The sequence below is a fragment of the Roseovarius sp. EL26 genome (assembly GCF_900327775.1).
In the GTDB taxonomy this organism is placed as follows: Bacteria; Pseudomonadota; Alphaproteobacteria; order Rhodobacterales; family Rhodobacteraceae; genus Roseovarius.
In genome coordinates this window covers 1317401-1776025 of sequence record NZ_OUMZ01000007.1, presented here as the reverse complement: position 1 = coordinate 1776025, position 458625 = coordinate 1317401, and the positions used below count along the sequence as shown (strand labels likewise).

The window sequence follows — 458625 nt, the reverse complement described above, 5'->3', positions numbered from 1 at the left end:
AAAGAACAGGGTGAGGGGTGGAAAGCACGCGCCTGGGTTTTTGGCATTCTGGCGATTTCAGGGCTTTGTACTTTGGCCTTTGTGCCGCTCAAGGCATGAGGGCGGTCATGCTGCGTCGGGCATCAATGATGGCACTGTTGTTCCTCACAGCTTGCTGGGGAGAGGATGAACCCGAGGTCTTGCGCCTGACGGGCGAGACGATGGGCACGACCTATAACATCACCGCTATTGGGGATGGGTTGGATGAAGATAGGATTGCCGGCGCAGTGGTCGGCATGTTGAGCCAAGTGAATGCCACCATGTCGAACTGGGACCCTACATCAGAGGTATCCCGGTTTTCTGCCTCCAGATCGACTGCACCTATTGAGCTATCTGCTGAGCTTGCCTCCCTGATGGAGGTTGCCAATACGGTGCATGAGCAAAGCACTGGACGTTTTGATGTCACGCTGGACCCACTGATTTCACTGTGGGGGTTTGGGCCGCGAAAACCGACAGATCCTGTGCCGTCGGAGGAGGAGATAACTCAAGCTTGGCTGCGGGTCGGGCAAGAGCATTTGTTGGTGTCGGACTCTGAATCTCAAACATTGACCAAGCTTGATCCTAATGTGAGTTTGAATTTGGGGGCGATTGCCAAGGGGTATGGGATTGATGCCGTGGCAGGGGCATTGCGCGACCATGAGATTGAAAACTACATGGTTGAGATCGGCGGCGATCTGGTGACAGCAGGTTTGAACCCCAATGGTGCGCCGTGGCGGATCGGGGTCGAGAAACCACAGCTGGGGGCGCAGAGCGTGCAGGTGGTTGTGCCGCTCAGTGGGCAAGCACTGGCGACTTCGGGGGATTATCGCAACTTCTTTGAACACGATGGCCAGCGCTATTCCCACATTATCGACCCGACCACCGGGCGACCGATCACCCATGTCACAACTTCGGTCACGGTGATCGCAGACAATGCCATGCTGGCGGATGCCTGGGCCACGGCAATGTTGGTACTGGGTGCAGAGGCCGGGTTAAAGCTGGCTGAGACACATAAACTTGCTGTGTTCTTTATCAGCAGGGATGTATCTTTGGACGAAGATGCGTATATAACAGCGCAGAGCGGCGCCTTTGATGCGTTGCTGCAAGCCCAGACTGACGACTAACGGAGCCCGCCATGAGTACCTTTATCCTTGCCTTTGTGATCCTTGGGTTGGTGATGGTTGGCATGTCGCTGGGCGTGATGCTGATGGGCAAGACCATCAAAGGCAGCTGCGGCGGGCTGAACGCCATATCTGGCGCGGACAAATGTTTGGTCTGCAAAAAAGACGTCGACCCCAATAGCCCTCTGCATGACAAACTCCAATGTAAACGCGCGCGCAAGATGGTCGAAGATATGGAGCGCGCGGGTTGAGGGTTTTCGGGGCTACAGTTCCGACGGCGTAGGGTGGGTTTTCAACCCACCTTTTTTGTTGTGGAGTGGGGCGGTACCCGAGCCACGGTACACTTTGCTAGGTGTTTAGGAGATTCGTCATATCGCGCCATCTGATATGAACGGGTAAGTCACCGCTTTCAAAGAACGCTTAAAATACTGCGATTACGTCATCGATAAAAAGGACTTCATCAGTTTGCATCTGTAACTGACCACCGCCAAACGCCAGCGTTTGTGGGCCAGTAAAAGGTACCTTGGGTTCTTCAAGATGTGCTCGAAAGTGTTCGTTTGCTTTGCTGGTTCTCTTTTCAAGTACACAACTTACACGCCTTCCAGCGACCTGAACATATGACCATCTTGGGCCGTAAGACTTGCGAAGGAATGTGGTCCATAACTCTTGAGAGTACCAAGAGCTTTCTCGACTTCAGTGAATTCACGGACCCGCGCTGCATGATCACAATTAAAAGGAGCGTTGGGTGTCAATTTTACTATGAAAATGGTGGGTTGGCACCCACCCTACCAATTGATTTGAGGGGGCAGGTGGGCAGAGATTGCCCACCCTACAATTTTGTCTTTACCCTTCCGCGATGTGGGCGGCGGCGGCTTTGATGGCGGCGTGGGTTTGTTCCAGATCGGCCTCGGTGATCGCCAGTGAGGGGTAGGTTTTGCCGGGGGCTTTGAACAGGCCGTGTTCACGCAGGACTTTGTTATAGGCGGCGCCGCGTTGGTTGTTGGATTTCAAAACATCGCGGTAGTCGTTGACGTCGCGCTCAGTAAAGACCACCTCAAACAATGTCCGGTCGCCGACAATCCGGTGGGGGATGTCGTGCGCGTTGAGTTCCGCCGCGGTCATGTCGATGATGCGTTGGCCGCAAGCGCGTAACTTGTCGTATTGCCCGTCACGGCGCAGGATTTCCATGGTTTTCAGTCCCGCAACCGCAGCCACCGGATTGCCCGACAGCGTGCCGAGCTGCATCAACCAGCCTTCTGCGCCAACCTTGGCCTTGTCGAAATGCGCCATGATATCGGCGCGGCCCACAGTGGCGGCCAGAGGGAAACCGCCGCCGATGACTTTGCCTTGGGTGCAGAGGTCGGGTGTCACGCCATAAAGCTCCTGCGCGCCGCCGTAGGAGAAGCGGAAGCCGGTCACGACCTCGTCAAATACCAACACGATGCCGTATTTGTTAGCCTCTTCGCGCAGCAACTCAAGAAACCCCGGCGCGGGGGGAATGATACGTTGCAACGGCTCAACGATGATGCAGGCGACCTGATCACCGTATTCTGCAAGCAGCGAGTGGATATAGTCGAAGTCATTAAAGGGCGCGATCAGCATCTGGTCGCGCACGCTCTCGGGGATGCCGGCGCTGTCAGGCACGGCCATGGGGAAGTTAACCAGCTTTTGCGGTGCAAGGCTCATCTGGGCCTCGGCTGACATGCCGTGATAGCCGCCTTCGAACTTGACCACCAGATCGCGGCCTGTGAAAGCCCGCGCGGCCCGGATGGCGTACATGTCAGCCTCACCGCCAGAGGAGACATAACGCAGTTGTTCACCGCAAGGGGTGGCGCGGATGATTTCCTCGGCCAGTTCAATGGCGGCGGCGTTGTTGGCGAAGAAGGTCATGCCTTTGGGCAGTTGTTCATAGACGGCCTCGAGCACCTCTTCGTTGCCATGGCCCAGCAGCATGGGGCCCGAGCCGATCAGGTAGTCGATGTATTCATTGCCGTCTTCGTCCCAGACGCGGCTGCCTTTACCCTCTTTGATAAAGACGGAGTGGTCAAAGTTACCAAACCCACCTGCGGGCAGGACGTCCTGTGCGCGGATGGCCCATTCGGATTGTGTGCTGATTTTTTGCATTTGAAATCGGTCTCCTAGTCGAGAATGCAGACTGGCGTGCCGAGCACGTCAAGATCAGGGGTGATGCCAAGGCCGGGCCCCTCGGGCGGGGCGATGCGACCGTTATTGCGGGTGGGGGCATCGGGTGCAAGGCGTGGGCCGACGTAATGCGACAGATCGCAGGTATTCATCAGGCCACGTGCGGGCGTTGAGGCGGCCAAGTGTAGCAATGCGGCGGTTGTGATGTCGCTGCCCCAAGTGTCTTCGATACACATCTGGGTGCCGAGGGTGAGGCACAGGTCGCGGGCGCGGCGCATGGTTGACAGCCCACCGAATTTGCTGAGTTTCAGCGCGGCGGCATCCATGCAGCCCTGACGGTGGCCCTCAAGTAGGCTGGGGATGTCATGGGCGTTTTCATCCAGCTTCATCGGCAGGCCGCAGGCATCGCGCACGGCGGCGCATTCATCAATGGTGGCGCAGGGCTGTTCCAGCATGACATCAAGATGGCGCACGGCGCGACCGACGCGGGTGGCGGTCAGGCGGTCCGCGCCGCAGTTCCAGTCGCCGTACACCAGCGGGCCGGGGCCAACCGTCTCGCGCACTTTATGCAGGCGTTCGACATCGTTTTGCCAATTGTTATCTGCGCCGAGCTTGACCTGAAACTGGCGCATGCCGAGGGCATAGGCGTCTTTGGCCTTTTGCGCCATATCATCCGGGGCGACGCAGGTGATGGAATGGTAGAGTGGCATGTCTGCAGCCGCGCGGCCACCGAGCAAGGCGTAGACCGGCAGGCTGGCAGCCTTACCGGTCAGATCCCACAGAGCGGTGTCGATGGCGGATTTGGCATAGCGGTGGCCTTGCAGGTGGGTATTCATGCGCTCGATCAGCGCCTCGGGTCCAACCGGATCTGCGTCCAAAAGAACCGAGGCCATTTCGGTGATCGCGGGTACAACCCCGTCCGCATAGGCGGGCAGGTAGTGCGGGATCGGGCAGACCTCACCCCAACCAGACAGACCAGTATCCGTGTCGAGCCGGACAATGACAGAGGTGGTGGTGTCGCAGGTTTTGCCACCGGCCATGTAGTAGGTTTCATGGCTGGTCAGGGGCATGTGCCACAGGGAGATGCGTGTGATTTTCATGTGGTTTGCTCCTTTTACATACAACTATGAATTAGCGGACTATTCATATTGCGCCACCAATGTTCCGAGGTTTTCAGGATCGGGGGTGACGCCGAGACCGGGAGTGGAGGGTGGTGTGACAGAACCGTTTTGATTGCGCGCGCCTTGCCCGGGGACGGGATCAACTGACAAGTGATAGTGGCACAGCCAACTGGCGAGACGGTTGGCCTCGGGCGTGGAGGCGGCAAGGTGGATGGCGGCAGAGTCGGCAAGGGCGGAGCCACCGACGTCTTCGATGTGCATCTGCCAGCCGACCGAGACGCCAAAGTCGCGGATTTGTTTGGCTTTGGTGAGGCCGCCAACGCGATTGGGTTTAACCTTAACGCCTTCGCCCGCGCTGCGTTTCCAAGCTTCAAGATGATCTTGAAATGTGTGCATGCATTCATCAAGCATGATCGGGTTCGAGACACGATTTGCCACATGAGCGCATTGATCGAGTGTTTCGCAGGGCTGTTCAACCCAGTCGCGGGCTTTGACAGAGTTCAGGACTTCGATGGCGGTGGCGGGTTGCCATGCGCGGTTGACGTCAAAGGTGACTTTGTGGCCTTGCGGCAGGGACGACGAGATCGCCTCGATCCGGGCGATGTCCATGGCGATATCGGTGCCGCCGACCTTGGCGGAATGTACGGTGTAGCCTTTGGCCGCAGCCTTATCGATTAAAATGAGCATTTCTTCGGGCGTTCCGGTGGAGATAGAGGAGTTGACTGGGACGGCGGCGGGTTCAGATCCGCCCAAAAGTTGCCAAAGCGGCATGTTGGCGGCTTGGCCGAGGATGTCCCAGCAGGCCATGTCGATGGCGGATTTGGCGTAAGGGTGGCCGGGCAGTTGCACATCCATGACCCGGTTGATGTGTTGCAAGCTGCGAGGGTCTTCGCCGCTCAGCACAGGCGCGAGGGTTTCAATGCCGGCCCGGATGCCGGGGCCGTGCGCGGGCAGGTAGGTATGGCTCCAAGGACAACCTTCACCCCAGCCAGAAAGCCCTTCGTCAGTGTCGATACGGATAAAAGTGCTGTCGAGTTTTTCGAACTTTAATCGCCCACCAGAGAGGTAGTAAGGTTCGTTCAAAGGCATATCGAGTTGCCAAACGGTGATACGGGTGATCTTCATAAGGCGGCGCTCCGGGACTTTTGGTGGTGATAGGTTAGGGCCATTTCGGCCATGTGTTGCAGGGCGTTGGTGGGCAGTGGGGTTGCGGCAGGGATATGCGCGGCGCGGGTGCCTTCGAATTGGAAATGTTCGGCGTAGAGCGCGCGCCAGCGTGCAACCAGATCCGTCTGGCAGTGGACGTAGAGGATGCAATTGGCGTCATTCCACCCCAAACGGAGGGTCGTGCCCGCGCGTTTGGCGGGCAAATAAGCGGGCTGGCCCCATTTGAGCGTTTCTATCAGAGGGCCAGTGCCGGTGCTGTACGCGGCCTCATAGATCAAATCGCGAATTTGCATCAGCCGTGTGTTCACAGCAGGCGGCGCGGTGTTGAAAGCAGCAGCAACGTTTTCTGGGGGCGGGACCGTCATGATGCGGCCTCGCCGTAATCAGCTACTGGGCTACCCAAACTGTCGAAGTCGGGAGTGACACCGAGGCCGGGCGTGTCGGTGGCGTAAAGTTTGCCATCCTGCACAGTTGGCCCGTTGATGCCGGTGGAGCGGGTGTTGTAGTGGTGCAGATCGGTGGAATTGATCAGGTACTCTTCGGGTGTGGAGGTCGCGAAATGAGCCACGGCAGAGGTGGTGATTTCTCCACCCCAGGTGTCCTCGGATACGACTGGAATGCGGTTTTCAACCAGAAAATCCCGTACACGGCGGGCTTTGGACAGGCCGCCGAGGTTAGAGATTTTCAGGCAGCAGATTTCGGCCCCGTGGTCGGCGACGATGCGCTGCGCTGCGTGCAAGCCGGTGACGCATTCGTCCAATTTCATCGGCTGTTCGGCGACACGGCGGACTTGCTGGCATTCCTCATAGGTTTTGCAAGGCTGCTCGAGAATGAAATCAAGATCACGGGTGGCGCGGGCAACGCGAATGGCGTTGTCGACGCGCCATCCTTGGTTTGCGTCGGCCATGGCTTTTTCACCGGGTTTGAGGAGGGGCACCGCCTCGCGGATGCGGTCGATATCAATAACCCAGTCGGCTCCAACCTTGATTTGGAATTGGCGATAACCTGCGGCGCGGTGGCGGTCCAGCTCGGCAATGGTTTCGGGGATCGAACGTTGTGGGGCGACGCGGTACATCGGTGCGCCATCGGTGAGCTTGCCGCCCATCAACATCCACACAGGCTGATCCGAAGCTTTGCCAAGAATATCCCAAAATGCGGCGTCGAATGGGGCTTTGGCATAGCCGTGGCCTTGCACGATATTATCCATCAACCGTTCCATCCGGGCGACTTGTCGGGGGTCTTCACCCAGCAATTGGTTTGCGGCGAGGCGAGCGAAGGCTTCGACTCCTTCAGAGTGGGCGACCATGTAATTTTCGCCACACGGAGTGAACTCCCCACAGCCTTGGATGCCCGCGTCCGTATCGATGACCACAACCGAAGACTTGGCGACTGAAATGGCGTTGCCTGCGCCCCAGCCGTAGCTGCCGTCAACGTAAGGAAGGTCGGTTTTATAGATACGGATGCGGGTGATTTTCATGTTTAAGCTCCGTAGGTTGCTATTGGCTCACCAAGAATTTCGAGTTTGGGCGAAATGCCCAACCCCAAGGCATCGGGTGCTTCGGCGCCGCCATTCACGATAGGGGCGTCGAAATCGGCGGTGGAAAGCGTGACCATCGAGCGTGGGTCAAGGGCGCAGCGCAGCAGATTGCGCGGAGTGGATTGAGCGATGTGCAGAATGGCGGCGAAGGAAATTTCCGAGCCGACGGTATCTTGCACTGACATCACCAACCCGGCAGAGGCGGCGATGGTGCGTTGACGGATCATCGGAGTGATGCCGCCTTGCTTTGAGACCTTTAGGCCAACGCCGTCGCAGGTATCTTGCGCAATGGCCTGCATCAGGTCGGCCTCGGATTGGATAAGTTCATCAAGCAGCAGCGGAACGGTGCAGCGCTGGCGGAGCGACTGGGTTTCACGCCAGCTGGCGCAGGGAGCCTCGAGCACGAAATCTAACCCGGCGGGCAGTAATGAGAGCATACGCAGAGCATGTTCAGGGCTGAGGCCGTTGTTGGCATCGGCCAGAAACCATTCGCCGGGTTGGCGGTCGGCCAGGCAGGCCTGAATGCGCTCGGCGTCAAGCATTGGGCCACCTTCGGTCTCGGACGCACCGATCTTGATCGAATGGCCAAGGAAACCTTGGGCGCGGTGGTTGGCGACTTTTTCGTGCATCTTTTCCGGCGTGTCACCACCGATGGAAGAGATGACCGGGATGGCACCGGGGGTGCGTCCACCGAGCATATCGCAAAGGGGGAGGCCCGCGGCCTTGGCAGCGATGTCCCAGCAGGCGATGTCAAGCGCGGCGCGGGAATCGCGGTTGCCCTTGAGCGTGTCTCGCATCCTGTCCCAAATGCGGTCGTGTTGCCGAGGATCCATTCCGATGAGCGCAGGTGCGAGTAGGTCAATGCCCGCACGGGTGCCCCCCGCATAAGCGGCGATATAGGTCGAGCCAAATGGCGTGGACTCGCCCCAGCCTTCGAGGCCGGTGTCGGTGGTGATGCGCACGATGGTGGCGTCATAGGCGGTGTATTCGCGTCCGCCGGAGAGGCGGTACACGCCGCCTTTGACGGGCAGGTCAACCTGATAGACGTCTATGGATTTGATTTTCATGTGCTCATTCTCGGGGGATCGGCCAAACCGGCACCACGCCACAGGACAAAGGTCAGGATGGGGGCGTCGGTGGTGGTTAAGGCGTGGGGTTGATTGCTGAGGTGCAGGCGGGTGCCTTCTGGGCCAAGCGCGAGGGTGTCTTGGCCTTCGACCAAGAATTGGCCATGACCAGAAACAACGCTGTAAAGCTCTTCGGGTTCGTGCTGGTGCCAGTCATAGTGCAGGTTTGCGCCCCAGAAGCCGACGGTCATGCGAGTCTCATTGGTGAGGAAGTGCCCGTCTGGTCCTGCCAGTTCGAACCAGCCGAAACGATTGAGGAAATCACCGCCAACCTCCTCTTCGGTGTAAGTGTGCCGCCATTCCAGATAGGGAGCGGCGGCGATGATGGTATCGCGCAAGGGTTGGCTCACTGCGCTTGCTTCGCCGGGTTCGGTTGTCAGATGCGCGATATGCGGAAGGGCATGGGCCGGGCGTTCGGCATAGGTCAGATCTTGCGGCCAAGCGACGAAATTCGACAGCGCAGGCAGGGCGCTGTGCCAGACTTTGGCGGCATCCAAGAGAGTGTGCAGGGTGGCGCTTTGAGTCACGATAAGTCCTCGGGATAAGTAAAGACGGGTTTGGTATTCAGATCGCCGCGCCACAGCACATAGGCCATAACGGGGTGGTCACGAGTGATCAGAGCATGCGGCGCGTTCGACGGATGAAAGGCGGTGTCGCCGGGGCGCAGGGTTTGGGGGTTCTCACCTTCGAGGTGGAACTCTGCCTCACCTGCGACGACCATGTAGATCTCTTCAGCCGGATGGTGGTGCCAGGGATAGTGAAAACCGGCGGGTTGGTAGACGACAAAGGCGCGTATATCCGTTGCGCCAAAAGGTGCATCAATACCGATGATCTCGTAGCAGGCGAAACGGTTCAGGAAGTCCGCGCTTGCGCCTGTGCCTTTGTAAGTTTCACGCCATTGGGCGAGGGGGGCGGCATTGATCAGCGCATCCCGGAAGTCTGCGAAGGCGTTCGAATGGAGGTTTGGATCGTGGATCATAAGATCAGCTGCCGGGATGTGGTGCGGCGTAACGGGTTGCTCGACGACCGGCTCAGGGAGGGCGCAAAATTCCTGCAACGCCGGAACCCGCGCATGTGTTGCGCGGGTCTCGGTTAGCAGGGTTTCCCACCGTAGATCCATCAGGGCAGGACCACGATGTTGCCGGTGTGGCGCTTTTCGATAAAGGCGGTTTGTGCTTCGCGCAGTTGGGATAGCGGGAAGGTTTCCGCCAGCATGGGTTTCACCTCGCCGCGCTCGATATAGCTGACGACATCGCGTAAAACATGTGTCGGGAGGATGGTCGAACCGGTGAAGGTCAGATCGCGCAGGTAAAATGTGCGCAGATCAAATTCGACCATTGGTCCGGCAATCGCGCCCGCGCAGGTATAGCGCCCACCACGTTCCAACACATCAATCAGCTGGGGCCAGATAGGGCCGCCAACGATATCTGCAACAACGGTGATTTTTTCATCACCCAATGCGTCGCGCAGGTTTTCGGGGCTGCGAGGCAAAAGGACATCTGGACCACATTTCTGCACGTCGGCGTGTTTGGCCTCGGAGGCCATGGCAATGACGCGAGCGCCACGACGTTTGGCCAATTGGATCAGCGCACCACCCACGCCACCGGATGCCCCGGGGATGAGGACGGTATCACCTTCGCCCACATTGGCGCGCACCAACATACCTTCGGCGGTGGTGTAGCTACATTGAAAAGTGGCTAGTTCTGCATCCGTCAGATCGCATTCGATGGGAGCCACATCGCGTGCATCTGCCATGGTGAATTCGGCATACCCGCCATCTTTTTCAGAACCGAAATAGCCCGTCTTGTCCATATTTGATGGGTCATTCCAATCCCTGATCCAGCCTTCGATCAGAACGCGCTTGCCGATCAGACTTGCATCTGCCTCGGCGCCGACAGAGACGACTTTGCCAACTGCATCCGCACCCTGAATACGTGGGAAGGTGAGCGGTGCGCCACCCCAAGTGGGGTCATCCTCATTGATCTCGCCGTAAGCGCCCCCAGTCGTGGCTTCGTCCACAGCTTTGGAGTACCAGCCCGTGCGGGTGTTCACGTCGGTGTTGTTGAGCCCACAAGCGCCGACCTTTATCACCACGTCCATGGGGCCTGGCGTGGGAATGGGCCAGTCTTCGTGCCACTGGTATTGATCAAGATCGCCGTGGCCCATCAGGACCATGGCTTTCATTGTTTGGGGCAAATCGGTCATGGCATATTTCCTTTTGTTGGTTTCGAATCGCCTTTGCGATCCGACCGGGGCGAAGGGCTCTGCCCCTCGCGCTCCCCGAGATATTTATGGTCAGATGAATGGATCTTGCACTCCTTATCCATCTGCGCGGGGCAGAACGCTGGCCGGGTCGTAAGCCGGTTCACCCAAGATACGCCCTTTGCGTGCGTGGCCGGCGATGATCACTTCGATCTCGGTGCCGGGCACGTTTGCGTGGGGTTTAATATAAGCAAAGGCGAGAATCTTGCCGACTGTATGCCCGTAGGCGACAGAGGCTGTCGAACCCACGACTTTTCCGCCCAACATGACCGCCTCACCGCCGTGGCCGTCTTCAACTCCATTAGGTTCGATCTCGAGATAGGCGCAGACGAAAGGCATTGTGCCGTCTTCCGCCTGTTTGGCGCTTTCACGGGTTTTATCGACGCCGAGATACTCTTTATCCAGTTTCGCAAAGCGCATCACGTCGGCCTCGGGCAGGGTGACCTCGTTAGTCAGCTCGCCCGCGCCTTTGAACATCTTTTCCATCCGCATGGCGTTCATCGCGAAGGAACCGTAGTTCACGATGTTATGTGACTCACCTGCGGCCCAAAGTGCGTCATAAACCGCCAGTGCACTTTCGGCTGGAATGTGGAGTTCCCAACCCAGCTCACCGGCATAGGACATACGGAAGGCCCAGAGTTTGTGGCCAGCAACAGTGATTTCCTGCGCGCTGAGCCACTTGAACCCGGCGTTGGACAGGTCTGCATCGGTGCAAGTGGCCAGAACCTCGCGGGACATTGGCCCATTGAGAGCAAGGGCGGCCCAATCGTTAGAGCGCAGGATAATCTCTGCATTCTCACCTGCAAGGTTCTGGTTCAGATGATCGAGAAGGCGCTGTTCGAAGAACGCGGCGCACACCAGATAGAAGCGGTCCTCATCCAGTTTCACGATCGTTGTTTCCAGCTCGATCCGTCCTCGACGGTTGAGCATATGGGTCAAGGCAATGCCACCGACCTTTTGTGGCAGTTTGTTTGCCACCAGACGGTCAAGCAAGACAGCGGCATCGGGGCCTGCAACCTCGACCTTGGTGAAGGCCGAGATGTCCATGATGCCAAGGCTGTCACGTACAGCTTTGCATTCAGCGCCGACGATATCATGCACTTCGTTGCGTTTGAAGGAATAGTAATCGCGCTGTTCAACGCCGTTTTTGGCAAACCACCGTGGGCGCTCGTGACCGTAGACCTCTTCGTAGACCGCCCCTTTTTCTTTCAGGCGCTCATACATCGGCGATGGCTTGATCGGACGACCGGCCAGCCGGTTGAAATGCGGGAAAGGGATTTCGTGGCGCAGGCAGTAGTCTTCTTCAGCCTTGGTCATCTGCCAATCTTTGGTGGCGTACGAGCCGAAGCGACGAGGATCATATTCGCGCATCGAGATGTCAGCAGAACCATGTACCATCCAACGGGCCAGTTCGCGGGTCAGGCCGGGGCCCCAGCCGATGCCGATCTGTGTGCCACAGCAGCACCAGTAATTGCGCACGCCGGGGGCAGGGCCAATCAGTGGATTGCCATCTGGTGGGTGGCTGATGGCGCCGTGAACATCGCGGGTGATGCCCAATTCGGCAAAGATCGGCATGCGGTTCAAGGATTCTTCCAAGTAAGGCATGACACGGTCATAATCTGCCTCGAACAGCCAGTTTTCGTATTCCCATGGGCATTCATCGTGCCAAACCGAGTTCGGGTTCTCTTTTTCGTATATCCCGATCAGGCCTTTCTTCTGCTCCATCCGGATGTAGCCAGAAACCTTTTTGTCATCGCGAATAACGGGCAGCTCGGTTTCCAAATTTTGAAACTCCGGGACTTCGTCAGTGACGAAATAGTGGTGGGTCATCGAGGTCATCGGCAGTTGCAGGCCAGACCATTCGCCCATCTGGCGGGCGTAGGTGCCGCCGGCGTTGACCACATGTTCGCAAGTGATTGTGCCCTGATCTGTTTCAACCACCCATTCGCCATTGTCGGCTTGCGTGATGTTTGTCGCGCGGCATCGGCGGATGATGCGTGCGCCCTGCTGGCGGGCACCTGCGGCCATGGACATGGTCACGTTAGTGGGGTCAACGTGGCCGTCATCCGGGGTGTAAAGCGCGCCGATGACGCCTTCGAGGTTATAGTACGGATGCAGTTCAGCAACCTTTTCGGGGCCAACCAATTCGATGTTGAAGCCCAAGGAGCGGCCGACGCTGAGTGTGTGGCGCAGCCAATCCATTTCGTCCTCGGTATAGGCCAGACGAAAAGAGCCGCAGCCATGCCAAGTGACAGCCTGACCTGTTTCCGCCTCGAGCGCGCCGGAATAGAGACCGATGTTATAATCAACGCATTTGCCCAGGCCGAAGCTAGAGGTTGAATGTGTGATCTGGCCCGCTGCATGCCAGGTTGAACCGCTGGTCAGCTCGGCTTTCTCGAGCAGAACCACCTCGGAGCCCCAACCTTCGTGCGCCAGGTGGTAAGCAAGGCCAACCCCCATGACACCGCCGCCTACAATGACCACACGAGCGTGGGTGGGGAACGCTTTTTCCGACATTTTGATTTTCCTCATCACAGAGTCGCAAATTTGCTCGACAACGTAAGCGTACATCTGTACCGTCGTCAATCATGAATGACACAAATGTATCAAATATCGTTTTGGAGCGTATTTCGCGCGAATGGGAAGCCTTGACGCCGGAGGCGCAAAAGGCTGCGCGCTACGTGCTGGAAAACCCAAGAGACGTTGGGGTTTCCTCGGTGCGCGAGATCGCGGAGGCGGCCAAAGTGAAGCCCAATACCTTCGTGCGGATGGCGCGTCAGGTGGGATTCGAGGGCTACGATGATTTCCGGGAGCCGTTCCGTGAGGCGATTCGCCGGGGCACTGTGAGCTTCCCAGACCGGGCGCGCTGGCTACAGGATATTGCCGCTTCTGGCGCATTGGGACAATTGTTTGCGGATCAAGTCGGCTCGGCCATCCGCAATATCGAGGAAACATTTGCTGGGATCGATGAGTCTTCGATGGAAGTGGCGGCCAAGGCTATCTGGGCGTCGCGCAAGGTATTCGTGTTGGGGGTAGGGGTGAACAATTCCAATGCCCGCAACTTTACGTATCTGGCGTCGACCGGTATGCGCGATTTCAACGCGATACCAAAGCCCGGATCAACCGCAGCCGATGATCTGGCCTGGGCAGATGAGCGTGATGTGTTGATTGCAATCACTTGCCACCCGTACCGATCTGAAGTGGTCGAAGCGGTGAACGTTGCCCGAGAGCAGGGGGTCAGGGTGATTGGCATCTCTGATAGCCCGGCGTCCCCCATTATTCGCGGTTCTGAACACGGGTTTGTTGTCGCTGCTGATACGCCGCAGTTTTTTCCGTCATCCGTGTCGACTATTGCGCTGCTGGAAACGCTGTTGAGTTTCGTTATTGCCGTGGCCAGCCCCAAGATCGTCGAACGCGTCGAGAAATTCCATAAACGTCGCCATCAATTAGGTATCTACCAGGAGGAGCCTGAATGAACGCCCCGCTGATCCATTCCCTAGACGCGCGGTATTATACCGGCCCCGAAATTTTCGAAAATGAGATGCAAGGTTTGCTGGCCCGGACGTGGCAGTTTGCCGGTCACGTCAGTCAGCTGCCGAATGTCGGGGACTATTTCGCCTTTCAGATTGCCGGGCAAAACCTGTTTTGCATTCGCGGGCGCGATGGAGAAGTGCGAACGTTTTATAATGTCTGCCAGCACCGCGCGCATGAGCTGGTGAAAGACACCGGGAATACGCGGGTTGTTGTATGTCCTTACCACGCTTGGACGTATGAATTGACTGGGCAGTTGCGTGCAGGGCCGAACATCAAATCGGTTCCGGGGTTCGACAAAGAAAAGATCTGTTTGACCGAGGTGCGGACCGAGGATTTCAACGGCTTTATCTTTGTTAATCTGGATGACGATGCCAAGAGCATGGATGACTGGTTCCCCGGTGTGCGCGAAGAGATCCGCGCGTTTGTGCCGAATATCGACAAGCTGGCCCCGTTGGAGTGGGTGGAGATCGATGAGAATTGCAACTGGAAGGTTTCGGTTGAGAACTATTCTGAGTGTTATCACTGCCCGATCAACCACGCGACCTTTGCCGAAGGTGTGGTGAAGCCGGAAACTTATGACATTCAGCCGGACAAGGACGGTGGCTATGTTCTGCGCCACACCACGGAATGTCAAAGCATGGACAAGATGACCTACCCGATCGATACCTCGGTACCGCATTCCGAGGAATATCAATCCTGGTTCCTGTGGCCGATGGTCAGCTTCCAATGCTATCCGGGCAACGTGCTGAACACCTATCACTGGCGTGCGCGGGATGTGGATCACTGCACCGTTTATCGCGGCTGGTACACTGAAGATGGGGCCGAAAGCGATGTGATCCGCGGGCTTGCTGTGCAGGACCGCCAAACCACGGTCGAGGAAGATATCCATCTGGTTGAATCCGTGCACAAGGGGTTGAAATCACGTGGGTACAAGCCCGGACCACTGGTGTTGGATCCGAAGTGCGGGGTGAATTCCGAGCACTCTATCCAGAAACTGCAGCAGTGGATGAGGGAGGCGGTGGATGGGTAGGCTGCTAATCTACGCACTTGTTTTAACGAGTATTGCGGGGGCAGCGATTGGATGCATCGCACCCGATGCTCACAGATATTTCCTGTTTGAAAGTGCCGAGAAAATTGAAAATCCGGGAGAGTTCGTCGCCAAAGTTGAGGTCCTATCATTCGTGCCGGCAGAATATGAGATCACGGGAGACGTACTAATAAATGGAAAAAAGTACCCTCGGAGAAAGCTTGTTCAACCGGCATCTCTTGCCTTCAAGGTGATCGAATTTGTCAGAGGCCACCATTCTGGAAATGAATTTGAAAGTGAACTTCAGTTCAATTCATGCACAGGGCTTAAAGAAGTTGCTTCGGGGCGTGTCGCTTACGTTTCGGGCGACATAGAGGATGAACAGTTGATTGTGAAAGACTTCAGAAGAAAAAGAGAAAATAACGAAGAGGGCTTATATTAATTCGTCGCAGTTTCACGAATGCGCAGGATTTGTCCAGCAGCATTTGGTGGCTGAGAAAAGAGGAATGCATCCACCGCATGAAGCGGATGATAAGGAGGTGGAATGGCTCCACGGGTTGAGGTCTATTATTCACTGCAAAGCGACTATTGCTATCTCTTGCTGGATCGGCTGATTGGGCTGGCAGACGAGGGTGTGCAGGTCGAAATTGTTCCGGTTTTGGGTGGGGTGCTGCGGTTGCCTCACCGGTATCAGGGCCGGGATGAGCTGGAGCAGCAGTATTTCGAGGCCGATACCAAGCGGTTGGCCGAATTTCTGGAGTTGCCGCATGCCTATCCTGACCCATCACCGATTGATTTCAAACCGGGATCACTGTGGATCGCGGAAGAGAAACAACCCCGCAATGAATACCTGTGCCGCTTGTACGTTGGGGCCGTTCGCGCAGGGCGGGCGATGGCGTTTCTGGATGTGGTGGGGCGGATGCTGTGGGACGGCTCTACGCCGGGATGGGATCAAGGCGATCTCCTGAGCAGGGCGATTGCAAAGATCGGGCTTGATTTGGCGGAGGTGCTGGAGGGCACCAGCTGGGACAGCGCAAAAGCGGAACTGGATCGCAATGCTGAGGCGATACTTGCTGCTGGGCACTGGGGTGTGCCGCTGATGGTCTATGAGGGAGAGCCGTTTTACGGGCAGGACCGTTTTGACCATCTTGTTTGGCGGATACGACAGCGGGGAGGTTTGCAATGAATATTGAGTATACAAAACGGGAGGGCCGAAGATGCTGATGCCAGAGAAATGGACGCCGGAGCAGAAACTGTTCCCGTATCAGGTTGGGTTTACCTGCCCTCCGTTTGATTATGATGCCGCTCCGTCGGACTTTTTGCGGATGTGCCCCGAGACCGTAGGGGTGCATGGTTGGATGTTGCACGTGCCGGATTATGTGCATGGGTTGGATCAGCGTAAACAGAACTTTGGCATGCTTGATGACTTTGTGCACTGCATGGCGCGCAATGGTGCTGATGTGGCGGGCCAAGTGGGGTCGAATTGGGTGCATGCCTGCGGGTTGGGTGTCGATGGCGTGCGCCAGCATTGCGAAGACCTGTCGGATAAACACGGCGTGCAGTTTCACATGGCAGGATACGCCATGGTTGAGGCGTTGCGCGCGATGAATGTCGAGAAAGTGGCCCTTAACGGTGCCTATCACTGGCCAGAATGGTGGCAGGGAACTGCGGGCTTTCTAAGAGAAGCTGGATTTGATGTGCTCTGGGCTGGGAACTTTCATGATCAGGGCTGGTTTGAAAGCCAAGAAGAGATCAACAAGTTGCGCTGGGTGTTTGACGGCGATCTGTTCGAGAAGTCCTTTCTTTATGTCGCTGAACAAGCGCCTGAGGCGGATGCTTATCTGATCAACGGGATGTGCAACTTTCGCTCTGGCCCAAATGAATTGCCGCAGCGCCCATTGCATCTGACACGCAATCTGGAATCCAAACTGGGCAAGCCGGTAATTGGCCATGATACCGCGCTTTATTGGCGTATTTTTAAATCCCTTGGTCTGGCGCCGGTGACGAAACAAGATCGTCTGCTCTCATCGTTGAAAGGATAAACGTTATGCATAAGATTGTTGCTTTGTGGGCTGTGCCCCGGTCCACCTCGACAGCCTTTGAATGGATGATGCGACAGCGTGGTGATCTGGATTGTCTACATGAGCCCTTTGGAGAGGCTTGGTATCAGGGCGAGAACCCGCTGTGGCAAAGGTATAAAGAGGGCGATGTGAAAACACCTGGCCTGACACTTGAAAGTGTCTGGGCGGATATAAAAGCACGCGCAGAAAAAGGCCCTGTGTTTACCAAGGATTTCCCGCATTATATCAACCACATGTGGGACGCTGAGTTTTTGTCGAACTTTACCCATGCGTTTTTGATCCGCGATCCGGCGAAAACAATTACGTCTATGCACAACAAATGGCCCGACTTTCATGAGGGTGAGGTGGGATTTCCTGAGCAGCGCGCCTTGTTCGATTTGCTCTGGGCCTTGAATGGCTCGCCGCCGCCGGTGATCGACAGTGATGATCTGTTGGAAAACCCACATGACGTGACGCAGGCTTTTTGTGAGGCAGTGGGTATTCCCTTTATTCCAGAGGCGCTGACCTGGGAACCGGGCGGTAACCCGTCCGAGCACAGCTGGTGGGATGGTGGATCGTTTCATGCCAATCTAGCGCAGTCCACCGGGTTGACGCCGCAAACGCGCAGGTATGTGGCGCTTGAAGATACACCGCCACGAGTACAGCAAGTACACCGGCGGATGAAGCCGCATTATGATCGGCTCTATGCCCACCGAATTACAGCTTGAAAGACGGACTATGACTGACATCCAATCTTATTGGCGCAATTATATTGATGGTGAATGGGCCGACGGCGGCGCGGGCCGGGTTGACGTGATCAATCCAGGTACCGGCACAAAGCTGGCGGAGCAGGCGCTGGCGGATGAGGCGGATGTCAACCGCGCCGTGCAGGCGGCCAAGCGCGTGCATCAGTCTGGCGCGCTGTCTGATATGCGTCCGATTGAACGTGGCCGTTTGGTACAGGCAATGGGACGCTATCTGCTGGATAATATTTCCGAGATTTCGCGTGTTCTAACTTTGGAGCAGGGCAAGCCGCTTTGGGAGGCCGAGATTGAGATCAAGGGCGCGGCGGCTTATTTTGAGTATTACGGCAATCAGGCGTCTACGGTCGAGGGGCGTTCAATCCCACTGGGCGCGGGCTATTTCGATTTTACCGACAATGTCCCTTATGGCGTGTCGGCGCAGATCATTCCGTGGAATTATCCGGTTGAAATGACCGCGCGGTCGTTGTCGGCGGCTTTGGCTACTGGCAACACTATTGTCATTAAAACACCCGAGCTGACCCCGCTGACCAATGCATGGTTCGCCCATGCGGCCGAGGCGGTGGGTCTGCCCAAAGGTGCGGTCAATATTCTGTGTGGTTGGGGTCATCAAGCGGGCGCGGCCTTGTCCGGGCATCCGGATGTCAATCAGATTGTCTTTACCGGATCTGTTGCAACAGGCGTGGCAATCGCCACAGCGGCGGCGCAAAACGTTGTGCCCTGCGTGCTGGAGCTGGGCGGCAAGTCGGCAGCGATTGTACATGATGATGCGGACTTGGATGCGTTTGAAAATGATATCCGCTGGGGCATCTATTTTAACGCCGGTCAGGTCTGTTCGGCGATGAGCCGGGTGATCGTGCACGAGTCGCGTCATGATGAGCTGGTGGAGCGGGCCGTTAAGGTTGCGCGTTCACTGTCGGTTGGGCCGGGGATCGAGCGTGTAGAGGCGGGTGCCACTATGGGATCTATGGTGTCTGAGGCACAGCGCGACCGGGCGGCAGGCATGGTTGGCGATGCTCAGGCCGCCGGGGCCGTAGTGGCCGCAGGTGGCCGCAAGATGAACATCCCCGGTGCGTTCTTGGAATCTACCGTTTTGGCCAATGTCTCCCCGGATATGACAATCGCACAGGAAGAAGTATTCGGTCCGGTTCTGTCTGTGCTTAAGTTTCGCGATGATGCCGAGGCCGTCGAGATTGCCAATGGAACGCAATATGGATTGGTGGGCGGTGTCTTCACCCGTGATCTGGACCGCGCGACCCGTGCCGCACGTCAAGTGCGCGCTGGGCAGGTGTTTGTGAATGAATGGTTCGCCGGTGGAATTGAGACGCCCTTTGGAGGTATCGGAAAATCTGGCTATGGTCGCGAAAAGGGTCGCGAGGCGCTTTGGAACTATGTCCAGACCAAGAATGTGGCGATCAAGTTAGGGTAAGGAACTGAATGGACTATCAAATCGGGCATCCGCAGTCGGTTCGCGAGGTCGTTGAAAATGGTCTCTGTATTGGCTGTGGCTTGTGCGAGGCACTCGCGCCTGACCGATGGTCCATGATGATGACGGTGCAGGGGCGTTTGCGCCCCGTGCCAACAGCCTTGGAACAAGATCAAAAAGACCAATCTATTTTGGCTGCTTGCCCCGGTGCGGTGGCAATAGCCACGGCGACTGGCGACAAGGAAGACCCTATTTGGGGGCGATACTTTCATATGGGGGAAGCATGGGCCGGAGATGAAGATATCCGGTTCCGCGCAGCCACTGGAGGCGTTTTAACTGGGCTTGCTGTACACTTGCTGAGGAGTAAGAAGGCAGAGTTCATTCTTCACTGTGCGGCGAATGATGAAAATCCGATGCGCACCAAATGGGAAATCAGCGAGACCCCAGAACAAGTACTGCAAAGAGCCGGGTCGCGGTATGGTCCGTCGAATACGCTTGCAGGATTGGAATATGCTTTAGAACGAGGTCAACCTTTTGCGATCATTGCCAAGCCTTGCGATGCAGGAGCCGTGCGACAGCGTGCCAAGTCTGACCCGCGCCTAGATGTGCTGCTTGTCGCTGTGTTGGTGATGGTGTGTGGTGGGGCTTCAGAGTTGGGAAAGTCGGAAGATTTACTGGAAGAATTCGGAATTGAAGAAGCGGACCTAAGCCTGTTCAGGTATCGCGGATACGGCAATCCGGGGCCGACACGGGTTGAGACGCACGATGGCCGCGCGTTTGAAAAGACTTATCAGGAGTTCTGGGCTGACGAATCCGGTTGGAAAATTCAAAGCCGATGCAAAATTTGCCCAGACGCGATTGGTGAGGCGGCGGATGTTGCAGCCCTTGATGTTTGGCCCGGTGGTGCCCCAGTTGGTGAAGACGCTGGGTTCAACGGGGTGATCACCCGGTCCAGAACCGGGCAAGATTTGGTTCAAGCTGCCGTCGAGACTGGTGATCTGGTGTTGGGGCAAGATCATGCACCACGGCAATTGGACGACTTTCAGCCACATCAGGTCGCTAAAAAGCATGCTGTGGCCGCGCGGCTCCGAGGACTCTCAAAAGCTGGACAGCCGGTCTATCACCACGATGGGTTGCGATTGTCTGAGCTGGATGCAAAGGATGAAACCGATGAACACGGTGCCTTTGAACGCGCAAAGGCCAGACGATTTAAAGAAGAAATGCCAAAAAACGCGCAAGGAGACAGCGATGGATAATATGTTCGAGACAGGGCTAGAACAACGAAAGGCGACGCTTGGTGCGGAGTATGTTGAAAAGAACCTCGCAGCAGCCGATGGATTTACCCGTTCTTTCCAAGAGGCCATGACAGCCTGGTGCTGGGGCTTTGGCTGGGGTGACGATACGATTGACCCCAAAACCCGTAGTATGATGAACCTGTCGATGTTGGGTGGTTTGGGCAAAATGCATGAATGGGAAATCCACTGCCGTGGCGCATTGAACAATGGCGTCTCCAAAGAAGAAATCCGTTCGATTATTCATGTCGTCGCTATTTACTGTGGTGTTCCGCAGGGGTTGGAATGCTTTCGCGCTGCGAAAAAGGTGTTCGAAGAGCGTGGGATTACTTTCGAAGAGTAATTTGACCTAAATATCTGCTTTGGAGGGAATTGAAATGAGCAAACCTTGTATCATCTGCGTGGCGATCACCGGCTCTGTTCCCACCAAAGCAGACAATCCCGCTGTGCCCATTACGGTGTCTGAGCAAATTGAATCCACACAGGAAGCGTTTGAAGCGGGGGCATCGATCGCGCATTGCCACGTACGTTTGGATGACGGCACACCTTGCTCGGACCCTGATCGTTTTGCCCGACTGAAAGAAGGGCTGCAAAAACACTGCCCCGGTATGATCATACAGTTCTCAACCGGTGGTCGTTCTGGTGCCGGAAATGAGCGCGGGGCCATGTTGCCACTTCGCCCCGAGATGGCGTCTTTGTCGGTGGGGTCGAATAATTTTCCAACGCGGGTCTATGAAAACCCACCAGAATTGATTTCTTGGCTGGCCAGTGAAATGCGCACATATCAGGTGGTGCCGGAGATCGAGGCCTTTGACATGAGCCATATCCTTCATGCGATTCGGATGCATCAGGAGGGCCTGCTTTATGGCAAGCTTTATGTTCAGTTTGTCATGGGGGTACGCAATGCAATGCCAGCCGATAAGGATGTGTTTGATTTCTACGTGGAAACAATGAAAATGCGCGCCCCAGATGCAGAATGGTGCGCCGCAGGCATTGGTCCCAACCAGGTTGTGGTCAATGAATGGGCCATTGCAGCAGGTGGGCACACGCGCACCGGCCTTGAAGACAATATCAGATGGGACAAGGGGGCATTGGCCCGGTCTAATGCCGTATTGGTAAAACGTGCTGTTGATATTTGCCAAAAATACGGGCGCCCGGTTGCGACTCACCATCAGGCGCGGGAAATATTGGGGCTCGTGGCATTGCCATAAGGTGTGCAAGTTGCGTGCGCGTTTGATTCCCCGGTCCGGTCGTTTGAAAAAGGCCTATAACCTTTGTTTGCCGACCCTGAGATACAAGGGTGTAGTTATTGGTGAATTTGAATTTTTTGCGCAAAACCACGTTGCAGCCTTGTAATTATGCCTTTTAGCGCGCTGTCAGAAAAATGTGTGTGTTCTAAGTGCCACAACAAACGCAACATTGAAGCAAAGGTTTGCGGTTTCGTTGACAGTTGGGGGGTGTTTGCTCCATTTCATCATTCAAGCCGTGTCCACTCCGGGGCGGCAGAAATGAAACTTTCCTGCTTATACGAGGAGGGACACCCTTTGAAAAAGCATCTCTTGAGCACTAGCGCGATCGCACTTGGCGTAGTCGCAGCAGCACCAGCTTCAGCCCAAGACTGGGATCTGGACTGGGGTGGATACTTCAGCTCGCACATCGCAATCGTTGACGTAAGCGGTAACGGCGCAAGCGGTACCGACTATGACGGCATCGGTTTCCTGAACACCGGCGAAATCATCTTCTCGCCAAGTGTTACTCTGGACAACGGTTTGACATTCGGTGTCAACGTTCAGATGGAAGCGCAAAACGGTGGCGGCGGTTCTGACGGCATCGACGAATCGTACATGACCATCAGTGGCGACAGCTTCGGTCAGCTGATCATCGGTTCTGAGAACTCAGCCGGTTACAAATCCATGGTCGGCGCACCTGGTGTAACTTCCATGTACATCAACTCGCCTTCGATCTCAGCCTTTATCCCGCTGTCGAGCGTACTGCCATTCTCATTCCGTGATGCTGGCGTATCTTCCTACACCGAAGTTGGTGGTAACAACGACGTTCCACGTCTGACTTACTTCACACCTAGCTTCAATGGTTTCCAAGCTGGCGTTTCGTATGCACGCAACAACCGTGGTAACGCAACTCAAGGCTTCGATGCCAACGGTGCTGTAAACAACACCCGTATTGGTGACGTCGAAGATATCTTCGACCTGGGCATGAGCTACAACCAGACTTTCGGCACAGTTGACGTATCACTGGGCGCACGTTGGGGTACAGGTAGCGTTAAAGGTGGCACATCTACAACTGCTGCGTTCTTCGACACAGATCCAACATCTGCAACCGTTGGAACAGTTGTTCCTGCGGCGACAAGCACAACAACAAGCGGTGATATCACAACTTGGGGTATCGGTGCTCAGCTTGGCTTCGGCGCAGTAACCGTTGGTGGTAGCTATGCTGAAAACAACAACAATGACGCTGGCAACACAAGCTCAACCGGTTGGAGCTTCGGTGGTACATATGACGCGGCTGGCCCATGGGCATTCGAACTTCTGACTTACCAAGGTGAGTACAAGAGCTCGGGTACCGGTGGTGCAGACGAAGAGTATGAAGCATACCGTCTTGGCGCAAGCCGCGACTTGGGACCAGGTGTTGATTGGGACATCTACTACGTTTACGCCTCAGGCGAAGACAAAGGTAGCTCCGCTAATGACGTTGATGGTAACATCATCGGTACAGCGATCAACCTGAGCTTCTAAGCTTCGGACAATAAATTGAACGAGGGGGCATTTTGCCCCCTCGTTTTTTTTGTGCCACAGAGTTATATAGCGTTCGAAACTATCGGGTATAAAAAACAATGAAAAAAAGCATCGTCTGGCTGGCGTCCTATCCCAAGTCTGGGAATACATGGACGCGCATTTTTCTTGCCAACTATCTGATGAATGCAAAGGAACCCGTCCCGATCAACGAGGTCCATCGTATCGGCATGGGCGACTCGATCGCGAAGACATATCATATGGTGGCGGGCCGCAAGGTTGACACAAGCAATGTCGAATTAACATTAGCGTTACGCGATAAAGTGATGCGCGGCATTGTTGGTAATAATGCGGATGTTAACTTTGTAAAAACTCACAATATCCGTATGGTCGCACGCGGCGTTCCCCTTGTTCCTGAAAAGTATACAAAATCAGCAATTTATATTCTACGTAATCCGCTAGATATGGTCCTGTCCTATGCCCGGCATTATTCTTCGACTGTTGACGATGCCGTGATGCGGATTGGCCGCGAAGACAATGGCAATGCGCCCGATGATAAGACTGTCGCCCAATTTTTGGGAACCTGGTCTGATCACGTAAATAGCTGGACAAAATCCGTGCCATTTCCAGTGCTGGCAATTAGATACGAAGACCTTCTTGAAGATCCGGAAAAGTATTTTTCTAAAGTGCTTGAGCATATCGGAGTGCCTGTCGATCCGGAACGGCTTAGTCGTGCGGTCGAATTCTCGAGCTTTAAGGCACTTGCCGCACAGGAAGAAGAAGTTGGTTTTGTCGAAAAACCGCAATCCGCCGAAAAGTTCTTTAACAAAGGGCAAAGCGGGCAATGGAAAAATGACCTGAGCGAAGAGCTGATCCAGAAGGTTAAGCGCGACCACGGGAATGTTATGAAACGTTTTGGATATCTCTCATGAGTAATTTACGTCGGATCATTTGGCTCGCTTCCTTTCCAAAATCAGGAAATACATGGATGCGCACCTTGCTTGCACATTACATGATGCCGACTGGAACGGCGCCTGATATCAATAACTTAAGGCAGTTTACAACAGGTGATGTGCGGAAGGATTTTTATGATGCCGCGCTTGGAAGACCCTATCGAACGAATAAAGCGGAAGATTGGGTGAAGGTGCGTCCAGCGGCGTTAAGGCTAATAGCAGCGTCAAAGCCCAACCACCATTTCGTGAAAACACACTGTGCTCCGGTGAAGTTGTATGGTGTTGATATCATTCCGCCAGAGGTGACGGCTGCTGCGATTTATATAATGCGCAATCCCTTTGATCTTGCGCCGTCTTTTGCACGTCACCAATCTTGTGACATTGATACTGCCATCGATCGGATGACCAATCCTGATATGGTGATGGGGACTCCAGAGGGGATATATGAGTATCTGGGGCGTTGGGACAACCATGTCAAAACATGGAATATTGCAGACGGTCTACCGCTTCATGTCGTTCGCTACGAAGATATGCTGCAAAACCCTGCCAAAGTGATGCGTAAGCTGCTTCAAAAGTTTCTCAAGTTGCCGATTGATAATCCGAAGTTGGCAAAGGCGCTAAAAGCAACAAGCTTTGAAGCTCTAAAAAAACAAGAAGAAACGCTTGGCTTTACGGAAAAGCCTGACGGAATGCAGAAGTTTTTCGCCAAAGGCCAATCTGGAGTGTGGAAAGAAGACCTGACACCAGAGCAAGTTGGGCGCATTCGCAAAGAGTTTCTTCCGACGCTGCAACGATGGTATCCAGAGATGCTCGAGGAGACGCGTGTATTTTCGCAATCAGACCAAACAAATGATGCATCTTGAATGTGCGTGAGTTGATTAACGGCTGGATCGGCCTAATGTGTTTTAGAACGTTTGAGGGAAAGTAAGATCATGATGGAGAAGCTGTTTTCTGCGATCGCTTGCGTTGGGTTTATTGCTGGATGCGCTCAAGTTGTTTCAACCAGCTCGTCAACTTTGGGAAACAATTTAGTCGTTGATGGTGGCAAGTATACATCTGGAGGCGGTTTGACGATTGTTGCTGAATTGCGCAACAATCAAGGTCTAACGATGCTGTGTGGTGCTTGGGCCCAGAGTCGGCAACAATCGATATTAACTAAGAATGTGAAAAACAAAGTTCTTGGTGTGGCAAGCTATTTGGTAGGAAACGAGCGCATTCATACCGGGTTCGTCTTCATGAACGAAGTGGCACCTTCTGCGAATTACGTCGGACAAGAATCCAATTGCATTACACTCGAACGACCTTGGCGTGCTGAATATGCCAGCAACGGTAGGATCAACATTCCACGTGTTTTGGTTTATGGCGACTTTGATCCGTTTGGTGACCCCTCGGTTTACTTCATTCAAGAAGGCCCTCGGGCTGGCTCGTCCTGACACGCGTGAAAGCGGCATGATGATTGTAAGAGCATGAACACTAATTCACGCCCAAACCTAGAGCGATCCGCGCGCCTGTCTATCGCGCCGATGATGGACTGGACCGACAGGCATTGTCGCGTGTTACATCGTCACCTGTCCGGGCATGCCCTGCTATATACAGAGATGGTGACCGCACCTGCTTTGGTGCGAGGTGGGGCATTGCACTTGTTGGATCACAGCCCCGATGAACATCCTGTGGCCTTGCAATTAGGAGGCTCGGATCCGCGGGAATTGGCTCAGGCCGCGCGCTTGGGGCAGGACGCGGGCTATGATGAAATTAACCTGAATGTCGGCTGCCCCTCTGATCGGGTACAATCGGGTACGTTCGGCGCGGTATTGATGAAAAATCCGGGGCTGGTTGCTGAATGCTGCGCCGCAATGCGGCAGGCAGTTGATGTGGACGTGACTGTGAAGTGCCGGATTGGGGTGGATGATCAGAACCCCGAAGATGTTTTGCCAGAGTTTCTTGCCAGGATCATCGCCGTTGGGATTGAACGCGTGAGTATTCACGCCCGCAAAGCTTGGCTTCAGGGATTGTCACCCAAGGAAAACCGGGACATTCCACCATTGGATTACGATCTGGTGATGCGGATGAAGGGGCTATTTCCGTCGCTACATATTTCGATTAATGGCGGCATTACCTCACTTGATCAGGCTGAAGAGTTCCTTGAAAGAGGTCTTGATGGTGTCATGGTCGGCCGTACGGCGTATCACCAACCTGCAGATCTGCTTTGTACGGCGGACCGCCGGGTGTTTGGGGCTACCGTAGCTGATACGACTGCAGAAACCGCCGTGCACAAAATGCTACCTTATATTGAGGCGCATATGGTATCTGGTGGGCGTTTGCACCAAATCACACGGCATATGCTTGGCCTTTTTTCCGGGCGACCGGGCGCACGCAATTGGCGACGCATTCTGTCTGAAGGGGCACATAAATCTGACGCCGGTCCCGAGCTGGTAGAACGTGCATTGACTGCGATTTTAGTCCCGGCTGAAGCGTAATCGTTGCGCTCTGGCGCAGAGGTGATCACGCGTGGCTTTCCCTTCGGAATTGGCCGGTGTATGCCTGCACTTAGATCAAGCGGAGGTGATGATGTCTGATCCCATGCTTCTTGCGCAGATGCTGATTTTACTGATGGCCATCGGCGCCTTTGCCGGGGTGCTGGCCGGACTTTTGGGCGTTGGCGGCGGTATTGTATTGGTACCCGCATTTTTCTACACTTTTCAGACGCTTGGTTATGATGGTCCGCAGCTGATGCAGATGTGTCTTGCCACATCTTTGGCGACGATCATTGTGACATCGGTTCGCTCTGTGCTTAGCCACAACAAAAAAGATGCAGTGGATTGGGGTATCCTGCGAAGCTGGGCGCCAGGTATCGCGGTTGGGGCCGTGTTAGGTGTGGTTTTGGCGGCTAATATGCGCTCGGAAACATTGCAGGCACTCTTTGGTGTGTTTGGCTGTGTAATCGGGTTGTACATGGGGTTTGGCCGGGCGGAATGGCGTTTGGGGTCAGCGATGCCCAAGGGACTGGCGCGAGCGGCCTTATCGCCCGGCGTTGGGTTTCTATCGGTATTAATGGGGATTGGCGGCGGCAGTTTTGGTGTACCTTTGATGAGCCTCTACGACACCCCCATTCATCGCGCTGTGGCGACGGCTGCTGGGTTTGGTATATTGATTGCAGTGCCCTCAGTGATTGGATTTCTCACCCTTGAGATCGCCAGTGACCACCGCCCGCCATTTACAGTGGGTGCGGTCAATCTGGTGGCCTTTGGTATCGTTATTGCGATGACGCTGATCACAGCACCTTGGGGGGTGAAGCTGGCCCATGCGATGGATCCTAAGCCTCTCAAGCGCGTTTTCGCGGTTTTTCTGACGTTGGTGGCCTTAAATATGTTGAGAAAGGCCATGGGATGGTGACGCCGCTACTTGATAAAGGCTGGGTTAAGTTTCCCGTCGATCGGTCACTCGATGCGTGGTTGTCCGAAGCACATAGCGTCGCGGTTGAGCGAGTGAAAGACCCTGAGCAACAACGTGAATGGCTGCAGTGCGAAGGCACGTGGTTTGTTGGCGTCGATACATTGCCGAATGATGCATCTGGCACGGTCGGGCAGGCAGGGCCATTGTGCGGTAAGGCGTATCAAGTGGCGCGTGATCTCTATGGTGATCTGCCTTTGCACGCTGGGCAGGTTTCGGTCATGTATCCCGGTTATCCCAAACCACGTGATGGTGAGGCTGAAAGCGCCTTTCGGTATCGTCTGAAACGAGAGGCGGCGCATGTAGATGGGCTTTTGGCTATTGGACCAGAGCGTCAACGTATGTTGAAAGAACCACATGCCTATATTCTAGGTCTGCCGTTGACCGGGTGTGATGCCAGTGCCAGCCCCCTAGTCGTGTGGGAGGGCAGCCACCATATCATGCGCGCAGCGTTTGAGGCGCACTTGTCCAAGTGTCCCGTCGAAACTTGGAGGGATGTCGATTTGACGCAGATCTATCAAGCAGCCCGGAAAGAGGTGTTTGAAACCTGTCCACGCATTGAACTGCCGGCAAAACCGGGTGAGGCTACGTTGCTTCACCGTCATGTTCTGCACGGTGTGGCAGCATGGAAAGAGGGGGCTTGTGCGCCGCCAGAGGGCCGGATGATCGTCTATTTTCGACCAGAGTTCAGGGGCGGCGCCGAAGAGTGGGTGAGTGCCCCGTAAATAGACAGGCTTGTTTTCAAAAGCTAGTTTTGAGTGCCTGGCGCTTACATGGTGTGCAGATTATCCGCGGGCGATGCGGGCGGCGCGGCCGCCGCGGCGTTTGCGCAGCATGGGGGCACGGCCGGGCAAGGCTTCCATGATTTCGTTGCGCTCTTCGTTGGACATTTTAGACCAGCGCGCGATTTCATCGGTGGTACGAAAACAACCAGTACAGATACGAGCCTCAGGGTGAACCACGCAAATGCGCACGCAAGGGCTTGCGATTTCACTGCGTTTCCAGACGGGTACATCGTTCACTATTCAGCCCTCATATGCGCTAGTCGGTCCAATACTCCTTGTAGAATATAGGATGCCGCGACGCTATCTATAACCTCTGAGCGACGTTTTCGTGTCGCATCCGCCTCGAGTAGTGCCTTTTCTGCCGCAACTGTGGACAGACGTTCATCCCAAAATCCGATGGGCAACTCGGACAAACGCGCCAAATTACGGGCGAAAGAGCGGGTGGATTGGCTGCGCGGACCTTCCGAGCCGTCCATATTGAGGGGCAGGCCAAGGATGATGCCACTGACCTGCCGATCGGCAGTGATTTCCAACAAACGCGTAGCATCGATGCCGAATTTCTTGCGTTTCACGGTTTCAAACGGACTGGCGACTGTTTGAAATGTGTCCGAGACGGCGACACCAATGGTCTTTGTGCCCAGATCTAGTCCCATTAAGGCGCTGTACTGGGGCAGAGCTGCGGAAAATTCTGTGATGTCGTCATAGATCATTGGGTTACTCCGGCATCTCGGGCCGCGGCACGCAGCGTGCTGATGGCTGTGGGGGTTTGTTCAAAAACATTCTGGGCTTCTTGCCAGATCATGCGGGCTTGATCCGTGTCACCCAAAACACCAAGCGCGCGGATCAACCGGGCCCATTCCTCGGGGCTACCGCCTTCGGATGCCAGACGATCCGAGAGCTGATTGACCATACTCTGGATCATATCTTGACGATCGTCGTCGCTAAGACCTTGTGCGGCACTGATGGCATCAGCATCCGGGCCGGGAAGGGGTGTTGTAGTAGGTACTTTATATTCCACACCCGCACGCCAAGCGAGCTCCTCGATGCGGCTGCTAATGGGCGCGATCCATTGGGCATCTGCAGGGCCTTCTGTCAGCAGTTGCTCCCAAAGGCGAAAGGCGCTGTCAGGGCGGTCAACCTGTATCAAGAAAAGGCCCAGATAATAACGAGCGCGCGGATCAGATGGGTCGCGCTCAAGCGCCAAACGCAGGGCCTGCTCTGCATCAGACGAGACATAGCCTCCGGCTGCGCTGATCATCAAATCGGCCCAAAGGGTGTAGTCCTCTGCTGTGGTTTGTGGGCCTTTCACGGTAATGACTTGCGCCTGTGCCGCATGGGCGGCCACCAGATTGCCAAGTGTTGCCTCGTTTTGAACCAACAGGCGCAGGCCCTGCAGGTCGCCGGGGCGCTCAGCCACTGTATCACGCAGCTTTTGGATCAGATCCTGATAATCAGCACTAATTTCGGGCGCAGTCGGAAGGGAGGCTCGTGTCTCGGCCTGAACCTGATCAAGGCGGGCGCTGCGCGCATTATCAGAGGCTGCAAGGCGCGATTCAAGCGACTGATCACCATAACCCGGTGCGCCAAGCATGGCATATAACGCAACCGCTGCCCCGATGAAGGCCATAATAACACTTCCGGCAAAGAGACGATTGGCGGTTGGGGTTGGGCCAATACTGCTGGTCTCTGCTTGAAGGCGCGTATCTGCCGCCAACAGGCGGCGCGATACTTCGACGCGGGCGCGTTCGGCCTCATCTTTCGGGAGGGTGCCGCGGGCGGTGTCGCGTTCAATCTCCTTTAGCTGATCACGGTAGATTTTCAGATCATTGGCTGCATCTGGCTGCGCCTCGCCTTGGGATATGAATAAGCTACGCAACAGGTAGAGACCTGTCACAAGGGCCAGTCCGATGAATGTGATCCAAAAAAACATGCTGCCTCCGGCGATCTGATCCTCATGTAACGGTCGTATGGGTGATCGAAAAGGGGGCAGAGGGTCACATAGGGTCACGAAGACCACTTGATTTGCCGCATATCCTTTATATGTCGCAAATCGAATATTTTGCGACGCGCTGGATATTCTGGATATCGGGCTTTTGGCGCATTACCGTAGGCAATGCAGCCTATGCTGCGAATCCATTCAGATCGAGAGCGCGCATGAAACGTTATTCTGCCTTTGCTGTTGTTCGCGAAGCCCTGAGCTATCACATGGGGTGGGAGCGGGCCTGGGCATCGCCCGAGCCAAAGAAAAAGTACGACGCCATTATCATCGGGGCCGGTGGCCACGGTTTGGCGACGGCTTATTATCTTGGCAAAAACCACGGACTTAAAAATGTGGCCATCCTGGAAAAGGGTTGGTTGGGCGGCGGGAACACCGGCCGGAACACCACCATTATCCGGTCCAACTATCTGCAGGACGCCTCAGCGGCGCTGTATGAAAAAGCCCGTGGTCTTTATGAGACGCTCAGCCAAGATCTGAACTACAACGTGATGTTCAGCCCCCGTGGCGTGATTATGCTGGCGCAGACCGAACACGAAGTTCGTGGTTACAAGCGCACGGCGCAAGCCAATGCATTGCAAGGTGTGACAACCGAATTTATCAGCCCGCAGCGCGTAAAAGAGATCGTGCCGATCATCAATCTGGATGGCCCGCGTTATCCGGTCCTGGGTGGTCTGTGGCAGGCTCGTGGTGGCACCGCGCGTCACGATGCGGTTGCATGGGGCTACGCCCGCGCCTGCTCCGCAATGGGCATGGACATCATCCAGAAATGTGAAGTCACAGGTATCCGCCAAGAGGGCGGTAAGGTTGTTGGCGTTAACACCAACCGTGGCGACATTGATTGTGACAAGCTGGGTATCGTTGTTGCGGGTCACTCTGGCCACGTGGCTGATATGGCTGGCTTCCGTCTGCCAATCGAATCCGTGTCACTGCAGGCACTGGTGTCTGAGCCTATCAAACCTTGCATGGATTGCGTCGTTATGGCCAACACCGTGCACGGCTACATGAGTCAGTCCGACAAAGGTGAAATGGTTATCGGTGGCGGCGCTGACGGGTATAACAACTATACTCAGCGCGGATCGTTCCACCATGCCGAAGAAACTGTTCGTGCGCTTTGCGAAACCTTCCCTATGGTCAGTCGCCTGAAAATGCTGCGCCAATGGGGTGGGATTGTGGACATGACAGGCGATCGCTCGCCTATCGTGTCGAAAGCACCGGTCGATGGCGTGTTCATCAACTGCGGCTGGGGGACTGGTGGCTTTAAGGCGATCCCGGGCTCTGGTTGGGGCTTTGCCGAATTGATGGCCAAAGGTTATTCACCGCTGACCGAAGAGTTCGGATTGAACCGCTTCAAAGAAGGTCGGTTCATTGACGAGTCTGTCGCCGCCGGCGTTGCGCACTAAGGAGATAGAGACATGTTGATCCTTGAATGCCCATATTGCGGTGTGACCGCTGAAGAAACCGAATTCCACGGTGGTGGCGAGGCGCACATCAAGCGTTTTGGTCCCGGATCGTCGGAAGACGAATTTAACAACTACCTGTTTGCCAAGGTGAACCCGAAGGGCGTTCATTTTGAACGCTGGCGGCATAACAATGGCTGCGGCAAGTGGTTCCATGCGGCGCGTAACACCGTCACGCTAGAGGTTTACGGCACCTATACAGGGCAAACCTCTGAGCCCACGCAGGAAATCAAAGACAAAGTCTCGGCTAAAGTGCCGGGCTGGAGCTGGAGAGAGTTCTCATGAGCACACGTCTGTCCAATGGCGGCCGCCTTCTGAACAAGGGCCGCGCGATGAACTTTACCTTCAATGGCAAGCGTTTGAGCGGCTATGAAGGCGACACGCTGGCCTCGGCGCTTCTGGCGAATGACCAGATGCTGATTGGCCGTTCGTTCAAATATCACCGTCCGCGCGGCATCGTTGCCAGCGGTGCGGAAGAGCCAAATGCGCTGTTCAACATGGGTGAGGGTTCAAAATTTGAACCTAACCAACGCGCGACCACAACTGAGCTGTTTGAGGGTTGTAAGCTGGCCTCGCAAAACCACTGGCCGAGCCTCGAGTTCGACGTGGGTGCGATCAACAACAAACTGGGTCGGTTCCTGACAGCTGGTTTCTACTACAAGATGTTCATTCACCCGCGTCCTTTGTGGAAGCACGTGTATGAGCCGATCATTCGTCACTCTGCCGGTCTGGGTAAAGCGCCCAAAGACCGTGACAACGACAAGTATGAGCATTTCTACACCTACACTGATATTGCCGTCATCGGCGGTGGTGTTGCTGGGCTTCAGGCTGCATTGGTCGCCGCGAAAACCGGTGCACGTGTGTTGTTGATGGAACAAACCGCACATTGGGGCGGCCGTGCGCCGGTCGATGGCGGAACCGTTAACGACCAACCTGTGGATAAGTTCGTGGATCAAATCGTTTCCGAACTGGAAACGATGGACAACGTTACAATGCGTACCCGGATGATGGGCGCGGGCGTTTATGACCACGGTTATATGCTGGGTTATGAGCGTGTGAACGACCACCAGCCCGATGCCGCTGGCCCACGTCATCGCCTGTGGCGGATCCGTGCCGGACAGATCATCACAGCGACAGGTGCGATTGAGCGCCCGATCAGCTTTGCTGGGAATGACATTCCGGGTGTAATGCTGGCGTCGGCTGTGCGTGACTATGCGGTGAACTTTGGTGTGTCTATTGGCGACCGCACTGTGGTTGTCACCAACAATGACGATGCGTATCGCACCGCGATCACCCTTAAAAATATGGGTCTAGACGTCCCGGCTATCATCGATGCCCGTGCAGGTGGTGCTGGCGCGTTGGCGGATGAGGCACGTGGTCTAGGTATTCGTGTCGAAAATGGCAAGGGTATCGCTAAGGTCAAAGGCGGCAAGCGCGTCGAAGGCGTGGCTATCTGTTCCCAAGCCGGCGAAGGTGCTGTGCTGGAGGAAATTGAATGTGATGTGGTTGCCATGTCGGGTGGCTGGTCGCCAGTTGTGCACCTGTGGTCGCACTGCGGTGGCAAACTCTATTGGGATGACGCTCAGGCGCATTTCCGCCCCGATGTGGATAAAGCACCGACAGGTGCCGTAGGGGAAGCCTTTGTCATCGTGGCTGGATCAGCCAACGGATATCTGGATCTGGCGGCTGGTTTGGCTGACGCGGATGCAGCGGGCAGGGCTGCGGCCAAGGCCGTTGGCAAGAAGGTCGCAAAATCAGATGCACCTATTGCTGCCGCGACTGAGGAAGCTGCTCTTGAAGCAATCTGGCTGATGCCGCAAGGTGCCAACATCAAACTGCGGATGAAGTCGTGGTTAGATTATCAGAACGACGTAAAAGTGTCGGATATCCAACTGGCGGCACGTGAGGGTTTTGAATCAGTTGAACATGCCAAACGTTACACTACGCTTGGTATGGCGACGGACCAGGGCAAGCTGTCCAACATCAACGGTCTGGCAATTCTGTCAGATGCGCTGAACCAGCCTATTCCGCAAACCGGAACAACTACTTTCCGTCCGCCCTATACGCCGATCTCAATGGCGTCGATTGCCGGCGAGGCACGTGATGAGATCTTCCAACCGCTTCGTAAAACGCCGATCCATGGTTGGAACGAAGAAAACGGCGCTGATTTTGAACCCGTCGGCGCATGGCGTCGTCCTTATGTCTATCTGCGTGATGGTGAAGATCGTCATTCTGCGGTGATCCGTGAGATCGACCAGACCCGTTCAAGCATGGGCCTGCTCGATGCTTCGACCCTTGGTAAACTAATCGTCAAGGGCCCTGATGCGGGCAAGTTCCTTGACATGATGTACACCAACATGATGTCGACACTGAAACCGGGACGGTGCCGTTACGGTCTGATGTGTAGTGAAAACGGCTTCTTGATGGATGACGGTGTTGTTGCGCGTATCGATGATGACACATTCCTGTGTCACACTACAACGGGTGGCGCCGAAAATATCCATGGTCACATGGAAGAATGGCTGCAGACCGAATGGTGGGACATGAAGGTCTATGTCGCCAACGTGACCGAGCAATTCGCGCAAATCGCCGTGGTTGGACCCAATGGCCGCAAGGCGATGGAAAAACTGACCGAGGATGACATCAGCGCAGAAGGCCTGCCCTTCATGGCGTTCAAAGATATAACCTTGGCGGGCATTTCTGCACGGGCGTACCGGATTTCGTTCTCGGGCGAGCTGTCCTACGAGATTGCTGTTCCAGCAAGCCAAGGTCGTGCGCTTTGGGATGCGTTGTGGGAGGCGGGTGCCGAATTCAACGTCATGCCATATGGCACCGAAGGGTTGCACGTGATGCGGGCCGAAAAGGGCTTCATCATGATCGGTGATGAAACCGATGGCACGGTCATTCCGCAAGACCTGAACATGCAGTGGGCGATTTCCAAGAAGAAAGAAGATTTCCTTGGTAAACGTGCGCAGGAACGCAGCTATATGGTCGACAGCACACGCTGGAAACTGGTTGGTCTGGAAACCACTGATGGTTCGGTTATTCCAGAAGGTGCTTATGCGGTGGCCCCGGGTGAGAATGCCAATGGCCAGCGCAATGTGCAGGGCCGGATTACCTCGACCTATTATTCACCGACTTTGAAACGTGGCATTGCCATGGGTCTGTTGCTGAATGGGCCGGATCGGATGGGTGAAATCGTTGATTTTCCCAAACTGGACGGCACATCGGTTCTGGCGAAAGTCGTCGATCCCATCTTCTATGACAAGGACGGGGAGAAGCAAAATGTCTAACCCAGTAAGCGCGCTGCAAGGTGCAGCATACGACGGTTACGTTAAAGTTGAGGAACTTGGCCTGCGCGGGATGATCACTGTGCGGGGCAACCTGGCCTCGACCAAACTGAAAAACGCGGTCAAAGCGGCCACTGGTGCCGCCATGCCAAAGCAACGCCAGATCAGCATTGCTGATGACGGCGCTGTGGCATGGATGTCGCCGGATGAGCTGTTGCTGCTGGTCGCCTATGACAAGGTTGCCGATGTGATTGCTGAGTTCGAGACCGCAATGGCTGGCCAACACTTTCTGGCGGTTAACGTCTCAGACGCGCGTGCCATGTTCCGCCTGAGCGGCGACAAGGTGCGTGAAGTCGTGGCCAAAATCAGCCCGGTGGATATGGCACAAGGTCATTTCAAAGCTGGTGATTTCCGCCGCACCCGGATGGCGCAGATCCCTGCAGCGTTTTGGATGGCGGATGAGCAAAGTGTCGAAATCATCTGCTTCCGCTCTGTGGCTGATTATGCCTTTGGCCTGCTGAAAGATGCGGCAGAGCCCGGTAGCGAAGTAGGTATCTTCGGGTAATATATCAGATAAATTGATGAATAGGGGCCCTGAGGGGCCCTTTTTTATTGAGATTATTCTTAGTTGATGCTGAGCTGCGATCTCATACCTTGATGAGGTGTCGCTATGATAACGCATGAGTTGGATGTTGGGGGCGAGACAAAGCAATTTGACATTGCGATCATCGGCGGTGGCATAAATGGTGCAAGTGCTGCGCAACACTTAAGTGCCGCGGGATACTCGGTGTTTCTGGCGGAACAAGATGACTTTGCTAGTGGTGCTACGAGCCGATCAAGCCGTTTGCTGCACTGCGGACTAAGGCATCTGGCCAATGGGGAAACGTTTTGGCGCAACCTTAGTCAACCTAAGCAATTGCTTAAGTCTATTTTCACTGCACGACATGATATGCTGGCGCGTGATGATATTGCACGCAACCTGTCCAACAGAGTTCGGAAAATAGATTTTTATCTGCCGATCTATAACAGTGATAAATATTCGCCCTGGCAGCTGGATGCCGCTTTTACTGCATTGAAATGTGCCAATCCCTTTGGTGAGCCACTGAATTATCGGCGTGTAAGCAAGCCCCAATTCGATTCCATTCCAATCGCACCTTGGTTGCGTGATGCTGGTGACCTGCAACAAATCGCTGTTTTTTCTGAATATCTGTTTGATTGGCCTGAACGTATCGCGTTTGACTGTCTTTTTTCCGCAGAAAAGCAAGGTGCTACAGTCTGTAACTATACGCGCCTTACCAAAGTGGATCGATTAGCTGAGGATGATGGTTGGCAACTGACACTGCGGTCTGAAAAGAATGGTATTGAGACGTCAGCTAACGAGTATCGTATTTCTGCAAAACTTGTTATGAATTTAGCTGGAGCTTGGATCGATCAGGTTATCAGAAGCAGCGGCTCGAACGCTGAACCCAAGTGTTCCGGTGTAAAGGGAATCCATATTGCTATGAGATTGCCCGATGTGTTTCAAAATTGTGGTGTCTTCTCGTACAACAGCCTGGGCGAGCCGCTTTACTGCTTACCTTTCAGGGGTTTGCATTATGTTGGATTGACACGAACTGCACATGATGGTGATCCAGCCGGAGTGGTTGCTGATGATCAAGAAATTGCTTGGATGATTGGTGAGATCAACCGAGCTATGCCGCGTTTGAATGTCCAACCGGAAGATGTTTTATATACTTGGGCAGGTGTGAACCCTCTGACACGTGATCCGGTACACAGTCTTGGAAGCCGGGAAGTCAAGATCCATGATCTGGCAGCGGACAATTTGAATGGCATCTTTTCACTGACCGGCGGCGCAATTATGACTCATCGAAGAGTTGCCCGGCAATTAGTGAGGCTTGCATCAAAAACTTTAGGCCCTCGACAGAAACCCTTGGATCGTGAAGATGCGGTGCATTACCCTGATGTAGCCGAAATGGATTTTCTGGATGCTGCGAAACACTGTGCCCGTCATGAAAAACCAGCGACACTCGCTGATTTGATGCTTCGGCGCTTGGGAGTCGGATGGGAACCGGATCAGGGGCGAGACCTTGCGCCTGAAGTGGCGCAGCTTGTCGCGCCTATTATGGGATGGGATACCGCGAAAATTGAGAAAGAAGTTTTGGCATATAAAGCTATCTTGGGGACTGAGCGACGTAAGCCCCTTGACCTTGCCATGTGAAAGCAGCCATCTAGGTGCAGAAATTCACGCACGAACATAAAGGGCTTTGCAAATGGCTTTTGAACTTCCTGATCTTCCCTACGCACATGATGCGCTTGCATCCAAAGGCATGTCGGCTGAAACGCTGGAGTACCACCACGATCTGCACCACAACGCCTATGTCACCAATGGCAACGCGGCGATCGCGGGGACTGAGTGGGAAAATAAGACGATGGAAGAGATCATCGTCGGCACCTACAATGCGACATCTGTCGCGCAAAACGGCATCTTCAACAACATCTCGCAGTTGTGGAACCATAACCAGTTCTGGGAAATGATGGGCCCCGGCGCCAGCGCCATGCCTGGCGAGTTGGAAAAAGCGATCACCGAGAGCTTTGGCTCAGTCGATGATTTCAAATCGCAGTTTTCCGCCGCAGGTGCGGGTCAGTTCGGTTCGGGCTGGTGCTGGTTGGTGAAAAATGCTGACGGATCTTTGGCAGTGACCAAAACTGAAAACGGTGTGAACCCACTGTGCTTTGGTCAAACTGCATTGCTTGGCTGTGATGTGTGGGAGCATTCCTATTACATCGACTTCCGCAATAAACGTCCGGTTTATCTGTCAAACTTCCTTGAAAATCTGGTGAACTGGGACAACGTGGCCTCGCGCCTCTGATCAGGTTTACAGATTACACATCAAAGCCCGCCATTGGCGGGCTTTTTTACTCAGGATACATCCCATGCAACGCATTGAAAATGAGACCCGCAATGGGTTGATCGCATTGGCGGCAGGCTGTGCGTTTTGGGGGGTGGTGCCACTATTGTATAAGGCCTTGGATCAAGTCGATGCAGTAGAGGTTTTGATGCATCGGGTGATTTGGTCGAGCGCGTTCTTTGCGATCGTTCTTGCTTTCCAAAAGCGATTGCGAGAAGTCCCTAAGTTGTTTGTGAAACGGCGAGAACGCTGGATCATTCTTCTGGCCACCCTCATGGTCGCTGTGAATTGGGGCTTTTTCATCTACTCTGTTCAAACCGGTCGCGCACTTGAGGCCAGCTTGGGTTATTTCATTTTCCCGCTGGTCTCTGTGCTGCTGGGGGTGTTCATCTTGCGAGAGGCGATTAGTTCGCGCCAGGGGTTAGCGATTGGAATTGCCGCACTTGGGGTATTGGTGCTGATCGCTGGAGCCGGAGTTATACCGGTTTTAGGATTGATCCTTGCGATCACTTTTGGCCTTTATGGATTGTTGAAAAATCAGGTTGAGGCCGGTCCGGTTCTGTCGGTGTCAGCAGAGTGTTTGATCATGTTGCCTATTGCAGCAGTGTGGTTGATTCTGTTCAGCGCACAGGGTCAGTTTGGAGCAACAGGTTGGGAGACGTTTTTGATGGTAGCGTCTGGGCCAGCAACAGCTATTCCACTGGTGCTATTTTCCTATGGTGCCAAAAGGGTGAGCATGGGGCTGGCCGGGTTGATGTTTTACATCAACCCGATTCTGCAGTTTCTGGTCGCGGTCTTTCTATTTTCCGAGCCGTTCACGCTTTGGCATGGGATAGCGTTTGGTTTCATTTGGGTAGCCATCACAATATATGTGACAGCACCCAAGCGTAGGAAAGGCGTTTCGTGAAAGTCATAGGATGGTGAGATGGCACTTGACCTTTTCAATCGTGTCATAGGCGTGGAAATAGTCGCGCAGTGAGGTATCGGCGAACCCTTGGCCGATGATGTGATCGATCAAGGCAATCAACGGATCCCAATACCCAGCGACATTAAGCAAGAAGATCGGCTTTTTGTGTAAGCCAATCTGGGCCCATGTCAAAACCTCAAAAAACTCATCCAGTGAACCAGCACCACCCGGCAATACGACAAAAACATCGGAGTTCATGAACATCACCTTTTTGCGCTCATGCATGTTTTCGGTGACAATGAATTTACTGAGATCGGTTTTGCCGACTTCCAATTGAAGCAGGTGTTCAGGGATGACGCCAAATGTTTCGCCGCCTGCATTTTGCGTGGCACGTGCGACCGCGCCCATCAGGCCAATGTCTCCGGCGCCATAGACCAAGCGCCAGTTTTGATCTGCTAACATCTGCCCCATGTCGGTTGCGATGTCTTGAAATGCGGGGTTTTCACCTGAACGTGCGCCGCAGAAAACACAGACGGAAAGTTTTTTCATAGTTGGGATGCCTGATGCCATAGGGTTGCTTTGACCCGTGATAGCCGGGTTGTTATGGTCCGGCAACCGCGCTGGGGATTGGGGGCGGACAATGGAAGGACGACCATGGCGCAGAAATCTGGTTTTTCCGGGGGTATGGCCCTTGGATTCGTGGCTGCGATTGCGGTTTGTATGGCGATTTTTGCCGCTGTTTCTTTTTTTTCACCGCAAGATGACGCTGAGAATGAACTGAACTCCGAACAGAGTGCCCCAACAGTTGAGGTGGACCTTACCGAAAGTGAGCTTGCAGAATCTGAGAAAGATCTGCCTTTGGCACCGGAAATTAGTACTTTTTTTCTGGATCCTGATGGTCAGGGTTTGCTGGCCGGGCGGGCACCAGCTGGCTGGGAGGTTACTGTCTTATTAGATGGTGAGCCAATGGCCACGGTACAGTCCGGACCGAGTGGAGAGTTCGCAGAGTTTTTCGAGCTGGAAGCCAGCAGCAGTTCGCGGGTTTTATCTCTGGCGATGACCTCTCCTGAGACCGGTGAGACATTCCAATCACGCGATGAGGTGATTGTCACAGAACTTGCTGATACAGAAGTCACCCAACGCGATGAGATAGGTGTTAACAACAAGACGGTTCTTCTGGCTGATGAAACTGGCGTTCAGGTCCTGCAGGCCCCAAGCGTCGATGCCCCAGAGGTCATGTCGAACGTGGCGCTGGATTCTATCACCTATTCTGACGAGGGCGAGGTGCAGCTTTCCGGGCGTGCTCTGGGTGAGGGATTTGTGCGGGTCTATCTGGATAATGCGCCGGTGACCCTAGCCCCAATTGAAGAGGGTGGGAACTGGCAGTCGGAACTATCAGAGATCGACACTGGGGTTTACACTCTGCGGGTGGATGAACTGGACACTGAAGGCAATGTTACATCGCGGGTGGAAACGCCGTTCAAGCGAGAAGATCAGGATAATATCGCGGAACACTCCGCTGATGGTGAAAAGATTAAGACGATCACTGTGCAACCCGGCAATACGCTTTGGGCAATTTCGCGTGCGGCTTACGGTGACGGCTATGCTTATATTCGTGTGTTTGAGGCCAATCGGGACAGAATCCGCAACCCGGACCTGATCTATCCAGGGCAGGTGTTTAGCGTTCCGGAATAAGCAGGGCTGGTCATTGTGGCCATCTGTGCTTATTTCTGACCGGTCTGAATTAGCCAAGGGGCCGGAATGCGCCGCAATAGCCTGACCACCACCGAAATGCCAAAAGACGGTTGGCGCACGATCCGCCGGGTCACGCCCTATCTTTGGCCACGAGATGAACCGTGGGTCAAACGACGCGTGGTGCTGGCAATGTTGACGCTGTTGTTGGCCAAGCTGATCGCCGTCGGCACACCATTTTTTTACAAAGCAGCAGTGGATGCGCTGGCCGGCGAGGCGCATGATGACGCTTGGCTGCTGGCTTTTGGGGCCATTGGTCTGACCGTGGCATATGGTGTTGCGCGGTTGATGAATGTTGGTTTCCAACAGTTGCGCGATGTGATTTTCGCGCGGGTGGCACAGCGGGCCCTTAGGAAACTCGCATTGCGAACCTTCACTCATATTCACCGCATGTCGATGCGCTATCACATCACCCGAAAAACCGGCGGGTTGAGCCGGATCATTGAGCGGGGCGTGAAGGGCGTGGAATTTCTACTGCGATTTTTGTTGTTTTCCATTGGCCCACTGATCCTTGAACTTTTACTCATCGGCATCGTTCTTTGGACGCTATTTGACATCTGGTATCTGGCTGTCGTGGTTGCGGTGATTGCGGCCTATGTGTTCTTTACCTTCCGGGTGACAGAATGGCGGGTTAAGCAGCGGATGCGGATGAATGATCAGGATACCGATGCCAACCAAAAGGCAATCGATAGCCTGCTCAACGTTGAAACAGTGCGTTATTTTGGCGCCACCGGGCGCGAGGCAGGGCGTTATGACGAGGCAATGGCGGGTTATGAGGATGCTGCATTACAAACGTCCTATTCACTGGCGTTCCTGAATTTTGGTCAATCTGTTCTGATCACTTCCGGGTTGGTTGTGGTCATGGTGATGGCGGCGATGGGGGTGCAAGATGGCACGCTCAGCGTTGGGGACTTTGTGATGGTCAACGCCTATATGATCCAGATCACTATGCCGTTGAATTTCCTTGGCACGGTGTACCGCGAAATTCGTCAGTCGCTGGTTGATATGAGCGAGATGTTTAAGCTGCTCGATCAGGCCCCCGATGTTACGGATAAGTCTGATGCGAATGCGCTTAACGTGAATGGTGGGATGGTTGAATTTGACAACGTACATTTTGGGTATGATGTTGAACGCCCGATTTTAAAGGGCATCAGTCTGCAGGTGCCCGCAGGTCAAAGCGTGGCTATTGTTGGATCTTCTGGCGCAGGGAAATCCACCATCGGGCGGCTGCTCTTTCGGTTCTACGATGTCACCGGTGGTGCAGTCCGGATTGACGGGCAGGATATTCGCGATGTGACCCAAGACAGCCTGCATGCAGCCATTGGCGTGGTGCCGCAGGATACTGTGCTGTTCAATGATACCATCGGTTATAATATCGCCTACGGGCGCGAGGGGGCTGGCCAAGCTGAGATCGAAGCCGTCGCCAAAGCCGCGCAAATTCATGATTTCATTGTAGGCCTGCCTGATGGTTATGAAACAGCTGTGGGGGAACGTGGCCTAAAACTTTCTGGTGGGGAAAAGCAGCGCGTCGGAATTGCCCGCACTTTGCTGAAAGATCCACCCATCCTGTTACTGGACGAGGCCACCAGTGCGCTTGATTCAGAGACCGAAGACGGTATTCAAGATGCGTTGGCTCGCGCAGGGCAGGGGCGCACGGTGATCATGATTGCTCACCGATTAAGCACGGTGTCTGAGGCTGACAGGATTATCGTTCTGGAAGATGGTCATATTGTCGAAGAAGGCACCCACGCAGAGCTTTTGACAGGCCGTGGAAGGTATTTTGGCTTGTGGCAACGTCAAGCTAGCGAAGAGGTGGCGTAGCATTGGAACTCGTGGGTTTTTGAGTGCACGGTTTGAGAATTGAATTCTAACTCATTTATAGTTAAAGGATAAATGTGTTTGACCTAAAGTACACTTTAAGAATTACACTGCGCCTTGAAACCTAAATATCCAAGGATGCTACAGAAGGCATATGGCGCAAAAAACACTTCCTCAACGAGGTCCTGTATCTATCTTTACTCGCGACCACAGTATTAAACTTTTTCTGCTGTGTTTCGCTGTATGGCTTCACGCCGCGAGTAGCTTGTTGGCCGCAACCACTTTGCCAAGCGCGATACGGGAATTCGGTGGCGGAAATCTGATTGGTTGGGCTTTCGCGCTCTATCTGCTTGGCTCAATTTTTGCCGGATCATCAACCGGCACGTTAATGCGCTATTGCAGTCTGCGTATGAGTTTGGGGCTAGCGGCATTGCTCTATCTAATCGGGAGCCTGATTTGTGCGGTGGCCCCGGATATGAATGTGGTGCTTGCCGGGCGGCTTTGTCAGGGTATCGGCGGTGGCTATCTTGTTGCGCTTGCCTACGTCGCCATTCGCCAGTGGTTTACGCCTGATGTACTGCCCAAAGTCATGGCTCTGATTTCCGCAGTTTGGAGCATGTCTGCTTTTGCCGGCCCTTTGGTCGGGGGAACCTTCGCAACCTTTGGAAACTGGCGGTTGGCCTATGTGGCTGCTGTGGTTCAGGCGGCGATTTTCGTTGTCTTAGCTCTCACCACTGCACCCATGCTAATGCAAAAGGAGCGGGCTGAACCTGGCTCTATTCCGGTGATGACGCTGGCGCTGATCTGTCTGTCGGTTTTGTCGGTTGCTTTCGCCGGGGCCGAGGTGCATGGGCTGCATTCGCTTTTGTTGTGCGGGCTTGGCGTGGCGCTGTTTGCTGCGGCATTGAAGCGAGACAGTAAGGTGGTTGGCATTCGCTTGTTCCCAAGCAAGCCTTTGAATATCAGACATCGGGTTGGTGCAGGGTTGGTGTTGATACTAACGGCCTCGATATCGTCTATGTCATTCATGGTTTATGGCCCGATTATGCTGGAAACATTACATGAGATCACGCCACTGGCTGCGGGCTATATCATTGCGTTTGAATCCGTGGGCTGGGGTGGCGCTGCGATATTTGTGGCTTGGATCAATCCCTCAAATGAGGCGAGGCTTATTCAGCTAGGTACGGCCTGTCTTTTGGGGTCACTTCTGGGGTTTGCACTTACCATGGGCAGTGGTCCGGTCTGGTTGATTGTCGCACTTGCAGGAATACAAGGGACAGGCTTTGGCATGATGTGGGCTTTTATTGTCAACCGCATCACCGAAGCTGCACGTGCGGCCGAAGCGAATGAGACTTCCTCGGCGATTCCAACGATGCAGCAGATCGGTTTTGCATTTGGCGCTGCTGCTGCGGGGATCGTTGCCAACACGTTTGGTTTTGGCGAGGATGTGAGCGCTTTGGCGGCACAGTCTGCCGCCTTCTGGATCTTTGCCGCGTTTGTGCCATTTGCCGTGATCGCCTGTGTGGCGGGCTGGCGTCTGGCACGATAGCGCATGGAGGCTGTAAGGGATGAGGTGTTAGCCCTTCAGCGCCTTGGCTTGCGAGAACGACAACAGCTGACGGCTGTTTTCATCCCACAGGTGCAGGCGTGCGCAGACAATGCTTTCGCGAAAGGTCATCCGGTTGATGCCAGCCAGATAACTGTGGTCACGGACCACTTCGGTCAGCCGATAAAACGGGATGCGACTATAAAGGTGGTGCACATGATGGATGCCTATATTGGCGCTCAACCATTGCAGGGGTTGTGGCAGGATATAGTGCGAGCTGCCGTGCAGGGCCGCGTCGTGCAGTTGCCACTCTTCTGCAGTGTTCCAGTGGGTGTCTTCGAACTGATGTTGAACATAGAACAGCCACATGCCCGCAGTTGCGGCTAGAATTGTTGTCGGCAAAAAGATCAGCAGGATTGGCATGATGCCACCAAAATACCAAACCGTGCTCAGGATTGCGATCAGTGCGACATTGGTGCCCATGGCGCTGATCCAGTACTTCGCCGTGTCCGTTAGGCCCAGCGGCAGGCGGTTTTGCAGTAAGAACAGATAGCTTGGCGCAAATCCAAATAATGTAAGGGGGTGACGGTACATCCGGTACATAAATTGGCCAAACGGCGTGCGGGCGTTGTATTCAGCCACAGTCAGGGTCACGATGTCACCGATCCCACGGCGCCCCAAGTTGCCGGATGCGCTGTGATGGATGGAATGTGTGCGGCGCCAGACATCATATGGTGTGACAGTCAAAACCCCAAGAACACGACCAATCCAGTCGCTCAGGTCACGGTTTTTGAACAGCGATCCATGACCACAATCATGTTGGATGGTGAAGAGCCGCAACAAAAACGCTGCATTCACAAACGAAATGCCGAGTGTCAGCCAGTAGCTGACCGAAAGGGATGCCCAAGCCAAGGCCCATAGGGTTATAAACGGAATGGCGGTGACGGCCAGTTCAAACCAACTGCGAGCTGCACTTGGCTCGCGATACTTAGCAAGCGTTACAGTCCATTCCTTAGCCGACATTTCATCGGGCTTCGGTGTTTCAATGTCTCGGATATGTTTCATGGGCCTGCTTACATTTTGGTCCGGCTACCGATACGCGACAAGGCCCGTGAAGCAAACCATGAATCGTTACAATAACCGCTTCTGATGAATCAATTTCGTGAATGTGATCAGAAAACCCGAAAAGGGGGCAATTTGACATAGGTTTTGCCTGATTTACTGCAAATGTGTTTGGAAGTGGCCGTCGCTGGAGGTCAGCAGGTTTATGCTTGGGATCTTGTTTCCCTATGTGTGCGATCCATATTGAAACTAATGTAACAATCGAGGTTTCCAATGAAATGTCCGCTTGATGGTGCCGAGCTGGTGATGACTGAACGCGCCGGTGTCGAAATCGACTATTGCCCGCAATGCCGCGGGGTTTGGCTGGATCGTGGTGAGCTGGACAAGATTATTGAGCGCTCGGCCCCTCCGGCCGCGCCCCAACAACGGGTGGAGCCGCAGGCATGGCAGGAAGAACCCCAAACCAAACACCGTAAGAAAAAGCGTGGTGGGTTTTTGGAGGACCTGTTCGATTTTTAATGGGCAAAACGGTATAGGCTACCTTAGGATGACGTGAAACAGTATCACGCTTTCTGAAAGGATCCCCATGCATCCGTTGATAGTGCTTTGGTCTCACCCCCGGTCGATGTCGACAGCAATTGAACGGATTATGCGTGAACGCGGTGATCTGTGGTGCGCGCATGAGCCGTTTATGTACGACTATTATGTTGCTCGTGAGGTCCGGGTGATGCCCGGGTTTGAGGTGCAGCCTGACCATCCGATCAGCTATGAGGATGTGCGCGATATGCTGATTGCTAGGGCGAAAGACGGCCCGGGATTTTTTAAGGACATGGCCTATTACGTCATGCCGCGCATTCTGGATGACTCTACATTCATGGCGAGGCTGACACATACCTTTTTGATCCGTCACCCACTGGCCTCGATACTGAGCTATCATAAGCTTGATCCCAGACTGACCTCGGAAGAGATCGGGTTGGAGGCCCAATGGACGCTTTACCAAGCGTTAGTTGAGGCGGGGCAGACCCCGGTCGTGATCGATGCTGAGACCGTGCGCGCAGATGCAAAAGGCACAATGGCGCGGCTTTGGGACACTATTGGGTTGGAATATCGTGCCGAGGCATTCAACTGGGCCAAAGAACAACCTGAGGATTGGCATCAAGTAGGTGCCTGGCATGAAGAGGTGAGTACGTCATCCGGCATTCGTGCCGCTGATGCCGAGGAAATGCTGCGCAAAGAGCTAGAGTTTGACACATTGGCTGATGCGCATCCACATCTGCGTGACCTGCTTGAGCATCACATGCCGTTTTATCAAAAACTGAGCGAACAGGCGCTTGTGCCCTGACCTTAGCTGTTGGAAAGCCAAGTGTTGATATCCTTGGCCAAGCCCGTACGCGGTGCGCTGAAATACCCATATTCCAGAGGTAATTTTTTCCCCCGATGGATCATGATCAGCCGTTCTAACCGGCTGCTGTCACTCCATTGTGCCTGCACGGTGATGCGTTCAACTTCGGCCAAGGGCAGTTCTGTCAAAAAAGGGCCGGTGATGCGGGCCACTTCGCGGGTAAACAGACCTGCAGCACGATCAAAGGTCAGGCGTTGGAATGGAAAGAAATGATGTGCAAGCCCAAAGGCGCCAACCCCTAAAAACGTGACCAGCATGGTTTCAACTATCCCATCGGTTTGCCCGCTGAGGCCCATATAGATGCAGGTCAGTCCTAAGAACCAGATCAACCCGGCCATAAATTTTGGGCGATGTTCCAATATCAACTTGTCAGGGCTGGTTTCAACGATGCGCATGGCGGACAACATGATGCCAAAATCGGGCGGCAGTGGGGCCGAAATTGGGGTATTCAACATGGCGTAGCGTCACCTTGGGTGAGCTTAGGAAAAGGATGCGTTATTTGGGCGTGAGGCATCGAAGTTGTTCGTCATAGGGACGCGATCCGTTGGCTGGCGAGAGGGCTGGTCTTGAGACGGGCTGTCTTGCTTGCTGGCGAGCTGCGCTAATCTGGCTTGCTCTTGGATCTTCCATATTATGTAGGAGCGTTCAGAATGGATGTAAAGAGAAAAAAGTAACAAAATCAAGTAGTTGACTAATTTAATCGGGAATTTTAGTTTGCACGGCCGTCGCGACATATTGGGCTATTTCTGATTTGTGATTAGGCGGCTTGAAGGGTCTTGTCCGTAGGCTTTAATCATGCTCTGCCCTGACGGAATTTAAAAAGATGTATGATTTTGTGAGAAATCTGGCGTTGATTGTGTGGGGTAGGATGCGAGACTAAAGCTGGAATTTGGATGCGACAGCTGAGTGATGCAAGCGGTGGATTTGCGTACAACCTGTACGTTTTGCCCCCCAGTTATGTACACAAATTGGAAATTGAGTGAAGCGTGACGGTGTGTCGGGTTTTGCCGGACCAACGGCGTGTTGACGGGATGGGATTTTAAGGAGCGCCTGCGGCGCGCAGGATGTCTTGTTGTCTGCCTTTGGCCTCCGCCTCGGGTAGTTTGCCTCTGGCGGGGATATTTATGGCCAAATGAAACGGGCGGATTGGTAGGCTGCTAAAGCTGTCACTTTTTAACGCCCAGAGTTTACGAGGTGTTGCTTGTTTTCATCTTGTGATTGAGGCGCGGTTGCCTATCTTGCGCTTGAAACAATGTCTATTTGCTCCGGTGGAAAATACTAAATGTATGATTTTGAGTTGTTGATTGCGCTTTTGGGGGCGGTTGTTTGCCTTGGGTTCCTTTTTTGGCAATCGCGGAGGCGCTCAAGGCGAAACTGGATCGCGATTGATGGGTCGAATGTATTATATTGGCGCAACGATACGCCGTCGCTGCATACGGTACGTTTGGTGCTACACCAGCTGGAGAAAGAGGGATATCACCCGGTGATCTGGTTTGATGCAAATGTCGGATATCTGATCAAAGATCGTTATCTTGGCCCGGCACCGCTGGCTAAGGCATTGGGCCTGTCAGCGCGCCAGGTGATTGTCGCGCATAAGGGGACGCCCGCCGACACGCTGGTGATTGAAGGGGCCAAGGCGCTGGAGGCGCGAATCGTGACCAATGACCGTTTCCGGGATTGGGCAGAGGAGTATCCGCAGGTGGGTGACCCGGCATTGTTTGTCAGGGGGAAAATGCGCGGTGAGGCCTTGGAATTGACATTCGGCACCTAAGATTTGCGGAGCTTCATTTGAAGGTGCGCCTGCGGCGCGCAGGATATCTTGTTGTCGGCCTTTGGCCTCCGCCTCGGGGGATTGCCTCCGGCGGAGATATTTAGGGTCAGATGAAACGGGCGGATTGGGTGAGAACCCCGTAGGGTGGGCAATGTTGTCATCGATGGTTTGAGGCGTGTGCGTTGTGGTGAGGCGGTAGGCAGAATCGCCTATCCTACGGCTTGCTACAATGTCTTGAATTTGGACTTGTTCTCGGGAAGCTGAAACAAGCCGTTTTGCAAGCTGTTCCGCTGGTTTAACATTTTATCCCAGTGCCATAATATAGCAGCAGCTTGCTCATTCACCTTTTTCTTTTGAAGAGTGGGCGATAAATAGAATGCAATGACATTATTGCGCAAAATAGCTGCGCGCTCTGCTCTCTTACGAGTATTTTTTAGGTCTTTTGAAATGACGATCCAATCGCGATTTAACTTTGCGAAATAGTCGACGTCCGAGATATTTGTTGGGAAAATATCTCGCAATGGATGGGCTTCATGCCCATCGATTTTAATAAGCTCATTTAGTGCTCGGGCGATGCTAGGAGGCATATTATGGTCAAGCAGTACTCTAACCATTCGCCTCATCTAGGCTTTTCTCAAATGAAATGCTCGCCTTAATAAATTTCTCAGGGATTTCGTAAGCTTTAGACAAATATTTCGAGTCTTTAAAATTGTTGAACTCTTCCAAGATGATTGATGTGCTAACGCCAAATTTATCCAAAATAGGCTCTCCAAAGTGACGTTTAGGATCTATTACGACAGAGGAGTAAGATTTTGGCCGCCACCTAGCTGCAAGATTATCTTCATATTCGAGATCGTTCAGGGATTGAGAAATGATCTCCCTAAATACTTTCTGTCCGGGGCGTGTTTTTGAAAGACTCACGAATTCGCCATCGTCTTCGATCGCGTTCATTAATATTTCCGTGCCGTCGGTCTTGAAAGATTGTGATGCAAGAGGTCTCTCGATGTCATATTTTTCTTGAGCGAAGCTAATTGCGAACCGAATAGATTGTAGTGAAATATCGGCTCGACGGAGTGCGGAGACCACACGAACCTCGACCAAATCAAGGAAACTGATCTCTGTCACGTCATCATCTAAAAATTGATAATGAGCGTTCCATAGTGGTTCATTTGGGCCGCTACCCCTTGTCCATCTCAGAACTTGTTGCGCACTAGTACCGACCAAACGCGCAGCTTCTCTGGGCGTATAGACACCCTTTCCGAGAATTGCGTTGTCTAGCGGCATTTTAGTTCCTCCTTATACGTGTGTAGTCTGGATAGAGCGGAATGGGAATCCCTTTACCGTCCCTTCTTCCTCTTCACACCACCTCGCTGCCCCGGCCTTCCAGCCGTTGACCTCCCGCGGGCGTTTTTGGCGGCCTCGCCAGCGGCCTCAACAGCAGACTGCCGGGCGAGGGGGTCGTCGGAGATGATGAGGTCGACGGCCTCGAGGCGTTTGACCTCATCCCTGAGCCGGGCGGCTTCTTCGAACTCCAAGTTCTCGGCGGCTTTTCGCATCTCGGTGCGCAACCCATCAAGGTGGGCCTCGAGATTGGCGCCGTGCAGGGGGGTGTCGATAGTGGCAGTGACGCGATTCATGTCGACGTCGCCCTTGTAAAGCCCGGCCAAGATATCCTCGACATTCTTTTTCACCGTGGCGGGGGTGATGCCGTGTTCAACGTTATAGGCCTGTTGTTTGGTGCGGCGGCGGTTGGTTTCATCGAGCGCGCGTTGCATGGAGCCGGTGATTTTGTCGGCGTACATGATCACGCGGCCTTCGGCATTTCGGGCGGCGCGGCCGATGGTTTGCACCAGTGAGGTTTCCGAGCGCAAGAAGCCCTCTTTGTCCGCGTCCAGAATTGCAACCAGCCCGCATTCAGGGATGTCCAAACCTTCGCGCAGCAGGTTGATGCCGATCAGCACGTCAAAGGCGCCAAGGCGTAGATCGCGCAAGATTTCGATCCGTTCAATCGTGTCGATCTCGGAGTGCATGTAGCGGACTTTGATGCCCTGTTCGTGCAGGTATTCGGTCAGGTCTTCGGCCATGCGTTTGGTCAGGGTGGTGACCAATGTGCGGAAACCGTCAGCGGTGACCTTGCGCACTTCATCCAGCAAATCATCGACCTGCATTTCAACTGGTCTGATCTCAATCTCGGGATCCAGCAATCCTGTGGGGCGAATGACCTGTTCGGTGAAGACGCCACCGGTTTGCTCAATCTCCCATTTCGCGGGCGTGGCCGAGACAAACACCGATTGCGGGCGCATGGCATCCCATTCCTCAAACTTGAGCGGGCGGTTGTCCATACATGAGGGCAGGCGAAAGCCGTGTTCGGCCAGTGTGGATTTACGTCTAAAGTCACCTTTGTACATGCCGCCGATTTGCGGCACAGAGACGTGGGATTCATCTGCAAAAACAATGGCGTGATCGGGGATGAATTCAAACAAGGTTGGGGGCGGCTCGCCGGGTGCACGGCCGGTTAGGTAGCGTGAATAGTTTTCAATCCCGTTGCAGACACCTGTCGCCTCGAGCATCTCAAGATCAAAGGTGGTGCGTTGCTCAAGGCGTTGGGCCTCAAGCAGTTTACCGTCGTTTGTCATCCGGTCGAGCTGTGTGCGCAGCTCTTTCTTGATGCCGATGATGGCCTGCTGCATCGTAGGTTTTGGCGTGACGTAGTGCGAATTGGCGTAGATCCGGATCTGATCGAAGGTATCGGTTTTTTCACCGGTGAGGGGGTCGAATTCGGTGATGGCCTCCATCTCTTCGCCAAAGAAGGACAGACGCCATGCGCGATCCTCTAAGTGGGCAGGCCAGACCTCTAGGCTATCGCCGCGCACCCGGAACGATCCACGTTGAAAGCCCTGATCGTTGCGGCGGTATTGCTGCGCGACCAGATCGGCCATGACCTTGCGCTGGTCGTATTCGTCGCCAACTTTGAGATCTTGCGTCATCGCGCCGTAGGTTTCGACCGAGCCGATGCCGTAGATGCACGAAACCGAGGCGACGATGATCACGTCATCGCGTTCCAGCAGGGCGCGGGTGGCAGAGTGGCGCATGCGGTCGATCTGCTCATTAATCTGGGATTCTTTTTCGATGAATGTGTCGGAGCGGGCGACATAAGCCTCGGGCTGGTAATAGTCGTAGTAAGAGACGAAGTATTCGACTGCGTTTTCTGGGAAGAAGCCTTTGAATTCGCCGTACAGCTGCGCGGCGAGGGTTTTGTTGGGGGCAAGGATGATCGCCGGGCGCTGGGTTTCCGAGATGACCTTGGCCATGGTGAACGTCTTGCCGGTGCCGGTTGCGCCCAGGAGGACCTGATCACGCTCGCCATCGCGCAGGCCCTGCGACAGTTCCACAATGGCGGTGGGTTGGTCGCCTGCTGGGTCAAATTCAGTGACCAGTTCGAATTGCTTGCCGCCCTCCAGCTTTTCGCGGATTTTCACATCCGGGGCAGGGGCATGCATCAAGACATCAGATTTGTCGGAATGGGCATAGGGCATGAGTCGATTCCTTTGGGTGCCCCAGATTTGATCTGTTTTTGTTCTTCTTCAAGGGGGGACAGACGTGTGGGGGTGAAAAAGCTGTTTTGTCTGCGTCAGAATGCAGAAAATCAAGATTACTAGGAAGATCTGGTTCACGGCCCAAGCGAAACGCAGTAGTTGAAAGGTCGTATATTAGGAAGAGGGGGTGCCCAGTGAAACAGGTCGAACTGGAACAGATCATTGCATTGCGCCATTGGCTGCATGCCCATCCCGAACTGTCACGGACTGAAGACAAGACATCGGAATATTTGCAGGGGTTCTTACGCGATCATGCAATGCCAGATGAGATTTTTCCATTAGATGGGGCCGGATTTGCGGCGATTTACAATGGGGTTGTACCGGGGAAAACGGTTTTGATCCGGACCGAGCTTGACGCTTTGCCGATCCATGAGGTGAATAACGATATGTCTTATCGGTCGTTGTATTCTGGTGTGGGGCACAAGTGTGGCCATGATGGTCATATGGCCATTTTGACCGGGCTGGCGAGCGTGGTCGCAACGCATCGTCCTGCCAGTGGTCGCGTTGTGTTGCTGTATCAGCCGGATGAAGAGACGGGTTCAGGAGCGCGCGGGTGCTGTGTGCATGATAACTTTGCCAAAATTGTACCGGACATGGCCTTTGCATTGCACAACTTGCCGGGGTTTCCGACGGGGCAGATTGTTTGCCGCACGGGGGCCTTTTCCTCGGCCGTGAAGTACGCGGCTATCCGGTTGTCAGGGAAAGAGGCGCATAGTGCACAGCCTGAAACTGGGGTCAGCCCATCGTTTGCATTGGCGCAGATTACCTTGATGGCGCAGGAGGTGCAGCGAAGATTCGGCACACCCGATGCCTATGCTTTGGTTGTGCCAGTTTATAGCCAAGTAGGGGTTCAGGCCTCGGGTGTTTGTCCGGGATCTGGCGAAGCGCATTTCACCCTGCGCAGTGAGAGCGGTGAGGTCCTTGATGCGATGTGGCAAGCGTTCTCGGAGCGCGCTGTTGAAATCGCGATTAATCACCGACTTGAAATAGAATTTCGGGTGATTGAGGACTATACGGCAACGGACAATGACGCAGGTGCTGTTGGGATGATCTCGGCGGCCGCGCATAAGTTGGACTTGGAGTATGTGACAGTAGAGCACTCGTTTCGCTGGGGCGAAGATTTCGGCGAAGTCACCTGCCGTTATCCCGGGGCAATGTTTGGTCTGGGGGCTGGGCTTGATTGTCCTGCGCTGCACAACCCGGATTATGATTTCCCAGATGAACTTATTCAGCCGGGTGTTGAGATGTTCAAAACACTTGTTGATCTGGCGCTTGGTACCACTGAGGGCGAGCGCGTCAGTGCGAGTTCCAAATAGGTGTAAAAAAAGCCACTCACAAACGTTGCGGGTGGCTTTTCTGTCTCAGTTACTTCCGACGCGGTGAGGCGCTGCCGCCGCGTGCCGGTTTTCCACCGGGTTTGCCTTTGGCATCAGCGCGAGCTTTGTTCTTTTTGCTGCTGGCTTTGCCTTTTGGCGGTGGCGGGCCTTTGGGTTTGTTGCGTAGGGATCTGCTGGGGTCCGCGCTGAACTTGGGCTTTGCTGGGCCATCGGATTTTTCCGCTGGCTTGGCATCGGGCTTGAACCGAGATTTGCCTGCAGCAGGGGCGCCCTTGTCTTTGCGGTCGAAGCGATCAGGCCGATCTTGTGGCTTGGGCTTGCGCGCGCGTGGTTCTGGCTTGTCATTCCAATCCACTGGCGGCGTGCTGGCGGGTTTGGACTTGGCGCGTGGTTTCGCGGCAGGCGCGTCATCCGAGTGCCAGTCGCGTTTGCGCGGCGCTGGTTTGTTGTCGTCGAACTTGCGGTCATCGCGTTTGTCAGGGCGCGGTCCTGAGCGGCGATCATCACGTCGGTCATCTCTGCGGTCATCGCGGCGATCTGGACGCTCGGAACGATCTTGGCGAGGGCCGCGCTTTTTGTCACCAAAGGACTTTTTGTCGCCAAAGGCTGGGCGTGCGGATTTGGCAATTGCGGGCGGGGTGCTCAGACGTGTTAGGGTGTCGTCTTCGACCTTCAGGCCGGGGCCTATGGCGTCAAGGAAACCTGCAACGCTGGCTTCGCGCAGCTCAATGAACGACTCATTTTGTTGCACGCGGATGGCGCCGATATCGTCTTTGGTGATGTTGCCGGCTTTGCACAACATTGGCAGCAGGCGGCGTGGTTCGGCACCACCATCATGACCACCGGGAATTGAGAACCACACGCTGGGGCCAAACGGCGCACGCGGAGCTGGCTTGGCATCAACAGCAGACAGTTCTTCGGGAGCTGAGTGATGCGAATGATAGAGCTTGAGATACGCGGCAGCGAGCTGCTCGGGCGAGAAATTCTCCATCAGTTTGGCAACGGTGCCCTGATCGGAGGCGGCAATTTCTTCATTCCAATGCGGATCGGCCAGCATGCGCTCTTCGTCGCGGTCTTTGACGGCATCGGCGGAGGGTGCGTTATCCCAGCTGGCACTAAGCTTGGCCCATTTCAGCAGGCGTTCGGCTTTTTTGCGCGACTTTGGCCCCACGATCAGTGCGCTGACACCTTTGCGACCAGCACGACCTGTGCGGCCAGAGCGGTGGAGCAGGGTTTCACTGCCGGTGGGCAGTTCTGCGTGGATCACCAAATCAAGGTTTGGCAGATCAATCCCGCGCGCGGCGACATCAGTGGCCACACAAACACGGGCCCGCCCGTCGCGCATCGCCTGCAGCGCATGGGTGCGCTCTGATTGTGACAGCTCACCAGAAAGGGCCACAACCGAAAACCCGCGGTTTGACAGTCGGGTGGTCAGGCGGTTGACCATCGCACGGGTGTTGCAGAATACGATGGCATTGGGGGCCTCGTAGAACCGCAGGGTGTTGATGATCGCGTTTTCCGAATCGCGTTCTGACGCCATCATTGCGTGGTATTCGATGTCAGAGTGCTGGCTGCTTTCGGCTTTGGTGCTGACGCGCACGGCATCCTTTTGGTAATTCTTTGCCAATGCGCCAATGGAATTTGGCACTGTGGCGGAAAACATCAGAGTTTGGCGTTCTTCTGGTGCTTCGCCGAGAATGAATTCCAGATCTTCGCGAAATCCGAGGTCCAGCATCTCGTCGGCTTCGTCCAGCACTACGGCACGCAATTCAGACAGATCAATTGATCCGCGCATGATGTGGTCACGCAAGCGGCCCGGTGTTGCGACAACGATGTGTGCACCGCGGCCCAGTGCCCGGCGCTCATCACGCATGTCCATACCACCAACACAAGAGGCGAGCGTTGCGCCTGCCTTGGCATAGAGCCAGTCCAGTTCACGTTTGACCTGTAGGGCCAGTTCGCGTGTGGGGGCGATGATTAGTGCCAGAGGGGAGGCCGCAGGTTCAAAGCGCTCGGCCTCTTGCAGCAGGGTTGGCGCGATCGCCAGACCAAAGCCCAGGGTTTTCCCTGAGCCGGTTTGTGCTGACACCAGCAGGTCAACACCGGTGAGTTCGGCTTCGGTCACGGCCACCTGAACAGGGGTCAGTGTTGTATATCCGCGCTCGTCCAGCGCCTCGGCAAGAGCTTTTTTCACGATAAGCATTTCTGTTTACTGGGCAGCGGCAACGTTGCAGGATGCGCAATCGCCGGGCCAAAATCCTGTCACAGGATCGGTTTCGGGTTCGAGAGTTGACGGCACATAGGCTGTCTGATCGGGAATGTATAGCAGCTTATTGCTTAAAACGCTGGGTAAAAGTGCGGTTAATTGACCTGTAGCGGATCTTAGCGAAGAAGATGTTGCCTTGGGGTGGATATGGCGGTTCAGTAAGGGGGAGCGACATCAGCTAGGAGTTGAGTGTGATGATTTTTCGATCTTCTAGATTTTCTATCACGACAACACTGACAATGGCATTACTGGCGGTACCTGCATTTGCACAGGAGGCGGCCGATACGATCTATATTGGCGGCCCGATCCTGACCATCAATGATACCGCGCCAACGGCTGAGGCCGTGGCCGTCAAGGATGGTATGATATTGGCGGTGGGGGATGCCGATGAGGTGCCCTGCAAACACAGATACTGCTGGCACATCTAAATGCGCCAGCAGGCTTGACCCTTTATCCCCAGTATGTGCCACTCTGTTAGCCAAGCATATGTGATGGCGAACAAAAGGGGGGCGGGCTGATGAACCTGAATAACAAAATAGCACTAATCACTGGCGGCGGGTCTGGTGTGGGGTTTGGTATTGCCCGGCGATTGGGGCAGGCCGGGGCAAAGATCGCCATTGCCGCCCGAGGTATGGACCGATTAGAACCTGCGGCTGCAAAGCTGCGCGCCGAAGGGATAGACTGTCGTGCTTTTGCTGTTGATTTGACAGAGGAAGATCAGATCGCAGACCTCTTGATGCAGATCACAGATGTATTCGGTGGGCTGAATATCTTGGTCAACAACGCAGGTTGCGGTTTACTGAATAGCCCGCTGTCCGATGACGCCACAACAACAGAGCGCTGGGAGTTTTATCAAAACGCTAACCTCAGATCAGCCTATTTCATGACGAGCAAAGCAGTGCCCTATTTGGCGGCTGAAACCGGTGGTGCGGTTGTCAATATTTCGTCTACGGCGGCGTTTCAGGGCAGTTGGGGGCTATACGGCGTGGCCAAGGCTGGGGTTGAGGGGCTGACGCGATCTTTCGCCTCCGAGGCCGCACCATTTGGGATTAGGGTCAACTGTGTAAGCCCCGGCTGGGTCGCTACATCCGAGAAACAGCAGGCCATGGTCGAGCAAGGCGCCGAGGCTGCGCCGCCCTCGCTGCTGAACCGAATGGGGACCCCAGAAGAGATCGGCAATGCGGTTCGGTTTTTGGCGTCGGACGAGGCTTCATTTATCACCGGCCAAACCTTAATCGTCGATGGCGGGATGGCCGTAGTGGATTATCCGTCCCTGCCAGCATTGAAGAGTATTGGATCACGTGGGGCGTCGCGTGGGGAAGATGGTTAATGTCTGGTTGCCTGCTTTGAGCCCAGTTTAGCCGTTAAAGGTCAATTCACTTTAAGAGAAAATGAGTTTCCTACAATAAACGGGGCGCGAAAATCATCGGCAACGTAGTAATACAGTCCCTGATCTTCATCATGATGTATAGAAAAACATCCCCAATCTGGCTCTGCCCAAAGCCCAGTCCAACTGGAGCAATATTTGCCATCCTCGATTTTATAGCGGGCTTCGGATGGCACTGCGTCTCCGCCTTTAATCCAAAGCGTTAATCCTGATTGGGAAAAATACTGCCTTGTGTGGGCGCCAAAATGGATGCCTTCAACGGTTTTCCCAACAAGAAGATCATTGATCTGTGCCGTTGTAAGAACGGTCTCTTCAGCAATCGCTGATTGCCCTGAAAATGCAACTAGTGCTAAAGCTATTGTCCATTTCATCAAATAAGCCCTTTCATTTGCTTCGAGTACAAAGCTCTATGCTACGCTTCCGGCTCGGCGCAAATCACATTTGAGAATATCCGCAAAGTCCGCATAACTATCATCGTTCGTGCTTACTTCTGCGCCTTCATCAGCCGGTCTGCTTTTTTGCGTACAAGCACGCCGCGCAAGTCGTGCATCGCCAGTAACAGGGCATCGGTCACTTCTTCCAGTTGCTCTTCGGTGGCGCGTGACTGGGCCCAATGCGTGGTAAGGTTCAGGTGATCGACGGCACGGTGAATGTCGTCGATATCGCGTTTGGCTAGCAAGGTTGCTCGCTCGGCCATCCAGTTTTCGATGGCAGACGCGCCCTCTGGGCTGAGTGTCCGCTCTCCGTGGGGTTTCACGGACCCGTTTTTGATATTCACGACGGCGATCTGATCCATCTCGATCCGTTGGTGGCGGTTTTCCGTATCAACACGAAAGACAAAGGCGCCGTTTTCGCGAACGCGAAAATAATATTCGGGGAGATCAGATACCATCACGCATTCCTATTTCAAATTGGCACAGAAGTTTTGAATACGGGTGCAAGCCTTGGTCAACGCCTCATCTGAGGTGGCGTAGCTGACGCGGAAATTTGGCGAGAGGCCAAAGGCCGCGCCAAAGACGATGGCGACATCTGCCTCTTCCAACAAGGCGATGGCAAAGGCTTCGTCACTGTCGATCACAGTGCCTTTGGGTGTGGTTTTCCCGATGAGCCCGGCGATGGACGGATAGACATAAAACGCGCCCTCTGGTGTTGGGCAGGTGATGCCGTCGATGGCATTCAGCATCGAGACGGCGATATCACGGCGGCGAACGAATTTTTCGTTGTTAGGCGCCAAGAATTCCTGCGTGCCGTTCAGCGCCTCAACCGCAGCCCATTGGCTGATGGTGCAGGGGTTCGATGTTGATTGTGATTGCACCTTGCGCATGGCCGAGATCAGTTCAACTGGGCCAGCAGCGTAACCGATGCGCCAGCCGGTCATGGCATAGGCTTTGGACACACCATTGCAGGTCAGCGTGCGCTCATACAGGCGCGGTTCAACCTGCGCGGGGGTGCAGAATTCGAACCCATCATAGGCCAGATGTTCGTACATATCATCGGTCATGACCCAGACATGCGGGTGGCGCAGCAAAACATCGGTCAGGGCTTTTAGTTCATCAAAGCTATAACCTGCTCCGGTGGGGTTGCTGGGCGAATTGAAAATGAACCATTTGGTTTTGGGCGTGATCGCGGCTTCTAGCTGTTCGGGGGTCAGCTTAAAATTGGCTTCAAGTGAGGTTTGCGCAATAACGGGCGTGCCACCGGCGAGCAAAACCATATCTGGATAGCTAACCCAATAGGGCGCTGGGATCAGCACCTCGTCGCCGTCATTCAACGTCGCCATCAGCGCATTATAGAGCGTTTGCTTGCCACCGGTTCCAACCGAGACCTGCGCTGGGATGTACTCCAACCCGTGGTCACGCTTCATCTTGGTGCAGATTGCCTGCTTTAGTTCCGGAATGCCGTCAGGTGCGGTGTATTTGGTTTTTCCTGCTGCTATCGCTGCCACGGCCGCATCTTTGATGTTTTGCGGCGTGTCAAAATCCGGCTCTCCGGCGCTTAGACCGATGACATCGCGACCTGCGGCCTTCAGCTCTGCTGCTTTGGCAGTCATGGCGATGGTTGGGGAGGGTTTTACGCGTGATAGTGTCGCGGAAAGAAAATCCATGTCGCACTCCGGTTGGATTAGGCTATAAGCCAGTCATATGATTGCGGTGATCTAGGATCAAGCACAGTTCATGATATTGGCAAAGGCTTTTTCGATGAGTGTAGAAACAACGCAAGAACAAGATTGGTTCGACCCTGATGCCACTACTTTTGGTGACCGCATCGCTGGTGCACGTGAACAGGCAGGAATGAGCCAGGGTGATTTGGCCGAACGTCTTGGGGTGAAGCTCAAGAGCCTCAAATCCTGGGAAGAGGACCTGTCCGAGCCAAAAGCCAACAAACTGCCGCGCATGGCGGGTTTGCTGAACGTGTCGCTGGCATGGCTGTTGATGGGTGAGGGCGAAGGTCCGGAAACACCGGCACCAGAGCTGGAACAGGGTGCCGCTGAGTTGATCGCCGAGGTGGAGAATGTCCGCGTGCAAATCGGCATGGCCGCTGAGCGTTTGGAACGTCTGGAAGCGACTTTGCGTGTGCTTTTGAAAGACCGTGATGTTGACTGAAACCGCTGAAAATAGGCTCAAGCGCCTGCACATGCGGTCTATGCGTCGCGGGATCAAAGAAATGGACATTATCCTGTCGCGTTATGCTGCGGCCCGGTTGCAGGGGATGAGCCTGGCTGACCTTGATCTTTACGATGATCTGCTCTCGGAAAATGATCAGGACCTGTATCAATGGGTGACGGGGCAAACCGCAGGGCCAGCGGCCTATTCTGATTTGATTGCGGACATCGCAGCCGTGGCTGATGCCGGAAAGTAGTTAGAATTTTAAGCGCTATTGGCGCAGTTTAACCGATTATTGGGTATTTAGACGCATGGTGTCTCTGAGCAGTATTGTTTGGAGACAGATTATGAGTGTGCACCCCCCTCTGGGGCTTTCTGAGAAACAGCAAGGTTTTGTAACCGGATATCTTGATACATTAGCATTGGTTGAGCGTTTGCATCGGCTTTTACTGGATGTGATCAAAGATGAGTTTGAACGCGTGAACCTGTTGGAGGTCAACGCCGTGCAGGCGTTGTTGTTGTTTAACATCGGAGATCACGAGGTGACCGCAGGGGAGCTGAAGACACGTGGGTATTATCAGGGCAGTAACGTCAGCTATAACCTTAAGAAACTGGTTGAGATGGGGTATATGCATCATCAACGCTGTGAAATGGACCGCCGGTCAGTGCGGGTGCGGTTGACCGAGAAAGGCCGACATATTCGTGATGCCGTGGGCCACCTGTTTGAGCGCCATGCTGAGGGTTTGCAAGCCAAGGGCGTATTGGGAGCCGATGGGATCGATCAGATCACCGGTTCTTTACGCCGGGTTGAACGCTATTGGATGGATCAGATCAGATACATTTATTGAGTGACGTCGCGCAAGCGGTTAACCACCCTTTGGATTTGGCGGGGTCGCAAGTTGCCCAACCGTAATCTCATTGATCTCTCGAAACAGCTTGCGCGTCATGGCGGTACGGAACTCCTCAAAGCCGTTTGCAACAATCAAAAAGGCACCGGAGCCGCGTAGAATTTCGCGGCGATAAAACTCTGTTACATCGGGGCTTTCCCCCAGTAGAACCAAACCGTTGACGATCACGCCGTCGAACGGAAAGTTTCGGTATGCAGCGGTTGGGCCGTATCCGTGATTGTTAACCCCGTCGCCGGACATATCAATGACTTGCCGGTTGCATTTTGGCGCGCGTTTCAACGCCAACGCGCCAAAGCCCAGAGCCTGTCCGATTGAAGTCGGGAAATTGTCATGGCTGCGTGACATCTTGGCCAATACGGCCACGGCCTGGTCAATATCAGAATCATTGCGCAGTAGGCTCCAATCCAGATGTAGTTTTTGCTGGTTGAAACCGCTCCATTCATAAACCGCCAAGGCGACATGGCCTTTGCCGCCGTGTAAAATCGCGTGGCGAACATCAGGGGCGTTGAGGGCAGCGGCCAGCCCCAGCCGCTGCAGGTCGTATTCATCGGCATCCACAGAGGAAGAGACATCAAGGGCCAGAACTAGCGCAAGACGGCAGTTTGCCTGCGCGATCCCCGCCCAGAAACTGGCCCAAAACCAGACGGCCAATATGGCCGCCAGCCTTACCATGTGCCAGTGTTTTCCATGCTGGACCAGGGTTCTGCCGGGGCCAAAGCCTCACCGGCTTGCAGCAGCTCGATCGAGACATTGTCGGGACTTTTTACAAAGGCCATCCAACCGTCACGTGGCGGGCGGTTGATCACGACGCCATTGTCGGCAAGGTGCTGGCACATCTCGTAAATATTTTCGACCTCATAGGCGAGATGACCAAAATTGCGGCTGTCATCGGGCAAGGCGTCATCACCGTCCCAGTTATATGTCAACTCAACCGGGCATTCCTCTTGGCCATCGGGGGCCATGAATACAAGTGTGAACCGCCCGCCTTCGTTATCCCAGCGGCGGGTTTCTTTCAGGCCCAAAAGCCCGTAAAATTTCATCGATGCCTCAAGGTCTTTGACCCTGACCATGGTGTGGAGATAGCGCATGCTGTCCTCGTTTGTATGTGTTTGCTTGCAACAATAGTACGTTGAGAGAGGCTGTCGAGCTTTGTCGCGCGATGTCGCGAAATTTCCTTGATTTGGCTGTTCAGAAACCGTTGCCTGCCAGATATAGTGTTTATTGAATCACATATCGGGGGGCTTAGGATGCCATTGAGCGCAGAGCAGCAGGCGGAAATTGATGAATTGCGGTCCATGCCGCAGCAGACCTTGCGGGTGGTGTCGGAGGGGATGGAAAAGCATCTCTATAACGCGCATCCGGTGTTGGATCACGGCTTCGTGCGGGTGGTGGATTACATGGGCGATGACGCCGCGATCTGCCAGGCGGCGCGGGTGTCTTACGGCCGTGGCACCAAGTCGGTGCAAAACGACGAGGGCCTCATTCGGTACCTGATGCGGCACTGGCATTCGACCCCGTTTGAGATGTGCGAGGTTAAGCTGCACGTGAAATTACCGGAGTTTGTGGCGCGGAAATGGATACGCCACAGGACGGCGAATGTGTACGAATATTCGGCGCGGTATTCCATTCTGGACCGCGAGTTTTACATTCCTGCGGCGGACGATCTGGCGGCGCAATCGGTGGTTAACAATCAGGGCCGGGGCGAAGCGCTGAGCGGCGAAGAGGCCGAACGCGTGCTGCGCTACCTGCGCGATGACGCGATGCGTTGCTATGACCATTACGAGGAGATGATCAGCGATGATGGCCAACAGGGTCTGGCGCGCGAGCTGGCGCGGATGAACCTGCCGGCCAACATCTATACGCAGTGGTATTGGAAGGTCGACCTGCACAATCTGCTGCACTTTTTGCGCCTGCGTGCGGATGCCCATGCGCAATACGAGATCCGGGTCTATGCCGAAGCGATGTGCCAGATTGCCGCCGACTGGGTGCCCGCCGCCTTCCGCGCGTTCGAAGATTACCGCATGGGCGGGGCAACGCTGTCGTCCACCGCCCTCGACTGCGTGCGTCGGATGCTGAAAGGCGAAGCGGTCACGCAGGAAACCTCCGGCATGAGCAAAGGCGAATGGCGCGAGTTTCAGGGCGTGATTGAGGAATAAATCGTAGGGTGGGTGAAAACCCACCTTTTCTTCGAGAAAGGTCCGTGTGTGCACGGGCCGCGCCCGACCCTCCCCACGGGAGGGCGCATTGCAACCTTTCATCCCGCGCTGCTTTTGCGAATTTGGAATCGGTCCTGATCCCAGCGAAGGCATCGAACGCCCTGCCAGGGTCAGGCGCAACCCTACGCAGACACCGCTGGCTGTAAGGGGGCGAGACTGCGGGTAGAGGTGAAACGCCGTCCGCCGCGCTGAAGGCCGAACCTTGGCGTGACAGGGCGGCGGGGTAGGGTGTTCAGAAAATCCGTAGGGTGGGTGTAAACCCACCTTTTTGCCCGGTTTATGCTCAAGTTTTGCTCTGTGCTATACTCTCCCACATCTTCAGTTTGCGGAGACACTATGGGGGAAATATTATGAAATGCTTTATGACAACGTGCGCCGTGTTGATATTTGGTTCTGCCACTTGGGCTGGCGGCAATTATTCCGGTGGTGGTGTCGGGACAGGTACCAGCACCTCGACACCGCATCCGGTTGCCGAAAACCACATGGTGCTGCAGATCAGTAGCACCTATGACAAAATCCAGATGGAAGACGCCGATCACCCGTTGCACGGTGGCTCGGGTCCGTGTTTTGGCGCGATTGAGGTCTCTGCCACCAAGGTGGCTGGCCACGGTATGTGCCTTTATACCGATACCGGGGGCGAGGTGGTAATCTTGCACTGGCATGCCAATGGTCGGGACAGCTCAGGGGCGCTGACTGGCAATTGGGAAATATCCAGCGGAACCGGTAAATGGGATGGTGCAACGGGGGGTGGTCAGTTTGCGACAAAGACCGATCCAAACTCAGGGATGTTCGTGAACCAGATCACCAGCGACATCACCTTGCCCTGATCAGCCTGTGCACCCAATCGGATTTGTGTACGTTTTGCGCGTACATCCTGTACAGCCTGTACACAAATTTAAGGGTGGGGAACTGAGGTGAGAGGCTGGACAACGACCCAAGCGGGGCTCGTTACGGCTGCTTCCTTCCGGATCTGACCGGGTTGGCGAGGTGCCTGCCCGCGCCAACCTCTCAGGGGTGTAAATAGGGCGGGTTTGATGGATTGGCAAGGGTGATGCTGAGGAATTATGTGTCACGCGGTCCAAGCTGTAGGCGCAGCTTTGCAAAGCCCTGATCGTTGTTTCCAAGGTCGCTCAGCCTGCAGGTGCTTAATTCTGTTTGATATGCCCGCACCCCGGGACCGGTTTCAAAAATGGCAGTGGTTTCGGGCATCGGTACAAAACGCCAGTCGGATAAATCTTTGGGGGTAATTGCAATGTTGCGCTGAAGTTCATCGCTTAGGATGTCTTGCAAACTGTTTGCGCTATTGATCACCCATCGGTCAGCGGGCCAATCGGGGTAAAGTCCGCCACCATGCGCTCGGTGAGAGTTAGTCGCAATGATGAATTTTTGATTGATATCAATTATTTGGCTGTGAAATTTTAAATCCAGTATTCGACCCGATGACACACCTGAAGGTGTGCCGCATGGCTTGTATCGTGGGAGTTGCGACAGATCTATTTGATACTGGATGCCATGGATTACGTCGAAGGCATGGCCGGGGAAATGAGGGTTTAGCAACGGTTGATCTGACGTCCCAGTCTCCAGATGATTGAAGCAACTTGCCGTGCGCTCTAGCCACTCCAATAGTTCTGCACCGGTGACTTTCAGGGCGCAAACAGTGTTGGGAAACGGGTACAGACCGAACAGATGTCTCAACCTGATTTGGCCGGGGGGAATGTCGTGGTAATACTCTGGCCCTGCCTGTCCTCCTGTTTTGAAGGGGGCGACTGCCGACAAAACGGGCAGATCGGCATGCGGCGAATCTTGTAAGGCGTTTGCGACAGCGCGCTTGGTTGCTCTGGCAATTAGTGCAAGGGATGGATCAGGGCGTATGCGTGCCAGATAGCTATGCAACGGAATACCGCAATGTCCCAGCGGGCGGGCAACAAGAGTACGTGTGGCGTGGTGCGCCTTTTTTATTTCTATTGTCAGAGCTTTATCTTCTGGAACGTCAAGTGCTGAAGCAGCAATGGCCCGGCCATTATGACCGGTGATGTACCAGCGGGTTCCATCGTGGGTTAACGCGAGATCTAGAACACCAAGATGCGAGCCACGAAAGCCCGCCATGACGGCTGGTACGCCACAAAATGTACTGGCCTGATGATCGATCCCATCATTTGATTGCTGGTCGGGGCGGGGGAAAACCTGATGCGTGTGACCCGCGAGAATGGCATCAATGCCACCGGCATCGGCCAGTTGTAGTGCCGCGTTTTCCATATTGTCGTGGGCCGGGCCGGGTATCGCGCCAGTATGGGCCAACAACACGATCAGATCAGTGCCCATGGCGCGCATTTTTTGCAAATTGTCTTGTGCTGCTTCCAGCATATCCAAGCATTTAATGCGCCCTTGTAAATGGGCCCGGTCCCAGGACGTGATTTGTGGAGGTACAAGGCCAAGGACACCGATCCGCAAGAGTTGTTTACGTTTTTCCGATAATTTTAGGGTTTTGTTGAGGATGACAAAGGGCTCAACCAGTGTACCTTGTAGATCTGATTTGGCTTTGTGGTTGCGTAGCACATTGGCGCAGATCATTGGAAATTGGGCAGATTTTACCGCTGCAGCAAGCCAGTTTAGACCAAAGTTGAACTCATGATTGCCAAGGCCCACCGCATCATATTTGAGCTGGTTCATCACGTCGATCACCGGGTTCGGCCCTGCCCAGCCGTACTCGGGATTTGCAGTCAGGTCGCTGAGGGGGGTGCCTTGTAAAAAATCTCCGCAATCAAATAGCAGGCAATTGGGGCTTTCGCGTCGTGCTTGTTTGATCAGTGTGGCAAGTCTGGTCAGCCCGTAGGATTGCCCGCCGGTGTCAGACAGGTAATCGTACGCGCGCAGATTGCCGTGTAGGTCAGAGGTCTGCATAATACGAAGGGTTACTTCATTGTTCTGGCCAGATCGGATCAATGAAGGGAGGAACGATGCGGAGTTTTTGTTCACGACCGGATCTTTTCTGTTCAGGAGAGGGTCAAGGTGTAGAAGTTACATTCATACAATTTAAGATTGTATTTTATCTAAATCAATCATTTACACGTGAATTTGCCGGATCGAGGTGATTTATATCACCTGAGTGGAATGGAGGACGGGTATGTTTCAGGCTGAAGATGTGACGTTCGGCGGTTCCGGTCTTGATCGAGCTGCTGAGCTGAGGGGACAGAATGCTGAATTGAAGCGCATGATTTCTGATGGGCAGGCGCGAGCAATTTTGCTTTGGCGTGGAAAGCCCTTGGTCGAAGCGGAGGCACTTGATCGATTGATCTATTTGCCGATGGACCACTCAGTGTTGAGAACCTCCCAAATGCCACCGGTTTTGCTAGGTCGCAGCGAAGATGGCACCGTAGTTTTTGCACATGACATATCGAGCTGGTCACCGGAGGTCTCGGAGGGCGCCGGGGCGGATGTCTTTCTCGATGAAACGCTCCAACATCATCCTGAGGTCAGGCAACCAGCCGTTTTCGTTGAATTAAGGCGGATCATGTTCGCACTGGATAGCCGAGACGCCGAACTGGCCGCTACTGCCAAGGCAGTATTTGGCTGGCATGTCAGCCATCGGTTCTGTGCCTGTTGTGGAACCGAAAGCGAAATGGTGATGTCTGGTTGGCAACGCGTTTGTCCGGCGTGCGGAGCTCCTCATTTTCCTAGAACAGATCCGGTTGTCATCATGCTGATAACAAATGGTAATTCTGTTCTTATTGGCCGTTCTCCGATGTGGCCAGAGAGAATGTATTCCTTGTTGGCGGGATTTGTTGAACCCGGTGAAACGATTGAAGCGGCCGTTCGTCGTGAGGTGTTTGAGGAAACCAACGTTCGCGTCGGCGAGGTTTCTTATCTTGCTAGTCAGCCCTGGGCGTTTCCATCGTCTTTGATGCTGGGACTCCGTGGGGAGGCATTAAGCACCGAGATAGACGTCGATCCGATTGAGTTGGAAGATGCCGTCTGGATCAGTCGAGAGGATATGGCGCAGGTGTTTGCCGGAGAGCATCAGAAATACGATGCTGGGCGAAAAGGAGCGATTGCACATTTTTTGCTGAAAAACTGGTTGTCCGGCTATATCTAACCGGGCAAAATCATTTTTGCTAAATTTGGATAACGCGTATTCGCATCTACAGCGCTGGAGTGGGAAGAGTTTATGAAATTCCGTAACGAAGTCGATGTTTCTGCTCCGATTGAAGTGGTTTTCGCAGAAGCATCTGATTTTGAACTAATTGAAAAATTAGCACTGAAACGTGGGATAGATGTTCAACGTCTGGATGTCTTGAGCGAACCGGGTCCAGGTATGGTTTGGGATGTCGCGTTTAATTTTCGCGGTAAGATGCGTGAAATGGAGGTGGAACTGGTTCATTATGATCCGACAAATGAAATCAGGCTGAAGTCGCGTTCATCTGCATTTATGGGAACGATGGATGCCGATTTTCTAGCGCTGTCACGGCAACAAACACGTGTCAGCATATGCATTGAAATGAAACCTCAGAACTTGACTGCGCGGTTGATGATGCAATCCGTTAAACTGATGCGGGCGAATTTGATCAAGAGGCTTCGCAAACGCATGAAATATTGGGCGCGCCTGACCGAAGATCGTCACAAGGCGCACGGCCCGTCCTGAAGTTTGCTGTGAAATTTTATCCAGACGGTCTTAGCCGCGTTGAAAATCAGCAGGATAAACCCCAAGTATTTCTATACTTGAAGTAAAAAACTCCAACTCTTCTAACGCGCGCTGCACTGCCGGATCATCAGGGTGACCTTCGATATCCGCATAGAATTGTGTCGCAGTGAAAGACCCGCCAACCATATAGCTTTCGAGCTTGATCATGTTGACGCCGTTGGTGGCAAATCCACCCATCGCCTTGTAAAGCGCTGCAGGAATGTTGCGAACCTGAAAAACGAAACTTGTGATCATACCATGATCACCCCGACGCGAGTGATCAGGTTTTGGCGACATCACCAGAAAACGTGTGGTGTTGTTGCCCTGGTCTTCGATATGGCGGGCAAGAACATTTAGACCATAGAGGTCCCCCGCCAATTCACTGGCCAAGGCGGCATGGCTTGGGTCATTCAATTCTGCGATGTGGCGCGCTGATCCCGCGGTATCAGCGCCGGTGACCCGGTGAATGTTGTACTCTGACAGGAATTCACGGCATTGGCCCAATAAAACAGTATGGCTCACTGCATGGGTGATCTGATCAAGTGTGGCGCCCGGAAGAGCTAACAGATTGATGTGCACCCTGACAAAGGCCTCGGCAACGATGTGCAGACCTGATTCTGGCAACAGGTGGTGAATATCGGCCACCCGGCCAAAAGTAGAGTTTTCTACAGGCAGCATGGCCAGTTCGGCCTCGCCGCGTCTGACCGTGGCGATCGCATCTTCAAAAGTGCGGCACGGAATGGCCTTCATATCTGGATATGCTTCATGGCAAGCCTGATGAGAATAGGCTCCCGGCTCTCCCTGAAAGGCAATGCTAATGGTCATTTGTGTGTCTTCCTGTCGTTCTTCAACGCGCGGGGGCGTTTGGTCGCGCAAACTACACCTTGCGTCCTTGTAGTGGAAGCGGATAGATACCGACGAGGGATTTAAATGGAAACAGGCCTATGTTTGATACAATGACACTCACCAAGGTCACTGGCGGCGTTTGCGGGACGCTCCTGATCTTTCTGCTCGGCAAATGGGCTGCCGAAGAACTTTATGCAACCGGTGGCGGCCATGGCGATGATCATGCGCAAGCCTATTTGATTGACACCGGAACTGATGACCACGGTAGTGGCGAAGAAGAAGGCCCATCGTTTGCCGAATTGTACGTGAGTGCAAATGCGGACAAAGGCAAGAAAGTCTTTGGTAAATGCAGAGCCTGTCACAAGCTTGAGGATGGCGCAAACTCTACTGGTCCATATCTGTATGGGGTTGTCGGCCGAGCGGTTGGCGATGCATCAGGATTTAGCGCTTATTCGGGTGCGCTGGCCCAGGTCGGTGATACTTGGACACCTGAAGCCCTTGATGCCTTTCTGGCCAACCCGAAAAAAGCTGCCTCTGGCACAACAATGGCTTTTGCGGGTTTGAAAAAGGAAGAAGATCGGGTCAACCTGATCGCCTATCTTGACATGACTGACGGTGGCATGACTGAGCTTGAAGTTCCTGCTGCAGCTGAAGGTGAAGCGCCTGCTGAAGGCGCAGAAGCAGCCGATGCCGCCGAAGGTGAAACACAAGATTCTGAACACTGATTTCTTAAGCAAACATTTGCTAAGTTTAAGAGCCGCTCCATGATTTGGGGCGGCTTTTTTTAATTATTATTATTGTAGCTCACGCCTTTATCAACGTTCTGCGCTTGAACAGATACCCTGCGAGCAATAGCTTGCGTTAAACCTTGGGCTAACAGCAACAAGGGCAGATTTAGGGAGACGACGATAATGCGATCACAAAGCCGGGCTAAAGTTGCTATGCCGCACAAGAAATCCGCCCTGACTTTGATCAGTAAAGCCGCTGGCCTCGCCACCGCAGTGTTTCTGGCTCAGGCTGCTCTTGCAGAAGAAGGCATTATCAAATCTCATGGGTATTCGTTCTTTGGGGATCTAAAATACCCCGTAGATTACGCACATTTCGACTATGTAAATCCGGATGCTCCTAAAGGCGGAGAAATCTCAATAGCGGTCAGTGGCACATTTGATTCGATGAACCCTTACACCCGTAATGGCCGTGCGGCGGCACTTTCTACTGTAATGTATGAAAGTCTGCTTGGCGAAATTCTTGCAGGTAATGGCAGTTTGCCAGCTGATGCTGAGGGGGAGCTTTATGGATTGTTGGCGGAAAGCGTAGAGTACCCAATCGATAAATCTTGGGTTATTTTCAGGATGCGGCCAGAAGCAACCTTTGCTGATGGTACGCCGGTCACAGCACATGACGTTGATTTCAGTCACAATCTGCTGTTGGATCAGGGATTGAAATCTTATGCGGATTTTGTGCGAAAACAGATCCCTAAGACCGAAGTGATCGACGATCATACAATCAAATTCTATTTCGCCGATGGGATTTCTAGGCGCTCTTTGATCGAGCAGGTTGGTACTGTTCCTGTGTGGTCAAAGGCATGGTACGAAAAAACCGGCGCCCGTCTGGATGAGCCACGGATTGAGATCTCACCGGGGTCAGGCCCCTATGTGGTCCAGAGCCTTGATGTGAATCGCAGGGTCACATTCAGTCGTAACCCAGATTACTGGGGCTGGGATCTGCCAATCAATCAGGGCCGCCACAACTTTGATGTGATACGGCTGGAGTATTTCGCCGATAGCACTGCCGCCTTTGAGGCCTTCAAGGCTGGCGAGGTGACCTATCGCCGTGAGCCGGACCCGAAGAAATGGGCCAGCTCATATGACTTCCCTGCGGTTGACCGTGGTGATGTGAAGTTAGAAGAACTTCCAGATGGTACACCACCCAATATGACCGGGATTGTTTTTAACCTTGGGTCTGACGTTTTGAAAGACAAGCGCGTCCGCCAGGCGATTGCGCTGGCGTTCAATTTTGAATGGACTAATAAATCCTTGCTTTATGGGCTGTATGCACAACAGAAATCATATTCTGATGGCACACATCTTGAGGCCAAAGGGTTGCCTGAAGGTGATGATCTGGAATTCCTTCAGTCACTGGGTGATTTGGTGCCCGATGAGATGATGACTATTGAGCCTTGGGTGCCGCATACCTCAGATCCAGATCGCCTGACATCGCGCAGCAACAAGCGGCAGGCGTTGAAACTGCTGGCGGAGGCAGGCTGGGAGGTCGCAGATGATGGTATCGTTCGCAACAGTGAAGGTGCGTCATTGAAATTGAACTTCCTGTTTAATTCATCCGCCTCACCAACAGATCGGGCAGCGGCGGAAAATTTTGTCGCTAATCTAGAGAATTTCGGTATCGAAGCAGCCTTTGAAACCGTGGATGCGTCACAATATACTAAGCGCGAGCGTGATCGCGATTATGATTTGGTCTTTGACGGATATCCGTCATTATTGGGTACGGGAACTGGGCTGGTGCAACGGTTTGGATCCGAGGCATCCTCATACAGCCTATTCAACCCGGCTGGCCTAGCGAGCCCGTTGGTGGATGAAATTATTGAGAGATCTCTGCGTACCACTAGCCAAGAAGATGAAGATATCTCTATCCGTGCGTTGGACCGGGCCTTGCGGCATGAGTTCTTTTTAATTCCTGATGGCTTTGCCCCCAATCACTGGGTGGCTTATTGGGATATGTTTGAACATCCCGCGGAAATCCCACCTTATGCCTTGGGTACGTTGGATTTTTGGTGGGCAAACGCTGACAAGGCCGAAGCTCTCAAAGCTTCTGGCGCATTAAGGTAATACACGTATGGCCGCCTATATCCTTCGCAGGCTTTTGCTGATATTTCCCACCCTACTGGGCGTGATGATCATCAATTTTGCTTTGGTACAGTTCCTGCCCGGTGGACCGGTGGAGCAGGTCATCGCTCAGATGCAGGGCGAGGGGGATGTGTTTGGCAGCTTTGCCGGAGGTGAAACCGACAGTACTGTTACAGGTGACAATGCCGTGCAGGGCGATACGCGTGGATTTCCGCCAGAGTTCATTGAAGAGCTTGAAGCGCAGTTTGGTTTGAACAAGCCGCCGCTTGAGCGGTTCTTTACGATGATGGGCAATTATCTTCGGTTTGATTTCGGAGAAAGCTATTTCCGAAAGAAAAACGTGATTGACGAAGTTTTGCAAAAGATGCCGGTCAGTATATCGCTAGGACTGTGGACGATCTTGCTGTCTTATCTAGTGTCGATCCCGCTGGGCATTCGCAAGGCAGTGCGTGACGGGTCATCGTTTGACGTCTGGACTAGTGGAATCATTATTGCCGCCTACGCGATCCCGGCGTTTTTGTTCGCAATCATGCTGATGGTTTTGTTTGCCGGTGGTAGTTTCTGGCAAATCTTCCCACTCAGGGGGCTGACTTCAGACAATTGGGAGCAGCTCAGTATGATGGGCAAGGTATTAGACTATTTCTGGCACATCGCGCTGCCGGTCACGGCCTTGTCTATTTCGGGTTTTGCCACATTGACGCTCCTAACTAAGAACTCGTTTCTTGATGAGATCGGGAAGCAATATGTCGTGACTGCCCGGGCCAAGGGTTTGAGCGAACGCAAAGTGCTTTATGGGCATGTGTTCCGCAACGCGATGCTGATCGTAATCGCCGGTTTCCCTGGGTTGTTTGTCAGCGTATTCTTCACCGGTAACCTGCTTATCGAAACGATCTTCTCGCTTGATGGGCTGGGTAGGCTGTTCTTCGAGGTGGCAGTCGGGCGCGATTATCCGGTGATGTTTGCCATTCTCTATCTCAGCACATTGATTGGTTTGGTCGTGGCCTTGATCGGTGATCTGACCTATGTGCTGGTCGATCCACGTATCGATTTTGAAAAGAAGGCGGGGTAGGTCATGCAATTGTCTCCGCTGAACCAGCGCCGCTGGCGCAATTTCAAAGCCAATCGCCGGGCGTTTTGGTCCTTGATCTTGTTCTCGTTCTTATTTGCTTTCACGTTACCTGCGGAATTTGTCGCAAACGACAAGCCGCTTTTGGTTAAATACCGTGGTGAGTTTTATGCGCCGATCTTTAAATTCTATCCAGAAACTGCCTTTGGCGGTGATTTCAGAACTGAGGCCCCTTACGGCGACCCAGAAGTGGCCTGCCTGATTGAATCCGGTGGGTTGGAAAGTTGTTTTGACGACCCCGAGGGCGTGATTGAAGATGCGCAGGACGGCATTGTTGACGGCGAGGCGATCGCCAAGGGCTGGGCGCTCTGGCCGCTGATCCCCTATAGCTATGACACACCTGTAGATCGCCCGGGTGCGGCCCCCTTGGCACCAAATGAGCAAAACCTGTTAGGCACCGACGGTACAAAGCGAGATGTCATGGCGCGGGTGATTTACGGTTTTAGGACATCGGTATTGTTTACCCTGATCGTAACCGTGATTTCTACAATTGTTGGTATTTTCGCCGGTGCGGTGCAGGGTTATTTTGGCGGTAAGGTTGACTTGATTTGCCAGCGATTGATCGAGATTTGGGGTTCAACCCCACAGCTTTATGTCATCATCATTCTGTTTGCGATCCTGCCGCGTAGTTTCTGGCTACTGGTGTTCATCACTGCGGCCTTTGGCTGGATGGCTTTGGTCGGGGTCGTCCGGGCAGAATTCTTGCGTGCGCGGAACTTTGAATATGTGCGCGCGGCCAAGGCACTGGGCGTGGGCAATATGACCATCATGTTCCGACACATGCTGCCCAATGCCATGGTAGCGACGCTGACATTCATGCCGTTCATCATTACCGGCACGATTTCATTGCTGGCGACGTTGGATTTTCTGGGCTTTGGTTTGCCGGCGTCAGCGCCAAGTCTGGGCGAGCTGACCCGTCAGGCCAAAGAACACCTGCAAGCGCCATGGTTGGCCTTTACGGCGTTTTTCACTTTTGCCATCATGTTATCGCTACTCGTCTTCGTGTTCGAAGGCGTGCGAGATGCATTTGATCCAAGGAAGACATTCAAATGAGCCTGCTTGAGGTCAACAATCTTCGCGTCAGCTTCCGACAGGATGGCCAGCTGCATCCGGCAGTCAAGGGCGTTTCTTTTTCTGTCGATAAAGGCGAAACCGTTGCCTTGGTCGGGGAATCGGGTAGTGGCAAATCAGTGAGTGCGTTGTCGGCAGTGTCGCTTTTGCCCGGCACGGCAGAGATCGAAGGCAGTGTGGCCTATAAAGGGCATGAACTGATCGGTGCCAATCAAAAACTTCTGCGCCAGGTGCGTGGTAATGACATTAGCTTTATCTTCCAGGAGCCGATGACCAGCCTGAATCCGTTGCACACATTGGAACGGCAGATCCGGGAGAGCCTTGAGCTGCATCAAGGGTTAAAGGGGGCAGAGGCTCGCGCACGTATTCTGGAATTGCTGGAACGTGTGGGCATTCGCGACGCAGAAAGCCGGCTGTCCGCCTATCCGCATCAACTGTCAGGCGGGCAACGCCAGCGAGTGATGATCGCGATGGCGCTGGCAAACAAGCCCGACATATTGATCGCGGACGAACCCACCACCGCGCTGGATGTCACCATTCAGGCGCAGATCTTGGATCTGCTGGCGGACCTCAAGCGTGAAGAGGGCTTAGGCCTGTTGTTCATTACCCATGATCTGGGCATCGTTCAGCGTATCGCCGACCGGGTTTGTGTGATGCAAAACGGTGAGATTGTTGAAACCGGTCCGACTGCCGCGATCTTCGATAATCCGCAACATCCTTATACGCAAAAGCTATTGAATGCGCGCACGGCTGGCGTGCCTGACCCGGTTGCCCCTGAGGCGAAAACGCTTGTGGAAACTGACAACATGCGGATCTGGTTCCCAATCCAGCGCGGGTTTTTGAAACGCACCGTGGGTCATGTCAAAGCCGTTAATGAGGCCAGTATCAGCGTGCGGGCTGGCGAAACTTTGGGCATTGTCGGTGAAAGCGGATCTGGCAAGACAACATTGGCCCTCGCGATCATGCGATTGATCGATTCTAAGGGCGGCATGCACTTTGACGGACAGGATGTCACCGCGTGGTCCACGCGTGAGTTACGTCGCCGTCGGGCGGATTTTCAAATTGTTTTCCAAGACCCGTTCGGCAGCCTAAGCCCACGTATGACCTGTGCCCAGATCATCGCAGAAGGCCTAAGCGTGCATGGTAATCCCGATGGCCGGCCCGAGCGTGAATTGGTTGCAGAAATCATGCAAGAGGTTGAATTGGATCCAGCTGCGATGGATCGCTACCCTCATGAATTTTCAGGCGGGCAACGTCAGCGCATTGCCATCGCGCGTGCGATGATCTTGCGGCCAAAAGTGGTGGTTTTGGATGAACCAACCTCAGCCCTTGATATGACCGTTCAAGTTCAGATCGTGAACCTGCTGCGTCAGTTGCAGCAAAAATATGGGCTGGCCTATCTGTTTATCAGTCATGACCTCAACGTTGTACGTGCGATGAGCCACAAGGTCGTGGTAATGAAAACCGGCGACATCATTGAATACGGCACCGCAGAAGATATCTTTGATAACCCGCAAACCGACTACGCCAAAACGCTGCTGCACGCAGCGCTGGATTTGACGGTCTAACTGTCAGATGGCCGAGCTGTGCCCGGCAAGACTTAGATCATAGGCATCAAGACTGCGGGCGATCATACGGGTTAGGGGGCGGGCTTCCGGTGGAACAAAGAGCCCGGCATCATTCAGCGTTAACAGGCCTTCAAAAGCCTGGCCCGTCTGAACAAGAATCTGGTTCAATGTGTCCGAAGTGACGTTGAAACTTTGAAGCATCTCACAGCGGTCAATCCTGAATTCACACATCAGCTGCTCTATCATACGTCCTCGCAGGGTGTCTTCTCCGTCGAGCACATGCCCGCGTGACGTGGCATAGCTACCTTTGCGGATGGCTGCCGTGTAGGCACCTGTTGCGGCCGCGTTTTGCGTATAGCCTTGCGGAAACTTGGAAATTGCCGAAGCCCCGACACCGATCAAGACATCAGCCGTGTCATCGGTGTAGCCTTGGAAATTCCGTCGAAGTCGACCAATATTGTGTGCAAGGCTCAACCCATCTTGGCGTGTGGCAAAGTGATCGATGCCGATTTCCTCAAAGTGATCCCATTTGAAAATTTTTCGAGCGACATCAAATAGTTCCAGCCGTTCTTCTGGTGTGGGTAGACTATCGGAAGGGATGAGTTGCTGACGTTTTGCCATCCACGGCACATGTGCGTAACCGTATAAGGCCACACGATCAGGGGACAATGACAAAAGCTTTTCGACACTTTCTGCCATCTTCGTCGGCGTCTGATGTGGCAGGCCAAAAAGGATGTCGGTGTTTAGGCTTGCCACACCACGCGCGCGGATCTCCTCAACCGCCCAACGGGTATCTTCATAGCTTTGTTGTCGGCCTATGCTCTTTTGAATCTCCGGGTCAAAGTCCTGCACTCCGATTGAGGCTCGGGTCATTCCCGCATCGGCCAGTGCATCCAGCCGTGCGATGTCAATCTCATTTGGGTCAATTTCGACCGAAAACTCTGTATGCTCATCGAAGGGCGCGACTTGGCGAATGGCTTCAATCAATTCTGACATCATTTGCGCCGACAGCAGGGTGGGTGTTCCGCCACCCCAATGCAGCCGTGACAAATGTATCCCTTGCGGTAGGTGTTGTTGCAGTAAACGCAACTCAGCTTTCAGGGTTTGCAGATAGGCCTGAACCGGCTGCATCTTTTGTGTGCCCTGCGTGCGGCAAGCGCAAAACCAGCATAACCTTTTGCAAAACGGGATATGCAGATAGAGTGATATCCCAGAGCCTTCTGGTATATCCTTGAGCCAACGGGCATGTTGGGGGGCTGTCACCGCGTCGCTGAAATGCGGTGCGGTTGGATAGCTTGTATAACGCGGCACCTTTGCGTCAAAGAGCCCCAGTTGATGAAGTTGTGCTTTCGTAATCATGAGCGTAACACTAGATGCCGAATACACGAATGGCTTTGATACAGATCAACCCGAAAGGTGATCCCTGATGCTGACCGATGCGTTACCTACCATGACACGCGATTGTGGGACTTGTCCCATCCGCCATCGTGCGGTTTGTGCCAGATGCGATGAACATGAATTGGCGCAGTTGGATAAGATCAAGTTCTATCGCAATTTTGAGGCTGGCCAGATGATTGCCTGGGCAGGGGATCAGATGGATTTTGTCGCCTCGGTCGTGACGGGAATTGCGACGCTGACACAAGTGATGGAAGATGGCCGCACTCAGATGGTCGGCTTGTTATTACCGAGCGATTTTGTGGGCCGACCGGGACGCGTAACGGCGGCGTATAATGTGGTCGCGACCAGTGATATGACTTTATGTTGTTTTAGGAAAAAACCGTTTGAGCAACTCATGACTGCAACACCACACATTGCTCAGCGTTTGCTGGAAATGACACTGGATGAACTGGATGCAGCGCGAGAATGGATGCTGGTTCTTGGCCGAAAAACAGCGCGAGAAAAGATTGCCTCGTTGCTGTGTATCATCGCGCGCCGTAATGCAGCATTGCAGAAAAACATGCCTGAGGATAAAATCGTTTTCGATCTGCCGTTAACCCGAGAAGCGATGGCTGACTATCTCGGACTGACGCTCGAGACTGTGAGCCGGCAGATCTCAGCCCTCAAACGTGATGGGGTTATCTCCCTCGAAGGTAAACGACATGTGAGTGTGCCTGACTTTGGTCGCCTGCTGCAAGAGGCTGGAGACGATGGCGATGGTGGTTTCCTAAATTGAGTTCAGGCGCTTCGCGGTGTGATTAATAATAGTTAACGAATTCATATTCCCGATATGTCACCGTCACCAAAGTTTTGTCGAATCCCCTGATCTTGTTCTGGCCTGTGAATTTCAGGTTGAGATCCCAACTAGGAGAGCAAGGTGATGGCCAAGGACGACCTGTCATTCGACGATTTTGATGAAGTAAACTGCCCACGCCCTGAAACGTGTGATTTTGACCGCGCGGCTGATGTCGCATTACCCCTCGTTAGAAAATGGCTCTGACCGGCCCAGCTGCCGGTCATGATTTTCTTAAAACAGATGTTGATCCAACGGGCATGGTTTCTTTCGGCACTAGGGACAATTGCAGCAACGGTGAAACGCCCTGAATGGGTTGTCGTCAATCCGAACCAACCGGAGTTATGTGTAGCGCTAACCAACAATAAGAACCGTGGTGTAAAACCAAACGCTGGCGGAGATGACACGTCGGCGAATGCTGTTAATACAAGGATCGAAAACCATTACGGACAGATTGCCCGGTGGATGCCAGCAGATGGTGATCACACGGCCAATACTGTTACTTGGGACCTTTTTTGCGCTGGCTGAAAACCCGAATATGCATGACGGTGCCTACGCGGGTTTGGGAAATGTCAATTCTGGTAATATGTTCAACTCACCAGATGGGATCAGCTTTTACAGCGCAGGAATGCTCTGGATCCAGGCTGACGGCAAATATTCCAACGAAGGTGATTTTGCCGGGATGGGTAACTACCAGATGCTGGTTGGCGATACAAATACTAGAAAGATCTGTCGTTTTTTGGTTGGTCCAAGGGAAAGCGAAGTTAAGGGCATTTGCTGGTCGGCTGACCGCCGCGTCGCATTCGTTGGAATTCAACACTCAGGAGAAAAAGGTGACAGCCACTTCCCGAAAGGAGGTAACACATTTCCGCGTTCCGCCATTATCACCGTAACGCGCAAAGACGGCGGCTTGATCGGATAAAAGTCCCCTTATCCTGTCCGCCATTGGTGTCCCCGATTTTCCCGGATCGGGGGCACACCCAATTGTGGACAAGGGCTTGGAAAACTCAGGGTGAAAACTTTGCATAAGATGCCCCCTCAATTTCACGGTGAAGTTTGATTTGCATCGCCTCAGAAAAATCTTCGAAGCCCGAAGCAGTAACCACAAAAGCGCCGGTCCCACCGATGACGTTGCGATAGAAGTAAGATGTTAAATCATTCTTGAGTTCTTCTATGGCAAGACCGTTGATGACGATGCCATCTTTCAATAGCTTGTCCCGCATTTTTTGTAACCTGTCCGGATCGTCACCACGTCCGTTTCCTGCAATATCGATCACCTGCCGACGTGCAGAGCGTGGAGCTGCTTCTAATAGACGCGAGGCGTAACTTAACCCGGAATGTATCATTGTGCCGCCGCCGGGGATGCGGCGTGGCATGGCATCGATTGTGTCAGCATAGTTTTTAGCGTCTTCGACAGTGTGCAATTCGATCCAATCCAAACCAAGAGCCTGTCGGGTGACGCTTGACCACTGAATGACGGCAACTGCTATGCCACCGGGGGCGTCTGCAATGGCTTGAGAAACGAGCTTGCTGCGAATTGCTTGGGCTGTGCCATGGCGTTGCAGGTCGAATTCGACATCGTTGACACTGGCAGAAACATCGAATGCCAAAACCAGATGCAGTTCCAGTTCAGCCCAAGACGATTGTGCGGTGGCCTTAATCGCCAACAGCGTCAAGACACAGACGGAAATAGTGCGTTGTAGAATGCGAATATGATTGCGCATTTTGGACCCCCACCGCTGTTACATATCAGCCTGCGCGATGGGGGCGTTATGATCAAGATTAATGTGCCATCAGTACAGGCACTTTTGCGTGTTCAAGCATGCTGCGCGTTGCACCACCAAACACCGCCTCGCGAAAACGCGAATGGCCATAGGCACCCATTACTAACAAATCTACACCCGTATCGATTGCGTGGCGATTCAGAACATCAGCGATTCGAGGCAATGTGCGCGACAAGACATCAATCTCTACTGTGACCCCATGACGGGCCAAATATTGTGCCAATGGGCCACCTGGATCTGACCGTGTCGGGCTATGCTGAGGCGGGTCGACGACGACAACACGCACGGATTGCGCCCGGCGCAATAGGGGTAGGCTTTTGCGAATTGCATTCAACGCTTCAGCACTTTCATTCCACGCGATCATGATGTGATCAGGGCGGGGCTTGAGCTGACTGCCATCCGGGATCAACATGGCAGGGCATTGACCTTCAAACAGGATCGCCTCTGTGACGGGTTCTGCGTCTGCTTGACGGCCTTCGGCATAGGGTGCTGGCAAAATGGTGAGGTCGGAAAATCGAGCACGTGCTGACACCGGTCGAGATAGATCAGGTAACTGCGACACGCCTTTGGCTGTTGCCCAGCGAAGGGCTTGGCCTTGTAGTTTGTCGTGCACAACTTGCTCCAGCCTGTCGGCGTCTTCTTGTGTGCGGCCGATCGCCTCCTGAAAGACGACAGCACTTGCACCAGCATAGTAGTACCCCGCATGTGTGCGATCTACCCCCAGGCAGAGAATGTCCAGATGAGCGTCATATTCTTCGGCCATTGCAATGGCGTGGTCCAACACCGGATCAACGAGTGTATCGTCCGTCACAACGGTAAAGAGGGTTTTTATAGTCATGTCACATCCCTTTGATAGCAACGTTCTATGCAAAGCTATCAGAGGTGTTCATGCATTTCTTTGATGTTGATCAAACTAACGCGCCAAGAGATTTGATATAAATCAAAGAAGTGGGGTATCGTTAGGGTCATTAACGCACCAAGCTTTTTTGCATCTGCGCGAATTTTGAATCGCGTGGAAAGACGAAGGGACGCAAAATGTTAAACTATTTTAAGCTGATCGCGCTTGGCCTGATCACGCTTTTCGCGCTGATCGCGGCCAACTATGCGCGCGACGTGGCCTATATGGTCAACGCGCTGACGATCGCGGGGGTTTCAGCCTTCATGTTCGTCTGGGTGCTGCGTCAGACAGATGAACCCGTGGTGTATGTCGACAGGTCCGGCGAATATATGGATGGCGTAATTCGTGCTGGGGTCATTGCCACAGCCCTTTGGGGGGTGGTCGGCTTTCTCGCAGGGACTTTCATCGCGTTTCAGCTGGCTTTTCCGGCGTTGAACTTTGAATGGTTGAATGGGATTGGAAACTTTGGCCGCCTGCGGCCTTTGCATACCTCTGCTGTGATCTTCGCTTTTGGTGGCAATGCCCTGATTGCTACGTCCTTTTATGTCGTCCAACGCACCTGTGCGGCACGTTTATGGGGCGGAAACACGGCTTGGTTTGTGTTCTGGGGCTACCAACTGTTCATCGTGTTGGCGGCAACTGGTTATTTGCTGGGCGCTACACAATCCAAAGAATACGCCGAACCTGAATGGTATGTCGATTTGTGGCTAACCGTTGTTTGGTTGTCTTATCTAGCGGTTTTTCTTGGCACGATCATCAAACGTAAAGAGCCGCATATCTATGTTGCAAACTGGTTTTATCTTGCGTTTATCATCACCGTTGCGATGCTGCATGTGGTGAACAACATGTCGATCCCCGTCAGCGTATTTGGGTCAAAGTCAGTTCAGGTGTTCTCGGGCGTGCAAGACGCGATGGTGCAGTGGTGGTATGGCCACAATGCCGTTGGTTTCTTCCTGACGGCGGGTTTCTTGGGGATGATGTATTACTTTATTCCAAAACAAGCCGAGCGCCCGGTGTTCAGCTATAAACTATCGATCATCCACTTCTGGGCGTTGATCTTTCTGTATATCTGGGCTGGCCCACACCACCTGCATTACACGGCACTGCCGGATTGGGCATCGACACTTGGTATGGTGTTCTCGATTATCCTGTGGATGCCGTCTTGGGGTGGTATGATCAACGGCCTGATGACGCTGTCTGGCGCATGGGACAAGCTGCGTACCGATCCGATTATTCGGATGATGGTGATCTCGCTTGGTTTCTATGGCATGTCGACCTTTGAGGGACCGATGATGTCGATCCGCGCGGTCAACTCGCTCAGCCACTATACCGACTGGACCATTGGTCACGTGCACTCTGGTGCATTGGGTTGGAATGGCATGATCACCTTTGGCGCGCTGTACTTCCTTGTGCCAAAACTGTGGAACCGCGAACGGCTGTACAGCCTGAGCCTTGTCAGCTGGCACTTCTGGTTGGCGACCATCGGCATCATTCTCTATGCGGCATCCATGTGGGTGACCGGCATTATGGAGGGCCTGATGTGGCGCGAAGTTGATGCAAACGGCTATCTTGTGAACGCCTTTGTAGACTCCGTCGCGGCCAAATTCCCGATGAACGTTGTGCGTGGTTTGGGTGGTGTGATGTTCTTAGCTGGTGCAATCATCATGTGTTACAACCTTTATATGACCGTCAGACGGAGCCCGGCAATTGCTGCCAGCAACTCCGCTGTCCCAGCTGAATAAGAGGAGGGGCAGAATATGGGAATTCTTGATAAACATAAGGTTCTGGAAAAGAACGTCACGCTTTTGGCGATCTTCTCCTTCTTGGTTGTGACCATTGGTGGGATCGTGCAGATCGCCCCACTGTTCTGGCTGGAAAATACCATCGAGGATGTCGAGGGCATGCGTCCCTACACCCCGCTGGAACTGGCCGGGCGCGATATCTACGTTCGCGAAGGGTGCTACGTCTGTCACAGTCAGATGATCCGCCCGATGCGCGACGAGGTAGAACGCTACGGTCACTACAGTCTGGCGGCGGAATCAAAGTACGACCATCCGCATCAGTGGGGTTCAAAACGCACCGGGCCTGATCTGGCGCGGGTTGGTGGACGCTACTCAGATGAGTGGCATGTCGATCACTTGCGTGATCCGCAGGCGGTGGTGCCCGAGTCGATTATGCCGAAATACGGCTATCTCGAAGATCAGTTGATCGAAGGTGAATACATGGAGGATTTGCTTGCCACGCATAAGATGGTCGGCGTTCCATATACCAATGAGATGGTTGAAAATGCTTCGGCTGATTTCCGAGCACAGGCGGATCCTGATTCTGACTACGATGGTCTGCTGGAACGCTATGGTGAGGAAATACAGATACGCAACTTTGATGGTGCTGCCGGTATTTCCGAAGCTGACGCGCTGATCGCCTATCTGCAGATGCTGGGAACATTGGTTGATTTCTCAACCTTTACCCCTGACGCAAGCCGCTAAGGAGAGATGTGATGGAAACCTATTCGCTTCTTCGTGAACTTGCAGATAGCTGGATGTTGCTGTTGTTGTTTGTCTTCTTTGTTGGAATGGCGCTTTGGGTGTTTCGCCCCGGTTCCAGCAAGATTTACAACAACCCCGCCAACATCCCCTTCCGGCATGAAGACAAGCCTGCGCCTGATCGTGCAGACAGCGCCAAGGAGGCGTGAGAGAGATGGCAAAACATCCAAAGGACGTGAAAAAAGAACCCGATACCACAGGCCACGAATGGGATGGTATTCGGGAATATGACAACCCGATGCCGCGCTGGTGGTTGTGGGTGCTCTACCTAACGATCATCTGGGGGCTTTGGTATTCAATCGCCTATCCAGCGTGGCCGCTGATTACCGGTGCGACAGAAGGCTACAAAGGATTCTCCTCACGGGCAAATGTGGCCACGGAAATTGCTGAGGCGGAAGCCGCCAATGCAGAAATTAACGCGCAACTGGCGTCAGTTGAGCTGGCCGGCATTGCTCAGGATCCAGATCTGAACGCCTATGCCACTTCGGCAGGCGGGGCTGTATTCCGCACTTGGTGCGCCCAGTGTCACGGGTCTGGTGCCGCGGGTGCGAAAGGGTATCCAAACCTGTTGGACAACGATTGGCTCTGGGGCGGCACCATTGAGGACATCCACCTCACAATCAGCCACGGCATTCGAACTGAAGAGGACGAAGACGCTCGTTTTTCTCAGATGCCAGCCTTTGGCGATGTTCTTGAGAAAGAAGAGATCGATCAGGTCGTAAACTATGTGATGTCTCTATCAGGTGAAGCCAAGGACCCTGCCATGGCGAGCGCTGGTGAGACCGTCTACATGGACAACTGTTCCTCTTGCCACATGGAAGATGGAACCGGAGATATTACTCAGGGCGCACCCAATCTTGCGGATGCGATCTGGCTTTTTGGCGGTGATTACGACACGGTCAAGGAAACGGTTACTTACAGCCGGTACGGGGTCATGCCCTCGTGGTCTGGCCGTTTAACAGAGGCGCAGGTGCGTGCTGTTTCTGCATATGTTCACCAATTGGGTGGTGGTGAATAACGAAATAACCGAAAGCAGCTCACTGCTTTCGGTTTAGGTGCCGGGCTCCAGTCCTGTTCGCGCGTTTCCGGAAGTCCCGGCACCAAGCTTACACATTGAATTCGCGATCTTCAATATCACGAGCGATGATGTGACCGACCTGTGTTCGCCCGAACGAAAAACCTGTGTTCGTTGAGTGTCTTTGGTCCATCAGGCAGGTTCAGTCCTTCGGCCCGGCTGGCGGTCATGAAAGTTTTTGCAAATATTCCAAGCATGGTAACCTCCTTAAGGTTTTTTAACATGCTTTGAATATGGATTTTTATCGCGAATTATGCCAATCATGAAAAATGTAGATATGTAAGGTTTAATTACATTATGGATTGGCGATCTCTTCCCCCTCTGACGGCATTACGTGCCTTTGCAGCGTTTGCTGAGGCGGGCACTGTTGTCGCTGCAGGGGCGCAGCTGAATGTCAGCCACGCGGCGGTTAGCCAGCAAATACGTGCATTGGAAAGCTTTATGGGAGTGTCTCTGGTTGATCGCTCGGCCCGCCAAATGGTGTTGACCCCCGAGGGTGAGCGTTTGGCGAAAGCCCTGCGATCAGGGTTTCAGGATATTTCACTATGTGTGCAAGAGTTGATGCAAACTGATGCAGATCGCGCAGTGCAGATCACCACCACGCCGCGTTTTGCGGCAAGTTGGCTTATGCCACGTTTGAGCGATTTTCAGACCCGCTACCCCGAAATCAATCTGATGATCAACCCGGCACCCCAGCTGACTGACCCCTCTCCGGGGGGGATCGATGTCGCTTTGCGATTTGGTGCGGGGAATTGGCCGGGCTTTGATGTCGAGATGTTGGTCCCCACGAGCATGGCCGTCATCGCAGCGGCCTCGCTGGTTAAAGATTGCAAAATCAAAGATGCGTCTGACCTGTTGCGGTTTCGCTGGTTGCAGGAGCTGGGAACCGACGAAGCACATGACTGGTTGCAGTCGCATGGCGTTTTGGATGGTCGAGCGGAACGGATCAGCCAGATGCCGGGAAACCTGATCCTCGACGGCGTATTGAGCGGGCAGGGGGTGACTATTACGGCGCTGTCTTTAGTTCGGAACTATGTCGATAGTGGCCAGGTGCAGGTATTGTTTCAGGACGAAGGCGACACCGGGTATCATATCGTGACTGGGCGCGAGGCGCACAGGCCAGCCGTGAAAACATTCGTGATGTGGTTGCGGCGGCAGGCCGCGTTGGCGCAGCCTGTCAGATGAAATATATTTCAGGTGTCAGCAATTGATGCAGGTCAATGCTATAGTCATCGCACGGTGAAACAACGCCACTAGCAATTTGCAAGACTGAGGGTCCGCCAGTGTCACAAAGCCAGCCAGAGAGTCCGCCAAGCCTCTACGCCGCTAGAGAACCGATTTTTCCAAAACGTGTTTCGGGCAAGTTTCGGAATCTGAAGTGGATCATCATGTTGGTCACGCTTGGAATTTACTATGTCACTCCGTGGATCAGATGGGACCGCGGCCCCGAACTGCCCGATCAGGCGGTACTGGTTGATATGGCCAGCCGAAGGTTCTTCTTTTTCTGGGTCGAGATCTGGCCCTATGAGTTTTATTTTGTAGCCGGGTTGCTGGTCATGGCAGGTTTGGGGTTGTTTTTGTTCACCTCAGCACTGGGACGAGTGTGGTGTGGATATGCATGTCCACAAACCGTTTGGACGGATCTGTTTATTCTTGTAGAACGCTGGATCGAAGGCGATAGAAATGCCCGGTTGCGCTTGCATCGGCAAAAGAAGTGGGATTTTCGCAAGGCCAGATTGCGTGTGACCAAATGGATTAGCTGGCTTTTGATTGCGCTTGCAACCGGGGGGGCGTGGGTGTTTTATTTCACCGATGCGCCGACGCTTCTGGTGGATCTATTTACCTTAAATGCGCATCCGGTTGCCTATACCACTGTCGCAATATTGACAGCTACAACCTTTGTCTTCGGTGGTTTTGCACGCGAACAGATCTGCATTTACGCCTGCCCGTGGCCGCGAATTCAGGCGGCGATGATGGACGAAGATACGCTCGTCGTCGGATATCGCGATTGGCGTGGTGAGCCACGCAAACACTCTGAAGAGATTACCGATAAAACCCCGCAAGGCGACTGCATCGATTGCATGGCCTGTGTTAATGTTTGCCCGGTTGGGATCGATATTCGTGATGGCCAGCAAATGGAATGTATTACCTGTGCGCTCTGCATCGATGCTTGTGATGATATCATGGCAAAGGTTGGCAAGCCGCGCGGCCTGATCGATTATATGGCGCTGACCGACGAGGTGAGCGAGCGCAAGGGAGAGCCGGTCAAGCCGGTCTGGAAACACGTCTTGCGTCCGCGCACAATTCTATACACCAGCCTGTGGTCGCTGGTTGGTTTGGCGCTGGTCTTTGCTCTGTTTATCAGGGCTGACATCAATATGACCGTGGCCCCGGTGCGCAATCCTACATTTGTGGTCTTGTCTGATGGGGCCATTCGCAACACCTATGAAATACGATTGCGCAACAAGCACGGCGAAAGCCGCGCGTTCAATCTTTCGGTTACAGGAAATGAAGCGGTCCAGGTCCAGCTTGAAGGCTTATCTGACAATACGGTTGAGGTACCAGCGGATTCACTGAAGCTTCAGCGTGTATATCTTGTGGCCCCAGCTGGCTCTGATGCCGCTTTAGCTGAGCGAACCGAGGTCCGGTTCTGGGTTGAGGATATCCAAAGCGGCGAGCGAGCAAACAAAAACACTGTCTTTAACGGAAAGGCGAATTGATGACAGAACGGCAAATAACCGGACGACAGGTCTTTTTCGGCTTTGCTGCGGCCTTTGGGGTAATCATCGGAGTTAACCTGTATCTAGCTTGGTCCGCGGTGAAAACTTTCCCGGGGCTGGAAGTTAAGAATTCTTATGTTGCCAGCCAGAGCTTTGACGAAAACCGCGCAGCACAGCAAGCACTGGGCTGGGATGTCATGGCCGATTATACCCCTGGGGTGTTGACGTTGGCTATCACTGATGCGCAGGGCCAACCGGTCAAGGTACAAGCATTGCAAGCCACGGTAGGTCGTGCCACCCATGTCGCGGAAGACGCGACACCCGAATTTCAATTTGCAAATGGAGTTTACATCGCACCGATGCAGCTGGGCGATGGCAATTGGAATATCCGGATGGAGGCAACCGCACAGGATGGTACAGTATTTCGTCAGCGCGTTGTGATGCACAAGGAATAGCGGGCATGACTACAACAGCACGTCCTAACCTTGCGGTCTGCCCAGCCTGTGTGGCCGCTCCTACGGGAGAACAGGTAATGCAGGACGGAAACGTGCCGATGGATGCACAGATTGCCTTGTCGTTGCCAACAATTCATTGTTCTGCCTGCATTGCCAAGATCGAACGAGGCTTGAACGCACATCCTTTGGTGCAATCAGCTCGGGTTAACCTGACGCTAAAGCGCGCCCATATCGTTGCAGATACTGCCGCCGAAACGGATGACATGGTTACGCTGGTACAGGGGCTAGGCTATGAGGCGCACGAGCTTGATTTGGCTGTTCTGAGCGCTACCGAGGCCGACAAAGCGGGGCGTGATTTATTGATGCGGCTGGCGGTGGCTGGCTTCGCCTCGATGAATGTGATGTTGTTGTCCGTCGCGGTATGGTCGGGCGCGACTGATGCGACCCGTGACCTGTTCCACTGGATTTCGGCCGGAATTGCCTTGCCTGCGATCGCTTTTTCCGGTCAGCCGTTTTTTCGCAATGCCTGGGCCGCGCTATCAAAGCGTAGTCTGAATATGGACGTGCCGATTTCATTGGCGATCTTACTGGCGATCGCAACATCACTGTGGGAGACCGCGCTCTCGGGCGAGCACGCCTATTTTGATGCGGCACTGACGCTCACGTTTTTCCTGCTGGCGGGACGGTACTTGGATCATCGCACACGTGCCGTGGCTCGATCCGCAGCAGAAGAGTTGACTGCGCTTGAAGTGCCGCGTGCGCTTAAGCTGATTGACGGAAAAGAGCAGGAGGTTGCTGTCGTGGACCTTACTGTTGGCGATTTGATCCGCGTGCGCCCGGGCGGACGTATGCCTGTCGATGGAGTGATTGTTGCTGGCGTATCTGAGATTGACCGCTCTTTGTTGACTGGAGAAACACTGCCGGTTTTTGCAAATGAAGGGCAGGCTGTATCGACCGGAGAGATGAACCTGACAGGGCCATTGACTATCAAGGCGCTGGCCATCGGACAGGACACTTCATTGCACCAGATGGCAGACTTGGTGGCCATCGCGGAATCTGGGCGCTCGCGTTATACATCGTTGGCGGATAAGGCGGCCAAGCTTTATGCGCCCGGTGTGCATATCCTGTCGGCGCTGACCTTTCTGGGGTGGTATATGTTTACGTGGGACTTGCGTACAGCGCTCAACATCGCTGCTGCTGTGCTGATCATCACTTGTCCCTGTGCCTTGGGACTGGCGGTGCCTGCCGTGACAACCGCGGCCTCGGGCCGACTGTTTCGCAAAGGGTTGTTGATCAAACATGAAACCGCATTGGAGCGGTTGGCGGCTGTGGACACGGTTGTCTTTGACAAGACTGGGACGTTGACGGCGGGGGTGCCGGAGGTGATAAATGCCTCTGAAATACCACATAAAAGCATGACGTTAGCTATGGGGTTGGCGCAAGGATCATCTCATCCTCTAGCTCAAGCTATTGCGCGCGCTGGAGAAGTTCTGGGTGTCGAGGCCGCGACGCTGACGAATATGATCGAAACGCCCGGTTACGGCACAACGGGGCAATGGAACGGCAAGCAGGTCATGCTTGGGCGTGCAACATGGGTCGGGGCGCATGACTGCGAAAGGACCGCTACGTTCTTGAAGGTCGGGGATGCTAAGCCGGTGGCATTTACGTTTAGTGACCGATTGAGAGAGGGCGCTGTGGAGGCTGTTGAGGCGTTGAAGGCTTCGGGGAAAGAGGTTCATTTGCTGTCGGGAGATAGTGCCGGGCCAGTTTCGGAGTTGGCCCAACGTTTGGGGATTGAGCAATTCGAAGCCGGTGTTTTGCCTGCTGAAAAGGTGAGCTATATCAACGATCTATCAGGCAATGGCGCGCATGTCCTTATGGTTGGCGATGGCTTGAATGACACTGCCGCGCTGGCAGCTGCACATGTGTCGATTTCACCAGCTTCGGCGCTGGATGCAGCGCGCGTGGCGTCAGATATTGTGCTGTTGGGCAATGACTTAGCCCCAATCTCGGGCGCTTGCGAAACGGCTAAGTCTGCCACCAAACGGATCAGGGAAAATTTTCGGATCGCGACGTTGTATAACGTCATTGCCGTCCCGCTGGCGGTGGCTGGTCTGGCAACGCCGTTGATAGCCGCGTTGGCGATGTCGACCAGTTCGATCACCGTGTCCCTGAATGCCCTGAGATTAAGGTAAGTCTATGAATATCCTTGTGTATCTCATTCCGATTTCACTGGTTCTAGGCGGGGTAGGCCTGCTGGCGTTTGTCTACACCGTGCGCTCAGATCAATATGATGACCCCAAAGGTAACGCCAATCGTATCTTGAATGACGATTGGGATGATCAGCCGAAACCATAAGGAAATTTGGTACAGCCTGTACATGTTGTACGCGGGTTATGTACGTAAATTTAATGGCAGCCTCCGCTGAGGAGCTTGCGCGACATGCTCCGTGGATCCCGAAATAACCATAACAGTGGTATGCCGAATGCGTGGGGTTTTTATTCCAGAGATTTACAATCAATGTTTACGATGCCCAACGTCTTGCAATTGTCAGGCTGGAGTGGAGCAGAAGGCCGGTTCTACGGACAAACTGCCGTTTGCCTTATTCGAACAAAGGACTGCTTCCAGCCCAAAGCAGACATAGTCAATTTACACCTCTGGGGAAACCGGACGTTCGCTGCAACTGAGAGCTGTTCTGACATGTCGGGGAATAGCAGACCTTCACGGTGAACGATTCTGCGATTACCAAGGCAGAATATTACCGTTACGCCACCACAATTCATTCAAACCAAAATATACGAACATACAAGCGCAAGTCTTATCATAACAACAAATGTACGTTGGCGCCTCATGCTGCTTTTGCTCACCAATGAGCGCAAGAAAGAACTTTAGGTAAAAAATTTACAATAGTGATCCATGTTTTGAGTCACATCGTATTCTTGATATGTTTACACTCGAACTAGATATTTCCTCAACCAAACAGGCATTGCCTGTAGCGCTCAAGCGAAAGCAAAAACGCGTGTCTGAACATAAAACAGAAATTTCTCAGCAGACACGATGGATGCTGGCGGTTCGGGATCGCCGAGATAAGCAGGCGTTTTCAGAGCTATTTGATTTTTACGCTCCCCGGCTCAAGGCGTTTGTAAACCGTTCTGGCGTGTCTTCGCAACAAGCCGAGGAAGTCGTGCAAGAAGTGATGCTCACCATCTGGCGGAAAGCTTACATGTTTGATCCTCATCGCGCCCAGGTATCTGCATGGATCTATCAGATCGCTCGCAATCGTCAGATTGATATGATGCGCAAGGAAAACAGGCCCGTTCCTGAAGAATTATCAGTTGAATACAACGATGAACCAGATGTTGGTCAGGTCGTTGCTTTGGAACAGGAAACAGGAAAACTCAAGCAGGCACTTGAGCACTTGAACGAAGAGCAAAAACTTATGATTGAAAAAGCCTATCTTGGAGAGCTGACACATCAAGAAATCAGCGCCCAAACTGGGTTGCCAATGGGGACAGTAAAATCGCGCATCCGGCTGGGTCTGGAACGCTTGAGACATGAATTAAAGGGGCTTCGGTAAATGACCAACATTACCCATCATATCCCCGACCATATATTGGCCGCTTATGCGGCGGGCAACCTTCCACATGCGTTCGCAATCGTTGTCGCCAGCCATGTGTCACTTTGTGATGAATGCCGGGTAGCATTGGAGGCGCATCAGGTTGTGGGCGGTGCCATAATGGAAGGTGCCGGCAGCGTTGCCGTATCTAGCACACTGAAAGATAGCCTGTTTGCGCAGCTTGATGCGCCTTTTACGCCGAAACCGGTTTTTGAGCGCAAAGGTGTTTACCCTGGCCCTGTCGTGGAGGCCATGAAGGGAAAGGAACCTCGCTGGAAAAAGCTGGGCATGGGCGTGCGTCAGGATATTCTGGCAGCGAATGATCAGGGCTCCGTGCGGCTTTTGTACATTCCACCGGGGCAAGCTGTCCCAGATCATGGCCATAATGGCCTGGAGCTGACTTTGGTTTTACAAGGAAGCTTTAGCGATCAGACGGGACGGTTCGGCACGGGTGATGTTGAAGTGGCCACTGAAGATCTTGATCACACTCCAATAGCGAATGAAGGCGCACCATGTATTTGTCTCGCGGCAACAGATGCCCCTCTACGATTCAATGCGTGGGTACCAAGATTATTGCAACCTATATTCCGGATATGAGTACCCTAATAGGGTCTACTCACTTACCACGATAAATGATGTAATCGGGCAAGTAGTTCAGCAGCCGTATGAACCATGAAAATGGCGCCGGAAAATCAGTGCGAAATCTTCTTAACTTCATAGTACGCAGCACATGTCGTGCGGCTCGTTCCGGTGTCATGAGCATTGGCATATGAAAGCCATTTTTGTTCGTTAAACGCGTTTTGATGAAGCCCGGATTAACAATCCTTACGATAATACCTGTCCCTTTGAGATCATGGCGCATAGTTTCGGCCAAGCTGATCAGTGCTGCCTTTGAAGGGCCGTATCCAATTGCAGCTGGCAAGCCGCGATAGCCAGCAAGCGAACCGATCAAAGTGATATCGCCTTTGCCACGTGCCAAGAAACGCGGTAAACATTCACCAAGAACGTGCAACGCCCCGGTATAATTGACGCTGCACATTTTTATGGCTGCCTGCGTGTCCCAGTGTGCTGTCGACATTGGCTCATAGGCACCAGCATTATATATCACGCCGTCAATTTCGCCTACTGTGCCTGCTGCTGCGCGCACGGCTTCGTGGTCAGTGACATCCAGGGGTAAAGCGCGTGTGTTTTGTAACGCTGATGACAGCTCGTCCAATCGTTCTGCATTCCGCGCTGATAAAACCAAATATGCGCCAGCATCGCTCAGCTCTTTTGCCAACGCGCGCCCCAGTCCTTCGCTTGCACCCACAAGCCAATAGGTTTTTCCTGCGAACTTGCTCACGCCTTGGTCCCTTTGAAATCGTCGCTGTCCGATAGCAATGGCTCTGGTGGTGCTGGTTTTGGAGTGAAGGGCGCACGCTTAAGCCAAAGTATTAAGGCCTGCCAGTAGATCAGCGCCACAACCCGTGCTGCGCCGAATGGGCGGCGCAGTGCCGACCAAAGCAGTGTTGCATTGGTTGCAGGCCGTCTTAACCCACTGAGAGTGGCAAGCACGCCCTGAGCCTCATCTTCAAACAAGATTCGAATGTCGATAGCGGTGTCTGTGATGTCAAAATTAAAGGAATATTGTCCCGATACCTTTTGAAATGGCGAAACATGCATCAGTTTTGAGGCACTCAAAGTATGGTTTTTCAGTATTGGGCTGAAATCATCATGCGAACAAAAGTAGCAATGCCGATGCCCAAACGTGTTATTGACTTCAGCCACAATCGCACATGGCTGACTGCCGCGTAGGGCGATCCAGAAACTGACCGGGTTAAAGTGGAACCATAAGAAACTGGGCTGTGTCAGCAAAATGAGCGTGGCCCCTTCAACAGGGAAGTCGTGTTCTCTCAACACGCCTTTGAACCACTCCACACCTGTACCTTTGCCGCGTGGCCCGCCGTGCTTGTGATCCCACAGCGACCATAAGTTGAATTTGTTACGCGAAAATAGCCCGGGTGATGTCGAGTTCTCTAAATCACAAATCACAAAATCCACGCCATAGCGGAACGCGTTTTTCAACGATCCGCGACGCGCATGATAAGTTTGGCCCTGAATATGATCAATCATAGTGAGTACAATACGTTAGAAAGTAACTTTCGGATCACTCATCTCATTAAAAATTCTAAACTTTTTATGATCCAAATCTCTTAGAGAGCCGTAATTTACAACAAAGAGTTACCAAACGAGGTTTATATGTTCGATCAATCGCCGCTGCCCCGAAAGAAAATCGCGATTGTTGGTGGTGGAATTTCAGGCTTGTCTGCTGCTTATTATCTGGCCCCGCATCACGATATTACGATTTATGAATCTGCTGCCCGATTGGGTGGGCACGCGCGGACGGTTATGGCTGGAAAACATGGGGATCAACCTGTCGATACGGGGTTCATAGTGTTCAACTATGTGACGTATCCCTATTTGACCCGGCTATTTCGTAAGCTTGAAGTGCCTGTGATCAAAAGTGAAATGAGTTTCGGCGCGAGCATTGACAATGGGCGTTTAGAGTATGGTCTCAATAGCTTGCGCGCCATCATCGCGCAGCGCCGAAATTTTCTGAGGCCAAAGTATTATCGCATGATCTTGGACATCATTCGATTTGGTCGCCATGCTGAGGGCGCGGCCAAAGATGACAGTAAATCGATTGGTGAACTGGTCGAAGAGCTCAAATTAAGTAAATGGTTCACAGAATACTATCTGATGCCAATGTGTGGTGCGATCTGGTCCACGCCAACATCTGAAATTGATCAATTTCCAGCCCGCTCTTTGGTCAGATTTTTCCGAAATCACGCATTGCTTGCCGGCAGCAATCAGCATCAGTGGTGGACAGTCAAAGGCGGCAGTGTTGAATACGTGCGCCGACTAGAGACCGCACTGCTTTCAAGAGGCTGCGACATCAAAACAGGCATTTCTGTTGGTAAGGTCCACCGAGGTAAGGATGGCGTGTCTGTTTGGGCGGGTCAGAATGAAGTTCAGAAATTTGATGACGTAATTTTTGCCTGCCATTCGGACCAAGTGCTTTCGATTCTGGGGGCTGGCGCTACGCCAGCAGAAGTCACAGCATTGAGCAGCATCCGGTATCAGATGAACAAGGCTGTTTTGCACTGTGATGATACCCAGATGCCAAAACGGCGCGATTGTTGGTCAAGTTGGAGCTATCGATCGCAAGAGGGAGCGATTGGCGTCACCTATTGGATGAACAAATTACAAAACATTCCGATGAATGATCCCTTGTTTGTAACGCTGAATCCCTCAACGGAAATCCCGGCAGACAAGATATACGATCAAGTTGATTATGCGCATCCGGTATTTGATCAGGCCGCTTTGCAAGCACAAAAACAGATTCAAAACATGCAAGGCGAGAACAATACTTGGTTTGCCGGTGCATGGAACCGGCATGGTTTCCACGAAGACGGAATCGCAAGCGCGATGCGTATTGTTCGACTGCTCAATGACAAGAAACAAGCGAAAGGCCTCGAAATTGCTACTCACAGACAAAGCCCTGAAAACGAAATTCCTGTCAACTTGCGAGCACCTGCGTGACGGGCAATTGACTGTCCGAACCCCTGAAGGAGAGCGTTATAAATTTGGGACTGCCGGAGAAGAACAGGAACTGACCATCAAAGATTGGTCGGCGGTATCCGCTTTGGCGGCGCATGGGCAAGTTGGGCTTGGCGAGGCCTACGTTCAAGATCTATGGGACACACCTTCGGTGGAAGGTTTCGTGTCCATGGCGATGAAAAACCGCCATCACCTTACTAATTACGACAAGGCCAGCGCATTCAATTTGGCCAAGTTCAGACTGATAGACACCGTATTGCGTGCCAATTCCCGCAAGGGTGCGGGCAAGAACATCCGCTCTCATTACGACGTTGGAAATGAATTTTATCAACTCTGGTTGGATGAAGGCATGACCTATTCTTCGGGACTGTACGTGGAAGGTGATAACGATCTTTACCGTGCTCAAAAGCGAAAAAATGACCGCGTGCTTTCACGTTTGACGGATGGACAAGATCTGCTTGAGATTGGCTGCGGTTGGGGTGGTTTTGCAGAACGCGCCGCTGATCAGGGCCGCAATGTAACCGGTATCACTATATCGCATAATCAGCACAGCTATGCAGAATGCCGCCTCGATGGACGTGCAAATATCGTGCGCCAAGATTACCGGGATGTCGAAGGCCGTTACGACAACATCGTTTCAATCGAAATGATCGAAGCCGTCGGGGAACGTTACTGGCCCAGTTATTTCGCCGCCCTCAAACGTAACCTAGCAGAAGGCGGTCGTGTGGTTCTTCAGGTCATCACTGTTCCGGACAGTTTCTTTGAAACGTATCGAACAACTTCTGATTTTATTCGCCAATATGTGTTTCCGGGGGGCATGCTGCTGTCTGATAGCGTAATAGCCGATCAAGCCCAGATGGCTGGATTGAAAGTAACCGACTCATTCGCCTTTGGTCAGGATTACGCCAAGACTTGTAGAACATGGGCTGATACCCTGAAATCGCAAAAAGGCCGTATAACTGAAATGGGTTACAGCGATACGTTCTTTCGCAATTGGGTGTATTATCTGGAAAGCTGTACTGCCGCCTTTGCCATCAATCACACCAACGTTGTTCAGGTCGAGCTGGAACATGCTTAGAGGAATTCTGGCATTGGGAATTATTTTGGCTGCCGGGTTGGTCTCGGCCACTCCGGTGGACGATATATTGCCTGATGCCGAACAGCGTGGTCAGGCGACCTTTCGCTATATTGGGCTACCCATCTACCACGCAAGACTGTTCACCGCTAACGGAGCGCCACTAAGTTGGCAAAGTGATTTCGCGATTGAGTTAACCTATAAACGCAACATCAAACAAAAAGAACTTGTCGGGTCGACATTGCGGGAATTTGATCGACTGGGGAGCCCTCTACCACTTCGTGATGGTCTAATGCGCTGTTTTTACGATGTGAATAAAGGTGATCGATATCTGGCCGTATCCGATGGGCCAGATCGCATCAGATTCTGGCGGAATGGCCGACGCACTTGTACCCTTGCCTATCCTGATATCAAAAACCGTTTTATGTCGATTTTTGTCGGTGACAATACCCGCTCGCAATCGTTTACGCGTCAGTTAGTGGGGCAATAATGCTATATCCTCGGATCAGCCTCTACGCGCTGATGCTCGCTGCCGCGGGTATTCCGCTCTATATCCATCTGCCGCGGTTTGCGACGACAGAACTAGGCATCAGTCTCGGAGTATTGGGAACGATTCTTCTCGCCATCCGTGTAGTTGATCTGGTGCAGGACCCCCTGTTGGGTTGGGCAATTGACCGCTGGCCCCAAGCGCAGCTGATGTTCGCGACCCTTGCTGCGCTTGGGTTGGCGGTTGGCTTTCCTTTACTGTTTTCACTCAGTGCTGAGGTCGATGTGGTTCCAAAATTGATCTCGATTCTTGTGCTTTTGTTTTCCGCCTACAGCCTTGGCATGATCCTCCTGTACGGGCGTAGTGCAACATTGGCCAAAACCCCTGACGCCCAAGCTCTGATGGCTGTAGCCGCCTATCGCGAAGTCGGTATGCTTGCTGGCGTCATTCTGGCCGCCCTGGCGCCCACGCTTTTTATCGCCATGGGGGCTTCGGCTCAGGGTTATCCAGCCTTGGGGCTGTTTCTGGGTGGTATTGCCCTCGCTACGTTGATCGTCACCATACCGATCTGGCGCCGCCCGCCCATTACCGGCGAAAAGCTTTCGCTATCGAACTTTACAAGTGCCGGGGCTATGCGCCTTTTAATTCTCGCATTGGTCAACAGCCTACCCGTGGCCATCACCTCTACCCTATTTTTGTTTTTCGTGGATGACCGTTTGCAGCTACCTGGAAAGGCAGGAGTTTTGCTGATCCTGTTCTTTTTCTGTGCAGGCCTCAGTGTTCCGCTGTGGGCCAAGATCAGTCGCAGTATCGGGGCTCGATCTACTCTGTTAATATCGATGCCATTGTCAATTATCGGTTTTATTGGTGCGGCCTTTATGGCTGCCGGTGATCTGATCGGATTTGCACTGATATGTATTGCCTCTGGTGCAGCCTTGGGCGCGGATATGGTTGTTTTGCCTGCAATGTTTTCGGTGGCTTTGACACGCGCTGGTCTCAATGCCTCATCCGCCTTTGGCATCTGGTCGTTTGCCGGCAAATTGAGCCTCGCCCTCGCGGCCTTTACAGTTCTGCCTTATCTTGAACGCAATGGTTACACCCCAGGCCAAATCAATAGCGCAAGCGCGCTATCCTCTTTGAATTTCGCCTATGCCATCCTTCCCTGCCTGCTAAAGCTGTGCGCTTTCAGCATGGTTTTAGCCCTGCCCAAATCGGAGCAACCCCTATGAAAATTCTTTCTGCCGTTCTGCTGCTGATCATTCTCGGCTTTATCGCCAAAAGCCTGTTGTTCAGCTTTCGCGCGCAAAGCCCTGAAGATTACGCGGGAACCGGACCTGTTTTCTCGCTCAAAGATCACCTCTCGGGCCCGATCCTGTCGGAAGGCATCGTCTACGGGCCAAATGGTCGCGTGACGAACAGTTTCGTCGCCAAGATGGAAGGTAAATGGGACGGCGATAGCGGCACATTGACTGAAAACTTTACATATTCAAATGGTAAAACCCAACAACGCAAATGGTACCTAACAATTGGACCCGAAAACACATTCACCGCAACTGCAGACGACATCATAGGTGAAGCTAAGGGAATGGTATCGGGTTCTACTATTCAGCTGAGTTATAAAATCGTTTTACCGAAAGACGCAGGAGGTTACATTCTGAATGTCAAAGACTGGATGTATCTTACTGAAAACGGCACAATCATAAACAAATCAGAATTGCGTAAGTACGGAGTTAAAGTTGCTGAACTCGTCGCAACGATGCGCCCAGATGTTTTTCAATCTCGCTGATCAATTTTCTATTTACGAGAGGCTGATACGAGACGCATCTCTCCACAAATTAGGCCAGTACCCGCTTCCGGATTTTGGCACTGTGGCGAATGTCTCCTATGGTGCGCCGCACTACTGCATCGCGGCCCTGCGCTGGATGTCAGGTATGGGCCCGTCCGTGAACTTTGCAAAGGTCGCTATCTGCATAGAGTTACCGTTGGGCAGGTGCTTTTGTGGCTCATCAAGAGTGTCTTATTTTTAGATAATTCCCACACAGTATTGGTCAAGTTAATCGCGCTAAAAATAGGTGCAACTTTGATGCGAGTGCTGTGGCATGGATTAATGGGCTACCAGATAGATGTGGAGCGCCCGCAAATAAAAACCCCGGCACAGTGGCCGGGGGTTGCTTGGCAATCGTGGTGTGTTTAGGCCCCGCCGGGTTCAATCGTTTCGCAGGTGATCTTGCGGGCTTGCAAGCGTCGGCAGGCGAGTTGGGCGGTGTCCTCGGAGAGACCCATGAAGTTGGCGTCAAAGCCGGTGGGGCGGCGGACGACCTTGCGTAGGGATCCATCCAGTGTGGACATCTCGTTCAATGCGGTCTTCAGCAAAACGCTACGTGCTTTGTACTGGCTGGGGTAGCGGCCAACGTTGATACCCCAATTGCGCCCACCTGAGGTGGAGACGCGGGTGACAACCTCTTGGATGACCTCTTGTTCCTGCGCCGGTTCGGCCTTGGTCAGGATCAGACTTTTAGGCCGCAGAACTGGGCGCGGGGCTTCGGTGACGATGGCGCTGGCCAGTTGTGGTTCAGGTGCGCTTGTGCTGTCAGCTTTTGCCGCGGCTTCCTTGGCGGGCTCGACGGCAGTGGTTTCATTCTCTGTTGTTGCGGCTTGCGCGGCGAGAATTGCGGCTTCGATATCATCCTTGGGCGCCTGGGCCAGTTGCAAAGGTTGCGCGTCAGGCGCTGGCCGTGATTGCGGTCGCAGGCTTTTCTTGACCGCGGCAGCTGAGGCCAGACGGACGGTTTTACCGACGGCGCCCGTTGGGCCGCCTTTGAGCTTTCCCATATAGGCGGGCCTGCGCGGTTTATGCACGGCCACGCGGGTGGGCGCGCGTTTGAAGCCCATGTCGAGCAGTTCCGCCACGCGGGCGTTGCGAGTAGCTGTAGAGCGGCCACCAAAGACGGTGGCAATGATGCGTTCGCGGCCGCGTTCGGCGCTGGCTACAAGGTTGAAGCCCGCAGCGCGAGTGTAGCCGGTTTTGATACCATCTGCACCACGGTAGGAGCGCAGCATTTTACGGTTGGTGTGGTAAATCGTTTTACCTGCAGCTGAATCGCTGACCCGAGAGAAGATGTTATAATAGTCGGGGTAGTCGTAAAATACGTGGCGCCCCAGTGTGGTCATATCGCGTGCGGTCGACAGGTGACCGGATTCGGTCAGCCCATGTGCGTTTTTGAATGTGGTGCGGGTCATGCCCAATGCTTTGGCGGTGCGGTTCATCCGGCGGGCAAAGCGCGCCTCGGAGCCCTCGATTGCCTCACCCAGAGCGGTGGCAGCATCGTTGGCGGATTTGATCGCAGCGGCGCGAATCAAATAGCGCAGCTTGATCTTCTGGCCCGCACGCAGGCCGAGTTTGCTGGGAGGTTCACTTGCGGCATGTTTGGAAATCGTGACGGTGCTATCAAGGCTGATCTCACCATTCTCGACCGCCTCGAACACGATGTAGAGGGTCATCATCTTGGTGAGAGATGCCGGGTGAAGGCGGCTGTCGGCGTTGCGGGAGTGGAGAACCTCACCCGATCGTGCGTCTATAACCATGGCTGCATAGGGGGCGGCAATTGCGCTGAGTGGAAGCACCACCAGCATCCAAATCGTCGCCAATACCACCAATCCCAAGCGGATCGGCTGCGTGCTCCGCGTTTTCATGACTCTGCTCTTTTTCTGCCTCAGGCCGCCGGTTTCCGGCTGGCTCTTATTTATGAGGTCGAGCGTAGCACAGGATCTGTTTTGAAGAAAGTAATGATTTTCCGATGTTTACACAGTGTTGTTCATACGCCCTAGCAGGATGTAGTGGGTGGTGCATGGCGGGCTACTATATCGGTGAAAATTCGCTTACCTAGCGAGTGACCCATTATCGGATGATATTTGGACGGAATTTTATTTTGCGTTTTGCCTCTTGTGGCAAGTGGCGGTTCAACCGGCGGTTCACTGCCCCAAAAATGGCCAAAACGACGAGCGTCAGCAAGATGAAGTAGCCCGCCAGAATTGGGTAGGGGATGAACGGATTATAGGTCTTGTCAGCAAAGTAGTTGGCATAATAGAGCGCATCACCGCGTTGTTGCCATGTTGGGAAGCCGGAGAAGAAGACCAACGTTGTGGCGTGAAACAGAAAGATTGCTTCGTTGGTGTAGGCAGGCCAGGCCAGACGCAGCGTGGTGGGCCAGATGATGCGTTTGAAGCGTGGCCAGCCGGAAAACCCATAAGCATCAGCGGATTCAACATCACCCTTGGGGATGGAACGCAGGGCACCATAGAAGATTTCGCCCGAATAAGCGGAAGTATTGAGGAACAGCACGATCATTGCCCCCAACCAGGCGGCAGTGAAGGGGTCAAAGAAGGGATGCACAGACTTCAATGACAGGAACAGGAAGTAGGCAAAGAAGAACTGAATGAACAGCGGCGAGCCGCGGAACAGGAAGATGAACCATTCACTGCTTTTGCGGATGAGCCGGTTCTTGGAGCCTTTGCCCACGGCCACAGCGGTGGCAAGGAAAAAGCCGCAGATGAGGGCGAACACACCGAAGTAGATGTTCCAGATCATGCCAGAGCCGATCAAGACGAACTGTTCGCACAGGGTAATGTCGGCCTTGGGCAGGCCGCGTTCGCCAATGCCCAGAGAGCGCAGGCCGTAGTCTTGGATGGTTTGCCAGCAGCTCATGCCATGTCCCTCAATTTCATGCCTGAGCCTTTCTCTGGGCTTCGCCGCCGGTGGTGGCTTGTCCTTTGGTCAATTTGGTCATCAGACGTTCGAGGAAGACCTCGGACACGCGGGTGAAGATCAAATAGAAGACTAAGAGCGCAAAGAAGTACCACATGCGCCAGTCGCCATGCGGGTAATCGGTAAAGCGCGGGTTGGCGGTGCTGCCCAGCTCGCGCGCCCAATAGACGATGTCTTCGACCCCCAGCAGGAACAAAAGCGGCGTGGCCTTGATCAGCACCATCCACAGGTTCGACAGGCCGGGCAGGGCATAGACCCACATTTGCGGCACAAGGATGCGCCAGAAGGTCTGGCGGCGGTTCATGCCGTAAGCCTCGGCAGTTTCAAGCTGCGGGCGTGGTACAGCACGCATCGCGCCATAAAGGACGTTGGCGGCAAAGGCACCGAAAACGATGGCAAAGGTCAGGACCGCAAGGAAAAAGCCGTAGGTTTCGTGGATCCATTGCGGGGAATCGCCAAGGGGCAGTTTGGCGGCGTCACAAACTACAAAGTCACTGCCGCGCCGAATGGGTTCATCCCAGTCGGGGCATTTGACTTGATGTCGCATCCATTCAAAGCCCTGATCAAGGGCGATGACGAAAAACAGGAAAAAGGCAATATCTGGCACGCCGCGCACGACGGCAATGTATAGCTTGCCAATCCAACGGAGTGGCGCAATGCGGGACCGCGCGGACATCGCGCCGAAAAAGCCAAACAAGAGGGCCGTGGGAGCGGTGATCAGCAGTAAGGCCAGCACAACAAAGACCGACACATAAAGCGACATATGCTTGCCTGTTGTGAGATAACAGGAAAGCCATTGCAGTCCTTGCAACGTTTCGGGATCTGCGCAGTAGCTAAAAATCGCGGGCCTCGTGGAAATCTATCAAGCGTTGCCGGGGCAACGGAAAACCCGGTGCGCGGGGCGCACCGGGTTAAAGTGATCTTAGAACTGGGAGCTAACTTCCCATTTGGCGATCAGTTCGTTCAGGCTGCCATCGTCTTTCATTGACTTGATGGCGGCATCGAACTTGCCACGCAGGTCCGCGTCAGATTCGCGGAAGCCCATGCCAACACCACCGCCCAGTGGGACGTCAGGGCCAACGAGGCTCAGGTCAGCATCTTCAGCTGCGATTGGAGACAAGTAAGATTTGTCTGCCAGAACCGCGTCAGCTTCGCCGTTTCTGACGGCTGCGACAGTTTCTTCGGGCGTTGCAAACTCAACCAGTGTTGCGCCGCCTGCTGCGATGTGACCGGCTTGGATGGTGCCGGTTTGTGCGGCGACTACGCCACCTTCGAGATCAACACCTTCAGACAGTGCCAGATAGGCGGATGGATCTGGTGGGGTGTAGTTGTCGGAGAAGTCGATAACTTCGTCGCGCTCGTCGGTGATTGACATACCGGCGATGATTGCATCGTAGTTGCCGCTGACGAGGTTCGGGATGATCGAATCCCAATCGTTTGTGACCCACTCGCAGGTCAGCTCGGCGCGTGTGCAAAGCTCATCGCCCAGCTCGCGCTCAAATCCATCAACTTCGCCATCGTCGTTGAGGAAGTTCCAAGGTGCATAAGCGCCTTCGGTGCCCAGACGAACAACGTCGCCCGCAAAAGCAGCACTGGCAGAGATCGCCAGAGCCGCGGTGGTCAGCAACAGTTTTTTCATGATTTACTCCCTAAGTTTTAACTGTGTTTATTAGTCGACGGCCATTGTGGAGCTGAGAAAGCCCCGCAGCCGTTCGGATTTGGGCGCGCCAAAGAGGGTCTCGGGTGCACCTTCTTCTTCGATCAGGCCCTGATGTAGGAACACAACGTGGTCCGACACATCATTGGCCATTTTCATATCGTGGGTCACAATCATCATGGTGCGGCCCTCTGCGGCCAGATCTTTGATGACTTTGACAACTTCTTGTTCCAGCTCGGGATCAAGCGCTGAGGTCGGCTCATCAAACAACAATGCCTCAGGCTCCATCGCCAAGGCGCGGGCAATGGCCGCGCGCTGTTGTTGGCCGCCAGACAATTGCGCCGGATAGACATCGCATTTGTCGCCAATGCCAACCTTATCCAAATAATGACGTGCCTTTTCCTCGACCTCTTCGCGGTTGCGGCCCAGCACGGTCACCGGGGCCTCCATCACATTTTGCAAGATGCTCATGTGGGCCCAGAGGTTAAACTGCTGGAACACCATCGACAGATTGGTACGGATGCGCAGGATTTGTTTGGGGTCGGCAGGGTGGCGGCCTAAACCTTGGCCTTTCCATTTCACTGGTTCGCCCTTGAACAAGATATCGCCTTGCTGACTGTCTTCGAGCAGGTTGGCGCAGCGCAAAATAGTGGATTTACCTGAACCAGAGGAGCCGATCAGCGATACAACGTCGCCGCGATGTGCCGAGATGTCTACGCCCTTGATCACCTCCAAAGCGCCGTATGCTTTGTGCAGGTTGCGGATTTCGATGACGGGAGTGCTGTCTGTCAAGGCAGGTTCCGTTTTGTTGTTTCAGTCCTGTTAGGCTCGACAATAGGGACGAAAAAAAGTGGTAATGCAACTTGCAAAACGAACATATCCACGGGTTTTTCTGCAATTTGACGTAAGGTCAGTGCAAAACGGAAGTTTTGCCTTGTTGGAATGGCCCTAAGGTGCCGCATAGCGTGAATTGAGAGTGGCGAGGGTGTGGTTGGGTTGAATGGTGAGTTAGGCCGGGGGCGCGGCCGGGTTTGGGATCGTCAAATACTGTGCGGCAGGAATTCTGGTTATACCTTTGATCGCAAGCGTGTTCCGATCCTCAGGCGAAAGTGCAGCAATCGCCTGTGTCATGGCGTTGAACAGAGGTTCTGGATTCTGTGTCTTGGCCGTAATGTAAGGCAAAACCGGCGTGGGGGTGGTATGTTCGACCACTTTAAGGTTGGTCGCAAAATCATCATGGCGCTGCATCAGTTTCCAGCTGAGCGCATCTAAAGAGGCGCAATCGGCCTGTCCCTCGGCCACCATTCTGGCCGAATTGCGGTGTGCGCCGGATTGGATGGGATTGGTGAAGGTGAAGCCGTTTAGAGTTGCATGATTCTGTGGCGCGGCCCAACCGCTTTGGGACAGGGCTTCGTTATAGGCAAATCGGGCCCCGGCGAAGTCTTTGGGCGCGTCGCGCGGATCATCGGCGCGGGCAACGATGACACTATAGTAATGCCCATCTGGGCAATCATGCAGGTCATAGACCGGCGTGCCAACAAGGGTGACCTTGTCATGCAGCCGTGCGCGAAAAGGGTAGCCGCAGGTCTGAGCCAAGATCAGATTAGGGCTGAGCCAGTGATCCCATACGTCGCCGTCGCGGGTAAGTATTTCGGGGCCTCGCCCCAATGCGGTGCGGATGGCGGCCCAGAGTCGGTCATTGCTGGCCGCCGTTTCCGGGCGGTCATACATCGACAGGCTGGCGATCATCTACTTGGCCACGCGTTGCCGGGCCATGGCACTGTCAACGTCATTCACCCCCAGAAAGGAGCTGGCCATGCGCACTATGGCATCTTCATCCTGATCACGGGAACCGTCAGCGAGGGCAACTGCCCACAGTGCTTCGATTACGCCGATGCGGTGCTCATAAGGCACAGAATCCTTAATCGCGCGGGTAAAGCGCACGGTGTCAGGTGCTTCGGATTCCAGTGTTTCAGCCTGCGCGCGCAATTGGCTTGCTGCTGTGGCATCTAACCCATAGCGGTTGGTGCTGATGCGGTCGATGCGGGCAATCTCGGCTGCGGAATAGTCGCCATCAGTGCGGGCAATGCGCACCAACAGGGCCGTTAACGCGAGGCGCGCATCGCCATCATCAAGTGGTTTCGGGTCGGGCTGGGTCAGTGATTTGAGGAAATTGCTAAACATGATGTCCGATATAGGTGTGAAGGATTGGATTGACCACGTGTCTAATGGCCTTTGGCGGCGACGCGGGCGCTTGCGCATTGTTCGGCACTGAGCCCCAGATCAACGCGGGCGTGCTCCATCACCTCCAGCTCTTCGGGGGTGCGCTTGCCGTCGGCCATGGCGACCTTCCACATTGCCTCTAGCGCGGCGATACGGCTGTCTTCGCTGACCGTTTCACGGATCATATGAGCAAAGTCATCGCTACCAGGGGCCTGCTTAGCCAGTTTTTCGCAAGTGGCGCGCATTTTGGCGGCCTCTACGGGTTTGAGGCCGTAAAACTGCCCCAGCAAATGATCGATCTCGCTGATCTCGGTCAGGTGGTATACTTTGTCAGATAATGCCACGCGTACCATCAAGGCCCCAAGCGCGAGTTTCTCATCGGGCTCTGGCAGAGGTTCGGCTGTCGCGGCACCTGTAAAAGCCTGTTTCAACCGGGTTAGAAATGCTGTCGTTTCCATGGTGCTCCTCCCTCAATCATCGTAGCCTTCGACGATCATGATGTCCCCGGTGGAAATCGGATCGCGCAGGTCTTTCGCCAATTGATAGCCTGTACTGTCGTAGCAGTCCAATGCCGCCTGATAGCTCGGAAACTCGATTACGACGGTGCGAGCGCGAGACTGCCCTTCTTTGATCTCTTGTTGTCCACCGCGGATCAGGAAACGCGCGCCATATTCGGCGAAGGGGGCTGCGTTGGCCTCTTTGTATTTCTCATAGGCCTGCACGTCTTCAATATCAACGTGACCCACCCAGTACCCTTTTGGCATCGATCCCTCCGGTTCTGTTTGTACATATTGTGGGGAAGGACTTTGTGATTGGCAATCGTCAACAGTTGTTTCCGAAAAAACTGTTTCCAAAATACTGGCAATCGCCAAACGCCCGTCACATTTGCACCCAAGATTTTGCGCTTTCTTTGCCGAAGTTCACCAAGAGTTGCGTAAATCAGCAGCAAAATGAAAGATTTGGGAGTGTCACATGCAGTCATTCGAGCGTTTCAATTGGGCGGAGGCCTCCCCTGATGAGCAACTGGAAATGCTACGTAAAGCGAGCCCGAGACAATTGCGTTCTTTGGCGCGACGCTACGACTGGAAGACCTATCCTGAAACAGTTCTGAGCTGGGTCATGTCACAGCGTTGTATCGATTTAGGCACGGCTGTGACGGTGTTTTTTAACGGCGAACCAGAGCGGTTTAACTACATCCCAAAACGTGATCTGCCTAAGGGCTTTCATCGGACGGTGCGCGTGCTGGATAACATCATGCTGCGGATGAATAGCGGATACTACCATATGCAGCCAAGTAAGCCGATGCCGGTTGATGACAGGTTGGAATGGTGGATGGATAATCAGGCGCAGGATCAGCTCGAACGGAGGCGTGGACGCTGGGAAGTGGAAAATTCGGTAATCCGCCAGCTTGAAGCGCAAAGCTGTGCCGTTGTCATTGACGCTGATGGTGAAGCACAAGAGCAAAAAAATCTGCAGTCTGCGCTGCGCAGATCCGCCAATCCAGTTCAGGCGTTCAAAGAGCGCGTGAATCTGTAGCAGGTTTTACACTATTCAAATTGTTGAAATGTAAAACGCAGGTAATCGTCCGATTACCTGCGTTTGTTTTGTTTGATCGATGTTTGCTGCGGAGCAGGTTCAGACCAGTCGCGATGTTTCCACCGCGGCGCGCACGAAGTCAGCAAAGAGCGGGTGCGGTGCAAAAGGTTTGGATTTAAGTTCGGGATGGAACTGAACCCCGATGAACCACGGGTGGTCTTCCCATTCCACGATTTCCGGTAGGCGGCCATCGGGGGACATGCCTGAGAACTTGAGCCCACATTCTTCAAGCTGCTTGCGGTATTTTACATCAACTTCATAGCGGTGGCGGTGGCGTTCATCGATAGCGGTGGTGCCGTAGGCCTGCGCAACTTTGGAGCCTTCTTCCAGCGTGGCGTTGTAAGCGCCAAGGCGCATGGTGCCGCCTTTGTCATCCGAGACCTTACGTTTGACCTTTTGATTGCCTTGCACCCACTCTTTGAGGTGGTAAACAACGGGTGTAAAACGTTTTTGCCCGGCTTCGTGGTCAAACTCTTCTGATCCAGCGTCGGTCAGACCGGCCTTGTTGCGGGCCGCTTCAATAACAGCCATTTGCATGCCCAGGCAGATACCCAGATAGGGGATGTTCTGCTCGCGTGCGAATTGTGCGGCTTTGATCTTGCCCTCAGTGCCGCGCTCGCCAAAACCGCCGGGCACCAGAATGGCGTGGAAACCCTGTAGGTGGGGGGCCGGGTCTTCGGTATCAAAGACCTCGGCGTCGACCCATTCGACCTTGACCTTGACGCGATTGGCCATGCCACCATGGGTCAGGGCCTCTTTGACTGACTTATAGGCATCCTCAAGCTGGACGTATTTGCCAACGATGGCGATCTTGACTTCACCCTCGGCGTTTTGGACGCGGTCGATTACGTCATGCCATTCGCTGAGATCGGGGCGCGGAGCAGGGGCAATACCAAAGGCATCCAGCACGGCCTGATCCAGACCTTCATGGTGATAGGCCAGTGGAGCCTCGTAAATTGATTTCAGATCATAGGCGGCAACGACGCATTCCTTGCGCACGTTACAGAACAGGGCGATCTTTTCTCGCTCTTTTTCCGGGATCGGCTGTTCTGAGCGGCAGACCAGAACGTCGGGTGCGATACCTATGGATTGTAGTTCTTTAACCGAGTGTTGGGTCGGTTTGGTCTTAAGTTCGCCACTGGCCGCGAGCCATGGAAGCAAGGTCAGGTGCATGAAAATGCATTCACCACGCGGGCGGTCATGGGAAAATTGGCGGATCGCCTCGAAAAACGGCAGTCCTTCGATGTCACCGACGGTGCCACCGATTTCGCAGAGCATGAAATCAACCTCGTCATCACCAATCGTGAGAAAATCTTTGATTTCGTTGGTGACATGGGGAACCACCTGAATGGTTTTCCCCAGATAATCGCCACGACGTTCGCGTTCCAGCACGTTGGAATAGATGCGACCCGAACTGACTGAGTCGGTCATCCTGGCAGGCACCCCAGTGAAGCGCTCGTAATGACCCAAATCGAGATCCGTTTCGGCGCCATCATCGGTAATGAACACTTCGCCGTGCTCAAAAGGGGACATCGTACCGGGATCCACATTAAGGTAGGGGTCAAGTTTGCGAAGCCGCACGCTATAGCCGCGGGCTTGAAGCAATGCACCCAAAGCCGCAGAGGCCAAGCCTTTGCCGAGAGAAGAAACCACACCGCCTGTAATGAAAATATAACGTGCCATAGTTTGGCATCTCCCGTGTTTTGAGCCAGCGATTTACGCCTGTTTCGAGTCCTGAAAATACCAAAAATGGCCTCAGTACCACGGGACTCGATCTATAAAGGATTCGCGCGAAATGCGCAAGGCAACCGCAACATGATGTTGCGGTTTGCCAAAATTTCTCTAACCGTTGTGGTTAATCGGCTGTAGGTGTTAGCGGCGCGGAATCGTCTGCGGTCGGTGGCAGCAGGCTGTCACCGGCGTCAGGCAGCTCTGGCGCAGGGGCAGATTTAGCTGGAGGTGCATCTGTGATGCGGTCCAGAACCGAGCTGCCACTCGAGTTTTTCGCAGCAATGATTGTCAACGCAACAGAAGTGGCGAAAATGGCAAAGCCCAGAACCCACGTCACTTTTCCCAGTGCGGTCGCCGCTGAGCGTCCAGCCACGGCACCACCGCCGCCACCGCCCATACCCAGGCCACCACCTTCGGAACGTTGCAAAAGCACGACGCCAATCAGCGCGAGTGTCAGAAGAAGGTGGATAAGAAGAATGACGTTTTCCATCGAAAGGCGGCCTGTCAGAAACTGTGGATCAGGGGGCTATCTATGCAATTTGCGCGCCCCCCGCAACCCGGCAATGTGAGGGATTATCGCATCATCCAAAAGAATGGCATTTGCACGATCTTTCCGTTCGCAGTGAATTAGCGGTTTCGCTAGTTCGCACAGGCCGCTATACCGGCGCGGGTTTTGACCAAATGCCGAAAGGATCATCATGGCAAATGTCGTCGTCGTAGGCGCCCAGTGGGGTGACGAAGGAAAAGGCAAGATTGTGGACTGGCTGTCTGAGCGTGCGGATGTGATTGCGCGCTTTCAGGGGGGGCACAACGCAGGCCACACATTGGTGATTGACGGTAAGGTTTACAAGCTGAATGCGCTGCCTTCGGGCGTTGTGCGCGGCGGTAAGCTGAGCGTCATCGGCAACGGTGTGGTGCTGGATCCCTGGCATCTGGTGAAAGAGATTGAATCGATCCGGGCGCAGGGTGTTGATATTTCGCCAGAGACACTGATGGTCGCTGAAAACACGCCACTGATTCTACCGATTCACGGCGAGCTGGACCGCGCCCGTGAAGAGGCGGCCAGCAAAGGCACCAAAATTGGCACCACTGGCCGGGGTATTGGCCCCGCGTATGAAGACAAAGTTGGCCGTCGTTCTGTCCGGGTGGCTGATCTGGCGGATCGTGCGACATTGGAAGCCCGCGTTGATCGTGCGTTGCAGCACCATGATCCGCTGCGCAAAGGTCTGGGGATCGAGGCGATTGATCGTGATGCGCTGATTGAACAGCTTGCCGCGATTGCGCCGGAAATCCTGCAATACGCCGCCCCTGTGTGGAAGGTGATGAACGAAAAACGCAAAGCGGGCAAACGCATCTTGTTTGAAGGCGCGCAGGGCGCGTTGCTGGATATTGATTTTGGCACCTATCCGTTTGTGACATCATCCAACGTGATTGCAGGCCAAGCGGCCACTGGTGTTGGCATGGGCCCCGGGGCGATTGATTTCGTGCTGGGCATTGTCAAAGCCTACACCACCCGCGTAGGCGAAGGCCCGTTCCCGACAGAGCTGGATGATGACGATGGTCACCGTTTGGGCACCCGTGGTCATGAGTTTGGCACTGTGACTGGTCGTAAGCGCCGTTGTGGTTGGTTTGATGCCGTCCTTGTACGCCAGACCTGTGCGACATCTGGTGTCAGCGGTATTTCCTTTACCAAGCTGGACGTGCTGGACGGGTTTGAGACACTGAAAATCTGTGTGGCCTATGAGTTGGACGGCAAACGCCTAGATTACCTCCCAACAGCGGCTGAAGAGCAGGCACGTTGCACGCCGATCTACGAGGAAATGCCCGGTTGGAGCGAATCGACTGAAGGCGCGCGCAGCTGGGCCGATCTGCCAGCCAATGCGATCAAATATGTACGCCGGGTGGAAGAGCTGATCAGCTGTCCGGTGGCATTGCTGTCGACCAGCCCGGAGCGGGATGACACCATTCTGGTGACTGACCCGTTTGCTGACTGATGGCAGATAAAAAATCTGAACAAACTAAACCGGGCCTGAGCTATAAGGCCCGGCGGCGATGGTCGCTATTCATTCTTCTGATTGGAATGCCGGTGTATATCATCACCGCCGTAACGATCGTGAACATGCTGGAGCGACCTTCGATATTGGTCGAGCTGCTGGTATATGTCGGGTTGGGGATTGTCTGGATTTTGCCGTTCAAAAAGGTGTTTTTGGGGGTCGGTCAGGCTGATCCGGATGCCCATCGAGGCGACTAACGCGATCACCTGTGCCGTCATGTGATCATATGTTGTATCTTGCGCGATTTGGCACAGGTTTTAAGCTTGGGGCATGGATCTCGGCCGTTTTTTGATATTATCATTAATATTGACCCAAGGGCTTTGGGTCGCTTCAAAAGCGATCCAGTTGCCGCCACCGAAAGGGGCGAAATCCGGAGTGGTGGGGCAGGGGCGACCTCTGAGACTTTTCATTGTTGGGGACAGCTCTGCCGAGGGGGTCGGAGTATCGCATCAAAAGGCGGCTTTGTCCGGGCGCACGGTTGACCGGCTGGCGCGGGATTTCGAAGTGCATTGGCGTGTGGTTGCAAAATCCGGTGCGACAGCGGGCGATACGGTTGAACGGTTAAAATCATCTGAGGCTGAAACTTTCGATGTGGCGATCACGGTGCTGGGGGTGAATGATACTAAAAATGGTATCGGATCTGCTGCTTGGCAGGCGCATTACCAAGAGGTGTTTGCGCTTCTGCAAGAGAAGTTCGAAGTGCGCCACATTCTGGCGTGTGGTTTGCCGCCATTGCAGGATTTTCCTTTGCTACCCAATCCATTGCGGGGTGTTCTAGACCGGAGAGCGCGTCGTTTTGAGGCGCTGCTGCTCAGAATGATTGCCGCGAATGAGCGGGCGGCGTTTTTACCGATGCCACCGCGTTTGGATCCATCCAAGATGGCGGAAGACGGGTTTCACCCAGGGCCAGAAATTTATGATGAATGGGGAGCGAGGGCAGCTGCTGCGATTGAAGCGATGCTGCGCTAGGCGTCGGTATTGCAGCCGTCTTTCAGGGTGACCCAGATCAGGTCAATTGGATCTTTGCCAATGTTAACAGACTCGTGGTCTTCATCCAGTGTCACAGGGCCGTACCAGCCAATAGAGCCAGCCGAGTAGGAGCCGGTGCTGGTCTGGCCCCCAAACCGGGACTTCCAGTGGGCATCGGTCAGGTGAATGTAGAGCTGATTGGCGGGATGAGCGTGGACGCCTTCCCATTGACCTGGCGGGAAGGTGAAGCGTTGTACAACGACGTAATCGTTTTCCAGCAGCAGCGAGCCGGAGATGTTGGGGTAGGTTTGCAAACAAGCGCCGCGGTCGCCGTGCGTCTTATATGTTTGGTGGATCCAGAATCCGGATGCACCAATGGCGATACCCGCGAGTAGGCCTGAGAAAAAGGTGGTTTTAGATATGGGCATTGCCTCTGGTTTGTATGCAATCACATCAACTAAAGGAAATCAGTAATGGGTCAAAATCCGCTATAATGTGTGCTTAGATTGGGAGATTCAGAATACTGAAGCTGGATTTATTTCTGAGCGGTTACGATGACGTAGTTGCCCAAATACGCCGAAAAACTTGGAGCGTTCTTGTCGCAATAATTAAAGAATGCCCAAACCCATTTTCCCGGCCCAGAGTATTCTGACACCTTTTGGTTAAAGTGTGTTGATGCGATGCTGGCGTTGAACACTTGAACATTCGCACATTGTTCAAGCTTTTGATGGTACCAACTTAATTTGGCTGGGTTGTACGGAATTGGAGAGGGCCCCTTTAGCTTACGGGCCCATTTAGACAAGATCGGCATGTCAGCAACCACGCGAATCATCAGGCGCATCGGAAACAGAATAGGTCTGGGATTAGCTGTCGCGATGATCAGGCGTCCATTTGGGCGAAGTACCCTGAGCATTTCGCTGATTGCCGCGCTTTGTGATGCACGGTCTTCGATGTGATAAAGCATATGAGCAGAGTATACGACGTCGAAAACCTCATCTTTAAAGGGGAGGGCAACGGCGTCGGCTTCAACGAATTCAGCCTTTATTTTATCGCCGGCCAATTTTTTTTCAGCCACTTTCAATCCCTCTGACGAGAAATCGGTCCCTGAATATTTGTCAAAGACACGAGCGATCCGAAGTTCTGGCGAGCCCCCGCAACCAACCTCTATCACGTTGGATTTGTCGGCATCTTCTAGCAACGCGTTTATTCGATCCCATTTCCGTTCAAACATTTCCTTACGGAGAGGACCGTCCTCTTTAACGCCAAACAGCTCACCATCTACAGTTTTTCCGGTATCAGCGGATTGCCATCCCTCGGTGTTATAGAAATCTTTTGTTTTCTCTGTGCCTTTTATTTCCATCAACGAATCGCCTTAACTAAAAATTGTTAAGGAATATTATAGGGCTGATTGTCGCAGATTGAAAATTTCCCCAAGTGTACATGCGGAAAACCTAAGCATGGATTGGCTCAGAGCAGGTGGCCGGATTTGCTGGCTTTGGTTTTGAGGTAATTTGTATTGTGAGGGTTTTCGCCTACTTTCAGTGGTACCCGTTCGGTCACATCGACGCCATTTTGCTGCATCATCGCGATCTTACCGGGGTTGTTCGTCAGAAGGCGGACTGATGAGAACCCCATGCGTTTGAGAATCTCGGCACCGATGCGGAAGTCACGCTCGTCATCTTCAAAACCCAGCCGGTGGTTGGCTTCAACGGTGTCAAACCCTTGATCTTGCAAACTGTAGGCGCGCATTTTGTTGGCAAGGCCAATGCCGCGGCCTTCTTGGTTGAGATAGAGCAGCACGCCTGCGCCCTCAGTCCCCATTTGTGCAAGAGCGCCGCGGAGTTGCGGGCCGCAGTCGCACTTCAACGACCCCATCAGGTCGCCAGTGAAACAGGCCGAATGTAGCCGTGCCAGAACAGGCTTTTCGCGTGATGGCGTGCCGATCTCGATCGCATAGTGTTCTTCGCCGCCATCTTCGGGGCGGAAAATGTGAAGCTGGCCCGCCTCGGATACCATCAAGGGCAGGCGTGCGTTGACAACAGGATGCAGCGGGCTGGTATGCGAGAGTAGATTGGCGGCTGGTTTCTCGAGCAAAGTGGTCAGGTGATGGGTTTTGGCAAAATTATTTGGATCGGGAAGGCTGAGCACCAATGCCGCTGGCAAAAGGCGTGCAGATTTAACCACCTTGAGGGCGAGCCGGTGCAGATCGGCGGAGCCGTCACGCTGAGTGATTAATGGGCCTTTCATCGGGGTTTTGAGGTCATCTGCCGGATCTGCGATGCCAAGCACCCAGTTAAGCCGTGCATCGCAGGGCAACGTAACCCGGGCCAGATCACCATCATAGGCGCGGGCTTTTAGGGTTTCGGCGCGCCGTGCGCTGATCACGATCACAGGCTGCCCGCCAAGAGCTTGCAGATTGGTCAGGCGTTGCGCGTCCAATGTTTCGGCGGCCAGAATCAACACAGCCTCGTCTTCGTTTTTGATTACGATTGGGACCCCCATGCGCAGATCGGCGCGGGCACGGGCCAGAATTTCAGTCATGTCGGGGGCAAAGCTCATCCCGGTCCTGTCCTGTTTTGGTGATACAAGGCCTGTGGGGGCGTGTAACACAATGAAATAAATGTACCGATCGTTACACGTGGGCGTGATTTGTCTGTCACAGACCTTGCCGGATCGGTTTGCATGTCTCATCTGTTTACAAACAAATGCTAGGATGGTCGATATGGGACAGCTCAAGAAAATCTTACTTGTCGATGATGACGAGGATCTGCGCGAAGCGTTGAGTGAACAATTGGTGATGACCGAGGATTTCGACGTCTTTGAGGCCGGTAATGGGTCTGAGGCGATGGTGAAAGCCAAGGACGCCATTTATGATCTGGTCATTCTGGATGTTGGTCTGCCCGATACAGATGGTCGCGAATTGTGCCGCCTGATGCGCAAGCAGGGCGTGAAGGCCCCGGTGATGATGCTGACTGGCCATGATGGTGACGCCGATACAATTTTGGGTCTGGACGCAGGCGCAAATGATTATGTGACAAAACCGTTTAAATTTCCGGTTCTGTTGGCTCGGATCCGGGCGCAGTTGCGTCAGCATGAGCAATCTGAGGACGCGGTGTTCCAGCTGGGGCCCTATACGTTCAAGCCGGCAATGAAGATGCTGCTCACCGAAGATGAGCGCAAAATCCGCCTGACGGAGAAGGAAACCAACATTCTGAAGTTTCTGTACCGTTCTACCGAGGGTGTGGTGGCGCGTGATGTGTTGCTGCATGAGGTCTGGGGATACAATGCTGGTGTGACCACGCATACGCTGGAAACGCACATCTATCGGTTGAGACAGAAAATTGAACCCGATCCATCGAATGCGCGTCTTTTGGTGACGGAATCCGGTGGATACCGACTGTTGGCCTAAAGCCACAGTTGGCGCGCTGACGGATACCAACCTTTTACAAAAGGCCCAAAGTGTGTATGCTATACTTTAGTACAGTTTTGTACTTTACCTCCCTGTTGGACTGACCTCGGCAAGTAGCCGAGGTCTTTTTTTCGTTTCGAAACAAGCGCCTTGTATTTCGTCAAGATTTAGCCGATCTGGGTGAACATGCTGATATTTAAACGCTTAAGTTCCTTTATTCTCATCACGGTTCTGGTTGTTTTATTTGGATTTCGCGGGGGCGCTGCACTCCGGGAAAATCAATCCAGAGCAGAATCACTGCCTGAAAATGGCCGCCTTGTTTCTACGAAAAGTGGTGAAATCTATATCATCGAAGTTGGTCCCAGCGATGGGTTGCCCTTGTTATTTGCCCATGGAACGGCGGCTTGGGGTGCGCTTTGGCAGCCTGTTTTGCAGGAAATGGCAGACGTGGAGTATCGTGCGATTGCGTTTGATATGCCGCCTTTTGGGTATTCTGACCGGGCTGCGGACGCGGATTATAGTCGGGCTCGGCAAGCCGAACGCCTGTTGGAATTGGTTAATGCGCTTGATGTTCAGCCTGTCCTGATCGCGCATTCCTTTGGGGCAGGGGCTGCGGTTGAGGCCGCGATGGTCAGCCCCGAGCGTTTCGCAGGTCTGGTTGTGGTCGACGGTGCGCTGGGCGTTGGTATGGAAAGCAAAGAGTTACCCTTGTTCCTGCGCAATCATATTGCCCGGGAATTTGCCACAGCGGTCACGGCGACCAACCCAATGGCAACCAAGCCGTTGTTGCGTTCGTTGCTGCATGTAAAGACGGCGGCAACCGATGATATCGTCGCATTGCTTCAGCGTCCTATGCGTCTGAAGGGCAGTACAAAAGAGTTTGCGCGTTGGTTGCCGTTTTTGCTGAACCCCTCAACAAGTGCCCGTAGCATGGCGGCAGAAAACTATGCCGTTTTGGCGCCCTTGCGGCCGCAGTATATCTGGGGGGCCGAGGATACGATTACGCCGCTGGCACAGGGTACTGAGCTGGTGAACCTGACGCCCGGTGCGCGTTTGCATGTGTTGCCAGATACGGGCCATATCCCGCAAATTGAAGCACCTGAGGCGTTTATGCTTGCGCTCAAACTGGCGCTTGTTGAAATTGAGACGGAACTTTTTCAAAACGGAACGCAATGATGGATATTACCCCTTTTGGTGTTGAGCAGTGGATGAACAAGTGGGAAACCCGCTGTGCGATCAATTTGGCTGAAACCTGTGTTGCATCGTTGACGATTGAGGAATTGCTACGTCTGGCCGGAAAAACGCAAGCGATGCCAAGCGATCTGGCAAAGATGAAAATGACCTATGGTGATATTCCGGGATCAGAGGCGCTGCGGAGCTCTGTCGCAGCGCTATATGCGGGGCAAAAAGCTGAAAATGTGATGATCACCCATGGTACAATTGGGGCCAACGCGTTGATCTATCAGACGTTGATCAGCCGGGGCGACAAGGTCGTGTCAATCACACCGACCTATCAGCAACATACAGCCATTCCAGAAAGTATCGGGGCAGACCTGCACACTTTGCCATTGTTGTCAGAGGATGGCTATCTGCCTGATTTGAACCGGTTGGAGCAGATGGTGGGCACTGATACCACATTGATTACGCTGACTAATCCGAACAACCCGACGGGCGCGGTGATCGATCGCGCGGGGCTGGAGAGGATCGCTGAAATTGCGCGGTCCTCAAGTGCTTGGGTGCTGTGTGATGAGGTGTACCGTGGGACAGAGCAAACTGGGGAGGGGCCGGGGGCCTCGATCGCCGATCATTATGAAAAGGGCATCAGCACCGGCTCAACCTCTAAGGCGTTTTCTCTGGCTGGACTGCGTCTGGGATGGATCGTTGGGCCGCATTCTTTGATGCATGATGTGGAAATTCATCGTGACTACAACACCATCAGCGTGGGTGTGATTGACGATTATTTCGCCACGATGGCCTTGGATAACGCCGCCGCTATCTTAAAGCGCAGCAGACAGATCACGCGCGATAACCTTAATGCCTTGGATGCTTGGGTTCAGTCAGAACCGTTGATTAGCTATGTGAAGCCAGCGGGTGGGACGACGGCATTGTTGCACTATGATCTTGATATCCCGTCTTATGATTTATGCGAAACCCTGATCCGCGACACCGGTGTGATGTTGACGCCGGGATCTGTCATGGGGATGGAAGGCGGGCTCAGGATTGGGTTTGCCAACGAAACGCAGGCATTGATCGACGGTTTGCCGCGCCTGAGTGTCTGGTTTTCCAAATACGGGGCATGATCTGCTGGCACCCCGGATAAAGGGCGGATAACCTGCGGCGAATCCCTTGCCGTCAGGAGCAAAGCAATGCCTTTCACCCTCGCCACATGGAACATCAATTCGGTCCGCCTGAGAGAGCCGATTGTTTGCAAGTTATTGATGGAAGAAGGCCCCGACGTTCTGTGCCTGCAGGAATGCAAAAGCCCGGTGGACAAGATCCCAACAGAAGCATTCGCCGAGCTGGGCTATACCCACATGGTGGCACGAGGGCAAAAGGGATATAACGGTGTTGCGATCTTGTCCAAGCTGCCGATCGAGGATGTGGGCGACAAGGATTTTGCCAACCTGGGCCATGCCCGGCACGTTGCTGGGCGTTTGGAAAACGGCGTTGTCATCCACAATTTCTATGTGCCTGCGGGCGGCGATGTGCCGGACCGTGAAAAGAACGAAAAATTTGGCCAAAAACTGGATTACCTGAGCGACATGCGGGACTGGTTCCATGCGGAAAAGCCGGAAAAATCCATTCTAGTCGGTGATCTGAATATCGCCCCGCGCGAAGATGACGTCTGGGACCATAAGAAATTGCTAAAAATTGTTAGCCACACGCCGGTTGAGGTCGAAAGCTTTAACAGCGTTATGGAGGCGGGCGGCTGGGCCGATGTGACCCGCAATGATATCCCCGAAGGATTGCTCTATAGCTGGTGGTCCTACCGCGCCCGTGACTGGGATGTGGCAGACAAAGGTCGCCGGTTGGATCACGTTTGGGCGACGTCGGATATTGCCAGTGCTGGACACTCAAGCCGCGTCCTGCGGGATGCACGCGGCTGGGAAAAGCCCAGCGATCACGCACCGGTCTTTGCTAGTTTTGACCTGTAAAACATAGGGTTAAAGCACAAAGTAAGGATTTCCTTACCTGTGAAATCACGCTACCCTCACCAAAATGTTATGAGGGGGCGGAGGTTTGGGAATGAGAAAAATCACAAGACGCGCTGCTTTGTTTGGTGGAGGAGCCGTGTTGGGGGGATGGGCCGTCAAACGGTTTTCTGCCGCAACTCCGGTTCTGGATGGCACACAGAGTCTGGCCCCTGCAGGACAGGTCAGCACGCTCAACGATGCCAGTGGGTTAAGCGAAACGCCGATTTTTCGCCATAGGGTCCTGCAAGATGACCCCAATGATGTGCTTGTCGCGGCTTTGCGCGCCGAGATCAAAGAGGCTCGGGCGGAGGGGCGCCCAGTGAACGTGGGTGCTGCGCGGCATTCGATGGGCGGGCAGGCGATCCCTCGGGATGGGCATGCGATCACATTTGACAATGGTTGGCTGGATCCGGACATCGATAAGGGATTGATGCAGGTCCATGCCGGGGCGCGTTGGTCGCAAGTGATCGCGGCGCTGGATCCTTTGAGATACGGCCCCAAGGTGATGCAATCCAACAATGACTTCGGTGTAGCGGCGACGTTTTGCGTGAACGCGCATGGCTGGCCGGTGAAACATGGTCCGATGGGAGCCACTGTGCGGCGGTTTGAGATGGTCTTGCCGGACGGCACGTTGGTGGATTGCTCTCGGGATGAAAATACCGATCTCTTTGGGATGACCATGGGGGGGTACGGTCTAACCGGTGCTATCACCCGGATGGAGGTTGAGATTGAGCCAAACAAACGGCTCGAGCCGACCTATACAGAAATGCCTGTGCAGGAGTTTGGCACGCGGTTTGTCGAGGCATTGTCAGATGGGGTGGTCAACATGGCTTACGGCCGCCTGAATGTGGATCGCGCCGGATTCTTTGAGCATGCCTTGATGATCACCTACCGTGCAACTGAGGATCAGACAGATCTGCCGCCTGCCAGTGGGTCGGGCATGGTGTCGAAACTGGCAAGTCATGTTTACCGCGCACAGTTGGGTCATGAGCGGATGAAGCGCTTGCGCTGGTGGACGGAAACCGATCTGGCCCCACGGATCAGCAGCGGTATCGCGACGCGCAACAGTTTGATCAATGAGCCGGTTGTGACGCTGGATGACCGTGACCCAAACCGCACGGACATTTTGCACGAGTATTTTGTCAGTCCTGAGCGATTTGGTGATTTCATTGCCGTCTGCCAAGAGGTGATTCCTGCCTCTTATCAGGAGTTTTTGAATGTCACGTTGCGGTTTATTGATCACGACCCGGACAGCTGGCTGACCTATGCACCAGCGCCGCGGATAGCGGCCGTGATGTCGTTCAGCCAGGAAATGACGGCACGAGCCGAGGCGGATATGGCGCGGGTGACGCGGGAATTGATCGATCGGATTACCGATATCGGTGGGACCTACTATCTGCCTTACCGCCCACACGCGACGAGTGAGCAGTTTCATCACGCTTATCCGGGGGCGGCGCGCTTTGCTTTGGCAAAAAGACAGCTCGACCCCGATCTGACTTTCCGCAATGGTTTATGGGATAACTACATGGGTGCGTTATGAGCATTTTACGGATTATCAGCTTTGGCTATTTCATTGCGCTGCTGATTGCAGCGTCACTGAACTATATTCCCGGTCTGACAGATGATCAGGGGCTGGCTTTTGGTATCTTTGCGCTGGATCCATATGACGATGCGTTGCACCTCGCGTCAGCTTTATGGGCGCTGACGGCGGTGATCATGGGGGCGCGTGCCTGCACGATCTTTCTGGTGATATTTGGTGCGCTTTATTTGGGAGATGGTGTTTTTGGCATCTTCACCGGCTATGGCTATCTTGATCTGGCGATCTTCACCAATCCGTCTGCGGGAATGTCTTTTACCCTTGTTCGGTTTCTCGCCAATCTGCCGCATATCGCCATGGGGGCCTTTGCATTGTGGTCCGGTTTGCGTTGGTGGAAAGTATGATGCGCAGGCTGTGGAAATGGTTGAAACGTGCTGTTCTGCTGCTGCTATTGGCAGTTGTCGGTTTGGCGATGCCTGTGGGCTATAACGAGCTGGCCTGTGTCCGAAGCCCTATCGACAATGACTATATTGCGATTCTGCCGTCTGATCAGCACCGCGCAGAATCGCGCACGTTGCTGACCTATCCGGAATGGCACATCGTGCATGCTTATGATGATTACGCCAAGGTGATTGAAACCGGAGATCCGCATGAATTCGGATACTGGCAGGAGATCCGTGGCTTTTGGTCGTCTCTGTGTGAGCTATCCTATGCGTCGGCTGATCATGGTGGGTTTCCGGGGGAAACCAAGCAGATGGTCTATGTCATTGGGGTGAGCTTTACCGCCGAGTTACTGGCCAAAGCTGCCTACGAGGAAACATTGGGGCGGGTTGCTACATGGTTCCGGGGGGAGACCCGCGCACCGCTGGATGATTTGTCAGCGCAGCAGGCGGCAGATTATGCCAATTTCCTTCAACAGGTGCCGTGGTATCAATGGGGTTTTCGCGCTGATGCTGCAGCGTTGAGCGAGAACGCATCAGGTGTTTTGCGCGATACAGAGCGGCGCCTGGCGCTGGGTTTGGAATACAAAGCCAAGGCCGCATACGCAGAAGTGATCGAACAGGCGGTGGCGACTGTGGGTGCAGATGAGTTGCGCTTGCGGATGATTGTGAGTGGGTTGCCAGACGAGGTGCTGACCTCGATTGATGGTGTAGAGGTGGTTACCCGACATGCGCAAGGAACAGAGATTGAGACGCCGCGCTACCGCGAATTGACCTATCTGCTGAAACAGATGGCGGATGAGGGCGGCGAGTTTGTCGAGATTGCAGGCAATGACGATATCATGTTCACCGCAATCTCAGCGCAGGCTGAGGCTTCTGGCGCGCTGCACAGTTTTGCGCGGCAGGGATATGGCGACCACCGACATCTGATCATGGTAAAGGTTGCGGATCTGGCTAGCATCCTGCGCGAAATGGATCAGGGGGCGCTGTGGCTGGAACATATCCATGACTATTAGGCATTGGATTGGCGCACTGGTGGCGGTGTTTGTCGGCTGGATTGTCGTACTGGCCTCGGTCGCGATGTTGACCGACGCGGCGCCGGGGGCGATTGTTCTGTTTCCAGCGGCGGACTTCGCAGCCCGTTTACCGGACAATGCTGCTTTGGTTGGCGGGGGGCTTTTCTGGCTGGCCATTCGCGGTGAAGGGCCCGATCTTGGTTGGTCACTTTATCAATCCGGCGGGCGACTGGTGTTGCCTGCAGGATTGCCGGGGTGTTTGCCCCTGCCATTTGCGAACTGAGGTCTTGCAACCTAAGGCGCGCTACGCCATGTAACCTTCAAATTGAACGACACCATTGTCAGGAGCGCGAAACATGCTTGAACTTGGCGGACAAACCCCACCAGCCACCGACCTGATCAAGGACGTATCCGAGGCCGATTTCATGGTCGAGGTGATTGAGACCTCGCAAACGGTTCCGGTGATTGTGGATTTCTGGGCCCCTTGGTGCGGCCCTTGCAAAACCCTAATCCCCGCGATCGAGGCCGCCGTTACCAAAGCCAAAGGCGCGGTCAAGCTGGCCAAGGTTAATGTTGACGAAAACCAGATGATTGCCAGCCAACTGCGGGTGCAGTCGGTGCCAATGGTCTATGCCTTTTGGCAGGGGCAGCCGATTGATGGTTTTCAGGGGGCACAGCCGCCCTCGGAAATTGAGGCTTTTATTGAACGTGTGATTGTCGCTTCGGGCGGTGACAGCAGCGGTGGGCTGGACGAGGCCGTGGCCGCGGCCGAGGAAATGCTGGAAGAGGGAGCAGCCGCAGATGCCGCGCAAACCTTTGCCGCGATTTTGGAAGAAGACCCGCAGAACGCCCCGGCCTACGCCGGATTGGTGCGATCCCATGTTGCGCTGGACGATTTGGATCAGGCCGAGGCGATTTTGAACGGTGCACCTGCCGAAATTTCAAACGCGCCCGAGCTGGAAGCAGCCCACGCGCAAATCGAGCTGGCGAAACAGGCGGCTAATGCTGGCCCGGTCGGCGAGCTGCAGGCCGCGGTCACTGCGAACCCCGATGATCATCAAGCGCGGTTTGATCTGGCGCAGGCGCTTCACGCTGCTGGCCAGACACAAGAAGCAGTTGATGAATTGCTGGAGCTGTTCCGCCGTGATCGTGAATGGAATGATGACGCGGCCAGACAGCAGCTGTTCACGTTGTTTGATGCGCTCAAGCCCAACGATCCGATTGTGTTAAACGGTCGGCGTAAGTTGAGTTCAATGATATTTGCCTGATCGGAAAAACAGGTTAGATTAGCTTTTATGTTCCATCAGGCTGACCTACCAGAGATCCTTCCGCTTTTCCCGCTGCCGGGGGCTTTGTTGCTGCCGCGCTCGCGTTTGCCATTGCATTTGTTTGAGCCGCGTTATCTGGCGATGCTTGATGATGTTCTCAAAATACCGGGGCGGCTGATTGGGATGATTCAGCCTAATGAGGTGCCGGGACGTGTGGGCACTGGCCTGCAGTGCATTGGCTGTGCAGGGCGGGTGACACAGTTTTCGGAAACCGAAGATGGACGTTATATGATCACCTTATCGGGGATCTCACGCTTTCGGATTGAGGACGAGGTCGAAGGGTTCACGCCTTACCGTCGGGCGCGCGTGTCTTGGGCCGGATTTGAGCGTGATATGGGGCCGCAGGATGCAGATACGCTGTTTAATCGCGGGGCCTTTATGGACCTGCTGGCGCGATATTTTGAGGCGCGCGAATTACAGACAGATTGGGAAACCTTAAAGGATGCTGATGATGAATTGCTGGTCAATTCCCTGTCGATGCTGTTGGGGTTTGAGCCAGAGGACAAGCAGGCCTTGTTGGAGGCTCCGTCTTTGAGTACCAGACGCGAGACTTTGGTGACACTGATAGAATACGCCCTGCGCAGCGGTGGCGAAACGGAGATCATGCAATGAGCGATGCGCTGACATCCCCCGCCTTTGACCGTCGGATGCTGGAGGCGTTGATTTGCCCCCAGACCCACAGCACGCTGCGTTATGATGCCAGCGCGCAGGAGCTGATTTCGGACAAGGCTAATATGGCCTTTCCCATCCGCAACGGTATTCCAATCATGCTGTTGGATGAAGCGCGCGCGCTTGAGTGAGGCGTTGTTTCTAAAGGATGATGTTCAGGCGCTGTCGCGCTTTTGGGCTCGTTCAGCCATGACGTTCTGACCCAGTTCCAGCGTGTAAGCCTCAAGTTTTGATAGCGTGGCGCTGGCGGTTTCGGGGTCTTGCATCTCGATTGCGTCGGCGATGCGATTGTGCAGGCGGACGATTTCCTCACGAGACCGGGCAGTGAAGGTGATCATGTTCATTAGCGGTTGCATGGCCTCGACCGCGCCTGCCAGTTGGTAACGCAGCACCGGATTGTCAGTGGCGTCAACCAGCGCGCGGTGAAAGGCCACATCGGAGGCACAGAAGCATTCATCGCTGAGGCCCGGCTGGGCCTGACGGTGGGTTTCGGCGCGCATGGCGGCCAGATGATCTGGCGTGCGACGTTCTGCAGCCAAGCGCGTACAGGCTCGTTCCAAGGCATAGCGCGCCTCACAAGCGGTGGCGAAGCTGACGGTATTCATGCTGAGAAGTAGCGTCGAGGTGGTGATCTGCTGGCTATAGGCCTCTTCATAGCTGAGGCGATTGACAAAAGCCCCACCAAAGGCACCACGTTCGGTGCGGATCAGTGATTGTGCCGCCAGACGTTTCAACGCCTCACGCACGGTAGGACGAGAGACTTGGAATTGCTCGGCGAGTTCTGCTTCGGACGGAAGCCGTTCATCTACGATCATTTGGCCGGACATGATGGCATCTCGGATCGCCTGGGCGATCTGAGCCGAGAGGTCGGGTTTGCGTGTACTGTTCGATTTCATTTGTCTTACTTTTAATTGTCTGACATTTAAGTTGCAAGGCGCGAATCGTGGTATGGAGATATACCTTGCAGATGATTTTGTCATATCCGGCGAGAAACCTGCTGTGGCTGACGTTCTTTGCGGCCATTCTGGCGGCATGGTGGATGATGTACGCCATGGCCGTGGATATGGATCTTGACCTGATTGGCCGACCGGGCATGCAGGGCGAGATGATGCGCAACATGGACCCGCGCATGGATATGTATATGCCGATGGCCAATTTTGGCCCGCTGTTCGTGATGTGGGCGGTGATGATGGCGGCGATGATGTTGCCGACCTTGGTGCCAACCCTGCGCAGTTACGAAGACCTGATGCTCAGCGCCAATGGCAGCTGGATCGGCTGGCTGGGCGTGCTGCTGGGCTATGGCATTGTCTGGGTCGGCTTTGCTGCGTTGATCACTGGCGTGCAGCTGGGCCTGTTGTTTGGCGGCGTGGTCGACATGCTGGGCATTTCCAAGACGCCCCTGTTTGCCGGGCTGCTGCTACTGGCGGTGGGCGCGTTTCAGTTCACCCGGACCAAGGAACTGTGCCACGGGGTGTGTCACAGCCCGATGACCTATTTCCTGGGCCACTGGCGCACAGGGTTCAAGGGCGGGCTGCGTATGGGGCTGGGTTTAGGGGCCTTTTGCGTTGGCTGCTGCTGGGGCTTTATGGCGCTTGGTTTTGTTGGTGGTGTGATGAATCTGCTATGGATGGGTTTGGCGACCTTGTTCATGGTGCTGGAAAAATTACCGCAAATCGGCCACCGTGTGACACGGCCGATGGGCGTCATATTGATATTGGGTGGTGTGACCGTGTTGAGCACACCGCTGTGGAACGGAGGATAACACATGGCATTACAGCGCAAGGAAAACGCGGATAAGCTGCCGGTCTCGCAGCGGATTGATAACCGGATGCCGAACCCAAAACGGCGTCAGGCCAGTCCGACGGATTGGGCCATCAAGGGAGAGCTGTTTTTGAACTGCTCTTGTGAGCTGTTTTGCCCCTGCGTGGTGTCTTTGGGGCAGCATCCCCCCACAGAAGGCCACTGCCATGCGTGGATGGGCATCGCGATTGACGAAGGCCATTATGAGGGTGAAGACCTGAGTGGGCTGAATGTCGGTCTTCTGGTCGATATTCCAGGCCGCATGGGAGAAGGTAACTGGAAGGTTGCGGCCTACGTTGATGAACGTGCCAGCGGCAAGGCCTACAATGGGATTTTGCAGATCTTTTCGGGACAGGCTGGGGGGACTACGGGTCTGTTTACCATGCTGGTGAGCGAGATCATCGGGGCAGAGCGCCACAGGGTCGATATTGTGCGCGATGGCAAAAAGCGCAGTCTGTCAATTGGCCGGAAAATCCAAGGTGAGATTGAGATGATCGAAGGCGCCAGCCCGGATCATCCGGTGATGGTGAGTAATTCCAAATACTGGATGGGGCCAGATATCATCGCGGCAAAAGGCCTGAAATCGCGCGTACGCGACTTTGGCCGGGTTTGGGACTTTGGCGGAAAGTCCGCAGAAATCTGCCCGATTGATTGGAGTGGTCCGGGTAAGTAACCGGGCTGTAATTTAAGACACAACTGAACCTAATGGAGTTCGTGACGTGAACACGCCTCTTTTATCACCCTCGCGCCGGGTGCGCAGGACGCCTTTTTCTGACGGGGTCGAAGCCGCCGGAATTCAGGCCTATACTGTCTATAATCACATGCTGTTGCCAACGATGTTCAACAGTGTTGAAGAAGACTGTCGTCATCTCAAGACACATGTTCAGATCTGGGATGTGTCCTGTGAACGGCAGGTGCAGATCAAAGGGCCGGACGCCCTGCGACTGGTGGAACTGCTGACACCCCGCGATCTGAGCAAGATGAGTGCTGAGCGGTGTTTGTACATTCCGATGACCGATCAGAATGGTGGCATGCTGAATGATCCGGTGCTGATTGAGGCGGGGCCTGACACCTATTGGATTTCAATCGCGGATAGCGATGTCCTGATGTGGGTGAATGCCATCGCGGCTTGCAACAGTTTAGATGTCGAAGTGAGCGAACCGAAGGTTTCACCCTTGGGCGTTCAAGGCCCGATGGCGAATGAGCTGATGTCGCGCGTGTTCGGCGAGGATGTGCGAGCGCTGCGGTTTTTCGGCTGCAAGAAGTTTGCCTTTGAGGGGCATGAGTTTCTGATTTCACGTTCTGGGTACTCTAAGCAGGGTGGGTTCGAGATTTATGTCGACAATAACGAATTGGCCATGCCGCTTTGGAATGCGCTGTTTACCGAGGGCGAAGAGCTGCAAGTGCGCGCGGGTGGGCCGAACCTGATCGAGCGTATTGAGGGCGGATTGCTGAGCTATGGCAATGATATGACCCGCGCCAACACGCCGCTAGAATGTGGGTTGGGGATGTATGTGAACGGGGGGCGTCTGGAGACGTGCTTTGGCGGACGTGCGCTGCGTGAAGAGCTGGAGGCGGGAAGCCGCCAAATGATCCGCCCTATCGCGATTGAAGGCGTGATACCGGGCTGTGACCGGGCCTGGCCGGTGTTTGCCGATGGTCAGCAGGTGGGGCAGGTCACTTCGGCCGCGTGGTCACCGGATTTTGAGACCAACGTGGCCATTGGGATGGTTGAGCGTAGCCATTGGGACGCTGGCATAGCGCTTGAGGTGGAAACGCATGAGGGCATGCGGGATGCATCGGTTCAAGCCAGTTTTTGGAAATAAGTCGGGCAGGGGGATGAGCCTCTGTTTGAGATAAGAGCGAAGAAATCATGACGGAGAAAGATATGTTCAACGCATTGGTTGTCGATAAAGACGAAGAGAGCGGCAAAACAGCCGCGGCAGTCAAACAGATCGGGCTGGATGATCTGCCAAATGCCGAAGTTACTGTGGCGGTTGAGTATTCAACAGTGAACTACAAGGACGGCCTGTGCATCGGGCCCGGTGGCGGTTTGGTGCGCAACTACCCGCATATTCCGGGGATCGATTTTGCCGGTACTGTCGAGGCCAGCGGCGATGATCGCTACAAACCCGGCGATAAGGTTGTCCTGACCGGCTGGCACGTCGGTGAGGCACATTGGGGTGGCTATTCGCAAAAGGCCCGCGTCAAAGCAGATTGGCTGGTGCCACTGCCGGACGGATTGGATGCGCGCCAGGCAATGGCCGTTGGTACCGCTGGGTTTACCGCGATGCTGGCGGTGATGGCGCTGGAAGATCACGGACTGACCACAGGTAACGGCCCTGTTCTGGTTACGGGTGCTGCGGGCGGCGTTGGTTCGGTTGCCACGGCTATTCTGGCCAACCTTGGCTATGAAGTGGCTGGCGTCACCGGTCGCCCTGATACGGCTGAGTATCTGACAGCACTGGGGGCCACACAGATTGTGGCGCGTGAAGAGCTGAATGAGACCACTAAACGCCCGTTAGAGGCTGAAAGCTGGTCGGGCTGTGTGGATGCTGTTGGTGGTGCCATGCTCGCGCGGGTTTTGGGCCAGATGAAATACGGTGCTTCGGTTTCAGCTGTAGGCCTTGCCGGTGGTGCTGGCCTGCCCGCGACCGTGATCCCCTTTCTGCTGCGCGGTGTAAACCTGTTGGGTATCGATAGCGTCATGCAGCCCTATGACAACCGCGTGCGTGCGTGGCAGCGGATTGCCAAGGACCTGCCGATGGACAAGCTAGAGGCGATGATCAAACCTGCAACCCTGTCGGATTTACCGCAATTGGGCGCAGATATTCTGCAAGGTCAAGTTCAGGGTCGTGTTGTGGTTGACGTTAACGCCTGAACAGCACGAATAAATTGAAAAGGAGGCCGCGGTTACGCGGCCTTTTTTGTGCGAGCTGACACTGAGATGTGTTTTGATACGATCTTGCAGCGCGGATCATTGCGATCTGGGGTGACGTCATAGCCAAATTTGCGTGCCAGACTAAGCATTGGGGCGTTCTCGACCAGCACCTCTGCCCAAAAGGTGTGGATGTCGTTGGCTTGGGCATGTTGTTCGAGCTGGGTAATAAGGGTGGAGGCCAACCTTTGACCGCGCCAACCTTCAGCAATGGAAAGGGCGAATTCGGCGCGGGTTTCAGTACCGTCATCGCGTACATAACGGCCTTCGCCAATCACTGCTGGACCATCATCGTTAATGCCTTCGACAACAAAGGACACATGCCTTTGTGGATCAAGGTCGCACAGCAGCTCAAAGATGTGTGGTGGCACGTTGGTAAGAGGGGACATGAAACGGTAATATAAGGCCAGCGGGGAAAGCTTGGAAAAGAAGTGTTTGAGTGACGTGGCGTCAGCTGAACTTTGTTTTCGAACCCATGCCGATTTTTCTGTCATTGGCACGCGTGCTGTCTTACTTTTGCCGAATATGCCTGATTTATCGAGCTTCATTACCGCCTCCGGATCTGAGAAATTCTGGAATCCGAAAGTAGAAACATCATGTTTCAACCTGATTTCTGTCAGGTTGAAGAAATGTTTCGATTGTAATTGCGAGTTAAAGGAGCGCTTAAGATGGTCATGGAACGCACGATGCACGGGGGAATCGGTGTGATGACACAGGCGCAACCAACAATACGTCTTTCACGAGAGAGCGATTTTGACCGGGTCTGGCCGATTTTGCGCGATGTGATCCGGGCCGGTGATACCTATGCGCTCGATACGCAGCTGTCGCGTGTCGCCGTGCAGGATTTGTGGATGGACGCCCCGCGCGCAAGCTACGTTGTTGAAGACGCAGGCGGGGTTATCGGAACCTATTTTATCAAAACCAACCAAGCAGGTGGTGGGGCGCACGTGTGCAACTGTGGTTATGTGGTGGCCCCCTCAGCACGCGGTCGTGGGGTTGCCGAACTGATGTGTCTCCATTCGCAGATTGAGGCACGCAACCTTGGCTATCTGGCGATGCAGTTCAACTGCGTGGTGGAGACCAATGTCGGCGCTGTACGCCTGTGGGAAAGATTGGGGTTTGATACGGTTGGGAGGTTGCCACTGGCATTTCAACATCCTGAGCACGGCCTTGTGGACGCACGAGTGATGTACAAATGGCTTGGTGAAAACGTCTGAGCGACGCGTTTCTCAGTATTGAGAATTCTTTACGATTGCTGATTTAACTGTGCTGTGGGATTTCATGGCACAAATTCTATTCTTGTCGCCATTTTTATTTGTTCATGGCTTCGAATCACGCATCAAAGAGTAAAATTGATAATTTGCACTTGATTAATCAGTAAATTTTCATGGAATCATCGTGAATTTGAAGTGTGGAAGTGAAAATTTTGAAAAAACTGGGAATTTATGGGAAGAATTTGAGTGAATTTTTGTAACACCTTATGTGGTATTTCATGGTACATATTAATCTATATTGTGTGGATAATTGAGTGAATTGGGCGCATTATCTTGATTTTCATCCACCCTTGAAACTACATGATGTAGGTAATTCCCATAATTTATCCTTGATTTCCATGAATTCCCATGTCATCCCTATATACACGATGAGGACGGGATAAGGGGCGCAGACCCCGCTAGATAAAAAACTCCCAAGTCAGGTTTCATACAGGCCCCGCGCTTCATCAGAACAAAGAGATCCGGCGCGCGAGCGAGCAGACATCCCCCCAGATGGTGCGTGTGATCGGACACCCCGCATAGCGGGACGAGGGCGGCGGATTGGGCAGTGGCAGCAGCTCAGTCCGCCGTTTCGTTTCTAGAGGTAAGAATTTTCCTGGGATTGAACCCGGGGTAAGCAGAGGGCCAAGGACAGTGGGTCGAAGGTTCAGAGGTGAAAGCCACCACAAGGTGGATGCGAAGGGCAGGGTGTCTATCCCGGCCTCTTTTCGCCGTGTGCTGGAGGCATCTGACCCCAACTGGCGCGATGGAGATACCCCCGAGTTGGTGATCGTTTATGGTGATCACCGCCGCAATTATCTGGAATGCTACACTATTGAGGCCATCGAAGAGGTGGACGAAAAGATCGACGCGCTTCCGCGTGGCTCAATGGAGCGCAAGATGTTGCAACGTCTGTTCCACGGTCAATCATTCCCAACCACTGTCGATGAAACAGGGCGTCTGGTTCTGCCTGCAAAGCTGCGGCAGAAGGTCGAGTTGGACAAAGAGGCGTTCTTTATTGCCGCTGGCGATACGTTCCAGATCTGGAAACCCGAAACATACGAGCAAGAAGAGCTGGCCAAAACCGAAGCCTGGCTTGAGGATCTGCCAGATGATTTCGACCCGTTAATCTATCTTGATGGTGCAAAAGGGGAATAAGCGGATGGCAACAGCTGCCCATGGCCCCGATACTTCATCACACATTCCGGTTCTGCTGCGTCCTTTGATTGCAGCGGTGAAGCCAATTTCCGGCTTGTGGCTGGATGGGACGCTGGGCGCTGGCGGATACACCCGTGCATTGTTGCAAGATGGTGCTGGCAAGGTTGTGGGTGTAGATCGCGACCCATTGGCATTGACGATGGCGCAGGACTGGGCCGCTGAATACGGCGGCCGACTTGAGCTGGTACAGGGCACATTTTCACGAATGGATGAATACGCCAGTGAAGCGGACGGTGTTGTGCTTGATCTGGGTGTGTCATCGATGCAGTTAGATCTCTCTGAACGTGGCTTTTCCTTTATGCGCGATGGCCCACTGGACATGCGGATGAGCCAGGATGGCCCGGATGCGGCTGATCTAGTGAATACGGCTTCCGAGGCGGAACTGGCTGATATCCTGTATCTTTATGGAGAAGAACGCGCCAGTCGCCGTATTGCGCGAGCAATCGTCAAAACGCGCGAGATTGAAGCCTTCAAGACGACGTTGCAATTGGCCGAAGTGGTCGCGAAATGCCTGCCACGTCCGAAACCGGGGCAGGTCCACCCTGCTACACGCAGCTTTCAGGCGATCCGTATCGCTGTGAACGATGAGTATGGCGAACTTGTTGCTGGGCTTGAGGCGGCAGAGCGTGTGCTTAAACCTGGTGGTCAGTTGGCAGTGGTGACCTTCCATTCGATCGAGGACCGTATGGTTAAGCGCTTCTTGCAGGCCCGCGCAGGTAAGTCTGGTCAAGGGAGCCGCCATGCGCCTCAAATGGTGCAGGAACTGCCACAGTTCGAATTGAAAAACCGTAAGGCCATCGGCCCTGATCCAGAAGAACTCGCAGAAAATCCGCGCTCGCGCAGTTCACGTTTGCGGGTGGCGATCCGTACGGATGCACCAGCGGGGAAAACCGACCGCAAAGCCATTGGCATGCCACAGTTGAAAGGGGCGCACTGATGCGAAGCCTGTTTTATGTATTTACAGCCTGCGCGGTGATTGCTTTGGCCTTTTGGGCTTATCACGAGAATTACAAAACCCAAACTGTGCAGGCCGAAGCGGAACGCGTTCAGCGTCAGATCAGTCAAGCGCGTGCACGTTTGCGCGTGTTAAATGCTGAGTGGGCCTATCTTAACCGCCCTGATCGTTTGCGTGATTTGGCCGAGATTAACTTTGAAAAACTGGGTTTGCTGCCTTTGCAGCCCGATCAATTTGGCAATGTTGATCAGGTCAGCTTCCCGCGAAATGACGAAGACGAGACGATCTTCTCGATCACCAACGGGATTGAGGTTTCTAATCCTCTCGTTTCGACGGAGACTTGGCCATGATCCGCACTCCGCTGCGCCCACTTGCCCGTATTCTTGATGCCCGTGCTCGCGGGGAAAACCCCGATAAAATTGAGCGTGACAATATCCGTCAGCGGCATGAAAACATGCGTGACCGTACCCGTATCCGGGCAGAGGGGCGGTTGTTGATGTTGGGCGTAATGTTTTTCTTGGGTTTTGGTACCATTGGCCTGCGGATGGGGGTGATTGCCCAGTCTGAGCCTGCCGAGCCACGCACATCAATAGCTGGGGCGCAGATCGTTGCTCAGCGCGCAGATATCGTTGACCGCAAGGGTCGGGTTCTGGCAACCAATCTGGAAACCCACAGTCTTTATGCGCAGCCACGCCATATGATCGACCCGAAAGGGGCCGCTGATAAATTGGTCACAATCTTTCCTGATCTGGACCACGCGCGTCTGATTAAGGATTTTACCGGCGACCGTAAATTCTTGTGGATCAAGAAAAGAATTAGCCCAGAGCAGAAACAGGCCGTGCATGACATCGGTGATCCGGGTCTGTTGTTTGGGCCCCGTGAAATGCGCTTGTACCCCAATGGACGACTGGCAGCACATGTATTGGGTGGAGCTGGTTTTGGTCGCGAAGGCGTTCATGCGGCTGAAGTGATCGGTGTTGCCGGGGTTGAGAAATATTTTGATGACCGCCTGCGCGATCCGGCGCAGGGTGATAAACCACTGCAATTGTCGATTGACCTAACCATTCAGTCAGCGATTGAGCGTGTGCTTTATGGAGGCATGCGCTTGATGAATGCCAAAGGTGCTGCCGCCATTCTGATGGATGTACACACCGGTGAGGTGATTGCGATTGCATCCTTGCCTGACTTTGACCCCAATAACCGGCCCCGTCCGCCAGTCTCGGGTGATCCATCTGACAGTCCGCTGTTTAACCGCGCGGTGCAGGGGGTTTATGAGTTGGGATCAACTTTCAAGATCTTCGCCACCGCGCAAGCGTTGGAACTAGGGTTAGTGTCGAGTAGCACCATCATCGATACCGGCAAGCCATTGAAGGTGGGCGGATATTCCATCAACGAATTCCAGCGCAAAAATTATGGCATGCTGGATGTCAGCAGCATCATTATGAAGAGCTCTAACCGGGGAACCGGACGTATCGCCCTGCTGATCGGCCCAAAACGGCAAAAGGAATTTTTGGGCTCGCTGGGTATGTTTGACGCCACACCACTTGAGATTGTTGAGGCCAAAGGCGGCAAGCCTTTGATCCCAAAACGTTGGACGGATCTGAGCGCGGTTACCATTTCTTATGGTCACGGCATTTCTAACACCCCGATGCACTTGGCGGCGGGTTATGCAGCGATTGCTAATGGTGGTTATGCTGTTAAGCCAACGTTGATCAAGCAAGACGGCCCACAATATGGGCCGCGTGTCATGCGTGAAAACGTGGCCAAAGCTTCGCGCGCTATGTTGCGTCGGGTCGTATCAGACCCAGACGGCACAGCTAATTTCGGTGAGGTGCCGGGCTACGGCGTAGCTGGCAAAACTGGTACGGCTGATAAACCGAAACCGTCGGGTGGTTACTATGATGACAAGGTGATCAATACTTTTGCGTCGATGTTCCCAGTGGATGACCCAAAATATGTGCTGATCGTCACATTGGATGAACCGGTTGAAACGTCGGGCAAAAAACCCCGTCGGACAGCGGGTTGGACCTCGGTTCCAGTGGCGGCAGAAATCATTCAGAGGATCGCACCGCTTATGGGACTGCGACCTAAGATTGAACCTCAGCCGACGACTGGTATAACGCTGACATCGAACTAGGCCGGAAAAGGGTTATGGCGATGGGGCAGACTAAATCATTAGCAGAGCTGGGCCTGACCGCCCAAAAGGGGCGACAGGCTAACATCACGGGGCTGGCTGTTGACAGTCGGGATGTGAAGGACGGGTTTTTGTTTGCCGCTCTTCCGGGTACACAGGTGCATGGTGGAGAATTTATCCAATATGCGTTGCGTATGGGTGCAGCGGCAATTTTAACCGATGCCGAGGGCGCGCGCATCGCGACCGAAGAGCTGGAAATCAGCGAGGCCGCCCTGATCGTGGCACAGGATCCGCGCCAAACTTTGGCTTATACTTCGGCACTGTGGTTTGGCGAACAGCCCGAAGTTATGGTCGCCGTTACCGGGACGAATGGTAAAACTTCCGTGGCCAGCTTTTGCCGCCAAATTTGGATGGCGTTGGGGTATGACGCGGTTAATCTGGGCACGACAGGGGTTGAAGGTGCATGGGCGGCTCCGCTTGCCCATACTACGCCCGAGCCAATTACCCTTCATCGGGCCTTGGCGGGGGCCGCGCAGGCCGGGGTCACGCATGCCGCGATGGAAGCCTCTAGCCACGGGCTGGAACAACGGCGTTTGGACGGTGTGCGTATCTCAGCGGCGGGGTTTACCAACTTCACGCAGGATCACTTGGATTATCATGAAAGCTTTGAGGCGTATTTCAGCGCAAAGTCTGGGTTGTTCTCGCGGGTTTTGCCCGAGGATGGCATCGCCGTTGTGAATATCGATGATCCGAAAGGTCAGGAGCTGGCCGGGATTGCCAAGGATCGCGGGCAACAGATCATTCGCGTTGGTCGCGATGCGAGTGCTGATCTGCACCTGCAAGGACAGCGTTTTACACCAACCAGTCAGGTCCTGCGGTTCAATTGGGGCGGACAGGCGCGGCAGGTTGATCTGCCTTTGATGGGTGGTTTTCAGGCCGAAAACGTTCTGCTGGCAGCCGGGTTGGTGATCGCGGCGGGGGCTGACGCGGATCAGGTGTTTAACACTTTGCCGGAAATGCAAACCGTGCGCGGCCGGATGCAACTGGCAGCGACACGTGAAAATGGCGCTGCGGTTTTTGTTGATTATGCTCATACACCGGATGCTGTGGCGACCGCGCTCAAGGCGCTGCGCCCGCATGTGATGGGCCGGTTGATTGCCATTGTCGGGGCTGGCGGAGATCGCGATGCTGGAAAACGTCCATTGATGGGGCAGGCCGCAGCGGTAAACGCTGATGTAGTCATCGTTACCGACGACAATCCGCGTAGCGAAGATCCTGCTAGCATTCGCACTGCCGTTATGGGTGGTTGCCCCAAAGCGATGAATGTCGGTGACCGGGCAGAAGCGATATTGCGTGGTGTTGACGCTTTAGGGGCGGGAGATGCGCTTTTGATCGCGGGTAAGGGCCATGAAACCGGTCAGGTCGTAGGCGATGACATCTTGCCGTTTGACGATGTCGAACAGGCCAGCGTGGCGGTCTCTGCTTTGGACGGGGTGCAGCCATGACGCTTTGGACCGCACAGGAGGCCGCACAGGCAACGGGTGGTACAACAACATCTGACTGGGCTGCCAACGGCGTTTCGATCGATACCCGCACTTTGCAGCCCGGCGATTTGTTTGTGGCGCTTAAGGCTGCGCGTGATGGGCATGATTTTGTCGCACAGGCTTTGGAAAAGGGCGCGGCTGCGGCGCTGGTGACGCATGTGCCTGAAGGCGTTGCCGAAGATGCGCCATTGCTGATCGTGCCGGATGTGCTTGAAGGGTTGGAGGCGATGGGCCGCCACGCTCGGGCACGTACCAGCGCCCGCGTCGTGGCGGTGACGGGGTCGGTTGGCAAAACCTCAACTAAGGAAATGTTGCGCGACGTACTTAGCCAGCAGGGAAAAACCCATGCGGCCGAGGCCAGTTACAATAATCACTGGGGGGTGCCGCTGACTTTGGCGCGCATGCCCGTAGACACAGATTATGCGGTGATTGAGATCGGGATGAACCATCCCGGTGAAATCGCGCCCTTGGCGCAGATGGCACGCCCACATGTGGCAATGATCACTACGGTTGCGGCCGCGCATTTGGAAGCATTCGAAAATATCGAGGGCATCGCGCATGAGAAAGCCGCGATCTTTGATGGGTTGGAGCCTGACGGCATTGCCGTGATCAACGCCGATATCGACACTACAGGAATCTTGCTTGAAAAAGCCAATGCCAAAGGCGCACAGATCAAAACATTTGGCCAGCAGGGTGCTTATACCCTCTCGGATTTGCGTTTTGTGGAGGGTTGCACCGTGGTTGAAGCAGATATCGAGGGGGCGCCCTTGCTGTATAAAATCAACAGCATGGGGCGGCACTTTGCGATGAACGGTCTGGGTGTGCTGGCCTGTGTCGACGCCTTGGGGGGGGATCGGGCGCTGGCCGGGATCGGATTAGGACAGTGGCAGCCACCCGCCGGTCGTGGCACCCGTGAAACGTTGGTTCTGGATGCCGATAATGAGGCGCTGACTTTTGATCTGATTGATGATGCTTTCAACGCCAATCCCACCTCAATGGCCGCGTCGTTAGAGGTGTTGGCCGCGTCCACACCGCGCGATGGAGTTGGCCGCATCCAAAAAGGCCGCCGGATTGCCGTGTTGGGGGACATGTTGGAGCTTGGTCCCGATGAAATGGCACTACATGCGGGAATGGCAGAGTTGGAATATATGACGCAGCTGGACGTGGTGCATTGTGTCGGGCCACGGATGCGTAACCTTTGGAGCGCTCTTCCCGCAACACATCAGGGCGAATGGGCCGAAAATGCCGAAGCGCTCGTGCAATCGGCGCACCGTATGATAGACGCCGGCGATATTGTATTGGTCAAGGGCTCAAAGGGCAGCCGCGTCAGCCTGATTGTTGAGGCTCTGCGCAACGCCACCCGCCCGCAACCGACGGATCGAAGGGACGATTAAATGTTATACTGGCTCAGCACCCTGTCGGATGGCGGTGATTTTTTCAACCTGTTCAGGTATATCACCTTCCGTGCAGGGGGCGCCTTTATGACCGCCCTGATCTTTGGATTTCTGTTTGGCAAGCCGCTGATCAATGTGTTGCGCCGCAAGCAGGGTAAAGGGCAGCCTATTCGCGATGACGGTCCTGAGACGCATTTCGTGAAATCTGGAACGCCGACCATGGGCGGATTACTTATTGTCGGAGCACTGTCGACCTCGACCTTGCTGTGGGCGCGCCTGGATAACCCCTTTGTCTGGTTGGTGTTGCTGGTGACCTTATCGTTTGCTGCCATCGGTTTTGCTGACGATTATGCCAAGGTATCCAAACAAAACGTTACGGGTGTATCAGGTAAGGTCCGTCTTGGCCTTGGTTTTCTTATTGCGGGCATTGCCGCTTACTGGGCAAGCATCAGCCATCCCGAGGCGCTGCAATACCATCTAGCCTTGCCGATCTTCAAAGATACGCTGTTGAATCTGGGTATCTTTTTCATTCCGTTTGCCATGTTCGTTGTCGTAGGTGCAGCAAACGCTGTGAACCTGACCGATGGCCTGGATGGTTTGGCAATCATGCCGGTGATGATTGCTGCAGGTTCATTCGGAGTGATTGCCTACGCTGTTGGCCGGGTCGACTTTACCGAATATCTCGATGTGCATTACGTGCCGGGCACTGGTGAGATTCTGGTCTTCGTTGCCGGTTTGATTGGCGGGGGACTCGGCTTTTTGTGGTACAACGCCCCACCGGCCGCCGTGTTCATGGGGGATACTGGATCACTGGCACTGGGCGGCGCATTGGGTGCCATCGCCGTCGCCACCAAACACGAGATCGTACTGGGTATTATTGGCGGGCTGTTTGTGGTCGAAGCGCTGAGCGTGATCATTCAGGTGCTCTATTTCAAGCGCACTGGCAAACGGGTGTTCCTGATGGCACCAATCCATCACCACTATGAGAAAAAGGGTTGGGCCGAGCCGCAGATCGTGATCCGTTTCTGGATCATCGCGGTGATTTTGGCGATGATCGGTCTGGCCACGTTGAAAGTGCGCTAAGTCATGACCGAGCGCGTCAAAGATACCAAAGAGATGATCCGTCAGATGCGTCCGGCGTTGCGCGACGGCAGCTATCACTTTGTGCATGTCGCAGATACAGAGCTTGCCGCGCGGGCGATGTTGATGTCGATTGCGAGCTTTGCCGAAGATGAGGGGCTGTCGTTGGTCGTGCCTGCACCCGCACTGACGGAGCTTGGCCTGTCCGATGAAATGCCCATGCGCTGTATCACCCTGCAGGTCCATTCTGCCCTTGATGGTGTCGGTTTGACCGCTGCTGTTGCGACCTTGCTGGCCGACAATGGCATCCCTTGTAACATGGTTGCAGCCTACCACCATGACCACGCGTTTGTTCCGGCAGAGATGGCGGAACGAGCGTTGGAACTATTGCAAGATTTAGCAGATTAATTTGGCACGCTATGTTGGCTGATACGCCGTTGTCGCGATCTGAATTGTACGGCATTTAAAGCTCGCACCTATTGGGAATTCCTGTAAGCTCCGAGCCATTATTGCGTGGCTCGGTTGCGCCACCGTGTATTGGTGATAATGAGACTTGAATGACGTATAGACCGGATATCGATGGGCTGCGTGCGCTGGCCATTTTGCTTGTGACGATTTTCCATTTCGACCTTTTGGGAGTGGGCAAAGCCGGGTTTATCGGGGTCGACGTTTTCTTTGTCATTTCGGGCTTTTTGATCACTTCGATCATTGTCAGCGACCACGCGGCTGGCCGTTTCAGCTTGGGCAGTTTCTATTATCGCAGGGTTCGGCGGCTTTATCCGGCGCTTCTGGCGACGCTTACGCTGTATCTGCTAGTTGGGTTTTTCCTATTCCTGCCCGGCGCGTTTCAGGAGTTGGGCAAGGAATCTCTGTTGTCGCAGCTTTATGTAGTGAACTTCTATTTCTGGCGAAGTGTAAATTACTTCGGGCTGCAGGCTGGAACCGTGCCGTTGCTGCACAGTTGGTCTCTGGCGGTGGAAGAGCAGTTTTACCTGATCTATCCGCTGTTTGTGATGCTGATCCTGCGCTGGCGATCCTCGGCCTTACTCGGTTTTGTGTTGTTGGCAACCGTTGGGTCGTTTGCGTTGGGTTATATCGTAACTCCGATGAAGCCATGGGCATCGTTTTATCTGCTGCCAACACGGGCATGGGAGCTACTGGCCGGCGGTGTTCTGGCGCTTTATCTGATCCGGTCTCAACCACAAGAACAGATATTGAAAGTTTGCGGCCCTTTGGGGCTGGCCCTGATTTTCCTTGGCCTTTACCTACATACGCCAGCCACGGGAATACCAGGATGGTTCGCCTTGTTTCCCGTTGGTGGTGCCTTGTGTTTGCTGATTTCGGGCCTGTCGCCTACAGCCCCACTGACACGGTTGTTTTCGACCCGTTTTCTGGTGTGGGTCGGGGTGATCTCTTATCCGCTGTATCTGGTTCACTGGCCGGTCATGATTGTGTTGAAGGAATCCTTGTCCAGTTTTTCATATGGGTGGCGGTTATTCGGCTTTGCCGCATCGTTTCTATTGGCCTGGTTGATCTACCGTCTGGTAGAGCGGCCCATTCGATCGGGTCGGGCATTGGTCAACCCACGGGCGTACCTGCAGGCTATTGTTGGTAGCTCTGTTGTTTTGATCGCGGTTAGTGCGGCTATCTTGTTGCAACAAGGCATGCCGCAACGTTTTGATCCGAGCGTGACAGAAGTTCTTGCCTATTCAAAAGATGGCATTAAGAAATTTCGCAAATGTGAAAACAGATTGTCACGCAATGTTGCACCTTCCGATCGCTCTTGTCAGCTTGGAGGCCCCGAAGTCGAACCCAGCTTTCTGATCTATGGGGACAGTCATGCCAATGCATTTTCGCAAGCGATGGATCTATGGCTGAAACGGACTGGGCAATCGGCGGTGTTTGCATTCTCGTCCGGCTGCCTTCCGGTTGCCAATCTTGGATCAGAGCGGTGTATGCAACAAGCCAATCAGGCGCTGCAGTTTGCGACAGAGAATCCAGATATCAAAACCGTGATGATGGTGTCGATCTGGCGGCAGCCTTATGAGGGCGGCATGCTGCACTTAGGACGCTGGAGCGCGCCTGGGCAGATTGAAACTGCGTTTGAACAAGAGCTGCTGCAGACGATCAATGGTTTTCAGGCTGCAGGAAAACAGGTCGTTTTGATTGATCCATTTTTCGCTGCAAAGGGCCATGTGCCCCAAACACTGGCCAAGAACATTGCCTTTGACCGCGATTGGCCCACGGACAAGCCGCTCAGCCAGCACCGCGAAGAGTTCTCCTATTTGTTCAAAGCGTTTGAGGCGGCGCAGGCCATTGATGCTAAGCGCTTGTCACTCATTGAGGATCTGTGCGCAGATGGAACCTGCCGGGCCAGTATTGATGGGCGCCCGGTGTTTTCAGATAGCAACCATGTCACGGGTTCCATGTCTGAAGAGCTTTCCAAGGTGTTTGAGCGAGAATGGAGCGGCCTTGAATGAACTAAGGACTAAGTGCGGGAATTTTGTTTTGCACTGGTTGTTGCTTTTGCCGAGGATAAATATCCTCCACTGCAAACGTAAACCCCTCGCAGAGGGCGGCAAAACCCATTAAACATCGTGGGGATTAGCGCAGACCAATGACGAGAGAGACGCATGATACCAGTGGCAGGATTTGACGGAGCAAAGGTTGCGGTTCTGGGATTGGGGCGATCTGGCCTGTCTGCGGCACGGGCCCTGCGCGAAGGCGGGGCAACGCCGATTGTCTGGGATGACAACCCTGCCGCACGCGCCATTGCTGAGGGGGAAGGTTTCGAGGTCTACGATTTAAACCGTGAGGGGGCCTTCGAAGAGATTGCCAGCCTGATTGTTTCTCCCGGCATTCCCCATCTCTATCCAGAGCCGAACAAGGTGATCGCCGCCGCCTATGCCGCTGGTGTGCCGGTGGACAATGATATCGGTTTGTTTTTCAAATCCTTTGCCAATGGGGCCTGGGCCAATTTTGACACGCCACCGCGGGTGGTGGCGGTCACGGGCAGCAATGGCAAATCCACCACTTCGGCCTTGATCGATCATGTGCTAGAGGTCGCGGGCAAGGACGTGCAGTTAGCTGGCAACATCGGGCGTGGGGTGCTGGACATTGATGCGCCCGGCGATGGTGGCGTGGTGGTACTGGAGTTGAGCAGTTATCAGACGGAACTGGCCCGCGCGCTGACGCCGGATATTGCAGTGTTCACCAACTTCTCGCCTGACCATCTGGATCGTCATGCCGGGATCGGTGGCTATTTCGCGGCCAAGCGCCGGTTGTTTGCCGAGGGTGGGCCTGACCGGGCGATTATTGGCGTGGACGAACCTGAGGGCGTGTTCATGGCGGCACAACTGTCAGAGGGGGCAACCGATGATCGGCTGATCAAAGTGTCAGCTGAACGTAAACTCACTGGCCCGGGCTGGTCGGTCTTTACCCGCAAAGGGTTTCTGTCTGAGTACCGTAAGGGGCGGCAGATTGGGTCAATTGACCTGCGCAATATTCAGGGGCTGCCAGGCAGTCACAACCACCAGAACGCTTGTGCTGCTTACGCCGCCTGCCGTTGTCTGGGACTGGCGCCCAAGCTGATCGAACAGGGTTTTGCCAGCTTTGCCGGCTTGCCGCACCGCAGTCAGGTGATCGCGCAGGCGGAGGGCGTGACCTATGTGAACGACAGCAAGGCCACCAATGTCGACAGTGCGCTGAAGGCACTGCAAGCCTTTGATAACATCCGTTGGATCTGCGGCGGGTTGGAGAAAGAGGGTGGTCTGGACGCACTGAAACCCGGTCTGCCCAATGTGCGCAAAGCCTATGTCATCGGGCGCGAAGCAGCGCAGTTTGCCTTGAAGCTCGAAGGTTTGGAGACGGAAATCTGCACATCCATGGAAGCCGCCGTGGCGCAGGCCGCGCAGGATGCGGAAAAGGGCGATACCGTGCTCTTGGCCCCGGCAGCAGCAAGCTTTGATCAATATGACAGCTTTGAGAAACGCGGCGATGATTTTATCGCAAAAGTCGAGCGATGTTTGACTTAAAGAGTATCTGAAGGGTGTCTTCCATCACAAAACAAATCTAACCGAAGGTCGGCTATGCGGACGAAGCGGACCTCGAGTGTTACAAACGTAATGGTTGCCTTTGGGCACACAGCTATGGCGGGGAAAAGCGCGTAGTATTGGAATTTGCGGCGGCCCAGCTGACCGCCGCTTAGGAATAATCGCAGTCTTAGAAAGGTTCTATGCGAGTCCAGTTGGTTTCGCCATCAGCGATGTGCTTGGCGATGTCCGCCCGCCACTTGTCCCGCGCGCCTTCATGCACAAACGTATAGAGCTTGCCATCTACCATTTCTGTCACATTTGGATCGCCTGGGCGCTTGTAACCCTGCGATGCTGCCCATGCGCAATAAGCGTCAAATTGCGGCGCGTATGCCGTGGGATCAGCCTTGAAGGTATCACGGTTCTCTTCCGAGCTAAAACTCCAGAGTGCCCCGTCCCAAAGATGGAAGAACTTTGCTTTACCTTGTGCTGGCGCGTCTTGGAAGTAAGTTACTGGATCATAGCCAGCGAAAGCAGTTCCAAGGGTATTACCGGCAATTGCAGGCAATGCCATTACCGAGCAACCTGTAATTGCGATGGTGGCGAAGAGTTTTTTCATAATTCAATCCTTGTTTAGGAGGCAAGACACAAAGGCAGAAAGAAGCGCAAATGGATTCTTTCCAGCTATTTCTGGCCTAGATTTACTGTCTCTGACGACATATATAATTCGTAGTGGGAATTATTCCCATTGTATATAAACATGTATTCACAAAAACTTGTACCTTCCCTATAAAATGGCCTGCAATGGAAGAGATCGACAAAACACCCTCGGAGCAGATGCTGTTGGCTCTGCTACAACCGATGGCCAGACTGATGATCAATAATGGCATCGGCCTGGCGGGCGCTGTCGAATTGCTTAAGTCTGCTTTAGTGGCGGAAGCCTATGCGCAGGCGCCAGAAGTATCCGTAAGTCACGTTAGCCTTATGACAGGCGTGCACAGAAAAGACATCAAGAGGCTTGAACGCGGAAATCAGCCGCCAAGCAAAGCTTCGGCTGCCGCACGGGTTCTTACATTGTGGCAAAATGAACCCGGCTACCTTGAGGATGGGCAACCTCGTAAGCTGTCCCGTCAGGGAGACGCCGGATTTGATGCGCTTGTTGGTCTGGCTAAGGTTGACGCGGCCCCTGCGACCCTGTTGTCGGTCCTACTCGCCTCCGGCAACGTCACAGAAGAAGATGGTCTGATCTGTTTTGTGACTGCGTCGATGGTACCTCATGATCGAGATGAAAAGATGCGCGCCGCCGTCGCAACCGTTGTGCCTCACCTCGACACAACGGTTGGCAATCTGACAGGCGAAACCCAGCATTGGGATCAAGCTTTGCGCTATTCTCATCTTTCAAAGGAAGCGGCCGATGAGCTGGAAAAAGATGCGACCCGGATGGCCTTGGACATGCTTCAAGCATTGAATAAGAAAGCGAATGCCTTGCAGCACGAGGAGAATGGGATGACCCTCTTTGTCGCCGGGACCTATGTGAACAAGAAGGTGCAAGACCTATGATCCGGACGTTGATTTCAATCCTGTGTTTAATGTTCGCTTGGCCCACTTTTGCTGAAGAAAAAGAGGGAGGCATTATTGGCACAGGCGTTATCGGTCAAATAACCGCACTTGATGAATTCGAAGTCAGCGGTATGCGATTTGACTTTGCAAGCGATATTGAACTGAAGGGTCTTAGTAAGCTTGAAGACCTTCGCATGGGTATGACACTTGCATTAAGTACTGGTCGAGATGGCGCTTCTTGGCAAATCAAGACACTGCAACATATGCCAATTTTGACAGGCCCAATAACAGCCCCAGGAGAAGTCATGGGCGTTCCGATTACTGGCGCATTGCCGAACTCGGGAACAGTTCAGATTGATGGTTTCTGGTCAAAGGACGGGATTGTCGCGTCGCGTATCGTCGAAGTCCAACAGGACAATGTTCAGATCTCTGGGATCTATGATGAGCTTGGCCTGGTTGGTCAGGTTCCGGTGCGGGGTGCAGGCCTTACAGGTCTTGCAGCAGGTAAAACTGTCTCCATTTCAGGCCAGTTTGAGAATGGCGTAATCGTGATGGATACCGCGATGGAAGGCCCCTTCATGGGCTCTTCACCTGACCTTGTGCTTCTTGAAGGCTACTTTCAGCCAATGGCAGCGAGCAACTCACTTAGTCTGCAAGGTGTCGCCATAGCCAGCGCAGAAGGCGAACGGGATGTGGGACTAGATCAACTGGTTCGGCGCTGTTCTCTGAGTGGCCGGATTGACTTTTTGCTGAGCGATTTGACGCAAAGCGATGCCGAGCTGGTGAAGTCATTCTGTATCAGTGCTTCTAACTAGGCGCTGATACAGAATGATCATATTGTTGTTGTCGAGGTGATAACGCATCTGCATCATCCGAAGATTTCTACTTCGGTCTTGCTAAAGCGGACATACAACCACCTCCAGAATTATGCACAATGGGCTCTAAGCGGACGTTGGGTCGAATAAGTCACGGAAGAAGGTAATCTTCATACTCTCAATGTAATTTCCCTCCCCCCACGCTCACGACTTCCCACAGAGCAAATGTCCTGCTACACTGTCCTCAGATCCCGAAAAGGGACGTTGTATTGAGGCAGAACGGCGGTTCACGATGACAGAAATGGTTTACGGGACGGTTCCCGTCCGGGAAGGCGAACCCGTCCTTCCCAAATGGTGGCGCACAATTGACAAGTGGTCGATGTCCTGTGTCCTGATCCTCTTCGGTATCGGTATTTTGTTGGGGCTGGCGGCTTCGCCCCCCTTGGCGGCCAAGAACGGGTTTGATCCCTTCCATTATGTGCAGCGGCAGGCGTTTTTTGGCTCTATGGCCCTGATTGCGATGATGCTGACCTCGATGATGTCACCGACGTTGGTGCGGCGGCTGGCAATTATCGGGTTTATCGCGGCCTTTGGCGCGCTGGCGTTATTGCCGGTGTTTGGCACTGATTTTGGCAAAGGTGCGGTGCGCTGGTATTCGCTGGGCTTTGCCAGTGTGCAGCCGTCTGAATTCCTTAAACCCGGCTTTGTCGTGGTCGCCGCATGGATGATGGCCGCAAGTCTTGAGATCAACGGTCCACCCGGCAAACGCATGAGCTTTGTTCTGGTGATCGTTCTGACGCTCTTTCTGGCGTTGCAGCCAGACTTTGGACAGGCTTGCTTGCTGCTCTTTGGTTGGAGTGTAATGTATTTTGTCGCTGGCGCACCTGTGTTGCTGCTGGTTGGATTTGCCGTGATGGTCGTGGCCGGTGGCACCTTTGCTTACAGTAATTCGGAACACTTTGCTCGCCGTATCGATGGTTTCTTAAGCCGCGATGTCGACCCGACCACGCAGTTGGGTTACGCCACCAATGCCATCCGCGAGGGCGGGTTTTTTGGCGTTGGTGTGGGTGAGGGTGAGGTGAAATGGTCGTTGCCGGATGCGCATACCGATTTCATCATTGCTGTCGCGGCCGAAGAATACGGTCTGGTGCTGGTCCTGTGCATTATCGCGCTTTACGCCACCATTGTTGTGCGGTCGTTCCTGCGTTTGATGAAGGAACGTGATCCGTTCATCCGTCTGGCAGGTACTGGTCTGGCCGCGATCTTTGGCGTTCAGGCAATGATCAACATGGGGGTTGCCGTGCGTTTGCTTCCAGCCAAAGGAATGACCTTGCCTTTTGTCAGCTATGGTGGTTCATCGCTGATCGCGGGGGGTATTGCGCTGGGCATGCTTTTTGCCTTCACTCGTTCCCGTCCGCAGGGTGAAATTCGAGATATTCTTAGAGGCATGGTGAGATGAGTGATAAGTCACCGTTGTTGGTGATCGCTGCCGGTGGGACCGGCGGCCATATGTTTCCGGCGCAATCTTTGGCCGAAGTGATGCTGGCGCGCGGTTGGCGTGTGAAGCTTAGCACCGATGTGCGCGGTGCGCGCTATACTGGTGGGTTTCCTGATGCGGTTGACGTGACCGAGATTTCGAGCGCCACCTTTGCCCGTGGTGGCATTCTGGCCAAGCTTGTTGCGCCATTTCAAATCTTCGGTGGTGTGCTTGGGGCCGTCTGGAACATGCTGCGCGACAAGCCTGATATGGTCGCAGGCTTTGGTGGATACCCGACAATTCCAGCGCTTTCAGCTGCCTTTCTTTTACGCCGTCCGCGCATGGTTCATGAACAAAACGGTGTGCTAGGGCGGGTGAACCGCCTGTTTGCGAGCAGAGTTGACCAAATCGCTTGCGGCACATGGCCCACTGATCTGCCAGAAGGCATTGAAGGCGTGCATGTTGGTAACCCGGTGCGCAGTACGGTGCTGGACCGGGCCGAGGCCGGATATATCCCTCCGGGCGATTATCCAATGTCCATTTTAGTGATTGGCGGCTCGCAAGGCGCGCGCATTCTGAGTGATATCGTCCCGCCTGCGATCGCCGAGTTGCCAATTGAAGTACTACGCAACATTCGCGTGAGCCATCAGGCCCGTGATGAGGACGAGTTGCGCGTGGCTACGTTCTATGCAGAACATGGCGTCAATGCCGATGTCGCCCCGTTTTTCAACGACATCCCCAGCCGTATGTCCGAGGCGCAGCTTGTCATCAGCCGCTCTGGCGCCTCTAGCGTGGCCGACATCAGCGTGATTGGGCGCCCGTCTATTCTGGTGCCTTTTGCGGCTGCCGCAGAAGACCATCAAACCGCGAATGCGCGGGGGCTGGCCGAGGCTGGGGCTGCCATTGTTATTCCGGAATCGAAATTCGAAGTTGATGCCTTGGCGGAACAGATCATCAATGTATTTGAGAACCCAAAAGGGGCGGTCAAAATGGCGCATGCCGCTTTGAGTGTGGCCACACCTGATGCGCCGCAACGTTTGGCCGATTTGGTAGAGACAACCGCAACAGGGGAGCAACCGCAATGAATGCAGCAACCAAACTTCCCGGTGATGTTGGGCCGATCCATTTTGTTGGCATTGGTGGCATTGGCATGTCCGGGATTGCCGAAGTTTTGCTAAACCACGGGTACACGGTTCAGGGCTCTGATCTCAAACAATCACCGATTACCAAACGCCTGCAAGGGGCGGGTGCGACCATCTTTGAAGGTCAACGCGCCGAAAATCTGGACGGTGCACAGGTCGTGGTGATTTCCTCGGCCATCAAGCCGGGCAATCCTGAGTTGGACAGCGCACGTGCACTCGGTCTACCGGTCGTGCGTCGGGCTGAGATGCTTGCTGAATTGATGCGGTTGAAATCCAACGTCGCTGTGGCCGGGACCCACGGTAAAACGACAACCACAACCATGGTCGCCGCCCTATTGGATCACGGGCAGTATGACCCCACGGTGATCAACGGGGGTATCATTCATGCCTATGGCTCTAACGCCCGGGTAGGGGATGGCGAGTGGATGGTGGTTGAAGCTGATGAATCCGATGGCACTTTTAATCGGCTGCCTGCGACTGTTGCAATCGTCACCAATATCGACCCTGAGCACATGGAGCATTGGGGTGATTTTGATACTCTGCGTCAGGGGTTTTATGACTTTGTCAGCAATATCCCGTTTTATGGTCTGGCTGTGTGTTGCACTGATCATCCAGAGGTGCAGGCGCTTGTGGGTCGGATTTCCGACCGTCGCGTTGTGACCTATGGGTTTAACGCGCAGGCTGATGTACGCGCGCGCAACCTGACCTATAAATCAGGTGTGGCGCATTTTGACATTCATCTGCAGGCCGAGGATATAGTGATCGAAAACTGTACTTTGCCGATGCCGGGTGATCACAACGTTTCAAACGCGCTGAGCGCCGTTGCGGTGGCGCGCCATTTGGGTATGAAGCGCGACGAAATTCGCGAAGGTCTGGCTGCCTTTGGTGGGGTTAATCGGCGCTTCACCCGCGTGGGTGAGGTAGGCGGCGTTACCATTATTGATGACTATGGTCACCACCCGGTTGAAATTACGGCGGTGCTCAAGGCCGCACGGCAAGCCACCGAAGGTCGGATTATCGCAGTGCATCAACCGCACCGGTTTTCCCGTCTGCATTCGCTGTTTGATGATTTTTGCGCCTGTTTCAATGATGCCGATGTTGTGGCCATCGCTGATGTATACTCTGCGGGTGAAGATCCGATTGAAGGTGCAGGCCGTGATGATCTGGTTGCGGGGCTTATCCGCCACGGCCATCGCCATGCGCGGGCAATTCAGGATGAAGACGATCTGGAACGCCTTGTGCGCGAACAGGCAAGACCGGGTGATATGGTGGTCTGTCTGGGGGCTGGTACGATCAGCGCCTGGGCCAATGCCCTGCCAGAGCGCTTAAGCGAACCAAAGAGTTAACGACCGTGTCGTTATCAATCATATGTGCATGTGTCTGGGTGCTGCTGGCGACGTTGGTGGCGTTTTTGCCAATGCGCCGGCAATTCGCTCCGGGATTGGGTTTATTGGCCGCCACTCCGTTGTTGGTCGTTTGGTTGGGTTATGACCACGGCTGGATTTGGTCTGTGGTTGCGGTGCTGGCGTTTGTGTCGATGTTTCGCAACCCGCTACGGTATTTTTGGCGTAAATGGCGCGGAGCAGGGGAGACGGCACCATGACTCTTTCGCTGGTTTTGGCCTGTGTCTGGGGCGTCGTTGCGAATGTTATCGGGGTTCTACCCAGCCGTGACAATCATTGGCGGGTGGCCTATGGGTTGATCGCAATTGGCATACCTTTGGTGGGCTTTGTGACCTATCAGAATGGCCCGTGGTTAGGACTGTTTGTTCTTGCTGCAGGCATGAGCATTCTGCGGTGGCCGGTGATCTATCTGGGGCGCTGGTTGCGCCGGACATTGCGGTAAGGCACTGCGGTAAATACTTTGACGTTTGGCTTAGGTGGGCCGCGATGATGGCAGATCAATGTAATGCAATCCAAATGCCCGAGGTGCGTGGTCGATTAACCGCCAGTCGTTCCCTTGAGGATCTAACCTGGTTGCGGGTTGGTGGGCCTGCGGATTGGCTATTTCAGCCTGCGGATGTTGAGGATCTGATGCATTTTATGCGCAGCCTTGATGGGGCTACTCCGGTGTTTCCAATGGGGGTTGGCAGTAACCTGATTGTACGTGATGGGGGGTTGCGGGCTGTTGTTGTTCGCATGGGGCGTGGTTTCAATCAAATCAGGATTGAGGGAAATCGTGTTATTGCCGGAGCGGCGGCATTGGATGCGCATGTGGCCAAAAAAGCAGCTGACGCGGGGATCGATCTGACCTTTTTGCGCACCATTCCTGGATCTATTGGTGGCGCAGTGCGGATGAATGCAGGGTGTTACGGCAGCTATGTTGCCGATGCCTTTGTTGATGCGCGCGCTATCACCCGCGAAGGTCATGAAATCCGGCTGACATCTGAGGATTTGGGTTTCGCTTATCGCCAGACAGACTTGGCCGCGGATTGCATTATTGTCGAAGCGACATTTGAGGGTCCTTCAGCGGAGCCGGAAGCGCTGTTGGAACGGATGCAGGACCAGCTGCGCAGGCGTGATGAAAGTCAGCCGACTAAGGACCGATCGGCTGGCAGCACCTTCCGCAATCCGGCTGGGTTTAGTTCTACAGGGCGTACAGATGATCGCCACGATCTGAAAGCTTGGAAGGTGATCGATGAGGCGGGCATGCGCGGTGCACGTGTCGGTGGCGCGCAGATGAGCGAAAAGCATCCGAACTTTTTGATTAACGCGGACAACGCGACGGCGGCGGATCTGGAGGAATTAGGCGAGCTGGTGAGAAAAAAGGTTTTCATGAATAGTGGAATAGAGTTACAGTGGGAAATTATGAGGGTTGGCGAACCAGCCCCGAGCAAAGACTAAAACGAGCATAACGGTAACAGGGTCGAAAAACGGCCCGGGATTTTGAGGCAAAGAGTGGGTTTTTCAAGCGAAAACACCCCTAAAGTTGCGGTCATTATGGGTGGCCCGTCGTCCGAAAACGAGGTGTCGCTCTCGTCCGGACGCGAATGTGTTATTGCGCTTAGGGATGCCGGTTTTCTGGTCGAGGAAATCATTGCAGATCGGGATTTGCCAGAGGTGTTGCGTACCTGTGCGCCCGATGTAGTGTTCAACGCCTTGCATGGTCGCTGGGGCGAAGACGGCTGCGTGCAGGGATTGCTGGAATGGATGGGTCTTCCCTATACTCATTCCGGTGTCCTGTCGTCGGCCTTGGCGATGGACAAGCAACGCGCCAAAGAGGCCTACAAATCTGTGGGTCTGCCGATCGTGGAAAGTGTTCTGGCCTCAAAAGCAGAGGTTTCGTCGAACCATGTTCTGAAGCCACCCTATGTGGTGAAACCCTATAACGAGGGGTCTTCGGTTGGCGTCTATATTGTGCATGAAGATGCCAACGGCCCGCCAAAACTGGCTGAAGATATGCCTGATCTGGTGATGGTTGAAACCTACGCGCCCGGTCGCGAGCTGACCACCACCGTTATGGGTGATCGTGCGTTGACGGTGACAGATATCATTACCGATGGTTGGTACGACTTTGATGCCAAATACAAACCGGGTGGGTCGCGCCACGTTGTGCCCGCAGATGTACCGCAAGAGATTTTTGACGCCTGCATGGAATATGCCATCACCGCGCACAATGTGCTGGGCTGTCGCGGGGTTAGCCGTACTGATTATCGCTGGGATGAAAGTCGTGGACTCGATGGGTTGGTCGTACTGGAGACGAATACCCAACCCGGCATGACGCCAACCTCTTTAAGCCCCGAACAGGCGCAGCATGTTGGGATCAGTTTCCCAGAAATGTGCCGTTGGATGGTGGAGGACGCCTCATGCGACAGGTAGAGCCCAAGTTTGATCCGGCCCCGTCGCGTTGGTCTTACCGCTATCAGCGGTTGATGTTGACACCGCTGTTTCGCAAGACGCTGCGCTTTGGTTTGCCGTTTACCCTGGCACTTGGCGCGGGTATTGCATTCTTTGCCAACCCGGACCGGCAAGAGGCGCTGCTTCAAAAAGTGGCCGATATTCGTGAGCAGATCGAAACGCGCCCAGAATTCATGGTGCAATTGCTTGAAGTCGAAGGCGCAAGCGCACCGGTTGAGGATGTCATTCGCGAAGTGTTCCCTTTCAAATTTCCGATCAGCTCGTTCGATGCCGATCTTGATGCGGTGCGGATCATGGTCGAGGAATTGCCAGCGGTTGCTGATGCCTCTGTACGGATCCGCAAGGGCGGCGTTCTGGTCGCCAAAGTGGTCGAGCGTCAACCGGTGGCCTTGTGGCGCGTGCGTGATGGTCTGAATATTGTTGATATTGAGGGTGTGGTTATCGGTAAGGTGCTGGAAAACCCCAAGCTGATGGAAATGCCGGTGCTCGCCGGGGCAGGGGCCGAGCAGGCCGTGCCCGAGGCATTAACGCTGTCGCAGGTTGCAAAGTCACTGGATATTGAATTGCGCGGACTTGTCCGTATTGGCGAACGTCGCTGGGATGTGGTTCTGGAAAGCGGGCAGCGCATCATGCTGCCGGTGCAAGATCCACGGCGCGCGTTGGAACGCGTGATTGTGCTAGATGAAGTCAAAGACATGTTGAACCGTGATTTGGCCGTTGTTGATATGCGGCTTGCGGATCGACCAACAATAAGAATGAACGAAAACGCGGCCAATGACTGGTGGCAAGTATCTCAGACGACGGCGGGGGCAGTTGAATGATTGAGCTATATGAGAGCCAGCGCGCGATGCGCAATATGCGCAAGGCGGCAATGCAGCGCGGTGTTGTGGCGGTCTTGGATGTAGGGACATCGAAAATTGCCTGTCTGGTGTTGCGATTTGACGGTACCGACCGCCTGAAAGAGGCCGAAGGTATTGGCACCATGGCCGGACAAGCCGGGTTTCGGGTGATTGGCGCAGCCACCACGCGATCACGCGGTGTGCGGTTCGGCGAGATTGACGCCATGCAGGAAACTGAACGGGCCATTCGTACGGCAGTTCAGGCGGCACAGAAAATGGCCAACATTCGCGTCGACCACGTGATTGCCTGTTTTTCTGGGGCACAGCCGCGTTCGTATGGCCTTGCGGGCTCAGTAGATCTGGAGGGGCAGCTTGTCAGCGAGCAGGATATCAGCCGCGTGTTGTCATCGTGTGATATGCCAGATTACGGCGAAGGGCGCGAGGTGTTGCATGCGCAACCCGTGAATTTTGCACTGGATCATCGGTCAGGGCTGAATGATCCGCGTGGCCAGCTGGGGCAAGTTCTGTCAACTGATATGCACATGCTGACAGTGGATTCCATTGCCATTCAAAACTTGGCCTATTGCGTCAAACGCTGCGATCTGGAACTCGCCGGCCTGGCGTTCTCGGCCTATGCCTCTGGGTTAGCGTCACTGGTTGAGGATGAGCAGGAACTGGGCGCAGCCTGCATCGATCTTGGTGGCGGCTCCGCAGGTGTCTCGATCTTTATGAAAAAGCATATGATCTATGCCGATACCGTGCGCATTGGCGGGGATCACGTCACAAGCGATATTTCCATGGGGTTGCAGGTGCCCACGGCTACGGCGGAACGGATTAAGACCTTCTACGGCGGCGTCATGGCCACTGGTATGGATGATCGCGAGATGATCGAAATTGGCGGTGAGACCGGTGATTGGGAACATGACCGCCGGACGGTCAGCCGGACTGAATTGATCGGCATCATGCGCCCCCGTGTTGAGGAAATCCTTGAAGAGGTGCGCACGCGATTGGATGCGGCGGGCTTTGAGTATCTACCCAGCCAGCAAATCGTTTTGACGGGGGGCGGCAGCCAAATTCCGGGTTTGGATGGGTTGGCAAGTCGTATTCTCGGACAGCAAGTTCGCCTTGGCCGCCCGCTGCGCGTCCATGGTCTGCCGCAGGCTGCAACCGGCGCTGGCTTTGCCAGCGCAGTGGGCATGTGCCTTTTTGCGGCAAACCCGCAGGATGAATGGTGGGATTTTGATATTCCGGTGGATCGCTATCCAGCACGCTCGTTGAAACGCGCTGTGAAATGGTTCAAGGACAACTGGTAACCGCAAAATGTGGCCACTTCGGCGAAATACCGCGTAAAGGCGTAAAAAAGCGCCTATATTTTGTGGTTTTTGCTTGTTTTTTTGGTGACGAAAGCGCCGGCGAGCGATATGATTGGTAATAATAGGCAGAGAACGGCCCGTAATCGCGGGCGATAAAAAGCAGGCGGACAGCAAAATGACATTGAATCTCACAATGCCCGGGCATGAAGATCTGAAGCCTCGTATCACCGTTTTTGGTGTTGGCGGCGCAGGCGGCAATGCCGTCAATAATATGATTGAAAAGCAGCTTGATGGCGTCGATTTCGTTGTGGCGAACACCGATGCGCAAGCACTGAGCCAAAGCAATTCAGACAGCCGCATCCAGCTGGGTGTCAAAGTGACCGAAGGTTTGGGCGCAGGCGCAAAACCCGCTATCGGGTCAGCGGCGGCAGAAGAAAGCATCGAACAAATCGTTGATCATCTGGCAGGCGCACACATGTGCTTCATCACCGCTGGTATGGGTGGCGGCACCGGAACCGGCGCAGCCCCGATCATCGCACAAGCCGCCCGCGAACTGGGCGTTCTGACTGTTGGTGTTGTCACCAAGCCGTTCCAGTTCGAGGGCGCCAAGCGTATGCGTCAAGCCGAAGAGGGCGTTGAAACTCTTCAGCGCATGGTCGACACGCTGATCATCATTCCAAACCAGAACCTGTTCCGTCTGGCCAATGAGAAAACCACCTTTACCGAGGCGTTCTCAATGGCAGATGACGTTCTGTATCAAGGTGTTAAAGGCGTGACGGACTTGATGGTTCGCCCTGGTCTGATCAACTTGGACTTTGCTGACGTTCGTGCCGTGATGGACGAAATGGGCAAAGCGATGATGGGAACCGGTGAGGCTACAGGCGAAGATCGCGCGATCCAAGCCGCTGAGAAAGCAATTGCCAACCCGCTGCTGGATGAAATTAGCCTGCGTGGTGCACGTGGTGTTCTGATCAACATCACCGGCGGTCCGGATCTGACACTGTTCGAATTGGACGAAGCGGCCAACCGTATCCGCGAAGAAGTGGACGGCGACGCCAACATCATTGTTGGCTCGACCATGGATGACCTGACTGAAGGCGCGATGCGCGTCAGTGTTGTCGCCACCGGTATTGATGCCAGCGATGTTCCTAGCGACATGCCTGTTCCACGTCGCAGTCTGGCAGAGCCGCTGAAACAATCTATCGAAGCCGAGCAAGAAGATGTTACACCAGCTGCTGTTGCTGCAGAGGTGGAGCCAAATCTTTTCGCAGAGGTCGACGAGAGTGAAGTCGGATCAAGACAGCCAGCAGAAGATATCTTTAACCCAATGGGTTATGATGAAGATGTGGCTTCTGATGATGCAGAAGAAATGCCTGCACCGGCCTACACACCACAGGTTGCGGAAGCTACTACCTCGGATCATTTCGAGGAAGAGTTGGACAGCTTCATCGCGCCTAAGCCGGGCACACCGTCACCAGAAGCACTGGCACGCCTGCAAGCCGCTGTGAACAATGCACCTGCACGCAATGCTGAACCACAGCAACGTACAGAGGTACGGCAAAGCGAAGAGCCGGCTGAACGCCCACGTTTTGGCATCAATTCTTTGATCAACCGAATGACCGGCCAAGGGGCGGAAGCTGAGCAAGCCTCGGTTCGTCAGATGCGCCAACAGCCACCGGTTCAAAGTGCGCAGCCACAACGTGAGTCGCAAGATGACACGGATGAGCAGATTGAAATTCCTGCTTTCTTGCGTCGTCAGGCAAACTAAGCTTCAATAGTATTATTGAAAAAGGGCCGCAATTCGCGGCCCTTTTTCTATGTAAAACAGTAAGATAAATACTGGATCGGCAGAAAGCTGCTTACCTTGTTTCGGCTGTGTTTCAGGCCGTAGCAAAGATTGAGTTGAGCGTAGACCGTCCCAGCTCTAAATCTCTTTCACCAAACAACGAGGGCACACGCCCAAGGGGCTATATTGCAAACGACGATTAAATCTTTGGTGACTTTTGACGGTGTTGGCCTGCACTCAGGTGCTCCGGTAAGAATGAAGATTCTTCCGGCGATGCCCAATAGTGGTATCACTTTTCGTCGTGTTGATGATGTAACCGGCAATCGCGATCTTCCGGCGTTGTGGCATATGGTTCAGCAGACCCCGTTGTGCACCCGTCTTGTAAATGATGATGGTGTAACAGTTTCGACCGTTGAACACATCATGGCTGCTATCGTGGGTTGCGGTGTGAATAATGCCGTTATTGAAGTGGATGGCCCTGAAATTCCAATTCTCGACGGTAGCTCGGCAGCTTTCGTTCGCGGGATCTTGTCCAAAGGCCTGCGTGAAATGCGTGCGCCTTTGCAAGTCTACCGTATCACTGACACGGTCGAAGTACGACGCGGCGAAAGTTGGGCGCGGTTTACACCTGCGGATCGTTTGCTAATCGATTTCAGCATTGAATTCGAAGACGCTGCTATTGGCGCTCAGAAAAAAACACTGGATATGTCTAACGGTAGCTTTGTGCGTGAGCTGTCCAACAGCCGGACATTCTGTCGTCAGGCTGATGTCGATATGATGCGTGCGCAGGGACTTGCCCTTGGTGGAACGCTGGAAAATGCGGTAGTGGTAGATGGTGATCAGGTGTTGAGCCCGGGAGGCCTGCGCCACAAGGATGAAGCCGTACGTCACAAGATGTTGGATGCATTGGGCGACCTTGGCATGGCTGGCGCACCGATTCTTGGCCATTATGAAGGGTTCCGTGCAGGCCATTCCCTGACCAACGAACTTCTTCGCACCATGTTTGCTAACTCTGCATGCTTCGAAAAAGTATCCTGCACCACTGAAATGGCTGCAAAACTGCCTGGTGCAGGGGTGCATTGGGGTGAAATTCCGGAAGTCGCCTGATCGTGACTTAATTTCCACCAAAGACATTTTGCACCGGAAATTTATGTGCTAGATCACTATCAGATCGGGGTTGTCCCCGCGGTGAAACTGAAATGGGTTCGAGCATGAAATTCGGCACGCTCCGAGCAAAGCTTTTAACTGGTGTTATTGTTTCTGTTGCTCTGGCAGGATGCTCAGGCAGCATTGATAACAAAGTTGAACGCGGCGACGTAAACTACGAAGAATTCACAGCAGAGCAGATCTACGAGCGTGCTGAATATGATTTGGCACGTAATGATCCGGATCTGGCGGCCAGTGTATTTGCCGAGGTCGAACGGCTTTACCCTTATTCTGAATTGGCGAAGCGCTCTGTTATCATGCAGGCCTTTTCTTATCATCAGGCCAAAGATTACGAAAACAGCCGCGCTGCGTCCCAGCGTTTCATTGATTTCTATCCCACCGACGAAGATGCTGCCTATGCGCAGTACTTGCTGGCGCTGAGCTACTATGATCAGATCGACGAAGTCGGCCGCGATCAGGGTTTGACCTTTCAGGCACTGCAGTCCCTGCGTCAGGTGATTGAACTGTATCCAGACAGTGAATATGCCCGCGCGTCGATTCTAAAATTTGATCTGGCCTTTGACCATCTGGCAGGCAAAGAAATGGAAATCGGACGCTATTATTTGCGTCGCGACCATTACGGCTCTGCGATTAACCGGTTTCGGGTTGTGGTCGAAGATTTCCAGACCACCAGTCACACGGCCGAGGCGCTACACCGTCTGGTCGAAGCTTATCTGTCGCTGGGGCTTTATAATGAGGCGCGAACTGCCGGCGCCATTCTGGGCCACAACTTCAAGGGCACCCAGTGGTACGAAGACAGTTACGCTTTGCTAACCGGTCAAGGACTCACGCTTGAAGCTGCAGGTGACAGTTGGCTTCGCCAGGTTCATCGCCAGATGATCAAAGGCCAATGGCTCTGATCCGAAGGTAGGAACTGCTATGCTCAGGGGCCTCGATATTCGCGACATGCTGATTATCGATCGGTTGGAACTGACGTTTCAACCGGGGCTCAATGTGCTAACCGGTGAAACCGGGGCAGGAAAATCTATCTTGTTGGACTCTTTAGGCTTTGTTCTGGGTTGGCGGGGGCGCGCCGAATTGGTGCGCAGCGGTGCCGAACAGGGCGAAGTGCAGGCTTGGTTTGATCTGCCCGATGACCACCTTGCTCGGACGGTCTTGGAAGAACACGGCTTGCCGGTCGAAGATGAGCTGATCTTGCGCCGCATTAACACTCGTGAAGGCCGTAAGACAGCTTGGGTGAATGATCGGCGTTGTTCTGGCGAAGTGCTGCGCAAGCTGTCTGAGACCTTGATCGAATTACATGGGCAGCATGATGACCGTGGCCTGTTAAACCCAAGTGGCCACCGCAACCTGTTGGACAGCTTTGGCCAGCTGGACGATCTGCGCGCTGAGACCCGTAAATACTGGCGTGATCTGGCGCAGGCGCGCAGGCAATTGCAAACTGCCGAAGCCGCACTGGAAGAAATTCGCGTTGAGGAGGATTTCTTACGTCATGCCGTGGCTGAGCTGGACGCGCTTGATCCGCAAATTGGCGAGGATGAAAAGCTTGATACAGAACGCCGCTTAATGCAGGGGGCAGAACGGATCCGAGATGACGTTGCCAAGGCGCAAAGTGCTTTGGGCTCTGATGGAGCTGAAGGCGCGGCGACCGATGCAATGCGCTGGCTTGAAGGCGCGGCAGAAAGTGCCGAGGGCATGCTGGATGAGGCGCTATCGGCGCTGTCGCGTGCCATGGTAGAGTTGGACGAAGCGGCCGGATCGGTTTCGCGTTGTCTTGAACAGCTGCATTTTGACCCAGCTGAATTGGAACACACCGAAGAACGACTGTTCGCCATTCGTGCGATGGCCCGCAAACACGAGGTTCAAGCAGAAGAGTTACCGGGATTGACTGTTGAATTGCGTCAAAGGCTGAATCAGTTAGAGCAGGGCGATGCCGACCTCAAAGCTCTGGTAGCCGCTGTCGAGGCTGCGCAACGTAGCTATTATCAAGCCGCTGAAACCCTCACACAAGCTCGTAAATCAGCTGCCAAGGCGCTGGATAAGGCCGTGACAGATGAACTTGCCCCGCTGAAAATGGAACGTGCCGTTTTTGAAACTGCATTTGAGGTGGCTGAAGACGGCCCCGAGGGCCGTGACGCGGTGACTTTCCGTGTAGCCACCAACCCCGGCGCGCCGTCTGGTCCGCTGGCCAAGATCGCATCGGGTGGGGAACTCAGCCGCTTTTTGCTGGCGCTCAAGGTCTGCCTGGCGGGTGACGAAGGTGCAATCACCATGATCTTTGACGAGATAGACCGAGGTGTTGGCGGGGCCACGGCAGATGCTGTGGGCCGTCGTCTGGCACAATTGGCCGGACAGGGGCAGGTTCTAGTGGTGACACACTCGCCACAGGTTGCAGCCCTTGCTGCACATCACTGGCGGGTCGAAAAACGGGTCGAGAATGAGATGACCTTATCTACTGTCAAGCCATTGGATTCCAATGATCGGATCGATGAAATTGCTCGCATGTTGTCAGGCGATCGTATCACCGACGCCGCCCGTGCGGCGGCAACGGCGTTGATGTCAGCTTAGATTCTTATGAATCGGGTTTGGAGCGTTAAGGCGTGCTGTTCCATATGTCCCAATGCAGATGCCAGACACCACTAGCATCCGTCTTCCAAACGATGACATATTTGCCGCCGGCCTGCACCATCCCACCGTTCCCATCGGGTGCCATCAGCGTGAAGGCTCCAATTTCGTTTGCCGACGCGCCCATATCCTCAAGAGTGACGGTTGTCAGGGTTAGTTCCTTAACCCCGGCATCAATGTAGGCTTGCCAAATGCCTTGAATAGCTTCGCGCCCTTCAAGGAGAGGGGCGTCGGGCGCAAGAACAGTTGCGTCCTCAGTATAATGCGCGGCAACCCCAGCCGCATCACCGCTGTTAAATGCGGCTTTAAATGTTTCATTTCTGGCGGCGATGTCTTCAACCGTTCCAGCGTGGACAACATAGGGCGACGATGCAACTATGACCGCAGCTATTGTTTGGGTAAAAAGTCTCATGACTTTTCCTTTCAAATTAAGATGCTCAAAATAACTGCTTAGAAAGATCTGCCCCGCAATGAATGTAGCATACTCATACCTCTCGGCAAAGAAATCTGCTTTGACGTGCGAGGGTGGTTGTAATTGCCCCGTTTGGATGAGACGCCCACCGTTGTTCCATCTGCGTATGAAATGTGGCGTCAACACTCTGTGACAAATCAGATATATTTGCCTCATTAAGTTGAAACGGTCGGCACATCACCCTTAGTGGGCAGCAAGTCAATTGAAATGGAACCCGAGAAGGATAATTATCGTGGCTTCAGTATCTAATAATTCGCGCTCTATCAGAGCAATCCCTGCGCTTAATGCGCATACACTGGGTCTCATGTTTGTCGCAGGCTTCTTTGCGACCAATGCATTCGACCTGTGGGGGCAGATGATCAGCCCCAGCTTGGGCTTTGCAAACCTGTCGCCTCATGGATTGGCCAAAAGCCTGTTGGGTAGCCTTGGTTTGCCGAACGGGGACTTTGCTGGGTATTTTGTGCATTTCTACCTGGTTGGCTTGATTGGCTATCCGATCGGATGGCTGTTCATCTTTGCACCGATCTGGCGGCGCATCATGGGGGCAAAAGGTTGGCTCATTCCATCCGTGATCTATGGCTTTGGTCTTTGGGTCTTTGCCATTGGCGGAATAACCACAATTGCTGGATTGCCGTTTTTCCTGAACTTTAGTGGAATTGTCTGGGTCGCCTTGGTTGGGCACGTGCTCTACGGGATTGTTCTGGTCGCGGTGTTGCGGGCCATTGGCCGGTAACGCACCTTGCCGCCTTTGAATGCAAAAACGGCCCTCACTGAGGGCCGTTTCGCGTCTTTTTCTACGATGCTTAAGCCGAGGCATCCTGTGGGATGCGCAGCTGCTGACCGGGATAGATTTTGTCAGGGTGGCTTAGCATTGGCTTGTTGGCTTCAAAGATCTCTTCGTAACGCGCACCATTGCCAAGTGCCGCAGCTGAGATAGCCCAAAGCGTGTCACCTTTTTGAACTTCGTGGAACACTGGATCTGCACCACCGGCATTATCCTCTACGGCTGATACGCCTTCAAGGTTGCCTACGGCCATGATGATCTTTTCCTTGGCTTCCTGACTGGCTGCCTCGCCGGATACTTTGACCACGTCACCAACGACATCGATGGTAAGGCCTGATGTATCAAGGCCGAGGTCGGTGATTTCCTGTGTCACAGCATCGGCTTCGGGTTCGCCGCCGCCAAAGACTGATTTTCCGGTGTCTTTCATGAAACTCCAAAGGCCCATATTCCATCTCCTGGTTGAGTGTTTATGCGAGCATAATTGGCAAATTAACCGGGGCGTGGAAGGGGAATTTTTCTCAGGCGGCCTCACCATCGGTGAATTGTAGCCGAGCGAGTCGCGCGTAAAGCCCGCCCTCAGCCACGAGGGTGTCGTGGGTGCCTTGAGCGACGATGCGACCTTGATCCATGACGATGATCCGATCCGCCTTTTTCACTGTGGCCAGACGGTGGGCAATGATCAGGGTTGTGCGGGTCTTGGCCATGTCTTCAACGGCACTTTGCACCGCGCGCTCGCTTTCAGCATCAAGCGCTGAGGTGGCCTCATCCAGGAGCAACACTGGCGCGTCTCGCAAAATGGCGCGGGCTATGGCGATGCGTTGCTTTTGGCCACCTGACAGCATCACACCGCGTTCGCCGACATAACTGTCATAACCGTCGGGCAGGGCGGTGATGAACTCATGTGCTGCGGCGGCGCAGGCAGCTTGCTCGACCTCGGCGTCGCTAGCATCCATACGGCCAAAACGGATGTTTTCGCGGGCCGAGGCGGCAAAAATCACTGGGTCTTGAGGGACCAATGCCATGGCCTGACGGAATTCATGACGCGCCATATCAGACAAAGGCACACCATCCAGACTGATCTGGCCCTGCGAGGGATCGTAGAACCGTTGCACCAGTTGGATAATACTGGTTTTCCCCGCGCCAGAAGGCCCAACAAGGGCGACAGTTTCACCGGGTTTGATATCTAGTGTGATCTGATCTAGCGCGGCGACCTCGGGGCGTGAAGGATAGGAAAAACAGACGCCATCGAAATGGATTGCACCACTCACATGGGTGGGCAAGGCTTTTGGCAGTGCGGGGTCCCGAACCTGGTCTTCGGCCTGCAGCAAATCAATCAGACGCTCGGTTGCCCCAGCGGCGCGTTGCAATTCGCCCCAGATTTCAGACAGCGCTGCAACCGACCCCGCAACCATGATCGAATAGATCACGAATTGAACCAGCGCGCCTGCGCTCATGGTTCCATTGCGGACATCCAGTGCACCGATCCACAGCACCCCAACCACGCCGGTGAAGACCAGAAAGATTACAATGACGGTCATCAGCGCACGCACTGTGATACGTTTACGGGCGGCGTCAAAACTGGCTTCGGTCACCGTATCAAAGCGTTGCCGTGTTGCGCCCTCTTGCGAAAAGGCCTGAATGGTTTGCAGGCTCAGCAGCGCTTCGGATGCATTGCCCGAACTGTCAGCGATCCGGTCCTGATTGATCCGGCTGAGAACACGCAGGCGCCGTCCAAGTGTAAGAATTGGCACAATCACCAAAGGCACAATCAGCAGGACAAGCCCGGCCAGTTTGGCCGAGGTAAACAGCATCAAAACCAGCCCGCCTAAAAAGATCAGAAAGTTGCGTAGAGCAATAGAAACTGATGAGCCGATCACTGACAGGATCAATGTTGTATCTGTGGTGATGCGCGAGATGATCTCTCCGGTCATCACCCGCTCGTAAAATGTGGGGCTCATGGTGATGACACGAGCAAAAACTGCCTTGCGGATATCGGCCACGACCCGCTCGCCCAGCCGGGTGACCAGCGCATAACGCAGGCCCGTTCCCACGGCCAGAAGGCCCGCAATGCCGATGGCCGCAGTAAAATAGAGGTTTAGCAAAGCGCTGTCATGTGCGTTGAAGTTGTCAATCACCCGACGCACTGCCAGTGGAAGCGTCAATGAAACGCCTGCCGTCAGCATTAACGCCAATAGCGCACCTAAGGCCAGAATGCGGTAGGGGCGGATAAATGGCCAAAGGCTGGACAGTGCCCCGATCCGCTTCGAGGTGTCACGTTGCTTGAGCTCTGCGTCTGCCTTGGCTGTGCGCACGGTGTTCTACCTTCTGTTTTATGCTGCAGCGTTGTTTGGCGATCACAAGCCGCGGGGTCAAGAGGACAGTTTGACCACATGCGGTGTGATGAGGTGAAATTTCAATAAAGGCCGTAGATTTGTTGTCAAATGCAGCGCTGGCATCCGGATGTTGGCGACGAAATAGGTCGACCTCCGATGAATTTTCGAGGCACCGCTACCAAAAGAGTCTGGAAATCAAAGGGAAGCATGGTACGCTCCTTGATAGAAATACATCTGAATAAAGCCGAGTTAAGTATGAAATTATTCAATATTATTGCCCCTAAACCCATCCATCATTCCCTTCGCCGTGCTGTGTTGTCCTTGATTGGGGCTGCTGGTCTTGGTCTTTGCGCTTCTGCAAGTTTTGCGCAAACGCAAGGCAGCGCAACACAGGTGGACATCATAAAGACTGCCAAGGTCATCAGCATGCGTGACCTTTATGCGCGCTCCTTATTTCAATACATCCGATCCAATCCTGCGGTCTGGGATGATCCGAGTTTTTACGTGAATTTCTTGATCTACATTATGTCACACGATCCGCAATTTAATTGCGATGCAGCGTTTTCCAGCGAATTTGAGCGCAGGGATTACTTTGTGAAATCTTTCGAACTTAAGGATCAAATTAGATCCGTTGTGGCTGGGGTAGATATTCGTTCACGTTTTGATGTGATGTACACAATCGACACCGGAGAATATGCATTTTCGACCGGTGCATTGCCTCTGACAAATGTCCGTAGTGTGCAAAGCTCACATCCTATTTCTGGCACCATAAATGAACAAAGCGGCGTGCAGTATTGTGCTCAACGTGCTTTGCAAGGGACGTCGGTCAACGCGAATGAATTCCCCTGGCGCTTCAACGTTGTTGACGAAAGTGGCCAACGTCATTCAGGAAATTCCTTTCCATTCGGTGCCACATTGACCCTGCCGGAAAACGATGCGCGAACTCTATTTAATACGTTTGGGCGCCAGCTGTATGCAATCGTTAGCTACAATGTACGGGCTGCCAATAACGGTGAACGCATGATCCAGGTGTTTCCAACGGATGGGCAGCTTTTTGGTCTCTCATCCGAGGCGGTGGTACGTGTGGAAACCTATACCCATCCGAGTCAAAGCGCTGCGGATTACCTGAAATTGACTGCACCATTGAGCATTGAGACCTTGGGCGTCAAGCAGGCTTTGACCGCGCAGTTTCAGCAACAGGGGTTCCGGGCTGTGGGCAAAGGCGAGTTGAACTCGCCCGGCTCAGATATTACCGGCCCTAGCGTTACCAATATTACCGGTTCAGCTGCGGTTGGAAACTCGACCTTTGTACTACAGATTTCAACGCCGACCAAAGAAAGCAAAGCTATTGATGGCACGGTCAAGAAAGTCGCGGATACGGTTGTTACATATTACGGCAGTGTCGATTATGAAAAGGCAGCAGGTGGCGTGTTGCCAATTTCTGGTCAGGCACTTGTTCAGAAGAATAAACTGGGCCAAGCCCAGCCTGAAGAACGTTGGGAAAATTTCAGCGGAACATTGACGAAGGTGGAAGCAACCGCACAGCAGGCCTCTGAATAAGAGGCTTATTCGCTGCCCAGTTCAAACACGTCCAGGCCGCCCTGCGAGGCGGTCTGATTTTGATTGGCTTCAGTCGCAGTGTCTGTCACTTCTGCCTGATCAGTTGTAGACCCACCGACTTGGAATAGCTCCGCCATTGATGACTGTTCAGAATTTTCGGGTATCTGGGCCGCATTTATTGAACTGGTGTCGCTGGTTTCTGCCTGATCAGCATCAAGCGAGAAGACATCAAGGTTGCTTTGGGGTTGTTGGGTCGTTGCGGTTGCATTGCCGGTTTGTTGCGATGCATCGGCGGGTTGAGGGCTCGCGGCAAATACATCTAATCCGCTTTGTGATTGCCCCTGCGCTGCTTCGCCGCCTTGTTGTTGCTGGTCGGTGCTTCCGGTTTGCGTGCCTCCGAACATGGCTGCGGCCTCATTTGATTGTGTCGCAGATTGTCCAGATTGAGGGGCGCCGAAAACGTCGCTTGCCTGTTGCTGACCTGAGCCTGTCGATGGCTCGTCAAATACACCAGATCCCCCATGGCCTGAGCTGGCTTCCTGCACGAGATGAGCAGGGATTGGTGTGTTGGATTTTTGCCCGGCCAGTACCAGTGCTTTGAGCGGAGATGTCTGATAGGGGTCATGACCATTTTGCGTCAGAAAGCTTGAAACCGCATTGGCGGTGCCCTTGCCTGCTTGCCCGTCAATCGACCCAAAATAATAGCCCAGTTTAGCGAGGCTTTGTTGCAGCAAGCTTACTTCATTTGGGTTGAGCTGGCGGTCCGGATTGGCCTGCGTAAAGGCATTCCCAGACCCTGCCGCAGGTGCGACACTGACCAGATGATTGAACTGAGGACGTGTCAGAGCACCCGTTTGAGAATACCCCATGGCCCCCTGAAAACGAGTGATTGCTGCACGGGACTTTTTGCCCAGAGCGCCATCAGCAACTCCGGCATTATAACCCATGGCATTCAGCGCATTTTGTATCTGAATCCGCTCGCCACGTGAAAACCCACTCTGCGTTGATTTTTTTTTGGTTCCTTTAGAATCCTTTTGGGTGTTCTTTTGCGTATTGCTCTGTTTTTGACTTTGCTTCGCGCTCTCAAGGATAATGAGACCAACCGCACCTTTCGCAAGATCATCTTTCCAATCTGCTTGGGCAATCGATGGCAACGCTACCGACAGGGATAAAGCGATGACGATAGAAGGTTTGATGCGGGTCCCCATTATATTCTCCAAAATCAATCGTTCAATTTACGTATCTCAAGAGGCAATAAATATTTCTATATATCTTGTTGGTAATGGTTATTTTCGCGGCTCTGACTATAAAGTCAACTGTGTATGCCGTTGGGATCATCATTCCTGGAAAACAGAAGGTCTGAGAACCCTATACGACTTGCACGCATAGTCGCCTAGATATGGTAAAGTACAGATCGTGGGCTGTGCATCCCTAGTTGGTCAGAGCCGGTTAGAATTTGCCTAAGATTAAATTAGGTATACTTTACTTTATCTGACGGGCCCCGCGTAGTTACCTGCGACTCAGCAAGAGACTTCCCTGTAGGTGGCTGGCCCAAGATGAAGCCCGCGCCGCACATCTAACACCACGCTTAAAGATGAAAGGTTCGTCATGGCCAAAGATCACATCGATGCCGTTGAGGCGTTGCGCGCAAATACCGCTGTGCCATTCGAGCAAGCCCGCGCCATGCCGCCCGAGGTCTATACCTCACTCGATTTCATGCAAAAGGAACTGGATCAGGTCTTTGCCAAGGACTGGTTCTGCGTGGGCCGCGCAGATAGCCTTAAAAATCCGGGTGATTACACCACTGCCAAGCTGGCCGAGCAGCCGGTGATGGTCATTCGGGATCGTGAGGGTAATCTGCAGGCGATGTCAAACGTTTGTCTGCACCGGATGTCGACCCTGCTGCACGGCAAGGGCAATACGCGGTCCATCGTCTGTCCTTATCACGCCTGGACGTATAACCTTGATGGTTCCTTGCGGGGTGCGCCTGCGATGACCCTGAACGAAGGCTTCTGCAAAGATCAGTACAAGCTGCCCAAAGTTCGTTGCGAGGAATGGCTGGGCTGGGTGTTCATCACTCTAAACGTTGATGCCCCACCAGTGGCCGAGCAACTGGCGCAGGTCGAAGAGCTGATCGGTGGTTATGATATGACTAACTATACCGAGGCGTTCTATGAAGAGCACGTCTGGGACACCAACTGGAAAGTTCTGGCCGAGAACTTCATGGAAAGTTATCATCTGCCAGTCTGTCACGCGGGAACCATCGGTGGCCTGTCCAAGCTTGAGGACATGATCTGCCCTCCGGGTCTCCCAGCTTTCAACTACCACACCATCCTCAAGGAGGAATCGCTGAAAATTGCGATGGCGCATCCCAGCAATACGCGCCTGCAAGGTGACGAGCGCCGCACGACGTTCTTATTGGCGATTTACCCAAGCCTACTGATCACACTGACGCCCGGATACTTCTGGTATCTGTCGCTGCATCCTGTGGCCCCGGGCAAGGTGCATATCCGTTTTGGCGGCGGCATGTCGGATGATTACAAAGATGACGCAGATGCACAGCAGAACTTTGCCGATCTCAAGACTTTGCTGGATGACGTGAACGTTGAGGATCGTGGCTGCACCGAGAAAGTGTTCAACGGGATCAGCTCTGGCATGGCAAAACCGGGTCACCTAAGCCACTTGGAGCGGCCAAATTATGATTTCGCACAGTATCTGATGGCGCGCGTCGACGCAGATAGTTGACGAGAAAGACAGGACAAAGGGAGGATACCATGCCTGAGATTGCAGAACTTCGGAGCACATTGCAGGACCTTGCAGCCCTGCCAAAAGATGGCCCACGTGGATTGCCGGGGGTGTTTTATACCTCGCAAGCCTATTTCGATTGGGAATGTGAGCATGTCCTGAAAGATGGCTGGCACTGTTTAGGCCGGGTGGACGAGGTGCCGGAACCCGGCGACTTCTTTACCATTCAGGTCTTGAAAGAACCGCTGATCGTTGTGCGAGGCGATGATGATGAAATCCGCGTTCTGGCCAATGTCTGTCGCCACCGCGGCATGCCGTTGGCCGAGGGGCAGGGCAACGTTAAACGTTTCATCTGTTCCTACCACGCGTGGGCTTACGGTCGCGATGGTGATTTGTTGCGCGCACCACGGATGGAAAATTCGAGCTTTGATTCAAAATCATGCAAGCTGCATGGCTATGCCGTCACGATCTGGCGTGGTTTCATCTATTGCAACCTGAACCCGGTTGCGCGCCCCATGTCAGAGGCCGAGGCTCTGGATACGCTGGTCGCCCCTTACGAGTCGGAGAAATTCCGCCTGGTGCATTCTGCGCAGGAAACATGGAAAACCAACTGGAAATGTTTGGTTGAGAATTTTATGGAAGGGTATCACCTCTCGGTGGTGCATCCACAGACCTTGCACGGCTACACCCCCACGGGCATGGCCAAAAAAGCCGCCAGCGGCCCGGGCTTTACCAGCTACAATGCGAACTATCCCGAGGCGACGGAAACCCGTGGCCATGGCGCACCAGACCTGAGCGAGGCCGAGCGCCGCCGCTCCAGTCTGTTTGCCCGTTTCCCCAATCAGGTGGCCAGTCAAGCGGCGACATTGCTGGTGTCATTGATGATCTTCCCACGTGGCCCTGAAGAGATCGAGGTCAAATGGACCATGTCGACCTACGGCGATGAGCTGGACGATGCGACCATCGCACAGCGCATTTCGCTCTGGGAAGATGTGAACCGTGAAGACCGCGAGAAATTGGAACGCATGCAGGTGTCCCTCAATTCTGCCCATGCAGAATCTGGCCCACTGGCAGGGGATGACTACGAAGGCACAGTGCACGACTTCCTGCTGTGGTTGGCCGAAGAAGACCGCCAGTACGAGCAATCACTGGTCGCAGCGGAGTAAACTCTGCAAAACAGCTTCTTGCCCGGAATCAAGCGCGCTAGCGTACCGGGCAGAGCCTGACCGTCTTGTTGCATCAGAGGCGCGCCGTTTGTAGTTGGTATGCCTCTTACGTGCCGGCGGGCTCTTTTGTGATGTTCGGTGATTTTTCAAATGCCGGACGTGCTTTGATAGATAAAGCGTTTCTTAGAACAGGGTTCGACGCCCACCCGCGGTCAGGCTTTGCCCGGCACAGGTGATCCGCAAACAAAAACGCCGCTGGCATAACCCGCGGCGTTTTCTTGTCCCTCGATGCGACTGGCTTATTATGCCAAGGCGCCTTTCGCCTGATCGACGATGGCACCGAACGCTTCTGGTTCGTGTACGGCCAGATCGGCCAGAACTTTGCGGTCCACTTCAATACCAGCCAGTGACAGGCCGTTGATGAAGCGTGAGTACGTCAAAGCTTCGTCGTGGCTGCGGACGGCGGCGTTGATACGCTGGATCCACAGAGCACGGAAATTACGCTTGCGCGCCTTACGGTCGCGGGTTGCGTATTGGTTGGCTTTGTCGACAGCCTGACGCGCTACCTTGAAGGTATTTTTGCGACGGCCATAGTAGCCTTTGGCGGCTTTGACGACTTTTTTGTGACGGGCGTGGGTAACTACCCCACCTTTAACGCGTGACATATTTCAAATTCTCCTTAGCCGTAGGGCATCATCGACTTGATGATTTTCGCATCAGGTTCGCTGAGTGTGGTGGTGCCGCGTGCATTGCGGATGAATTTGTTGGTGCGTTTGATCATCCCGTGCTGTTTACCAGCTTGGGCTGTCTTAACCTTGCCGCTTGCGGTAATCTTGAACCGCTTTTTACAGCTTGATTTAGTCTTCATCTTAGGCATTTCCGGCTCCTCTTTGGTCGGTAGGGAACGCGCGACTCGGCATGCCAAGTTGGCCGGACGCGCGGTAGGAAGCTGCCCTATACGCGCTTGGTCCTTAAGGCGCAAGGGCAGTGTTGTCTTATTTTATTCACCGTCGTCAGGTTCATTGGGATAGATCAGGCTTTCCTGACATGGGGCCACCCGCAGAATGTTTGTGGTGCCCGGCACATTGAACGGCACACCGGCGGTGACAACGATCTGGCTTTCTTCGGTGGCATAGCCATGAGAACGGGCCGCACGGGCGGCGCCAATGACCGCATGTTTGAAGCGACCCAGCTCCTCGCTCATCACGCAATCCACACCCCAGCTCAGCGCCAGACGGCGGGCGGTGGTGCGCAGGCTGCTGAGCGCCAGAATTGGCACCTGTGGGCGTTCACGCGCAATCAGCAGGGCCGTGGTGCCCGATTGCGTGTAACAACAGATTGAGCTGATATCGGTGGCTTCGGCGATCTCACGCGCGGCAGAAACGATGCCCTCGGCCACAGTTGTGCGTTCAACCTTGCGCGATGCCATGATCACCTCGCGATAGGTTGGATCGGTCTCAACCTCTCGGGCGACATTGTCCATAGTGGTGACAGCTTCCACCGGGTAGCTGCCCGCGGCAGATTCCGCCGATAGCATAATGGCGTCTGAGCCTTCATAGATTGCGGTCGCCACGTCACTGACTTCGGCGCGGGTGGGCATCGGGCTTTCGATCATCGATTCCAACATCTGCGTGGCCACGATCACCGGTTTTGCAGCGGCACGACATTTGCGAACCAGACGTTTTTGAATGGGCGGCACGTTTTGCACCGGCAGTTCAACCCCCAGATCACCACGGGCCACCATGATGCCATCAGATACGGCAAGGATGTCAGAGAAGCTTTCAACGGCCGATGGTTTTTCAATCTTGCTCAGAACAGCCGCGCGGCCTTTCACCAATTCGCGTGCTTCCTCAACATCCGAAGGGCGCTGCACAAAGCTAAGCGCCAGCCAGTCCACACCCAACTCGCAAACAAACTCCAGATCGGCACGGTCTTTGTCTGACAGAGCGGCCAATGGCAGCACCACATCAGGAACGTTCACACCTTTACGGTTCGAAATCGTACCACCAATGACCACTTCGGTCTCGGCGAAATCTGAGCCACAAGTCGTGACGCGCAAGCGGATTTTACCGTCATTAACCAGCAGGCTAGCGCCGGGTTCAAGGGCTGCGAAAATCTCAGGGTGGGGCAGGCATGCGCGGGTTGCATCGCCCGGTGTCTCATCCAGATCAAGGCGGAATGCCGCGCCGGACACCAACTCTTCGGCCTCATTGGCAAAGGTGCCAACACGCAGTTTGGGCCCCTGAAGGTCAGCCAAAATCGCAATCGGGCTGTCCAGCTCATCTTCGATCTGGCGGATGATGCGGTGTTTCTCTGCAATAGAATCGTGGCTGCCGTGGCTCATGTTCAGACGAAACACATCAGCGCCAGCCTCATGCAGTGCACGGATGCTTTCATAAGTCTCAGAGGCGGGGCCCAATGTGGCGACGATCTTGACGTTGCGGTGGCGTCTCATGGCAAGTCTTTCTTGATGTATTTCACCGCTGGCATGCGCGGCGGTACGGCTCTTGTCAACAGTTCAGCGTGTTCTGTCACAGAAATTTCGTTAACGCTAACGTTTTTTGTGATACCGCCACCTGTTCACATCTCGGTAAAACTGTCCTAGAGCAGAAAGAATGAACGTACAAAGCGCTATGACCTACCAACCATACTTCATCGACGGGGCCGACCGCCCCACCCGTTGGCTGATCACCTGCGATCATGCCTCGAACTATGTGCCCCCCTTTGTCAGTGGTGGCGATCTGGGCATTTCACCCGAGGATATGGCCCGCCACATCGCCTATGATGTGGGTGCGGCTGGCGTCGCGCGCGAGCTGGGAAAGCTGTTGGATGGGCCGGTAATCTGTTCGAACTTCTCACGTCTGGTGATTGATCCCAACCGGGGCGAAGATGACCCAACGCTGTTGATGAAGCTCTATGATGGCACGATCATTCCGGGCAACCGTCGCGCAGATGAAGCCGAGCGCGAAAATCGCCTGAACAAATGCTACCGCCCGTATCACACTGCACTGGCTGAATTGGCCGGTCGCCGCGATGATACTGTGATTGTCTCGATGCACAGTTTCACGAAGGCATTAAAAGGCAAGGGCACGCGTCCTTGGCATGTCGGAGTGCTTTATGCCGCCGATGAACGTCTTTCGGTATCGTTGGTCAAACGATTGGAACAAGAGGGTGATCTTTGCGTCGGCGCAAATGAACCTTACGGTGGCCATCTGCCCGGTGATGCGATTGCGCGGCATGGGATCGCGTACCAGCGGCCCAATACCCTCATTGAGCTGCGCAATGATCTGATTGAAACCGAGGTAGACCAGATCAATTGGGCGCGCCGTCTGGCACCGGTCCTGAAAGCGGCTGCGGCTGACGATGGCGTATAAGGGAGCGACACATGCCACATCTGATACTCGAACACTCGGCTGATCTGGGGCAAGGCCACGACCTGCAAGCACTTTGCGATACTATGTGGGAACTTGTCGTGGCACACCCGTCGGTCACGGGCCCTGAAACGGTGCGTGTACGTACCATTGCCGCGACCGCCTCGCGCATCGGGGTGGAACCGCAAAGTTTTGTCCACGCCACGCTTTTGCTTTTGCCTGGGCGCAGCGATGAAGTCAGGCAAGACATGGCGCAGATGGTGTTGGATGCATTGGACAAAGAAATGCCTGAGATCGGCAGTATCAGCGTCCGCCTTGATGACTTGAACCCGCCCTACATCAAACGCATCTTGTAAGCAGAGAAGGAGAGACCTATGGACGAGCAAACCCGGATCGAGCTGGAAGCTGCCGCCTTTCGCACCCTGCGCGCGCATCTGATGGAAAAACGCACCGACGTGCAGAACATCGACATGATGAACCTGACAGGCTTTTGTCGTAATTGCCTAAGCCGCTGGTATCAAGAAGCGGCCGGTGAGCGCGGCATCGACATGTCCAAAGATGAGGCGCGCGAGGCGTTCTATGGCATGACCATGGCCGAGTGGAAATCTAACTATCAGACCGATGCCAGCCCGCAGCAGCAAGAGGCGTTCAAAACGTCTTTTGCCGAGAATGTCGGCAAAGACGGCTAAAACGCAACCCTAGCATTTCGGCACATAGATCTGTGCGGTATCGCCCCTCGACATTCCCGTCTTGGGGCGTATTCATGCGCATATGACAACAGATGTAACAGCGCAGCCTCTTAAAGGCGTTTTCTGGATGGTAACGACCGGCCTGCTGTTTGTCGGTGTTTTGGCTTTGGTCAAATCTATGGGCACCCGCATTCCGGCGGCCGAGGCGGCGTTTTTGCGCTATTTTTTGGGGTTGGTGTTTTTGATCCCGATGCTTGGGCCTCTTAGGGCGGCAAATATGGATCGAATGTCGCTGGGTCTGTTCACAGCGCGCGGGCTTGTGCATACCTTCGGAGTGGTGGCGTGGTTTTTTGCCATGGCGCGCATTCCCATCGCGGATGTGACTGCGATGAACTATATGGCCCCGATTTATGTCACGCTGGGGGCCGCGGTTTTTCTGGGCGAGAAACTGGCCTTTCGCCGGATGGCTGCCATTGGCGTGGCCCTGATCGGCGCGTTGATCATCCTGCGCCCGGGGTTTCGCGAGATCGGGCCGGGCCATGTTGCGATGATCTTCACGGCGATTTCCTTTGGTGGCTCCTACCTCTTGGCCAAAAAACTCTCGGATCGCTACAGCGCGGCCATCGTTGTGGCGATGCTGTCAATTGTGGTGACCGTTGGCCTGGCTCCTTTGGCCGCGATGAACTGGGTTACACCGAACGGAACTGAGCTTTTGATACTGTTCGGTGTTGCCGCGTTGGCCACTGGCGGTCACTATGCCATGACACTGGCCTTTCGCGCGGCTCCGCTGGCCGTGACACAACCGGTCACATTCCTACAGTTGGTCTGGGCGGTGCTGATGGGCATGATCTTCTTTGACGAAGGGATCGACCCTTATGTTGTCTTCGGTGGCCTGCTGATCGTTGCTGCGATTAGCTTCATCAGCTGGCGTGAAATGGTGCTCAAACGCCGGGCCATCACACCGGACGTGGTCGCGACAAAGGTCTGATTGCTTTAACCAAGGCCTTTTCGCGGAATTGGTCGCGCGATCACTCTGAAATAGTACAGGGCGTGCCCTCTATTGCTGGATACCTTCCAGATAAAAGAGAAGGCCCGCCAGCGCGCGAGGCGTAGGTGTCAGGACATTGTCAATCTCAATAGGTACAAGATCCAAGGCCATGTCTTCACCGAATTCAGGCATGACACGTGTTAGGTGGCTTTTTTCCGGGTTGCCATAGATGTAGCTTAAGGCACGTGCTTTTGGAAAATCGCCACCGTTTTGTGCGCTCAATGTCGTCAGGTTTGGTGGCGGGACGGGTAAACCACTTGCTGCTGGGCCAGATCCTTGAGCATCAGAACCATGACAAGACGCACAATTTTCAGAAAAGAAAGCGGCACCATCTGCACGCGTGGGCATCTCGTTGCTGTTGTCCATGCTGCATGCGGTCACCAATGTGATCCCCATTCCGATGATAAATAAACTTTGATTGATGCTGCGCAAAACGGCCTCCCTCGTTTTGGGTACCATCCTAGGCATGATATGCCTTCGCTCCTTTGATTTGTGTCAAACTAGAAGTTGCCAGCTTGAATGGCGGTACGGGGAGCTATCTGAGCCATCATGATTGGTGGGTTTGCAACGTCAGGCTGACGGCACTTGCGCGCCGCCAGCCCTTGGTCCCTGTTGGACCTAAGCCTGTTATGGGTCAGGCTTCCTTGTCTTCGCGTTTGGTTAGCGTGACATCCAAAGACATCGGCTGCCCTCCGCGAAAGATCTCGATCTGTGCGGTCGTACCCGACTCTTCTGAGGCAACAACACGTGTCAGGTCGCGCAGTTCCTTGATGTCGGTTTCCCCGAACTTCAGGATCACATCGCCGCGTTCCAACCCGGCACTGGCGGCAGGGCTTTCATCAAAAACATCCGCGATCATCACACCTTCACCAGATTGCAGTCCCAGCACATGAGCAATTTCCTCGGACAGGGGTTTGATCTGAACGCCCAACCAGCTGCGGTCAATCTCACCGTCATCTTGCAGGTCTGCAACAATGGTGGTTACCAAATCAGATGGCACGGCAAATCCGATCCCAACCGACCCGCCATCAGGTGAGAAAATCGCAGTGTTTACGCCGACCACTTCACCGTTCATGTTGAACAACGGCCCGCCCGAGTTGCCCCGGTTCACCGCCGCGTCGGTCTGAATGTAATCATCAAACGGTCCCGAATTGATGTTGCGTGACTTGGCCGAGATAATCCCCGAGGTCACCGTTGCCTCCAGCCCGAATGGACTGCCGACTGCGATGACCTCTTCGCCGACGCGCATGCTGTCTGATGATCCGAAAGCAACGGCATCATAGCCATCCCCTTCGATATCAAGCAGCGCAATATCGGTGAGGGGATCTGAACCGATAACTTGCGCGTCAACCTCTGTGCCGTTTTCCAACGTGACAGAAACGGTTTCTGCATTGGCGATGACGTGGTGGTTGGTCACGATCAATCCGTCCTCAGAAATCAGGAAACCTGATCCAACGCCTTGTGTCGGGGCTTGCCGCTGCGGGGCAGGGATCTGACCACCGAACTGTTTCATGAACTCCTCAAAACGTGGATCCATTTGCGCCGTGCTGGATGCGTCCGAAGTTTGTGCCTTGGTCGTGACCTCGACAAAAACAACGGCAGGGCTGACGTCTTCGACGAGATCGGCAAAGCCGCTGCCGATTGGAGCCGCAGCCATGGCCGGGGTGATGGCGGTTACGGCGATAAGGGCTGCAAGGCCTGTGCCCGTTGTCTTGCCTGAAAGTTGCATATTTTAGTCTCCTACTTGGGTGTGATCCCCAGATAGGTGCGCCTGTTGTCCTGCACTTCGCGCCAAATATAACTTTTGTTAAAGTGGTGATTTTTTCCAAATGAAAACTTAAGGGCTACGATTGGCCCGTGTGTTTTGGGCTGTCGCGATCGATGTGATTTATAAAACGGGCCCGATGGTTGCGATGACGTTGTACCAGATGCGCTTGTGGTAAGGGCAATTCAGCACATCTGTCCGAGTTACTGGGGCGGAGCGCCCTATATAATCCTGCTGGCGTTCATAGATGGCCTGCGTGGTCTTGCTGTCTTGCAGTATGATGTTGTTTTCATAGTTCAAATCGAAACTGCGCAAATCCAGATTTGATGATCCGATCAGGCTGATTTTGCCGTCTATGGTCAAGGTCTTGGCATGCAACAACCCGTCCTTGAACTCATGAATTTCACATCCGGCCTCAAGCAGCTTGCGATAATAGCTTCGGCTGGCCGCAGAGACGATCCAACTGTCATTGTTTTGTGGGAAAATCAACGTGACTTTGACCCCGCGATACCCAGCCGCACAAAGCGCCTCAAATACCGTGGCGTCAGGGACAAAATAAGGGGTGCTCAGGGTTAACTCATGCTGGGCGCTGGCGATGATATTGGCGAACATCTGTGGCGTGGCGCTGCGCCGCTCAGTTGGGCCATCGCCCATGACCTGTGCCGGAAAACCGCCCTCAATCGGCTCCGCAATCAGCGGAAACTGCTCCAATCCCTCACCGGTGGCTTGCATCCAGTCACTGGCAAACAGCAACTGGTTTTGCGCTACGACCGGGCCTTCAAAACGCAACATGATGTCGATCCACGGTGCGTATTTTGCTTTGACCAGAAATTCAGGATCAGCTGAATTGCGGCTGCCGCAATAGGTGATGCAGCCATCAATCACAGTAATCTTGCGGTGATTGCGCAAATCCAAACGGCTGGTCAAGACGGTACGAATGGGATTGTCCAACGGTAAAGCCACGGCCAGGTGAACACCGGCTTGTTGCATCTGATCCCAAAGTCCGGATTTAACCAATGCGCGTGAACCTAATCCATCGGCCATGGCCCGGCAGGTCACCCCACGTTGTGCCGCGCGGATCAAAGCCTGCGCTAGGTCGGTGCCGGTTTTGTCTTCCAGCCAAATGTAATACAGTACATGCACATGATCTGTGGCGGCATCGATGTCTGCGACCAGACGTTGACGGGTTTCCCCTCCGTTGGCCATCAGCTCAGCTTGATTTCCTGTCACAGGGTAAAACCCGTTTATTGATCCGATATAACGAAAAGGTGCTCGGTAGAGCGGATCAATGAGTTTTTCGATCTTGTCCTCGCGGCCCATATATTCAGCTGCTTTGCTACGGATGTTATCAAAGACCGCGTGATGGCGTTTCTTGGCGCGATGACCGAGGTCAACCTCTCCGAACAGGAAGTAAATAGCACTACCGGCATAGGGCAGGACATTGAGGATAATAAACCAAGCCAACCTAGCCGGCGGCGACACATCTTCGCGCAGGAGAATACGGATCATGAAGGCGGTGACCAACGCCAGATGTAGCAAGACGAGAATGATCAATGTGCAGTTTCCTTTAAGTCAAAATCCATAACAATCGGCAGATGGTCAGATGCATATCGGGAATTACGTGACTTATGCACCCACGATCGGGCCTGTTGAACCGCCCCCCGCAGGGCAAAGCGGTCCAATACTGCCGTAGGGCGCGAAGCATGAAAGCTGGGGCCTGGGGTCACAACTTCAAAAGATTGTTCGAAACGGCCCAAGTCAACTTTCCATTCGTTGAAGTCCCCGGCGACGATTGTTGGGCTTTCCATATGCTGCGCATGATTGGCAATTGCTGCCATCTGTTTGCGCCGCATCCCTGGCGTCAATCCCAGATGCACACCGTAGACCGTCAGAGAGGGGAGGGTGAATTCAACTGCTACCACCCCGCGCGGTTCGACCGAGGGCACATCAAGACGCACGGTTTTTGCCACGGAAAGATCGCGCCGATAAAACACTGCATTACCGTGCCAACCATGACTTTGCGTTCTGAGCCGCACATCTGCCAATTCAAGCCTCAGCTCTTGCGCCATTCGTTCCAACGGCAGAACACCAGCCCGCTCGCCAATGCGTTTGTCAGCCTCCTGCAGTACGACGATATCTGCCTCGATCTCGGCTAGCACATCCACCACCCGATCTGGATCACGTCGCCAATCCAGCCCGAAACCCTTGCGGATGTTATAGCTGGTAATACGCATCAGTTGTCAGATACTTTTTGATATTGGCCTGCGCGTATATATGCGAATTCCCGATACAGTTTGATTGTCGGGCGTAACCCAAACAAAACTGAACCAACTAAAAATAACCAGGTTCCAACATATGTTGTTGCTTCACTAAAAAATAGAATGCTGCCAATGACAAAGAGAGCTGCCGCAGAAAAATCAACAATAGTGTATGCCAGTTCGCAATAGGCGTAGATGGCTTTATGTCGCTCGCTGAACGTATGGCTGTCAGGGTTGAAAATCTTCATGTGATGTCCGGATTAAGGGTTATGCAAAATGGATTGTGATCGGATGCCCTGCTTTCGAAAACGCAATTCAACCCGCAGGCCGGGGTGCAAGTTAGAGAGCGTAAGCATGGCGTTATGGTGCTCAGCAATGGCTTGCACCAGCGCTAGGCCGAGGCCGCTGCCGCCGCTGGTGCGCGCACTGTCGAGGCGCACAAATGGATCCAGAACCTTATCGATATCATGTTCGGGGATTCCGGGACCCGTATCGCATACGCAGAGGGTGGCGACCCCTTCCTTTTGCTGAGCGATGAGGGTGATTTGTGTGCCTTTCGGTGAATGTACCGAAGCATTCTCGATCAGATTGACCAGTAGTTGCTGGATCATATCCATATCCGCATAAATTATTACACTGTCGCCGGTGCAGGTAAGCGTCTGATTGCGTTCTTCAATTGCGGGCAGCATGAAATCGCGCAGCTTTTCAACCAGCACCCACAGGTCAACTTTTTTAAATCGGCTCTGGTCCGAGTTTGCTTGAATGCGGGAAATCCGCAAGACGGTTTCAAAAACAGAATTGAGTGCCTCAACCTCTGACAAGGCGGCTTCAAGCTCTGGCAGAGGATCACGTTGAGCCTCGGCACTGTCTACGGCTTGCATCAGAGCAATCTGCACATGCGATAGCGGTGTTTTCAAATCGTGCGCGATTGCCGTGGCCGTTGACTTCATTCCAGTCACTAACCGCGCCAGCCGATCAAGATTCTGGTTCATCTGCACTGCGATGCGGTCAAATTGGTCATTGCGCTGATGTACAGGCAGGCGGGCCTTTAGGTTGCCATCTGATACTTGTCGCAGGGCCTGCTCCATCCCCTCCAACCTTCTGAGAGAGGTTCGGCTGGCCCATAGCCCAAAGGTCAAGATGATTAATGACAGAACCACCCCAAAGAGCGTTAACCAAAGCGTCAACCGTTCTTCGGCCTTATCGACAATTTGCCCATTGCGGCCAACAACCAATGTCAGCCGGTCAAATTGCTGCACATTCAAAAAATACTGACCTGTCAATCGCCCGCGCGTTAATGTCTGTAATTCGCGCCGCTCAACACCGACAAAGTCCGGAAAGACTGAGATCGCACCGGTCAGGCGGATACCATTTTCGTCAAACAATCCAGCGGCATGATCAGGGATCTGGATGCTGCGCTCCAGATCTTGCAACGCACGCACCAGCCCGCGGCGACCCTTGGTCTGGTAGATGTCCTGCAACAGTAACGTTTCAGCCCGCGTCTGCCCAACCAGTTCTGATCTCAGGGTGTTTTCTACGGCCCGTACCAGAACAAACCCGCTCAACGCATAGAGGGCGACAAACACCACCCAAACGCGGATTGCGGCCTTGAACGGCTCGCCGGTGACCAGACTAGCGAGGCGCACGGATCGTATACCCCATGTTGCGAACGGTCTGGATTAAAGGCGTATCAAACGGTTTGTCGACCTTCTGGCGCAGCTTGCTGATATGGGTTTCAACCACCGTGGTGCCGGGATCAAACGTGAAATCCCAAACCTTTTCTAGAATCATCGTCCGACTGATCACCCTGCCGGGGGCTTCCATCAGCAACTGCAGCAGGGCGAACTCTTTGTTCAACAGATCAATCAATTGCCCCTGTCGAGTGGCTGTACGACTGAGCAGATCCAGCTCCAGATCATGCACGTTCAGAACAGTTTTCTGCGTGGCTTGTTGCGGGCGGCGCGACAGTGCGGTGATCCGGGCAAGAAGCTCAGAGAAATGAAATGGCTTGGCCAAATAGTCATCACCACCGGCCATCAACCCCTCAACCCGATCATCGACATCGGAAAGTGCAGTGAGGAAAATTACCGGCAAGGCGCTCTTTGACACGCGCAGTGCCTTGACCACCGATAGCCCGTCCATGCCCGGCATCATCCGGTCAACAATGGCCAGATCCACCTCGTTGTACAGGCAGTGAGTCAGTGCCTCGCGCCCATCCGTGACCCAGTCTACGGCAAAACCCTGCTCAACCAAACCGTTCCGAATGTACTCGGCCGATTTCGGATCATCTTCTGCCAGTAAAATCTTCATATCACAGGAATATCTCATCGGATCGATTTGAAAAAGCACTAAGCGCTGCTTGATCTAAGGAGATATGGACGTGTTCACCTCACAAAAAAAGGGCAAAAGCCAAGTTTCAAATATTATTAAAGTCGGAGGAGGTGAACAATCAACGCGTCAGGTGATTGGGTTTCGCTTGTGCACTGTAAGACTGTTTCATTGGGTTAAGGACATAAAAAAGGGCCGGAGAACCGGCCCTTTCGAAGTCATTTTCGCAAGACTTATGCGAAGGACCAACGCTCCATCCAGCGCTCGCCGTCCATATCCCAGTTCGAACCCATTTGCTCTGGGATCGCAACTTTATCGGAGGTGGCGAAAACATAGTTCGCGAACATCGGGATGATGACGCCGCCTTGGTTGGATACGATGTCCTGCATCTCGAAATACATTTCGCGACGTTTGTTATCGTCCAGCTCAGCGCGGGCTTCGACCATCATCGCCTCGAACTTGTCGTGGCACCAGAAGCTGTCGTTCCATGCCGCGCCACAAGAATAGGCGGTGGCGAACATCTGATCTTCGACGGGACGGCCGGACCAGTACACAGCTGAGAATGGCTTTTTCATCCAGACGTCAGACCAGTAACCATCGTTTGGCTCACGTGTGACCTTCAGATCAATACCAGCGCCCTTGGCCGAGTTTTGTACCAGTGTGGCCGCATCAACCGCGCCAGCAAAGGCCGCGTCAGCAGCAGACAGATCAACCGAAACGCTGTCCAGTCCGGCCTCTTTGAGGTGGAATTTAGCTTTGTCCGGATCGTATGTCTTTTGCTCCAGCTCAGTGTTGAAGAAACGCTGACCGGGTCCGATTGGGTGGTCGTTACCGACCGAGCCGTAACCGAACAGGATCTTTTCAACCAGTTCTTCGCGGTTGATCGCGTATTTCAGCGCCTGACGCACGTGGTTGTCGCTATAGGGATCTGCGGTGGTGTTCATCGCAAATGTATAGTGCTGAGTACCCGCAACCGACTGAATGTTGACACCAGGCTTGCGACCAAGAAGGCCGGCAGTTTTCAGATCAACCCGGTCAATCACATCAACATCACCGGAAACCAGTGCCGTTGTACGTGCGTTTTGGTCGACCAGTGCCAGCATTTCGATGCTGTCAAAGCCAGCTGAATCGCGCCAGTGATTTGGGTTCTTCTCAAACGTTGCAGACACACCAGGTGTGAAGTCTTTCAGCGTATAGCTGCCGCAGCCATTGCCAGATTCCCAGTCGATTCCATCGTCTTTTGCTGGGCAAATAGTCAAGTGATAGTCTGACAGAATGAATGGGAAGTCAGCGTTACCGCCATCAAGCGTAAAGACAACGGTGTCATCGCCATCTGCTGCAATATTCGTTACCGGAGCAACAAGCGGACCAGCGGCTGATGTTGAATCTTCACCACGGTGGAAGTTGATCGAATTGATCACATCTTGCGGTGTCAGCGGCTTGCCATCGTGGAATGTCACACCCTGACGCAGCTTGAAGCGCCATTCGGCCGCATCTGCGGAAGCTTCCCAGCTTTCAGCCAGCTCTGGCTGAAGCGAGCCATCGGCAGCAACTTCGGTCAGGCGACCATAAACGGCGTGGCCCAGTGAAATGGTAAAGCCGTTTTCCCAAGTGCCCGGGTTCAGCGTATCGGTGGTTTGGCCGTGCGCCTTACCTACGCGAAGGTGACCACTTGATGCACGTGCCATGCCCAGCGGCATTGAGGCAGCCATTGCTGTTGCGGCGGTGGTCTTTAGAAAACCACGGCGGTCCAAAAGACCTCCTTTGATGATCGACATATTTAATTCTCCCTGTTGTAGATCATTATGAAGTGTTTGCCATGTCTGGCATTCGGAGACGCCGTTATCAGGTCTCCGGGCGTGTCATTATTTTTTCCGTGATATTGTTCACGTGTGCGACAGCCTTTTCGTTGTTATCACAAGCGTCGCTTTGAAAGCGGTTTGTGCCGTGACGATATAGTTCATTCAAATTGCGAAACAAGTAAAGCCCCCGTTTCGCGATTTGATGTACGCTTATATTGATTGACGAGTCAATTAAAGATCAATAGCAATCCTATGACTTTTAGCTGTTGGACTCATCAAAATGCCCAAGTTGGGAATGGAACCAATCCGCCGTGCTGCTCTGGTAAAAGCCACGATTCAAGAGGTCGGCGAGGCGGGCTCTTTGGATGTGACGGTCAGCCAGATCGCAAAAAGGGCGGGCATGTCCAGTGCTTTGGCGCATCACTACTTTGGTTCCAAAGAACAGATCTTTTCTGCTGCGATGCGACACATTCTCGCGGCCTATGCTCAAGATGTGCTTTCGGTTCTGCGGCGAACAGAATCTCCCCGAGCGAGAATCGAAGGCATCATTCGCGCCAGTTTTAAACCAGCTCAGTTCCAGCCGCATATGGTTTCGGCCTGGCTTAACTTCTATGTGCAAGCGCAAAAGTCGGCTGAGGCCAGACGCTTGTTGCACATCTACCAATGTCGTCTGCGTTCAAATCTCGCCCATGCCTTCCGTCAAATCGCCCCGGCGGGCGAGGCACGGACACTCACACGTGGATTGGCCGCGATGATTGACGGGCTCTATATCCGCCAGGCGCTACGCGATGACATGATTACCCCCGGAACAGCCATCGACGTGCTGTTTCATTATCTTGACACCTCATTGAAACAGGATCCCCCTCAATGACACAGCCCAACATCCTTATCTTTATGGTGGACCAGCTCAACGGAACCTTGTTCCCGGATGGCCCGGCAGACTGGCTGCACGCGCCCAATCTTAAAAAACTGGCGGCCCGTTCCACCCGCTTTCAGAACGCCTATACAGCCAGTCCCCTTTGTGCACCGGGGCGCGCCAGCTTCATGTCTGGCCTGCTGCCCTCGCGTAGCCGGGTCTATGACAACGCTGCTGAATTTGCCGCCGATATCCCCACTTATGCCCATCACCTGCGCCGTGCAGGATATCAAACCTGCCTCAGCGGCAAGATGCATTTTGTCGGCCCCGACCAGATGCACGGGTTTGAGGAACGCCTGACCACTGACATCTACCCGGCTGATTTCGGCTGGACGCCCGACTACCGCAAACCCGGTGAACGCATCGATTGGTGGTATCACAACATGGGCTCGGTCACTGGCGCAGGCGTGGCCGAAATCTCTAACCAGATGGAGTATGACGACGAGGTCGCTTACAACGCCACTCGTAAGGTTTATGATCTGGCGCGGGGCCATGATGAACGCCCGTGGTGCCTGACCGTCAGCTTCACTCATCCGCATGACCCTTATGTGGCGCGCAAGAAATATTGGGACCTATATGAAGAGTGCGAGTACCTGCTGCCCAGCGTTCCGGCGATGGATTATGAGGACCACGACAACCACGCCAAGCGTATATTCGATGCGAACGATTGGCGTAACTTCGATATAACAGAAGAAGATATTCGAAAATCCCGTCGCGCCTATTTCGCCAATATCTCCTATCTCGACGATAAAATTGGCGAGGTGATGGAGGCGCTGGAAAGCACGCGGCAAGAGGCGGTGATTCTGTTTGTGTCTGATCACGGTGATATGCTGGGCGAGCGTGGTCTATGGTTCAAGATGAGCTTCTATGACGGATCATCCCGCGTGCCCATGATGGTTTCGGCCCCGGATATGGAACCCGGTCTGGTTACCGATCCGGTCAGTAACATCGATGTTTGCCCGACGCTTTGCGATCTTGCAGGGGTCAGCATGGAGGAGGTCATGCCGTGGGTCGCCGGTGAATCGCTGGTCTATCTGGGGCAGGGAGGCGCGCGTGATGAACCTGTTACAATGGAATACGCGGCTGAGGCCTCTTACGCGCCGATGGTGTCGTTGCGCTATGGCAAATGGAAGTATAACCGCTGTTCACTTGATCCTGATCAGTTGTTTGATATGGAGGCGGACCCGCACGAGCTGATCAACCTCGCCGATGATCCGGCCCATGCCGGAACGCTGGCCCAGCTTCAGGCCAAGGCCGACGCGCGTTGGGATCTGGATGCCTTTGATGCGCAGGTGCGTGAAAGTCAGGCCCGTCGCTGGGTGGTGTATGAGGCACTGCGCAAGGGTGGCTACTACCCTTGGGATTACCAACCGCTGCAGAAAGCCTCCGAGCGCTACATGCGCAATCACATGGACTTGAATGACGTTGAGGGAAATCAACGCTTCCCGCGTGGGGAATAAACGCTCACTTCGGGGTGTTGCCCGCCAACGCCCCTTCGATCAAGGTTGCAACCACCTGCCGCGCTGTATCACGGGCGGCAGCAGGGTCGACCGGCTTGTCGCTTTGGGCCGTTTCGATCCAGATGCCGTCCATATAAGCCTGCACCGATTCGCGGACCGGTTCCAACAATTCATCGGGCACCAACGAGCGCAGCTCGCGCCGAACGTTACTTTGTACCCTCAAACGGTTGATCCGGTGCAGTCGCGCCAGGCTGGGTACATAGGGCGCGCTGGCCCAGAACTGCATCCAGACCGAACATTTCTCTTTCGTGAAGAGCGAATCGTCAAAGTTTGCATCAATAATGGCATAAAGGCGTTCTTCCGGGGTCTTCGCCTGAGCCAGGCAGTGCAGCGACCGTTCGCGCAACAACGACAACAGCCGCCGCATGGTCGTGTCCATCAATTTGTCTTTCGAGCCAAAATAATAGCTGATCGAGGCCGCAGTTGCTCCGGCTTCCTTAGCAATCTCAGTCATGGTGACAGACAAGAAGCCATTGGAATGTATGGCGGAAATCGCTGCTTCAATCAGCTCTTCATTACGGATGTCGCGAATGGTTTTGCGTTTCATATGGCAATAATCACATCTAAGCCGCGAGTTGCAATGTGATTTCACTATTGAATAAATTAAATACTCGTTTAAGAAATTGTTTAGAGATTTCGAAAACCTGTGCTACCGCGCTGCCAGCACCGTGCTTTGGGGCCGGTGTTTGCGAACAGGGAGAGATATAAAATGCTCAATATGATACTGTCTTTCGGGATCTTGCTGGCCTTTGCGTTGGTGATATTCTGCGTCATCAAATGGCGAAATCTGGAATGTGTCGGTGTAACGCCGGTGCATTTGTTCACCTTCATTGCGATCTTGTTCACATCCGGCCTCGATGTTGGATTGATCATGTTCCCACTGACCGAATTCGCAGGTTACGCGGATGACCCGGCCTATGCCTTTGCCAATCCGTTAGCGATTGAATTTGGCTTTTGGGGCTTTTTGATCTGGGCATTCTATTTCCTGACTGCGTTCTATTTCTGCGTCATCGAACCGCGTGTGAAGTTTTTTGAAATCCCAGTGGTCAAGATCATCAACAACATCGTCATAATCGGCACCTGCGCCTTTACGGCCAGCCTCTTCCTGATCTACCTGCCGGGCTACATCCCAGAAATTGGCGACGGTGAATCAGTGGTCACAACGTTCTATGTGATCGTTTTCGTGGTCATTTTGGCTGCGGCTTATTCCTCGACCGATTTGAAATACGTCCGCATTCTATCGGTTGGTTCAACCGTGCTGTTCTTTGCGTTGATCGCAGGTATGGCAATCTACGCCGGTATGGGAATGGGCGCGTTCGGCTCCAACATGAGCTTGTTGGGGGATTACTTTGCCAACCTGCATAAATTCGCCCTGCCACTGACCGACTATCACGCCTTCTACCTGTTCTGGTGGTTCGCTTGGTCGATCATGATTGGTCAGTTCACCTCGCGCTTTGTCGGTGGCATGAAAACCTGGCAGCTGTTCATCGCATTGCTGGTGTTCCCGTCCATCCCATTGGCTGTTTGGTTCTCGGTACTTTACTACTACCACCTGAACGAAATCAGCACGGCTGGCATCGTGAACCTCGCGATGATCGCTGTCGGCGTGACCTTTGTGATCAACTCGCTCGACTCGCTGATCCGTCTTTACACCGACAACCTGTCGATGACGGTCGAAAAGCTGGGCAAGGTCAAATACGTGATCGGCAACGTCGCGGTGCTGTTCACCCTAACGCTGCTGTTCAAAAGCCAATGGCTGCAGATCCAGTGGATTGGTGCCATCGTGATCGGCCTGTATCTGGCTTGTGTTATGTTCATCTTCGTCACCAAACGCCGCGAAGTGATGGAAATCACAGCCTCACCAGACGGGCGTTCGCTCGATTTCCACAAGGTCGACGAAGTCCATTAACCGCCAACATAATACCTGCCGCCCCGGCCATCCGGGGCGGCCTTTCAACAAGGAAGCACTGAATTGAAAGCCCAACCCACTGCCAGCCATTTCGTAAATGGCCGTTATGTCGAAGATATCGCCGGTACGCCGATGGATGTGATTTATCCCGCCACAGGCGAGATCATTGCACGCCTTCACGAGGCGACGCCTGCCATCATCGAAGAGGCGATCACTGCGGCAAAAGCCGCGCAAAAGGAATGGGCCAAATATTCAGGCACTGAACGCGGCCGCATCCTGCGACGCGCCGCCGATATCATTCGTGAACGCAATCACGATCTGTCGATTCTCGAAACCTATGACACCGGCAAACCCTATCAGGAAACCAGCGTGGCGGATGCCACCAGTGGTGCCGACGCCTTGGAATATTTCGGTGGACTGGCCGCCAGCCTGACCGGCGAACATATCCCGCTTGCGGGCGGAGATTGGGCCTATACCGTGCGCGAACCACTGGGCCTCTGCGTTGGTCTGGGCGCATGGAATTACCCTACACAAATCGCTTGCTGGAAGGGCGCACCGGCGCTCGCCTGCGGCAATGCGATCATTTTCAAACCATCCGAGACCACACCACTTTGCGCGCTGAAAGTCGCAGAAATTCTGGTCGAGGCTGGCCTGCCCGCAGGGCTTTATAATGTCGTCCAAGGCATGGGCGCAGTGGGCGGCACACTGGTCACAGATGCGCGTGTCGACAAAGTCTCGCTCACCGGCTCAGTACCCACAGGTAAAAAGGTCTACGCCGCCGCTGCGGCCGATATGAAACACGCCACTATGGAGCTGGGCGGCAAATCCCCGATGGTTGTCTTTGACGATGCAAATCTCGAAGACGCGGTCAGCGGTGCCATTTTGGGCAACTTCTATTCCTCGGGGCAGGTCTGTTCCAACGGCACACGGGTCTTTGTGCAAAAGGGCATCAAAGACGCTTTCCTTAAGCGCCTGACAGAACGCTTGTCGACAGCCGTGATCGGTGACCCGATGGATGAGGCGACAAACTTTGGCCCCATGGTCAGTGAAAATCAACTGAACATCGTTCTGGGTTACGTGGAAAAAGGTCAGTCCGAAGGCGCACGCCTCGTCTGCGGGGGCACTCGCATCGATCAACCCGGCAGTTGGATCACCCCAGCCGTCTTCGCCGATGTGACCGACGACATGGCCATCGCCCGTGAAGAAATCTTCGGCCCGGTCATGAGTGTGCTGGATTTCGATACCGAAGAAGAAGTCCTCGCTCGCGCCAATGACACTGAGTTTGGCCTTGCGGCAGGCGTCTACACGCAGGATCTGACCCGCGCTCACCGCATGGTGGCGGGCTTTGAGGCAGGCACCTGCTTCATCAACTCCTACAACGACGCACCGGTCGAGGTGCCGTTTGGTGGTGTGAAGGCCTCCGGCATTGGCCGCGAAAACTCAAAAGCCGCGATCGAGCATTACAGCCAGATCAAGTCGGTCTACGTGCGTATGGGCGCCTCAGAAGCGCCATTCTAAGATAAAACCGCCCCCGAGCCATCGGGGGCGCCCCCAGCCACCCGGGGCGCGAATCCGGGCGACAAGGAGAGAAGTGACATGGAAGCAGATTATGTGATCGTTGGAGCGGGCAGCGCAGGCTGCGCCATGGCTTATCGTCTGTCCGAGGCGGGCAAATCCGTATTGGTTGTCGAACACGGCGGTACCGACGCGGGCCCGCTCATTCAGATGCCCGGTGCGCTCAGCTATCCGATGAATATGAAACGCTACGACTGGGGCTACCAGACCGAGCCCGAGCCGCATCTCGGTAACCGTCGTCTAGCATGTCCCCGTGGCAAGGTGATCGGTGGCTCGTCGTCCATCAACGGCATGATCTATGTGCGTGGCCACGCCTGTGACTTTGATCATTGGCGCGATCAGGGGGCTGATGGTTGGGGCTATGCCGATGTTTTGCCTTACTACAAGCGCATGGAAAACTGGGACAGTGGGGGGCACGGCGGCGATGCATCTTGGCGTGGCACCAACGGCCCGCTGAATGTCAGCCGCGGCAAACGTGACAACCCGCTGGTCAAAGCCTTTGTTGAGGCGGGTGCACAGGCCGGTTACCAAACCACTGGAGACTACAACGGTCATCAGCAAGAGGGTTTTGGTCCCTTTGATATGACCGTCAAAAATGGTCAGCGCTGGTCTGCTGCCAATGCCTATCTGAAACCTGCTTTGAAACGCCCAAACTGTGATCTGGTGCGCGGCCTCGTGCACCGCGTGGTGATGGAAGAAGGGCGTGCCGTGGGCGTCGAAGCCACCGTCAAAGGCCAGCAGCAGATGATCAAGGCGCGTGCCGAGGTGATCGTTTCTGCCTCCTCCATCAACTCGCCCAAGATCTTGATGCTGTCTGGCATCGGCCCCGCCGCCCATCTGGCAGAACACGGCATCGACGTGGTTGCCGACCGCGCTGGCGTTGGGCAAAACCTGCAAGACCACCTTGAGCTTTATATTCAGATGGCCGCCAGCCAACCGGTCAGCCTGTTCAAATACTGGAACCTCTTTGGCAAGGCCTGGGTCGGGGCGCAGTGGCTCTTTGCCAAAACCGGCCCCGGCGCCAGCAACCAGTTCGAAAGCTCTGCCTTCATTCGCTCGCGCGCAGGCGTCGAATACCCGGATGTGCAGTACCACTTCCTGCCCATTGCCGTGCGCTATGACGGTCAGGTCGCCGCCGAAGGTCACGGCTATCAGGCCCACACTGGCCCGATGCGCAGTGAATCGCGCGGCTCCGTTACCTTGCGCAACGCCGACCCGATGCATGACCCAAAGATCTTTTTCAACTATATGAGCGAAGAAAGCGACTGGGTTGATTTCCGCAAATGTATCCGCCTGACGCGTGAGATCTTCGCGCAGGACGCGTTCAAACCCTACAGCAAACACGAGATCCAACCGGGGATTGCTGCGCAAAGCGATGATGAATTAGATGACTTCATACGCGAACATGCCGAAAGCGCCTATCACCCTTGCGGCACATGCAAAATGGGTGCCAAGGATGATCCTAACGCCGTGGTTGATCCGCACGGCCGTGTCATCGGCGTCGACAATCTGCGCGTTGCTGACAGCAGTATCTTCCCACGTATCACCAACGGCAACCTGAATGCGCCATCGATCATGACCGGCGAAAAAATCGCCGACCACGTGCTGGATCGCACGCCATTGGCCGCGGATAACTCCGAACCTTGGATGCACCCTGAGTGGAAAACAGCTCAGCGGTAATCACGCAACATATGTAGCTCGGACCGCAGGTCCGGGCCACGCCTGACCCTCTTGGTGTTCAAAAACAAAAACAGCCCCAAGAGGGGCTGTTTTAATCTTAACTAGATAGAGTGGCTCAGGCCGCGCCCGCCAGATTACGCAGCACATAGTGCAGCACGCCGCCGTGCTCGATGTATTCGATCTCGATCGCGGTATCGATCCGGCACTTCAGTTGGATGGTCTTCTCAGTGCCATCCGCCATAGTTATCGTGCAAGGCACTTCTTGCAGCGGCTGGATTGTATCGAGGCCAGAAATGGCAACCGTTTCTGCGCCGGTCAGGCCCAGTGATGTACGGCTGTCGCCGCCGGTGAACTCAAACGGAATGACGCCCATGCCAACCAGGTTTGAGCGGTGAATACGCTCAAAGCTTTCTGCGATCACGGCCTTCACGCCCAACAACGCCGTGCCTTTGGCCGCCCAGTCACGCGATGAACCCGCGCCGTACTGCTCGCCTCCAAAGACAACCAGCGGCGTGCCTGCCGCCTGATAGGCCATCGCGGCGTCAAAGATCGAGGTCTCGCCGCCATCGGGGCCTTTGGTATAGCCACCTTCAACGCCGTCCAGCATCTCGTTCTTGATCCGGATGTTGGCAAAGGTGCCGCGCATCATCACCTCGTGGTTGCCACGACGTGAACCGTACGAGTTGAACTCACGTACAGGCACCTGACGGTCGGTCAGGTATTGACCGGCAGGGGTGGTATCCTTGAACGATCCAGCCGGGCTGATGTGGTCGGTTGTGACCATGTCGCCCAGCAATGCCAGAACACGCGCGCCATCGATATTGGTGATGGTGCCGGGTTCCTTGGACATGCCTTGGAAATAGGGCGGGTTCTGCACATAGGTTGACTGGGGAGGCCAGTCATAGGTTTCACCCTCGGATGTCTCAACATCCTGCCACTTGTCGTCCCCCTTGAAGACGTCCGCATATTTCGACTGGAACGCCTCACGTGTCACGGTCTGCTCAACCAGTTCCGCCACTTCCTGCGATGTGGGCCAGATGTCTTTCAGGTAGACATCTTTGCCCTCAGGTGTCTGGGCAATTGGATCTGTCGCCAGATTGATGTCCATTGTACCTGCCAGCGCATAGGCGACAACCAGCGGAGGTGACGCCAGATAGTTGGCGCGTACATCCGGGCTGATCCGGCCTTCAAAGTTACGGTTGCCCGACAGAACGGACGTTGCCACCAGATCACCCTCGGCAATCGCCTCGGACAGTTCCTTTTGGATCGGGCCAGAGTTGCCGATACAGGTGGTGCAGCCATAACCGACAAGGTTAAACCCGATCTTATCCAGATCCTCCTGCAGGTTTGCGGCCTCCAAATAGGCGCTCACAACCTGTGAACCGGGAGCCAGAGATGTCTTGACCCAAGGCTTGCGGTCCAGACCCAGTGCTGCGGCTTTGCGCGCCACAAGGCCCGCGCCGATCATCACATAGGGGTTCGACGTGTTGGTGCACGATGTGATCGAGGCGATCACAACATCACCCGATGACAGGGTGTAATCCTCACCCGCAACAGCAACCTCTTTGTCCATTGGACGCTTAAAGGTTTCTTCCATCTCACGCGTGAAGGCAGATTTGGCATCCGTCAGCGCAACATAGTCCTGCGGGCGTTTCGGGCCGGAGATAGCCGGAACGATGGTGCCCATATCCAGATGCAGGGTGTCAGTGTAGATCGGCGCATAATCCGCACCGCGCCAAAACCCGTTTTCTTTGGCATAGGCTTCGACCAATGCAACGCGGTCCTCGTCACGACCGGTGCTGCGCAGATACCGCAGTGTTTCATCGTCGATCGGGAAGAAACCACAGGTCGCGCCGTATTCTGGTGCCATGTTGGCAATGGTGGCACGGTCGGCCAATGGCAGACGATCCAACCCTTCACCGTAGAATTCAACAAACTTGCCAACAACGCCTCGTGCGCGCAGCAGCTCAACCACTTTCAGCACCAAGTCAGTCCCGGTGGTGCCCTCAAGCATCGCGCCGGTCAGCTCAAAACCAACAACCTCGGGGATCAGCATCGAAATCGGTTGGCCCAGCATCGCAGCTTCGGCCTCGATCCCGCCAACACCCCAGCCCAGAACGGCCATGCCGTTGACCATGGTGGTGTGGCTGTCAGTGCCCACAAGCGTGTCCGGATAGGCAACCATGTCGCCGTTCTGATCCGTATCGCTCCAGACGGTCTGCGCCAGATATTCGAGGTTCACCTGGTGGCAGATACCGGTGCCGGGGGGCACAACGCGGAAATTGTTGAACGCACCTTGGCCCCATTTCAGGAACTGATAGCGCTCCATGTTGCGCTCGTATTCGCGGTCCACGTTCATCTGGAACGCACGCGGGTTGCCAAATTCGTCAATCATGACCGAGTGATCGATAACCAGATCAACCGGGTTCAGCGGGTTAATCTGCTGGGCGTCACCACCAAGGGCGACAATCCCGTCGCGCATCGCGGCCAGATCGACAACAGCCGGAACACCGGTGAAATCCTGCATCAATACGCGGGCAGGGCGGTACGCGATCTCGCGTGGATTTTTGCCGCCTTTGTCAGCCCACTCAGAGAAGGCCTTGATGTCATCCACGCTGACGGTCTTGCCGTCTTCAAAGCGCAGCATGTTTTCCAGAACAACACGCAACGCGGCGGGCAGGCGGGAAAAATTCCCAAGACCGGCCTCTTCGGCAGCGGCGATGGAATAATAAGAAACGGATTGGCCATTCACACTTAGTGTTTTGCGTGTCTTGGCGGTGTCGTGTCCGACGGTAATGGGCATATGGCATTCCTTTCACATTGAAGGCGCAGGATCGGCTGGCTTGCTTCTGACCCATTTGAAGGAGGGGATCAAGGGGGAGGAGATTAATTTGTATACCATTGCACACAAAAACAATGTTTCGAGAAATCACATCTCTCTCGCGAAACCTTGATTGGTTATTTCTAAGCCAATTAGTTATCGTTTTGATAACATTCAACGACCGACGACGGAAATAGCATCCCATGCGCAACCTTATCGCAAGCCTGATTGCCTCTTTGATTCTGACCACCCCAGTAACGGCGCAAGACCAGCCGATCGTGGTCGAGCTGTTTACCTCGCAGGGCTGTTCCTCTTGCCCTCCGGCGGATGCGTTTTTGCATAAACTGGCAGAACGGGATGATGTGATCGCGCTGGCACTGCATGTGGATTATTGGGATTACATTGGGTGGAAAGACGTCTTTGCCAACCCGGATTTTACCGCGCGGCAACGCAAATACGCCCGTAATGGCGGGCGTCGCATGGTTTATACCCCGCAGATGATCATCAACGGGCAGGATCACGTTGTTGGCAACCGCCCGATGGACGTGACCGATCTGATCGATATGCATCATGAAAAGACGCCATCGGTTAACCTGACGCTCAGCCGGGATGGCGACCAGATCGATATAAGCGCCGCGACAGAGGTCAGTTTTTCTGACCCTCTCATCGTCCAGCTTGTGCGTTATAACCCTGACAACAAGGTTGATATCAAAGCCGGCGAAAACGCGGGCCGCACCATCAGCTATGCCAATGTGGTGACCGATCTGTCGGTGATTGGCGAGTGGGACACGCAGACACCGCTGGACATCAGCCAAGAGGCAGCAGGTGATCAGCCCGTCGTCGTGCTGGTGCAAAACCAGCGCACCGGCGTGATCGAAGCTGCAGCCAAGGTCAATTGATCTTAATAGCTGATCGCGCTGCGCAACCCTGACTGTGCTAGCATGTCATAATATGCCTCTCTCAGCCGCGTCGCCTTTGGCCCGGCAGACCCATTGGAGAAGTGATGATTGTTCACGCGGGCAACCGGGAATATGCCTCCACCCGAGCTGGTCAGGAACACTTCGTCAGCGATCAAAAATTCTTCCAGCGACAAGGCGCGTTCTTCGGTTTTAAAACCGTGTTCCCTGCATAGCTCCAGTGCAGTCAGGCGAGTGATGCCGTGCAAAACATGCTGCTTTGGTGTCACAACTTTATTGCCAAAGATCGCAAACACATTGAAACCCGGTCCTTCGGCCAGATTGCCATGCCCATCGGTGAGCAGGGCCGTCTCATAACCATGATCCTTGGCCTGAAACAGCGCCGCAGTGAAATCCCCCCAGTGGTAGTTTTTGACCCGCTGGTTTAGGCTTTGATCGGGAATGCGGTGCACATTGTTGGGAATATAAAGGCTGACCCCGGCTTCGGCGACCTCGGGTTTGACCACATGAATGTAAGGCACGCACCATGCAAAGAAGTGGTTTTGGCAATCGCGCGGGTCACGGCTCCCGGCAACTTTGGGTGTTCCCCGTGCCGCCACCATCGCGACATAAGCTTGCTTCAGGCCGGACCGCGATACCATGTCATGCAGGGCACTGGTCATCTCAGCCCGATCCATGCCGACATCCATGCGGTAGGCCTGCATCGACGCCTCGAACCGATCCAGATAGTCATTCAGCCGGAAAAACGCGCCGTCCCAAACCGGCACGACGTCATAAGTGACATCAGAATGGGTCACGGCCCAATCTGTCACGCCAATGGTGGCCTGATCAATTGGGACAATCTCGCCTTTGATCCAGGCCGCACCTTTACGGAAAATATCGTTGCTCATCTATGCAGTTGAGCAACGGCCGCTTCATAGCGTCAAGCGGAAAAATCTCAGGTTCCGTAGGCTTGCGTGCGGCCCATCACGTCTTCGGCGGCTTGCAGCAGGGCCTCGGATACGGCATCCAGATCTGCTTTGCTTAACCGCGCAGGTAGGCGAGCATCGCAGGCTTTCATCAGCATGGCGCGGGTTTTTGGCAGTTCTGGCGTGCAGCCGGGCAGAAACTTCCAGTTCCAGAAGGCCCGCGCGTTATCCGTCGACAAGCCAAAGACCTGCACCTTGATCCCACGCTCTACCGCTGCAGATGCAAAGGCACGGGTTTCTTCCTCGGACAACCCAACCAAATTGAACTGAATCGAATCCGGCGCGCGCTCTTCGGGGGCCAGTTTCTCGGGTACCTGCATCCAGGCAGAGGTGTTCAACCGACCCGCCACATAGTCATGATTGGCCCGGCCATCGGTCACCCGGCGCGCTACTTCGGGCAATTGCGACCGAATGATCGCCGCTGACAGGTTGTTCAGACGTAGGTTATAAAGCGGCAATTGGTTCTGCCATCTGGCAAAGGCCGCCTTCAACTCATCATCTGTGTCGGTGAAATGTTTGGCCCAGTTGTGCTCGTATGCGCCCGACATAATCACTGTGCGGGCAATCAGATCGACGTCATCGGTGATTAGAATGCCACCTTCACCGGCGTTGACCAGTTTGTAGGATTGAAAACTGAAACAGCCCACGCGCCCGATCGTGCCAACATTGCGTCCACCCCAAACGGTGCCCAAAGAATGTGCCGCATCCTCAACCACAGGAATGTCTTTAGCCTCACACAGCGCCATGATCGCATCCATATCCGAGGTATGACCCCGCATGTGGCTGATGATCACCGCCTGCACATCATCCAGCTTGGCCTCAAAATCGGCCATGTCTATGCGGTAGTTGTCTCCAACCTCACACAGCACCGGAATACAATCAGCATGCACCACCGATGAGGGCACTGCGGCAAAAGTAAACGCCGGGATCAGCACCTTTGCATCGCGTGGCAGTCCAAGCGCCTTGAGCGACAGGAACAGCGCCGCCGAGCAGCTGCTCACCGCCAGCGCATAGCGCGTGCCCAGATGTTCAGCGAATTCACGTTCCAGTAATGCAACTGGCGCATTTTCCGGCGCGGTATAGCGAAACAGATCGCCACTTTGAAGCATCTGGTCGATTTCGACCCGCACGGATTCGGGGATGGGCTCTGCGTCATAGACGTTTGGGGCACTGTTCATTTCGGTTTCCTGAATAACAGTTTCGGATTATCCGAAGCTAATACATGAATTGAATTTTTTGGCAAAGCATTTTGTCGGATGACGTTGGGAAATCGGCGGCGATTTTCCTATTCCCCCATTGACCGAAGTATTGATATATATTCCGTAAAAATTATTGACATATTGTATATATTAAATAATAAATCCGGAATGGATGGTGTAGATAAAAAAATATCCAGATTGATTCAATCCGATGGTCGGATTTCCAGCGCACAAATCGCCGAGGCGGTTGGTGTGTCGGTCTCAACCGCCAATGAACGCCTGCGCCGATTGGTGGCACAAGGCATCGTCAAAGAATGGCGCGGCGTGCTTGATCCTGACAAGGTTGGGGCAGCGCTGTGTGTCTTTGTCTTTGTTGATGTGTCCTATGAAGGCGAGGCCGAAGCCTGTGCGGCACTCATACAGTTCCCTGAGGTGCTGGAACTGCACCACATCAGTGGGCCGCACTCTTATCTGATGAAGGTGCGGGTGCAGAACACCACCGCTCTGCAACAGTTCATGCAAACCTGTGTGAAACCCCTGAAAGCGGTATTGAAGACCGAAACGATCCTGTCTCTTGAGGCGCAGAAAGAAACGACAGCGGTGAAGATCTCGCCTCAATCTGACGAAAGATAAGTAAATGGAAATCCTTCTCAAAGGCATTGGCGTGGGCTTTGCCGTGGCCGCTCCTGTTGGGCCGATCGGCTTGCTCTGCATTCGCCGCACTTTGTCAGAGGGGCGTGGCGCCGGGCTGGCATCGGGCTTGGGCGCTGCCACGGCGGATGCGTTCTATGGGCTGCTGGTGGCCGCAGGTTTTGCCGCCACAGGGATGCTGTTGCGTTTTGCGACCCCCTTGGAAATTGGCGGTGGGCTGTTGATCGCGCTTCTGGGCATTATGTCGATTCGTAGCTTTTTCAGCGGTCCGGCAACAGACAGCGCACCCAAGTACAACATCCACGGTGCTTTGCTGCCCGCCTATACCACAACCTTTGTACTGACCCTGTCCAACCCGATGACCATATTGGCCTTTGTCGGTTTGGTGGTCGGCCTAGGGGCCTCTGCGGCCAGCGATCCGCTTGCGCCTTACTGGCTGGTGGTGGGGGTCTTCTTGGGCTCGGCCCTGTGGTGGTTTTTTTTGGTGCATTTGGCACTGGCTGCCAAATCCAAGATCACCCCACGCGTCACAAATTGGTTCGACTTGGTGTCTGGCCTCATTCTGGTGATTTGGGGCCTCTGGATCGCGGCTGACGCTTTGTAAGCAACACTCAACAACGTGCAGATGGGGCATCAAACAAGATGCCCCATCTTTGTCTTAGATATCGACTTCGACCCGGCCAATCGGGTTTGAGCAGCAGGCCAGAATATAGCCTGCCTCGATATCATCCTCGGAAATTCCGCCGTTGTGCACCATATGCACCTCGCCCGCGGTTTTCTTGACCTTGCAGGTGCCGCAAACGCCAAAGGTACAGCCTGACGGAATGTTCAATCCCGAAGCCCGCGCTGCCCCCAGAATTGTATCGGTTTCCGCCACTTTCGCCGTCACACCTGAGGTTGAGAACACAATCTCGGCCTTGCTATCATCATCCGGGATCACATCATCCAGTTCCGGTTGATCTGCCTCGGTCTCAATCGGCGCGCCAAAGCTCTCCTGATTGTAACGCTCCATGTCAAAGCCAAGTCCGGCCAACGCATCGCGCACCGCCTGCATGAACGGCTCAGGTCCACAGCAATAGACCTCACGCTCCAGATAATCCGGGGCCATCAGGCCCAGCATCAGCTGATTGAACTGGCCCTGATACCCACTCCACGGCCGATAGGGATCGGGCTCTTCGACCACGAACTTCAGATCCAGACCCGAGGTCCGGCTCGCCATCTGCTCCAACCGTTGGCGAAAAATAATCTCGGACGGACGGCGCGCACAGTTGATGAACACCACATCCAGATCCTGCCCTTCATCCCACATGCAGGTGGTCATCGACATCATTGGCGTGATGCCCGACCCGGCCGAAATAAACAGGAACTTGCGCGCGGCACTGCCGTCATTGGTAAACAGACCGGCGGGCCCAAGCGCCTTGATTCGCATGCCCGGCTTCAGATTGTCCAACATCCAGCGCGTCCCGATGCTATCGAGCTGTGCTTTGGCAGTGATAGTGATCGACCGGGGCCGAGATGGCGACGAAGAGATCGTATAGGTGCGATGCACCACACCGCCCGGCTGACTTGGCGCTGGGATTTCCAGCGTCAGAAACTGCCCCGGCTGATAGGCGAACAGCGCCCCAGACGGGACGCGGAATGAAAAGCTGGCCGTATTGGGCATTTCCGGCACGACCGAGACGCATTCCAGCATCTCGGAATCTTGCCAGATCGCAGGCGCGATAGAAGGGCTCAGATCATTCATGACTTACTCCGCTGCCATGGTTTCAGGGGCCAACCGTTCGGCCAAGGTCTCGCAATACCAGCTCACAAACTGGATCACGCCGCTTTCTTGCTTGGGTGAATAGGGGCCGGGCACATAGGCCGGGCTGTTGATGCCCAACTGGTTGTCTTCGACCACACGACGGTCTTCGTCATTGGTTGCCAGCCAGACCTCGGTCAAGCGGTTGAGGTCATAATCCACACCCTCGACCGCATCTTTGTGCACCAGCCACTTGGTGGTCACTTCGGTTTCCGTCGGGCTGACAGGGGTGACACGGAACACAATCGAATGATCCGACAGGAAGTGGTTCCAAGTTGTGGGATAGTGAAATTTCAGCAAGCTGCCTGCATCGGCAAAAGGCGCACGCCCCAACCAGCGCCGAACGGCCACTTTGCCATCCAGCGTGTAGCTTTCCGCACCCTCATTCAGAGGCACCCGCGCCAGACGGTATTGTCCATCGCCATGCAGATAGAATTGCGACGTCAGGCCTGCCGCCTCGCAACGATCAAAGTGCGCCTGCATTTTTGGCGGTGTCTCACCACCCTCAATCCCGGTGATTGATGGATCATCGGGGAAGGTCCTGCACAGCGACGGGTGATTGCCGCCACAGTGGTAACATTCGCGATTATTTTCCCAGACCAGCTTCCAATTGCCGTTCTCGATGATGGTGCTTTCAAAGGCGACCTTGGCATTGCCCAGATCATGCGGCTCCAGATAGGGGCGGGCGATATTGGCAAAGGTGTCGAAATCAGGGGCCTCATCCGCCAGGCAGATGTACACCAACCCGGCCAACTCTCGACAATGCACGGTTTTCAACCCGTGTTTGGTGGGGTCAAACTCTGGCCCCATGTCGCGCGCCCACAAAAGCGATCCGTCCAGTTCATAAGTCCACTGGTGATAGGGACAGACCAGTTTCGGGGCATGGCCTTTGGCGGCCTTGCAGATGACCGACCCGCGATGGCGGCAGGCATTGTGAAACGCCCGGATCTGATTGTCGGCACCGCGCACGATGATCACGCGGTATGCGCCAACCTTATGGGTGACAAAGCTGCCCGGCTTTTCCAGCTCGCAGGCAGGAATTGCAAACAACCATTCACGGTAATGAATGCTTTCGAGATCGGCCTGATAAACATCAGGACTGGTGTAAAAGGCTTGCTCTAGCGCGTGACCTTGTTTGCGCCGGGCCAGCAGCTCGGATGTAGTGGGGTTCATGTTGGCTCTCCTGCCGCACCCCGCGGCTTTGCTTGGGCAGGAAACGGCACGGCCAAGTGAAAAGGCGTCAGGCGAGGACCGACACCATACCAATTGCCCGCATCGCCACCCGCGAATTGACGTTATGCAAGGCTGGTTTCCGGACTTGAGAGGGGCTTTCGCCGGTTGCGACGCCTTCCCGGGGTTCCTCGTCCCAGTGGCGGTGTGTCGCGCCCTTACCTGTCTTACCGTTGCGGGGGCAGTGCCGGAATTTAACCGGCTTCCCAATTCTCTGCACAGCCGGGGGCGATGCAGCACCTTGCATGCTCAAAGTACCACGGTTGCAAGTCGGCAATATCTGAATTGCGACCACGCAGGGATCAAATTGGACGCAGGCAAAGTTTGTGTACGTTTTGTGCGTACAGGCTGTACATCCTGTACGCAATTCTGTCTCAGAACCCCAATCGATCCCGCAGGGCGTACCAGCTCATCGCCAGAACCAACAACGGCGGCCGCAGAGCTGAGCCACCCGGGAAAGGTGAAGTTGGTATACGTGAAAACGTCTCAAAGCCAGAGGCTTCGCCAGCAATCGCTTCTGCCATCAATTGCCCGGCATGGGTCGCAGTGCCGACACCATGCCCAGAATAGCCTGAGGCGCTTAGAATGTTGGGCTGAATTCGTGCCAGATAGGGCATTCGTTTCATCGTGATGGCCAATGTGCCACCCCAAGCGTAATCGATCTTAACATCCTGAAGGTGAGGGAAAATTTCCGTCATTGGCCTGCGAACAAGCGCGCCAATATCCTTGGGGAACCGGTAGCTGTAAGTTTCGCCACCGCCAAACAGCAGACGTTTGTCATGGCTCAGGCGGAAGTAGTTCACAACGAACTTGCTATCGGCCACCGCCACATCTTGTGTCAGCACTTTTGTAGCGTCATCACCCAATGGTTCGGTCGCCGCGATAAAGTTGTTAATCGGCATCACCCGTGACGCGACTTTCTTCTCCAGCCCACCCAGATATCCGTTGCACGCCAGAACAATATGATCAGCTGTGATCGTCCCGTTCTCCGTTTCAACCTTTGCCGGAACCCCGGGTATGATATTGGAAACAAGTGTTTTTTCGTGAATTCGAACACCGGCGGTCTCGGCCGCGCGGGCCAGTCCGATGGCATAGGCCAGTGGATGTAGATGCCCCGCACTCATGTCCAAGCTCCCGCCGACATAAGCCGGTGACGGGCACAGATCTTGCGCCGCAGATTGATCCAGTTTTTCCAGATCAGTGCAGCCGTAACGGTCTTTCAGATGATCCGCATAATCGTGTTCTTCGCGGACTTCTTTTTGCGAAAAACACATATGCGCGATGCCGGGTCTTAGGTGGCATTCGATATTATGTTTAGAAACCAGAGACTTGACAAGATTTTTGGAATCCTCTGCCAAATCCCAAAACTTCAGCGCATCGTCCTGGCCAACCCACTTTTCAATGCTTTCCTGATCGGCCCGTTGCCCACTACCAAGCTGCCCGCCATTTCGGCCCGAGGCCCCAAAGCCCACGCGGTGCGCTTCCAGCAGAACAACATCCAAGCCTTTCTCGGCCAGATGTAACGCCGCAGACAAGCCAGTATATCCGCCGCCCACAATACAAACATCCGCGCGGGTATCGCCAGCTAGCGCCGCCCGATCCTCGGGCAGGGCGGTGCTGTTGGCATACCAACTCTCAGGGTAATGACCTTTGCGGTCATTAGTAAAAAGCAAGTTCAGGGCCATGTGATCAGACGTTCATCAACAGGTGTTCACGTTCCCACGGCGAGATGACCTGCAGGAACTCTTCATATTCCGCGCGTTTCACGATGGAATAAACCCGTGCAAATTCAGGACCTAAGACCTCATGCAGAGCCTTGGCGCCTTCAAACATATCCAGTGCATCGCCCATGACTTGAGGGATATCACCGTCACCCTCGTATGCGTCACCTTTGAACTCGTCGCGTGGTTTTGTTTGCTCGATCAGTCCAAGATAACCAGTGGCCAATGAAACTGCGATGCCCAGATAGGGATTGCAATCCATCCCGGCGATACGGTTTTCAACGCGCCGTGCCTTGGGGCCGGACAGAGGCACGCGAATACCTGTTGTCCGGTTGTCACCAGCCCATTCCAGATTGATTGGGGCAGCATGATCTTTCACGTAACGACGATAAGAGTTCACATAAGGCGCCATTACCGCAAGACCAGCCGGCATATGGTTCTGGATACCCGCAATGAAGTGATAGAACGCATCAGTTGCTGTGCCATCCGCATTCGAGAAGATGTTTTCGCCGGTTTCGATATCTAGAATAGAATGATGGATATGCATCGCACTGCCGGGCTCGTCTTCGATCGGTTTGGCCATGAAGGTGGCAAAGCAGTCGTGACGCAACGCGGCCTCACGGATTAAGCGTTTGAAATAAAACACTTCATCCGCCAATTTCACCGGGTCACCGTGCAGCAGATTAATTTCCAACTGACCTGCGCCACCCTCTTGGGTGATGCCGTCAATTTCGAAACCCTGTGCCTCGGCAAAGTCGTAGATGTCATCAATCACCGGGCCGAATTCATCAACGGCGGTCATCGAATAGGCTTGGCGTGCAGCAGCCGGACGACCAGAGCGGCCCATCATAGGTTTGATTTCTTGCGCCGGATCAATGTTGCGCGCAACAAGGAAGAACTCCATTTCCGGGGCCACAACTGGTGTCCATCCCTTATCATGATAAAGCTGAACCACACGTTTTAGCACATTACGTGGTGAAAACGGGATCGGATTGTCATCACGGTCATAGGCGTCATGTATCACCTGCAGTGTCCAGTCACCGGTCCAAGGGGCGGCAGTTGCCGTCTCAAAATCAGGTTTCAGGATCATATCTTTTTCGATGAAACCATCATCATCCGCCGCTTCACCCCAGTCGCCGGTGATGGTCTGGTAAAAGATCGAATCGGGAAGGTGGAAATAGTCTTGCTTGATAAATTTTGTGGCAGGAACAGCCTTGCCGCGGGCAATGCCGGGCAGGTCAGAAATGATGCATTCCACCTCGTCCAGACGTTTGCCGTCCAGATAATCTTGCGCTGCCTGTGGCAGGTTTTGGTTCCAGTTTTTCATCTTAAGCCTCCTGCCGGAAAACCCGCGCGATGCGGTCGGCAATCACATTGCTATTTGTCACCTCTGAGAGTTTCTGCGTCGCGGACTCAAGTTGGTCCTCGGGCAAAAGCCCCTTCCCACGCAGATTGATCAGATGTTCCATGATCTTCGCGTCGAACTCAGGGTGGGGTTGAATGGTATAAATCGTATTTCCATACATCAGCGCCGCATTGGCGCAAAAGTCATTTGAACCGATGACCTTGGCATCTTTGGGTAACTCAACAACCTGATCCTGATGCCAAGCATTCAGGTTCATGCCTTGCCCTTCGATATCGTAATCAGTGCCGCCAACGGCCCAACCGCCTTCGAATTTCACCACCTTACCGCCAAGGGCCTGCGCGATGATCTGGTGGCCAAAGCAGATGCCAACCATCGGAACACCAGCGGTATGGGTCGCACGGATGAACTCCTCCAACGGGGGGATCCAAGGGTGGTCTTCATATGCACCGTGTTTAGAGCCGGTGATGATCCAACCATCCATCTCTTGGGGACTGCTGGGGTAGGACTCGTTTACAACGTCGTAAGTTTCAAAGTCGAAGCCGTATCCGTCCAACAGCTTGGCGAACATTGAATCATAATCCCCGCGATCTTCTTGGACTTCGGGGAGGGCGTGTCCTGTCATCAGGATGCCGATTTTCATGGGAACTCCATAATTTGATCAAATTTTAAAGTGGCGGCTTTGCGACCAGAAGGCAAGCCCAATTTTCGAGAGCTGTAAAGATCATACAACGTCCAGATATGTTCTCCAGTGATCTTTGGGAGAGGTTTCAGCCATTAAACGCTGGTCCTGACGTTTTGATATGACGAGATTGCGTATCAGATCTGCTGGGAAAATGTCGGCGATTACCGGATCGATTTCGAACAGGTCGATAGCGCTAGTCCAATCAGTGGCAAGCTGCGGAAGCTCTTGTTCATAGGCATTTCCGCTTACTGGCGATGGGGGGTGCAACTTGTGTTCAACCCCGTGAATTGCGGCGCCAAGGACAACGGCGAAGTTCAGGTAGGGGTTAATGTCTCCTCCAGCGACCCGGTGCTCTATCCGGCGTGCAATAGAAGGGCCGCCCGGAACACGAACGGCGACAGTCCGATTTTCATAACCCCAACAAATACTTGTGGGCGCATGTGCGCCGGGTACAAGCCGTTCATAGCTGTTGGCGTGTGGGGCAAATATTAGTGTGCTGGCCTGCATCGCTTTAATGCAGCCTGCGATGGCCTGATGAAGCGTTTCACTGCCGTCCTCACCACCATTGTCAAAGATGTTCGTGCCATTTTCATCTAGCACCGAGAAGTGCATATGCATGCCGTTTCCAGAATCGTCGGCAAAAGGTTTCGCCATAAAGGTGGCTGCAAACCCATGCTTGCGGGCAAGACCCCTGATCAGCGTTTTGAATAACCATGTATCATCAGCCGCGCGCAAGGCGTCTTGATGGTTTAGCGTTACTTCGAACTGACCAATTCCTGCTTCGCTTGTTGTGGTTTGGGCAGGGATGCCCATCGCCTTGCAACTGTCATATAGGCCAGAAAGAAAGTCATCGAAGTAATCCATCTGGGTCAATGACAGAACTTCGGGCGTTTCCAGCATGCGGTCGGTGTAGGGGTTACGTGCAGGTGTTAAGGTGTCCCCGCGATCATCCACCAGTGTAAATTCCAACTCTGTTGCGGCTACAACGCTCCAGCCTTTGGCTTTGTAGCGGTTAAGCACATCTACCAGCACGTGGCGCGGATCGCCTTCGAATCGGCGGCCATCTTCCCAATACATCCCCATAGGCACCAATGCTTGTTCGCTGTTTAGCCATGGCAATGGCACAGGCCCGCGGTCGGTGGGTTTTAAAATACCGTCGGCATCGCCGGTTTTAAACACCAGTGGAGAGTTTTCAATATCCGCTCCAGCAATATCAACATTCAGCGCCGACAGCGGCATCCGCACGGCGCCCTTATCCAGTTTCGATGCATAGCTGCCGGGCACACGTTTACCCCGCATCTGTCCATTCAAGTCACAACCTGCAACGCGGAAGGTATGATATTCACTCAGGTCCATCTGGAAAACCTCATCTGATTTGCGGCGAACCTAGAGGGTTTCGATAATTTGATCAAATTTAAAATTTGAGTCTCAGAATTTTGCAAAGTGGAGGCTGAGCCGGAGAAGGAGCAGCCCTAAAGACCCTCCCGTAGATTAAAGTCTACTTGACCGATCGTCCTGTGGGGCCATTATAAGCGCGTTCGACCTTAGCAACCCGCAATTCATAATGGGCATACCACTGTTCAATCCCCATGTTTTGTGCCACCAGATGTTTGGCGTTTGCTTTCCACTCCGATAGCGCGGCCTCGTCCTTCCAATAGGACACTGTGATGCCCAAGCCGCTTGAATCTCTTGTGCTTTCTGCACCTAGACAGCCAGGTTGATCTAACGCCATCTCGAACATTTTATTGCCCATGGTCTCATAGCCGCCGTCATTTTCGCTTAATTGATTGGTGAAAATCACGGCGTAATAGGGCGGTTCTGGGGTTTTGGTGAAACGGTCATTCATGTGTCGCGCGCCTTTGAGATGTCAAAATGTAGCAAAAGTAGCTGGGTTGCTATGGTTGTGTCGTTGGCTGATACCGCATCCAACAACTGCCAGTGTGATGCGATGCAATGATCACGTGCTTGAGAACCCAGAGGCTGGCCAAGATAAGCGCGCTGATTGAGACGACGCAAATCACTGATTAGCCGCAATAGAACGGTGTTTTCACAACGACCATATAGCGCCATGTGAAAATCGGCATCGTGCTGCGCCAGATTCGCAGGTGTAGTTTCGATTTCAAATCGTTCCTGTGCTTGCTTTGCCGCCAATAGATCCTGAGGGGATAGCTTTGGCATCGATGCGGCTAGAGCTTCAGGCTCGAGCAATTTGCGGATAGCCAATGCTTCGTGTCCTGCTTCGCTATGCAGTTTGCACACTTCGACCGTCCGGTTTGACCGACGTTCTGCCAACCCCTTTGCACCAAGGATATCCAATGCAGCTCTAACCGGTTGTCTGCTGACGCCAAAACGCTCGGCCAGCTCTTCTTGTTGCAGCAAGGCACCGGGCATCAAGTGGCCGTTGATGATCTCATTTTCAAGCGTGGTTGAGATGTGGTTTGGTATATTTGAATTCATGGATCCAAATATACCATGATTTAATCCAGCCATCAAGATGCGACACTATACGTCCTGCATAAGTTCTGTTCGTCAGCGGCACTTCAACCTGACCGTCGATAGCAAATAACCCCGCCGAAAGGGCGGGGTTATGTTGTGGGCGTATACGCGATAACGTCTAAGTCAGTCGTCTGGCGCGTTAACCCGCGACAGAGGCCGCGTGGATGCTGGTGATGGTGTCATTCAACGTTCCATCAAACTCTGCATCGCTTTGTGGGGCGCTCAACCCCTCAGTCAGGGCGCGCGAGAAACTGGCGATCATGCCGGTGTTTTGTGACAGGCGGTTGTTGGCTTCATCACGGCTATAACCGCCGGACAGGGCAACAACTTTTAGCACCTTAGAATGATCAACCAGTGGCTTGTAGTGGTTGGCCGTTTCAGGCAGCGTCAGCTTGAGCATGACTTCCTGACCTTCGGGCAGGGCATCCAACTGCTTTGTGATCTCAGTCAATAAGATGTCTTCGGCCGCAGCTTTGTCCGAAATGGTGATGGTCACTTCAGGTTCAATGATTGGCATCAGGCCTTTGGCTAGGATGGCTTTGCCGACCTCGAACTGCTGCGCTACAACAGCGGCAATTCCAACTTCGTTGGCGGCATTGATCACTGAGCGCATCTTGGTGCCGTAGATGCTGGCAGCATTGGCGCGATCCAAAAGGGTATCAAGATCCGGCATTGGCTTCATTAGTTGCACGCTGTTGGCCTCATCAGCCAAACCTTTGTCGACTTTTAGAAAAGGCACGACACCTTTGGTGTCCCACAGGTAAGTGGCTGAGGGTTTGCCATCAATCTGGCGGTCCATGGTCATCTCAAACAGAATCGCGCCGACGATACGATCGCCACCAAAAGAAGGCGATTGCGCGATGCGTGACCGCATGGCGTGGATCATGTCATACATTTCAGCGTCCGAACTGTATTGATCTGCTTCAACACCGTAGAGCTTGAGCGCTTTGGGAGTGGAACCACCGGACTGGTCTAAAGCTGCGATAAAGCCATCGCCGGTTGCGATCTTGTTGCGCTGATCCTGTTTCGACATGTCCGAACTCCGCCTGATAAAAACTGATGCTGACCGCTTCTAGGGGAGGGGGCGCACAGATGCAATTGTGGTGGCGCTAACAAGTGAAGGCGCGCTTAACCGAGAGTTACAGCAAGAATGGATAGCAGTAAAAGCAAGGCGAAACTTACGTTGATCATGCGAGAGGTACGTGGGTTCTGTAAATATTGCGCCAATCCCGCGCCAACCGAGAGCCAGAGAAGATTAACGATGCAAACGACGATCAAGGCCAGTGCTGCCTTTATCGCGGCGTCCGCCAACGCATTGTCATGGAGTAAGGCATGGCCGGAGAATAAGGCAGCCATGGCAGCATAGGCTTTGGGGTTTGCAAGCGATAAAAAGACGCCCGCATACCATGTAGGGGCAGTCGACGCCTCTTGGGTTGGGGTATTCAGGGGCAGTGCGGTTGCGATCTTGTAGGCAAGATAGAGAAAATAGATCAAGGCACATACAGTGATCATGGGGGCAATACCCGGCAGAGCCAAGATTGTAGCCGAAACACCAGTACCTGTGATGAGAATCACCAACCCAACACCGGCGCTAAGTCCGGTTACGTACTTTAGCCCGTTTAACCGACCGAATGATGCGCCGACCGCAGCAGCACTCAGCGTGTTGGGGCCGGGGCTGCCGGTAAGGGCAAAGGCGGCAAGAAGGAATGAGGCAAGGGCATCCATTATGGCGTGTTAATGGGTTTTGCCCATCACCGTGTTCGAGATTAAAGTCACCAACCGGCGCGGCGAAATGCGGGGAGAAAAGGCAAACAGCTTATTCAGCAAGCCGGGCACAACTACACGCTTCCCGCGATGCATGGCCTGCCAGCCGGTTTGCGCCACGGATGTAGCTGACATCGGCTTGTTCAGCTTCAGCAGCCGTACACCGCCCATATCGGCCGCATCGAAAAAGGAGGTATGAGTGGCCCCGGGGCATAGAGCGGTGATAGTTACGTTGTTGCTGCCGATCTCTTCAGCGACAGCCTCGGATAGCGATAGAACAAAAGCCTTGGTGGCGTGATAGATCGCCATGTTAGGGCCCGGCATAAACCCCGCAACCGAGGCCACGTTGAGAATTTTTCCGCCGCCCGCGCCTTGCATATGCGGAATAGCCTGTTTCATCAGGTAGCTGAGTGCCAGAACGTTGACCTGTATGGAACTCTGCTCGCGCGCCCAGTCCGCGCCATTGCCAAATTGGCCGTGTCGTCCCAGGCCGGCATTGTTGACTAATACGTCGATTTGGCGGCCTTCAATAGCCAAGTTCCACAGGTTGATGACTTGTGCTGGATCAGCAAGATCGGCGGGGATCACTTCAACCTGTATAGTGCCGTTGCGCAACTCCTGCGCAAGGGTGTTAAGTTTACCCTCGGATCGGGCGGTCAAAATAAGATTGCGTCCCTCAGCGGCGGCAAGGCGGGCGAACTCAACACCCAGCCCCTCTGATGCCCCTGTGATCAATGTCCAGTTTTGCATGTTGTTCCCCTGCAACCGCTTAAGTCGTGCAGAAGGTTTCACACCTGCGCAGGGGATGCAACGCACGCGGTTGTTAGGAGAACAGTGTCTGACGTCAGCACCTATGGGTCCAAATAGGGTGATTTGAGAACGCATCGGCAATAAAATTGTAAAATGGCATGTAAAATGACCCTCCCGCGTAACGGGGATGGATGGCTAAGTCATTGAAGTTAAATGGAGGCGAGTAGGAGAATCGAACTCCTGTACGCGGATTTGCAAGACTAGGTATGTGGCTGAAAATGTTGGGAAAAGTGTTTAGATAGCTGCCGAATTATGCCGGAACATAGCGTGAATGTTTAGACACGTGCTTTCAGTGCAAGTTTTGGCCTGAGTTAGAGTTTCCGGCGCTTCTCCCACTTCAAAATCTTAGCGACGAAGTCAGATAGAGCGGCACCCCTGCTGACCTCTGAATCAAGGAACGAAAACTCTTCAGAAGCGATCGCCGGTCCGGTTTTCTCCAATGAAAATTCGTAGCAACCGCCTTCCGTATCCAAGTTAGGATTGTACCGGACAACCCGCCAGAAACCCAATTCCTTAGCGGCATCATTCAGAACCAAGCCCCATGCGAACGAACGGTTGTAGCCTGTCGAGATCCAGCGCTCGTGATCGATTAGGTTTATTTTGTATGGAAGGTGCATGTTATCGGATCCTGTGCGTTTACGTGGAAGCTTTATGTCTAGCTCGGTTTTTCTTTCGAAGCTTGATAAAGAGAACCTCTCGGCCCAAAGCCGACCTTGAGCAGCGCCTAACCATGCTGCAATTGCATTCCTCATAGCGGTCATTCATTGATGTAAGAAAATCCCTATCGAAACCTATTTAGACTAAGCCACAGGATTCGGATAGAAAAGCGCGGCACATTGGAAAATAAAGTTTGCCAGAGCCACGAAACGCAAAATGTGCCATAGCACTCGGCGAGAACCGGTCTGTCTCGCATCAGACGGCTGTATCACATCTCGATAGTGATTGGTCCAACCAAACTGACTGCTTAGCACTCGCTCTATGTTGGCCAGATATTCTTCAACTTGGTCCATGTGGCGCCTAAAAACTTTGGAACGTTCATGCCCCACGAACGCAACGACCATCGCCAAGGACGCCCCAAACGGAATCACGATCCAGTCTGGTATCGACGTTACGTTCTTCGTTGAGATCTGAAACAGTATGATCGAAAATACAAATGCAGAGCAGGCAAGCTCATTCGCCGTCATTCGGTCAACAGTTCGATTAACCTCTTCCCTAAGGGGTTGGTACTCCGCCAAGAGTAGGTCCCGATCATCCTGAGTTACACTCTTGGTCATTTTGTAGCCTGTTTTCCTTTCTAAAAGATGCGCTAGACCTCCATCACGGTCAACGGCCCAAACCTGTCATTCATCCAGCTTTCAAGATTTTGCAATCGCTGTCCGCAATGCTGCCGTTCAACGTTGTTCAAGTGCTCTAGCTGCAACAGACTTGGCAATGCGAGTCGGCAATGACGCTCCAAGATCAAGCCAATGAATGCTGTTGTAGTATCGCTGCGCGTCTGCATCCATATATCGGTCTAGCAATCCGGCGACCCGCGACTTTGGCAATGCCTGAACACATCTCAGGGCAAACACGATCCGGCTTTCATTATCGTCTCTGCTCAACTCGCGCAGAAGAACATCGTCGTGTAGTTCCCTCAAGCTGGTAGCGGGTATTTTTTTGAGCAACGCAAGTCTTGTCGGATGCTTTAATTCCAATTCCAAAAGATCAGACAGGCGCGTCTTTCCAATCTGCAAAATGGTCGATGCTCGTTCAGCCGAATAGTCCACGGACGCTAACGCTAGAAGAGCATTCGTGTTTCGGGCGACGTTGCTCATACCATCAACCGTAGTGATATCGCGCCACTCACCAAACTTCTTGAAGTATGATAAAATGTTTGGACTAGCGGCAACTTCAAACTCTGTCAGTACCTGCCTAACCAAATCCAGGTCGTCACGTTTTTGAAGGCGACAAAGCGCCTCAAGTGCTAAACTGGAAAGTCGAAGTCGGTAATATGTAGATAGGTTCTCAGAGTCAGAGATAACTTTGTCATCTGCGCCATATTTTTCTCTCGCAGCCGCAATCCGTGCTTGAAAGTATTTCTCAAACCCATCCGACAGATTCTGTCGAAGCTCCTTCTGTATCGCTGCTTTCGAGCGAAATTTGTCGAATAACGCCGCAAGCTCGTCACTTTGAAAAATTAGCTTTTTGGAGGCCCGATCTCTTAATTCTGTTTCGCTCATTTCCAACAGACGGTTTTGCCTATATGCGTCATACCTCGTGGTATCTCGCTCGGCAGTCATGGAAAGACCAAGTAGCCCTCGACCTACATTTTTCTTCTGTGTGAGAGCGGTTTTGGCAACTTCCTCATCTAGTGGTAATCCCAATTTATGAAGCACTTCCGCTGCCACAAGACGAATATCCAGATTACTATCCGTGAGGAGTGTCTGAGCTGTTTCAAGTTTAATTTCGGATCGGTCCGCCAGCAACTGCGCTGAAGGAACTCTTACACTATCAGATTTCGCAGACAGGCATTCCAGTAATGTATCTGTCGAAAGTGAAGCGGCGCTATTAAACAAACGTTTCACAACAGGTTCTGGGATTCTGTCAACCCCGCGCTCGCACACTCTCTTGAGTGCCTTATCCACACTTACTCTTGAAAGGATTCCAACGATTGCCCCTTCGATCCTATCTCTTCGGCTTTCAGGAGCTTCAGAAAGCGCCTGCTCGACGAACGGTAATTCAGACTCCGTCGCATTCGTCGCCAAAAAAGAAATCGCTGCATTGAAGGTTGGTTCGCTCGAACCTTCGGCAAACCACCACCTCAAAACATTGGCCACGTTGAACTCCGAGTCGTGCGAAGGGATTCCACTTCCCAATAATTGTAGGACCTTAATCGAGTTTACCTTCTCGCGATCCTCGCCAACGGTCGCCAGCAGTCTAAGACGAAAAAACAAGGCATGGTCTAGCATGTCCCCTTTGGCCACCCACCGCCAAAGAGGCACATTACTATGCTCAAAGCCGGCTACACCACTATCAATAAGTGCCGTAAATTCTTGATCTGAAAGCTTCTCGTTCCTGTAGTGTCGGAACATCAAGTTTGCGTCGTGATTGCTCAAATAAAGTTCGTCATTTCCTGAGCGAGAAACTGACGTGGCAATTAACCTAAAGCGAGCAATTTCGTGTGGACTTGTTTCCTCCCAAGCGTCCGACTTGCTTAAGAATCCAGTGACGAAAGACCGGGCTTCGCCCTCAAGAAGTCCCGCATTTTCAGATGCTTCTTGAGTGCTTTCCGAATGTTCAGGTTCGGCCCTGTTTGTCGGCGCGCTGTCATCGTCAGCGACGGTTCGATCATGCCCAGCCTCTTTCCAGCCGATGTCATTTAGCTTGCTGCGAATAGCATCTTTGAATCCACTCAGGTCTTCAAAATCTCTGAAATAGTTACGCTTACCGTCGATTTGCTGCTGTCGAAAATCGCGAACCTTTTTCAGGTCTTCTCCCGGTTCAAGCTCAGCAGGAATCTCGACTTTTTTGAACAAGAGAAGCATGTCCTTCATCTTGCCCTCTTGGATTCTACGTTCAGCGCGGTGAAATTCTTCTTCAAACCCTGAAGTGTATCCAGCGGGATCGTTTGTAGGTGTTGTTCCCCATCTATTCCACAAAACGCCAATAAAATAGTCGCAACGATCTAGGTCTTCATTGATTTTAGATTGCGGTCGTTGATAGCCGGGAACCGTGTCTTCCCATCCAAGTAGTTTAAAGTGGCAACCCCAGTGCTCACTATGGTCTCGATTTACCTCTTCAACGATTGCATGAGCAGCACGGCGTTCGTCCTCCAAACCACCCGGCGAACCGATGAACACTCGAATAAGTTTCATTTTGTCCTGCATTGATGACCTCATTATTGAGATCGTCTTACCCCAACACGACAATCCTGACCATGTTTACAGCCATTCTTTTTGATCAACACGTTGAGAAAATTGGTTAGCTTGCTGTGGTGAAGTTTCGTTTAATTGTCCGCTTCCACGGTCGAGGCTTGGTTATTTCGGACCCGCAGAGAACGTCCGCTTCCCGCCGAACAGGCCAGTTCACTCGTATCCGCAGAGAATGTCCGCTTTCCGCCCGACTGGCTTCAGCGGAGAGGCGTTTAGACGGTGGGCTACGGTGCCGCTTGATGCTTTTTGGCGTCTCACCTACCTATAGCCTATAACCGCTGTTCAGGTCGCGTCCTTGGGCGTTGTCGCCTGCCATAAAACTCGCGATGTTCTGCTGATTTGCACATTACAAAGCCCCGCTCCTCCGGAGACTTCAAGTATCGGAGGAGGAGTGGGGCGGGCCGGATTGACGGACGTCAGTCATAGGCGATGCCTCGCGCGCGTAAGCGCGCGGGCTCGCCCGTCTGTACGCACTACCTTGTTCCTGTATACATTTAATGACACCTCCCAACTGTAACATTTGGCGTGATTGCCTCCGAATGGCCTGCGCCAAGCGTTATCTTCAGCCGAGAACATTTTTATCTTTCGAAGTAGGTTGCGTGGAGAACGTAGCGCGAACATTTGGGGGCGTGGTGACACCCCCTTCTTAAACATTTGGTTTTTCGAGTTCCTTCTGTTGTCAGCGATTCAGTGGGTGAATACCTTTGGCACAAGTTTGATTGCATGGGCGCAAACGCACATTCAGCCGAAAGGATGCGCGATTGCACTTGGACAGAGACGCTGCAAGGTTAGACGAAGATGGCACGCACTACGATTGAAGAAAAAGCATTGCGGCTGCTCAGCGCCTTCGAACGCGCTGGGCGAACGGTTGGGCGTGTCACTGTTGAAGGCAGTAGGATTGAAATTGTATTCAGCGAAATGAACCAGTTGGATGAATTCGAGAGGATAGAAATGCGTCATGACAAAGCGTGAGTTACCGAAGCATGCCTATCGCCAGCGCAACGGGATTTACTTCCAGCGGCGCGGCTGGCCGTCCCGCAAGTTTCAAAACGAATTCAGCACCCCCGAGTTTTGGAAAGAATACGCGGATATTCTCGCGGGTCGAGCGGAACCAAAGCGGATTAATGTGCGCAATTTCTCGGCGCTCATCAAAAATTACCGTAGCTCGCCCCGGTACAAGCGGCTCAAGCCTCGGACTGCGCTGGATTACGACAAGTATTTAGATTTCTTCCTGTCGATCATGGCGGATACTAACCCGGCAAACATGAAGCGCAAGGATGTGATCCGGCTTCGCGATGCGAATGCAAGCAAACCTTACTTTGCAAATTACTCCCTGCGCGTTTTGCGCGTGGTCATGGAGCATTGTGTTGACCTTGGTTGGCGGGACAACAACCCGGCCAAGGGGGTATCTGAGATAAAAACGGAAAAGCAGGAGCGGGAACCGTGGCCTCACGAGCTTTTGCAAACTTATCGGGATTCGTGCCCACTGGGGACGCGGGAACGGCTTGTGATGGAGCTTTGCGTCGGCACGGGGCAACGTATCGGGGATGTGCTTGAAATGCGCTGGTCCGATATTCAGGAGGGCGGTTTTGTCATTCGTCAGAACAAGACCGGTAAAGAACTCTGGGTTCCGATCCTCCCTGAGCTCCAAGCAGCGTTAGATGCCGCAAGTCGCCATTCTGTATTCATCCTGACAAATGAGCGGGGTATCAACCGCTGGTCCTATCGCGGTGCCTCACAGGCTGTCAGAAACGTCAGGGAGCAGATTGGCGCGGTGCGCTACGACATCCATAGCTGGCGCTACAACGCTGCATGTGAGCTTGTCGAAGCGGGTTGTGGCGACGATTTGGTAGCATCGGTAACGGGGCAAAGCCCGGCAATGGTGCAACACTACACGAAGAAAGTGCGCCAACGGATTAGAGCCGTGAAGGCGCAGCGAATGCGGAAGGAACAGGGCCGCTAGTCAGATTTTTGTGGCGAATAGTTTTGGCCGCGTTTTTTATTTGGAAAATACATGATTGAATTCCTGTTCGCCCTCGTCGTTCTTGTGTTTGTTCTCTGGCTCTACATTTTTCTGCCATGGGGCATGGCGATTACTCGCGGTCGCAGTGCGATCGTCTGGGTGCTGATTTCTCTCGCTGGCACTCCGTTGTTTGCGATCCCGCTTTTGCTCGCTCTTGGCAATGTTGAAGACTGACAGATTCTGGGTCTTCTAAGTCGGATTGCAGGGCTATCAGAGGGCCGTTCGGGAACAGAACAAAAACAGAATGTTTAGACAAATGTTTAGACACGGCGGTGCCGGTCTGCGTCATGTGCTGCTAAGTTATTGAAAGTAAATGGAGGCGAGTACCGGAATCGAACCGGTGTACACGGATTTGCAATCCGCTGCGTCACCACTCCGCCAACTCGCCAGCCGTGTGGTTTCACCGCATTAGCGGATTGCAGAATGTGGTGCAAGGGGCTGTGTGTCTCAATTCCGAGTTCTTGGCATTGTCGAGCATTGGCGAATGTGTCAAAACTCATAGTTGAAGTATTTCTGTCCCAAGGCTGAATGAATGACTGACTTTGCCACCCGTCGCACCTTTATGGTCGATACGCAGATCCGCCCATCGGATGTGACCAAGTTTCCGATAATTGATGCGATGCTATCGGTGCCCCGGGAAACGTTTGTGCCTGCTGATAAGATCGAAGCAGCTTATGTCGGTGACAATATCGAGATTGCGCCTGGACGGGTAATTTTGGACCCGCGAACGATCGCGAAAATGTTGGATGTGCTAGACATTCGCGACGATGAGCTGGTTTTAGATATAGGCTGTGCCTATGGGTATTTTTCGGCATTGATTGCACGGATGGCCGAAGCAGTGATTGCTGTGGACGAGGACGAGTCCGTGCTGGAGGATGCTCAGGCTGCGTTGTCTGAGATTGGAGCGGATAATGTTATTTTACACCAAGGATCGCTTTTGGCCGGTGCGACGGAGCACGGCCCATATGATGTTGCTGTAATCGAAGGTGCGGTTGAACATTTGCCCACGACTCTTTTGGATCAGATCAAGGACGGTGGGCGCATTGCCTGTCTTTTTGCCGAAGGGGCCTTGGGCGTTGTACGGATCGGGTATAAGATCGACGGGCAAGTGAATTGGCGTTTTGCATTTAATGCGGGTGCGCCAGTTCTGCCAGGATTTGAACAAGAAGAAACTTTTTCGTTCTAGAGCAGGAACGTAGCATAATAGGGGTTCACATGAAAACCATCGCCTTCCGACCGTTTCGAAATAGTTTGCTAACAGCCGCAGTGTTGGCAGTGTCTACAGTTTCAGCGAAGGCCGAGAACTTAGCTGACACGCTGGTCAGCGCTTACGAGCATAGTGGACTGCTGCAACAAAACCGGGCGTTGCTGCGTGCCGCAGATGAAGATGTCGCTCAAATAGTTTCGCAATTGCGACCGATCATCAATTGGACAACTGATATCACACGCTCATTTGGGGAAAGTGAAACCAGCTCTTTGCGCAGGGATCTGGGGGCGACCAATGTGAACTTTGGCATCCAGCTTGACCTTCTGCTTTATGATTTTGGGGAAACGCCATTACGCGTTGAATCCGCAAAAGAGGCGGTTTTGGCGACGCGCCAAGCCTTGCGAAGTGTTGAACAACAAGTGCTGTTTCGGGCCATTCAGAGTTATATGAATGTGTTGCGAAATGGTCAGTTCGTCTCGGTGCGTCAAAATAACGTTCGTTTGCTGCAAGAAGAACTGAGAGCTGCGCGTGATCGTTTCGAAGTGGGCGAAGTTACCCGCACAGATGTGGCGCAAGCCGAGGCCCGCTTGGCCGAAGCGCAAAGTGGATTGTCGACGGCGAATGGGGATTATATTCAAGCTGTTGAAGAATTCCGCGCAGCTGTCGGGCGTGCCCCGAATAATCTAAAGCAACCCACCCAATTGCCTAAACTGTCTGGGGATGTTGAGGCTGCCAAACTGATCGCAGTGCGCTCTCATCCAGATATGCTTCAGGTGCGTCATCAGGTGGCGTCGGCTGACCTGACCTTGCTGGCGGCTGAGGCGGCGATGCGTCCGGATGTTAATCTGTTTGGCCAACTTGGTGGGACTGAAGAGTTCGATGGCAACGATTATACCCACAATGGAAGCTTTGGCGTGCGTGTCACTGGGCCAATCTATCGGGGCGGATTGCTGAGTTCACAAAAACGACAGGCACAGGCTAGACGAGATGCTGAGCGTGGCAACCTGCATGAGGTGCGCCATACTGTAAAGCGGACCGTTGGCAATGCTTATGCTATCTTGGATGCTGCACAGGCGTCGCGCCGGTCCAGCCGCGAACAGGTTAGGGCGGCGCAGGTTGCGTTCGACGGGGTACAGGAAGAGGCCAAATTGGGTGCCCGAACCACGCTGGATGTGCTTGATGCAGAACAAGAATTGCTGGATGCGCGGACCAATCTGATTTCGGCGGATACCGATGTTTATATCGCGGCTTATGCCGTGTTGTCTTCGATCGGGCAGTTGACTGCCAATGATCTGAATTTGAACATTCAGACATATGATCCTGCTGCATATTATAATCTGGTCAAAGGCGCGCCCGTACCGCTGAGTGCGCAAGGCAAGAAGCTGGACAAGGTGCTGGAAGCACTTGGAAAAGACTGAGGCCTGCTGCTGTCTTGCGTCCAGCAGTGGAGCTGGGTGCAAGTAGTCTGTTAATTTGTTGTGAAAATGGGCGCTTGGCGTTAAACTAAGTGCAGAGGAAATGGTGAACGCGTATGTCCGGCAGAGTGACAAATATCGAAATTGAGGATGTCCTGTCATCCATTCGCCGTTTGGTCTCGTCTGAGGAAAGAGAGCCCAGGGCTGAAACAGCTGATATGGTTCAGGAGCAAACCCAAGTCGACAAACTGGTATTAACACCTGCACAACGGGTCGATCCTGAAGATGTTTCAGTGGGTGATGATGCCTTAATCCCTGGTCTGGACGGGGAGCTTTTGGATGCTGAGGCAGTAGCTAATACTGTCGATGAAACGACTTCTGAGGTTGACGGAACAGCGACAGACGACCCCTCTAAAAACCCTATTCAGGAATTTCGTACGGGTCGTCGATTGGAGGCGCGTATCGCCGAGGTCGAGGCCGTTGTCGCTCAGCAAGAAGGTGAATGGGAACCGGATGGGGCGAGTGAAGACGCCTACGCAGGTAATCTGATTTCACCCCTGCCATGGGTTATGGACGCTGATGCAGCCGCAGATCATGTCGAGATCGTCGAAGATGTCAAACCCTCGACTCAATCTAAGGGTGAATCTATTGATTCGCTTGAGCAACCTGTGATCGACGATGACGCTGAGTCTGACGAATTCAGCTGGTTGCTGGAAGATGCCAAGATCGACGAAGCCGCATTGCGTGATATTGTTACGGAAATCGTTAGGCAGGAACTGCAAGGCGCATTAGGTGAACGAATTACCCGCAATGTGCGTAAGCTAGTTCGCAGGGAAATTCAGCGCGCGTTACTGGCGCACCGTCTGGACTAAGGTTTTCCTAACGAATTTCTCTAGTATGGCCAGAGAGTTGCCACAATAAATCAAGATCCAGATGAGCTTCTACATGAGCGGCCAACGCATCAAGCGTGGCATCAACTGTATCAGAAAACGCCAGATCTGAGCTTGTGCCCAACTCTGTCAAATAAGTTGCGCGAAACTGATCTGAAGCGAACAGCCCATGCAGGTAACAGCCTTTGACGCGCCCATTTTCCGAGGCCGCCCCCTCGGCCCTGTCAGGTAGGTCCAGCCAAGCACGCGCGCAATCCGGGCCATCGGTTTCTCCGATGTGAATTTCATAACCTTCGACTCGGTCTCCGGTTGTGCGGTAATAGGCTTGCGTTAAGGATAGATGCTTATGCGGTACCATAATCGTCTTGATAGCCAAATGGCCCAACCCTGTGACAGTACAGGCCGGGCCTTCGATCCCTTTGGGGTCAGAAATTTCCTGTCCCAGCATCTGATAGCCTCCACAGATACCGAGAACATGCCCTCCGCGACGGATATGGGCATGCAGATCAACATCCCAACCTTGGGCGCGGAAATGTGCCAGATCGGCGATGGTGGATTTACTACCGGGGATCAGCACCAGATCAGCATCACCGGGCAGGGGGCGACCGGGTTCAATGATATCTACGCTCACATTCGGTTCTGAACTCAGCGGATCAAGGTCATCGAAATTTGCGATCCTATTCAAACGTGGAACGGCAATCTTGAACGCACCACCCTTGGTGCTAGCAATGTCCATGACGTCCTCGGCGGGCAGGCGCCAAGCTTGATCGAACCATGGCAGCACGCCAAGAGATGGCCAATCAGTACGTTTAGTGATTTCGGTTAATCCCTCATCAAACAGGGAGACGTCACCACGAAACTTATTGATGCCAAAGCCTTTGATCCGATCTGCGTCGTCTTTGGGTAAAATGGCCTGCGTGCCGACCAGCTGCGCAATCACTCCGCCTCGATCGATATCCCCCAACAGGATGACGGGCACATTCGCGGCCTCGGCAAATCCCATGTTTGCAATATCACCCTTGCGCAGGTTAATTTCTGCGGGGCTCCCTGCGCCCTCTACCACAATAAGATCTGCAGTTTTTGCCAAGCGGTGAAAGCTTTGCAAAACTGCTTGCATCAGTTGTGGCTTGGCCTTTGCATAGTCACGAGCGCGGAGCGTGTCATATCGTTGGCCCTGTAAGATGACTTGCGCACCCGTGTCGGTTTCGGGTTTGAGCAGCACGGGGTTCATGTCTGTATGAGCATCGCGTTTGCAAGCCATCGCCTGCAAAGCCTGAGCGCGGCCGATTTCACCTCCATCGATGGTTACGGCGGCATTGTTCGACATGTTTTGCGGCTTAAACGGTGCAACTGACAATCCACGGTTATGAAAGGCCCGCGCAATGCCGGCGACGACCATGGATTTTCCAACGTTTGAACCGGCGCCCTGTATCATGATTGCTTGTGTCATTGGCTGCTCTGTGTTTGCTTGAATCCTGATAGCACATGAGGGTGCCGGAGAAAGAGATGAATACGCCCGCGCATTTGATTTTTGCGACTGCCGCCTTTGCACGCCCCTACGATCGTGGTCGCACACTGGCCGCCGTCGCTGGGGCACTGACCCCGGACCTGTCGCTCTATCTGATGTCTTTCACAGCGCTCTTTGTTTTTGGGTATAGCCCGCAGCATGTGTTTGATGTTTTGTATTTTTCCCCTGCTTGGCAGCAGGTCTTTGCTATCGATAATTCGTTTATCCTATGGGGTCTCGCCTTTGGATTAAGCGCATATCTGGGGGCGAAGAACGCGATGGTTTTTACGGCCTCGGCCTTGCTACATCTCGCGTTTGACTTTCCGCTACACCATGATGATGCACGGGCGCATTTCTGGCCGGTCTCTGACTGGGTGTTTGAGAGCCCGCTCAGCTATTGGGACCCCGATCATTTTGGTGGGGTGATCAGTATGCTGGAAATTGGTGTTTCTCTGATGCTGTGTGTTGTGTTGTTTTATCGCTTTCAGAGCGCAAGATCACGATCACTGGTCGCGGTCTTGGCGATGACACAGGTTATGCCATTGGTGATGTGGGCTTATATCTTTTCGGGCGCGACATAGCTCGTCTCTGACGACAGGTTGTTAAAATGAAAAAGCCCTGCCAGAAGGCAGGGCGAGGTCAATTTTCATTCAGTCGAGTGCGATCAGGCCGCTTCGGCCTGCGCTGCCGCATTGCGGCGTTCGCTTTCTTCGCGTGACAGGGCGACAGATGTGCGCACGCCTTTCGAGACGAAGTCCATCAGGCCGGACACCACACGCTCATTGGGGTCAATGCCAGCACAGCTCAACACTTCGCGGCCATCACGAGACCGCGCCCAACGGGCGATTTGTTCGGGTCCATTGCCATATTTCTTGTCATCAGAAATGGCATCATCGAGTGCAGCCAGTACGACGGCTGCGAATAGTTTACGCGCACGATTACCCTGTTCAGCATTGAAAGCCGTGCCGTCAACGAAATCCTTCATGGTTCGTCCTTGTCTTATTGCTCTTGCGTTTCTGTGTGTTTTGGGCGTTCAGGTGGTTATGACGAAGTTTTATCGATTCGGATAGGCTTTTAATGCATAGCTTCCATGCACGTGCCGCATGAGTTTCTGCAGTTGCATCATAATCCGTCGTCGTCTTGCTTGCCATTGCATAGCGATATATAGGGTTGGTTCAAATCGGATCAAGTTTTTGTAGGGTTTTTCCACTATGCCAAAGATCAACGGAAATGAAATCCGCCCGGGTAATGTTCTTGAACATAACGGCGGATTATGGAGCGCGGTAAAGGTCGATCACGTCAAACCTGGTAAGGGTGGGGCCTTTGCTCAGGTTGAAATGCGCAATCTGCGCAACGGATCGAAACTGAACGAGCGCTTTCGCAGTGCCGATAAAGTCGAACGTGTGCGGTTGGAACAAAAAGATCAGCAATTCCTCTATGAAGATGACGGAATGCTTATTTTTATGGACTCTGAGACCTATGAACAGGTTCAGTTGCCATCGGAACTGTTGGGGGATCGCCGTCCGTTTTTGCAAGATGGAATGACCATTTTGGTAGAATTCCACGACAACGAAGCGCTGAATGCGACCTTGCCGCAAAAGGTAACCTGCCGTATTGCCGAAACTGAGCCGGTCGTCAAAGGCCAGACTGCTGCCAACAGCTTTAAGCCGGCCATTCTTGATAACGGCGTCAAGGTTATGGTGCCGCCATTTGTCGGTCAGGACGAAGACATCATCGTCAACACAGAGTCGATGGAATATTCCGAGCGGGCGTAAGGCATGCTTCAGTATTGAATTCAGGGGGCTTCGGCCCCCTTTTTTTATGTCCAGTCAGGCCTTGTGTAACGTGGCGTCACCAGCCTGCATGTTGTCGTTGACGCGATCAAATCGCAGGTAAGCGATGGCCTGATCACCAGATTGCGTAAACAAAGTACCGATGGTTTTACCCGAAGCGATAACATCGGTTCCAGTCGGAGCTGTGCCAGTAATCCGAATCGTAGCCAATCCTTTGCGCAACTCGGTCTTGTGTTTCATGCGCGCGGTGACTTCTTGGCCGACATAGCAGCCTTTTTTGAAATCGACCCCGTTCAGGCGTTCAAAACCGGATTCAAGGATATAGCTGTCGGGTGTTAGCTCGATCCCGGTATCGGGGATGCAATGTGCTACGCGGATCGCATCCCAATCGGTGCCGTCATCACCACTTTGTGTGCCATATAACCGCCAACCCAATTCCGCGTGTCGTGGGTCGGGCAGGGCACCTTCGGGCGCAGGGCCCGTTCCGCGCCGCACAGTCAGCTCAGTCTCGCTGATCTGCACATCAGCACGCAGGCGGTACATGGTCAGCCGCTGCATCAGGGACGGGGCAAGCGCGCTATCCGCGTCCAGAAAAATACCATCGTCGCGCTGGTACATGAGAAAATCAGCCAGATACTTGCCTTGCGGCGTCAGCAGGGCGGCGTATACCAGCCCTTGTTTTAGCTTGTCGACGTCATTGGTCACCAAACCCTGCAGGAACGCATGGGCGTCTTTTCCGCTCACTTTGAGGATTGTGCGTGTCATGGCCTCTCCCAAATTCTTTACGCATGTAATATAGGGTGGAGTTCTAGGTACAACAGGGTAGCTGAATGCGTGCGCCTCTTTCTGTGATTATTCCAACTTTGAACGCCGCCGATGCGTTGGAAACCTCTTTGCCGATGCTGGCCGAAGGATTGCAGGCTGGTATCATTCGGGAATTGATCATCTCGGACGGCGGATCCGGGGATGCGACCTTACGAATTGCTGATGAGGCCGGTGCATTGGTTGTTAATGGCACTGCGTCCCGAGGTGGACAATTGCGACGAGGGGCACTGGCGGCGTCAGGGAAATGGTTGCTGTTTCTCCACGCGGATACAATTTTGCCCGGGGGATGGGCAGATTTGGTGCAACAACAATTCCAGCATGACCATCCTGCATATTTCCGGCTGCGCTTTGACCGCAAGGGGATCCGTCCCAGTATTGTTTCTGCTTGGGCGAATTTCCGGGCGAAGGTTCTGGGGCTGCCCTACGGTGATCAGGCCCTGCTGATCTCGCGTGCAGATTACGAGACCGCTGGCGGCTATGCCGACATCCCGCTGATGGAAGATGTTGCACTGGTCCGATCTTTGCAGACGCTCAGGGCGATGCCTGCGGCTGTGACAACCAGTGCGGCGCGGTACGAGCGCGACGGATGGCTGCGCCGAGGCGTGCGCAACATGTCGCTGCTAATGCGGTATCTATTTGGGGCCGATCCTGATGATTTGGCGCGGAAGTATTAGAGCCAGGGTTTAAAGTTCTCTTCGAACTCTTTTTGCACCTGCTTGTCGTCATATTCAGTTTTCACCCAGCTTTCAAAACTGATCGGACTTTGGGCGTTACGCGCCTCGTAGCAATCCAGCAGGTAATCCAAAACACCGGTGCGCGAGCTTTTGATATGCACATATTTGAAGCTCAGCATTTTGCGTGCCTCAGACACAGGCCTTCCTTCGATTTCCATCAGATAGATGGCCGAGGCAAAGCCAGCCCGGTCTGCACCAGATTTACAGTGCATGACAAACGGTTTTTCAATAGTGCGAAAGGCGTCAATCACGGCCAGAATATCTTCAGGTGGGGCTGCCGTGCGGGCATGTAAGGTACAGTTAACCAAAGTGAGGCCAAGCTGGCGACAGCTTTCTTCCTCGACCAGATAATGCGCAGCACCCGCTGCGCCACGCAGGTTGAGGATGGTTTTAATTCCCATCGCTTTGAGTTTGACAAAGCGCTCATGAGTCGGCTGGTTCGAGCGGTAAACTCCTGGGGCCACCTCAAAGAAGTTGGTCCAGAACTTGCGCAGAACAGCGTGGTCAAACCACATATTATAGATATGCGCGCGGCGTCGATTTTCAGGCGTCGACAGGTCAGTGTTGTAAGAGGCGCGGACACCCCGTTCCCAGTCTGCGATTCTTTTGAAAAGCTTCATGTTTGTCGCGCTCCGTCCGGTTGGCCGGGGCGGCCCCGGGGTTGCTCTCATTTAGGCGGGCGCAGCGCGGATGACAAGGCTGAGACCTGTACCCAATGAATTCCGCTTATAATTTGTCGCAGATATAAGGACATAGAAGGCTCCTTTATCATGCGGTGAAACAGCTTAACGGACCGCTTTCAGGGCCAAGGGAAGGGCATATGAGAGATGTGCCAAGTCGCGCTCGTTGCTGCAACTGATACGGATGCATCGATCTTGTGGTGCGACGAAGGGCATGCGGACAAAGGTCCCTTGCCGGAGCAGGTCAGCCAGAACTCTGCGGGCAAAATTCCCATCTGCCCCACAGTCCACCGTGATGAAATTGGCGGCAGAGGACAGGGCGTTCAAGCCGTTATGACTGGCGATTTCCGCAATTGCCTTACGGGATTGTGAAACGTTTTCAATAGTTTGATTTGTCCATTCCTGATCTTGAAGGGCGGCTAGTGCCCCGGCTTGTGACAGTAAATTCATACCAAAGTGATTACGGATTTTGTCAAAGCTGCGGATCAGATCCGGAGCGCCGATGGCATAACCCACACGCGCCCCAGCCATGCCGTAAGCCTTTGAAAATGTGCGCATTCTAATGACACGGGGGTCGTCCGCACATATCTCAGGAGCAGTGCCCTCAGGGGCGAACTCGATATAGGCCTCATCCAGCAAAAACAGACAATCCTCGGGCAATTCAGAAAGGGCTGCGGTGATGTCAGTGCCTCGGTGCCATGTGCCCATCGGGTTGTCGGGGTTGGCGAAGTAGACCAACTTGGCATTCACTGATTTTGCTTTGTTAATAAGGGCCTGTATGTCTTCGTGGTCATCTTTGTAAGGAACTTTGTGGAGGGTCCCGCCATAGCCTGAAACGTGATAGTTGAAGGTCGGATAGGCCCCATCAGAGGTGACAACCGCATCTCCCGGCTCTATCAGCAGGCGCACCAGATAGCCCAGCAGGCCATCGATTCCTTCGCCAACAAGCACATTGTCAGGGCGCACTTTGTGATGCACGGCCAGTGCATGGCGCAGGGCGTAACTATCGGGCTCCCCGTATTTCCAAACGTTTTCAGCGGTTTGCCGCATGGCCTCAATCGCTTTGGGAGAGGGGCCGAAGATGTTTTCATTGGCGCCAAGGCGGGCGGAAAAGGGCGCACCACGGTCGCGTTCCATCTGCTCTGGGGCGACGAAAGGCACCGATGAAGGCAGGGAATCGATGAGTTTTGTGTAACGAGGTCCGGTCATGGACCGCAGTTAACGGCAGGCAAGATCGGGCCGCAAGAGGGGTTTGATTTGTGTACATCCTGTACAGCCTGTACGCGGGTTATGTACACAAATCGTAGATTGGTTAATGAAGCGTTAATTCACACCTGCAAGGCGCGCCGTTTCAACAACAATGTGCCCACGGCCAACAGCCCGAATATGGCCATGGTGATCGGGATCGCGCGGTGGCTGCCGTCAAACAAAACCGTGGCCAATGCGGCCCCTCCTGCGCCCATGGCGGTCTGGATCGTGCTCATCAGGGATGAGGCAAATCCGGGCATCTCATCAGCCGGTTCCAAGGCCAGCGCGACAGAGGTCGGATAGACCATGCCAAAGCAGAACACATAGAGACACACAACTGCCCAAAACAGCGGCAAGGTTGGTGTGGTCAGGGCAGACACCAATGAGACAGCTGCAGAAAGGCCCAACAGTGCCACAGCCATTGTTGTGATCCGCGCCAGTGGCACGGTTTTCAGCATCTGCCGGACGGAAAGCGCGCCGCATGTGTTGGCAAGGGCGGCCAGCGCAAACAATGACCCAAACGCCTGAGGTGAGACGTCATAGACATTTTCGGTCAACACCGCGCCAACCGACAAGATCGCGGCATACCCGGCAAAGGCAAAGCTGCCGAATATTGTGGGAACCATGTAAGCGGGCAGCGAGAAGAGTTTGCGGGAGGAACTGGAGACAAACGACCAAGAGAACCGGTCAGGGCGACGTTCGCCGCCGGTTTCTTTGATCACCAGCACAGTGTAGGCCAGAAACACCAGCCCCAAGAGGGTGAGCGCCCAGAAGATCGCGCGCCATTCAAACAGCACCAGCAGGCCAGAGCCCAGCACCGGTGCAATCAGCGTGGCCACCGTTAGGATGGCGGTCAGGACGGTCAGAATGCGCGCGGCCTCGTTGCCAGAGCTGACATCGCGCACCATGGCGCGGGCTATTACCGGCGCACCGCCAGTCAGGCCTTGCAAGACGCGACCTAAGATCAGGATCTCAAAACTAGGGGCCAGCGCGCAGAGCAGGCTGGAGGCGGTGAAGCCAATCAGGCTGAGGATCAGGGCCAGTCGTCGCCCGTAAGCGTCTGAGAACAGCCCCCAGAACATCATCCCGGCGGCGTAGGCCAGAAAATAACTGCCGACCAGCAAGGCACCAAGGGATTCCTTGACGCCAAAGGCGCGGGCGATGACGCCGGTGGCGGGCAGGACGATATCGATAGAGATCGCTGTCAGCGCGGTGATGCCACCGAAAAAGATCAGGGCATCGCCACGCTGAAAGGCGTGCTTATCTGTGTCGTCTTCAGCCAATTTCGGCCAACCGATCAAGGGCGGCTTGCAGCTTGGATGCCTCATCCTCTCGCAGGGCTAGGTTTTCACGGGCCTCGGCCACAACCTCATCCGGGGCGGAGGCCACGAATTTGGGGTTGTTCAACCGGCCACGCAGACCACCCAGCTCTTTTTCGAGCTTCTGAATGGATTTCTCCAAGCGCGACTTTTCTGCGTCGATGTCGATGATATCCGCCAGCGGCAGGGCAAATGTGCCGCCTTCGACCGCCACGGTGATCGATCCTTTGGGCAGCGTGTCAGACTGGGTCAGACTATCAACCCGCGCCAGTTTGAAAATCATCGCCTCATTGCGCTCTAGCGCGGCCTGTCCGGCAGCATCCAGCGACTGACACACCATCGGGATTTTCAGACCAGCAGGCACATGCACTTGCGAGCGGGCAGAGCGAATGCCGTCGATCAGGGAAATCACCCAGTTCAATTCGCGGTCCGCATCAGGATCAATCAGATCGGTGCTGAGTGTCGGCCAGTCGGCGTGGATCAACATTTTGCTGCGCTCGCCGGTCAGGGTCCACAGCTCTTCGGTGATGAAGGGCATGATCGGGTGCAGCAAGATCAGCGCCTGATCGATGGTCCAGGCCAACGTGGCTTTGGTTTCTGCTTTCAGCGCCTCGTCTTCGCCATCAAGCAGGGGCTTTGACAGCTCGATATACCAATCGCAGAGCTTGCCACGGGTAAAGGCATAAAGCGCCAGTGCAGCATCGTTGAAACGGTACTGCGCGAATGCCGCATCGACGACTTCGACAACACGGGCGGTTTCACCGATGATCCATTTGTTGACGGCAGCGGTGGCCTTGGGCGGAGTGGCCGAAGGCATGCCCGCCTCGTAAGCGCCTTTGTGGTCCAGCGCGAAGGCAACCGAGTTCCACAGTTTGGTGCCAAAGTTGCGGTAGCCTTGGATGCGCGATGTATCGAGCTTGAGCGTGCCACCCAAAGAGGCCATCGCCGCCGAGGAGAAACGCAGCGCATCGGTGCCGTATTCATCAATGATATCAAGCGGGTCAACGACGTTGCCCAAAGATTTCGACATCTTCTTGCCCTTGGCGTCGCGGACAAGACCGTGCAGGTAGACGGTATCAAACGGGATTTCATCAACCACGGCCAACTGCATCATCATCATCCGGGCAACCCAGAAGAACAGGATGTCTTGGCCTGTGACTAGTGTAGAGGTTGGGAAGTAGCGTTTGAGTTCCTCGGTCTCTTCAGGCCAGCCCAACGTACCGATGGGCCAGAGGCCGGACGAGAACCAGGTGTCGAGAACGTCGGGGTCGCGGGTTAGCTGCGGGCGATCAGAGTAGGCACCTAGAGGCGAGTCACCGATGATGTCTTCCGAAAAGACTATTTCGTCCGCTGTGTAGCCAACTTTTGCATAGTACTTGGCTGCAGCTTCACGAACAGATTCTTTGGTTGCACCACAAAAAGCTATTTGTTCGGCAGAGGCATTTTCGGTCGGGTTTTCGTAGCCAAGCGAATGCTCGCGCGGCAGATCCTTGTACTTTTTTCCCTTCCAGATACTTGTTTCTTCGGGATCGCGAAGTTTTGGCCCATACCACACTGGGATCTGGTGACCCCACCAGAGTTGGCGCGAGATGCACCAGGGCTCGATGTTTTCCAGCCAGTGGTAATAGACCTTTTCGCCGCTTTCCGGCATGATTTTGACCCGGCCGTCCTTGACCGCGTCCAGTGCGGGGCCAACGATTTTTTCAGCATCGACAAACCATTGGTCGGTCAACATCGGCTCGATCACAACTTTCGATCTGTCACCAAAGGGCTGCATGATTGGTTTGTTTTCCACGTAGGGCACGGTGACTTCGATCTCGTTGCCCTCGTCATCCTTTTGAGTCGCGGTGGTCATCACGGCGAGGCCCTCAGCGGTGATTTGATCAACCACCAGCTTGCGCGCTTCGAACCGGTCGAGACCGCGCAGGTCATCAGGGACGAGGTTGATGGCGTCAGCCTCATTCTCGGTCAGGGTTTGTTCGCCCTGTGCGACGGACATGGCGATAGTGGCAGCCTCGGCATACGGCGCGCCATCCGCGCGCATGTGACCGCGGGTGTCCATCAGGCGGTACATTGGGATGCCACCGCGTTTGGCGACTTGGTAGTCGTTGAAGTCATGCGCGCCGGTGATTTTCACAGCACCAGAGCCGAAATCCTTGTCTGGATATTCATCGGTGATGATCGGGATCAGGCGGCGGTGTTCTTTTGGCCCGACCGGGATCTCAACCAGTTTGCCCACAATTGACGCGTAACGCTCATCTGTGGGGTGCACCGCAACCGCACCGTCGCCCAGCATGGTTTCGGGGCGGGTGGTGGCGATTGAGATATAGTCGCGCTCTTCCGTAAGTGTGACGTTGCCGTCTTCGTCTTTCTCGACATAGGTATAAGTTGCCCCACCCGCGAGCGGGTATTTGAAGTGCCACATGTGGCCGGGGGTGTCGATGTTTTCGACCTCAAGATCGGAAATCGCGGTTTCAAAATGCGGGTCCCAGTTGACCAGACGTTTGCCGCGATAGATCAGGCCCTTGTTGTACATCTCAACAAAAACTTTGATGACGGCGTCGTGGAAGTTGGGTGCGCCGCTGTCTTTGTCAGGATCACCTGACGCGCCGCCCATGGTGAACGCCTCGCGCGACCAGTCACATGAGGCACCAAGGCGTTTGAGCTGACCAATGATTGTCCCTCGGGATTTGACCTTTTGCTGCCAAACGCGGTTCACAAACGCATCGCGGCCCATTTCGCGGCGGGGAGGCTCGCCACCCGCGGCCATTTCACGCTCGGTCACCATCTGGGTGGCGATGCCGGCATGGTCGGTGCCGGGCTGCCACAGGGTGTCAAAGCCCTGCATGCGTTTCCAGCGAATGAGGATATCTTGCAGCGTGTTGTTGAACGCGTGTCCCATGTGCAGGGATCCGGTCACGTTCGGGGGCGGGATCATGATGGAAAAGGGTTTCGCGCCGGGCTTGGCATTTGCCCCGGCCTTGAAGGCACCGGCCTGTTCCCATGCCTCGTACAGGCGGGGTTCGGCTTCGGCCGCGTTAAAGGTCTTTTCCATTGCCATTTGCGTCACTGTCCCTCAGTCATCGGTGTTGTGTCTCCCTTAGCGAATGTGCAGCATAAGGGGAAGAGTTTTGGGCCGGGTTCGTACGGCTTGATGCCGGATTGTGAGGGAGTTGGCGCAGATGACTGGTGAGATCGGACAAAGACCGCCGTCGGTGGTGCAACTGTTCCTGAAGATGGGCGGCTGGTTTGTGTTGGTATTGGGTGGGCTGATCTTGCTGATTAGTGTGGTTGGACAGAGCAATTTCAAGACGGCTGAGCGATTTGAAAACGAAGGCCGGCTGGCGCAGGCCGAGGTGGTCAAGAAATACACCAGCGAGCATCGTGAACCTGATGGGGATATCGAGATCACTTATCGCTTGGTGGCGCAGTTTACGCCCACGGGGGGCGATCTGACGAAAGTGGATCGTTCGGTACCCCGGTCATTTTACGACGATGTGGAAGAAGGGGGGCGCGTTGAGCTGCTTTATTTGCCGAACCAGCCGAGCAAGGTAGAATTGACGCGCGGAGCGAACCGGGCAGGGGCCACGTTTTTGTCGCGGCTCAGTCTGGTGCTGGGGATGATCTGGCTGGTGGCACTGTGGGTGGTTGGCCGTTGGGCGGTGGCCGGTGTGCGTGCACGGCGGTTTGGCACGCGCGAAGAGGCGCTGGTGTCAGAGGTCAAGCAAAGCATGATCACGATCAATGGGCGCGCGCGTTTCCGGTTGGTCTGGGTGGATGCGCAGGGGCGCGAAGGCACAAGCCTGCTACATGTCTGGGATGATTTGGCCCATTTCAAAACCGGCGACCGGGTGATGATTTATCACGGTGTCAAACGCTCTTGGTGGGCGGGTGACATCGGCACGCGACCTGAGTGAAGAGGATAAAACAACGATGAGCGATCAAGCAGCTGAGAACGAGGTGCTCGCGGTTTTGCGAGCGTCACCCGCACGCCGGGCATTTGGGGTGGTTACAATGGCTATCCTTGGGATTTTGCTGATCTTTGTTGCGCTGAATAGCCCACCAGAGAATATTCTGGCCTTGCTGTTTTTGGTGATGACGGGGGCAGGGGCGCTGTGGCTGGCAGACCGGATGCGCCGGGCAACAGGACATGCTTTGGAGCTGACGCGGACAGAGCTGCGTAGTTCTTCCGGGGAACGTTTGGCGCTGGTTGACGACATCGTCGCAGTCGAGCGAGGAACATTTGCATTCAAACCTTCGAGCGGTTTCACCCTTAAACTGAAAACCCCGGCTGCACGAAGGTGGCAACCGGGGCTGTGGTGGCGTTTAGGCGCAAAGCTTGGCGTTGGCGGGATGACATCCCGGGGGCAGGCCAAGGCGATGGCAGATTCGATCAGCGCTATGTACTACCAGGAGTACCGGTCCCGCCCGTAGTTCCCCCAGTCCCACCAACTGGATCAGGATCTGATGTATCCCCCTCGTCTTCTTCGTCATCTCTTGGGTCGTTGGTGTTGGCAATGTCCGGTGGATAATACTTAAGTTGAGGTGCAAAGCGGAGGTCGGTAAAGACACGAGTGGAAATTTCCAATTCATCATTGAAACCTACCTCGAACACGGGTTCATATGCGGATTTTGATTCAACCATCAGAAGATACTGACCGTTTGCACGTAGGGGCAGGCGGTCATGGGCATTTTCTAGATCTGCATTCGTCAAAGCGTTCATGGTTCCAGTGCCACGGACTTCGGACCACTCAATCACATAAGTGCCCAAATCATCAACGGCATCGCCAGCGATAAATTGAACCATCGAGATGCGAATCTGGTTGACGCCGTTATCGTTGGTAATCTCGTCGAACAGGCGCAGGCTATTATCGACATAGGTGTCAGTAATGAATTCTTCCGCATTGTCTACCGTTGTATCCGCATCTTCACCTTGCTCGCGCGAGACCATGTCCGCGATTGTATAGGTGGCCTTGTCGCGGACACTACGGTAGCGGTGTGCTTCGAAAAATTCATAGGTTGCGCCTAACAGCAAGACCATTAAGGGCAGCGTCACTACAAATTCAACTGTAGCTGAGCCAGAAGTTTCTTTGCTAAAACGTGAGAGTTGCAATCTAATCAATTGATATAGCATATCATCGCGGCTCCTGCACAAAAGTCGACATTGCAATGATCAGAGCCTGTCCATTATGTTTTGAATCAGCGATCCCTCTGCCGAGAAGCTCTTCCGGGAAGAGAGGATCGTATCGTAAGCAGGCGCGAAGCATCATAAGCTCGTTTTCCTGTCCTGGAACAACGGTATAGGCTGGGTTGGCGTCTTCATCTTTGTCACGACACTCGGTATCCGGCCCGAGCGCAGTGTAAGTGCGAATGTTGTTGGGAACCATTTCGAGGATCAGGTTTTTGTGGCAATCACGGAGAACAATGGCATTGTCACATATACTTTTGACTATGCGCGCATGGTTAACATCTTCCGCAGTTACAGGATTGCCGTCGCTATCTAGCACAGGGTTCCCATTCACATCGACCGGATCTTCGAATGCAAAGGTGCCGGTTCCCAGTCGAATATCACGTACAGCAACATCAAGGCCACGTTCGAGCATGGCATGCCGCATCGTCACAAGACCCAGTTCGATAGATAAGAAAAGCAGTGACAGGTAAATTGGGAAGATAATAAAGAATTCAACAGAGGCGTTACCGTCCTCTTTGCGTCTCAGGTGAAGGAAGCGTGATTTAATCTGAGAGATCATTGCGTCAACCTTAGTTTCTGCACATGATCAAGAATTGCTCCAAAGGAACTTCTCAATTCAGCGCGGTTTGAAGCTGCAAAGTAGCTGCCGACGCCGGGAGTGCTATTTGTGTCGCCGTGGGCACATTTTTTGAGTTCTCGCTCAGCCGTGCCACCTACGGGTACCGCAAAGCCGATCGTGTAGATTACCATGTTTTTCCCTGGGGCGCGTGCGGCATTGCAGGCGTCTTCCATACGATCATCCTTGCTATCTCCGCCGATCGCGGCTTGGCCGGTATTCTTGAATTCGTTGTATGCCGTGTTGTTGTCGCTGATGATGTCTGAGTATTCTTCGGGGGAGATATGGCCCCACATGTATTCCCAGCTGAATTGCTGCATCCCGAAGACCGTCGTGTTTGCAACGCCATTAACAGTGTCAGTGAACTCGACCGTTCGATAAGGGCCATTAGTGAGATCATTGCGATTGTTGTGCGTGTTACTGATCTGATTGAACGGTCGTGTCGCAATGTTACTTGTATCACTACCAATATCGGTCACTCGAGTGAATTCACCGCCTGTCTCAAGATTCTGATCTAAGACCATGACTTCGCGCGAATTGTTTCGATTTGTACCGCGGAGTTCGGAAGTGATTTCATTAAAGGTGCGCGATGTTCTGTATTGGCCTGAGGCTCCCTCTACCAAGTAGAAGGTGTTTGAGCCGGGGCGTCGCATATAAGTTTCTTCGACGCCATATTCGCGGTTATCATAGTTGCAAACCCATTGAGGGTAATCATCACTGCACAGGTACATATATTGAGTGCTGTTGCTGGCTCTCCACTCCCCGCCTGTACCATAATTTACATGTTGGACGCGTTGGTAATCTGCAGTGTTGAAGGTGAATTTGTACATTCCACCATCAGGGCCGCGATATTCTGTGGCGTTGCTCAGATCCAAGCCAGTCGAAACTCCGCCGTTAGCCTGGATCAGGGCATATTCACTAAGTGGGTGGAATTGGTAGGTTGAGGTATTGGCCCCATCCCCCATCATCACGATGACTTTCAATGTATCAGGTTCTGTATAATTCGCGGGAATGTTGCTGAGTGTCGGATCTATAGCACGGGCAACAGATTGAAACTCTGGGTCAAGCAGACCTGTCCCCCATTTGATGCCTTCGTGCCCCGAGGTGTTGCCGTTGGCGACCAAGCCATCAATCTTCTCGTGAAGTTTTGTTTTGTTGAGCGAATAGGGCAGGATTTCGAAGTATTTGTCTGTGTAGCAAGTCCGCCATGGGCGATTACTGCCTTCTTCCAGTTCCTCGAAATTACCGTACCGCGAGGAATATATACGTTGTTTAAGAAGATCGGAGGTGCTGATGGCGGTATTGTTGTAGTCGTTGCCCGAGAAACGGATGCAATAGGTTTCGTTTAGACTGGATGGTGGAGTTTCGTCTTCGTAGTCTTGACCGTATCTGTTGTGTGTCCGGTTCACGTTCAGGGCATTGAAAATCTCAAGGGAAGGGGTCACCCCGAAGCTGAATGGCACGATCGAGATCATCACATCACCGGGGTCGCCGATGGCCATCGCATCTGTTACAAATTCCTTGGCGGCAACTTTGAGGGCGTCAAGTTTAACAATCCCATCAGAGCCCGTACGAGACATTGAGCCGGACACGTCTAGCACCATTGAGATTTCCAGCTTGGGAATGCGCACTTCGGCGGTGGAAGTGCCTTTCGTGCGCAACGTGTTCACGTCGAGCAGCTTCATCAGATACGTATTGAGTGTGAGTTCAGCCGAGGCGGTAACTTTAGCTGCGTTCAATGTGGTGACGATATCACCCTCTTTGAACTCGTTCAGAGTGCCAAGTTGCCCGGCTTTGCTGAAATAATCTTTTACAACTGCTTCGATTCTGGCTTCGTTTAAGCCTGAGGCGGCTCCAGCACCCGCCAACACCGCAGCATCAAGAGTGTTTTGAACGCGGGCGCGGTGCATCTCGTAACGCATCATATCTACGCCGAAGCCTGCCATGATCAGCATGATGATGGCAAAGAAAACGGTCAGGACTGTCATTGCGCCGTCTTCATCACGCCGGAACCGGGAGATCCAGCGTTTGATCTGGCCGGGCAGGGGAACAATTCCCGAGGTTATAGCCGTAGTTTCCTTGGCGTCGATCTTATGCATGTCTGGTCCTCTTGGCGCGCAATACGCCCAAAGCGGGAGTTTCCCACCGCATTTTTATTTACAACAGAGGTGTCGAAAATGTGGCGGACAATGGGGCGATAGGCTGTCATTGTTTCGGTTTTTTTAGGAAATACTGCGTGATTGCGAGGTATTGTTTTTCTATTGTTTACGATGATCTTCGTGAAGATACGTACGAGGGTGACCCTTTAGAATCAGCTTTGGTGGGTGGACAAACCCGGCTCATCCGGTAACCATGCGTATAGGCTTATGTTTAAAAAGTGCCTTAAAATAATCGTCAGGAGGGAATTGCAAATGAATTCAGCCCAGGAGCCGAGCTTTCGCGAAAGTGTGGATTTAATGTTCAACCGCGCGGTTGCGCTGATGGACCTCCCGCCGGGTCTTGAGGAAAAGATCAGGGTTTGTAACGCAACATATACCGTGCGCTTTGGTGTCCGGTTACGTGGAAAAATTCACACCTTTACCGGTTACAGAAGTGTACACTCTGAACATATGGAACCCGTCAAAGGCGGTATTCGCTATGCGATGGGTGTTAACCAGGACGAGGTCGAAGCGCTGGCCGCCCTGATGACTTATAAATGCGCGCTTGTTGAGGCTCCATTTGGGGGATCAAAAGGCGGCCTGCGGATTGACCCGCGTGAATGGGAAGAAGATGAGTTGGAGCGGATCACCCGCCGCTTTGCCTATGAATTAATCAAACGCGATCTGGTCAATCCAAGTCAGAACGTTCCCGCCCCAGATATGGGCACGGGGGAGCGTGAGATGGCGTGGATTGCAGACCAGTACAAGCGCATGAACACAACTGATATCAATGGCCGCGCCTGTGTTACGGGTAAGCCGATCAACGGTGGCGGTATTCAAGGCCGGACCGAGGCCACTGGCCGGGGTGTGCAATATGCGTTGCAAGAGTTGTTTCGTCACCCCGAAGACGTAAAGGCAGCCAAGTTGAGCGGTACGCTTGATGGCAAGCGCGTCGTTGTGCAAGGTCTTGGTAACGTGGGCTATCACGCCGCCAAATTCCTGCAAGAAGAAGACGGCTGTAAAATCACTGGTATCATTGAACGCGATGGCGCGATCACCAGTGATGCCGGGCTGGACGTGGAATCGGTCCGCAACTGGATCATGAAGCACGGTGGTGTCAAAGGCTTCCCCGATGCCACTTATGTGGAAAACGGTGGGCTGGTGCTGGAGCAGGACTGTGACATCCTCATCCCGGCGGCTTTGGAAGGGGTGATTAACCTGTCCAATGCGGCCAACGTCAAAGCGCCACTGATCATTGAGGCTGCGAACGGTCCGGTGACAGCGGGTGCAGATGAGATCCTGCGCAAAAAAGGCTGCGTGATCGTGCCGGATATGTATGCCAACGCTGGCGGTGTGACAGTTTCCTACTTTGAGTGGGTCAAAAATCTGAGCCACATTCGCTTTGGTCGTCTGGGCCGCCGTCAGGAAGAAGCGCGGCACCAGTTGATCGTTGATGAATTGAACGCGCTGGATACTGAACTGGGTGATTCCTGGTCAATGACACCAGACTTCAAGCAAAAGTATCTGCGTGGTGCGGGCGAGCTGGAACTGGTGCGCTCAGGTCTCGATGACACAATGCGGGCCGCATACCAATCTATGCGTGAGCTGTGGCATGGTCGTGATGACGTCGAAGACCTGCGTACCGCAGCCTATCTGGTATCGATCGGCAAAGTGGCAGACAGCTACCGCGCGCTGGGGCTGTAATTGCTTCAACGTTGATAGAGAAAACGAATGGGGAAGGTTCGCCTTCCCCTTTTTTATTTGTCTTCAACGGTTTCGCAGAAGTGTCTGTTGAAAACGACACATTTCGTCGTCAGCGTTTATTGCTATCTGCAACAGAGCCTGCTTATCTGCCTGCATCATCAGGGAGAGATCTATGGCGTTTTCTGGTTGGCGCGTTCTGAAAGAGGGTTTGACTGGCAATAAGGGCTGGGCCCCGCATTGGCGTGATGCCGAACCGAAATCCGAATATGACGTGGTTATCATCGGTGGTGGTGGTCACGGTTTGTCGACGGCGTATTATCTGGCCAAGAACCACGGCATTACCAACGTGGCCGTGCTGGAAAAGGGCTATCTTGGTGGTGGAAACGTTGGGCGAAATACCACGATTGTGCGGGCGAACTACTTTCTGCCGGGCAATTCCGAGTTTTACAGCCATTCCCTGAAGCTATGGGAAGGGTTGGAAGAAGACCTGAACTACAATGTGATGATGTCGCAGCGCGGGCAGATTTCCCTGTTCCATTCTGATAGTCAGCGCGATGCAGCTATTCGCCGGGGCAATTCCATCCGCAATCAGGGTGATGACGCCGAGCTGCTGAGCCGCGATGATGTGAAACGTCATTTGCCATATCTTGATTTTGATCAGGGGCGGTTCCCGATCTACGGTGCCTTGTTGCAACGGCGTGCAGGGACGGCGCGCCATGATGCGGTGGCCTGGGGCTTTGCCCGAGGCGCCAGCGACCGGGGTGTGGACCTGATCCAGAACTGCGAAGTGACCGGCATTGATGTCGAAGGCGGTGTCGTCAAAGGCGTACAGACCAGTCGCGGTGCGATCCGAGCCAAGAAGGTGGCGATTGTTGTGGCCGGGCGTTCCAGTCAGGTGGCAGAAATGGCCGGTATGCGCCTGCCGATTGAAAGCCATATCTTGCAGGCTTTTGTGACCGAGGGGATAAAGCCCTGCATCGATCATGTCGTCAGCTTTGGTATGGGGCATTTCTATATCAGCCAGTCGGACAAGGGCGGGCTGGTGTTTGGCGGTGATCTGGACATGTACGCGTCTTATGCCGCGCGGGGCAACTTGCCGATGGTGGAACATGTGATGGAGGCGGGCATGACGCTGATGCCGATGATCGGCAAGGCCAAGGTGCTGCGCAGCTGGGGCGGGATTATGGATATGTCGCCTGATGGATCGCCGATTATCGACAAGACGCAAACTGAAGGTCTCTATCTCAACTGCGGCTGGTGTTATGGTGGGTTCAAAGCGGTGCCAGGATCGGGTTATTCGACCGCGCATTTGATTGCCAATGATACACCGCACACGCCAGCGGCACGATTCCGGTTGGATCGCTTCTCTACGGGTCGAGGCCTGATGGACGAAGAGGGCACCGGCAGCCAGCATAACCTGCACTGATGAAAGGGGCAGGAGTATGAGTATTTTTGGAAAGATGAAGCACAAGGCGCAGGGGAAATTGTCATGAGAATTACCTGTCCGATTTGCGGAGAGCGCGACCGGCGCGAGTTTTATTATCAAGGCGCGGCGGTTGCACTGAACCGGCCTGAGGCGGATGCGGAGCCGGAGGCTTGGGTGGATTACGTGCATATGCGAGACAACCCGTGCGGGGTGACGCGCGACCTTTGGTATCACGAGACGGGATGCGGATCTTGGGTGGTGGTGACACGCAATACCGCGACGCATGAGATTATCGATACGGCCTTGGCCTCGGACATCAAGGAGCAGGGCGCATGAGGGTTGAAGGTAAAGGCCTGATCGATCGTGGTCAGCAGATCAATTTTCAGTTTGACGGCCATAGTTATCGAGGGTTTGGCGGTGATACTCTGGCCTCGGCGCTGTTGGCAAATGACATCGCGTTGATGGGGCGGTCGTTCAAATACCATCGTCCGCGCGGCGTGCTTAGCGCAGGCAGTGAAGAGCCGAATGCACTGGTGACCGCCGGCTTGGGTGCCGCGCAAGAACCGAATGTACGGGCGACCACGTTGGAGTTGCACGAGGGGTTGGTGACACACAGTCAGAACCGTTGGCCTTCGCTGGGTTTTGATCTGATGAGTGTGAACGACTGGGCAGCACCGTTTCTGGGCGCTGGATTTTATTACAAGACCTTCATGTGGCCCAAGGCGTTTTGGGAAAAGATCTATGAGCCGATCATTCGCAATGCTGCTGGTTTGGGCGGATTGTCAGGCAAGCATAATGTCGAGACCTATGAGAAAGCCTATGCGCACTGTGATCTGCTGGTGATTGGCGCAGGGCCTGCCGGATTAATGGCGGCGCTGACAGCGGCCAAGGCAGGGGCGGATGTGATTTTGGCCGAGGAAGACACGCGCACTGGTGGGCGTCTGAATGCCGAAACGCTGGAGGTGGACGGCAAACCGGGGTCTGTTTGGGCTGAGGAGGTTACGGCCGAGTTGGCGCAGATGGACAATGTGCGGATCATGACCCGCACCAGCGTGGTTGGGGCCTATGATCAGGGCACTTACGGTGCGCTGGAAAAGATCCCGCATGATGTATCGATGCGATTGGGTGCGCCGCGCGAATGTTTTTGGCGGATTGTGGCCAAACGCGCCGTATTGGCGGCGGGCGCGATTGAGCGGCCCGTGGCGTTTCGCAACAATGACCGTCCGGGGATCATGACTTCGGGGGCTGTGCGTGCCTATCTGAACCGCTGGCGGGTGTCTTGCGGACGTAATGTTGTGGTATACGGCAACACTGACGAGGCGCATCGCACTGTTGCCGACTTGCAGGGTGCAGGCGTGCATGTCAGTGCGCTGATTGATGCGCGGCACCATGCGAAATGTGCGCTGGATGTGCCATTTTATGCCGGGGCCGAGGTTTGCGATGCGGGTGGCGGTAAGCGGTTGGAGTCGGTTACGATCCGCACGGCAAAAGGCACCGAGAATATTCAGGCCGATTGTCTGGCCATGTCAGGCGGTTGGAACCCAACTGTAAATCTAACCTGTCATTTGGGTGGACGGCCCACTTGGGACCGAGACATTGCTGCCTTTGTCCCGGTTGAGGGATCTGTGCCCGGAATGGGCACAGCTGGATCCTGTCAGGGTGATTTTTCGACACATGCCTGTCTTGAGGGTGGTATTGCTGCGGCTCATGCGGCGCTGGATGATCTTGGGATGAAACGTGAGGAGGCCTCTGCACCCGCAGCAGAAGATGGCGCTTATGACATCTATCCAGTCTATGCCGTGCCCGGCAAAGGCCGCGCTTGGTTGGATTTCCAGAACGATGTTACGGTCAAGGACGTGAAGCAGGCAGCAATGGAAAATTTCCGCTCGGTCGAGCACATGAAGCGTTACACGACGCAGGGCATGGCGACAGATCAGGGAAAAAACTCGAACGTGGCTGCACTGGCCGTTCTGGCGGATGCGACCGGGCGGGGGATTCCTGAGACCGGAACAACCACCTATCGCCCACCCTATACGCCGGTGTCGATTGCATCGCTGGGGGCGGGATCGCAAGGCAAGGGGTTTGCGCCGGAACGGTTCACCACCTCGCATAAGGCCACGCAGGAAAAAGGTGCGCCCTTTATTGAGGCGGGACTGTGGTACCGGCCCAGCTATTTCCCCAAGGCGGGCGAAACTCATTGGCGACAGTCTTGTGACCGCGAGGTTAATATGGTGCGCAATGCCGTGGGTGTTTGCGATGTGTCCACGCTGGGCAAGATCGACATTCAGGGCCCGGATGCGGGCGCGTTTTTGGATTTCGTTTACACCAACACCTTCTCGACCCTGAAAGTGGGGCGGGTGCGTTATGGTCTGATGCTGCGTGAAGATGGGCATGTGATGGATGATGGGACGACGGCACGGCTGTCCGAGACCCATTTTGTCACTACCACTACCACCGCAGCGGCAGGGCAGGTGATGCGGCATCTGGAGTTTGTGCAGCAGTGTCTGGTGCCGCAGATGGATGTGCGCTTTACCTCTGTCACAGAACAGTGGGCGCAGTTTGCCGTGGCGGGGCCGCAATCGCGCGATTTGCTGAACGATGTGCTGGACTCGCCGATTGATGACGATAGCTGGCCGTTCATGGCTTGTGGCGAGATGAGTGTAGGCGGGGTGAAGGGACGGCTGTTCCGGATCTCCTTCTCGGGCGAGCATGCCTATGAGGTGGCGGTGCCCGCGCGTTATGGTGAAAGTCTGTTCCGTATCTTGATGACCAAGGCCGAGGCGCTGGGCGGCGGTGCATATGGCATGGAGGCATTGAATGTGCTGCGGATCGAGAAAGGGTTCATCACCCATGCCGAGATTCATGGCCGGGTGACAGCGTTTGATATCGGCATGGGTGGTATGGTCAGTGGCAAGAAGGATTGTATTGGCAAAGGATCGGCCACGCGTCCGGGCATGGTTGAGGAAAGCCGAGAACGTCTGGTCGGCCTGAAACCTGTGGGTGAGGTGAAAGAGCTGATCGCCGGGGGGCATCTGTTTGACAAGGATGCCGAGGCGGTGAGCGCCAATGATCAGGGCTATATCACCTCGGTCGGGTTTTCGCCGACGCTGGGCCACAATATCGCGCTTGGGTTTTTGAAAAACGGCCCGGCGCGGCACGGTGAAGTGGTGCGAATGGTGGAGCACCTCAATGGGGTGGAGGCCCTGTGCGAGGTCTGCCACCCGGTGTTCTTTGACCCAGAGGGAGGACGGACACGTGGTTGAATTGATCGAAAAAACGCCGTTTGATAGCGTGCTTCCTTTTGAGGCGGGAACGGTCTCTGTTTCTGAGGTGGAGGGCGGTGTTTTGACCAGCGTTGCGCCCTACAAAGGGCAGAGCAAGGCGTTGTCTGACACATTGAAGGCGGCGCATGGGATGGCGGCCCCTGCGCCCAACCGGGCGACAGGCAAAGAGGGCAGTCGCGCGATCTGGTTCGGTCGTGAGATGGTTTTGCTGTGCGGGCCTGCACCCGATGCGAAACTGGCCAAACACGCGGCGCTGACCGATCAGTCGGATGCTTGGGCCGTTGCAATGTTAGAAGGCGAGCATGCGGCAGAGGTATTGGCGCGATTGACGCCGATTGATCTGCGGCCTGAGGTGTTCAAACGCGGCCATACAGCGCGGTCTGAGTTGCAGCATATGATGGCGTCCATCACTCGGATCGGCGACCGCAGTTACCAGATCTTGGTGTTTCGCGCCTTTGCGCAAACCCTTGCGCATGATTTGAAAAATGCGATGCAGGGGGTTGCAGCGCGGCACCCGCGTTGACAGATAGGGAACAGGTTGATTTTGGAGATATTCACCATGCGTTTGATGTTATTGCCTGCTTTGGCCCTATTTGCTCTGCCAGCCTCGGCTGAAACTGCGGAGGACCGCGCGGTGCGTTGTGAGGTGCAGGCCGGGATTATCGCGACCTCGGTGGAGCAGCGCAAAGCGGGTGCAAGCGCCGACAAGATCAAGAAATCAATGCGTAAGGGCAAGGATAAGATCGACAAGAAATACGTAGATTCGGTTCCTTATCTGGTTGATTTTGTCTTTACCCTGCCAGATGCGCAGTTGACCGATGAGGCGGCAAGTCAGTTCCAGAAATCCTGTGCGGATTTCGTACAGTAAGTATTAATTCCTGCAAACGCGGCTTTCCGCTTTGTGCCTCGACGCGAGTCGGGGTATTCATTTTGGTATGAGCCTGCCACCAAATTTTCTTGATGAACTGCGTACGCGCACGTCACTGACACAGGTGGCGGGGCGCAAAGTGATGTGGGATGCGCGCAAGTCCAATCAGGGCAAGGGCGATATGTGGGCCTCGTGCCCGTTTCATCAGGAGAAATCCGCCAGCTTTCACGTCGATGATCGCAAGGGGTATTACTATTGCTTTGGCTGTCACGCCAAAGGCGATGCCATCAGCTTTGTCCGCGAAACCGAGAATGTCGATTTCATGGAAGCGGTGCGTATTCTGGCCGGTGAGGCCGGGATGCAGATGCCCGAGCGAGACCCACAGGCGCAAGCCAAGGCTGACCGCAATACACAACTGGTTGAGGTCATGGAGCAGGCGGTGCGGTTTTTCCGCATGCAGCTGAAAACCAGCGCCGGGGCCGATGCGCGCGACTATCTGGCAGGGCGCAAGCTGTCTGAGGGCACGCAGGAACAGTTCGAGATCGGCTTTGCGCCGGATGCCTGGCAAGGGCTGTGGGATCATCTGGTGCAGGCCAATGTTGCGCCCGAACTGATCCTGGAATGCGGATTGGCCAAGCCCAGCCAGAAGGGCGGCAAGCCTTATGATACCTTCCGGGGGCGGATCATGTTCCCCATTCGTGATGCGCGTGGGCGCTGCATTGCTTTTGGTGGCCGGGCGATGGACCCCAATGACAATGCCAAATACCTGAACTCGCCAGAAACGCCGTTGTTTGATAAATCGCGAACGCTCTATAATCACGGGCCCGCGCGTACCGCAGCGGGCAAGGGGCAGCCATTGATCGTTGCAGAAGGATACATGGACGTGATCGCCCTGTCTGTGGCCGGGTTTGAGGCCAGCGTTGCGCCACTGGGGACTGCCGTGACCGAGCATCAGTTGCAGATGATGTGGCGGGTTGCCGATGAGCCAATCATTGCGCTGGATGGCGACACCGCAGGCCTGCGAGCGGCGCATCGGGTGATTGATATCGCCTTGCCGCTGCTTGAGGCTGGGAAATCCCTGCGTTTTGCGATCATGCCAGAGGGGCAGGACCCTGATGACCTGCTCCAGGCGAAGGGCGCGAAGGCATTGCAGGCGCTTCTGGATGATGCCCTGCCAATGGTACAGCTCTTATGGCAGCGTGAGACCGAGGGCCGGGTGTACGATAGCCCCGAACGCAAGGCGGCGCTGGACAAGGCGCTGCGTGAAAAAATCAAATTGATCGTGGACCCGTCTATTCGCGGCCATTATGGGCAAGCGATAAAAGATTTGCGGTGGGAGCTGTTCAGAACCAAGCGTACAGGCGGGCCCGTTGGTGGTGCCGGACGTGGAAATTACAGCAGTAATTACAGTGGTAACTTCGGTGGGAAGTTCAAACAGCGGATTGAACCCGCGCGTGCAAGCACACGAACGTCGCTGTTGGCGGCCTCGGATGAGATGGCGCACATTCGGCTGCGTGAAGCGGTTATTCTGGCCTCGCTGATCTTGAACCCGTCCGTTTTGGTCGAGTTCGAAGCTGACATTGAAGCGATGCGGTGTAACTCGCCGGATTATGCCCGTTTGCGAGACCTGATTTTGCGCTACGCCGATACAGGGCCTGATCAATTGAGGATGCAGATTGAACAGGAATTTGGTGTGGCCGAGCTTGAAACCCTGCTGGCGCTTCCCCATGTTGCATTGGCCCCGCCGGTTCGTAACCCCGGTGACGAGGAACTTGCCCGGCAGACCATTCCAGAAGAGCTGGCCAAGCTCGAGGCGCACTATGGTCTGCAAACCGAAATCATGGAGGCGGAGGAGGATATGTCTGGTATCGCTGATGAGGCCGTGACCTGGCGTTTAGGGCAGGCAGCTGAGGCAAGCCATAAGGCAACCAGAAGTCAGCAAGAAGACCGCACCGAGTATGAACGTGCGGACAATGGTGCGGATCTCAGCCGCGATGAACGTGAGAGATTTGGCGCACTTTTGGATAAGATTAGCTTCTCTAAACCCAGACGCCATTAACCGTGGTTGTAACTTTTTGGGAAGCGCAGCAAAAGAAAACCGGGTAGAGGGTTGCGAATCACCGCTTTGCGCGATTGATTCGGAACAAACGAATCACCCTGCCACCATATGTTCAGGAGATCTGTATGGCCGCTAAGGACACCGACGACCGTAAGCCCGACAACCAAGACGCAGAAATCTCGCTGGATATGAGCCAGACTGCGGTCAAGAAAATGATCGCCGAGGCGCGTGAAAAGGGTTTCATCACCTATGATCAGCTTAATCAGGTTTTGCCACCTGATCAGGTCTCGTCTGAACAGATCGAAGATGTGATGTCGATGTTGTCCGAAATGGGCATCAATATCATCGAATCTGAAGAAGCCGATGAGGAAGAGCTGAAATCTACTGCTGTGGCCGAAGTTGGTCGCAAGGGTGAGCTGACGCTTGGATCTGGCAAAGAAGAAAAGCTGGACCGTACGGATGATCCGGTGCGCATGTACCTGCGTGAGATGGGCAGTGTTGAACTGCTGAGCCGTGAAGGCGAGATCGCGATTGCCAAGCGCATCGAGGCTGGACGCAACACGATGATCGCCGGCCTGTGCGAAAGCCCGCTGACATTCCAAGCGATCACCATTTGGCGTGACGAACTTGTCGCAGAAGACATTCTGTTGCGCGATGTGATCGATCTTGAAGCCACCTTTGGCAATCAGATGGGTGACGAAGAAGAAGAACCAGTGGTTAATGCAGCCAATCTGACGGCGGCCCCGGCAGCCAAAAAAGACGAGGCGGCACAAGAGCTGGACGCTGATGGCAATCCGATCACCAGCGATGATGACGATGATGATGATGACGAACAGGCCAACATGAGCCTGGCGGCGATGGAAGCGGCGCTGAAGCCGCAGGTTCTTGAGACATTGGACCGCATCGCTGACGATTATGAGAAACTGGCCGAGATGCAGGACAGTCGAATTTCTGCAACGTTGAATGAGGACAGCTCATTCAGTGACAAGCAGGAAGAAGTGTACCAAAAGCTGCGCGCCGAGATTGTTGAACTGGTGAACGAGCTGCATCTGCATAACAACCGGATCGAGGCGTTGATTGACCAGCTCTATGGCATCAATCGGCGGATCATGCAGATCGATGGTGCGATGGTAAAGCTGGCCGACCAAGCCCGGATCAACCGCCGTGAGTTCATCGATGAATATCGCGGTCGCGAACTGGATCCGAACTGGCTGGATGACATGTCCAAAAAGACGGGTCGGGGCTGGCAAATGTTCATGGAACGCTCACTCGACAAGATTGAGGAACAACGTTCCGATATGGCGCAAGTGGGTCAGTATATCGGTCTGGATATCAGCGAATTCCGCCGTATTGTTCAACAGGTGCAAAAGGGCGAAAAAGAGGCCCGGACGGCCAAGAAAGAAATGGTCGAAGCCAACCTGCGTTTGGTGATCTCGATTGCCAAGAAATACACCAACCGTGGTCTGCAATTCCTTGACCTTATTCAAGAAGGTAACATTGGCCTGATGAAGGCGGTGGACAAGTTTGAATACCGCCGTGGTTACAAATTTTCGACCTACGCGACATGGTGGATTCGTCAGGCGATCACCCGTTCGATCGCGGATCAGGCACGCACCATCCGTATTCCGGTGCATATGATCGAAACCATCAATAAGCTGGTCCGGACTGGGCGCCAGATGCTGCATGAAATCGGTCGCGAGCCGACGCCGGAAGAATTGGCTGAAAAGCTGCAGATGCCGCTTGAGAAGGTCCGCAAGGTGATGAAGATCGCCAAGGAGCCGATCAGCCTTGAGACACCGATTGGCGACGAAGAAGATAGCCAACTGGGTGACTTCATCGAAGACAAGAACGTCATCTTGCCGCTGGATTCTGCTATTCAGGACAACCTGAAAGAAACCACGACACGGGTTCTGTCATCGCTGACCCCGCGGGAAGAGCGGGTTCTTCGGATGCGTTTTGGTATTGGTATGAACACCGATCATACGCTCGAGGAGGTTGGCCAGCAGTTTAGCGTGACCCGTGAACGGATCCGTCAGATTGAGGCCAAAGCTCTGCGCAAGCTCAAGCACCCAAGCCGGAGCCGCAAGTTGCGATCCTTCTTGGACCAATAATAACTTTATCAAGATGATAAAATCCCCGGCCATCGCGCCGGGGTTTTGTTTTTTGGGCCGAGCTTAGTGTCTTGCCGCCGCGATTGCGAGCCCGTTGGCCACGGCGGTGAAGACCTCTGAGAACGAATGCTCTGCCTCGGGGAAGATCTCTTTCATAGTGTCGGTGACCATGGACATCAGGCTGGATCCGCCGACATAGATGACCCGGCTGACTTTCCCCACGTCTGTATCTGCAATTTTCAATGTTTCCAGTGCGCTAAGGTGCAGGGCCTGTTTGTGTTTTGAGAGGCAGGCAGCCAGAAGGTCAGCAGGTAGCGGCGTGGATAAGTCACGTTCAACCTGATTGAGGGTGATCATCGGGTTTTGCGCCCCAGTGTTTGCCGCGATCTTGCCACGCTCGACAGCGAAGGCCAGATCATGGCCCAGTTCGTGTTCCAGAACCGCATCAAGGCGAGATAGCTTTGTGGGTTCCTCTGAGAGTTTGAGCATTTCTGAGACCATGCGGCGGTTCTGCCGATTGTAGAGGAAGGGGATCTTTTCCCATGTCGCCAGATCATTGAAAATCGCATTAGGTACGGGGGATGTGCCCGGGCCCATCGCCTTGCGCAACTGAGTGTCTTTGCCCAGCAGGGGCATGACCTGGTTGATACTGATAGAGCGATCAAAATCGGTGCCGCCGATACGGACGCCGTGGTTGGCGAGGATTTCAACACCGCCTTGACCTGAGCGAAATAGTGAGAAATCTGAGGTGCCACCGCCGATATCGACGATCAACCCGATCTCATTTGAGTGCTCTAGCGCGCCGCTGGCGATGGCGGCGGCTTCGGGTTCTGCCATGAAGTCAACATCGGTGAAACCCGCGGCGTGGTAGCAGGCGCGCAGATCATTCTCGGCCTGTGCTTCGCGCGGATCATTGATGCCATGAAACACCACCGGGCAGCCAGATAGGACGCTGTCGAATCTCAGGCCGGTCTCCGCCTCGGCGCGGGTTTTGATCTGGCGTAGGAATCGCGCGATGATGTCGACAAAGGTCACCTGTTGGTTGAGGATCTGGCGCTGCTCGTGCATCAAGGGTGTGCCCAGTACCCGTTTGAGCGCCCGCATGAACCGCCCATCCTCGCCGTCCAGTAAGGCCCTGTTTGCGGGGCTCCCAATCAGGGTTCGGCGAGTGTCAAAATCAAAGAAAAAAGTGGTGGGTAGTGTTTTCTGCCCCGGTTCCATCTCGATCAGCTGAGGTAGGCCCGCGTGCAAAAAGCCGGCAGCTGAGTTTGAAGTCCCAAAATCAATGCCCAATGTGTGACGCGGCTGTGCCATTTTTGGTTTCCCTCAGTTTTGAAACGAAGGAGCGGGTACTAGGCCGAGGTTAGGTAGCTGTCAACTGAGTAACGCAAAGTGGGCGCATCACTACTTTGAATGATGACATGTGAGCGTGTCACAAACATTACCGATGGTCACTAAACGCGACGTGGGCAAGGTCTTTCATGAAAACCCACAGGTTACTTGCCTGTGGATCGTGAATGCGCAAGTATAAATTTTGAAAGTAAAAATTCTTTTCTGGAGTTGCATTTGGATACTGTCATTATTGGCGTCGCGTTTGTGATCGCTGTTGTTTCAACATTGCTTGCGTATAATGTGGGAGGGCGAATTTGGGTCACGAAATTTGCAATCAGAGGGCCCATTAATTCTGAAGGACGCCGAGTTCGGCCATTGATAAGAAAACCAATATCGGGCCTGTATGGCGAGATTGCTGCACTATCCATGGTCATGGTCATTTTGTTCATGGTTAACTTGGTGACCGAGGAGACTGGAATATGGCAACTCCTGTCACAACAGCGATGGTTCGCTTTGGCTCTGTTTGTGACAGTTGTGTTGATTGTCGTGTGCTATGAAATCTACGCATGCAAACAGGCAAAAAAACAGGGCAAAGGCCAACGATTTGTACGCTACCTTGCCCGAGGGTATGTGCCTTACACTTTCTACAGCATTGTAAATTTCGCTGCCGTGATTTTGATTGTTGGGCTAATTGTTGGACAGACATTTGTGCAGCATCAGGATTATAAAATCGTTGAGCGCCAGCTTGAAGTGCTGACTGAAGATATCAATGCATCTGAGGCCCCACCCGCAACGAAAATGGTGCTCACGGAACAGATATACAGTAAAGTGCGAGAGGGCGCCTCTTTGATGGTGGACCAAATCAACACATTGGTTCTGTTGGTTTTTTGCAGCTTTGGGGCGCAATACTTAGTAAAGCACACACGGATAAAGGATGCTTTTGAAGCTGATGCGTTGGTGCAATTTGATGTGCTACTCGGGCTCTCGATTGGCATCATAGTTGTATATGCTTGGTCGGTTCATTTTTTCATTTATGATGGTTTTTTTGGCAAAGCTTTGGACGCGTTGGAAAACAACCGAGAATATATCGCCTCAGGTGGTTGGCAAATGCTTCAACGGTTTAACGATCTCTTTTTGGATCTGACACAGCGCCGTGGCTTAACAGGCTTTATGATTTCGCTGACAAATGACCGTGGCGGCTTGTTACTAGCTTTAGGGGCTGCTGGCTGGTTGATTGATCGCCATAAAGAACGTATTTCGCAACAAGTTCCAACACAAATGAGTGAGCAGCAGAATTAAATGTTCCGGTCAGAATCGTGAGAGTCAAGATGACAATCTTCCTTCTATTTCTGGTTTACGTCTGTATCGCGATCGTCAGCAATAGAACTGCGAAGTTGCCGAATGAAACGGTGGAAATTGGGAATGGGTTGGATCGCGGAGAGAAGGTTTCTGCACCGATCTCTGTTGCGACGTGGAACCTAGGTTACGCGGGTTTGGGTGCGGAGTCTGATTTTCTGGTGGACGGAGGCCAAAGCCTGTTTCCGCCTTCTCGAGCTGTTGTTGGTAAAAATATCGAGCAGATTTCGGGGGTTGCGAGTACATTGGATGCTGATGTCCTGTTTTTTCAGGAAGTCGCTTATTCAGGGCCTCTCAGCCTTTGGAAATCACTGGCACCGGAGTTGAAAGCCAGTTTGAAAAAAAGTGTTTTTTGGTTTCGCCCCGATGTTGCTACGAAATTATTGCCCTGGCCTTTTAGATTCAGACACGGGACTGTCATTGCAACAGATTTGAAGGTTTTAAGCGGGCAGTTGATCCCTATTGCCCATGAGCCTAAGCCAATGTTTGGGTTGATAAACCGCCGATATGGTATGCAAGTTTTGAACCTATCTGAAAATGAGTCCGGCGAACGCTGGGTTCTGATCAATATCCATCTCTCTGCCTTTGATGATGGTGGTAACTTGCGTAAAGACCAGATTACAGATGTGTTCCAATATGCATCCACTCGTTTCAATGACGGTGCGCATGTGATCATCGGCGGTGATTGGAACATGGAATTGATTGAGACGCGCTTTCCGCACCAGACCAGTGACGAGGATCGTTTCTGGATCCATAGATTCCCTGACGAATTACTGCCTGTGGGTTGGAAAGTTGCAGTTGACCCTAACTTGCCCACGGTTCGGACCGTCAATCAGGCTTATGTGCCGGGTGAAAATTATCTGACGATTATAGACGGTTTCATCGTCTCGCCAAATGTTGACGTTGTTGATGTAGAGACAACCAATACAGCGTTTCAGATGTCTGACCACATGCCTGTTCGAGGCACCTTCCAAGCGGCGGAAAATCAGAAGTAGTTTTGACCTCAAAAGAAAGGCTTTCAGGGGGTAGTATTCTGCAGCTACAGCTTTTCGCGCAGGTAACTCATTACATCGGAGCGCACGGATTGGTGGCCTTCTGTGCGGGCTTCGTGGATGACATCGCGCAGTTCATTCAGATCGGTGCGGCGCAGTATGGATTTGACCGGACCGATAGAGGCAGGGCGCATTGATAGGGAGCGCAGACCAATCGCGGCAAAACAGGCGGCCTCAATCGGGCGGCCTGCGTCTTCACCGCAGAAGGATAGGGGGGTGTTGGATGCATTGCAGCGGGCGACGATCTGTTCGAGGAAGGTCAGGAAGCTGACATTCAGCGTGTCATAGCGGCGGCGGACCAATTCGTTTTCGCGGTCGGCTGCAAAGAAGAACTGCTTGAGGTCATTGCCCCCAATCGAGAGGAAATCGACCTCATCATAAAAGCTGTCGGGGGCAAAAGCCAAAGATGGCGTTTCCAGCATCGCACCGATTTTAAGATCGGATGGAATAGGATGGCCGAGGATGCGTTCGCGTTCTAGTGCCTTATCAATTTCAGCGCGGGCGGCGGTGAATTCTTCGCGTTGGGCGATAAAGGGGAACATAATCGACAAGGGGCGTCCCGCTGCGGCACGCAACAACGCCTGTACCTGCATACGCAGCACGCCGGGCCGATCCATGGCGATGCGGATCGCGCGCCAACCCAAGGCCGGGTTGGGTTCTTCGATGACCTTCATGTAGGGCAGAACCTTATCTGACCCGATGTCCAATGTGCGGAAGGTAACACGCTTGCCGTGGGCGGCGTCGATGACGCGAGAGTAAAGTTCACTCAGTTCGGCGCGTTTTGGCATATGATTGCGGATCAAGAACTGCAATTCGGTCCTGAACAGGCCCACACCTTCGGCACCGGAGTTGTCTAAACTGGGAAGGTCGGCCATCAGCCCCGCATTCATCAGCAGATCAATATGGGTGCCGCACAGCGTTACGGACGGCTTATCACGGATTGAGGCGTAGCGTTCCTGTGCCTTGGCCTGCATCGCCATTTTGTCCTGAAAGGCGGCAACGACAGATTCGTCTGGGCGCAGGTGCACAACGCCCTGATCGCCATCCACAAGGACCTGATCGCCGTTCAGGGCTTCGGTTGTGATACGGTCCGCGTGGATCACCAGTGGAATTGCCAGCGCGCGGGCCACAATGGCCGCATGTGAGCCAACGGAACCTTCTTCCAGTACAATCCCCTTGAGAGAGCGACCGTAATCCAGAAGTTCCGCCGGACCGATGTTATGCGCGATCAGAATGGGGTTGTCGGGCATGTCCGCCCCGGTTTGTTGTCCTTGACCCGTCAAGATGCGTAGCAAGCGGTTCGAGAGATCATCGAGATCATGCAAGCGCTCGCGCAGGTAAGGGTCCGTGACTTCACGCATCCGGGCGCGGGCAGTGGATTGCTCTTTCTCAACCGCAGCCTCGGCTGACAGACCGCGGGTGATGTCCTCTTCCATCCGGCGCATCCAGCCTTTGGAATTGGCGAACATACGGTAGGCTTCGAGCACTTCGAGCTGTTCTTTATCGCCACCTGCGGCGGTGGAGAGCATACGGTCTACTCCAATGCGCAGTTCCTCGACCGCTTCGTTCAGGCGTTCGCTTTCGCGAGCAGGGTCATCGGCGATGGGGTTGGTAACCACAACGCGTGGCTCGTGCAGCCAGACATTACCTTGAGAGGCGCCTTCTTGTGCCGTTGCACCGTGAAACAAAACGGGCTGTTGGTGGCGGGCGGACATGGCCGCACCTTCACCGACGAAAGCGCCCAACTCTGCCATCTCGGCGATGACCATAGCGACGACTTCGATGGCGTAGGTTTCTTCCTCGGCGTAGGTACGGGCGTCTTTGGATTGCACAACCAATACGCCTAGTTTTTCACCCAAGCGCTGTATCGGGACACCCATGAAGGACGAATAAGCCTCTTCCCCGGTTTCGGGCATGAAGCGAAAGCCCTTGGTTGAAGGGGCATTGTCGGTGTTGACGATCTTGCCAGTACGAGCGACGCGGCCGACCAGTCCCTCGCCCATGCGCATGCGGGTTTCATGCACGGCCTGTGGGTTCAGGCCTTGCGTGGCGCAGAGTTCCAGTGTTTCCTCATCACGGAATAGGTAGATCGAGCACACCTCGGTGTGCATTTCTTCAGCAATCAGATGGGTGATCTGGTCTAGCCGTGCCTGACCGCCCGTATCCTGCGCCATGGCGGCGCGCAGGCGGCCCAGCATTTGCCGGCTGTCTGTCGGATAGTCCTGCGTCATGGCCTGTGCGGTGCCTCTTCCTGATCAGTAACGGCCACCAATGAGCCACCGCATCAGGATGCAGGGTTCAGGCCGCTTTGTCCAATTCGAACGCATCATGCAGGGATTGCACGGCAAGTTCCATATATTTCCGGTCGATCAGGACGGAAATTTTGATCTCGGAGGTTGCAATGACCTTGATGTTGATGCCCTCGTCACAGAGTGTCTTGAACATCTTGGCTGCAACACCAGACTGGCTGCGCATGCCAATGCCAACGGCAGAGACTTTGGCAACATCTGTGTCGGCGACAAGATCGTGGAAGTTGATCTCGCCGCTGTCTTTAGATTCGGCCATCGCCTTTTCAGCGCGCGCGACCTGATCGGTTGGGCAAGAGAAGGTCATGTCGGTGCGACCTTCTTCCGAGATGTTTTGAATGATCATGTCAACGTTGACGCCCGCATCGGATAGCGATCCGAAGATCGAAGCAGCGATACCGGGGCGGTCGGCCACAGAGATAAGGGTCATCTTCGCCTCGTCACGCGAATAGGCGATGCCGTTTACGACGTTGGATTCCATGATTTCCTCCTCGGCGCAGACCAATGTGCCTGCTTCGTCTGATTGTTCTTCGAAACTGCTGAGTACGCGCAGTTTTACATTGTATCGCATTGCCAGCTCGACCGAGCGGGTTTGCAGAACCTTGGCCCCCAAAGAGGCCAATTCCAGCATTTCCTCGAATGCGATTTTGTCAAGCTTACGGGCTTTGTCGGCGATACGGGGGTCGGTGGTATAGACGCCGTCTACATCGGTGTAGATGTCGCAACGGTCTGCATCGAATGCGGCGGCAAAGGCCACAGCGGTGGTGTCTGATCCGCCACGGCCCAGCGTGGTGATGCGGCCTTCGGGGCTGACGCCTTGAAAGCCAGCAACCACGGCGACGCGCATGCCTTCGCCAAATTTGGCGTTGATATTGTCGGTTGGGATTTCTTCGATCCGTGCGGCCGAGTGCGCAGAGTTTGTCATCAAAGGAACCTGCCAGCCTTGCCAGCTGCGGGCGGGGACATCCATTTCCTGCAGCGTCAGGGCCATCAGGCCTGCCGTGACGTTTTCGCCCGAGCTGACGACGGCGTCATATTCGCGCGCATCATAGAGAGGAGAGGTCTCGTTGACCCAACCGACCATCTCGTTGGTTTTGCCGGACATGGCCGACACGATGACAATGACGTCATAGCCCTTGGCCACTTCGACGCCCACGCGTTTGGCAGCGCGGCGGATGCGATCAAGGTTGGCAACGGATGTACCGCCGAATTTCATCACGAGAACGGGCATGGTGGCGTCCTTAGAATTAGTCGTGCGCGGTTTAAGCCGATCCCCCGCAATGAGCAAGGGGTTGGGACGGGTGTTGGCGCAATAAACGAAAAGATCTGCCCGCTCTGTGATGTTGATCGCAAAAACGTGATGGAGAAATGCGCACAGAAACTGTGCAATCTTTTCTATTTATCGCACAATCGCACTGTGTATTTTCCCCGCAGACCAACTCACAGGAGCAAGACATGCTATTTCGTTCATTTGTTGCCGCCACAGCTATTTTCGCTGGTTCTGCCGCAATTTCAGAGACTTATGTTCTGGATTCAAGCCACACTGAGGTCGTATTCAGCTGGAACCACGCTGGCCTGACCACACAACGTGGTGAATGGACCAGCGTTTCTGGAGAGATCGATTTTGATCCCGCAGATGTCGCGGCCACTGCCGCCCGCGTTGAGATTGACGCCAACAGCCTGCATTCAGGGTTTGAAGCGCTGGATGTTGAGTTGAAGGGCGAAGGGTTCTTTGACGTCGAATCAAACCCAACGATTACCTTTACCTCGACCAGTGCCGTGCAAACCGGGGCGCAGTCGATGCGCCTGAGCGGTGATCTGACTGTCAAAGGCCAGACCGTGCCTGCCGTTCTGGATGTTAATTTGGTGTTCCAGGGTGAGCATCCGCTGGGTGGTTTCTTTGATTATTATCAAGGTGAGTGGATCGGCGTTGAAGCGACCAGCAGCCTACTGCGCAGCGAAGTTGGCGTGGGCCAGTTTGCGCCGCTGACCAGCGATGTTGTTCAGCTGGAAATCTCGGCTGAAATGCGCAAGGGCGGCTGGCCGGAATAACACCCGGGCAACTTGGGCTGTAGGAACGCGCTTTGCAGGTGGCAGAGCGCGTTTTCGCGACATCTTTTCCAGCGGCGAGCCTGCGGCCCCATTAAACCTGCTGCTGGCAATTTCGGAAGAGATCGAGCTGCCGCGGTATTCTGATTGGAAAAATTATGAAATCGTATTTCCCGGATATGTGAAGCACATGGCGCTGTCTATTCTGCATGGCGGGTAACTTCGGAAACTACACCATTCTCCGGGTTTGTTTGGGGGAGGTGCGCTCTAATAATGATATACAAAAGTTTACTAATTGATTTTCATTAAATTTGGTGTCCCAAGATGATTTCCCCGACACTCTCAAAGAACCATAATCTATCAGGTATTGTTTGAAATAACCTCACTATAAGCTACGGTGACTTTGTAATAATTTCCGTGTGAGAGGCATTTGATGAATTTTTTGGAAAAATCCTTGATGATGTTGTGCCGCTTATACCCTTTGAAATCCGGGTGCGGGTCGATTGCGAACTCTGGGTTTTTCAAGGCCATAGAAAATGGTGGGCAAAAGAGCGAGTGGGTCAACGTAAAAGGTGGGCAAGCTTTTGTGCCGGTGCAGGATTTTGTGGGTCGGTCGATGAAGTATTTTGGCGATTTGGACCCAAAAGTTTCTGATATTATCGACAAGGTGGTGCGTGAAGGCGATACATGTTTGGACATCGGCGCGAACCTGGGTCTTATCAGTGTCAGGATGTCTGATCGGGTTGGTCGCACTGGTCAGGTCCATGCGTTTGAGCCGCAGCCCGAGATGATTGGTCACCTGCGAGAGACATTTTCGCGTTTAGCGCATGGTAATGTTACGTTGCATGACATTGGGCTGGGTCGTTCCGCGGATACGCTGCAACTGACGGTGCCGCAAGGCAATGCAGGGGCCGCAACGCTCACGTCCAAAGGATTTCAAAACAGCGATACAATCGAGGTCGATGTACGTAGTCTGGATTCTGTAGCGCAGGAATATAGTATAGGGCCCGTTTCACTGGTGAAAATCGATGTTGAAGGGTTCGAAGCCGAGGTTGTCGCAGGTGGGGCGGAATTTTTCAGGGATGTCGCACCATCGGTGGTGATTTTCGAAGAGAGGTTGCCGCATGATCAAGGTCAGCTTCCGCCGTCTTTGCAGCTGTTTCATGATTTGGAATATGAAATTTTCGCATTACCGAAGGTTTTGTTTGCAACAAAAATTGTTCCAATCCACGACTGTGCCCAGGCACATGACTATGTCGCAGTCAGTAAAACCGCACCGCAAGAGGTTCGGCGTCGATTGGGCATCTGACCTGAGGTATCTTTTCTGTTAGTTGGCTTTTCGACCGGGAATGAACGGGAGCGGTGCGACAGGCACGCCGTCTTCGATCAGTTTCTTCGCGTCTTCTGGTTTGGCTTCGCCATAGATGGCACGCTCAGGAGCGGTGCCTTCGTGCATGTCACGAGCCTCTTGGGCGAAATTCATTCCGACATATTCGGAATTGTCTTCTACCTTTTTCTTTAGTTCGGCGAGCGCTTGTTCAGCAGTGGAAGGGCTCAGCGCTCCGGCTTCTGATTTTACTGGTTCAACAGCTGGGGTTGTCGCCTTGGACCGGCTGGCCTGCACACGTGGTGCCATGATAGCCTTTTGTACGCGGCCTGATCCACAGATTGCACAGGTCACCATCCCGGCGGCTTTGAGTTTGTCAAAAGCATCGGCGGATTGAAACCAACTGTCAAAACGGTGGTCCTGATCACATTTGAGAGTGAACTGAATCATCAAAGGCTCCGGTGTATGGGCTGATCGATACTTAAGCGTCAGGGCGTTAAGATCAAGTGAAATCATCTGGCGGCGCATCGCTGTGTTGCAGGCTTGCGCGGGGCCGGGACATGCTAAATACTTGTCCGGATGAAATCAGTTTTTTCAAACTTTGCAACGCTATGCCTGTTGCTTTGGTCTGCGTGTTGGCCCGGATTTGCCGGGGCGCAGCCTGATGTGACGGTCTTTGCTGCGGCATCCCTGCGGGATGCGTTGGAAGAGGCTGTTGCCGTTTACCCGGGGGAGGTGGCGGTCTCTTATGGTGGTTCTGGTCAGATTGCGCGCCAGGTGGCGCAGGGCGCGCCGGCAGATGTGGTGATTCTGGCCAATCTCGCGTGGATGGATTGGCTTGAGGGGCAAGGTGTATTGGCTCCAGATGGCCGTGTTGATCTGTTAAGTAACCGACTGGTTTTGATCGGCCCGAAAGGCAGTGCCCCTATAGACACACCAAACACTGAGAACCTGCTGCGGCGATTGGCCGGTGGCCGGTTGGCGATTGGGCAGGTTGACGGGGTGCCTGCGGGCATCTACGGGCGGCAATGGCTGGAAATAGCCGGGTTCTGGCCCACGTTGTCCCCGCATCTGGCGCAGGCTGAAAATGTGCGGGCGGCGTTGTTGTGGGTCTCGCGGCAAGAAACCCCATTGGGCATCGTCTACGCCAGTGATGCGCAGGCTGATCCGTCGGTTGATGTGATCTATGATGTGCCAGAGGGGCTGCATGATGTGATAATCTACCCAATGGCAATGGTTTCCGGATCGAATAACGCGCATGCATCAGATTTCACAATGTTTCTGCAAGGAAGTCGTGCCCGTGAAATTTTCCGGTTTCACGGATTTCTTCCACAAGAGGGGCGCAAATGAATCTGCGTCCTGAAGAATGGGCAGCACTGATGTTGTCGCTCAAAGTGTCCCTCTGGGCGGTTGCAATCAGCCTGCCGTTTGCACTGTTGGTGGCGTGGCTACTGGCGCGGCGAGAGTTTCCCGGTAAAGCATTGCTTAGCGCGTTGGTTCATTTGCCGCTGGTTCTGCCGCCGGTCGTTACGGGATATCTGTTGTTACTCGCTTTTGGCCGAAACGGTGTGCTGGGTGCGAAACTGGCCGATTGGGGCATTACGCTGGCATTCCATTGGACCGGTGCGGCTTTGGCGGCTGCGATTATGGGCTTTCCCTTGGTGGTGCGGGCCATCCGATTGGCGATCGAGGCGGTCGACCCCAAGCTAGAACAGGCGGCTGAAACTCTGGGGGCCGGGCGTATTGCCGTCTTTGTACTGGTGACCTTGCCCTTGATTCTGCCGGGCATACTGGCAGGGGTGGTTTTGGGCTTTGCCAAGGCAATGGGCGAGTTTGGCGCAACAATTACGTTTGTGGCCAATATCCCGGGTCAGACACAAACGCTACCGTCTGCTATCTACGCATTGCTTCAGGTCCCCGGTGGTGAGGCGGCGGCATTACGGTTGGGGGTGTTGTCACTGGTCGTAGCGATCGGTGCTGTTTTGTTGTCTGAATGGCTCGCCCGGCGTGTGGCGGAAAGGATTGGTCAAAAATGAGCCTGTCCGTAGAGCTGTCGCATCGATTTGATGATTTTCACCTAGACCTGAGCTTTGAGGCCGGAGCCGGGGTGACCGCAATATTTGGGCCCTCAGGCGCGGGGAAATCTACGATTGCGCATGCGATTTCCGGATTGTTGCGCCCAGATGCTGGGCGGATTGTATTGCAAGACCGCGTGCTGCTGGACAGCGCAACATATGTGCGGGCAAGCAAGCGCCGTATCGGTTATGTGTTTCAGGATGGGCGCCTGTTTCCGCACCTGAATGTGGCAGGAAACTTGCGGTTTGGCGCGCGTTTTGCCCCGCAGCCAGCAGATACACAACAGCACGAGAAAATTGTTGAGATGCTGGGACTAGAAGACCTTATGGAGCGACGGCCAAAGCAACTGTCTGGTGGAGAAAAGCAGCGCGTAGCGCTGGCGAGGGCGCTGTTATCACAGCCTGAGTTGTTGCTGTTGGATGAACCGCTGTCCGCGCTGGATGAGCCGCGCAAAGAGGCAATTTTGCCGTATCTTGAGCGCCTGCGTGATCAAGTCAGGATGCCTATTGTTTATATCAGCCATTCGGTGGCGGAGGTCGCGCGATTGGCGGATCAACTGGTGATTATAAAAGCGGGAAAAAAGGTTGCAGATGGGGCCGTTGAGGACGTGCTTAGTGATCCAGCATCGCTGCCATTCGTGGGCATACGAGAGGCGGGGGCAGTCCTGAATGCGCAGGTGGCTGCACATGATGATGACGGATTGAGCCGTCTAACTGTGTCTGGAGGGGCATTGCATTTGCCGGGGGTTACCGCTCCGATCGGAACGCAGGTACGGATTCGCATTCTGGCACAGGACGTTTTGATTTCACTGGAAGAGCCACAAGGCCTGTCATCGCGTAACGTTTTGCCGGTTACGATCAAAGAATTGCGGCGCGGCGAAGGGCCGGGCGTTGCCCTGCAGTTGATGGCCGGGCAGGACCGTCTTTTGGCCCGCATTACTGCCCGAGCAGCACAGGCATTATCGCTCAGGCCCGGTATGAGTTGTTTTGCGATCCTCAAGGCGACCGCAGTGCCCCGTGCGAGTATTGCGCAAGGCGTTGGTTGAGATTTTAAAGGTGGCTTGACTGTGCTGTTTTTCTTATCTATTGGCGGTATGTGATAACATAACATTGGCGAGTGGAAGTGAAAATTTCGAGAAACGGAAAATGCCAATTGACAAACCTAAGTAAAATAGTCAGAAAAGAATTGCCTAGCCAAGACACCAGATAAGCCCGGCGAAAATTCGAACATTTTGGAGTGACAGGATGCCTGTTACAGCGATCTTTCGGGCTGCGCCAGCGCCATCTAGGGATGTGCGTGCTGAGCTTTTGGCTGCTGCACTGCGGGGGGATTTTCCCAGCGATGCGATGCTCGAGATGTCGTTAAGATATCTGGAGGAAATGAGATGATTAGAGCACAAACCAAGGCGGAACCAGAGCTGGTTCCGAACATTGCGGTTCATGACGCGCGTATTCTGACAAGCGGCGCGTCGACGGCCAATATCGTACTGGATGGTCAGGTTTATACCTTGCGGATCACCCGCGCAGGCAAGCTGATTTTGACAAAATGAAACATGAGCGTGAGATGTTTGGTGGCCTGACTGTGTCATCGATTGAAGTCATGCCCGCACCAGAGGTTTTTCTGGTCAGATGCCTGCGCCTGTGGTGCGACAGCCAGGCCGGGCCGTCAGATGTGCGCGATCGTTTGGCCGAGCACATGGGGCCTACCCGCGGTGCGATTTGTTATTCTGCAATGGAAGACATGTTTTCTGTATTGTTTCGACACAGCCGCCGACGTCTGGTGCGCCATAGTAGCGAATGCAAATGTGTTGGCGCAGATGAAGCGATCTTGGCGCACTTCGTGACGACAGCGGCCACCGGCGCACGTGAGGATGCCATGTTGTTGGCCTCTTTGTTGATTGAACCCACCATGATGATGTCACTAACGGAATCGGCCAATCAGGTCGGTTTGCACCTGCGACGCGCAGCGCTGTGCGAGAGAGAAGAATTTCCAGATCCCATCAATATGACGCGACACTGATCGCATTCGAAATACTCGGTTTTGGTTGACCTTGTGCACTGCATAGGTCGGCCAATGCCAGTTTGATGCCCGCCGCGAGGCTATCGCGGACAACTTGAAAACACATATAAAAAGCCAAACGAGGACAACATGACTAAATTCTTGCTTATTGCAGGGGGCGCGGCACTTGGCCTGACAGCCACAACCGCAGATGCCTTTGAGACAGGACGCCTGTCAGGGTATTTATCGATTGAGGTCGAGAATGACTGGACGTTTGATTCATCTGATCCAGCTGCTGAGCTTAATGATACCTATACGACGATCGAAAGTGGCTTGTCCTTTGATTTCGGTGCGGGTTTTGCGCTGAACTCGACGCTGGTTCTTGAGCCTATTCGCGATGCAACAGATGACCGGTTCTTTGAAGATCACGGTGCTTACGCTGAAGAGCTGTTCTTTTCCAAGGAGCTGGGTACTGCTGAGCTGAAGCTGGGTAAATTCAACCCGGACTTTGGTTTCGCTTGGGATATCGCGCCGGGCATTTTTGGTGCAGATTTTGCCGAAGATTATGAGTTGACTGAACGTGTTGGTGGGGCTGTTGCCGTGCCATTTTCTGCTGCTGGTGGTGAGCACGTTTTTTCGGTTGGTGTGTTCAATGCAGACCGATCTGTCTTAAGCAATTCACTGGGTAGTCGTCGTGGCCAAACCAGCCTGGGTGATGGTGGTGTATCAAACACCAACGGTGCAGAATCATGGACGGCTACACTGTCGGGTGAATTTGGCCAGACAGCCTATAACTTTGGTGTGCAACATCAGGCAGCTGGTGCAGGCAATAACACTGATCAGGACGGCGTTGTTTTGGGTGCAATTCATACGTTTGACGCAGGCTCCACGGCGTTGGAATTGCTGGCAGAAGTGGCTTATTTTAATCACTTCGATGGCACCACAAATTCTGCAACGTTCACTACGCTTGGTCTGGCTGCGCCGGTTGGCCCGGTGACACTGTCTGGTGTGTACTCTTTGCGCGATGTTGATGGGGCTTCTTCCGCTGATAACCTCTTTACAGTTTCTGCCGAGATGGAGTTGTTTGATGGTATGATCGGAGCGCTGGCCTACCGTTATGGCGACGAAGCGAGCGTTGATAGCCATACTATCGGCACACTTCTGGCTTACGAATTCTAAAGAGCAGTCCATTTGACCGGAGTGCTTGTGGTGTGTGTCCCCACCTTTGGCGCCCGGTCTGATGAAAATAAAGTTAGCCAGTGACGGCGATGGGAAGCGTGATCGAAAAAAGCGCCCCATCGCCGTTTGATTTTTCCAACCGGATTTGCCCTTTGTGAGCGGCAATGATCCGGTGGCAAAACGCCAACCCAACGCCGGTGCCTTTGCCAACATCCTTGGTGGTGAACAGCGGGTCAAAGATGCGGTTTGCTATGGCGGGGTCAACGCCGGGCCCATCATCGGAAACTTCCAACCGTACAAGACCTGAAGAGGACTGATTGTAACAGGCATACCGGATGGTATGCCCGTGTTTGGCATCTTGCATCGCGTGTAGGGCATTCGTCATCAGATTGATCAATACTTGGGTGATCTGGATGTCATCGATCATCACGTCGGGTAAATCTGCGGGGAGGGTGCCTTCAACCCGAATGTCAGCAGCGGTAGCATCAGGGGTTATGGCTTCGATTGCGGTGTCAAACAAGGGGCCTAATTGTGCCGGGTTAAGATCCAGTCGTTCCTGACGTGCAAGCGACAGAAAGGAGCGCACGATATTCACGCAACGATGCGCGGCGCGTGCCAGTTTATCGATGCGCTTGGCATGATGGGTGTTTTCCAGCTCTTCGTGCAGAATTTCAGCGTTGCCTACGATGATCGAAAGCGGATTGTTCAGCTCATGCGCCACTCCGGCGAGCAGTTCGCCTAAGGCTGAGAGCTTTTCAGATTGAAACAGCTGTTCTTGCTGGCGTTGTAGCTCGTCCTGTACGGCCAATTCGTGGGTCAGGTCTTCGATGCTGGCAACAATCACGTCTTCGCCCCGGTAATCAATTAACCGAGCCGAAATCTCGGCTGGAAACCGCGCCCCATCTGGGCGCAGGCAGGTGACGCGCATATGGTCGATCGTTTCATCCGACAACAGCGCGGTCACGAAATCTCCGCGTTCTTCGCGATGCGTGAAATGTGTGAAACTGCTTTTAGCGGTGCCAAGGAGGTGGGTTGCAGCTGGTGTGCGGTAAAGGATTTGACCATCGCCAACACGTGACATGATCAGACAAACGGGGCAAGCTTCCAACACGTTACGCAGCAGGGCCTCTGCGTCGCGTGCGGAATCTGCAGCCCCTGATGTGTCGGTGCCGGGGGATTGCGCCAGATAAAAACCGCCATCCGAAGCGGCGGTTAGGCGAAAGTCGAATACCTGAGCGCGCCCAAAAGGCAGGGTCACTTGAGGCGAGGCTTGTGGAATGTCCAGCAACGCGGCCTCCATCCCGTCAAGTGTTTGAGCGGTTTGCGTTGGCATGGCACTGCGGTTTACTGCTTCGCGCAGGAAAATGTCCCACAACAACCCGGGTTCCAGTAGGTCTTGCAGAGCGGGGTACATGCTTTGAAGGGCAGGATTGGCAAAGCGTAATCGGGCATCAGCATCAAATACGGCCAACCCTTCGGCCATGAACATCACGGCCTCTTGCAGAGGGATGGTTTCGCTTTGCATTGACGGTGCCGTAGACATAATCAGGCCGAACTGTTTTCAGTGTGTTCTGCAATCCGCATATGTGGGGAGGAGGTATTCGGTGCTGCAGGGTCAGGTGTCATGGCCTGCAAATCGAATTTGCCATCAAGGGCATCGGTGAAATTGGGTGAGCTGCAAATCACCATCGGCGCTGCTGTTGCGCGGTATTGCAGCGCCTCTGTTACCGTTGGGCCAAACACATCATAGATATAATTTTGCGCGCCGACTACAGAGCCGATCACGGAACCCGAGGCAACCCCTATCCGTGCGTGCCATTGGATCGGATGTGTATCATTGCGGCGTTGTAGATAGCGCAAAAAACGCACTGCTGAATTGACCACTGCCAGTGCATGATCGGCGCTGGGGTCGGGGACACCGGCCACCGCAACATAACTATCGCCGTTTGTGTGGATGCGTCTGCAGCCGAATTGTTCACCAATGCGGTCCAACGCGCTGTAGATATCATTTAATTCGCTGACAATTACACCGGGGTCATGCTGGCTGGACATGTCATCAAAGCCGTGGAAATCTAGTGACAAGACCGAAACCGGATCAAACAGGCGCGGGGCCACGACACCAAAGGTTTTGTATTCGTCATAGACCGCGCGTGGCATCATATTGAGCAGTAGTTTTTCAACCTGCTCTTTCTCTCGTTTGATTTCATGCGTGTTGCGCTCGACCATCATCGAATAAGAATCGATCATCGATTCCAGCTCTTTAATCCGGGTGATGTTTTGGCAGACGAGCACAGCGATATTCTGTGTGGCATCGGACGTGCGATTGAATTCAAGGGCCACGGTCATGGTGCGCCGCCGCAGCTTGAAAGAGGTCTCGGTGGTTAGTTTGCCACCAGTGGCCATTTCAGACGACAGCGCCGTGACATCCAGTGCTGGAAAGAGGTCATTCAGTTTCGCTGTTGGGTCATTATCTCCGAACCATTCATTGAAGGTATCATTGCGAAAATGCAGCGTCATGGTTTCCAGGTTAATCAGGGCTACACCAACGCCAATGGCGCGCAAAAGCTGTTCATTGATGGCTTCAATTGACATTGGGTTTCTCGATCAGCAGCGTGCGGCGGGCTTCGAATTCACCTATGATGGTTTCGATATCAGAAGTGGCGACATCAAATTCGGCCAAGACATCGATGACGATCTCTTTCAGTCGGTCGAAATGCAGTGGTTCGATGGCCATATGCCGATGTGCGCGCTCAATATGATCATCGGTGAAGGACGCAGGCCCCCCCATCAACGAAGAGATGAATTTGGTCTGATGATCGATCAGCTTTGGCAGATCTACATCGTCAAAAAACGGGCCGACATCATCATCGTCGAGCAGCCGATCATAAAGCTTTAGGACAATCTTACTGATGCTGGAAAAGCCCCCGTACTTATCAAAAAGTGATTTTTCCATGAAATCCCCCAAAGAAACGCTAAATGCGATAACGCGTGTTGTTTTTAATTTAGGCTGCGCTAATCATTGAATTAATGCAGGAATACTCAGTTCGGTCAACATAGCATAAACTGAAATCTGATATCAGGGCCGGTGAGCACCAAGCCATCGGACATGGCCATGATGTTTCAAATCATTGCACAGTCAAAGCCGATACGTCTGAAATAAGCAATGTCTGCTTTGGTGGAATGATGATGCCGGTTTCTTTTTGTTGTGGTGTCCGTGGGCTGCGTAGATACGGTTTTTCGAACTGATTTGTGATCGGCCATGATGAGCTCCGGTGGGGTGATTAATCGACTTTCGGGTGATTACTGGATCCAGCCATCGCGTTTTGAGGGGGTGATTGTAGGCATGCGCGTGACACGAGCTGCGTATCTGCGTGCCGTTTCGGCCAAGTTGTTTTTAGTGTCAGGATGGGACGTTTTGCGTTTCATGAGGGTCTCCATTGGTTGGAATTACAAGTCATGAAACAGGTGTAAAGCTGCGATGTTTCAGCTGTAGGTCTGTGAAGAAGTGTTTTGTTTCATATGTTTCACCGGAAATTTTCATAAAACCATGAAACGCGTTGCAAACATGCATCCCCCGGCAGGCGACGCCAACCGAGAGAACAGGTTAGAATAGATCGCCTGTCAGGCTTGCATGTTTTGCCACAGGCGCTTCATTTTTGCCGCCATTTCCCGAACGTGGTCGGGTGTGGTCTCAAGGCTGATGATTGAGACCCTTAGCACACAACGACCTTGCCATGTGGCGGTGCGGAAAAAGTGCTGGCCATCTTCATTAAGCGCTTGTTCCATAGCGGTGGTCATCTGATCCGCGTCGGCCTGACCCCGACCTTGATCAAAGGACAGGACCAATTGATTCAAGACCACGTCGTTAAGCAAGGTAATACCGGGAACCTCTTGCAGTTCCTGCGCCAAAATCTGGGCGCAATCGCAGTGGTTTTCCACCAATGCGCGTACACCGTCACGGCCCAAAGCCCGTAGTGTCGCCCAAGCGGCAAAGCCGCGTCCGCGACGCGACAATTCGGGATTGAAATGAGTGGCGTTGCGCCCATCGCCGGGCGGGGCAGGTAGATAGCTGGCGGTGATGTCCATGGCACGGCGGTGGGCAGCCGTGTCTTTGACAATGGCAAAGCCTGCGTCAAACGGGATGTGTAGCCATTTATGCCCGTCGGTCGACCAGCTGTCAGCGCGCTCAATCCCGTCAGTCAAAGCCCGCTTTTTAGGGCTGCACCGCGCCCAAAGCCCAAAAGCCGCATCGATGTGCAACCAAGCGCCATGCTGGGCTGCAAGATCAGCCAAGGCATGGAAATCATCAAACGCACCGGAATTGATATGCCCGGCGGTGCCAACGATAATCTTTGGCCCATCAACGCTGCCCATTTGTGTGGCCAAATCCTCGGGCAACATTCGCCCCTGAATATCCGTAGGGATGCGGGCGATGTTGCGATTGCCAAACCCCAGGTAACGCAGAGCGGCTAGGTTGGAGGCATGGGTATCTTCGGAAATAAAGATCGTAATGATCGGGGCGGCTTGCAGACCGTCCTCGGCAAAATCATGGCTTGCCCGCTGTAGTACTTCGTCACGTGCGGCGGCCAAACCAATGAAGCCAGCCATCGTGGCCCCGATCGTCAGGCCAACCGAAGATTTACGTGGCAGATCCAGCAAATCCAACACCCAGTTACAGGCAACTTCTTCTGCTGTGGCCGCTGCTGGAGAACATTGATAAATTCCGGCATTTTGCCCCCAGATCGAGGTAAGCCAATCTGCGGCAACCCCGGTTGGGTGCGAGCTGCCCATGACCCAAGCGTAAAACCCGGGCTGCGTATTGCCGACCAGCCCCGGTTCAGCTGCGCGGATCAGATCATCGATGACCTGCGCTGCGGGTTGGCCTTGATCCGGCAGGTCACCGCCAAAAGCTTGGCGTAACTCAGTGAGTGTGGCTGTGGGATGCAGTTGGATCTTTTGTGCGCGATAGGTCGCGGCATATGCCGCGACCTTGGCCAAAGGACCGTCTGTGTCTGGAAAAGTAGACATATATTTCACCTCGGATGAACCCACTTTGGCAAGAAGGAGTAGGCATTGACGTTCTCGGATGGCACATTGGGCAATCCAGCAACGGCCATCCTTGTTTGTAGGCTGCCGTCGTTAAAGGCGTCAAAGGTTTCCGTCGCCCCGCCAATATGTTCCCCACCGACAAAAACTTGCGGGATGGTTGGCGCTCCGGTGATCTGACGCAGGGCGGCGCGCATTTCTATGCCAAGGTTATCCTTTTGATAGGCGATGCTATCGATGTCGATGCTGTCATATTCTATCCCTGCAGCGGCAAACATCTTGCGCACTGACCAGCAAAACTCGCACCACTCCAGTGCAAAGATCACGACTGGCTTGTCGGCGACGATTTGTTGAACTTGATCGATTATTTCTGGCCGCGCCGCTTGTGCCGCACCTGCTGGCGCGTTGGGGGCCGGAATGTCGAACCGTGTGCTTGGGGTGGATTGCGACAGCGCCATTTCTTCGGCTGTCATTTCAACGGGGACGTCCTCGAACAGTGGCGTAGACAGGTAACGTTCACCTGTATCTGGCAACATGGCGAGAATTTTGGCCCCTTTGGGCGCTGTTTTGGCCACTTCAAGTGCGGCGGCAAAGGTCGCTCCACCGGTGATGCCGCAAAAGATCCCTTCTTTGCAGGCCAGTGCTTTGGCCATGCTCAGGGCATCAGCACCGGCAACTGGCTGAACCTGGTCAATGAATTTTTGCTCAATCGCTTGATTGGCCAGGTCCGAGATGAAATCTGGCGACCAGCCTTGCATCGGGTGGGGGCGAAATTCTGGGTGGCTTTCGGCAGCACTGCCATCGGCGTTAAATGGTTGAATCATGCCACTGCCGATCAGTTGTGCATTGTCGGGTTCCGCGGCAACAATCTTTGTGTCTGGACTGTCGCTCCGCAATACCCGTGCGACACCCGTCAATGTGCCGCCGGTGCCAAAACCGGTCACCCAGTAATCTAACTCATCGGGTCCAAAGTCGCGCAGGATTTCCTGTGCTGTAGTGGTACTGTGAATATTGGCGTTGGCTGGATTTTCAAACTGGCGAGACATAAACCAGCCGTGTTTTTCTGCCAGTTCGCGAGCTTTGGCAACCATGCCGCTACCCTTAGCGGCGGCAGGGGTCAGGACAATCTTTGCCCCCAGAAAACGCATCAATTTGCGACGTTCAACGCTAAAGCTTTCGGCCATGGTGACAACTAAAGGATAACCCTTTTGTGCACAGACCATGGCCAGACCAATGCCGGTATTACCGCTGGTCGCCTCGACAATGGTTTGGCCGGGCTTCAACGTGCCATCACGCTCGGCGGCTTCAATCACCCCAAGGGCAAGACGATCCTTGACCGAACCCATGGGATTGAACGCCTCAAGCTTGACGTACAGTTCAACATCATTGGGGGCGAGGTTGTTAATCTTAACAATGGGGGTGTTGCCGATTGTCTCGAGGATGGAGGATTTGATTTGTGACATGATGGTTCCTTTGCATGAGGGCAGCGGCCCGGCAGGCTGCGATGAGACGGTTTTGGAGCGGCAAGGTTGCAGTTTGTTGTCACCAAATCGGGTTTCGTGTTTCAGTCTTGAAACATCTGCATTCTTTGGAAGTTTTGTATTAATTGCATTAAAAACAATTACTTGATGGTGTTGTTCCGAACTTTCTGTGCGGCATGGCTGATACAATTGAAACAAAACAGTGCCGGTCTGAAAACCAGCTGAAACATTGGCCGGATAAATGTGGTGCCATGATATCAGAGACCTCGAATAAATCGTTTGTCAGAAACCCGGCCGCTGCTGATCTTGTTTGGGATGCACTTGAAGCTTTGTCTGAAGGGATTGCTGTTTACGATTCTGAATACCGTCTGGTGACTTGTAATCAGCGTTACGTCGATATGTTTCCACTGATTAGTGATCTGATCGATCGCGGCGCGTCGTGGTCGGATCTGCTACGTGCGGGCGCAGAACGCGGGCAGTATCGTGAGGCCATGGGCCGTGTTGACGAGTGGATCGCTGGCCGGTTGAAAAACGATGTGCCGATTGGTCAGATCCTAGAGATCGAGCTGACAAATGGATGTGTCTATGAGGTGCAGTTCAGCGCGACCAAGAACAACGGATTCGTGGTGGCCAATACCGACATCACCGAGAGACGACAGGCCGAGATTGCGACGCACGAACGCGAAACACTTCTTCGTACTGTACTTGAGGCGAGCCCGGTTGCTGTGGTCATGGCGCGTCAGGAAGATGGGCATATTCTTTACCGCTCGCCTGAGGCAGTTAGGTTTTTTGGTGATACCAAAAATGCACTCGAGCACTATGCCGACCGGCAGGACCGGCAGGACTATGTTGATACGCTGCATCAAGTGGGCCATGTTGATGACTATCGCATTACATTGAGAAACGCGCAGGGGCGGCTGTGCCCGACCACATCATGGGGGAGGTTGATCACGTTTGATGGCGAGACCTATGTGGTTACTGCGATCATTGATATGACTGACCAACACGAGCGTGAAGAGATGATCCGTCATGTACTTGAGGCTTGTCCCGCCCCTATTCAGATGACCAGAGCCCGAACTGGAGAGGTTCTGTTCAGCAGCCCGGAAACCATTGCGTTATTTGGACGAGTGGAAAGCGCAAAGCAATTCTATGTCGATCCGGACGCACGCGCGACTTATCTGGCCCGGCTGAACGACCAACGCTCTATTCAGGAATACAAAGCCAAATTTTTCAACGCCAAAGGTGCAGAGTTCTGGGGCGCAGTTTCCGCGCGAATAATCCCTTACAACGGCGAGGATGTTATCGTATCGCACACGCGCGACATGACCGAGCAGCTGCGGATCGAGGCTGAGTTGGCACAGCAGCAGGATCAGCTATATCAAAATGATAAAATGTCCGCGATGGGTGAGCTATTGGCCGGTGTCGCGCATGAGCTCAACAATCCGCTGTCGGTGGTGGTTGGTCACTCTTTGATGTTGCGCGAAGATTGTACCGAGCCTGAGATCTTGAGGCAGGTTGATAAAATCAGCACAGCCGCAGAGCGCTGTTCCCGGATTGTCAAAACATTCCTGACAATGGCCCGGCAGCAGCCGGTGAAAATGCAATGCGTCGATATCAATGAGATCGTACAGACGGCGATGGATGTTGCGCGTTTTGGCGATGCGGGCGAAGGCCTGTCTATGACATGTGATCTGGCCTTGGAATTGCCAGAAATCTGCGCCGATCCAGATCAAATCACACAAGTGATTATCAACCTCATTCTAAATGCTGAGCAAGCGATTCATGAGAGTGGCAAAGGCGCTCGGATCACCCTTGAAACGCGACTTTCTCAAGATGGTGCTGCGATTGAGATTTTGGTAGAAGACGACGGGCCGGGGATTGCGAAGAATATACGCAGCCGGATTTTTGAACCCTTTTTCACCACCAAGGATGTGGGCGAGGGGACGGGCATCGGATTGGCCTTGTGTCACCGGATCATTGGTTCCCACGGTGGGCAAATCACCCTGACGGATCAGCAAGATGGTGGCTCATTGTTCAATATTCAGCTGCCTGTTCAGGCCGCTGGGTCAACATCTGAAAGCACAGAGCGGGCGACAGGCCAAGCACAGCCCTTTATCAGGGTTTTAATCGTCGATGATGAAGAAGACGTAGCCGAGTTGAATGCTGAGATTTTGACGCGCGCAGGCTATCAGGTGGATGTTTTCAATCAGGCTGAACGTGCCATCGAAAGCCTGAGCAAGCATGATTATGGCCTGATCCTTAGTGATTTGAATATGCCACAGTTGGATGGTCGTGGTTTTTTTGAAACGATCCAAACAGAATTTCCTGATATGGTTGATAAAATTGCATTTGTAACAGGTGATACGATGGGGCGGGCGTCGCAAACGTTTCTTAGAGATGCACAACGCCCCTGCATTGAAAAACCCGTGTCCCCGAAAGAATTACGGGCGTTTGTAAGCGAGCTGATTGCAGAGGGAGCGCAATGATGACAACGGCGACCATTCTCGTCTGTGATGATGAACCAGATGTGCGTGAGATGCTACAAGAGTATCTGTCCAAGCGCGGCTTTTCCATTGTGGCCGCGGGAAACAGCGATGAATTACGAGCCGCCATAGATCGCCACGCGATTGATCTTATTTTACTAGATATTAACATGCCCGGAGAGGATGGTCTGACCACCTTGCGTGGTTTGCGAAACAGTAATCAGGTGCCTGTGGTGATGCTGACCGCCGCGGGTGAGGTGATCGACAAGATTGTCGGGCTTGAAATGGGAGCAGATGATTATCTGGCCAAACCCGTGGACTTACGCGAGTTGGAGGCCCGGATCAAAGCTGTCCTGCGTCGTCAATCTGAACCAGCACCACAAACCCCACAACAAGATGCACCGGAAAGTGCGCCGTTTGGGGCATTCACGCTTGATTTGACAGGGGCCAAATTGCGGGATGCCGAAGGGCAGGATGTGCCATTGACCGCGATGGAATTCAACTTGCTGGCTTTGTTTGCCCGCAATCGTGGGCGGGTTCTGAACCGGGACCAAATATTAGAGCAGGCACATGACCGATCTTGGGACCCGTTTGATCGCAGCATCGATATTCGTATTTCACGCCTGCGTCGCAAGATTGAAAGTAATCCCCAAAAGCCTCAGATCATCAAAACTGTACGCGGTATTGGCTACATCTACGATCCGGATTGAAACATGTCGTGCCCAGCGGTTGCGCCGTTTTCAGAGAAGGTCGCCAAGTGTTCTGAGAGCTTGCAATTGTTAGAATTGTCCATTGTAACCTTTGGAGGACAACCCTGGAAATGCAGCGACAGGGACCAGTACTTGTGCGATATCACTATGGCTGTAGGTCGGGCGGCTTGCCCATACTACCTTGAGCCTGCCCGGAATAGGGCGCTTGCACTGACCGATGTAGATTGCCAGCAAGATAAGAACTGCCCCGGGTATTAGTCCTGAACCGGGATGCTCGCCCAGCAACGTCATTGCAAAGACAACGCCCGCCACTGGTGAGAACGATGTCGCCAGAGAAATCTCGCTGGGTTTAGCGTGTTTCAAGGCCATGTTCCAAGCGATCTGACCGATTACAAAGACGACGATGGCATAGATCCAAACCTGTTTGAGCAAGATGGGGGACAGTAGGCCCCGAAACTGATCTGGCCCCTGTACGACACAAACGAAGATCACATAGAAACTGACGCCCAGAACCGTTCGGATGCTCGCAAAAATGCCCATTGGTAGGGTTTTAAGAACCTTGCGCGCCAACAGAGTTGAGCTCATGAATGACAAAGTTGCAGCAAAGGCGGCCCATTCGCCGGGGCCAAGTCTAACCGTGTCACAAAACCCGATCATAACCAACGCACCCAGCAAAGCGACAAGACCGGCAATCAGGGCTTTCTTTTCAAAGCGTTCCTTAAGAAACAGGCTGGCTGCCATCAAAAATAAGGGGGGCTCAATCCGACCGATCATCACCACATTCGTGACGCTGGAGTGTTCCAGAGCAAAGAAAAACAGCCCCGGCGTCAGTGCCGACGAAATCAGTGCAGAGACCGTCAATAAGAACCAGTCATTCAACGCCAGCTTGCGCAGGTTATTGCGGGTCAGATCCGCCCTGAACAAAAAGGCCATTGGCACCAGTGAGATTAATGAACTGAGCACAAACAGGTTGGCAAATGTAATTGCGTTGCGGCCGTCAGGCATTGGGTTGGCCTGTCCGACACTTACCAAATGGCTGGCAATTGAATTGGCCGCCGCATAGCACAGCACCGCAACCCATGCGCAGAGCAATCCGATGCGGATTGGCATGCGGCCGACGACTGTAGGGCTTTCAGTGGCGTTAAAACGGGTTTTTGATGGGGTGCACATGGCGGGCCTCGATTTCCTTGATGCAAGGAACCTAGGAACCCGGTGTTTCAACCCGATTGCGCGTTGTGTAAGTCAGAGTTTCGTTTGTTTCAGGCCTGTATCGGTACGGGTATATGCCTTAATCCGCGTGATGGCAGGCCACCTGCGTGCCACTGTCCGGCAACAAGCGCAGGGCAGGGCGTTCGGATCTGCATTGTGCATCGGCCAATGGACAGCGTGGCGCAAACGGACAGCCCGGCGGCAGATTGACCGGGTCAGGAAGTTCACCCGGGGTACGCGGCTTATCAAAGGATCCGCCGTCAAGCTTGGGGATCGCCTCTAACAAGAGGCGCGTATAGGGATGTTTAGGCGTCGCAAAGAGATCTTCTGCTGTAGCCAGCTCCATCACACTGCCCAGATACATCACCGCTACACGGGTGCCAAAGTGTTCGACGACGGACAAATCATGGGTGATGAAAAGATAGGTCAGCCCCCGCTCGGCCTGCAAATCTGTCAGTAGGTTCAGGATTTGCGCTTGGATTGATACGTCCAGCGCCGAAATAGGCTCATCAGCGACGATAAACGCGGGGTTGGTTACCAGGGCGCGAGCAATGGCGATACGTTGACGTTGCCCGCCGGAAAACTCATGCGGCAGGCGACGTTGCCAACTGAGGTCGCAACCAGTAGCGCTTAGAACGGCATCGACCTGTTCTTTTACTTCGGCCTCGGACTTTTCAGGCATCAGGTGGCGAATGGGTTCGGCCAGTGTTTCAAACACATTGCGTCGTGGGTTGAGTGACGCATAAGGATTTTGAAACACCATCTGCATATCGCGCCGGATGGGCTTGCGCGTGGCTTCATCCATCTGATCTATGCGTTGATCCTGAAAGTAAACTTCACCCGCACTTGGTGTCTGCAGACCTATGATGGCCCGGCCAAGGGTGGTTTTGCCACAACCGGATTCGCCGACAACGCAAAAGCTTTCACCAGGCCGAATTGTAATATCCACTGAATTCAATGCGTGCAGGATTGGCTTTTCCCGGCTCAAAAAGTGGGTCGGTAAGGGAAAGCGAACTTCTAAACCCTTGGTTTCCACAATTGGGGTCTCAACAATCGGTTTGGTCATGATTGGACCTCAGGCAGTTTAAGCGGGGTATAACAGGCGACACCATCTACCATGTCCGGAGCGCCACCTCTGCAACGATCAGAGGCAAGTTCACATCGCGGATGATAGGCGCAGCCGGTGGGCAACGCGGTAATGGGCGGCATTGAGCCGGGGATCTGATAGAGCTTACTGCCACGACTGGCATTTTGTGGCAGGGCCTTGAGTAATCCACTGGTGTAGGGATGCGACGGCCCGTCGATGATGTCGCGCGTACGCCCGGTTTCCACACATTTACCTGCGTACATGATCATCAGCCGTTCGGTCACCTCAGCCACAACGCCCAAGTCATGGGTGATCAGAATCAAGGCCACATCGTTTTCACGGCACAGCTTGAGGATCAGCGCCATGATCTCGGCCTGAATGGTGACATCCAGTGCGGTTGTGGGTTCATCCGCGATAATCAATTCTGGATCTGTCAGCAGGGCGATGGCGATCACCACTCGTTGACGCAAGCCACCTGACAGCTCATGCGGGTAAGCATCCATACGCGTCTCAGCGGACGGAATGGCAACCAGATTGAGTTTGTCGACACAGAGCTTGTGAGCGTCCTTCTTAGAGATCTTGCGATGCGCTTGTAACGTTTCAATCATCTGCGTGCCGATGCTGAGAACCGGGTTCAGCGTGACCATGGGGTCCTGAAAGATCATCGAAATCCGATTGCCGCGAATACCTCGAATCTGGCGCTCGCTCAGATCTAGTAGATTGTCGCCTTCAAAGCGGATCGACCCTTGTGAAATGCGCCCCGGTTCTGCGATCAGATTCAAAATCGCAAAGGCCAGCATTGATTTCCCAGCACCGGATTCGCCGACGACGCCCAAGCGTTCACCTTTTTCCAAGGTCAGATCGACACCGCGCAGAGCCTCGATCCAGTCATGTTTGCCACGCGGAAAGGCGACATGCAGGTCGCGTACTTCTAGCATCGCCATCAGTCATCCCCCCGACGCAGTTTCGGATTGAGCACATCGCGCAGCCAGTCCCCCAGCAGGTTCAGTGCCAGAATGAGCGCGATCAGTACCATTGCCGGGTAGAATGTGATCCACCAGCTGCCTGAGAAGATCAGCTCATACCCTGAGCGGATCAGCGAGCCGAGAGAGGGTTTGTCTACTGGCATGCCAAGGCCAAGGAACGATAGCGCGGCCTCGGTCATGATTGCCTCGGCCACCTGAATGGTGGAAATCACCAAAACCGGCGTCATGGTGTTGGGTAGAATATGTTTCCACATAACCTTGCGCGCGGGCAGGCCGATAACGCGGGCGGCATCGACATATTCCTTGTTCTTTTCACCTAAGACAGATGAGCGCACAGTTCTCGCGTATTTGGGCCATTCGGCAATACCGATGATTACGATCAGCATGAATATGGCATAGTCGGCATAGACATTGGCATCAAAGGTGGCGCTGAATATGGCCAGCACAATGATCGCAATCATCAGGGTTGAGAGCGACATTTGAATGTCAGCCAGACGCATCAGGAAGGCATCAATCCAGCCCCCTCTGTAGCCCGCGATCAGGCCCAAGGTGACACCAAGAATGGCCTGTACGATGACGGCGCCGATGCCGATCAGTAGTGAAATTCCGGTGCCATACATGATAGTCGACAGGATACCGCGGCCTTGCTCGTCGGTGCCCAGTGGGAACCGTGCTTCGCCTTCACTATACCAGCTGGGTGGCAGTTCGCTGTCCATGATGTCGATCTGCATCAAGTCATAGGGGTTCTGCGGGGCAACGAAGGGTGCAAGAACTGCCATCAAAACCAGAAACAGCAGGACAATAGCAGAACAAATCGCCACAGGATCTGCCAGAAGTTTTTTCAGGAGGGAACGCCAAGTGATCATGATGTCGCTCCCGGCAGTTTCACCATCGGATTGATCAGCGTGTAGACAAAATCAACGATGGTATTCACCACAACAAAAATCAGCCCGACCATGATGATGTAGGCGATGATTAGCGGGGTATCGACGCGGTTAATGGCCTCTAGGAACATGAAGCCCATTCCGGGCCACTGGAAAACAGTCTCGGTCAGGATAGTATAGGCAATGAGTGTCCCGATCATCAGGCCACCCACAGTGACCACCGGCAGTAGGGTGTTGCGGAAGGCGTGAACATAGCGCACGCGCCGGGTTCTAAGGCCTTTGGCACGAGCAAATCGCACGTAATCGGTGCCCATGGTTTCCATCATCTCAGCCCGGATCAGGCGAATGAAGAGCGGAAGCATGATTGATGACAGTGTGATGGAGGGCAGTACAAGATGTGACAGCCCATCAAGCGTTAGCAGGCCGGTATCCCAGCCCCAGGGCAACGTCAGCGTATCGCCTCGGCCAGAGGAAGGCAGCCAGCCAAGTTCGACCGCGAATATCCATTGCAGGAAAATGGCGGTCAGGAAGACAGGGACGGAAATGCCGACGATCGAACCGGTCATAATGATGCGCGCCAGCCAACTGCTTCGGTTGATCGCACAGTAGATACCGGCCGGGATCGAAACCGCGAGGAATATGATGGTTGCCCCCAACACTAGCTCGAACGTCGCGGGGAATTTGTCCAATATGACATCGATAGCGGGGCGTTTGAAGAAATACGATGTGCCCAGATCACCTTGCAAGGCATTGCCCATGAAGCGGCCGTATTGAGCAAGAAAGGGGTCATTCAACCCAAGTTCATCACGTAGGATTTGGCGTTCGGCTTCTGATACAGATTGCCCGACAAGTTCGCGCAATGGGTCACCAAGGTTGCCCTGAATGGAAAAACCGATGAGCGAGATGACAAACATCACGATCACGGCCTGAATGGCGCGGCGGATAAGGAAAGCTAGGATATGCATGGGACCTGGCAGAATGCTGGCAGAATAAGGCGGGCCACGCTATCGCGGCCCGCCTGTATGTGGGTTTACTCGTTGACGACCAAATCGCCGAGATAAGGGAAGTTCATCACGTTGAGAACCGCCTCGATGTCGACATTGCTGCCTGCTGCCCAGGCCAGATCTTGCCAGTGCAGCGGAACAAAGGCCGCTTCGTCGTGCATGATTTGCTCAGCTTCCTGAAGCATTTCGGCACGTTTGGCCTCGTCTGTTTCTGTCAGCGATGCGATTGTCAGCTCGTCCACTTTCGCGTTCGAGTAGTTGCCCGAGTTGTACTGACCACGGCCGGTTTCTTCATCCGGTGTCATGGTCAGGAACTCGTTGAAGTTGGCGCTGTCTTCGGTGTCAGAGTGCCAGCCGATCATCATGATGTCAGCGGCGCGTTCATCGAACTTGGGCCAGTATTGCGCTTTGGGCATGGTGGTCAGATCAATGTTGATACCGATCTTGGCCAGCATTGCGGCAGAAGCTTCACAGATTTTGAAGTCGTTGACGTAGCGGTTGTTGGGGCACATCATTGTGGCGTCGAAACCATCAGCATAGCCTGCTTCAGCCATCAGCGCTTGTGCTTTTTCGATATCATAGCGTGGCGTCAGGCTTTCATTGTAACCCAGATAACCCTTAGGCGATTGCTGCGCCGCTGCGGTACCAAAGCCCTTCATGATCTTTTTCACAATGCCTTCGTTGTTGATGGCGTGAACCATCGCCATACGCACCTGTGGGTTGGCCAGCGCTTCGTTACGCTGCTGGTTCAGCTGCAGTGTGATGATGCGTGTACCGCTCATGGTGACCAGTTTAGTGCCTTCATTTTCGTCAATGCGCGCCAGATCCGTTGGTGGTACCGGGGCAATAAAGTCAACGTCGCCTGACAGCAGCGCCGCAACACGTGTCGGGGCCTCTTTAATTGGCGTCATGATCGCAGTCTGAACGTTGCCCGGGCTGTTGGTGTCCCAATAGTCTGCGTTGCGCTCAAACACGACCTTCACACCTTGCTCACGTTCGGTGATGGTGAAGGGGCCGGTGCCAGAGACATTGCTTGAAGCAAAGCTGTCACCGTGTTTGACGATCTCGTCTTGTCCTTCATAGAACTTCTTGTCCATCGGGAAGACATAAGTTGCCGTGTGCAGAACCAACGGGTTTGGACCATCAGTTTTCACCTCAACTGTATAGTCATCAACAGCGGTGACGGATGTCCATGCTGCAAAGATACCTTTGAAGTCAGGTGAAGATTGCAGGCGCTCAATGGTGTACACGACGTCTTCGGATGTCATGTCGTTACCGGAGTGGAATTTAACACCTTCGCGGATTTTGAACCGAACGGTGGTGTCATCAACACGTTCCCAGCTTTCTGCAAGGCGGGCATCAAAACCCAAATCTTTGTTCCAGCGTACCAGCGGGTCAAAGATCATATGGCTTAGTTGCAGTGTGCCGCCAGACAGTTGCTCATGTGGATCCAGCGAAACTGGATCAGCATCATATGCAAATGTGAGCGTCTGCGCGGGTGCTGTTGTGGCCAAAGCCAGTGCCATAGCCGTTGCTGTCGCAAGAGTACGAATGGTTTTCATATTATTCTCCCTGGTTAGCGAATTCGTTCCCGCAAAACGTGCGGGGTTGTTCGCATATGGTTGCAAAGGTGTCGTGATTCTGCGGCTGTGTAAAGACTTGGTTCTGGTTGACGCGGGGATAACGGGAAAAAATTCTATTCTGTATTGTAGAGAGCCGTTTGGGAAATTGCGTATAGGATGTATGCAAGCCAAACCTTGGGCAAATTCGCGCAAGTTGTCAGGTGAGTAATGATGTGAACGCTACACTCCACACACAACTTATGGTTGCATTTTAGGATGAATGTGAAGGTAGGTTATCTGTCCCAGGGCTATTTTCTAACCGCGGAAAAGGTGGCAGGAATTGCCCGCCCTAAAGTTCGCTTGTGCCGCGCTCATGCCGCAATCCTCTTGGTCGCAACTAATTCTGGTACCAGAAATTCCGCGCCTTGAACTCCTGTATGCGTTTTCTTATCTGCTGGATTGGCGACCGTAGATGGCTCACCCTTGCCGTTTGATGATCTACTACATTTTTGGTCACTAGGTGCGCTCCCGAGCTCTCTCGTGAGATGAGAGCCCGTCTCTTGGAGCGCGTCTAGTTCAGATGATATTGAGCAAGCGATTGGGGATCTCGGAGCCTTGAAACAAGAATTCTGATCGGCCATCAAAGAATTAGGCTATCCGGTCTGAAAGCGTTTACAAGTTGGTATCTGACTAAGAGGGATGATGGTCCGGCAAACCAACAATCAAACATTTCCGTGCCGCAATTTTTACAAAATTTAGTGTTTCCATAACCGCAACATTACTTTTTTGCGGGCAGGGGACCTACAGTGCGCAATTCAGAATTTGCAAGTGCAGAGCCAATAAACAGTTTAATTCCTGCGTTTTATACGGCAACGATTTTTTTGAGTGCTTCCTTGCTCTTTTTTGTACAGCCACTTTTCACTAAAATCGTACTGCCACAGGTCGGCGGCTCTTCTGCGATTTGGACTGTGGCAATGCTATTCTTTCAGACCGTATTGATTGCAGGTTACCTCTATGCCCATCTGCTCACACGGTATATGGCGGTTAAGACACAAATTTTGATACACGTCGGCATTTGGGCTCTTGCGCTCTTTTTCTTGCCGTTAGCGATTCCTGCGGGATGGCAATTTGATCCCAATGGTGCCATTGCTTGGCAGGCGTTATTGCTATTTGGTGCTGGCGTGGGTTTGCCCTTTTTCGCCCTTTCAGCCAATGCTCCGCTGATCCAGTCATGGTATAGGCGTAGTGGTGGGCCCTCGGCAGCTGATCCATATTTTCTCTACGGTGCTAGCAACTTTGGTTCATTGATTGCCCTTCTTGGTTTTCCGATAATCGCTGAACCATTGTTTGGTGCAACCAATATCGGATGGAGTTGGACAGTGGGGTTTGTCGTCCTAGGCGGTTTCTTGACCCTGAGCGGGCTGATGGCCTGTCGGGATCTTCCCGCAACAAATGTTAATAAAATATCATCCTCGAAACCAACGTTTCGAAATCGACTTTACTGGGCGTTTCTGGCTTTTATTCCATCTTCGTTAATGCTGTCAGTCACATCAAAGTTCAGCCTTGATGTCGGCTCTTTGCCGCTCATTTGGGTAATCCCATTGGCATTATACTTGCTTAGCTTTGTGTTAACGTTCTCCAACCGAACATTGTTCAACGGAAAAGCCTTCAAAATCATATATGCATTCGCTTTGTTGGCATTGGTGCTGCCATTTGCAGGCTTCGTACGAAGCCAATTTGGTTGGATCAGCGGAGTGTTACTATTTTCCGGTTTTTTTATTGTAGCTGTTTTTGCCCACCGTAAACTTTATGAAGCGCGGCCAAGCGGTGAGTTTCTCACCGGTTTCTACCTGACCATGTCAATCGGGGGGGCGCTTGGCGGTTTTTTCAATTCCATCTTTGCGCCTCTCGCCTTTAGCGGCCTTTACGAGGCCGGTGTGACACTAATCGTAGCTTCGATTTTGTTGGTAGACTTCAAAAAACAAGATGAAACGCTTCATCGCAGTATCGTACAAGGCCTACTGATTGGCGTAATCGTAAGCATATTTTTGATGTTGTTTGTTACTGTTCTGCCCGATCATGCGAATTTGTCGTTCTTTTTTGCACTCCTTTTGTGTGTGTTTGCGTTCTGTCTTCAGCGCCAAAACAGTATCGCCTCATGTACCTCAGCGGGGGTGTTGCTCGCTGGTGGTTTGCTGCTGACACCAAATGACAATCTTTTGCTTGATCGTAGTTTCTTTGGGTTGCATCAAGTTCGAGAGGTCGGTGAACTACGGTTGTACCATAACGGCAATACAATCCACGGAGCACAGCGTCTCAGTGATGATACGACTGAACGGCCTGAACCGCTGTTCTATTATCATGCAAACGGTCCGATGGCGCAAATTCTGACTTCGGATCGGGGGAAGGCTGCACAATCTGTGGGGGTCATTGGCTTGGGTGTCGGATCGCTCGCCTGTTACCAACAACCGGGGCAAAGCTGGCAATTCTACGAGATTGACCGCATGGTTGATGAAATCGCCCGGATGCCGCACCTCTTTCGCTTTATGACAGCCTGTGCTGCTGATGCGCCGACACATTTGGGTGACGCGCGCGTCGTGCTCGCTGGCCAAGAGGGATTACAATACGATATTTTGATAGTTGATGCATATAGCTCGGACGCTGTGCCAATTCACCTGACCACGATAGAGGCAGTACAACTCTACATGGACCGGCTGCAGCCTGATGGTGTACTAGTTTTGCACATTAGTAACCGGCACTATGATATTGACATTCCCTTGGCGCGCAGTGCCGCTGCTCTGGGTCTGGAAGCCCGGATCCAACATTATGGCGGGAACACGGAATTAGACCCGGCTGATTCAGTGTCAACTGTAGTCACTTTGAGCCGCAACGCTGAAGCGCTCGGCCCGCTAGAGACGGATCCTCGCTGGGAGCCATTGCTTGGAGATGGCGGTTCAATCTGGACTGATGACCATGCAAATGTGTTGTCAATTCTCAGGTAGGGCGCGCTAAGGTGAATTCGAGTTTGTCTTATTATGACGATTTGAGTTGATTATCAGGCCGTTCAGGTTTGCTTTGCACTTATTTTACAGCAATTGGATGCCAGTTGGCCCCCGTGCAATGGGATGCAGAATTGTGAATTGAGTACATAAATTCTTGTCTTCAGAATGGTTGACCTACGGATGATAAAGCAATACCGGATAAAAATCCTCGGATTATTGGCGGGTTTGCCTGAATGTCGGAACGTCTGCTTTATCGCCTGGCTTGGATTGCGGTCATCATTTGTGTGGCACCAATTATTGCTGCCGCTTTGGCGGCCTTTGCTGGCGATCTGGACACATGGCGAAATGTGTTATCGAGCGTCTTGCCGCGTTATACACAGACAACTTTGGCGTTGGTGCTGATCGTTGGGGTCAGCACCGCGATCATTGGCAGTGTGACGGCATGGCTGGTTACGGTTTACCGCTTTCCTGGGGTGCGGGTTTTGGAAATTGCCTTGGCGCTGCCGTTGGCTTTTCCGGCATATGTGTTGGCTTATGCCTATACCAATATTCTGGACCATCCGGGTATTGTGCAAAGCACGCTGCGTGATGTCATGGGCTGGGGGCCGCGTGATTATTGGTTCCCCGAAATCCGATCATTAGGCGGTGCGGCGGCGATGCTGACCATTGTGCTTTATCCTTATGTGTATCTTTTGGCGCGGGCTTCATTCCGACAGCAATCAGCAAATGCGTTTCTGGTTGCACGTACCTTGGGGCGCTCGCCGATCCGGGCATTTTACCGTGTGGCCTTGCCGATGGCGCGCCCGGCAATCGTAGGCGGGGCACTGCTGGCGGTCATGGAAACCATTGCCGATTATGGAACCGTTGCGTTTTTTAACGTTCAGACCTTTGCCACAGGTATTTATCAGGCGTGGTTTTCCCTTGGTGACAGAGCTGCGGCAGCGCAACTGTCGCTGTGCCTGTTGAGCTTTGCCCTGTTGGTTGCCGGGTTGGAGCGCGCGCAGCGCGGCAAAGCCCGCACTGCCGGGCGAGGCGCGAGATTTGAAACGATGGAACGGCCTGCTCTAAAGGGTGCCGCAGGATGGGGGGCAACACTTATCTGCCTTTTGCCGGTCCTGCTGGGGTTCGTTATTCCGGTCATCATGTTGAGTTTGATGGCGCTGGGATCCGGGCAAAACCTGTTTCAGGCTCGGTATGTGACCTTGATGCAAAACTCGGTTCTGGTGGCTGGGGTGGCGGCAGTGCTGACTGTCGCGGGGGCCATTTTGATTGGTTTTGCCGCAAGGGTAAAGCCGGGACGCAAAACCAAGGCGATGGTGGTCGGTGCGGGGCTTGGCTATGCTGTACCGGGTGGCGTGATTGCCGTTGGTTTGCTGATGCCGATGGCGGCGCTGGACAATGCAGTCGACCATGTGATGGAAACATATTTTGGCATCAACACTGGCTTGCTGATCACCGGCTCGATCTGGCTGATGGTGGTGGCCTATATGGCGCGGTTTATGGCCGCCGCTTTGAATGCCTATGACAGCGGAATGGCAACCGTGCCATTGCATTATGATGCCATCGGGCGATCGTTGGGCCAATCAGGGCCACGTCTGTTGCAGCGCATCCACCTGCCGGTGGTGCGCAACAGTGTCCTGACGGCGCTGTTGATCGTCTTTGTCGATACGATGAAAGAGCTGCCCGCCACCTTGATCCTGCATCCGTTCAACTTTCAGACGCTGGCGGTGCAGGCGCATCGTCTTGCCTCGGACGAGCGCCTGAGTGAGGCGGCGGTGCCATCATTGGTTTTGGTTGGATTTGGCCTGATCCCCGTGCTGATCCTGTGTCGCTCCATTGGGCGGGATGGGCAGCGGGCGGAACCCTCCCCCCTCAAGGGCAGGATCTTCAGGCCAAGTAATATACGTTAATCAAGCTTGCGCAGGCGTTTGAACAGGCTTGAAGTATCCCAGCGTCCGCCATCCATTTTCTGAACATCTTTGTAGAATTGATCGACCAGTGCCGTGACGGGCAGGGATGCACCTGTTTCATCTGCGGCCTGCAGGCAAATCCCCAGATCTTTGCGCATCCAGTCGACGGCAAAGCCATGTTCAAAATGGTCATCCAGCATGGTTTCAAACCGGTTGGCCATTTGCCAGCTGCCAGCGGCGCCCTGACTGATCACTTCGACCACAGCGCGGCCATCAAGCCCGGCTTTTTCGGCAAAGTGCAGCGATTCACTCAGCCCCTGAACCAGGCCCGCGATGGCGATCTGATTGCACATCTTGGTCAGTTGTCCGGCACCAGATTCACCAAGGCGGCGGCAGATCTTTGAATAAATCTGCATGATTGACTCGGCCGCGTCATAGGCAGGCTGATCGCCACCGCACATGATTGACAAGACAGCATTTTCCGCGCCTGCTTGACCGCCAGAGATTGGCGCATCGACAAAGTGAAGCCCGCGGGCGTTAGCGGCCTGAAAAAGCTCACGAGTGACATCGGCTGAAACTGTGGTGTGATCGACGAAAATCGCGCCCTCACGCATTCCAGTAAAAGCCCCATCGTCGCCAAGGCAAACTGAGCGCAGGTCATTATCGTTGCCGACGCACGACATCACCAGGTCCGCACCATCAGCCGCTTCGCGTGGGGTTTTGGCAGCACGGCCACTATGCTCAGAAACCCAAGATTCGGCCTTGCTAAAGGTTCGATTGTAGACGCAGACATCATGTCCGGCGGCTTGCAGGTGACCCGCCATCGGGTATCCCATAACGCCAAGTCCTAAAAATGCCAGTTTTGCCATCGTCTTTTCCCTTGCCATTGTCTCGGTGCTGATTTCTGACTATCCCCAGCGCAGGATGCAAGTGAAAACAGGAAGATCTGGTAATGGTGGGTTTGATCAGATGGTTGATACGGATTGTGAGCGGCGCCGTATTGCTGGGGCTGTTGGCCGTAGTTTTGATCTATTTCCTGCTGTCACGGTCTTTACCTGACTACGACAAAGAGCTTGCGGTTGAAGGGCTTTTGGCCCCGGTCGAGATTGTGCGCAACAATGCAAACATCCCTCATATTCTTGGCCAAAACGATACCGACAGTTTCTATGGTTTGGGCTATGCCCATGCGCAGGACCGTCTGTGGCAGATGGTTGTTTTGCGCCGCACAGCGCAGGGCAGGCTATCCGAAGTGTTCGGCATACGAACCATCGAAGTAGACAAAGTCTTGCGTCGACTTGATCTTTACGGGGCCGCGCAGAAATCGGTCGGATCGCAAGACATTCCCACACTCGAGGCGCTGGATGCCTATGCTGATGGGGTCAACGCCCGCCTGAAAGAAATCAATGATGGGGCGCTGGGGCGCGGTGCGCCTGAGATGTTTGTCTTCAATAGCCCTATATCGCCTTGGCAACCCGCAGATTCGATTGCGGTTGTGAAACTGATGGGCGTACAATTGTCCTCTCATCTTCATAACGAGGTGCTGCGGGCGCAGCTGTCTCTCACATTGGATGACCCTAAGCGCCTGAATGACATCCTGCCCGACGATCTGGGAACTGGTATTGCGGCATTGCCACGGTATTCTAACCTGTTCCCCACGTTGGGCGGGCCAGCCGGTTATGCCGTTGCCAAAAATACAGAGGAGCGTCTGTCGCCGTTTAAGGCACCAGTCTTTGCTGGGGCATCAAATGCCTGGGCGGCGTCACCGTCACGATCGGCCTCAGGGGGGACGCTACTGGCGAATGATCCACATCTTGGTTTTTCGGCGCCCGGGATCTGGTATTTGGCGCGCCTTCAATTGGCCGAAGGTGGTGTGATCGGCGGCACAATCCCCGGAATTCCTGCAATTCTGACAGGACGGAATGATCGCTTAGGTTGGGCAATCACTTCGTCATATCTGGATGATCAGGATGTCTTTATTGAAAAACTTAATCCCAAAGACACTTCGCAATATCTGACACCTGATGGGTACAAGCCATTCATAACTGAACGGTCGATCATCCGGATCAAGGATGAAAACCCGGTGACACTGACACGTCGCTGGACTGAAAATGGCCCGGTTTTGCCGGGGTCGTTTAAAGATCTGCAAGATATCACACCTGCGGGGCATGTCGCCTCGGTGTCTTGGACAATCCTGTCACCAGAAGACACGACAATGAGTTCGGCAATTGCTTTGATGAAATCGCGCACGATTGATCAGGCGCTGGACGCAGGTGAGCTGTTTATCGGACCATCACAGAACCTAACCGTGGTGGGGCCATCACGGATAGCGATGAAGGTTATTGGCGCGATGCCAAAACGTGACCCAAACAGCGAAAGCAAAGGGCGTTTGCCTGGGCGCGGTTGGATTGCCGAAAACCGTTGGCAGGGCATGATGTCCTATGCCGATAATCCGGAATTTATTGACCCAGATGGCGGTATCATCGGGAACACCAACAACAAAACCACGGACCGGCCGTTTCCCAATCATGTCAGTTTTACATGGGGGGATACTCAGCGTGTTCATCGCTGGAAACGCCTGATGCAAGGCCGTGAGGTGCACACTCGTGACAGCTTCATTGAGGTGCAGCTGGATACGGTAAGCTTTACTGCGCGCTCGTTGTTGCCGCTGATTGGTGCTGACCTTTGGTTTACGGGCGAATCCGCCCCAGAGGGCACGCCTGAACGCCAGCGCCAACGCGCGCTTGAGCTGCTGTCGGCGTGGAATGGGGAAATGAACGAACACCTGCCAGAACCTTTGATTTATTCGGCTTGGTTGCGTGCCTTGCAAGAGCGCCTGCTGCGTGACGATCTGGGACCATTGGCAGATGAATTTTCTCATGTAAATCCGCTGTTTATTGAGCGTGTATACCGCGACATTGATGGGGCCTCGGTTTGGTGTGATATCCGGCATTCATCGCCGATTGAAACCTGTTCCGATATTGCGCGCCTTGCGCTGGATGATGCGCTGATCTGGCTATCCGAGCGATACGGCACGGCATTGGAAAGCCTGAAATGGGGGGATGCTCATCAGGCGATACATGCCCATCAGGCCTTGGGCGATGTACCGATTTTGCGGTATTTCGTAAACATTCGCCAAAGCACATCGGGAGGCGACAACACGTTGATGCGCGGGTTGACCCGTGGCAGTGGTGCAGACCCATATAGCAATGTGCACGGCGCCGGATATCGCGGTGTTTATGACTTTGCCGATCCTGACAGCAGTGTGTTCATTTCGTCGACCGGACAATCGGGACATTTTCTAAGCCGCTATTACGACGATCTGGCGCAACTTTGGCGGCGGGGGGAATACATTCCTATGTCACTGGCACCCGAGCTGGCGCGCGCAGCTGCGGTTGGCGTGACAGTTCTGACGCCTGCCAAGGAAAATTAATGCGCGCCATCGCCTACGTGGTACTCTGGGTCGTATGGGGTCAATAGCTGCGAAAGGGCAGGGTGGATGGCGAAGCTGCTGATTGTCTATCATTCCAGAACCGGTGGAAGCCGGCAGATGGCCGAAGCTGCGACGCAGGCGGCGCAGGAGGAGACAGAGGCAGTTCTCATATCCGCAGATCAGGCCGGGCCAGAGGACGTGCTGCAGGCGGATGGTTATATTTTCTGTGCGCCCGAAAATCTGGCTGCCATATCTGGAGTGATGAAGGATTTCTTTGACCGCTGTTATTACCCGGTGTTGGGCCAGATCGAAGGCAGGCCCTATGCGCAGATGGTCTGTGCTGGATCAGATGGCGAAAATGCAGTGCGCCAGATGGCACGTATTGCACAGGGGTGGCGCTTGAGAGAGGTGCAGCCCGCAATCATTATCTGCACCCATGCGCAGACGCCTGAACAAATCTTGAGCGACAAGACGATTCCCGAATCGGATTTAGCCGAATGTCGTGAGTTGGGCATGGCCCTTGGGGCCGGGTTGAGCATGGGGATGTTTTAGGCCCGTATGATTGTTCAGCCTGATACGGCCTAAATAACGAGACTGGAAAAAGAAAGGCCGGGCTGAAGCCCGGCCGACACAATCAATGTGATCTCTTTTATTTGGCCAAAGGACCGATGATCATGATCATCTGGCGGCCTTCCATTTTTGGCCAGTTTTCGACCTTGCCTGCGTCTTTGGTATCTTCAGCAACGCGGTTCAGAAGCTCGCGGCCCAGATCCTGGTGCGCCATTTCGCGGCCCCGAAAGCGCAGGGTGATTTTGACTTTGTCTCCATTCCCCAAGAATTTGAAAACGTTGCGCATTTTCACTTCGTAATCATGCGTGTCAGTGTTGGGGCGGAACTTCACCTCTTTCACTTCGATGATCTTTTGCTTTTTGCGGGCTTCAGATTCGCGTTTTTGTTGTTCGTATTTATATTTTCCGAAATCCATGATCTTGCAGACCGGTGGAGTGGCATTGGGGGAAATCTCAACCAGGTCGAGGCCAGCGGTCTCGGCCATTTCCATGGCACGTTCCGGTGTCACAACGCCGGCGTTTTCACCATCTGCGCCAATCAGGCGAATTTCGGTCGCACGGATGCGGTCATTGATGCGGGGGCCTGTCTCGCGCTGTGGTGGCGCGTTGTGCGGTCTGCGGGCTATAGCTTCGTTCCTTTGGTGGTTGATCAAATACTCAAGGCTGCAAAGTAACGGCGGTATGTCGGTGTTTCAAGCGGCAAATCGGCTGACTTGAGCCGATAGAGGCGAATTTCCCCCTTGTCTCTTTTCTTTAGAGGAGTCATCTGATCACAGATACTTGAATGGTCTGCAATCCTGCCAAAGGCCAGAAACTTGAGGGAATTATACCATGAAAAACCTGCTTTGGGTTCTGATTGCCGGTGCTGTGCTCATCGGAGGCTATATGCTGGTGTCCGGTAAATCGGTTGAAGAGATCAGCGAAGACGTCACGCAAACTGGTGAATCTGCGACAGAGGCTGCGACTGAAGCGGCTGAAGAAGCTGTGACTGCTGTAGAAGAAGTTGCTGACGAAGCAGCGGAAGCTGCAGAAGAGGCAGCAACTGCCGCGACAGAAGCCGCTGAAGAAGCTGCGACAGCTGCTGAAGAAGCCGTTGATACCGCAACTGAAGCCGCCAGCGATGCTGTTGATACAGCGACCGAAGCGGCAAGTGATGCGGCTGATACAGCGACCGAAGCAGCCAGCGATGCCGTTGACACCGCGACCGAAGCTGCCAGCGATGTTGCCGATACAGCTTCAGAAGCAGTCGACGCAGCCAGTGACGCGGTGAACGACGCAGTTGACAGCGTAACAGGTGAAGCAGCGGATGCAGCGGCTGAGACAGCAACAGATGCGGCTGCAGACGCTGCCACTGATGCGGCAAATGAAGCTACTGATGCAGCAACTGACGCTGCCACAGATGCCGTCAATGATGCAGCGGATTCAGCTACAGATGCTGCGACCGACGCTGTTACGGATGCAATCTCGAACTAATCTTATCACTTAAGATTAAACAAAAACCGCCGCATTGGATTTCCCGATGCGGCGGTTTTCTTTTGTGCAGTGTTGACTTGATTAGTCGAGGAAAGCTTTTTCCACCACATAGTGTTGTGGCTTCGAGTTGGCACCTTCTTCAAGACCGTACTCTTCGAACATTTCTTTCAGCTCAAGGTTGAACGCCAGATTGCCGCAGATCATTGCGCGGTCTGTGTCTGGGTTCAGAGGCTCGACACCCAGATCCGCAAACGCCTCGCCAGAGCGCATCAGATCGGTGATGCGGCCCATTTTATCGCTCTCTTCGCGGGTGGTGGTCGGGTAGTATTTGATCTTTTTCCAGAAGCCCTCACCGATCACCTCGTTCAAAAGCTCGTCGTCTTTCAAACCTTCGATCAGTTCACGACCGTAGGTCAGCTCACCGGCCTCGCGGCAAGTGTGAGTGATGATCACCTCGTCATAGTCCTCATATGTCTGCGGCTCGCGCAGCAGGGAGGCAAACGGTGCAAAACCGGTTCCAGTGGCAAAGAACCATAGGCGTTTTCCGGGCAACAGGGCGTCATGCACCAGCGTGCCAACCGGTTTGGGGCGCAGAATGATTTCGTCACCCACCTCGATGTGTTGCAGGCGGCTGGTCAGTGGACCGTCTTGCACCTTGATCGAGTAGAATTCCAACTCTTCATCCCATGATGGCGACGCAATCGAATAGGCGCGTAGCAATGGTTTTTCGCGGCCGGTTTTCTCGTCGGTCTGCATCAGGCCGATCATGACAAACTCGCCCGAGCGGAAACGCAGGCTGGCAGGGCGGGTCACACGGAAGGAAAACAGGCGATCCGTCCAGTGTTTGACGGACGTTACGGTCTGCGCATCAGGCAAAGCTTTGACAGGCTTTGGTGCGGTCTGGGCATCGGTCACAGCGGTCATCTCATTCATTGGCAATACGCCGGTCTTAAATGCCGGCGCCTTTCTTTACGCTTAGTCTTTGATAAGGAAAAGGGGGGGATCAACCGCGCAGGCGCGACTGATAATCATGGGCTTGCCAATCAGCGCGGTCGAGCCACTGATCTTCGGGCTGGCGTTCGGCCAGATCATCATTGATCTCGACCTCGTCAAAACCGGCGCGGCGGGCCATTGCGTATTGATCCGCAATCACATGCCCACGAGCACGCAGATGGCCTTTGTAACCCATCAAGCGCAATTGGCGCGCGATGGTGAAGCCTCGGCCATCAGCAAAGCTGGGGAAATCCACCCGCACCATGCGCAGGCTCTCCAAGCGGTCCTTGAGGTCGGCCGGATCGGTGTCGGATGGGACATCCAGCACTTCGGTTTCATTGGTGGCTTCAGCCAGAGGGGTGAAATTCTCGTTCCAGCCATCAGGGGCAAAGCCCGTGTCGGTGACAATCACAGTCATGCGTTTTCTCCTGTTCGCACCATCTTGCCATCGACAATATGGATACCACATTCAGTTTTCTCTTCGCCGCGCCAGCGTCCTGCGCGGGGGTCTTCGCCCTCGGCGACCGGCGTGGTGCAGGGCATGCAGCCGATCGAAGGGTAGCCTTGCGCCACCAATGGATGGCGGGGCAGGCGGTTTTCTTCCATATAGGTGCGCACATCTTCGGGCCGCCAGTGCGCCAGCGGATTAATCTTCATTCTACCGGTCTCGTCTTCGACCTCAAAGAAGTCCAACTCAGCCCGCGTGCTGCTTTGGTAGCGTTTGCGTCCAGTGATCCAGCCGTCAAAGCCTTTCAGGGCATTCTGCAGCGGGATCGTCTTGCGCAGGGCACAGCAAGCGGTTTTATCACGCTGGTTCAGCATGAAGTCCGGATCCTGCGTGCGGGTGTCTTCTTTGCTGGCCCGGATGATATGCAAATTGCGCAGGCCAAGACGCTCGCTCAGCTCTTGCTGATAGACCAATGTCTCGGCAAACAGCAATTCGGTATCGACAAACAACACTGGCGTATCCCGGTTGATGACCGACACCATGTGCAACAGCACCACGGATTCGGCCCCAAAGCTGGAGACCAGCGCCATTTTACCGGCACTTTCATCGGTCAGCGCGCGGGTCAGAACGGTCACGGCTGAGTTCAGCCGGTACCAGTCATTTAGCGCGCCAACCTTTGAGGTCAGCTCATTCTGCGGCATAAGCGCTGTCCTGCTCATAAAGCGCGGACTTGAACGGGGTTAGCCCAACACGACGGTAAGTCTGGAGGAAGGTTTCCTCAGGGTTGTCGCGTAGATCGAGGTAGGCGTAGACGATCCGTTCTACTGCCGGAATGATCTCGTTATAAGCAAAGCCCGGACCCGTGCGGTCACCGATCGCTGCGTCTTGTGTTGCGTCACCACCCAGAGTGATCTGGTAGTTTTCGACGCCAGCACGATCCAGCCCCAGAATGCCGATGTGACCTACGTGGTGGTGGCCACAGGCATTGATGCAGCCTGAGATCTTGATCTTCATGTCGCCGATTTCATGCTCAAGCTTGAGCTCGTCAAAGCGGTTGGCAATCTCTTGCGCTACCGGGATCGAACGGGCTGTGGCCAGCGCACAATAATCCATACCAGGGCAAGCGATGATATCTGAGATAAGACCGATGTTGGCGGTGGCCAACCCAGCCTTTTTCAGCTCAGCATGAATCACGGGCAGATCGGATTTATGCACATGTGGCAAGATCACGTTCTGCTCGTGGCTGATGCGCAGCTCATCATGGCCGTACTTTTGGGCCAGATGTGCCATCACGCGCATTTGGTCAGCTGACGCATCACCCGGCGTTTCGCCGTGCGCCTTAAGGCTGATCTGCACGATGGCATAACCCGGCGCCTTGTGGGCTGACAGGTTGGTGTCGCTCCATGACCGGAAGATAGGGTCGGTCTTGTAGGAGGTCTCAAAAAGAGCTGTGCTTTCATCGCGGAAGGCAGGGGGGGAGAATGCCGCCTTGATGTCTGCAAATAGTGCCTGATCGATGCCGCTAAACGCTGGGCGGATAAGCGCAAAACGTTCTTCAACTCGGGCGCGGATGTCATCAATGCCATGCTCATGCACGGTGATCTTGATCCGGGCTTTGTATTTATTGTCGCGACGGCCCAGCAGGTTCCAGACACTGACGACGGCCTCGAGGTATGGCAACAGATCCTGCTCGGGGAGGAAATCACGCAGGGTCTTGCCAATCATTGGGGTTCGCCCAAGGCCGCCGCCGACGATGACGCGATAACCGATCTCGCCATCTTGTTCGACAACTTGCAAACCGATGTCATGCGCTTTGATCACAGCGCGGTCATTTTCAGCACCTGTCACAGCAATCTTAAATTTGCGCGGCAGAAACTGGAATTCTGGGTGGTCCGTCGACCATTGGCGGATCAGTTCGGCCACCGGACGTGGGTCCGCAACTTCATCAGCCGCTGCGCCAGCGAAGTGGTCAGCCGTTACGTTACGAATGGTGTTACCCGAGGTCTGGATGGCGTGCATCTCCACCTCTGCCAGCGCGTCAAGCATATCTGGCAGGTCTGGCAACTTGGGCCAGTTGTACTGGATGTTCTGACGAGTAGTGAAGTGGCCGTAACCCTTGTCCCACTTTTCAGCCAGCAGTGCGAGCTGGTTCATTTGGCGACCATTGAGCGTGCCATAAGGGATAGCAACACGCAGCATATAGGCGTGCAGTTGCAGGTAGACACCGTTCATCAGGCGCAGCGGCTTGAATTCATCTTCGGTCAGGTGGCCATCGACGCGGCGTTCAACCTGGGCCCGGAACTGGCGATTGCGTTCTTTGACGAAGGCGGTGTCGAATTCGTTATAGTTATACATCTGCTTGCTCCTTTGCGCGGGTCCGGGGCTTAAGCCCGCACGAGACCTTCAGCTTGCTTGCCGTGGTTGTAGTTCGAGGGACCTGTGCGGCGGAAATCCTCGCGAAAGTGTGTTGGCTCTGGGCCGTTTGCGCCAGCAGTGGCATCGGCCAGATAGACACCAACAACCACTTCAGTTTGAGCTTCAGCGAGCAACAACTGTTCCTGTGCGATGGCTTCATCGCAGAACAATTCAGCCTCGGCCAGATCACGGGTCCAGTCGCCGTTGGCGTTGATATAGACAACGTCACCTTCGATCAGGGCGTTGGCGGTGATGACTTTCGGGGTAAAAGCGCGGGCCATATCAGGCGAGCTCCTGTTCTTGTGTATTTGTTAGTGCAACCTGCGCCGCACGTGGCGCGAGGCCGTAAAAGGTGAGGGCCGGGCCGACTATACCAGCAGCGGTCAGATCATTTGCCAAGGTTTCCAAAGTGGATTCCAGAATGCGCTGGTCGGCACGGGTGGCGTTTTCAATCACGGTGACTGGCGTGGCGCGATCTGCACCGTGCATGATCAAGCGTCCCTGAATAAAACGGGCCGATTTCTTGCCCATGTAAATGGCAGCTACCTCACCGGTGCAGGCCAGTGTTTTCCAGTCATGATCAGCAAAGCCTTTCATGTCGTGGCCGGTCAGGAACCGCACGGACGAGTTACGCCCACGTTGGGTGAGACTTTGCCCAATGGCAGCGACCGAGGCTGACGCGGCGGTGATGCCAGGGACAACATGCCAGCTCAGGTCGGAAGCCATAACCGCATCAATCTCTTCGTCCAGGCGACCAAAGACAGTTGGGTCTCCGCCTTTCAGGCGAACCACCTGTGCACCGGACAGGCCATGTTCGATGATCAGCGCATTGATGTCGTCTTGTGACATTGATGGGCCAAAGCCCTCTTTGCCAGCGTTGATCAAGATTGCTTCTCGACGGGCGAGTTCCAAAATTTCAGGTGTTACCAGACGGTCGTGGATAACAACATCTGCCTCATCAAGTGCCTTGCGTGCTTTCAATGTCAGCAGTTCTGGGTCGCCGGGGCCAGCACCAACAAAGGCGACGTGCCCTTCGCGCTCGGCGGTAGCCTGATATTTATCCAGCAAAGTGTTGAGGCTGTCTTTGACTGCAACTTCACCGCCTTGATCCATCGCGCGGGGACCAGCGGAATAGTAGTAATCGGCCCAGAAATCGCGGCGTTTGCGGCCCATTGGCAGGACTTCAACCGCTTTGCGGAAGGCTTTGCCAATCCGTGCGAGTGTGCCGAGTGAGGAAGGCAAACGCTCTTCAAGGTCGGCTTTGATTGCGCGGGCCAGAACTGGTGCCGCGCCTTCGGTGCCGATGGCGACAGTGACCGGGTCACGATCAACGATGGCCGGTGTGATGAATTGGCTGTCGTGCAAGTTGTCGACAATATTGACCAGTGCGCCCTCTGATTCCGCGATGGCCGCGGTGCGGGCGTCTTCAACAGCATCTTCGTCGGCGGCGTAAAACAGGGCGGCGCCTTGAATATCACCGGTCAGCAAAGCCCGGCGATGCAGGATTAGACGGCTTTCATGTGCCCAGTTTTCAATCTCAGCTGCCGGTGCAGGAGAGAAAACATGCAGCTCGGCTTCAGTCTTGAGCAGTAGGCGCAGCTTGGCCAGCGCGGCCTCGCCACCACCGGAGAGAACGACAGAGCGGCCCTCTAGGGCAATAAAGATCGGAAAATGCTTCATAGCTGCGATCCTGCATTCAGTTGACTTCCCTCTCTATATAGAAAATATTCCCGGTATTGCGCTATACTCTAGGGCAAATAAGGAAATTTGTTCTGCGTGGAGGTGGGTTCATGTGGAATATTCCAGAATAAGGGAAAAAGTGGAATGTCTGTTCGCCTTGATGAGTTGGATCGAAAAATCCTTGTGCAGTTGCAGCAAGACGGGGGGCGGTCGTTGGATGAAATTGCCAAGGCCGTGGGCAGTTCTAAGACCCCTGTGTGGAATCGGATTCGCAAAATGCGCGAAGGTGGGGTGATCCGACAGCAGACCTATATACTGGATGCAGATGCGCTTGGCTTTGAGGCATGTTTCTTTGTTCTGATCCGCACGTCGGAACATGACGCAACGTGGCAAAAGACATTTTTGAAGGCGCTGCGCGACCGGCCAGAAGTGCAAGAAGCACATCGGTTGGCGGGCGACATCGACTATATTCTTAAGGTTCGGGTGGAAAATGCGCGTGCTTATGATGTGTTTTATCAGGCGCTGATTTCTGAGGTGAAGGTCCACAACGTGACCGCGCTTTTGTCGATGGAAGAGATCAAGTCGACGACGATGCTACCGCTCTAAGCGGCTGAGCTTCAAAAATGTCTTGCCGGAGCCCATCCCTTGGCCTCAGATTGAACCCTGAGAGTGAGGGAGGGTTCGCATGGAAAACAACACCCGTTTCAACGGCCACACGGATAAACCCCTGTCGGATGTGTTGAACGAATTACGCGTCGCAGCTGACAGACCGTTTGAAGCTGCCCGCCCGATCCCAGCGGCGGTCAATCACTCCTCGGAATTCTACGGCCACGAGCAAAAAACCGTCTTTATGAAAGAATGGATCTGCATTGGTCGCACTGACGAAATCGTATCGCCGGGCGACTACATCACCCATGAGATTGCAAGTGTTCCGGTTCTGATCGTGCGTCAAAAAGACGATAGTATTTGCGGGTTCGTAAATGCTTGTGCGCATCGATTTGCCTGTTTGGCGGCAGATGAAACCGGATCTGCGAAGCGGTTTATGTGTCGTTACCATGCCTGGACTTATGATCTGGATGGGCGTCTGATCCGTGCACCATATATGGAAATGAAAGAGGGGTTTGACCTAGCCGATCATGGTTTGCGCGCATTGCAGATCGAGGTGTGGGAAGGGTTCATTTACGTAACTTTGGCGGAGCACCCTGTGACAACGGTCGCAGCCGCGCTGGAACCCTTTCGCACCAAGGTTGTCGGGCGCTATGACATGGCACGCTACAAAACCGTCATGCGTGAAACGATGGTTTGGGGGGCAAACTGGAAAAATCTGATTGAGAATTTTACCGAGAGTTATCATGTACCTATGGCGCATCCCAAGACATTTGCGCTGCATAAAAAACCGCTTGAGCATTATATTTGCGGTGAGGACAGTGATCATTACGGCTATCACCGCGCCCCGCAGGAGGCGGACGTCGGAAATGGCGCGGCGCACCCGAATAACACCCATCTAGACGGCGAATGGCGACGGATGATGGTGGACTTTTGCGTATTTCCCAGCAATTTGGTGACCCTGATGCCTGATTTTCTGTGGTGGATTTCTGTGCAACCGCAAGAGGTTAATCAGTTTCAGGCCACATGGGGGGTGGCGATCCCACCTGAGGTGTTGGCCGATATTCAGGCAGATGAATATGATGATTGGCTAGAGGCGCTGCGAACCTACATGAATGTCGCCAATGATGAAGACAAAGTGCTGGTCGAAGCGCTGAACAAAGGTTCTGCTTCGACGTTGTTGCCACAGGGTGTTTTGCATCCGATCGAGCGGAATCTGTGGCAATTTACGAGATATCTGGCGCGAGTGTGCGGTGCGGCTAAATCGTAGCACCTTCGAGTGCGGTGATAATAGGTGAGAAATCGGTCGCTTTCAGGCTGGCCCCTCCGACAAGCGCCCCATCAACGTTGCTGACGGTAAAAATGTCATCGGCATTTGTGGGTTTAACTGAGCCGCCATAGAGCAGGCGGATTGCATTCCCGATTTCAGGGCCGAAACGGGATGTCAACTTTTCACGTATAAAGTCATGAACTTCTGCGATTTGTACCAATGTTGGAACCTTGCCCGTCCCGATGGCCCAGATCGGCTCGTAGGCGATGACGGTGTTGTCAGCTGTGGCCGTATCCGGTGTGGAAATGGCCAGTTGCCCGGCGATAATGTCCAATGTGTTGGCTGCGTCGCGCTGGGCCTCAGATTCACCCAGGCAAATGATAGCGGTCAAACCTGCGGCATGGGCCGCACGAGCCTTGATGCGCACCAGCTCGCTGTCTTCGTTGTGGTCTTCACGGCGCTCAGAATGGCCAAGGATAACTGCGGTTGCACCCACATCAGTGACCATCTCCGCCGAGATGTCGCCGGTATGCGCACCAGAGGTATCGGCGTGGCAGTCCTGCGCGCCAATCGAAACAGAAGAGGTTGAAACTTGCATCGCTGCCTGCCCAAGGAGCGTGGCGGGCGGGCAGATCAATATATCCACTGCAGCGTTGGGGTGCAGGTTGGCAAGGGTGTCAAGTTCGCTCAGAGAACTGCCTGTGCCGTTCATCTTCCAGTTTCCTGCTGCCAGTTTGCGCCTCATGTCCTGTTCCTTTTTTAAGTTGTTGCTGTTTTTTCCCGAACAGGGGCAGCAGTCAAGCGGGTTTGCATTTGAGAGACAAAGTATTTATGCGAGCCTGAATAGATAAAGGAATGCTGGCATGATCCCTGAGATTAACCTTAAAGCCGCCTCGCAAGGCGACGTGACATCGTTATGCGATGTCCGTAGCGCAGCAGAGGAAATCGGGTTTTTCACAGTCACAAATACGGAAGTTAGCAAGTCAGATGTTGAGGCCGCCCTTGACGCATACCGTACATTTTTCCGGGCACCCGCCGCGAAGAAACAGGCGGTGGATATGGCGCATACTGGATCAAACCGGGGGTGGGGGGCATCACAGGCTGAACAGGTCGATCCAAATGCCAATCCGGATTATAAGCAGGTGTTTGATTGCGGTTTTGAACTGGATGCCGATGATCCGCTGCGTCAATCGGGGCTGAGCGTCTATGCCCCCAATCTCTGGCCGCAGGATGATCCGGGGTTCAAGCAATCGATTGTCGCATATTACCAGCAGGCCTTGCAGGTTTCGGCGCAAATTCTTCAAGTTCTGGCCTCAGCTATCGGCGAAGATGCCGGGTTCTTTCAGGACAAGTTTGACCGGCCCATGGCCTTGCTGCGCGGCAATTATTACCCGCCGCGTCCGGGCTGGGCTGGGGAAAAAGATTTCGGCATTGCCGAGCATACCGATTATGGTTGCCTGACGTTACTGGCCACGGATGGTACCCCGGGGTTGGAGGTCAAACTGCGCGATGGGAACTGGGTTCCGGTGACGGCAGAACCGGGGCAGTTTATTGTGAATTTTGGTGAGATGCTGCAGATGTGGACCCGTGGCAGGGTGCTTGCGACGCCGCATCGAGTGATCGGAACGCAGGACGAGAGAATCTCTATCCCTATGTTTTATAATCCAAACTTCAGCACTAACGTTGCCCCGATTGGGTCAGGTCATGAGATTATCGCAGGGGATCATCTGACCAAACGCTATGATGAAACTTACGTACATCTGCAAAGCGGGACGTGAATTGGGCGCTGAGGGCTTACATGCCCTCAAATTTGATAGATTCTCCGCAACCACAAGCTTCTGAGACGTTGGGGTTGTTGAATTTGAAGCCTGCTTCGAGCAGGGACACTTCATAATCGATCTCGGTGCCAAACAGGAACATCTGCGCCATGGGGGCAATCATTACCCGTGCGCCGTCTTGTTCGACGACCTCGTCATTGGGGTTCACTTCGGCGACGTATTCCATGGTGTATTCCATGCCCGCACAGCCGCCTTTTTTAACGCCAATACGCAGGCCCTGATGGCTGTCTTTGGCCATCAGTTTCGCGATTTGTGCAGCGGCGGTCGGGGTGATGGTGACCGCCTGTTTTCCCGGAATTCCAAACATGAATTAAGCCTCTCAAAGACTTATATAAGTTACATAAAGCCCAGTTCAAGCCGGGCTTCGTCGCTCATCATATCCATACCCCAGGGCGGTTCCCATGTGAGCTCAACATTGACCTGCTTGACGCCAGCCATCGGCTCAATCGCTTCAGCAATCCAGCCAGGCATTTCACCAGCCACCGGGCAGCCCGGCGCGGTCAGAGACATGATCACATTGACGGCATTCTCGGCATCAATTTCAATGGTGTAGATCAAGCCCAAATCATAGATATTCACCGGAATTTCAGGGTCATAAACACTGCGGCATGCTTCAACCACCTGATCATACAATGGGTGGTCAGTGGTAGAAGGGGCGATCAAAGGCGCGCCTTCAAGGGGTTCAGTGCTCTGGTCCATGACGTGTTCCTGCGGGTTATCTTGATAAAACATATAGGGATTATGAAAACCATCGTCCAGAGGGGGGGAGGGTAAATTGCGTACCGGTTGTACGTAGGTTTGGTACACAAATCTAGGACACGTAAGTTTTGTGAAGACGGTATTGTTGCAGGGGGAAGTGGTCATGGATATCGAAGCGGGGCTGGGTGGCGCGCGCAGGGTAAAAGTATCTGATAGATCTTATAGGCCAACTGCGATCGTGATTCGCGATGTGTGCTTGAAAATTACGGCGATCATTTCAAAGACTATGGGTGGTTGGGATCCACCCTACGGGTTGTCTTGTGCGATTCACCATATAAGTGGTGAAGGTTAGTTTTGAACTGGAAAGTTACGGGCCGGTGGGCAAAACTGCCCACCCTGCAGGGTGGGTCAGAGTGCCATTCCCGCCGCCCAGCCGCTGGACCAGGCCCATTGGAAGTTGTAGCCACCAAGCCAGCCGGTGACATCGACGGCCTCGCCGATGGCGTAGAGACCGGGGATGTGTTTGGCCTCCATGGTCTGGGACGACAGGCCATTGGTGTTGATGCCGCCGATGGTGACCTCGGCTTTGGCATAGCCTTCGGATCCGGTGGGGGTGAATTGCCAGTCCGACAGGCGGGCTTGAGCCGCGCGTAATTTTTTGTCGGGGATGTTGGCCATTTCACCGTCTAGGGCCAGCTTTTCGGCCAGTGCGGTGGCCAGCCGATCAGGAAACGCAGTGGTGAGCGCTGATTTCAGCCCCGAACGTGGTGCGTTCTTTTTCGCATCAACGAGCCAGTCAGCGGGGTAATCAGGCAAGAAGTTGATGCTGATCTGGTCGCCATTGCGCCAGTAAGAAGAGATTTGCAGGATCGCAGGCCCAGAGAGACCCTTGTGGGTGAAGAGAGATCCGGCACGAAAGCGCGTCTTGCCATGCCGGGTGATGGTGTCAGCGGAAACGCCTGAGAGATTGCGAAACAGTAGCTCATCTTCGCCAAGGGTCAGGGGTACGAGGGCAGGGCGCGGTTCAACCACCTTGAGGCCGAACTGTCGGGCCAGTTGAAAGGCGAAATCGGTGGCGCCCATTTTGGGGATCGACGGCCCACCCGTGGCGATGACTAGTGCCGGGGCAGTGGCGGCCATGTTGTCCAGCGTCACGGTGTAGCGCGCATCAGAATGGGTGACGTCGCTGATCGATTGCCCCAGTTGCAGGGTGACATCACCGCGGCCACAATCATCTAGCAACATCTTAACGATCTGCCGGGCAGAATCATCGCAAAACAGTTGGCCCAGCTCTTTTTCATGCCATGCGATTTTGTGACGGTCGACCATTTCTATAAAGTCCTGTGCCGTGTAGCGGCCAAGGGCAGATTTTGAGAAATGGCGGTTTGCGCTGAGGTAACATTCGGCGCGTGCATCCACATTTGTAAAGTTACAGCGTCCGCCGCCTGAGATCAGAATTTTTTTCCCGGGCTTGTCAGCATGATCAATCACCAGCACGCGTTTGCCGCGTTGCCCGGCGATGGCGGCACACATCAGCCCTGCGCCACCGGCCCCAAGGATGATGGCGTCATAAGTGTAGGTCTGAGAGAGCACATTTGTCATGCTGGGCCGATAGACTGTTCCAGAAGGGATCACAATGGCATCTGTTCACTGGGTTTTCTGGACTTATCCCACCCTGTAGGGCAGCACGCCGCGCTCATCCGGCACGACTTGCAGGCGGCGTTCAAGCGGCGGAACAGAGCGTTGATGGCAATGGGTGCGTTCGCAGATACGGCAGGAAATGCCGATGGGCTCAAAGGCCTGTGCGTTGTTCAGATCCAACCCGTCGGCGTAGATCAGGGCGTCGGCATGTTTGACTTCGCAGCCCAGGGCGATTGCGAAGCGGCGCACGGGTGCCCCAAACGAGCCGCCGGATTTTGAGACATCCCGGGCAAGGCTGATATAGCGGACGCCATCGGGGGTTTCGGCCAGTTGGCGCAGGAATTGTGCGGGTGTTTCAAAGGCGCGGTGCACGTTCCACAGCGGGCAGGCCCCGCCGAAGCGGGCGAATTGTAGTCGGGTGGCGGAGTGGCGTTTGGTGATGGTGCCGGCCTGATCAACGCGGACAAAGAAGAACGGCACGCCCTTGGCGCCGGGGCGTTGCAAGGTCGAGAGGCGATGACAGACCTGCTCGATGGATGCGCCAAAGAGATTTGCGAGGACTTCCAAATCATGCCGGTGTTCTTGAGCCGCAGTCAGAAAGGTGGTGTAGGGCATCATCGCGGCCCCGGCGAAATAGTTGGCGAGGCCGATTTTGGCGATGTCACGGGCGGCGTCGGAGTGGAAACGGGCGAGGTCCAATGTCGCTTCGATCAACTGGTTTTGGGTCAGCAGGGCGACTTGTAGGAGGAGCTGGAAATCGCGGGTTTCCGGTTCTGCGCGTGAAGAAAGATACAGCGTTTTGGTCTGCGCATCATAGCGGCGCAGCGGGCCATCGTCCGAGGTTAAGACCGTAATACCCATTTTTTCAAGGCGGTCGTGAGCAATGTCACGTGGGCGTTTTGTGACGGACTGCACGAAATGTTCGGCGGCGCGGTCAACCGCATCGATGTAGTTGTCGCAATAGTGAAAGAAATCGCGCACCTCGTCCCACGGGCTGGTCTGGGTGCGGGCGTCTTCGCGGCCCAGGGCCTCGTCGAGTGACGCAAGACGCTCGTGGGTTTGACGGTAAGCACGATGCAGTTCCAGAAAGGCGCGAGCGAGAGCCGGGGCATTGGAGGCGGTGAGGCGCAGGTCGGTCAAGGGTGGTGGATCATCTGCAAAAATCGGATCGGCCAAGGCTTCGCGCATGTCGCTGACCATACGTTCGGCATCACCGCTGGACAGCTCAGTTACGTCAAAGCCAAACTCTTGCGCCAGAGCGAGCACCACGGTGGTGCTGATCGGGCGATTGTTGTTTTCCATCTGGTTGAGATAGGGCAAGGATACCCCCAGGCGGGCGGCAAAATCCTTTTGCGTCAGGCTGAGACGTTGACGGGTTTCGCGCAGTTTCGCGCCGGCGTAGAGCTTTTGAGTGGCCATGGCTTTGCCTTGAGGTTTGCAAGTTAGCTTTTGCGGAGCTTAAGTTTGCAAATTCAGGGATGCAAGAGGTCACCTGTTGGGGCGATGTTCAGATCGAGGTGTTTTTTGAGTGCGCTTTGGCCTTTGGGTGTCACATGCAATACGCGACGTTCGCGGGCGCGTTCGATCCAGCCGTTGGCAAAGGCCAGATCGGCGATGGTGGCGCCGACAACGCCGGCCACATGATGGCGGCGTTCGCTCCAATCCAGGCATTGGCGGGCAAAGAGGCGTTTGCTGTGGCGTAGGGTGGGGATATCTGCCCCAAAGGAGCCGAGTAGCGCCTCGCCTTGCGGGGTGAGCTCATAGTCGTTGTCTAGTGGTACCAGTGCGCCTTTGGCAACCAGCGCGTCGGCGATGGCCACGCCTAGATGTCCGGCGATGTGGTCATAGCACAGGCGGGCCTGCTGGATGGGGGTACGGGGGCGTTTGCCGGGACGGTCGGCCAGATTGACATGGGCGGTTTGCGCCACAAGCTGTTCCAGTGCATGGGCAATTTGCGGGCTGGCAAGGCGGTAATAGTTGTGGCGCCCGCTTTTCTCACGGGTGACAAAACCGCCCTCTAACAGTTGGCTGAGGTGCTCGCTGGCGGTGGAGGCTGACACCCCAGCGACACCGGATAGTTCGGTCATGGTCAGGGCGCGGCCGTCGAACAGCTCCGTCAACATTATTGCGCGGGCTGGGGCGCTGATCATCGCGCCGATGCGGGCCATTGGAGGTTCATCATGCATGTTTCGGAAATAACCGAAGCATGCCGTCCGCGTCAAGGTGTAGGTCTAGAGGGAGAGAAGACAATGAGGATCACGTGATGAGTGACGTAAATGCAAGCCGAAGAGAGGAAAGCGGGTATTTCGGACGCAGACAGAGCCCGCTTTTGGGCGTCTTTTTGGTGGTGACTTCTGCCGTGACCTTCAGCACCGCGGGGCTCTTTACCAAGGGCGTCACTGCCGGATCTTGGGAGGTGATTTTTTGGCGCGGGGTGTTTGCGGTGAGCTTTACCATCGGTTGGATCTGTTTGCGCCAGCGGTTCCGGAGTGAGGTTTTACTGATGGGATGGAGCGGGGCGGCCATTGCCGTCGTGGGTGCGGCAGGGACGGCGGCGTTTATCGCATCGTTCAAGCTGACAAGTATCGCCAATGTGTCGTTGATCTACGCAGTGGCACCGCTGATTTCCGCTTTGTTGGCGTGGCTCTGGATAGCTGAGCCTGCAGGGCGGCGGGTGATTTGGGGCGGGATCGGCGCCTTGATCGGTGTGGCGATCATTGTTTCGGGATCATTGGGCGGGGTGAGCCTGAAGGGCGATCTGCTAGCCTTGTTTATGGCCTGCATGATGGCGCTGATGATGGTGCTGTATCGAGTGCACCCAGAGACTCCGGGCGCAGGGCCAATGGCATTGTCTTCGGTCTTATTGCTGCCGTTTTGTATGGTGTTTGGGGCGCCGTTTGTATTGCCTATATCCGAGATCATAATCTTGGCGGCGTTTGGCCTGATCTTTGCGATTGCCTCGGTCACATTGGTCGAAGGTGTGCGGCGGATCCCGGCGGGACAGGCGGCGTTGTTGAGCACGTTGGAGGTGCCATTGGCTCCCGTTTTGGCCTTTGTGGTGTTGGCAGAAATACCGGCGGTGCAAACCATGATCGGTGCACCATTGGTTTTGGTGGCGATTGTTCTAGCTGCATGGCCGCAGCAACCCCATCAGATTTCTGGGTAGTGCGCGTCAGGCGTGGTGTTGGCCAAGCGATTGAAGCTGTTGGTGAAATGGCAGTGGGCGATTTCAGCGATGATGGCGACCAGTTGACCGTTGTCGAAGCCGTCGGCATGGGCCTGTGCCAGTTCCGCATCTTCCAGCTTGCCGCCTGTTTCGACAAGGCGGCGGGTCAGGCGTTGCAGGCGGGCGGCGCGGCTGTCACCGGAGATCAGTTCGCCCTTTGAGATGCGGATGATCATCTCCATGTCGATCTTGCGGGCGGCGGCCATATCGAGATGCGCGGGCACGCAGTAGTGGCAGCCGTTTTGCACGGCCATGTCCATGCAGATTACCTCACGGTCCTCGTGTGAGAGGCCGGATTTGTCGAGGGCTGTCCAAAAGGCGAGAAAACCCTCAAGCACCGCTGGGTTATGCGCCATTGCATCTGTGATGTTGAGGGGCTTGCCCCAAGCCGCGCGAACTTTGTCGCGCGCGGCTTTTTGTTGGAGCGTTTCGGTTTCAGCGGTGACCGGCGGAATGCGCTGCATCAGTAGCTGTAATCCGCGAAAATCCGAGTCAGGTCGCCGTTCCAGTCGCCGTGATAGCGTTCCAGCAGTTCATCAGCGGGAACTTTGCCGCTTTCGATGCTTTCTTGCAGGGCGTTGAGGAAGTGGGTTTCATCTGGCACCAGACCACCTGCACCGGGGCGGGCGCGGGCTTTGAGGCCAGCCTCGGAAATGCTCAGAACCTCGCGGGCCAGATCGTGCATCTTGATGTCACCGACTTGGGCTTGCAAAGCGCTTTCGCTGGCGGCGATACGAAGGTTTTCGCGAGTTTCAGTATCCCAGTCTTTAACCAGATCCCAAGCGGCATCCAGCGCGCCTTGATCATAGGTTAAGCCAACCCAGAAAGCGGGCAGCGCGCACAGGCGACGCCATGGGCCGCCATCGGCGCCGCGCATTTCCATGAATTTTTTGATCCGCGCCTCGGGGAAGGCGGTGGTCAGGTGGTCAGCCCAGTCGGACAGCGTTGGTGTTTCGCCGGGCAGGGCGGGCAGTTTTCCTTCGAGGAAGTCGCGGAACGACTGGCCAAGCGCGTCAATATATTTGCCATCGCGGTAAACAAAATACATTGGCACATCTAGGGCGTATTGAGTCCACGCCTCAAACCCGAACCCCTCGTCAAAGACAAAAGGCACCATGCCGGTGCGGGCATCATCCAGATCACGCCAGACGCGGGACCGCCATGATTTATGGCCGTTGGTTTTATTTTCAAGGAACGGTGAGTTGGCAAACAAAGCGGTGGCGACAGGCTGCAGGGCGATGGCAACGCGTAGCTTTTGCACCATGTCGGCCTCGGATCCGAAATCCAAATTGACCTGTACCGTGCACGTGCGTCGCATCATGGTGCGGCCCATGGTGCCGACCTTTTGCATGTAGCTGTCCATCAGTTTGTAGCGGCCTTTGGGCATGAGGGGCATTTCCTCATGCTGCCAAATGGGGGCGGCGCCAAGACCGATGAAGCCAACGCCGATTTCATCGGCGATGTCCTTGACCTCGCGCAGGTGAACATTCACCTCGTCGCAGGTTTCATGGATAGTCTCGAGCGGAGCGCCTGACAGCTCCAGCGCGCCGCCGGGTTCTAAGCTGACGTTTGCGCCGTCTTTTTCCAGACCGATCAGCTTGCCGCCTTCGCGGACCTCGGCCCAGTCGTGGCGGTCACGCAAACCCTCGAGAACGGCAACGATGGAACGCTCGCCTTCAAACGGGAGGGGTTTTAGCGTGTCCTTGCAATAGCCGAACTTCTCGTGCTCGGTGCCAATGCGCCAGTCTTCTTTGGGCTTACAGCCACTTTCTAGGTATTCTGCAAGTTGCTCGTGGCGTTCAATTGGTCCGCCGCCGGACTGGGGAATGGACATGGGCGCATCTCCTGCCTTGTCACGTTTGTTTAGGTTGCAACCACTGGCTTTAATTTAAAGCAGTGTCAATGCAGCCGGTTGGTTGGTTTTTGCCAGATCACGATAGGGTGATCTGGTTTCGAATTGAGGGTGGACAGCATTTGTTCGGTCTTGAGGTCAGGCAGAGAGGCGAAGGCATCAAACAGCAGATCCGCGCCTGAGGCGGTCAGCGGGATTTGAAGCGCGGGCTGTCCGGGTTGATTGAGCACCCAATGGGCAGGGTGACCAGTGGGGTCAAGCTGCAGGCGGGTCATTTCACGGATGGCGATGGCCCCGCCATCGAGCGGACCGAAATAGGAGATCTGCCCTTCGACCACCTGCACCACGCCGGGGCCGTCTTGCCCCTGACGGAAACGGATGCGTTGAATGCCTGCGGCAAGACCGATGAGACCAGCGATGCAGAAGGCATAGCCCAGCCATTTGACAAAGCCAAAGCTGGCCAGCGCCCACCACAGGCCAAGGCCTAGCAGGATTGTGCCTGCGAGCATCTCGCGCCATTGCCAGAGGGTCGCGCGGGCTTCGGGGCGGATCATGACCAATCTCCAATCACTTGTTGCCAGACGGTCATTGCGGCCACGGCGGCGGTGTCGGCGCGCAAGATGCGAGGGCCGAGGCTGACGGCATGGGCGAAGGTTAGGGCGTGCAGGCGCGAACGCTCCGATTCGGAAAAGCCGCCTTCGGGCCCGATGAGGATGGCCCATTTGTTACCTGCAGCAGCGCCAAGGGTTTCAGCTGCCCCAGCCAGAGATTCGTCGCAGAACATCAGTTGCCGGTCTTCGGGCCAGTCCGAAATAAGTTTGTCGAGTTTTGCGAGGGCAGTGACCTCTGGCACGAAGGTGCCGCCGCATTGCTCTGCCGCTTCAACTGCGTGGGCTTGCAGGCGGTCCTGGCGGATGCGATCGGAATTGGTGAAATCGGTCTGGATCGGGCAGATGCGGGCCGCGCCCATCTCGGCTGCCTTTTCAACGATAAAATCGGTGCGGGCTTTTTTAATGGGTGCAAAGAGCAGCCATAGATCAGGCGGGTTATGCTGTGGGCGGGTTTGTTCGATAACGCCCAACTCTCCGCCACGCTTGCCAGTTTGCGTTACGGTTCCTCGCCATTCACCGTTCTGACCGTCAAAGAGTAACAGATCATCACCCACGCCTTTGCGCATGACGCCAAAAAGATAATGCGCCTGTTCCTTTGTGATAGGAACAGATTGCCCTTGGGCCAAAGGGTGCTCTACAAACAGTCTGATCTTAGCGGTACTCATGAGGCCAACATATGACCGGGAATGACCAGATGCCAGAGGCGACAGGACAGGTTTCTGACGCTGTCAAAGATAACTGGGTGGATCGTTGGGCACCGGTGACAACGCGGCCTTATTTACGCCTATCGCGGGCGGACCGGCCAATTGGCACTTGGCTGCTGTTGTTACCCTGTTGGTGGGGGCTTTTGTTGGCCATGCTTTATGATGGGCGGGCGGGGTGGCATGACCTGTGGATCTTTGTTGGCTGTGCGATAGGATCTTTTGTGATGCGCGGTGCGGGCTGTACGTGGAATGACATTACTGACCGCCACATTGACGGCAGCGTGGCGCGCACGGCTTCGCGCCCGATTCCATCAGGGCAAGTGAGCGTGAAGGGAGCGTTGATTTGGCTGGTGGTTCAGGCGTTGCTGGGGTTGGCGGTGCTGATGACCATGAACACTGCAGCGATTGTGCTGGGTGTTTTGTCGCTGGCACCTGTCACGATTTACCCTTTTGCCAAGCGCTTTACTTGGTGGCCACAGGCATTTTTGGGAATCGCGTTTAATTGGGGTGCTTTGTTGGCCTGGACGGCGCATGCCGGTGCGTTGCATTGGCCGGCTGTGGTTTTGTACCTGTCGGGCGTGGCTTGGACGTTGTTCTATGACACGATTTATGCTCATCAAGATAGTGAAGATGATGCCTTGATCGGGGTCAAGTCTACCGCGCGGCTATTTGGCAATGACAGTCCGAAATGGTTGATGCGATTTTTGATCGCAACTGTCACCCTGCAAGGGCTGGCCGTGATCATGTCCGCACCAGATGGGCAGCCGTTGATGATGGTTGTGGCGCTGTGTGGGCCGTGGTTGATGGGCTGGCATTTGCACTGGCAATTGCGTCAGTTTGATATGCAGGACAATAGTAGCTTGGTGGCTTTATTCCGATCAAATAGGGATGCCGGATTGATCAGTGTGCTGTTTTTTGCCTTTGCCTTGATGCTGTGATTGAACTTCGTGGGCCGTAGGCCTAAACACAACGAAACAGAACAAATTCCGGTTTTTGGCATGCGCCTTTCTTCGACTATTGCGATTGCTACAGTTTTTGGTGGTGCAGCGGGACTATGTCTTTTGGGGGCGAGTTTTGCGGTTTCCGCGGTTGAAGATGGATCGCGCAAGGTGGTTTTGCAGGAGCTAACCACAAATGACATTGCCTGGGCCGAGGTGGATGCCAATGGCTTGCAGGTTTTTCTAGCCGGGACAGCACCATCAGAGGCGGCCCGCTTTAATGCCCTGTCAGCGGCTGGTAAGGCAGTTGATGCAGCGCGAGTCATTGACCAGATGCTGGTGGTGGATTCGATTGAGGCGTTGCCACCACGGTTTTCTATCGAAATTCTACGTCACGATCAGGGGGTTTCCCTGATTGGGTTGATCCCTACACAAACGGATCGGGGTGAGCTGATCGCAGATGTAGAGGCTGCCGCAGATGGTGAGCCGGTGGCTGATCTGCTAGAAGCGGCCGATTATCCGGTGCCGGAACAATGGGACGATGCCCTGCGTTTTGCGATTCGCTCTCTGGAACAGTTGCCGAGGGCAAAGATTTCGGTCGAGGCCAACCGTGTAGCTGTGACTGCCATGGCTGAAGGCCGCGCGGAAAAGGTCACGCTTGAAACATCGCTTGCACGAGATGTTCCGAGTGATGTCAGGCTCTCAACAAACATCACGGCCCCACGTCCGGTGATCACCCCGTTTACATTGCGGTTTGTGATAGATGCTGGCGCGGCGCGTTTTGATGCCTGTTCTGCCGATACGGAAAAAGCGCGTACTGCGATCATCAAGGCTGCGACACAGGCCGGTGTGAATCGCAAAGTTGACTGCACCATTGGCCTGGGCGTGCCGTCACCGAGATGGGCAAATGCGGTTGAGCTGGCGATTGCGGCCGTCAGTGATTTTAATGGTGGCAGTGTCACTTTCTCTGATGCTGATATCTCGTTGGTGGCGCATGAAGACGTCTCTCAGCAACACTTTGATGATATTGTCGGCAAGCTTGAAACCTCTTTGCCCGAAGTATTTACTCTCCATGCAAAGCTGCCTGAAAAGGCTGTGACCAGTGCCGACAATACACCGGAATTTGTCGCCACACTATCGCCAGAGGGGCTGGTTCAGATCCGCGGGCAGATCAGTAGCGAAGGCAGTCGCAAAACAGTCGATAGCCTGGCCAAGGCACGATTTGCGTCAGATGTGGTGCATACAACTGCACGACTGGCCGAAGCGTTGCCGCGAAACTGGCCGGTTCGAACCCTGACTGGCGTCGAAGCCTTGTCTTATTTGTCGAGTGGTGCCGTCACGGTTACCCCTGACAATCTGACCGTAAAAGGTAAAACGGGCCGTCCAGATGCGAGCGCAAAAGTGTCTGCTATGCTGGCGTCGAAGTTAGGCGAGGCGGGACAATATTCAATAGATATTGAATATGTAGAGGCGCTTGACCCGGTGGCCAGCCTGCCAACACCGGATGAATGCGTTGATCTGATTTCCCAGATGCAGGTCGACCGCAAGATCAATTTTGAGCCGGGATCATCTAATGTGGATGAAGATTCAAGCCCAATTCTGGATGATATCGCGGAAGTCTTACGGGAATGTGGTAAGATCAAGCTTGAGATCGGTGGTCACACCGACAGCCAGGGTCGCGAAGAAATGAACCAGCAGCTGAGCCAGACGCGGGCGCAAACCATTTTGAATGAACTGCGCCAGCGCCGTGTGCTGACCTCTAAATTTACGGCAACGGGGTATGGTGAAAGCCAACCGATAGAATCTAACGATTCTGAGGCAGGCCGCGAGGCCAATCGGAGGATTGAATTCCTCTTGATCCGGCCAGACCCGATTGTGGAAGAAGAAACCACACTTGACGCTTTGGCGGAGCCAAAAGGCGAAAAACCCGAAGAAAACGCAGAAGAAAAACTGCAAGAAGACGCCGAAGGACAGGCAGCAGATGAATAGAACTGAGTTTATCATAGTGACCGCCATTATCCTGTTTGTGGCGTTTTGTCTGGGCTGGTTTGCCAACTGGCTGGTGCACCGCTTTGTCCGGGTGCCCGGGGCGGATGTGGAAGAGGTGGAGCGCATGGCGCAGGAGCTGCATGAGGCCGAGGAAACCCGCGATCAGGCGATTACCTACCTGCAACAGCGCGAGGCGGACCTGACCAACCAACTGTCGCAGACCGAAGCCGAACTGGCCGCCACCATGGACGGGCTGCGCGATGCCCGCCGCGAGGCGGAAGAGCTGCGCAATGCGCTGTCGGGGGCGTCTTGATCGATTGTTGCCAATCCATTCTGGTGAAGAAATGGTGGGTTGGCACCCACCCTACGGCGAGTTGCAGAGTGATGCATTTTGGAGCGTGTTTGTGAAGATAAAGTGTGAATGCGGAGCTGTCATCCCAGATCAAACAGATAATCTATCTTTCAAGGGTTATGTATTTGGTGACAAAGATTGGTTTAATTTCTGGGACATAGTGGATGAAGCTATCGAAAATCCTCCCGCAGTTGAAACCAAAGAGCAGACTGCGATGAGGATTCGGAGAAGCGAAAAGACACGTATGGCTTGGGAATGTTTTCAATGTGGTCGATTGTATATGGACGATAGCCAAAGCCAGCTAGTGCAGTACGTCCCTATCAACGGAAAATATAATAAAATACTCGATAGATGATGAGATGTGGGCAAAGTTGCCGGTCCTACGAAGTCGCAAACTTCGCTATCGCATGTGTGAGGCATTCGAGGCTGTCGGTGTAAGGGATGCCTTCGGGGATGGCATTGGTGAGGAGCGAAAGCTCGGTACAGGCGATCAGGAGGTGATCGGCGCCGAGGTCCAGAAGATCCTGCGCAATCTTTGACAGCGGTGTGATCTGGCTGGCGGCGGGTTCCCCGGCCTTGATGGCGCGGATGATGGTTAGCAGCGCCTCGTCCTGCGGCAGCCAGACGGGGGTGAGGCCATGGGCGGCGAAGGGTTTATTGAACACGCCCACCATCCGCGTGGCAGGGGAGGCGAGCATGCCGATGCGTTTGGCCCCCGATTTGGCCAAATGTGCGGCGGTCAGATCCAGCATATTCAGAAATGGTACCGTGCTACCCGCGACCACGGCAGGCGCGTAGTAGTGCGCGGTGTTGCAGGGCATGGCAATCGCTTGCGCGCCCGCCTGCTGCAGATCTTGCGCCATGCGGGTTAATGTTGGGCCGGGGTCTTCGCCCTGGCCTTCGATCAGCGCCTTGATACGCGAGGGCACCTGCGGGTTTTGGTGTACGATCAGGGGGATATGGTCGGCGTCGTCATGCGCGTCGACCATACCCAGCATTTTTTGCATCAGGAGGATGGTGGCCTCGGGCCCCATCCCACCGAGGATGCCAACGGGTTTCATTCAGGCACGTCAAACAAGTGGCGATAGCCGGTCAGACCGATGGCGCCGCCGGTGTGCAGGAAGACAACCTTTTCACCCTTTTTGAAGTGACCTTTGCGAATGAGATCGATCAGGCCAGCGCCGCCTTTGGCCGAATAGACCGGATCCAGTAAAATAGCCTCGTGCTTGGCGAAGATGTCGATGGCTTCCAGCGTATCCTCGGCTGGCATGCCGTAGCCGGGGCCGACGTAATCGGTGTTGGCCACTACGTCTTCGCGGGCAACCACACCGGGGCAACCCAGTTTTTCGGCGGTTTTGACGGCGAGGTTGTAAACATTTTCCTCTTGCTTGGCTTTGGGGGCGCGCACGCCGATGCCCAGCAGGGGAATGTTGGCGTTCATTGCGCGGAGACCAGTGATCAGACCGGCTTGAGTGCCAGCGGAACCCGTGGCGTGCACGATGTGATCAACGTTCAGGCCCATGGTGACAAACTGGTTCAGCATTTCCAGTGCACAGTTGACATAGCCAAGCGCGCCCGTGGCGTTTGAGCCGCCACCGGGGATGGTGTAGACATTGCGGCCCTCAGAGCGGAATTTGTCAGCGACGGCTTCCATTTCCGCGTGCATGTCCAGATCAGGACCGCGATGCTCCATCGTGGCGCCGTGCAGGTGATCGAGCAGAACGTTACCGTTGTGCTTGTAGTTGTCATAATTGTAGCCGGTGCGATCTTCGAGCAGGATGTGGCAATCCATGCCCAGCTTGGCAGCGGCAGCGGCGGTTTGGCGGGCGTGGTTAGACTGTGTCGCGCCTTGCGTCATCACCATGTCGGCGCCTTGTGCTTGCGCCTCGGCCATCAGGAATTCGAGCTTGCGTGTCTTGTTGCCGCCGGTCGAAAGCCCGGTGCAGTCGTCACGTTTGATATAGATGTCAGGGCCGTCAAGCGCCTCGGACAGGCGGGGCATATGTTCTAGCGGGGTGGGCAGGTGTGCAAGGTGCACGCGGGGGAATTTGGCGAGGTTCATGCTGTATCTCCGAAATGTCTCATTTCGCAATTAACCACAATAATAGTGCTACAACAAATTCGAAAACCATGCTTTAAGTTGTATAAATTGCAATTTGTGCGTGATGTGATGAAACTTGAATGGATCGAAGACATCTTGGCTGTTGCTGAAACCGGGTCCTTTTCTGCGGCGGCAGAGCGGCGTTTTCTGACCGCCTCGGCCTTTACCCGCAGGATCAGGGCGATGGAGGAAGCACTGGGATGCGCTTTGTTTGATCGAAACCGAAAACCGGTGACTTTGCTGCCGCATGTGCAGGCGATGGAATTTGAGCTGCGTGAATCGGCGCGGAATTTTCGCGAGTTGCGATTGGCGTTATCGGATGATGTTGGCCTGCATGGTCGCCGTCTGACGTTGGTGTGTCAGCACGCCCTGACCACCATGGTGGCCCCGTGGTTGGTGCGGCAGCTGGGGCAGGGCCGGGAAGGGATGTTGCGGATCCGCTCAGGCTCGCGCGCGGAGTGTTATCTGATGATGATGCGGCAGGACGCTGACTTTGGACTGATTTACGAGACCGCAGAGGATGCCCGCGAATTCGATCATGAGCTGTACGACAAGATCTCATTGGGGACGGAAGAATTTATCCCAGTTGCGAACCGGCGGCATCATCCAGACATCGAGGCTGCGATTTCGTCCAAGGACTTGCCATTGATCACCTACCCGGCTGGTATTTACCTTGGGGAGGTTCTCCGTGTGCAGATCCTGCCTTATGTTTCGCGGGAGTTTTCGACATTCAGTGCGGCGGAAACAGGGCTGACGCCAGCGGTTTTGCAATTCATACGGCAGGGGGTTGGAATCGGTTGGCTGCCGCGGTCTGTTGCTTTTGAATCGATGATCCGGGGAGAATTGGACAGTTTGCAGGATATCCTGCCTTCAACCCGATTAACGGTTCAGGCCGTGCGGACGCGGTCAGGCAGCCGAGAGGTTGTCGATAAAGCCTGGGAGAGTTTGCGGCGCGATGCAGGAAGCATTCAAGTGGATGGTATCACCGCGCCGAGTATTTTTGAGTGGTCTTAGTGGTTTGCAGCCACTTTCAGGTGGTGTGACAGCTTTTCCAAACGAATGTCTGCAGCACGGGCGTGCCCCTCCATCCGCTCGGCCCGGCTGATGCTGGCGGTGACGCGAGCCAGATCGGGCAGAACACGCTCGTCCACTTCTTGCCAAGTTACGGTCTTGAGGAACTTGTGAACCGACAGGCCGCCGGTGTAACGCGCGGCGCCGGATGTCGGCAGAACGTGGTTGGGGCCTGCCGCCTTGTCACCAAAGGACACGGTGGTGTCTTCACCCAAGAACAAAGATCCGTAAGCCTGTAAGCGGTTGCGCCACCACGGCAGATCGTCAGCTTGCACATGCAGGTGCTCGGCGGCCATGTCATCAGCGTATTGCGCCATGTCTTCGGCGGTATCGCACAAGGTAACCTCGCCCAGATCGGCCCAGGCTTGCTCTGCCGCGCTTCGGTTTGGTTCTGGCAGATCGTCGATCAGGGCCGGAATGCGGGCCATGACCTGATCGGCCAGCGGTTTGTGAGTGGTGGCGAGCCAAACCGGAGAATTTGCGCCATGTTCAGCCTGGCTGACCAGATCGATTGCAACGGTTTCAGGATCGGCGGTTTTATCCGCCAGAACCAGACTGTCGGTGGGACCTGCGAACATATCGATGCCGATCGGGCCAAAGAGTTGACGCTTGGCCTCTGCCACATAGGCGTTGCCGGGGCCGACAAGGATATCAGCTGGGGGGGCACCAAACAGGCCGTGGGTCATGGCGGCGATGCCTTGGACCCCACCGATGCACAGGATGCGGGTCGCGCCAGCAAGTTGCATGGCGTAGAGCATCTCATCGGGGATACCTTGGTCGCCGTTCGGGGGGGAGCACGCAGTGATGTCTTTAACACCGGCCTCGCGTGCGGTGGCAATGGACATCAGGGCCGATGCGATATGGGTATAACGCCCACCGGGGACATAGCAGCCGGCCGCGCCCAAAGGGATCTGTTTTTGACCTGCAATGAGGCCGGGGCGCAACTCAATCTGCATGTCTTGGGCTGTGGCGCGCTGGGCGGCGGCGAAGCGGCTGATGTTATCGTGGGCCCAAGCGATGTCGTCTTTCATGTCTTGGGGCACGCGGGCAACAGCGGCTTCGATTTCAGCCTGCATGACCTTGATCTCACCTTTCCAGCCATCAAGTTGGCGCGCATACTCCAGCGCCACCTGTGCACCGCCAGCCTTGAGGCGGGATAACATGATCTGAACCGTATCCACAACGTCACCGGCGGTTTGTGGGGCTTGTCCGGGGGCAGTTTTCAGTGATGTGATGGGCATGGCGCGATCCTCCTTACCAAAGAAATGGAGCGGATTATGCCATCTGACAAGAAAGATTTGCCGTTAGGGAATGTGTTTTTTAAGATATTTAAAACCGGCTTCGGATTTTCGAAATCTGCCACTGCAATAATGGACGGCGGAGCTTAAGTCATGGCAGTGTACTGTGCAGTTTTTCAAGCGCGCGTTCAATGATGGTCAGTGTTAGGTCAAATTCACGCGTGTAATAGGGATCAGGAACGTGATCCCATTCAGGATCAGACAGGTAATCAGTCAATCGATACACAGGTGTTGTGTTGCCGTTGGGGCGTTGATGTTCAACGGCTTGCAAGTTGTTGTCGTCCATCACGATGATCTGATCAAAGCTCTCAAAATCCTGCGCCTGAAATTGGCGTGCGCGCAAGGAGGAGAGGTCGTAGCCGCGCGCTTTGGCGGCCTTTTGCATCGGTGGGTAGGGCGGCTCACCGACATGCCAGCCGCCGGTGCCAGCGCTTTCGCAGGTGATTTCAGGGGCGATGGCGCGAAACACGCCTTCAGCCGTGGGGGAACGACAAATGTTGCCAAGACAGACAAAAAGGATTCGGTTGGTCATTGTGGCCCCTTCTTTTATCAGGAGGGTAAGCGAGGAGAAGAGCATGGAAAAGATCGTTATTCTGACAGGGGCCGGAATTTCAGCAGAAAGTGGTCTGGGGACGTTTCGGGATGAAGAGGGATTATGGGCACAGCACCGGATTGAGGATGTCGCGACGCCTGAGGCTTTTGTGCGCAATCCAGGCCTGGTGCATGGGTTCTATAATGCGCGGCGGGCGCAGGCGGTAAAGGCCAATCCAAATGTGGCGCATGGGGCGCTGGCACGGTTGGAGCGGGAATTTACGGGCGAAGTGTTGATCATCACGCAGAATGTTGATGACTTGCATGAACGTGCGGGTAGCCAGAGTGTGGTGCATATGCATGGGGCCTTGAACGGGGCGTTGTGCCATGATTGCGATCACCGTTGGGAGGCCCCGTTGGTTATGAGGGTCGGGGATCAATGCCCGCAATGCAGTGCACAGGCAACGCGACCGGATATCGTTTGGTTTGGCGAGGTGCCTTATGGCATGGAGGTTATCGATCCGGCCTTGAGTACAGCGGATCTGTTCGTCTCAATAGGCACCTCTGGACAGGTATATCCGGCGGCAGCGTATGCGCAGCATTCCGGGCGTATGGGGGCAAGAACGGTTGAGCTTAATCTTGAGCAGGCCGCGTATTCGCGGGATTTTGATGAGCAGCATTATGGTCTGGCGACGGAAGTTGTGCCTGCTTGGGTGGCTGGTATCTTAGCAGACAGGCACTGATCCTGCACAAATAGAAACAGCCCCACCTGAAGAGGTGAGGCTGCTAAATAACTTAAAGACCAAAAGATCAGGCGGCTGCAGCCTGTGCTTTGGCGATCTCTTTCTTCACTTTCATAGCATTCGTTGAAAGCTCAGTGTCTTTGGCTTTGGCAAGATAGGCATCCAGACCACCGCGGTGATCAACGCTACGCAGAGCAGCGGCCGAGATACGGAACTTGATGCCACGGCCCAGTGTTTCGGACTGCAGTGTTACATCATTCAAGTTCGGCAGATACCGGCGCTTGGTTTTGTTGTTGGCGTGGCTGGAGTTGTTGCCAACCATCGGGCCTTTTCCGGTCAGTTCGCAAACGCGCGACATTGGTTTATCCTCGTCTTTGGCAGGGTGTGATTTCGCCCCCGCAATGCAAATGGGCACCGCCAACAGCAGTACCCGGAATTCTATTCGCCGGTCTTTAGGCCCAAAGCGATCCCTCGTCAAGGGATTCGGGATTGGAAACCGCAGCTTTACGACGAGGTTACATTAGCCCGTGCTGATAAGGAAAGGGGCACAGTGAGAGCAAAACACAGCACATGTTTGCATCAGCTTTGAGTTTTTGCGGCAATCTACATTTATTATCTTAATATGGGTTTTTCTGTGGTGGGAATTTTACAAAAATTTATGGCCTGACAAATTTTTTTCAGTAAAATTATTGACAGGCGTAATAATTATGGAAACAATTTTACAAACGTGAAATTCACAGACTTGTTCCGTTTGGGAGCGTCTGTAGGAGCTCTGACTTGGTTGAGGCGGACACGTGATGTTAAGGTTGAAGAAGGAGGTATTAAATAAATTTATACATATGTAGGAAATATCAATTTGCCCTAAGGCATAATTACGCCGACGTTTCCTTTGATCACTATAAGAATGTCAAATTTAGATTTGGCCAAATTCGACAAGTACAAAAAGTTACCGCGAACAGAACGACATAGCAAAAGTGTCACACAGTGTCGCTAAAGAGACCCGACAGAAGAGGAGCTATCCATGAAACTAACGAAATCACTTTTGATGAGCCTGGCGGCTGGCGCGATTGCAGCGACAACTGCAGCTGCCGAAACGGAGCTGACAGTCTATACTGCGGTTGAGGCGGAAGATCTGGCGCGCTACGCTGAAACGTTCAACAAATCCTACCCGGATGTCAAAATCAACTGGGTGCGTGATTCCACAGGTGTTATCACCGCAAAACTTCTGGCTGAGCGGGATAATCCGCAGGCGGATGTGGTCTGGGGACTGGCCGGCACATCTTTGCTTTTGCTCAAAGCTGAGGGCATGCTCGAGGCCTATGCTCCTGCAGGTCTAGATGCACTCGATCCAAAGTTCGTTGACGGTGACAGCCCTCCAAGCTGGGTTGGCATGGATGCCTGGGTGGCCGCAATTTGCTACAACACGGTTGAAGCCGAAAAAGAAGGCCTGACGCCACCGACCTCTTGGCAGGATCTGACAGACCCACAGTATGAAGGTCATCTCATCATGCCGAACCCGAATTCCTCGGGCACTGGTTTCCTAGACGTCTCTAGCTGGTTGCAGCTGTTTGGCGAAGAGGGTGGCTGGGAATACATGGATGGTTTGCACGCAAATATTGCGCGCTATACGCATTCAGGATCCAAGCCTTGTAAACTGGCGGCATCTGGTGAAATTCCGATTGGGATTTCTTTTGCCTTCCGTGGTGCCAAATCCAAAGCTGATGGCGCGCCGCTGGAAATCATCGTGCCAAGCGAAGGTGTTGGCTGGGATATGGAGGCCACAGCTATTGTTGCGGGCACTGCCAATCTGGAAGCCGCGCAGCAGCTGGTTGATTTCAGCGTGACCAAAGAGGCTAACGAAATGTACAACACCGGCTACGCCGTGGTTGCGATGCCGGGTGTTGCCAAGCCGGTCGAACATTTCCCAGAGGGCCTGTTGGATGCGATGATCGACAACGACTTTGAGTATGCGGCCAACAACCGCGCTGCGATCTTGAAGGAATGGGCGAGCCGCTATGATGGCAAGTCTGATCCTAAAGACTAAACGTCTGGATCTTGCAGAGGGCGGCAATGCTGCCCTCTGACTTTCGCGCCACGTCAATATGATGATCGCGCGACACATACCAACACTTCCAAACGACAATGATAAGGACGTTCCCCGTGACCGAGGCGACCGCCATTCCCCCGCAGTACTTGAGCATTGACAACCTGTGGAAAGCTTTCGGAGATTTCCTGGCGCTCAAGGATATCTCTCTGAATATCAATGAACGCGAATTCATCTGCTTTCTTGGGCCATCAGGCTGTGGCAAAACCACACTGTTGCGTGCCATTGCTGGCCTGGACCTGCCGACCAAAGGGTCAGTCATTCAAGCTGATAAAGATGTCACCAATCTGCCGCCCTCTGAGCGGGACTTTGGGATTGTGTTTCAATCATACGCGCTGTTTCCGAACCTGACGATTGAAAGCAACATTGCCTTTGGTCTGGAAAACACCGGGCGCAGTAAGCCAGAGATTAAATCGCGTGTTGCTGAGCTGTTGGAACTTGTCGGGCTGCCAGAGCAAGGCAAGAAATACCCTGCGCAATTGTCCGGTGGGCAACAGCAGCGGATCGCGCTGGCACGTGCGATTGCGACCAATCCGGGGCTTTTGTTACTGGACGAGCCGCTATCAGCGTTGGATGCAAAGGTGCGGGTGCACCTACGCCATGAGATCAAGGAACTGCAGCGCCAACTGGGCGTGACAACCGTTATGGTGACCCACGATCAGGAAGAGGCCCTCGCGATGGCCGACCGGATTGTGGTGATGAACCACGGGGTGATCGAACAGATCGGCACCCCGACCGAAATTTACCGACATCCCGCGAATCTGTTCGTGGCGGACTTTATTGGTGAGATGAACCAGATTTCAGCCAACGCAGGTTCGAAAGAGGCCATTGAGATCGGTGGCCGCACCTTGAAATGTGAAGCCCATTCATTTGCTGCAGGAGAACGCATTGTTGCCGCGATCCGGCCTGAGGATGTCATTCCGCATGGCGATGGCGCGCGGTCCCCGGGGGCGCCGGATGAGATTACGACTCAGGAAAACGCGTTCCAAGTTGTCGTCGGAGAAATGGAATATCTTGGTTCATTCTGGCGGTGTCGCTTGCGGCATGAGACTTTTGGCAAAGAAGAGCTAATCGCCGATTTCTCGATTAATGCAGTGCGCAGATTGGAATTGGCTGAGGGCAAATCCATGGTGATCGAGCTGCCACAGAATCGTTTGATGGCCTTTGCTCCGAGGGAGGGTTCGTAATGGCGGACGTCCACCATGAGACATTGCCTGATGGCCCAATCATCAAAGGCAAGCTAAGTCGCGACGACATCATCATGCGGCTGAGCATGATGGTAATCGCGATCTATCTGGTTGTGACAATGGTGTTTCCACTGACGGCGATGCTATCGAAAAGCTTTTCAACCTATATGTTCGATCTGTCGGCCTATGAAATTCAAGTCAGCGATGAGCAGGGCGCCTATAGTGGTGAGATCCTAACACCAGCCCAGTTGAATGCCGAGCAAGGAATTGTGAGCGACAATGATCTGATTGCCAGCTCAGATAGCCGTTTGAGCCTGACGCAGTTTTTCCCGGATTTCAGTTTCCGCAGTCCGGTGATGTACCAGCTTCGCAATACGACAGATACCGGCCGGTTTCTGGTTGGCTCTGATCTGAAAACCGGCACGAATTGGGTTGAGTTGGACAGCAATACCTTTCGCCGGGTGCAGCTGCGGCCGGAAAAATCCACCGGTATGGGTAACTTTATCAACTATTTCTCAACGCCTGCGCTATTCAATTCGATCAAAAACTCGCTGGTCATAGCGGTAATCAGTACGATCATTACCGTGACGCTTGCTTTCTGGTTTGCCTACGCGCTGAACCGTAGTTGCATGCGTTTCAAGGGGTTGTTCCGTCTGGTGGCAATGGCTCCAATTCTGGTGCCTTCACTGTTACCGGGGATCGCGCTGGTTTATCTCTTTGGCAATCAGGGCATGCTCAAAGAGCTGCTGTTTGGGGCCAGTATCTATGGCCCGATAGGGATCGTTATTGGTTCGGTGTTTTTCACCTTTCCACATGCGTTCATCATCATTTCAACAGCTTTGGCTATTTCCGATGCTCGGCTATATGAGGCGGCGGCAAGCCTGCGGTCAACGCCGTGGCGAACTTTCTGGACGGTGACTATTCCGGGGGCGCGCTATGGCCTGATCTCTGCGGCATTTGTCGTGTTCAATCTGGTGATTACTGATTTTGGCCTACCCAAGGTGATCGGCGGTCAGTTCAATGTTTTGGCGGTTGATATCTACAAACAGGTCATCGGGCAGCAGAACTTTGAGATGGGCGCCGTTGTGTCTGTTGTTCTGGTGATCCCGGCGATCCTCGCCTTTACGATTGATCGGATGGTGCAATCAAAACAGGTGGCACTGTTGTCGGCGCGCTCGGTTCCGTATCAACCCAACCCACATCCGCGGGCTGATCGGATTTTCTTGATCTATTGCAGCTGTGTTGCGCTTTTCATCCTTGGTATTCTGGCAGTCTGTCAGTTTGCGGCACTGGTAAAGTTCTGGCCCTATGACCTGAGCTTGAGCCTGAAAAACTATGACTTTGACCGCATGGATGGCGGCGGCTGGGGGTCGTACTATAATTCGATCAAGCTGGCGTTCCTGACGGCGATTATTGGCACCGGGGTTGTGTTCTTCGGGGCTTATCTGGTGGAGAAATCCAACGGCTTCAAAACCGGACGGGCGGTGTTTCAGATGGCGGCGATGTTGCCGATGGCCATTCCGGGCATGGTGTTGGGATTGGCGTATATCTTCTTTTTCAACAACCCGTCTAATCCGTTGAATGCGATTTACGGCACGATGGCTATTCTAGTGATCTGTACTGTGACGCACTTCTATACGGTATCGCATCTGACGGCGGTGACGGCGTTGAAACAGATGGACCGCGAATTTGAATCGGTATCAGCATCGTTAAAACAGCCCACGCTGAAGCTGTTTGGCCGTGTCACTGTGCCGGTTTGCCTGCCTGCCATTCTGGATATCTCGATCTATATCTTTGTGAATGCGATGACGACGGTATCAGCAGTGGTGTTCTTGTACTCGCCTAGCACGACGCTGGCCTCGATCGCGGTGCTGAACATGGATGATGCGGGTGACATTGCCCCTGCGGCGGCGATGGGGATGATGATTTTCTACACCAACGCAGGTGCGCGGATCCTTCATTTGCTGGTCTCTCGCGGCGTTCTGTCCCGCACCCAACGCTGGCGAAACAGGTAACTTCATCAAAAGCCCTCCCGTACTGGCTCACCCTGAAAGGGGTGGGCTTTTTTGTGATGGGGTGAGATGTGAGGTTGGAATGTAACATGTCTGAACGTCTGGTTAGAGCCCAATATGACATTTTTCGCGGCCGCAGAGAATGTCTACTTGTGGCAACCTGTGGAAGTGTAGCAGAAATCGTTTTGAGTACTTAAGCTGGCGTCTGTCATTGTCATAACCTCATCCGCACCAATTAAGCAGTTCCTGATTGGGCATGCAGATTGAACACAGCCCAATAATAACATCAACAGATATCATATTAGGCCGTAATCTTAGCAATATCACTCAACCTGTTTGAGGTAGGATTTCACACTTGCCTGATCGATATTGTTGTGAAGCGCGGCATCACCCATATTTGGCAACTCATGCGCGATGCCTTTGTGACAGGAAATACAGGTTTTCTCACCCGTGAACAAAAACCGTTCATGAGCTTCTGCGGCGCGTTTGCTTTGCAGAGTGATATCCATACTTTCATCCGAGTGGCAATTGCGGCATTCCAGACTATCGTTGGCTTCGAACCGTGCCCATTCGTGTTGAGCCAGGTCTAACCGTTTTTCCTGAAACTTTTCTCGTGTGCTGATGGTGCCAAAGATTTTGCCGTAAACCTCTTTGGAGGCCGCCATCTTACGTGCAATCTTTGAAGACCAGGCATGTGGCACGTGACAATCGGGGCAGGTTGCCCGAACACCCGAGGCGTTCGAGTAATGCACGGTTGATTGCAATTCCACAAAGACATTGTCGCGCATTTCATGACAGCTGGTGCAGAATTTCTCGGTGTTCGTCAGTTCAAGCGCAGTGTTAAAACCACCCCAGAAAATGATGCCCATCACAAAGCCGCCGATGGTCAGAAACCCAAGCGACAGATGAGTCGCCGGTTTGCGCATGATCGACCAGATACGTGAGATCAAGCGCCTCATTCCTTTTCTCCTTCTTGCGATTGGATGTAGGTCAGCACCTCATCCACATCGACAAAGGTGTTCTCTAGCAACAGTTTGGAATCTGACTGGGGGACGTGACATTGCGTGCAAAAGTATCGACGCGGTGACACCGAGGTTAGAAACTGCCCGTCTCGGTCCATAAAATGTGTCACCGACACCATCGGCGCCTGACTGACTTCGATGGCGGTACGTGAATGGCAATCCAGACATTTATTGAACTTCAAATCAATCTGATAATTGTCAATCTTATGTGGAATAACAGGGGGCTGTTCTGGGTAATTGCGCACTTCACGGATGTCAGAATTGATAACCTTCGGAAAGGTTTGCGGAGCGCCGACCTCGTCTAAAGGTGTAGTGCCGCGCATTGTGGCAACTTCATTTTCGGCAAATGCGGCTGTGACGCTCACGGCAATAAATGCGGGAATTAAGATACGTTTCATGATCATCCTCCTCACACCGCTTCAATTTTGACGGCACATTTCTTGAAATCCGTCTGTTTGGAAATGGGGTCTGTCGCATCCAAGGTGACCTTGTTGATCAACTGACGGGCATCAAACCACGGTACAAAAACCAAACCTTTCGGTGGTTTATTGCGGCCGCGCGTTTCAACTCGGGTGATTATCTCACCACGCCGCGAGCTAACCCGCACCTCTGACCCGCGCCTGAGACCCTGCGCCGTGGCGTCCTCGGGGTGCATGTAACACAAAGCATCTGGCACAGCTTTATAAAGCTCTGGCACCCTTTGCGTCATCGAGCCTGAATGCCAGTGCTCCAACACGCGCCCAGTTGAAAGCCAGAACGGGTATTCATCATCGGGGCTTTCGGCGGCCGGTTCAAATGGCAGGGCGAAGATAATCGCGCGCCCATCTGGCTTGCCGTAGAAATCATAGTCTGAGCCGGGCTTGGCATAAGGGTCCGACCCTTCTTTGAAGCGCCAAAGGGTTTCTTTGCCGTCCACAACTGGCCATCTGAGGCCACGTTCTTCATGATAGAGATCAAACGGTGCCAAATCGTGGCCGTGACCTCGGCCAAATTGGGCGTACTCTTCAAACAGACCTTTTTGGATATAGAACCCAAATGCCTCAGCTTCACGGTTCTCATATTCATCGTTAACTTCATCTTTTGAGAAGGCATCAACCTGACCATTGGCGTAAAGCACCTCAAACAGTGTCTTGCCTTTGTATTCAGGGTTGGCGTCCAGAATTTCAGCGTCCCAGACTTCATCAGTGGTGAAGCGTTTGGAAAACTCAACCAGTTGCCAAAGGTCAGACATGCTTTCGCCGGGGGCATCAACCAGCTGGTGCCAGAATTGCGTCCGACGTTCCGCATTGCCGTAGGCGCCTTCTTTTTCGACCCACATCGCGGTGGGAAGGATTAGATCTGCAGCCTCAGCCGTCACTGTTGGGTAAGCATCTGACACAACAATAAAGTTGTCCGGGTTGCGATAGCCGGGATAGCCCTCTTCCAGCATATTTGGTGCGGCCTGCATGTTGTTATTGACCTGGACCCAGTAGCAATTGATTTTACCATCCTTCAGTAAACGGTTTTGCAAAACCGCATGTGCCCCCACCTTGGCAGGAATGGTCCCGGCGGGCAGTTTCCAGATTTTCTCGGCTGTCTTTCGGTGCTCTTCATTTGCGACCAGCAAGTCGGCAGGTAACCGATGCGAGAATGTTCCCACCTCACGCGCCGTGCCACAGGCAGAGGGCTGACCCGTCAATGAAAACGGTGAATTCCCAGGGGTCGAGATTTTTCCAGTTAAGAGATGGATGTTATAGATCATGTTATTGACCCAAACACCGCGGGTGTGCTGGTTCACACCCATGGTCCATAGTGACATGACCTTGGTATCAGGATCGGCATATAGCTTGGCCATCTCTTCCAGCCGGTTGGCTGGAACGCCCGACATCTCGGAAGCGTATTCCAAGGTATAAGGCTTCACAAATTCAGCGAATTCCTCAAACGTCATCTCGGATGAGCCGCCCGCTTTGTCGTTATTCTCGGCGGCCTGCTCCAGCGGATGTTCTGGTCTAAGACCGTACCCGATATCGGGATTTCCCAGACGGAAGTTGACGTGCTTGCCAACAAAATCATGGTTCACGGCATCATTTTCAATCAGGTAATTAGCAATGTAATTCAGCATCACCAGATCTGTCTGCGGTGTGAACACCATCGGGATATCGGCCAAATCAAAACTGCGGTGCTTAAAGGTCGACAAAACCGCAACCTTTACATGGGGGTGGCTGAACTTGCGATCAGCAATGCGGGTCCACAGGATGGGGTGCATCTCGGCCATGTTCGAGCCCCAGAGCACGAATGCATCCGCATTTTCAAAATCATTGTAGCAACCCATCGGCTCATCGATGCCAAAGGTCCGCATAAAGCCCGCAACCGCAGATGCCATGCAATGACGCGCGTTTGGATCTATGTTGTTGGATCGAAAGCCGGCTTTCATCAGCTTTGAGGCGGCATAGCCTTCCCACACCGTCCACTGACCAGAGCCGAACATCCCAATGCCCTTGGGGCCCTTTTCTTTGAGGGTGGCTTTCCATTTCTCGGCCATAATATCAAAGGCCTCATCCCAGCTTACTGGGGTGAATTGCCCTTCTTTGTCGTAAACACCATCGGTTTTGCGCAGCAATGGCTGTGTCAGACGGTCAGAGCCGTACATGATTTTCGATAGGAAATAACCTTTTACGCAGTTCAGACCCCGATTGACTTCGGCCTTGCTGTCCCCATGGGTGGCCACGACACGGCCCGCCTTTGTGGCGACCATGATTGAGCAACCCGTCCCACAAAAACGGCATGCGGCTTTGGACCACTTAAGTTCAGTGAGTTCTGCTTCTGTCACTAGGTTTTGTGCTGCGGCAGGTACCGCAACACCTGCTGCTGCGGCGGCAGCGGCCACGGCTTGGGCTTTGATGACATCGCGGCGCGTAAATTCAGCCATGTTGTTTTCCCCTTTTGGAAGGATCATTGAATAGGAGCATCGGTCAAAGCCTCTGCGTGATGATAGACGAGGGAGGCGTTGACGACGCCATCCAGGAGTTGAATATCTGTCAGCGCCTGAACGATGGCGCTTTCATCTGGAGTTTCCAATGTCACGATGATTTTCCCAACACTGTTAGAATGCGCGACTTCAGCGATGGGCATTGCAGTGATAACTTCGACTACTCTTGGTGTCAGGTCAGGTTTTGCTGTCACCAGAAGGCTGGAAATATGCACCTTCTCACTCATGCGGCTTTCCTTTTCCCTGTTGGTTTAAGCGATAGTGCCGCGACCGGGCAGGCCCCGATACACATGCCACATCCTGTGCAGCTATCCTGTTCCACTTTCAGCGCTCCAACTGGACGACAGGAAAGATCAAAGGAGAGCGCGTCATAGTCGCAAAAATCGGTGCACAGCTGGCAGGATATTCCGTTTTCCAACAGGCACTTGTCCGAGACGACCAACTGGACTTCCCACGCGGGTTCTGATGTGTGGAGAAATACATCTTGTGGACAAGCGTTCGCGCAGTCTCCGCAAAACGTGCAGCCGGTATTTGAGAAGTCGACGACAGGGTGTCCTCGGTCATCGAGTTTCAAAATATCTTCCGGGCAGGCCGTGACGCAGTCGTTGCAGCCATCGCATCGCGCTAAGCTCGTTGGGCTGACCCACGGGGGAAGGTTCACTCCTTTTACGGGCCGCAATGCCCCGCGAAAAAGATCCCGCCGGTTTATGTCAGTTGTGCTCATCGGATGATCAATGGCTTGGTGGACCAAGCAAAATCTGAGACATCCAGATTGTGAACCCATACCCGCCGACCAAAACAACGCTCAGAATTGGGGCTAGTAAAACAGCAAGAAAGAAAAAGACTTTCAGTTCACTAGGCTTATCTACGACGTTTGCAACAATGGCGCTTTTATCGCTTTCCTTCGCCAAATTATCCTCCTGAATATTCAGATAAGATTAGGCAATCATTCAAATCTATGTATTGACCTATATCAAATGCGTCCTCAAAATCGAAGCTATTTATATTAATTCACTATTCCCAAGAACCTGCGACAGTTTCTGATTTGCTCGAGGAATTATACTCGCTCTTATCAAAATATCGTCATTTGGACACATAGGCATTGACGTCAGCACAGTAAAATCTTCCATGAATTCGGTGCAAATACCTCACCTTTTGCCGTCCCACTCACCAAAGCCGATTTTGGTGCAAACGCAGCGAAAGCTCAGCTTGTCCGTTGGTTTCAACGGATCACGGCAACACATGCGTTAAACCGTTCTGCTGGCGTTTCGTATTCCAGCGTTTTCATGGTCGTCCATTGAGTTGCCGTGAGAAGGCATTCAGCTTTGCATGAATATGTATCGGCAAATCTGTGTCCTTTGGAAAGTACTGTCTTAAGAGGCGGTTTGTGTTTTCGTTTGTCCCTCGCGGCTATGGCGAATGGGGTTCACATAGGAACACGTTGATATCTGTCGCTAAAGTGAAGGTCTTATGGCCTGTCGTCTCGGTTCCCCGATCCCAAGTGAGGGAGCGATGCAGTTCTTTGGGCAGTTTGCGGGATTGTTTGATCTACGCTGAATGACGCTGTGGCTGTCTTTGTTTTCAACCTTTGTCAGCAGGGCAAACCGGGTGTGTCGTTCAACCAATGTGGGGATGAAGCTGTTCCCAGGGTCTGCGATCAGATCACCTCCCAATGCCCTGGAACGGCATTACCTTTGGTATCAGCGGGTCGTTCACGAATAGAAACTGCATCATTCTGTCCGCTCATGCAGTGGATAGATAAGCGAAGGGCCACGACAAACGCAGGGCCAATCGAACTCATCGACCGCCCAAGTTGCCAGCGATCCCAGATCCCGGCTTTCTGTTTCTCAGTAAATATATCCGCTTTCGATAGCCCATGACTTACACTCTATCTTCCCAAAAGATCAAAGTGTTGCGCCCACCCGCTGAAACCACCGCGCAAAGCAGTTATTCGCTCTCAGTTATTGACGGAAAGATCCAACTCATAGGTCACTGTGTCTCAGCCTCTTTGGGGGCTCCTGGTTCATCGTCAGCTACGCCAACTTCAAGTTGCGAGAGCAAAAGCGTTTCCAGCTCGCTTTCCAACTCCAGCGCGCGGGCGATATAGGCCTTGTTGTCGATGGTTTTGATGTCAGGGTTCCACAGCTGCGCCAGTTCCTGAACCGAATGCCGGTCATGGTGGTAAAAAGCGGTTTCTAGCTCTGAGGCTTCAAATTCGGTCAGGCCAAGATTTTCCAATGCGTATCGCGCGGCACGTAGAGAGCTGTCGAACATTTCGCGGACGATATCGTTGGCACCTGCTTGATAGAGGCGGAACACCTGAGTGCGATCGCGTGCACGTGCGATAATATGAATATCAGGACGCTCGCGGCGTGCAAATTGGACAAGTTGTACGGCTGCATCCGGATCATCAAGAGCAATAACCAAAATCTTGGCTTCTTTCAGGCCTGCAGCATAGAGCAATTCGGGGCGTGAAGGGTCCCCAAGAAACCCTTTGACGCCGAAACGGCGCATGCGTTGGATGGCGGTGAGGTCATGATCAAGAACAACGGTGTTAAAGCCACTGGAGCGCACCAGGCGATTAACGATCTGACCAAAGCGACCAATGCCCGCGATGATGACGGGTCCCTCGTCGTCTATCTCGTCGGGCTCTTGCTTGTCAGAGTTCTCATCCATTCGACTGGAAAGCCAATCATACAGCAGAAATAATAAGGGGGTGATCAGCATTGAGATCGCTACGGCCAACAAAAGGATTTCTGTTTGACTGGCTGGAATAACATTGTGCTGTCCTGAGAATGAAATCAGGACAAAGCCGAACTCACCAGCCTGCGCCAGTGACAAGGTGAAAAGCCATAGATTGCGGCCCTTGAGCCCAAATGTGCGTCCAAGCCCATAGAGCACAGCCCCCTTGAGAACGATGACCATAAAGGCGATGCCCATAACCGGGATGAATTCCCGGAACAGAACACCGAAATTGATGCCCGCACCAACGGTGATGAAAAACAGACCGAGTAGCAACCCTTTGAATGGTGCGATGTCACTTTCAATCTCGTGGCGGAATTCACTACTAGCCAGAACCACGCCTGCCAGAAACGCGCCAAGGGCAGGTGAAAGGCCGACAAGGTTCATGACATAGGCAATGCCCACCACGATGAGTAATGCGAGTGCGGTGGACATTTCGCGTAGGCGTGTGGTGTGGATGTAGCGAAAGATCGGTTGCGCCAAATAGACCCCACCGAGAATTATGGCACCGACGGCAGCAAGTGTGACAAGTGTGACGCCCCAACCCGGCAGGCTTTGAATGAAATGAACTGCCGCTTCGTGCGTTTCATGCGTGCTGTGACTGACCTCTTCGTTGAGTTGACCGAGATTTTCAAAGGCCTGGCCCAGAATTTCTTGTGGTGTCTTGGGCAGGGCCAATAGGGGCAGGAATGCCAGCATCGGGATGACGGCGATGTCCTGAGTAAGCAGCACCGAGAAGGCGGAGCGACCACCGCCGGTTTGCATCAGGCCCTTTTCAGACAGAGTTTGCAGCACAATGGCGGTGGATGAGAGCGCAAAAACCAATCCGATGGCCAGCGCCACACTCCAATAGATGCCAAATGCCATCGCCCCGATCATGACAGCAATGGTCGTGAGAACAATCTGCAAGCCGCCAAGTCCGAGAAGGCGGTGGCGCATGTCCCATAAAGCGCGTGGCTCAAGTTCTAGCCCGATCAAGAACAGCATCATCACCACGCCAAATTCGGCAAAATGCTGAAGCTCTTCAGTTTCATGCCCACCTACAAGGCCAAGGATGGGGCCGATGGCGATGCCAGCGGCAAGATAGCCAAGCACAGACCCCAGCCCAAGGCGCGCAGCCATGGGTACCGCGATCACGGCGGCGGCAAGATAGACGGTTGCCAAAAACAGAAAGCTGTCCATCAGACACTCCGTCGTTGCAGGGTTGGGTGTGTGATTAAGACCTGATCGAAATCAGGCCGTGACAGCGGGGGGCGAGAAATTAAGTCGTGCATACATGCATATTGTGCGTGATTTATGACACAAGCGCAAATCTTGAATGCGTATTTTCGCCAGTTAATATTTCAGGTCTGCGGATAATCAGCCTTTTGGCATTTCAAGAACGATATTCCGGCCCTTTTTGACGTAGCGCAAATCGCTTTTACCAATAGCTGAAACCTTGCCGCCATCCAACCGGTCACCGACTGTGACTTTGCGGTACTTGCCATTTGCCAAACGTACCAGCGCACGTCGTTTTGACGGCGTACCATAAACACCGATTAGGTTAACCTGTCGCAATTTGATGGCGTTGGTCTGTGTGGCTTGGCGGGTGACTGAGGCTGAAGTGGGTAAACGTGGTGTCACTTTTTGTGCCGTACTGACGGGCTGCGCCGCGGCTGTGGCTTTCTGGCTGCGGGCGGCCTTCTCCAGATTCTGGGGGCGCAGTTTGGGCATGATCGAGGCTGTCACGGCTTCTTCCGTCGGGGTCAGGTCCGGGGCGCTTGATTGAATTGCAGCGGCAACGGCAGTGTCAATGGTTTCAGGGTTCGCGCCGGGTGATATAGTCGCTATTGCGCGCTCTTCAACTGCCTTGGGCCTTAGCTTTGGGCGAAAAGCAGCCAACTCGGACAAGGTTCGCCCATTGAGGGTGTTGCGCTCGACACCATCGCTCAAGTCATCGGGACGGGCGCGAGGGCGCAGATTAGCAAGGCGCAGGCCGGCAAAAGGTGCATCAATTTCTTTGGGTTGCCCGACAATATGACGTTTCGGCCAAGCCGGTTGGTTTGCGGTCGGCCTACCTGAATAAACGATAACGCCTTGTGGCGATAGCGTCCCGTAATCTGAGGCAATCACCAGCCCGCGATCATCAAATTCAAACGTTATACCGGTGCCGGAGGAAAGTGTGCTGCTGTCTGGGTGCAAATCGGTTTGCAAATAGGCGGCTGCAGGCAGGGCCACCGCGTCTGATGATATGACTTTGGGATCAAGTGAGGTTTGATAAAAGTCCTCCAAGCCAGATAACTCAGGTGAGCGTGGGGGCAGAGGGGCTTTTTGCCAAACACCGGTCGCGGCATAGCGTACCCGTGCCTCGTCAGAGGTGAGCTCTTGAGGGCGAACAATGCTCTGACGCGGGGGGTCAATGTCAACCGGCGATGTATCACCGGTGTATTCATCGGGCAGTGCTGCAATGTCGTGTGTCTCGGTCTGCACGATCTGTTCGACCTGATCATCATCGGAGAAAAGTGGCGGCCAGATTGCCAAATTGACCAGAACAAGGCCAACGATGCCCGCTGTGATCAGCGCTATATTGCGCGGTTTGCGGCGCACCGCAGGTTGCAGGCTCTCTGCTATAGTGGGGGTTGCAGTTGGGATATCGGCGCGAGGAGAGGTAAGGGTAGGCTTAACTTCCATTGATGCGCTGGGGCTAGATTTGCTGTCTGAAACATCAAGCGCAGCATGCTGCGAGGTTGCAACGTCTTTGACCACTTCACTTTTATCATTCGAAACGGATACGCGCGCGCTGTGAAATTCAATTACTTCGACTTTTTCGGGTGCAGATTGCTTTACTTTAGTCTCGCCCGTATCTTTGCCAAGCTGCATGGCCTGTCGGGTCGGTCCGAAATTGGGGCTTCCTCTGAAGTCGTTGCTGTCTGGTTCTGCCCCAAATTCAACCGGATTAAACCCATGTTCGATTGCGAAATTTTCGGCCTCCAGCAGAGTTTCACGCGCCACTGCTGCGATGCGTAAGACACCGGCATCGATGCAATAATCATAGGCCAGATCATAAATTGCATAGGGCGTCGCACCCGTCAGGGTCTGGCGCGCGATCTCAGTCAGGTCTGTTTCTGACGCGCCGTGAGGATCCGTGGAAAGATAACGAATCTGATCGTTGGGTACAATCAATCTGGTGGCAATTGTATCTGTGCTCACGCCCTGTGCGGTCTCTCGCAGGTTGGCAAGTTCACTTGCGAGGAATTTACTATCAAGCGAAACGGTACCCACAATTTCCTGTTCCCCATCGGAAAGATGGGTCAGGCAAATTCCATTCAGCGAGAGCGAAAGGGTAAAATTGGGCTTCATTGGGAGCGCTTATTCAGGGACTTGAAATCAATGGCGGAATTCTCCACCGGATCAATTTTACACCAGCTTTTCGTCAAGGCAAAGTAAAAGCCCTGCCACCGGCGAGAAAACGCAGATGGCAGGGGTGAGGGGATTAGGCCGTGGCTTTAGCCAGCGCTTGATCAAGATCGGCAATGAGGTCATCCGCATCTTCGATGCCGATGGAAATTCGTACAACATTGGGGCCCGCTCCAGCTGCTGTCTGTTGCTCTGGAGTGAGCTGGCGGTGTGTGGTTGAGGCCGAGTGAATGATCAAAGATCGCGTGTCACCGAGGTTGGCTACGTGACTGAAAAGCTCAAGGCTGTCGACCAGTTTTACACAGGCGTCATAGCCGCCTTTGAGAGCAACGGTGAACAACCCGCCAGCACCTTTGGGACAGACCTTGGCAACCCGATCATGATAGGGTGAGGATTTGAGACCTGCGTAGGTAACTTCTTCTACTCGCTCATCTTTTTCCAGCCACTCTGTAATGATTTGGGCGTTTTCGACGTGGCGCTGCATCCGCAAAGAAAGCGTTTCGGTTCCCATGAGCGTATAATGCGCGGCTTGTGGGTTTAGGGTCATACCCAGATCGCGTAGGCCGATGGCAATGCCGTGGAAGGTAAAGGCCAATGGGCCGAATGTTTCGTGAAACTTCAGGCCGTGATAGGCCTCTTCGGGGGCTGACAAGGATGGGAATTTATCCGAGGCGGACCAATCGAATTTACCTGAATCAACTACAACTCCGCCGGTGACGGTGCCGTTGCCTGTCAGGTATTTGGTCAGCGAGTGTACAACCAATGTCGCACCATGTTCGATGGGGCGACACAAGTAGGGGCTGGCGCTGGTGTTGTCGACAATCAAGGGCAGGCCCGCGGCATCGGCGATTTTAGCAATGGTAGGAAGGTCAGTGATGTAACCGCCGGGGTTGGCGATGGATTCACAGAATATGGCGCGAGTGTCGTCATCAATCGCGGCTTTTATCGCATCAGTGTCATCAAAGTCGACAAATGTGGCTGACCACCCGAAACGCTTAATCGTCTGGCTGAATTGAGTGACAGATCCGCCATAAAGCCGGGTCGACACCACCACGTTGCGACCAGGTGCCATTAGTGGGAAGAGCGCCATAATCTGCGCCGCGTGACCAGAAGAACAGCATACAGCGCCGACACCACCCTCAAGCGTGGCAACACGTTCCTGCAAAACGGCCACAGTGGGATTGGTCAGGCGTGAGTAGATGTAGCCAACTTCTTGCAGGTTAAAAAGCGCAGCGGCATGTTCGGCATCGCGAAACACATAGGCAGTGCTTTGATAGATCGGGGTTTGCCGGGCACCAGTTGCCGGATCCGGGCGTGCACCCGCATGAATTTGCAATGTATCAAAGCCATAGGCCATTGGTGTTCCTCCTGCGAAATATTTTCGGAAACACTAGGGGATATGTTTTGCAGTCACAACTGAGAAGAGCACCAGTATGTTATCAGTATTCAGCGAATGTGAAATTGGCTGTTGAGCGCGCGCATTAACGCATCCAGAACCCATTACGTTTTATGGTATTGCGAATGGCCTGTTCCTTGCGGGGCAGATTGTTGCGATCAAACAGGTCACGTACCTTACGCCCACGACCATGGTAGATCATGAACTTCATCGCATCATAGTTTTTAAGGATTTTTTTGATGCGGTTGGGGGATGTGACCTCTTCAAGCACGTTGATAACACGGTCTGTCTCGCGGGCATAAAGTAGCGGCAGCATGCGGTAATGGCAGGTAGTATCACCATCCAGATAGCCCGAGGGGAGAGCGTCACGACCACCCCCAAGGGCATGAATCACAAGAGGCAGGGCAACCTGATCCAACCAAGGGTCAAATGACTGGCATACCAGTTCCTTGGGGGGGTCGTTACGAATGGTTAATGCGTAATCCAGAAATTTCTGACCAAATTGATGCGGGCATTTGTAATAGAAAAAGCCTGCATTGAAATAAAGATACCTGCGCCAGAATTCATCGGGATACTCCGGATCCAAAGAGCTTTCGAAGTCGAGGTCGAATTTATCATAGAGTGATTTCCACGTGGCCGTATATCCGGGACCGTAGAGCTGTATCTCTGGCCAGGTATTTTCCCGTTTGAGTGACGCGCTGGGGCGGCTAAAATCAAATGGAACTTGTCCTAGATCATCAAGAACTAACGTATCCGTATCGAAGAACACGAAGGGCTCGCCTTTGGGGAGCGCGAAGAGTGCCTCTATCTTGTTTCCTTGCGGATAGTCTTGGCCAAAATGCTTTGATTCGAATGGAATAATTTCGGCGCCAAGATCATTGAGCAACTGACGCGTCTCATCACCGCGTATTGTGGGGTCTTTGGGCCATCTTGAGCCTTTTTGCGGCTCTGCGACAAATAGTTTCCCGCCAAATCTGGGGGACTGCGTACGCAACGAGGCCGCAAAAATCACGGCTTCGTACTGCAGGCGCCCACCCTGTCCAACGATCACGATATTGAATGGAAACTGTTCGCGCGCGGCCATCTAGCACTTACCTGTATTATTCGTTGCTTGGACCGGGCGACTATAGCCTGCGCGGGCGGCAGGCAGAAGGGCCAGATTGATAGAACGGGACATCTTTTGGGGGCTTTATGGGGCCAAAGCTATGGGGTGCCCGATGCATGTGGTGTGGTCGGAAGAGATTAAGGTTAATAAAGTTACGCGCGTTTGAAATAATATTGCGTCAGTCCGTCTCGTGGTGTATCAAATCTCAAATCTGGAGTGACCGAATGCCAACAACCCGACTTGACCCGATTGACCGCAAGATTTTGGCTGAATTGCAAGCCGACGGCCGGATGACAAATGTGGAGTTGGCTAAGCGCGTAGGCATTTCGGCGCCACCGTGTTTGCGCCGTGTGCGTACGTTGGAAGAAACCGGTTACATCAAAGGCTATCATGCAGATGTTGATGCGCGTGAGTTGGGTTTTGAGGTTCAGGTTTTTGCCATGGTGGGCCTGCAAAGTCAGGCGGAAGCAGATCTGAGTATTTTTGAGGAGCGTTGCCGCAGTTGGCCGTTGGTACGTGAATGCCATATGCTTAACGGCGAGGTGGACTTTATTCTGAAATGCGCGGCACCTGACCTCAGCACCTTTCAGCGATTCCTGACAGAGCAGCTAACTGCTGCGGAGAATGTGGCAAGCGTCAAAACATCACTTGTGATCCGTGGGGCCAAGGACGAACCGGGTGTGCCGTTTGATATACTGGAAGAACGTCTCAGCAAATCCGCCTGAAATCAGGCGACCTCTGTTCCATTTGCGGAAAGAATTGGTAGCCGTTGTATCTTCAGAGGCCCAAAATCTTCAGGGTGATCAACATGTGGAAACAGCGACATGAACAGTGACAGCATATTGCCCCCAAGCGTTGATTCAAACCGGGGACCGGGATGGAAACTTTCGACCTCCAGACCTGACGCGCTGAGCAAGGTGTGATTGCTCAGACATAGGTGATACACTTCAACTGGTCGTGGGGGCAGAATGCTGATGATATTGTCGCCATCCGACAAATCATTGACGGGTGTCAGTAGTCGATTGTCTTTTGATTCTTCTTGTACACCGGTGGGGCGGGTCAGCATGCGGGCGCCTGGGCCGAATATGAGATCATGACCGGGACGGTTCATGCCAAGGGCATGGGCCATAACACGGGTCAGGCTTGAACACTTGTATCCGCTTGGCCCCGCACCGGGCACAATTGTCATAGATCCGATCCAAATGATTTCGGACTTTTTGCCGCCGGGGCACAGGACATTCATTCCTGGCTCTAGGTCTTCGATGGCGAATTGCCCGTTCTCTGTTTCGATCAGTGTACCGCGGGCAAAGGCGGAAAACGCGGACTCAAACAAAGGCAGAGCCGGGGCAATTTGATCAGAATGGCGGATTTCACCGTCATCAGACAGGTAAACACTATGATATTTGCGCATCAATAAAGAGCGGCGCTCTGGTTGCTGCTTGAGATCTGTAAGTGAGTCGCGGCGTTTTTTTATTGCCAGCGCGTTGCGCGGCATGTTCGTTGTGTAAGGAGTCATCGTCATGGGCGGTAGCCCTCCCATGTCTTAGCATGCTGCCCGGACATCACCGGGCATCTGACCAAAGAAGTAGGTGCACATACGTTTTGCGCAACAGCTTGGTGCAATGCGATGAACAGGTTTTGAAGTAAGAGTAATATCATTATTCGCATTCAGCCCTTAGTAACGTCAGCGCCATTGTAAAACCAAGACGCCCCGGGGAGGCATAAGAGGTCTGGCACAAAAGAGGAGATCTGCCCCGAAATCTATGCGGGCTTTGGTTGGCCGGTGTCCTCCGATGGCATTTCATGTCACGGTTCCTTTGAGGCCGACTCTGAGAATTACAGTTTACTGACTTGAAAAGTTTGCAAAAACTTTGGGGCCAATCTGTGTCACTGATGGCGTAAAGATCGGGCTTTCCAACGTGATGTGGATAGAATGATAGATATATGTTTTGCTGAGGTGCGTTTTATTAAGGTATTGATTTGTTTTGGTAATAGGTGTGTTTGAAGGGTGTTTCTGGAATGTGACACCTGGGAATGCGGCGATTATGTGTTGCCGTCACACACATTGATACCACGCAAAATAGGCGCTGAAACAGATGACAGAATGCCTGCAATCGCACGCTGGTTTTTCCTGCCGACTACCGTTTCGACACCAGACCTGATGAGATTAATGCCGTGAGTTTGCAGCATTAATCTCAGAGTCTTATGGCAGAGATAAGCCTGCCGTAATCGGCTTCTTTGGCGTGTGTTGCACGGCGATAAGAATAAAACCGATCAGGATCAGAATAGGTGCAATGTCGGATCCATTCCGCGTGAGCAACGCCGGATTCTCGCAGGCGGTGCAAGCCAAAGCCAGTTAGGTCGAACTGGTAATGGCCGTTTTTGCCATTAGTGAAAAAGCGACTGTTTTGGGGATCATTATCTATAAAGGTTTCAAAAAATTCGGGCCCAACCTCGTAGGCGGCCTGGCTGATTGAAGGTCCAATGACGGCGGTGATCTGATCGCGTTTTGCCCCCAAAGTTTCCATCGCGTCAATCGTGGCCTCAAGCACGCCATCAACGGCCCCGCGCCATCCGGCATGGGCGGCCCCAATGACGCCGGCCTGCGGATCGGCAAAGAGCACGGGCTGACAATCTGCGGTTAGGATTCCAAGCGTTAAGCCGGGCGTAGCCGTGACCATAGCATCGGCCTTGGGCCTGTTGGTCAGGGGAGCATCGATCACTTCAACCGTGGCTGAGTGGACTTGGTAAAGTGTTGTGAGATTTGACAGCTCTACGCCCATCGCCGCGGCAACACGAGCGCGGTTTACGGTGACAATGTCATCTTGATCCGAGGACCCCTGACCGCAGTTCAATCCCGCAAATACACCTGAAGATGCGCCGCCTTTACGGGTGAAGAAACCGTGGCGCAGTGGGGCAAGGCTATCAGAGGTCAGGATCTCAAGAGTCATGGCTCTACTCCGGGTGGGGGTGTCACCCCGTCGGGATAAAGGGCAATCACCTTAAAGAGCGTCCCCATTTCAACCGGGCTGGTCAAGCGTTGATATGCTTTAATATGCGCGTTTAACGCATCGCCGATCAGATTTGCAGACAGTTGCTCTGCTCTTTGCGTGATGCCTAGGCGTTCGAGAAATACGCCTTGCGGGGTCAGGCGGCTATGTTTTGCAGGTGCTGCGGCTATGGTAAGCGCCTCAAAATCGACATGCGCGGTCAAGTCAGCATCACCGGGTCTAGAAAACGGGTTGGCGGGTTCGTGTTTTGCGACGGCCTGAAATGTATCCCCCAACGAGCGCCAGTCGCCATAATCGATGATCAATGCAGTGCCGCCATGAGTGTTGATCAAGCCACCAAGTTGTGTTGCACAGGTAGCGATGTTCTCGGACAACTCAACGATGACACCATCGTGGGTGTCTGAGAGACGGTATTCCAACGCGGGTATCAGAAGCGGTTGCGACCACTTTGAATATAGGGCCTCGTTTTTCGCGCCGATGAGATGTTCGCGCCAATTTGCACCGTCTCGCTTGAATTGGCGGATTGGCAGTGCGTCAAAAAATTCATTGGCAACAAAAAACAATGGCTGCTGAGGCAGGGTGTGGAACGTGGCATGCCAGTTGATGTCGCTTCTGCCAATGGTGGTTTGTTGTTTGGCGCGTAGGGTAGGGGAGGTTTCGATCAAATGCAGTTTTAATGCGGCATGAAATCCCGGTACTATCGATGTGACGCGCAGGATGTCAGCCATTAGTGTGCCTCGACCTGGGCCGGCCTCGGCAAGGGTAAACGGGTTGGGTGCCCCTTGATCCAACCAAGCCTGCGCAAGTGAAAGGCCGATCAACTCGCCAAACATCTGACTGACTTCAGGTGCCGTGATGAAATCGCCGCCCGCACCCAAGGGGTCGCGTGTGGCGTAATACCCATGCTCAGGATGCATAAGGCAGACGTTCATATAGTCGGCCAGCGTCATTGGCCCTGTGTCGTCGATCCGGGCAATCAGGATATCTTTGAGTCGTGTCACGCGGCCCGCCTGCGAGAGGTCACAATAACGACGATACCAAAGATGATCATCGGGATCGACAAGGTCTGACCCATGGTCAGGCCAATGCCGCTGATGTGAAATGCGAGACCTAAAGGGTTGCCCTCAGAGATAAACTGCGCATCGGGTTGGCGTACCAATTCGACCAGAAACCGTGCCAGCCCATACCCGATAAAGAAAACCCCAGTCAGACGACCAGGGAAGCGCAATCCGCCACGGCGGTAAGCCAGATAGAGCAGAATTGCCCCCAGAATCAGACCTTCAAGCAGGGCCTCGTAGAGTTGTGAGGGGTGGCGAGCACAAAGGCCGGGCACAATGCCGGGGCAATCTTGTGCTGCGGCACCGGGGAAAATCACCCCCCAAGGCAGGTCGGTTGGGCGACCCCAAAGTTCGGCGTTGATGAAATTGGCAATGCGACCCAGCAGCAGGCCCACAGGGGTTACCATGCAAAGCGCATCTGCAAGGGTCCAGAACGGGATGTTTTGCCGTCTGGAAAATAAGAAACACGCCAGAATGACGCCTAATAAGCCGCCGTGGAAGGACATCCCGCCTTGCCAGACGTATAGGATTTGCGTGGGATTTGAGAGATAATAACCCGGTTGGTAAAACAGGATAAATCCAAGGCGGCCGCCCAGAATAACACCCAAGATAACCCAGGTTAGCAAATCCTCGAGCTGTTTTTCAGTGATCGGCGCGCTGCCGCCCGGCCACAGGTTGGGGCTGCGCAGGGTGTGTACGATGATTCGCCAACCGATCAGGATGCCTGCGATGTAAGACAGCGCATACCAGCGCAATGAGAACTCCATTCCGAACAGGGGAATGGTGAAAATCTCGGGTGAGATGTCGGGGAATTGGATAATTGCCTGCATATGCGTGTCTTTGCCTGTGCTTATAGCGGAGTCAACCTTGCCCACCGCGCTTTTGATGCCATATAGAGAGCACATGTAACACCGGAGAGAGCAATGCAAACCCGCAACAAGGTTCTGGACGATATATCGCAACTGATGACCAACGCTATGGGCGTGGCGCAGGGGGCCAAAGATGAGGCCGAAACCGCGATGAAATCGATGATTGATCGCTGGTTGGCTGACCGGGATTTTGTCACTCGCGAAGAATTTGATGCAGTTCGGGCCATGGCGCAAAAAGCGCGTGAGGAAAACGAAGCCCTGAAAGCGCGCCTTGATGCGTTGGAAGCGAAAGGCCAATAAATTACTGGCTAGCGGATCGTTTTAAATACCCTTCTTATCTGCTCTCAAGAGAACAGCGTTTAATCGCTTCAAGAATGCCTGTGGTGATATGGCGGTGAGCCATGTTTTGCCCCAGATCAGCTTTACGGAACCCAAGCACTTTGCGCATGAGAGATTGTGGAGCGTATTCGACGTCAATTTTTTTGTCGTATGAGGCAGGGTAAACCTATTTTTCCCAACAGGTTGATAGACTGTCTTGATCAAGAACCTTCAGTTTCAACATGAGGGGCAAGAGTTGCTTTATCTTGCGGTAAAGTTCAATTCATCCACAACTTATTGCGGTTATCCACAACAAATTGCTTTACAGGTCGCAAGAAACATTCCACCATATCTAGTATAGGCAGGGGAATTCTCCGCTGTTTATAGAGCAGGCACCTAGCGCTTGGGGCGCTGCCATGCCCCGAACGCTACAGCAAAATGAGGTGGCGCAATGGCATTGTCCGAGCAGTTCTTGCAAGAAGATCTTCACCCAATAGATATCGTCGAACATCTGGCCGAACACTACGACTGGGAGTTCGACCGGATCGCAGATGATCAGATCGCGATGGCCGTGGAAGGCCAGTGGCGTACATATTCTATTACGTTAGCATGGTCGGGATATGACGAAACATTGCGTATGGTCTGTACGTTTGAGATGGAGCCACCTAGCGAGAAGCTTCCTGTTTTGTATCAGATGCTGAACGATGTGAATGATCAGTGCTGGTCGGGAGCCTTTACCTATTGGCGCGAGCAAAAGTTGATGGTTTACCGCTATGGTCTGGTTATGGCCGGGGCGCAAAATGTCAGCCCGGATCAGATCAATACCCTGATCAATTCGGCAGTGATGAATGCAGAGCGATTCTACCCTGCGTTTCAATTGGCAATTTGGGGCGATCGCAGTCCAAGTGACGCTATGCAAGTCGCCATTGCAGAGGCCTTTGGGCGTGCGTAAGAATGTGCCCCATGGATGAATGATCCGGGGGCAAAAATGAATATAACGGATGTGGCCACAGGCGGGCTGGTATTACTTGGCTGTGGTAAAATGGGGTCGGCTATGCTGGATGGCTGGCTGACAGGTGGGTTGCCATCAGAATCTGTTTGGGTACTTGATCCCATGCCTTCTGACTGGTTGCAGGTCACCGGCGTTCATATCAATGTTGAAGTCCCCAAATCACCGGCGATCGTGCTGATTGCGGTCAAACCGCAGATGATGGGCGATGCCTTGCCCACAATTGCGGCGATGGGCAATGGCTCGACACTCTTTGTATCGGTTGCCGCGGGCACAACAATCTCTGCATTTGAGGACGCGCTGGGGGCGCAAAGCCCCATTGTTCGCGCGATGCCAAATACACCTGCCGCTGTGGGTAAAGGAATAACTGCGATTGTTGGGAATGCGTATGCATCAGATGATCATGTCGCTCTTGCCGAAGGCTTGTTGCAGGCTGTGGGTCAGGTGGTGCGACTGGATAATGAAGGCCAGATGGATGCGGTTACTGGGGTAAGCGGATCAGGTCCTGCTTATGTCTTTCACATGATCGAATGTATGGCCGCCGCAGGTGAAGCGCAGGGGTTGTCTAGCGAACTGGCGATGCAGTTGGCGAAGGCCACAGTTGCAGGTGCAGGTGCTTTGGCCGAACAAGCTGATCAAACACCTTCGCAGTTGCGGGTGAATGTTACCAGCCCGAATGGCACGACACAGGCTGGGTTGGAGGTTTTGATGCAAAAACCATCCGGCCTTCCGGAGTTGATGGTACGGACCGTGGCGGCGGCAACAGACCGCTCTAAGGAGCTGCGCGATGGCTGATATCAGCTTTGACGATTTTCTGAAGGTCGATATTCGGGTTGGCACCATCGTCAGGGCTGAGCCGTTTCCCGAAGCGCGCAAACCGGCCATCAAGCTTTGGATCAATTTCGGTGTGGATATCGGCGAGAAGAAGTCATCAGCTCAGATTACGGCGCATTATACGCCTGAAAAACTGATCGGAAAGCAGGTGATGGCCGTGACCAATTTCCCACCACGCCAGATTGGGCCCGTTATGTCGGAGGTCCTCGTGTTGGGTCTGTCAGATGACGGTGGCAACATCGTATTGTTTGGCCCAGATCAGGCGGTTCCCAACGGAGAACGAATGCATTGAAACGCGTATATTTGACCCGCCCTTTGCCAAACGCCGTTGTGGAAAAGGCTCGTGAATATTTCGAAGTGGAAATACGTACCGAAACCGTTCCGTTGAAAATTGGCCAAATGCGCGCGGCGCTTGCGCTATATGATGGGGTGTTGCCAACTTTGGGCGATACCTTTTCCGCCGAAGTGTTTCGCGATGCGGATCAACCTCGATGCAAAGTGCTGGCGAACTTTGGCGTTGGATATAATCATATCGACGTGCAGGCGGCGCAGAATGCTGGGGTTATGGTGACAAATACGCCAGGTGCAGTGACTGACGCCACGGCTGATCTGGCGCTGACCTTGATGTTGATGTGTGCCCGCCGCGCAGGAGAAGGGGACCGATTGGTACGCTCTGGTCAGTGGGAGGGTTGGAACCCAACGCAGATGCTGGGACAGCACGTTAGTGGTAGTACTGTTGGCATCGTTGGCATGGGACGCATTGGTCAAGCAGTGGCGCGTCGTTGTCATTTCGGCTTTGGAATGCAGGTGAAATATTTCACTCGCTCTGCCAAAGAGATGGACTTTCCTGCGACCCGAGTAGACGAGTTGACAGAATTGGCTGAGCAGGTGGATTTTTTGGTTGTGACTGTGCCCGCCGAAAAAGAGACCCGCCATCTGATTGGAGCAGAGGTCTTTCAGGCGATGAAACCACAGGCCTATCTGATCAATGTTGCACGTGGCGATATTGTTCAGGAAAAGGCACTTATTTCAGCATTGGAAAAGGGCCGCATCGCCGGTGCGGGGTTGGATGTTTATGAGCGTGAGCCAATTGTGCCTGATGCTTTGAAAGCCATGGAGAATGTAACCTTGTTGCCGCACCTTGGAACCGCTGCATTGGATGTGCGCGAGGAAATGGGGTTGATGGCCCTTGAGAACCTGCGTGCGGCCCTGAGTGGGGACGTACCACCTAATTTGATTGCCTGAAGAGGTGCCAATGGCATTATCTTTGGCAATTGTCGTAGCGTTTCGCTTGATCTGATGGGGATCTCCTGCGATCTGCCCCAAAAATTTGGAGAGACATATGTTTGTGCCTGCAATATCCGGTACTGGTGTTTTCACCCCGAAAGAAATTATCACCAATGATGAGTTGGTGGGGGCATTTAATGCCTATGTTGAGATCTATAATGCAACACATGCAGACGCGATCAAAGCTGGTGAGATTGCAGAAAAGCAGCCGTCTTCATCAGAGTTTATCGTAAATGCATCGGGTATCGAGCAGCGCTATGTGATGAATAAATCGGGTGTCTTGAACCCTGATGTCATGCATCCGCATTTGCGTACACGTCGCGATGATGAACCGGGAATTATGGCTGAGATGGCTGTATCCGCGTGCCAGCAGGCATTGGAGCAGGCACAGCGTACCGCTGATGATGTTGATCTGATTATTTGTGCTGCCTCCAATCACGAGCGTGCCTATCCAGCCATTGCAGTTGAGATTCAGCAGCTGATCGGCGCAGGTGGATTTGCGTTTGATATGAACGTGGCCTGTTCCTCGGCCACGTTTGGTATTCAGGCGGCGGCGGATATGGTTAAATCGGGCTCGGCCCGGCGGGCCTTGGTTGTTAGCCCAGAGATCTGCTCTGGTCATCTGGAATGGCGGGATCGCGATTGTCATTTTATCTTTGGTGATGTGTGCACCGCTATTTTGATTGAGCGCGCTGATGAGGCAAAAGGTGGCTATTTTGTTGTGAAATCGACAAGATGCGCGACGCAGTTTTCTAATAATATTCGCAACAATAACGGTTATCTCCGCCGAACTCGTGAACATGGTATGGAAGATCGGCGCGATATGTTATTTGTGCAAGAAGGCCGCAAGGTGTTCAAAGAAGTGTTGCCTCTTGTATCGCAACACATTGCGGATCATATGAACGAAGAAGGGCTGACGTCGGATCATCTCAAACGGCTCTGGCTGCATCAGGCGAATAAATCTATGAATGATTTTATTGGCCGCAAAGTCATGGGGCGCACTCCGGAAGCAAAAGAGCAACCCAATATTTTGCAAGACTACGCCAACACATCCTCTGCAGGATCAATAATCGCGTTTTCAAAGTTCTCAGAAGATCTCGAGGTTGGAGATGTTGGATTGATCTGCTCGTTTGGGGCAGGATATTCTGTTGGGTCTGTTGTGGTGGAGCGCGCCTGACAACTCCAAAAAGGGCAGCGGGACAAAGTGTTAGTCAGCTGGCAAGACTGGGTAAACTTCCGGGGATGGATGTCTAGACAGATTGTTGACTAACAGAACGGAGAAAACTGGACGCATTTGCACCGCACCTTCCTTTGTCCCGCACCATGGCCAAAATGGCCAATACTTGTTACGTCCCATAATGTCGGGATTGCATTACCAATGACATTTCTTGATAAAGTCTATAATGGGAAAAAAACCTGATGTTCCCCGCTTGTTTAGGGGAGAATGCGGAAGTGAGTGAATGTCGAGAGTCGGAAGTTATCTGAAAAAACACACCGAGGCTTTGGTCAAGGATGTTGGGATTGAACCTGCATGTGTTCTGACCGGGAAATCCAAGGCGACGCTGGGGCGGTATTATTCTGACCATGAGGAGCATTCAGATAGGTTTATGCCTATCGATGCCGTTGCGGCGTTGGAAGAAGAAGCGTCATATCCACATGTTACGGGCGCATTGGCTGAGTTGAAAGGTATCACGCTGCAATTCGATGAGCGTCGAAAAAATACCGATGACAAAGGTGGCGTGAACAGTGATGTTATCGCACTTAGCCAGCGGTTTGCGATGCTGATGGCTGAATATCAGCAATCGATTGAAGACGGCGTTATCACGGTGAACGAAGCCAAACGACTGCTGCGGGAAACGTCACTGCTGCAGCAAGTGCTGATCGATATGAAACTGCATTTAGAAGACGAATCAGTTTAATCGTCAAAGCGACGATGTAAAAACTCTGCACGTAACCACGACATGAACGCCCGTGTGGCGGGCGTATCTGCGTGGCTGGCCGGTGGTAGAATGTGGTAGGCCTCTGGCAATTCCGGCGTGTGGTTGAATGGGCGAACCAGTTGGCCGTTTGCGATTAGGTCTGTCGTTAGGGTATCGTGCGCCATGGCCAGACCACCCCCTGCCAGAGCGGCGCTGATTGAGACGGAATAGGTCGAGCTGAGATTCACTTCATTTGCGCGATGGAACGATTGCCCTCGCGATTTGTACCAGGCCTCCCAATTTCCCATTATACCCGAGCAATCCATCAAGGCAGCGGTGTTCAGGTCAATCTTTCCACTTTGATAGTCTGGATGGCATACCGGGAAAAATCGATCACGGGGTAAGGGAATCGCATTGTTCGACATTTCTGCCGGGCGGCCAAAGCGAATTTCGATAGCAGCGTGCTCAGCGTGGCGTTCGGGGTCCCAGATTGGGGTGACGATATTTAACCTGAGCCATGGATGAGCGGCATGCAACTTTTTCAAACGTGGCGCCAGACAGAAGACCGAGAACGCCATGTTACATTGTAGAATAAGGGATTTTCCGCGATCTCCGCCGGTCATGGCCTGCGTACCCTGAGCCAAGAGGTCAAAAGCCTCACGGACCGTGGGTAGATAGTTGGCTCCGGCCTCGGTCAGTATCAGGGCTCTTGTGCGCCGGATGAACAATTCACGCCCCAAGAACCCTTCCAGACTTCGCACATGTTGTGAGATGGCGGATTGCGTCAGGTTTAGCTCACCTGCGGCCTGAGTGAACGAAAGATGCCGGGCGGCGGATTCAAAGGCACGGAGCCAGTTCAGTGGCGGTAGATTGGTTGAGCTCATATTATGCACGATCAATACATTAGTAATCCTAATGTCATGACGTTGAATCCATCGTTTGTAAAGCCACAGCACTTTGGGCAAAATTACCATCAGAAACTCAGGAGGCCGCAAAATGAATGTTCAAACAGCCACACATAACCCGAACATCGATCACTGGCAGGAACGTATTGAACTGGCTGCGGCTTTTCGCTGGACCGAGCGCCTGAACCTGCACGAGGCGGTGGCGAACCATTTCAGCCTGGCGGTGAATGATGATGGGACGCAGTTCCTGATCAACCCGAATCAACGCCATTTTAGTCGAATTAAGGCGTCGGACCTGTTGTTGTTGGACGCCAACGACCCTGATGTTCTGGATCGTCCCGGCGCACCAGATCCAACGGCCTGGGGCCTGCACGGCGGCATTCACCGGCTGTGCCCGCATGCGCGTTGTGCCATGCATGTGCATTCGATTCATGCCACGGTTCTGGCTTGCCTGGCGGACAGTAACATGCCTCCGATCGATCAAAACACTGCTACATTCTATAACCGGTATGTGATTGACGAAGAGTTTGGTGGACTGGCGTTTGAGAGCGAAGGTGAACGTTGTGCCTCGATGTTGCAGAATCCGAAGGTCAAGGTGATGATCATGGGTAACCACGGCGTGCTGATATTGGGTGACAGCGTCGCAGACACATTCAACCGCCTGTACTATTTTGAGCGCGCTGCGGAAACATATATTCGCGCCTTGCAAACAGGACAGCCGCTGCGGGTATTGAGTGATGAAGTCGCTGAGAAAACAGCCAAGGAACTGGATGATTACCCAGATCAGGCAGATGCGCATCTATCTGAAATTATGTCTATTCTTGACGACGAAGGTTCAAATTATGCGAGTTGACCTACGAACTTAGGACCATAGCATTTTCTTAAATACACTGATGCCACAGAACTATCATTATGACTTTCGATCGTAGGTTTTATGCAAAAACTCCTTCGACTGGAATGAGTGTGTCTTTGAACGCGATCGCGGAGGTATAAAATGCCTGATTATGTACCTACTAACGCCGCCTCCTCTGGGGTGAAGTTAGATAAAAAGATGTTAAAATCTATTGCGGGACGATCTGATCGACCTGGGATGATCTATCTTGCGAAATGGTTTGGGACGTTAATGGGAACCAGCTTTTTGATCTGGTTTAGTCTGGGGACGTTCTGGATGTGGCCCGCCATGTTGTTGCATGGGGTTTTTATGACGGTTCCGGCTTATTCGTTTAGCCACGAAACCGCGCATGGTACGGCGTTTCGAACGCGGCGGCTGAATGAAATCGTGCTGTGGGTCACATCTCTGTTGTACATGGAAGAGCCGCTGCACCGGCGTTATACCCATACCAACCATCATACATTTACCTGGCATGTCGGTAAGGATAGTCAGATGCCGTTCGATACACCGATGGGTTTTAGTGGTTGGTGGGCTGAAATTACCGGTTTTGCGTTGCTGCGGTTTCATATGCAGGTGTTTTGGCAGCTAGCAACACGGCAGTACACCGACACTATGAGGATGGTCACGCCAGAAGGGGAGTTTGGCAAAATGACTCGCAATGCGCGGATCATGCTGTTGATCTATGCGCTGATTGCGGTGGCACCGTTGGCGGGCACCTGGTGGCCAGTGTGGTTTATTGCGGTACCACGAGTTCTGGGTGCGCCGGTGATGTTGCTGTTCACGTTGATCCAGCATGTGGAATTACAGGAAAATTCTCCCTCGATTTTGGAAAGCACTCGGTCGTTTCGTGGCAGTTGGTTGGCTAACTTCCTGTACATGAATATGAACAATCATGTGGAGCATCACCTGTATCCACAGGTGCCGTTTCATGCGCTGCCTGATCTTGCGGATGCGGTGCGGGATCAGCTGCCTGAACCCGACCCGGGGTTTTGGCGCACTAACCTTGAAGTGCTGAGCGTGGTTGCACGCCGTAGCCTCGGACGTCCCACAAAATCGGCAACCATCCGACAAGCGCCGCATATGATCACAGATGGCGGGCCGGTCGATCGGATCGCCCAACGAACGATGTAATGAAAGACGATAATATGAGCCAATGGATTGATGCCTGCGCAACCGATGATGTTGACGACGAAGATCTGATTGCTTGGATGCACAATGGCCGTAACTACGCAATTTATAACACAGAAAAAGGGTACTTTGCCTCGGATTTGATGTGCACTCATGAAGAGCAGAGTTTGGAAGATGGGATGGTGATTGATTGCGTAATTGAATGCCCATTGCATGGTGGCCGATTTGATATTTGCACTGGCAAAGCTCTGTCGGCACCCTGCACGACTGATTTGGTCACATATCCGGTGAAAGTTGAGGCGGGTCGGGTGTTCATCGCGTTGGATTAGACACGGCCAAGCCCCACGTACCGTCACGGTGCGCTGAGCCTTCGTTAACTTTGGATTGATAATTCCCTTTGCCATCGGGCGCGGCTCGGTCAGGTGAAACATATGTCATCCCCTTCCTTCCGCCTTGCTGGGCTGAGAGCACAGGGATGCGGAAAGGGAATTTCATGAACAAGGCAGTTACCGATGGCATTACTTTCATGCCGCCTCAATTCTCGGATGGGCTGGATGTGTGGTCCAGCGAGGACGGCACTGCGGGGTCGGCGACGTATCAGGGAGCATTGAACGCGATCTATACACCATCAGATCAGGATTTTGGTGGCGCGCTGGAAATGCAAAAGACCCAAGGCGTGCAAAAATTGCGTTACATGGGACAGACGCCGATCCTGCCAGGGTGCTATTTACGGATCAAGGCGAAGATTAAGGCTATTACCGGTAACCTGCCGAATGTTAGAATTGCAGCCTGGGCGGGGGGCGCTGGTGATGCGCATGTTTCTGGCCTGACTGAAGTGGGGCCCGAGGTCAGCCTGACGACCTACGGCCAAGTGGTAGAGATCAGTGCGATCGTGGGTACAGGTCAACGCAGTGGGGTTGATATGCCTTGGGGGCTAGGGCCGATTTATGGCCATTTCGGATTAGACCTGACCGGACCTAACGACGGCATCGTTCGGATTGATGGCATCGAGATCGAAGATGTTACCAGTGCATTTCTTCGCGATATGTTGAGCACGGTTGATGTGCGTGATTTTGGCGCCGTGGGCGATGGGGTGACTGACGACCATGCGGCGTTTGAGGCTGCTGATGCCGCTGCGAATGGGCGTGAGGTGCTGATTTCCGCAGGGGTGCATTACCTAGGAGACAGTGTGACTTTCCAGTCTCCGGTCAAAATCGAAGGCACGGTTACGATGCCTGTCGATAAGATTTTTGCGATGGTGCAAAATTTTGATTTGCCCGACTATATCCGGGTTTTCGGCAGTAACGAAGAGGCTCTAAGAAAAGCGTTTCAGGCGCTGTTGAACAATGTCGCGCATGAGACCTTGGATTTGGGGGGGTTACGGTTCGATATTTCCGGACCAATCGATATGCAGGCAGCCGTTTCCAACAGAACCGTATTTTCGCAAAGAAGGGTCATTCGAAACGGCCAGATCAGCGTCAAGCCATCTTCAAAGTGGGATACAGAAGTCTTAACCTCGCAGGCGACATATAGCGCAAACAATGCGAAAAAACTGACTGGTGTAGCTAATGTGGCCAGCATCCCTGTTGGATCTCTGGTGGAAGGCAACGGTGTTGGGCGTGAAGTATATGTCGCTGAAAAAAACATTGCAGCGCAGGAGATTACACTGAATTTGCCATTGTATGACGCGGGCGGCACGCAGGTGTTCACATTCCGGCGGTTTAAATACATCCTTGACTTTAGTGGATTTGAAGAGCTTGGAAAGTTTACCGTCTCAGATGTCGAATTTCAGTGCTCAGGGCGCTGTAGTGCGGTGCTTTTGCCACAAAACGCCAAAGCGTTTACGTTTAAAGACTGTTTTTTCACGCGTCCAAAAAATCGTGGTATCACCAGTTTTGCCAATGGGGATCAGGGCATGTTGATTGATCAATGTCAGTTCTTGTCCGATGAGGCACCACTTGCAGCCGTCGATAGGATATCGATCGGGCTGAACGCCAATGCAAATGATGTAAAGTTACGGGACAACCGGGCGACTTATTTTCGACATTTTGCAGTTCTTGCAGGCTCAAGTTCAATCATCACGGGCAATCATTATTTTCAGGGGGATGGGCGACAGAACTCGCCTAGAACGGCGGGACTTGTCCTGACCCGAACCAACAACCGTGCGACAATTGTGGGAAACTACATTGATAACAATTTTATCGAATGGGCTAATGAACATGATGCCACCCCAGACTTTTCTAGCGAGTTTTCGTTCAGTTCCCTAAATGTCAGTGATAATGTGTTCATTGTGAGCCATGTCGCACCTTGGTTCACGTTTATGATGGTCAAGCCTTATGGGCCTGGGCACTTTATTAATGGGTTGAATGTTAACGGGAATTCGTTCCGAATTATTGGTGACAACATCAACCGTGTCGAAAGCCTCGATACGAGCTTTGCGGCACTTGATTTTGACCGCGTGCAGAATGTAACATTTGCAAATAACACATACAGCAATGTGACAATACCCAGCGTCAACCCCGCTGTGATTGCACATACCGAGGCCAGCCCGACGCAGACGTGGGTCATAGACGCCAATGACAAACTACCGTTTGGAGCTAATGCACAAAGGGTGGATTCATTTGTACTAACCCAGCCATTGTTGGACGGTGCCGGTGGGTCCTATCACGGCGTGCCTTATGTGCAGGTCAAACAGGGACCTGATAAGGATCAAGTGCATTTGCAGTGGGAAAAACCATTGCGCGGTGCCGCATTGGTGCATATCCGGATTGATGATGCACTCTAAAGGTTGGGCTTTTGCATTTAAAACTGGCGCCAGGTGCCTATTTTTATTTTGAATTCATCTGTCCCCATGACCCCGGCGGCTGCACCTATTTCCAGATGGCGGCCGGGGCTCTGTTCTCGCACAAGAGACGGGGCTATTTTTATATAGGTTTGCTCAAGCGGAGGCATGCCGCTTTGAAGTTGAAATATCAACTTATTGCGTTTGCTGATAGACAGGCCAAGGGTAGCGTCGGCCTCGAACGTGCCGGCCAGGCCATTCGTGAAAATGATGCTACGGGTTTCCAACCCCAACCAACCATCGATTTCACCCCATTTTATGCCGAGCCCATATGAGATGCCGGGCCGAAAGGCGAAGTCGCCATCTGCCAAGCCAATCCCCAGCTCCCAAGCTGTCCTGAGGCCGCCGGGGCTGGTCTTACCCGGATAGCGGAAAAAGGCGATCGCTTTGGACATCTCAGTGGTGTCGCCACCAATATCCAGCCCGAATGTCAGCTTGTCTGTCGCGCCATATTCAACATAGAGGGCACTATAAGTGCGATAGGGGAACTCGGTTTCAGACTCGACTGAAAAAGACAAAAACACCTGCCCTTCGTCACGTGGCCAAGCCCCGGCGTGAAGCTGCGCCGCTGTAATCGTGAACATAGCTGTGATGACGCGAAGCATAAGCCCTCCACGTTAACCATGCTGAAAAATGGTAAATCATCTGTTAAGACTGAATATTTTGCGCTTCGTGTGCAAACTGCTAGGCTTGGTTCAGCAAACAGGAGAGTCGCCATGCCCAACATCAAGAAATCCAACAGCTACCAGACGGTTATCACAACTTTTGAAATGACGCCGGGCACCTGTCAGGATCTTCTCGATGAACTGACGGCAGCCTATGATGCGTTCATATCAAAACAACCGGGGTTCATTGCCGCGGGTCTGCATGTGAATGATGCACAAACCCGGATTGCGAATTATTCCCAATGGGAACGACGTGAAGATTTTCAGGCTATGCTGCGCAGTGATGAGATGCGTGTGCACAATCGCAAGTTCAACGCACTTTGCAAAAGCTTCGAACCTGTGATGTATGATGTAGCTGCGACATTTAACTGATCCAGTTCAGATCTGCCGGAGATATAGATGAATAATAAAGACCTGTACCAGGAATTGCAGCAAATAGGGCGCGAGCTGGAACGTTTCAACAGGCACAGATTCCTTCGAATTCAAAATTCATTTCCCAGATTGATGCTCTTCAATTTGGCGCGTGGCATGGCCTTTGGTCTGGGTACGGTTTTGGGGGCCTCAGTTGTTTTGTCTGTCTTCGTTTGGTCGTTAAGCCAAGTCGAATTTGTCCCGATTATCGGAGATTGGGCTGCGCAAATTCTGGAACAGGTCAACATTCAGCAACCCGAATAAGGAAAATCAAGCGACTTGCAGAGTGGGATAGAAGCTAACGTTTTCAACGATTTCCCGAGCCAGTGCAGTCACTGGCTTGGATCGGGATTGCTGGGCAACACGCACGATATAGGTGATATCGGGGGCTGGTGGAAAAGGGGATTCCATTATTTGCATCTCTTTAGACAGATAGCGCCCGGGCAACAAGGCAACCCCAAGTCCCGATTTCACGGCCGAGGCAATCCCGGCAGAGCTGGCGCACTCTAGAACCTCCTCAACCCCAGGATAAAACATTCGCTCCGAATCCATCACCCATTGGCGGTAAAAACATTGCGCGTCATAAGCCAGAAAAGGAATTGGTTTTTTGTCCGAGATAACAACATCCGTCGCTTTGACCCAGTGCATCTTATCCTCAAAAAGGACGACATCCTGCGGTTTTAACTGATGGCTGAAAACCTGCATGATGGCGAGGTCGATTTCGCCCTGCCGCAGCTCTTCTTGCAGGATCAGGCTTTGCCTAACACGCGAGCGGACGGCAACATTGGGATGAAGCCGGGTGTAGCGACCAAGGATCCGCGATAGATCGCTGCTGGTCACATCCTCGGTCATGCCTAGCCTGATTTTCCCGGTTAACGGTTTCTTGCTAAAGCTTAACAATGCTTCATCATGTAGGGCGAGAATTCGACGGGCGTATCCTAGCAGGCGCAGCCCCTCGCTGCTGAGCAACGGCGCACCGGCGCGGCGCGTGAGCAGAGTGCAATCAATGTTTTGCTCAAGACGTTTGATTTTATGGCTGACCGCTGATTGCGACAGCGCAAGATGGTCTGACGCGCGGGTTATACCGCCATGATCCGCGATGGCGCAGAGAGTTTTCAGGGCGTCGATATCTAGACGCGGGCTCATGTGATTTCCTGTATATGAAGGAATTAGATTGAATTATGAAATTATCCCATTTGATTCATGTTTTGGCAAGTGACAAACAAGGCTTGCCGGTGTTGTGCCGATGTACTTTCTTTCCCGAGGGGTGATCAGAAATGAAATCAGAGATACATAAATCAAAACTTATAACAGCATTTGAGGTGTCAGGCTCTGCGCTTGCCATTGTCTATGCGTTGTTGATTGCATCCAATACAGGCAACGAGTTGCTCGGCTTTAGTTTGCTGCTGATCTCATCCGGTCTGTTTGCCGCTTGGGCGCTGATAGATCGGCGTTGGGCGTTCCTAGCCCTGCAATTTTTCTATGCGGCGTCAGCCATCATTGGTTTGGTTCGCTGGGGATAGTTATTGATTTTACCTCAATGTGTTGCAGACAGTTATTGTAGACAATGACTGTCTCTTGGCCGGCCACTGAGATCTGCTCACCTGTCTGCTTTGTACCAGACATGGTAAAGGCAAATTGTACTACACCGGGGCGGATCTCTTGGAGTTCTGATATGTCCCAGTGCAGTGACACAAAATCTGCATGAAATGCGGCCTGCATGGCCATGATCTGCTCATCTCCCAGATACAGCCCCGTATTTTGAGAACTGTAGGTGGTGCTGGGGTTCATCATAGATGTGATGGCCTCCATATCACTACGATTGGAAGCCTCGATATAATTCAATGCAATCTCAATGGCGTTCGACATTACCTACTCTGCCGCGCGCAAAGGTTTGCCCGATGTAGGGTCACTTGCTTGCACATCTGCCTTTGCATCTGACCCAGTCTCTTGTGCTTGTGTGGTCCAAGCACCGGATCCGTGAGCTCTGGTATCATCCCACAGGATTTCAGGTGCGGGCACGCGCTTGGCAGCATGGGTCAGCGCCCAGTCTTGCGCAGCCCGGCTGGCAGTACCTTGTGACATCTTGGCGGCCATTCGGGCCAGCCATATCAGGTAAGTGCCGATCCAGATTCGCAATGCCAACATGGCGGGGGTAAAGATCAATGTCAGAACCGTCGCAATGCCCAACCCAAAGACCACGGCGGTGGCCAACTGCTTCCACCACAGGGCGGTGGGGCTGTTGAAACTGTAACCACCATCAGCAAAGTTCAGGCTGAGACCAAACATCATCGGGGTGAGGCCTGCCATTGTGGTAATTGTAGTTAATAGAACGGGACGAATACGCGCCTCTGCGGTGCGGGTGATAGCCTCGATACGGGGCATGTAGCGTGAATACTCCTGATAAGTATCAATGAGAACAATGTTGTTGTTCACCACAATCCCAGCTAAGGCCACGATACCAGTTCCGGTCATGATGATCGAAAACGGTTGGTTCATTACCAGCATGCCGATCAGAACCCCGGTGGTCGACAATACCACGGCCAGCAAGACGAGCACGGCATTATAAACGCTGTTGAACTGTGCCAGCAGAATGATGAACATCAAGCCCAATGCACCAAGGAATGCCTTTTGAAGAAACTCTCCGGATTCTTCTTGATCCTCGGCATCGCCGGTCCACTCAACGATGATACCGGGCGGAACAACACCGCTTTCGAGCCACTCGGTCAGCATCGCAATTCGCTCATTGGGATTGATGGGGGTTTCGCTGACGGTGCCATCTTCGGCGGTGATGGATTTGGTCAGCCCATTTTCGACCGCAGCTTTCACATCAAAGAACCGTGTCTGATCAATCCGGTCGACCTGGGCAATGCCCGGAACCGGCTGGCGCGAGACAAAATTGCTAAGTGGGACAAGCCCGTCTGCGGTGCGCAGTTTTAGCGTGTCGAGGGTTGAAAGAACGCGGAATTCCTCGGGAAGGCGCACTCGGATGTCAATCTCCTCATCGCTGCTGTCGGTGCGCATGTTACCCAGCAAAATACCCCGTGTGATCAGTTGGACCATGGCGCCGACAGTGGCGACATCCGTGCCATACCGCCCGGCCTGTTCCACATCGACGTCGATCTGCCAGTCGATCCGGGGTAGCGGAAGGGTATCCTCGATCAGGGCCAGGCCTTCGGTTTCTTCAAATTTGGCGCGAGCGGACTTAGTAAAGGACTGCAATGCTTCCCAATTATCGCCCTTGATCCGTAGATGCACCGGTTTGGCTGAAGCCGGGCCTTGTTCAAGCGTCAGAATTTCAACTTTGATTCCATGGATTTTCTCCAGTTCGGTGGTCAGCTCTGCCACAGTACGTGTGCCATTGGCCGCTGGGTCCGTCAGTTGGCGTTTAATTTCCCACCCAAATAGCGGAATGGTGAACCATGTTTCGCGTATAGTGGGACGCTTATCCCAAGGGATCAGTTCAAACTGAATCTGACCGACCGTATCGCGTGGAGGCGAAGCGCCACCAGTGTTGTTGTTGAGGCCGCCATCCCCGGCAAAGGCAAAGGCGCTTTCGACATGGGGGTGATTTAGGACAATTTCTTCAGCTTGTTGAAGTAGGTCGTCTTTTTGATCCAACGACAGGTTACCACGCGCGCGGACGTAGACCAGCGCATTTTCCGGCTCGGTTTCGACAAAGAACTCAGTGCCGCGGTTGTTACCGATGTAGAAGATCAGAACACTGCCAACCAATACAAAGATCGCGCAGAAGGCCAGTAGGGGGGCAACCGGGTTGCCTGCGATCATGTGGATGAAACGCCCGAAAGGCGTGCGGTGGTAACCGGATTCAATGGCGCGCTCTTCAAGCGGAAAGAAGCGGCGGAAGGTCCATTTGATGTAGCGAACAAACCTGCGAAACACAGCCATGAACCCCAACATCATCCCGATCAAGCTGATAAATCCGACCGCAACAAAAACCATCGCACCCAACAGCGTCAGGAAGGCACCTGTCAAGGTCGGGATGACCGAGGCAAGAATGCGCCCCATGTCCATCGCTGAAAACTGAAGCGAGACAGTACCGAACAGCAAGGGCACCATGGTCGTCGCAAGGAAGAACCCGGCGATGGTCGCCGGAAAGATGACTAGATGCCATTTCCAGGACATATCGGCGACCTGCCTGATGTACGTGTCGAACCAACGTTCAATACGGCCGGTCACGCCACCCATAACAGGTAAATAGACCAAGGCTACCAGCAGCGACGCGGACAGGACAAAGATCAACGTGACAGGCAACATGCCCATAAACTGCCCCGGGATACCGGGCCAGAACAGCATCGGCAGGAAGGCACAGAGGGTTGTGGCGGTCGAGCTGACCACAGGCCAGAACATGCGCTTGGCGGCCTCGACATAGGCGTGCATCGGGCCAGAGCCTTCATCAATGCGTTTGTCGGCATATTCCACCACAACAATCGCGCCGTCCACCAACATACCTACGGCCAAAATTAATCCGAACATCACCATATTTGAAACGGCCACGCCCATGATCGCTAGCAGGGCGAAGCACAAAAGGAACGAGGTAGGAATCGCAAAACCCACCAGCAGGGCAGGGCGAATGCCGAGCGCCGCCAGCGTGACGATCATCACCAGCGCAATCGCGGTAAGAACCGACCCTTCAAGTTGTTTGACCATCGATGCCACGATACGGGATTGATCATTCGAAGCGCCAACATCGATTACCGCCTGCAATTCTTCGGGCCATTCTCTTCGGGCCTCGTCGACGGTTTCGCGGATCAGGGCTGAGGTGTCGATGATGTTGAAACCCTTGCGTTTGACCACTTGCAGGGCAACTGAGTTTTCACCGTTGAAGCGCGCGGTGCCTTGGCGATCTTCGAATGTCAGGCTGATTGTGGCCAGATCCCCCAATGTGACGACGCGGTCCCCGTTGGTTTTGATTGGCAGGTCATAAACATCTTTCGGCTCGTCAAAGGACGACGGGATTTTGACGGAAAATGTCCCCTGTTCGCTCTCCACCTCGCCCGCAGCAATCAACTGGTTGTTGTTGCGCACAACTGAGATCAGCTCTGTCGCGGTGACGTTGTAGGCCTCCAATCGCAATGGGTCGATGAGCACTTCGACCATTTCGTCGCGATTGCCCGCGATCCCAGCTTCAAGAACAGGCTCCAATCCTTCCAACTTATCCTGCAGATCTTTGGCCAATCGCGCCATCGTACGTTCGGGCACAGCACCGGATAGGTTGACAATAATGATTGGAAATTCACTAAAATTGATTTCGTTGACGGTGTATTTTTCTGCCCCATCAGGGAAATCCGCCTCAGCGGCGTTCATAGCATCACGCACATCCGCTAGGATTTTGGTTTTATCCCAGCCGAATTCAAACTCGAGCGCTACACCCGCATAGTTTTCTGCGGCGGTACCTGTCATTTCCTTGAGGCCGTCTAGGTCGCTTAGTTCGGTCTCCATCACTTTGACGAGCAGCTTCTCGCTGTCTTCAGCAGAGATGCCTGGGAAGATGACAGACACAAAAAGAGCTGGAATTTCGATATCTGGCTCACCTTCTTTTGGTAAGCTCACATAAGCCAATGTGCCCGCCATAATGGAGAGCACGATAAAGGCTACGACCATTCGTGCGCGGCTTGCGGCCCAATCGACCAATCCGGTCATTGGCCCAGCTCCTGATAGGTCGGCAGGACCGGAACGCCGTCAATGATATATTCCTGCCCAATGATGATTACCTCGGCAGTGTCGGGCAGTCCGGCCAGCCAGATGCCTTGGTTGGTATCTTTCAGCAACACAACAGGGACAAATTTGGCAGTATTCTGGGGGCCTACAATACGGACGCCCAAGACACCGGCATCGTTCAACGTCAGGGCGGATTGCGGCAGAAGGTGCGCTTGATTGCCTTCTGCTGAGATGCGGATCTCGGTGGTTTGTCCGTCGCGCAGGATCAGATCAGGGTTTGGAACCTGAATTTCAACACGGAAGGTGCGGGTGATCTGATCCGCACTGCGTGACAGAAACGAGACTTGGCCGGTGACGTCGTCACCGGTGGCCATCCGCGCCCGAGCGTCGGCGCCCAGTGTAATGCGACTGATTTCGGTTTCTGGAACAAACCCAACCAGCTTGATTGGGTCCAGTTGAATCACTGTGGCACAGGCCCCACCGGGCAATAGCAAGCTGCCCAATTCAGCGGTGTCGGATTCGAGCAGGCCATCAAAGGGCGCGCTGATCCGTAGGCGCTCAATTTCTTTCTCAGCGGCGGCAACTGAAGCCTCAGCGGACTGAATGCCGGACTGGGCTGCCCCTACGCCAGAGGCAGCGGCCTCTACCAAAGCTTCGGCAGAGCTGACGGCGGCACGGGTTTGTGCTAGCCGTACATCGGAGGCATAGCCACCTTCTGATAGTTTTTCAGAGGCATTATTGTTGATCATAGCCTCAGACAGTTGAGCTTCGGCTTCTTTTTGTCGCGCTTTGGCTTCTGGGATGCGCGTCTTAGCTTCGGCCAGGCGGGCTATGGCTTCGGCTAAGTTGGCTTCTCGCGTTGCCGGATCAAGCTCGCACAACACATCGCCTGCAGTTACAAATGCGCCTTTGCGCAAAGGGTTTGAAATGACCTGTCCTGAGGTTTCAGACTGCAATTCAACTTCGCGGTCGGCTTCGGTCTGTCCCCGGATCACGAGTGCGCTGTCGATTTCACGCGCAATTGATTTCACCGCGATGACACGAACCGCATTGGCATCTTCCGCTGCGTCCTGAGACGGTTCTGACGTAACCACGTTTTCGTCTGTGGCAGGCGTGCTTTCAGCGCCACCCGAAAGGGAGTCGCGCTGAAAAATGAACAAATACACAAGCACGGACGCAATAAAGGCCGCAATAATAGGAAAAATCCGCATTCCAATACCTTCTGCATGGGTTCAGAGCCGGTCGCACAAATGTAGGGTGCGATCTGCTGAATTCAATTACATATATTCCTGAACCGTATAGTTCAGATTAATTGAGTGTGCAATAATATGGGTGGTTGGAACGTACATATGCCGCAGCCTCTTGGCAGGCGGAGGGCTTCGGGTTAAGAGGGGGGCGAATGCAGCGAGGATAGATGCGTGAGCGATACCGATAGTTTCATTGACGAAGTCACCGATGAAGTCCGCCGAGAGCGCCTGTTTGGTTTTATGCGCCGCTATGGTTGGATCGCCGCGGTTGTCGCGATTGCATTGGTGGCCGGAACAGCTTGGAATGAATGGAAAAAATCCGGCGAACAGCAAGCTGCACAGGATTTTGGAGATTCCATCATTACTGCGTTGGAGCGTCCCGATCGGGCTGTGCGGGCTGCGGCCCTAGCTGATATTGTAGCCCCAAATGCAGACGGCCAAGCTGTTCTTGAGTTATTGACTGCAGGGGAAGAGGGTAGCGAAGCCCCAGAAGAAGCTGCGGTACGCTTGTTGTCAATTGCCGATTCCGAAGGCGTACAGCCGGTTTATCGTCAGATTGCGACGCTTAAAGCGATGTCATTGCCTGACTCAGGCATCAACATTGATGACAGGCGCACCCGCCTTGAAGGGCTGGCGTTATCTGCCGGGGTCACTGGATTGCTTGCCGAGGAACAATTGGCAATTATTGACATTGAAACCGGCGATCGAGATGCCGCTTTGACACGCCTTGCAGGGATCGAAGAGAATGCCTTGGCGACACCATCTTTACGCAATCGGGTCACGCAGTTGATTGTTGCGCTTGGTGGTGAACCAAAAGTCACGGTATCAAACGAGTAACGAATGACCGCTTGCAGGTCAGAATCTTGCAAGCATACGATTGAAGTGGGAGCAGAGTATTGAAACCGACCAAGCTATTTTCCGGGGCGGCAATCCTCATTGCTTTAACAGCCTGCAGCAAAGATGACCCTATTCTGCAAGGTGAGCGGGAAAACATTAGGTCGGTTCTGAGTGAAGAAGATGCTGCGACTTCGGCAAGTGCTCAGGCTCCGACGAAGGCCACACCTCTCAAGCTGCCAGCTGCTAAAAATAACGCCAATTGGGCGCAATCACCCAACTCTCCTGCGTTCAGGACAGATCACCCCGCGCTGCGCAGCACGCCGCAATTGGCATGGTCTGTGTCCATTGGGGCAGGGGACGGAAACCGTGCGCGCATCACCGCCGACCCAGTGGTCTCTGGCGGGCGTGTATTCACACTGGACGCGCACGCAACAGTTACGGCCGTGTCGACCGCTGGTCAGGTGATCTGGTCGAAGAACCTCGTGCCTGCAAACGAATCCGCCTCTGACGCAAGCGGTGGTGGCTTGGCGGTTGAGGGCAATACGCTTTATGTCTCATCAGGTTTTGGCCTGCTTACTGCGCTTGATGTGGCAACTGGTAACGTCAAATGGCAGCAAAACCTGCGCGCAACCGGCAATGGAACGCCAACTGTTGTTGGCGATCTGGTCTATGTGGTTGCTGGAGATGATGTAGCTTGGGCATTGAACAAAAACAGCGGCCGTATTGCATGGCAGTTGGTCGCTTCACCCGACATCAACAACGTGTCCGGTGCGCCAGCACCCGCCGTGTCGAACAAATACGCGATCTTTGCCTTTGGATCGGGCGAGGTACAGGGCGCCTTCCTTCGTGGTGGATTACGGGCTTGGGATGCGCAGGTGGCGGGACAACGTCCGGGCTATTCCAACGCCAGCATTGGCGACATTACCGGTGGTCCGATTATCGTTGGTGATAAGGTCTTTATTGGTAACCATTCGGGCCGCTTGGTGGCGGTGAACGTGGCCAGCGGCAAACGGATATGGACGGCACTTGATGGCCCTCTCAATCAGATATGGCCAGCGGGCGATTCGATCTTTATCGTCTCTGATCGTAATGAATTGCTGCGTCTGTCCGCGAACGACGGTAGCCGAATCTGGGCCCGTACCTTGCCATTCTTCACCAAGAAGAAGCCGCGCAAGCAAAGCGAAATTTATGCCCACCACGGCCCGGTTCTAGCCGGTGGCCGTTTGGTTGTGGCCTCCAACGATGGAAAATTACGGTTTTTCAACCCACAAAATGGCACTCCTCAGGGTGAAGTCGAATTACCCGGTGGGGCGACAACCAATCCGGTGATCGCGGGTGGGACGCTTTATGTCGTGTCGTCAAAGGGTCAATTGCTGGCTTTCCGTTAAGCGCGTTATCCTGTAACAGGGCGGTCTGATCAGATCGGAGTTCAGGACATGAGCTTTACCCTTGCCATCGTTGGCCGCCCGAATGTGGGCAAATCCACACTTTTCAACCGCCTTGTTGGGCGGCGCTTGGCCTTGGTTGATGACCAGCCCGGGGTGACGCGCGACTTGCGCGAAGGTGAAGCGCGGCTAGGCGATTTGCGGTTCACTGTGATTGACACCGCCGGCCTGGAAGATGCCAATGACGAATCGCTTCAAGGACGGATGCGCCGCCTAACCGAACGTGCGGTTGATATGGCCGATATTTGCCTGTTTATGGTTGATGCGCGCACAGGTATTACGTCAACAGACGAGATGTTTGCAGAAATTCTGCGAAAACGCTCTGACCATGTGATCGTTGCCGCGAACAAGTCTGAAGGCAGGGCTGCTGATGCAGGCGTGATCGAAGCCTATAGTCTGGGTCTTGGAGAGCCGGTTCGCCTGTCTGCAGAACATGGCGAGGGGATGAATGATCTTTATTCCCAATTGATGCCGATCGCGGATGAATACGCCAAACGCGCCGAAACCCACACACCCGAAACCGATGTTGCCATTGACGACGAAGACGAAGATGCACCGCGGGTTCCTACCGTTGACAAACCTTTGCAAATCGCTGTCGTAGGTCGCCCGAACGCGGGTAAATCAACGCTGATCAATAAGATCCTTGGAGAAGACCGGCTTTTGACCGGGCCAGAGGCCGGGATCACCCGAGATGCGATATCTTTGCGGATTAACTGGAATGACACGCCGACCCGTATCTTTGACACGGCAGGAATGCGCAAAAAGGCCAAGGTACAGGAAAAACTGGAAAAGCTTTCTGTCTCGGATGGCTTGCGTGCGGTTAAATTTGCCGAAGTTGTGGTTGTACTGCTTGATGCAGAGATTCCGTTTGAACAGCAGGACCTGCGTATTGCCGATCTCGCTGAACGCGAGGGTCGGGCTGTGGTCGTTGCTGTCAACAAATGGGACATCGAAGAAGATAAACAGGAAAAGCTAAAGGAACTCAAAGAAGAGTTCACGCGCCTGTTGCCGCAATTACGTGGTGCGCCGCTGATCACCGTGTCTGCCAAAACCGGTCGCGGGTTAGAGCGCTTACATGCGGCTATTATGAAAGCCCATGAGGTCTGGAACCGTCGTATACCAACTGCTGCGTTGAATCGCTGGCTTACTGGCATGCTGGAACAACACCCGCCACCCGCCCCTCAGGGTAAGCGAATCAAGCTGCGCTACATGACTCAGGCCAAAACCCGCCCACCGGGGTTTGTGGTGATGTGTTCTCATCCCGACAAGATGCCGGAAAGCTATGCGAGGTATCTGGTCAATGGCTTGCGCGAAGATTTTGACATGCCAGGCACACCAATTCGCCTGATGATGCGTGGGCAGGGGGATAAGAACCCCTACAAGGGTAAAAAGAAAAGCGGACCCTCAAAGCTGCGTAAGCACCTTAGACCACGTGCAGAGTCGTAATTTCTACTACTTATTGACCACTTAAGAGTGCGCGAAATGACGCGGATCATGGGCTATGCCCTTGTTCCGGTTGTCTTAGTCAGAAATAGCATTATCCTTGGGTGAAGATTCGAACAGAGCCGACGGGGGATGGAATGGATCTGAGGGCCTATACGCGCCAGTATACAAAAAAAGATAACCGCATTGCGGCATTAAGTTATTTTGGAACTTTTGCGGTGTATTTCTCCGCGTTCTATCTGGCTGTTGCTTATGTGGATTTATGGTATGTGATGGTACCATCTGGGGTGGTTTTCGCCTTTGCGGCGGTGCGTTTGTATGTGTTGCAACACGATTGTGGGCATCATTCTTTGTTTGAAACGCGCGTGCAAAACGAATGGGCTGGTCACGGATTGTCGCCGTTCACCTTTGCACCGTTTGAGGTGATGAAACAAAATCACAATCTTCATCATGCCGGCGTGGGTAATCTGGAGCACCGTGAGACCGGCGAGGTTCACACCATGACCTTGCGCGAATGGAATGCAGCCGGGTGGTGGGATCGCTTGCAGTACCGTCTTTATCGCAATCCGCTTGTCCTCATTCCTGTAGGCGCGCTGTTCACCTATTTTATCCGCTATCGTTGGCCTAAAAACACACTGCGGTTTGGGCTGGGTGGTGTGATTTTGCATAACCTTTCTATTTTGGTCTTTATGGGCGTGCTTTATCAGCTGGCGGGACTGATTGGGCTGGCCGTGTTCTTTGGTTTCAGTTTCCTAGGTGGAATGATCGGAGTGTTTCTGGTTTATCTTCAACATAACTTTGAAGACACCTATTGGGATCGCCGCCCGGATTTGGATCCGCAACTCGCCGCGCTTCAGGGCGCATCTGCTCTCGATTTCGGCTGGTTCTTTGATCTGACCGTGGCGTGCATTACTCTGCATGATATTCACCACTTTAATGCACGGATCCCGTCGTATCGCCTGCGGGCGTGTCATTACAATCTGCCTGATGAATACGCCCCGCGCCGGATCAAGTTTCCCGAGGCCGTGGCTGCGCTGACCCTCAAGCTATGGGATGAAGAAAACAACCGCTTGGTGCCCTTTCCCAAAGTACGCCAAAGCAGTGCAGTGCCGGCGGAGTAGACGCGCCAGAGGAAAAGGTAAGCCGCCCAGCGGGACTGGGCGGCGGAAATTAGCTACGATACAATTGATTAGGCTAGCGTGCCGTCGGCCTGCAACACGGTTTTGCCGCGCAGATAAGGGTGCAGAACTTCGGGCAGTTTGATAGATCCGTCCTCTTGCTGACCGTTTTCCAAAACGGCAATCAGGCAGCGGCCAATCGCCAGGCCTGAGCCGTTCAGCGTATGCAGATATTGCGGCTTGCCACCATCTGCGGGCTTGAAACGTGCGTTCATCCGGCGGGCTTGGAAATCACCACAGACCGAGATCGAACTGATCTCGCGGTAGGTGTTCTGTCCGGGCAGCCAGACCTCGATGTCATGGGTTTGACGCGCGCCAAAACCGATGTCGCCAGTGCATAGTACAACGGTACGATACGCCAGCTCCAGTCGTTCCAGAATACCCTCGGCACAGCCGGTCATCCGATCCAGTTCTTCGCGGGATTTGTCGGGATGGGTAATCGACACCATTTCGACCTTTTCAAACTGGTGTTGACGCAGCATGCCCGCGGTGTCACGACCTGCGCTGCCCGCCTCAGAGCGGAAACACTGAGTGTGTGCGACGTAGCGACGTGGCAGGTAACTTTCCTCAACTACGGATCCGTTGACAATATTCGTCAGCGTCACCTCGGCGGTGGGCACAAGCCACCAGCCATTGGTGGTCTCATAGCTGTCTTCGCCGAACTTGGGCAATTGCCCGGTGCCATACATCATTTCTGGGCGTACCAGTACAGGGGTCCAGGTCTCTTGCAGACCGTTTTCCTCTATATGTGTATCCAACATGAATTGCGCCAGCGCACGATGGATGCGCACCACCCCGCCAGAGAGCACCACAAAGCGTGACCCGCTGAGCTTGGCGGCTGTTTCAAAGTCCATTCCGGGTTTGACGCCTGCAATGTCGAAATGCTCTTTCGGGGTGAAATCAAACGTAGCGGGGGCGCCCCAGCGACGAATTTCAACATTGTCGTCTTCATTCTCGCCATCAGGAACGTCGTCAAACGGAAGATTGGGTAGACCCATCAACAGATCAGTCAACTGCTGATCCAGTTCTTTCGCCTCGGTCTGCAATTTCGCCACTTCGGCTTTCTTCTCGCCGACAAGCGCACGCAGGCGTCCGAATTCAGTTTCGTCGCCCTTTGCCTTGGCTGCCCCAACCTCTTTGCTGGCTTTGTTCTGATCAGCCTGCGCGGTCTCAGCAGCATGAATGCGAGCGCGCCGAGCCTCGTCAATTGCCAGAACCTGCGTTGACACGCCACTTAACCCACGACGGGCCATCACGTCGTCGAAGGCAGCAGGGTTTTCACGGATCGCGCGAATATCGTGCATGGTATTGGTCCTATAATTGATCGAGTCGTTTCCCAACTTATGCACCAGAATTGCACAAGGGTGTAGGGCGGTTGGCGATCTTATGGCGGATTACTGTCCTGCTTTTTGCCTGCAACGCGCAAAAAGCTGGTATTCCCTATCCGGTGGCCGTCTCAGGTTGCTTTCCCGCCTTGCAAACCGGGCATTGGCGGCCTAGGTTCCGTTCAAATTCGCAAGGGACCACCTTGCACGACAAGAATAGAATAAGGAAGTCGCTCTATGGAAGCTATTGGCCAGTTTATCCCGCTCATTCTGATCTTTGCCATCATGTGGTTCCTGCTGATCCGTCCGCAGCAAAAGAAGATGAAAGAGCATCAAGCGATGGTTGCAGCCCTGCGCAAGGGTGACAAGGTCGTCACTCAAGGTGGTATCCTTGGTAAAGTAACCAAGGTCAAAGACGACAACGAGATCGAAGTTGAGATTGCCAGCGGTGTTCAGGTGTCTGTTGTTCGCAGCACGATCACGCAAGTACTGTCGAAAACTGAACCAGCAGCAAGCTGAGTTCAACAATAACAATCAAACCGTTGAAAAGGCGGCATAATGCTTCAAATCGACCTGTGGAAACGCATCGTGATCTGGGGCCTTGTTGCCCTTGGACTTCTTCTGGCGCTGCCAAACGGGTTTTATTCCCGTGTAGAAACCCGCAATGACGCCGTCGCGGCCTTGGAAGTGGGCCAAACCGGGTCCGAGCTTGAAGCTCAAGCCGCTCAATGGCCCAGCTACTTGCCATCATCCTTGGTTAATCTCGGGCTGGATCTACGCGGTGGCGCGCATTTGCTGGCCGAGGTTCGGGTAGAAGAGGTCTATCAGGCCCGCCTTGAGGGCATGTGGCCTGATGTGCGTGATCTGCTGCGGCAGGAACGCAGCCGTATTGGCCCAATCCGCTTGCAACCGTCTGATATCGACGAGCTACGTGTCCGTCTGGTCGAAAAACCCGAAGAAGTCGCCTATGCCGCCTCGCAAGTGCGTGGTTTGGCCCGTCCGGTCACCAGTCTGACGGGTGTTGCTAGCAATGATATCGAAATCACCACTGATGGCGCGGATATTGTCATTCGCCTGAGCGAGGCCGAAAAACTGGCCACAGATGAACGCACCGTGCGCCAAGCGCTGGAAATCATTCGCCGCCGAATTGACGAGGTCGGCACACGTGAACCAACCATTCAACGCCAAGGCGCCAGTCGGATTCTAATTCAGGTGCCGGGCATTGGTAGCGCGGCAGAGCTGAAAGAGATAATCGGCACCACGGCGCAACTGACTTTCCAACCGGTTGTTGGTCGCGCTTCTGATCCTGACCAGCGCCCGGGTGCCGGCAATGAGATCCTGCCGTCGATCGATGAAGAGGGCGTTTACTACATCCTTGAAAAAGCCCCTGTTGTCACCGGCGAAGAACTGGTTGATGCCCAACCTGATTTTAACCAGAATGGCCAACCTGCGGTGTCTTTCCGGTTCAATCCGACAGGCGCCCGCAAGTTTGGCGATTATACGGCTGAAAACATCGGCAATCCCTTTGCAATCGTATTGGATGGAGAAGTCATCAGTGCCCCGGTGATCCAGAGCCATATTCCAGGTGGATCAGGTATCATCACGGGGCGCTTCACTGTAGAAGAAAGTACCAATCTGGCGGTCCTGCTGCGGGCTGGGGCCTTGCCTGCAGGGTTGGATTTCCTTGAAGAGCGCACAATTGGGCCAGAACTGGGCGCAGACAGCATCGAGGCGGGTAAAATCGCCTGTATCGTCGCCTTTGCGTTGGTGCTGGTGTTTATGGCGCTCAGCTATGGCACTTTTGGGATCTTTGCCAATATTGCACTTATCATCAACGTTGGTTTGATCTTTGGCTTGCTCAGCATGCTGGGGGCAACACTGACCCTGCCGGGTATTGCGGGTATTGTTTTGACGATCGGGATGGCCGTGGATGCCAACGTACTGGTGTTTGAACGAATCCGCGAAGAAATGAAGTCTTCTAAAGGACCCGCGCGGGCGATCGAGCTGGGTTATGAAAAGGCACTTAGCGCTATTACCGATGCGAACATTACCACATTCATAACCGCTGTGATCTTGTTTGCCATGGGCAGCGGGCCGGTTAGAGGCTTTGCCATCACGCTGGGCATCGGGATTATCACTTCGGTCTTTACCGCGATCTTTGTCACCCGTCTGATTGCTGTGATCTGGTTTGAACGTCGTCGCCCTAAAACAGTGCTGCAGGGCAAATCCCTGCGTTTGGTACCCAAGGAAACCAAATGGGATTTCTTCAGTCGTTGGCGCGTGTCGCTTGGCGTTTCGGCTCTGTTGATTGTTGTGGCACTTGGGTCGTTCACGGTTCAAGGCTTGAACTTTGGCATTGATTTCCGAGGCGGGACAACCATCCGCACAGAAAGCGCACAGCCTGTTGATATTGGTCAATATCGCGACGCGATGCAGCCGCTGGAACTGGGCGACGTGACCATTACTGAGGTGTTCGACCCAACCTTTGACGTTGATCAGAATGTCGCCATGATCCGCATTCAGGCGCAAGACGGTGAAGAGGCCGTTTCAGCCGATGTGACCAAAGATACGCTGGCCGCCCTGCAAACCGTTGCACCTGATCTTAAATTCACCTCGGTTGAGAGCGTGGGCCCGAAAGTCTCAGGTGAATTGATCACCACAGCAGTTATCGCGGTAGTTTTGGCGATTGGTGCGGTTCTGTTCTACATCTGGCTGCGCTTTGAATGGCAGTTTGCGGTGGGGGCGGTGGCCGCCTTGATCCATGATGTCGTGCTGACCATCGGTGTGTTTTCTGCCCTGCAGATCCAGTTCGACCTGGCCATCATTGCGGCATTGCTGACCATTGTTGGTTACTCGCTTAATGACACCGTGGTTGTGTTTGACCGGGTTCGTGAAAACCTGCGCAAATACAAGCAAAAGGCGCTATCTGAGGTTCTAAACTTGTCGATCAACGAAACGCTGAGCCGGACGGTCATGACCTCGGTCACCACATTGCTGGCTTTGCTGGCACTGTTTGTGCTGGGTGGCGATGTGATCCGCGGATTTGTCTTTGCGATGATCTGGGGTGTGATTGTGGGGACGTACAGTTCGATCTTTGTTGCTAGCTCAATCTTGTTGTGGCTGGGCGTCAAACGCGACTGGTCCAAACCTTCCAACAACGCAGGCAACCAGTTTGCGAACATCGATGCCTGATCTGGCCTCAGGGGTTCTCGCGACCCCGGGCCTTATCTGGCTGATGGTAACAATCGGGGTTGCTGGGATTGTGCGCGGCTTTACTGGCTTTGGTACCGCATTGATTTTTGTACCTATCGCCGGAATATTCTTGCCACCTGCACAGGTGGTCGGTGTGATGACCCTGACTGGCATCGTAAGTATGACGGCATTGGTGCCACGCGCTTGGGGGCAGGCCGACCGCAAAGAGGTTGGTATTCTGGCATTGGCGGCACTCATCACTGTACCATTGGGCATCATGCTGCTGAAGCAGCTGGACCAGATCACCGTGCGCTGGTTGGTGACGGCAATTGCGTCAGGTACACTGGTCGCGCTGATCATCGGGTGGCGTTACGCAAGAGAGATCCAAACAAAGGGTTTGCTGGGGATCGGGGCCGCTGCCGGTGTGGTAGGTGGATTGACGGGGCTAACAGGTCCCGTGGTCATCATGTTCTATCTGGCAGGACAGGGGGCGGTTAAGACCATCAGGGCCAATACGATCTTGTTTCTTGCAGCTTTGGATATCGTCATCGTGGGTAATCTGCTCGTTTCAGGATCTATTGCTTGGGAAACGCTCTGGTTGGCGATCGCCTTGGCCGTTCCGTATTTTGCAACAACCCTGATTGGACAGGCGGCTTTTGACCCAACCCAAGAAAAATTCTATCGTTTGGCGGCTTATACAGTCATTGGATTGGCTGTGATCACCGGCTTGCCGCTGTGGGAAGGTTAACATGCGCCTGAACGAAATCAGCTATAACGACGCGGTTCCTATTGATGGTTATGGCCCCGGGTTTTTTCGGATTGCGGGGCAAGCCGTTGAAGGGGCAATTATGCTTTCTGCTGATGGCGTGCGCGCATGGGGCGGCTATGAAGACAATGCTGTATTGTTGGAATTGGCGGGGCAGGCGGATGTCTTGTTCATCGGCACAGGGGCAGAAACTACGCATATTCCCAGTGCATTGAGAGCCGCGCTGGAAGAGGCGGGCATCGGGGTCGAGGCGATGAACTCTCCTGCTGTGTGCCGCACTTATAATGTGCTGTTGTCTGAGGGCCGTCGCATCGCTGCCGCACTGCTGCCGGTCTGAAACGTCGCAGGCAGGCGGTACGTATCCGGCTTTTTCAATGTATCAGAATGGGATAAAGACAGATCATGATGCTAGAGGTTTCTGATCTGTCGGTCGCCCGTGGTGGGTTGAAACTGCTCGAAGGGGTAACCTTTGGGTTGGAGGGCGGTCAGGCATTGGTGCTGCGGGGCCCCAATGGCGTTGGCAAAACTTCTTTGTTACGCACGGTCGCGGGCCTTCAGCCTGCACTTGGTGGAACAATCCAAATGGTTCCCGACAGCTTTGCTTATGCCAGCCATGCAGATGGCATCAAGGCAACGTTAAGTGTTGAAGAAAATCTATCCTTCTGGGCGCATGTTTTCGGTGCAGATGGCGTAGAAGAAGCCTTGTCCGCCTATGATTTGCAAGCGTTAAGAGACCGCCCGGCAGGCGCGCTGTCGGCTGGGCAGGGGCGTCGGCTTGGTTTGGCGCGGTTGCTCGTCACGGGAAGGCCGCTTTGGTTACTCGATGAGCCTACGGTGTCACTTGATGCCGAGGCGGTTGGGTTATTCGCGCAGGCGATCAAAGCACATTTGCAATTGGGTGGAGCGGCGCTACTGGCTACGCATATTGATCTTGGTTTGGACAATCCGACAATTTTGAACTTGGCGCCATATCGGTCCAAGGCCAGTTTTGTCGAAGATTTTGATGAGGCCTTCTTGTGATTGCGCTTCTGATCCGGGATCTCAGACTGGCACTCCGCGCCGGTGGCGGCTTTGGCCTGGCGTTGGCGTTTTTTCTGATCGTTGTCACGCTTGTTCCCTTTGGCGTCGGGCCTGACCCCGAACTGTTGTCAAAAATTGCGCCGGGGATTTTGTGGCTCGGCGCCTTGCTGGCTTGTCTGCTATCATTGGACCGAGTGTTTGCACTCGATTGGGAAGATGGCAGTCTGGACCTGCTGGCGACTTCGCCATTGCCGTTGGAGGGTGTTGCCGGGATCAAAGCCTTTGGCCATTGGTTGACAACGGGCCTGCCGTTGATCGTCGCATCGCCCCTGTTCGGTCTTTTGTTGAATTTGCCTGCGTCTGGATATGGGCCACTGATGATCTCTTTGACCTTGGGGACACCGGCACTTAGCATGATTGGCACTTTTGGCGCGGCGCTGACTGTGGGATTAAAACGCGGTGGCCTGCTGCTTAGTCTGCTGGTTTTACCGCTGTATGTTCCGACCCTCATCTTTGGCGCACAGGTGGCACAGCGTGGTGCAGAGGGGCTTCAGATCACATCGCCCATGTTGATGCTGGCCGGTGTCACCTGCGGCACCATAGCGCTTTTGCCTTTTGCTGCGGCTGCGGTATTGAAGGCGAACCTGAGATGAGCCAAAGATCCGAGCAAAAGAGGCCAGCGTTGAATTCAATCTGGGCATATGCCAACCCGCGCAAGTTTATCGCCACCAGCGACCGGCTGATGCCGTGGATTTGGGGCGGGGCAATTTTGTGCCTTGTTGTCGGGCTGATCTGGGGGTTCTTTTTTACACCTGATGATTACCGGCAGGGATCGACCGTCAAGATCATCTATCTGCATGTTCCTGCGGCGCTGATGGCGATTAATGCTTGGTTCATGATGTTGGTGACATCCCTGATCTGGATCATCCGTCGCCATCATGTCAGCGCTTTGGCTGCGCGGGCAGCAGCCCCGGTGGGGTTGATAATGACATTGATTGCCTTGCTAACCGGGGCGATTTGGGGGCAGCCGATGTGGGGCACATGGTGGGCCTGGGATCCGCGGCTGACCTCGTTTCTGATCCTGTTTCTGTTTTATTTGGGCTATATCGCCCTGTGGGGCGCGATTGAAAACGATGATACCGCCGCTGATCTGACTTCGATCCTGTGTCTGGTGGGATCGGTTTTTGCGGTGCTCAGTCGTTATGCGGTGAATTTCTGGAACCAAGGCCTACATCAGGGTGCATCACTGAGCCTTGATAAAGAGGAAAACGTGGCAGACGTATTTTACCACCCGCTGCTGTTGTCGATTGCAGGCTTTGTCTTGCTATTTCTGGGGCTGGTACTGCTGCGTACCCAGACCGAAATTCGTGCGCGTCGAATGCGGGCGCTGTTGGCACGGGAGCGGTTGCAATGATACCTGAGCTTGGAAAATACACGGTAACGGTACTGTCAGCCTATGGCGTATCAGTGGCTCTTTTGCTGCTGCTGATTGCGGTTAGCGTCTGGCGAGCCAAACAGGTTCGGGCACAGTTGAATCGCGTCGAAGAAAGAATAAAACAAGATGGCTAAAATCTCGCCACTTATGTTGGCTCCCCCACTGATTTTCCTTGCAATGGCTAGTACGTTTTATGTGGCGATGCAGCGTGAAAACCCGGATGAATTACCTTCGGCATTGGCTGGAAAACAGGCCCCAGCAGTTCAGGTGGAACCCTTCGCCGATGCACAGCTCTTTGCAGATGCGGATCTGAGGGACGGTCAGATCAAACTGGTGAATTATTGGGCCAGCTGGTGCGCACCGTGTCGGGCGGAACACCCGCAGCTGGAATTGCTGGCGGATGAGGGCGTGCCCATCTACGGTATCAATTACAAAGACGACGCAGTGAAGGCGGCGGGCTTTCTGGCCGAGCTTGGCAACCCCTATGTCAGGATCGGTTCAGATAACGGTCGCATGGCGTTGAATTGGGGCGTATATGGCGTGCCGGAAACCTATGTGATTGATGGCGATGGTACGATATTGTTGCGTTTCGCCGGTCCGATTACCAAGAGCATTCTAGAAACGACGATCCGCCCAGCTTTGAAATCAGAGTAATTTTACTCACGGATGAATGTTTCTTGTTTGCGCTGTAGGATGTTCGTGTTGGTTGGCGTCAACGCTTGCACCATAGACGGCGATCACAGCCAATAGGGCCACCTGAACTGCTATCAGAGTATTGCGCATAGTCGTCATCCTTTTTACCACTCATGGTAAATGGGGGTGCCTAGGGCATTTTAAAGGCAAGACTCTTGGCGTGAGCGCATTTTTGCTGTGCATCACCTCACAGAGATTGTGCACAGCAATTGCGATAATGGGATAGATTAGTCTGTCAAAGCTAGTTTGGCGGATTGTTTGCGGTTTTGAAGTTGTCGCGAGACAAAGGCCACGATGAACATCGCCGTTAGGATTAAAATAATAGTTGGGGCCGGAGCGCTATCAATGAAGAAACTTGCATAAACGCCTGCTTGTGTGGCGAAAATACAGATCAGAACGGACACCCAAAGCATGGTTGAAAATTTGCGCACCAGTAAAAAGGCAATAGCGCCAGGCGCGATCAAAAGACCGATGGCAAGGATCAGGCCCACGGCTGACAGCGTGGCAACAATGGTTAGTGACAGCGCTGCCAGCAGACCGTAATGTAGCAAACCCACTGGCAGGCCAGCGGCACGAGCTTGCGCCGGGTCAAAGCTATGTAGCAGCAGGTCGTTCCATTTCAATAATAGAACTGCCGCGACGATCAGGGAGATCACACCAGAGGAGATCAACTCGCCCCGATCAACGCCCAGCATGTTGCCGTACAGGATGTGCATTAGATCGACATCGGTTTTGGCCGCCACATAAAGCACGATGCCCAACCCGAACATGCCGGAAAAGACGACGCCCATAACCGTGTCTTGTTTCACACGGCTGTTGCCGGACAGATACCCGGTGGCCACCGCACAGGTCATACCCGCTGCAAAGGCACCCAGCAGCAGGGGTAAACCAAAGATATATGCTAGTACAATGCCCGGCAGAACTGAATGGCTGACCGCATCGCCCATCAGTGCCCAACCTTTAAGCACCAGAAAGCATGACAACAACGCCGCAGGAACAGACACGATCATCCCGATCAGAAAAGCATGTTGCATAAAGCCAAATTGGAACGGCATCATAAGGTTGTCAAAATCCATCAGCTTGCCTCCAGCAAGGCAGCGCGGGCTTTGGCTTTGGCAGCTAAGAGCCCATGTTTGGGGGCAAAGACAAATACCAGCAAAAAGATCAGTGTTTGCAATGTCACGATGATGCCGCCGGTGGCCCCATCCAGAAAGTAACTGGCGTAAGCGCCGGTAAAGCTGGTGATGCTGCCGATCAGGACCGATGTGATGATCAGTCGCGGAAAACGATCACAGAGCAGATATGCGGTCGCACCGGGCGTGACCACCATGGCGATCACTAGAAAGGCGCCGACGGTCTGCATTGCTGCAACAACTGAGGCCGACAGTAGCGTAAAGAAGATCGCCTTAAGGAGCCCTGTTTTCAACCCAATGGTACGGGCATGGTTTTCATCAAAAAACGTGACCATCAGGTCTTTCCACAGCACAAAAAGCACCGCCAGTGAGACAAAGCCGATGAGTGCCAGCTGCAAGGTGTCGCCGGGAGTAATGGCCAGAATGTTGCCCATGGTGATGGTCTGAACTGAAATTGAGATCGGATTGACCGAAACCATGAACAGGCCAAGGCCAAAGAAGGATGTAAATATCAACCCGATGATGACATCGACCTTCAGACCGGAACGTTCCGAGAGAAACAACATCGAACCAGCCGCCAGCCCGCCAGCCAGAAAGGCCCCCAATGCAAACGGCAGGCCCAGCATGTAGGCCGCAGCCACGCCTGGCACGACAGAGTGGGCGAGGGCATCACCGATCAAGGACCATCCCTTGAGCATCAGATAGGCCGACAGGAACGCACAGACTCCGCCCACAAGGGCCGACACCCACATGGCATTGGTCATGTAGTTGTAGCTGAACGGCTCTAGCAGGGTGGCAATCATTGCTTGCCCTCTGCCGTCTGGGTTTTTTCGCCATATTGAACAAATGGACGTTCATCATCGGTTAGGATGGTCACAGTCCTGGCATCGGCATCGTCATGCAGCGCCTCGCCACCAAGGGTGAAGTGGCGCAGGACGCCGCCAAAGGCGGCCTCAAGATTGGCTCGAGTAAAGGTTGTCTCGGTCGGGCCATAAGCCAGCACGGTGCCCTTAACGAGAATTGTTCTGTCGCAGAATTCGGGCACCGACCCAAGGTTATGAGTTGAAACCAGCATGACCCGGCCTTCGTCACGCAATTCCTTGAGCAATGCGATAATCTGCTCTTCGGTCTTCACATCGACGCCTGTGAACGGCTCATCCAGCAAGATCACCTGGCCGTCTTGTGCCAAAGCGCGGGCCAGAAACACCCGTTTGCGTTGGCCGCCGGACAACTCACCTATCTGGCGGTGGCGCAGGTCGGCCATGTTGACGCGTTGAAGCGCATTTTCAACGGCGGCATGGTCGGCGGGTTTGGGGCGGCGCAGCAGGCCCATATGGCCGTAACGGCCCATCATCACCACATCTTCGACCAGCACGGGAAAGGTCCAGTCGACCTCTTCGGCTTGCGGTACATAGGCAACCAGATTTTGTTTCAATGCCTTTTTGACCGATCTGCCGAGGATCTGCATTTCACCTTTTGAGGCGGGGATAAATCCCATGACGGCCTTGAAAAGTGTCGACTTTCCCGCGCCGTTCACACCGACAAGGGCCGTTACCGTGCCCTTTGGGATCGAAAAGCTAGCATCGCGCAGGGCGGTGTGGCCGTTGCGATAGGTGACGGTGACCCCTTTGACGTCAATGCCACCTGTCGCGGCTGATCCGGGCACTGTAATGTTGGCGACGGTGTCTTGCGCGGCACTATTCGTAGGCATATGGTTCGTACCTTTCTGGGCCATGGCAATATGTCGGGCGGCCTGGAGACGTTTATTTAGCTGCGGTGGTCAGACCGATGGCAACAGTTTCAGAGGTGACCTTGAGAAGGTCAAGATAGGTCGGAACTGGGCCATCTGGGCCGCTTAGCGAGTCGACATAAAGTTCGCCGCCATATCGTGCCCCGGTTTCACGGGCGACCTGTTTGGCGGGGGCGGTGTTGACAGTGCTTTCGCAGAACACCACCGGAATGTTATGTTCGCGCACGCCGTCGATGACGCCGCGCACTTGTTGCGGCGTGCCAACCTGATCGGCATTCATTGGCCACAGATACAGCTCTTTCATTGCAAAATCGCGTGCGAGATAGCTGAACGCGCCTTCACAGGTGACAAGCCAGCGCTGATCCGCGGGGATGGTGACGATCTGCTCACGCAGCGGGTCAATCACGGCGCGTAGTTCGTCTTTGTAAGCCGCTGCATTGGCCTGATAAACATCAGCATTTTCAGGGTCATGTTTGATAAACGCGGCAAGGATATTGTCGATGTAGATCAGCGCGTTTTCTAAACCCATCCAGGCATGTGGATTGGGCTTGCCTTGGTATGATCCATTGGCAATTGGGATCGGATTGATGCCATCGGTTAGCGTGGCTGAGGGGACATCGCCCATATTATGCAGGAACTGCTCGAACCACAGTTCTAGATTCATTCCGTTCCACAAAATCAGGTCAGCGTCAGAAGCGCGTACAATGTCGCGTGGCGTTGGCTCATACCCATGGATTTCAGCACCGGGTTTGGTAACAGACACAACCTCTGCCGCATCGCCTGCGACATTGCGGGCCATATCGGCCAGGACGGTAAATGTAGTGACAACTTTTAGCTTATCTTGGGCCTGTGCCGTAGCAGCCAATCCGGTGAGTATGGCCGCGAGTGTGGCTGCATGTCGCAGTTTCTGAGACATTTGAAATTCCTTTATAGGCTGTGTTGGTAAATCTCTAATTGCAAATCATTCGCATTGTCAATGCTTATGAGAATTATTCTCATTTCTCTTGATGCCGCTGCTTCCATAGGTCATATTGGCGCTATGAGCTCGAAGTTTTTCATTGATAATGACGATGCTGTTCTGCGCGATGCAGGCTTGCGCGTGACAAAGCAACGCCTTGCGATTATGCGGGTTTTGTTTGAGGCGGAAGACCATCCTGATGCCGAGCAAGTGCTGGCGCGTGCGCGTGAGCGCGATGCCAGTGTCAGTCAGGCGACAACCTATCGCACGCTGGCGGTATTGGCAGAGAAGGGAGTGCTTCAGACCCATACCTTTGATGGCGGCATGACGCGGTTCGAGGTGTCCAATCGCCCACATCATGACCATCTGATCGATATGGATACTGGTGATGTGATGGAGTTTGTCTCGGATGAAATTGAGCGGTTACAGAGAAAAATCGCGGCTGAGCATGGTTACGAAATTGTGGCGCACCGACTTGAGCTATACTGCAGAAAAGCTGGTTAACTGGTAAATTTGAACGGTATCAAGACCGGTAGAATTCTGCGCCCCATTCAACATCAGACCGCATGATCTGGGACAGTTCTGAAGTCTGCCCTGAGGCCAACGCATCAAGCAGGCGTTTGTGGCCAGAGTTCCAATCTGGACTGGATCGGCCGTTTTTCTGCAACCCCTGCAGCAAGGAAGGGCCTGTCTGCATCCAAAGTTGTTCTATCATGCTGACAATGTCCGGGTTTTCAGCTTGACGGTAAATCAGAAAATGAAACCGATAATTGTCGGCCATATAAGCGGCGAAATCGCGCAGTCTGAGGTGCGCGTCCATTCGGTCGCAAAGTGCGCTGAGCTCTTCCAAAAGAATGGGAGGGATTGCGTTATGGGCTGCAACAATGGCGGCACCCTCCAGCAGGGCACGTAAATCGAACAAATCCGCAGCACGTTTGTCGCTCAGGCTGGGCACGTTAAAGGCTTTGGCGGCAGCGCTTTCGATCACTCGCTCTGACGCCAACCGTTTCAGGGCTTCGCGTACAGGCATCGGGCTGGTTCCAAATTCCACGGCCAGTTTGCGCATCGACAGCCTGTCGCCGGGTTTGTAATGCCCATGTATTAGCCGGGATTTCAGCTTGGCATAGATCTCATCAGCCAGCGAGACGTCTTTGAGGGCGGGGGTGATGTTCATGGTGGCAAACTGCCACGAATGAGCTGCGCAAGGCAATGTGCATTCCTTGCGCAGCTCAAGAGTTCGATATGGATCAGCCTTTGAACCACCAACGTTCATACGCGCGGGCGCCGTCCATTTCCCAAGTGGAACCCACAACATCGGGATTGCCGATTTTGTCACTGTGGGCATAGACGTAGTTGGTGAACATCGGAATGATACTGCCCCCATCATCGCGCGCGATCAAACTCATCTCGCGATACATCTCCGCGCGTTTTACATCATCCAATTCTGCTTTTGCCTGCAGCAAAACTTCATCGAAGCGTTCGTTGCTCCAGAAGGCCTCAGACCAGCTGGCGCCGGTTTTATAGGCCAATGTGAACATCGTATCAGGTGTTGGACGCGCACCCCATTTGGAGAAAATGAATGGCTTTTTCAGCCATACATCAGCCCAATAGCCATCGTTTGGTTCGCGAATGGGTTTGAGAGTGATGCCTGCTGCCTTGGCCTGTTCCGCGTAGAGTGTCACAAAATCAACCGCGCCGGGCATGATGGAATCAGCCGCTGATACATCGAGGGTTAACCCCTCTTGTCCAGCCTGCTTGAGATGCCATTTCGCCTTATCAGGATCATATGTGCGCTGCGGAATGTCGTCAGGATAGTAGGGCATGTTTGGTGATATATGGAAATCGTTGCCGGCCGTGGCCGTGCCAAAGACGATCTTCTCGATCAGTTCTTCGCGATCGATTGCAAGTTTGAGCGCCATACGGACGTCATTGTTGTCGAACGGCGCTGTGGTCACATGCATTGGTAGGGTTACAGCCGAGCCTGATGGAAGATTCAGGATCTCGATGCCGGGGCGTTTTTGCAACAGGCTGAGTGTCTTGAGATCAACCGAACTGACTGCATCAACGTCGCCCGAGACCAACGCCGTCTGGCGGGCATTAGGGTCATTGATTGCAAGCAATTCTACCGCATCGAAATAGGCACCTTCACGGTGCCATCCCTCATGACGCACTAGGTTTGCGCTGACACCCGGTTTGAAATCGACAATCTTGTAAGGGCCGGCGCCTGTGCCATCTTTCCAGTCGGCTGTGCCGTCGGCAGCAGCGGGAACAACCGCAATATGGTAATCGGTCAGGATATATGGAAGGTCGGCAAGGCCACTGTCGAGTTCGATGATCATTGTGTGATCACCGTCGGCACGCACATCGACGACATTCGCCAAAAGTGACTTGGCAGCAGATGTCGATTCTTCGCCCAAATGATGTTTGATCGATGCAATCGCATCTGTAGATGTGAATTTTTTGCCGTTGTGGAAACTTGCATTCTTGTTGAGTTCAAATGTCCAGACTTTCGCGTCAGGGCTTGCGCTCCAGCTGTCGGCCATGTCTGGGCCAGCGGTGCCGTCTGGTTTGATCAGGGTCAAGTAACTGCGTGAGGCGTGGGCAAGCTGGATCATAAAGACTGAAAGGTACTGACCCGGGTCCATCACATCCGATGTGTTGGCATCGTGGATCGCCACGCGGAATGTACCACCCTGTGTAGGCGTGGCGGCGGCTACCTTTGACGTCCAAAGGGCAGAGGCCCCAGTTGCTGTTAGGCCCGCCGCCGTGGCGTGCCCCATGAAACTGCGGCGGTTGATGCCGCGGTGCCGGCCGGCCGCCACGATGCGATCAAGAATAAGTTTATCAGATGTGTTTTTCATTTTCTTTTCCCTATTGGTCGCTGTCATTTTATTAAGACTGTTGGGTACTTTGTGGACTTTCGATTTTTCGCCACCTCGCAATGGATAATGTCTATTTGTCGATGTTTGCCGAGTGATTGGTTGGTTCTATTGTCTTGCGTGCGATATATTGGATGAAATCCCAGATCGTACCTTCAAAGTCATCTGGGGCTAAAGGGCCGCCTTTATAACCACGGGTTTTGAGGGCTGTTTGTAAGATTTTAAGCTTCTCTTTGTCCTCAATATTGAAGGCGCGGCACAGATCGACATAGGCTTTGGTGGCACCTGATGTAGGTTCATCTTTTTGTCCGGTGACCCCCCAGCGGATCCGCACCCTGTCTGCCCCATCCGGGCGGATGATCATGAACAATGTAAAATCCGTACCCATCCCCACCATCAGGTTTGGATAGACGCCGTACATTGGGGAATTGTTTTGTTCTTCCTCAGTGAGATCAGGGTGAAATGGGCCACGTGGAGGATGTTCTGGATCATAAAAGGCGTGATACCCTGTCCAGCCCTCGCCCGAACGCATCTTTTTGCAAAGCTTAGTTGGGGTGATCGGGTGCAATGTGGTCAAATGCGTCGAGCTGAGATGGTAACCTTCCATGAAGTTTTCGAAGAGGGCCTTCCAGTTACAGTGCCAAACATCTTCTTCCATGAAGACGAGAAAGCGATCTTCTTGATGGTAGTTGTGGATAACGCCGGACAGGTCATCGATGCGGGGGGCCAGTGACTCTGCTGCGCCATCAAGATTAACAAAAATCCAGCCTTTCCATATTTCTGAGGCAAATTCAGGTAATCCACATTTTGATTGGTCAAAGAGGGCCTGCTTGCGCATCATCGGGGCAACCTTAAGGGCCCCGGTCGTATCGTAGGTCCAATTGTGATACTGGCAGATAAATTTACGTGCATTGCCCGCGCCTTCGGCCACGCGGTTGCCGCGATGACGGCAGACATTTGACAACACACGTACGGTTCCTTCGGCGTCGCGCACGATCAAAAGTTGCTCATCCAGCAGCTCGGTGGTGAAAAAATCACCTCGATTGCGCAGCTCACCAACATGACCCACACACATCCATTCGCGCCGCAGGATCTGTTCTGTTTCGACCTCAAGAAACGCAGATGAGGTATAGAATTCCGCGGGCATGGCCCAGGCTTCTTCGGGTGGGCGCTTCAGGCGATCCGCCAGTTCAAGGTGGATGAGGTCAACGTCGTTATTGGTTTTGTCGAGCATGAAACACTGCCTTGATTTGCCATGAAGAGGATCTTACACAGATAACTGTGATCACAGTTTATCGATTCTATCAAGCTGTCATGCTGAATAAAGTTACCCGTGATCACGAAAAGAAGAGAAGGGAAGCTGGAATGTTTTTGAAGAATGCCTGGTATGTGGCGGCGTGGGCCGATGAAATTTCGGATGATTTGCAGGAGGTGATCCTGCTTGAGGAAAGCATTTGCATGTTTCGCGATAGTACAGGTGCTGTTGTGGCGCTTGAAAACGCCTGCCCGCATCGAAAACTACCGCTGACCAAGGGGCGACGCAAAGGTGATGCAGTGGAATGCGGATATCACGGGTTGACCTTCAATTGCAGTGGCCAATGCATTCGTGCGCCGGGCAAGGGCGGCATTCCATCCAATGCCAAGGTGCACGCTTACCCGATTGAGGAACGTTATGGGCTAGTTTGGATCTGGATGGGTAACCCAGCACTGGCCAGCACTGATGAAATTTTCGAGATTGAGAACTTCGATGATCCGGCGTGGGGGATGAACCGTGGCAAGGCGCTCGAGATTGATTGCAACTATCTTTATGTCACCGACAACCTGCTGGACCCTACTCATGTTGCCTGGGTTCATCAATCTTCGTTTGGGCAGGCGGCGACCGTGGATACCCCCCTCAGGATCACCAAGGCCGAGGATGGCATCACCGTCTGGCGCTGGATGATGGATGTGGAACCGGCACCGTTCTATGCCAAGATCGTAGAGTTTGAGGGTAACTGTGATCGACTTCAGCATTACGAGGTGCGCTATCCCTGCCATGCGCTGATCAAAGCTGTCTTTACACCTGCTGGCACAGGTGGTGAGGGCGGTGCGCTACATGAGAAAACCTTTGTCATGGACAGCTATAACTTTATGACACCTGAGACGAGGGATAGAACTCGCTATTACTGGTTCCAATTGCGCAATATCCGCCCGGATGACGAGGGCCTATCACAGATGATGAGTGATGATGTGAAACATGCCTTTGAAGAAGACCGCGAGGTTTTGAATGCAGTGCAAAAAGGGATGTCGGGCAAGCGAACGCCTCACATCGACCTGCCGATCGATGGCGGGCAGTTGCGGTATCGGCGTCAGCTGGAGATCCTGATTGATCAGGAGCGCACCGCCGACGCTGCATTGGCGTAATTTGGCTAAGGGTTTGTGTTTGTTGATAGGCTATCTAGAAACGCCCGGATCGGATGATTGACCGCATCTGGATCTTCCGCCAACGCCATGTGGCGTAGCCCCGGTAAAATCAGGGCTTCGCTGCCATCAATGTTCGCAGCAATCGCTTTGGTCATTTCGGGTCCATTGCCATAATCTTCGTCCGCCGTGATCACAAAAACGGGCAGCGATAGCTGGATCGCAGGATCGGTAATTTCATCAATGCCTTCTGCCAGAACGCGGTAGATCGTGGGGTAGATGGCTGGATCATTAGCCAAAACCCAGTTGCGAACCCGCTGCATCATATTGGGGTTGGCGGCGCGAAAGCCGTCTGTAAACCAACGTTGCAGCGCATGCTCGACCGTGGCCTGAGGGCCATTGTCGCGGGCCTGATCAACTCGTGCCAGAATGGCGGTTTGCGCCTCGGGCGTGCGGCGGTGAGGGGAATTCAGAATAACCAGCGCTTGGGTTTTTTGCGGATAATCCTGCGCAAAGCGGCGGCAAATCATGCCGCCCAGTGAGAACCCGATAATAGTGGCGGATGATACGCCTAGCGTTTCCATCAGCCCGTCAAGCTGGGTTGATAATAGCGCCAAGCTGGGCGTTTTTGGCGGGGCCGCGCTTTGACCGTGTCCATAAAGGTCATAGGTCACCACATCATAGGTATCACTCAGCGCGGGTAGCATCCATTGCCAGACCTCACGATTCAGCCCGAGCCCATGGATCAACACAACACTGGGGGCATCTCGTGGGCCGGTGCGGTCATAAGCGGTTCCATCTGGTGAAATTGGCATGCGGATCTCCTTTGGTTTGAGGCTATGCTGGAAGGCTTCGATCTGCATTGAAATATTTCGCCATCAAGTGTCGATAAATCGCACATTCATGCGACAATTCTTCTCAAGATAAGAATCACTGGCAGGGAGGCCGATAAGATGACCGATGTAAAAAGCTACCAGATGTTGATCAGCGGTGAATGGGTGGATGCGGCAGATGGCGGCACGTTTGAGAGCGTGAACCCAGCAACTGGGCAGGTCTGGTCGCGCATTCCTGAGGCGACCGAGGCCGATGTTGACCGGGCAGTGAATGCGGCGCATGAAGCATTTTTGAATGGTCCATGGTCCAAAATGACCCCAACAGAGCGTGGGAAACACCTGCGCCGACTGGGTGATTTATTGGCTGACAAGTCCGAGGATCTGGGCCGGATCGAAACCATCGATACTGGTAAGATGCTTAAAGAAACCCGCTGGCAGGCCAAGTATATCTCGGAATTCTTCCAATTTTATGCCGGATGCGCCGATAAGATTAGCGGCGAGACGCTGCCCATCGATAAACCCGATCTGTTTGTCTTTACCAAACGGCAGCCATTAGGTGTTGTGGCTGCCGTGGTGCCTTGGAACAGCCAGCTGTTCCTTGTCGCGGTGAAAATCGGGCCGGCGCTGGCGGCGGGCAATACGGTTGTGCTCAAAGCCTCTGAACATGCTTCTGCTGCGATGCTGGAATTCGGTCAGCTGATTGAGGAGGCTGGGTTTCCCCCGGGCGTGGTCAACATTGTCACGGGGCATGGCGATCCGTGTGGGCGCACCCTAACCGCACATAAACACGTGGCACGGATTTCCTTTACCGGTGGGCCCGGGGCAGCCAGGCATGTGCTTGAAAATTCAAAGAATAACTTTGCTGAGGTAAGCCTTGAGCTGGGAGGTAAATCCCCATTCATCGTATTTGATGACGCCAATATTGAAAGCGCAGTAAATGCGTCGATCGCCGGTATTTTTGGCGCAACTGGTCAAAGTTGCGTCGCGGGGTCGCGGCTTTATCTGCACGAAGATATTGCTGATGAATTCCTTGAACGAATGGTTGCACAGGCGCGCGAGATCAATATCGGTGATCCACTGCTAGAAGAGACACAGATGGGTCCACTGTGCACAACTGGGCAGCGCGATATGATCGAGCGTGAATTGGCATTTGCGCAAGAAGAGGGTGCTGAAATTCTGTCTGGCGGGCAGCGACCAGTAGGAATGGACGGGTTGTTCTTTGAACCTACTATTCTAGCCTGCCCGCGTCAGGATCTGCGTATTGTTGATACTGAACTGTTTGGCCCTGTCTTATGCGTGCAGCGCTTCAAGACAGAGGAGGAGGTCATAACCCTTGCCAATGATACCGAGCACGGTTTGGCAGCGGGAATTTTCACTCGTGACAGCGCGCGCAGCCTGCGCATGGCTGATGCGGTGCGCGCAGGGATCGTCTGGGTAAATACCTACCGTGTCGTCTCGCCGATTGCGGAGTTTGGCGGCGTCAAAGGTTCTGGTTACGGGCGCGAAAGTGGCTTGCAGGCGATGTATGACTACACCCGGCCTAAGACGGTCTGGATGAACACCTCGGACGAGCCAATGGCAAACCCCTTCGTGATGCGCTGATAGCATACGAATATGTAAAACTGCGGACCGGTCAGATCCGCCCCCAATAGGAGCAACTGATGTCAGACGAAGTGAAAGTGGTACGTGAGGGCCACGTGTTGGAAATTACGCTGGACCGGCCCAAAGTGAATGCGATCGATGTGCCAACATCGCAGGCGCTTGCCGCAGCATTTCAGGAGTTGCACGAAGACAAAGATCTTCGATGTGCCATTCTGACTGGCGGGGGGGATAAGATTTTCTCAGCTGGCTGGGATCTCAAGGCGCTCAATGCGGGCGAGATGAGCCTCGATAACTGGTGGGAAAGTGATGATTATGGTTTTGGTGGTTTCACCGGGCTGACCGAAAACTGGGCACTCAACAAACCGGTTATTGCTGCAATCAACGGCTTGGCCATTGGTGGCGGGTTTGAGATGGCGCTGGGCTGTGATCTGCTGATTGCGGCTGATCATGTGGAATTTGGCCTACCCGAGATGCCGCTTGGGATCGTTCCTGATGCAGGGGCCTTGCAACGCTTGCCGCGCCGCATTCCGCATAACATTGCGATGGAGATGTTCCTGCTTGGGCGTCGTATGAGCGCAGAAGAGGCGGCGGGCTACGGTTTGGTCAACAAGGTTGTGCCAAAGGATGAGTTGATGGATGCCGCGCGCGAATGGGCCGCTTCAGTTGCATGGTCGGCCCCGCTGGCGATGCAAAGCGTCAAGGAAGTGCAGCGTGCCATCGAATGTGTACCGCTTGAGGACGCCTTTGCTAAGATGCGCGGCGACGGCCTACCGACCTATAAAAAGATGTTGAAATCGGATGACGCGGCTGAAGGTGTCGCGGCTTTTGTTGAAAAACGTGAACCCAATTTCAAAGGGGAATGACCATGTACCTTGATCCCCATTCAGTCACGCGAGTGACAAGCCTTGGTGCCGGGCCAATCGGCGGTGGCTGGGCTGCGCATTTTCTGGCGCGGGGCTATGACGTTACCGCCTATATCCATGATGAGAGCGAGCGCGCAGCATTTGATGCCATCGTCGATACCGCTTGGATCAGCCTTGAAACGCTTGGGTTGGATGCAGGTGCATCGCGCGCCCGGCTGACCGTAACAACAGATCTTGAGATGGCGCTTGATGGCGCGCAATTTGTGCAAGAAAGCGCGCCCGAGCGGCTGGAAATCAAACAGACGCTTTATGCCCGTATGGGGGAGTTGCTGCCAGAAAATATCGTGATCGGTTCGTCCACATCCGGCCTGACGATGACAGAAATTCAGGCTGGCTGTCAGACGCCTGCACGGTGCGTGATCGGGCATCCGTTTAACCCACCGTATTTATTGCCATTGGTCGAAATTGTCGGCGGCAAGCAAACCGATCCGGCGGCTGTTGCTTGGGCGGGTGCGTTTTACGAGGCGGCTGGCAAAGCGCCATTGATCATGAAAAAGGAAATCCCCGGCTTTGTAGCCACCCGCCTGCAGGAGGCCTTGTGGCGCGAGGCGTTGCATATGGTGGCGGCCGGAGAGGCTACACCGGAAGATATCGACATTGCACTGATCAACGGCCCTGCGCCGAGGATGGTAGTGCAGGGGCAATGCATGGCGTTTCATGTGGCTTGCGGAGCGGGTGGCATGGCCACTAACCTCGATCAGTTTGGGCCAGCGCTGAAATGGCCGTGGACACGGCTGGACGCACCTGAGCTGACGCAAGAATTGCGCGATCGCATGGTCGATGGTTGTAATAGCATCGCGGGGGATCGCGATTTTGAGGATATGGCGGCAGATCGGGATGCCAAGATTGTTGCTGTGCTCAATGCGCTTCGTCAATCGGGGTAAGCCCGTGCTGTTTTAGCTTCAGCGTCTCAAGATAATTGGACAAAGTGCCGGGCCAGTCGGGCGCCTCTTTGTGTTTGGGCCAGGCCTGGCGGTATTCCCGTGGCTTGCGGCCAAAACATTTGCGAAATGAATAGGCAAAATGAGACAGAGAATTAAAGCCGGAAGCGGTGGCAATTTCGCGCACGCCAAGATCTGTGGAAATCAGTAATACACGCGCATGTTGGAGTCTGAGTAGCAGCCCGAACTGCACCACGCTGCAGCCAATCGCCGTGTTGAACTGGCGCTCAAGTTGCCGTTGCGAAATCCCGACCTGCTCTGCCAGTTGGGGGACTGTTAAGGGCTCAACCAAATGCTGATCCATCAGCTCAACCACGGTGCTGACGTTTTGCGGTAAGCCCTCAAGCCCGTGCCCCAATGTCTTGCGCTGGGAATGTGTCGAATCCCGCACGGGGTGATGCAGGATATTGTCCGAAATTTCGCCAACCAATGCATCGCCGTGGTTTTGGCGAATTTGATCGAGCATAAAATCCAGACCAGCAGATGATCCCGCGCAGGTCATGATCCGGCCATCACTGGTAAATAGCTGTTCTTGGCCATTTATATCGGGGAAAACCTCTTTAAATCCAGGTAGATAAGACCAGTGAACTGTGGCGCGTCTGCCCGTTAACAAACCGGCGCGGGCAAAAATATAGGGGGCCATTTCGACGGCACATTGCCGAATGCCTTGCCGGTCCGCACGCCTGAGCCAAGACAATAATCTGGTATCGGAGTAATGTTCCGCCCCCCAGCTGCCGATGAGCAGAACGAGATCATCTTGATTAAGCTTTTCTGGAAGGCCTTCACATCGAATTGGCATGCCGTTACTGGCCCAAACTTCTCCTGCGTCGGTCGCGCAGAACGTGGTTTCATAGAGGGGCGACGGCGAAAGATAGTTGGCAATGCGCAGGGGCTCCAGCAGGCTGACCACGCTCATCATATTAAAGCGCGGCACCAGGATACAGACGATTCGAGTGGGCCGCGGGCCCTGTGCATCGGTTGAAGACATAGGAATACTCTAATGTGATGGTCGTACTGAAAGTGAGATTATCCGCCGCTCATCTGCAAAACAATGGCGAATAAACTACATTTATTTTACATACTCGCCGCAAACTGAACCTGAAATCAACAGGGAGAGCGCGCATGAATTTTGAAGTGATCGTTACATGTGCTGTCACCGGCGCCGGAGACACCACCGATAAAAACCCGCATGTTCCGGTTACTCCGGAGGAGATCGCAGCCTCAGCTATTGAGGCGGCTAAGGCCGGTGCAGCCATCACCCATTTGCATGTTCGTGATCCGGAGACAGGGCAGGGTTCACGTGACCCGGCGCTCTTCAAACGCGCCGTTGACCTAGTGCGCGCCAGCGACACCGATGTTGTGATCAACTTGACTGCCGGAATGGGTGGTGATTGGGTTCCATCTGCCGTGGATCCGGCAATGCCAGGTCCCGGCACTGATATGATCGGTCCCGAAGAACGTCTGGCCCATATCAAGGAATGTCTGCCCGAGATTTGCTCTCTGGATTGCGGAACACTGAATTTTGGCAATGGCGATGAGATCTATATTTCCACGCCACCAACCCTGCGTCGTATGGCCGAGCTTACTCAGGAATGGGGGGTGAAGCCCGAGCTTGAGGTCTTTGAACTGGGGCACATCCGGTTTGCCAAGGCGATGGTCGAAGAAGGTTTGATTGATGCGCCGCCAATGTTCCAGCTGTGCCTTGGTATTCCTTGGGGGGCGGACCAAACGGTGGAAACCATGGCCGCGATGAAGGCACAACTGCCGCCCGGAGCCAGCTGGGCCAGTTTTGGCATCAGTCGGATGCAGATGCCCATGGCGGCCGCTGCAGTGGCGCTTGGCGGTAATGTGCGCGTCGGGTTGGAGGATAACATCTGGTTGGATCGCGGCGTGCCAGCTACTAATGCGCAGCTTGTCGCGCGCGTGGTCGAGATTGTTGAAAACATGGGTGGCCGTGTATTGAGCCCGCAAGAAGCGCGCAATAAGCTCAAACTGCGTGGGGCGGATGCATGAACATCCAAGTCAGTCACGAAAATGAGCTTTTACTTAACACTGTAAGAGCGTTCATGGAGGACGAGATTTTCCCCCATGAGGATGAAGTCGACCGTCTTGGAGAGGTGCCCGAAGATCTTGGCCGTCAGGTTGAGGCGCGCGCCAAAGAATTGGGGCTTTACGCCTGTAACCTGCCGGAAGAGATCGGCGGTGGGGGGCTTGATCTGACAGCGCAGCATTTGATCGAGCGCGAGTTCGGTAAGGCCACCCATGCGCTGCACAGCTGGGCAGCACGTCCGACGGAAATTCTGCTGGCTTGTGAGGGCGATCAGCGCGAGCGCTATTTGCTGCCTTGTGTCACTGGGGAGAAACGCGAACTTTTTGCCCTGACCGAGCCCGAAGCCGGGTCAGATGCAATGGGGATGAAGTCGACCGCTCGGCGCGATGGGGACGATTGGATCCTCAACGGTACCAAACATTTTATCTCAGGCCCATGTATGCCGGACTTTGCCATCGTGTTTGCCGCCACTGGCGAAGATGAGACACCGCGCGGCCCACGCAAACGTGTTACGGCGTTTTTGGTCGATGTCGGCCTGCGGGGCTTTGATTGCCGTGAAGGCACACGAAGCGTGAGTTACCGCGGATACAAGACCTATCAGCTGTCGTTTGAGGATGTGCGTCTTGGCCCGGATCAGGTTTTGGGTGAAGAAGGGCGCGGTTTTGAGATAGCAGGGCAGTGGTTGAGCATGGGGCGCATCTGGGTTGGTGCAAGTTGCTGTGGCAAAGCCGAGCGCATTTTAGACATGGCCACAGAGTGGGCAGCCACACGTCGTCAGTTTGGTAAGCCGATTGGCCAGTTTCAAGCCACCGGGTTTCGGCTGGCCAATGGCAAGATGAACCTGCGCGCGGCGGACTTGATGGTCTTGGATGCGGTCAATCGGCATCAAGAGGGCCGAATGGAAGATCAGGACGCTGCCATGGTAAAGGTCTTTTGCTCTGAAATGTTGGGCCAGATTGCCGATGATGCGGTTCAGGTGCATGGCGGTATGGGATTGATGGAAGAATTGCCAATCCAGCGTCTGTGGCGCGACAGCCGTCTGGAACGGATCTGGGACGGCACATCGGAAATTCAGCGCCATATCATCACCCGGTCGATGTTACGACCACTTGGGGGGTGATCGATGACCCCGGCCAAACGGCAGAACTTTGAACGCCTTCTTAATCCTCGCCACATCGCATTCATTGGCGGCTCTGACGCGGCCATCGCTATTGGTGAGGCGCGCCGTGCCGGTTTTGCAGGTAAAATGTGGGTGGTGAACCCCAAGCGTGAGGCGATGTGCGGCTTACCCTGCGTGGCCAATTTGAGCGATCTGCCTGAGGCGCCTGATGCGGTCTTTCTGGCCATACCTGCGCCCGCTGTACCGCAAGCGATCAGCGATCTGAACCATTTAGGGGCGGGCGGAATCGTTTGCTATACAGCAGGGTTTTCTGAAGCACATCAGGCCGGGCGTAAACTGGAAGAGGAGCTGAAGTCCGCGCTGGGCGATATGGTTTTGGTGGGGCCCAATTGTTATGGGCTGGTCAATTATGTGGGCCGCTCGGCGCTCTGGCCGTTTGCCCATGGCGGCAGCTGTCCGGGTTACGGCGCCGCGATCATCACGCAGTCGGGTATGTTTTCCTCAGATATCACAATGAGCCAGAGATCCCTGCCGCTGGCTTATATGGCCTCGGCTGGAAATCAGGCTGACCTTGGCCTGACAGAGTTTGTTGATCTAATGTGCGAGCGCCCTGAGGTGCGCGCCATCGGGCTTCATATCGAAGGCCTGTCTGATATTCCTGCCTTTGAACGTGCTGCCCTCAAGGCTCTGCACGTGGGCACGCCGATTGTGGCACTTAAGACTGGCAGTTCGGTCATTGGTGAACGTCTGACAGTTAGCCACACTGGTTCGCTGTCAGGCTCCAATGAGTTGTATCAGGCGTTGTTTGATCGGGTAGGGGTGATCAGTGTCACCAATCCGGCGCAGTTTCTGGAAACGCTCAAGTTTCTATGTATTGCCGGGGCACCTGCCGGGCCCGATGTGATGGGCTTCACCTGTTCCGGTGGGGGGGCCACGATGCTGGCGGATCATGGCGAGGTGATTGGCCTGAATTATCCGGACCCAGATGGTACGACACGTCAGGTGTTAGAGACATTATTGCCGCCCATAGCGACGGTATCGAACCCTTTGGATTATACGACACCGATTTGGGGGCAGGCTGACAAAACTGAGCTGGTTTTCGCAGAATCTTTCAAACATATTCCGGCGCAAACGGCACTTTTGGTGCAGGACTACCCAGCCAAAGGCTTGGATGAAAGCGAGCAGCTGTATCTTAATGATGGGATGGCCTTTGCCAGAGCTGCACAGCAGGCGGGCCTGCCCGCTGCGATCTGCGCCACGATACCAGAAAACATGGGCGCGCATATTCGTGAGGCTCTGATCGCACAGGGTGTTGCCCCGATGCAGGGTATTCATGAGACGCTTAATGCCATCCGTGATGCTGCGTGGTGGGCGCAAAGCCAACGCCGTATTTTAACGTGCCCACCTCAACCGCTTTTGACTGCGCATAGTGCCACCTGTGTCGCGATGATCAGCGAGGCCGAGGCCAAGGAACAGCTGTTCATGGCTGGCATCCCAGTACCGTCAGGGCGCGTGGCCAAAGGCGAGGATGTCTTTGAGGCAGCGCAAGAGATCGGCTATCCGGTGGCCCTAAAAATGATGAGCCCAGCACTGGCCCATAAGACCGAAGCCGGGGCCGTTGCCCTGAACATTCCGGATGAGGCTACCTTGCGTGCAGAAGTTTCACACATGAAAACCCGTGTGGCTGGATACGCAGAGCAAGCTTTAAGCGATGTGTTTCTTGTGGAGGCAATGGGGGCACCGCCACTGGCTGAACTGGTTGTTGGACTGCGCCATGATCCGCAGTTCGGTCTGGCGATGACCTTAGGCAGCGGCGGCATTCTGGTTGAGCTGGTCGGCGATACCCGTTCATTGCTTTTACCTGCCTCTGAAGAAGAGTTGCGGATCGCGTTGCAAAGTTTGCGGGTCTCTACGTTTCTGGAAGGGTTTCGCGGTAAATCTAGGGTCAATATTGAGGCATTAATCCGCGCCCTGAGCGCCTTGGCTGAATATGCTATGCAGAATGCCGGTGATATTGCTGAGATCGAAATCAACCCGTTGTTTGTGTACGACGACAGCGTTCTGGCTGTTGATTGCTTGATGCATCTCAATCGGGATTGAGATGAAGAGAGCTATTCAAAATTTGATATAAATCTTTATGAAACACAAGGAAGTGGCAGCCCGTAGGGGAATCGAACCCCTCTTTCCAGGTTGAAAACCTGGCGTCCTAACCGATAGACGAACGGGCCAGAACCTTGTGTGAGGCGGTAATTAGGCAAAAGATCTGATTTGCGCAAGAGGGTTTTTGCAAAAAATGTGATTTGAGTGACGATTTATTTTTTGGGCAAAAAACGCGACTATTTAGTTGGCTGGCGCGGCGTCATCGAGTTGCAGCTGGACCGTTTGTTTGCCGCCCCATGTGTTGATATTCAACCGGCCAGCCAGATGAAAACGAGCACCGCAGTGTTGCTCTAATACAGGACCAAGCGGGCCGTCGAAAACGCCAAAAGCGATAGCATCCATACTGGCACCTAGGCCGTCGCCGAATCGTAGCTTGAGGTGGTTGTCGCCGATGCGTTTGGCATAGCTAATTGCCATATCGGCGAACACATAACGCGGGCCGGGGACACCGGCACCAAAAGGGCCCGCCGCTTCAATCTGATTGACCAGCTCCAGTGTCGCGGCTCCTGGCATCAGCATGCCATCAAGTTTGAGATCTGCAGGCCCGGCGTCGCCGGCACCCTGTTTGGATAACAGTTCGGACAGGCGCGCCATGGCGGGTTCCAACTGATCTCGGGCAAGGGTCAAACCAGCGGCCATTTTGTGACCGCCACCTTTGATCAACAGGCCCTCATTGGCGAGGCGCTGGATTGCGGCACCCAAATCGACGCCGCTGATTGATCGACCTGATCCTTTGCCCTCATCGCCATCAAAGCCGATTACAATGGCCGGCCGGTTGGTGTTCTCCTTAAGGCGACTGGCGACAATACCAACAACACCGGGGTGCCAGCCGTCTTCAGCGGCCCAAACCAGTGGTGCGTCCAATCCACGTTCTTCGGCTTGTTCAAGGGCGGCAGCGCGTACTTGGGCCTCCACCTCGCGGCGTTCCGAGTTGAGTTCCTCAAGACGTTCTGCGAGTGATCGCGCCTCATGGAGGTCCACACACGATAACAGGCGGGCGCCTAAATCGGCACGCCCGACACGCCCACCGGCGTTGATCCGGGGGCCAAGCACAAAGCCCAGATGATATGAGGTCGGGGCCGTATCTAACCGGGCTATATCGCTAAGTGCGACCAGACCTGGGCGTTGCCGTCGGGCCATAACGCGTAGGCCTTGTTGCACAAAGGCGCGATTGACCCCGCGCAGGGGGGCGACATCGGCCACGGTGGCTAGCGCGACCAGATCCAGCATGGCCATCATGTCTGGGCCTTTTTGGCCTGCCTCACGTAATTGTCGACCCGCCTCGACCAGCATGAGGAAAACCACAGCTGCGGCACAGAGGTGGGCCAGATCACCCGATTCGTCTTGCCGGTTGGGGTTCACCACGGCCAACGCGGGCGGCAGGGTCTCACCGCCAAGATGGTGGTCCAGCACAATCACATCAGCGCCAACAGCGGCGGTAATGGCTTCATGACTGAGCGTGCCACAATCGACACATATGATCAGATCGTGATCTTGCGCCAGTCGCTGCATTGCGGGCTCATTAGGGCCGTAACCTTCATCAATTCGGTCGGGAATATAAAGCGAGGCGTTCAGATTGCTTTGGCGCAGCCAATCGATCAGCAAAGCCGCAGAGGTGCCGCCATCGACATCATAGTCAGCAAAAACCGCAATGTGTTGGCGCTGATGCACAGCAAGAAGGAAACGTGTGGCCGCCTTTTCCATATCCAGAATACTGCGCGGGTCTGGCAACAGGTCGCGCAGTTTTGGCTCCAGATAAGAGGGCGCTTCCTCAGGGGAAACGTCCAGTCGCGCGAGCGTTTGGCAGAGTGGCCGGGGTAGATCGGTGTGTTGGGTGATGGCCTCGGCCATACGTTCGACCTCAGGGTCGGGGCCAATCCAACGTCGCCCCAAAAGGGAGCGTTCTATACCTAGAAAGGCGCTCATGGTTGGCTGCGCAAAAGGTCCGCGACGGTGACGGCCTGTGCAAACTCACCATGCAGATGTGACACGGCTGTTGTGTGAATTTGCTGCGCTGTCATCGGGGAAAGGGCGCTGTCCCAATCTGTGTTGGCATTGCTGGTGAATGTGGCGCAGGCATCGTGGGCAAGTTGAACGGAAAAGCCCAGATTGGCGGCCATACGAGTGGTGGTTGAGACACAATGCGGCGTGGTCAATCCGCAGATGACCAGCGCATCAATACCATGCCCACGCAGGTGGGCCTCAAGTCCAGTTCCGATAAAGGCGCTGTTAACTGACTTGTCAAAAACAGCTTCGCCCTCAATAGGGGAGACTTGCGCCTTGAAGGTGGTGCCACCGGTATCGGCTCCAAGAGGGCTACCGGGTTCAATACTGACATGGCGGATATGAACAACAGGTGCCCGGTTATGCCGCCAATGCGCAAGAAGCGCACCGGCGTTGTCTTCGGCATCGAGATTGTTGCGCTCTCCCCAGACCGGGGCATCAAAGCCCCGTTGGATATCGATCAAGAGAAGCGCAGTTTCCATCAGCCGGCGATAGGGTGAAAGCAGCTCAGGCGGCGGCGTTCACCGGTTTTGGAGCGCAACAACAATGTTTCTGTCTCAATGCCACCATCGCGGTGCTTGAGGCCAGCAACGAGTGAACCCTGGGTTACACCCGTTGCAGCAAAGATCACGTCATCCGTGACCAATTCGTCACGGCTATAGATCCGGTTCAGGTCCGTGATGCCTGCTTTTGCAGCGCGGCCTTTTTCGTCGTCGTTGCGGAACAACAGACGGCCCCAAATTTGGCCACCCAGACATTTCAGGGCACCTGCGGCCAGAACACCCTCAGGCGCACCGCCAGATCCCATATACATGTCGATGCCAGTCAGATCCGCTTCGGCGCAGTGCATGACGCCAGCAACGTCGCCGTCACCGATCAGATAGATCGCCGCACCGGTTTCACGGATTTCGTTGATCATGTCTTGATGCCGGGGGCGCTCCAGAACACAGACGGTGATCTCTGATGCAGCGCAGCCTTTGGCCGATGCAAGGGCCTCAACCCGCTCACGCGGGCTCATGTCCAGCGAAACAACGTCTTTTGGATAGCCGGGGCCAACCGCCAGTTTGTCCATGTAAACGTCAGGGGCGTGCAGCATTGTGCCGCGAGGGGCCATGGAAATAACGGTCAATGCGTTTGGCATCGCTTTGGCGGTGATGGTAGTGCCTTCCAGAGGGTCCAGCGCGATATCTACGCCGGGGCCATTGCCGGTGCCAACCTCTTCGCCAATGAACAACATCGGAGCTTCGTCACGCTCGCCTTCACCAATGACAACAACACCATTGATGTCGAGCATATTCAACTGCTCGCGCATGGCATTCACCGCCATCTGGTCGGCTGCTTTTTCATCACCACGGCCGATCATGCCAGCACAGGCGATTGCGGCATGCTCGGATACGCGTGCGAGCGCCAGAGACAGCATATGGTCGTTAAATTCGGTTTTGGCAGACATTACTTATCCTCGAATTTGGGTGCGTCCAGATTTAGCGATCCGGGCGTGACGGCACAAGGCCGGGTTTAAACGGTTTCAATACGGAGTGCGACAGGCGCGGCAGACAGGACATCGAGCCCGTCCATAGCAGTCAGGGCCGCCTCAAGCGCGCTGCGCGATGTTTTGTGGGTTACGATCAAAACGGGGGCTGTATCTGTTTCATGCTGATACTGGCGCATACGATCGATGGACACGCCAGCATCACCCATGGCGCTGGTGACTTTGGCCAGTGCACCGGGTTTGTCCAGCAGGGCCATCCGCAAATAATACGGTGCAGGTGTGTCTGCCTGCGCCGATTTAGCCTGAGATAGAGTATTGGCAGGTTGACCAAAGGTTGAGATCGACAGCCCACGTGCGATATCCATCACATCGCCCATTACAGCGCTGGCGGTTGGGCCTTCGCCCGCACCGGGGCCACGCAGGACAATTTGCTCAACCTGATCGCCTTCGATTACGACCATGTTGGTTCCACCTTCGAGCTGCCCCAGCGGACTATGTGCTGGAACAAGGCAAGGCGACATGCGCTGCTCAAGGCCGCGGCCGGTCATCTGTGCCACGCCCAGTAGTTTGATCCGGAAGCCCATGTCAGCAGCTTGTTCAATGTCTTCGATGGTGATGCGCTGGATGCCCTCAAGTTGGACATTGCCAAAATCAACCTTTGTGCCGAAGGCAATGGATGACAGCAGGGACAGTTTGTGCCCGGCATCAATGCCGCCCACATCTAATGTCGGGTCCGCTTCGAGATATCCAAGCTGATTGGCTTCTTCAAAAACCTCATCATAGGGCAGACCAGCGGATTGCATCCGGGTCAGGATATAGTTGCAGGTGCCGTTCATCACACCCATGACTCGTGTGATATCATTGCCTGCCAGTCCTTCGGTCAGGGCTTTGATGACAGGGATACCACCGGCGACAGCCGCTTCAAACCGTAGAATGCTTCCAGCCTCTTCTGCGGTTTCAGCCAGCACCTGACCATGGTGAGCCAGCAGGGCCTTGTTGGCGGTTACAACGTGCTTGCCCGCAGCAATTGCGGCTTCTGTTGCGGCTTTTGCCGGGCCATCGCTGCCACCCATCAGTTCAACAAAGACGTCGACATCATCACGTTTGGCCAAAGCAACGGGGTCATCTTCCCAAGCATAATCGGACAGGTTCACACCGCGGTCTTTATTGCGCGAGCGCGCAGAGACGGCGACGATCTCAATCGGGCGACCAGAGCGTACAGCCAACAGGTTGGCTTTTTGACGGATGATCTTGACAACACCAGCGCCGACGGTTCCGAGGCCGGCAATTCCAAGGCGCAAGGGGGCTGTCATACACGTCTCCAATTCTGACATAGAGTTCACTCTTTGACGCGCGATGTAACCGGTCTGCGCCGTGCTTGCAACGCGGGTTTTTACCTCATTTGTAGATCAAAGATGTTATTCTTGCGCTCTGAGCCGGTCTGCGCGGGCCTGCAGGCTTTCAACGCGGGCCTTAAGGGTCTCGCTGGTTTCAGGCACAATCTGGTTTTGTGTCGCTTTAGTGGTGATCCGGGCGGTTGGTGTCAGTTTAGGATATGGCGCGTTTTTGGCCGCATCACTGGCAGCGGCGTCGAGCTCGGGAAAATCGCCACAGGCGTTAAGCATTAATAAGAGGGCAAGAGCTGGAAAGCAGCGGCGAAATATCATGAACGCGTCCTGAGCCTATGGTTGAGCCTGCAATAATGTCCCTGTCATGCCACTATTTTGCTCCAAGGGGCAAGCAGGGCATTGATTTGAACGCATGTTCAGATAAATCTTGCCCATGGCACGCACGCAAGGATCACATTCAGATATCACCGGTCCCAGGGTCCGCGAAGCGGCATTGCGTCTGTTCGCGCAACAGGGTTATGCCGCTGTGTCGATGCGCAAAATCGCGGCAGATGTCGGCGTGCAGGCCGGAGCGCTTTATAATTATACCCCAGACAAGCAGTCACTGCTGTTTGATCTGTTGCGCGGCCATATGGATGAACTGCTTGCTGTACGTGCGGCGCAGCCGGTTGTCGAAGATCCCGTGGCCGCTTTGGAAGAATTCACCCGATTTCACATCAGGTTTCACGCGAAGCGACCTGATGCAGTGTTCATCGCCTATATGGAATTGCGTAATCTTGAGCAAGAAAACTTTAATAAGATAGAGAGTTTACGCCGCATATATGAAGCGCAACTTGAAGCCATCTTGCAACGTGGAATGGCCGAAGGCCTGTTCCAAATCCCGGACCCGAGGATCGCCACGATGGCGATCATCGCCATGCTGACTGGGGTCAACACTTGGTACAGTGAGAAAGGGCGATTAAAGCTCTCCGAGATCGAAGGGATTTACTGGGACATGGTGCGTAAAGTTGTTGCGATGAATTGAGGGTCAGAGAGTGAGCTATCTTGGTTTGACTGTTGAGAATAAAGGGCTGCTTTGAGCCCAGACCCACAAAAGCGATTAATTGTTTGAATGCCCGTTTAGGCGACCTGAAAAACATAGACTTGGGATTTAACGTCTGGCTCAATGAAGTAATAAGAACGGAAAATTGGGGATAGGTCGACCAATTTCCAAGCGCCAGCATTTGTCAGACCATCTACTTTTTCTTTTAGTTCTTGTTTAGGGTATGTCTCCGCGCGGGTGTTGAAAATGATATATCCACCCGGTTTGGTTATTCGTATAAACTCATCCATGCATCTGGGTGGGGCGTATCCGGGCCCGAGCGATCCAAAGCAAGTAACGGCTGCATACTTGTTGTGTTCTTCAGGCAGGGGCTCTCCCAAATCATACTCATAGACCCGCGCGTATGGCTTTGGCGATCCAGCAAATTCGAGCATCGCGGGGGATAGGTCAGAGCCAAAAATACTTTCATAGCCAAGCAACTACAACATACCTCCTATAATGCCGGTGCCACATGCCGCGTCATAGATCGGCCCCGCATCCCGCGAGACATGCCTTGCAATCATCGCTGTTCCTATGCCGGGAACCCGATATCCGTTCCCCAGGTTTTCTGCATCATACCCCTCTGCCCAACCTTCATATGCTGAACGGGTTGCATCTGAATCTTCTGCTCCATAAACGCTGCTCAAGTTCTCGTTGTCGTCAACCATTTCGTCCTCTTCCGCATTTTAAATTTTCTGCGCAAAGCTTAGGTGACTTTCGGAAAATTTCAAAACCGGACGTTCAAGCGGTGTAAATGTACGGCAACAAAGTATGCAGAGCGACCATTTGAATAAAACAAACGCTTTATTCCCAAGAACCGTTTTATCTACATGCAAGATTTGCTCTCTGCGTGGTCAATTTATCAAACCAATTTCCCATTCTCGGTGGACAACCAAAGCGGGCTGGTAAATGATGCTTGCAAAACAAAAGCATGCATCTGGGAGGATCACTATGCGTAAACTTTTGGGCCGGACGGCCGTGGCTGCGATTACAGTTGCCTTTGCCGGCGAGGCGATGGCGACAGAATGGAATGTCTCACTGTGGGGCAAACGCCGTGCGTTTACAGAACACGTTGAAAAGCTGGCCGAGCTGGTTGATGCAAAAACGGGTGGGGAATTCACCCTCAACATCAGCTATGGTGGCCTGTCAAAGAACAAAGAAAACCTTGATGGCATTTCCATCGGCGCGTTTGAGATGGCGCAGTTCTGTGCCGGTTATCACCGTGACAAGAACCCCTCGATCACCGTGCTGGAGCTGCCCTTTCTTGGTGTGACCTCACTTGAGCAAGAGGTCGCCCTGTCGATGGCCGTGTACCAGCATCCTGCGGCACAAGAAGATCTGGCGCGGTGGAATGCGACACTGCTGATGCCGTCACCTTTGCCACAATATAATCTGGTCGGAATGGGCGATGCACCTGCATCCTTGGCCGATTTCGAAGGGCTGAGCGTGCGCGCCACGGGTGGTATCGGCAAGGCCATGGAGACCGTAGGCGCAGTGCCAACATCGATGTCAGCCACTGAGGTTCGGCAGGCTATGGACAGCGGTGTGGTCAAGGCCGTGGCCTTTGCTCCGCATGCGCATATGTCTTTTGGGACGGTTGAAAAGGGCACTTGGTGGACGACCAACCTGAACCCCGGCACTGTAAATTGCCCGGTGGTGGTGAACACTGATGCGTTGAATGATCTGCCTGATGATCAGCGCGCGGCGCTGTTAGAGTCGGTGGACGAATCGCTGGCTCATTATGTTGAGAACTACAATTCCAAGACGATGGCGGCCTGGGGGCCTGCGCTGGAAGAGCGTGGAATTGCACAAGTGACCTTTAGCGACGAGGAAATTGCTGCTTTCAAAGACGCCGCTGCAGCCCCGGCCGCAGCAGCCTGGATTGAAAACAACGCGGCGCGCGGCCTGCCAGCGCAAGAGCTTTATGATCTTGTGACCGGAATGATTGCCGAAAACTAAATTAGAGTTATCCCTGCACTGCTGTCATCCGGTGCAGGGATAATCGTGTGCAAACAGCTTTGGAGGCCAGTAATGGCAGGTTCGGCGCTTGTTCTGACAGACGTCAGTGGTTTGAGCAAAATTGATCAAAAGCTCTATCGCGTTGAGACTGTATTGGCGCTTTTAAGTGGTTTGGCGGTATTCTCTTTGATGGTGTTGGCCGTTGTTTCTGTTAGCGGGCGCAATTTGTTTGGGCAACCGCTGCCGGGTTATGTCGATTGGATTGAGCAAGCCATGCCACTGATCGCCTTTATGGGCATTGCCTTTGCGCAGCGGGATGGCGGGCACATCCGAATGGATATGCTGGTTGGTGCGCTGCGGGGCAGGGCGCTTTATCTGGTCGAACTGATCACCACATTGGCCATTCTGTCGCTGATGGTGTTGCTGGTCTGGGGCAGTTGGGCGCATTTTCAACGTAGCTTTGATTTTGGTGCACCATTGTGGAGTCGGGACAGTTCGATGGACATCGCCATACCGCTTTGGCCTGCCAAGTTTCTAGTGCCGCTGGCCTTTTCTGTCCTGTGCCTGCGGTTAACGTTGCAGGTCTTTGCCTATGCTCGCGCTTTTGTGCGCAACGACCCGCACCCTGTGGCGGTGCCACTAGTGGCTGATGCCGCCACGCAGGCCGCGCGCGAGGCGGCACATGTCTCGGGCCACGACGATCAGGGGGCGCAGTGATGGAGCCGATTGATATTGGCCTGATCGTCTCAGCCGGGATGCTGGTGCTGGTCGTGCTGGGGATGCGGGTGGCCTTTGCCGCTGCGTTGGCGGGGATGATCGGGTTGATCTGGATCTTTTGGGCCAAGTTTGGCTATGATCCGGATCGGTTTGGCAAGGCATTGACTGTGGCGGTGAAAACTGCAGGGCAAGTGCCGCATTCAAAGATTTCCAGTCAAGCGCTCAGCTTGATCCCGACTTTTATCCTAATCGGCTATCTGGCCTATTACGCCGGGCTGACCAAGGCACTGTTTGAGGCGGCCAAACGCTGGTTGGCTTGGGTGCCAGGGGGGCTGGCGGTTTCGACAATTTTTGCCACGGCAGGATTTGCGGCTGTATCAGGCGCGTCCGTCGCGACATCAGCCGTGTTTGCCCGCATCGCCATCCCGGAAATGCTGGCGATTGGGTATGATAAACGTTTTGCCGCCGGAGTTGTGGCGGCGGGGGGCACATTGGCATCTTTGATCCCACCCTCGGCCATTCTGGTGATCTATGCCATTATTGTGGAACAGGACGTGGGCAAACTGCTATTAGCCGGGTTCATTCCGGGGGCGTTTTCTGCGGTGATTTATGGCCTGCTGATCATCGGCATGGCGGTGACGATTAAGGGGTTTGGCCCGCCGGTCTCTGGCTTCACATGGCGCGAACGTTTTGCATCATTGCCGCCCGCGCTCCCAATTGTGTTTGTCGTCGTGACGATTATTTTCTTTGTCTACAATCCGTTTGGCGGCGATGCCTGGGGCACACCGACCGAGGGCGGGGCCATCGGGGCCTTTGTGGTCTTTTTGATGGCACTTTATCGCGGTATGCGCTGGGCTCAGCTGAAGGATGCCCTGTTGGAAACCGCTAAGCTGAGCGTGATGATTTTTACCATCATCTGGGGCGTGCTGATCTATGTACGGTTTTTGGGCTTTGCCGAATTGCCAAGCGCGTTTTCCGACTGGATCACCTCGCTCACCCTGTCGCCGATGCTGATCTTGGTCTGCATCCTGCTGGCCTATGCAGTGCTGGGCATGTTCATGGATGCCATTGGCATGCTGCTGCTGACTTTGCCGGTGGTCTACCCGGCGGTGATGGCCCTGAACGGGGGAGAGGTGGTTGCAGCAGCGGACAGCACTTTTGGCATGTCGGGTCCGATGTGCGCCATCTGGTTCGGGATTTTGGTGGTGAAGATGGCTGAGTTCTGCCTGATCACCCCGCCTATTGGCCTTAATTGCTTTGTCGTCGCTGGCGTGCGTGATGATCTGTCCGTGCAGGATGTGTTCAAAGGTGTGACACCGTTCTTCATCGCGGATGCGATCACCATCGCCCTGCTGGTTGCCTTTCCGATGATCGTGCTGTGGTTGCCAGGACAAGTTTAGGAGACATTCTTTTGAAGTGTTACCTCTTATGCCGCGATTTTGGGTGTGAAACGGCCAGTGGCATAAATTGGTCCCTAGAACGTGATGGACCATTCTATTCTCCCGAAGATGGACATTGGCACCCTAGAGAAGACACCCATTATGAGTATGGCGGAAACACTTGGTTTGCTGCGGGAAAAGTCACAAAAGATAGCAAAGAAAAAATGTCTCGGCTTTGGGTGCAAGTGGTTAATGCAAAGCGGCCACTCTCTAATTCGCATGTAATTGGAGACTATACTGCCTGGCCACAAGAAGAAGTGATAGTCGACAAGGCTTTCGTCGATCTGATGACTGAACTCGACCCAAGTCTTTTTGATTTCACCTTACATAACAAAGTTTGGGACATAACGCATAAATGCCCACCGTGGGACGGGCTGTTCAATTTTGCAACGTTGTTGCCGACGCTCGCAAGTTTTGTTCCAGAAGTTACCGAGATGTTTCTTTCGACGGATGCACAAGAAAAATTCCAAGGTTCATATTCGCTGGGGAAGCAGCCGCCGACGGTAAAAGCTAGCAGTATCGCGGGCAATCTGATCTGGCGAGACCGGTTGACCCGCAAAGTGCTATGCACTCAACCCTTCTTAGATGTTTTGTCTGAACTCGGTGTTCATGAATGGAAGGCTCGTGAGGTCAAGGTTTTGGATGATCGACACTAATTAAGTGGCATATTGACAAAACCCCGGCGAATTGGCCGGGGTTTGTTTTTTTAGGCTGCGCGCTCAGTTGCGACTGTATCGTCTGTCAGGGGTACGCGTTCGCCGGCGCGGATGACGGCTGGGTCATAGGGCGTGCGGGCAAAGACCTCTTCGACCATAGGGGCGAAGAACTCTAGCGGCAGGTCTTCGTATTCGGGGCAAAACTGGCCTGATCCCAGCGTTCGCAGAAGGTGGGGTTGTCATCGAAATAAGCATAGTCCTTGTGATAGTCGCGCTACATGCGGCGCAACCAATTGGAATGAACCCAGCCAGTGATATCAGCATCTCCACCTACCAATTCTGAGACTAGCCACCAAGCACCATTACTTTCGATTTGCAAGACTTCAGTGTTGTCGGAGAGCAGTTTGATGACGTCGTGCGCCACTCCGGGCCCATTTCTGAGATTCAGGCCAGTTGCGCTGCTTACTTGATACCGTAGCTCTACATCACCGGTATCATCGGACCGGCCAAACACAAAACTACGGAACTTTTCCATATGCCATGCTGGGCCGGGGTCTTGCTTTCTAAGAGGGGAGATATCGTCGTGTCCCAGTACATGTTCTGGTCCGAGTTCATAGCGGTCTGCAATTGCACGCACCATATCCGCACATGTTGTTACTTGCGCTTCGTCGTAGATTTCCCATCCTAGGAAACGTCCGCCGTTGCGGTGTGTTGCTTCGATGACTCGGGAATCATCAACCCGTGTGCCAACATGAGATTTCCAGTTTCCGTTTCCCCCTTCCAACCATCCCCAGTTGGCAATTTCGATACCAACAGAGTGGCTGTTCAAACCAGTTAAACCTCCCCATCTACTTTGACCTGCGTGCCAGCATTTCTCATTTAGTCTAGCCATTTGTGTGATGGCACCGTCATGACCTAATACGAGATGTGCCGAGGCCCTGTGGGACGGATTACGAAATACATTTATTGCGCTGTTTGCTGAACCGCTTGCTGTATAGTGAATGATTATATATTTGGGTTTCCCACCGGCTAACGTTCCATGTTTGTTTGGAGTTTCCAAAAAAGGAACCGAAGTGCCTCCGTCAAATAATAATCTATGACTGCTGTTTACACGCATATCTAAGTCCTAAAATTTGTTGCTATAATGGAAACATCTTACAGTAATTTTGGGACAATTTAAAGGAGATTGGCATTGCGATGAGTACTCGGCACGTGAGCGCGAGCTAAAATCGGGATGGGCCAGACGTTTTGGGGAAAAGCAAAGTTCATATTGCTTTGCTCGACAGCCTTGATGATTTTGAAATCGGTTTCTTAAGAATTTTGACCTGAATTGCGATGTCAGAAGCCGCTGCGTTATCAAATTGAGGAACAGCTATCATAAGAAAACCCCGACTCTTGGGCCGGGGTTTTGTGATTTAAACGGCGCGCTCGGCTGCGATGGCTTCATCCGTTAGTGGCATACGTTCACCCGCTCGGATGACAGTAGGGTCATAGGGCGTGCGAGCAAAGACTTCTTCTACCATAGGGGCAAAGAACTCGAGCGGCAGGTCTTCGTATTCGGGGTCAAAGCTGGCCTGATCCCAACGTTCGCAGAAGGTGGCGTTATCGTCAAAATAGGCGTGACCTTGATGCCGGTCACGTTTGTTCTTGTCGAAACCTTCTAGGTGGTGGCCGTAATACACCATCTGGAAATCACCATGGGTTTGCACCACCCATGCACATTGCTCACGCACAAACGGCCGTAGGATAGTGGCGGCGTATTCATCGTGGTTATACGGTGCGTAAATGTCACCGATGTCGTGCAACAGGGCTGAAACGATCCAGTCAGTATCTGCGCCATCGCGATAAGCGCGGGTGGCAGATTGAACTGAATGACCTAAACGGGTGATTTGATAGCCTGATAGGCCCTCATCAAGATCTACCAAGGCTTTCAGCAGGCGTTTAGCCGTGTGCTTGGTGTGATCGATTTCATGCGACATGAGGAATTCATACTCTTCCTTGGTGCCGTCTTTCATCTGGGTGAAGTTAACCTTGTCCATCATGCGTACATATCCGATTTCTGGGTTGCGTTGTTCATATAGACTTGTGCCTGAATCTGACGAATATGATCGTAGAGCGCCACGGCCTCAGGCGCAAAATTTTTCTTTGGGGCCGAGATCTGGGTGAAGTTGCCGAAACGGTCTTCGCCGCGCGCGAGCATAGCAAAATCTTCCTCGGCCTGCTCTTGCGACATATCCGGGCGGATGTAGCGCACCACGCAGGCGATGCGGCGGTCATCCGACATATTGGGACCTGATCCGTGAATGGTCAGCCCGTGATGTAGGCTCATCTGACCGGGGTGGATTTCAATTGCGACCTTGTCGGCGGGGTCAACATCAACACGCACCTCTTGCCCGCGGCTGAGCAGGTTGTTGTCATCAAAGGTATCATCATGTGGCAGGATCGGATTTTTATGGCTGCCGCGGACAAAATCCATGCAGCCCGAAGCCGGTGTCGCCGACGACAGAGGAATCCATGCGGTCACAAGGCCGTCAATTGCGCCCATGCCCCAATAGGTCAGGTCCTGATGCATTGAGACGACATGATCGGTGTGTGGTTCTTTGGAGAAGAATTCGACCGAGTAAATCATGATGTCCGGCCCGATGATGCCTTCGATCACATCCAGCACCTGCGGGTGGCAGGCAATATCAACGGCAAAGGGCATGACCACATGGGCATTCACCCGTTTGTAAGAGTTGAGCGCCTGCGGCAGGCCCGCATTCAGCCAATCACGTTCAATTTTCTCAAATTCTATTCGGGCGTTGAGCGCATGATCGCGAGATATTGCGGGTAGGGGGAAGAGATAGCCGTCATTCCAGTATTGATCGATCAGGGGTTGGCTCAATTGGCCGTTTTGCAAGGGGAGTGTGTCAAGCATCGTGCAGGTCCTGTGAAGTAATATGGTAAGACGCTAGGCGTGTTTGGGCAATTGTACAGCAATAGTGCTATGGCCTGAGGCAAAGCTTGTCTTAGCCTCAGAGAAGTTGGCTTTGTTTTACAACCTATCCAGCGCCTCTTGCAGTTTTTCCCGCTCTCCGTCGCGCATGGTCACGGCCTGCGCCGGGTAGGGAAAGTTCATCGCAGTCACTTCGGTTTGGAAGTCTTTCAGCGCGGCAACACGTTCCGTGTAGATCTGTTTATGCAGACGCCCCAGATCGCCAAAGGCGTGGGCATGTTTGGGCGGGTTATGCCCACTTTCGCCGCAGATATCAGACATGAACAAAAAGATGATGTCACCCGCATTTCCCGACCCCAGCGATATGGTCACGATCGAGGTGTGCTCATTCAGCAGGCGCAGCGTATCTTCTGCGACACATTCGATTTCGCAGGCAAAGGCACCGGCATCCTCGTATCGTTTAAAGGTCTGATAGATTTGCATCGCCTCATCCGCAGTACGACCAAAGGCCCGCAGGCCCCCACACCAATGCGACAGCGATGGCACTAACCCCATATGAACCTGCACTGGGATACCTTCGCGTGCCAGCATTTCCACCACCTCAAAAGAGCGGTTGGTGAAATACATATCCGCGCCGTTTTCCATACAGTCGATGGCATGGCGCATGATTTCATCATTGGTGGCAAACTGGCCCCAGTTCATGGCTGTACCGGCGAAATGGGTCGGTGCCAGTTCACGCGCCATCTCAAGATGGGTATCCCACAGGGTTAGCGTATCGATGCCCGCATCAACACAGGCGCGGATTTCAGCCTCAGTTGCGGGGTTGCACATGGTTAGGCGCGTGCCAGAACCTTTTAGATCCTGCAGGTCTTTAACCGTGTAATTGCGCTGGGCTGGTTTGCGGCCAAATGTGTAGATGTTTTTCATCATGTTCCCTATGTCATTCGCAGAAGTGTTTGAACGGGCAGAGGCGGACCGCTCTGACCCGCCTGCAGGTTTTTCAATTGGTTATTTGCTTGACCAGATCTTGCGGCGGCGTTCCTTGACCAGATCATTGCCCTCATCTGTGCCATCGTGGAAGGTTTTGAACCACTCATCCCAGGGCGTTTCCCAAGTGCCATAGTTGCAGTCGAAAAACTTATGGTGCAGCTGGTGGTAGAAATCCCCAAGGCCGAATTTGGCGTCTTTTCCCAGTTTGATATTCTCAAAACCAGCATGTGAAGTCGGTGCACCGATAACGTGGTGAAAGATCAAAAACAGCACATGTACGGGGTTTGCTGGCAGAAAAAAGAAGATCATCGTATCGAAGAAAAGAAAGAAGCTCTCAACCGGGTGCATCGCCAGACCAGACCACGGGCCAGTATTGATGTTCTTATGATGCCACGCATGCACCCATGTGTAGAGTTTGCCAACATGCAACAAGCGATGCAGCCAATAAAAGTGAAAGCCCGCCCAGACAGGGATCAATACGATCAGGGCAATAAACCAGACGGGATTGCTGTCAAAGCTGATCATTGTGGCCCAACCGTTGGCAAAGGCATACCACATCAGTGATTCCCAAAGCGTTGCAAATAGCAACGCAGGCCCCAGCGTCCAGAACATGTTATCCCAGACCTGATTTTTAAAATAAAAAATCTTTGCGCCCTTTGCCATTGGGCGCATATCATAGCGGTATTCATCTTGTTGCGTGCGGTGCTTCCACAATGCAAGATGCAGTCCGCCAGCCACGACCATGATGATCACCAGATCACGTAGCCAAATCTCGAACATCCAATCAAGGCTGAGTGTTTGCGCACGCTCTAGATCTGGGCTGAACCAGGTCCATACTACAAACGCAACGACCAGAAACAGAAACCGCTGCGCCATCGGGTTCCAGCTTTGCAGCAGGTATTTCATAGACTTCAATGGTTTCATTGGCCAGTCCCAATAGGGCGCGGTTTTGATCGGTAACGCTGGGGTGTAGTTCCAGATCTTGCGGCGGGGTGGTGTTGGGGTGCTGTCGGCCATTTTGGCAGTCTCCGCAGTCGAAGGGATTTCCAACTGGCTTAGAGTGTGGTGTAAATTTTGCACAGCAATAGGTCTGGACGCTTAGGGAAAGTTTTGCTTACCCTGCACATATGACTGTTGCGATCCCATCCCTGAATTGGCTGCGCGTGTTCGAGGCTGCCGCGCGTTGCGAAAGCTTTGCTCGTGCGGCAACGCAGTTGAATATGTCCTCGGCAGCGGTCAGCCAGCAAATCCGCGCGTTAGAGGATCGCTTAGGAAAACGGCTGTTTGAACGTCACGCCCATGCTGTAACACTAACCGAGGCTGGGCGCGCCTATTTACCCTCGGTCCAGCAGGCATTGCTCACACTTGAAAGTGCCACAGATGGTTTGTTTGGTACGGCTCCCGACCAGCAACTTTTTCTACGAGTGATTCATATATTTGCTCATGGTGTTTTGGCGCCGGGGTATGGTGTATTCATGGACGCTCATCCTGAGGTGCAACTGAACCTGAGCACCGCCGTTCACAACATAGAAGCGGCGCAGGGTTTCACCGATATGCAGATCGTCTTTGGTGCTCCGCAAGCCCATGGCGCAGAAGGCGATTACCTTCTGGGCGAGGTACTGTACCCTGTTGCGCGGCCGGATATTGCGGCGCAAATCAGCACCTCCGCAGATCTGTTTGATTACCGCCTGATTGAAGTGGCGACACATCGTGCAGGTTGGGCCAGCGTGTTTGACCATCTTGATATAGTGCCAGCCGCGGCGCGTTACAGCTATGTAGACAGCACCAACGTGGCAATGGCACTGGCCGCGGATGGTGTTGGCGTGGCATTGGCCCGCGCGCCTGCAAGTGACCGGGCGATGCGAGAGGCCGGATTGGTGCCTTGTTTGGATATTGATCTGATTGAGGGGCGTGAGGCATACCATCTAATTTACCCGTCTCGTGCAGGGTTGCGCCCGGCGGCAAAGGTGTTTCGCGATTGGTTGTTGGAGTGGAGCGTCGAATTCGAGCGGAACAGGGCCTTGTAAGGACCGCGCACAGGGCGTATACGCGCGCCCTGAACCCCTGAATTAGGAGCCGAACCGATGGTTGGCAGTGCAAATCTGAACATCATGATCAAAGCCGCGCGCAAAGCAGGCCGATCGCTGATCAAGGACTTCCGCGAAGTGGAAAATCTGCAAACCTCGATGAAAGGTCCTGGTGATTTTGTCAGCCGTGCGGATATCGCAGCCGAGGCGGTCCTGAAAGAAGAGTTGATGGGCGCACGTCCGACCTATGGCTGGCTGGCCGAAGAAGGTGGCGAGGAAGAGGGTAAAGACCCGACCCGTCGTTGGATCGTCGATCCACTGGATGGCACGACCAACTTTTTGCATGGCTTGCCGCATTGGGCGGTTTCCATCGCGTTGGAACACAAAGGTCAGGTTGTTGCAGGTGTTGTTTTTGACGCGGCCAAGGACGAGATGTATTTGGCTGAAAAAGGCGAGGGCGCCTTTATGAACGAAACCCGTCTGCGGGTTTCAGGTCGCAGTAAAATGATCGAATCGATCTTTGCCACAGGCCTTCCTTACGGCGGTCGTAGTGATCTGCCTGAAACCTTGCAGGATCTGGCGCGCCTGATGCCTGCTTGTGCTGGTGTGCGCCGTTGGGGGGCTGCATCGCTGGACATGGCTTATGTAGCTGCTGGCCGGTATGATGGCTTCTGGGAACGCCGCCTGAAACCTTGGGATCTGGCAGCTGGCATCATAATCGTGCGCGAGGCGGGTGGTTTTGTGCAGCCGATGAATCCCACGGGTCATATCCTCGCCGATGGCGAAGTTATCTGCGCCAACGAGCCCATCTTTGATAAATTCGCAGGGATCATCCGCAAGGGGTGATAGCTGTGGTTTGAGGCCAACCGGACTTGCGTCACGCTTTATCAAAAAGTGACGTGGGAGGTGTGCTTTATATTGCCGATGCTCTGGCAGCCCCTTGATTATGTTTCGGATTGCGCCTAAATAGCCCGTGCAAACGTTATTCTTCTTCGACCACTGTCTTCCTTAATACGGCGTTCAGTCTTTCGATCCAGACCAACTACGCCAAGCTGTCGCATAATGCGGACAGAATTTATTATGGAGACTACGGACATGGCTAATGGCACCGTAAAATGGTTCAACACAACTAAAGGCTTCGGCTTTATCGCACCTGAAGGCGGCAACAAAGATGTATTCGTGCACATCTCAGCTGTTGAGCGTTCAGGCCTGACAGGTCTGGCAGACAATCAAAAAGTTACTTTCGACGTCGAAGCTGGTCGTGACGGCCGCGAATCAGCGGTTAACATCGCTCTGGCATAAGTCAGAACATCGTCGAACGATTGAGACGCGGTCCTTATCAAAGGGGCCGCGTTTTTTATTTCAAACGTCAATTTGGCGGGTGCGGTCGTCGTTCTGAATGAAGAGTGCCGTGAGACGTTAAGCGGGATGAACGTCTTTTTGCGGGTTATTCGTTTGGTTGAAGAGACCAGACATTGTCACGGATCTGAACCAGATTGTGACGTTCATCCGCCCTTTTCCCATTATTGAATATTTGATTCAGATCGTCACCAACCTCTTGATTATAAACGTGATATAGGTGTCCAGTCGGGCTTCGAACGGGCAGCGCGCTCAAGTCGATCACCTCAACGCCGTCCAATTTTTCTACATCATTTCCGACCTCGCCCAGCCTTGAATAGCCATGCAAAGTTGTCGACAGCGCAAGTGGGCGGTCAGCTTCGGCAACATAGACGGTGATGCCGCTCACGATGGGGCGGATGCGAGGTAGGATACGGCTGAAAATCTCAAAATCCATGTCCGGAGCAAGCAAGACAAGCTCACCAAGCCGGACATCAGGATGTCGCGCAGCAACATCCATCAGTGCCAGTGCCATACCGCGCCCACCGAGGCTATGTCCGGCGAGATGCACCTGACCTGAACCGAATTCCGCCTCCATCTCAGCGATGGTGTCGGCAAGATCAGGCAGGCTCCAATACAGATCGGCCTCATCATGAGTGTAATTCAGCAGATCCCCGTCAGAAGGCCAGCTGAACCACATGAATTTATTCTGAAGTTTTGCGTTTTCCTGCAAAATAGTTGCGCGCATGCAACCCTTTTCAAAATCAATATAGAAGCCATGGGTATACAGCACTGGCACACTGTCAGCCGCCGTTGTTTCCAAGGCATCGATAACGGCGCCCGGTGCCTCATCCCGAACCTTTTCAATGCGCAGAATTTCTTCAGGAATATGGAAAGGAGCAGCATCAGCCACTGCGGTTGGCAACCCCAGCCAGCGTTGGCCGATATCACACCATCCGGCTTTGAGGTCGCTGCGTTCCTGCCCAAAATACGGATTGCGTGCATTTGGGCTGGTTTTGTTACGCACTGTCATAAAGGGAACACCGCGTTGTGTCTCAATTTCTTGGGCTGATGTGGGAAATGGTGTGGCAATTACTGTTGCAGAAATGAGAGACACGATGAGTGTGGAAAAGGGAAGGCGCGGGGATTTGGTATGCATAGACAGGACCTGAAATTTATCGACAAAGCGCTTGTATGTATGGCTGATGGTAAAAGAGGACGGGGTGGGACCTTAGCGGTCTGATGGATGGTTTATCCCATCATCCCAGGGGATCGGTTCGTAGTTCGCCGGATTCACCCCCTCGATGTTGGCCATGTTTACCCCATATTCATTGGGATTAGAGCGGCGTTGGTGATGGGTATAAATGCCACAAATCTTGCAAAAATAGTGTTTTGCCGTGCCGGTATTCCATTGGTACAGCGTGAGATTATCAACGCCTTTGATTACCTCTAATCCGTTCAATGGCGCGCTGACTGCGGGCGCACCGCGACGGCGGCAAAAGCTACAATCACAGCGCCGCGCAGTGTTTAACCCATCGCTAAGGCGCAGGCGCAATTTAACAGCGCTGCAATGACAGCTGGCTACGACCGGGTGTTCCATGGACCTCTCCTTGTGGTGCGTTTGACTATGGGAATACGGGTGCGGCTTAGGCTATATGTGGCCTCAGGATGGGGCGGGTGCCCATGGGTTCGTTGCCAAAAAGTAGTGCCGCCAAGGCGGAGAAAGAGTGGCAAGCATAAGAGTGCGCCGATAACAAAACCACCCGAATGGGCCCAATAGGCCACGCCTCCACCAGTTGGGTCTGAATTGAAGCTGCCAAAGATCTGCATCGCGAACCAGACGGCCAGAACGCCCCATGCTGGGATGCTGAGGATGCGGAAAAACACCACCAGAATAATCAGCACATCCACCCGCGCCTTGGGAAACAGGAGTAGATAGCCCCCCATGACACCAGCGATTGCACCTGAGGCCCCAACTGTGGGTACGGGCGATGCTGGGGCAGATATGTAATGTGCCAATCCGGCCCCGACGCCACAGGCCAGGTAGAACAGCGAATAGGGTATATGACCCATTTCATCTTCCAGATTGTCGCCAAAAATCCACAAAAATAGCATGTTGCCACCGATGTGCATCCATCCGCCATGCAGAAACATTGAGGTGACAAGCGTGTAGTATTCGCCGTTTTGTCGAACAAAGGCCGGGATCATTGCCCAGTCATAGAAGAATTGATTGAGCGCGCGAGGGTCGTTGAATAAGGGTAGGTAGCTCAGAAAAATCAGGATATTCAGCGCAATCAGCGCATAGGTGATGTAGGGCGTGCGCCCCGACGGATTGTGATCGCGCAGTGGAAACATGTGCTTACGCTACTGCGCAATCTAGCCCGTGAAAACTGGTATTTACATGCGGCGCAGGGAAAATGGCCCCGGTGGAATGACCGGAGCCATGTTGGATTTAGTCCATTCCGCCCAGAAGAGCGGCGTTGCCACCCGCCGCTGTGGTATCGACACAGACATGGCGCTCGTGCCGGGCATGGCCCTGATCTGGCATCCCGGTGATAACCGGCAGGATCGGGCCATTGCGGTTTGACAGCGCTTGAGCGTAATCGCGTCCTGTGTCCTCATCACCCCACCAGATCAAGCCGGAAATGCCCGCCAACTGAGTGACCAGAGTTGGGTCAATCTCCCCCGTAGTGGCGACAGGGATACCACCCAATTCGGTAACAGCCTGCGCCTGCGCCTGTGCGGCCTCCAGTCCTGGCCCTGCGCATACCAACGCTGGACGAGCGTGAGTTGTCAGACGGTTGGATTCACCGGTTGGGCCGGGTAATAACAGATCCGTGCGGGCCGGGGCGGCCAAAGCATTGGCGCGGCTGATCTTATCACGCAGAGCGTTTGCGGTCATTGCTTGGTCCCAGACTTGTGATGTTTGGTCCGCTGGGTGAGAGGTGAACCGGGGCAGGTAAGTGGGGCCGCCTGCTTTGGGACCAGTACCAGAAAGCCCTTCTCCGCCAAAAGGTTGAGAGCCGACAATCGCGCCAATCTGGTTGCGATTGACGTAGATGTTGCCTGCGTTTACCGCTTCGGTGACGTGCTGAACACGATCATCGATACGGGTCATCAGACCAAAAGTCAGGCCATAACCCGTGGCATTAATATCGCCGATGATTTTATCTAGCTCACGCGACTTGAAGGTCGCTAGGTGCAGGACCGGACCAAAGATTTCGCGTTTCATATCGGCGATTCCATTCACCTGGATCAGAGTAGGGGCGATGAACAATCCACTGTTTGGTGATGGGATTTCGTGCATCAACCGGCCTTCGGAGCGCGCCGTTTGAATATGGGCCGCAATTCCAGAATGGGCAAGTTCATCGATCACTGGACCACAGTCTGTTGACAGGTTCCATGGCTGGCCCACATTGAGCGCATCCATAGCACCTTTGAGCATGGAAATAAAATGCTCAGCGATATCTTCTTGCACATAGAGGCACCTCAGGGCCGAGCAACGTTGACCAGCTGATTGGAACGCCGATTCAACGATGGCTTGCACAGCTTGTTCTGGTAGGGCAGTTGAATCGACGATCATCGCGTTTAAGCCACCGGTTTCCGCAATCAGGGGCGCTCCGGGGGCCATGCTTTCAGCCATAGTGGCGCGAATTTTCATCGCCGTTGCGGTGGAACCGGTGAAGGCCACACCGTCAACACGCTCGTCTGATGTAAGGGCCGCACCAACAGCGCCGCCTCCGGGCAATAATTGTAATGCAGATTTAGGCACACCTGCCCGATGCATCAGCGAGATGGCATAATGAGAGATTAGAGGTGTCTGCTCGGCCGGCTTCGATAGAACAGCATTGCCTGCAGCGAGTGCAGCGCTGATTTGCCCGGTGAAGATCGCCAATGGGAAATTCCAAGGGCTGATGCAGGTAAAGGTCCCCACAGGGGCGGCATCTGGAATATTGGCGCCGTAGTAGCGCAGAAAATCTACAGCTTCGCGCAGTTCAGCCACGGAGTCGGGCACAGATTTCCCTGCCTCACGCGCTAATAGGGCGAAAAGCTGACCGAAGTTTTCCTCATAAAGATCCGCGACCTTGTTGAGGATGGATTTGCGCTCCGAAGCTGAGGCTGCCCAAGGTGCTGCATAGGTCAACGCAGTTTCAACATCGGCTTCGGACGCTGGGGCAACAGTACCCGGGGTATCACCCGAATCTGCTGGGTTTTTAACGTTTTGTGCATTCTCCGGAGCTGCGTCGCTTGCGAGCAGTGGCTCAGCCGTCCATTGATGCATAGCAAAAGGCGCGCGTGCCGCTTCAATCTGATCCAAAGTTGGTTGATGCGTCAGATCGAACCCTTTGGAGTTGATTCGTTCAGGTTCGTAAAGTTCTGGACCAGTCGGCAGTTTGGTTTTGGCATCGTTTATAATCTCGAACGGATCTCGTGCGACCTCTTCTGCGGGCACATCCTCATCAACGATTTGGTTGACGAAGCTGGAGTTCGCGCCGTTCTCGAGCAATCGTCGCACCAGATAGGCGAGCAAATCGCGGTGCGCACCGACAGGAGCATAGATCCGGCAGCGAGTGTTTTCACCGTCCAGAACCAGACCGTGCAACGCTTCACCCATGCCATGCAACCGCTGGAATTCAAAGGTGGATTTTTCAGTGGCCATTTCCAGAATGGCGGCAACAGTGTGGGCATTGTGAGTAGCAAACTGTGGATAGATCCGGTCGGTCATGCGCAGTAGCTTACCTGCGTTGGCGATATAGGAAATATCGGTGGCAGCTTTGGATGTGAAGACAGGAAAGCCATCAATGCCCTCGACCTGCGCGCGTTTGACCTCGGTATCCCAATAGGCACCTTTAACCAAACGAACCATGATCTTGCGATCCAAACGCGTTGCTAGATCATAAAGGAAGTCCAACGTGTATCCGGCACGTTGACCGTAGGCTTGAACGACCACACCAAAACCATCCCAACCGGCAAGGGCTGGCTCGGACAGGGTTGCTTCGATCACCTCAAGCGACAACGACAGACGGTCAGCTTCTTCGGCATCAATATTGAGACCCATGCCCGCTGATTTTGCCAGCAAGGCAAGGCTGCGTAGGCGTGGCATTAGCACATCCATCACTTGATCGCGTTGCGCGATCTCATAGCGAGGGTGCAGGGCTGACAGTTTGACTGAAATGCCGGGGTTGGCGCGGATGTCAGCGTTGGTACAGGCCTGCGCAATGGCAGTGATAGCGCGCGAATATGCGAGATGATAGCGCGTCGCATCGGCGTCGGTGCGGGCTGCTTCACCCAACATGTCATAGGAATAGGTGTAGCCCTTTTTTTCCATCCCCTTAGCGCGGTCCATGGCGGAGGTGATGGTTTCACCCAATACAAATTGACGCCCCATTTCCTTCATAGCACGGGCGACGGCGGTCCGAATGACCGGCTCGCCCAGACGTTTGATGGCACTGCGCAGGTGGCCAACCGGGCCGGGCTTATCTTCGGTCAGAACTTTACCCGTCAGCATCAAGGCCCAGGTTGAGGCATTCACCAGAGATGAGGTCGAATGCCCCATATGTTTACCCCAGTCCGAGGGGACAATCTTGTCTTCGATCAGTGCATCAATCGTATCAGAATCTGGCACCCGCAAAAGCGCCTCGGCCAGACACATCAAGGCGATGCCTTCATCCGTTGACAGGCCGTATTCGGCTAGAAAAACTTCCATCATGCCGGGGTTCGACTGGTTGCGTATGTCACGCACCAAACTGGCGGCACGGCCACAAATCCGGGCACGATCTTCGGCGCTCAGGTTGGCCTGTTGAGTTAGTTGCGCGATGGTTTCAGCCTCATCGGCATAGGTAGTTTGTTCAATTGTGTTGAGCAGGTCAGAGGCAAGTGTCATCGGAAAACCCCGTAATATGTGTGATTAACCTTTAATATCAGTATTATTTAAGTGAAGTTTCCTGTATTTTGCATTTCTGCAGTGAAGATGATGATAAATTTTAGGAACTACCATGCAAAGTGACCAGATCGGAATTGATCCATTTGATCGAGCGATTCTGCGGGTTCTGGCCGCAGATGGGCGCATCAGTATTACCGACCTTGCACGTGAAATTGGTTTGTCAAAATCTCCGACACAGGCACGCCTGCGCAGATTGGAGAAAGAGGGCGTTATTACCGGATATCGTGCGCTAATTGATCCGATACGCCTTGGGATGGATCATGTCAGTTTTGTTGAGGTGCGGTTGACGGACACCCGTGAAAAAGCATTGGCTGAATTCAATGCCGCCGTGACCAAAATCCCTGAGATCGAACAAGTGCACTTGATTGCAGGTAACTTCGATTATTTAATGAAGATTAGAACACAGAATATGAATGATTACCGCCAAGTTCTGGCGGTTAAATTGTCGACTCTGCCGCATGTTGCAGCGACTTCGACCTATGTGGCGATGCAGGCAGTTAAGGAAAATGCACTCTCAGATGTGATTTGACCTACGGACTCACCGCGTCATTATCTGGTCATGAGATATTTTTTGCTTCTTTACTGGATCGCTACTCCCGCATGGGCACAGAACTGCCCAGAGGCCCCTGATCATAATCAGGCGCTTGAGCAGTTGATCCAAGATGTGCAGCTTGCCCCATCAGAGATGTCCGCGCGGCTGATTGCAAACGAGATGTGGACGTATTGGGCTGATGCGCCAGACCAACATGCGCAGGAATTGCTGGACGAGGGAATGGAGCGCCGCAAAGCCTATGATTATAAGGGGGCACTGGTGGCGCTCAATGCGCTGGTGGATTATTGTCCGGATTACGCTGAAGGGTTTAATCAGCGTGCTTTTGTGAATTTCCTGCGCCAAGACTATGAAACGGCCCTACCGGATTTGGAGCGAGCGATCGCATTGTCGCCCAATCATGTAGCTGCACTGGCTGGCCAGACTCTGACGCTTGTCGCATTGGAACGCAATGGCGAGGCGGCGTTGGTCTTGCGGCGCGCCCTGAGGTTGAACCCCTGGCTATCTGAACGTCGTTTGCTACCCGCGCTGGAAGCCACAGAACAAGAACTTTGAAGAAAATGAATATTTGGGCTTTGTTCAATTCGGGTCATAAAAAATCTCTCAACATTGACGCTATAACGTTGTTTTCCTTTTCCTACCGCGCTACGGAAGAGCTGCGTCAGATGCGGGCGTGATGGAATGGTAGACATACCAGACTTAAAATCCTTGCGTCTGTAAGGAGAAGTGCATACGGAACAAGGCGTTGCGTCGAGGAGACTGTTTCTAGGCCCAAAATAGGCCCGGAATTGAATTTTGAAGACAACGCCAGATGCGGGCGTGATGGAATGGTAGACATACCAGACTTAAAATCTGGAGGCCGTATGGCCGTGTGGGTTCGAGTCCCACCGCCCGCACCAAATTTATTCATTATTTCAGACACTTACAAATATTAAAAGACGTGCGGAGGAGCATTGCCCCATAAATTCACTTCCTTAAGACACTCATTGGAAAAGCTTCAAGAGGCGGAGTATTTCTTGGCAGGTGTTGTGGAGCGCAATGGACTGGAGTTTCAGTTCCATTTGAACGCGTTTCTAAGTGCCTGTCGAAGTACAACTTTTGTTCTTCAAAAATCAATGAAGACCGTGCCGAATTTCGCGCAATGGTATCAAGAGGAGCAGAAAAACATGAAAACCGATCTGGCTATGGGATTTTTTCTCGAGCTTCGAAATATTTCCCAACATGAAGGGCCAGTCGGTTACGTCGGTGAAGGGCGGTTGGGGTCGGATCGCTGGACTTACCGGTTCGCGGGAAACAGGGAGGCGGTCCCGGAAGTCCTTCTTGGTGCCGATATTGCTTGGTCATGCGCCCAGCATTTACTCAAGCTTGCCAATTTACTTTCCATTTTTCTTGAGAAGTTTGAGTTCTCGAGTTGCCCTGCCAACGCAATATCGTCTGAAGGGATGGCCGTGCTTGGGTATTCATTGGAAGACGTAGAAGCAGCGCTGGGTCTTCCTATAGGTTACTTGAACGTAGCACCCGAAATCCTGATAGAGGAAAAGTTGCGATACATCCGGAAAGAGTTCGAGCCACTAGATGTCACCACATTGGCTCGAATGTCCAAGGGAATTTTCCATAGTAATGGAACGCAGCTTGAGTTTTTGGAGACGATAGGGCGAGGCTTGGTCGATGACGTAGCTCAGTCCCTAGAGAAGAGGTTGGACGCAAAGCATCCGCGAGACGCTTTTATTGAAGCGATCGCAAAGCGAATCGACGGACAAGACAAATAGATCCCGAAGCGAAGCAATCAATGCCCTGCCACTCATTAATTGGGGTGATCTCGTCAACCTGATTTAGTCACTTTTCTATATAGTGACGTAACACAGGTAGCACTTCGTCCCTGATAGTCAGAGCTTCATAAATATTGATTACCTGAAAAGGGTGATGGATCGCGGAATTCATCCGTTCCTTGTGCTTTGCAAATTTGGCCAAACTTTGATTCATGTGTTTGCCAACACCGTCACGCCACAGGTTTGGATCATTGTTGAATAACCATATCAGCTCATCAATCGAAGGTGTCAGGTCCTTTTTCTGCTTCTCAGTAAGGGTTTTTCCAGTGCCTATTTCACGCTTGGTGATGATCTTTGTATGGGCTGTGGAATATTCTTTGTGCCTGACCAAAAATGATCTTGCCGCCGTCTCAAATAACATCCTGATTAGCGCGAGCGCCGAGTAGTGGGTTTCAAAAGCGTCAACTTTCTTGCCCTCTTGGACTAGTTGAAGCAACTTGTCTGAGCAATGGAGTTCGTTGATATCTTGAGGCAATACATACCTTAGCTGAGTTTGACTCGGCTTCGTGACCACTGGAGCCTTCGTTGTCAGGGGTTTGGGCGCTGGTATGTTAGTATTTGTCCCTGTGCCGGGCTTTGAAGGTGAGGAGGTAGGAGTAGTCGGGGGCTTCAGGGTTTTTCCAGCTTTTTTTGTCTTCTTTGCCTGATTAGCGTTGGCACGCCACTTCTCTGTAAAAGAGCGCATGTCACCCAGAACTGATTGGTAACCCTGGTTATTGGTGTCGACGTCTGTCTTAGGCGTATTCCAGGGTAATTTCTTTGGGTCCTTGGATGTGAAATGAACAAAACCAACGAATCCGCTGAATTCGTTATGCCACTTCTTGTCCCAACCTGTCTTAGGGCTAGTATCAAGATGTACTATAACCCGATCATTACAAATAATGGACCAGCCGTATTGGTCGGCAAGCTCGCGGTTTGTTTTAAGTTCGTAGTCAGGCTCAGCTGGAAAGCGGTGATCCTCATGTTGGCCGGCTTCGATGTAAACGGATGTATCTGCATCTATTTTGAATGATTTGACCAAAGGGGGAAATGGACCAGTCTTCCGTACGCTAACGATGTCCGGATGAAGAACTTCCTCATTGACCGTAATTGAAAACCCCTTCGTTAGGAATCTTGCGTAGCGCTTTTCCATTTCTGCTATTAGGCTGCTACGCCATTCAGGGCTGGAAGTTTGCCGTGAAATTTCTGGGTCAAGCCCTGTGACCACAACCCGGGTGCCAATTTCGCCAGTGGATGGGGTTGTTTCACCTGTAATGTTCCAATTGTCTTCGTCTTTGATGTATGCGGCTCGGTCTATCTCAACTTTCGCCTGACCACTGGCATTCTCTGTTGTGATCTCGGTATTGTTGCCAAGCTTAAACAGGGCTCTATTAAGGCCAACTCCATATAGACCAATCCCGTATTCGTGCTCTGATTGCTTTCCAAATCTCAAATATCCTGAAGCTAACCCTTGAGGATCCATTCCTCCGCAGTTATCAGCAACTTCAAGACGATCCCCTAGTATTTCTAAAGAAACAGAAAAACTACTATACGAGCTCGGTAGTTGGTCAGAGTCAGGCAACTTAGGAGATTGTTGCAGAATGGTGTTGCGGGCTGCGTCAATCGAGTTGTCGATAAGATCAAAGATACAAGCCTCGGTGGACGCGTCTCTGGTCAAATTTGTGACCAACAATTCTTTAGTTGGCCGAGTATCTATTGGAAATGTAGTTGGCATCGTCTGCCTTTCAGAAATTACGCAGCTATCTTTAAACTCATAGCGGAAAGAATCTTTGACAAGATATGTGTTGATACAACAGGGGAAACACTGTTCCCGATCATTCTGAAACTGTGCCATTTCGTGGGGTGGAATACAAACCAATCGGGGAAGCCTTGGATGCGTGCCGCTTCTCGTACCGTGATGACGCGTGGATCATCTGGGTGAATCGGGCGAACTGCCTGAAAGCTTCCGCGATCACTTCCGGTACCGGCTCGGAGAGTTGGTGAAATACCATCCCATTTCAGCCGAGGGTACTTGCTTATTGAGTCTACTTTGCCTGGTTCAACATTTTCAAATCTCTGTCTGACCACTGGGGTGTGTTGGGTTGAGAAAAAGCCAGTGACACGCCCATCCTGCATCCACTCTATCGCCTTGTTCCAGCCCATGCCATTTTTTGGAAGTGATCGAGCACGTCGCGCATAACTCGAAAGCTCTGCCCCGCCTGCAGATAGTCTCGCCAGACCGAACTGCTCGCTCAACTTGCCTGTTTCAATAGGGCCAGGAAGGTCAGAAATTGCGTCCTTAATTGTAGTTCTATCGGAAGAGTAAGGGTGGGTGAACAAATCTTGATTCAGCGTAGCGATCTCATCAGGCAAATATCCGATAACTATTGCACGACGCCTTCGCGTGGCTGCACCAAAATCTGCAGCGTCGACCAGGAACGGACCTAAGATTTTGTATGGTGCTTTTAGAGTCTTCAACGCCGAGGAGAGGATTTCTGCCCCGTATGGGTCAAAAATCCCTTCAACATTTTCCATGACAAAGAACTTTGGCCTCAAAATATTAACTTGCCGGTAGAATTCGTAGATCAGTTGATTTCTTTTGTCGCTTTGATCTCTTTTCCCCATTCGAGAGAACCCTTGGCATGGTGGCCCACCGATGACTCCGTCTGGCCTGTTCGAGCCGATGATGTCGCGCCAACAATCGTTATCGATTTGGGAGATGTCGCCCTCAACCACTTTGGTATTTGGAAAATTTAAGCGGTACGAAGATTGCAGATTTGGTTCGATGTCGATGGCAGCGACCGTCTTGAAACCCGCCAACTCCGCTCCAAGTCCGAATCCTCCGCAACCACAGAACAAGTCAACTATAGAAGGCGCTGAATTCAAAGGAAAATTCTCCTGTCTCGTTTTTAGGTATTTTTACACTCAGGGGTCCAAAATGTCGAATTAATAGCACGTGTCAGCGCATAATACCTGCGTTGTTATGTTCTTGGCGCAGCGACCTATGCAGCAGATTGGATCAACATGGATACGGACAAAGGATATGAAGTCTCCTGATATGGACTTTAAATCAATTCGATATCAATGAGTTATAGATTGAGGTGGTATATGAGGCCCAATATAGACCCTCACGCATATTCGAAACCAGACCTTTGCTCTGAGTGCTGGTTCCTCCCCTGGTTTCATTTAGGCTGCAGGGGAGGTTGCTATTTCGAGAATCTGCGCCAAATTGACGAGCTCTTTGGGTTACCCGCTATCCCTGCACATCCAGCATCAATGTTCGCCAGCTACCGCGTTCTGGTGAATACTCGGTCGTGCCTGTAAATGTACCGCGTATCATCGCGCCAAACCCATTTTGTGCGTCGTACTGACCAATCACCTTATATACACAGTTCCCCATGTTCCGCGTTCCTGCATCAAAACGGCCCGGAAACTCTGCCGTCGATGGAGCTCGCAATGACCGACGCACATCCTCTTGGATCATGACATAGGCAAGACCGATCTTCTCATCTGTGCATGCTGCAAGGCGATCGGCGTGGGATTGTGTAGCGCGGCTTGCGGCTTCTTTTGCATGAGCTTCTGGATCCAACTGGCGCAGTTCGACAAACCACCTGTCCTCGTCGACGTTTCGTAGCTCAACTAGGTACGCGGCAGGATCGCTTTTTCGAAGTTCGGCCAAACGGGCCTCGCGTTGCTCACCAGACAAGTTCGCACCTTGTAGAGAGAAGTATCCAGCCACGAACAGAAACAACATTGCTTTTCCTCGCTGGCGGAAATGCGGAAAGCCTTTGCCTGTGATAAGGGTGAAAGCGAACACACAAAATAGCAGCATTGCCACAATGGTTTGGGCGTTCAAATCGCTCTGTTGGAGAATACGCAAGGCAAAACCAAAGGCGTAGAGTTCCAATATCACAATCAGCGGACTCACAAACGCTCCGGGGGCGGATGTTTCCCCTGTCTTTAAATCATTTCCGATCATAACGGCTCCTTTACTAACGAAATCGGCCACTAGAGTAATCTCTAGCAGCCGGGGAGTTAGTAAGTCGCCGCAAGACGACCGCGCTGGCCTTTGGGCCGAAGCCTTGGACATACGCCAGTGCCTCCCCGACCATATAAGGTTCGAGGAGGTGTCATTACGGCCGACACCGGCCGCTTGCGGTGAGGTTACTACGCCCCGAGATTGGTCATTTACCAATCCTAAACACAGCATATCTTGAACGCCTGAGAATAGAAAGTGTAATGGTAATCACCACCTTAAGGTTTGCCAAAAGGTAAGCGTATGGCAAATCCACTCTGACATGATCGGGTACTCTTATTTCACTCCCATGTGGTTCAGCGCGCGTTCAGGGCTATGTTCTCAATTGAGATTGCAGTCTGCTCAGCTTTTTCGGTGGCCTTGGTTGTAAGTTTAGTATCCTTGATCACCGTGGTATTTGGAGCTTATTCAGATTTGATCAAAAGGCCGTTCATGATGTTGTTGATCTGCATCCGTTTGCTATGGTCGGTGCTGTCCATCAGCATATCTTGGAACCCAGACAAGGTACGGGCAATTTAATCGACCAAGCGGCGATGCCCGATAGGTTTGAAACTCTACCATACACCCATTTTCGTTTTACTCTCGCGCCTGCGCGCGTAAACAATCAACAGATTGAGCCAGTGTTAATGATTGCATCTTCTTCTGAGTTTTCTTTCTCCACCTCAAGCAGCACTCTAAAGATGCATTGTGATCCTATTTTCCATATGCACCTAGCCTGCAGGCCTAAACATTGAGGAACAATTGACTTCAAGGGCGGCCAGGTCGGTCAGAGTTATTGCATAGTCATTATATATACGGCTTTTCTCATTTCTTCATATGGCGATGATTTGAAAGTAACCCTGACCACCCTGACCATCTTAGAGATTTAATTAAAGGAATTTGTGAAACAATCACTTAGCCGGTCAGGCTTGATGCCTTCTAACGTTGAACGCGCCCTGACCTGCTAGCATCCATGCTTGGCCGCTTTGAGTTTTCGGTTAACATTTTGGAAAATAACCCTGACCGTCCATTATCAACTGCCTTAGCTATTTTGGAAAATCGTCCTCCGTTGCGAAGGGCAAGGCGTTTTCATCAAGGTGGACCTGCAAGCCTTCGACCGTTTGCACCCGACGACCATCGATCCGAACTCGCTTGACCATGTCATCTCGAAATTTTCCAGAGGTGCGCAAGTCTCGCCAAAAAATGTTGACGTCAGCGCGAATCCGACCATGGCCACGACAATAACGTTCATATGCGTCATAAATATCCTGCTTTGGCGTAGATCCAGTGGAGTCTGCAATCAAGCACTCAGATGCAAACGCCGTGACCGTTGATGCTTCCCGCAGTATCTCAGCTTGTCTCCCTTTGATCGAGGATGGAACAAGGAAGCGCCCGCGTTTCGATAGGCGTCTGGCAGCCTCCAAGCATCGGTTCAACACGCCTGCTGCTTCTGGCAACAAGTCACGTTCGAATAGTGTATTGTCCTCGCGTCCCAGAAATGACCGGCGTGTTTCCAATAATACCATCCGAGTTGCAATCGTTCCGGTCAGGTCGTGCATGAGAATGGGTTCGTTTGACATCAGCATCCATTGAACTGGGAGATAGCCGACAAAATCATCCTTAAACTTGCGCTGGACTGTTTGAAGGTCGCCTCCAGACGTGGATAGCAGAAGTTCGGTCAGGGCTGACGTTTTGCGTCCACGTTCAAGTCGTGCATCACCCACGATTGCAGCTTTCTTACCGATCAGAGATTGCAAGCCGAAGCCACCCTCAGCGATCTGCTTGATGCGTGGTGAGGCTACAGAGCGCATCCCCAATAGCCTTGTGAGCATCAGATTGATTGTACCTTTGCCAGATCGTGGCGGGCCGAAAAGTTGGAATATTTTCTGGAAACGATGTTGTCCAGTGAGGATGCAACCCATGACCTCGTGCAATAGTTCTACCTGTTCATGATCACCATCGAAAATCTCGTCCAAGAACATATCCCACATGAATGTTACGGCATTCGGATCGAAACCGATATCAGAACAGTCAGTGGACACAAACCGTGGCGTGGCCTCAATCAGTTCGCCTGTCCGCCAATCCAACAATCCGTTCGATACAGACAGAAGGTAGCGCGGGTCCGGATCATCGTCGCATTTGTGACGCCAGAACGGCAGCTTCTCTATACCTCGCTCCAAGGCTAGATGGATCATGGCTTCACGAATGTCCGCAGAACGTTTGGTGTTCATATAGAGCTGTTTTTCTTCATCACCGCCTTTTCCACGGTGAATATAGGACCGCCCGTCGAGCGCAGACCAAATCATTCCTTTGAGCTCGTCGTTGTCAAGCTCCCTGAAACGGTTTTCTTTGGGTACGTATTCCAGCCACATGCCTAGAGCTTTGACCAATGCTGATATAGAAATGGTCTCCGCTGCGAGATGACTGGGTGCAATGCTTTGTAAGATACCTCTTGTGTCTAAACTCATTGAATCACCTCAAAATTTGCCAAGTCGTTGGGGAAATCATAGCTTGGGCGCCGATCAATCAGATGTGCTACTCCAGCTTCACGCATAAACATGTATAACGTACCGAGCCCGACGCCGTGTCGGTTCAAGCTGTCCCATCGGTATGCGATCTCGGGACCGTCGTTTGAGTAAAACGGATCAGTCGTGCACCATTCGATAAATTCCTCCTGTGCCGCGCCAGCACTTGCATGATGACAGGCCATCATCAGTTGCAGCCATCGGTTATGGTCGCGAAAACTCTCTGGATCCAGCTTGTCCAAGATAATTGCAATTTCTTCTGGCGGATGCTCTCCGATACCTTGGCTAGGCTGGACTTTCTGCCGTTTTGACTTGCGAATAAGGCGTAACAATTTCACGGGAGCTTTGGGTGCGCCTAGCCATAAATCGTCTGGCACCGAAGACCAAGTGTATAATGTTCCCGACGGGTGTAAGGATCCTGGGGCTACAACTTGCCTGCCAAATGTTTTGAATTCAATGCCAGGAACATCACGTAACTCGCCCACAACGGAAAGATTGGTTGGTTTGGTCATGTAGAGATGCAGCCCACCACCGCCGGTAAAGACGGTAGGAAAATCATTGGGAGAAAGCCCAAGTTTTCTCAGGGCGGGCAGCATTGCAGGCCGTCCACCGTCTATGTTTCTAGGGTCGACGTCCACCACGAGATCGAGTGTTGTTAGACGCACACCGACGTTGCCACCACAGGCTGCATGTTTCAGTGCCTCAGCGTTGCAGTAAGGTCGCTTTGTCCAATCCCTGTGGATTGGCGATTTCCCTCGAATACGCAGTTCTCCAGTGCGGCGGCACTTCGTCTTTGCTTCCCAATGGTGCAATGCGATTAAGGTATATCCGGCTTCGGAAAGTACTGACATTTGGGTGGGGTCTACTCGTCTGGTCAACCCTGCTGTTTGGTGCAAATGGCTCGCCGTCATAACATAGATTCCTGTCGGTTTTCTGCCATAAAGGTGCGAAGATCCGCAATCGAATAAAGGACGCGGGTGCCAACACGATGCACAGCGGGGCCCTTAGCATTCATACGCCAGAGGTCGAGAGTCTGGCGGCTAACACCGATGAAACTGGCTGCCTGCTTGATGTTTAAGTATTCTTTAGGAGGGGCGATGATTGCCTCCTCAATGCGCTCCAAACGCTGGGTAATATCTTGTTGCATGTCCGAATAACTCCTTGGGCTAATTGACATGCATTGATTTTGATACGGCTACACCTTGATGTAACCTATTACTTCTTCGTGTATGACGTGAGTGCCTATGTCGCTACAGAAGGCCCTCGTGGCTTAGTTGAACGACACATGTGGATTTGCGTGGAAAGCTCTGTGAATCCGCAGTTGCGAATAGAGCGGTTGCAATGCGGGATCAGGATCTTCACGCTTTCTTCATGACACCTTACGAAAGCGCGAGTTATCACCCTGCAACTCTCAATTCTGTGTGGTTTGAATGGATGATAAGGTGAGGCGTACCTATCTTTTTATACAGTTAGTCAGGATGACATCAGAGTGACATTGAGTTAGACAGGGCTAGGCATTTCGAGGAATATGCACAATCAATCTAGAGGCAGGACTTATGTGAAAAGGATAGGTGCGAATGCGCCCAGCTCATTGACAGGTGTTCATAATTTAGACAAGGTTATGTTTTTTAATGTAAATATTAACATGTAGGTGTTTTTGGAGGTCTGATTTGAAAAATACAGAAACTGACATTGGATATTTAAAAACGCTTTTCAAGAAGATGTGCGAAGGCGGTGCATGCTTACCATCGTTGTCTGTTGCGATATCTAAATTGGATGGGAAATCGTTTGTAGCGATTGGTCCGTTACAACCCTTGGCTGGGTATGCACTTTCAAATTTCTTCAACCGCGAATTCTATAATCTAGATCCCAGATGGTCCGATCTCTATATCGCTCAGGGCCGCCAAAAGCATGTGACACGTGAGAATTCGTTTGTGGTGGAAGATGGCGGCGAAGTTGTCTGGATGCGTGCTGATACCCCAGACGAGATTAAGAAAGTGGAGCGCTTTATTAATGCGAGAAGGTCAGATATCGAGTTTGTAATTGCCAATCCTGATATCGACCCTCATCTGCGCTACCAAAGTTTTCAAGATGCCAAGCGTAGCTATCTTATGCCTAAAGAGACTTCGCTAGCTCTTCAGTGATTGCCTGCTCATCACAATATTCCTTTCCATAGCGAGAAGAATCCACAATGTTTTTCAGCCAACTTCTGTAACTATCTGCAATTTCGTCATCCTTTATATACAAACACGTGACTTGAGCCTTGTTCGCCTCGGGTTTTCTCATAGTCAAAAACGTATGATCTTCGATAATGAAGTAATCTGTGAGAAACTTTCGATTGAGCTTCAAAGGTTTGAAGTTTGTGGGTTTGTCCGCATTATTTGCGTTAAGAATTGAGGTCCGCACAGCCCATTCATTTTCAGCACTCTTCCGAAAGCCTTCGTCTTCCCAATCATAATACACTAGCAAATTTAATCGCGAAGTCTCATCAGGTTCTGAAATTTTTTGCGCCACGGCACCAAAAAATTCCCGATTTATTGTCATAAGCGACTCTTCATTACTCTCATGCGCAAGATCAAGTCGTGAGACCAGGTTGCAATGCGAGGTTGCATATATCTCTTTCGTCAGCGGTTTGTTCTTGTAACTCTTCATTATTGCACGACGCAGTCGGCAAAACTCCAGATATTGCTCATCACCAATGAATACAGAGCGCCGTATCGGCTTTTTTTGCTCAAAAAAGTAATAGAAAATATATATTACTGCAACAAAACCGAGGCCTACCAAGTAAACTCTGAGGATCAAAATATTGTTTCTGGTAAAATCGATCAACCATTCGATCTTACTGTCCGTATCCATGTTTTCTGTAGGAGAATCTGAGGGGAGAAAAGTCAAAATAAGCGGCAGTAGAGCCAGTAAAAACGCTAGCGAGAAACGGACGAATTTTTCATTTCTATTTATGAAGTTATAAATATTCACAAATTTACATCCTTTTGAAATGTCAAACACAGCTGAGTGTTAGGAAGTAATAAAGATTATCTTACAAATATAAAGCTACTGTCAATTGTGTATGCAATTGTACACAATATGGAGTGGGCAATCTAAATATCTCAAACTGGCGACAAAGCCTCCCGATCTATGAGGCTTTCAGTAAGGCTGCCGACAAAGTGTATCGCGTCTCTCAATATAAAGACCATTTGATGCGTCGATAAAGCAGCCAGCTGGCTCGAATTCCACGCTATGAATAAGAAAAGAGTTCTCGCATAACGTGAAGGGCAATAAGCTGTGCCGAAATCTGCGTTGATATTCACCCAACACTGCAAGCAGGGTAGTTAATCAACATGCATGGTTTCCTTGCCTTTGTTCAGTAATTGAGAGTATCGGCTCGGTACTCTTAGTATCGTATGAATGTCTCAATGCTCTGAGCGGCCCTGACAGCATCGCGCCAGCATCAGATCGATGCCGAAAATTCGGACTGTCGTTTAGGGGTTGTTGATTTTGATCTTGTTGTGACCTGATATAACCCATTGTTCATCAAATTGAGTCGCAAATGCCTTTGCTCGAGTTTCCACCTGACATGTTCACGTTACGACCAGGCGAGGAGGCCATGTACGGCGATTTTCCAGATTTGAAAACAGGTGTAAACTATTTCAAATCTCTAATGGAAGAAGGGGAATGGGAAACCCGTAGGAACTCTGCCGCAGAGCGGTTCTACAAATCACTGATTGGCGAACTTGAAGACCCGTCAGGAGAAGGGCGGTTTTATGATACGTCGGACTTAATCGCATGGTATTTGTTCCTCGGAGAGGCCCTAACGGATCATCCACAGAACTACGAAGTACACTCTGGTTCACGAGTTGTGCCGATTTTGGCTGCAATCGGACGAAATGCGCAACTGATCCCTGAGATTGGGGGCTTTGAGGGGAAAGCTAAGAGCTTAATTGGGGCTGGGCGAGGTCAACCCAACGGCCCATTGTTCGAAATGCTAGTCGCTTTAGCATATCGCAGGGATGGTGCGAATGTTTCCTTTAAGCCAGAAAAACGTGGCATTGCAAAAACTCATGACTTAGATGTTGAGATTAATGGACAGTCATGGGCTGTGGAATGCAAAAGGCTTGAATCTGGCGACTACGCTGAGAGCGAGCGGGCGCGAATGCGGGAACTTTGGACTCCCGCGTCGAGGATGATTGTTCCATCCGGACGAAATGTCTACCTAAACATCGACTTTAAGGTGGAAATGCAGGACGTCTCACAGAATTACTTGGTTGATATTGTTAAAAAATATATGAGGATGAGCGAGCGCTCCTTTCTGTGGAATGATACATTCGGACGAGGAATTATTGGCGATCTTGATTTGGAGCCGCTTCAAGAAGCGCTCAGCAACGGATACATTATGTATCCTGGGCCAGTTTACAGCAAATTGTTAACAGGTAGTTATCAACGTTATGACAGTTTGAATGTTCTTCATAAGGTCAAATTTGCTGAGAATCCTCATTACATTGACGAGATTGGGCAGGCCATCGTGGCTCGGTGGAGCAGTCATTCCAGTCAAGCAATTGAAAAAAAGGCTCGTGACATAAAAAGGAAGCTCTTCGCAGCGAACAAACAATTACCCGATGATCGACCAGGGGTCATTCACGTCGGTATTGAGGCCCTGGGTGCAGATGAAATTGAGGCGCGTCGGTATGAAAAAATAATGGAAACGATCAACAATTTCGATCCCAAAGGTAAGCCTTTGAATTATGTGTACTGGCACTATTTTGCTCCAGAAGCATCTCCGGAGGAAACCTGGGCCATTGATGAAACCTTTCAATGGCGTGGTATTGTCTCGGTCTCACGGCCTCTAAAAGTCACCAACTTAGTTTTACCGGATGATGGTGTCGGGCGCGACGGGATGCATTGGGATGGAACTCCAAACATTCCCTACAAGGATTGAGGAAAAGTTGCTGAAGCTGTCTGGTCGTATTGTTTGCCAAGCGGAAGCATACTAAGGTTTCCGGGCCGCAAGCTCACGGGAGCCCCGCCTTTAAATGGTTCTAAAGACCCTATCAAAGCGGACGGGCATGTTCGACTCATGCGCGGCATCAAGCAACCGGTTTGAAGGTGACAGTAGTTTTGTTTGAATTGAAGAGAACGGTTGCGAGAACTGCATTTAAGGATCTTTTAGGCCAAGCAAATCATTTTCTCATTACGATATTGGTTGGCTTAGAAGGAGTGCGATCCGGTAAAGTCGAGCTTGGTGAAGAGTTCAGCACCTCTTGGAACCCCAGAGATGCGAGGAGATCAGCTGAAAGAAGCAGACACTTTGCTTTGGATTTGGCGCTTGTTAGAGCAGTAGATGCTTTTGATACATATATGATGTTATGTCGGCGTCACCCTTGCGTTTTTCACAGCAGTAAGTTCGAAGCAGGGTTCGATGCGGCGGGTCAAAGTACATCCAAGAGACTGATTGTCTTTGACAAGTATTTGCCGCTGGCTAATGCAAATGATATCCCACTCGCCCAGACCGCTATAGATTGGCGAAACAAGCGAGTACATTCACTTTCCAATGAAAGGATACAGCGAAAGTTAGAGACACAGCTTGTTCTGGACGAAGAGCGGTTTCTCAAGAACTTCAGAGGATTGGAAATAAAGGAATTCTTGAAAAGGTATAAAGGAAACGAGGCCCCATCTTTTAAAGACGCTGCGAGTGTCATTAGTCTTATGCACAGCTTGGTCGAAAAATTTGACAGAGCCCTTTTAGACGGAATGGATGTCGAACGATATACCAAAGATTGTCTTGGACAGCGGCTTTCCGAATCCGATCACAAAACTTCTGAAGAAGCGCTAAAGCATTCCTGTAGACAAATTTGGCGTCCAGGGCCGAAAAAAATTGAGAAGGTTAAAAGGGCGCTCAGATTAATTGGTGTCCACTCAGTAAAGAGTGTGGAAGTTTGCCAAGTGCCCGATGCCTTCGTAGAAGCACTAATCGAAATGTCTTCTGCTGAGGCCTTCGAATACTTGTCAGACCGAGGCGAAGTGGCGGAGTAGTGTGTTTACGTTCACTTTTCTGGATCATCTAAACGAGGACAATCTGGCACAAACCCCCTCTTGTGCCTCCCGCATATGTCCCAACAAATGCGCGCGCGTTACATAGTTGAACGAAACATGCGGATTGGCGTGGTTCAGCAGTAGAGTCACCGTCTGAAAATCCACCCCTGCCTCCATCGCGTGCGTCCGATAGGTGTGGCGCATCATGTGAGGCGCATAGGGAAAGCCTTTGGTTCGGCACATCTGTTCTATATGGCCGCTATTTGATGTCGAAGAGGGGAAGATAAATGGACTTTCCAGTGGCCTTGTCAGATCACGAACCTCGCCCAGTTCTTGTACGAGAAGCCGAGGCAGGGGCAGTTTGAAGGCTTTGACCTCACCACCTTTTGGCGATGGTACGGTCAGCACGCCGTCTTGATCAAGATGTTCCCACTTCATTGACCTGGCGTCCTTTGAGCGAAGCCCTGTCAGCAACATTGCCAACCAACAGCAACGACGAACACGGTCTTCCAAGTCATCCAACTGACGCCAGAGCGAAGGCATGTCATCTGGTCCAATTGCCCAATCCCTCGGCCTCTCTTGGTTCATCCGAACACCACGTGTTACAGGGTTTGGCGGCAAGTCAAGCGTTCTGGCGGCGTCATTGATCAGCAGCTTCAGAACGCGCATTGCGCCGTTGGCGCCACAGGGGCCGGTTTTACGGGTCAGCTTTTCATGCAACGCACGTACTGTTGTTCGATCAATCCGATCTACGGGTAATTTCTTCAGTGTTGAAAGCGCCCCGTCTACCTTCTGTTTGTACCAAGCCAAGGTCCGAGTGCTGAGTTCCTGACCGCGTGTCGCAAAGTATGCGTCTGCAACCTCTTTGAGGTTTGGTATCCTTGTCTTAGTTGCTCTCGGGTCTTCGCCGCGGCGGAGTATCGTTCTTAGCTCGTGAGCGCGTTCTCGGGCTGTTTTTAACGACACCTCGTCAGTGCGACCAATGAGAAGTGAGATATAGCGGTCGGTTCCGTCATTGATACGGCCCACCAATTTGTAACTGGCGCTCATCTTGCCGATAACGATCCGAAGGCCGCTTACAGAAGCGTCATATATCTGTTTGCCTGCTTCTTGGTCGTGGCGGATTTTGTCCACTACGCTTTGCGTGAGTTTGGTTGCCATGAGGCGTTTCTCCTATGCAATCTGACGATTAGCCCGAACTCGGGCCCGATTCTGATTAGATCGCCTCAGGTGGTGGTGAGGCGCATAAGAGTTTTATGTCGTGTTTATATGAGGTTGCGGACCACTATAAGGCGCAAAAGGTTGTAAAAAATGCGTTAAAGAAAAACTTAAAATCTGTTGGGCCTTGTGCCCGTGTGGGTTCGAGTCCCACCGCCCGCACCATAACAACCCCGGTTGGATACGTGATCTCTAGTGAAGCGCTGATCTTGTAAACAGAGGAAGTGTCATCGTGTTTTGTATTAGTGCGACCTCAAATGGTTTGAGAACCGGAAGAATTGTAGGCCCGTAGCCGATGTGTTTGTCAGCGAGAATCGGGAAAATTTCTAGTAATTCGTTTCTAGTTTCTAGTGCCATAGCATCCATTGAGCATGGCCCCGGATAAAAAGATTCAGACCAAAACCCCTCAACATTTACTAACTGATGTTGGTCGAAAAGAATGTGTATATACGTCACAGCAGACGCCTGCTCATCTTGCAGGACATCACCTCCGTCGATCAAGGAATTTGCAGTTGCCAGCATCTGGGTTTCTTCAAACAACAGCTCCATGTCTGGTGACGTAATGGCGATGCGGTGCTGCGGAGAGACTAGAACATCAATGGCGGGCATATTATGCCCAAAAGTTCCGGCTTTGATGCGGATCGGTTTGAGGTGGGGGTGCCGTCTAAGATCGTTTGCAGACAATGTTCTACGACCGATCCAGCGCACAGTTTGTAATGTTCCATCTGAGACCAAAACCTGTTCTCCGGGTTTCAGGGTTTCAATGGCTTGTTGCCCTGAAGCAGTCAGAATTCGGGAACCCTCAGTAAAGCAGGTGAAGTCAGGGAGGCTGGTATATGGAGTCGGCGGAGGGGTTGTTATGCTGCCGTTGGCCGTTCCTGTGATTGTGTCATTAATATTTAGGCCCGCTGGCCCGGAGGTGACGACCATAAACTGAGCGCCGTTAAATTGGAGCAATGTAAATGTAACTGGGGTACCGCCAACGCTGCCACTATAAGTTTCAAATGTACCGAAGTTTTGAGATGTTCCAGTGAAGCCTGCCGCTGCGAGAGCAGGAGTAACTGTAAATTGTGCAGAGTTGGTATCGTTCCCATCTAACGTCGTGTCGTCGTCTGTGACGTCAACAACGAATTCATCTGTGATGGTTACATCCGTATTAAAGAATGGATCACCGTTGAGCTGATAAACTGTAAGTGTGGGCATGGCGGATACTCTACATACATGTTTGGCCGCGCAATTTCATCCAGTACTATGGACACATGATTACGCCATAATATTACACTGTGATGGGAAAAATTTAAACCTAACAATTATATTACCAGTGATTTTGTTTCCATAACTGGCATATTTCATCAAATTTTTTCTCATTGTTGCGTATTTTGAGTTTGCGATTTTTGTTACGTTCAATTCATAAGCGTAGTGCTATTGCGCCTTCACTTTAAGGGGGAATTATGTGTCGAAAAGATACCGATCCGCCTCAATTACGCCCAAATTCCGAAACATTCCTTGGCCCTTTGGTCGCTTTCCGTCTAGGAAATGACATGAGGTGTATTGAGTATATTGTGTCAAATTAAACCCTCCGGATTAAAAGTGAGGAACGGGCAGTGGGGAATTCTTTAGACCTGATCAAGGTCGGAGGCGAATGTCTTGGCGCGCTTGCCGAAGACGGCATCGAAGTTGAGATGATCACTGATTTCGTGCTGGCAGAGCAGATGACAGAAGCGATGGGTAAACCTGGGCTGACCCCAAAGCTGTCGTCACGCTACAACGATTTTACTGAGGAAAGTGGCTTGTGGTTGTTCATGCGTGAAGAGGGCGAGTATATCGTTTCTCTGGCCGCGCGTTATGACAATGTTGGTCGCGAATCGATGCGTGAATACATGATGCGTACCATGGACCGGCATTATCCAAATGAAGATGGCCAGACGCTGCTGGACTTCACCCATGCGTTGCCGCCCGGTTTTTATGGCCGTATGGCCTATATCGGAGAACTTTTTGTGCGTCCTGACCGGCGTGGATCACGCCAACGCCTGCGTTATCTGATGATGCTGATGCATACGTGTATCGCGGCCAAATGGCCTGTGGACTGGATTTACGCAATGATGCGTGATCGTGATGTTAGGGCAGGATTTGCCACCAATTACGGATTTACCATCCAGTTGCCTGGTGTAGCGCGTTGGGCGCAACCGGTGCCACAGGGGCGTGGAGATACAGAATGGTTGGTGGCACTGCCGGAGGGCCACTTATCCCATATGATGCATCACTATTCGAGATCACTCGAGAGCTTGTGAGTAATTCAGAACATAGTTGGTGCCTCGGCCGTCATGCACAGGCAAGAGCAACCGCTTGTAGCTGAAACGTAATGGGAAGCTGTATCCTGGCAGATTGACGTCAATTTCCTGAATGGAAAGCTGCGGATCACCTTTTGAAGTCTCTACATGGGCCATGCTGACGCTTTCGCACAGGTTGTCATCAAAGGTGGTAAATAGATACTTCAGGTGCTCCACGGACTTGATACCAAAGCAAACCGTCGCCAGACTTTTTTCGCCCACTGAATAGGGTAGAGGTAGTTTGGAATCTGGCTCTGGCGGCAAGTACAGATCAACATGATCTGCAAGACCGTCAAAATTGGAGAGCAGTCCGTTTTGTTGGTGCCACCATGTCAGCACGTCATCAATCAATGGGCCGACACCGCGGCGTGTCAGTTTGCGCTGTGCTTCGCGGGTGACCGCAGTCAAGATGCGTTCAGCATGTGCGCTGACAACGCGATTATCGACATCGTTGCTTGAGAGTGTGATCTGGTTATCAAGACCAGCCAGCTGATTGGGGGTTAATCCTAACGCCGAGCACATTTTGACCACGCTGGTGTAGCCTGGGTCACTCTTAGAAGAGAGCAGATTGGAGATATATCTCTCACCTTGCCCGATCTCGAGAGACAGGCTTTTGTAGTCATAATCTGAATCCCGAATATAGGATTTTAGTCTTTCGTGAAAATCAAGCACTTTACCTGTAATCCCAAATTGCGGACTGCTAGTCACTTATACTTACGTTTTACCCGTTGCGTCAAATACTGATTACGCTTTAAGTGGTAACGGTATCGTTAAATGGCGAGTAAAAACGTATCAGATGACGGAAAAGAGGAGTTTGACTTTTTTGTCATTTACCAAAAATCAGATTGAAAGAGACGATATAGATCAACCGAAAAGGCCGTAAATTGTTTCTGAATTAGGCAATTGAACGTGACAATCCACAACAGCAGGCTGCACCGCTGCAAATCTTTGAATGTGTCGGTGGTAAGTCTGCGCTGGAGCGGCTGGTGAAGCACTGGCATTGAGTGTCGCACAGTGGATCTGTGAAAAATCCGGGATGCCGTAAAAAGAATGTGGAATTTCATCTCATGGGCGCTTGACGGGGCGAGAGCACCATCATATGAAGCGCAACACGTCCAAGGCTTTGGGCGCGCAGTGAGCGGTTGTAGCTCAGTTGGTTAGAGTACCGGCCTGTCACGCCGGGGGTCGCGGGTTCGAGCCCCGTCAACCGCGCCATCACTGCCTGAACAAAGCCAGATGCGTTATGCGCGGTTGTAGCTCAGTTGGTTAGAGTACCGGCCTGTCACGCCGGGGGTCGCGGGTTCGAGCCCCGTCAACCGCGCCATCACTTTCCTTAAGAAATATAAATAAAATATATTCCTAAAGAATAAGTGTGGCGTTCAAGGCCATGAGAATAAAGATATTTCATGGCCTTAGGGTCGCATTTTACGCCTTGTTAAGCTTGTCCAGAACACGGGCCCAGCTACGAATGCCTTTGTGAAAACTTTCCACGTCATACTTTTCATTGGGGCTATGAATTGCATCATCATCCTGAGCAAAACCGATCAACATGGAATCAAGGCTAAGGATATCAGTGAAAAACCGTGTGACCGGGATCGAGCCGCCCATGCCTGCAAAAACCGCTTCTCGGTTCCATTCGTCCGACAGTGCCTGTCGGGCGCGTTCAAATTCTGGCCGGTCGATATTCATGACCGAGGCAGGAGAGCCCTCAAGATCGTTGTTCCAAGTGATGCGTGCATCCGTAGAGAGGCGGTCTTCGACGTGTTTGCGCACCGCATCACGCACGATGTCGGGGTCCATGTCGCCCACTAAACGGCAGGTCAATTTGCAATGAGCCTCGGCTGGGATGACAGTTTTTGACCCCACGCCCTGATATCCCCCCCAGAGCCCGTTGATCTCTAATGTTGGGCGTGCCCACTGCTGAACCAATGTGGAATATCCGACTTCTCCGTGTGGTTGCGTGAAGCCAACAGAGCTGAGGTATGTTTCCTCATCGAACCCACAGTTTTCCCATTGTCGCAACAATTCGGCGGGCACTTCTTGCACGCCATCATAGAAATTTTCGACGGCAACACGTCCTTGGTCATCATGAAAGGTCGCGATGATTCGCGAAATCTCCTTGAGCGGGTTTAATCCGGGGCCGCCATAATGACCGGAATGCAGGTCAATCCGGGGGCCATGAATGGTGAACTCATCTTTCAGCATGCCGCGCAGTTGCGATGAAATTGATGGCACCCCGGGCGAGACCATAGACGTGTCGCATACCAACGCGATATCTGCAGTTAATTCGTCGGCGTTTTCTTTGAGAAAGGGAATAAGTGACGGTGAGCCGGATTCTTCTTCACCTTCAAAGAAAAATGTGATGCGACAGGGGAGGGTGCCTGTCACGGCTTTGTAGGCGCGACAGGCCTCTACAAAGGTCATCAGCTGTCCTTTGTCGTCGGATGCACCCCGGCCGCGAATGACTGGGCCGTTTGCCGTGTTTTCGATCTGCGGGTCAAATGGATCACTGTTCCACAGATCAAGAGGATCAACCGGCTGTACGTCATAGTGGCCATAAAACAAAAGATGCGGCCCGGATTCAGAGGCGCTGTCCCCGTAGTGGCCAACAACCATTGGGTGCCCAGGGGTTAGGCGCTTTTCTGCACTTACCCCAATGTCGCGCAGGTCATTGACCAACCAGTCAGCGGCGTCCTGACAATGCTGAGCATAGGCCGGATCAGTTGAAATTGATGGAATTCGCAGCAATCCCTTAAGGCGCTCAAGGGCGTTGGGCATTTGGTCGTCGATGTGGGATAATATGGCGTCAATGGACATCTTTTGCTCCGGCTCGAGGTGTTTATTTGGCGGCGAAGGTATCAGGCCGCGCCTTACTGTCCAGAGTTTGATCCGGATCAAGGCAGTAGCAGCGGCATTTTGTAGCCTTTTGTGAACGAGTTATAAGACCTATGACTGGAAAAACTGTCCGACTCTGTCTAAAAGCTTAATAAAGCCAAGCCAGAGCGCGGCGCGCAACACGACTAGGGGATGCCCTTTGGACTACACAGCAAAACTGGATGAGGCGATTGCCCGCTTGCATGATGAAGGTCGCTACCGGACTTTTATTGATATTGAACGCAAGAAAGGTCAGTTCCCGCATGCTGTCTGGCGGCACCCTGATGGTGATGAACGCCCGATCACTGTTTGGTGTGGCAATGATTACTTAGGCATGGGGCAACATCCGGTTGTTTTGAATGCAATGCACGAAGCGCTTGATGCGACTGGTGCGGGGTCGGGCGGAACACGCAATATTTCTGGCACAACCGTTTATCATAAGCAGCTAGAGGCTGAACTGGCTGATTTGCATGGCAAAGAATCCGCTTTGCTGTTCACCAGTGCCTATATTGCGAATGATGCCACACTGAGCACGCTGCCAAAGCTGTTTCCGGGACTGATCATCTATAGTGATGAACGCAACCATGCCTCGATGATCGAAGGGGTGCGTCGTAATGGCGGCGCAAAAAGGATTTTCCGCCATAATGATCTGGCGCATCTGCGCGAGTTGATCGAGGCTGATGATCCGAATGCGCCAAAGTTGATTGCCTTTGAATCGATTTATTCGATGGACGGTGATTTTGGCCCTATTGAAGAGATCTGCGATCTGGCAGATGAATTTGGCGCACTGACTTATATCGATGAAGTTCACGCTGTGGGCATGTATGGCCCACGCGGTGGTGGCGTGGCGGAACGTGATCGCCTGATGCACCGGCTGGACATTATCAATGGCACATTGGCCAAGGCGTTTGGCGTGATGGGGGGCTATATCGCAGCAAGTGAGAAAATGTGCGACGCGATCCGCTCTTATGCACCGGGTTTTATCTTTACGACGTCTTTGCCGCCTGCTGTTGCAGCCGGGGCAGCTGCTAGCGTTGCACACCTCAAGCGGGATCAGGATCTACGCGATCAACAACAAACGCAGGCAAAAATCTTAAAATTGCGCTTCAAGGGGCTCGGGATGCCGTTGATTGATCACGGGTCACATATCGTGCCGGTGATGGTGGGTAACCCTGTGCATACCAAAATCCTTAGTGATATGCTGCTTGAACGGTACGGAATTTATGCACAGCCGATCAACTTCCCTACCGTTCCACGCGGAACTGAGCGTCTGCGTTTCACCCCTTCTCCGGTGCACGGGCCGGATGAAATGAACCGTCTAGTGCAGGCGATGGATGAATTATGGAGCCATTGCGCGCTGAATCGCGCCGAAATGACAGGATGATGCCATCAAAAGTGCAAATTAACTTGAAATATGTTAGTCTGATCTAAAGAAAACGGGTGACGCTCGAATCGGGACTTTGGGGTGTCATTTAAGTTAATAAGGGGCAGGCTGCATGATCGGGCGTCGATCTACGCGCAAAGATAGTGTTCGGGACGTTGAACCAAAGGGGTTTGACGACTTTCAACTGCGTCTTGGTGATACCATGCGCGGTGAGCGGGCAACGATGGGAAAATCGTTGCTGGATGTAGAGCGAGAGCTGCGAATCAAGGCTCCATATATTGCAGCCATAGAAAATTCTGACCCGGATGCATTCGATACTCCGGGCTTCATTCCGGGATATGTCCGTTCTTACGCGCGCTATCTTGGCATGAATCCTGATCAGGCATTCAGTGACTTTTGCACTGAAAGCGGTTTCTCGATCGCGCACGGCATGTCAGCCGAAGCATCTACAATCCGCAAGAACACTGGTGTTCTGAAAAAATCCACTCGCATTGATGATCCGTTGTTTGGGCAGGCACCAGCTTATATGCATGCCAACGATGGCTTTTTGTCCAGAATTGAACCGGGTGCCATTGGATCGGTATTAGTTCTTGGCGCATTGATCGCTGGGATCGGTTATGGCGGCTGGGCTGTTTTGAACGAAGTGCAGCGCGTGCAATTTGCACCGGTCGAGAACACACCAGACGTTTTAGCTGATCTTGATCCACTGGCTGGTAATGGTCAGGTGTTTGAGGATAGCCCGCAGCTGACAGAAAATGGCACAATTTTCCGCGCCCCAGCAGAAGATAAGCTGGATCGTTTGTATCGCCCTGAGGCGCTGGATGTGCCTGTATTGATCGCGCGGGATGCGCCGATTTCGACACTGGACCCCAGACAGGTTGGCGCGTTGCGCCCGGGCCTGCCACAAACAGACACAAGTTCTGCTGCCGAACGTCTGACAGCTAATCCGCATGATCCTTTGCCCAGTCCTCAGGTGCTCAAAGATCCATTACCCGGATTGCAAATGGTCGCGGTGCGCCCATCTTGGGTGCGCGTTCGCGCTGCCAATGGAAGCATTGTTTATGAAACGGTGATGAAAGCTGGCGAATCTTATGACGTGCCAGCAACTGAAGAAGCGCAAGTCGCCAAAATTGGTGAATCCGGTGGGGTTTATTTTCAGGTTGATGGGAAGCTCTATGGTCCTGCAGGCGCGCGCGGTTCAGTTACCTCTGATCTGAAGTTGGATGCGGAAACTATCACCGATGCCTATAGCGATGCAGCGCCAGAGCAGGATCAGGATCTGTTCAAATATGTCGCGGCGCTGAATACGGCACCGGTCGAAGATGACACGCCGGAAGAATAACCCAGAATTGTCGATTGCCTGCGACCGGTAGTGTGCCTATCTAAGACATAACTGTCTGTATCCGGCATGGGGTTTGTAATGTCGCTGAATCATATCCGTCCTTGGCGCAATATTTATCGCCGTGAAAGTCGTCAAATTCACGTGGGCAACGTAGCTGTCGGAGGGGGCGCGCCAATTAGCGTGCAGACGATGACCAACACCGACACCCGAGATGTCGCGGCAACGGTGGCGCAAGTGCAAGCCGCAGCTGAGGCAGGGGCGGATATCGTCCGAATTTCCGTTCCCGATGAGGACAGCGCCAAAGCGCTCAAATATATTGTGGCTGAAAGCCCGGTACCCATCGTTGCAGACATACATTTCCATTACAAACGCGGGATCGAAGCAGCCGAAGCAGGGGCTGCTTGCTTGCGGATCAACCCGGGTAACATTGGTAGCGCTGACCGTGTGCGCGAAGTGATCTCAGCTGCGCGCGATCATGGCTGCTCTATCCGGATCGGTGTGAATGCGGGATCGTTGGAAAAGCATCTTTTGGACAAATACGGTGAGCCATGCCCTGAAGCGATGGTTGAATCTGGTTTGGATCATATTCGAATCCTGCAAGATCATGATTTTCATGAGTTTAAGATCAGTGTGAAGGCCAGTGATGTCTTTATGGCTGCAGCAGCCTATCAACAGCTGGCTGAGGCCACGGATGCGCCGATTCATCTTGGTATTACCGAGGCCGGTGGTCTGACCAGCGGAACGATCAAATCGGCCATCGGTATGGGAAATCTGTTGTGGATGGGCATCGGCGATACAATTCGCGTTTCCCTATCTGCTGATCCGGTAGAAGAGGTCAAGGTTGGCTATGAGATCCTGAAATCGCTTGGCCTGCGCCATCGCGGTGTGAATATCATTTCCTGCCCGAGCTGTGCGCGGCAAGGATTCGATGTGATCAAAACTGTCGAAACGCTTGAAAAACGCCTTGAACATATAAAAACACCAATGAGCCTGAGCATCATCGGCTGCGTTGTGAATGGCCCCGGCGAGGCGTTGATGACGGATGTCGGTTTCACCGGTGGTGGGGCTGGCAATGGCATGGTGTATCTCGCTGGCAAGGCCAGTCACAAGATGAGCAATGATCAAATGGTCGAACATATTGTGGAAGAGGTCGAGAAGCGCGCCGCTGAACTAGACAAAGAACAGATCGAAGAACGCTCCGCAGCGGAATAACTGCGAAGCGCTTGTCGTGTTTTATTGCGTTCTGATTTGCGCCGCCATCTGCTGCATGGCATCAGCGGGCAGAAATCCACGAAGCATCTGATCTTCCATCACAAATGATGGCGTCCCAGTGATATTCAGCTTTTGCGCCAACTGATGGTTTTCGGCGATCACCTGATCGACTTCAGGGCTGCTCATATGGGCAAGGATGGCCACCGTGTCCAATTCAAGTGCATTGCCCAAGCGACGCAGCGCGGGCTCTGTAATATCGCCATTGAACGCGATTAGCGCATCGTGCAGGGCTTTATAACTGTCCTCGCCTGCGACTTGCTGTGTAGCGATAGCAAAGCGAGAGGCGAGAACCGAGGCTTCGCCCAGAATTGGGTATTCTTTGATCACAAGTTTGATGTTGCCATCCGCGGCCAACAGCGCTTCGACCTCGGGAGAGGCGCGTTTGCAGTAACCACAGCGATAATCCATGAACTCAACCAGTGTTATGTCACCCTCAAGATTGCCACCAACCCAGGAATGGCCGTCATCAAACAGAGCTTCGCGATTTTGCTCGACCAGTGCGACGTCATCTTGTTGCTGTGCTGCGGCCTCGCGTTGTTCTAACACGGCGACTGCCTCCATGATCACTTCGGGGTTTTCAAGAAGATAAGCTCGTATTTCGGTGCGAAACGCCTCTCGTTCAGCCTCGGACATGCTGTCGAGATCCAGCGCTTGTACTGGCAAGGCAAGGCAGGTCGTGGCAAGTGCCATCGCACTGAGGGTTGACTTCAACATCATTTCTTTCTCCGTTTTTTCGAGACTGCCTCAGATGCAGATAAGACATCTTGAGCGCGCCGCCAACCGGTCGAGCCCCGAGGCAAAAGGTCTGACGCGCGTTTGGCATGAACACCTGCGTCGTGCAAGCGACCTGACAGCGCATAACGTTCGGCAGTCATTAATGAGGCCATGCCATTGTTGCCCTGTTTGGCATAAGCACTGGCCAAATCGCGCATAACCCGGATGTCACGCGCGTCCAAAGCGCGGGACTTCTCCAGATACTGTGTCGCTTTCTTGATCTGACCCTGTGCCATTAAAGCACGACCATATGAACCAAGGATCAAGGCATTTTTAGGGGCCAAGTTGGCCGCTGTGCCATAGGCTGAGGCGGCTGCGGAGAATTGACGGCTTTCCATCAGGATTTGACCTTTGAGTTCGTAATAATAAGGGTCTTTCGGGCGGGCGGCGATGGCCATGTTTATTGCACTGATTGATTTCTTAGTTTTTGACCGTAGATGGTTGGCCACGGCTTGCCGCATGTATTTCACATCAGAAAATCCGCTTTCTCCTGCGCGGGTCAATGTCCATTTTGGCGAACGTTTGAAAGCAGACAGTTTGCCTTTGGCTCGTGCGAACCAGTAATCCGATGCGGGGTTCGGCTTGGCCTTGCCGGCATAGGCCGAGGCAAGCTGGTTAACCGTGCGATATCGATCCGAAGACAGTGGGTGGGTGCTGGCGTAAGGATCGCGGCGGCCAACAGATAGGGCCTCTTGTCCGCGAAATAAGTCAATCACTTCGACCGCGCCCTGTGGATCGATGCCAGCGTTGGCCATGTAGCGTAACCCGCTTTGGTCAGCGGCATTTTCTTCGGCGCGGGTATGAGCAAAGAATGAGCGTAGCGCCGAGCCTTGTACCCCGGCCGCAGCGCCTGCCGCCAGTGCCCCGTTGCCAACAGCCGCACCGCCAACCGCAGCCAGCACTGCGCCGATTCCTGCGGCGGTGCGCGCATTACGTAGGTTAATCGGACGGCGCATCAGGTGGCCGTTAGCGATATGGCCCGCCTCGTGTGCCAACACAGATTGCAGCATCGCTGGAGTTTTCATTTTCAAGATCAATCCGGAATTCACAAAGATATGGTTTTGATCGACTACAAAAGCGTTCAGTGACCGGTCATCCACGACCAGAATACTGATCCGCGAGGGGCTGAGGCCCGCAGCCTTGAGGATCGGGGCGGCCAGCTGTTTGAGCGCATATTCGATATCGGGATCTCGCAGCAGCGAAATCGCACGCGCAGGTGAGGCCAGAATAAACGCTAATAGCAAGCTGGCGATCAAAAGACGAAGAACATGCATTGACGGCGCGGCCCTTTCCTTGTGAGTTGGCCAAGTCGTGAGCAGTGTGGAAAAAAAACATGCGAAACTCAAGCCGATCTCAGGTTGATCCCTTCATCGTGATGGATGTGATGGAAGCCACCCGCCGGGCCGAGGCACAAGGTCGCCATATCATTCATATGGAGGTTGGTCAGCCCGGCACGCCCGCACCGCGAGGCGCGCGCGATGCGCTGATCCACGCGATGGATCACGATGCTATGGGGTATACTGTTGCGCTTGGCTTGCCAGCGCTGCGCGCGCGGATCGCAGCGTTATACAAAGACTGGTATGGGGTCACATTAAACCCTGAAAGGGTCGTAGTGACATCAGGGTCATCTGCGGCTTTTATTCTGGCCTTTACTGCGCTGTTTGATGCGGGGGATCGGGTAGGTATTGGCCGTCCCGGCTATCCCAGTTATCGGCAAATTCTGAAGGCACTTGATCTGGTACCAGTAGAGGTTGAGACGACAGCGGAAAATCGCCTACAACCGACGCCTGCCGACTTTGCCGGATTGGACCTGGCTGGGGTGCTGGTGGCCTCTCCAGCGAATCCCTCGGGCACCATGTTAGGCCGAGCTGAACTGGAACGCCTGATGATGACTGTCGCTGATCAAGGCATGGCTTTCATCAGCGATGAAATTTACCACGGCATCGAATATGAGGCTAAAGCGGTTACCGCGCTGGAGATCAACGATCAGGCCTATGTGATCAATTCATTTTCCAAATATTTTTCCATGACCGGCTGGCGGGTCGGTTGGATGGTAGTGCCCGAGGATCATGTTCGGGTGATCGAGCGTCTGGCGCAGAACATGTTTATCTGCCCACCTCATGCCAGCCAGATAGCGGCGTTGGCAGCAATGGATTGTGATGAAGAACTGCAGGCCAACATGGCGGTATACAGTGAAAATCGCCGCCTGATGCTGGACGGCTTGCCCAAGGCAGGTTTCGATCGGATCGCGCCACCGGATGGGGCATTTTATGTTTATGCGGATGTCAGTCATTTGACCAATGACAGCCGGGCTTTTGCTGCCGAGATCCTTGATCAGGCTGGCGTGGCGGTTACGCCGGGGTTGGATTTCGACCCTGATCGCGGGCAGGGAACCTTGCGGTTTTCCTATGCACGGTCATCGGCAGATATCAAAGAAGGGGTGCGCCGGTTAACGCAGTTTATGCAGGCCCGTACGCAAAACTGAAATCACATAACAACGTTTGAAAACTTCCCTTAGCGGTGTTCATTAATCCGCTGGTGCTATAGATTGCCGCCAAGACCGGAGCAAACGGCGGAAGAGCAGCATGATCAGAATAATTCTGGCAGGAATTTTATGCATTAGTGCTATGAGCGCCAATGCACAGGACTTCAGTGGTCTGGCCCGGATTGAGGGCAATGACAACGCAATCACAGACATACGTCGCGGGGTTCAGTTGAACCTGACGTTGACGCAGGGGGTGCCATGGCGGGTTTTCACGCTGGATAATCCAGAGCGTCTTGTCGTGGACTTTCGGGAAATCGATTGGCAGGGGGTCGACCCTGCGGAACTGGATCAAAGCGACCGGGTTACTTCGTTGCGTGTGGGTGGTTTTCGTCCGGGGTGGTCGCGGATGGTCGCGGATCTCTCAGGCCCTTACGCCTTGGAAACAGCTGTGCTGGAGGTGAACGATCTTGACGGCCGCGCCATGTTGGAAGTGATCCTGAAAGAAGTTTCCCCAGCTGCGTTTGCAACCAAAATCGGATCTCCGAACACGCCGGAATGGGAGCATGTTGTTGATCCGGCCCAGACAATCTCAACTCAGACACAAAACGGCGAAGGTCTGTTGCGAGTGGTGATTGATCCAGGCCATGGAGGCATCGACCCCGGTGCAGAAAAGAATGGTGCATTAGAAAAGGACCTGATGCTGGCCTTTGCACGAGATCTGAAAGAAGCCCTGCTACGTAGTGGAGAATTCGAAGTAATTTTGACACGTGAAGATGACAGCTTCGTTTCGTTGGAGCGTCGCGTCGCAATTGCTCATCAGGTGGCCGCCGAAGTGTTCATATCCCTGCATGCAGATGCCTTGAGCGAAGGTCAGGCGCGTGGCGCAACGGTGTATACACTTTCCAAAAGTGCATCGGACAAGGCCAGCGCAAAATTGGTGGAACGTCATGACCGTGCGGATATGCTGGCAGGAATTGATCTGAGTGAAACAGACGATGTCGTTGCTGACATATTGATGGATCTTGCGCGGCTTGAAACAATACCTCGTACGCGCAGCTTGGCTCATATCCTGCATCAGGAATTGAAAAATCATTCTATCCCGTTACATCCAAGGCCCGTGCGCGAGGCGGGGTTTTCGGTGCTTAAATCTTCGGACATTCCGTCATTGTTGTTAGAGTTGGGCTTTTTGTCCAACCAACGGGACTTTGAAAATATCACGAATCCGGAATGGCAGGCCAATATGGTGGACGCTGTGCGGGATGCATTGATTAAATGGCGCGCAGCTGATGCCGCGGCAACGAATTTGCTGCGTCAGTAATGTGCAAGAGTTGCGCGAGCATCGTGTTCGTAACGTCACGGGAATATTTCGGGCAGATTCTGGCCGTATCATCTTTGACGCAGGGGCGATTGCTCCCTATATCAGAAGCCTAATGTAACTGGGGTTTAATGTGCTCAGACCAATTTTGTCCTTTTTCGGAACTTTCTTCAGCCTGATCACGCTTGCGGTTCTGGCCATTGCGTTGAGTATTGGCGCTATTTTTCACATCTATGGGAAGGATTTGCCGAGTCACGAGACACTGGCGAATTATACCCCACCGACTATTAGCCGGATATATTCGGGCGAGGGACGGATTATTGATGAATTTGCCCGCGAACGTCGCTTGTTCACTCCGGCGGAAGATATTCCCGATCTGGTTAAGCAGGCGTTTATCTCGGCCGAAGACAAAAATTTCTATCATCACTCCGGGTATGACGCGCGCGGTATCGCGGCGGCGATTTTTGATGCTGCAAAAAGCCGTGGCAAGGATGTCCGTGGGGCATCAACAATCACCCAGCAGGTGATGAAAAACTTTCTGTTGAGTGGTGAGCGCAAAATCGAGCGTAAGATCAAAGAGATCATTCTGGCGACCCGGATCGAAGAAACGCTTAATAAGGAAGATATTCTCGAACTTTATATGAACGAGATTTTCCTGGGTCAAAACAGTTACGGCGTCACGGCGGCAGCACAAACCTATTTCAACAAGGCTCTGACTGAGCTGGCCCCACATGAGGCGGCATTCCTAGCCTCGATGCCCAAAGCCCCCAGTGATTATCACCCCGTCCGTCAAAAAGAGCGCCTGCAAACGCGGCGCGACTTTGTTTTGCGAGAGATGAGGCAAAACGGTTATATTTCTCAAGAGGAATACGATATCGAGGTCGCCCAACCTTTGCGGTCTGTCCAGAATGGCGATTTCATAGCCTATCGTGCGACGTTACCTCCGCGTGACTATTTCACTGACGAAATCCGCCGCCAATTGAGCGAGGATTTTGGCGAAGGTGAGTTTTTCAGTGGCGGCCTAAACGTGCGGGCGACAATCGATCCTCAAATGCAGATCAATGGTGCTGCGGCCCTGCGTCGCCAGCTTGAAAAATACGACCGTGGCCGTGGTCAATGGCGTGGCACTGGCAAAACACTTCCAGCTGAAGCACTGACATCTGAGGATAATTGGCGTGCCGCTCTGTCAGAGCTGCGCGTGGCGCGTGATGTGGATCAGGGTGGCAAATGGCATCCGGCCGTGGTGCTTGAGATTCAAGACCAGCAGATGAGGTTGGGTATTGAAGGGGTCGATAGCACCGACGCAGAACCATCGATCGTGCCGCGAGATGACATCGGCTGGTTGCCCAAAGATTTCCATAACACTTTTGAGGTTGGCGACGTCGTGCATGTACGCCGCATGGTATCTGATGACGATGGATCATTTGTACGCTGGACATTGCGGCAGGTGCCGCAAGTTCAGGGCGGATTCGTTGCCATGGACGTGAACTCTGGTCGCGTAATCGCGATGCAGGGTGGCTTTAGCTATCAGAATTCAGTTTTCAACCGGGCGACACAGGCCAAACGTCAGCCGGGTTCCAGCTTTAAGCCTTTCGTTTATGCCGCAGCACTGGATAGTGGCTATTCTCCGGCGACGATCGTTGTTGATGCTCCGATTGAGATCAATACGCCACAAGGCCTGTGGCGGCCCAAGAACTCTTCGAACAAATTCTATGGTCCAACTCCGCTGAGAACAGGGATCGAACGGTCACGGAATCTGATGACCATCCGTCTAGCACAAGAGGTCGGTATGGATGTTGTCGCGGATTATGCCGAACGCTTTGGAGTCTATGATAACATGGGCCCATATCTGGCCAACTCTTTGGGGTCCGAGGAAACCACATTGTACAATATGGTCGCGGCCTATGCGATGTTTGCCAACGGTGGTGAACGGGTGACCCCGACCTTGGTTGACCGAGTGCAGGACCGTTACGGCAAAACGGTTTATGCCCATGATCCACGTCAATGTGTCGATTGTGGCGATCCGAATATCCCGCAAAATCGCAGCCCGCGTATCGTTTCCGACCGCGAGCGCGTTATGGACGCGATCACCGCCTATCAGTTGACGTCTATGATGAAGGGGGTTGTCGATCGCGGCACCGCCTCGAGCGCGATCGACCTGCCTGTGCCGGTTGCTGGCAAGACCGGAACTACGAATGAAGCGCGTGATGTGTGGTTCATTGGCTTTACCAGCAACATCGTTGCGGGGTGCTATATCGGTTATGACCAACCGCGACCAATGGGGCGTTCTGCTTATGGGTCTTCAATGTGTGGGCCTGTGTTCCAAGAGTTCATGACAGATGCCGTCGCCAAATTTGGTGGCACCGATTTTGCCATCCCTCCGGGCGGACACTTCATAAATATTGATCGGTTCTCGGGCGCACGTTTGCCGGCGGGGGCCTCTGGCGATTATGTCGTAGCTGAGTACTTCCGCGATGGTGAGGATCCGATCTTTGGTTATGTATTCGATGGTGGTTTTGCCATGGGCGATGATCTGCAACTGTACCAGGGCGGCGAGGAAGCAGTGCAGGAAGTCACCACCTCGACCGGGCAAAAGGCCAAGGTTGGTAAAAAAGCGACATTTGGTTCAATCAGTTCTGGCGGTTTGTACTAAGGTTTTTCTGCGCGTTTCCATGGATATGTGCGTGCTTGTCTTGTCGGCACGGCGCTGCTGCGTTATCACCCGCATCTGAGATGAGCAGGGAGCAGCCGAATGCGCGCGGAAATCCAATCAGTTGTCGCCGAGATCGAAAATTCACTGGAGCTGTTGCGCCAGAGAATGGATTGGGAGACGGTCCAACATCGGATGGAAGAGTTTAACGCTCGTGTTGAGGATCCGACCCTGTGGGATGATCCGGCAAAAGCGCAAAAACTGATGCGCGACCGGCAGACGTTGGTGGATGCGCTGGACACTCACAACAGTATCCAGCAGGATCTTTCGGATAACATCGAGCTGATCGAACTGGGTGGGATGGAAGAGGATGAAGAGGTCGTTGCAGATGCAGAGGCTGCACTGAAATCCCTGAAAGAGAAAGCTGGGTCAAAAGAGCTGGAAGCGTTGTTGGACGGCGAGGCGGACGCAAACGATACCTTCCTTGAGATCAACGCTGGCGCCGGCGGCACAGAGTCATGTGATTGGGCCTCCATTCTGGCACGTATGTATGTTCGCTGGGCAGAAAAACGCGGCTACAGTGTTGAGCTCCAATCAGAAAGTTCGGGGGATGAGGCGGGGATCAAATCCGCCGCATACAAAATCTCCGGTCATAATGCTTATGGCTGGCTAAAATCGGAAAGCGGAGTGCATCGTCTGGTGCGTATTTCGCCGTTTGATTCTGCTGCCAAGCGCCATACCTCCTTTAGTTCGGTCTGGGTATACCCGGTTGTGGATGATGACATCGATGTTGACGTTAACCCAGCAGATATCCGGATCGATACGTACCGTAGCTCCGGTGCGGGCGGCCAGCACGTGAACACCACCGACTCGGCTGTGCGGATCACACACCATCCGACCGGCATCGTTGTGACCAGCTCGGAAAAATCACAGCACCAGAACCGCGACATTGCGATGAAGGCGTTGAAATCTCGCCTATATCAGATGGAGCTGGACCGCCGCAACGAGGCCATCAACGAGGCACACGAAGCCAAAGGCGACGCGGGCTGGGGTAATCAGATCCGATCCTACGTGTTGCAGCCTTATCAGATGGTCAAAGATCTGCGTACTAATGTTGAGACATCTGATACTAAGGGTGTTCTGGATGGTGATCTGGATCAGTTCATGGCAGCGACACTGGCTATGAATGTCAGCGGAAAATCTCGTGCCGAAGCTCAGGGTGACTAAGCGCATTACGCTAAAAGCTTGATATGATTAATGATGTCGGTAAGCTGCCCAAAAGGGAGGCGACCGATGTCACAGAAGAAACCGCATGGCGTGCCGAATTTTCGGCCTGTTACGATCTCCATGCTGTTTGAGGCCCTCAGACGTGGCTGGGCTGATCTGCGCAGTGCGCCGGGCTACGCGGTCCTTTTTGCATCATTCTATGTGGCGTTTGGCTGGTTGTTGGCAACGGTCACCATCATGACTGGTCAAAGCTATTGGCTGGTCTTTGCGGCGGTGGGATTTCCTTTGATAGGGCCTTTCGCTGCTGTGGGACTGTATGAAGTCAGTCGTCGACTTGAACATCACTTGCCACTAGAGGCGCGAGAAATTTTCGCAGCGGTGGCTCTACAACGTCGGCGGCAGTTGCCATCAATCTGCGTGATCATTCTGATGGTGTTTTTGTTCTGGTTTTTTCTGGCACATATGATTTTTGCATTATTCATGGGGCTATCCACGATGACAAATGTGTCCAGCTCATATGAGGTGTTGAACAGTGCTGAAGGGATAAGCATGCTTGCGCTCGGTAGCGTTGTTGGGGGGGCGTTCGCGTTGCTCTTGTATATGATTACCGTTGTTTCCCTGCCGCTGCTCTTGGACCGAGAGGTGGACTTTGTCACCGCTATGATCGCCAGTTTTCAATTGGTTTTGAACAATCTGGTGCCAATGTTATTCTGGGCGGCGATGATTGCGGCGATGACTTTTCTGGCAATGCTTCCGGGGTTTCTAGGCCTGTTTGTCGTCTTGCCATTGTTGGGCTATGCGACTTGGCATCTCTATCGGTTGATTTGTTCTGATTAGGCCCTTCAGACCTGCGGCGCCAGAATTTGACCACTAAATGTAATGGATAAGCCTTTGCACCGAAGATAAATTCGCACCAGAAGTACGCCTTCAAGCTGCTCTGAGTTTCGGCTAATGCCGTCCATTTTGTAGTATTGTTTCTTTCTTGGGGTGGTGGGGTTGTGATATGCATCAGCCATTTCCATATTATGTTGATTTTGCGGCAACTATATGTCTTTAATAAAGCTGTATTTTTTCAGTGGAGATAAAGATGACATTTAAGGCAATACTTACGTCGATTGCGCTGACAGTCGCGGCAACAGCGACACAAGCCGCGACCATCGATTTTTCTAACCTGACTGGTAGCAATGGGTCTGCCTATGCAGGGCATTCACAAGAAGGTTTTGATATCGGAATTGGAAGTGGCGTATGGCAAGAAGCACATAATTTTGGGAATGGCACGCCGGCGATTTTTTCAAGATCTGACTCATCATCGATTGAGGTCACTGTTTCTGGTGGTGGTTTGTTCACCACAACATCTGTCGATTTGGGGGATGCCAGTGACGGTGCCGTGCCATATGTGATCGAGGGGTTCCTCGGGGTTGCATCGGTGTTCAATCTTGCAGGAACAATGGATTTAGCTGGGTCTGGTTTTGATACCTTTCTGACTGGATCAACTGATGTCATTGACAGGTTGGTGATCAGCCTGTCCGGAACACGGACAACTTCCTATAACATTGACAACATTGTTGTTGATAAGGCGGTATCAACGATTCCACTGCCTGCTACGTCCATACTTCTGTTTGCGGCTGTAGGGGGGCTGGGAGCGATGCGTCGTCGTAAACGCTAAGCTACTCCAAATTAGTATCTAGCCCGCCCTGTGCCAGAACAGCGGCGGGCTTTTTTATGGCTTGGTGTCGCGAATCTCTTTCGCGAAATGTGTTTACATTGTGCGTTTCGGTTTCTGGATTCACAACTTTTACGAGCAATAATTCGTTATTTCAGAAACAGTGTTCTGTATGTTGTTGAACTGTATTCGGATAATGTAAAATAAGGCGTAAATGTGGCGTAATAGTGTATTTTTTGGAGCGCATCGACTAAGCTTATCTTGTGCTGAGTGTGATCAATGTGATTTTGGGGAATGTGATGAGTAAAGAGAGTTACAAGTACAAGGATACTGTGAACCGATCGCTAGTTTTGTATAAGTCGGGGGAAGACATGATGCAGGCTGCAAAAAAGAACAGAGAGAAAGCCTTGCTGTTCATTTGCAGATACTGTGTCCGGTTAACGGACCGGCGGCGTAATGTTCGTGAAGTATGGTCGGAGAATCCACCCTCCCTGGGGGAATTGGTCAAAATGGTAGGTGAAGAAAATCGCCTGATCGAAATTACGCGAGAGCGTCGATCACTGCGGGCGTTGGCCAAAGCCATACCATATTACAAGAGTGAAGAAGACGAGCCTCTGTTATCACATACAGGGCGTGCGATTTAACTAATTGATATCACCGTAAGTATTTTTACAATACCCCGTCAGGCCGGATTGGCCTGCGGGGTTTTTTCTTCGGCCTTGGCCTGATCCCAGAGAGAGTCCATTTCGTCTAGATTTGACTCTTGTGGTGAGCGGCCCTCAAGGGCCAATAGGGCCTCGATCCGTTCAAATCGTCTGGTGAATTTGGCGTTTGCACGGCGTAGGGCCGTTTCGGGATCGATTTGCATGTGCCTAGCAAGATTGGCTATGACGAAAAGCAGATCGCCAAATTCCTCTTCGACGTGGTCTTGTGTGCTGTGGGCGACAGCATCTTTAATCTCAGAAACCTCTTCGGTAATTTTATCGAGAACCTGATCAATCTCAGGCCAGTCAAACCCGACGCGTGCGGCGCGCTTTTGCAACTTTACCGCGCGCATTAGGGCGGGCAACCCTACGGCCACACCATCTAATACGCCGGTCTGAGCTTGGCCCGCGCGTTCGGTTGCTTTGATAGTCTCCCAATCGCGGGTTTGTTGCTCCGCTGATTTGTCACGGCTTTCATCGCCAAACACATGGGGGTGACGGGCGACCATTTTATTGGACACACTATTAACGATGTCATCAAAGGTAAACAGATCCTGATCTTGCGCAATTTGTGCATGAAACACTGCTTGCAACAGTAGGTCACCCAATTCCGATTTCAATTCTGCCCAAGCACTGCGCTCAATCGCATCCGCCACCTCATAGGCTTCTTCAATCGTATATGGTGCGATGGTCGAAAAATCCTGCTCTACGTCCCACGGGCAACCGGTTTCGGGGTCTCTAAGGCGGCGCATGATTTCCAGCAAGCGCGGCATTCCGCCGTTGGGGTCATGAATCAAAGGGTTGTCAGCCATCGCAATTTGTCCTTCTGTGCCTATGTTGGAAAGTGACGGGCAAATGTGTAGGAGTCTAGTGATATGGCAGTGATTAACAGAATTGCAGGATTTGCCGATGAAATGGTAACCTGGCGGCGACATTTGCATCAAAATCCTGAACTGGGCTTTGATTGCCATGAAACAGCAGCTTTTGTCGTGGAGCGGCTCCGCGCCTTTGGGGTGGATCATATCGAGGAAGGCATCGCCCAAACGGGTGTGGTCGCTGTGATTAATGGCCGGGGGGAAGGCCCGGTCATCGGCTTGCGCGCAGACATGGATGCATTGCCGATTGAGGAGAGCAGTGGTGTTGAATGGTCCTCTGAAGCGCAGGGTAAGATGCACGCCTGTGGCCATGATGGACACACAACCATGCTCTTGGGGGCTGCGAAATACTTGGCTGAGACGCGAAATTTCGCTGGCAAAGTGGCGTTGATTTTTCAACCTGCAGAAGAGGGCCCTGGCGGCGGAAAAGTGATGGTCGAAGAGGGGATATTAGAGCGATATAACGTCGCTCAGGTTTACGCGTTGCACACAATGCCAGGTGTCGAGCCAGGTGGGTTTCACACTGTTGCGGGCCCGGTGATGGCTGCGGTGGATACTTTTCATATCGATATTCATGGGAAGGGGGGGCACGGCGCTTATCCGCATGAAACCTGTGACCCAGTGATTGCGGCGGCAAGCATGGTGCAGGCCATTCAGAGTATTGTCAGTCGTAATCATTATGCACGTGATGAACTGGTGGTGTCTGTCACCCAAATTCACACCGGAAGCGCCGAAAACATCATCCCGGACAAGGCCTATATAAATGGAACGATCCGTACCTTTGATGAAAAGGTGCAGGACATGGTCTGGCGACGCCTTGAAGGCCTCGTGGCAGGGCAGGCGGCTTCCTATGACGTAGAAGCCAAGCTCACCATTGATCGTGGGTATCCGGCAACAGTGAATGACGCTGAAAAAATGGAATTTGCAGCTGAAATTGCCCGCGAAGTTTCAGGCGCGGATCAGGTGAAAACAGATCGTGAACCCGAAATGGGGGCCGAAGATTTCTCTTACATGTTAGAGCAAAGGCCCGGTGCTTATCTATTCTTGGGGCAGGGCGACGGCCCGGCATTGCATCATCCAGGATTCGATTTCAACGACGATGTGGCCCCGGTCGGGGCATCTTTTTTTGCGCGACTGGTGGAACGGGCGCAGCCTTTAGGGTAATTAATAATTTGATCAAATTACGAATCTGAGGGCAGCATGGGACTGGAAGACGCAAAAAATCAGGTGGATCACGCGTTTACACGTGAAGACACGCGTGGCCTGAGCAATGAAAATACCTTTGGTGGGGCCACGTCCTTTTTGCGACGAAGATATACCAAGGATTTGACCGGTGTGGATCTGGCGGTAACCGGTGTGCCGTTTGATCAGGCGGTGACCAACCGCACGGGGACCCGGCTGGGGCCGCGCGCCATTCGTGAGGCAAGCAGCCTGCAAAGCCCGGATGCGCCTTATGGCTGGGGTTATGATCCGTTAAGTGAGTTGAGCATCGTTGACTATGGCGATGTGGCGTTTGATTATGCGATGGTCAGCGAGTTTCCAGAAATGTTGACCAAACATATTCGTGGCATTCTGGATGCTGGAGCGGGTAGCATTTGTTTGGGTGGTGATCACTTTATCACCTTGCCGATTTTGAGAGCTTACGTCGAAAAATTCGGCGGACCGTTGTCAATCTTACAATTTGATGCTCATACCGACACTTGGCAAGATGACAACATGGCCCGCATCGATCACGGCACATTCATGTATAAAGCGGTCAAGTTGGGGTTGGTTGACCCGAAACGCTCGGTTCAGGTTGGAATTCGCACGGATAACCCTGATACCATGGGCTTCAATATCATTGACGCGCGTGAGGTACATGAACGTGGCCCGATTGAAACCGTCAAGAAAATCAAAGATATTCTTGGTGATCATCAGACTTATCTGACCTTTGATATCGATGGTCTTGATCCAGCCTATGCGCCGGGTACAGGGACGCCGGTATGGGGTGGCCTGACTACCGCACAGGCGGCGATCATGCTGAGAGAGTTGGCAGGGATTAACATGGTTGGTGGTGATATTGTTGAGGTTTCACCGCCCTTTGACACAACCGGGGCCACGGCCATTGCCGGTGCGCATGTCGCGACCGAGCTGATCTGCCTCTGGGGTTGGAACCGGCGTGGCAACAAAGCATGACATGAGCGCCATATTTTTGATCCTTGCTGTGGTGACGGTATCGTTTGGTATCTATGTGCGCACTGCACCATCACCTGCACAGACATGGCACCAGTTGCCTGCCGTGATTGCAACCAAAGATCTGCCGGGTGGCGCAATGCGTGTTGTCGATCCGGCAAACCGTATGGATCTGCAATATATTCATGAGATTGCGTTGCAGGGTATGAATACGAAACAACTGTCCGGTTCGATCGAAGAAGATATGATCACCTACATCAGTCGGTCAAAGTTTTGGGGATTTCCGGATTATACCACCGTACGCTTGCAAGGTGGTAGGCTGGAACTCTATGGTCGGTTACGGTTCGGGCGGTCAGATTTTGGTGTCAATGCTTCCCGCATCGATCACTGGCTGAGATTGCTGTCCGAGCGAGGATGACAGGCACCCGTCAGAGATTTCGCGCCACATTGGCACATTCAAAGACATCTGACACTGCGCCATGAACATTCGGCCATCGACCTGTAAACAAGTCATATCACCCAGTTCCATGCGACTGCCGGTTTTGTCAGTGCAATAGCAGTCGATGGTTTTGCCGTTGAATGTCGCATCTGCAAAGGCAGGCGAGGAGGCAACCAAAAAGATCAAGAGCTGTTTCATAGGGCCAGTATAACACGCCTGCCGCCCTTGACCAAACCCTGCGAATGAGGGACACGGACAACATGGTGCCTTTTGACAGATTGATGGAAATTAACCGGCGGTTCGAGTTTCTCGAGGCGCAGATGGCCGAGGGTAGTGGCGATATTGCCCAGCTTGGTCGAGAGTATGCTGAATTGCGCCCTGTGGTTGATAAGATCCGGGCATATCAGGATCTTCTGGATGGGATTGAGGGGGCTAAAGCCCTGCTGGATGATCCTGAAATGCGTGAGCTGGCCGAGGAAGAACTGACCGAGTTGCAAGGCAATTTGCCGCAGATGGAAAAGGCGCTGCAGTTGGCGTTGTTGCCACGCGACAAGGCCGATGCACGACCTGCAATCGTTGAAATTCGTCCGGGAACCGGGGGAGAGGAGGCAGCACTTTTTGCCGGTGATCTGCTGCGAATGTATCAGCGCTATGCCGAGGGGCGCGGTTGGAATTTTGAGATTCTTGAGGAAAGTCAGACAGAGCTGGGCGGCATCAAAGAGGTGGTCGCTCATGTTAAAGGCGTCAATGTCTTTGCCCGGTTGAAATACGAATCTGGCGTGCACCGTGTGCAACGTGTGCCGGAAACAGAATCCGGAGGTCGTATTCATACTTCGGCTGCGACGGTGGCGGTACTGCCCGAGGCCGAAGATGTTGATATTCATATCGATAACAATGATTTACGAATTGATACGATGCGTAGTTCAGGCGCAGGTGGTCAGCACGTTAACACCACGGATTCTGCTGTGCGTATCACCCATTTGCCCAGTGGCATCGTGGTGACCAGCTCTGAGAAATCACAACACCGAAACCGTGAAATTGCTATGCAGGTGCTCAAGACCCGGCTGTATGATCAGGAACGCCAGCGTATAGATAACGAACGCTCAGCTGATCGCGCCAGTCAGGTGGGGTCGGGCGACCGATCTGAACGCATCCGGACGTACAATTTCCCGCAAGGTCGAGTCAGCGATCACCGAATCAACCTGACGCTATATAAGCTGGATCAGGTGATGAATGGCGATTTGGACGAAACCATTGATGCACTGACCGCTGATGCACAGGCGACGCTGCTGGCTGAAATGGAATGACTGTCCAGCACGTGCTTTTTCAGGGGATTTCTCTGTTGAATGAAGCCGGCATCGATGGGGCTGCAGGTGACGCACGGCGGTTGATGGCTGCGGCACTGAACATAGCACCGGGACGATTGACGCTGCATTTGCATGATGACTTGCCTACTACGATCGAAGCTGTGTTTTTGGGGCATATACAGGCGCGGGCAAAACGCGTTCCTGTTTCTCACCTGCTGGGCGGGCGTGAATTTTATGGTCGTTGGTTCAAGGTCAATGGCGATGTGCTGGATCCGAGGCCGGAAACTGAAACATTAATTGAAGCAGCATTGGCCGAGTCGTTTTCCCGAGTTCTTGACTTGGGTACAGGCAGTGGCGCAATTGCACTGACGCTAATGGCAGAACGTACAGATGCAGAGGCCCTGGCGACGGATGCTTCACAGGTTGCGTTAAACGTTGCACTGCAGAATGCGGAGGCCTTGAATGTGGTCGACCGGGTAACTTTCAGGCAGAGCGACTGGTTTTCTGAAGTCAGCGAGGTGTTTGATTTGATCGTATCAAACCCTCCCTACATTGCGTTGAAAGAGATGAAGGGTCTATCGCCAGAGCTGTCTCATGAACCGCGTATGGCCTTGACAGATGAAGACGATGGTTTGACGGCTTACCGGGCCATCACAAGTCAGGCTGTAGAGTATCTGTCGGAGGGTGGCAGGTTGATGGTTGAAATCGGGTGGCAGCAAGGGCAGGCGGTATTAGATATGTTTATTGCTGCGGGATTCGCACATGTAAAGATCGTCCCGGATCTGGATGGGCGGGACCGTGTTGTTACTGGAGTTTGGCAGGGGAAATGAGCGAAATTAGGTATATTTACTCAACAAAATTATGAAATTTTGGCAAACCGGCAGATTGCGCTTGTAAGGACATCACAGGCATGGTTATTGATAAGGTGTCTGGGTCGTGGACGATCTGATCGTTTTGTCCCATCAGATGTTAACTCAAAACATGTCAGTTTAGGGTTCTTATACGGCGCTTGCGCCACCCATCCAGACCAAACGACATAGATTTAAATAAAGCTGAACAGTCAGAGCATATGAGATCTTCCAAACCACGTTCGCGGAACAAGCAAAACCGCAACCGTTCCATGGGTAATGTCACCAACCGGGTTTTTGATAGCTCGGGGCCTGAGGGCAAGGTGCGCGGCACTCCGCAGCAAATCATTGACAAATACAATCAGCTGGCACGCGATGCTCAGTTGGCGGGTGACCGCGTTGCAACGGAAAACTTTCAGCAACATGCTGAACATTACCTGCGCTTGCTTGGTGTCGCCCAAAAAGAGCAAGATGCCCGCCAAAAAGAACAGGATGCGCGCCGGGAAGAACATGATCGGCAAAACCGTGAACGCCAAGCCGAACGGGACCGTGAGCGTTCCAAACGTCAAGAACGTGAGGCCGAAGAGGGCAGTCATGATGCGCAGCAGCCTGTCGCTGCCGTCGTTCAGGATGATCAACCCGATCTGATGGACGCACCGCAGCCGGATGTGGTGGATATGCCGGTGACAGACGGTGACAGCGGTCTGGTTGAAACGCCAGAAACCGCACCTGCACCAAAGCCAAAACGCCCGCGTAAGCCACGTAAAAAACCGGAAGACACGCAGGATACACCCGCTGCAGGAGACGGATCAGAACCTCCTAAAGCCGCAGAATAACCAGTTTCCTGTCTGACTTGAAAGGGCCGCTCCGAAAGGTGCGGCTTTTTGTATTCGTGTTGTATGAAGGCTTAACTGTTCAAGATCCGTGATAGGGCGCAAAACTGTTCAAGATGAACGGTTTCCGCCCGGTCAGTCGGTTTGATCCCCGCTGCAATCAAACGGTCCTCAAGATCGGGTGCCATGCCCTTGAGTGCCGCACGCAGCATTTTGCGCCGCTGATTAAAAGCGCGCGCCACAACATGTTCCAATTGTTTAAGTTCTGCCGGATAACGCGGCTCAGCCAAGGCGTTAAGATGCACAACCGCGCTGGACACTTTGGGTGGCGGGGTAAACGCTTCGGGCGGCAGGTGCATTGCGATTTTGGCATCACTGCGCCAAGCGGCCAGCACAGCCAGACGACCATAGGCTTTGGAGCCGGGTTTGGCCACGATACGTTCGGCGACCTCGCGTTGGAACATCAATGTTAGGCTGTCCCAAAACGGCGGCCAGCTGGGCGGTGTCAGCCAACGGATCAGCAACTCTGTCCCGACATTGTAGGGCAGGTTTGAGGCGACCCGGATAGGGGGCGTCAGCTGATCGCTAGGGTCCAATTCAAGCGCATCAGCATTGATCACAGTCAGGCGGTCTGGATAGACTTCTGCAATCTCAGCCAAGGCAGGCAGGCAGCGGGTGTCTTTTTCCACGACCAATACACGGCGCGCACCTTCGGCCAGTAATCCACGGGTCAGGCCACCGGGGCCGGGGCCGATCTCAAGTACATCACAGCCAGTCAGATCGCCAGCCTGACGGGCGATTTTAGACGTCAGGTTCAGATCTAGCAGGAAATTTTGCCCCAATGATTTGCGTGCGCTCAACTCGTGATCTGCAATCACCTGACGCAGCGGGGGAAGAGGATCAATCTGGCTCATGTGTTGCGCCTGTGTGCAAGGTCGGCGGCCATTTTCAGCGCCTCAATCGTTGATGTCGGATTTGCCTGACCGTGACCTGCGATATCAAAAGCGGTTCCGTGATCAGGTGAGGTGCGGATAAACGGCAGGCCAAGGGTGACATTGACACCGCGATCAAAGTCCAGTGTCTTGATCGGGATCAGCGCCTGATCGTGGTACATGCACAGGGCCGTGTCATAATTGCGGCGGGCGCGGGCATGAAACATCGTATCGGCCGACAGTGGTCCGGTAATATGCATTCCTTCCGCTCGCATGCGATCCAGAACCGGTGTAATCAGGTTGATTTCCTCAGATCCCATCTTACCACCTTCGCCAGCGTGTGGATTAAGCCCCGCCACGGCAATACGCGGCTGATCAAGGCCGAAATCACGTTTCAGCGCGGCGTGGGTGATACGCAACGTATCCTCAAGCAGCGCGGCAGTAAGCTGCGCAGGTACATCATCAATTGCTATATGAATGGTCACTGGAACAACACGCAGCTGATCACTGGCCAGCATCATGACGCTACGTTCAATCCCAGCTAAAGCGGCAAGGTATTCAGTATGCCCTGGATAGGCAAAGCCGGCGCCGTCCTGCAGGGCTTGTTTATGGATCGGTGCGGTGCACATGGCGCTGGCTTGACCTGATTGCACAAGATCAACACATCGGGCGATCACATCGATAACCCCCTGCGCGTGATCTGGGTTTGGTATACCTGTGGTCAGAGGGCCGCGAAAACTGTGGGTAAGCACGGGTAGTGCGTTGCCCATGACCTCTGTTGTCTCAGATGGAGCTGAGATTTCGCGAAATTTTGTGCCCTTAGGCAGGTGCGCCGGATCGCCAACCCAAAAAAAAGGCAAATTGTCTTTCAGCACGTGCCAGGCTTTGATCGCCAATTCAGGACCGATACCAGCCGGTTCGCCGCAGCTGAGTGCGACCGGAGCCGTCATTTGATTTCAACAATGCGCGCCTCGGCGCGGAGCTGCTCCAGATATCCGTCAGCAAAAGATTCAAGCCGCGAGCTGCGAATAAAACCGGTCAACTGCTCTGGCGAGGGGCCTTCACCTTCGATCTCAAATGTCCGTCCGCACATCATCAGCAACACAAGCGTTTGTCCGTTGGCGCGGGTGAGGTTGGTCGACACTTCGCCCTGATCCAGCTTGGCCAACTCAACGGCGATATCTTGCGGAAGATCGGCTGGGGCTTTGGCGCCACGCTCAAGAACTTCAGGCGGTTCATCTTTTGCGATACCATAAAGGTCATCACAGACATCGATATTATTTTTGACTTTTTGGGCGCGGGCAAGGGCCTGTTCTGTGCGGCCACCAGCAATGTAATAGGCTGCGTATTCGATGGATTCGACTTTGCGCTCTGGTGCGCCGGTTTCTTCAATATCTCGCAGTTGGAATAATGCAATCGCACCATCAATGGGCAGCGGATTGGTGACTTCACCCGGCGCGAGACCGATGATTTCTGATCGAACGGCTGGAGGCAGATCACTGATCGACATCCAGTCCAGTTGCCCACCACGATCACGGCTGCCTGATGCGGAAACCTGACTTGCCTGTTGCGAGAAACCTGAGACAGATTCGATCTGAGCAATGTTCGCGGCAGATTGCTGTGCCTGTTCGGCATTCTCAGGCGTGACTGGAATGATGATTTCCGATAGCAGGACCCGTACGCTCGACTTGCCAGACAAGGAGGCGCGCGCGCGATCCAGATCGGTTTCGCTTACTGAAACCCGAGGGCCAAAACGGGCACGAACCAGTTCACGCCATGTGACACCTGCGCGAACGAATTCACGCAGTGAGGATTCGTGCACACCAGCCTGTGCAAGCGCCTGAATGAATTGAGGCAGATCCATATTGGCACGACCGGCAAATTCTTCCATTGAGGCGTTGATATCCGCGTCTTCCAAAGTCAAACCATTTGTTCGTGCGGCATCTAATTTCAAGCGGTCTTCAATCAATTGCTCGCGGGCCAGCTTGTTTGGGTCGCCCGGTGCGCGGAACAGTGTCAGCAGGAGAGCACGTTGCTCCAGCTCATAGTGTGTAATCGCCTGATCATTCACCTTGATCGCGGCCGCATACTGACTTTGTGCAACGGCGGGGGATAAGGGGGCGACGAGTGCGGTTGATGTCAAAAGCACCGGAAGGCTGGCCGCGGCCAAGAAATTGCGCAATTTTGCTTTCATGGTGATTATTTCCTGCATGTCCGACTGTAACTATCGTCACCTGAGTTAACTGAAAAGCCTCGAATTCCCACAGTCAGATCGATGCTGGTTGAGGGGGTAAGGGTCGATGTTGAAGTAAAGCGCCGTGTTGCCGCCAGTTTGATATCTACGCATTCGTTTGTATATTTCAAACCCACACCTGCCCGGATGCTTTCACTATTGATGGCGTTATAACGCCATTCTGCGGTCCCGGTCCAGTGACGAGCCAATCTGTAACTGCCGTCGAAATACCAGTCCGAGATACGATCTTTGCGATCTTCCGCAAGGTCATCACGTAGCCAAACATAAGTTGCCCCTAGGCTTGTCAGTTTATTGTGCCAGCTTAACCGAGTTTCTGCTCTTGTCGCCGAATAGCCATTATCAAACAATCCGCGTGCCGTCAGTGTCATCCCATTATCATTGCGGTATTGGCCTGCCAGTAGAATGTCAGAAAATCGATCCTGCAATCCTGAACTATTGGTGAAACTGGTTGATCCATTGGGCTCAAAAAGTTGAGTGTCCCTGTAAACTTGCCCAATCGCAAAGGAGGTTTGCCAACCCTTTGGATCAAACCGTGACCAAGTGAGGCCATAGGATGCGTTATAGCCGCGTTCGCGCCGATCTGGGGCCGAAAATCGCGAGATGGCGAACAGGTTGCCCTCATCAAATTCAGTGATGGAGCTTTCATCATTTGGAATATCAAGGGTATCTCCGCCTACCCAAGCAAGCTGGACAACCGGTTCCAAAATTTGTGATGCCCCGTTTTTCTCGGACTTCAGCAGGGGCCAACTTAGTTTAACGGCGGCCGCCGGGCTTAGATCGATGGCATCAGAACTGCTGGTGTTGCCAGCCTGATAGATCAGAAAACTATCAAACGCGACGCCTGTTCTCAGTTCGGTTACGATACCGTTGGCAAAGGTCCAGTTATTTAGCCATTCCAGATTTGCATTGAAGCGGTTGACGTCCCGCCCGTCAGCGAAGCTATCGAAATCACTGCCATCCGTGGTAGATTTTGACGGGCGTGTGTGGCTGTGAACTGCTGCACCAAAGCGAAGCTCTCCTCCAATCGCGGTTGGGAAGAAGCGACGCTGATATTCGGTATCGATAATGAAATTTGGCAAAAATGAATCAGACTCACCTGACCGCAGCGTTGTATAATAATTTATACCGCCCCGGATGTATTCATCACGGCGTGCGCGTTCGATGCCCACTCCGCTTCTGAGCCGATCTTTCTCTGAGTAACCGTAGTCCAGCAGGTAATTATCGTCAGTGACGGCCTCGACGTTGAAAGTTAGTACGAAATCATCGCGAAGATTGAATCTTCCGTTCCCAAAGATATAGGCGCGGTTTTCATCAAGTATGCCAATATCATCATTGCTAAAGGCGCCTTCAAATTCGATGCGGCCATTGCGAAAAGCTTGTCTATAACGCCATTCAAGTGTCCGGGTTTTATCGGTCAGGAAGGGAGTCAAAGTCAGGTCTTTGTCATCACCCAGCGTGATAAAGTAAGGAACTTTGACGCCCGTGCCCAGAATTGTTGAGCTGCTGACTGTGGGAAACAAGAACCCTGTGGCCCGTTCCAGTGTCGGATCAGGCATCCGCAGACGTGGCAGATAGAAGACGGGTGTATCGAATACACGGAATTGGGCATCGTGAAAATAAAGTTGCCGTTCTTCTTGATCATGAATCAGACGCTTTGCCCGGATTTGCCATAGGGGAGCACGTCCGTCCTCGCAGATTTTGCACGATGTTGCTGATACCTTATAAAGCTGCGCATACCGTCCATTGACCCGGCGCATTTCGTTGGCCGCCAATTGTAACTGATCATTCATAACGACCCGTGCGCCGGTCAGCAGCCCGCGGGTAAAATCACGATCAAGTTCCCCGGCGTCGGCTAAGATTAGCGTGCCATCTTCTTCTTGTAATGTAATTGGGCCAATTAAAAACAGGCGCTCTTGTTCACGGTCGTAGGTGATGGATGATGCTTTAAGCCGGCGTCCCTCATAAAAGGCCTCGACGTTGCCATTGGCCACCATAGTGTTTTCATCTGTCAGATAGATCTCATCTGCCACAAGCACTGCGGGTAGCGCATCTGGTGCAACTGCCTGCGCCTTTGTCTGTGCAGAGGTCGTGTTTTCCTGTGCCAATGTGGCGGATGTGCAGGCCAGTATGGCAGAAAACAAATAAGCGGCCTTTTTCATCCGTCCTCCTTGTGCAGCAATATACCGAACGCAAGGAGTACTGATGCAATCGGCGGAGCCCATGCTGCCAACATGATAGGGATCTGGCCATTTTCACCCAAAATCTGGGCAAAATTTCGAATGTAATGCAGGGTAAAGCCAAGCATGATCGCAGTCAGTACTGAAATGCCGGTGTTTGCCAGACGAGTGTGCCGCATTGTGTAGGCTGCTGAGATCATCACGAGTGCCATGAAAAACACTGGCCGTGCCAGTTCCATCTGAAACCAAACTGCATACCGGCGAGCGGTAAAGCCAGCCTGTTCAAGATGTGTGATGAAGGCGGGTAAATCCCAGATCGGAATATATTCTGGCTTGCCAAAGCTATCGAGAATGCTCGCTTGTGTCAGTGGAGAGGGGAGTGTCATTCGCTCAACCAATCGCGAAGTGGCTTCGGGATTGGTACCGCGATCAAGGTCCCAAATCTTTGCGTCATGCAAAACCCATTCGCCACGCCCCAGTTGGGCAGATTTAGCGTGGATACGTTGAATGGGTTCGCCGATGGGGGTGAACGTCGCGAAGGTGGTGTCGTTTAGCGTACTCAGATCAGAGCTGGCGTTAACCGCATGGATGACTGTCTGCTGTGAAGATGTGCCCTGACGCAGCCATAGGCCATCTGCCGTAATCGCCAATGCGCTGGAACCCATACCGTTATACGTGTTGACGAGATCATTATAACGTTTGGACGATGCCGCGACCAGGGGGTTGAAAATCACGACAGAAACCACACCGATCATCGCGGCCGTTATGACCGGGGCTGATAAGGCGCGCATTGCCGAGCGCCCAGAGGCTCGGACAACAACCAGTTCGGATGAGCGGGCCAAACGTAAGAACAATCCAACCGAGGCGAGAATCAGAACCAATGGCAGGATTTCATAGTTGGCGTGGGGAAGGTTTAGCAAGACCACCTCGAAGACATCCCAAAACGGCAGGTTTGGATAGTCTTGCAACTCGTCCACCAGATCGACCAGCGCTAGTATGACAACAAATACACCGGCGATCCCCAGAAAGGTCCACAGGAATTTACGCGCAAAATAGAAATGTAAAATCATGCGGCACCTCGGGGGCATGAGCGTTGGAAAAGCCGCCTGAACAGGCCGGGATTTGCCGCGCAATACAGTAAAGCAATAGTGACACCAATGCCAAAGAGAACCGGTAGATACAGTAACCATGTCATGGACGGGCCCGATAGAGCCGCCCCAGATATCGCACCCTCGACGAGTTTGACCGCTACTAGCAATAAAAAGGCGGTGACAATCTGCCACCAGACACCGAAACGGCTGTAGGTTCCCAAAAGCAGCGCGGCAAAACCGATCATTGCTGCAACAATACACAAAAGCGCCTGTTGAATGCGGCTGTGGCCCTCATAAAGTACTTTCCCGACAGGTGTACCTGTTCTTTCGGCTACGATGTCTGCATGCATCAGCAGCTCTTTGGTGCTAGCAAATTCGATGCGGTCCTGACTTTGCGGTGAACGTGAAACAAGGCTGCTGATGTCGTAGGAAAAATCATCGAAATGGGTCGCGAAGAGACGATTGGTTTCGCGATCATAACTTTGTGACAATCCGTTCAACATGACAAGTTTGGTGCCATCCCCCTCGGGAACCAGATAGGCGGTGACCGAAGAATAAATCACGGGTGTTTCCCATTCGCGTTGATCCGACAGGAAAACATTTCTCAATTCACCTTCCGGAGTAATTTCCCGGATATAAAAGGCGATACCTTTCGACGGATGTAGAAACTCGCCTTCAGTCAAGAACTTAGCAGAGATACTTTGTGCAACCTCGGCCTGACGTGTGCGAAGGGACTTAAGACTGCCTGGGATCAGAAAATGCGTCAGAATTGACATCATGATGGCCAGAA

443 protein-coding genes, 5 tRNA genes, 1 other RNA gene, 2 pseudogenes and 1 riboswitch (2 of these 452 only partly in view) are annotated in these 458625 nt (G+C 53.7%); of the genes and pseudogenes, 248 read left to right on the top strand and 203 right to left on the bottom strand.

The features are described 5' to 3' along the window. The 3 genes in view from D9A02_RS16590 to nqrM are tightly spaced (at most 11 nt apart) and all read left to right on the top strand, a layout consistent with a single transcriptional unit that may run on beyond the window. Positions 1-99 carry the 3' portion of a hypothetical protein gene (locus D9A02_RS16590; RefSeq protein WP_254054656.1) on the top strand. The gene continues 90 nt to the left of window position 1, outside the view, so 99 of the gene's 189 nt are visible here — the last part of the coding sequence; its start codon lies beyond the left edge, outside the window; the stop codon is at positions 97-99. A gap of 8 nt (positions 100-107) precedes the next feature. Next, positions 108-1142 (top strand): FAD:protein FMN transferase, encoded by a 1035-nt coding sequence (locus D9A02_RS16585; RefSeq protein ID WP_254054655.1) that lies wholly within the window; start codon positions 108-110, stop codon positions 1140-1142. An 11-nt stretch (positions 1143-1153) separates the two neighbouring features. Continuing rightward, a complete protein-coding gene (gene nqrM / locus D9A02_RS16580) occupies positions 1154-1390 on the top strand; it encodes a (Na+)-NQR maturation NqrM (RefSeq protein WP_120501999.1) in 237 nt (78 codons plus the stop codon). 592 nt (positions 1391-1982) lie between these two features. Here the strand turns inward: nqrM and D9A02_RS16575 are convergent. The 10 genes from D9A02_RS16575 to D9A02_RS16530 all read right to left on the bottom strand — a co-directional run bounded on the left by D9A02_RS16575 (position 1983) and on the right by D9A02_RS16530 (position 13012). Next, positions 1983-3263 carry an aspartate aminotransferase family protein gene (locus D9A02_RS16575; RefSeq protein WP_120501998.1) on the bottom strand — a complete coding sequence of 427 codons (1281 nt, stop codon included), beginning with the start codon at positions 3261-3263 and terminating at the stop codon, positions 1983-1985. Between the two features lie 14 nt (positions 3264-3277). Continuing rightward, complete coding sequence (locus D9A02_RS16570; protein WP_120501997.1) at positions 3278-4381, bottom strand: mandelate racemase/muconate lactonizing enzyme family protein; 1104 nt, start codon at positions 4379-4381, stop codon at positions 3278-3280. 39 nt (positions 4382-4420) lie between these two features. Further along, positions 4421-5527 (bottom strand): mandelate racemase/muconate lactonizing enzyme family protein, encoded by a 1107-nt coding sequence (locus D9A02_RS16565; protein ID WP_120501996.1) that lies wholly within the window; start codon positions 5525-5527, stop codon positions 4421-4423. Continuing rightward, complete coding sequence (locus tag D9A02_RS16560; protein ID WP_120501995.1) at positions 5524-5934, bottom strand: DUF1801 domain-containing protein; 411 nt, start codon at positions 5932-5934, stop codon at positions 5524-5526. Before D9A02_RS16560 ends, D9A02_RS16565 begins: the two co-directional genes overlap by 4 nt. Continuing rightward, complete coding sequence (locus D9A02_RS16555; RefSeq protein ID WP_120501994.1) at positions 5931-7046, bottom strand: mandelate racemase/muconate lactonizing enzyme family protein; 1116 nt, start codon at positions 7044-7046, stop codon at positions 5931-5933. Before D9A02_RS16555 ends, D9A02_RS16560 begins: the two co-directional genes overlap by 4 nt. A 2-nt stretch (positions 7047-7048) precedes the next feature. Next, positions 7049-8173: a mandelate racemase/muconate lactonizing enzyme family protein gene (locus D9A02_RS16550; RefSeq protein ID WP_120501993.1), complete on the bottom strand. Its 1125-nt coding sequence runs from the start codon at positions 8171-8173 to the stop codon at positions 7049-7051. Continuing rightward, positions 8170-8760, bottom strand: a complete 591-nt coding sequence (locus D9A02_RS16545; RefSeq protein WP_120501992.1) for a dimethylsulfonioproprionate lyase family protein — start codon at positions 8758-8760, stop codon at positions 8170-8172. Before D9A02_RS16545 ends, D9A02_RS16550 begins: the two co-directional genes overlap by 4 nt. Further along, positions 8757-9353 (bottom strand): dimethylsulfonioproprionate lyase family protein, encoded by a 597-nt coding sequence (locus D9A02_RS16540; protein WP_120501991.1) that lies wholly within the window; start codon positions 9351-9353, stop codon positions 8757-8759. The genes D9A02_RS16545 and D9A02_RS16540 overlap by 4 nt, the downstream gene beginning before the upstream one ends. After that, positions 9353-10438: an alcohol dehydrogenase family protein gene (locus D9A02_RS16535; protein ID WP_216824964.1), complete on the bottom strand. Its 1086-nt coding sequence runs from the start codon at positions 10436-10438 to the stop codon at positions 9353-9355. Before D9A02_RS16535 ends, D9A02_RS16540 begins: the two co-directional genes overlap by 1 nt. A 114-nt stretch (positions 10439-10552) precedes the next feature. Next, positions 10553-13012, bottom strand: a complete 2460-nt coding sequence (locus D9A02_RS16530; protein ID WP_120501990.1) for an FAD-dependent oxidoreductase — start codon at positions 13010-13012, stop codon at positions 10553-10555. 71 nt (positions 13013-13083) lie between these two features. Between D9A02_RS16530 and D9A02_RS16525 the strand changes: the two genes are divergently transcribed. The 17 genes from D9A02_RS16525 to D9A02_RS16445 all read left to right on the top strand — a co-directional run bounded on the left by D9A02_RS16525 (position 13084) and on the right by D9A02_RS16445 (position 28473). After that, complete coding sequence (locus tag D9A02_RS16525; protein ID WP_120501989.1) at positions 13084-13971, top strand: MurR/RpiR family transcriptional regulator; 888 nt, start codon at positions 13084-13086, stop codon at positions 13969-13971. After that, positions 13968-15059, top strand: coding sequence for an aromatic ring-hydroxylating dioxygenase subunit alpha (locus D9A02_RS16520; protein WP_120501988.1), 1092 nt, complete (start codon positions 13968-13970; stop codon positions 15057-15059). Before D9A02_RS16525 ends, D9A02_RS16520 begins: the two co-directional genes overlap by 4 nt. After that, positions 15052-15498 (top strand): hypothetical protein, encoded by a 447-nt coding sequence (locus D9A02_RS16515; protein ID WP_120501987.1) that lies wholly within the window; start codon positions 15052-15054, stop codon positions 15496-15498. Before D9A02_RS16520 ends, D9A02_RS16515 begins: the two co-directional genes overlap by 8 nt. A 102-nt stretch (positions 15499-15600) precedes the next feature. Then, on the top strand, positions 15601-16242 hold the full coding sequence (locus D9A02_RS16510; protein WP_120501986.1) for a DsbA family protein: 642 nt from the start codon (positions 15601-15603) through the stop codon (positions 16240-16242). A 31-nt stretch (positions 16243-16273) separates the two neighbouring features. Beyond that, positions 16274-17098 carry a hypothetical protein gene (locus D9A02_RS16505; RefSeq protein ID WP_120501985.1) on the top strand — a complete coding sequence of 275 codons (825 nt, stop codon included), beginning with the start codon at positions 16274-16276 and terminating at the stop codon, positions 17096-17098. Positions 17099-17103: 5 nt separating this feature from the next. Continuing rightward, the gene (locus D9A02_RS16500) at positions 17104-17844 is read left to right on the top strand and encodes a sulfotransferase family protein (RefSeq protein WP_120501984.1); all 741 of its coding nucleotides are present in this window, start codon (positions 17104-17106) and stop codon (positions 17842-17844) included. Positions 17845-17854: 10 nt separating this feature from the next. Further along, the gene (locus D9A02_RS16495) at positions 17855-19306 is read left to right on the top strand and encodes an aldehyde dehydrogenase family protein (RefSeq protein WP_120501983.1); all 1452 of its coding nucleotides are present in this window, start codon (positions 17855-17857) and stop codon (positions 19304-19306) included. A gap of 8 nt (positions 19307-19314) precedes the next feature. After that, the gene (locus D9A02_RS16490) at positions 19315-20559 is read left to right on the top strand and encodes a Coenzyme F420 hydrogenase/dehydrogenase, beta subunit C-terminal domain (RefSeq protein WP_120501982.1); all 1245 of its coding nucleotides are present in this window, start codon (positions 19315-19317) and stop codon (positions 20557-20559) included. Further along, positions 20552-20938 (top strand): carboxymuconolactone decarboxylase family protein, encoded by a 387-nt coding sequence (locus D9A02_RS16485; protein WP_120501981.1) that lies wholly within the window; start codon positions 20552-20554, stop codon positions 20936-20938. The genes D9A02_RS16490 and D9A02_RS16485 overlap by 8 nt, the downstream gene beginning before the upstream one ends. Positions 20939-20972: 34 nt before the next feature. Then, positions 20973-21806: a 3-keto-5-aminohexanoate cleavage protein gene (locus D9A02_RS16480; protein WP_120501980.1), complete on the top strand. Its 834-nt coding sequence runs from the start codon at positions 20973-20975 to the stop codon at positions 21804-21806. Between the two features lie 333 nt (positions 21807-22139). Then, entirely contained in the window at positions 22140-23348 is a 1209-nt protein-coding gene (locus tag D9A02_RS16475; protein WP_254054654.1) for a porin, read from the top strand. Positions 23349-23446: 98 nt separating this feature from the next. Continuing rightward, positions 23447-24277 (top strand): sulfotransferase domain-containing protein, encoded by an 831-nt coding sequence (locus D9A02_RS16470; RefSeq protein WP_120501979.1) that lies wholly within the window; start codon positions 23447-23449, stop codon positions 24275-24277. Continuing rightward, positions 24274-25161: a sulfotransferase domain-containing protein gene (locus D9A02_RS16465; protein ID WP_120501978.1), complete on the top strand. Its 888-nt coding sequence runs from the start codon at positions 24274-24276 to the stop codon at positions 25159-25161. The genes D9A02_RS16470 and D9A02_RS16465 overlap by 4 nt, the downstream gene beginning before the upstream one ends. Positions 25162-25233: 72 nt before the next feature. Then, positions 25234-25731 (top strand): hypothetical protein, encoded by a 498-nt coding sequence (locus D9A02_RS16460; protein WP_162933113.1) that lies wholly within the window; start codon positions 25234-25236, stop codon positions 25729-25731. Positions 25732-25764: 33 nt separating this feature from the next. Next, complete coding sequence (gene dusA, locus D9A02_RS16455) at positions 25765-26775, top strand: tRNA dihydrouridine(20/20a) synthase DusA (RefSeq protein ID WP_120501976.1); 1011 nt, start codon at positions 25765-25767, stop codon at positions 26773-26775. 91 nt (positions 26776-26866) lie between these two features. Then, positions 26867-27691 carry a sulfite exporter TauE/SafE family protein gene (locus tag D9A02_RS16450; protein WP_120501975.1) on the top strand — a complete coding sequence of 275 codons (825 nt, stop codon included), beginning with the start codon at positions 26867-26869 and terminating at the stop codon, positions 27689-27691. After that, on the top strand, positions 27685-28473 hold the full coding sequence (locus tag D9A02_RS16445; protein WP_120501974.1) for a hypothetical protein: 789 nt from the start codon (positions 27685-27687) through the stop codon (positions 28471-28473). The genes D9A02_RS16450 and D9A02_RS16445 overlap by 7 nt, the downstream gene beginning before the upstream one ends. Positions 28474-28533: 60 nt before the next feature. Here D9A02_RS16445 and D9A02_RS16440 read toward each other — a convergent pair whose 3' ends face one another. From D9A02_RS16440 to ccmI, 3 genes are read right to left on the bottom strand one after another with little or no spacing between them, the layout of a single operon-like run. Continuing rightward, positions 28534-28770, bottom strand: coding sequence for a DUF1289 domain-containing protein (locus D9A02_RS16440; protein WP_120501973.1), 237 nt, complete (start codon positions 28768-28770; stop codon positions 28534-28536). Further along, positions 28770-29243 (bottom strand): Holliday junction resolvase RuvX, encoded by a 474-nt coding sequence (gene ruvX, locus D9A02_RS16435; protein ID WP_120501972.1) that lies wholly within the window; start codon positions 29241-29243, stop codon positions 28770-28772. Before ruvX ends, D9A02_RS16440 begins: the two co-directional genes overlap by 1 nt. Next, a complete protein-coding gene (gene ccmI / locus D9A02_RS16430) occupies positions 29240-30463 on the bottom strand; it encodes a c-type cytochrome biogenesis protein CcmI (RefSeq protein ID WP_120501971.1) in 1224 nt (407 codons plus the stop codon). The genes ruvX and ccmI overlap by 4 nt, the downstream gene beginning before the upstream one ends. Positions 30464-30687: 224 nt before the next feature. Here ccmI and D9A02_RS16425 point away from each other — a divergent pair, with 224 nt between their 5' ends. The 7 genes from D9A02_RS16425 to rarD all read left to right on the top strand — a co-directional run bounded on the left by D9A02_RS16425 (position 30688) and on the right by rarD (position 39095). Next, entirely contained in the window at positions 30688-31932 is a 1245-nt protein-coding gene (locus tag D9A02_RS16425; RefSeq protein WP_120502584.1) for a sarcosine oxidase subunit beta family protein, read from the top strand. A 12-nt stretch (positions 31933-31944) separates the two neighbouring features. After that, positions 31945-32274 carry a sarcosine oxidase subunit delta gene (locus D9A02_RS16420; RefSeq protein WP_120501970.1) on the top strand — a complete coding sequence of 110 codons (330 nt, stop codon included), beginning with the start codon at positions 31945-31947 and terminating at the stop codon, positions 32272-32274. Next, positions 32271-35282, top strand: a complete 3012-nt coding sequence (locus D9A02_RS16415) for a sarcosine oxidase subunit alpha family protein (protein ID WP_120501969.1) — start codon at positions 32271-32273, stop codon at positions 35280-35282. Before D9A02_RS16420 ends, D9A02_RS16415 begins: the two co-directional genes overlap by 4 nt. Continuing rightward, on the top strand, positions 35275-35844 hold the full coding sequence (locus D9A02_RS16410) for a sarcosine oxidase subunit gamma (protein WP_120501968.1): 570 nt from the start codon (positions 35275-35277) through the stop codon (positions 35842-35844). The genes D9A02_RS16415 and D9A02_RS16410 overlap by 8 nt, the downstream gene beginning before the upstream one ends. Before the next feature lie 105 nt (positions 35845-35949). Beyond that, complete coding sequence (locus D9A02_RS16405; RefSeq protein WP_120501967.1) at positions 35950-37497, top strand: FAD-dependent oxidoreductase; 1548 nt, start codon at positions 35950-35952, stop codon at positions 37495-37497. A 52-nt stretch (positions 37498-37549) separates the two neighbouring features. Continuing rightward, positions 37550-38149, top strand: a complete 600-nt coding sequence (locus tag D9A02_RS16400; protein ID WP_120501966.1) for a superoxide dismutase — start codon at positions 37550-37552, stop codon at positions 38147-38149. A gap of 64 nt (positions 38150-38213) precedes the next feature. After that, positions 38214-39095 carry an EamA family transporter RarD gene (gene rarD, locus D9A02_RS16395; RefSeq protein ID WP_120501965.1) on the top strand — a complete coding sequence of 294 codons (882 nt, stop codon included), beginning with the start codon at positions 38214-38216 and terminating at the stop codon, positions 39093-39095. 3 nt (positions 39096-39098) lie between these two features. Here rarD and D9A02_RS16390 read toward each other — a convergent pair whose 3' ends face one another. Continuing rightward, positions 39099-39644 (bottom strand): TIGR00730 family Rossman fold protein, encoded by a 546-nt coding sequence (locus D9A02_RS16390; RefSeq protein WP_120501964.1) that lies wholly within the window; start codon positions 39642-39644, stop codon positions 39099-39101. A 105-nt stretch (positions 39645-39749) separates the two neighbouring features. On the opposite strand from D9A02_RS16390, the gene D9A02_RS16385 reads away from it, so the two are divergent. The 3 genes from D9A02_RS16385 to D9A02_RS16375 all read left to right on the top strand — a co-directional run bounded on the left by D9A02_RS16385 (position 39750) and on the right by D9A02_RS16375 (position 44214). Further along, the gene (locus D9A02_RS16385; RefSeq protein ID WP_162933112.1) at positions 39750-40790 is read left to right on the top strand and encodes a LysM peptidoglycan-binding domain-containing protein; all 1041 of its coding nucleotides are present in this window, start codon (positions 39750-39752) and stop codon (positions 40788-40790) included. Positions 40791-40856: 66 nt separating this feature from the next. After that, a complete protein-coding gene (locus D9A02_RS16380; protein WP_120501962.1) occupies positions 40857-42668 on the top strand; it encodes an ABC transporter ATP-binding protein/permease in 1812 nt (603 codons plus the stop codon). A 151-nt stretch (positions 42669-42819) separates the two neighbouring features. Beyond that, on the top strand, positions 42820-44214 hold the full coding sequence (locus tag D9A02_RS16375; protein ID WP_120501961.1) for an MFS transporter: 1395 nt from the start codon (positions 42820-42822) through the stop codon (positions 44212-44214). Between the two features lie 27 nt (positions 44215-44241). Here the strand turns inward: D9A02_RS16375 and D9A02_RS16370 are convergent, their stop codons facing one another. Further along, positions 44242-45276, bottom strand: coding sequence for a fatty acid desaturase (locus D9A02_RS16370; protein WP_120501960.1), 1035 nt, complete (start codon positions 45274-45276; stop codon positions 44242-44244). 270 nt (positions 45277-45546) lie between these two features. On the opposite strand from D9A02_RS16370, the gene D9A02_RS16365 reads away from it, so the two are divergent. Beyond that, positions 45547-45792: a zf-TFIIB domain-containing protein gene (locus D9A02_RS16365; protein WP_120501959.1), complete on the top strand. Its 246-nt coding sequence runs from the start codon at positions 45547-45549 to the stop codon at positions 45790-45792. Between the two features lie 67 nt (positions 45793-45859). Continuing rightward, positions 45860-46615 (top strand): hypothetical protein, encoded by a 756-nt coding sequence (locus D9A02_RS16360; protein ID WP_162933110.1) that lies wholly within the window; start codon positions 45860-45862, stop codon positions 46613-46615. 2 nt (positions 46616-46617) lie between these two features. Here D9A02_RS16360 and D9A02_RS16355 read toward each other — a convergent pair whose 3' ends face one another. After that, positions 46618-47130, bottom strand: a complete 513-nt coding sequence (locus tag D9A02_RS16355; RefSeq protein ID WP_120501957.1) for a hypothetical protein — start codon at positions 47128-47130, stop codon at positions 46618-46620. 827 nt (positions 47131-47957) lie between these two features. Between D9A02_RS16355 and D9A02_RS16350 the strand changes: the two genes are divergently transcribed. Further along, positions 47958-48446: a hypothetical protein gene (locus tag D9A02_RS16350; protein WP_120501956.1), complete on the top strand. Its 489-nt coding sequence runs from the start codon at positions 47958-47960 to the stop codon at positions 48444-48446. A 224-nt stretch (positions 48447-48670) separates the two neighbouring features. On the opposite strand, the gene D9A02_RS16345 is transcribed toward D9A02_RS16350, so the two are convergent. Genes D9A02_RS16345 through uvrB form a run of 3 tightly spaced genes read right to left on the bottom strand, consistent with a single transcriptional unit; the run spans position 48671 to position 51982 of the window. Next, positions 48671-49060, bottom strand: a complete 390-nt coding sequence (locus D9A02_RS16345; RefSeq protein WP_120501955.1) for a hypothetical protein — start codon at positions 49058-49060, stop codon at positions 48671-48673. Further along, positions 49053-49730 carry a hypothetical protein gene (locus D9A02_RS16340; RefSeq protein ID WP_120501954.1) on the bottom strand — a complete coding sequence of 226 codons (678 nt, stop codon included), beginning with the start codon at positions 49728-49730 and terminating at the stop codon, positions 49053-49055. Before D9A02_RS16340 ends, D9A02_RS16345 begins: the two co-directional genes overlap by 8 nt. A 53-nt stretch (positions 49731-49783) precedes the next feature. After that, complete coding sequence (gene uvrB / locus D9A02_RS16335; RefSeq protein ID WP_120501953.1) at positions 49784-51982, bottom strand: excinuclease ABC subunit UvrB; 2199 nt, start codon at positions 51980-51982, stop codon at positions 49784-49786. A 194-nt stretch (positions 51983-52176) separates the two neighbouring features. Between uvrB and D9A02_RS16330 the strand changes: the two genes are divergently transcribed. After that, a complete protein-coding gene (locus tag D9A02_RS16330; protein WP_162933109.1) occupies positions 52177-53358 on the top strand; it encodes an amidohydrolase in 1182 nt (393 codons plus the stop codon). Between the two features lie 49 nt (positions 53359-53407). Here D9A02_RS16330 and D9A02_RS16325 read toward each other — a convergent pair whose 3' ends face one another. Next, positions 53408-55582 (bottom strand): DEAD/DEAH box helicase, encoded by a 2175-nt coding sequence (locus D9A02_RS16325; RefSeq protein WP_254054653.1) that lies wholly within the window; start codon positions 55580-55582, stop codon positions 53408-53410. A 257-nt stretch (positions 55583-55839) separates the two neighbouring features. On the opposite strand from D9A02_RS16325, the gene D9A02_RS16320 reads away from it, so the two are divergent. After that, positions 55840-56073 (top strand): hypothetical protein, encoded by a 234-nt coding sequence (locus D9A02_RS16320; protein WP_120501951.1) that lies wholly within the window; start codon positions 55840-55842, stop codon positions 56071-56073. Positions 56074-56162: 89 nt separating this feature from the next. Further along, a complete protein-coding gene (locus D9A02_RS16315; RefSeq protein ID WP_120501950.1) occupies positions 56163-56975 on the top strand; it encodes an SDR family NAD(P)-dependent oxidoreductase in 813 nt (270 codons plus the stop codon). A gap of 41 nt (positions 56976-57016) precedes the next feature. Here the strand turns inward: D9A02_RS16315 and D9A02_RS16310 are convergent, their stop codons facing one another. The 3 genes from D9A02_RS16310 to D9A02_RS16300 form a co-directional block, all read right to left on the bottom strand. Then, complete coding sequence (locus D9A02_RS16310) at positions 57017-57403, bottom strand: hypothetical protein (protein ID WP_120501949.1); 387 nt, start codon at positions 57401-57403, stop codon at positions 57017-57019. Between the two features lie 113 nt (positions 57404-57516). Further along, the gene (locus tag D9A02_RS16305; RefSeq protein WP_120501948.1) at positions 57517-57924 is read right to left on the bottom strand and encodes a hypothetical protein; all 408 of its coding nucleotides are present in this window, start codon (positions 57922-57924) and stop codon (positions 57517-57519) included. Positions 57925-57933: 9 nt separating this feature from the next. Then, on the bottom strand, positions 57934-59136 hold the full coding sequence (locus D9A02_RS16300; RefSeq protein ID WP_120501947.1) for a pyridoxal phosphate-dependent aminotransferase: 1203 nt from the start codon (positions 59134-59136) through the stop codon (positions 57934-57936). Between the two features lie 94 nt (positions 59137-59230). Between D9A02_RS16300 and D9A02_RS16295 the strand changes: the two genes are divergently transcribed. From D9A02_RS16295 to D9A02_RS16285, 3 genes are all read left to right on the top strand, one after another. After that, positions 59231-59635: a helix-turn-helix transcriptional regulator gene (locus tag D9A02_RS16295; protein WP_120502581.1), complete on the top strand. Its 405-nt coding sequence runs from the start codon at positions 59231-59233 to the stop codon at positions 59633-59635. Continuing rightward, the gene (locus D9A02_RS16290) at positions 59628-59891 is read left to right on the top strand and encodes a succinate dehydrogenase assembly factor 2 (protein ID WP_120502582.1); all 264 of its coding nucleotides are present in this window, start codon (positions 59628-59630) and stop codon (positions 59889-59891) included. Before D9A02_RS16295 ends, D9A02_RS16290 begins: the two co-directional genes overlap by 8 nt. Before the next feature lie 91 nt (positions 59892-59982). Then, positions 59983-60483, top strand: coding sequence for a MarR family winged helix-turn-helix transcriptional regulator (locus D9A02_RS16285; protein WP_120501946.1), 501 nt, complete (start codon positions 59983-59985; stop codon positions 60481-60483). An 18-nt stretch (positions 60484-60501) separates the two neighbouring features. Here the strand turns inward: D9A02_RS16285 and D9A02_RS16280 are convergent, their stop codons facing one another. Both D9A02_RS16280 and D9A02_RS16275 read right to left on the bottom strand, forming a co-directional pair. Further along, the gene (locus D9A02_RS16280) at positions 60502-61215 is read right to left on the bottom strand and encodes a DUF1194 domain-containing protein (RefSeq protein WP_120501945.1); all 714 of its coding nucleotides are present in this window, start codon (positions 61213-61215) and stop codon (positions 60502-60504) included. Continuing rightward, positions 61209-61631, bottom strand: coding sequence for a VOC family protein (locus D9A02_RS16275; protein WP_120501944.1), 423 nt, complete (start codon positions 61629-61631; stop codon positions 61209-61211). The genes D9A02_RS16280 and D9A02_RS16275 overlap by 7 nt, the downstream gene beginning before the upstream one ends. A 159-nt stretch (positions 61632-61790) precedes the next feature. Between D9A02_RS16275 and thyX the strand changes: the two genes are divergently transcribed. Together thyX and D9A02_RS16265 are read left to right on the top strand one after the other, a co-directional pair. Further along, positions 61791-62699, top strand: coding sequence for an FAD-dependent thymidylate synthase (gene thyX, locus D9A02_RS16270; RefSeq protein ID WP_120501943.1), 909 nt, complete (start codon positions 61791-61793; stop codon positions 62697-62699). Between the two features lie 422 nt (positions 62700-63121). Then, complete coding sequence (locus D9A02_RS16265) at positions 63122-63586, top strand: hypothetical protein (RefSeq protein WP_254054652.1); 465 nt, start codon at positions 63122-63124, stop codon at positions 63584-63586. 85 nt (positions 63587-63671) lie between these two features. Here D9A02_RS16265 and ffs read toward each other — a convergent pair. Then, positions 63672-63770: signal recognition particle sRNA small type (gene ffs / locus D9A02_RS16260), an RNA gene on the bottom strand. Between the two features lie 51 nt (positions 63771-63821). After that, a complete protein-coding gene (locus D9A02_RS16255) occupies positions 63822-65735 on the bottom strand; it encodes a bifunctional 2',3'-cyclic-nucleotide 2'-phosphodiesterase/3'-nucleotidase (protein ID WP_162933108.1) in 1914 nt (637 codons plus the stop codon). A gap of 148 nt (positions 65736-65883) precedes the next feature. On the opposite strand from D9A02_RS16255, the gene nudC reads away from it, so the two are divergent. Then, positions 65884-66852, top strand: coding sequence for an NAD(+) diphosphatase (gene nudC, locus D9A02_RS16250; protein ID WP_120501940.1), 969 nt, complete (start codon positions 65884-65886; stop codon positions 66850-66852). A 72-nt stretch (positions 66853-66924) separates the two neighbouring features. After that, complete coding sequence (locus D9A02_RS16245) at positions 66925-67398, top strand: SRPBCC family protein (protein WP_120501939.1); 474 nt, start codon at positions 66925-66927, stop codon at positions 67396-67398. 30 nt (positions 67399-67428) lie between these two features. Here D9A02_RS16245 and D9A02_RS16240 read toward each other — a convergent pair whose 3' ends face one another. Then, positions 67429-68262, bottom strand: a complete 834-nt coding sequence (locus D9A02_RS16240) for a prephenate dehydratase (protein ID WP_120501938.1) — start codon at positions 68260-68262, stop codon at positions 67429-67431. 119 nt (positions 68263-68381) lie between these two features. Between D9A02_RS16240 and D9A02_RS16235 the strand changes: the two genes are divergently transcribed. From D9A02_RS16235 to D9A02_RS16215, 5 genes are all read left to right on the top strand, one after another. Further along, positions 68382-69008: a cytochrome c family protein gene (locus D9A02_RS16235; RefSeq protein ID WP_120501937.1), complete on the top strand. Its 627-nt coding sequence runs from the start codon at positions 68382-68384 to the stop codon at positions 69006-69008. 186 nt (positions 69009-69194) lie between these two features. After that, positions 69195-71129, top strand: a complete 1935-nt coding sequence (locus D9A02_RS16230; protein WP_120501936.1) for an extracellular solute-binding protein — start codon at positions 69195-69197, stop codon at positions 71127-71129. Positions 71130-71136: 7 nt separating this feature from the next. Next, positions 71137-72216, top strand: coding sequence for a microcin C ABC transporter permease YejB (locus D9A02_RS16225; protein ID WP_120501935.1), 1080 nt, complete (start codon positions 71137-71139; stop codon positions 72214-72216). A gap of 3 nt (positions 72217-72219) precedes the next feature. Then, entirely contained in the window at positions 72220-73326 is a 1107-nt protein-coding gene (locus tag D9A02_RS16220; RefSeq protein ID WP_120501934.1) for an ABC transporter permease, read from the top strand. Continuing rightward, complete coding sequence (locus tag D9A02_RS16215) at positions 73323-74912, top strand: ABC transporter ATP-binding protein (RefSeq protein ID WP_120501933.1); 1590 nt, start codon at positions 73323-73325, stop codon at positions 74910-74912. Before D9A02_RS16220 ends, D9A02_RS16215 begins: the two co-directional genes overlap by 4 nt. Positions 74913-74915: 3 nt before the next feature. Here D9A02_RS16215 and hemN read toward each other — a convergent pair whose 3' ends face one another. Next, positions 74916-76271, bottom strand: coding sequence for an oxygen-independent coproporphyrinogen III oxidase (hemN, locus tag D9A02_RS16210; protein WP_120501932.1), 1356 nt, complete (start codon positions 76269-76271; stop codon positions 74916-74918). Positions 76272-76338: 67 nt separating this feature from the next. Here hemN and fnrL point away from each other — a divergent pair, with 67 nt between their 5' ends. From fnrL to D9A02_RS19475, 4 genes are all read left to right on the top strand, one after another. After that, positions 76339-77085, top strand: a complete 747-nt coding sequence (fnrL, locus tag D9A02_RS16205; protein ID WP_120501931.1) for a transcriptional regulator FnrL — start codon at positions 76339-76341, stop codon at positions 77083-77085. A 254-nt stretch (positions 77086-77339) separates the two neighbouring features. Next, positions 77340-77453, top strand: coding sequence for an alkaline phosphatase PhoX (locus D9A02_RS19600; protein ID WP_367946754.1), 114 nt, complete (start codon positions 77340-77342; stop codon positions 77451-77453). Continuing rightward, on the top strand, positions 77440-77670 hold the full coding sequence (locus D9A02_RS19480) for an alkaline phosphatase PhoX (RefSeq protein ID WP_367946753.1): 231 nt from the start codon (positions 77440-77442) through the stop codon (positions 77668-77670). Before D9A02_RS19600 ends, D9A02_RS19480 begins: the two co-directional genes overlap by 14 nt. Further along, a complete protein-coding gene (locus D9A02_RS19475) occupies positions 77618-78064 on the top strand; it encodes an alkaline phosphatase PhoX (RefSeq protein WP_254054651.1) in 447 nt (148 codons plus the stop codon). Before D9A02_RS19480 ends, D9A02_RS19475 begins: the two co-directional genes overlap by 53 nt. 85 nt (positions 78065-78149) lie before the next feature. On the opposite strand, the gene D9A02_RS16195 is transcribed toward D9A02_RS19475, so the two are convergent. After that, positions 78150-78866 (bottom strand): DUF1194 domain-containing protein, encoded by a 717-nt coding sequence (locus D9A02_RS16195; protein WP_120501930.1) that lies wholly within the window; start codon positions 78864-78866, stop codon positions 78150-78152. A gap of 58 nt (positions 78867-78924) precedes the next feature. After that, positions 78925-79764 (bottom strand): universal stress protein, encoded by an 840-nt coding sequence (locus D9A02_RS16190; protein WP_120501929.1) that lies wholly within the window; start codon positions 79762-79764, stop codon positions 78925-78927. 197 nt (positions 79765-79961) lie between these two features. On the opposite strand from D9A02_RS16190, the gene ccoN reads away from it, so the two are divergent. Genes ccoN through ccoP form a run of 4 tightly spaced genes read left to right on the top strand, consistent with a single transcriptional unit; the run spans position 79962 to position 83385 of the window. After that, positions 79962-81566: a cytochrome-c oxidase, cbb3-type subunit I gene (gene ccoN, locus D9A02_RS16185; protein WP_120501928.1), complete on the top strand. Its 1605-nt coding sequence runs from the start codon at positions 79962-79964 to the stop codon at positions 81564-81566. Positions 81567-81581: 15 nt separating this feature from the next. Then, entirely contained in the window at positions 81582-82310 is a 729-nt protein-coding gene (gene ccoO, locus D9A02_RS16180; protein ID WP_120501927.1) for a cytochrome-c oxidase, cbb3-type subunit II, read from the top strand. 11 nt (positions 82311-82321) lie between these two features. Beyond that, positions 82322-82516, top strand: a complete 195-nt coding sequence (locus D9A02_RS16175; RefSeq protein WP_120501926.1) for a cbb3-type cytochrome c oxidase subunit 3 — start codon at positions 82322-82324, stop codon at positions 82514-82516. A gap of 5 nt (positions 82517-82521) precedes the next feature. Then, positions 82522-83385 carry a cytochrome-c oxidase, cbb3-type subunit III gene (gene ccoP, locus D9A02_RS16170; RefSeq protein ID WP_120501925.1) on the top strand — a complete coding sequence of 288 codons (864 nt, stop codon included), beginning with the start codon at positions 82522-82524 and terminating at the stop codon, positions 83383-83385. 116 nt (positions 83386-83501) lie between these two features. Here the strand turns inward: ccoP and D9A02_RS19270 are convergent, their stop codons facing one another. Then, a complete protein-coding gene (locus D9A02_RS19270) occupies positions 83502-83639 on the bottom strand; it encodes a hypothetical protein (RefSeq protein ID WP_162933107.1) in 138 nt (45 codons plus the stop codon). A 100-nt stretch (positions 83640-83739) separates the two neighbouring features. Between D9A02_RS19270 and D9A02_RS16165 the strand changes: the two genes are divergently transcribed. From D9A02_RS16165 to D9A02_RS16135, 7 genes are all read left to right on the top strand, one after another. Continuing rightward, positions 83740-84627, top strand: coding sequence for a LysR family transcriptional regulator (locus tag D9A02_RS16165; protein ID WP_120501924.1), 888 nt, complete (start codon positions 83740-83742; stop codon positions 84625-84627). Between the two features lie 98 nt (positions 84628-84725). Further along, on the top strand, positions 84726-86162 hold the full coding sequence (ccoG, locus tag D9A02_RS16160) for a cytochrome c oxidase accessory protein CcoG (protein WP_120501923.1): 1437 nt from the start codon (positions 84726-84728) through the stop codon (positions 86160-86162). Beyond that, positions 86162-86617 (top strand): FixH family protein, encoded by a 456-nt coding sequence (locus D9A02_RS16155; protein ID WP_174232040.1) that lies wholly within the window; start codon positions 86162-86164, stop codon positions 86615-86617. Before ccoG ends, D9A02_RS16155 begins: the two co-directional genes overlap by 1 nt. 5 nt (positions 86618-86622) lie before the next feature. Further along, entirely contained in the window at positions 86623-88812 is a 2190-nt protein-coding gene (locus tag D9A02_RS16150; protein ID WP_120501921.1) for a heavy metal translocating P-type ATPase, read from the top strand. Positions 88813-88816: 4 nt separating this feature from the next. Beyond that, the gene (gene ccoS / locus D9A02_RS16145; RefSeq protein ID WP_120501920.1) at positions 88817-88975 is read left to right on the top strand and encodes a cbb3-type cytochrome oxidase assembly protein CcoS; all 159 of its coding nucleotides are present in this window, start codon (positions 88817-88819) and stop codon (positions 88973-88975) included. Positions 88976-89561: 586 nt separating this feature from the next. Continuing rightward, a complete protein-coding gene (locus D9A02_RS16140) occupies positions 89562-90194 on the top strand; it encodes a sigma-70 family RNA polymerase sigma factor (protein WP_120501919.1) in 633 nt (210 codons plus the stop codon). Continuing rightward, positions 90195-90830: a ChrR family anti-sigma-E factor gene (locus D9A02_RS16135; protein WP_120501918.1), complete on the top strand. Its 636-nt coding sequence runs from the start codon at positions 90195-90197 to the stop codon at positions 90828-90830. Positions 90831-90849: 19 nt separating this feature from the next. Here D9A02_RS16135 and D9A02_RS16130 read toward each other — a convergent pair whose 3' ends face one another. Both D9A02_RS16130 and D9A02_RS16125 read right to left on the bottom strand, forming a co-directional pair. Continuing rightward, positions 90850-91575 (bottom strand): SDR family oxidoreductase, encoded by a 726-nt coding sequence (locus tag D9A02_RS16130; RefSeq protein ID WP_120501917.1) that lies wholly within the window; start codon positions 91573-91575, stop codon positions 90850-90852. Beyond that, entirely contained in the window at positions 91572-92345 is a 774-nt protein-coding gene (locus D9A02_RS16125) for a DUF1365 domain-containing protein (protein WP_120501916.1), read from the bottom strand. Before D9A02_RS16125 ends, D9A02_RS16130 begins: the two co-directional genes overlap by 4 nt. Before the next feature lie 126 nt (positions 92346-92471). On the opposite strand from D9A02_RS16125, the gene D9A02_RS16120 reads away from it, so the two are divergent. The 5 genes from D9A02_RS16120 to D9A02_RS16100 are packed head-to-tail and all read left to right on the top strand — an operon-like array spanning position 92472 to position 97181. Next, a complete protein-coding gene (locus D9A02_RS16120; RefSeq protein WP_120501915.1) occupies positions 92472-93815 on the top strand; it encodes an NAD(P)/FAD-dependent oxidoreductase in 1344 nt (447 codons plus the stop codon). After that, positions 93754-94911: a cyclopropane-fatty-acyl-phospholipid synthase family protein gene (locus D9A02_RS16115; protein WP_120501914.1), complete on the top strand. Its 1158-nt coding sequence runs from the start codon at positions 93754-93756 to the stop codon at positions 94909-94911. The genes D9A02_RS16120 and D9A02_RS16115 overlap by 62 nt, the downstream gene beginning before the upstream one ends. Beyond that, positions 94904-95398 carry a hypothetical protein gene (locus tag D9A02_RS16110; protein ID WP_120501913.1) on the top strand — a complete coding sequence of 165 codons (495 nt, stop codon included), beginning with the start codon at positions 94904-94906 and terminating at the stop codon, positions 95396-95398. Before D9A02_RS16115 ends, D9A02_RS16110 begins: the two co-directional genes overlap by 8 nt. After that, on the top strand, positions 95398-96624 hold the full coding sequence (locus D9A02_RS16105; RefSeq protein ID WP_120501912.1) for an MFS transporter: 1227 nt from the start codon (positions 95398-95400) through the stop codon (positions 96622-96624). The genes D9A02_RS16110 and D9A02_RS16105 overlap by 1 nt, the downstream gene beginning before the upstream one ends. Continuing rightward, positions 96621-97181: a DUF3833 domain-containing protein gene (locus D9A02_RS16100; RefSeq protein ID WP_120501911.1), complete on the top strand. Its 561-nt coding sequence runs from the start codon at positions 96621-96623 to the stop codon at positions 97179-97181. Before D9A02_RS16105 ends, D9A02_RS16100 begins: the two co-directional genes overlap by 4 nt. Positions 97182-97585: 404 nt before the next feature. On the opposite strand, the gene D9A02_RS16095 is transcribed toward D9A02_RS16100, so the two are convergent. The 9 genes from D9A02_RS16095 to D9A02_RS16055 form a co-directional block, all read right to left on the bottom strand. Continuing rightward, positions 97586-99088, bottom strand: a complete 1503-nt coding sequence (locus D9A02_RS16095; RefSeq protein ID WP_162933106.1) for a D-alanyl-D-alanine carboxypeptidase family protein — start codon at positions 99086-99088, stop codon at positions 97586-97588. A gap of 205 nt (positions 99089-99293) precedes the next feature. After that, the gene (locus tag D9A02_RS16090) at positions 99294-100100 is read right to left on the bottom strand and encodes an ABC transporter permease (RefSeq protein ID WP_120501910.1); all 807 of its coding nucleotides are present in this window, start codon (positions 100098-100100) and stop codon (positions 99294-99296) included. Between the two features lie 16 nt (positions 100101-100116). Next, positions 100117-101001 carry an ABC transporter permease gene (locus tag D9A02_RS16085; protein WP_120501909.1) on the bottom strand — a complete coding sequence of 295 codons (885 nt, stop codon included), beginning with the start codon at positions 100999-101001 and terminating at the stop codon, positions 100117-100119. Between the two features lie 81 nt (positions 101002-101082). Beyond that, positions 101083-101799, bottom strand: a complete 717-nt coding sequence (locus tag D9A02_RS16080; RefSeq protein WP_120501908.1) for a transporter substrate-binding domain-containing protein — start codon at positions 101797-101799, stop codon at positions 101083-101085. 30 nt (positions 101800-101829) lie between these two features. Then, positions 101830-102609 carry an ABC transporter ATP-binding protein gene (locus D9A02_RS16075; protein WP_120501907.1) on the bottom strand — a complete coding sequence of 260 codons (780 nt, stop codon included), beginning with the start codon at positions 102607-102609 and terminating at the stop codon, positions 101830-101832. 216 nt (positions 102610-102825) lie between these two features. After that, positions 102826-103566 carry a phosphate/phosphite/phosphonate ABC transporter substrate-binding protein gene (locus D9A02_RS16070; protein WP_120501906.1) on the bottom strand — a complete coding sequence of 247 codons (741 nt, stop codon included), beginning with the start codon at positions 103564-103566 and terminating at the stop codon, positions 102826-102828. Further along, complete coding sequence (locus tag D9A02_RS16065; RefSeq protein WP_120501905.1) at positions 103567-104001, bottom strand: TerB family tellurite resistance protein; 435 nt, start codon at positions 103999-104001, stop codon at positions 103567-103569. It lies immediately after the preceding gene. 41 nt (positions 104002-104042) lie between these two features. After that, on the bottom strand, positions 104043-104498 hold the full coding sequence (locus D9A02_RS16060) for a TerB family tellurite resistance protein (RefSeq protein ID WP_120501904.1): 456 nt from the start codon (positions 104496-104498) through the stop codon (positions 104043-104045). Between the two features lie 12 nt (positions 104499-104510). After that, positions 104511-104804 (bottom strand): DUF1330 domain-containing protein, encoded by a 294-nt coding sequence (locus D9A02_RS16055; protein WP_120502579.1) that lies wholly within the window; start codon positions 104802-104804, stop codon positions 104511-104513. A gap of 208 nt (positions 104805-105012) precedes the next feature. Here D9A02_RS16055 and D9A02_RS16050 point away from each other — a divergent pair, with 208 nt between their 5' ends. Next, positions 105013-105576: a hypothetical protein gene (locus D9A02_RS16050; protein WP_120501903.1), complete on the top strand. Its 564-nt coding sequence runs from the start codon at positions 105013-105015 to the stop codon at positions 105574-105576. A gap of 99 nt (positions 105577-105675) precedes the next feature. Here the strand turns inward: D9A02_RS16050 and D9A02_RS16045 are convergent, their stop codons facing one another. Both D9A02_RS16045 and secG read right to left on the bottom strand, forming a co-directional pair. After that, complete coding sequence (locus D9A02_RS16045) at positions 105676-107319, bottom strand: CTP synthase (protein ID WP_120501902.1); 1644 nt, start codon at positions 107317-107319, stop codon at positions 105676-105678. 172 nt (positions 107320-107491) lie between these two features. Further along, a complete protein-coding gene (secG, locus tag D9A02_RS16040) occupies positions 107492-107857 on the bottom strand; it encodes a preprotein translocase subunit SecG (protein WP_120501901.1) in 366 nt (121 codons plus the stop codon). Positions 107858-108065: 208 nt separating this feature from the next. Between secG and D9A02_RS16035 the strand changes: the two genes are divergently transcribed. The 3 genes from D9A02_RS16035 (at position 108066) to D9A02_RS16025 (ending at position 110390) form a co-directional block, all read left to right on the top strand. Beyond that, the gene (locus D9A02_RS16035; protein ID WP_120501900.1) at positions 108066-109361 is read left to right on the top strand and encodes an adenylosuccinate synthase; all 1296 of its coding nucleotides are present in this window, start codon (positions 108066-108068) and stop codon (positions 109359-109361) included. Then, positions 109361-109618, top strand: coding sequence for a DUF2842 domain-containing protein (locus tag D9A02_RS16030; protein ID WP_120501899.1), 258 nt, complete (start codon positions 109361-109363; stop codon positions 109616-109618). Before D9A02_RS16035 ends, D9A02_RS16030 begins: the two co-directional genes overlap by 1 nt. A 148-nt stretch (positions 109619-109766) precedes the next feature. Further along, positions 109767-110390, top strand: a complete 624-nt coding sequence (locus D9A02_RS16025; RefSeq protein WP_162933105.1) for an SGNH/GDSL hydrolase family protein — start codon at positions 109767-109769, stop codon at positions 110388-110390. Here D9A02_RS16025 and D9A02_RS16020 read toward each other — a convergent pair. The 3 genes from D9A02_RS16020 to ribA form a co-directional block, all read right to left on the bottom strand. After that, positions 110387-110818 (bottom strand): hypothetical protein, encoded by a 432-nt coding sequence (locus tag D9A02_RS16020; RefSeq protein WP_162933104.1) that lies wholly within the window; start codon positions 110816-110818, stop codon positions 110387-110389. The genes D9A02_RS16025 and D9A02_RS16020 overlap by 4 nt on opposite strands. A gap of 107 nt (positions 110819-110925) precedes the next feature. Continuing rightward, positions 110926-111750, bottom strand: coding sequence for a class I SAM-dependent methyltransferase (locus D9A02_RS16015; RefSeq protein WP_120501896.1), 825 nt, complete (start codon positions 111748-111750; stop codon positions 110926-110928). A 107-nt stretch (positions 111751-111857) separates the two neighbouring features. Continuing rightward, on the bottom strand, positions 111858-112949 hold the full coding sequence (ribA, locus tag D9A02_RS16010) for a GTP cyclohydrolase II (RefSeq protein ID WP_120501895.1): 1092 nt from the start codon (positions 112947-112949) through the stop codon (positions 111858-111860). 163 nt (positions 112950-113112) lie between these two features. On the opposite strand from ribA, the gene D9A02_RS16005 reads away from it, so the two are divergent. The 11 genes from D9A02_RS16005 to D9A02_RS15955 all read left to right on the top strand — a co-directional run bounded on the left by D9A02_RS16005 (position 113113) and on the right by D9A02_RS15955 (position 122114). Further along, positions 113113-113799, top strand: coding sequence for a response regulator transcription factor (locus D9A02_RS16005; protein WP_120502578.1), 687 nt, complete (start codon positions 113113-113115; stop codon positions 113797-113799). 186 nt (positions 113800-113985) lie between these two features. Next, positions 113986-114975 (top strand): alpha/beta fold hydrolase, encoded by a 990-nt coding sequence (locus D9A02_RS16000; protein WP_120501894.1) that lies wholly within the window; start codon positions 113986-113988, stop codon positions 114973-114975. Continuing rightward, positions 114975-116099 carry an aminotransferase gene (locus tag D9A02_RS15995; RefSeq protein ID WP_120501893.1) on the top strand — a complete coding sequence of 375 codons (1125 nt, stop codon included), beginning with the start codon at positions 114975-114977 and terminating at the stop codon, positions 116097-116099. The genes D9A02_RS16000 and D9A02_RS15995 overlap by 1 nt, the downstream gene beginning before the upstream one ends. Positions 116100-116165: 66 nt before the next feature. Next, a complete protein-coding gene (locus tag D9A02_RS15990) occupies positions 116166-116954 on the top strand; it encodes an exodeoxyribonuclease III (protein WP_120501892.1) in 789 nt (262 codons plus the stop codon). Between the two features lie 91 nt (positions 116955-117045). Further along, the gene (locus tag D9A02_RS15985; RefSeq protein ID WP_120501891.1) at positions 117046-118533 is read left to right on the top strand and encodes an FAD-binding oxidoreductase; all 1488 of its coding nucleotides are present in this window, start codon (positions 117046-117048) and stop codon (positions 118531-118533) included. Continuing rightward, positions 118530-118934 (top strand): hypothetical protein, encoded by a 405-nt coding sequence (locus D9A02_RS15980; RefSeq protein WP_120501890.1) that lies wholly within the window; start codon positions 118530-118532, stop codon positions 118932-118934. The genes D9A02_RS15985 and D9A02_RS15980 overlap by 4 nt, the downstream gene beginning before the upstream one ends. Further along, entirely contained in the window at positions 118934-119986 is a 1053-nt protein-coding gene (locus D9A02_RS15975; protein ID WP_120501889.1) for a hypothetical protein, read from the top strand. The genes D9A02_RS15980 and D9A02_RS15975 overlap by 1 nt, the downstream gene beginning before the upstream one ends. After that, positions 119976-120269, top strand: coding sequence for a hypothetical protein (locus tag D9A02_RS15970; RefSeq protein WP_120501888.1), 294 nt, complete (start codon positions 119976-119978; stop codon positions 120267-120269). Before D9A02_RS15975 ends, D9A02_RS15970 begins: the two co-directional genes overlap by 11 nt. Positions 120270-120342: 73 nt before the next feature. Continuing rightward, positions 120343-121254, top strand: a complete 912-nt coding sequence (locus D9A02_RS15965; protein WP_120501887.1) for a co-chaperone YbbN — start codon at positions 120343-120345, stop codon at positions 121252-121254. 27 nt (positions 121255-121281) lie between these two features. Then, positions 121282-121926: an LON peptidase substrate-binding domain-containing protein gene (locus tag D9A02_RS15960; protein ID WP_120501886.1), complete on the top strand. Its 645-nt coding sequence runs from the start codon at positions 121282-121284 to the stop codon at positions 121924-121926. Continuing rightward, a complete protein-coding gene (locus D9A02_RS15955) occupies positions 121923-122114 on the top strand; it encodes a Trm112 family protein (RefSeq protein ID WP_120501885.1) in 192 nt (63 codons plus the stop codon). Before D9A02_RS15960 ends, D9A02_RS15955 begins: the two co-directional genes overlap by 4 nt. Before the next feature lie 24 nt (positions 122115-122138). Here the strand turns inward: D9A02_RS15955 and D9A02_RS15950 are convergent, their stop codons facing one another. Beyond that, entirely contained in the window at positions 122139-122879 is a 741-nt protein-coding gene (locus D9A02_RS15950; protein WP_120501884.1) for a FadR/GntR family transcriptional regulator, read from the bottom strand. A 71-nt stretch (positions 122880-122950) separates the two neighbouring features. On the opposite strand from D9A02_RS15950, the gene D9A02_RS15945 reads away from it, so the two are divergent. From D9A02_RS15945 to acuI, 4 genes are all read left to right on the top strand, one after another. After that, positions 122951-123745 (top strand): DUF2182 domain-containing protein, encoded by a 795-nt coding sequence (locus tag D9A02_RS15945; protein WP_120501883.1) that lies wholly within the window; start codon positions 122951-122953, stop codon positions 123743-123745. A gap of 3 nt (positions 123746-123748) precedes the next feature. Next, positions 123749-124456, top strand: coding sequence for a DUF1326 domain-containing protein (locus tag D9A02_RS15940; protein ID WP_120501882.1), 708 nt, complete (start codon positions 123749-123751; stop codon positions 124454-124456). 46 nt (positions 124457-124502) lie between these two features. Further along, positions 124503-125609, top strand: coding sequence for a dimethylsulfoniopropionate demethylase (locus tag D9A02_RS15935; RefSeq protein ID WP_120501881.1), 1107 nt, complete (start codon positions 124503-124505; stop codon positions 125607-125609). Between the two features lie 62 nt (positions 125610-125671). Further along, positions 125672-126664, top strand: a complete 993-nt coding sequence (acuI, locus tag D9A02_RS15930; RefSeq protein ID WP_120502577.1) for an acryloyl-CoA reductase — start codon at positions 125672-125674, stop codon at positions 126662-126664. Between the two features lie 32 nt (positions 126665-126696). On the opposite strand, the gene D9A02_RS15925 is transcribed toward acuI, so the two are convergent. Beyond that, complete coding sequence (locus tag D9A02_RS15925) at positions 126697-127269, bottom strand: GNAT family N-acetyltransferase (RefSeq protein ID WP_254054650.1); 573 nt, start codon at positions 127267-127269, stop codon at positions 126697-126699. Positions 127270-127389: 120 nt separating this feature from the next. Here D9A02_RS15925 and D9A02_RS15920 point away from each other — a divergent pair, with 120 nt between their 5' ends. The 11 genes from D9A02_RS15920 (at position 127390) to murD (ending at position 140333) form a co-directional block, all read left to right on the top strand. After that, positions 127390-127938 carry a GNAT family N-acetyltransferase gene (locus tag D9A02_RS15920; RefSeq protein ID WP_254054649.1) on the top strand — a complete coding sequence of 183 codons (549 nt, stop codon included), beginning with the start codon at positions 127390-127392 and terminating at the stop codon, positions 127936-127938. A gap of 690 nt (positions 127939-128628) precedes the next feature. Then, positions 128629-129132: a division/cell wall cluster transcriptional repressor MraZ gene (gene mraZ, locus D9A02_RS15915; protein ID WP_120501880.1), complete on the top strand. Its 504-nt coding sequence runs from the start codon at positions 128629-128631 to the stop codon at positions 129130-129132. Positions 129133-129136: 4 nt separating this feature from the next. After that, complete coding sequence (gene rsmH, locus D9A02_RS15910; RefSeq protein ID WP_120501879.1) at positions 129137-130129, top strand: 16S rRNA (cytosine(1402)-N(4))-methyltransferase RsmH; 993 nt, start codon at positions 129137-129139, stop codon at positions 130127-130129. Next, the gene (locus D9A02_RS15905) at positions 130129-130497 is read left to right on the top strand and encodes a cell division protein FtsL (RefSeq protein ID WP_174232039.1); all 369 of its coding nucleotides are present in this window, start codon (positions 130129-130131) and stop codon (positions 130495-130497) included. The genes rsmH and D9A02_RS15905 overlap by 1 nt, the downstream gene beginning before the upstream one ends. Further along, complete coding sequence (locus D9A02_RS15900) at positions 130494-132284, top strand: penicillin-binding protein 2 (protein WP_120501877.1); 1791 nt, start codon at positions 130494-130496, stop codon at positions 132282-132284. Before D9A02_RS15905 ends, D9A02_RS15900 begins: the two co-directional genes overlap by 4 nt. Before the next feature lie 20 nt (positions 132285-132304). Beyond that, positions 132305-133786, top strand: a complete 1482-nt coding sequence (locus D9A02_RS15895; RefSeq protein ID WP_120502574.1) for a UDP-N-acetylmuramoyl-L-alanyl-D-glutamate--2,6-diaminopimelate ligase — start codon at positions 132305-132307, stop codon at positions 133784-133786. Beyond that, complete coding sequence (gene murF / locus D9A02_RS15890) at positions 133783-135219, top strand: UDP-N-acetylmuramoyl-tripeptide--D-alanyl-D-alanine ligase (RefSeq protein ID WP_120501876.1); 1437 nt, start codon at positions 133783-133785, stop codon at positions 135217-135219. Before D9A02_RS15895 ends, murF begins: the two co-directional genes overlap by 4 nt. Continuing rightward, entirely contained in the window at positions 135220-136302 is a 1083-nt protein-coding gene (gene mraY, locus D9A02_RS15885) for a phospho-N-acetylmuramoyl-pentapeptide-transferase (RefSeq protein ID WP_120501875.1), read from the top strand. Between the two features lie 3 nt (positions 136303-136305). Further along, positions 136306-136707: an ACT domain-containing protein gene (locus D9A02_RS15880; protein ID WP_120501874.1), complete on the top strand. Its 402-nt coding sequence runs from the start codon at positions 136306-136308 to the stop codon at positions 136705-136707. A gap of 149 nt (positions 136708-136856) precedes the next feature. Then, positions 136857-138779 carry an acyltransferase family protein gene (locus tag D9A02_RS15875; RefSeq protein ID WP_120501873.1) on the top strand — a complete coding sequence of 641 codons (1923 nt, stop codon included), beginning with the start codon at positions 136857-136859 and terminating at the stop codon, positions 138777-138779. A 153-nt stretch (positions 138780-138932) separates the two neighbouring features. Then, on the top strand, positions 138933-140333 hold the full coding sequence (gene murD, locus D9A02_RS15870) for a UDP-N-acetylmuramoyl-L-alanine--D-glutamate ligase (protein WP_120501872.1): 1401 nt from the start codon (positions 138933-138935) through the stop codon (positions 140331-140333). A 187-nt stretch (positions 140334-140520) separates the two neighbouring features. Here murD and D9A02_RS15865 read toward each other — a convergent pair whose 3' ends face one another. Beyond that, positions 140521-140949 (bottom strand): YHS domain-containing (seleno)protein, encoded by a 429-nt coding sequence (locus D9A02_RS15865; protein WP_120501871.1) that lies wholly within the window; start codon positions 140947-140949, stop codon positions 140521-140523. Between the two features lie 185 nt (positions 140950-141134). Between D9A02_RS15865 and D9A02_RS15860 the strand changes: the two genes are divergently transcribed. The 15 genes from D9A02_RS15860 (at position 141135) to recN (ending at position 156854) form a co-directional block, all read left to right on the top strand. Beyond that, the gene (locus tag D9A02_RS15860) at positions 141135-141890 is read left to right on the top strand and encodes a DUF6502 family protein (RefSeq protein ID WP_120501870.1); all 756 of its coding nucleotides are present in this window, start codon (positions 141135-141137) and stop codon (positions 141888-141890) included. Then, entirely contained in the window at positions 141887-142705 is an 819-nt protein-coding gene (locus D9A02_RS15855) for a hypothetical protein (protein WP_120501869.1), read from the top strand. The genes D9A02_RS15860 and D9A02_RS15855 overlap by 4 nt, the downstream gene beginning before the upstream one ends. Positions 142706-142997: 292 nt before the next feature. Beyond that, entirely contained in the window at positions 142998-144164 is a 1167-nt protein-coding gene (ftsW, locus tag D9A02_RS15850; protein ID WP_120501868.1) for a putative lipid II flippase FtsW, read from the top strand. After that, positions 144161-145267 (top strand): glycosyltransferase, encoded by a 1107-nt coding sequence (locus D9A02_RS15845; protein ID WP_120501867.1) that lies wholly within the window; start codon positions 144161-144163, stop codon positions 145265-145267. The genes ftsW and D9A02_RS15845 overlap by 4 nt, the downstream gene beginning before the upstream one ends. Continuing rightward, entirely contained in the window at positions 145264-146670 is a 1407-nt protein-coding gene (gene murC / locus D9A02_RS15840) for a UDP-N-acetylmuramate--L-alanine ligase (RefSeq protein ID WP_120501866.1), read from the top strand. The genes D9A02_RS15845 and murC overlap by 4 nt, the downstream gene beginning before the upstream one ends. 5 nt (positions 146671-146675) lie before the next feature. Further along, entirely contained in the window at positions 146676-146927 is a 252-nt protein-coding gene (locus tag D9A02_RS15835; protein WP_120501865.1) for a DUF2484 family protein, read from the top strand. Further along, entirely contained in the window at positions 146924-147169 is a 246-nt protein-coding gene (locus D9A02_RS15830) for a DUF2484 family protein (protein ID WP_120501864.1), read from the top strand. The genes D9A02_RS15835 and D9A02_RS15830 overlap by 4 nt, the downstream gene beginning before the upstream one ends. Positions 147170-147243: 74 nt before the next feature. Continuing rightward, complete coding sequence (murB, locus tag D9A02_RS15825; RefSeq protein WP_120501863.1) at positions 147244-148167, top strand: UDP-N-acetylmuramate dehydrogenase; 924 nt, start codon at positions 147244-147246, stop codon at positions 148165-148167. Between the two features lie 96 nt (positions 148168-148263). Next, positions 148264-149142, top strand: a complete 879-nt coding sequence (locus D9A02_RS15820) for a D-alanine--D-alanine ligase (protein ID WP_254054692.1) — start codon at positions 148264-148266, stop codon at positions 149140-149142. After that, positions 149130-150002 (top strand): cell division protein FtsQ/DivIB, encoded by an 873-nt coding sequence (locus D9A02_RS15815; RefSeq protein WP_120501861.1) that lies wholly within the window; start codon positions 149130-149132, stop codon positions 150000-150002. The genes D9A02_RS15820 and D9A02_RS15815 overlap by 13 nt, the downstream gene beginning before the upstream one ends. Continuing rightward, entirely contained in the window at positions 149999-151333 is a 1335-nt protein-coding gene (gene ftsA / locus D9A02_RS15810; RefSeq protein WP_120501860.1) for a cell division protein FtsA, read from the top strand. The genes D9A02_RS15815 and ftsA overlap by 4 nt, the downstream gene beginning before the upstream one ends. Positions 151334-151508: 175 nt before the next feature. Then, entirely contained in the window at positions 151509-153101 is a 1593-nt protein-coding gene (gene ftsZ / locus D9A02_RS15805) for a cell division protein FtsZ (protein WP_120501859.1), read from the top strand. A gap of 204 nt (positions 153102-153305) precedes the next feature. Beyond that, on the top strand, positions 153306-154226 hold the full coding sequence (gene lpxC / locus D9A02_RS15800) for a UDP-3-O-acyl-N-acetylglucosamine deacetylase (RefSeq protein ID WP_120501858.1): 921 nt from the start codon (positions 153306-153308) through the stop codon (positions 154224-154226). 104 nt (positions 154227-154330) lie between these two features. After that, positions 154331-155185 carry an outer membrane protein assembly factor BamD gene (locus D9A02_RS15795; RefSeq protein ID WP_120501857.1) on the top strand — a complete coding sequence of 285 codons (855 nt, stop codon included), beginning with the start codon at positions 154331-154333 and terminating at the stop codon, positions 155183-155185. A gap of 19 nt (positions 155186-155204) precedes the next feature. Further along, the gene (recN, locus tag D9A02_RS15790) at positions 155205-156854 is read left to right on the top strand and encodes a DNA repair protein RecN (protein WP_120501856.1); all 1650 of its coding nucleotides are present in this window, start codon (positions 155205-155207) and stop codon (positions 156852-156854) included. Between the two features lie 25 nt (positions 156855-156879). Here recN and D9A02_RS15785 read toward each other — a convergent pair whose 3' ends face one another. Then, the gene (locus D9A02_RS15785) at positions 156880-157323 is read right to left on the bottom strand and encodes a DUF4440 domain-containing protein (RefSeq protein WP_162933102.1); all 444 of its coding nucleotides are present in this window, start codon (positions 157321-157323) and stop codon (positions 156880-156882) included. Between the two features lie 292 nt (positions 157324-157615). Here D9A02_RS15785 and D9A02_RS15780 point away from each other — a divergent pair, with 292 nt between their 5' ends. After that, on the top strand, positions 157616-158116 hold the full coding sequence (locus D9A02_RS15780; RefSeq protein WP_120501854.1) for a hypothetical protein: 501 nt from the start codon (positions 157616-157618) through the stop codon (positions 158114-158116). A 70-nt stretch (positions 158117-158186) separates the two neighbouring features. Here the strand turns inward: D9A02_RS15780 and lysM are convergent, their stop codons facing one another. Then, positions 158187-158612: a peptidoglycan-binding protein LysM gene (gene lysM, locus D9A02_RS15775; RefSeq protein WP_120501853.1), complete on the bottom strand. Its 426-nt coding sequence runs from the start codon at positions 158610-158612 to the stop codon at positions 158187-158189. Between the two features lie 73 nt (positions 158613-158685). Further along, positions 158686-160479, bottom strand: a complete 1794-nt coding sequence (locus D9A02_RS15770) for an ABC transporter transmembrane domain-containing protein (protein ID WP_120501852.1) — start codon at positions 160477-160479, stop codon at positions 158686-158688. 228 nt (positions 160480-160707) lie between these two features. On the opposite strand from D9A02_RS15770, the gene D9A02_RS15765 reads away from it, so the two are divergent. After that, positions 160708-162060 carry a hypothetical protein gene (locus D9A02_RS15765; RefSeq protein ID WP_162933101.1) on the top strand — a complete coding sequence of 451 codons (1353 nt, stop codon included), beginning with the start codon at positions 160708-160710 and terminating at the stop codon, positions 162058-162060. A gap of 5 nt (positions 162061-162065) precedes the next feature. Here the strand turns inward: D9A02_RS15765 and D9A02_RS15760 are convergent, their stop codons facing one another. Further along, on the bottom strand, positions 162066-163268 hold the full coding sequence (locus tag D9A02_RS15760; RefSeq protein WP_120501850.1) for a peptidoglycan-binding domain-containing protein: 1203 nt from the start codon (positions 163266-163268) through the stop codon (positions 162066-162068). A 400-nt stretch (positions 163269-163668) separates the two neighbouring features. Here D9A02_RS15760 and D9A02_RS15755 point away from each other — a divergent pair, with 400 nt between their 5' ends. Next, complete coding sequence (locus D9A02_RS15755) at positions 163669-164805, top strand: aromatic ring-hydroxylating dioxygenase subunit alpha (RefSeq protein ID WP_120501849.1); 1137 nt, start codon at positions 163669-163671, stop codon at positions 164803-164805. A gap of 29 nt (positions 164806-164834) precedes the next feature. Next, on the top strand, positions 164835-165971 hold the full coding sequence (locus D9A02_RS15750) for an aromatic ring-hydroxylating dioxygenase subunit alpha (RefSeq protein ID WP_120501848.1): 1137 nt from the start codon (positions 164835-164837) through the stop codon (positions 165969-165971). 302 nt (positions 165972-166273) lie between these two features. Here the strand turns inward: D9A02_RS15750 and rplT are convergent, their stop codons facing one another. From rplT to pyk, 3 genes are all read right to left on the bottom strand, one after another. Next, a complete protein-coding gene (rplT, locus tag D9A02_RS15745) occupies positions 166274-166636 on the bottom strand; it encodes a 50S ribosomal protein L20 (protein WP_120501847.1) in 363 nt (120 codons plus the stop codon). A 14-nt stretch (positions 166637-166650) separates the two neighbouring features. Beyond that, complete coding sequence (gene rpmI, locus D9A02_RS15740; RefSeq protein ID WP_120501846.1) at positions 166651-166848, bottom strand: 50S ribosomal protein L35; 198 nt, start codon at positions 166846-166848, stop codon at positions 166651-166653. Positions 166849-166971: 123 nt separating this feature from the next. Further along, entirely contained in the window at positions 166972-168426 is a 1455-nt protein-coding gene (gene pyk, locus D9A02_RS15735; RefSeq protein ID WP_120501845.1) for a pyruvate kinase, read from the bottom strand. Between the two features lie 178 nt (positions 168427-168604). On the opposite strand from pyk, the gene D9A02_RS15730 reads away from it, so the two are divergent. The 4 genes from D9A02_RS15730 (at position 168605) to D9A02_RS15715 (ending at position 171019) form a co-directional block, all read left to right on the top strand. Then, positions 168605-169345, top strand: coding sequence for an N-formylglutamate amidohydrolase (locus tag D9A02_RS15730; protein ID WP_120501844.1), 741 nt, complete (start codon positions 168605-168607; stop codon positions 169343-169345). Between the two features lie 11 nt (positions 169346-169356). After that, positions 169357-169698, top strand: coding sequence for a 5-carboxymethyl-2-hydroxymuconate isomerase (locus D9A02_RS15725; protein WP_120501843.1), 342 nt, complete (start codon positions 169357-169359; stop codon positions 169696-169698). Between the two features lie 18 nt (positions 169699-169716). Further along, on the top strand, positions 169717-170031 hold the full coding sequence (locus D9A02_RS15720) for a DUF1244 domain-containing protein (protein ID WP_120501842.1): 315 nt from the start codon (positions 169717-169719) through the stop codon (positions 170029-170031). Positions 170032-170113: 82 nt separating this feature from the next. Continuing rightward, positions 170114-171019: a DMT family transporter gene (locus D9A02_RS15715; protein ID WP_254054648.1), complete on the top strand. Its 906-nt coding sequence runs from the start codon at positions 170114-170116 to the stop codon at positions 171017-171019. A gap of 69 nt (positions 171020-171088) precedes the next feature. On the opposite strand, the gene D9A02_RS15710 is transcribed toward D9A02_RS15715, so the two are convergent. From D9A02_RS15710 to D9A02_RS15675, 8 genes are all read right to left on the bottom strand, one after another. Continuing rightward, on the bottom strand, positions 171089-171511 hold the full coding sequence (locus D9A02_RS15710) for a cytochrome c (RefSeq protein ID WP_254054647.1): 423 nt from the start codon (positions 171509-171511) through the stop codon (positions 171089-171091). Positions 171512-171713: 202 nt separating this feature from the next. Further along, positions 171714-172808, bottom strand: a complete 1095-nt coding sequence (locus D9A02_RS15705) for a trypsin-like peptidase domain-containing protein (RefSeq protein ID WP_120501841.1) — start codon at positions 172806-172808, stop codon at positions 171714-171716. Positions 172809-172967: 159 nt separating this feature from the next. Next, a complete protein-coding gene (gene cls, locus D9A02_RS15700) occupies positions 172968-174398 on the bottom strand; it encodes a cardiolipin synthase (protein WP_120501840.1) in 1431 nt (476 codons plus the stop codon). Continuing rightward, positions 174395-175078, bottom strand: coding sequence for an endonuclease/exonuclease/phosphatase family protein (locus D9A02_RS15695; RefSeq protein ID WP_120501839.1), 684 nt, complete (start codon positions 175076-175078; stop codon positions 174395-174397). The genes cls and D9A02_RS15695 overlap by 4 nt, the downstream gene beginning before the upstream one ends. Further along, positions 175078-175350 carry a YrhK family protein gene (locus D9A02_RS15690; RefSeq protein ID WP_120501838.1) on the bottom strand — a complete coding sequence of 91 codons (273 nt, stop codon included), beginning with the start codon at positions 175348-175350 and terminating at the stop codon, positions 175078-175080. Before D9A02_RS15690 ends, D9A02_RS15695 begins: the two co-directional genes overlap by 1 nt. Before the next feature lie 12 nt (positions 175351-175362). Then, entirely contained in the window at positions 175363-176748 is a 1386-nt protein-coding gene (locus D9A02_RS15685; protein ID WP_120501837.1) for a HAMP domain-containing sensor histidine kinase, read from the bottom strand. Further along, positions 176735-177412 carry a response regulator transcription factor gene (locus tag D9A02_RS15680; protein WP_120501836.1) on the bottom strand — a complete coding sequence of 226 codons (678 nt, stop codon included), beginning with the start codon at positions 177410-177412 and terminating at the stop codon, positions 176735-176737. Before D9A02_RS15680 ends, D9A02_RS15685 begins: the two co-directional genes overlap by 14 nt. 251 nt (positions 177413-177663) lie before the next feature. Next, positions 177664-179208, bottom strand: coding sequence for an ABC transporter substrate-binding protein (locus D9A02_RS15675; protein ID WP_120501835.1), 1545 nt, complete (start codon positions 179206-179208; stop codon positions 177664-177666). A gap of 304 nt (positions 179209-179512) precedes the next feature. Here D9A02_RS15675 and betI (D9A02_RS15670) point away from each other — a divergent pair, with 304 nt between their 5' ends. Next, positions 179513-180103 carry a transcriptional regulator BetI gene (gene betI, locus D9A02_RS15670; protein WP_120501834.1) on the top strand — a complete coding sequence of 197 codons (591 nt, stop codon included), beginning with the start codon at positions 179513-179515 and terminating at the stop codon, positions 180101-180103. Further along, positions 180100-181608 carry a choline-sulfatase gene (gene betC, locus D9A02_RS15665; RefSeq protein WP_120501833.1) on the top strand — a complete coding sequence of 503 codons (1509 nt, stop codon included), beginning with the start codon at positions 180100-180102 and terminating at the stop codon, positions 181606-181608. The genes betI (D9A02_RS15670) and betC overlap by 4 nt, the downstream gene beginning before the upstream one ends. A gap of 4 nt (positions 181609-181612) precedes the next feature. On the opposite strand, the gene betI (D9A02_RS15660) is transcribed toward betC, so the two are convergent. Continuing rightward, entirely contained in the window at positions 181613-182215 is a 603-nt protein-coding gene (gene betI / locus D9A02_RS15660) for a transcriptional regulator BetI (protein ID WP_120501832.1), read from the bottom strand. A gap of 162 nt (positions 182216-182377) precedes the next feature. On the opposite strand from betI (D9A02_RS15660), the gene D9A02_RS15655 reads away from it, so the two are divergent. From D9A02_RS15655 to betA, 3 genes are all read left to right on the top strand, one after another. Then, positions 182378-183577, top strand: a complete 1200-nt coding sequence (locus tag D9A02_RS15655; protein ID WP_120501831.1) for a BCCT family transporter — start codon at positions 182378-182380, stop codon at positions 183575-183577. 63 nt (positions 183578-183640) lie between these two features. Then, the gene (betB, locus tag D9A02_RS15650; protein ID WP_120501830.1) at positions 183641-185095 is read left to right on the top strand and encodes a betaine-aldehyde dehydrogenase; all 1455 of its coding nucleotides are present in this window, start codon (positions 183641-183643) and stop codon (positions 185093-185095) included. Positions 185096-185173: 78 nt separating this feature from the next. After that, entirely contained in the window at positions 185174-186832 is a 1659-nt protein-coding gene (gene betA / locus D9A02_RS15645) for a choline dehydrogenase (protein WP_120501829.1), read from the top strand. A gap of 115 nt (positions 186833-186947) precedes the next feature. On the opposite strand, the gene acnA is transcribed toward betA, so the two are convergent. Further along, positions 186948-189635 carry an aconitate hydratase AcnA gene (gene acnA, locus D9A02_RS15640; RefSeq protein ID WP_120501828.1) on the bottom strand — a complete coding sequence of 896 codons (2688 nt, stop codon included), beginning with the start codon at positions 189633-189635 and terminating at the stop codon, positions 186948-186950. Positions 189636-189856: 221 nt separating this feature from the next. On the opposite strand from acnA, the gene D9A02_RS15635 reads away from it, so the two are divergent. Beyond that, positions 189857-190552 carry a thioredoxin family protein gene (locus D9A02_RS15635; protein WP_120501827.1) on the top strand — a complete coding sequence of 232 codons (696 nt, stop codon included), beginning with the start codon at positions 189857-189859 and terminating at the stop codon, positions 190550-190552. Between the two features lie 2 nt (positions 190553-190554). Here the strand turns inward: D9A02_RS15635 and D9A02_RS15630 are convergent, their stop codons facing one another. Together D9A02_RS15630 and D9A02_RS15625 are read right to left on the bottom strand one after the other, a co-directional pair. Continuing rightward, the gene (locus D9A02_RS15630; protein ID WP_120501826.1) at positions 190555-191460 is read right to left on the bottom strand and encodes an aminotransferase class IV; all 906 of its coding nucleotides are present in this window, start codon (positions 191458-191460) and stop codon (positions 190555-190557) included. Positions 191461-191507: 47 nt separating this feature from the next. Further along, entirely contained in the window at positions 191508-192716 is a 1209-nt protein-coding gene (locus tag D9A02_RS15625) for a DegT/DnrJ/EryC1/StrS aminotransferase family protein (protein ID WP_120501825.1), read from the bottom strand. 78 nt (positions 192717-192794) lie between these two features. On the opposite strand from D9A02_RS15625, the gene D9A02_RS15620 reads away from it, so the two are divergent. Continuing rightward, positions 192795-193370 carry an Lrp/AsnC family transcriptional regulator gene (locus tag D9A02_RS15620; protein ID WP_120501824.1) on the top strand — a complete coding sequence of 192 codons (576 nt, stop codon included), beginning with the start codon at positions 192795-192797 and terminating at the stop codon, positions 193368-193370. Positions 193371-193374: 4 nt separating this feature from the next. Next, entirely contained in the window at positions 193375-193992 is a 618-nt protein-coding gene (locus D9A02_RS15615) for a LysE family transporter (protein ID WP_120501823.1), read from the top strand. A gap of 54 nt (positions 193993-194046) precedes the next feature. On the opposite strand, the gene D9A02_RS15610 is transcribed toward D9A02_RS15615, so the two are convergent. The 14 genes from D9A02_RS15610 to D9A02_RS15545 all read right to left on the bottom strand — a co-directional run bounded on the left by D9A02_RS15610 (position 194047) and on the right by D9A02_RS15545 (position 209124). Continuing rightward, a complete protein-coding gene (locus D9A02_RS15610; RefSeq protein WP_120501822.1) occupies positions 194047-195132 on the bottom strand; it encodes a hybrid-cluster NAD(P)-dependent oxidoreductase in 1086 nt (361 codons plus the stop codon). A 3-nt stretch (positions 195133-195135) separates the two neighbouring features. Then, positions 195136-196362: an aromatic ring-hydroxylating dioxygenase subunit alpha gene (locus tag D9A02_RS15605; protein ID WP_120501821.1), complete on the bottom strand. Its 1227-nt coding sequence runs from the start codon at positions 196360-196362 to the stop codon at positions 195136-195138. 112 nt (positions 196363-196474) lie between these two features. Then, positions 196475-196678, bottom strand: a riboswitch (cobalamin riboswitch). A 115-nt stretch (positions 196679-196793) separates the two neighbouring features. Then, positions 196794-198104 carry an FAD-binding oxidoreductase gene (locus D9A02_RS15600; protein ID WP_174232038.1) on the bottom strand — a complete coding sequence of 437 codons (1311 nt, stop codon included), beginning with the start codon at positions 198102-198104 and terminating at the stop codon, positions 196794-196796. A gap of 4 nt (positions 198105-198108) precedes the next feature. Further along, positions 198109-199467, bottom strand: a complete 1359-nt coding sequence (locus D9A02_RS15595) for a glutamine synthetase family protein (protein ID WP_120501820.1) — start codon at positions 199465-199467, stop codon at positions 198109-198111. Position 199468: 1 nt separating this feature from the next. Next, positions 199469-200146: a type 1 glutamine amidotransferase gene (locus D9A02_RS15590; RefSeq protein ID WP_120501819.1), complete on the bottom strand. Its 678-nt coding sequence runs from the start codon at positions 200144-200146 to the stop codon at positions 199469-199471. Positions 200147-200227: 81 nt separating this feature from the next. Continuing rightward, entirely contained in the window at positions 200228-201544 is a 1317-nt protein-coding gene (locus D9A02_RS15585) for a glutamine synthetase family protein (RefSeq protein WP_120501818.1), read from the bottom strand. A 142-nt stretch (positions 201545-201686) separates the two neighbouring features. Then, a complete protein-coding gene (locus tag D9A02_RS15580; protein ID WP_120501817.1) occupies positions 201687-202034 on the bottom strand; it encodes an antibiotic biosynthesis monooxygenase in 348 nt (115 codons plus the stop codon). Then, positions 202031-202645, bottom strand: a complete 615-nt coding sequence (locus D9A02_RS15575; protein ID WP_162933100.1) for a GntR family transcriptional regulator — start codon at positions 202643-202645, stop codon at positions 202031-202033. Before D9A02_RS15575 ends, D9A02_RS15580 begins: the two co-directional genes overlap by 4 nt. Positions 202646-202823: 178 nt before the next feature. Beyond that, entirely contained in the window at positions 202824-203717 is an 894-nt protein-coding gene (locus D9A02_RS15570; RefSeq protein WP_120501815.1) for a fructose bisphosphate aldolase, read from the bottom strand. A gap of 95 nt (positions 203718-203812) precedes the next feature. Continuing rightward, positions 203813-204409: a LysE family translocator gene (locus tag D9A02_RS15565; RefSeq protein WP_120501814.1), complete on the bottom strand. Its 597-nt coding sequence runs from the start codon at positions 204407-204409 to the stop codon at positions 203813-203815. A gap of 9 nt (positions 204410-204418) precedes the next feature. Continuing rightward, positions 204419-205198 (bottom strand): SDR family oxidoreductase, encoded by a 780-nt coding sequence (locus D9A02_RS15560; protein WP_162933099.1) that lies wholly within the window; start codon positions 205196-205198, stop codon positions 204419-204421. A gap of 371 nt (positions 205199-205569) precedes the next feature. Continuing rightward, complete coding sequence (locus tag D9A02_RS15555; protein ID WP_162933098.1) at positions 205570-205875, bottom strand: hypothetical protein; 306 nt, start codon at positions 205873-205875, stop codon at positions 205570-205572. Positions 205876-206058: 183 nt separating this feature from the next. Further along, the gene (locus D9A02_RS15550) at positions 206059-206532 is read right to left on the bottom strand and encodes a hypothetical protein (protein WP_120501811.1); all 474 of its coding nucleotides are present in this window, start codon (positions 206530-206532) and stop codon (positions 206059-206061) included. Between the two features lie 117 nt (positions 206533-206649). Further along, on the bottom strand, positions 206650-209124 hold the full coding sequence (locus D9A02_RS15545) for a DUF4062 domain-containing protein (protein WP_162933097.1): 2475 nt from the start codon (positions 209122-209124) through the stop codon (positions 206650-206652). An 843-nt stretch (positions 209125-209967) separates the two neighbouring features. On the opposite strand from D9A02_RS15545, the gene D9A02_RS19265 reads away from it, so the two are divergent. The 3 genes from D9A02_RS19265 to D9A02_RS15535 are packed head-to-tail and all read left to right on the top strand — an operon-like array spanning position 209968 to position 211366. Next, complete coding sequence (locus tag D9A02_RS19265; RefSeq protein WP_162933096.1) at positions 209968-210141, top strand: hypothetical protein; 174 nt, start codon at positions 209968-209970, stop codon at positions 210139-210141. After that, positions 210128-211132 carry a tyrosine-type recombinase/integrase gene (locus tag D9A02_RS15540; protein WP_120501809.1) on the top strand — a complete coding sequence of 335 codons (1005 nt, stop codon included), beginning with the start codon at positions 210128-210130 and terminating at the stop codon, positions 211130-211132. The genes D9A02_RS19265 and D9A02_RS15540 overlap by 14 nt, the downstream gene beginning before the upstream one ends. A gap of 51 nt (positions 211133-211183) precedes the next feature. Next, the gene (locus tag D9A02_RS15535) at positions 211184-211366 is read left to right on the top strand and encodes a hypothetical protein (RefSeq protein WP_120501808.1); all 183 of its coding nucleotides are present in this window, start codon (positions 211184-211186) and stop codon (positions 211364-211366) included. 140 nt (positions 211367-211506) lie between these two features. On the opposite strand, the gene D9A02_RS15530 is transcribed toward D9A02_RS15535, so the two are convergent. After that, positions 211507-211580, bottom strand: a tRNA-Cys gene (locus D9A02_RS15530). 144 nt (positions 211581-211724) lie between these two features. On the opposite strand from D9A02_RS15530, the gene D9A02_RS15525 reads away from it, so the two are divergent. The 3 genes from D9A02_RS15525 (at position 211725) to D9A02_RS15515 (ending at position 214686) form a co-directional block, all read left to right on the top strand. Continuing rightward, positions 211725-212378, top strand: a complete 654-nt coding sequence (locus D9A02_RS15525; RefSeq protein ID WP_120501807.1) for a protein-L-isoaspartate O-methyltransferase — start codon at positions 211725-211727, stop codon at positions 212376-212378. Positions 212379-212407: 29 nt separating this feature from the next. Next, entirely contained in the window at positions 212408-213817 is a 1410-nt protein-coding gene (locus D9A02_RS15520) for a TolC family outer membrane protein (RefSeq protein ID WP_120501806.1), read from the top strand. A 113-nt stretch (positions 213818-213930) separates the two neighbouring features. After that, positions 213931-214686 carry a hypothetical protein gene (locus D9A02_RS15515; RefSeq protein ID WP_120501805.1) on the top strand — a complete coding sequence of 252 codons (756 nt, stop codon included), beginning with the start codon at positions 213931-213933 and terminating at the stop codon, positions 214684-214686. A 7-nt stretch (positions 214687-214693) separates the two neighbouring features. Here the strand turns inward: D9A02_RS15515 and D9A02_RS15510 are convergent, their stop codons facing one another. Further along, positions 214694-216154, bottom strand: a complete 1461-nt coding sequence (locus D9A02_RS15510) for a cobyric acid synthase (RefSeq protein WP_120501804.1) — start codon at positions 216152-216154, stop codon at positions 214694-214696. 56 nt (positions 216155-216210) lie between these two features. Here D9A02_RS15510 and D9A02_RS15505 point away from each other — a divergent pair, with 56 nt between their 5' ends. Further along, positions 216211-216792 carry a cobalamin biosynthesis protein CobQ gene (locus tag D9A02_RS15505; protein WP_120501803.1) on the top strand — a complete coding sequence of 194 codons (582 nt, stop codon included), beginning with the start codon at positions 216211-216213 and terminating at the stop codon, positions 216790-216792. 83 nt (positions 216793-216875) lie between these two features. Here the strand turns inward: D9A02_RS15505 and D9A02_RS15500 are convergent, their stop codons facing one another. Beyond that, positions 216876-217196: a DUF6280 family protein gene (locus D9A02_RS15500; RefSeq protein ID WP_037248548.1), complete on the bottom strand. Its 321-nt coding sequence runs from the start codon at positions 217194-217196 to the stop codon at positions 216876-216878. Between the two features lie 226 nt (positions 217197-217422). Between D9A02_RS15500 and efp the strand changes: the two genes are divergently transcribed. Then, positions 217423-217986: an elongation factor P gene (gene efp, locus D9A02_RS15495; RefSeq protein WP_120501802.1), complete on the top strand. Its 564-nt coding sequence runs from the start codon at positions 217423-217425 to the stop codon at positions 217984-217986. 54 nt (positions 217987-218040) lie between these two features. Here the strand turns inward: efp and D9A02_RS15490 are convergent, their stop codons facing one another. Next, positions 218041-218769 (bottom strand): folate-binding protein YgfZ, encoded by a 729-nt coding sequence (locus tag D9A02_RS15490; RefSeq protein WP_120501801.1) that lies wholly within the window; start codon positions 218767-218769, stop codon positions 218041-218043. Between the two features lie 65 nt (positions 218770-218834). On the opposite strand from D9A02_RS15490, the gene D9A02_RS15485 reads away from it, so the two are divergent. After that, entirely contained in the window at positions 218835-219503 is a 669-nt protein-coding gene (locus tag D9A02_RS15485) for a TIGR04283 family arsenosugar biosynthesis glycosyltransferase (protein ID WP_120501800.1), read from the top strand. Here D9A02_RS15485 and D9A02_RS15480 read toward each other — a convergent pair. The 4 genes from D9A02_RS15480 to D9A02_RS15465 all read right to left on the bottom strand — a co-directional run bounded on the left by D9A02_RS15480 (position 219500) and on the right by D9A02_RS15465 (position 225871). Further along, complete coding sequence (locus tag D9A02_RS15480) at positions 219500-220183, bottom strand: tyrosine-protein phosphatase (RefSeq protein WP_120501799.1); 684 nt, start codon at positions 220181-220183, stop codon at positions 219500-219502. The genes D9A02_RS15485 and D9A02_RS15480 overlap by 4 nt on opposite strands. A 165-nt stretch (positions 220184-220348) precedes the next feature. After that, on the bottom strand, positions 220349-221452 hold the full coding sequence (locus D9A02_RS15475; RefSeq protein ID WP_120501798.1) for a pyridoxal phosphate-dependent aminotransferase: 1104 nt from the start codon (positions 221450-221452) through the stop codon (positions 220349-220351). A 119-nt stretch (positions 221453-221571) separates the two neighbouring features. After that, the gene (locus D9A02_RS15470; protein ID WP_162933095.1) at positions 221572-222774 is read right to left on the bottom strand and encodes a multidrug effflux MFS transporter; all 1203 of its coding nucleotides are present in this window, start codon (positions 222772-222774) and stop codon (positions 221572-221574) included. Next, positions 222767-225871 carry a valine--tRNA ligase gene (locus tag D9A02_RS15465; protein WP_120501796.1) on the bottom strand — a complete coding sequence of 1035 codons (3105 nt, stop codon included), beginning with the start codon at positions 225869-225871 and terminating at the stop codon, positions 222767-222769. Before D9A02_RS15465 ends, D9A02_RS15470 begins: the two co-directional genes overlap by 8 nt. Positions 225872-225992: 121 nt before the next feature. Here D9A02_RS15465 and D9A02_RS15460 point away from each other — a divergent pair, with 121 nt between their 5' ends. Both D9A02_RS15460 and D9A02_RS15455 read left to right on the top strand, forming a co-directional pair. Next, on the top strand, positions 225993-226727 hold the full coding sequence (locus tag D9A02_RS15460; RefSeq protein WP_120501795.1) for a DUF3592 domain-containing protein: 735 nt from the start codon (positions 225993-225995) through the stop codon (positions 226725-226727). A gap of 16 nt (positions 226728-226743) precedes the next feature. After that, positions 226744-227244 (top strand): hypothetical protein, encoded by a 501-nt coding sequence (locus D9A02_RS15455; RefSeq protein WP_120501794.1) that lies wholly within the window; start codon positions 226744-226746, stop codon positions 227242-227244. Here the strand turns inward: D9A02_RS15455 and D9A02_RS15450 are convergent. Genes D9A02_RS15450 through D9A02_RS15440 form a run of 3 tightly spaced genes read right to left on the bottom strand, consistent with a single transcriptional unit; the run spans position 227210 to position 230716 of the window. Then, positions 227210-227944: a TadE/TadG family type IV pilus assembly protein gene (locus tag D9A02_RS15450; RefSeq protein ID WP_120501793.1), complete on the bottom strand. Its 735-nt coding sequence runs from the start codon at positions 227942-227944 to the stop codon at positions 227210-227212. The two genes, D9A02_RS15455 and D9A02_RS15450, sit on opposite strands and share 35 nt — an antisense overlap. A 1-nt stretch (position 227945) precedes the next feature. Further along, the gene (locus D9A02_RS15445) at positions 227946-228560 is read right to left on the bottom strand and encodes a TadE/TadG family type IV pilus assembly protein (protein ID WP_120501792.1); all 615 of its coding nucleotides are present in this window, start codon (positions 228558-228560) and stop codon (positions 227946-227948) included. After that, positions 228557-230716: a TadE/TadG family type IV pilus assembly protein gene (locus D9A02_RS15440; protein ID WP_120501791.1), complete on the bottom strand. Its 2160-nt coding sequence runs from the start codon at positions 230714-230716 to the stop codon at positions 228557-228559. Before D9A02_RS15440 ends, D9A02_RS15445 begins: the two co-directional genes overlap by 4 nt. Positions 230717-231028: 312 nt before the next feature. Here D9A02_RS15440 and D9A02_RS15435 point away from each other — a divergent pair, with 312 nt between their 5' ends. The 8 genes from D9A02_RS15435 (at position 231029) to rpoD (ending at position 242207) form a co-directional block, all read left to right on the top strand. Next, on the top strand, positions 231029-232459 hold the full coding sequence (locus D9A02_RS15435) for a Glu/Leu/Phe/Val dehydrogenase (RefSeq protein ID WP_120501790.1): 1431 nt from the start codon (positions 231029-231031) through the stop codon (positions 232457-232459). Positions 232460-232631: 172 nt separating this feature from the next. Next, a complete protein-coding gene (locus tag D9A02_RS15430; RefSeq protein WP_120501789.1) occupies positions 232632-233885 on the top strand; it encodes a sarcosine oxidase subunit beta family protein in 1254 nt (417 codons plus the stop codon). A gap of 63 nt (positions 233886-233948) precedes the next feature. After that, positions 233949-234221, top strand: a complete 273-nt coding sequence (locus D9A02_RS15425; RefSeq protein WP_120501788.1) for a sarcosine oxidase subunit delta — start codon at positions 233949-233951, stop codon at positions 234219-234221. Beyond that, complete coding sequence (locus tag D9A02_RS15420; RefSeq protein ID WP_120501787.1) at positions 234218-237148, top strand: sarcosine oxidase subunit alpha family protein; 2931 nt, start codon at positions 234218-234220, stop codon at positions 237146-237148. Before D9A02_RS15425 ends, D9A02_RS15420 begins: the two co-directional genes overlap by 4 nt. Beyond that, on the top strand, positions 237141-237692 hold the full coding sequence (locus D9A02_RS15415) for a sarcosine oxidase subunit gamma (RefSeq protein ID WP_120501786.1): 552 nt from the start codon (positions 237141-237143) through the stop codon (positions 237690-237692). Before D9A02_RS15420 ends, D9A02_RS15415 begins: the two co-directional genes overlap by 8 nt. 36 nt (positions 237693-237728) lie before the next feature. Beyond that, positions 237729-238037 carry a hypothetical protein gene (locus D9A02_RS15410; RefSeq protein WP_120501785.1) on the top strand — a complete coding sequence of 103 codons (309 nt, stop codon included), beginning with the start codon at positions 237729-237731 and terminating at the stop codon, positions 238035-238037. 67 nt (positions 238038-238104) lie between these two features. Continuing rightward, positions 238105-240096, top strand: coding sequence for a DNA primase (gene dnaG, locus D9A02_RS15405; RefSeq protein WP_120501784.1), 1992 nt, complete (start codon positions 238105-238107; stop codon positions 240094-240096). Positions 240097-240221: 125 nt separating this feature from the next. Then, positions 240222-242207 carry an RNA polymerase sigma factor RpoD gene (gene rpoD, locus D9A02_RS15400; protein WP_120501783.1) on the top strand — a complete coding sequence of 662 codons (1986 nt, stop codon included), beginning with the start codon at positions 240222-240224 and terminating at the stop codon, positions 242205-242207. Between the two features lie 63 nt (positions 242208-242270). On the opposite strand, the gene D9A02_RS15395 is transcribed toward rpoD, so the two are convergent. Further along, the gene (locus D9A02_RS15395; protein ID WP_120501782.1) at positions 242271-243521 is read right to left on the bottom strand and encodes an Hsp70 family protein; all 1251 of its coding nucleotides are present in this window, start codon (positions 243519-243521) and stop codon (positions 242271-242273) included. Between the two features lie 252 nt (positions 243522-243773). Between D9A02_RS15395 and D9A02_RS15390 the strand changes: the two genes are divergently transcribed. Both D9A02_RS15390 and D9A02_RS15385 read left to right on the top strand, forming a co-directional pair. Then, positions 243774-244838 (top strand): hypothetical protein, encoded by a 1065-nt coding sequence (locus D9A02_RS15390; RefSeq protein ID WP_162933094.1) that lies wholly within the window; start codon positions 243774-243776, stop codon positions 244836-244838. Between the two features lie 29 nt (positions 244839-244867). Continuing rightward, positions 244868-245890 carry a hypothetical protein gene (locus tag D9A02_RS15385; protein WP_120501780.1) on the top strand — a complete coding sequence of 341 codons (1023 nt, stop codon included), beginning with the start codon at positions 244868-244870 and terminating at the stop codon, positions 245888-245890. A gap of 44 nt (positions 245891-245934) precedes the next feature. Here the strand turns inward: D9A02_RS15385 and ptsP are convergent, their stop codons facing one another. Further along, positions 245935-248178 carry a phosphoenolpyruvate--protein phosphotransferase gene (gene ptsP, locus D9A02_RS15380; RefSeq protein ID WP_120501779.1) on the bottom strand — a complete coding sequence of 748 codons (2244 nt, stop codon included), beginning with the start codon at positions 248176-248178 and terminating at the stop codon, positions 245935-245937. Positions 248179-248245: 67 nt separating this feature from the next. Next, positions 248246-249484 (bottom strand): aspartate kinase, encoded by a 1239-nt coding sequence (locus D9A02_RS15375; protein ID WP_120501778.1) that lies wholly within the window; start codon positions 249482-249484, stop codon positions 248246-248248. A gap of 224 nt (positions 249485-249708) precedes the next feature. Here D9A02_RS15375 and D9A02_RS15370 point away from each other — a divergent pair, with 224 nt between their 5' ends. Together D9A02_RS15370 and D9A02_RS15365 are read left to right on the top strand one after the other, a co-directional pair. Beyond that, complete coding sequence (locus D9A02_RS15370) at positions 249709-250305, top strand: YceI family protein (protein ID WP_120502570.1); 597 nt, start codon at positions 249709-249711, stop codon at positions 250303-250305. Positions 250306-250735: 430 nt separating this feature from the next. Further along, positions 250736-251611, top strand: a complete 876-nt coding sequence (locus D9A02_RS15365) for an FkbM family methyltransferase (protein ID WP_120501777.1) — start codon at positions 250736-250738, stop codon at positions 251609-251611. Positions 251612-251629: 18 nt separating this feature from the next. On the opposite strand, the gene D9A02_RS15360 is transcribed toward D9A02_RS15365, so the two are convergent. Next, the gene (locus D9A02_RS15360; RefSeq protein ID WP_120502569.1) at positions 251630-252079 is read right to left on the bottom strand and encodes a DUF1178 family protein; all 450 of its coding nucleotides are present in this window, start codon (positions 252077-252079) and stop codon (positions 251630-251632) included. Positions 252080-252208: 129 nt separating this feature from the next. Here D9A02_RS15360 and modA point away from each other — a divergent pair, with 129 nt between their 5' ends. The 6 genes from modA (at position 252209) to D9A02_RS15330 (ending at position 256882) form a co-directional block, all read left to right on the top strand. Then, positions 252209-252979, top strand: coding sequence for a molybdate ABC transporter substrate-binding protein (modA, locus tag D9A02_RS15355; protein ID WP_120501776.1), 771 nt, complete (start codon positions 252209-252211; stop codon positions 252977-252979). Next, the gene (gene modB, locus D9A02_RS15350; RefSeq protein ID WP_120501775.1) at positions 252976-253665 is read left to right on the top strand and encodes a molybdate ABC transporter permease subunit; all 690 of its coding nucleotides are present in this window, start codon (positions 252976-252978) and stop codon (positions 253663-253665) included. The genes modA and modB overlap by 4 nt, the downstream gene beginning before the upstream one ends. Then, the gene (gene modC / locus D9A02_RS15345; protein WP_120501774.1) at positions 253662-254750 is read left to right on the top strand and encodes a molybdenum ABC transporter ATP-binding protein; all 1089 of its coding nucleotides are present in this window, start codon (positions 253662-253664) and stop codon (positions 254748-254750) included. The genes modB and modC overlap by 4 nt, the downstream gene beginning before the upstream one ends. A gap of 339 nt (positions 254751-255089) precedes the next feature. Then, entirely contained in the window at positions 255090-255254 is a 165-nt protein-coding gene (locus D9A02_RS15340; protein WP_120501773.1) for a hemin uptake protein HemP, read from the top strand. Then, on the top strand, positions 255251-255724 hold the full coding sequence (locus D9A02_RS15335; protein ID WP_120501772.1) for a hypothetical protein: 474 nt from the start codon (positions 255251-255253) through the stop codon (positions 255722-255724). Before D9A02_RS15340 ends, D9A02_RS15335 begins: the two co-directional genes overlap by 4 nt. Positions 255725-255853: 129 nt before the next feature. Next, a complete protein-coding gene (locus D9A02_RS15330; RefSeq protein WP_120501771.1) occupies positions 255854-256882 on the top strand; it encodes a hypothetical protein in 1029 nt (342 codons plus the stop codon). 73 nt (positions 256883-256955) lie between these two features. On the opposite strand, the gene D9A02_RS15325 is transcribed toward D9A02_RS15330, so the two are convergent. The 7 genes and pseudogenes from D9A02_RS15325 to cysK all read right to left on the bottom strand — a co-directional run. After that, on the bottom strand, positions 256956-258407 hold the full coding sequence (locus D9A02_RS15325; RefSeq protein WP_162933093.1) for an ATP-binding protein: 1452 nt from the start codon (positions 258405-258407) through the stop codon (positions 256956-256958). 20 nt (positions 258408-258427) lie between these two features. Further along, positions 258428-259474, bottom strand: coding sequence for an adenylate/guanylate cyclase domain-containing protein (locus D9A02_RS15320; protein ID WP_120501769.1), 1047 nt, complete (start codon positions 259472-259474; stop codon positions 258428-258430). Beyond that, positions 259464-259835 carry a group 1 truncated hemoglobin gene (locus D9A02_RS15315; RefSeq protein ID WP_120501768.1) on the bottom strand — a complete coding sequence of 124 codons (372 nt, stop codon included), beginning with the start codon at positions 259833-259835 and terminating at the stop codon, positions 259464-259466. Before D9A02_RS15315 ends, D9A02_RS15320 begins: the two co-directional genes overlap by 11 nt. A gap of 347 nt (positions 259836-260182) precedes the next feature. Next, positions 260183-260308 (bottom strand): hypothetical protein, encoded by a 126-nt coding sequence (locus D9A02_RS19530; RefSeq protein WP_301951094.1) that lies wholly within the window; start codon positions 260306-260308, stop codon positions 260183-260185. 195 nt (positions 260309-260503) lie between these two features. After that, positions 260504-261910, bottom strand: a complete 1407-nt coding sequence (locus D9A02_RS15310) for an aspartate aminotransferase family protein (RefSeq protein WP_120501767.1) — start codon at positions 261908-261910, stop codon at positions 260504-260506. Positions 261911-261915: 5 nt separating this feature from the next. After that, on the bottom strand, positions 261916-262386 hold the full coding sequence (locus D9A02_RS19525) for a glutaredoxin (protein ID WP_301951100.1): 471 nt from the start codon (positions 262384-262386) through the stop codon (positions 261916-261918). Beyond that, a pseudogene (gene cysK / locus D9A02_RS15305) lies at positions 262360-263391 on the bottom strand (cysteine synthase A); the annotation flags it as partial. The pseudogene cysK and the gene D9A02_RS19525, both read right to left, overlap by 27 nt. 269 nt (positions 263392-263660) lie before the next feature. Here cysK and D9A02_RS15300 point away from each other — a divergent pair. Beyond that, complete coding sequence (locus D9A02_RS15300; protein ID WP_120502568.1) at positions 263661-265895, top strand: ATP-binding protein; 2235 nt, start codon at positions 263661-263663, stop codon at positions 265893-265895. Then, positions 265895-266602: a response regulator gene (locus D9A02_RS15295; protein WP_120502567.1), complete on the top strand. Its 708-nt coding sequence runs from the start codon at positions 265895-265897 to the stop codon at positions 266600-266602. The genes D9A02_RS15300 and D9A02_RS15295 overlap by 1 nt, the downstream gene beginning before the upstream one ends. A gap of 69 nt (positions 266603-266671) precedes the next feature. Here D9A02_RS15295 and D9A02_RS15290 read toward each other — a convergent pair whose 3' ends face one another. From D9A02_RS15290 to D9A02_RS15265, 6 genes are all read right to left on the bottom strand, one after another. Beyond that, positions 266672-267772, bottom strand: a complete 1101-nt coding sequence (locus D9A02_RS15290) for a DMT family transporter (protein WP_120501765.1) — start codon at positions 267770-267772, stop codon at positions 266672-266674. A 118-nt stretch (positions 267773-267890) separates the two neighbouring features. Beyond that, on the bottom strand, positions 267891-268877 hold the full coding sequence (locus tag D9A02_RS15285) for an ABC transporter ATP-binding protein (RefSeq protein WP_120501764.1): 987 nt from the start codon (positions 268875-268877) through the stop codon (positions 267891-267893). Then, positions 268874-269842, bottom strand: a complete 969-nt coding sequence (locus D9A02_RS15280) for an ABC transporter ATP-binding protein (protein ID WP_120501763.1) — start codon at positions 269840-269842, stop codon at positions 268874-268876. Before D9A02_RS15280 ends, D9A02_RS15285 begins: the two co-directional genes overlap by 4 nt. Beyond that, entirely contained in the window at positions 269842-270750 is a 909-nt protein-coding gene (locus D9A02_RS15275; RefSeq protein ID WP_120501762.1) for an ABC transporter permease, read from the bottom strand. The genes D9A02_RS15280 and D9A02_RS15275 overlap by 1 nt, the downstream gene beginning before the upstream one ends. Then, on the bottom strand, positions 270747-271733 hold the full coding sequence (locus D9A02_RS15270) for an ABC transporter permease (RefSeq protein WP_120501761.1): 987 nt from the start codon (positions 271731-271733) through the stop codon (positions 270747-270749). The genes D9A02_RS15275 and D9A02_RS15270 overlap by 4 nt, the downstream gene beginning before the upstream one ends. Positions 271734-271798: 65 nt before the next feature. Continuing rightward, a complete protein-coding gene (locus D9A02_RS15265; RefSeq protein ID WP_120501760.1) occupies positions 271799-273334 on the bottom strand; it encodes an ABC transporter substrate-binding protein in 1536 nt (511 codons plus the stop codon). Between the two features lie 974 nt (positions 273335-274308). Here D9A02_RS15265 and D9A02_RS15260 point away from each other — a divergent pair. Together D9A02_RS15260 and D9A02_RS15255 are read left to right on the top strand one after the other, a co-directional pair. Then, positions 274309-276336, top strand: a complete 2028-nt coding sequence (locus D9A02_RS15260; protein WP_254054646.1) for a fused MFS/spermidine synthase — start codon at positions 274309-274311, stop codon at positions 276334-276336. 233 nt (positions 276337-276569) lie between these two features. Then, a complete protein-coding gene (locus tag D9A02_RS15255) occupies positions 276570-278246 on the top strand; it encodes an iron ABC transporter permease (RefSeq protein WP_120501758.1) in 1677 nt (558 codons plus the stop codon). Here D9A02_RS15255 and D9A02_RS15250 read toward each other — a convergent pair. Next, positions 278243-279115: an NAD(P)-dependent oxidoreductase gene (locus D9A02_RS15250; protein WP_120501757.1), complete on the bottom strand. Its 873-nt coding sequence runs from the start codon at positions 279113-279115 to the stop codon at positions 278243-278245. The genes D9A02_RS15255 and D9A02_RS15250 overlap by 4 nt on opposite strands. An 83-nt stretch (positions 279116-279198) precedes the next feature. Here D9A02_RS15250 and D9A02_RS15245 point away from each other — a divergent pair, with 83 nt between their 5' ends. After that, positions 279199-281676, top strand: a complete 2478-nt coding sequence (locus D9A02_RS15245) for a penicillin acylase family protein (RefSeq protein WP_120501756.1) — start codon at positions 279199-279201, stop codon at positions 281674-281676. Positions 281677-281742: 66 nt separating this feature from the next. Then, positions 281743-282228, top strand: coding sequence for a flavodoxin family protein (locus D9A02_RS15240; RefSeq protein ID WP_120501755.1), 486 nt, complete (start codon positions 281743-281745; stop codon positions 282226-282228). Positions 282229-282325: 97 nt separating this feature from the next. Here D9A02_RS15240 and infC read toward each other — a convergent pair whose 3' ends face one another. After that, complete coding sequence (infC, locus tag D9A02_RS15235; RefSeq protein ID WP_120502566.1) at positions 282326-282871, bottom strand: translation initiation factor IF-3; 546 nt, start codon at positions 282869-282871, stop codon at positions 282326-282328. A 205-nt stretch (positions 282872-283076) separates the two neighbouring features. Here infC and D9A02_RS15230 point away from each other — a divergent pair, with 205 nt between their 5' ends. Then, on the top strand, positions 283077-283718 hold the full coding sequence (locus tag D9A02_RS15230) for a translation initiation factor 3 (RefSeq protein WP_120501754.1): 642 nt from the start codon (positions 283077-283079) through the stop codon (positions 283716-283718). Positions 283719-283799: 81 nt separating this feature from the next. Here the strand turns inward: D9A02_RS15230 and D9A02_RS15225 are convergent, their stop codons facing one another. From D9A02_RS15225 to cysG, 6 genes are all read right to left on the bottom strand, one after another. Then, on the bottom strand, positions 283800-284651 hold the full coding sequence (locus D9A02_RS15225; RefSeq protein WP_120501753.1) for a ferredoxin--NADP reductase: 852 nt from the start codon (positions 284649-284651) through the stop codon (positions 283800-283802). A gap of 70 nt (positions 284652-284721) precedes the next feature. Beyond that, on the bottom strand, positions 284722-285129 hold the full coding sequence (locus D9A02_RS15220) for a DUF934 domain-containing protein (protein WP_120501752.1): 408 nt from the start codon (positions 285127-285129) through the stop codon (positions 284722-284724). Further along, positions 285126-285860, bottom strand: coding sequence for a phosphoadenylyl-sulfate reductase (locus tag D9A02_RS15215; RefSeq protein ID WP_120501751.1), 735 nt, complete (start codon positions 285858-285860; stop codon positions 285126-285128). The genes D9A02_RS15220 and D9A02_RS15215 overlap by 4 nt, the downstream gene beginning before the upstream one ends. Beyond that, positions 285847-287514, bottom strand: coding sequence for a nitrite/sulfite reductase (locus tag D9A02_RS15210; RefSeq protein ID WP_120501750.1), 1668 nt, complete (start codon positions 287512-287514; stop codon positions 285847-285849). The genes D9A02_RS15215 and D9A02_RS15210 overlap by 14 nt, the downstream gene beginning before the upstream one ends. A 29-nt stretch (positions 287515-287543) precedes the next feature. After that, positions 287544-287855: a DUF2849 domain-containing protein gene (locus tag D9A02_RS15205; RefSeq protein ID WP_120501749.1), complete on the bottom strand. Its 312-nt coding sequence runs from the start codon at positions 287853-287855 to the stop codon at positions 287544-287546. 1 nt (position 287856) lies between these two features. After that, entirely contained in the window at positions 287857-289254 is a 1398-nt protein-coding gene (cysG, locus tag D9A02_RS15200; RefSeq protein ID WP_120501748.1) for a siroheme synthase CysG, read from the bottom strand. A 144-nt stretch (positions 289255-289398) separates the two neighbouring features. On the opposite strand from cysG, the gene D9A02_RS15195 reads away from it, so the two are divergent. Both D9A02_RS15195 and D9A02_RS15190 read left to right on the top strand, forming a co-directional pair. Further along, complete coding sequence (locus D9A02_RS15195; RefSeq protein WP_120501747.1) at positions 289399-289860, top strand: Lrp/AsnC family transcriptional regulator; 462 nt, start codon at positions 289399-289401, stop codon at positions 289858-289860. Between the two features lie 79 nt (positions 289861-289939). Further along, entirely contained in the window at positions 289940-291130 is a 1191-nt protein-coding gene (locus D9A02_RS15190; RefSeq protein ID WP_120501746.1) for an aromatic ring-hydroxylating dioxygenase subunit alpha, read from the top strand. On the opposite strand, the gene tpiA is transcribed toward D9A02_RS15190, so the two are convergent. Then, positions 291120-291875 carry a triose-phosphate isomerase gene (gene tpiA / locus D9A02_RS15185; RefSeq protein ID WP_120501745.1) on the bottom strand — a complete coding sequence of 252 codons (756 nt, stop codon included), beginning with the start codon at positions 291873-291875 and terminating at the stop codon, positions 291120-291122. The two genes, D9A02_RS15190 and tpiA, sit on opposite strands and share 11 nt — an antisense overlap. A gap of 118 nt (positions 291876-291993) precedes the next feature. Between tpiA and D9A02_RS15180 the strand changes: the two genes are divergently transcribed. After that, positions 291994-292908, top strand: coding sequence for an isopenicillin N synthase family oxygenase (locus tag D9A02_RS15180; protein WP_120501744.1), 915 nt, complete (start codon positions 291994-291996; stop codon positions 292906-292908). A 16-nt stretch (positions 292909-292924) separates the two neighbouring features. Here the strand turns inward: D9A02_RS15180 and D9A02_RS15175 are convergent, their stop codons facing one another. The 5 genes from D9A02_RS15175 to D9A02_RS15155 all read right to left on the bottom strand — a co-directional run bounded on the left by D9A02_RS15175 (position 292925) and on the right by D9A02_RS15155 (position 297476). Continuing rightward, a complete protein-coding gene (locus tag D9A02_RS15175) occupies positions 292925-293275 on the bottom strand; it encodes an iron-sulfur cluster assembly accessory protein (protein WP_120501743.1) in 351 nt (116 codons plus the stop codon). Between the two features lie 29 nt (positions 293276-293304). Beyond that, complete coding sequence (locus D9A02_RS15170; RefSeq protein WP_120502565.1) at positions 293305-293667, bottom strand: SUF system Fe-S cluster assembly protein; 363 nt, start codon at positions 293665-293667, stop codon at positions 293305-293307. A gap of 408 nt (positions 293668-294075) precedes the next feature. After that, entirely contained in the window at positions 294076-295269 is a 1194-nt protein-coding gene (locus D9A02_RS15165; protein ID WP_120501742.1) for an NAD(P)/FAD-dependent oxidoreductase, read from the bottom strand. Between the two features lie 63 nt (positions 295270-295332). Continuing rightward, positions 295333-296727 carry a short-chain fatty acyl-CoA regulator family protein gene (locus D9A02_RS15160; RefSeq protein ID WP_120501741.1) on the bottom strand — a complete coding sequence of 465 codons (1395 nt, stop codon included), beginning with the start codon at positions 296725-296727 and terminating at the stop codon, positions 295333-295335. A 53-nt stretch (positions 296728-296780) separates the two neighbouring features. Beyond that, positions 296781-297476: a helix-turn-helix transcriptional regulator gene (locus D9A02_RS15155; protein ID WP_162933092.1), complete on the bottom strand. Its 696-nt coding sequence runs from the start codon at positions 297474-297476 to the stop codon at positions 296781-296783. A gap of 95 nt (positions 297477-297571) precedes the next feature. Between D9A02_RS15155 and D9A02_RS15150 the strand changes: the two genes are divergently transcribed. Continuing rightward, complete coding sequence (locus D9A02_RS15150) at positions 297572-298474, top strand: DMT family transporter (protein WP_162933091.1); 903 nt, start codon at positions 297572-297574, stop codon at positions 298472-298474. Here D9A02_RS15150 and D9A02_RS15145 read toward each other — a convergent pair. From D9A02_RS15145 to D9A02_RS15130, 4 genes are all read right to left on the bottom strand, one after another. Further along, complete coding sequence (locus D9A02_RS15145; protein ID WP_120501738.1) at positions 298459-298998, bottom strand: carboxymuconolactone decarboxylase family protein; 540 nt, start codon at positions 298996-298998, stop codon at positions 298459-298461. The two genes, D9A02_RS15150 and D9A02_RS15145, sit on opposite strands and share 16 nt — an antisense overlap. Beyond that, on the bottom strand, positions 298998-300368 hold the full coding sequence (locus D9A02_RS15140; RefSeq protein ID WP_120501737.1) for a glutamate--cysteine ligase: 1371 nt from the start codon (positions 300366-300368) through the stop codon (positions 298998-299000). The genes D9A02_RS15145 and D9A02_RS15140 overlap by 1 nt, the downstream gene beginning before the upstream one ends. 65 nt (positions 300369-300433) lie before the next feature. Further along, entirely contained in the window at positions 300434-300946 is a 513-nt protein-coding gene (locus D9A02_RS15135; protein ID WP_120501736.1) for a hypothetical protein, read from the bottom strand. Next, positions 300937-301662 (bottom strand): 16S rRNA (uracil(1498)-N(3))-methyltransferase, encoded by a 726-nt coding sequence (locus D9A02_RS15130; protein ID WP_120501735.1) that lies wholly within the window; start codon positions 301660-301662, stop codon positions 300937-300939. The genes D9A02_RS15135 and D9A02_RS15130 overlap by 10 nt, the downstream gene beginning before the upstream one ends. A gap of 11 nt (positions 301663-301673) precedes the next feature. Here D9A02_RS15130 and ubiA point away from each other — a divergent pair, with 11 nt between their 5' ends. Genes ubiA through D9A02_RS15110 form a run of 4 tightly spaced genes read left to right on the top strand, consistent with a single transcriptional unit; the run spans position 301674 to position 305335 of the window. Beyond that, the gene (ubiA, locus tag D9A02_RS15125; protein ID WP_120501734.1) at positions 301674-302639 is read left to right on the top strand and encodes a 4-hydroxybenzoate octaprenyltransferase; all 966 of its coding nucleotides are present in this window, start codon (positions 301674-301676) and stop codon (positions 302637-302639) included. Positions 302640-302699: 60 nt separating this feature from the next. Further along, positions 302700-304628 carry an OmpA family protein gene (locus tag D9A02_RS15120; protein WP_120502564.1) on the top strand — a complete coding sequence of 643 codons (1929 nt, stop codon included), beginning with the start codon at positions 302700-302702 and terminating at the stop codon, positions 304626-304628. After that, a complete protein-coding gene (locus D9A02_RS15115; RefSeq protein WP_120501733.1) occupies positions 304621-304941 on the top strand; it encodes a hypothetical protein in 321 nt (106 codons plus the stop codon). The genes D9A02_RS15120 and D9A02_RS15115 overlap by 8 nt, the downstream gene beginning before the upstream one ends. Positions 304942-304948: 7 nt before the next feature. Continuing rightward, positions 304949-305335, top strand: coding sequence for a hypothetical protein (locus tag D9A02_RS15110; protein ID WP_162933090.1), 387 nt, complete (start codon positions 304949-304951; stop codon positions 305333-305335). A gap of 25 nt (positions 305336-305360) precedes the next feature. On the opposite strand, the gene D9A02_RS15105 is transcribed toward D9A02_RS15110, so the two are convergent. Next, positions 305361-306041, bottom strand: coding sequence for an aspartate/glutamate racemase family protein (locus D9A02_RS15105; RefSeq protein ID WP_120501731.1), 681 nt, complete (start codon positions 306039-306041; stop codon positions 305361-305363). After that, positions 306038-307042, bottom strand: coding sequence for a D-cysteine desulfhydrase (locus D9A02_RS15100; RefSeq protein WP_120501730.1), 1005 nt, complete (start codon positions 307040-307042; stop codon positions 306038-306040). The genes D9A02_RS15105 and D9A02_RS15100 overlap by 4 nt, the downstream gene beginning before the upstream one ends. A 108-nt stretch (positions 307043-307150) precedes the next feature. On the opposite strand from D9A02_RS15100, the gene D9A02_RS15095 reads away from it, so the two are divergent. Beyond that, positions 307151-308095 (top strand): LysR family transcriptional regulator, encoded by a 945-nt coding sequence (locus tag D9A02_RS15095; protein ID WP_120501729.1) that lies wholly within the window; start codon positions 307151-307153, stop codon positions 308093-308095. Here the strand turns inward: D9A02_RS15095 and hisD are convergent. Both hisD and D9A02_RS15085 read right to left on the bottom strand, forming a co-directional pair. After that, positions 308092-309393 (bottom strand): histidinol dehydrogenase, encoded by a 1302-nt coding sequence (hisD, locus tag D9A02_RS15090; RefSeq protein WP_120501728.1) that lies wholly within the window; start codon positions 309391-309393, stop codon positions 308092-308094. The genes D9A02_RS15095 and hisD overlap by 4 nt on opposite strands. A gap of 148 nt (positions 309394-309541) precedes the next feature. Continuing rightward, complete coding sequence (locus D9A02_RS15085; RefSeq protein ID WP_120502563.1) at positions 309542-309982, bottom strand: low molecular weight protein-tyrosine-phosphatase; 441 nt, start codon at positions 309980-309982, stop codon at positions 309542-309544. Positions 309983-310025: 43 nt separating this feature from the next. Between D9A02_RS15085 and D9A02_RS15080 the strand changes: the two genes are divergently transcribed. Then, on the top strand, positions 310026-310724 hold the full coding sequence (locus D9A02_RS15080; RefSeq protein WP_120501727.1) for an NAD-dependent deacylase: 699 nt from the start codon (positions 310026-310028) through the stop codon (positions 310722-310724). Between the two features lie 67 nt (positions 310725-310791). Here the strand turns inward: D9A02_RS15080 and rpmB are convergent, their stop codons facing one another. Continuing rightward, on the bottom strand, positions 310792-311082 hold the full coding sequence (gene rpmB / locus D9A02_RS15075; protein WP_120502562.1) for a 50S ribosomal protein L28: 291 nt from the start codon (positions 311080-311082) through the stop codon (positions 310792-310794). Between the two features lie 663 nt (positions 311083-311745). On the opposite strand from rpmB, the gene D9A02_RS15070 reads away from it, so the two are divergent. From D9A02_RS15070 to D9A02_RS15060, 3 genes are all read left to right on the top strand, one after another. Further along, positions 311746-312768, top strand: coding sequence for a putative 2-aminoethylphosphonate ABC transporter substrate-binding protein (locus D9A02_RS15070; RefSeq protein WP_120501726.1), 1023 nt, complete (start codon positions 311746-311748; stop codon positions 312766-312768). 116 nt (positions 312769-312884) lie between these two features. After that, positions 312885-314015, top strand: coding sequence for a putative 2-aminoethylphosphonate ABC transporter ATP-binding protein (locus D9A02_RS15065; protein ID WP_254054644.1), 1131 nt, complete (start codon positions 312885-312887; stop codon positions 314013-314015). Further along, positions 314015-316030, top strand: coding sequence for a putative 2-aminoethylphosphonate ABC transporter permease subunit (locus tag D9A02_RS15060; RefSeq protein WP_120501724.1), 2016 nt, complete (start codon positions 314015-314017; stop codon positions 316028-316030). Before D9A02_RS15065 ends, D9A02_RS15060 begins: the two co-directional genes overlap by 1 nt. Before the next feature lie 320 nt (positions 316031-316350). On the opposite strand, the gene D9A02_RS15055 is transcribed toward D9A02_RS15060, so the two are convergent. The 11 genes and pseudogenes from D9A02_RS15055 to D9A02_RS15010 form a co-directional block, all read right to left on the bottom strand. Then, positions 316351-316986, bottom strand: coding sequence for a NapC/NirT family cytochrome c (locus D9A02_RS15055; protein WP_120501723.1), 636 nt, complete (start codon positions 316984-316986; stop codon positions 316351-316353). After that, positions 316983-317447: a nitrate reductase cytochrome c-type subunit gene (locus tag D9A02_RS15050; protein WP_301951093.1), complete on the bottom strand. Its 465-nt coding sequence runs from the start codon at positions 317445-317447 to the stop codon at positions 316983-316985. The genes D9A02_RS15055 and D9A02_RS15050 overlap by 4 nt, the downstream gene beginning before the upstream one ends. Positions 317448-317458: 11 nt before the next feature. Next, complete coding sequence (napA, locus tag D9A02_RS15045; protein WP_120502561.1) at positions 317459-319957, bottom strand: nitrate reductase catalytic subunit NapA; 2499 nt, start codon at positions 319955-319957, stop codon at positions 317459-317461. A gap of 23 nt (positions 319958-319980) precedes the next feature. Further along, complete coding sequence (locus D9A02_RS15040; RefSeq protein ID WP_120501721.1) at positions 319981-320244, bottom strand: chaperone NapD; 264 nt, start codon at positions 320242-320244, stop codon at positions 319981-319983. Continuing rightward, positions 320241-320741, bottom strand: a complete 501-nt coding sequence (gene napF / locus D9A02_RS19595) for a ferredoxin-type protein NapF (protein ID WP_162933089.1) — start codon at positions 320739-320741, stop codon at positions 320241-320243. Before napF ends, D9A02_RS15040 begins: the two co-directional genes overlap by 4 nt. A gap of 7 nt (positions 320742-320748) precedes the next feature. Further along, positions 320749-320928: a periplasmic nitrate reductase, NapE protein gene (gene napE / locus D9A02_RS15030; protein ID WP_254054643.1), complete on the bottom strand. Its 180-nt coding sequence runs from the start codon at positions 320926-320928 to the stop codon at positions 320749-320751. A gap of 311 nt (positions 320929-321239) precedes the next feature. Then, positions 321240-321749, bottom strand: a pseudogene (locus D9A02_RS19465) (IS30 family transposase); the annotation flags it as partial. Positions 321750-322006: 257 nt separating this feature from the next. After that, positions 322007-323941: a cation:proton antiporter gene (locus tag D9A02_RS15025; protein ID WP_120501719.1), complete on the bottom strand. Its 1935-nt coding sequence runs from the start codon at positions 323939-323941 to the stop codon at positions 322007-322009. Positions 323942-324118: 177 nt separating this feature from the next. Then, positions 324119-326098, bottom strand: coding sequence for a hypothetical protein (locus tag D9A02_RS15020; protein ID WP_120501718.1), 1980 nt, complete (start codon positions 326096-326098; stop codon positions 324119-324121). A gap of 133 nt (positions 326099-326231) precedes the next feature. Further along, positions 326232-327512 carry an O-acetylhomoserine aminocarboxypropyltransferase/cysteine synthase family protein gene (locus tag D9A02_RS15015; protein WP_120501717.1) on the bottom strand — a complete coding sequence of 427 codons (1281 nt, stop codon included), beginning with the start codon at positions 327510-327512 and terminating at the stop codon, positions 326232-326234. Positions 327513-327636: 124 nt separating this feature from the next. Beyond that, positions 327637-328635, bottom strand: a complete 999-nt coding sequence (locus tag D9A02_RS15010; RefSeq protein ID WP_120501716.1) for a glycosyltransferase family 2 protein — start codon at positions 328633-328635, stop codon at positions 327637-327639. 245 nt (positions 328636-328880) lie between these two features. On the opposite strand from D9A02_RS15010, the gene D9A02_RS15005 reads away from it, so the two are divergent. Further along, entirely contained in the window at positions 328881-329381 is a 501-nt protein-coding gene (locus D9A02_RS15005) for an Lrp/AsnC family transcriptional regulator (protein WP_120501715.1), read from the top strand. A gap of 2 nt (positions 329382-329383) precedes the next feature. Here D9A02_RS15005 and D9A02_RS15000 read toward each other — a convergent pair whose 3' ends face one another. The 4 genes from D9A02_RS15000 to lgt all read right to left on the bottom strand — a co-directional run bounded on the left by D9A02_RS15000 (position 329384) and on the right by lgt (position 333555). After that, a complete protein-coding gene (locus D9A02_RS15000) occupies positions 329384-330178 on the bottom strand; it encodes a Hint domain-containing protein (protein WP_162933088.1) in 795 nt (264 codons plus the stop codon). Between the two features lie 673 nt (positions 330179-330851). Next, positions 330852-331607, bottom strand: coding sequence for a peptidoglycan editing factor PgeF (pgeF, locus tag D9A02_RS14995; RefSeq protein ID WP_120501713.1), 756 nt, complete (start codon positions 331605-331607; stop codon positions 330852-330854). After that, complete coding sequence (locus tag D9A02_RS14990) at positions 331604-332668, bottom strand: class I SAM-dependent methyltransferase (protein ID WP_120501712.1); 1065 nt, start codon at positions 332666-332668, stop codon at positions 331604-331606. The genes pgeF and D9A02_RS14990 overlap by 4 nt, the downstream gene beginning before the upstream one ends. Beyond that, positions 332665-333555 carry a prolipoprotein diacylglyceryl transferase gene (gene lgt / locus D9A02_RS14985; RefSeq protein ID WP_120502559.1) on the bottom strand — a complete coding sequence of 297 codons (891 nt, stop codon included), beginning with the start codon at positions 333553-333555 and terminating at the stop codon, positions 332665-332667. The genes D9A02_RS14990 and lgt overlap by 4 nt, the downstream gene beginning before the upstream one ends. 93 nt (positions 333556-333648) lie before the next feature. On the opposite strand from lgt, the gene D9A02_RS14980 reads away from it, so the two are divergent. The 7 genes from D9A02_RS14980 (at position 333649) to D9A02_RS14950 (ending at position 338961) form a co-directional block, all read left to right on the top strand. After that, on the top strand, positions 333649-333894 hold the full coding sequence (locus D9A02_RS14980; protein ID WP_120501711.1) for an accessory factor UbiK family protein: 246 nt from the start codon (positions 333649-333651) through the stop codon (positions 333892-333894). Positions 333895-334363: 469 nt separating this feature from the next. Next, the gene (locus D9A02_RS14975) at positions 334364-334864 is read left to right on the top strand and encodes a YbjN domain-containing protein (protein ID WP_120501710.1); all 501 of its coding nucleotides are present in this window, start codon (positions 334364-334366) and stop codon (positions 334862-334864) included. Between the two features lie 36 nt (positions 334865-334900). Then, positions 334901-335716, top strand: a complete 816-nt coding sequence (proC, locus tag D9A02_RS14970) for a pyrroline-5-carboxylate reductase (RefSeq protein WP_120502558.1) — start codon at positions 334901-334903, stop codon at positions 335714-335716. Then, a complete protein-coding gene (locus D9A02_RS14965) occupies positions 335709-336047 on the top strand; it encodes a tRNA-binding protein (protein ID WP_120501709.1) in 339 nt (112 codons plus the stop codon). The genes proC and D9A02_RS14965 overlap by 8 nt, the downstream gene beginning before the upstream one ends. Beyond that, positions 336044-337000 carry a D-glycerate dehydrogenase gene (locus tag D9A02_RS14960; protein WP_120501708.1) on the top strand — a complete coding sequence of 319 codons (957 nt, stop codon included), beginning with the start codon at positions 336044-336046 and terminating at the stop codon, positions 336998-337000. The genes D9A02_RS14965 and D9A02_RS14960 overlap by 4 nt, the downstream gene beginning before the upstream one ends. A gap of 97 nt (positions 337001-337097) precedes the next feature. Continuing rightward, a complete protein-coding gene (locus D9A02_RS14955) occupies positions 337098-338219 on the top strand; it encodes a beta-ketoacyl-ACP synthase III (protein WP_120501707.1) in 1122 nt (373 codons plus the stop codon). Between the two features lie 283 nt (positions 338220-338502). After that, positions 338503-338961 carry a hypothetical protein gene (locus D9A02_RS14950; RefSeq protein ID WP_120501706.1) on the top strand — a complete coding sequence of 153 codons (459 nt, stop codon included), beginning with the start codon at positions 338503-338505 and terminating at the stop codon, positions 338959-338961. Here the strand turns inward: D9A02_RS14950 and D9A02_RS14945 are convergent. After that, complete coding sequence (locus D9A02_RS14945; protein ID WP_120501705.1) at positions 338958-339845, bottom strand: LysR family transcriptional regulator; 888 nt, start codon at positions 339843-339845, stop codon at positions 338958-338960. The two genes, D9A02_RS14950 and D9A02_RS14945, sit on opposite strands and share 4 nt — an antisense overlap. 112 nt (positions 339846-339957) lie before the next feature. On the opposite strand from D9A02_RS14945, the gene D9A02_RS14940 reads away from it, so the two are divergent. The 4 genes from D9A02_RS14940 (at position 339958) to D9A02_RS14925 (ending at position 344671) form a co-directional block, all read left to right on the top strand. Further along, complete coding sequence (locus D9A02_RS14940; protein WP_120501704.1) at positions 339958-340719, top strand: class II aldolase and adducin N-terminal domain-containing protein; 762 nt, start codon at positions 339958-339960, stop codon at positions 340717-340719. 141 nt (positions 340720-340860) lie between these two features. Beyond that, entirely contained in the window at positions 340861-341889 is a 1029-nt protein-coding gene (locus D9A02_RS14935; protein ID WP_120501703.1) for a fatty acid desaturase, read from the top strand. A 14-nt stretch (positions 341890-341903) separates the two neighbouring features. Then, on the top strand, positions 341904-342215 hold the full coding sequence (locus D9A02_RS14930) for a non-heme iron oxygenase ferredoxin subunit (RefSeq protein WP_120502557.1): 312 nt from the start codon (positions 341904-341906) through the stop codon (positions 342213-342215). A gap of 164 nt (positions 342216-342379) precedes the next feature. Next, on the top strand, positions 342380-344671 hold the full coding sequence (locus D9A02_RS14925) for a glycosyl hydrolase family 28-related protein (RefSeq protein ID WP_120502556.1): 2292 nt from the start codon (positions 342380-342382) through the stop codon (positions 344669-344671). A 17-nt stretch (positions 344672-344688) separates the two neighbouring features. On the opposite strand, the gene D9A02_RS14920 is transcribed toward D9A02_RS14925, so the two are convergent. Then, on the bottom strand, positions 344689-345333 hold the full coding sequence (locus tag D9A02_RS14920) for a hypothetical protein (protein ID WP_120501702.1): 645 nt from the start codon (positions 345331-345333) through the stop codon (positions 344689-344691). 111 nt (positions 345334-345444) lie between these two features. On the opposite strand from D9A02_RS14920, the gene D9A02_RS14915 reads away from it, so the two are divergent. Further along, positions 345445-345765, top strand: coding sequence for an antibiotic biosynthesis monooxygenase (locus tag D9A02_RS14915; protein WP_120501701.1), 321 nt, complete (start codon positions 345445-345447; stop codon positions 345763-345765). A 27-nt stretch (positions 345766-345792) separates the two neighbouring features. After that, complete coding sequence (locus D9A02_RS14910) at positions 345793-346068, top strand: DUF5665 domain-containing protein (protein WP_120501700.1); 276 nt, start codon at positions 345793-345795, stop codon at positions 346066-346068. A 6-nt stretch (positions 346069-346074) separates the two neighbouring features. Here the strand turns inward: D9A02_RS14910 and D9A02_RS14905 are convergent, their stop codons facing one another. Continuing rightward, positions 346075-346950 (bottom strand): LysR family transcriptional regulator, encoded by an 876-nt coding sequence (locus D9A02_RS14905; protein ID WP_120501699.1) that lies wholly within the window; start codon positions 346948-346950, stop codon positions 346075-346077. Between the two features lie 131 nt (positions 346951-347081). Here D9A02_RS14905 and D9A02_RS14900 point away from each other — a divergent pair, with 131 nt between their 5' ends. Beyond that, on the top strand, positions 347082-347327 hold the full coding sequence (locus D9A02_RS14900; protein ID WP_254054642.1) for a hypothetical protein: 246 nt from the start codon (positions 347082-347084) through the stop codon (positions 347325-347327). On the opposite strand, the gene D9A02_RS14895 is transcribed toward D9A02_RS14900, so the two are convergent. Genes D9A02_RS14895 through D9A02_RS14885 form a run of 3 tightly spaced genes read right to left on the bottom strand, consistent with a single transcriptional unit; the run spans position 347302 to position 352697 of the window. Beyond that, complete coding sequence (locus D9A02_RS14895) at positions 347302-347673, bottom strand: nuclear transport factor 2 family protein (RefSeq protein WP_120501698.1); 372 nt, start codon at positions 347671-347673, stop codon at positions 347302-347304. The genes D9A02_RS14900 and D9A02_RS14895 overlap by 26 nt on opposite strands. 3 nt (positions 347674-347676) lie before the next feature. Continuing rightward, on the bottom strand, positions 347677-351468 hold the full coding sequence (locus D9A02_RS14890) for an efflux RND transporter permease subunit (protein WP_120501697.1): 3792 nt from the start codon (positions 351466-351468) through the stop codon (positions 347677-347679). Further along, on the bottom strand, positions 351465-352697 hold the full coding sequence (locus D9A02_RS14885; protein WP_120501696.1) for an efflux RND transporter periplasmic adaptor subunit: 1233 nt from the start codon (positions 352695-352697) through the stop codon (positions 351465-351467). The genes D9A02_RS14890 and D9A02_RS14885 overlap by 4 nt, the downstream gene beginning before the upstream one ends. Before the next feature lie 207 nt (positions 352698-352904). Between D9A02_RS14885 and D9A02_RS14880 the strand changes: the two genes are divergently transcribed. The 4 genes from D9A02_RS14880 (at position 352905) to D9A02_RS14865 (ending at position 357579) form a co-directional block, all read left to right on the top strand. Further along, positions 352905-353570, top strand: a complete 666-nt coding sequence (locus tag D9A02_RS14880) for a hypothetical protein (RefSeq protein ID WP_120501695.1) — start codon at positions 352905-352907, stop codon at positions 353568-353570. 59 nt (positions 353571-353629) lie between these two features. Then, the gene (locus D9A02_RS14875) at positions 353630-354958 is read left to right on the top strand and encodes a PQQ-like beta-propeller repeat protein (protein WP_120501694.1); all 1329 of its coding nucleotides are present in this window, start codon (positions 353630-353632) and stop codon (positions 354956-354958) included. 48 nt (positions 354959-355006) lie between these two features. Further along, the gene (gene der, locus D9A02_RS14870; protein WP_120501693.1) at positions 355007-356461 is read left to right on the top strand and encodes a ribosome biogenesis GTPase Der; all 1455 of its coding nucleotides are present in this window, start codon (positions 355007-355009) and stop codon (positions 356459-356461) included. 134 nt (positions 356462-356595) lie between these two features. Further along, the gene (locus tag D9A02_RS14865; protein ID WP_120501692.1) at positions 356596-357579 is read left to right on the top strand and encodes a fatty acid desaturase; all 984 of its coding nucleotides are present in this window, start codon (positions 356596-356598) and stop codon (positions 357577-357579) included. Positions 357580-357647: 68 nt separating this feature from the next. Here D9A02_RS14865 and serS read toward each other — a convergent pair whose 3' ends face one another. Then, positions 357648-358940 carry a serine--tRNA ligase gene (gene serS, locus D9A02_RS14860; protein WP_120501691.1) on the bottom strand — a complete coding sequence of 431 codons (1293 nt, stop codon included), beginning with the start codon at positions 358938-358940 and terminating at the stop codon, positions 357648-357650. A gap of 258 nt (positions 358941-359198) precedes the next feature. Between serS and yajC the strand changes: the two genes are divergently transcribed. The 9 genes from yajC to D9A02_RS14815 all read left to right on the top strand — a co-directional run bounded on the left by yajC (position 359199) and on the right by D9A02_RS14815 (position 366028). Further along, positions 359199-359480: a preprotein translocase subunit YajC gene (yajC, locus tag D9A02_RS14855; protein ID WP_120501690.1), complete on the top strand. Its 282-nt coding sequence runs from the start codon at positions 359199-359201 to the stop codon at positions 359478-359480. A 39-nt stretch (positions 359481-359519) separates the two neighbouring features. Further along, positions 359520-362153: a protein translocase subunit SecD gene (gene secD, locus D9A02_RS14850; RefSeq protein ID WP_120501689.1), complete on the top strand. Its 2634-nt coding sequence runs from the start codon at positions 359520-359522 to the stop codon at positions 362151-362153. Beyond that, a complete protein-coding gene (locus D9A02_RS14845) occupies positions 362146-362901 on the top strand; it encodes a sulfite exporter TauE/SafE family protein (protein ID WP_120501688.1) in 756 nt (251 codons plus the stop codon). Before secD ends, D9A02_RS14845 begins: the two co-directional genes overlap by 8 nt. A gap of 1 nt (position 362902) precedes the next feature. Beyond that, positions 362903-363256 carry an Mth938-like domain-containing protein gene (locus tag D9A02_RS14840; RefSeq protein ID WP_120501687.1) on the top strand — a complete coding sequence of 118 codons (354 nt, stop codon included), beginning with the start codon at positions 362903-362905 and terminating at the stop codon, positions 363254-363256. 65 nt (positions 363257-363321) lie between these two features. Continuing rightward, on the top strand, positions 363322-363939 hold the full coding sequence (ccmA, locus tag D9A02_RS14835; protein WP_120501686.1) for a heme ABC exporter ATP-binding protein CcmA: 618 nt from the start codon (positions 363322-363324) through the stop codon (positions 363937-363939). Further along, positions 363936-364592, top strand: coding sequence for a heme exporter protein CcmB (gene ccmB, locus D9A02_RS14830; protein ID WP_120501685.1), 657 nt, complete (start codon positions 363936-363938; stop codon positions 364590-364592). Before ccmA ends, ccmB begins: the two co-directional genes overlap by 4 nt. Continuing rightward, the gene (locus tag D9A02_RS14825; protein ID WP_120501684.1) at positions 364589-365353 is read left to right on the top strand and encodes a heme ABC transporter permease; all 765 of its coding nucleotides are present in this window, start codon (positions 364589-364591) and stop codon (positions 365351-365353) included. Before ccmB ends, D9A02_RS14825 begins: the two co-directional genes overlap by 4 nt. Then, positions 365350-365508 carry a heme exporter protein CcmD gene (gene ccmD / locus D9A02_RS14820; RefSeq protein WP_162933087.1) on the top strand — a complete coding sequence of 53 codons (159 nt, stop codon included), beginning with the start codon at positions 365350-365352 and terminating at the stop codon, positions 365506-365508. Before D9A02_RS14825 ends, ccmD begins: the two co-directional genes overlap by 4 nt. Further along, positions 365501-366028: a DsbE family thiol:disulfide interchange protein gene (locus tag D9A02_RS14815; protein ID WP_120501683.1), complete on the top strand. Its 528-nt coding sequence runs from the start codon at positions 365501-365503 to the stop codon at positions 366026-366028. The genes ccmD and D9A02_RS14815 overlap by 8 nt, the downstream gene beginning before the upstream one ends. A 266-nt stretch (positions 366029-366294) precedes the next feature. On the opposite strand, the gene D9A02_RS14810 is transcribed toward D9A02_RS14815, so the two are convergent. From D9A02_RS14810 to D9A02_RS14795, 4 genes are read right to left on the bottom strand one after another with little or no spacing between them, the layout of a single operon-like run. Further along, positions 366295-367143 (bottom strand): metal ABC transporter permease, encoded by an 849-nt coding sequence (locus D9A02_RS14810; protein ID WP_120501682.1) that lies wholly within the window; start codon positions 367141-367143, stop codon positions 366295-366297. Then, positions 367143-368003 carry a metal ABC transporter permease gene (locus tag D9A02_RS14805; RefSeq protein WP_120501681.1) on the bottom strand — a complete coding sequence of 287 codons (861 nt, stop codon included), beginning with the start codon at positions 368001-368003 and terminating at the stop codon, positions 367143-367145. Before D9A02_RS14805 ends, D9A02_RS14810 begins: the two co-directional genes overlap by 1 nt. Beyond that, on the bottom strand, positions 368000-368911 hold the full coding sequence (locus D9A02_RS14800) for a manganese/iron ABC transporter ATP-binding protein (RefSeq protein WP_120501680.1): 912 nt from the start codon (positions 368909-368911) through the stop codon (positions 368000-368002). Before D9A02_RS14800 ends, D9A02_RS14805 begins: the two co-directional genes overlap by 4 nt. A 52-nt stretch (positions 368912-368963) precedes the next feature. Continuing rightward, positions 368964-369866 (bottom strand): metal ABC transporter substrate-binding protein, encoded by a 903-nt coding sequence (locus tag D9A02_RS14795; RefSeq protein ID WP_120501679.1) that lies wholly within the window; start codon positions 369864-369866, stop codon positions 368964-368966. A 123-nt stretch (positions 369867-369989) separates the two neighbouring features. On the opposite strand from D9A02_RS14795, the gene D9A02_RS14790 reads away from it, so the two are divergent. Beyond that, positions 369990-370412, top strand: coding sequence for a Fur family transcriptional regulator (locus D9A02_RS14790; protein WP_120502553.1), 423 nt, complete (start codon positions 369990-369992; stop codon positions 370410-370412). A gap of 19 nt (positions 370413-370431) precedes the next feature. On the opposite strand, the gene D9A02_RS14785 is transcribed toward D9A02_RS14790, so the two are convergent. The 3 genes from D9A02_RS14785 to D9A02_RS14775 form a co-directional block, all read right to left on the bottom strand. Then, a complete protein-coding gene (locus D9A02_RS14785; RefSeq protein ID WP_162933086.1) occupies positions 370432-371082 on the bottom strand; it encodes a GntR family transcriptional regulator in 651 nt (216 codons plus the stop codon). Positions 371083-371155: 73 nt separating this feature from the next. Continuing rightward, on the bottom strand, positions 371156-372769 hold the full coding sequence (locus tag D9A02_RS14780; RefSeq protein ID WP_120501677.1) for an ABC transporter substrate-binding protein: 1614 nt from the start codon (positions 372767-372769) through the stop codon (positions 371156-371158). Between the two features lie 91 nt (positions 372770-372860). Next, positions 372861-374021, bottom strand: a complete 1161-nt coding sequence (locus tag D9A02_RS14775; protein ID WP_120501676.1) for an aromatic ring-hydroxylating dioxygenase subunit alpha — start codon at positions 374019-374021, stop codon at positions 372861-372863. A 131-nt stretch (positions 374022-374152) separates the two neighbouring features. Between D9A02_RS14775 and D9A02_RS14770 the strand changes: the two genes are divergently transcribed. Continuing rightward, positions 374153-375190 carry an aromatic ring-hydroxylating dioxygenase subunit alpha gene (locus D9A02_RS14770; protein ID WP_120502552.1) on the top strand — a complete coding sequence of 346 codons (1038 nt, stop codon included), beginning with the start codon at positions 374153-374155 and terminating at the stop codon, positions 375188-375190. A gap of 5 nt (positions 375191-375195) precedes the next feature. Here the strand turns inward: D9A02_RS14770 and D9A02_RS14765 are convergent, their stop codons facing one another. After that, positions 375196-376002 carry an alpha/beta fold hydrolase gene (locus tag D9A02_RS14765; RefSeq protein ID WP_120502551.1) on the bottom strand — a complete coding sequence of 269 codons (807 nt, stop codon included), beginning with the start codon at positions 376000-376002 and terminating at the stop codon, positions 375196-375198. A gap of 138 nt (positions 376003-376140) precedes the next feature. Between D9A02_RS14765 and D9A02_RS14760 the strand changes: the two genes are divergently transcribed. The 3 genes from D9A02_RS14760 to D9A02_RS14750 are packed head-to-tail and all read left to right on the top strand — an operon-like array spanning position 376141 to position 379429. Next, positions 376141-377622: an aldehyde dehydrogenase gene (locus D9A02_RS14760; protein ID WP_120501675.1), complete on the top strand. Its 1482-nt coding sequence runs from the start codon at positions 376141-376143 to the stop codon at positions 377620-377622. A 59-nt stretch (positions 377623-377681) separates the two neighbouring features. Next, positions 377682-378485 carry a carnitinyl-CoA dehydratase gene (locus tag D9A02_RS14755; RefSeq protein ID WP_120501674.1) on the top strand — a complete coding sequence of 268 codons (804 nt, stop codon included), beginning with the start codon at positions 377682-377684 and terminating at the stop codon, positions 378483-378485. A 2-nt stretch (positions 378486-378487) separates the two neighbouring features. Continuing rightward, complete coding sequence (locus D9A02_RS14750) at positions 378488-379429, top strand: 3-hydroxyacyl-CoA dehydrogenase NAD-binding domain-containing protein (RefSeq protein WP_120501673.1); 942 nt, start codon at positions 378488-378490, stop codon at positions 379427-379429. On the opposite strand, the gene D9A02_RS14745 is transcribed toward D9A02_RS14750, so the two are convergent. Further along, positions 379404-380474, bottom strand: a complete 1071-nt coding sequence (locus D9A02_RS14745) for a GlxA family transcriptional regulator (RefSeq protein WP_120501672.1) — start codon at positions 380472-380474, stop codon at positions 379404-379406. The genes D9A02_RS14750 and D9A02_RS14745 overlap by 26 nt on opposite strands. A 134-nt stretch (positions 380475-380608) precedes the next feature. Between D9A02_RS14745 and D9A02_RS14740 the strand changes: the two genes are divergently transcribed. Genes D9A02_RS14740 through D9A02_RS14730 form a run of 3 tightly spaced genes read left to right on the top strand, consistent with a single transcriptional unit; the run spans position 380609 to position 384756 of the window. Next, positions 380609-381499, top strand: coding sequence for a 3-keto-5-aminohexanoate cleavage protein (locus D9A02_RS14740; RefSeq protein ID WP_120501671.1), 891 nt, complete (start codon positions 380609-380611; stop codon positions 381497-381499). Further along, entirely contained in the window at positions 381496-382656 is a 1161-nt protein-coding gene (locus tag D9A02_RS14735; protein ID WP_120501670.1) for an acyl-CoA dehydrogenase family protein, read from the top strand. The genes D9A02_RS14740 and D9A02_RS14735 overlap by 4 nt, the downstream gene beginning before the upstream one ends. Positions 382657-382659: 3 nt before the next feature. Continuing rightward, entirely contained in the window at positions 382660-384756 is a 2097-nt protein-coding gene (locus tag D9A02_RS14730) for an acetate--CoA ligase family protein (RefSeq protein WP_120501669.1), read from the top strand. Between the two features lie 53 nt (positions 384757-384809). Here D9A02_RS14730 and D9A02_RS14725 read toward each other — a convergent pair. The 6 genes from D9A02_RS14725 to D9A02_RS14700 form a co-directional block, all read right to left on the bottom strand. Beyond that, positions 384810-384884, bottom strand: a tRNA-Glu gene (locus tag D9A02_RS14725). A gap of 112 nt (positions 384885-384996) precedes the next feature. Further along, entirely contained in the window at positions 384997-386742 is a 1746-nt protein-coding gene (gene recJ / locus D9A02_RS14720; RefSeq protein WP_120501668.1) for a single-stranded-DNA-specific exonuclease RecJ, read from the bottom strand. Next, complete coding sequence (locus D9A02_RS14715) at positions 386739-387302, bottom strand: cysteine hydrolase family protein (RefSeq protein WP_120501667.1); 564 nt, start codon at positions 387300-387302, stop codon at positions 386739-386741. Before D9A02_RS14715 ends, recJ begins: the two co-directional genes overlap by 4 nt. Continuing rightward, entirely contained in the window at positions 387302-388270 is a 969-nt protein-coding gene (gene glpX / locus D9A02_RS14710; RefSeq protein ID WP_120501666.1) for a class II fructose-bisphosphatase, read from the bottom strand. The genes D9A02_RS14715 and glpX overlap by 1 nt, the downstream gene beginning before the upstream one ends. A 65-nt stretch (positions 388271-388335) precedes the next feature. After that, the gene (locus D9A02_RS14705; protein ID WP_120501665.1) at positions 388336-389622 is read right to left on the bottom strand and encodes a homoserine dehydrogenase; all 1287 of its coding nucleotides are present in this window, start codon (positions 389620-389622) and stop codon (positions 388336-388338) included. A 105-nt stretch (positions 389623-389727) separates the two neighbouring features. Then, the gene (locus tag D9A02_RS14700) at positions 389728-389976 is read right to left on the bottom strand and encodes a hypothetical protein (protein ID WP_162933085.1); all 249 of its coding nucleotides are present in this window, start codon (positions 389974-389976) and stop codon (positions 389728-389730) included. 115 nt (positions 389977-390091) lie between these two features. Between D9A02_RS14700 and D9A02_RS14695 the strand changes: the two genes are divergently transcribed. Continuing rightward, positions 390092-390682, top strand: coding sequence for a TetR/AcrR family transcriptional regulator (locus tag D9A02_RS14695; RefSeq protein ID WP_120501663.1), 591 nt, complete (start codon positions 390092-390094; stop codon positions 390680-390682). A 95-nt stretch (positions 390683-390777) separates the two neighbouring features. Here D9A02_RS14695 and D9A02_RS14690 read toward each other — a convergent pair whose 3' ends face one another. Together D9A02_RS14690 and D9A02_RS14685 are read right to left on the bottom strand one after the other, a co-directional pair. Further along, on the bottom strand, positions 390778-391179 hold the full coding sequence (locus tag D9A02_RS14690) for a class I SAM-dependent methyltransferase (RefSeq protein WP_120501662.1): 402 nt from the start codon (positions 391177-391179) through the stop codon (positions 390778-390780). Beyond that, positions 391180-391407, bottom strand: coding sequence for a hypothetical protein (locus D9A02_RS14685; RefSeq protein ID WP_120501661.1), 228 nt, complete (start codon positions 391405-391407; stop codon positions 391180-391182). A 283-nt stretch (positions 391408-391690) separates the two neighbouring features. On the opposite strand from D9A02_RS14685, the gene D9A02_RS14680 reads away from it, so the two are divergent. From D9A02_RS14680 to D9A02_RS14665, 4 genes are all read left to right on the top strand, one after another. After that, positions 391691-392698, top strand: a complete 1008-nt coding sequence (locus D9A02_RS14680; RefSeq protein WP_120501660.1) for a C4-dicarboxylate TRAP transporter substrate-binding protein — start codon at positions 391691-391693, stop codon at positions 392696-392698. A gap of 72 nt (positions 392699-392770) precedes the next feature. Next, positions 392771-393415, top strand: coding sequence for a TRAP transporter small permease subunit (locus tag D9A02_RS14675; protein WP_120501659.1), 645 nt, complete (start codon positions 392771-392773; stop codon positions 393413-393415). Next, a complete protein-coding gene (locus D9A02_RS14670) occupies positions 393415-394815 on the top strand; it encodes a TRAP transporter large permease (protein WP_120501658.1) in 1401 nt (466 codons plus the stop codon). Before D9A02_RS14675 ends, D9A02_RS14670 begins: the two co-directional genes overlap by 1 nt. Before the next feature lie 11 nt (positions 394816-394826). After that, complete coding sequence (locus D9A02_RS14665) at positions 394827-395510, top strand: hypothetical protein (RefSeq protein WP_120501657.1); 684 nt, start codon at positions 394827-394829, stop codon at positions 395508-395510. A gap of 274 nt (positions 395511-395784) precedes the next feature. Here the strand turns inward: D9A02_RS14665 and D9A02_RS14655 are convergent, their stop codons facing one another. The 5 genes from D9A02_RS14655 to D9A02_RS14635 all read right to left on the bottom strand — a co-directional run bounded on the left by D9A02_RS14655 (position 395785) and on the right by D9A02_RS14635 (position 400452). Then, entirely contained in the window at positions 395785-396627 is an 843-nt protein-coding gene (locus D9A02_RS14655; RefSeq protein WP_120501656.1) for an N-acetylmuramoyl-L-alanine amidase, read from the bottom strand. 298 nt (positions 396628-396925) lie between these two features. Further along, positions 396926-397549: an HD domain-containing protein gene (locus tag D9A02_RS14650; protein ID WP_120502550.1), complete on the bottom strand. Its 624-nt coding sequence runs from the start codon at positions 397547-397549 to the stop codon at positions 396926-396928. Beyond that, a complete protein-coding gene (locus tag D9A02_RS14645; protein ID WP_120501655.1) occupies positions 397549-398427 on the bottom strand; it encodes a phytanoyl-CoA dioxygenase family protein in 879 nt (292 codons plus the stop codon). The genes D9A02_RS14650 and D9A02_RS14645 overlap by 1 nt, the downstream gene beginning before the upstream one ends. A 117-nt stretch (positions 398428-398544) precedes the next feature. After that, positions 398545-399372, bottom strand: a complete 828-nt coding sequence (locus D9A02_RS14640; RefSeq protein WP_120502549.1) for a 3-methyl-2-oxobutanoate hydroxymethyltransferase — start codon at positions 399370-399372, stop codon at positions 398545-398547. An 81-nt stretch (positions 399373-399453) separates the two neighbouring features. Then, a complete protein-coding gene (locus D9A02_RS14635; protein ID WP_120501654.1) occupies positions 399454-400452 on the bottom strand; it encodes a sterol desaturase family protein in 999 nt (332 codons plus the stop codon). Between the two features lie 110 nt (positions 400453-400562). Here D9A02_RS14635 and D9A02_RS14630 point away from each other — a divergent pair, with 110 nt between their 5' ends. From D9A02_RS14630 to D9A02_RS14620, 3 genes are all read left to right on the top strand, one after another. Next, positions 400563-401462, top strand: a complete 900-nt coding sequence (locus D9A02_RS14630; RefSeq protein ID WP_120501653.1) for a LysR family transcriptional regulator — start codon at positions 400563-400565, stop codon at positions 401460-401462. A 57-nt stretch (positions 401463-401519) separates the two neighbouring features. After that, positions 401520-402308, top strand: coding sequence for an inositol monophosphatase family protein (locus D9A02_RS14625; RefSeq protein WP_120501652.1), 789 nt, complete (start codon positions 401520-401522; stop codon positions 402306-402308). Between the two features lie 249 nt (positions 402309-402557). Next, a complete protein-coding gene (locus D9A02_RS14620; RefSeq protein ID WP_120501651.1) occupies positions 402558-402764 on the top strand; it encodes a cold-shock protein in 207 nt (68 codons plus the stop codon). Positions 402765-402909: 145 nt separating this feature from the next. On the opposite strand, the gene D9A02_RS14615 is transcribed toward D9A02_RS14620, so the two are convergent. From D9A02_RS14615 to putA, 4 genes are all read right to left on the bottom strand, one after another. Beyond that, positions 402910-403959 carry an alpha/beta hydrolase gene (locus D9A02_RS14615; protein WP_120501650.1) on the bottom strand — a complete coding sequence of 350 codons (1050 nt, stop codon included), beginning with the start codon at positions 403957-403959 and terminating at the stop codon, positions 402910-402912. 72 nt (positions 403960-404031) lie between these two features. After that, on the bottom strand, positions 404032-404400 hold the full coding sequence (locus D9A02_RS14610) for a GFA family protein (protein ID WP_120501649.1): 369 nt from the start codon (positions 404398-404400) through the stop codon (positions 404032-404034). Further along, on the bottom strand, positions 404382-405155 hold the full coding sequence (locus tag D9A02_RS14605) for a rhomboid family intramembrane serine protease (RefSeq protein ID WP_120501648.1): 774 nt from the start codon (positions 405153-405155) through the stop codon (positions 404382-404384). Before D9A02_RS14605 ends, D9A02_RS14610 begins: the two co-directional genes overlap by 19 nt. A 97-nt stretch (positions 405156-405252) precedes the next feature. Next, complete coding sequence (putA, locus tag D9A02_RS14600) at positions 405253-408684, bottom strand: bifunctional proline dehydrogenase/L-glutamate gamma-semialdehyde dehydrogenase PutA (protein ID WP_120501647.1); 3432 nt, start codon at positions 408682-408684, stop codon at positions 405253-405255. 112 nt (positions 408685-408796) lie between these two features. On the opposite strand from putA, the gene D9A02_RS14595 reads away from it, so the two are divergent. From D9A02_RS14595 to D9A02_RS14580, 4 genes are all read left to right on the top strand, one after another. Further along, positions 408797-409273, top strand: coding sequence for an Lrp/AsnC family transcriptional regulator (locus tag D9A02_RS14595; RefSeq protein ID WP_120501646.1), 477 nt, complete (start codon positions 408797-408799; stop codon positions 409271-409273). A 42-nt stretch (positions 409274-409315) separates the two neighbouring features. Then, complete coding sequence (locus D9A02_RS14590) at positions 409316-409849, top strand: hypothetical protein (RefSeq protein WP_367946752.1); 534 nt, start codon at positions 409316-409318, stop codon at positions 409847-409849. Positions 409850-410107: 258 nt separating this feature from the next. Next, a tRNA-Leu gene (locus D9A02_RS14585) sits at positions 410108-410193 on the top strand. 87 nt (positions 410194-410280) lie between these two features. Then, entirely contained in the window at positions 410281-411063 is a 783-nt protein-coding gene (locus D9A02_RS14580) for a hypothetical protein (RefSeq protein WP_120501644.1), read from the top strand. 67 nt (positions 411064-411130) lie between these two features. Here D9A02_RS14580 and D9A02_RS14575 read toward each other — a convergent pair whose 3' ends face one another. The 6 genes from D9A02_RS14575 to D9A02_RS14550 form a co-directional block, all read right to left on the bottom strand. After that, complete coding sequence (locus D9A02_RS14575; protein ID WP_162933083.1) at positions 411131-412837, bottom strand: ATP-binding protein; 1707 nt, start codon at positions 412835-412837, stop codon at positions 411131-411133. Positions 412838-412854: 17 nt separating this feature from the next. After that, on the bottom strand, positions 412855-413988 hold the full coding sequence (locus D9A02_RS14570; RefSeq protein WP_120502548.1) for a DNA cytosine methyltransferase: 1134 nt from the start codon (positions 413986-413988) through the stop codon (positions 412855-412857). A gap of 367 nt (positions 413989-414355) precedes the next feature. Next, positions 414356-415081 carry a hypothetical protein gene (locus D9A02_RS14565; RefSeq protein WP_120501642.1) on the bottom strand — a complete coding sequence of 242 codons (726 nt, stop codon included), beginning with the start codon at positions 415079-415081 and terminating at the stop codon, positions 414356-414358. Between the two features lie 1082 nt (positions 415082-416163). Beyond that, entirely contained in the window at positions 416164-417585 is a 1422-nt protein-coding gene (locus tag D9A02_RS14560; protein WP_120501641.1) for a phage/plasmid primase, P4 family, read from the bottom strand. Next, complete coding sequence (locus tag D9A02_RS14555) at positions 417582-418493, bottom strand: bifunctional DNA primase/polymerase (RefSeq protein ID WP_162933082.1); 912 nt, start codon at positions 418491-418493, stop codon at positions 417582-417584. The genes D9A02_RS14560 and D9A02_RS14555 overlap by 4 nt, the downstream gene beginning before the upstream one ends. Positions 418494-418549: 56 nt before the next feature. Then, a complete protein-coding gene (locus D9A02_RS14550) occupies positions 418550-418789 on the bottom strand; it encodes an AlpA family transcriptional regulator (RefSeq protein ID WP_162933081.1) in 240 nt (79 codons plus the stop codon). A gap of 523 nt (positions 418790-419312) precedes the next feature. Between D9A02_RS14550 and D9A02_RS14545 the strand changes: the two genes are divergently transcribed. Then, positions 419313-419786 (top strand): hypothetical protein, encoded by a 474-nt coding sequence (locus D9A02_RS14545; protein WP_120501638.1) that lies wholly within the window; start codon positions 419313-419315, stop codon positions 419784-419786. Here D9A02_RS14545 and D9A02_RS14540 read toward each other — a convergent pair. Further along, the gene (locus tag D9A02_RS14540; protein ID WP_120501637.1) at positions 419758-420618 is read right to left on the bottom strand and encodes a hypothetical protein; all 861 of its coding nucleotides are present in this window, start codon (positions 420616-420618) and stop codon (positions 419758-419760) included. The two genes, D9A02_RS14545 and D9A02_RS14540, sit on opposite strands and share 29 nt — an antisense overlap. 571 nt (positions 420619-421189) lie before the next feature. Here D9A02_RS14540 and D9A02_RS14535 point away from each other — a divergent pair. Together D9A02_RS14535 and D9A02_RS14530 are read left to right on the top strand one after the other, a co-directional pair. Next, on the top strand, positions 421190-422575 hold the full coding sequence (locus tag D9A02_RS14535; RefSeq protein ID WP_120501636.1) for a transposase: 1386 nt from the start codon (positions 421190-421192) through the stop codon (positions 422573-422575). A 179-nt stretch (positions 422576-422754) separates the two neighbouring features. Further along, positions 422755-423669 carry a hypothetical protein gene (locus D9A02_RS14530; RefSeq protein WP_162933080.1) on the top strand — a complete coding sequence of 305 codons (915 nt, stop codon included), beginning with the start codon at positions 422755-422757 and terminating at the stop codon, positions 423667-423669. Positions 423670-423693: 24 nt separating this feature from the next. Here the strand turns inward: D9A02_RS14530 and D9A02_RS14525 are convergent, their stop codons facing one another. Together D9A02_RS14525 and D9A02_RS14520 are read right to left on the bottom strand one after the other, a co-directional pair. After that, positions 423694-424830, bottom strand: a complete 1137-nt coding sequence (locus tag D9A02_RS14525; RefSeq protein WP_120501634.1) for an integrase family protein — start codon at positions 424828-424830, stop codon at positions 423694-423696. Between the two features lie 249 nt (positions 424831-425079). Beyond that, a complete protein-coding gene (locus D9A02_RS14520) occupies positions 425080-426090 on the bottom strand; it encodes a Hint domain-containing protein (protein ID WP_120501633.1) in 1011 nt (336 codons plus the stop codon). A gap of 401 nt (positions 426091-426491) precedes the next feature. On the opposite strand from D9A02_RS14520, the gene D9A02_RS14515 reads away from it, so the two are divergent. Next, positions 426492-427178 carry a hypothetical protein gene (locus tag D9A02_RS14515; protein WP_120501632.1) on the top strand — a complete coding sequence of 229 codons (687 nt, stop codon included), beginning with the start codon at positions 426492-426494 and terminating at the stop codon, positions 427176-427178. Here the strand turns inward: D9A02_RS14515 and D9A02_RS14510 are convergent. Beyond that, the gene (locus D9A02_RS14510; RefSeq protein WP_120501631.1) at positions 427161-427889 is read right to left on the bottom strand and encodes a helix-turn-helix transcriptional regulator; all 729 of its coding nucleotides are present in this window, start codon (positions 427887-427889) and stop codon (positions 427161-427163) included. The two genes, D9A02_RS14515 and D9A02_RS14510, sit on opposite strands and share 18 nt — an antisense overlap. Before the next feature lie 466 nt (positions 427890-428355). Between D9A02_RS14510 and D9A02_RS14505 the strand changes: the two genes are divergently transcribed. Next, positions 428356-428432, top strand: a tRNA-Asp gene (locus D9A02_RS14505). Between the two features lie 32 nt (positions 428433-428464). Next, positions 428465-428541 (top strand) — tRNA-Asp (locus tag D9A02_RS14500). 101 nt (positions 428542-428642) lie between these two features. On the opposite strand, the gene D9A02_RS14495 is transcribed toward D9A02_RS14500, so the two are convergent. Next, the gene (locus D9A02_RS14495) at positions 428643-430034 is read right to left on the bottom strand and encodes a M20/M25/M40 family metallo-hydrolase (protein WP_120501630.1); all 1392 of its coding nucleotides are present in this window, start codon (positions 430032-430034) and stop codon (positions 428643-428645) included. Between the two features lie 217 nt (positions 430035-430251). Between D9A02_RS14495 and hemA the strand changes: the two genes are divergently transcribed. From hemA to ispG, 3 genes are all read left to right on the top strand, one after another. Continuing rightward, positions 430252-431475, top strand: a complete 1224-nt coding sequence (gene hemA, locus D9A02_RS14490) for a 5-aminolevulinate synthase (protein ID WP_120501629.1) — start codon at positions 430252-430254, stop codon at positions 431473-431475. Positions 431476-431587: 112 nt separating this feature from the next. Continuing rightward, complete coding sequence (locus D9A02_RS14485) at positions 431588-432817, top strand: helix-turn-helix domain-containing protein (RefSeq protein ID WP_120501628.1); 1230 nt, start codon at positions 431588-431590, stop codon at positions 432815-432817. 78 nt (positions 432818-432895) lie between these two features. After that, positions 432896-434029, top strand: a complete 1134-nt coding sequence (gene ispG, locus D9A02_RS14480; RefSeq protein WP_120501627.1) for a flavodoxin-dependent (E)-4-hydroxy-3-methylbut-2-enyl-diphosphate synthase — start codon at positions 432896-432898, stop codon at positions 434027-434029. A gap of 21 nt (positions 434030-434050) precedes the next feature. On the opposite strand, the gene D9A02_RS14475 is transcribed toward ispG, so the two are convergent. Both D9A02_RS14475 and D9A02_RS14470 read right to left on the bottom strand, forming a co-directional pair. Next, on the bottom strand, positions 434051-434806 hold the full coding sequence (locus tag D9A02_RS14475) for a DsbA family protein (protein WP_120501626.1): 756 nt from the start codon (positions 434804-434806) through the stop codon (positions 434051-434053). Further along, the gene (locus D9A02_RS14470; RefSeq protein WP_120501625.1) at positions 434803-436137 is read right to left on the bottom strand and encodes a M48 family metalloprotease; all 1335 of its coding nucleotides are present in this window, start codon (positions 436135-436137) and stop codon (positions 434803-434805) included. Before D9A02_RS14470 ends, D9A02_RS14475 begins: the two co-directional genes overlap by 4 nt. Positions 436138-436196: 59 nt before the next feature. Here D9A02_RS14470 and D9A02_RS14465 point away from each other — a divergent pair, with 59 nt between their 5' ends. From D9A02_RS14465 to D9A02_RS14430, 7 genes are all read left to right on the top strand, one after another. Further along, complete coding sequence (locus tag D9A02_RS14465) at positions 436197-437348, top strand: pyridoxal phosphate-dependent aminotransferase (RefSeq protein WP_120501624.1); 1152 nt, start codon at positions 436197-436199, stop codon at positions 437346-437348. Positions 437349-437448: 100 nt separating this feature from the next. Further along, positions 437449-438666, top strand: coding sequence for an N-acetylmuramoyl-L-alanine amidase (locus tag D9A02_RS14460; RefSeq protein WP_120501623.1), 1218 nt, complete (start codon positions 437449-437451; stop codon positions 438664-438666). A 130-nt stretch (positions 438667-438796) separates the two neighbouring features. Continuing rightward, the gene (locus D9A02_RS14455) at positions 438797-441316 is read left to right on the top strand and encodes a penicillin-binding protein 1A (protein WP_120501622.1); all 2520 of its coding nucleotides are present in this window, start codon (positions 438797-438799) and stop codon (positions 441314-441316) included. A gap of 99 nt (positions 441317-441415) precedes the next feature. Next, the gene (gene prfB, locus D9A02_RS14450) at positions 441416-442540 is read left to right on the top strand and encodes a peptide chain release factor 2 (protein ID WP_120501621.1); all 1125 of its coding nucleotides are present in this window, start codon (positions 441416-441418) and stop codon (positions 442538-442540) included. 66 nt (positions 442541-442606) lie between these two features. Further along, a complete protein-coding gene (locus D9A02_RS14445; RefSeq protein ID WP_120501620.1) occupies positions 442607-443377 on the top strand; it encodes a DUF2189 domain-containing protein in 771 nt (256 codons plus the stop codon). Between the two features lie 250 nt (positions 443378-443627). Next, positions 443628-444206 carry a VPLPA-CTERM sorting domain-containing protein gene (locus D9A02_RS14435; protein ID WP_120501618.1) on the top strand — a complete coding sequence of 193 codons (579 nt, stop codon included), beginning with the start codon at positions 443628-443630 and terminating at the stop codon, positions 444204-444206. Between the two features lie 296 nt (positions 444207-444502). Next, complete coding sequence (locus D9A02_RS14430; protein WP_120501617.1) at positions 444503-444847, top strand: hypothetical protein; 345 nt, start codon at positions 444503-444505, stop codon at positions 444845-444847. Between the two features lie 38 nt (positions 444848-444885). Here D9A02_RS14430 and mazG read toward each other — a convergent pair whose 3' ends face one another. Beyond that, positions 444886-445719, bottom strand: coding sequence for a nucleoside triphosphate pyrophosphohydrolase (gene mazG / locus D9A02_RS14425; protein ID WP_120501616.1), 834 nt, complete (start codon positions 445717-445719; stop codon positions 444886-444888). A gap of 63 nt (positions 445720-445782) precedes the next feature. On the opposite strand from mazG, the gene D9A02_RS14420 reads away from it, so the two are divergent. From D9A02_RS14420 to D9A02_RS14390, 6 genes are all read left to right on the top strand, one after another. Beyond that, positions 445783-446946: a M20 aminoacylase family protein gene (locus D9A02_RS14420; RefSeq protein ID WP_120501615.1), complete on the top strand. Its 1164-nt coding sequence runs from the start codon at positions 445783-445785 to the stop codon at positions 446944-446946. A gap of 36 nt (positions 446947-446982) precedes the next feature. Next, positions 446983-447957: an agmatinase gene (speB, locus tag D9A02_RS14415; protein ID WP_120501614.1), complete on the top strand. Its 975-nt coding sequence runs from the start codon at positions 446983-446985 to the stop codon at positions 447955-447957. Between the two features lies 1 nt (position 447958). Then, positions 447959-448372 (top strand): DUF1499 domain-containing protein, encoded by a 414-nt coding sequence (locus tag D9A02_RS14410; RefSeq protein WP_120501613.1) that lies wholly within the window; start codon positions 447959-447961, stop codon positions 448370-448372. Between the two features lie 281 nt (positions 448373-448653). Further along, positions 448654-449700, top strand: coding sequence for a peptide chain release factor 1 (gene prfA / locus D9A02_RS14400; protein WP_120501611.1), 1047 nt, complete (start codon positions 448654-448656; stop codon positions 449698-449700). Then, positions 449697-450530, top strand: coding sequence for a peptide chain release factor N(5)-glutamine methyltransferase (gene prmC, locus D9A02_RS14395; RefSeq protein ID WP_120501610.1), 834 nt, complete (start codon positions 449697-449699; stop codon positions 450528-450530). The genes prfA and prmC overlap by 4 nt, the downstream gene beginning before the upstream one ends. 239 nt (positions 450531-450769) lie before the next feature. Beyond that, the gene (locus D9A02_RS14390; protein WP_120501609.1) at positions 450770-451384 is read left to right on the top strand and encodes a DUF4167 domain-containing protein; all 615 of its coding nucleotides are present in this window, start codon (positions 450770-450772) and stop codon (positions 451382-451384) included. A 71-nt stretch (positions 451385-451455) separates the two neighbouring features. Here the strand turns inward: D9A02_RS14390 and rsmA are convergent, their stop codons facing one another. The 6 genes in view from rsmA to lptF are tightly spaced (at most 5 nt apart) and all read right to left on the bottom strand, a layout consistent with a single transcriptional unit that may run on beyond the window. Next, entirely contained in the window at positions 451456-452295 is an 840-nt protein-coding gene (gene rsmA, locus D9A02_RS14385) for a 16S rRNA (adenine(1518)-N(6)/adenine(1519)-N(6))-dimethyltransferase RsmA (RefSeq protein ID WP_120501608.1), read from the bottom strand. Next, on the bottom strand, positions 452292-453263 hold the full coding sequence (gene pdxA, locus D9A02_RS14380; protein ID WP_120501607.1) for a 4-hydroxythreonine-4-phosphate dehydrogenase PdxA: 972 nt from the start codon (positions 453261-453263) through the stop codon (positions 452292-452294). The genes rsmA and pdxA overlap by 4 nt, the downstream gene beginning before the upstream one ends. Then, positions 453260-454507, bottom strand: coding sequence for a peptidylprolyl isomerase (locus D9A02_RS14375; protein WP_254054641.1), 1248 nt, complete (start codon positions 454505-454507; stop codon positions 453260-453262). The genes pdxA and D9A02_RS14375 overlap by 4 nt, the downstream gene beginning before the upstream one ends. 5 nt (positions 454508-454512) lie before the next feature. Continuing rightward, the gene (lptD, locus tag D9A02_RS14370; protein WP_120501605.1) at positions 454513-456726 is read right to left on the bottom strand and encodes an LPS-assembly protein LptD; all 2214 of its coding nucleotides are present in this window, start codon (positions 456724-456726) and stop codon (positions 454513-454515) included. Then, a complete protein-coding gene (gene lptG / locus D9A02_RS14365; protein ID WP_120501604.1) occupies positions 456723-457814 on the bottom strand; it encodes an LPS export ABC transporter permease LptG in 1092 nt (363 codons plus the stop codon). The genes lptD and lptG overlap by 4 nt, the downstream gene beginning before the upstream one ends. After that, a protein-coding gene (lptF, locus tag D9A02_RS14360; RefSeq protein ID WP_367946751.1) for an LPS export ABC transporter permease LptF crosses the window boundary here: on the bottom strand, positions 457811-458625 show its 3' portion. 325 nt of this gene lie beyond the right edge of the window; only the last 815 of its 1140 coding nucleotides appear in the window; its start codon lies beyond the right edge, outside the window; the stop codon is at positions 457811-457813. Before lptF ends, lptG begins: the two co-directional genes overlap by 4 nt.

Coding starts and splice junctions, on each gene's coding strand:
- D9A02_RS16585 (WP_254054655.1), top strand. CDS start 108: ATGCTGCGTCGGGCATCAATGATGGCACTGTTGTTCCTCACAGCTTGC.
- nqrM (WP_120501999.1), top strand. CDS start 1,154: ATGAGTACCTTTATCCTTGCCTTTGTGATCCTTGGGTTGGTGATGGTT.
- D9A02_RS16575 (WP_120501998.1), bottom strand. CDS start 3,263: ATGCAAAAAATCAGCACACAATCCGAATGGGCCATCCGCGCACAGGAC.
- D9A02_RS16570 (WP_120501997.1), bottom strand. CDS start 4,381: ATGAAAATCACACGCATCTCCCTGTGGCACATGCCCCTGACCAGCCAT.
- D9A02_RS16565 (WP_120501996.1), bottom strand. CDS start 5,527: ATGAAGATCACCCGTATCACCGTTTGGCAACTCGATATGCCTTTGAAC.
- D9A02_RS16560 (WP_120501995.1), bottom strand. CDS start 5,934: ATGACGGTCCCGCCCCCAGAAAACGTTGCTGCTGCTTTCAACACCGCG.
- D9A02_RS16555 (WP_120501994.1), bottom strand. CDS start 7,046: ATGAAAATCACCCGCATCCGTATCTATAAAACCGACCTTCCTTACGTT.
- D9A02_RS16550 (WP_120501993.1), bottom strand. CDS start 8,173: ATGAAAATCAAATCCATAGACGTCTATCAGGTTGACCTGCCCGTCAAA.
- D9A02_RS16540 (WP_120501991.1), bottom strand. CDS start 9,353: ATGGATCTACGGTGGGAAACCCTGCTAACCGAGACCCGCGCAACACAT.
- D9A02_RS16535 (WP_216824964.1), bottom strand. CDS start 10,438: ATGACCGATTTGCCCCAAACAATGAAAGCCATGGTCCTGATGGGCCAC.
- D9A02_RS16530 (WP_120501990.1), bottom strand. CDS start 13,012: ATGTCGGAAAAAGCGTTCCCCACCCACGCTCGTGTGGTCATTGTAGGC.
- D9A02_RS16525 (WP_120501989.1), top strand. CDS start 13,084: ATGAATGACACAAATGTATCAAATATCGTTTTGGAGCGTATTTCGCGC.
- D9A02_RS16520 (WP_120501988.1), top strand. CDS start 13,968: ATGAACGCCCCGCTGATCCATTCCCTAGACGCGCGGTATTATACCGGC.
- D9A02_RS16515 (WP_120501987.1), top strand. CDS start 15,052: ATGGGTAGGCTGCTAATCTACGCACTTGTTTTAACGAGTATTGCGGGG.
- D9A02_RS16510 (WP_120501986.1), top strand. CDS start 15,601: ATGGCTCCACGGGTTGAGGTCTATTATTCACTGCAAAGCGACTATTGC.
- D9A02_RS16505 (WP_120501985.1), top strand. CDS start 16,274: ATGCTGATGCCAGAGAAATGGACGCCGGAGCAGAAACTGTTCCCGTAT.
- D9A02_RS16500 (WP_120501984.1), top strand. CDS start 17,104: ATGCATAAGATTGTTGCTTTGTGGGCTGTGCCCCGGTCCACCTCGACA.
- D9A02_RS16495 (WP_120501983.1), top strand. CDS start 17,855: ATGACTGACATCCAATCTTATTGGCGCAATTATATTGATGGTGAATGG.
- D9A02_RS16490 (WP_120501982.1), top strand. CDS start 19,315: ATGGACTATCAAATCGGGCATCCGCAGTCGGTTCGCGAGGTCGTTGAA.
- D9A02_RS16485 (WP_120501981.1), top strand. CDS start 20,552: ATGGATAATATGTTCGAGACAGGGCTAGAACAACGAAAGGCGACGCTT.
- D9A02_RS16480 (WP_120501980.1), top strand. CDS start 20,973: ATGAGCAAACCTTGTATCATCTGCGTGGCGATCACCGGCTCTGTTCCC.
- D9A02_RS16470 (WP_120501979.1), top strand. CDS start 23,447: ATGAAAAAAAGCATCGTCTGGCTGGCGTCCTATCCCAAGTCTGGGAAT.
- D9A02_RS16465 (WP_120501978.1), top strand. CDS start 24,274: ATGAGTAATTTACGTCGGATCATTTGGCTCGCTTCCTTTCCAAAATCA.
- D9A02_RS16460 (WP_162933113.1), top strand. CDS start 25,234: ATGGAGAAGCTGTTTTCTGCGATCGCTTGCGTTGGGTTTATTGCTGGA.
- dusA (WP_120501976.1), top strand. CDS start 25,765: ATGAACACTAATTCACGCCCAAACCTAGAGCGATCCGCGCGCCTGTCT.
- D9A02_RS16450 (WP_120501975.1), top strand. CDS start 26,867: ATGTCTGATCCCATGCTTCTTGCGCAGATGCTGATTTTACTGATGGCC.
- D9A02_RS16445 (WP_120501974.1), top strand. CDS start 27,685: ATGGTGACGCCGCTACTTGATAAAGGCTGGGTTAAGTTTCCCGTCGAT.
- ruvX (WP_120501972.1), bottom strand. CDS start 29,243: ATGATCTATGACGACATCACAGAATTTTCCGCAGCTCTGCCCCAGTAC.
- ccmI (WP_120501971.1), bottom strand. CDS start 30,463: ATGTTTTTTTGGATCACATTCATCGGACTGGCCCTTGTGACAGGTCTC.
- D9A02_RS16425 (WP_120502584.1), top strand. CDS start 30,688: ATGAAACGTTATTCTGCCTTTGCTGTTGTTCGCGAAGCCCTGAGCTAT.
- D9A02_RS16420 (WP_120501970.1), top strand. CDS start 31,945: ATGTTGATCCTTGAATGCCCATATTGCGGTGTGACCGCTGAAGAAACC.
- D9A02_RS16415 (WP_120501969.1), top strand. CDS start 32,271: ATGAGCACACGTCTGTCCAATGGCGGCCGCCTTCTGAACAAGGGCCGC.
- D9A02_RS16410 (WP_120501968.1), top strand. CDS start 35,275: ATGTCTAACCCAGTAAGCGCGCTGCAAGGTGCAGCATACGACGGTTAC.
- D9A02_RS16405 (WP_120501967.1), top strand. CDS start 35,950: ATGATAACGCATGAGTTGGATGTTGGGGGCGAGACAAAGCAATTTGAC.
- D9A02_RS16400 (WP_120501966.1), top strand. CDS start 37,550: ATGGCTTTTGAACTTCCTGATCTTCCCTACGCACATGATGCGCTTGCA.
- rarD (WP_120501965.1), top strand. CDS start 38,214: ATGCAACGCATTGAAAATGAGACCCGCAATGGGTTGATCGCATTGGCG.
- D9A02_RS16390 (WP_120501964.1), bottom strand. CDS start 39,644: ATGAAAAAACTTTCCGTCTGTGTTTTCTGCGGCGCACGTTCAGGTGAA.
- D9A02_RS16385 (WP_162933112.1), top strand. CDS start 39,750: ATGGCGCAGAAATCTGGTTTTTCCGGGGGTATGGCCCTTGGATTCGTG.
- D9A02_RS16380 (WP_120501962.1), top strand. CDS start 40,857: ATGCGCCGCAATAGCCTGACCACCACCGAAATGCCAAAAGACGGTTGG.
- D9A02_RS16375 (WP_120501961.1), top strand. CDS start 42,820: ATGGCGCAAAAAACACTTCCTCAACGAGGTCCTGTATCTATCTTTACT.
- D9A02_RS16370 (WP_120501960.1), bottom strand. CDS start 45,276: ATGAAACATATCCGAGACATTGAAACACCGAAGCCCGATGAAATGTCG.
- D9A02_RS16365 (WP_120501959.1), top strand. CDS start 45,547: ATGAAATGTCCGCTTGATGGTGCCGAGCTGGTGATGACTGAACGCGCC.
- D9A02_RS16360 (WP_162933110.1), top strand. CDS start 45,860: ATGCATCCGTTGATAGTGCTTTGGTCTCACCCCCGGTCGATGTCGACA.
- D9A02_RS16355 (WP_120501957.1), bottom strand. CDS start 47,130: ATGTTGAATACCCCAATTTCGGCCCCACTGCCGCCCGATTTTGGCATC.
- D9A02_RS16350 (WP_120501956.1), top strand. CDS start 47,958: ATGTATGATTTTGAGTTGTTGATTGCGCTTTTGGGGGCGGTTGTTTGC.
- D9A02_RS16345 (WP_120501955.1), bottom strand. CDS start 49,060: ATGGTTAGAGTACTGCTTGACCATAATATGCCTCCTAGCATCGCCCGA.
- D9A02_RS16340 (WP_120501954.1), bottom strand. CDS start 49,730: ATGCCGCTAGACAACGCAATTCTCGGAAAGGGTGTCTATACGCCCAGA.
- uvrB (WP_120501953.1), bottom strand. CDS start 51,982: ATGCCCTATGCCCATTCCGACAAATCTGATGTCTTGATGCATGCCCCT.
- D9A02_RS16325 (WP_254054653.1), bottom strand. CDS start 55,582: ATGCTTATCGTGAAAAAAGCTCTTGCCGAGGCGCTGGACGAGCGCGGA.
- D9A02_RS16320 (WP_120501951.1), top strand. CDS start 55,840: ATGATTTTTCGATCTTCTAGATTTTCTATCACGACAACACTGACAATG.
- D9A02_RS16315 (WP_120501950.1), top strand. CDS start 56,163: ATGAACCTGAATAACAAAATAGCACTAATCACTGGCGGCGGGTCTGGT.
- D9A02_RS16310 (WP_120501949.1), bottom strand. CDS start 57,403: ATGAAATGGACAATAGCTTTAGCACTAGTTGCATTTTCAGGGCAATCA.
- D9A02_RS16305 (WP_120501948.1), bottom strand. CDS start 57,924: ATGGTATCTGATCTCCCCGAATATTATTTTCGCGTTCGCGAAAACGGC.
- D9A02_RS16300 (WP_120501947.1), bottom strand. CDS start 59,136: ATGGATTTTCTTTCCGCGACACTATCACGCGTAAAACCCTCCCCAACC.
- D9A02_RS16295 (WP_120502581.1), top strand. CDS start 59,231: ATGAGTGTAGAAACAACGCAAGAACAAGATTGGTTCGACCCTGATGCC.
- D9A02_RS16285 (WP_120501946.1), top strand. CDS start 59,983: ATGAGTGTGCACCCCCCTCTGGGGCTTTCTGAGAAACAGCAAGGTTTT.
- D9A02_RS16280 (WP_120501945.1), bottom strand. CDS start 61,215: ATGGTAAGGCTGGCGGCCATATTGGCCGTCTGGTTTTGGGCCAGTTTC.
- D9A02_RS16275 (WP_120501944.1), bottom strand. CDS start 61,631: ATGCGCTATCTCCACACCATGGTCAGGGTCAAAGACCTTGAGGCATCG.
- thyX (WP_120501943.1), top strand. CDS start 61,791: ATGCCATTGAGCGCAGAGCAGCAGGCGGAAATTGATGAATTGCGGTCC.
- D9A02_RS16265 (WP_254054652.1), top strand. CDS start 63,122: ATGACAACGTGCGCCGTGTTGATATTTGGTTCTGCCACTTGGGCTGGC.
- nudC (WP_120501940.1), top strand. CDS start 65,884: ATGTTTCAGGCTGAAGATGTGACGTTCGGCGGTTCCGGTCTTGATCGA.
- D9A02_RS16245 (WP_120501939.1), top strand. CDS start 66,925: ATGAAATTCCGTAACGAAGTCGATGTTTCTGCTCCGATTGAAGTGGTT.
- D9A02_RS16240 (WP_120501938.1), bottom strand. CDS start 68,262: ATGACCATTAGCATTGCCTTTCAGGGAGAGCCGGGAGCCTATTCTCAT.
- D9A02_RS16235 (WP_120501937.1), top strand. CDS start 68,382: ATGTTTGATACAATGACACTCACCAAGGTCACTGGCGGCGTTTGCGGG.
- D9A02_RS16230 (WP_120501936.1), top strand. CDS start 69,195: ATGCGATCACAAAGCCGGGCTAAAGTTGCTATGCCGCACAAGAAATCC.
- D9A02_RS16225 (WP_120501935.1), top strand. CDS start 71,137: ATGGCCGCCTATATCCTTCGCAGGCTTTTGCTGATATTTCCCACCCTA.
- D9A02_RS16220 (WP_120501934.1), top strand. CDS start 72,220: ATGCAATTGTCTCCGCTGAACCAGCGCCGCTGGCGCAATTTCAAAGCC.
- D9A02_RS16215 (WP_120501933.1), top strand. CDS start 73,323: ATGAGCCTGCTTGAGGTCAACAATCTTCGCGTCAGCTTCCGACAGGAT.
- hemN (WP_120501932.1), bottom strand. CDS start 76,271: ATGATTACGAAAGCACAACTTCATCAACTGGGGCTCTTTGACGCAAAG.
- fnrL (WP_120501931.1), top strand. CDS start 76,339: ATGCTGACCGATGCGTTACCTACCATGACACGCGATTGTGGGACTTGT.
- D9A02_RS19600 (WP_367946754.1), top strand. CDS start 77,340: ATGGCTCTGACCGGCCCAGCTGCCGGTCATGATTTTCTTAAAACAGAT.
- D9A02_RS19475 (WP_254054651.1), top strand. CDS start 77,618: ATGGTGATCACACGGCCAATACTGTTACTTGGGACCTTTTTTGCGCTG.
- D9A02_RS16195 (WP_120501930.1), bottom strand. CDS start 78,866: ATGCGCAATCATATTCGCATTCTACAACGCACTATTTCCGTCTGTGTC.
- D9A02_RS16190 (WP_120501929.1), bottom strand. CDS start 79,764: ATGACTATAAAAACCCTCTTTACCGTTGTGACGGACGATACACTCGTT.
- ccoN (WP_120501928.1), top strand. CDS start 79,962: ATGTTAAACTATTTTAAGCTGATCGCGCTTGGCCTGATCACGCTTTTC.
- ccoO (WP_120501927.1), top strand. CDS start 81,582: ATGGGAATTCTTGATAAACATAAGGTTCTGGAAAAGAACGTCACGCTT.
- D9A02_RS16175 (WP_120501926.1), top strand. CDS start 82,322: ATGGAAACCTATTCGCTTCTTCGTGAACTTGCAGATAGCTGGATGTTG.
- ccoP (WP_120501925.1), top strand. CDS start 82,522: ATGGCAAAACATCCAAAGGACGTGAAAAAAGAACCCGATACCACAGGC.
- D9A02_RS19270 (WP_162933107.1), bottom strand. CDS start 83,639: ATGCTTGGAATATTTGCAAAAACTTTCATGACCGCCAGCCGGGCCGAA.
- D9A02_RS16165 (WP_120501924.1), top strand. CDS start 83,740: ATGGATTGGCGATCTCTTCCCCCTCTGACGGCATTACGTGCCTTTGCA.
- D9A02_RS16155 (WP_174232040.1), top strand. CDS start 86,162: ATGACAGAACGGCAAATAACCGGACGACAGGTCTTTTTCGGCTTTGCT.
- D9A02_RS16150 (WP_120501921.1), top strand. CDS start 86,623: ATGACTACAACAGCACGTCCTAACCTTGCGGTCTGCCCAGCCTGTGTG.
- ccoS (WP_120501920.1), top strand. CDS start 88,817: ATGAATATCCTTGTGTATCTCATTCCGATTTCACTGGTTCTAGGCGGG.
- D9A02_RS16140 (WP_120501919.1), top strand. CDS start 89,562: ATGTTTACACTCGAACTAGATATTTCCTCAACCAAACAGGCATTGCCT.
- D9A02_RS16135 (WP_120501918.1), top strand. CDS start 90,195: ATGACCAACATTACCCATCATATCCCCGACCATATATTGGCCGCTTAT.
- D9A02_RS16125 (WP_120501916.1), bottom strand. CDS start 92,345: ATGATTGATCATATTCAGGGCCAAACTTATCATGCGCGTCGCGGATCG.
- D9A02_RS16120 (WP_120501915.1), top strand. CDS start 92,472: ATGTTCGATCAATCGCCGCTGCCCCGAAAGAAAATCGCGATTGTTGGT.
- D9A02_RS16110 (WP_120501913.1), top strand. CDS start 94,904: ATGCTTAGAGGAATTCTGGCATTGGGAATTATTTTGGCTGCCGGGTTG.
- D9A02_RS16105 (WP_120501912.1), top strand. CDS start 95,398: ATGCTATATCCTCGGATCAGCCTCTACGCGCTGATGCTCGCTGCCGCG.
- D9A02_RS16100 (WP_120501911.1), top strand. CDS start 96,621: ATGAAAATTCTTTCTGCCGTTCTGCTGCTGATCATTCTCGGCTTTATC.
- D9A02_RS16095 (WP_162933106.1), bottom strand. CDS start 99,088: ATGAAAACGCGGAGCACGCAGCCGATCCGCTTGGGATTGGTGGTATTG.
- D9A02_RS16090 (WP_120501910.1), bottom strand. CDS start 100,100: ATGAGCTGCTGGCAAACCATCCAAGACTACGGCCTGCGCTCTCTGGGC.
- D9A02_RS16080 (WP_120501908.1), bottom strand. CDS start 101,799: ATGAAAAAACTGTTGCTGACCACCGCGGCTCTGGCGATCTCTGCCAGT.
- D9A02_RS16070 (WP_120501906.1), bottom strand. CDS start 103,566: ATGATCGCCAGCCTGTCGATGTATGACCGCCCGGAAACGGCGGCCAGC.
- D9A02_RS16065 (WP_120501905.1), bottom strand. CDS start 104,001: ATGTTTAGCAATTTCCTCAAATCACTGACCCAGCCCGACCCGAAACCA.
- D9A02_RS16060 (WP_120501904.1), bottom strand. CDS start 104,498: ATGGAAACGACAGCATTTCTAACCCGGTTGAAACAGGCTTTTACAGGT.
- D9A02_RS16055 (WP_120502579.1), bottom strand. CDS start 104,804: ATGCCAAAAGGGTACTGGGTGGGTCACGTTGATATTGAAGACGTGCAG.
- D9A02_RS16050 (WP_120501903.1), top strand. CDS start 105,013: ATGCAGTCATTCGAGCGTTTCAATTGGGCGGAGGCCTCCCCTGATGAG.
- D9A02_RS16045 (WP_120501902.1), bottom strand. CDS start 107,319: ATGGCACGTTATATTTTCATTACAGGCGGTGTGGTTTCTTCTCTCGGC.
- secG (WP_120501901.1), bottom strand. CDS start 107,857: ATGGAAAACGTCATTCTTCTTATCCACCTTCTTCTGACACTCGCGCTG.
- D9A02_RS16035 (WP_120501900.1), top strand. CDS start 108,066: ATGGCAAATGTCGTCGTCGTAGGCGCCCAGTGGGGTGACGAAGGAAAA.
- D9A02_RS16030 (WP_120501899.1), top strand. CDS start 109,361: ATGGCAGATAAAAAATCTGAACAAACTAAACCGGGCCTGAGCTATAAG.
- D9A02_RS16020 (WP_162933104.1), bottom strand. CDS start 110,818: ATGCCCATATCTAAAACCACCTTTTTCTCAGGCCTACTCGCGGGTATC.
- D9A02_RS16015 (WP_120501896.1), bottom strand. CDS start 111,750: ATGGAAATAAAAGGCACAGAGAAAACAAAAGATTTCTATAACACCGAG.
- ribA (WP_120501895.1), bottom strand. CDS start 112,949: ATGAGCTTTGCCCCCGACATGACTGAAATTCTGGCCCGTGCCCGCGCC.
- D9A02_RS16005 (WP_120502578.1), top strand. CDS start 113,113: ATGGGACAGCTCAAGAAAATCTTACTTGTCGATGATGACGAGGATCTG.
- D9A02_RS16000 (WP_120501894.1), top strand. CDS start 113,986: ATGCTGATATTTAAACGCTTAAGTTCCTTTATTCTCATCACGGTTCTG.
- D9A02_RS15995 (WP_120501893.1), top strand. CDS start 114,975: ATGGATATTACCCCTTTTGGTGTTGAGCAGTGGATGAACAAGTGGGAA.
- D9A02_RS15990 (WP_120501892.1), top strand. CDS start 116,166: ATGCCTTTCACCCTCGCCACATGGAACATCAATTCGGTCCGCCTGAGA.
- D9A02_RS15985 (WP_120501891.1), top strand. CDS start 117,046: ATGAGAAAAATCACAAGACGCGCTGCTTTGTTTGGTGGAGGAGCCGTG.
- D9A02_RS15980 (WP_120501890.1), top strand. CDS start 118,530: ATGAGCATTTTACGGATTATCAGCTTTGGCTATTTCATTGCGCTGCTG.
- D9A02_RS15975 (WP_120501889.1), top strand. CDS start 118,934: ATGCGCAGGCTGTGGAAATGGTTGAAACGTGCTGTTCTGCTGCTGCTA.
- D9A02_RS15970 (WP_120501888.1), top strand. CDS start 119,976: ATGACTATTAGGCATTGGATTGGCGCACTGGTGGCGGTGTTTGTCGGC.
- D9A02_RS15965 (WP_120501887.1), top strand. CDS start 120,343: ATGCTTGAACTTGGCGGACAAACCCCACCAGCCACCGACCTGATCAAG.
- D9A02_RS15960 (WP_120501886.1), top strand. CDS start 121,282: ATGTTCCATCAGGCTGACCTACCAGAGATCCTTCCGCTTTTCCCGCTG.
- D9A02_RS15955 (WP_120501885.1), top strand. CDS start 121,923: ATGAGCGATGCGCTGACATCCCCCGCCTTTGACCGTCGGATGCTGGAG.
- D9A02_RS15950 (WP_120501884.1), bottom strand. CDS start 122,879: ATGAAATCGAACAGTACACGCAAACCCGACCTCTCGGCTCAGATCGCC.
- D9A02_RS15945 (WP_120501883.1), top strand. CDS start 122,951: ATGATTTTGTCATATCCGGCGAGAAACCTGCTGTGGCTGACGTTCTTT.
- D9A02_RS15940 (WP_120501882.1), top strand. CDS start 123,749: ATGGCATTACAGCGCAAGGAAAACGCGGATAAGCTGCCGGTCTCGCAG.
- acuI (WP_120502577.1), top strand. CDS start 125,672: ATGTTCAACGCATTGGTTGTCGATAAAGACGAAGAGAGCGGCAAAACA.
- D9A02_RS15925 (WP_254054650.1), bottom strand. CDS start 127,269: ATGAAGCTCGATAAATCAGGCATATTCGGCAAAAGTAAGACAGCACGC.
- D9A02_RS15920 (WP_254054649.1), top strand. CDS start 127,390: ATGGTCATGGAACGCACGATGCACGGGGGAATCGGTGTGATGACACAG.
- rsmH (WP_120501879.1), top strand. CDS start 129,137: ATGGCAACAGCTGCCCATGGCCCCGATACTTCATCACACATTCCGGTT.
- D9A02_RS15905 (WP_174232039.1), top strand. CDS start 130,129: ATGCGAAGCCTGTTTTATGTATTTACAGCCTGCGCGGTGATTGCTTTG.
- D9A02_RS15900 (WP_120501877.1), top strand. CDS start 130,494: ATGATCCGCACTCCGCTGCGCCCACTTGCCCGTATTCTTGATGCCCGT.
- D9A02_RS15895 (WP_120502574.1), top strand. CDS start 132,305: ATGGGGCAGACTAAATCATTAGCAGAGCTGGGCCTGACCGCCCAAAAG.
- murF (WP_120501876.1), top strand. CDS start 133,783: ATGACGCTTTGGACCGCACAGGAGGCCGCACAGGCAACGGGTGGTACA.
- mraY (WP_120501875.1), top strand. CDS start 135,220: ATGTTATACTGGCTCAGCACCCTGTCGGATGGCGGTGATTTTTTCAAC.
- D9A02_RS15880 (WP_120501874.1), top strand. CDS start 136,306: ATGACCGAGCGCGTCAAAGATACCAAAGAGATGATCCGTCAGATGCGT.
- D9A02_RS15875 (WP_120501873.1), top strand. CDS start 136,857: ATGACGTATAGACCGGATATCGATGGGCTGCGTGCGCTGGCCATTTTG.
- murD (WP_120501872.1), top strand. CDS start 138,933: ATGATACCAGTGGCAGGATTTGACGGAGCAAAGGTTGCGGTTCTGGGA.
- D9A02_RS15865 (WP_120501871.1), bottom strand. CDS start 140,949: ATGAAAAAACTCTTCGCCACCATCGCAATTACAGGTTGCTCGGTAATG.
- D9A02_RS15860 (WP_120501870.1), top strand. CDS start 141,135: ATGGAAGAGATCGACAAAACACCCTCGGAGCAGATGCTGTTGGCTCTG.
- D9A02_RS15855 (WP_120501869.1), top strand. CDS start 141,887: ATGATCCGGACGTTGATTTCAATCCTGTGTTTAATGTTCGCTTGGCCC.
- ftsW (WP_120501868.1), top strand. CDS start 142,998: ATGACAGAAATGGTTTACGGGACGGTTCCCGTCCGGGAAGGCGAACCC.
- D9A02_RS15845 (WP_120501867.1), top strand. CDS start 144,161: ATGAGTGATAAGTCACCGTTGTTGGTGATCGCTGCCGGTGGGACCGGC.
- murC (WP_120501866.1), top strand. CDS start 145,264: ATGAATGCAGCAACCAAACTTCCCGGTGATGTTGGGCCGATCCATTTT.
- D9A02_RS15830 (WP_120501864.1), top strand. CDS start 146,924: ATGACTCTTTCGCTGGTTTTGGCCTGTGTCTGGGGCGTCGTTGCGAAT.
- murB (WP_120501863.1), top strand. CDS start 147,244: ATGCCCGAGGTGCGTGGTCGATTAACCGCCAGTCGTTCCCTTGAGGAT.
- D9A02_RS15820 (WP_254054692.1), top strand. CDS start 148,264: ATGGGTGGCCCGTCGTCCGAAAACGAGGTGTCGCTCTCGTCCGGACGC.
- D9A02_RS15815 (WP_120501861.1), top strand. CDS start 149,130: ATGCGACAGGTAGAGCCCAAGTTTGATCCGGCCCCGTCGCGTTGGTCT.
- ftsA (WP_120501860.1), top strand. CDS start 149,999: ATGATTGAGCTATATGAGAGCCAGCGCGCGATGCGCAATATGCGCAAG.
- ftsZ (WP_120501859.1), top strand. CDS start 151,509: ATGACATTGAATCTCACAATGCCCGGGCATGAAGATCTGAAGCCTCGT.
- D9A02_RS15795 (WP_120501857.1), top strand. CDS start 154,331: ATGAAATTCGGCACGCTCCGAGCAAAGCTTTTAACTGGTGTTATTGTT.
- recN (WP_120501856.1), top strand. CDS start 155,205: ATGCTCAGGGGCCTCGATATTCGCGACATGCTGATTATCGATCGGTTG.
- D9A02_RS15785 (WP_162933102.1), bottom strand. CDS start 157,323: ATGAGACTTTTTACCCAAACAATAGCTGCGGTCATAGTTGCATCGTCG.
- lysM (WP_120501853.1), bottom strand. CDS start 158,612: ATGGGCCTTTGGAGTTTCATGAAAGACACCGGAAAATCAGTCTTTGGC.
- D9A02_RS15765 (WP_162933101.1), top strand. CDS start 160,708: ATGGTACGCTCCTTGATAGAAATACATCTGAATAAAGCCGAGTTAAGT.
- D9A02_RS15760 (WP_120501850.1), bottom strand. CDS start 163,268: ATGGGGACCCGCATCAAACCTTCTATCGTCATCGCTTTATCCCTGTCG.
- D9A02_RS15755 (WP_120501849.1), top strand. CDS start 163,669: ATGGCCAAAGATCACATCGATGCCGTTGAGGCGTTGCGCGCAAATACC.
- D9A02_RS15750 (WP_120501848.1), top strand. CDS start 164,835: ATGCCTGAGATTGCAGAACTTCGGAGCACATTGCAGGACCTTGCAGCC.
- rplT (WP_120501847.1), bottom strand. CDS start 166,636: ATGTCACGCGTTAAAGGTGGGGTAGTTACCCACGCCCGTCACAAAAAA.
- rpmI (WP_120501846.1), bottom strand. CDS start 166,848: ATGCCTAAGATGAAGACTAAATCAAGCTGTAAAAAGCGGTTCAAGATT.
- pyk (WP_120501845.1), bottom strand. CDS start 168,426: ATGAGACGCCACCGCAACGTCAAGATCGTCGCCACATTGGGCCCCGCC.
- D9A02_RS15730 (WP_120501844.1), top strand. CDS start 168,605: ATGACCTACCAACCATACTTCATCGACGGGGCCGACCGCCCCACCCGT.
- D9A02_RS15725 (WP_120501843.1), top strand. CDS start 169,357: ATGCCACATCTGATACTCGAACACTCGGCTGATCTGGGGCAAGGCCAC.
- D9A02_RS15720 (WP_120501842.1), top strand. CDS start 169,717: ATGGACGAGCAAACCCGGATCGAGCTGGAAGCTGCCGCCTTTCGCACC.
- D9A02_RS15715 (WP_254054648.1), top strand. CDS start 170,114: ATGACAACAGATGTAACAGCGCAGCCTCTTAAAGGCGTTTTCTGGATG.
- D9A02_RS15705 (WP_120501841.1), bottom strand. CDS start 172,808: ATGCAACTTTCAGGCAAGACAACGGGCACAGGCCTTGCAGCCCTTATC.
- D9A02_RS15695 (WP_120501839.1), bottom strand. CDS start 175,078: ATGCGTATTACCAGCTATAACATCCGCAAGGGTTTCGGGCTGGATTGG.
- D9A02_RS15690 (WP_120501838.1), bottom strand. CDS start 175,350: ATGAAGATTTTCAACCCTGACAGCCATACGTTCAGCGAGCGACATAAA.
- D9A02_RS15680 (WP_120501836.1), bottom strand. CDS start 177,412: ATGAAGATTTTACTGGCAGAAGATGATCCGAAATCGGCCGAGTACATT.
- D9A02_RS15675 (WP_120501835.1), bottom strand. CDS start 179,208: ATGTCGATCATCAAAGGAGGTCTTTTGGACCGCCGTGGTTTTCTAAAG.
- betI (WP_120501834.1), top strand. CDS start 179,513: ATGCCCAAGTTGGGAATGGAACCAATCCGCCGTGCTGCTCTGGTAAAA.
- betC (WP_120501833.1), top strand. CDS start 180,100: ATGACACAGCCCAACATCCTTATCTTTATGGTGGACCAGCTCAACGGA.
- betI (WP_120501832.1), bottom strand. CDS start 182,215: ATGAAACGCAAAACCATTCGCGACATCCGTAATGAAGAGCTGATTGAA.
- D9A02_RS15655 (WP_120501831.1), top strand. CDS start 182,378: ATGCTCAATATGATACTGTCTTTCGGGATCTTGCTGGCCTTTGCGTTG.
- betA (WP_120501829.1), top strand. CDS start 185,174: ATGGAAGCAGATTATGTGATCGTTGGAGCGGGCAGCGCAGGCTGCGCC.
- acnA (WP_120501828.1), bottom strand. CDS start 189,635: ATGCCCATTACCGTCGGACACGACACCGCCAAGACACGCAAAACACTA.
- D9A02_RS15635 (WP_120501827.1), top strand. CDS start 189,857: ATGCGCAACCTTATCGCAAGCCTGATTGCCTCTTTGATTCTGACCACC.
- D9A02_RS15630 (WP_120501826.1), bottom strand. CDS start 191,460: ATGAGCAACGATATTTTCCGTAAAGGTGCGGCCTGGATCAAAGGCGAG.
- D9A02_RS15625 (WP_120501825.1), bottom strand. CDS start 192,716: ATGAACAGTGCCCCAAACGTCTATGACGCAGAGCCCATCCCCGAATCC.
- D9A02_RS15620 (WP_120501824.1), top strand. CDS start 192,795: ATGACGTTGGGAAATCGGCGGCGATTTTCCTATTCCCCCATTGACCGA.
- D9A02_RS15615 (WP_120501823.1), top strand. CDS start 193,375: ATGGAAATCCTTCTCAAAGGCATTGGCGTGGGCTTTGCCGTGGCCGCT.
- D9A02_RS15610 (WP_120501822.1), bottom strand. CDS start 195,132: ATGAATGATCTGAGCCCTTCTATCGCGCCTGCGATCTGGCAAGATTCC.
- D9A02_RS15605 (WP_120501821.1), bottom strand. CDS start 196,362: ATGAACCCCACTACATCCGAGCTGCTGGCCCGGCGCAAACAAGGTCAC.
- D9A02_RS15600 (WP_174232038.1), bottom strand. CDS start 198,104: ATGGCCCTGAACTTGCTTTTTACTAATGACCGCAAAGGTCATTACCCT.
- D9A02_RS15595 (WP_120501820.1), bottom strand. CDS start 199,467: ATGAAAAACTGGAACCAAAACCTGCCACAGGCAGCGCAAGATTATCTG.
- D9A02_RS15590 (WP_120501819.1), bottom strand. CDS start 200,146: ATGAAAATCGGCATCCTGATGACAGGACACGCCCTCCCCGAAGTCCAA.
- D9A02_RS15585 (WP_120501818.1), bottom strand. CDS start 201,544: ATGGACCTGAGTGAATATCATACCTTCCGCGTTGCAGGTTGTGACTTG.
- D9A02_RS15580 (WP_120501817.1), bottom strand. CDS start 202,034: ATGAATGACCGTTTCACCAAAACCCCAGAACCGCCCTATTACGCCGTG.
- D9A02_RS15575 (WP_162933100.1), bottom strand. CDS start 202,645: ATGAATTCAAATATACCAAACCACATCTCAACCACGCTTGAAAATGAG.
- D9A02_RS15570 (WP_120501815.1), bottom strand. CDS start 203,717: ATGTCGAAACAGGATCAGCGCAACAAGATCGCAACCGGCGATGGCTTT.
- D9A02_RS15565 (WP_120501814.1), bottom strand. CDS start 204,409: ATGGATGCCCTTGCCTCATTCCTTCTTGCCGCCTTTGCCCTTACCGGC.
- D9A02_RS15560 (WP_162933099.1), bottom strand. CDS start 205,198: ATGCAAAACTGGACATTGATCACAGGGGCATCAGAGGGGCTGGGTGTT.
- D9A02_RS15555 (WP_162933098.1), bottom strand. CDS start 205,875: ATGCACCTTCCATACAAAATAAACCTAATCGATCACGAGCGCTGGATC.
- D9A02_RS15550 (WP_120501811.1), bottom strand. CDS start 206,532: ATGACCAAGAGTGTAACTCAGGATGATCGGGACCTACTCTTGGCGGAG.
- D9A02_RS15545 (WP_162933097.1), bottom strand. CDS start 209,124: ATGCAGGACAAAATGAAACTTATTCGAGTGTTCATCGGTTCGCCGGGT.
- D9A02_RS19265 (WP_162933096.1), top strand. CDS start 209,968: ATGGCACGCACTACGATTGAAGAAAAAGCATTGCGGCTGCTCAGCGCC.
- D9A02_RS15540 (WP_120501809.1), top strand. CDS start 210,128: ATGACAAAGCGTGAGTTACCGAAGCATGCCTATCGCCAGCGCAACGGG.
- D9A02_RS15535 (WP_120501808.1), top strand. CDS start 211,184: ATGATTGAATTCCTGTTCGCCCTCGTCGTTCTTGTGTTTGTTCTCTGG.
- D9A02_RS15525 (WP_120501807.1), top strand. CDS start 211,725: ATGACTGACTTTGCCACCCGTCGCACCTTTATGGTCGATACGCAGATC.
- D9A02_RS15520 (WP_120501806.1), top strand. CDS start 212,408: ATGAAAACCATCGCCTTCCGACCGTTTCGAAATAGTTTGCTAACAGCC.
- D9A02_RS15515 (WP_120501805.1), top strand. CDS start 213,931: ATGTCCGGCAGAGTGACAAATATCGAAATTGAGGATGTCCTGTCATCC.
- D9A02_RS15510 (WP_120501804.1), bottom strand. CDS start 216,154: ATGACACAAGCAATCATGATACAGGGCGCCGGTTCAAACGTTGGAAAA.
- D9A02_RS15505 (WP_120501803.1), top strand. CDS start 216,211: ATGAATACGCCCGCGCATTTGATTTTTGCGACTGCCGCCTTTGCACGC.
- D9A02_RS15500 (WP_037248548.1), bottom strand. CDS start 217,196: ATGAAGGATTTCGTTGACGGCACGGCTTTCAATGCTGAACAGGGTAAT.
- efp (WP_120501802.1), top strand. CDS start 217,423: ATGCCAAAGATCAACGGAAATGAAATCCGCCCGGGTAATGTTCTTGAA.
- D9A02_RS15490 (WP_120501801.1), bottom strand. CDS start 218,769: ATGACACGCACAATCCTCAAAGTGAGCGGAAAAGACGCCCATGCGTTC.
- D9A02_RS15485 (WP_120501800.1), top strand. CDS start 218,835: ATGCGTGCGCCTCTTTCTGTGATTATTCCAACTTTGAACGCCGCCGAT.
- D9A02_RS15480 (WP_120501799.1), bottom strand. CDS start 220,183: ATGAAGCTTTTCAAAAGAATCGCAGACTGGGAACGGGGTGTCCGCGCC.
- D9A02_RS15475 (WP_120501798.1), bottom strand. CDS start 221,452: ATGACCGGACCTCGTTACACAAAACTCATCGATTCCCTGCCTTCATCG.
- D9A02_RS15465 (WP_120501796.1), bottom strand. CDS start 225,871: ATGGCAATGGAAAAGACCTTTAACGCGGCCGAAGCCGAACCCCGCCTG.
- D9A02_RS15460 (WP_120501795.1), top strand. CDS start 225,993: ATGACTGGTGAGATCGGACAAAGACCGCCGTCGGTGGTGCAACTGTTC.
- D9A02_RS15455 (WP_120501794.1), top strand. CDS start 226,744: ATGAGCGATCAAGCAGCTGAGAACGAGGTGCTCGCGGTTTTGCGAGCG.
- D9A02_RS15450 (WP_120501793.1), bottom strand. CDS start 227,944: ATGCTATATCAATTGATTAGATTGCAACTCTCACGTTTTAGCAAAGAA.
- D9A02_RS15445 (WP_120501792.1), bottom strand. CDS start 228,560: ATGATCTCTCAGATTAAATCACGCTTCCTTCACCTGAGACGCAAAGAG.
- D9A02_RS15440 (WP_120501791.1), bottom strand. CDS start 230,716: ATGCATAAGATCGACGCCAAGGAAACTACGGCTATAACCTCGGGAATT.
- D9A02_RS15435 (WP_120501790.1), top strand. CDS start 231,029: ATGAATTCAGCCCAGGAGCCGAGCTTTCGCGAAAGTGTGGATTTAATG.
- D9A02_RS15430 (WP_120501789.1), top strand. CDS start 232,632: ATGGCGTTTTCTGGTTGGCGCGTTCTGAAAGAGGGTTTGACTGGCAAT.
- D9A02_RS15425 (WP_120501788.1), top strand. CDS start 233,949: ATGAGAATTACCTGTCCGATTTGCGGAGAGCGCGACCGGCGCGAGTTT.
- D9A02_RS15420 (WP_120501787.1), top strand. CDS start 234,218: ATGAGGGTTGAAGGTAAAGGCCTGATCGATCGTGGTCAGCAGATCAAT.
- D9A02_RS15410 (WP_120501785.1), top strand. CDS start 237,729: ATGCGTTTGATGTTATTGCCTGCTTTGGCCCTATTTGCTCTGCCAGCC.
- dnaG (WP_120501784.1), top strand. CDS start 238,105: ATGAGCCTGCCACCAAATTTTCTTGATGAACTGCGTACGCGCACGTCA.
- rpoD (WP_120501783.1), top strand. CDS start 240,222: ATGGCCGCTAAGGACACCGACGACCGTAAGCCCGACAACCAAGACGCA.
- D9A02_RS15395 (WP_120501782.1), bottom strand. CDS start 243,521: ATGGCACAGCCGCGTCACACATTGGGCATTGATTTTGGGACTTCAAAC.
- D9A02_RS15385 (WP_120501780.1), top strand. CDS start 244,868: ATGACAATCTTCCTTCTATTTCTGGTTTACGTCTGTATCGCGATCGTC.
- ptsP (WP_120501779.1), bottom strand. CDS start 248,178: ATGACGCAGGACTATCCGACAGACAGCCGGCAAATGCTGGGCCGCCTG.
- D9A02_RS15375 (WP_120501778.1), bottom strand. CDS start 249,484: ATGCCCGTTCTCGTGATGAAATTCGGCGGTACATCCGTTGCCAACCTT.
- D9A02_RS15370 (WP_120502570.1), top strand. CDS start 249,709: ATGCTATTTCGTTCATTTGTTGCCGCCACAGCTATTTTCGCTGGTTCT.
- D9A02_RS15365 (WP_120501777.1), top strand. CDS start 250,736: ATGAATTTTTTGGAAAAATCCTTGATGATGTTGTGCCGCTTATACCCT.
- D9A02_RS15360 (WP_120502569.1), bottom strand. CDS start 252,079: ATGATTCAGTTCACTCTCAAATGTGATCAGGACCACCGTTTTGACAGT.
- modA (WP_120501776.1), top strand. CDS start 252,209: ATGAAATCAGTTTTTTCAAACTTTGCAACGCTATGCCTGTTGCTTTGG.
- modB (WP_120501775.1), top strand. CDS start 252,976: ATGAATCTGCGTCCTGAAGAATGGGCAGCACTGATGTTGTCGCTCAAA.
- modC (WP_120501774.1), top strand. CDS start 253,662: ATGAGCCTGTCCGTAGAGCTGTCGCATCGATTTGATGATTTTCACCTA.
- D9A02_RS15340 (WP_120501773.1), top strand. CDS start 255,090: ATGATTAGAGCACAAACCAAGGCGGAACCAGAGCTGGTTCCGAACATT.
- D9A02_RS15335 (WP_120501772.1), top strand. CDS start 255,251: ATGAAACATGAGCGTGAGATGTTTGGTGGCCTGACTGTGTCATCGATT.
- D9A02_RS15330 (WP_120501771.1), top strand. CDS start 255,854: ATGACTAAATTCTTGCTTATTGCAGGGGGCGCGGCACTTGGCCTGACA.
- D9A02_RS15325 (WP_162933093.1), bottom strand. CDS start 258,407: ATGCAAAGCGAAACCATCCCTCTGCAAGAGGCCGTGATGTTCATGGCC.
- D9A02_RS15320 (WP_120501769.1), bottom strand. CDS start 259,474: ATGTCAATTGAAGCCATCAATGAACAGCTTTTGCGCGCCATTGGCGTT.
- D9A02_RS15315 (WP_120501768.1), bottom strand. CDS start 259,835: ATGGAAAAATCACTTTTTGATAAGTACGGGGGCTTTTCCAGCATCAGT.
- D9A02_RS19530 (WP_301951094.1), bottom strand. CDS start 260,308: ATGAAACGCAAAACGTCCCATCCTGACACTAAAAACAACTTGGCCGAA.
- D9A02_RS15310 (WP_120501767.1), bottom strand. CDS start 261,910: ATGTCTACTTTTCCAGACACAGACGGTCCTTTGGCCAAGGTCGCGGCA.
- D9A02_RS19525 (WP_301951100.1), bottom strand. CDS start 262,386: ATGGCGCTGTCGCAATCCACCCCAAGCACACGGTTCGACATTCCGGCC.
- D9A02_RS15300 (WP_120502568.1), top strand. CDS start 263,661: ATGATATCAGAGACCTCGAATAAATCGTTTGTCAGAAACCCGGCCGCT.
- D9A02_RS15295 (WP_120502567.1), top strand. CDS start 265,895: ATGACAACGGCGACCATTCTCGTCTGTGATGATGAACCAGATGTGCGT.
- D9A02_RS15290 (WP_120501765.1), bottom strand. CDS start 267,772: ATGTGCACCCCATCAAAAACCCGTTTTAACGCCACTGAAAGCCCTACA.
- D9A02_RS15285 (WP_120501764.1), bottom strand. CDS start 268,877: ATGACCAAACCGATTGTTGAGACCCCAATTGTGGAAACCAAGGGTTTA.
- D9A02_RS15280 (WP_120501763.1), bottom strand. CDS start 269,842: ATGGCGATGCTAGAAGTACGCGACCTGCATGTCGCCTTTCCGCGTGGC.
- D9A02_RS15275 (WP_120501762.1), bottom strand. CDS start 270,750: ATGATCACTTGGCGTTCCCTCCTGAAAAAACTTCTGGCAGATCCTGTG.
- D9A02_RS15270 (WP_120501761.1), bottom strand. CDS start 271,733: ATGCATATCCTAGCTTTCCTTATCCGCCGCGCCATTCAGGCCGTGATC.
- D9A02_RS15265 (WP_120501760.1), bottom strand. CDS start 273,334: ATGAAAACCATTCGTACTCTTGCGACAGCAACGGCTATGGCACTGGCT.
- D9A02_RS15260 (WP_254054646.1), top strand. CDS start 274,309: ATGCTATTCTTTCAGACCGTATTGATTGCAGGTTACCTCTATGCCCAT.
- D9A02_RS15255 (WP_120501758.1), top strand. CDS start 276,570: ATGTCGGAACGTCTGCTTTATCGCCTGGCTTGGATTGCGGTCATCATT.
- D9A02_RS15250 (WP_120501757.1), bottom strand. CDS start 279,115: ATGGCAAAACTGGCATTTTTAGGACTTGGCGTTATGGGATACCCGATG.
- D9A02_RS15245 (WP_120501756.1), top strand. CDS start 279,199: ATGGTGGGTTTGATCAGATGGTTGATACGGATTGTGAGCGGCGCCGTA.
- D9A02_RS15240 (WP_120501755.1), top strand. CDS start 281,743: ATGGCGAAGCTGCTGATTGTCTATCATTCCAGAACCGGTGGAAGCCGG.
- D9A02_RS15230 (WP_120501754.1), top strand. CDS start 283,077: ATGAAAAACCTGCTTTGGGTTCTGATTGCCGGTGCTGTGCTCATCGGA.
- D9A02_RS15225 (WP_120501753.1), bottom strand. CDS start 284,651: ATGAATGAGATGACCGCTGTGACCGATGCCCAGACCGCACCAAAGCCT.
- D9A02_RS15220 (WP_120501752.1), bottom strand. CDS start 285,129: ATGACTGTGATTGTCACCGACACGGGCTTTGCCCCTGATGGCTGGAAC.
- D9A02_RS15215 (WP_120501751.1), bottom strand. CDS start 285,860: ATGCCGCAGAATGAGCTGACCTCAAAGGTTGGCGCGCTAAATGACTGG.
- D9A02_RS15210 (WP_120501750.1), bottom strand. CDS start 287,514: ATGTATAACTATAACGAATTCGACACCGCCTTCGTCAAAGAACGCAAT.
- D9A02_RS15205 (WP_120501749.1), bottom strand. CDS start 287,855: ATGGCCCGCGCTTTTACCCCGAAAGTCATCACCGCCAACGCCCTGATC.
- cysG (WP_120501748.1), bottom strand. CDS start 289,254: ATGAAGCATTTTCCGATCTTTATTGCCCTAGAGGGCCGCTCTGTCGTT.
- D9A02_RS15195 (WP_120501747.1), top strand. CDS start 289,399: ATGTCTGTTCGCCTTGATGAGTTGGATCGAAAAATCCTTGTGCAGTTG.
- D9A02_RS15190 (WP_120501746.1), top strand. CDS start 289,940: ATGGAAAACAACACCCGTTTCAACGGCCACACGGATAAACCCCTGTCG.
- tpiA (WP_120501745.1), bottom strand. CDS start 291,875: ATGAGGCGCAAACTGGCAGCAGGAAACTGGAAGATGAACGGCACAGGC.
- D9A02_RS15180 (WP_120501744.1), top strand. CDS start 291,994: ATGATCCCTGAGATTAACCTTAAAGCCGCCTCGCAAGGCGACGTGACA.
- D9A02_RS15175 (WP_120501743.1), bottom strand. CDS start 293,275: ATGTTTGGAATTCCGGGAAAACAGGCGGTCACCATCACCCCGACCGCC.
- D9A02_RS15170 (WP_120502565.1), bottom strand. CDS start 293,667: ATGGACCAGAGCACTGAACCCCTTGAAGGCGCGCCTTTGATCGCCCCT.
- D9A02_RS15165 (WP_120501742.1), bottom strand. CDS start 295,269: ATGACAAATGTGCTCTCTCAGACCTACACTTATGACGCCATCATCCTT.
- D9A02_RS15160 (WP_120501741.1), bottom strand. CDS start 296,727: ATGGCCACTCAAAAGCTCTACGCCGGCGCGAAACTGCGCGAAACCCGT.
- D9A02_RS15155 (WP_162933092.1), bottom strand. CDS start 297,476: ATGGCCCGCATCGGCGCGATGATCAGCGCCCCAGCCCGCGCAATAATG.
- D9A02_RS15150 (WP_162933091.1), top strand. CDS start 297,572: ATGAGTGACGTAAATGCAAGCCGAAGAGAGGAAAGCGGGTATTTCGGA.
- D9A02_RS15145 (WP_120501738.1), bottom strand. CDS start 298,998: ATGCAGCGCATTCCGCCGGTCACCGCTGAAACCGAAACGCTCCAACAA.
- D9A02_RS15140 (WP_120501737.1), bottom strand. CDS start 300,368: ATGTCCATTCCCCAGTCCGGCGGCGGACCAATTGAACGCCACGAGCAA.
- D9A02_RS15130 (WP_120501735.1), bottom strand. CDS start 301,662: ATGAGTACCGCTAAGATCAGACTGTTTGTAGAGCACCCTTTGGCCCAA.
- ubiA (WP_120501734.1), top strand. CDS start 301,674: ATGACCGGGAATGACCAGATGCCAGAGGCGACAGGACAGGTTTCTGAC.
- D9A02_RS15120 (WP_120502564.1), top strand. CDS start 302,700: ATGCGCCTTTCTTCGACTATTGCGATTGCTACAGTTTTTGGTGGTGCA.
- D9A02_RS15115 (WP_120501733.1), top strand. CDS start 304,621: ATGAATAGAACTGAGTTTATCATAGTGACCGCCATTATCCTGTTTGTG.
- D9A02_RS15105 (WP_120501731.1), bottom strand. CDS start 306,041: ATGAAACCCGTTGGCATCCTCGGTGGGATGGGGCCCGAGGCCACCATC.
- D9A02_RS15100 (WP_120501730.1), bottom strand. CDS start 307,042: ATGAACCTCGCCAAATTCCCCCGCGTGCACCTTGCACACCTGCCCACC.
- D9A02_RS15095 (WP_120501729.1), top strand. CDS start 307,151: ATGAAACTTGAATGGATCGAAGACATCTTGGCTGTTGCTGAAACCGGG.
- hisD (WP_120501728.1), bottom strand. CDS start 309,393: ATGCCCATCACATCACTGAAAACTGCCCCCGGACAAGCCCCACAAACC.
- D9A02_RS15085 (WP_120502563.1), bottom strand. CDS start 309,982: ATGACCAACCGAATCCTTTTTGTCTGTCTTGGCAACATTTGTCGTTCC.
- D9A02_RS15080 (WP_120501727.1), top strand. CDS start 310,026: ATGGAAAAGATCGTTATTCTGACAGGGGCCGGAATTTCAGCAGAAAGT.
- rpmB (WP_120502562.1), bottom strand. CDS start 311,082: ATGTCGCGCGTTTGCGAACTGACCGGAAAAGGCCCGATGGTTGGCAAC.
- D9A02_RS15070 (WP_120501726.1), top strand. CDS start 311,746: ATGAAACTAACGAAATCACTTTTGATGAGCCTGGCGGCTGGCGCGATT.
- D9A02_RS15060 (WP_120501724.1), top strand. CDS start 314,015: ATGGCGGACGTCCACCATGAGACATTGCCTGATGGCCCAATCATCAAA.
- D9A02_RS15055 (WP_120501723.1), bottom strand. CDS start 316,986: ATGAGGCGCTTGATCTCACGTATCTGGTCGATCATGCGCAAACCGGCG.
- D9A02_RS15050 (WP_301951093.1), bottom strand. CDS start 317,447: ATGAAACGTATCTTAATTCCCGCATTTATTGCCGTGAGCGTCACAGCC.
- napA (WP_120502561.1), bottom strand. CDS start 319,957: ATGGCTGAATTTACGCGCCGCGATGTCATCAAAGCCCAAGCCGTGGCC.
- D9A02_RS15040 (WP_120501721.1), bottom strand. CDS start 320,244: ATGAGTGAGAAGGTGCATATTTCCAGCCTTCTGGTGACAGCAAAACCT.
- napF (WP_162933089.1), bottom strand. CDS start 320,741: ATGAGCACAACTGACATAAACCGGCGGGATCTTTTTCGCGGGGCATTG.
- D9A02_RS15025 (WP_120501719.1), bottom strand. CDS start 323,941: ATGGACAGCTTTCTGTTTTTGGCAACCGTCTATCTTGCCGCCGCCGTG.
- D9A02_RS15020 (WP_120501718.1), bottom strand. CDS start 326,098: ATGAAGCCCAATTTTACCCTTTCGCTCTCGCTGAATGGAATTTGCCTG.
- D9A02_RS15015 (WP_120501717.1), bottom strand. CDS start 327,512: ATGGCCTATGGCTTTGATACATTGCAAATTCATGCGGGTGCACGCCCG.
- D9A02_RS15010 (WP_120501716.1), bottom strand. CDS start 328,635: ATGGCCGCGCGCGAACAGTTTCCATTCAATATCGTGATCGTTGGACAG.
- D9A02_RS15005 (WP_120501715.1), top strand. CDS start 328,881: ATGCCAACAACCCGACTTGACCCGATTGACCGCAAGATTTTGGCTGAA.
- D9A02_RS15000 (WP_162933088.1), bottom strand. CDS start 330,178: ATGACGATGACTCCTTACACAACGAACATGCCGCGCAACGCGCTGGCA.
- pgeF (WP_120501713.1), bottom strand. CDS start 331,607: ATGACTCTTGAGATCCTGACCTCTGATAGCCTTGCCCCACTGCGCCAC.
- lgt (WP_120502559.1), bottom strand. CDS start 333,555: ATGCAGGCAATTATCCAATTCCCCGACATCTCACCCGAGATTTTCACC.
- D9A02_RS14980 (WP_120501711.1), top strand. CDS start 333,649: ATGCAAACCCGCAACAAGGTTCTGGACGATATATCGCAACTGATGACC.
- D9A02_RS14975 (WP_120501710.1), top strand. CDS start 334,364: ATGGCATTGTCCGAGCAGTTCTTGCAAGAAGATCTTCACCCAATAGAT.
- proC (WP_120502558.1), top strand. CDS start 334,901: ATGAATATAACGGATGTGGCCACAGGCGGGCTGGTATTACTTGGCTGT.
- D9A02_RS14965 (WP_120501709.1), top strand. CDS start 335,709: ATGGCTGATATCAGCTTTGACGATTTTCTGAAGGTCGATATTCGGGTT.
- D9A02_RS14955 (WP_120501707.1), top strand. CDS start 337,098: ATGTTTGTGCCTGCAATATCCGGTACTGGTGTTTTCACCCCGAAAGAA.
- D9A02_RS14950 (WP_120501706.1), top strand. CDS start 338,503: ATGTCGAGAGTCGGAAGTTATCTGAAAAAACACACCGAGGCTTTGGTC.
- D9A02_RS14945 (WP_120501705.1), bottom strand. CDS start 339,845: ATGAGCTCAACCAATCTACCGCCACTGAACTGGCTCCGTGCCTTTGAA.
- D9A02_RS14940 (WP_120501704.1), top strand. CDS start 339,958: ATGAATGTTCAAACAGCCACACATAACCCGAACATCGATCACTGGCAG.
- D9A02_RS14935 (WP_120501703.1), top strand. CDS start 340,861: ATGCCTGATTATGTACCTACTAACGCCGCCTCCTCTGGGGTGAAGTTA.
- D9A02_RS14930 (WP_120502557.1), top strand. CDS start 341,904: ATGAGCCAATGGATTGATGCCTGCGCAACCGATGATGTTGACGACGAA.
- D9A02_RS14925 (WP_120502556.1), top strand. CDS start 342,380: ATGAACAAGGCAGTTACCGATGGCATTACTTTCATGCCGCCTCAATTC.
- D9A02_RS14920 (WP_120501702.1), bottom strand. CDS start 345,333: ATGCTTCGCGTCATCACAGCTATGTTCACGATTACAGCGGCGCAGCTT.
- D9A02_RS14915 (WP_120501701.1), top strand. CDS start 345,445: ATGCCCAACATCAAGAAATCCAACAGCTACCAGACGGTTATCACAACT.
- D9A02_RS14910 (WP_120501700.1), top strand. CDS start 345,793: ATGAATAATAAAGACCTGTACCAGGAATTGCAGCAAATAGGGCGCGAG.
- D9A02_RS14905 (WP_120501699.1), bottom strand. CDS start 346,950: ATGAGCCCGCGTCTAGATATCGACGCCCTGAAAACTCTCTGCGCCATC.
- D9A02_RS14900 (WP_254054642.1), top strand. CDS start 347,082: ATGAAATCAGAGATACATAAATCAAAACTTATAACAGCATTTGAGGTG.
- D9A02_RS14895 (WP_120501698.1), bottom strand. CDS start 347,673: ATGTCGAACGCCATTGAGATTGCATTGAATTATATCGAGGCTTCCAAT.
- D9A02_RS14890 (WP_120501697.1), bottom strand. CDS start 351,468: ATGACCGGATTGGTCGATTGGGCCGCAAGCCGCGCACGAATGGTCGTA.
- D9A02_RS14885 (WP_120501696.1), bottom strand. CDS start 352,697: ATGCGGATTTTTCCTATTATTGCGGCCTTTATTGCGTCCGTGCTTGTG.
- der (WP_120501693.1), top strand. CDS start 355,007: ATGAGCTTTACCCTTGCCATCGTTGGCCGCCCGAATGTGGGCAAATCC.
- D9A02_RS14865 (WP_120501692.1), top strand. CDS start 356,596: ATGGATCTGAGGGCCTATACGCGCCAGTATACAAAAAAAGATAACCGC.
- serS (WP_120501691.1), bottom strand. CDS start 358,940: ATGCACGATATTCGCGCGATCCGTGAAAACCCTGCTGCCTTCGACGAC.
- yajC (WP_120501690.1), top strand. CDS start 359,199: ATGGAAGCTATTGGCCAGTTTATCCCGCTCATTCTGATCTTTGCCATC.
- secD (WP_120501689.1), top strand. CDS start 359,520: ATGCTTCAAATCGACCTGTGGAAACGCATCGTGATCTGGGGCCTTGTT.
- D9A02_RS14845 (WP_120501688.1), top strand. CDS start 362,146: ATGCCTGATCTGGCCTCAGGGGTTCTCGCGACCCCGGGCCTTATCTGG.
- D9A02_RS14840 (WP_120501687.1), top strand. CDS start 362,903: ATGCGCCTGAACGAAATCAGCTATAACGACGCGGTTCCTATTGATGGT.
- ccmA (WP_120501686.1), top strand. CDS start 363,322: ATGATGCTAGAGGTTTCTGATCTGTCGGTCGCCCGTGGTGGGTTGAAA.
- D9A02_RS14825 (WP_120501684.1), top strand. CDS start 364,589: ATGAGCCAAAGATCCGAGCAAAAGAGGCCAGCGTTGAATTCAATCTGG.
- ccmD (WP_162933087.1), top strand. CDS start 365,350: ATGATACCTGAGCTTGGAAAATACACGGTAACGGTACTGTCAGCCTAT.
- D9A02_RS14815 (WP_120501683.1), top strand. CDS start 365,501: ATGGCTAAAATCTCGCCACTTATGTTGGCTCCCCCACTGATTTTCCTT.
- D9A02_RS14810 (WP_120501682.1), bottom strand. CDS start 367,143: ATGGATTTTGACAACCTTATGATGCCGTTCCAATTTGGCTTTATGCAA.
- D9A02_RS14805 (WP_120501681.1), bottom strand. CDS start 368,003: ATGATTGCCACCCTGCTAGAGCCGTTCAGCTACAACTACATGACCAAT.
- D9A02_RS14800 (WP_120501680.1), bottom strand. CDS start 368,911: ATGCCTACGAATAGTGCCGCGCAAGACACCGTCGCCAACATTACAGTG.
- D9A02_RS14795 (WP_120501679.1), bottom strand. CDS start 369,866: ATGTCTCAGAAACTGCGACATGCAGCCACACTCGCGGCCATACTCACC.
- D9A02_RS14790 (WP_120502553.1), top strand. CDS start 369,990: ATGAGCTCGAAGTTTTTCATTGATAATGACGATGCTGTTCTGCGCGAT.
- D9A02_RS14785 (WP_162933086.1), bottom strand. CDS start 371,082: ATGAACATCACCCCCGCCCTCAAAGACGTCTCGCTGGCTGATGAGATC.
- D9A02_RS14780 (WP_120501677.1), bottom strand. CDS start 372,769: ATGAAAAACACATCTGATAAACTTATTCTTGATCGCATCGTGGCGGCC.
- D9A02_RS14775 (WP_120501676.1), bottom strand. CDS start 374,021: ATGCTCGACAAAACCAATAACGACGTTGACCTCATCCACCTTGAACTG.
- D9A02_RS14770 (WP_120502552.1), top strand. CDS start 374,153: ATGTTTTTGAAGAATGCCTGGTATGTGGCGGCGTGGGCCGATGAAATT.
- D9A02_RS14765 (WP_120502551.1), bottom strand. CDS start 376,002: ATGCCAATTTCACCAGATGGAACCGCTTATGACCGCACCGGCCCACGA.
- D9A02_RS14760 (WP_120501675.1), top strand. CDS start 376,141: ATGACCGATGTAAAAAGCTACCAGATGTTGATCAGCGGTGAATGGGTG.
- D9A02_RS14755 (WP_120501674.1), top strand. CDS start 377,682: ATGTCAGACGAAGTGAAAGTGGTACGTGAGGGCCACGTGTTGGAAATT.
- D9A02_RS14750 (WP_120501673.1), top strand. CDS start 378,488: ATGTACCTTGATCCCCATTCAGTCACGCGAGTGACAAGCCTTGGTGCC.
- D9A02_RS14745 (WP_120501672.1), bottom strand. CDS start 380,474: ATGTCTTCAACCGATGCACAGGGCCCGCGGCCCACTCGAATCGTCTGT.
- D9A02_RS14740 (WP_120501671.1), top strand. CDS start 380,609: ATGAATTTTGAAGTGATCGTTACATGTGCTGTCACCGGCGCCGGAGAC.
- D9A02_RS14735 (WP_120501670.1), top strand. CDS start 381,496: ATGAACATCCAAGTCAGTCACGAAAATGAGCTTTTACTTAACACTGTA.
- D9A02_RS14730 (WP_120501669.1), top strand. CDS start 382,660: ATGACCCCGGCCAAACGGCAGAACTTTGAACGCCTTCTTAATCCTCGC.
- recJ (WP_120501668.1), bottom strand. CDS start 386,742: ATGAGCGCCTTTCTAGGTATAGAACGCTCCCTTTTGGGGCGACGTTGG.
- D9A02_RS14715 (WP_120501667.1), bottom strand. CDS start 387,302: ATGGAAACTGCGCTTCTCTTGATCGATATCCAACGGGGCTTTGATGCC.
- glpX (WP_120501666.1), bottom strand. CDS start 388,270: ATGTCTGCCAAAACCGAATTTAACGACCATATGCTGTCTCTGGCGCTC.
- D9A02_RS14705 (WP_120501665.1), bottom strand. CDS start 389,622: ATGACAGCCCCCTTGCGCCTTGGAATTGCCGGCCTCGGAACCGTCGGC.
- D9A02_RS14700 (WP_162933085.1), bottom strand. CDS start 389,976: ATGATATTTCGCCGCTGCTTTCCAGCTCTTGCCCTCTTATTAATGCTT.
- D9A02_RS14695 (WP_120501663.1), top strand. CDS start 390,092: ATGGCACGCACGCAAGGATCACATTCAGATATCACCGGTCCCAGGGTC.
- D9A02_RS14685 (WP_120501661.1), bottom strand. CDS start 391,407: ATGGTTGACGACAACGAGAACTTGAGCAGCGTTTATGGAGCAGAAGAT.
- D9A02_RS14680 (WP_120501660.1), top strand. CDS start 391,691: ATGCGTAAACTTTTGGGCCGGACGGCCGTGGCTGCGATTACAGTTGCC.
- D9A02_RS14675 (WP_120501659.1), top strand. CDS start 392,771: ATGGCAGGTTCGGCGCTTGTTCTGACAGACGTCAGTGGTTTGAGCAAA.
- D9A02_RS14670 (WP_120501658.1), top strand. CDS start 393,415: ATGGAGCCGATTGATATTGGCCTGATCGTCTCAGCCGGGATGCTGGTG.
- D9A02_RS14655 (WP_120501656.1), bottom strand. CDS start 396,627: ATGCGTGTAAACAGCAGTCATAGATTATTATTTGACGGAGGCACTTCG.
- D9A02_RS14650 (WP_120502550.1), bottom strand. CDS start 397,549: ATGGACAAGGTTAACTTCACCCAGATGAAAGACGGCACCAAGGAAGAG.
- D9A02_RS14645 (WP_120501655.1), bottom strand. CDS start 398,427: ATGCTTGACACACTCCCCTTGCAAAACGGCCAATTGAGCCAACCCCTG.
- D9A02_RS14640 (WP_120502549.1), bottom strand. CDS start 399,372: ATGAAAAACATCTACACATTTGGCCGCAAACCAGCCCAGCGCAATTAC.
- D9A02_RS14635 (WP_120501654.1), bottom strand. CDS start 400,452: ATGGCCGACAGCACCCCAACACCACCCCGCCGCAAGATCTGGAACTAC.
- D9A02_RS14630 (WP_120501653.1), top strand. CDS start 400,563: ATGACTGTTGCGATCCCATCCCTGAATTGGCTGCGCGTGTTCGAGGCT.
- D9A02_RS14625 (WP_120501652.1), top strand. CDS start 401,520: ATGGTTGGCAGTGCAAATCTGAACATCATGATCAAAGCCGCGCGCAAA.
- D9A02_RS14620 (WP_120501651.1), top strand. CDS start 402,558: ATGGCTAATGGCACCGTAAAATGGTTCAACACAACTAAAGGCTTCGGC.
- D9A02_RS14615 (WP_120501650.1), bottom strand. CDS start 403,959: ATGCATACCAAATCCCCGCGCCTTCCCTTTTCCACACTCATCGTGTCT.
- D9A02_RS14610 (WP_120501649.1), bottom strand. CDS start 404,400: ATGGAACACCCGGTCGTAGCCAGCTGTCATTGCAGCGCTGTTAAATTG.
- D9A02_RS14605 (WP_120501648.1), bottom strand. CDS start 405,155: ATGTTTCCACTGCGCGATCACAATCCGTCGGGGCGCACGCCCTACATC.
- putA (WP_120501647.1), bottom strand. CDS start 408,684: ATGACACTTGCCTCTGACCTGCTCAACACAATTGAACAAACTACCTAT.
- D9A02_RS14595 (WP_120501646.1), top strand. CDS start 408,797: ATGCAAAGTGACCAGATCGGAATTGATCCATTTGATCGAGCGATTCTG.
- D9A02_RS14575 (WP_162933083.1), bottom strand. CDS start 412,837: ATGCCAACTACATTTCCAATAGATACTCGGCCAACTAAAGAATTGTTG.
- D9A02_RS14565 (WP_120501642.1), bottom strand. CDS start 415,081: ATGATCGGAAATGATTTAAAGACAGGGGAAACATCCGCCCCCGGAGCG.
- D9A02_RS14560 (WP_120501641.1), bottom strand. CDS start 417,585: ATGAGTTTAGACACAAGAGGTATCTTACAAAGCATTGCACCCAGTCAT.
- D9A02_RS14555 (WP_162933082.1), bottom strand. CDS start 418,493: ATGTCAGTACTTTCCGAAGCCGGATATACCTTAATCGCATTGCACCAT.
- D9A02_RS14550 (WP_162933081.1), bottom strand. CDS start 418,789: ATGCAACAAGATATTACCCAGCGTTTGGAGCGCATTGAGGAGGCAATC.
- D9A02_RS14535 (WP_120501636.1), top strand. CDS start 421,190: ATGCCTTTGCTCGAGTTTCCACCTGACATGTTCACGTTACGACCAGGC.
- D9A02_RS14525 (WP_120501634.1), bottom strand. CDS start 424,830: ATGGCAACCAAACTCACGCAAAGCGTAGTGGACAAAATCCGCCACGAC.
- D9A02_RS14520 (WP_120501633.1), bottom strand. CDS start 426,090: ATGCCCACACTTACAGTTTATCAGCTCAACGGTGATCCATTCTTTAAT.
- D9A02_RS14495 (WP_120501630.1), bottom strand. CDS start 430,034: ATGTCCATTGACGCCATATTATCCCACATCGACGACCAAATGCCCAAC.
- D9A02_RS14485 (WP_120501628.1), top strand. CDS start 431,588: ATGATCGGGCGTCGATCTACGCGCAAAGATAGTGTTCGGGACGTTGAA.
- ispG (WP_120501627.1), top strand. CDS start 432,896: ATGTCGCTGAATCATATCCGTCCTTGGCGCAATATTTATCGCCGTGAA.
- D9A02_RS14475 (WP_120501626.1), bottom strand. CDS start 434,806: ATGATGTTGAAGTCAACCCTCAGTGCGATGGCACTTGCCACGACCTGC.
- D9A02_RS14470 (WP_120501625.1), bottom strand. CDS start 436,137: ATGCATGTTCTTCGTCTTTTGATCGCCAGCTTGCTATTAGCGTTTATT.
- D9A02_RS14465 (WP_120501624.1), top strand. CDS start 436,197: ATGCGAAACTCAAGCCGATCTCAGGTTGATCCCTTCATCGTGATGGAT.
- D9A02_RS14460 (WP_120501623.1), top strand. CDS start 437,449: ATGATCAGAATAATTCTGGCAGGAATTTTATGCATTAGTGCTATGAGC.
- prfB (WP_120501621.1), top strand. CDS start 441,416: ATGCGCGCGGAAATCCAATCAGTTGTCGCCGAGATCGAAAATTCACTG.
- D9A02_RS14445 (WP_120501620.1), top strand. CDS start 442,607: ATGTCACAGAAGAAACCGCATGGCGTGCCGAATTTTCGGCCTGTTACG.
- D9A02_RS14435 (WP_120501618.1), top strand. CDS start 443,628: ATGACATTTAAGGCAATACTTACGTCGATTGCGCTGACAGTCGCGGCA.
- D9A02_RS14430 (WP_120501617.1), top strand. CDS start 444,503: ATGAGTAAAGAGAGTTACAAGTACAAGGATACTGTGAACCGATCGCTA.
- mazG (WP_120501616.1), bottom strand. CDS start 445,719: ATGGCTGACAACCCTTTGATTCATGACCCCAACGGCGGAATGCCGCGC.
- D9A02_RS14420 (WP_120501615.1), top strand. CDS start 445,783: ATGGCAGTGATTAACAGAATTGCAGGATTTGCCGATGAAATGGTAACC.
- speB (WP_120501614.1), top strand. CDS start 446,983: ATGGGACTGGAAGACGCAAAAAATCAGGTGGATCACGCGTTTACACGT.
- D9A02_RS14410 (WP_120501613.1), top strand. CDS start 447,959: ATGAGCGCCATATTTTTGATCCTTGCTGTGGTGACGGTATCGTTTGGT.
- prfA (WP_120501611.1), top strand. CDS start 448,654: ATGGTGCCTTTTGACAGATTGATGGAAATTAACCGGCGGTTCGAGTTT.
- prmC (WP_120501610.1), top strand. CDS start 449,697: ATGACTGTCCAGCACGTGCTTTTTCAGGGGATTTCTCTGTTGAATGAA.
- D9A02_RS14390 (WP_120501609.1), top strand. CDS start 450,770: ATGAGATCTTCCAAACCACGTTCGCGGAACAAGCAAAACCGCAACCGT.
- rsmA (WP_120501608.1), bottom strand. CDS start 452,295: ATGAGCCAGATTGATCCTCTTCCCCCGCTGCGTCAGGTGATTGCAGAT.
- pdxA (WP_120501607.1), bottom strand. CDS start 453,263: ATGACGGCTCCGGTCGCACTCAGCTGCGGCGAACCGGCTGGTATCGGT.
- D9A02_RS14375 (WP_254054641.1), bottom strand. CDS start 454,507: ATGAAAGCAAAATTGCGCAATTTCTTGGCCGCGGCCAGCCTTCCGGTG.
- lptD (WP_120501605.1), bottom strand. CDS start 456,726: ATGAAAAAGGCCGCTTATTTGTTTTCTGCCATACTGGCCTGCACATCC.
- lptG (WP_120501604.1), bottom strand. CDS start 457,814: ATGATTTTACATTTCTATTTTGCGCGTAAATTCCTGTGGACCTTTCTG.